Origin of the sequence: Pseudomonas fluorescens, assembly GCF_902497855.1 — a bacterium.
Taxonomy (GTDB): domain Bacteria; phylum Pseudomonadota; class Gammaproteobacteria; order Pseudomonadales; family Pseudomonadaceae; genus Aquipseudomonas; species Aquipseudomonas fluorescens_BI.
Genome location: NZ_CABVHU010000003.1, coordinates 55,779 through 463,458, shown reverse-complemented (window position 1 = coordinate 463,458; position 407,680 = coordinate 55,779). Strand labels below are relative to the sequence as shown.

General features: G+C 60.3%; 375 protein-coding genes, 7 tRNA genes, 1 other RNA gene, 3 pseudogenes and 2 riboswitches (1 of these 388 running past the window's edge). Of the genes and pseudogenes, 155 read left to right on the top strand and 231 right to left on the bottom strand.

From position 1 onward, the window contains the following. Positions 1-516 precede the first annotated feature (516 nt). Positions 517-593 (bottom strand) — tRNA-Arg (locus F8N96_RS09805). 286 nt (positions 594-879) lie between these two features. On the opposite strand from F8N96_RS09805, the gene F8N96_RS09795 reads away from it, so the two are divergent. From F8N96_RS09795 to F8N96_RS09780, 3 genes are all read left to right on the top strand, one after another. Further along, on the top strand, positions 880-1,113 hold the full coding sequence (locus F8N96_RS09795) for a hypothetical protein (protein ID WP_064676259.1): 234 nt from the start codon (positions 880-882) through the stop codon (positions 1,111-1,113). A 23-nt stretch (positions 1,114-1,136) separates the two neighbouring features. After that, positions 1,137-1,316 carry a PA3371 family protein gene (locus F8N96_RS09790; RefSeq protein WP_150797607.1) on the top strand — a complete coding sequence of 60 codons (180 nt, stop codon included), beginning with the start codon at positions 1,137-1,139 and terminating at the stop codon, positions 1,314-1,316. A 529-nt stretch (positions 1,317-1,845) separates the two neighbouring features. Continuing rightward, positions 1,846-2,172, top strand: a complete 327-nt coding sequence (locus F8N96_RS09780; protein ID WP_150797605.1) for an Arc family DNA-binding protein — start codon at positions 1,846-1,848, stop codon at positions 2,170-2,172. Between the two features lie 206 nt (positions 2,173-2,378). On the opposite strand, the gene mgtE is transcribed toward F8N96_RS09780, so the two are convergent. The 8 genes from mgtE to ltaE all read right to left on the bottom strand — a co-directional run bounded on the left by mgtE (position 2,379) and on the right by ltaE (position 10,318). Continuing rightward, positions 2,379-3,821, bottom strand: a complete 1,443-nt coding sequence (gene mgtE / locus F8N96_RS09775) for a magnesium transporter (protein WP_150797604.1) — start codon at positions 3,819-3,821, stop codon at positions 2,379-2,381. A gap of 532 nt (positions 3,822-4,353) precedes the next feature. Further along, positions 4,354-4,430: transfer RNA gene (locus F8N96_RS09770), tRNA-Arg, on the bottom strand. A gap of 71 nt (positions 4,431-4,501) precedes the next feature. Next, positions 4,502-4,578, bottom strand: a tRNA-Arg gene (locus F8N96_RS09765). Positions 4,579-4,684: 106 nt separating this feature from the next. Then, positions 4,685-4,775, bottom strand: a tRNA-Ser gene (locus tag F8N96_RS09760). 62 nt (positions 4,776-4,837) lie between these two features. Beyond that, the gene (gene csrA / locus F8N96_RS09755) at positions 4,838-5,026 is read right to left on the bottom strand and encodes a carbon storage regulator CsrA (protein WP_002554426.1); all 189 of its coding nucleotides are present in this window, start codon (positions 5,024-5,026) and stop codon (positions 4,838-4,840) included. Between the two features lie 186 nt (positions 5,027-5,212). Next, on the bottom strand, positions 5,213-6,454 hold the full coding sequence (locus tag F8N96_RS09750) for an aspartate kinase (protein ID WP_150797603.1): 1,242 nt from the start codon (positions 6,452-6,454) through the stop codon (positions 5,213-5,215). Positions 6,455-6,545: 91 nt separating this feature from the next. Next, complete coding sequence (gene alaS, locus F8N96_RS09745) at positions 6,546-9,167, bottom strand: alanine--tRNA ligase (RefSeq protein ID WP_150797602.1); 2,622 nt, start codon at positions 9,165-9,167, stop codon at positions 6,546-6,548. Positions 9,168-9,313: 146 nt separating this feature from the next. Continuing rightward, entirely contained in the window at positions 9,314-10,318 is a 1,005-nt protein-coding gene (gene ltaE / locus F8N96_RS09740; RefSeq protein WP_150797601.1) for a low-specificity L-threonine aldolase, read from the bottom strand. Between the two features lie 199 nt (positions 10,319-10,517). After that, a riboswitch (FMN riboswitch) is annotated at positions 10,518-10,689 on the top strand. Positions 10,690-10,791: 102 nt separating this feature from the next. Between ltaE and F8N96_RS09735 the strand changes: the two genes are divergently transcribed. Further along, positions 10,792-11,304, top strand: coding sequence for a 6,7-dimethyl-8-ribityllumazine synthase (locus F8N96_RS09735; RefSeq protein WP_150797600.1), 513 nt, complete (start codon positions 10,792-10,794; stop codon positions 11,302-11,304). Positions 11,305-11,529: 225 nt separating this feature from the next. On the opposite strand, the gene astE is transcribed toward F8N96_RS09735, so the two are convergent. The 14 genes from astE to acs all read right to left on the bottom strand — a co-directional run bounded on the left by astE (position 11,530) and on the right by acs (position 27,863). Further along, positions 11,530-12,540: a succinylglutamate desuccinylase gene (gene astE / locus F8N96_RS09730; RefSeq protein WP_150797599.1), complete on the bottom strand. Its 1,011-nt coding sequence runs from the start codon at positions 12,538-12,540 to the stop codon at positions 11,530-11,532. Between the two features lie 11 nt (positions 12,541-12,551). Then, positions 12,552-12,839, bottom strand: coding sequence for a hypothetical protein (locus F8N96_RS09725; protein ID WP_046031534.1), 288 nt, complete (start codon positions 12,837-12,839; stop codon positions 12,552-12,554). A 48-nt stretch (positions 12,840-12,887) separates the two neighbouring features. Continuing rightward, the gene (gene astB / locus F8N96_RS09720; protein WP_150797598.1) at positions 12,888-14,234 is read right to left on the bottom strand and encodes an N-succinylarginine dihydrolase; all 1,347 of its coding nucleotides are present in this window, start codon (positions 14,232-14,234) and stop codon (positions 12,888-12,890) included. A gap of 179 nt (positions 14,235-14,413) precedes the next feature. After that, complete coding sequence (gene astD, locus F8N96_RS09715) at positions 14,414-15,883, bottom strand: succinylglutamate-semialdehyde dehydrogenase (protein ID WP_191630805.1); 1,470 nt, start codon at positions 15,881-15,883, stop codon at positions 14,414-14,416. After that, positions 15,880-16,905: an arginine N-succinyltransferase gene (gene astA / locus F8N96_RS09710; protein WP_150797596.1), complete on the bottom strand. Its 1,026-nt coding sequence runs from the start codon at positions 16,903-16,905 to the stop codon at positions 15,880-15,882. Before astA ends, astD begins: the two co-directional genes overlap by 4 nt. Before the next feature lie 85 nt (positions 16,906-16,990). Further along, positions 16,991-18,010 (bottom strand): arginine/ornithine succinyltransferase subunit alpha, encoded by a 1,020-nt coding sequence (gene aruF / locus F8N96_RS09705; RefSeq protein ID WP_064676247.1) that lies wholly within the window; start codon positions 18,008-18,010, stop codon positions 16,991-16,993. A gap of 246 nt (positions 18,011-18,256) precedes the next feature. Continuing rightward, a complete protein-coding gene (locus F8N96_RS09700) occupies positions 18,257-19,477 on the bottom strand; it encodes an aspartate aminotransferase family protein (RefSeq protein ID WP_150797595.1) in 1,221 nt (406 codons plus the stop codon). 335 nt (positions 19,478-19,812) lie between these two features. Next, complete coding sequence (gene argR, locus F8N96_RS09690) at positions 19,813-20,793, bottom strand: transcriptional regulator ArgR (RefSeq protein WP_150797594.1); 981 nt, start codon at positions 20,791-20,793, stop codon at positions 19,813-19,815. A gap of 261 nt (positions 20,794-21,054) precedes the next feature. After that, positions 21,055-21,819 carry an ABC transporter ATP-binding protein gene (locus tag F8N96_RS09685; protein WP_150797593.1) on the bottom strand — a complete coding sequence of 255 codons (765 nt, stop codon included), beginning with the start codon at positions 21,817-21,819 and terminating at the stop codon, positions 21,055-21,057. 27 nt (positions 21,820-21,846) lie between these two features. Then, the gene (locus F8N96_RS09680; RefSeq protein ID WP_150797592.1) at positions 21,847-22,959 is read right to left on the bottom strand and encodes a M14 family metallopeptidase; all 1,113 of its coding nucleotides are present in this window, start codon (positions 22,957-22,959) and stop codon (positions 21,847-21,849) included. 1 nt (position 22,960) lies between these two features. After that, positions 22,961-23,659, bottom strand: coding sequence for an ABC transporter permease (locus tag F8N96_RS09675; RefSeq protein ID WP_150797591.1), 699 nt, complete (start codon positions 23,657-23,659; stop codon positions 22,961-22,963). Next, a complete protein-coding gene (locus F8N96_RS09670) occupies positions 23,656-24,345 on the bottom strand; it encodes an ABC transporter permease (RefSeq protein WP_007943881.1) in 690 nt (229 codons plus the stop codon). The genes F8N96_RS09675 and F8N96_RS09670 overlap by 4 nt, the downstream gene beginning before the upstream one ends. Positions 24,346-24,436: 91 nt before the next feature. Further along, positions 24,437-25,210 (bottom strand): ABC transporter substrate-binding protein, encoded by a 774-nt coding sequence (locus tag F8N96_RS09665; RefSeq protein WP_150797590.1) that lies wholly within the window; start codon positions 25,208-25,210, stop codon positions 24,437-24,439. Positions 25,211-25,907: 697 nt separating this feature from the next. After that, positions 25,908-27,863, bottom strand: a complete 1,956-nt coding sequence (acs, locus tag F8N96_RS09660) for an acetate--CoA ligase (RefSeq protein ID WP_150797589.1) — start codon at positions 27,861-27,863, stop codon at positions 25,908-25,910. 439 nt (positions 27,864-28,302) lie between these two features. Here acs and F8N96_RS09655 point away from each other — a divergent pair, with 439 nt between their 5' ends. The 5 genes from F8N96_RS09655 (at position 28,303) to F8N96_RS09635 (ending at position 32,612) form a co-directional block, all read left to right on the top strand. Beyond that, positions 28,303-28,566: a DUF2790 domain-containing protein gene (locus tag F8N96_RS09655; protein WP_150767755.1), complete on the top strand. Its 264-nt coding sequence runs from the start codon at positions 28,303-28,305 to the stop codon at positions 28,564-28,566. A 188-nt stretch (positions 28,567-28,754) separates the two neighbouring features. Then, the gene (locus tag F8N96_RS09650) at positions 28,755-29,069 is read left to right on the top strand and encodes a hypothetical protein (RefSeq protein ID WP_150797588.1); all 315 of its coding nucleotides are present in this window, start codon (positions 28,755-28,757) and stop codon (positions 29,067-29,069) included. Positions 29,070-29,580: 511 nt separating this feature from the next. Then, positions 29,581-30,831, top strand: a complete 1,251-nt coding sequence (locus F8N96_RS09645) for a ribonucleotide-diphosphate reductase subunit beta (RefSeq protein ID WP_150797587.1) — start codon at positions 29,581-29,583, stop codon at positions 30,829-30,831. A gap of 412 nt (positions 30,832-31,243) precedes the next feature. Then, positions 31,244-31,777, top strand: coding sequence for a Bro-N domain-containing protein (locus F8N96_RS09640; protein WP_150797586.1), 534 nt, complete (start codon positions 31,244-31,246; stop codon positions 31,775-31,777). Positions 31,778-31,898: 121 nt separating this feature from the next. Next, positions 31,899-32,612 carry an HNH endonuclease signature motif containing protein gene (locus tag F8N96_RS09635; protein ID WP_150797585.1) on the top strand — a complete coding sequence of 238 codons (714 nt, stop codon included), beginning with the start codon at positions 31,899-31,901 and terminating at the stop codon, positions 32,610-32,612. Positions 32,613-32,665: 53 nt separating this feature from the next. On the opposite strand, the gene F8N96_RS09630 is transcribed toward F8N96_RS09635, so the two are convergent. Then, positions 32,666-32,911 (bottom strand): type II toxin-antitoxin system Phd/YefM family antitoxin, encoded by a 246-nt coding sequence (locus tag F8N96_RS09630; RefSeq protein ID WP_150797584.1) that lies wholly within the window; start codon positions 32,909-32,911, stop codon positions 32,666-32,668. Positions 32,912-33,029: 118 nt separating this feature from the next. On the opposite strand from F8N96_RS09630, the gene F8N96_RS35030 reads away from it, so the two are divergent. The 5 genes from F8N96_RS35030 to F8N96_RS09615 all read left to right on the top strand — a co-directional run bounded on the left by F8N96_RS35030 (position 33,030) and on the right by F8N96_RS09615 (position 36,844). Beyond that, positions 33,030-33,197 carry a hypothetical protein gene (locus F8N96_RS35030; RefSeq protein WP_191630806.1) on the top strand — a complete coding sequence of 56 codons (168 nt, stop codon included), beginning with the start codon at positions 33,030-33,032 and terminating at the stop codon, positions 33,195-33,197. Between the two features lie 457 nt (positions 33,198-33,654). Further along, entirely contained in the window at positions 33,655-33,942 is a 288-nt protein-coding gene (locus F8N96_RS35025) for a hypothetical protein (protein WP_191630802.1), read from the top strand. Further along, a complete protein-coding gene (locus tag F8N96_RS09625) occupies positions 33,939-34,628 on the top strand; it encodes a TauD/TfdA family dioxygenase (RefSeq protein WP_191630803.1) in 690 nt (229 codons plus the stop codon). The genes F8N96_RS35025 and F8N96_RS09625 overlap by 4 nt, the downstream gene beginning before the upstream one ends. An 11-nt stretch (positions 34,629-34,639) precedes the next feature. Then, entirely contained in the window at positions 34,640-35,542 is a 903-nt protein-coding gene (gene murI, locus F8N96_RS09620; RefSeq protein WP_150797583.1) for a glutamate racemase, read from the top strand. 84 nt (positions 35,543-35,626) lie between these two features. After that, positions 35,627-36,844 (top strand): MFS transporter, encoded by a 1,218-nt coding sequence (locus F8N96_RS09615; RefSeq protein WP_224789600.1) that lies wholly within the window; start codon positions 35,627-35,629, stop codon positions 36,842-36,844. Between the two features lie 312 nt (positions 36,845-37,156). Here F8N96_RS09615 and F8N96_RS09610 read toward each other — a convergent pair whose 3' ends face one another. Further along, positions 37,157-37,357 (bottom strand): type II toxin-antitoxin system Phd/YefM family antitoxin, encoded by a 201-nt coding sequence (locus tag F8N96_RS09610; protein ID WP_224789601.1) that lies wholly within the window; start codon positions 37,355-37,357, stop codon positions 37,157-37,159. 116 nt (positions 37,358-37,473) lie between these two features. Between F8N96_RS09610 and F8N96_RS09605 the strand changes: the two genes are divergently transcribed. Continuing rightward, positions 37,474-38,463, top strand: coding sequence for a hypothetical protein (locus F8N96_RS09605; RefSeq protein WP_150797581.1), 990 nt, complete (start codon positions 37,474-37,476; stop codon positions 38,461-38,463). 14 nt (positions 38,464-38,477) lie between these two features. Here F8N96_RS09605 and F8N96_RS09600 read toward each other — a convergent pair whose 3' ends face one another. From F8N96_RS09600 to F8N96_RS09590, 3 genes are all read right to left on the bottom strand, one after another. Then, entirely contained in the window at positions 38,478-39,182 is a 705-nt protein-coding gene (locus F8N96_RS09600) for a DUF6933 domain-containing protein (RefSeq protein WP_150797580.1), read from the bottom strand. Positions 39,183-39,215: 33 nt separating this feature from the next. Further along, positions 39,216-39,575 carry a hypothetical protein gene (locus F8N96_RS09595; protein WP_150797579.1) on the bottom strand — a complete coding sequence of 120 codons (360 nt, stop codon included), beginning with the start codon at positions 39,573-39,575 and terminating at the stop codon, positions 39,216-39,218. A gap of 73 nt (positions 39,576-39,648) precedes the next feature. Next, a complete protein-coding gene (locus F8N96_RS09590; RefSeq protein WP_150797578.1) occupies positions 39,649-40,464 on the bottom strand; it encodes a sulfite exporter TauE/SafE family protein in 816 nt (271 codons plus the stop codon). Between the two features lie 112 nt (positions 40,465-40,576). On the opposite strand from F8N96_RS09590, the gene F8N96_RS09585 reads away from it, so the two are divergent. The 3 genes from F8N96_RS09585 (at position 40,577) to F8N96_RS09575 (ending at position 42,227) form a co-directional block, all read left to right on the top strand. Next, positions 40,577-41,344 (top strand): AraC family transcriptional regulator, encoded by a 768-nt coding sequence (locus tag F8N96_RS09585; protein WP_150797577.1) that lies wholly within the window; start codon positions 40,577-40,579, stop codon positions 41,342-41,344. 93 nt (positions 41,345-41,437) lie between these two features. After that, positions 41,438-41,755, top strand: coding sequence for a helix-turn-helix domain-containing protein (locus F8N96_RS09580; protein ID WP_150797576.1), 318 nt, complete (start codon positions 41,438-41,440; stop codon positions 41,753-41,755). 151 nt (positions 41,756-41,906) lie between these two features. Beyond that, positions 41,907-42,227, top strand: a complete 321-nt coding sequence (locus tag F8N96_RS09575) for a helix-turn-helix domain-containing protein (RefSeq protein WP_150797618.1) — start codon at positions 41,907-41,909, stop codon at positions 42,225-42,227. A gap of 61 nt (positions 42,228-42,288) precedes the next feature. On the opposite strand, the gene F8N96_RS09570 is transcribed toward F8N96_RS09575, so the two are convergent. Further along, positions 42,289-43,809, bottom strand: a complete 1,521-nt coding sequence (locus tag F8N96_RS09570; RefSeq protein WP_150797575.1) for an amidase family protein — start codon at positions 43,807-43,809, stop codon at positions 42,289-42,291. A gap of 136 nt (positions 43,810-43,945) precedes the next feature. Continuing rightward, on the bottom strand, positions 43,946-44,998 hold the full coding sequence (locus tag F8N96_RS09565) for an MBL fold metallo-hydrolase (RefSeq protein ID WP_150797574.1): 1,053 nt from the start codon (positions 44,996-44,998) through the stop codon (positions 43,946-43,948). A gap of 211 nt (positions 44,999-45,209) precedes the next feature. On the opposite strand from F8N96_RS09565, the gene F8N96_RS09560 reads away from it, so the two are divergent. The 3 genes from F8N96_RS09560 (at position 45,210) to F8N96_RS09550 (ending at position 47,529) form a co-directional block, all read left to right on the top strand. Then, positions 45,210-45,818, top strand: coding sequence for a TetR/AcrR family transcriptional regulator (locus F8N96_RS09560; protein WP_150797573.1), 609 nt, complete (start codon positions 45,210-45,212; stop codon positions 45,816-45,818). Positions 45,819-45,883: 65 nt separating this feature from the next. Further along, a complete protein-coding gene (locus tag F8N96_RS09555) occupies positions 45,884-46,414 on the top strand; it encodes a DUF1003 domain-containing protein (protein WP_150797572.1) in 531 nt (176 codons plus the stop codon). Between the two features lie 272 nt (positions 46,415-46,686). Further along, complete coding sequence (locus F8N96_RS09550) at positions 46,687-47,529, top strand: PhzF family phenazine biosynthesis protein (RefSeq protein WP_150797571.1); 843 nt, start codon at positions 46,687-46,689, stop codon at positions 47,527-47,529. Positions 47,530-47,765: 236 nt separating this feature from the next. Here F8N96_RS09550 and F8N96_RS09545 read toward each other — a convergent pair whose 3' ends face one another. Next, complete coding sequence (locus F8N96_RS09545; protein WP_150797570.1) at positions 47,766-48,092, bottom strand: DUF2025 family protein; 327 nt, start codon at positions 48,090-48,092, stop codon at positions 47,766-47,768. Between the two features lie 235 nt (positions 48,093-48,327). Between F8N96_RS09545 and F8N96_RS09540 the strand changes: the two genes are divergently transcribed. The 3 genes from F8N96_RS09540 (at position 48,328) to F8N96_RS09530 (ending at position 51,236) form a co-directional block, all read left to right on the top strand. After that, complete coding sequence (locus F8N96_RS09540; protein WP_150797569.1) at positions 48,328-49,455, top strand: glycerophosphodiester phosphodiesterase; 1,128 nt, start codon at positions 48,328-48,330, stop codon at positions 49,453-49,455. A gap of 138 nt (positions 49,456-49,593) precedes the next feature. Next, positions 49,594-49,899, top strand: a complete 306-nt coding sequence (locus F8N96_RS09535) for a PepSY domain-containing protein (RefSeq protein ID WP_150797568.1) — start codon at positions 49,594-49,596, stop codon at positions 49,897-49,899. A 158-nt stretch (positions 49,900-50,057) separates the two neighbouring features. Continuing rightward, on the top strand, positions 50,058-51,236 hold the full coding sequence (locus F8N96_RS09530; RefSeq protein ID WP_150797567.1) for a GAF domain-containing sensor histidine kinase: 1,179 nt from the start codon (positions 50,058-50,060) through the stop codon (positions 51,234-51,236). A 79-nt stretch (positions 51,237-51,315) separates the two neighbouring features. Here F8N96_RS09530 and F8N96_RS09525 read toward each other — a convergent pair whose 3' ends face one another. After that, positions 51,316-52,212: a LysR family transcriptional regulator gene (locus tag F8N96_RS09525; protein ID WP_150797566.1), complete on the bottom strand. Its 897-nt coding sequence runs from the start codon at positions 52,210-52,212 to the stop codon at positions 51,316-51,318. A gap of 120 nt (positions 52,213-52,332) precedes the next feature. Between F8N96_RS09525 and F8N96_RS09520 the strand changes: the two genes are divergently transcribed. After that, a complete protein-coding gene (locus F8N96_RS09520; protein ID WP_150797565.1) occupies positions 52,333-53,091 on the top strand; it encodes an SDR family NAD(P)-dependent oxidoreductase in 759 nt (252 codons plus the stop codon). Between the two features lie 243 nt (positions 53,092-53,334). Here the strand turns inward: F8N96_RS09520 and F8N96_RS09515 are convergent, their stop codons facing one another. Next, positions 53,335-53,772, bottom strand: a complete 438-nt coding sequence (locus F8N96_RS09515; protein WP_150797564.1) for a multidrug/biocide efflux PACE transporter — start codon at positions 53,770-53,772, stop codon at positions 53,335-53,337. Positions 53,773-53,860: 88 nt separating this feature from the next. Here F8N96_RS09515 and F8N96_RS09510 point away from each other — a divergent pair, with 88 nt between their 5' ends. After that, the gene (locus F8N96_RS09510; RefSeq protein WP_150797563.1) at positions 53,861-54,715 is read left to right on the top strand and encodes a LysR family transcriptional regulator; all 855 of its coding nucleotides are present in this window, start codon (positions 53,861-53,863) and stop codon (positions 54,713-54,715) included. 105 nt (positions 54,716-54,820) lie between these two features. Here the strand turns inward: F8N96_RS09510 and F8N96_RS09505 are convergent, their stop codons facing one another. From F8N96_RS09505 to F8N96_RS09495, 3 genes are all read right to left on the bottom strand, one after another. Next, on the bottom strand, positions 54,821-56,062 hold the full coding sequence (locus tag F8N96_RS09505) for an RNA polymerase sigma factor (protein WP_150797562.1): 1,242 nt from the start codon (positions 56,060-56,062) through the stop codon (positions 54,821-54,823). A 97-nt stretch (positions 56,063-56,159) separates the two neighbouring features. After that, positions 56,160-56,504 carry a YciI family protein gene (locus F8N96_RS09500; RefSeq protein WP_150767723.1) on the bottom strand — a complete coding sequence of 115 codons (345 nt, stop codon included), beginning with the start codon at positions 56,502-56,504 and terminating at the stop codon, positions 56,160-56,162. Positions 56,505-56,603: 99 nt separating this feature from the next. Then, entirely contained in the window at positions 56,604-57,029 is a 426-nt protein-coding gene (locus F8N96_RS09495) for a YybH family protein (RefSeq protein ID WP_150797561.1), read from the bottom strand. Positions 57,030-57,169: 140 nt separating this feature from the next. Between F8N96_RS09495 and F8N96_RS09490 the strand changes: the two genes are divergently transcribed. After that, a complete protein-coding gene (locus F8N96_RS09490; protein WP_150797560.1) occupies positions 57,170-57,655 on the top strand; it encodes a GNAT family N-acetyltransferase in 486 nt (161 codons plus the stop codon). Positions 57,656-57,905: 250 nt separating this feature from the next. Here the strand turns inward: F8N96_RS09490 and emhR are convergent, their stop codons facing one another. Continuing rightward, positions 57,906-58,538 (bottom strand): efflux system transcriptional repressor EmhR, encoded by a 633-nt coding sequence (gene emhR / locus F8N96_RS09485; protein ID WP_150797559.1) that lies wholly within the window; start codon positions 58,536-58,538, stop codon positions 57,906-57,908. A 265-nt stretch (positions 58,539-58,803) separates the two neighbouring features. Here emhR and F8N96_RS09480 point away from each other — a divergent pair, with 265 nt between their 5' ends. The 4 genes from F8N96_RS09480 (at position 58,804) to F8N96_RS09465 (ending at position 66,196) form a co-directional block, all read left to right on the top strand. Beyond that, positions 58,804-59,961 (top strand): efflux RND transporter periplasmic adaptor subunit, encoded by a 1,158-nt coding sequence (locus F8N96_RS09480; protein WP_150797558.1) that lies wholly within the window; start codon positions 58,804-58,806, stop codon positions 59,959-59,961. A 3-nt stretch (positions 59,962-59,964) separates the two neighbouring features. Further along, positions 59,965-63,126, top strand: a complete 3,162-nt coding sequence (gene emhB / locus F8N96_RS09475; protein ID WP_150797557.1) for an efflux RND transporter permease subunit EmhB — start codon at positions 59,965-59,967, stop codon at positions 63,124-63,126. Then, positions 63,126-64,586, top strand: a complete 1,461-nt coding sequence (gene emhC / locus F8N96_RS09470) for an efflux RND transporter outer membrane subunit EmhC (RefSeq protein ID WP_150797556.1) — start codon at positions 63,126-63,128, stop codon at positions 64,584-64,586. Before emhB ends, emhC begins: the two co-directional genes overlap by 1 nt. Before the next feature lie 350 nt (positions 64,587-64,936). Beyond that, positions 64,937-66,196 carry an OprD family porin gene (locus tag F8N96_RS09465; protein WP_150797555.1) on the top strand — a complete coding sequence of 420 codons (1,260 nt, stop codon included), beginning with the start codon at positions 64,937-64,939 and terminating at the stop codon, positions 66,194-66,196. Between the two features lie 779 nt (positions 66,197-66,975). Here the strand turns inward: F8N96_RS09465 and pcaC are convergent. From pcaC to pcaR, 11 genes are all read right to left on the bottom strand, one after another. After that, a complete protein-coding gene (gene pcaC, locus F8N96_RS09460; RefSeq protein ID WP_150767104.1) occupies positions 66,976-67,368 on the bottom strand; it encodes a 4-carboxymuconolactone decarboxylase in 393 nt (130 codons plus the stop codon). 10 nt (positions 67,369-67,378) lie between these two features. Further along, complete coding sequence (gene pcaD / locus F8N96_RS09455; RefSeq protein ID WP_150797554.1) at positions 67,379-68,173, bottom strand: 3-oxoadipate enol-lactonase; 795 nt, start codon at positions 68,171-68,173, stop codon at positions 67,379-67,381. A gap of 11 nt (positions 68,174-68,184) precedes the next feature. Beyond that, positions 68,185-69,549, bottom strand: a complete 1,365-nt coding sequence (locus tag F8N96_RS09450) for a 3-carboxy-cis,cis-muconate cycloisomerase (RefSeq protein WP_150797553.1) — start codon at positions 69,547-69,549, stop codon at positions 68,185-68,187. Between the two features lie 46 nt (positions 69,550-69,595). Next, complete coding sequence (locus F8N96_RS09445; RefSeq protein ID WP_150797552.1) at positions 69,596-70,900, bottom strand: MFS family transporter; 1,305 nt, start codon at positions 70,898-70,900, stop codon at positions 69,596-69,598. Between the two features lie 194 nt (positions 70,901-71,094). Beyond that, on the bottom strand, positions 71,095-71,661 hold the full coding sequence (pcaG, locus tag F8N96_RS09435; RefSeq protein ID WP_150797550.1) for a protocatechuate 3,4-dioxygenase subunit alpha: 567 nt from the start codon (positions 71,659-71,661) through the stop codon (positions 71,095-71,097). 1 nt (position 71,662) lies between these two features. Further along, positions 71,663-72,367 carry a protocatechuate 3,4-dioxygenase subunit beta gene (pcaH, locus tag F8N96_RS09430; protein ID WP_150797549.1) on the bottom strand — a complete coding sequence of 235 codons (705 nt, stop codon included), beginning with the start codon at positions 72,365-72,367 and terminating at the stop codon, positions 71,663-71,665. Between the two features lie 36 nt (positions 72,368-72,403). After that, positions 72,404-73,609 carry a 3-oxoadipyl-CoA thiolase gene (gene pcaF / locus F8N96_RS09425; protein ID WP_191630804.1) on the bottom strand — a complete coding sequence of 402 codons (1,206 nt, stop codon included), beginning with the start codon at positions 73,607-73,609 and terminating at the stop codon, positions 72,404-72,406. Then, positions 73,606-74,385 (bottom strand): CoA-transferase subunit beta, encoded by a 780-nt coding sequence (locus F8N96_RS09420; protein ID WP_150797548.1) that lies wholly within the window; start codon positions 74,383-74,385, stop codon positions 73,606-73,608. Before F8N96_RS09420 ends, pcaF begins: the two co-directional genes overlap by 4 nt. Next, positions 74,385-75,242: a CoA transferase subunit A gene (locus F8N96_RS09415; RefSeq protein WP_007947285.1), complete on the bottom strand. Its 858-nt coding sequence runs from the start codon at positions 75,240-75,242 to the stop codon at positions 74,385-74,387. The genes F8N96_RS09420 and F8N96_RS09415 overlap by 1 nt, the downstream gene beginning before the upstream one ends. 293 nt (positions 75,243-75,535) lie before the next feature. After that, positions 75,536-76,882, bottom strand: a complete 1,347-nt coding sequence (locus F8N96_RS09410; protein ID WP_150797547.1) for an MFS transporter — start codon at positions 76,880-76,882, stop codon at positions 75,536-75,538. A 129-nt stretch (positions 76,883-77,011) separates the two neighbouring features. Beyond that, positions 77,012-77,854: a pca regulon transcriptional regulator PcaR gene (pcaR, locus tag F8N96_RS09405; protein ID WP_150797546.1), complete on the bottom strand. Its 843-nt coding sequence runs from the start codon at positions 77,852-77,854 to the stop codon at positions 77,012-77,014. Between the two features lie 744 nt (positions 77,855-78,598). On the opposite strand from pcaR, the gene F8N96_RS09400 reads away from it, so the two are divergent. Both F8N96_RS09400 and F8N96_RS09395 read left to right on the top strand, forming a co-directional pair. After that, complete coding sequence (locus F8N96_RS09400; RefSeq protein ID WP_007935837.1) at positions 78,599-78,799, top strand: hypothetical protein; 201 nt, start codon at positions 78,599-78,601, stop codon at positions 78,797-78,799. A gap of 384 nt (positions 78,800-79,183) precedes the next feature. After that, the gene (locus F8N96_RS09395) at positions 79,184-80,659 is read left to right on the top strand and encodes an inorganic phosphate transporter (protein WP_150767095.1); all 1,476 of its coding nucleotides are present in this window, start codon (positions 79,184-79,186) and stop codon (positions 80,657-80,659) included. A 268-nt stretch (positions 80,660-80,927) separates the two neighbouring features. Here the strand turns inward: F8N96_RS09395 and ccoM are convergent, their stop codons facing one another. The 3 genes from ccoM to F8N96_RS09385 all read right to left on the bottom strand — a co-directional run bounded on the left by ccoM (position 80,928) and on the right by F8N96_RS09385 (position 81,760). Then, on the bottom strand, positions 80,928-81,041 hold the full coding sequence (gene ccoM / locus F8N96_RS35765) for a cytochrome c oxidase subunit CcoM (protein ID WP_318183103.1): 114 nt from the start codon (positions 81,039-81,041) through the stop codon (positions 80,928-80,930). 143 nt (positions 81,042-81,184) lie between these two features. Further along, complete coding sequence (locus tag F8N96_RS09390; protein ID WP_150797545.1) at positions 81,185-81,379, bottom strand: hypothetical protein; 195 nt, start codon at positions 81,377-81,379, stop codon at positions 81,185-81,187. A 39-nt stretch (positions 81,380-81,418) separates the two neighbouring features. Beyond that, positions 81,419-81,760 (bottom strand): aspartate-semialdehyde dehydrogenase, encoded by a 342-nt coding sequence (locus F8N96_RS09385; RefSeq protein WP_150797544.1) that lies wholly within the window; start codon positions 81,758-81,760, stop codon positions 81,419-81,421. Between the two features lie 218 nt (positions 81,761-81,978). Here F8N96_RS09385 and rapA point away from each other — a divergent pair, with 218 nt between their 5' ends. Continuing rightward, entirely contained in the window at positions 81,979-84,825 is a 2,847-nt protein-coding gene (gene rapA / locus F8N96_RS09380) for an RNA polymerase-associated protein RapA (protein ID WP_150797543.1), read from the top strand. A gap of 187 nt (positions 84,826-85,012) precedes the next feature. Here rapA and F8N96_RS09375 read toward each other — a convergent pair whose 3' ends face one another. From F8N96_RS09375 to F8N96_RS09365, 3 genes are all read right to left on the bottom strand, one after another. Then, entirely contained in the window at positions 85,013-86,362 is a 1,350-nt protein-coding gene (locus tag F8N96_RS09375) for a spinster family MFS transporter (protein ID WP_150797542.1), read from the bottom strand. A 179-nt stretch (positions 86,363-86,541) separates the two neighbouring features. Further along, on the bottom strand, positions 86,542-87,435 hold the full coding sequence (locus F8N96_RS09370; protein WP_150797541.1) for an NAD(P)-dependent oxidoreductase: 894 nt from the start codon (positions 87,433-87,435) through the stop codon (positions 86,542-86,544). 232 nt (positions 87,436-87,667) lie between these two features. Then, a complete protein-coding gene (locus F8N96_RS09365) occupies positions 87,668-87,973 on the bottom strand; it encodes a DUF2288 domain-containing protein (RefSeq protein ID WP_150797540.1) in 306 nt (101 codons plus the stop codon). A 336-nt stretch (positions 87,974-88,309) separates the two neighbouring features. Here F8N96_RS09365 and F8N96_RS09360 point away from each other — a divergent pair, with 336 nt between their 5' ends. The 5 genes from F8N96_RS09360 to F8N96_RS09335 all read left to right on the top strand — a co-directional run bounded on the left by F8N96_RS09360 (position 88,310) and on the right by F8N96_RS09335 (position 93,312). After that, the gene (locus F8N96_RS09360; RefSeq protein WP_150797539.1) at positions 88,310-89,437 is read left to right on the top strand and encodes a branched-chain amino acid ABC transporter substrate-binding protein; all 1,128 of its coding nucleotides are present in this window, start codon (positions 88,310-88,312) and stop codon (positions 89,435-89,437) included. 232 nt (positions 89,438-89,669) lie between these two features. Continuing rightward, positions 89,670-90,593, top strand: coding sequence for a high-affinity branched-chain amino acid ABC transporter permease LivH (gene livH / locus F8N96_RS09350; protein ID WP_064676189.1), 924 nt, complete (start codon positions 89,670-89,672; stop codon positions 90,591-90,593). Then, complete coding sequence (locus F8N96_RS09345) at positions 90,590-91,846, top strand: high-affinity branched-chain amino acid ABC transporter permease LivM (RefSeq protein WP_150797538.1); 1,257 nt, start codon at positions 90,590-90,592, stop codon at positions 91,844-91,846. The genes livH and F8N96_RS09345 overlap by 4 nt, the downstream gene beginning before the upstream one ends. Then, positions 91,843-92,610 (top strand): high-affinity branched-chain amino acid ABC transporter ATP-binding protein LivG, encoded by a 768-nt coding sequence (gene livG, locus F8N96_RS09340; protein WP_064676187.1) that lies wholly within the window; start codon positions 91,843-91,845, stop codon positions 92,608-92,610. Before F8N96_RS09345 ends, livG begins: the two co-directional genes overlap by 4 nt. Then, the gene (locus F8N96_RS09335) at positions 92,611-93,312 is read left to right on the top strand and encodes an ABC transporter ATP-binding protein (RefSeq protein WP_064676186.1); all 702 of its coding nucleotides are present in this window, start codon (positions 92,611-92,613) and stop codon (positions 93,310-93,312) included. A 186-nt stretch (positions 93,313-93,498) separates the two neighbouring features. Here the strand turns inward: F8N96_RS09335 and F8N96_RS09325 are convergent, their stop codons facing one another. Then, positions 93,499-94,407 carry a LysR family transcriptional regulator gene (locus F8N96_RS09325; RefSeq protein ID WP_150797537.1) on the bottom strand — a complete coding sequence of 303 codons (909 nt, stop codon included), beginning with the start codon at positions 94,405-94,407 and terminating at the stop codon, positions 93,499-93,501. Between the two features lie 105 nt (positions 94,408-94,512). Between F8N96_RS09325 and F8N96_RS09320 the strand changes: the two genes are divergently transcribed. Then, positions 94,513-95,112 (top strand): short chain dehydrogenase, encoded by a 600-nt coding sequence (locus F8N96_RS09320; protein ID WP_150797536.1) that lies wholly within the window; start codon positions 94,513-94,515, stop codon positions 95,110-95,112. A gap of 35 nt (positions 95,113-95,147) precedes the next feature. On the opposite strand, the gene F8N96_RS09315 is transcribed toward F8N96_RS09320, so the two are convergent. Next, the gene (locus F8N96_RS09315) at positions 95,148-95,477 is read right to left on the bottom strand and encodes a hypothetical protein (RefSeq protein ID WP_224794084.1); all 330 of its coding nucleotides are present in this window, start codon (positions 95,475-95,477) and stop codon (positions 95,148-95,150) included. A gap of 214 nt (positions 95,478-95,691) precedes the next feature. On the opposite strand from F8N96_RS09315, the gene F8N96_RS09310 reads away from it, so the two are divergent. Together F8N96_RS09310 and F8N96_RS09305 are read left to right on the top strand one after the other, a co-directional pair. Further along, positions 95,692-96,357, top strand: coding sequence for a COG3650 family protein (locus tag F8N96_RS09310; protein WP_150797534.1), 666 nt, complete (start codon positions 95,692-95,694; stop codon positions 96,355-96,357). Positions 96,358-96,452: 95 nt separating this feature from the next. Next, positions 96,453-98,066, top strand: a complete 1,614-nt coding sequence (locus F8N96_RS09305) for an NAD(P)/FAD-dependent oxidoreductase (protein WP_150797533.1) — start codon at positions 96,453-96,455, stop codon at positions 98,064-98,066. 134 nt (positions 98,067-98,200) lie between these two features. Here the strand turns inward: F8N96_RS09305 and F8N96_RS09300 are convergent, their stop codons facing one another. Beyond that, positions 98,201-99,295, bottom strand: a complete 1,095-nt coding sequence (locus tag F8N96_RS09300; RefSeq protein ID WP_150797532.1) for a PLP-dependent cysteine synthase family protein — start codon at positions 99,293-99,295, stop codon at positions 98,201-98,203. A 238-nt stretch (positions 99,296-99,533) separates the two neighbouring features. On the opposite strand from F8N96_RS09300, the gene nhaA reads away from it, so the two are divergent. Then, entirely contained in the window at positions 99,534-100,709 is a 1,176-nt protein-coding gene (nhaA, locus tag F8N96_RS09295) for a Na+/H+ antiporter NhaA (RefSeq protein WP_150797531.1), read from the top strand. A 202-nt stretch (positions 100,710-100,911) separates the two neighbouring features. On the opposite strand, the gene F8N96_RS09290 is transcribed toward nhaA, so the two are convergent. Next, entirely contained in the window at positions 100,912-101,376 is a 465-nt protein-coding gene (locus F8N96_RS09290; protein ID WP_064676178.1) for a glycine zipper 2TM domain-containing protein, read from the bottom strand. A 170-nt stretch (positions 101,377-101,546) separates the two neighbouring features. Between F8N96_RS09290 and F8N96_RS09285 the strand changes: the two genes are divergently transcribed. Then, entirely contained in the window at positions 101,547-101,783 is a 237-nt protein-coding gene (locus F8N96_RS09285) for a hypothetical protein (protein ID WP_150797530.1), read from the top strand. Between the two features lie 5 nt (positions 101,784-101,788). Here the strand turns inward: F8N96_RS09285 and pdxH are convergent, their stop codons facing one another. From pdxH to dinG, 5 genes are all read right to left on the bottom strand, one after another. Next, entirely contained in the window at positions 101,789-102,433 is a 645-nt protein-coding gene (pdxH, locus tag F8N96_RS09280) for a pyridoxamine 5'-phosphate oxidase (RefSeq protein WP_150797529.1), read from the bottom strand. Positions 102,434-102,457: 24 nt separating this feature from the next. Then, positions 102,458-103,543 (bottom strand): OmpA family protein, encoded by a 1,086-nt coding sequence (locus F8N96_RS09275; RefSeq protein ID WP_150797528.1) that lies wholly within the window; start codon positions 103,541-103,543, stop codon positions 102,458-102,460. 114 nt (positions 103,544-103,657) lie between these two features. Continuing rightward, positions 103,658-104,803 carry a serine hydrolase domain-containing protein gene (locus F8N96_RS09270; protein WP_150797527.1) on the bottom strand — a complete coding sequence of 382 codons (1,146 nt, stop codon included), beginning with the start codon at positions 104,801-104,803 and terminating at the stop codon, positions 103,658-103,660. Positions 104,804-105,042: 239 nt separating this feature from the next. Beyond that, positions 105,043-107,571: a beta-galactosidase gene (locus F8N96_RS09265; RefSeq protein ID WP_150797526.1), complete on the bottom strand. Its 2,529-nt coding sequence runs from the start codon at positions 107,569-107,571 to the stop codon at positions 105,043-105,045. 96 nt (positions 107,572-107,667) lie between these two features. Beyond that, on the bottom strand, positions 107,668-109,812 hold the full coding sequence (gene dinG / locus F8N96_RS09260) for an ATP-dependent DNA helicase DinG (RefSeq protein WP_150797525.1): 2,145 nt from the start codon (positions 109,810-109,812) through the stop codon (positions 107,668-107,670). 99 nt (positions 109,813-109,911) lie between these two features. On the opposite strand from dinG, the gene F8N96_RS09255 reads away from it, so the two are divergent. After that, on the top strand, positions 109,912-110,370 hold the full coding sequence (locus F8N96_RS09255; protein ID WP_150797524.1) for a CopD family protein: 459 nt from the start codon (positions 109,912-109,914) through the stop codon (positions 110,368-110,370). A gap of 110 nt (positions 110,371-110,480) precedes the next feature. Here the strand turns inward: F8N96_RS09255 and F8N96_RS09250 are convergent, their stop codons facing one another. From F8N96_RS09250 to F8N96_RS09235, 4 genes are all read right to left on the bottom strand, one after another. Then, on the bottom strand, positions 110,481-111,239 hold the full coding sequence (locus tag F8N96_RS09250) for a collagen-like protein (protein ID WP_150797523.1): 759 nt from the start codon (positions 111,237-111,239) through the stop codon (positions 110,481-110,483). After that, positions 111,232-111,510: a DUF1145 domain-containing protein gene (locus F8N96_RS09245; RefSeq protein ID WP_150797522.1), complete on the bottom strand. Its 279-nt coding sequence runs from the start codon at positions 111,508-111,510 to the stop codon at positions 111,232-111,234. Before F8N96_RS09245 ends, F8N96_RS09250 begins: the two co-directional genes overlap by 8 nt. A 147-nt stretch (positions 111,511-111,657) precedes the next feature. Next, positions 111,658-112,371: an OmpA family protein gene (locus F8N96_RS09240; protein ID WP_150797521.1), complete on the bottom strand. Its 714-nt coding sequence runs from the start codon at positions 112,369-112,371 to the stop codon at positions 111,658-111,660. Positions 112,372-112,461: 90 nt separating this feature from the next. Then, the gene (locus tag F8N96_RS09235; protein ID WP_150797520.1) at positions 112,462-113,157 is read right to left on the bottom strand and encodes an OmpA family protein; all 696 of its coding nucleotides are present in this window, start codon (positions 113,155-113,157) and stop codon (positions 112,462-112,464) included. Between the two features lie 190 nt (positions 113,158-113,347). Here F8N96_RS09235 and F8N96_RS09230 point away from each other — a divergent pair, with 190 nt between their 5' ends. The 14 genes from F8N96_RS09230 to pdeM all read left to right on the top strand — a co-directional run bounded on the left by F8N96_RS09230 (position 113,348) and on the right by pdeM (position 128,652). Next, entirely contained in the window at positions 113,348-113,845 is a 498-nt protein-coding gene (locus F8N96_RS09230; protein ID WP_150797519.1) for a DUF6231 family protein, read from the top strand. Between the two features lie 4 nt (positions 113,846-113,849). After that, the gene (locus tag F8N96_RS09225) at positions 113,850-114,326 is read left to right on the top strand and encodes a YchJ family protein (RefSeq protein WP_150767069.1); all 477 of its coding nucleotides are present in this window, start codon (positions 113,850-113,852) and stop codon (positions 114,324-114,326) included. 124 nt (positions 114,327-114,450) lie between these two features. Then, positions 114,451-114,945 (top strand): LEA type 2 family protein, encoded by a 495-nt coding sequence (locus tag F8N96_RS09220; protein ID WP_150797518.1) that lies wholly within the window; start codon positions 114,451-114,453, stop codon positions 114,943-114,945. After that, positions 114,942-115,151: an SEC-C metal-binding domain-containing protein gene (locus F8N96_RS09215; RefSeq protein WP_064676164.1), complete on the top strand. Its 210-nt coding sequence runs from the start codon at positions 114,942-114,944 to the stop codon at positions 115,149-115,151. The genes F8N96_RS09220 and F8N96_RS09215 overlap by 4 nt, the downstream gene beginning before the upstream one ends. Before the next feature lie 265 nt (positions 115,152-115,416). After that, positions 115,417-117,867 carry a penicillin acylase family protein gene (locus tag F8N96_RS09205; RefSeq protein WP_150797517.1) on the top strand — a complete coding sequence of 817 codons (2,451 nt, stop codon included), beginning with the start codon at positions 115,417-115,419 and terminating at the stop codon, positions 117,865-117,867. Positions 117,868-118,060: 193 nt separating this feature from the next. After that, the gene (locus F8N96_RS09200) at positions 118,061-119,098 is read left to right on the top strand and encodes a ligase-associated DNA damage response exonuclease (protein ID WP_150797516.1); all 1,038 of its coding nucleotides are present in this window, start codon (positions 118,061-118,063) and stop codon (positions 119,096-119,098) included. Continuing rightward, complete coding sequence (locus F8N96_RS09195) at positions 119,095-120,783, top strand: ATP-dependent DNA ligase (RefSeq protein ID WP_150797515.1); 1,689 nt, start codon at positions 119,095-119,097, stop codon at positions 120,781-120,783. The genes F8N96_RS09200 and F8N96_RS09195 overlap by 4 nt, the downstream gene beginning before the upstream one ends. A gap of 308 nt (positions 120,784-121,091) precedes the next feature. Then, positions 121,092-121,874 (top strand): transporter substrate-binding domain-containing protein, encoded by a 783-nt coding sequence (locus tag F8N96_RS09190; RefSeq protein WP_150797514.1) that lies wholly within the window; start codon positions 121,092-121,094, stop codon positions 121,872-121,874. Between the two features lie 56 nt (positions 121,875-121,930). Continuing rightward, entirely contained in the window at positions 121,931-122,659 is a 729-nt protein-coding gene (locus tag F8N96_RS09185; RefSeq protein ID WP_064676159.1) for an ABC transporter permease, read from the top strand. Further along, the gene (locus F8N96_RS09180) at positions 122,656-123,366 is read left to right on the top strand and encodes an ABC transporter permease (protein ID WP_150797513.1); all 711 of its coding nucleotides are present in this window, start codon (positions 122,656-122,658) and stop codon (positions 123,364-123,366) included. Before F8N96_RS09185 ends, F8N96_RS09180 begins: the two co-directional genes overlap by 4 nt. A 26-nt stretch (positions 123,367-123,392) precedes the next feature. Then, complete coding sequence (locus F8N96_RS09175; protein WP_150797512.1) at positions 123,393-124,511, top strand: succinylglutamate desuccinylase/aspartoacylase family protein; 1,119 nt, start codon at positions 123,393-123,395, stop codon at positions 124,509-124,511. A gap of 13 nt (positions 124,512-124,524) precedes the next feature. Then, positions 124,525-125,289 (top strand): ABC transporter ATP-binding protein, encoded by a 765-nt coding sequence (locus F8N96_RS09170; protein WP_064676156.1) that lies wholly within the window; start codon positions 124,525-124,527, stop codon positions 125,287-125,289. A 223-nt stretch (positions 125,290-125,512) separates the two neighbouring features. Continuing rightward, entirely contained in the window at positions 125,513-127,999 is a 2,487-nt protein-coding gene (locus F8N96_RS09165) for a ligase-associated DNA damage response DEXH box helicase (protein WP_150797511.1), read from the top strand. Beyond that, positions 127,999-128,652: a ligase-associated DNA damage response endonuclease PdeM gene (gene pdeM, locus F8N96_RS09160; protein ID WP_150797510.1), complete on the top strand. Its 654-nt coding sequence runs from the start codon at positions 127,999-128,001 to the stop codon at positions 128,650-128,652. Before F8N96_RS09165 ends, pdeM begins: the two co-directional genes overlap by 1 nt. Here pdeM and F8N96_RS09155 read toward each other — a convergent pair whose 3' ends face one another. Together F8N96_RS09155 and dcd are read right to left on the bottom strand one after the other, a co-directional pair. Then, positions 128,653-128,859, bottom strand: coding sequence for a hypothetical protein (locus tag F8N96_RS09155; protein WP_150797509.1), 207 nt, complete (start codon positions 128,857-128,859; stop codon positions 128,653-128,655). Positions 128,860-128,966: 107 nt separating this feature from the next. Continuing rightward, a complete protein-coding gene (dcd, locus tag F8N96_RS09150) occupies positions 128,967-129,533 on the bottom strand; it encodes a dCTP deaminase (protein WP_028622498.1) in 567 nt (188 codons plus the stop codon). 355 nt (positions 129,534-129,888) lie between these two features. On the opposite strand from dcd, the gene F8N96_RS09145 reads away from it, so the two are divergent. Then, positions 129,889-130,098, top strand: a complete 210-nt coding sequence (locus F8N96_RS09145; protein WP_002554837.1) for a cold-shock protein — start codon at positions 129,889-129,891, stop codon at positions 130,096-130,098. Positions 130,099-130,736: 638 nt separating this feature from the next. Here the strand turns inward: F8N96_RS09145 and F8N96_RS09135 are convergent. Further along, positions 130,737-131,744 (bottom strand): DUF481 domain-containing protein, encoded by a 1,008-nt coding sequence (locus tag F8N96_RS09135; protein WP_064676151.1) that lies wholly within the window; start codon positions 131,742-131,744, stop codon positions 130,737-130,739. Between the two features lie 162 nt (positions 131,745-131,906). On the opposite strand from F8N96_RS09135, the gene F8N96_RS09130 reads away from it, so the two are divergent. The 4 genes from F8N96_RS09130 to F8N96_RS09115 all read left to right on the top strand — a co-directional run bounded on the left by F8N96_RS09130 (position 131,907) and on the right by F8N96_RS09115 (position 136,687). Further along, the gene (locus F8N96_RS09130) at positions 131,907-132,260 is read left to right on the top strand and encodes an MGMT family protein (protein ID WP_150797508.1); all 354 of its coding nucleotides are present in this window, start codon (positions 131,907-131,909) and stop codon (positions 132,258-132,260) included. A gap of 44 nt (positions 132,261-132,304) precedes the next feature. Then, complete coding sequence (locus F8N96_RS09125) at positions 132,305-133,858, top strand: AmpG family muropeptide MFS transporter (protein ID WP_150797507.1); 1,554 nt, start codon at positions 132,305-132,307, stop codon at positions 133,856-133,858. Between the two features lie 142 nt (positions 133,859-134,000). Beyond that, positions 134,001-135,716 (top strand): proline--tRNA ligase, encoded by a 1,716-nt coding sequence (locus F8N96_RS09120; protein WP_150797506.1) that lies wholly within the window; start codon positions 134,001-134,003, stop codon positions 135,714-135,716. A 17-nt stretch (positions 135,717-135,733) separates the two neighbouring features. After that, on the top strand, positions 135,734-136,687 hold the full coding sequence (locus F8N96_RS09115; protein WP_150767053.1) for a hypothetical protein: 954 nt from the start codon (positions 135,734-135,736) through the stop codon (positions 136,685-136,687). Between the two features lie 144 nt (positions 136,688-136,831). Here F8N96_RS09115 and dinB read toward each other — a convergent pair whose 3' ends face one another. Next, entirely contained in the window at positions 136,832-137,893 is a 1,062-nt protein-coding gene (gene dinB, locus F8N96_RS09105) for a DNA polymerase IV (protein ID WP_150797504.1), read from the bottom strand. Positions 137,894-138,193: 300 nt separating this feature from the next. Between dinB and F8N96_RS09100 the strand changes: the two genes are divergently transcribed. The 5 genes from F8N96_RS09100 (at position 138,194) to F8N96_RS09080 (ending at position 143,082) form a co-directional block, all read left to right on the top strand. Next, positions 138,194-138,270 (top strand) — tRNA-Met (locus F8N96_RS09100). Positions 138,271-138,489: 219 nt separating this feature from the next. Next, positions 138,490-138,566, top strand: a tRNA-Met gene (locus tag F8N96_RS09095). A 220-nt stretch (positions 138,567-138,786) separates the two neighbouring features. After that, a tRNA-Met gene (locus F8N96_RS09090) sits at positions 138,787-138,863 on the top strand. Between the two features lie 281 nt (positions 138,864-139,144). Beyond that, positions 139,145-141,787 carry a bifunctional lysylphosphatidylglycerol flippase/synthetase MprF gene (mprF, locus tag F8N96_RS09085; RefSeq protein WP_150797503.1) on the top strand — a complete coding sequence of 881 codons (2,643 nt, stop codon included), beginning with the start codon at positions 139,145-139,147 and terminating at the stop codon, positions 141,785-141,787. Beyond that, on the top strand, positions 141,787-143,082 hold the full coding sequence (locus F8N96_RS09080; RefSeq protein WP_150797502.1) for a virulence factor family protein: 1,296 nt from the start codon (positions 141,787-141,789) through the stop codon (positions 143,080-143,082). The genes mprF and F8N96_RS09080 overlap by 1 nt, the downstream gene beginning before the upstream one ends. A gap of 251 nt (positions 143,083-143,333) precedes the next feature. Here the strand turns inward: F8N96_RS09080 and F8N96_RS09070 are convergent, their stop codons facing one another. Beyond that, positions 143,334-145,235: a potassium transporter Kup gene (locus F8N96_RS09070; protein WP_150797500.1), complete on the bottom strand. Its 1,902-nt coding sequence runs from the start codon at positions 145,233-145,235 to the stop codon at positions 143,334-143,336. Between the two features lie 287 nt (positions 145,236-145,522). Between F8N96_RS09070 and rimO the strand changes: the two genes are divergently transcribed. From rimO to tsaA, 5 genes are all read left to right on the top strand, one after another. Continuing rightward, complete coding sequence (rimO, locus tag F8N96_RS09060) at positions 145,523-146,860, top strand: 30S ribosomal protein S12 methylthiotransferase RimO (protein ID WP_150797498.1); 1,338 nt, start codon at positions 145,523-145,525, stop codon at positions 146,858-146,860. A 114-nt stretch (positions 146,861-146,974) separates the two neighbouring features. Further along, on the top strand, positions 146,975-147,448 hold the full coding sequence (locus tag F8N96_RS09055) for an acetyltransferase (RefSeq protein WP_150797497.1): 474 nt from the start codon (positions 146,975-146,977) through the stop codon (positions 147,446-147,448). A 222-nt stretch (positions 147,449-147,670) separates the two neighbouring features. After that, positions 147,671-148,381: an rRNA pseudouridine synthase gene (locus tag F8N96_RS09050; protein ID WP_150797496.1), complete on the top strand. Its 711-nt coding sequence runs from the start codon at positions 147,671-147,673 to the stop codon at positions 148,379-148,381. A 75-nt stretch (positions 148,382-148,456) separates the two neighbouring features. Then, positions 148,457-148,927 carry a DUF1456 family protein gene (locus F8N96_RS09045; RefSeq protein ID WP_064676139.1) on the top strand — a complete coding sequence of 157 codons (471 nt, stop codon included), beginning with the start codon at positions 148,457-148,459 and terminating at the stop codon, positions 148,925-148,927. Between the two features lie 14 nt (positions 148,928-148,941). Continuing rightward, positions 148,942-149,643, top strand: coding sequence for a tRNA (N6-threonylcarbamoyladenosine(37)-N6)-methyltransferase TrmO (tsaA, locus tag F8N96_RS09040; protein WP_150767047.1), 702 nt, complete (start codon positions 148,942-148,944; stop codon positions 149,641-149,643). Between the two features lie 156 nt (positions 149,644-149,799). Here tsaA and fpr read toward each other — a convergent pair whose 3' ends face one another. Then, entirely contained in the window at positions 149,800-150,579 is a 780-nt protein-coding gene (gene fpr, locus F8N96_RS09035; RefSeq protein ID WP_150767046.1) for a ferredoxin-NADP reductase, read from the bottom strand. Between the two features lie 149 nt (positions 150,580-150,728). On the opposite strand from fpr, the gene F8N96_RS09030 reads away from it, so the two are divergent. Then, complete coding sequence (locus tag F8N96_RS09030) at positions 150,729-151,655, top strand: LysR family transcriptional regulator (RefSeq protein ID WP_064676137.1); 927 nt, start codon at positions 150,729-150,731, stop codon at positions 151,653-151,655. On the opposite strand, the gene F8N96_RS09025 is transcribed toward F8N96_RS09030, so the two are convergent. The 3 genes from F8N96_RS09025 to F8N96_RS09015 form a co-directional block, all read right to left on the bottom strand. Further along, positions 151,652-152,014, bottom strand: coding sequence for a diacylglycerol kinase (locus F8N96_RS09025; protein ID WP_150797495.1), 363 nt, complete (start codon positions 152,012-152,014; stop codon positions 151,652-151,654). The two genes, F8N96_RS09030 and F8N96_RS09025, sit on opposite strands and share 4 nt — an antisense overlap. Positions 152,015-152,088: 74 nt before the next feature. Then, entirely contained in the window at positions 152,089-152,739 is a 651-nt protein-coding gene (gene erdR / locus F8N96_RS09020; protein WP_150767044.1) for a response regulator transcription factor ErdR, read from the bottom strand. Positions 152,740-152,955: 216 nt separating this feature from the next. Further along, positions 152,956-153,714, bottom strand: a complete 759-nt coding sequence (locus F8N96_RS09015; protein ID WP_150797494.1) for a tRNA-uridine aminocarboxypropyltransferase — start codon at positions 153,712-153,714, stop codon at positions 152,956-152,958. Positions 153,715-153,902: 188 nt separating this feature from the next. Between F8N96_RS09015 and F8N96_RS09010 the strand changes: the two genes are divergently transcribed. After that, positions 153,903-154,328 (top strand): quorum-sensing-regulated virulence factor family protein, encoded by a 426-nt coding sequence (locus F8N96_RS09010; RefSeq protein WP_150797493.1) that lies wholly within the window; start codon positions 153,903-153,905, stop codon positions 154,326-154,328. On the opposite strand, the gene F8N96_RS09005 is transcribed toward F8N96_RS09010, so the two are convergent. Beyond that, positions 154,329-154,529, bottom strand: coding sequence for a hypothetical protein (locus F8N96_RS09005; protein ID WP_064676132.1), 201 nt, complete (start codon positions 154,527-154,529; stop codon positions 154,329-154,331). It abuts the gene before it with no gap. 484 nt (positions 154,530-155,013) lie between these two features. Here F8N96_RS09005 and F8N96_RS09000 point away from each other — a divergent pair, with 484 nt between their 5' ends. Further along, a complete protein-coding gene (locus tag F8N96_RS09000; RefSeq protein WP_150797492.1) occupies positions 155,014-156,132 on the top strand; it encodes a TIGR00730 family Rossman fold protein in 1,119 nt (372 codons plus the stop codon). Between the two features lie 44 nt (positions 156,133-156,176). Here F8N96_RS09000 and recX read toward each other — a convergent pair whose 3' ends face one another. The 3 genes from recX to F8N96_RS08985 form a co-directional block, all read right to left on the bottom strand. Further along, on the bottom strand, positions 156,177-156,644 hold the full coding sequence (gene recX, locus F8N96_RS08995; protein ID WP_150797491.1) for a recombination regulator RecX: 468 nt from the start codon (positions 156,642-156,644) through the stop codon (positions 156,177-156,179). A gap of 8 nt (positions 156,645-156,652) precedes the next feature. Continuing rightward, a complete protein-coding gene (gene recA, locus F8N96_RS08990; protein WP_128872803.1) occupies positions 156,653-157,705 on the bottom strand; it encodes a recombinase RecA in 1,053 nt (350 codons plus the stop codon). Between the two features lie 83 nt (positions 157,706-157,788). Continuing rightward, complete coding sequence (locus tag F8N96_RS08985; RefSeq protein WP_150767039.1) at positions 157,789-158,289, bottom strand: CinA family protein; 501 nt, start codon at positions 158,287-158,289, stop codon at positions 157,789-157,791. Between the two features lie 280 nt (positions 158,290-158,569). Between F8N96_RS08985 and mutS the strand changes: the two genes are divergently transcribed. Together mutS and fdxA are read left to right on the top strand one after the other, a co-directional pair. Further along, positions 158,570-161,149, top strand: coding sequence for a DNA mismatch repair protein MutS (gene mutS / locus F8N96_RS08980; RefSeq protein WP_150797490.1), 2,580 nt, complete (start codon positions 158,570-158,572; stop codon positions 161,147-161,149). Positions 161,150-161,291: 142 nt separating this feature from the next. Then, a complete protein-coding gene (gene fdxA / locus F8N96_RS08975; protein ID WP_008154011.1) occupies positions 161,292-161,615 on the top strand; it encodes a ferredoxin FdxA in 324 nt (107 codons plus the stop codon). Positions 161,616-162,103: 488 nt separating this feature from the next. Here fdxA and rpoS read toward each other — a convergent pair whose 3' ends face one another. The 8 genes from rpoS to F8N96_RS08935 form a co-directional block, all read right to left on the bottom strand. After that, the gene (gene rpoS, locus F8N96_RS08970) at positions 162,104-163,111 is read right to left on the bottom strand and encodes an RNA polymerase sigma factor RpoS (protein ID WP_150797489.1); all 1,008 of its coding nucleotides are present in this window, start codon (positions 163,109-163,111) and stop codon (positions 162,104-162,106) included. Positions 163,112-163,215: 104 nt separating this feature from the next. Continuing rightward, positions 163,216-164,073 (bottom strand): peptidoglycan DD-metalloendopeptidase family protein, encoded by an 858-nt coding sequence (locus F8N96_RS08965; protein ID WP_150797488.1) that lies wholly within the window; start codon positions 164,071-164,073, stop codon positions 163,216-163,218. Positions 164,074-164,272: 199 nt separating this feature from the next. Beyond that, positions 164,273-164,908 (bottom strand): protein-L-isoaspartate(D-aspartate) O-methyltransferase, encoded by a 636-nt coding sequence (locus tag F8N96_RS08960; protein WP_191630725.1) that lies wholly within the window; start codon positions 164,906-164,908, stop codon positions 164,273-164,275. 38 nt (positions 164,909-164,946) lie between these two features. Then, positions 164,947-165,696 (bottom strand): 5'/3'-nucleotidase SurE, encoded by a 750-nt coding sequence (surE, locus tag F8N96_RS08955; RefSeq protein ID WP_150767034.1) that lies wholly within the window; start codon positions 165,694-165,696, stop codon positions 164,947-164,949. After that, the gene (gene truD / locus F8N96_RS08950; RefSeq protein WP_150797486.1) at positions 165,684-166,742 is read right to left on the bottom strand and encodes a tRNA pseudouridine(13) synthase TruD; all 1,059 of its coding nucleotides are present in this window, start codon (positions 166,740-166,742) and stop codon (positions 165,684-165,686) included. Before truD ends, surE begins: the two co-directional genes overlap by 13 nt. Further along, positions 166,739-167,212, bottom strand: a complete 474-nt coding sequence (gene ispF / locus F8N96_RS08945; protein ID WP_046029226.1) for a 2-C-methyl-D-erythritol 2,4-cyclodiphosphate synthase — start codon at positions 167,210-167,212, stop codon at positions 166,739-166,741. The genes truD and ispF overlap by 4 nt, the downstream gene beginning before the upstream one ends. A gap of 43 nt (positions 167,213-167,255) precedes the next feature. Next, positions 167,256-168,101 carry an S-formylglutathione hydrolase gene (gene fghA, locus F8N96_RS08940; protein WP_150797485.1) on the bottom strand — a complete coding sequence of 282 codons (846 nt, stop codon included), beginning with the start codon at positions 168,099-168,101 and terminating at the stop codon, positions 167,256-167,258. An 8-nt stretch (positions 168,102-168,109) separates the two neighbouring features. Next, positions 168,110-169,222, bottom strand: a complete 1,113-nt coding sequence (locus F8N96_RS08935; protein ID WP_150797484.1) for an S-(hydroxymethyl)glutathione dehydrogenase/class III alcohol dehydrogenase — start codon at positions 169,220-169,222, stop codon at positions 168,110-168,112. Between the two features lie 107 nt (positions 169,223-169,329). Here F8N96_RS08935 and F8N96_RS08930 point away from each other — a divergent pair, with 107 nt between their 5' ends. Further along, positions 169,330-170,226 carry a LysR substrate-binding domain-containing protein gene (locus F8N96_RS08930; RefSeq protein WP_150797483.1) on the top strand — a complete coding sequence of 299 codons (897 nt, stop codon included), beginning with the start codon at positions 169,330-169,332 and terminating at the stop codon, positions 170,224-170,226. Here the strand turns inward: F8N96_RS08930 and ispD are convergent. The 23 genes and pseudogenes from ispD to rpsB form a co-directional block, all read right to left on the bottom strand. After that, positions 170,223-170,930 (bottom strand): 2-C-methyl-D-erythritol 4-phosphate cytidylyltransferase, encoded by a 708-nt coding sequence (gene ispD / locus F8N96_RS08925; protein ID WP_150797482.1) that lies wholly within the window; start codon positions 170,928-170,930, stop codon positions 170,223-170,225. The two genes, F8N96_RS08930 and ispD, sit on opposite strands and share 4 nt — an antisense overlap. Beyond that, a complete protein-coding gene (gene ftsB, locus F8N96_RS08920) occupies positions 170,927-171,205 on the bottom strand; it encodes a cell division protein FtsB (RefSeq protein WP_008028992.1) in 279 nt (92 codons plus the stop codon). The genes ispD and ftsB overlap by 4 nt, the downstream gene beginning before the upstream one ends. 166 nt (positions 171,206-171,371) lie before the next feature. Continuing rightward, the gene (gene eno, locus F8N96_RS08915) at positions 171,372-172,661 is read right to left on the bottom strand and encodes a phosphopyruvate hydratase (RefSeq protein ID WP_150766042.1); all 1,290 of its coding nucleotides are present in this window, start codon (positions 172,659-172,661) and stop codon (positions 171,372-171,374) included. Between the two features lie 172 nt (positions 172,662-172,833). Continuing rightward, the gene (kdsA, locus tag F8N96_RS08910; protein ID WP_150797481.1) at positions 172,834-173,679 is read right to left on the bottom strand and encodes a 3-deoxy-8-phosphooctulonate synthase; all 846 of its coding nucleotides are present in this window, start codon (positions 173,677-173,679) and stop codon (positions 172,834-172,836) included. A gap of 5 nt (positions 173,680-173,684) precedes the next feature. Beyond that, positions 173,685-175,316, bottom strand: coding sequence for a CTP synthase (locus tag F8N96_RS08905; RefSeq protein ID WP_150797480.1), 1,632 nt, complete (start codon positions 175,314-175,316; stop codon positions 173,685-173,687). 274 nt (positions 175,317-175,590) lie between these two features. Further along, a pseudogene (gene tilS, locus F8N96_RS08900) lies at positions 175,591-176,918 on the bottom strand (tRNA lysidine(34) synthetase TilS). Between the two features lie 144 nt (positions 176,919-177,062). Continuing rightward, positions 177,063-178,010, bottom strand: a complete 948-nt coding sequence (locus F8N96_RS08895) for an acetyl-CoA carboxylase carboxyltransferase subunit alpha (protein WP_150797479.1) — start codon at positions 178,008-178,010, stop codon at positions 177,063-177,065. Positions 178,011-178,163: 153 nt separating this feature from the next. Then, the gene (dnaE, locus tag F8N96_RS08890) at positions 178,164-181,685 is read right to left on the bottom strand and encodes a DNA polymerase III subunit alpha (RefSeq protein ID WP_150797478.1); all 3,522 of its coding nucleotides are present in this window, start codon (positions 181,683-181,685) and stop codon (positions 178,164-178,166) included. Between the two features lie 75 nt (positions 181,686-181,760). Continuing rightward, positions 181,761-182,387, bottom strand: coding sequence for a ribonuclease HII (rnhB, locus tag F8N96_RS08885; protein WP_150766046.1), 627 nt, complete (start codon positions 182,385-182,387; stop codon positions 181,761-181,763). A gap of 11 nt (positions 182,388-182,398) precedes the next feature. Continuing rightward, on the bottom strand, positions 182,399-183,529 hold the full coding sequence (gene lpxB, locus F8N96_RS08880) for a lipid-A-disaccharide synthase (protein ID WP_150766036.1): 1,131 nt from the start codon (positions 183,527-183,529) through the stop codon (positions 182,399-182,401). A 2-nt stretch (positions 183,530-183,531) separates the two neighbouring features. Then, a complete protein-coding gene (gene lpxA / locus F8N96_RS08875) occupies positions 183,532-184,308 on the bottom strand; it encodes an acyl-ACP--UDP-N-acetylglucosamine O-acyltransferase (RefSeq protein ID WP_150797477.1) in 777 nt (258 codons plus the stop codon). Continuing rightward, complete coding sequence (fabZ, locus tag F8N96_RS08870; RefSeq protein WP_007907157.1) at positions 184,305-184,745, bottom strand: 3-hydroxyacyl-ACP dehydratase FabZ; 441 nt, start codon at positions 184,743-184,745, stop codon at positions 184,305-184,307. The genes lpxA and fabZ overlap by 4 nt, the downstream gene beginning before the upstream one ends. A gap of 108 nt (positions 184,746-184,853) precedes the next feature. Beyond that, positions 184,854-185,909 (bottom strand): UDP-3-O-(3-hydroxymyristoyl)glucosamine N-acyltransferase, encoded by a 1,056-nt coding sequence (lpxD, locus tag F8N96_RS08865; RefSeq protein WP_150797476.1) that lies wholly within the window; start codon positions 185,907-185,909, stop codon positions 184,854-184,856. A 3-nt stretch (positions 185,910-185,912) separates the two neighbouring features. Continuing rightward, a complete protein-coding gene (locus F8N96_RS08860) occupies positions 185,913-186,416 on the bottom strand; it encodes an OmpH family outer membrane protein (protein ID WP_010462812.1) in 504 nt (167 codons plus the stop codon). A 45-nt stretch (positions 186,417-186,461) separates the two neighbouring features. Continuing rightward, entirely contained in the window at positions 186,462-188,837 is a 2,376-nt protein-coding gene (gene bamA / locus F8N96_RS08855; protein ID WP_150766033.1) for an outer membrane protein assembly factor BamA, read from the bottom strand. 74 nt (positions 188,838-188,911) lie between these two features. Beyond that, positions 188,912-190,264 (bottom strand): sigma E protease regulator RseP, encoded by a 1,353-nt coding sequence (gene rseP, locus F8N96_RS08850; protein ID WP_150797475.1) that lies wholly within the window; start codon positions 190,262-190,264, stop codon positions 188,912-188,914. Positions 190,265-190,317: 53 nt separating this feature from the next. Further along, positions 190,318-191,508, bottom strand: a complete 1,191-nt coding sequence (ispC, locus tag F8N96_RS08845) for a 1-deoxy-D-xylulose-5-phosphate reductoisomerase (RefSeq protein ID WP_150797474.1) — start codon at positions 191,506-191,508, stop codon at positions 190,318-190,320. Further along, complete coding sequence (locus F8N96_RS08840) at positions 191,505-192,311, bottom strand: phosphatidate cytidylyltransferase (RefSeq protein WP_150797473.1); 807 nt, start codon at positions 192,309-192,311, stop codon at positions 191,505-191,507. The genes ispC and F8N96_RS08840 overlap by 4 nt, the downstream gene beginning before the upstream one ends. Further along, entirely contained in the window at positions 192,311-193,066 is a 756-nt protein-coding gene (uppS, locus tag F8N96_RS08835; RefSeq protein ID WP_150797472.1) for a polyprenyl diphosphate synthase, read from the bottom strand. The genes F8N96_RS08840 and uppS overlap by 1 nt, the downstream gene beginning before the upstream one ends. A gap of 13 nt (positions 193,067-193,079) precedes the next feature. Then, the gene (gene frr / locus F8N96_RS08830; RefSeq protein WP_007907979.1) at positions 193,080-193,637 is read right to left on the bottom strand and encodes a ribosome recycling factor; all 558 of its coding nucleotides are present in this window, start codon (positions 193,635-193,637) and stop codon (positions 193,080-193,082) included. After that, positions 193,634-194,377, bottom strand: a complete 744-nt coding sequence (pyrH, locus tag F8N96_RS08825) for a UMP kinase (RefSeq protein WP_003172271.1) — start codon at positions 194,375-194,377, stop codon at positions 193,634-193,636. Before pyrH ends, frr begins: the two co-directional genes overlap by 4 nt. 210 nt (positions 194,378-194,587) lie before the next feature. Beyond that, positions 194,588-195,451, bottom strand: coding sequence for a translation elongation factor Ts (gene tsf, locus F8N96_RS08820; protein WP_150766028.1), 864 nt, complete (start codon positions 195,449-195,451; stop codon positions 194,588-194,590). Positions 195,452-195,641: 190 nt separating this feature from the next. Beyond that, a complete protein-coding gene (gene rpsB, locus F8N96_RS08815) occupies positions 195,642-196,379 on the bottom strand; it encodes a 30S ribosomal protein S2 (protein WP_007907989.1) in 738 nt (245 codons plus the stop codon). A 374-nt stretch (positions 196,380-196,753) separates the two neighbouring features. On the opposite strand from rpsB, the gene map reads away from it, so the two are divergent. From map to dapC, 3 genes are all read left to right on the top strand, one after another. Then, positions 196,754-197,536, top strand: a complete 783-nt coding sequence (gene map, locus F8N96_RS08810; RefSeq protein ID WP_150766027.1) for a type I methionyl aminopeptidase — start codon at positions 196,754-196,756, stop codon at positions 197,534-197,536. A gap of 48 nt (positions 197,537-197,584) precedes the next feature. Beyond that, positions 197,585-200,287, top strand: a complete 2,703-nt coding sequence (locus F8N96_RS08805; RefSeq protein WP_150797471.1) for a [protein-PII] uridylyltransferase — start codon at positions 197,585-197,587, stop codon at positions 200,285-200,287. Positions 200,288-200,435: 148 nt separating this feature from the next. Then, on the top strand, positions 200,436-201,644 hold the full coding sequence (gene dapC, locus F8N96_RS08800; RefSeq protein ID WP_150797470.1) for a succinyldiaminopimelate transaminase: 1,209 nt from the start codon (positions 200,436-200,438) through the stop codon (positions 201,642-201,644). Positions 201,645-201,768: 124 nt separating this feature from the next. On the opposite strand, the gene F8N96_RS08795 is transcribed toward dapC, so the two are convergent. Continuing rightward, positions 201,769-203,400: a Na+/H+ antiporter gene (locus F8N96_RS08795; protein ID WP_150797469.1), complete on the bottom strand. Its 1,632-nt coding sequence runs from the start codon at positions 203,398-203,400 to the stop codon at positions 201,769-201,771. 309 nt (positions 203,401-203,709) lie between these two features. Between F8N96_RS08795 and F8N96_RS08790 the strand changes: the two genes are divergently transcribed. The 4 genes from F8N96_RS08790 (at position 203,710) to F8N96_RS08775 (ending at position 206,898) form a co-directional block, all read left to right on the top strand. After that, the gene (locus tag F8N96_RS08790; RefSeq protein ID WP_224794083.1) at positions 203,710-204,072 is read left to right on the top strand and encodes an ArsC family reductase; all 363 of its coding nucleotides are present in this window, start codon (positions 203,710-203,712) and stop codon (positions 204,070-204,072) included. A gap of 31 nt (positions 204,073-204,103) precedes the next feature. Continuing rightward, positions 204,104-205,138, top strand: coding sequence for a 2,3,4,5-tetrahydropyridine-2,6-dicarboxylate N-succinyltransferase (gene dapD / locus F8N96_RS08785; RefSeq protein ID WP_150797467.1), 1,035 nt, complete (start codon positions 204,104-204,106; stop codon positions 205,136-205,138). A 153-nt stretch (positions 205,139-205,291) separates the two neighbouring features. Further along, complete coding sequence (locus tag F8N96_RS08780; protein ID WP_150797466.1) at positions 205,292-206,497, top strand: aminotransferase class V-fold PLP-dependent enzyme; 1,206 nt, start codon at positions 205,292-205,294, stop codon at positions 206,495-206,497. Then, positions 206,494-206,898 (top strand): SufE family protein, encoded by a 405-nt coding sequence (locus tag F8N96_RS08775; RefSeq protein ID WP_150797465.1) that lies wholly within the window; start codon positions 206,494-206,496, stop codon positions 206,896-206,898. The genes F8N96_RS08780 and F8N96_RS08775 overlap by 4 nt, the downstream gene beginning before the upstream one ends. A 119-nt stretch (positions 206,899-207,017) precedes the next feature. Here the strand turns inward: F8N96_RS08775 and tcdA are convergent, their stop codons facing one another. Beyond that, a complete protein-coding gene (gene tcdA, locus F8N96_RS08770) occupies positions 207,018-207,830 on the bottom strand; it encodes a tRNA cyclic N6-threonylcarbamoyladenosine(37) synthase TcdA (RefSeq protein WP_162493643.1) in 813 nt (270 codons plus the stop codon). A 276-nt stretch (positions 207,831-208,106) separates the two neighbouring features. Here tcdA and F8N96_RS08765 point away from each other — a divergent pair, with 276 nt between their 5' ends. From F8N96_RS08765 to F8N96_RS08750, 4 genes are all read left to right on the top strand, one after another. Further along, a complete protein-coding gene (locus tag F8N96_RS08765; RefSeq protein ID WP_150797464.1) occupies positions 208,107-210,698 on the top strand; it encodes a glycosyltransferase in 2,592 nt (863 codons plus the stop codon). A 240-nt stretch (positions 210,699-210,938) separates the two neighbouring features. After that, positions 210,939-212,090 (top strand): succinyl-diaminopimelate desuccinylase, encoded by a 1,152-nt coding sequence (gene dapE, locus F8N96_RS08760; RefSeq protein WP_150797463.1) that lies wholly within the window; start codon positions 210,939-210,941, stop codon positions 212,088-212,090. Further along, the gene (locus tag F8N96_RS08755; RefSeq protein ID WP_150797462.1) at positions 212,090-212,899 is read left to right on the top strand and encodes a putative RNA methyltransferase; all 810 of its coding nucleotides are present in this window, start codon (positions 212,090-212,092) and stop codon (positions 212,897-212,899) included. Before dapE ends, F8N96_RS08755 begins: the two co-directional genes overlap by 1 nt. Before the next feature lie 74 nt (positions 212,900-212,973). Then, a complete protein-coding gene (locus F8N96_RS08750) occupies positions 212,974-213,351 on the top strand; it encodes a hypothetical protein (protein ID WP_150797461.1) in 378 nt (125 codons plus the stop codon). 106 nt (positions 213,352-213,457) lie between these two features. Here the strand turns inward: F8N96_RS08750 and F8N96_RS08745 are convergent, their stop codons facing one another. After that, positions 213,458-213,667: a cold-shock protein gene (locus F8N96_RS08745; RefSeq protein WP_010462862.1), complete on the bottom strand. Its 210-nt coding sequence runs from the start codon at positions 213,665-213,667 to the stop codon at positions 213,458-213,460. Positions 213,668-213,832: 165 nt separating this feature from the next. Here F8N96_RS08745 and plsB point away from each other — a divergent pair, with 165 nt between their 5' ends. The 6 genes and pseudogenes from plsB to F8N96_RS35335 all read left to right on the top strand — a co-directional run bounded on the left by plsB (position 213,833) and on the right by F8N96_RS35335 (position 218,367). Further along, positions 213,833-216,334, top strand: a complete 2,502-nt coding sequence (plsB, locus tag F8N96_RS08740) for a glycerol-3-phosphate 1-O-acyltransferase PlsB (protein ID WP_150797460.1) — start codon at positions 213,833-213,835, stop codon at positions 216,332-216,334. Positions 216,335-216,386: 52 nt separating this feature from the next. Then, positions 216,387-216,785: a YbaY family lipoprotein gene (locus tag F8N96_RS08735; protein WP_150797459.1), complete on the top strand. Its 399-nt coding sequence runs from the start codon at positions 216,387-216,389 to the stop codon at positions 216,783-216,785. A 23-nt stretch (positions 216,786-216,808) separates the two neighbouring features. Continuing rightward, the gene (locus F8N96_RS08730; protein ID WP_150797458.1) at positions 216,809-217,498 is read left to right on the top strand and encodes a DUF4197 domain-containing protein; all 690 of its coding nucleotides are present in this window, start codon (positions 216,809-216,811) and stop codon (positions 217,496-217,498) included. Between the two features lie 107 nt (positions 217,499-217,605). Continuing rightward, entirely contained in the window at positions 217,606-217,845 is a 240-nt protein-coding gene (locus tag F8N96_RS08725; protein WP_150797457.1) for a ribbon-helix-helix domain-containing protein, read from the top strand. Then, positions 217,845-218,247 (top strand): annotated as a pseudogene (locus F8N96_RS08720) (putative toxin-antitoxin system toxin component, PIN family). Before F8N96_RS08725 ends, F8N96_RS08720 begins: the two are co-directional and overlap by 1 nt. A gap of 3 nt (positions 218,248-218,250) precedes the next feature. Continuing rightward, positions 218,251-218,367: a DUF4158 domain-containing protein gene (locus F8N96_RS35335; protein ID WP_224789506.1), complete on the top strand. Its 117-nt coding sequence runs from the start codon at positions 218,251-218,253 to the stop codon at positions 218,365-218,367. A 1-nt stretch (position 218,368) separates the two neighbouring features. On the opposite strand, the gene F8N96_RS08715 is transcribed toward F8N96_RS35335, so the two are convergent. The 3 genes from F8N96_RS08715 to F8N96_RS08700 form a co-directional block, all read right to left on the bottom strand. Further along, positions 218,369-219,715 carry a Fic family protein gene (locus F8N96_RS08715; protein WP_150797456.1) on the bottom strand — a complete coding sequence of 449 codons (1,347 nt, stop codon included), beginning with the start codon at positions 219,713-219,715 and terminating at the stop codon, positions 218,369-218,371. A 610-nt stretch (positions 219,716-220,325) separates the two neighbouring features. Continuing rightward, entirely contained in the window at positions 220,326-223,397 is a 3,072-nt protein-coding gene (locus F8N96_RS08705) for an efflux RND transporter permease subunit (protein WP_150797455.1), read from the bottom strand. Positions 223,398-223,403: 6 nt separating this feature from the next. Then, positions 223,404-224,504: an efflux RND transporter periplasmic adaptor subunit gene (locus F8N96_RS08700; protein WP_150797454.1), complete on the bottom strand. Its 1,101-nt coding sequence runs from the start codon at positions 224,502-224,504 to the stop codon at positions 223,404-223,406. Positions 224,505-224,597: 93 nt separating this feature from the next. On the opposite strand from F8N96_RS08700, the gene F8N96_RS08695 reads away from it, so the two are divergent. Next, the gene (locus tag F8N96_RS08695; protein WP_150797453.1) at positions 224,598-225,233 is read left to right on the top strand and encodes a TetR/AcrR family transcriptional regulator; all 636 of its coding nucleotides are present in this window, start codon (positions 224,598-224,600) and stop codon (positions 225,231-225,233) included. Between the two features lie 123 nt (positions 225,234-225,356). Here F8N96_RS08695 and F8N96_RS08690 read toward each other — a convergent pair whose 3' ends face one another. After that, positions 225,357-226,139, bottom strand: a complete 783-nt coding sequence (locus F8N96_RS08690) for a class I SAM-dependent methyltransferase (protein WP_138964450.1) — start codon at positions 226,137-226,139, stop codon at positions 225,357-225,359. Between the two features lie 92 nt (positions 226,140-226,231). Between F8N96_RS08690 and F8N96_RS08685 the strand changes: the two genes are divergently transcribed. Beyond that, positions 226,232-226,852, top strand: a complete 621-nt coding sequence (locus F8N96_RS08685; RefSeq protein WP_150797452.1) for an energy transducer TonB — start codon at positions 226,232-226,234, stop codon at positions 226,850-226,852. 3 nt (positions 226,853-226,855) lie between these two features. On the opposite strand, the gene F8N96_RS08680 is transcribed toward F8N96_RS08685, so the two are convergent. The 7 genes from F8N96_RS08680 to ppc all read right to left on the bottom strand — a co-directional run bounded on the left by F8N96_RS08680 (position 226,856) and on the right by ppc (position 234,188). Next, positions 226,856-227,554, bottom strand: coding sequence for an extensin family protein (locus F8N96_RS08680; protein ID WP_150797451.1), 699 nt, complete (start codon positions 227,552-227,554; stop codon positions 226,856-226,858). A gap of 2 nt (positions 227,555-227,556) precedes the next feature. Further along, complete coding sequence (locus F8N96_RS08675) at positions 227,557-228,378, bottom strand: isocitrate lyase/PEP mutase family protein (protein ID WP_150797450.1); 822 nt, start codon at positions 228,376-228,378, stop codon at positions 227,557-227,559. Between the two features lie 33 nt (positions 228,379-228,411). Beyond that, positions 228,412-229,272, bottom strand: a complete 861-nt coding sequence (locus tag F8N96_RS08670) for a DUF72 domain-containing protein (RefSeq protein ID WP_150797449.1) — start codon at positions 229,270-229,272, stop codon at positions 228,412-228,414. Further along, positions 229,272-229,577: a hypothetical protein gene (locus tag F8N96_RS08665; protein ID WP_150765992.1), complete on the bottom strand. Its 306-nt coding sequence runs from the start codon at positions 229,575-229,577 to the stop codon at positions 229,272-229,274. The genes F8N96_RS08670 and F8N96_RS08665 overlap by 1 nt, the downstream gene beginning before the upstream one ends. Positions 229,578-229,855: 278 nt before the next feature. Further along, positions 229,856-230,530, bottom strand: coding sequence for a tRNA (adenosine(37)-N6)-threonylcarbamoyltransferase complex dimerization subunit type 1 TsaB (gene tsaB / locus F8N96_RS08655; RefSeq protein ID WP_150797448.1), 675 nt, complete (start codon positions 230,528-230,530; stop codon positions 229,856-229,858). A gap of 86 nt (positions 230,531-230,616) precedes the next feature. Then, the gene (gene adk, locus F8N96_RS08650) at positions 230,617-231,264 is read right to left on the bottom strand and encodes an adenylate kinase (protein ID WP_150797447.1); all 648 of its coding nucleotides are present in this window, start codon (positions 231,262-231,264) and stop codon (positions 230,617-230,619) included. 293 nt (positions 231,265-231,557) lie between these two features. Next, complete coding sequence (gene ppc, locus F8N96_RS08640) at positions 231,558-234,188, bottom strand: phosphoenolpyruvate carboxylase (RefSeq protein WP_150797445.1); 2,631 nt, start codon at positions 234,186-234,188, stop codon at positions 231,558-231,560. Positions 234,189-234,389: 201 nt separating this feature from the next. On the opposite strand from ppc, the gene F8N96_RS08635 reads away from it, so the two are divergent. The 3 genes from F8N96_RS08635 to F8N96_RS08625 all read left to right on the top strand — a co-directional run bounded on the left by F8N96_RS08635 (position 234,390) and on the right by F8N96_RS08625 (position 236,361). Further along, positions 234,390-234,734, top strand: coding sequence for a pilin assembly protein (locus tag F8N96_RS08635; RefSeq protein ID WP_150797444.1), 345 nt, complete (start codon positions 234,390-234,392; stop codon positions 234,732-234,734). 375 nt (positions 234,735-235,109) lie between these two features. Beyond that, on the top strand, positions 235,110-235,523 hold the full coding sequence (locus tag F8N96_RS08630) for a DUF4398 domain-containing protein (RefSeq protein WP_150797443.1): 414 nt from the start codon (positions 235,110-235,112) through the stop codon (positions 235,521-235,523). A 49-nt stretch (positions 235,524-235,572) separates the two neighbouring features. Next, positions 235,573-236,361: an OmpA family protein gene (locus F8N96_RS08625; protein WP_150797442.1), complete on the top strand. Its 789-nt coding sequence runs from the start codon at positions 235,573-235,575 to the stop codon at positions 236,359-236,361. Positions 236,362-236,544: 183 nt separating this feature from the next. Here F8N96_RS08625 and F8N96_RS08620 read toward each other — a convergent pair whose 3' ends face one another. The 9 genes from F8N96_RS08620 to F8N96_RS08575 form a co-directional block, all read right to left on the bottom strand. After that, positions 236,545-236,874 carry a hypothetical protein gene (locus F8N96_RS08620; protein ID WP_064676066.1) on the bottom strand — a complete coding sequence of 110 codons (330 nt, stop codon included), beginning with the start codon at positions 236,872-236,874 and terminating at the stop codon, positions 236,545-236,547. Beyond that, positions 236,871-237,785, bottom strand: coding sequence for an alpha/beta hydrolase (locus F8N96_RS08615; RefSeq protein ID WP_150797441.1), 915 nt, complete (start codon positions 237,783-237,785; stop codon positions 236,871-236,873). The genes F8N96_RS08620 and F8N96_RS08615 overlap by 4 nt, the downstream gene beginning before the upstream one ends. A gap of 146 nt (positions 237,786-237,931) precedes the next feature. Further along, positions 237,932-239,209: a flavohemoglobin expression-modulating QEGLA motif protein gene (locus F8N96_RS08610; RefSeq protein ID WP_150797440.1), complete on the bottom strand. Its 1,278-nt coding sequence runs from the start codon at positions 239,207-239,209 to the stop codon at positions 237,932-237,934. A gap of 35 nt (positions 239,210-239,244) precedes the next feature. Beyond that, the gene (locus tag F8N96_RS08605; RefSeq protein ID WP_150797439.1) at positions 239,245-239,799 is read right to left on the bottom strand and encodes a hypothetical protein; all 555 of its coding nucleotides are present in this window, start codon (positions 239,797-239,799) and stop codon (positions 239,245-239,247) included. Between the two features lie 162 nt (positions 239,800-239,961). Then, the gene (locus F8N96_RS08595) at positions 239,962-240,678 is read right to left on the bottom strand and encodes a TetR/AcrR family transcriptional regulator (RefSeq protein WP_191630723.1); all 717 of its coding nucleotides are present in this window, start codon (positions 240,676-240,678) and stop codon (positions 239,962-239,964) included. Positions 240,679-240,780: 102 nt separating this feature from the next. After that, positions 240,781-242,283 carry a lysine--tRNA ligase gene (gene lysS, locus F8N96_RS08590; protein WP_150797438.1) on the bottom strand — a complete coding sequence of 501 codons (1,503 nt, stop codon included), beginning with the start codon at positions 242,281-242,283 and terminating at the stop codon, positions 240,781-240,783. Positions 242,284-242,384: 101 nt separating this feature from the next. Next, positions 242,385-243,480 (bottom strand): peptide chain release factor 2 gene (prfB, locus tag F8N96_RS08585; protein ID WP_150797437.1). Its coding sequence is split into 2 segments (ribosomal slippage): positions 242,385-243,407 and positions 243,409-243,480, totalling 1,095 coding nucleotides; the frame shifts between segments, so codons are not numbered across the junction. 82 nt (positions 243,481-243,562) lie between these two features. Continuing rightward, positions 243,563-244,150 carry a mobile mystery protein B gene (locus F8N96_RS08580; protein ID WP_150797436.1) on the bottom strand — a complete coding sequence of 196 codons (588 nt, stop codon included), beginning with the start codon at positions 244,148-244,150 and terminating at the stop codon, positions 243,563-243,565. Continuing rightward, positions 244,141-244,605, bottom strand: a complete 465-nt coding sequence (locus F8N96_RS08575; RefSeq protein ID WP_150797435.1) for a mobile mystery protein A — start codon at positions 244,603-244,605, stop codon at positions 244,141-244,143. The genes F8N96_RS08580 and F8N96_RS08575 overlap by 10 nt, the downstream gene beginning before the upstream one ends. A gap of 729 nt (positions 244,606-245,334) precedes the next feature. Between F8N96_RS08575 and F8N96_RS35330 the strand changes: the two genes are divergently transcribed. Further along, positions 245,335-245,673, top strand: a complete 339-nt coding sequence (locus F8N96_RS35330; RefSeq protein WP_150797616.1) for a hypothetical protein — start codon at positions 245,335-245,337, stop codon at positions 245,671-245,673. Between the two features lie 117 nt (positions 245,674-245,790). On the opposite strand, the gene F8N96_RS08565 is transcribed toward F8N96_RS35330, so the two are convergent. The 9 genes from F8N96_RS08565 to F8N96_RS08525 form a co-directional block, all read right to left on the bottom strand. Then, complete coding sequence (locus tag F8N96_RS08565) at positions 245,791-246,330, bottom strand: GNAT family N-acetyltransferase (RefSeq protein WP_150797434.1); 540 nt, start codon at positions 246,328-246,330, stop codon at positions 245,791-245,793. A gap of 147 nt (positions 246,331-246,477) precedes the next feature. Beyond that, positions 246,478-247,479, bottom strand: a complete 1,002-nt coding sequence (locus F8N96_RS08560; RefSeq protein WP_150797433.1) for a response regulator — start codon at positions 247,477-247,479, stop codon at positions 246,478-246,480. Between the two features lie 48 nt (positions 247,480-247,527). Beyond that, positions 247,528-248,538, bottom strand: a complete 1,011-nt coding sequence (locus F8N96_RS08555; RefSeq protein ID WP_150797432.1) for a chemotaxis response regulator protein-glutamate methylesterase — start codon at positions 248,536-248,538, stop codon at positions 247,528-247,530. Continuing rightward, positions 248,535-250,832 (bottom strand): hybrid sensor histidine kinase/response regulator, encoded by a 2,298-nt coding sequence (locus F8N96_RS08550; RefSeq protein ID WP_150797431.1) that lies wholly within the window; start codon positions 250,830-250,832, stop codon positions 248,535-248,537. The genes F8N96_RS08555 and F8N96_RS08550 overlap by 4 nt, the downstream gene beginning before the upstream one ends. After that, on the bottom strand, positions 250,829-251,512 hold the full coding sequence (locus F8N96_RS08545; protein ID WP_150797430.1) for a chemotaxis protein CheW: 684 nt from the start codon (positions 251,510-251,512) through the stop codon (positions 250,829-250,831). The genes F8N96_RS08550 and F8N96_RS08545 overlap by 4 nt, the downstream gene beginning before the upstream one ends. Continuing rightward, complete coding sequence (locus F8N96_RS08540; RefSeq protein ID WP_150797429.1) at positions 251,509-252,780, bottom strand: CheR family methyltransferase; 1,272 nt, start codon at positions 252,778-252,780, stop codon at positions 251,509-251,511. The genes F8N96_RS08545 and F8N96_RS08540 overlap by 4 nt, the downstream gene beginning before the upstream one ends. Further along, a complete protein-coding gene (locus tag F8N96_RS08535) occupies positions 252,777-253,313 on the bottom strand; it encodes a chemotaxis protein CheW (RefSeq protein ID WP_150797428.1) in 537 nt (178 codons plus the stop codon). The genes F8N96_RS08540 and F8N96_RS08535 overlap by 4 nt, the downstream gene beginning before the upstream one ends. Continuing rightward, positions 253,313-254,935 carry a methyl-accepting chemotaxis protein gene (locus F8N96_RS08530; protein WP_150797427.1) on the bottom strand — a complete coding sequence of 541 codons (1,623 nt, stop codon included), beginning with the start codon at positions 254,933-254,935 and terminating at the stop codon, positions 253,313-253,315. Before F8N96_RS08530 ends, F8N96_RS08535 begins: the two co-directional genes overlap by 1 nt. Positions 254,936-255,236: 301 nt before the next feature. Then, a complete protein-coding gene (locus F8N96_RS08525; protein WP_150797426.1) occupies positions 255,237-255,959 on the bottom strand; it encodes a tellurite resistance TerB family protein in 723 nt (240 codons plus the stop codon). A 300-nt stretch (positions 255,960-256,259) separates the two neighbouring features. Here F8N96_RS08525 and ydcS point away from each other — a divergent pair, with 300 nt between their 5' ends. From ydcS to F8N96_RS08500, 5 genes are all read left to right on the top strand, one after another. Further along, positions 256,260-257,411: a putative ABC transporter substrate-binding protein YdcS gene (ydcS, locus tag F8N96_RS08520; protein WP_150797425.1), complete on the top strand. Its 1,152-nt coding sequence runs from the start codon at positions 256,260-256,262 to the stop codon at positions 257,409-257,411. A 112-nt stretch (positions 257,412-257,523) separates the two neighbouring features. Then, a complete protein-coding gene (locus F8N96_RS08515) occupies positions 257,524-258,561 on the top strand; it encodes an ABC transporter ATP-binding protein (RefSeq protein WP_150797424.1) in 1,038 nt (345 codons plus the stop codon). Next, on the top strand, positions 258,562-259,509 hold the full coding sequence (locus tag F8N96_RS08510) for an ABC transporter permease (protein WP_150797423.1): 948 nt from the start codon (positions 258,562-258,564) through the stop codon (positions 259,507-259,509). Then, positions 259,499-260,308, top strand: coding sequence for an ABC transporter permease (locus tag F8N96_RS08505; protein WP_150797422.1), 810 nt, complete (start codon positions 259,499-259,501; stop codon positions 260,306-260,308). The genes F8N96_RS08510 and F8N96_RS08505 overlap by 11 nt, the downstream gene beginning before the upstream one ends. Positions 260,309-260,478: 170 nt before the next feature. Further along, entirely contained in the window at positions 260,479-261,903 is a 1,425-nt protein-coding gene (locus F8N96_RS08500; RefSeq protein ID WP_150797421.1) for a gamma-aminobutyraldehyde dehydrogenase, read from the top strand. 142 nt (positions 261,904-262,045) lie between these two features. Here the strand turns inward: F8N96_RS08500 and F8N96_RS08495 are convergent, their stop codons facing one another. Together F8N96_RS08495 and F8N96_RS08490 are read right to left on the bottom strand one after the other, a co-directional pair. Further along, positions 262,046-262,285 carry an AbrB family transcriptional regulator gene (locus F8N96_RS08495; protein WP_224789505.1) on the bottom strand — a complete coding sequence of 80 codons (240 nt, stop codon included), beginning with the start codon at positions 262,283-262,285 and terminating at the stop codon, positions 262,046-262,048. Between the two features lie 62 nt (positions 262,286-262,347). Continuing rightward, positions 262,348-262,533 (bottom strand): hypothetical protein, encoded by a 186-nt coding sequence (locus tag F8N96_RS08490; protein ID WP_150797420.1) that lies wholly within the window; start codon positions 262,531-262,533, stop codon positions 262,348-262,350. Positions 262,534-262,944: 411 nt separating this feature from the next. Here F8N96_RS08490 and F8N96_RS08485 point away from each other — a divergent pair, with 411 nt between their 5' ends. After that, positions 262,945-264,570, top strand: a complete 1,626-nt coding sequence (locus F8N96_RS08485) for a glucan biosynthesis protein D (RefSeq protein WP_150797419.1) — start codon at positions 262,945-262,947, stop codon at positions 264,568-264,570. A 199-nt stretch (positions 264,571-264,769) separates the two neighbouring features. Here F8N96_RS08485 and F8N96_RS08480 read toward each other — a convergent pair whose 3' ends face one another. The 3 genes from F8N96_RS08480 to F8N96_RS08470 all read right to left on the bottom strand — a co-directional run bounded on the left by F8N96_RS08480 (position 264,770) and on the right by F8N96_RS08470 (position 268,429). Then, positions 264,770-265,876: an NADH:flavin oxidoreductase/NADH oxidase gene (locus F8N96_RS08480; RefSeq protein WP_150797418.1), complete on the bottom strand. Its 1,107-nt coding sequence runs from the start codon at positions 265,874-265,876 to the stop codon at positions 264,770-264,772. Between the two features lie 234 nt (positions 265,877-266,110). Then, positions 266,111-267,820, bottom strand: a complete 1,710-nt coding sequence (gene recJ / locus F8N96_RS08475) for a single-stranded-DNA-specific exonuclease RecJ (RefSeq protein WP_150797417.1) — start codon at positions 267,818-267,820, stop codon at positions 266,111-266,113. A gap of 66 nt (positions 267,821-267,886) precedes the next feature. Then, the gene (locus F8N96_RS08470; RefSeq protein WP_150748239.1) at positions 267,887-268,429 is read right to left on the bottom strand and encodes a YaeQ family protein; all 543 of its coding nucleotides are present in this window, start codon (positions 268,427-268,429) and stop codon (positions 267,887-267,889) included. A 147-nt stretch (positions 268,430-268,576) separates the two neighbouring features. On the opposite strand from F8N96_RS08470, the gene F8N96_RS08465 reads away from it, so the two are divergent. Then, positions 268,577-269,776, top strand: coding sequence for a CaiB/BaiF CoA transferase family protein (locus tag F8N96_RS08465; RefSeq protein WP_150765958.1), 1,200 nt, complete (start codon positions 268,577-268,579; stop codon positions 269,774-269,776). Positions 269,777-269,834: 58 nt separating this feature from the next. After that, positions 269,835-270,698 (top strand): TIGR02285 family protein, encoded by an 864-nt coding sequence (locus F8N96_RS08460; RefSeq protein ID WP_412071808.1) that lies wholly within the window; start codon positions 269,835-269,837, stop codon positions 270,696-270,698. A 171-nt stretch (positions 270,699-270,869) separates the two neighbouring features. Here F8N96_RS08460 and F8N96_RS08455 read toward each other — a convergent pair whose 3' ends face one another. From F8N96_RS08455 to ffh, 11 genes are all read right to left on the bottom strand, one after another. Continuing rightward, positions 270,870-271,157, bottom strand: a complete 288-nt coding sequence (locus tag F8N96_RS08455) for a DUF3509 domain-containing protein (RefSeq protein ID WP_150765956.1) — start codon at positions 271,155-271,157, stop codon at positions 270,870-270,872. A gap of 245 nt (positions 271,158-271,402) precedes the next feature. Further along, the gene (locus F8N96_RS08450; RefSeq protein ID WP_150797415.1) at positions 271,403-272,755 is read right to left on the bottom strand and encodes a transporter substrate-binding domain-containing protein; all 1,353 of its coding nucleotides are present in this window, start codon (positions 272,753-272,755) and stop codon (positions 271,403-271,405) included. Between the two features lie 132 nt (positions 272,756-272,887). After that, positions 272,888-274,297 carry a threonine synthase gene (gene thrC, locus F8N96_RS08445; RefSeq protein ID WP_150797414.1) on the bottom strand — a complete coding sequence of 470 codons (1,410 nt, stop codon included), beginning with the start codon at positions 274,295-274,297 and terminating at the stop codon, positions 272,888-272,890. Between the two features lie 66 nt (positions 274,298-274,363). After that, on the bottom strand, positions 274,364-275,668 hold the full coding sequence (locus F8N96_RS08440) for a homoserine dehydrogenase (protein ID WP_150765953.1): 1,305 nt from the start codon (positions 275,666-275,668) through the stop codon (positions 274,364-274,366). Positions 275,669-275,801: 133 nt separating this feature from the next. Next, entirely contained in the window at positions 275,802-276,533 is a 732-nt protein-coding gene (gene dsbC / locus F8N96_RS08435) for a bifunctional protein-disulfide isomerase/oxidoreductase DsbC (protein WP_150797413.1), read from the bottom strand. 140 nt (positions 276,534-276,673) lie between these two features. Further along, entirely contained in the window at positions 276,674-277,570 is an 897-nt protein-coding gene (xerD, locus tag F8N96_RS08430) for a site-specific tyrosine recombinase XerD (protein ID WP_150797412.1), read from the bottom strand. A 273-nt stretch (positions 277,571-277,843) separates the two neighbouring features. Continuing rightward, positions 277,844-278,194 carry a 50S ribosomal protein L19 gene (gene rplS / locus F8N96_RS08425; protein ID WP_055103485.1) on the bottom strand — a complete coding sequence of 117 codons (351 nt, stop codon included), beginning with the start codon at positions 278,192-278,194 and terminating at the stop codon, positions 277,844-277,846. A 45-nt stretch (positions 278,195-278,239) separates the two neighbouring features. Further along, on the bottom strand, positions 278,240-279,013 hold the full coding sequence (gene trmD / locus F8N96_RS08420; protein ID WP_191635340.1) for a tRNA (guanosine(37)-N1)-methyltransferase TrmD: 774 nt from the start codon (positions 279,011-279,013) through the stop codon (positions 278,240-278,242). After that, a complete protein-coding gene (rimM, locus tag F8N96_RS08415; protein ID WP_007897576.1) occupies positions 278,995-279,531 on the bottom strand; it encodes a ribosome maturation factor RimM in 537 nt (178 codons plus the stop codon). The genes trmD and rimM overlap by 19 nt, the downstream gene beginning before the upstream one ends. A gap of 5 nt (positions 279,532-279,536) precedes the next feature. Beyond that, positions 279,537-279,788, bottom strand: coding sequence for a 30S ribosomal protein S16 (gene rpsP / locus F8N96_RS08410; protein ID WP_003198088.1), 252 nt, complete (start codon positions 279,786-279,788; stop codon positions 279,537-279,539). A 249-nt stretch (positions 279,789-280,037) separates the two neighbouring features. After that, complete coding sequence (ffh, locus tag F8N96_RS08405; protein ID WP_064676035.1) at positions 280,038-281,414, bottom strand: signal recognition particle protein; 1,377 nt, start codon at positions 281,412-281,414, stop codon at positions 280,038-280,040. 195 nt (positions 281,415-281,609) lie between these two features. On the opposite strand from ffh, the gene F8N96_RS08400 reads away from it, so the two are divergent. The 3 genes from F8N96_RS08400 to F8N96_RS08390 all read left to right on the top strand — a co-directional run bounded on the left by F8N96_RS08400 (position 281,610) and on the right by F8N96_RS08390 (position 285,218). Then, positions 281,610-282,422 (top strand): inner membrane protein YpjD, encoded by an 813-nt coding sequence (locus F8N96_RS08400; RefSeq protein WP_150765950.1) that lies wholly within the window; start codon positions 281,610-281,612, stop codon positions 282,420-282,422. Between the two features lie 12 nt (positions 282,423-282,434). Beyond that, a complete protein-coding gene (locus tag F8N96_RS08395; protein WP_150797410.1) occupies positions 282,435-283,670 on the top strand; it encodes a transporter associated domain-containing protein in 1,236 nt (411 codons plus the stop codon). A 231-nt stretch (positions 283,671-283,901) separates the two neighbouring features. Further along, positions 283,902-285,218 (top strand): MFS transporter, encoded by a 1,317-nt coding sequence (locus tag F8N96_RS08390; protein ID WP_150797409.1) that lies wholly within the window; start codon positions 283,902-283,904, stop codon positions 285,216-285,218. A gap of 104 nt (positions 285,219-285,322) precedes the next feature. Here the strand turns inward: F8N96_RS08390 and purT are convergent, their stop codons facing one another. The 4 genes from purT to F8N96_RS08370 all read right to left on the bottom strand — a co-directional run bounded on the left by purT (position 285,323) and on the right by F8N96_RS08370 (position 288,170). Continuing rightward, positions 285,323-286,504: a formate-dependent phosphoribosylglycinamide formyltransferase gene (gene purT / locus F8N96_RS08385; protein ID WP_150797408.1), complete on the bottom strand. Its 1,182-nt coding sequence runs from the start codon at positions 286,502-286,504 to the stop codon at positions 285,323-285,325. Between the two features lie 263 nt (positions 286,505-286,767). Further along, complete coding sequence (locus F8N96_RS08380; RefSeq protein WP_150797407.1) at positions 286,768-286,983, bottom strand: DUF1289 domain-containing protein; 216 nt, start codon at positions 286,981-286,983, stop codon at positions 286,768-286,770. Then, entirely contained in the window at positions 286,980-287,504 is a 525-nt protein-coding gene (locus F8N96_RS08375) for a gamma carbonic anhydrase family protein (RefSeq protein ID WP_150797406.1), read from the bottom strand. Before F8N96_RS08375 ends, F8N96_RS08380 begins: the two co-directional genes overlap by 4 nt. A 66-nt stretch (positions 287,505-287,570) precedes the next feature. After that, on the bottom strand, positions 287,571-288,170 hold the full coding sequence (locus F8N96_RS08370; protein ID WP_150797405.1) for a CoA pyrophosphatase: 600 nt from the start codon (positions 288,168-288,170) through the stop codon (positions 287,571-287,573). Between the two features lie 146 nt (positions 288,171-288,316). On the opposite strand from F8N96_RS08370, the gene F8N96_RS08365 reads away from it, so the two are divergent. Further along, the gene (locus tag F8N96_RS08365; protein ID WP_150797404.1) at positions 288,317-288,868 is read left to right on the top strand and encodes an NUDIX hydrolase; all 552 of its coding nucleotides are present in this window, start codon (positions 288,317-288,319) and stop codon (positions 288,866-288,868) included. 52 nt (positions 288,869-288,920) lie between these two features. Next, on the top strand, positions 288,921-289,424 hold the full coding sequence (locus F8N96_RS08360) for a L,D-transpeptidase family protein (RefSeq protein ID WP_150797403.1): 504 nt from the start codon (positions 288,921-288,923) through the stop codon (positions 289,422-289,424). Between the two features lie 135 nt (positions 289,425-289,559). On the opposite strand, the gene F8N96_RS08355 is transcribed toward F8N96_RS08360, so the two are convergent. Then, entirely contained in the window at positions 289,560-289,871 is a 312-nt protein-coding gene (locus F8N96_RS08355) for a YqfO family protein (RefSeq protein ID WP_150797614.1), read from the bottom strand. Between the two features lie 5 nt (positions 289,872-289,876). Then, positions 289,877-293,773 (bottom strand): phosphoribosylformylglycinamidine synthase, encoded by a 3,897-nt coding sequence (purL, locus tag F8N96_RS08350; RefSeq protein ID WP_150797402.1) that lies wholly within the window; start codon positions 293,771-293,773, stop codon positions 289,877-289,879. Between the two features lie 286 nt (positions 293,774-294,059). On the opposite strand from purL, the gene mltF reads away from it, so the two are divergent. Further along, a complete protein-coding gene (gene mltF, locus F8N96_RS08345) occupies positions 294,060-295,520 on the top strand; it encodes a membrane-bound lytic murein transglycosylase MltF (protein WP_150797401.1) in 1,461 nt (486 codons plus the stop codon). Positions 295,521-295,649: 129 nt separating this feature from the next. Here the strand turns inward: mltF and pdxJ are convergent, their stop codons facing one another. From pdxJ to lptF, 8 genes are all read right to left on the bottom strand, one after another. Then, on the bottom strand, positions 295,650-296,396 hold the full coding sequence (gene pdxJ / locus F8N96_RS08340) for a pyridoxine 5'-phosphate synthase (RefSeq protein WP_150797400.1): 747 nt from the start codon (positions 296,394-296,396) through the stop codon (positions 295,650-295,652). 81 nt (positions 296,397-296,477) lie between these two features. Then, positions 296,478-297,167, bottom strand: a complete 690-nt coding sequence (gene recO / locus F8N96_RS08335) for a DNA repair protein RecO (protein ID WP_150797399.1) — start codon at positions 297,165-297,167, stop codon at positions 296,478-296,480. Positions 297,168-297,341: 174 nt separating this feature from the next. Continuing rightward, positions 297,342-298,244, bottom strand: coding sequence for a GTPase Era (gene era, locus F8N96_RS08330; protein WP_150797398.1), 903 nt, complete (start codon positions 298,242-298,244; stop codon positions 297,342-297,344). Beyond that, positions 298,237-298,926: a ribonuclease III gene (gene rnc, locus F8N96_RS08325; RefSeq protein WP_010463056.1), complete on the bottom strand. Its 690-nt coding sequence runs from the start codon at positions 298,924-298,926 to the stop codon at positions 298,237-298,239. The genes era and rnc overlap by 8 nt, the downstream gene beginning before the upstream one ends. A gap of 184 nt (positions 298,927-299,110) precedes the next feature. Then, positions 299,111-299,965 carry a signal peptidase I gene (lepB, locus tag F8N96_RS08320; RefSeq protein WP_150797397.1) on the bottom strand — a complete coding sequence of 285 codons (855 nt, stop codon included), beginning with the start codon at positions 299,963-299,965 and terminating at the stop codon, positions 299,111-299,113. Positions 299,966-299,970: 5 nt separating this feature from the next. Continuing rightward, a complete protein-coding gene (gene lepA, locus F8N96_RS08315) occupies positions 299,971-301,770 on the bottom strand; it encodes a translation elongation factor 4 (protein ID WP_042932348.1) in 1,800 nt (599 codons plus the stop codon). A 171-nt stretch (positions 301,771-301,941) separates the two neighbouring features. Continuing rightward, positions 301,942-303,003 carry an LPS export ABC transporter permease LptG gene (lptG, locus tag F8N96_RS08310; RefSeq protein ID WP_150797396.1) on the bottom strand — a complete coding sequence of 354 codons (1,062 nt, stop codon included), beginning with the start codon at positions 303,001-303,003 and terminating at the stop codon, positions 301,942-301,944. After that, the gene (gene lptF / locus F8N96_RS08305; RefSeq protein WP_150797395.1) at positions 302,996-304,117 is read right to left on the bottom strand and encodes an LPS export ABC transporter permease LptF; all 1,122 of its coding nucleotides are present in this window, start codon (positions 304,115-304,117) and stop codon (positions 302,996-302,998) included. Before lptF ends, lptG begins: the two co-directional genes overlap by 8 nt. A gap of 281 nt (positions 304,118-304,398) precedes the next feature. On the opposite strand from lptF, the gene F8N96_RS08300 reads away from it, so the two are divergent. From F8N96_RS08300 to rlmF, 6 genes are all read left to right on the top strand, one after another. Continuing rightward, the gene (locus tag F8N96_RS08300; RefSeq protein WP_150797394.1) at positions 304,399-305,889 is read left to right on the top strand and encodes a leucyl aminopeptidase; all 1,491 of its coding nucleotides are present in this window, start codon (positions 304,399-304,401) and stop codon (positions 305,887-305,889) included. 150 nt (positions 305,890-306,039) lie between these two features. Continuing rightward, entirely contained in the window at positions 306,040-306,468 is a 429-nt protein-coding gene (locus tag F8N96_RS08295) for a DNA polymerase III subunit chi (protein ID WP_150797393.1), read from the top strand. An 8-nt stretch (positions 306,469-306,476) separates the two neighbouring features. Further along, positions 306,477-306,860 (top strand): DNA polymerase III subunit chi, encoded by a 384-nt coding sequence (locus F8N96_RS08290; protein ID WP_150797392.1) that lies wholly within the window; start codon positions 306,477-306,479, stop codon positions 306,858-306,860. A 175-nt stretch (positions 306,861-307,035) separates the two neighbouring features. Next, positions 307,036-309,882 carry a valine--tRNA ligase gene (locus F8N96_RS08285; RefSeq protein ID WP_150797391.1) on the top strand — a complete coding sequence of 949 codons (2,847 nt, stop codon included), beginning with the start codon at positions 307,036-307,038 and terminating at the stop codon, positions 309,880-309,882. A gap of 173 nt (positions 309,883-310,055) precedes the next feature. Then, complete coding sequence (locus F8N96_RS08280) at positions 310,056-310,532, top strand: hypothetical protein (RefSeq protein ID WP_150797390.1); 477 nt, start codon at positions 310,056-310,058, stop codon at positions 310,530-310,532. A 201-nt stretch (positions 310,533-310,733) separates the two neighbouring features. Further along, the gene (gene rlmF / locus F8N96_RS08275) at positions 310,734-311,756 is read left to right on the top strand and encodes a 23S rRNA (adenine(1618)-N(6))-methyltransferase RlmF (protein WP_150797389.1); all 1,023 of its coding nucleotides are present in this window, start codon (positions 310,734-310,736) and stop codon (positions 311,754-311,756) included. Between the two features lie 190 nt (positions 311,757-311,946). Here rlmF and F8N96_RS08270 read toward each other — a convergent pair whose 3' ends face one another. After that, a complete protein-coding gene (locus F8N96_RS08270) occupies positions 311,947-312,228 on the bottom strand; it encodes an HU family DNA-binding protein (protein ID WP_007905514.1) in 282 nt (93 codons plus the stop codon). 394 nt (positions 312,229-312,622) lie between these two features. Between F8N96_RS08270 and yejK the strand changes: the two genes are divergently transcribed. Continuing rightward, a complete protein-coding gene (gene yejK / locus F8N96_RS08265) occupies positions 312,623-313,627 on the top strand; it encodes a nucleoid-associated protein YejK (protein WP_150765926.1) in 1,005 nt (334 codons plus the stop codon). After that, entirely contained in the window at positions 313,627-313,977 is a 351-nt protein-coding gene (locus tag F8N96_RS08260; RefSeq protein WP_150797388.1) for a glutaredoxin family protein, read from the top strand. The genes yejK and F8N96_RS08260 overlap by 1 nt, the downstream gene beginning before the upstream one ends. A 149-nt stretch (positions 313,978-314,126) precedes the next feature. Here F8N96_RS08260 and F8N96_RS08255 read toward each other — a convergent pair whose 3' ends face one another. From F8N96_RS08255 to F8N96_RS08215, 9 genes are all read right to left on the bottom strand, one after another. Next, the gene (locus F8N96_RS08255) at positions 314,127-315,062 is read right to left on the bottom strand and encodes a glutathione S-transferase family protein (RefSeq protein ID WP_150797387.1); all 936 of its coding nucleotides are present in this window, start codon (positions 315,060-315,062) and stop codon (positions 314,127-314,129) included. Between the two features lie 88 nt (positions 315,063-315,150). Beyond that, positions 315,151-315,462, bottom strand: coding sequence for a GIY-YIG nuclease family protein (locus F8N96_RS08250; RefSeq protein ID WP_150797386.1), 312 nt, complete (start codon positions 315,460-315,462; stop codon positions 315,151-315,153). Between the two features lie 40 nt (positions 315,463-315,502). Continuing rightward, complete coding sequence (locus F8N96_RS08245; RefSeq protein WP_150797385.1) at positions 315,503-315,973, bottom strand: nuclear transport factor 2 family protein; 471 nt, start codon at positions 315,971-315,973, stop codon at positions 315,503-315,505. A gap of 113 nt (positions 315,974-316,086) precedes the next feature. After that, positions 316,087-317,391, bottom strand: coding sequence for a CynX/NimT family MFS transporter (locus F8N96_RS08240; protein WP_150797384.1), 1,305 nt, complete (start codon positions 317,389-317,391; stop codon positions 316,087-316,089). Beyond that, the gene (locus tag F8N96_RS08235; protein WP_150797383.1) at positions 317,354-318,040 is read right to left on the bottom strand and encodes a FadR/GntR family transcriptional regulator; all 687 of its coding nucleotides are present in this window, start codon (positions 318,038-318,040) and stop codon (positions 317,354-317,356) included. The genes F8N96_RS08240 and F8N96_RS08235 overlap by 38 nt, the downstream gene beginning before the upstream one ends. 253 nt (positions 318,041-318,293) lie before the next feature. Next, positions 318,294-319,058, bottom strand: coding sequence for an amino acid ABC transporter ATP-binding protein (locus F8N96_RS08230; RefSeq protein ID WP_150797382.1), 765 nt, complete (start codon positions 319,056-319,058; stop codon positions 318,294-318,296). A gap of 11 nt (positions 319,059-319,069) precedes the next feature. Further along, positions 319,070-320,167, bottom strand: coding sequence for an amino acid ABC transporter permease (locus tag F8N96_RS08225; RefSeq protein ID WP_150765917.1), 1,098 nt, complete (start codon positions 320,165-320,167; stop codon positions 319,070-319,072). A 10-nt stretch (positions 320,168-320,177) separates the two neighbouring features. Continuing rightward, positions 320,178-321,359: an amino acid ABC transporter permease gene (locus tag F8N96_RS08220; RefSeq protein ID WP_150797381.1), complete on the bottom strand. Its 1,182-nt coding sequence runs from the start codon at positions 321,357-321,359 to the stop codon at positions 320,178-320,180. Positions 321,360-321,424: 65 nt separating this feature from the next. Further along, complete coding sequence (locus tag F8N96_RS08215) at positions 321,425-322,453, bottom strand: amino acid ABC transporter substrate-binding protein (protein ID WP_150746905.1); 1,029 nt, start codon at positions 322,451-322,453, stop codon at positions 321,425-321,427. Between the two features lie 466 nt (positions 322,454-322,919). Here F8N96_RS08215 and F8N96_RS08210 point away from each other — a divergent pair, with 466 nt between their 5' ends. From F8N96_RS08210 to F8N96_RS08190, 5 genes are all read left to right on the top strand, one after another. Beyond that, entirely contained in the window at positions 322,920-323,576 is a 657-nt protein-coding gene (locus F8N96_RS08210) for an alpha/beta hydrolase (RefSeq protein ID WP_150765914.1), read from the top strand. A gap of 98 nt (positions 323,577-323,674) precedes the next feature. Then, the gene (gene rhlB, locus F8N96_RS08205) at positions 323,675-325,162 is read left to right on the top strand and encodes an ATP-dependent RNA helicase RhlB (RefSeq protein WP_150797380.1); all 1,488 of its coding nucleotides are present in this window, start codon (positions 323,675-323,677) and stop codon (positions 325,160-325,162) included. A gap of 234 nt (positions 325,163-325,396) precedes the next feature. After that, the gene (locus F8N96_RS08200; protein ID WP_150797379.1) at positions 325,397-326,344 is read left to right on the top strand and encodes an ornithine cyclodeaminase family protein; all 948 of its coding nucleotides are present in this window, start codon (positions 325,397-325,399) and stop codon (positions 326,342-326,344) included. Between the two features lie 142 nt (positions 326,345-326,486). Beyond that, positions 326,487-327,614, top strand: a complete 1,128-nt coding sequence (locus F8N96_RS08195) for an NAD(P)/FAD-dependent oxidoreductase (RefSeq protein WP_150797378.1) — start codon at positions 326,487-326,489, stop codon at positions 327,612-327,614. 89 nt (positions 327,615-327,703) lie between these two features. Continuing rightward, positions 327,704-328,360, top strand: coding sequence for a transcriptional regulator (locus tag F8N96_RS08190; RefSeq protein WP_150797377.1), 657 nt, complete (start codon positions 327,704-327,706; stop codon positions 328,358-328,360). Positions 328,361-328,761: 401 nt separating this feature from the next. On the opposite strand, the gene hmpA is transcribed toward F8N96_RS08190, so the two are convergent. Continuing rightward, positions 328,762-329,943: an NO-inducible flavohemoprotein gene (gene hmpA, locus F8N96_RS08185; RefSeq protein ID WP_150797376.1), complete on the bottom strand. Its 1,182-nt coding sequence runs from the start codon at positions 329,941-329,943 to the stop codon at positions 328,762-328,764. Between the two features lie 154 nt (positions 329,944-330,097). Between hmpA and norR the strand changes: the two genes are divergently transcribed. The 5 genes from norR (at position 330,098) to F8N96_RS08160 (ending at position 334,418) form a co-directional block, all read left to right on the top strand. Continuing rightward, a complete protein-coding gene (norR, locus tag F8N96_RS08180) occupies positions 330,098-331,648 on the top strand; it encodes a nitric oxide reductase transcriptional regulator NorR (RefSeq protein WP_150797375.1) in 1,551 nt (516 codons plus the stop codon). 104 nt (positions 331,649-331,752) lie between these two features. Beyond that, on the top strand, positions 331,753-332,655 hold the full coding sequence (locus F8N96_RS08175) for a chemotaxis protein CheV (RefSeq protein WP_150797374.1): 903 nt from the start codon (positions 331,753-331,755) through the stop codon (positions 332,653-332,655). A 27-nt stretch (positions 332,656-332,682) separates the two neighbouring features. Then, positions 332,683-333,141: a GNAT family N-acetyltransferase gene (locus F8N96_RS08170; RefSeq protein ID WP_150797613.1), complete on the top strand. Its 459-nt coding sequence runs from the start codon at positions 332,683-332,685 to the stop codon at positions 333,139-333,141. A gap of 117 nt (positions 333,142-333,258) precedes the next feature. Further along, positions 333,259-333,585: a hypothetical protein gene (locus tag F8N96_RS08165; RefSeq protein ID WP_150797373.1), complete on the top strand. Its 327-nt coding sequence runs from the start codon at positions 333,259-333,261 to the stop codon at positions 333,583-333,585. Positions 333,586-333,668: 83 nt separating this feature from the next. Next, positions 333,669-334,418, top strand: coding sequence for a YkgJ family cysteine cluster protein (locus F8N96_RS08160; protein WP_150797372.1), 750 nt, complete (start codon positions 333,669-333,671; stop codon positions 334,416-334,418). A 146-nt stretch (positions 334,419-334,564) separates the two neighbouring features. Here F8N96_RS08160 and F8N96_RS08155 read toward each other — a convergent pair whose 3' ends face one another. Beyond that, positions 334,565-334,822, bottom strand: a complete 258-nt coding sequence (locus F8N96_RS08155) for a hypothetical protein (protein WP_150797371.1) — start codon at positions 334,820-334,822, stop codon at positions 334,565-334,567. A gap of 345 nt (positions 334,823-335,167) precedes the next feature. On the opposite strand from F8N96_RS08155, the gene F8N96_RS08150 reads away from it, so the two are divergent. The 6 genes from F8N96_RS08150 to F8N96_RS08120 all read left to right on the top strand — a co-directional run bounded on the left by F8N96_RS08150 (position 335,168) and on the right by F8N96_RS08120 (position 343,708). Next, on the top strand, positions 335,168-336,328 hold the full coding sequence (locus tag F8N96_RS08150) for an efflux RND transporter periplasmic adaptor subunit (RefSeq protein ID WP_150797370.1): 1,161 nt from the start codon (positions 335,168-335,170) through the stop codon (positions 336,326-336,328). Beyond that, complete coding sequence (locus F8N96_RS08145) at positions 336,325-339,426, top strand: multidrug efflux RND transporter permease subunit (RefSeq protein ID WP_150797369.1); 3,102 nt, start codon at positions 336,325-336,327, stop codon at positions 339,424-339,426. The genes F8N96_RS08150 and F8N96_RS08145 overlap by 4 nt, the downstream gene beginning before the upstream one ends. A 9-nt stretch (positions 339,427-339,435) precedes the next feature. Beyond that, positions 339,436-340,113 carry a heavy metal response regulator transcription factor gene (locus F8N96_RS08140; protein WP_150797368.1) on the top strand — a complete coding sequence of 226 codons (678 nt, stop codon included), beginning with the start codon at positions 339,436-339,438 and terminating at the stop codon, positions 340,111-340,113. Further along, positions 340,103-341,467 (top strand): heavy metal sensor histidine kinase, encoded by a 1,365-nt coding sequence (locus tag F8N96_RS08135; protein ID WP_150797367.1) that lies wholly within the window; start codon positions 340,103-340,105, stop codon positions 341,465-341,467. The genes F8N96_RS08140 and F8N96_RS08135 overlap by 11 nt, the downstream gene beginning before the upstream one ends. Before the next feature lie 210 nt (positions 341,468-341,677). After that, positions 341,678-341,902, top strand: coding sequence for a hypothetical protein (locus F8N96_RS08125; RefSeq protein ID WP_150797366.1), 225 nt, complete (start codon positions 341,678-341,680; stop codon positions 341,900-341,902). 309 nt (positions 341,903-342,211) lie between these two features. Beyond that, positions 342,212-343,708 (top strand): sensor domain-containing diguanylate cyclase, encoded by a 1,497-nt coding sequence (locus F8N96_RS08120; protein WP_150797365.1) that lies wholly within the window; start codon positions 342,212-342,214, stop codon positions 343,706-343,708. A 198-nt stretch (positions 343,709-343,906) separates the two neighbouring features. Here F8N96_RS08120 and lpxC read toward each other — a convergent pair whose 3' ends face one another. The 18 genes from lpxC to rsmI form a co-directional block, all read right to left on the bottom strand. Then, complete coding sequence (gene lpxC / locus F8N96_RS08115) at positions 343,907-344,818, bottom strand: UDP-3-O-acyl-N-acetylglucosamine deacetylase (protein WP_064675983.1); 912 nt, start codon at positions 344,816-344,818, stop codon at positions 343,907-343,909. A gap of 112 nt (positions 344,819-344,930) precedes the next feature. Next, positions 344,931-346,124, bottom strand: a complete 1,194-nt coding sequence (gene ftsZ, locus F8N96_RS08110; protein ID WP_150797364.1) for a cell division protein FtsZ — start codon at positions 346,122-346,124, stop codon at positions 344,931-344,933. A 71-nt stretch (positions 346,125-346,195) separates the two neighbouring features. Beyond that, positions 346,196-347,455 carry a cell division protein FtsA gene (gene ftsA / locus F8N96_RS08105; protein WP_033061341.1) on the bottom strand — a complete coding sequence of 420 codons (1,260 nt, stop codon included), beginning with the start codon at positions 347,453-347,455 and terminating at the stop codon, positions 346,196-346,198. Between the two features lie 14 nt (positions 347,456-347,469). After that, positions 347,470-348,339 (bottom strand): cell division protein FtsQ/DivIB, encoded by an 870-nt coding sequence (locus tag F8N96_RS08100; RefSeq protein WP_064675981.1) that lies wholly within the window; start codon positions 348,337-348,339, stop codon positions 347,470-347,472. A 4-nt stretch (positions 348,340-348,343) separates the two neighbouring features. Next, entirely contained in the window at positions 348,344-349,336 is a 993-nt protein-coding gene (locus tag F8N96_RS08095; protein WP_150797363.1) for a D-alanine--D-alanine ligase, read from the bottom strand. Then, on the bottom strand, positions 349,333-350,793 hold the full coding sequence (murC, locus tag F8N96_RS08090) for a UDP-N-acetylmuramate--L-alanine ligase (RefSeq protein WP_150797362.1): 1,461 nt from the start codon (positions 350,791-350,793) through the stop codon (positions 349,333-349,335). The genes F8N96_RS08095 and murC overlap by 4 nt, the downstream gene beginning before the upstream one ends. Continuing rightward, positions 350,786-351,856: an undecaprenyldiphospho-muramoylpentapeptide beta-N-acetylglucosaminyltransferase gene (murG, locus tag F8N96_RS08085; protein WP_150797361.1), complete on the bottom strand. Its 1,071-nt coding sequence runs from the start codon at positions 351,854-351,856 to the stop codon at positions 350,786-350,788. The genes murC and murG overlap by 8 nt, the downstream gene beginning before the upstream one ends. Beyond that, positions 351,846-353,063, bottom strand: coding sequence for a putative lipid II flippase FtsW (ftsW, locus tag F8N96_RS08080; protein WP_150797360.1), 1,218 nt, complete (start codon positions 353,061-353,063; stop codon positions 351,846-351,848). The genes murG and ftsW overlap by 11 nt, the downstream gene beginning before the upstream one ends. Further along, positions 353,060-354,406, bottom strand: a complete 1,347-nt coding sequence (gene murD / locus F8N96_RS08075) for a UDP-N-acetylmuramoyl-L-alanine--D-glutamate ligase (RefSeq protein WP_150797359.1) — start codon at positions 354,404-354,406, stop codon at positions 353,060-353,062. Before murD ends, ftsW begins: the two co-directional genes overlap by 4 nt. Positions 354,407-354,411: 5 nt before the next feature. Further along, on the bottom strand, positions 354,412-355,494 hold the full coding sequence (gene mraY / locus F8N96_RS08070; protein WP_150767359.1) for a phospho-N-acetylmuramoyl-pentapeptide-transferase: 1,083 nt from the start codon (positions 355,492-355,494) through the stop codon (positions 354,412-354,414). Beyond that, positions 355,494-356,861 carry a UDP-N-acetylmuramoyl-tripeptide--D-alanyl-D-alanine ligase gene (locus F8N96_RS08065; RefSeq protein ID WP_150797358.1) on the bottom strand — a complete coding sequence of 456 codons (1,368 nt, stop codon included), beginning with the start codon at positions 356,859-356,861 and terminating at the stop codon, positions 355,494-355,496. Before F8N96_RS08065 ends, mraY begins: the two co-directional genes overlap by 1 nt. Further along, positions 356,854-358,317: a UDP-N-acetylmuramoyl-L-alanyl-D-glutamate--2,6-diaminopimelate ligase gene (locus tag F8N96_RS08060; RefSeq protein ID WP_150797357.1), complete on the bottom strand. Its 1,464-nt coding sequence runs from the start codon at positions 358,315-358,317 to the stop codon at positions 356,854-356,856. Before F8N96_RS08060 ends, F8N96_RS08065 begins: the two co-directional genes overlap by 8 nt. Then, positions 358,317-360,056, bottom strand: coding sequence for a peptidoglycan D,D-transpeptidase FtsI family protein (locus F8N96_RS08055; RefSeq protein ID WP_191630724.1), 1,740 nt, complete (start codon positions 360,054-360,056; stop codon positions 358,317-358,319). The genes F8N96_RS08060 and F8N96_RS08055 overlap by 1 nt, the downstream gene beginning before the upstream one ends. Continuing rightward, positions 360,056-360,349: a cell division protein FtsL gene (ftsL, locus tag F8N96_RS08050; protein ID WP_150767363.1), complete on the bottom strand. Its 294-nt coding sequence runs from the start codon at positions 360,347-360,349 to the stop codon at positions 360,056-360,058. Before ftsL ends, F8N96_RS08055 begins: the two co-directional genes overlap by 1 nt. Next, the gene (rsmH, locus tag F8N96_RS08045) at positions 360,346-361,293 is read right to left on the bottom strand and encodes a 16S rRNA (cytosine(1402)-N(4))-methyltransferase RsmH (RefSeq protein ID WP_412071807.1); all 948 of its coding nucleotides are present in this window, start codon (positions 361,291-361,293) and stop codon (positions 360,346-360,348) included. The genes ftsL and rsmH overlap by 4 nt, the downstream gene beginning before the upstream one ends. Next, positions 361,290-361,748 (bottom strand): division/cell wall cluster transcriptional repressor MraZ, encoded by a 459-nt coding sequence (gene mraZ, locus F8N96_RS08040; protein ID WP_150797355.1) that lies wholly within the window; start codon positions 361,746-361,748, stop codon positions 361,290-361,292. Before mraZ ends, rsmH begins: the two co-directional genes overlap by 4 nt. Positions 361,749-362,103: 355 nt before the next feature. Beyond that, positions 362,104-362,457, bottom strand: an RNA gene (rnpB, locus tag F8N96_RS08035) — RNase P RNA component class A. Positions 362,458-362,531: 74 nt separating this feature from the next. Further along, complete coding sequence (gene rsmI / locus F8N96_RS08030; RefSeq protein WP_191630722.1) at positions 362,532-363,437, bottom strand: 16S rRNA (cytidine(1402)-2'-O)-methyltransferase; 906 nt, start codon at positions 363,435-363,437, stop codon at positions 362,532-362,534. A gap of 176 nt (positions 363,438-363,613) precedes the next feature. Between rsmI and F8N96_RS08025 the strand changes: the two genes are divergently transcribed. The 4 genes from F8N96_RS08025 to F8N96_RS08010 all read left to right on the top strand — a co-directional run bounded on the left by F8N96_RS08025 (position 363,614) and on the right by F8N96_RS08010 (position 367,060). Then, positions 363,614-365,425: a penicillin-binding protein activator gene (locus F8N96_RS08025; protein WP_150797353.1), complete on the top strand. Its 1,812-nt coding sequence runs from the start codon at positions 363,614-363,616 to the stop codon at positions 365,423-365,425. Then, positions 365,425-365,787 carry a YraN family protein gene (locus F8N96_RS08020; RefSeq protein ID WP_150797352.1) on the top strand — a complete coding sequence of 121 codons (363 nt, stop codon included), beginning with the start codon at positions 365,425-365,427 and terminating at the stop codon, positions 365,785-365,787. Before F8N96_RS08025 ends, F8N96_RS08020 begins: the two co-directional genes overlap by 1 nt. A gap of 104 nt (positions 365,788-365,891) precedes the next feature. Beyond that, positions 365,892-366,485 (top strand): phosphoheptose isomerase, encoded by a 594-nt coding sequence (locus F8N96_RS08015; protein WP_007972584.1) that lies wholly within the window; start codon positions 365,892-365,894, stop codon positions 366,483-366,485. Further along, positions 366,482-367,060 (top strand): BON domain-containing protein, encoded by a 579-nt coding sequence (locus F8N96_RS08010; RefSeq protein ID WP_150797351.1) that lies wholly within the window; start codon positions 366,482-366,484, stop codon positions 367,058-367,060. Before F8N96_RS08015 ends, F8N96_RS08010 begins: the two co-directional genes overlap by 4 nt. Positions 367,061-367,324: 264 nt before the next feature. On the opposite strand, the gene F8N96_RS08005 is transcribed toward F8N96_RS08010, so the two are convergent. The 7 genes from F8N96_RS08005 to rplM all read right to left on the bottom strand — a co-directional run bounded on the left by F8N96_RS08005 (position 367,325) and on the right by rplM (position 372,211). Next, positions 367,325-367,738, bottom strand: a complete 414-nt coding sequence (locus F8N96_RS08005; RefSeq protein WP_128873741.1) for a ClpXP protease specificity-enhancing factor — start codon at positions 367,736-367,738, stop codon at positions 367,325-367,327. A gap of 16 nt (positions 367,739-367,754) precedes the next feature. Further along, positions 367,755-368,372 (bottom strand): glutathione S-transferase N-terminal domain-containing protein, encoded by a 618-nt coding sequence (locus F8N96_RS08000; RefSeq protein WP_008155978.1) that lies wholly within the window; start codon positions 368,370-368,372, stop codon positions 367,755-367,757. Between the two features lie 150 nt (positions 368,373-368,522). Continuing rightward, positions 368,523-369,305: a cytochrome c1 gene (locus tag F8N96_RS07995; protein ID WP_150797350.1), complete on the bottom strand. Its 783-nt coding sequence runs from the start codon at positions 369,303-369,305 to the stop codon at positions 368,523-368,525. Then, positions 369,305-370,516 carry a cytochrome b gene (locus F8N96_RS07990; protein ID WP_138964339.1) on the bottom strand — a complete coding sequence of 404 codons (1,212 nt, stop codon included), beginning with the start codon at positions 370,514-370,516 and terminating at the stop codon, positions 369,305-369,307. Before F8N96_RS07990 ends, F8N96_RS07995 begins: the two co-directional genes overlap by 1 nt. After that, positions 370,516-371,109 carry a ubiquinol-cytochrome c reductase iron-sulfur subunit gene (gene petA, locus F8N96_RS07985; RefSeq protein WP_008060255.1) on the bottom strand — a complete coding sequence of 198 codons (594 nt, stop codon included), beginning with the start codon at positions 371,107-371,109 and terminating at the stop codon, positions 370,516-370,518. The genes F8N96_RS07990 and petA overlap by 1 nt, the downstream gene beginning before the upstream one ends. Positions 371,110-371,375: 266 nt before the next feature. After that, entirely contained in the window at positions 371,376-371,768 is a 393-nt protein-coding gene (gene rpsI / locus F8N96_RS07980) for a 30S ribosomal protein S9 (protein ID WP_002555064.1), read from the bottom strand. A gap of 14 nt (positions 371,769-371,782) precedes the next feature. Further along, the gene (gene rplM, locus F8N96_RS07975; protein WP_007905295.1) at positions 371,783-372,211 is read right to left on the bottom strand and encodes a 50S ribosomal protein L13; all 429 of its coding nucleotides are present in this window, start codon (positions 372,209-372,211) and stop codon (positions 371,783-371,785) included. 245 nt (positions 372,212-372,456) lie between these two features. On the opposite strand from rplM, the gene F8N96_RS07970 reads away from it, so the two are divergent. Beyond that, positions 372,457-373,497 carry an NADP(H)-dependent aldo-keto reductase gene (locus F8N96_RS07970; RefSeq protein WP_150797349.1) on the top strand — a complete coding sequence of 347 codons (1,041 nt, stop codon included), beginning with the start codon at positions 372,457-372,459 and terminating at the stop codon, positions 373,495-373,497. Positions 373,498-373,505: 8 nt separating this feature from the next. On the opposite strand, the pseudogene F8N96_RS35325 reads toward F8N96_RS07970, so the two are convergent. Both F8N96_RS35325 and F8N96_RS07965 read right to left on the bottom strand, forming a co-directional pair. Next, a pseudogene (locus F8N96_RS35325) lies at positions 373,506-373,592 on the bottom strand (outer membrane lipoprotein carrier protein LolA); the annotation flags it as partial. Between the two features lie 105 nt (positions 373,593-373,697). Then, positions 373,698-374,834 (bottom strand): acyl-CoA dehydrogenase family protein, encoded by a 1,137-nt coding sequence (locus F8N96_RS07965; protein WP_150797348.1) that lies wholly within the window; start codon positions 374,832-374,834, stop codon positions 373,698-373,700. Between the two features lie 244 nt (positions 374,835-375,078). Here F8N96_RS07965 and F8N96_RS07960 point away from each other — a divergent pair, with 244 nt between their 5' ends. After that, positions 375,079-375,975, top strand: coding sequence for a GlxA family transcriptional regulator (locus F8N96_RS07960; protein ID WP_191627609.1), 897 nt, complete (start codon positions 375,079-375,081; stop codon positions 375,973-375,975). A gap of 197 nt (positions 375,976-376,172) precedes the next feature. Here the strand turns inward: F8N96_RS07960 and zapE are convergent, their stop codons facing one another. The 3 genes from zapE to F8N96_RS07945 all read right to left on the bottom strand — a co-directional run bounded on the left by zapE (position 376,173) and on the right by F8N96_RS07945 (position 379,367). After that, positions 376,173-377,267 (bottom strand): cell division protein ZapE, encoded by a 1,095-nt coding sequence (gene zapE, locus F8N96_RS07955; RefSeq protein WP_150797347.1) that lies wholly within the window; start codon positions 377,265-377,267, stop codon positions 376,173-376,175. 90 nt (positions 377,268-377,357) lie between these two features. Next, on the bottom strand, positions 377,358-378,713 hold the full coding sequence (locus F8N96_RS07950; RefSeq protein WP_150797346.1) for a tryptophan--tRNA ligase: 1,356 nt from the start codon (positions 378,711-378,713) through the stop codon (positions 377,358-377,360). A gap of 24 nt (positions 378,714-378,737) precedes the next feature. Beyond that, a complete protein-coding gene (locus tag F8N96_RS07945; protein ID WP_150797345.1) occupies positions 378,738-379,367 on the bottom strand; it encodes an alpha/beta hydrolase in 630 nt (209 codons plus the stop codon). A gap of 144 nt (positions 379,368-379,511) precedes the next feature. Here F8N96_RS07945 and F8N96_RS07940 point away from each other — a divergent pair, with 144 nt between their 5' ends. After that, on the top strand, positions 379,512-379,946 hold the full coding sequence (locus F8N96_RS07940; protein ID WP_150797344.1) for a YhcB family protein: 435 nt from the start codon (positions 379,512-379,514) through the stop codon (positions 379,944-379,946). 203 nt (positions 379,947-380,149) lie between these two features. Here the strand turns inward: F8N96_RS07940 and F8N96_RS07935 are convergent, their stop codons facing one another. The 8 genes from F8N96_RS07935 to F8N96_RS07900 all read right to left on the bottom strand — a co-directional run bounded on the left by F8N96_RS07935 (position 380,150) and on the right by F8N96_RS07900 (position 389,676). Then, positions 380,150-381,535, bottom strand: coding sequence for an aspartate aminotransferase family protein (locus F8N96_RS07935; protein WP_150797343.1), 1,386 nt, complete (start codon positions 381,533-381,535; stop codon positions 380,150-380,152). A gap of 23 nt (positions 381,536-381,558) precedes the next feature. Continuing rightward, on the bottom strand, positions 381,559-383,031 hold the full coding sequence (locus tag F8N96_RS07930; protein WP_150797342.1) for an NAD-dependent succinate-semialdehyde dehydrogenase: 1,473 nt from the start codon (positions 383,029-383,031) through the stop codon (positions 381,559-381,561). A 269-nt stretch (positions 383,032-383,300) separates the two neighbouring features. Further along, complete coding sequence (locus F8N96_RS07925) at positions 383,301-383,780, bottom strand: Lrp/AsnC family transcriptional regulator (RefSeq protein WP_150797341.1); 480 nt, start codon at positions 383,778-383,780, stop codon at positions 383,301-383,303. Positions 383,781-383,936: 156 nt separating this feature from the next. Then, positions 383,937-384,938, bottom strand: a complete 1,002-nt coding sequence (gene doeB, locus F8N96_RS07920) for a N(2)-acetyl-L-2,4-diaminobutanoate deacetylase DoeB (RefSeq protein ID WP_150797340.1) — start codon at positions 384,936-384,938, stop codon at positions 383,937-383,939. 3 nt (positions 384,939-384,941) lie between these two features. Next, positions 384,942-386,132: an ectoine hydrolase DoeA gene (gene doeA, locus F8N96_RS07915; RefSeq protein WP_150797339.1), complete on the bottom strand. Its 1,191-nt coding sequence runs from the start codon at positions 386,130-386,132 to the stop codon at positions 384,942-384,944. A 42-nt stretch (positions 386,133-386,174) separates the two neighbouring features. Then, on the bottom strand, positions 386,175-387,167 hold the full coding sequence (locus F8N96_RS07910; protein ID WP_150797338.1) for a cyclodeaminase: 993 nt from the start codon (positions 387,165-387,167) through the stop codon (positions 386,175-386,177). A gap of 36 nt (positions 387,168-387,203) precedes the next feature. Further along, entirely contained in the window at positions 387,204-388,175 is a 972-nt protein-coding gene (gene eutB, locus F8N96_RS07905; RefSeq protein WP_150797337.1) for a hydroxyectoine utilization dehydratase EutB, read from the bottom strand. Between the two features lie 106 nt (positions 388,176-388,281). Then, the gene (locus F8N96_RS07900; protein WP_150797336.1) at positions 388,282-389,676 is read right to left on the bottom strand and encodes a PLP-dependent aminotransferase family protein; all 1,395 of its coding nucleotides are present in this window, start codon (positions 389,674-389,676) and stop codon (positions 388,282-388,284) included. A 290-nt stretch (positions 389,677-389,966) separates the two neighbouring features. Here F8N96_RS07900 and ehuB point away from each other — a divergent pair, with 290 nt between their 5' ends. From ehuB to ehuA, 4 genes are all read left to right on the top strand, one after another. Next, the gene (gene ehuB / locus F8N96_RS07895; protein WP_150797335.1) at positions 389,967-390,824 is read left to right on the top strand and encodes an ectoine/hydroxyectoine ABC transporter substrate-binding protein EhuB; all 858 of its coding nucleotides are present in this window, start codon (positions 389,967-389,969) and stop codon (positions 390,822-390,824) included. A gap of 67 nt (positions 390,825-390,891) precedes the next feature. Further along, the gene (ehuC, locus tag F8N96_RS07890; protein ID WP_150797334.1) at positions 390,892-391,551 is read left to right on the top strand and encodes an ectoine/hydroxyectoine ABC transporter permease subunit EhuC; all 660 of its coding nucleotides are present in this window, start codon (positions 390,892-390,894) and stop codon (positions 391,549-391,551) included. Beyond that, a complete protein-coding gene (gene ehuD / locus F8N96_RS07885; RefSeq protein ID WP_128873718.1) occupies positions 391,548-392,204 on the top strand; it encodes an ectoine/hydroxyectoine ABC transporter permease subunit EhuD in 657 nt (218 codons plus the stop codon). The genes ehuC and ehuD overlap by 4 nt, the downstream gene beginning before the upstream one ends. Then, positions 392,204-393,079, top strand: a complete 876-nt coding sequence (gene ehuA, locus F8N96_RS07880; RefSeq protein WP_412071806.1) for an ectoine/hydroxyectoine ABC transporter ATP-binding protein EhuA — start codon at positions 392,204-392,206, stop codon at positions 393,077-393,079. Before ehuD ends, ehuA begins: the two co-directional genes overlap by 1 nt. 152 nt (positions 393,080-393,231) lie before the next feature. On the opposite strand, the gene F8N96_RS07875 is transcribed toward ehuA, so the two are convergent. From F8N96_RS07875 to F8N96_RS07845, 7 genes are all read right to left on the bottom strand, one after another. After that, positions 393,232-393,972: an OmpA family protein gene (locus tag F8N96_RS07875; RefSeq protein WP_150797333.1), complete on the bottom strand. Its 741-nt coding sequence runs from the start codon at positions 393,970-393,972 to the stop codon at positions 393,232-393,234. Positions 393,973-394,086: 114 nt separating this feature from the next. Beyond that, positions 394,087-394,728: an MBL fold metallo-hydrolase gene (locus F8N96_RS07870; RefSeq protein ID WP_109634736.1), complete on the bottom strand. Its 642-nt coding sequence runs from the start codon at positions 394,726-394,728 to the stop codon at positions 394,087-394,089. 87 nt (positions 394,729-394,815) lie between these two features. Beyond that, positions 394,816-397,554: a LuxR C-terminal-related transcriptional regulator gene (locus F8N96_RS07865; RefSeq protein WP_150797332.1), complete on the bottom strand. Its 2,739-nt coding sequence runs from the start codon at positions 397,552-397,554 to the stop codon at positions 394,816-394,818. A gap of 174 nt (positions 397,555-397,728) precedes the next feature. Next, the gene (locus F8N96_RS07860; RefSeq protein ID WP_150797331.1) at positions 397,729-399,093 is read right to left on the bottom strand and encodes a DUF1329 domain-containing protein; all 1,365 of its coding nucleotides are present in this window, start codon (positions 399,091-399,093) and stop codon (positions 397,729-397,731) included. 28 nt (positions 399,094-399,121) lie between these two features. After that, a complete protein-coding gene (locus F8N96_RS07855) occupies positions 399,122-401,059 on the bottom strand; it encodes a DUF1302 domain-containing protein (protein WP_150797330.1) in 1,938 nt (645 codons plus the stop codon). Positions 401,060-401,395: 336 nt separating this feature from the next. Then, the gene (locus tag F8N96_RS07850) at positions 401,396-403,078 is read right to left on the bottom strand and encodes a fatty acid--CoA ligase (protein WP_150797329.1); all 1,683 of its coding nucleotides are present in this window, start codon (positions 403,076-403,078) and stop codon (positions 401,396-401,398) included. A gap of 246 nt (positions 403,079-403,324) precedes the next feature. Beyond that, positions 403,325-403,954: a LysE family translocator gene (locus tag F8N96_RS07845; RefSeq protein WP_128873710.1), complete on the bottom strand. Its 630-nt coding sequence runs from the start codon at positions 403,952-403,954 to the stop codon at positions 403,325-403,327. 91 nt (positions 403,955-404,045) lie between these two features. Here F8N96_RS07845 and F8N96_RS07840 point away from each other — a divergent pair, with 91 nt between their 5' ends. The 3 genes from F8N96_RS07840 to F8N96_RS07830 all read left to right on the top strand — a co-directional run bounded on the left by F8N96_RS07840 (position 404,046) and on the right by F8N96_RS07830 (position 406,980). Next, complete coding sequence (locus F8N96_RS07840) at positions 404,046-405,011, top strand: 2-hydroxyacid dehydrogenase (RefSeq protein ID WP_150797328.1); 966 nt, start codon at positions 404,046-404,048, stop codon at positions 405,009-405,011. Between the two features lie 33 nt (positions 405,012-405,044). Beyond that, the gene (locus F8N96_RS07835; RefSeq protein ID WP_150797327.1) at positions 405,045-406,043 is read left to right on the top strand and encodes a class I SAM-dependent methyltransferase; all 999 of its coding nucleotides are present in this window, start codon (positions 405,045-405,047) and stop codon (positions 406,041-406,043) included. Positions 406,044-406,183: 140 nt separating this feature from the next. After that, positions 406,184-406,306, top strand: a riboswitch (yybP-ykoY riboswitch). Between the two features lie 89 nt (positions 406,307-406,395). Continuing rightward, positions 406,396-406,980 carry a TMEM165/GDT1 family protein gene (locus F8N96_RS07830; RefSeq protein ID WP_128873707.1) on the top strand — a complete coding sequence of 195 codons (585 nt, stop codon included), beginning with the start codon at positions 406,396-406,398 and terminating at the stop codon, positions 406,978-406,980. A gap of 174 nt (positions 406,981-407,154) precedes the next feature. Here the strand turns inward: F8N96_RS07830 and F8N96_RS07825 are convergent, their stop codons facing one another. Then, positions 407,155-407,680, bottom strand: the 3' portion of a protein-coding gene (locus F8N96_RS07825) for a M48 family metallopeptidase (RefSeq protein WP_150797326.1). Its footprint extends 293 nt past the window's final position; the window shows 526 of its 819 coding nt (coding positions 294-819); its start codon lies off the right edge, out of view; its stop codon occupies positions 407,155-407,157.

Sequence of the window (407,680 nt, the reverse complement as noted above, 5' to 3'; positions counted from 1 at the left end):
CGGGAGGCGAATTCTACAGCGTTAGTCGCTGCTGTCAACACCTCTTTTTCTCCGCTTTCGACCGAGAAGATCGAACCGTTGATAAGGCGACAACACACTGCCTGATCAACTCCTTCTGGGCTTCGATAACCTGAAGCAACTCGCTGCCGAAAACTGCGTAACTCTTTGTTTACCAAGGAGTTTTCCGTTTCGACTGCGCCGGAAGTGGGGCGAATTATAGACTTCCAGAATCTGCCGTCAAGCGTTAATTCCGCTCTTCTATCAATAACCTTTCAAAGGCCGCAAAACAGTCCGTTTCCTTCGGCAAGAGCGCACACCAGCGCCCTCTATATAGAAGGAATCATCAGTGCTCGACAACAAGCCTTGCAATGCCGTCCAGATCCTTGCCGCCAAAACAAAAAAAGCCCCGCCAGGATTGAATCCCTGAGCGGAGCTTTTTCATGCCTGAAGCAACTGCCCTACCCCGCCAGCACAAGGCTGTTGAGGAAAAACGCGAATTGCCTTCGTTGAATTATATGGTGTCCCAGGGCAGGTTCGAACTGCCAACCTTCCCCTTAGGAGGGGGATGCTCTATCCAATTGAGCTACTGAGACACACGTCGCCCCGCAAGCGCGGTGCTGGACGGCGAGCATGTTAACGGTAGGGCCTGCTTTTGTCATGTCGTCCGTAGGCTTTTTAAGTGTAGGCAGATACTTCAAGGCCGCGCGACGTCGCTGACCGTGCAAATTGCATCACCTCAAAAAGCCACCATTGCAAAATGCAAGATCCCTTGCTTGACCAGAGACTCTATCTATTTGATTTTAAATACTTTAATCGCAAATGAAGGCTTGGCATGCCGGCTGCTTCAGTTTCCTCATAGAACAACGGAGGTCAGCCCTCATGAACAGCGCCCTTTTACTCTCGAACGCGATCGCCCTGGCAGTCCTGCTGGGGTTTCATTTTGCTCCAGAGAACGGCACTGAACCGGTTGCCCAACGAACACCCCACTACCTCCAGCTGCAAAAAGCGCCGCAGTTGGCAGTCATGAACGATCAGCGCGGCTTTGCAGGCCAGGATGTGAGCCAGGAGAAGATCCTGCTGCCAGCACCCACTTCAGAACGCCTGGTTTTTTGAAGCCCCCCCGTCAGGAGCACAGCATGTCCAAATCAGCAGCCGGATTTTTCGTCCTGACGTTACTGTGCGGCATTTTTCATCTGTCATTGGTCGAGGACAGGCTCCTCACCTTACCGCTCATTGCCTGCGGTGTATTTGGCACACTGTTTATGGCGGCATTGGTCGCAGGGCGCAGGATCAAGTTCGATCCCGTTTTACGCTGACAACCCGCAGACTCATGGCAGTCAGCCACGGCATTGCGCAGCGCTTCTCGTCATTCGACGCCGCCGAGGCTCGTGCGCTAAGAATGTGAGCCAGCCCTCTCGCCGGACAAAGGGGAGCTCTCAAAGCAAATCAGGCTGCCATCCATCCTGTAATCGCGTATCAGTACGCATGCACCCTAGTAAATCGGCCATTTGCCACTATCCTGTATTACTAAGGAACATTGAAAGAATCCGCATAAAATGCACCTTCCGGCGTCTTCGGACATCACCAGTCGGGCAACCGGACGCGGCCAGCGATACGGACAGGTCAAACTTTCCAACCAGTCCGCATTTCTGATAACAGGTGCTGGCAGAACGCCTTTATCCAGTTCAATATTTGTCACAGAATTGACGCCAACGAACTGGCTACCTTGAGGCATGATGCTGGCCTGTATCAATTCAGGTTGAACATTTGGCCAGTGCGCTTGTCCTATCAGACATCCTGCGGCCAATCCCGAGAACCGCTCCCCTGAACTAACCGGTTAAATATATGCGCCCACAGAAACAGGCAATTTATTCCAGCCGTACGGCTGACAAGTTCGTCGTACGTCTGCCAGACGGGATGCGTGAACGCATTGCCGAGGTGGCTCGCAATCATCATCGCAGCATGAACTCCGAAATCATCGCGCGCCTTGAGCAGAGCCTGATTCAGGAAGGCGCTCTAGGCGAAGAACTGAGCATGCGCCTGGACAGCCCGGAGCTGTCACTGCACGAACGCGAACTGTTGCAACGCTTCCGCCAGCTTTCCCACCGCCAGCAGAACGCCCTGGTTTCGCTGATTGCCCACGACGCCGAGATGGCCGCAGACGCGTCCTGATTCATACGAAAGCCCCAAGCCAGCGTAATCGCTGGCTTTTTTTTGCCTGAAATTCGGGCGTAAAAAAACCCGCCAATCAGCGGGTTATGGGGTTTTCCTGTAGGAGCCAGGCTTGCCGGCGAAGGCGGTCCCGAGGTCGCTTTCGCCGGCAAGCCTGGCTCCTACGGGGGACGCCAGTCGGATTGGCGGGTTTCAGGCAATGGAAATCAGAGCAGGAAAATCGTCGCCAACCCAAGGAAGATGAAGAAGCCGCCGCTGTCGGTCATGGCGGTGATCATCACACTGGCCCCCATCGCCGGATCACGACCAAGCCGTGCCAGGGTCATGGGAATCAATACCCCCATCAAGGCGGCGAGCAACAGGTTGAGCGTCATGGCAGCGGTCATTACCACGCCAAGTGACCAGCTGCCATAAAGCAGATAGGCGACGACACCGATCACCCCTCCCCACACCAGGCCATTGATCAGGCCTACCGCCAACTCCTTGCGCATCAGACGCGACGTGTTGCCCGTACTCACCTGGTCCAGCGCCATGGCGCGAACGATCATGGTGATGGTCTGGTTGCCGGAGTTGCCGCCGATACCTGCCACGATCGGCATCAATGCCGCGAGCGCCACCAGCTTCTCGATGGAACCTTCGAACAGGCCGATCACCCGGGAGGCGACGAAGGCGGTAACCAGGTTCACAGCCAACCAGGCCCAACGGTTGCGCAGGGACTTCCAGACCGAGGCGAAGATATCTTCTTCTTCGCGCAGACCTGCCATGTTGAGCATTTCGCTTTCGCTCTCTTCACGGATCAGGTCGACCATTTCATCGATGGTCAGACGGCCGATCAACTTGCCGTTCTTGTCGACGACGGGCGCCGAGATCAAGTCGTAACGCTCAAACGCCTGGGCGGCATCGTAGGCATCTTCATCCGGGTGAAAACTCACCGGATCGCTGGCCATGACTTCAGCCACCTGTTTGTCCGGGTCATTGACCAGCAGACGCTTGATCGGCAACACGCCCTTGAGCACGCCGCCATAATCGACCACGAACAGCTTGTCGGTATGGCCCGGCAGCTCCTTGAGGCGACGCAGGTAGCGCAAGACCACCTCGAGACTGACGTCCTCACGGATTGTCACCATCTCGAAGTCCATCAGCGCACCGACCTGCTCCTCGTCATAGGACAGGGCCGACCGCACGCGCTCACGCTGCTGGTTATCCAGGGTTTCCATAAGCTCATGGACGACGTCTCGCGGCAGCTCGGAAGCCAGGTCAGCAAGTTCGTCGGCATCCATGTCCTTGGCGGCAGCCAGGAGCTCGTGATCGTCCATGTCGGCGATCAGGGTTTCACGGACCGAATCGGAGACTTCGAGCAGGATGTCGCCGTCGCGATCGGCCTTGACCAGTTGCCAAAGCGTCAGGCGATCGTCCAGCGGCAAGGCTTCGAGGATGTAGGCAACGTCGGCGGAGTGCAGGTCATCGAGCTTGCGTTGCAGCTCGACGAGATTCTGCCGGTGAACCAGGTTCTCGACCCGCTCGTGATGCGGGCCTTCCTGGCGATGAGTCAGGTCTTCGACCACCCGCTGGCGCTGCAGCAGCTCAACGACTTGAGCGAGGCGGTCCTGCAAGCTTTCTTGTGTTTTCTTTACTTCTACTTCAGACATAGGCGAACTCCACTCCCAGCAGCGGAGCGCGCCGGAAGGATCAATCAGTCAATTCATGATTGGAAAAACGGTTTTCTGAGTAACTACTGGGTAAGTCCATGGAGGTATTCCACAAGCCCCGGCGGGGCTGACGGGCGCAATGATACACCGCCCGACGGTTTTAAACGTTAAAAAATCGCGGGTGGAAACAAGCGGTTGCGAGATAAACCTGAGCCCTGTCCTGATCCATGAAAATGCGACGACTTATCCCGGAAAGAAAACACACCACCGCCCAATAATGCAGTGATCCCCTTTGGGAGGTTCCTCACGGAAGAACCTCGACCAACGCATCGTCCCCGTATGAGACAACAGGGCATCAAAAGCGTCCCCGGCAAACCGGAGAAGATCGGAAATGAATTCGAGCACGCGCAGCGGTCACAACCCCAGGCGAGGTCGTGGTGCATAGGCCAGAATTGAGGAGAAAGGTTGCAACAGGAAAAAGCCAAATCCCAGACAGCAAAAAGCCCGCGTTAGACGCAGGCTTTTTGGTGTTTGGTGCACTCGACAGGATTCGAACCTGTGACCGCTCGGTTCGTAGCCGAGTACTCTATCCAGCTGAGCTACGAGTGCATTTGTGTTTTTATACCAGATCACAACTGGTTGGAGCCAAGTCATTCGCATTGCTGCAAACAACTCTTAAATGGTGCACTCGACAGGATTCGAACCTGTGACCGCTCGGTTCGTAGCCGAGTACTCTATCCAGCTGAGCTACGAGTGCATTTGTTGCCGCGCATTATAGGCCGTCTAATCTCTATGTCAAACACTTTTTTAGTAATTTCAACAACTTACCGAAAAAGCCAGATTACAACGTACTACGCAAATAATGGCGGAGAACGGGGGATTCGAACCCCCGACACCCTTTTGAGGTGTACTCCCTTAGCAGGGGAGCGCCTTCGGCCACTCGGCCAGCTCTCCGCAACACGGGGCGTATATTAACCAGCTTCTTCCCCGTTTGCAAACATAAAAAACGATAAAAATTAATGGCTTGGTTCTTCGTCCTTCTCTTTCTTTATACGCAGGTAAATTTCCTCACGGTGGACCGCAACCTCTTTCGGGGCGTTGACACCGATACGCACTTGATTTCCTTTGACGCCGAGCACGGTCACGGTGATTTCTCCATCACCGATAATCAGGCTTTCTGCGCACCGACGAGTCAGAATCAGCATACCTTTCTCCTCACGCAATTCATTTCAGGGACAACTGTCTGCAAAAAAAAGGCACCCGACCTACAACCGGAGCGATCGTAGCCCTACATGCCTGAGTATTGACCAGCGCGAGCAAAAGAACAGCTTCGAGTCGCGCCATTCGAAAAAACAAAGGGCGCGGTCAGACCGCGCCCCTTGGCAAACGCATCACTCGCCCTGGCGGGCCGGTGCGTCCAGTTCGAAAGCCGTGTGCAGCGCGCGCACAGCCAGTTCCAGGTACTTCTCTTCGATCACCACGGAGACTTTGATTTCCGAGGTCGAGATCATCTGGATGTTGATGGTTTCCTTGGCCAGTGCTTCGAACATGCGGCTGGCGACGCCCGCGTGGGAGCGCATGCCAACACCGACGATCGACACCTTGGCGATCTTGGTGTCGCCGATGACCTCACGGGCACCCAGTTCGCCAGCGGTTTTTTCCAGCACGGTCTGCGCCGCCTGGTAGTCGTTGCGGTGCACGGTGAAGGTGAAGTCGGTGGTGTTATCGTGCGCAACGTTCTGCACGATCATGTCGACTTCGATGTTCGCGGCGCTGATAGGGCCGAGAATCTTGAAGGCAACGCCCGGGATGTCTGGCACGCCACGGATGGTCAGCTTGGCTTCATCGCGGTTGAAAGCGATACCGGAAATGATCGGCTGTTCCATGGTTTCCTCTTCATCAATAGTAATGAGGGTGCCCGGACCCTCCTTGAAGCTGTGCAATACGCGCAGCGGGACGTTGTACTTGCCGGCGAACTCCACCGCACGGATCTGCAGCACCTTGGAACCGAGGCTGGCCATTTCCAGCATCTCTTCGAAGGTGATCTTGTCCAGGCGCTGAGCCACAGACACGACCCGCGGGTCAGTGGTGTAGACGCCATCGACGTCGGTGTAGATCTGGCACTCATCAGCCTTCAAGGCTGCCGCGAGGGCCACGCCGGTGGTGTCGGAACCGCCACGACCGAGGGTGGTGATGTTGCCGTGTTCGTCGACGCCCTGGAAACCGGCGACCACCACTACACGACCCGCCTTCAGGTCACCGCGAATCTTCTGGTCGTCAATCTGCAAGATACGCGCTTTATTGTGCGCGCTGTCCGTCAGGATCCGCACCTGGTTGCCGGTGTAGGACACCGCTGGCACGCCACGCTTGATCAGCGCCATGGCCAGCAATGCAATCGTCACCTGCTCACCGGTGGAGACGATCACATCCAGCTCACGGGGAACCGGTTGGCCGTCGCCACTGATTTTCCTGGCCAGATCGATCAGACGGTTGGTTTCGCCGCTCATTGCTGACAGCACAACCACCAGGTCATCGCCGGCATCGCGGAATTTCTTAACCTTGTCGGCGACCTGTTCGATTCTCTCGACAGTACCGACCGAGGTGCCTCCAAATTTCTGTACGATCAAAGCCATTTCAAAGCCGCCTCTGCCCATGAAGGGCGCCCAAATAATCACTCAAACAGCCTGCCGGCCCGCCACTAGACCGCGGGCCGGACACACTGCCTTATAACCCCTGCTCTACAAAGGGAACAGTCAGGGCCAATGCCGCATCCAGGGCGCCAGCGTCAGTACCGCCGCCTTGCGCCATGTCTGGACGACCACCGCCCTTCCCGCCCACTGCCGCAGCGGCCTGCTTCATCAAATCACCGGCTTTGAGTTGGCCAGTCAGGTCTTTGGTCACGCCTGCAACCAGCACGACCTTTTCCTCATGGACACTGCCGAGCAGGATCACTGCGCGGCCGAGTTTGTTTTTCAGTTGATCGACCAGCGCCAGCAGCGCCTTGCCGTCCTGACCGTCCAGACGCACGGCCAGCACTTTCACGCCCTTGACGTCCAGCGCAGAAGCCGACAGATCGTCGCCCGCCGCGCTGGCAGCCTTGGCCTGCAACTGCTCGAGTTGCTTCTCCAGCAGGCGGTTGCGCTCCAGCACAGCCGACAGCTTGTCGATCAGGTTGTCGCGGCTGCCCTTGACCAGGTTGGCCGCTTCCTTGAGTTGTTCTTCAGCCGCGTTCAGGTAGGCCAGTGCCGCAGCACCGGTAACCGCTTCAATACGACGCACACCCGAAGCCACACCACCTTCGCTGATGATTTTCAGCAGGCCGATGTCGCCGGTACGGTTGGCGTGGATACCGCCGCACAGTTCGACGGAGAAGTCGCCCATGCTCAGCACGCGCACGTTGTCGCCGTATTTTTCGCCGAACAGCGCCATGGCGCCTTTCTGCTTGGCGGTTTCGATATCAGTTTCTTCGGTTTCAACTTCGGAGTTCTTGCGAATCTCCGCGTTGACGATCTCTTCCAGCGCTTTCAGCTGTTCAGGCTTGATGGCTTCGAAGTGGCTGAAGTCGAAGCGCAGGCGCTGACTGTCGACCAGCGAGCCTTTCTGCTGGACGTGATCGCCCAGCACCTGACGCAGTGCGGCGTGCAGCAAGTGAGTCGCGGAGTGGTTCAGCGAGGTGGCGTGACGCACGTCGGCATCCACCTGCGCCTGAACTGGCGTGCCAACGATCAGGCTGCCCGAGTCCAGCACACCGTGGTGCAGGAACGCACCGCCGGTCTTGGTGGTGTCGCGCACGTCGAAACGCGCAGAGCCAGCCTGGAGGAAGCCGCAATCACCAATCTGACCACCGGATTCGGCATAGAACGGCGTCTGATCGAGAACGATCACGCCCTCTTGGCCTTCGCTCAGTACGTCGACCGACTGCCCGTCTTTATAGATAGCAACGATCTTGGCCGAACCGCTGTGGGCGGTGTAACCGGTGAACTCGGTATCGACATCAACCTTGACCAGGCTGTTGTAGTCCATGCCGAAGGAACTGGCGGAACGGGCACGGACGCGCTGGGCTTCCATTTCGCGTTCGAAGCCTGCTTCGTCGATGGTCAGGCTGCGCTCGCGCGCGATGTCGCCGGTCAGGTCCATCGGGAAGCCATAGGTGTCGTAGAGCTTGAACACTACGTCGCCCGGCACCACGTCGCCTTTGAGGTCGGCCAGGTCCTGCTCGAGGATTTTCAGGCCCTGCTCCAGGGTCTTGGCGAACTGCTCTTCTTCGGCCTTGAGGACACGCTCGATGTGCGCCTGCTGGGATTTCAGCTCAGGGAAGGCTTCGCCCATCTCGGCGACCAGGGCCGCAACGATCTGATAGAAGAAGCTGCCCTTGGCGCCCAGCTTGTTGCCGTGACGGCAGGCGCGACGGATGATCCGGCGCAGCACGTAGCCGCGACCTTCGTTGGACGGCAGCACGCCGTCGGCAATCAGGAAACCGCACGAACGGATGTGGTCTGCCACCACTTTCAGGGAAGCCTGGTCGTCGTTGGTGCAACCGATGGCCTTGGCCGAAGCGCTGAGCAGGCTCTGAAACAGGTCGATTTCATAGTTCGAGTGAACGTGCTGCAGCACGGCACTGATCCGCTCCAGGCCCATGCCGGTGTCGACCGACGGGGCCGGCAGCGGGTGCAACACGCCATCGGCAGTGCGGTTGAACTGCATGAACACGTTGTTCCAGATCTCGATGTAACGGTCACCGTCTTCTTCCCGCGAGCCTGGCGGGCCACCCCAGATGTCGGCGCCGTGATCGTAGAAAATCTCGGTGCAAGGACCGCACGGGCCGGTATCGCCCATGGTCCAGAAGTTGTCGGAAGCGTACGGCGCGCCTTTGTTGTCGCCGATGCGAACCATGCGCTCGGCTGGAACGCCGATTTCCTTGGTCCAGATGTCGTAGGCCTCGTCATCGCTGGCGTAGACGGTGACCCAGAGCTTTTCTTTCGGCAGGTTCAGCCACTTGTCGGACGTCAGGAAATTCCAGGCATAGCTGATTGCATCGCGCTTGAAGTAATCACCGAAGCTGAAGTTACCCAGCATTTCGAAGAAGGTGTGGTGACGGGCGGTATAACCGACGTTTTCCAGGTCGTTGTGCTTGCCGCCGGCGCGCACGCATTTCTGACTCGAGACGGCGCGGGTGTACGCGCGCTTTTCCTGGCCCAGGAAGCAGTCCTTGAACTGGTTCATCCCCGCGTTAGTGAACAGCAGGGTTGGGTCGTTGCCCGGAATCAAAGAGCTGGAGGCTACACGGGTGTGGCCTTGCTCTTCGAAGAAGCGAAGGAAGGCTTCACGGATTTCTGCGCTTTTCATTAGGTTCTTCCACGGAGGCTGCGGCCAAAGGCCTGTGCGAAACGTCAACAGACGAAGCGACGGCAAAGGGCCGCATTATATCGGCCCTGCGCGCGGGGTACAGCGTGTTTATACGATAGAAAGGGTCAATTGGACGGCTAACGCTGTCAGTTGCGCGAAAACTCGACGAATGCCGCGACGACCTGCCCGATCTGGACGCGACTGACGTCCATGTGCGTGACCATTCTCAAGCGGCCTGCCGCACTGAGCTTGATCCCGCGTTCGGCGACGAAGGTCTTGATCGCCTCGGCCTTGTCGCCCATCTGCACGTACACCATGTTGGTCTGCACCGGTTCGACGTCATAACCGGCCTTTCGCAGGCCGTCAGCCAGAATCTGGGCATTGGCGTGATCGTCGGCCAGACGCTGAACGTTGTGATCCAGCGCATACAGCCCCGCCGCCGCCAGGAGCCCGGCCTGACGCATGCCGCCACCCACCATCTTGCGCAGGCGCCGCGCCTTGGCGATCAACTCCGCCGTGCCACAGAGCACTGAACCGACCGGCGCGCCCAGGCCTTTGGACAAACAGACCGACACGGAATCGAAATGCCGGGTAATTTCCCGGGCGTCGACGCCCAGCTTGACCGCCGCGTTGTACAGCCGCGCGCCGTCCAGGTGCAAGGCCAGGCCCTGTTCTTGGGTAAAGGTTCGAGCCCGGGCCAGATACGCCAGCGGCAACACCTTGCCTTGCATGGTGTTTTCCAGCGCCAGCAAACGGGTGCGGGCGAAATGGAAGTCGTCCGGCTTGATCGCGGCGGCAACCTGGGACAGATCCAGCGAACCGTCGGCCTGCACTTCCAGTGGCTGCGGCTGGATCGACCCCAGCACAGCCGCACCGCCACCTTCGTATTTATAAGTGTGGGCTTGCTGGCCGACAATGTATTCGTCACCGCGCTCGCAATGCGCCATCAGGCCCAGCAGGTTGCTCATGGTGCCCGTCGGCACGAACAGCGCGGCAGCGAAACCCAGCCGTTTTGCCACTTCGGCTTCCAGACGATTGACCGTCGGATCTTCGCCATAAACGTCGTCACCGGTGGCCGCGGTGGCCATTGCGTGGAGCATCCCGGCGGTCGGTTGGGTGACAGTGTCGCTGCGAAGATCAATAACGCTCATGAATCTGGCCTCGGTAATAAACAGGGGAAATCCCTTTCAGTCAGGAATTACTGCGGTCATACGGATTAATAATCAAGCCTTGGACAGGAAAAGGCTGCCTGAACCAACAAATAAGTCGATCGCAATCATCAAATAGCAGCGATGCACAGCTGAGAAATATGTGTTAAAAACGCTGCGCCACCAAAATAATCTGGTGGCACAACGTTCTCAGGGCGGGGTGCAACTCCCCACCGGCGGTAATTGCACGCAACGTGCATAGCCCGCGAGCGCTTGGTGACAGTCACGGCTTCGGCGGTGATTGGCAACAAGGTCAGCAGACCCGGTGTGATCCCGGGGCCGACGGTCATAGTCCGGATGAAGAGAGAACGGGATTGGCGCCAAAGGGCCGCCCGCCAGCATTCGTGCGAGCGTACGTACCCTTAAATCCCATTCGATTCATAAGCCCTGTTTTTTACACAAACAGGAATCAGAACATGCAACCCACCGCAATCGATAGCAAAAGCAAAAACCATCACGGCGAACGCGTTGCGTTCATCCAGGCCTGCTGGCACAAGGATATCGTCGATCAGAGCCGTAAAGGCTTCGTCGCCGAAATGATTGCGCAGGGTTATCAGGAATCGGAGATTGATTTCTTCGAAGTCGGCGGTGCGTTTGAACTGCCGCTGCACGCCAAGTTACTCGCCAAGACCGGACGTTATGCCGGCATCGTTGCCGCAGCCCTGGTGGTGGATGGCGGGATCTACCGTCACGAGTTCGTCGCCCAGTCGGTGGTCAGCGGCCTGATGCAGGTTCAGCTGGAAACCGAAGTGCCCGTGTTCTCGGTGTCTTTGACCCCGCACCACTTCCATGCCGGTGAAGAACTGCATCACAAGTTCTTCTTCGAGCATTTCGTGCATAAAGGGCAGGAAGCGGCGAAAACGTGTGCGGATACGTTGCACAAGATGCGGGTGTTGCGTCGTAGTGAACACCGCGCGGTAGCCGTCTAGTCTGATGATCGTTCCCACGCTCTGCGTGGGGATGCCGCAGGTGACGCTCTGCGTCACATCCAAGAGCGGACGCAGAGCGCCCATTGATGCATTCCCACGCAGAGCGTGGGAACGATCTTTACACCTGTAGGAGCTGGCTTGCCAGCGAATGCGGCGGCATGGTCAACATAGATGTGACTGATACACCGCCTTCGCCGGCAAGCCGGCTCCTACAGGGGTTCTGTGTCAGGCCAGGTTTTCGTCGGTGGTCGGCACGATCAGGATGCCGGCACGCAGGCCGTTCTTCACCTTGGGGTTCGGGAAGATGATCCGGGCGCCTTCTTCCTCGATGATCCAGCGCGTCTGGGCGATGTCTTCGGCCAGCAGATAACCCACTTCCAGCTCCGAAAAATTCTCGATGTCCACTGGCAGGTTCAGGCGGAAGCTATCGCTGTGCTTGATGATTTCCCGCGCCACGCTGAACAGCTGCAAGCCATCCAGCGCCGCTTCGCTCGCCGGCGGTTCGTTGCCTTCGATGATCTGCTTGAGGCGGGTTTCCAGCAGGTCGACATTGACGCCGTCGTTCTGCCCGAACGGCCGCGCCTTGCCCAATTCAAGGGTGAAGGCCTCGGCACCTAGCTTGTCGTAGGTGTAGGAACTGAACACGATGGACGGCTTGTTCTGCAGCAGCACCGCTTCCATGCCGGCGGCGCGCAGGCGAGCCAGTTCCTGGCGAGAATGCTGGCGCCCTTCTTTCCAGGGATACAACGCGAACTGCTCGATTTTCGAACCACGAATTGCCGTGTGCAGGTCGTAGTGCAGGCGATTGCGATCCGGCAGGCTGAAGAAACTGGCCGCCAGCCGCTCCAGTTCACAGGCGCGCAGGGCTTCGGAGCCGCTGCTTTGCTCATGCCGGCCGTTGAACAGCCGATTGACGTCCTGCTCGACGAAACGCTCGCCCTTGCGAATCGCTTCGGGATTGCCAAACAGGAACAGAATACGTGCGCGCGGTTTAACGTCACCGCGGGCGATGTCATGCAACAGGCGGTCGAGCAACTCGATCGGCGCTGTCTCGTTGCCATGGATGCCGGCTGACAGCAGCAGGTCCAGGCCATTGTCGCGCGCTTCGGGTGGCCGGACTTCCAGCGCCCCCTCGCTCAACCAGCGCATCCGCACGCCTTCGACAGTCAGTTGAGTCTTCTCCGCCGGTTCGCGGCCGGCGAGGGTCAGTTCAAGCAGTTTGCCGAGGGCGAGCATAAGCGGCTTCCTTAGTGGTCGTGTGCGCAATCCGGGCCGTGCACGTGGTCTTCGTCACCGACTTCGGCCGGTTCCATTTCCAGTTGCAGACTTACCAGATTAGTTGCCAATGGGCGCAGCAGCAGGTTGGCGTATTCAGCGTCACCTTCTTCGACGTCCACCCCGATCAGCAGCTGGCCGCGGCCATCGTGCTGGATCCACAGCTCTTTGCCTTGCCACATGACCGCGACGCGGGTGCAGGACGTTTCCAGTTGCGTGCCGTCGGTGTCTTCAAGGATCAGCTGCAGGGTATCGCTCATGTTTTTTTACGCTCTCTAGAGATGAGTCGGCGCATGCAGCGCCGACTTTCAATTGATCTGGAATGGATAAACCGCGCCCAGTTTAAGGATTTGTGTCAGTTCATCCAGTGCCGTCCGGCACTCAAGCAGCAATTGCGGGTCCGCGAGATCGTTTTCGGTCATGCGGTCGCGGTAGTGCTTGTCGACCCATTCGGTCAACGAGCCGTACAAGGGTGCCGTCATGATAACGCCTTGGTTGACGGCCGCCAGTTCGGTTTCGTTGAGGGCGACGCGCAACCGCAGGCAAGCCGGGCCACCGCCGTTCTGCATGCTCTGCTTGAGATCGAAAACCTTGACTTCGCGGATCAGGCCGCCGGAGCCGGTCAACCCTTGCAGGTACTGCCAGACACGCTCGTTGCCACGGCATTCTTCCGGCACGATCAAGAGCATGGAGCCATCAAAACGCGTCAGCAGTTGGCTATTGAACAAGTAGGAGCGAACCGCGTCTTCCACGGTGACCGCGGAACGCGGTACGCAGATCGACTGAAATTTCCCGCCGACCCTGGCGAGTTTGCCCTGCAGTTCAGCCAGCATCTGCTCGGTGTCGAGGAACGCGTCCTCGTGATAGAAGAGCACCTCGCCGTTACCCACAGCGATCACGTCGTTGTGGAACACGCCCTGATCGATGACCGAAGGGTTTTGTTGGGCGTACACCACGCCTTCATCGCTCAAGCCGTGCAGGCGGGCAACCGCCTGGGAAGCTTCGAGGGTCTGGCGGGCCGGGTACTTCTGCGGCGCCGGGTAACGGGTATCGAACGCACTGCGACCGAACACGAAGAATTCGACACCGGCTTCGCCGTATTCACGGCAGAAACGGGTGTGGTTGGCGGCGCCTTCATCACCGAACTGGGCCACGGCCGGCAACGCGGGGTGGTGCGCGAAATGCTGCGAGTCAGCGAACATCGCCCCCAGTACGCGGCTGGTGGTCGGATGCTCGATGCTGCGGTGATATTTGCAGTTGAGGTTGGCGGCTGTGAAATGCACGCGACCGTCGGCCGTGTCGGCACTCGGGCTGACCGTGGCGGCGTTGGCCACCCACATGCTCGATGCCGAGCAGCTGGCAACCAGTAACGGCATGGCGTCCCTGGCGGCCTGCTCGATCACTTGCGCGTCGGTGCCGCTGAAACCCAGGCGGCGCAGGCCGGCCACGTCAGGGCGTTCCTGGGGTGCCAGGACGCCTTGCTGAAAGCCCATTTCCATCAGCGCTTTCATTTTCGCCAGGCCTTGCAGCGCCGCTTCCTTGGGGTTCGAGGACTGCTGGCTGTTGCTCTGGGAGGCGACGTTGCCGTAGGACAGGCCGCCGTAGTTATGGGTCGGCCCCACTAGACCGTCAAAATTGACTTCATAGGATTTCATCAGCGAGGCTCCACGGGAATCTGTTGTTTTAGGCATCGGGTAACTGTTCTTTGAGACCGCGTCGCGGCCTTCGCGGGCAAGCCTCGCTCCTACAGGTTTGTGGTGTGCGCCGCTCACGTGAACGACACAAAACCTGTAGGAGCGAGCGGGCGGCGATCCGACTTGCCCGCGAATGGGCGTTACGCCATCTTCACGCCAGGCGTAAGGGCCGCAGGCAAAGTCAGGCTCGGGGTTTCCAGCGAGGCCACCGGGTACGCGCAGTAATCCGCGGCGTAGTAGGCGCTGGCGCGGTGGTTGCCCGAGGCGCCGACGCCGCCGAATGGCGCGCTGCTCGCGGCACCGGTCAGCTGTTTGTTCCAGTTGACGATACCCGCGCGGCTTTCCAGCCAGAACTGCTGGTAACGCGCTTCGGAATCCGACAGCAGACCCGCCGCCAGGCCATAGTCGGTATCGTTGGCTTCAGCGATCGCTGCTTCAAAGTCAGCGTAGCGGATCACTTGCAGCAAGGGGCCGAACAGCTCTTCGTCAGGACGATCGGCCACTGCGGTGACGTCCACAATACCCGGGGTCAGCAAAGCGGCCTGGGCCTGCGGCTGAGTCATTTCCAGCAGCGCCACGGCGCCGTTGGCCAGCAGATGTGCTTGCGCTTCCATCAGGGCTTTCGCCGCGCCAAGGGAAATCACCGAGCCCATGAACGGCGCCGGTTGCTGATCGAACGCACCGACTTCAATCGTCCGGCTGACCGCCACCAGACGCGCCAGCAACGTGTCGCCCCAGGCGCCTTGCGGCACCAGCAAGCGACGGGCACAGGTGCAACGCTGGCCGGCAGAAATGAACGCCGACTGGATGATGGTGTAAACGGCGGCATCCAGATCCGCCACCTCGTCGACCACCAGCGGATTGTTACCGCCCATCTCCAGCGCGAGGATCTTGTCCGGGCGGCCGGCAAACTGCTGGTGCAGGTGATTGCCGGTGCGGCTGGAACCGGTGAAAAACAGGCCGTCGATACCCGGGTTCGCCGCCAGGGCGATCCCGGTTTCGCGTGCGCCCTGCAGCAGGTTCAACACGCCCGCCGGCAGGCCCGCTTCGATCCAGCACTTGACCGTCAGCTCGGCGACGTTGGGCGTCAGCTCGCTCGGCTTGAACAGCACACTGTTACCGGCCAGCAGCGCCGGCACGATGTGACCGTTGGGCAAGTGCCCGGGGAAGTTGTAAGGCCCGAACACCGCCACCACGCCGTGCGGCTTGTGGCGCAGTACGGCGGTGGCGTCGCCCAGCGGGCCGCTCTTCTCGCCGGTACGTTCGCGGTAGCTCTGCACCGAGATCGCAATCTTGTTGATCATGCTGGTGACTTCGGTCGCCGATTCCCACAGCGGTTTGCCGGTTTCCTCACCGATGGTGCGCGCCAGTTCATCGGCGTGATTTTTCAACGCGGCGGCAAACGCCTCCAGCACCGTGATGCGTTCTTCCAGGGTGCGCCGGGCCCAGCCCGGGAACGCCTGACGCGCGGCTTGCACGGCCGATTCGACCTGAGCGGTGGTGGCGCCCTCGCCTTCCCACAGTATCTGTTGGGTCACCGGGTTCAGCGACTGGAAGGCTTCACCCTGACCGGCCAGCCATTCACCTGCGATGTATAGCGAATTCATTATTTCGACTCCCGGGCAGCGGACAACGGAACGGCGCGTACTTGATCGCCGGCGTTGAGTTGAAGACGTTTGGCAGTCAGTGGATCGACCACCAAGGTACCGGCGGCGAAGCGTGCGGGCGCCGCCGTGATCCGGCAGTCCTCGCGCTTGCGGTTATGAATCAGGAACGGCGTGGCGTCGTCACCCGGGGTGCCGATGGCCAAGATCAGCGCCTGGCTGTCGCGGACCGCACGGATCTTGACGGTTTCGCACTCCACCGCAGGGCCGGCGTCGAAGATATCGACGTAGCCTTGATAGCTGAAGCCTTCGCTCTTGAGCATCGACAGCGCCGGCTCGGTGTCCGGGTGAACCTGGCCGATCACGCTGCGCGCGTCTGGCGACAGGAAGCAGGTGTACAGCGGGAATTTCGGCATCAGTTCGGCGATGAACGCCTTGTTGCCGACACCGGTCAGGTAATCGGCCTGGCTGAACTCCATTTTGAAGAAGTGGCGGCCCAGGCTTTCCCAGAACGGCGAACGCCCGGCGGCGTCGGACATGCCGCGCATCTCGGCGATGATCTTGTTGCCGAACAGCTGCGCGAACTCGGCGATGAACAGCAGCCGCGCCTTGGCCAGCATGCGACCGTTGAGGCCAGTGCGGTAATCGGCGTGCAGGAACAGCGAACACAGCTCGGAGTTGCCTGTCAGGTCGTTGGCCAGGAACAGCGTCGGGATTTCGCGATAGATATTCAGTTCCTGGGAAGCACTGACGGTCAGGCCGACCCGGAAGTTGTACCAGGGCTCACGCAGGCCAACGGCGCCGGCGATGGCAGAAATGCCCACCACGCGACCGTCGTCGTCTTCGAGCACGAACAGGTAGTCCGCATCGCCCCGCCCGGCTTCGCCGCGAAAGGTCTTCTCGGCCCAGCCGACCCGATGGGCCAGACGCTCTTCGTTGGCCGGCAAGGTGGTCAGGCCGGTGCCGGTGCTGCGGGCCAGGTCGATCAGAGCGGGTAAATCGCTGCTGCGTACGGGACGAACGATCATGCTATCTCCTCAAACGGGCCGCTTGCGCCACCCGCGAAACTTCGCTGCTTTTCCAAGCATTGTTTTCCAGCCGTGGCAGCAGTTGTCAGACCGCCACCAGGCGCACGCTGGCACCTTCACCGACGCCCAGGGCTTCGGCTGCTTCCAGATCCAGGGTCACGGGTTTGCCCGGCGCATAATCGAGCTCGAGCAACACCGCGCGGTAATCCTGCAACTGGGCGTTGGCCACCAGGTACTGACGACCGGCGCCTTTGACCGGCTCGCCGATTTTCACCGGGACCACACGGCTCTGGGCGATCGAGCGGATCCCCGAGACACGGGCATGCAAGGTCGGGCCGCCGTCGAAGATGTCGATGTAGTGATCGGTCTCGAAGCCTTCGCGCATCAGGATGTCGAACGTGATCTGCGCCCGCGGGTGCACCTGGCCCATCGCTTCTTGCGCGGAGTCTGGCAGCAGCGGCACATAAATCGGATAGTGCGGCATCAGTTCGGCCAGGAAGGTTCGGCTCTTCAGCCCGCACAAACGCTCGGCTTCGGCGTAATTGAGGTCGAAGAAGTTGCGACCGATAGCGTCCCAGAACGGCGAGTCGCCATGTTCGTCGCTGTAGCCGACGATCTCGGTCACCACGGAATCGGCAAAGCGCTCCGGATGACTGGCCACGAACAGCAAGCGCCCACGGGAGTTGAGCTCCGACCAGGCCGAGCCCACCAGTTCCGGCAGCACGTAGAAACTGGTCAGCAAGCTGTTGCCGGTGAGGTCGTGGCACTGGGAGAGCACGTGGATCTTGTTATGAATCTTCAGCTCGCGGGAGGCGTGCACGAAGGTTTCATTACGGAAGCTGTAGAACGGCTCCGAATAGCCCGCCGAGGCAACGATGGCCGAGCAACCCACCAGCTTGCCGGTGGCGGTGTCTTCGAGGACGAAGAAATAGCTCTCTTCGCCGTTGAAGCTGACTTCGGCGGCGAACGAGGCTTCGCTCGCGGCGATCTTGTCGCTCAGGCGTTCAACGTCATCCGGCAAGGAAGTGACACCAATCGGGCTGTCCGCAGCCAGACGCTGTACCTCGCCCAGATCAGCCATTTGCGCGGGGCGCATCACCAGCATGGTGTCACTCCTTAATCAAGAAACAGGTCGACCCGATTGGCCGACGGGGGAAAAAATACCGGGATTGCCCTGAAGCGCCGCCCCTGTGTAGGAGCTGGCTTGCCAGCGAAGAGGCCCGAGAGCCTTGCGGCGATCTATCGGCCGCCTTCGCCAGCAAGCCGGCTCCTACACAGGGGTGGTGCATCAGGGCTGGCCCGGCATGAAAATTGGGTTCGACGCCTGAATGATCAGGCGTCGAAGGGTCTATCAGGCTTGCGTCAGCTTCGCCGCAGCACGCTCGAAACGGTCCAGACCTTCGTCGATGTCCGCATCTTCCACCACCAGGCTCGGCGCGAAACGCACCACGTCCGGGCCGGCTTGCAGAATCATCAGGCCTTCTTGTTCAGCGGCGTTGAAGATGTCCTTGGCCTTGCCTTTCCAGGCATCGTTCAGCACGCAACCGATCAACAGGCCCAGGCCGCGAACCTGGGTGAACAGGCCGTACTTTTCGCCGATCTGCTCCAGGCGTGCCTTGAACTTGTCGTGCTTGGCGTTGACGCCGGCCAGCACTTCAGGGGTGTTGACCACGTCGATCACCGCTTCGGCCACCGCACAGGCCAGGGGGTTGCCGCCGTAGGTGGTGCCGTGGGTGCCGACGACCAGGTGTTTGGCCAGGTCTTCGGTGGTCAGCATCGCCGCGATCGGGAAACCGCCGCCCAGGCTCTTGGCGCTGGTCAGGATGTCCGGGATGACACCGTAATGCTGGTAGGCGAACAGCTTGCCGCTGCGGCCCATGCCGGTCTGCACTTCATCGAAAATCAGCAATGCGTTGTGCGCGGTGCACAGGTCACGGGCGCCTTGCAGGTACTCGAGTTCGGCCGGAATCACGCCGCTCTCGCCCTGGATCGGTTCCAGCACCACGGCGCAGGTCTTGTCGGAAATGGCCGCTTTCAGCGCGGCCAGATCGTTGTACGGCACGTGGGTGATACCGGTGATCTTCGGCCCGAAGCCGTCGGAGTACTTCGACTGGCCACCGACGTTCACGGTGAACAGGGTGCGACCGTGGAAGCTGTTGAGCGCGGCGATGATTTCGTACTTCTCGCTGCCGAACCGATCGAAACCGACGCGACGGGCCAGCTTGAAGGCGGCCTCGTTGGCTTCGGCGCCGGAGTTGCAGAAGAAGGCGCGCTCGGCAAAGGTCGCGTTGATCAGCTTATGGGCCAGGCGCAGGGCCGGCTCATTGGTGAACACGTTCGACACATGCCACAGCTTGTTCGCCTGCTCGGTCAATGCACCGACCAGTGCCGGGTGCGCATGGCCCAGCACGTTAACGGCGATCCCGCCGGCGAAGTCGATCAGCTCGCGGCCGGACTGGTCCCAGACGCGGGAACCGGCGCCACGCACGGGAATGAATGCGGCAGGCGCGTAGTTGGGAACCATTACCTGGTCGAAATCGGCGCGTTGTACCGCAGCGTGCTCAACGGACATCGGAGTCTCCTGAAGAGGAACGCTCGCCTGAAACTGGCGAGCGATGAGGGGGATTGTAAGGACAGTTTTCAGCCCGGCCTTGTCGCCAAGCGACAACTTCTTATAGCGCAAACCCCGGTTTCAGCCGGGTTTACGGCAATGCGACAAATAGCGTCGCAAAAGCGCAGTTTAAACTGTCGCGTGCGCTTGTAGGCAGTTCTGCGGGAAACCGATGCGCCCCTGTAGGAGCTGGCTTGCCAGCGAAGGCGGTCCAGAGCCATGCACTGCCCTTGAGGACGCCTTCGCCGGCAAGCCGGCTCCTACAGGGGATGGCGCAGGATGAACGGGTGCTGGAGTTAGCCGCGCTCCGACGGCACCGAAGACAACTCGAACGGACTGCTGCTACGCCGCTGGTTGCGATCTTCCCGCGGCGTGGCTCCGAAGAAGTTGCGGTAGGCGCTGGAGAAATGCGGCCCCGAGGAAAAGCCGCATGACAGGCCGATCTGGATGATCGACTTGCTGGTTTGCATCAACATCTGCCGGGCCTTGTTCAGGCGCAGTTCCAGGTAGTACTGGCTCGGCACCCGGTTGAGGTATTGCTTGAAGATGCGCTCCAGCTGCCGACGGGACACGCACACATGCTGGGCGATTTCGTCGGTGGTCAGCGGCTCTTCGATGTTGGCTTCCATCAGCAACACCGCCTGGGTGAGCTTCGGATGGCTGGAGCCCAAGCGGTTTTGCAGCGGAATGCGTTGGCGCTCGCCGCCTTCGCGGATGCGCTCCACCACCAGTTCTTCCGAGACGGCGCCCGCCAGTTCGGCACCGTGATCACGGGCCAGCACCGCCAGCAACAGATCCAGCACCGACAAGCCGCCGCACGCGGTCAGACGATCGCGATCCCAGTCGAACAGATGGCTGGTGGCAATGACTTTCGGGAAGCGCTCGGCGAAATCGTCCTGCCAGCGCCAGTGCACGGCGGCGCGATAACCGTCGAGCAAACCGAGTTGCGCCAACGGGTAAACGCCGGCCGACAGGCCGCCGATCACGCAACCGGCACGCACCAGTTGTTTCAGCGCACTGCTGAGCGCCGGCGCCAGTGCGGTCGGTGGCTCGTCGGCGAGCAGGAACAGTTTCTGGAAGTGTTCGAGCTTGCCGGCCCAGGGCTCACCCGGCAATCGCCAGGCACCTTCGCCCTGCGGTTCGGCCTGCAAAAACGACAGCTCGTAGACCACGTCCGGATGCACACGCTGGGCAACACGCAAGGCCTCCTCAGCCAGCGCAAGCGTCAATGCTTTAGTGCTGGGCCAAATCAGGAAACCAATTCGATGGGCAGTCATGGCGGGCAATCCGAAAACGAAAACAGTGATGAAGGCACGGGGTCAATGCTAGCCCGTAAATGAACGCACATCTCAAAACAACCCCGCCCCCCCCCTGTAGGAGCCCGGCTTGCCGGCGAAGGCGTCCTTGGGATCGCCTTCGCCGGCAAGCCGGGCTCCTACAGAGATCGCCATCGCCGGCAAGCCGGCTCCTACAGGAGATCGGGGGCAGCCTTTAGATCAAGAAGCATGCACTATCGCGGTGCACAACGGCAGCCCTGATTACTTCAGGCTGCCCGAGAGGAATTGTTGCAAGCGTTCGGACTGTGGATTGACCAGCACCTCACGCGGGTTGCCGCTTTCTTCGACGACGCCTTTGTGCAGGAACACCAGCTGGTTCGACACTTCACGGGCGAAGCCCATTTCGTGGGTCACCACCACCATGGTCCGGCCTTCCTGGGCCAGGGCCTGCATGACTTTCAACACGTCGCCCACCAGTTCCGGGTCGAGGGCCGAGGTCGGTTCGTCGAACAGCATCACCTCGGGCTCCATCGCCAGCGCCCGGGCAATCGCCACGCGCTGCTGTTCGCCGCCGGACATGTGGCCCGGGTAGGCGTCCTTGCGATGCGCCACGCCGACCTTGTTCAGGTAGAGTTCGGCCTTCTCGCGGGCTTCGGCCTTGGACATGCCGAGCACGTGCACCGGCGCTTCCATGATGTTTTCCAGCGCAGTCATGTGCGACCACAGATTGAAATGCTGGAACACCATCGACAGGCGCGAACGCATGCGTTGCAGCTGTTTCGGGTCGGCCGCCTTCAGCGCGCCGTCCTTGTTCGCCACCAGTTTCAGCTCTTCGTTGTTGAGCAGAATCTTGCCGGCGTGGGGCTGCTCTAGCAGGTTGATGCAGCGCAGGAAGGTACTTTTGCCGGAGCCACTGGAGCCGATGATGCTGATCACATCGCCAGCCGCCGCCTTCAGGGACACGCCCTTGAGCACTTCGTGACTGCCATAGCGTTTATGCAGGTCTTGGACTTCAAGTTTGTACATGCGGTCGGTTCTCACAAAAACAGTCAGTCAGTCGTTGAGCAAGCGCCCGTGACGCAGCGCTTCGCGCCCCGCCACCTTGGCCAGCCAGAAACCGGGTTGGGCATAACGCAGCCGTTCAATGGCAAACAGCACCCCGGACGTACCAGCACACACCGTGCTGACCCGATCCGATAACGGATCGATCACTTCGAAAATCTCGTCGCCGGCTTCGACCCACTCGCCGGGCTTGCGCAAAAAGCTGATCACCCCAGGGTGCGGCGCGAACAGCAATTCGGTGCCTTCGAACGGCAGGCCTTCGCACGCCTCGTGCGCAGGTTTCGGCCATTCGCCGCTGATCAAGCCTTGCTCGGCGAGGAACGCCAGAATGCCTTCGGCGTAAGCCTGTGCTTCAGCGCGACCGGTATCGGCCTGGCCACCCAGCTCAATGGTCGTCGCCAGGCAGGCCAGCGGAATCTGCGCATCCGGGAACAGACGCGACAGGCGCAGCCACGGCAGCGAACAGGCTTCGTCGAAGGAACTGCCGCCGGAATCTTCGGCCAGCAACCCCACCTTCACGTCCAGGTGCGCGGCGAGGGAACGCCACTGCGGCCAGTGCTGCGGCAAGGCGTACATGTGCAGCGCCGCATCGGTATCGCAATGCAAGTCCAGCACCACGTCGGCGGTACAGGCATGGCTGAGCAAGATGCGCTGCATGCCTTGCAACTGACTCGCAGCCGGCGGCAAGGCGTCGAGCACATCGCTCATGGTCTGACGGATCAAGCGGATATTGGCGTGCGGATCATCGCCCAGATGCCCTTGCAGCTCAGCGGCCACCGGCGCGCTCAGCTCAACGAAATCGCGGTTGAAATTCTTGCCGCTGGCCGCGTCGAAACGCCCCTGATGATTGCCCTGAAGCAACTGGCCGAGGCCCAGAGGGTTGGCCACCGGCACCAGCTCGATCACGCCATTGAGCAAGCCCTGGGTTTCGAGTTCGGTCAGGCGCTTTTTCAGCTCCCAGGCCGTGCGCATGCCCGGCAATTCATCGGCGTGCAGGCTGGACTGGATGTAGGCCTTGCGCTCGCCGCTGCCGAAGCGGAACACCGAAATCTGGCGTTCGCTGCCCAGGTGGTTCCACGGCAATGCATGATCGATACGTTCCATATCAGTGCTTCCGCGGGGCCAGATAGCCCAGCCAGCGGCGCTCGGCCAGTTTGAACAGTTTCACCAGAATGAAGGTCAGGCACAGGTAGAACACGCCGGCCGTGATGTAGGCTTCGAACGGCAAGTAGAACTGGGCGTTGACCGTGCGTGCGGCACCGGTGATGTCGATCAGGGTCACGATGGACGCCAGACTGGTGGTCTGCAGCATCATGATCACTTCGTTGCTGTACTGCGGCAGCGCCCGGCGCAGGGCCGATGGCAGCAGGATGCGCTTGTACATCTTGTAGCGCGACATGCCCATGGCCCTGGCCGCTTCGATCTCGCCATTGGGCGTGGCGCGCAGGCTGCCGGCGATGATTTCAGCGGTGTAGGCGCTGGTGTTGATGGCGAAGGCCAGGCAGGCACAGAACGTGGCGCTGGACAGCCACGGCCACAAGAAGCTTTCCCGTACCGCTTCGAATTGCGCCAGGCCGTAGTAGATCAAAAACAGCTGCACCAGCATCGGCGTGCCGCGGATCACGTAGGTGTAAAGCCAGGCGCTCAAGTTGACGACCGAGTTCTTCGAGACGCGCATCAAGCCCAGCGGCAAGGCACACAGCAGGCCGAAAAACAGCGACAGCGCGAGCAGTTTGAGGGTGGTCACCAGGCCGCCGAGGTACAGCGGCAAGGCCTCCCAAATGACGTTGTAGTCGAAGATCATAGATCAGCCGCCCTTACGCCTACCGAGTAGCGCTTCTCAAGGTGACGCAATGCCAGCAACGAGACACTGGTGATCACCAGGTACATCGCCGCCACTGCGAGGAAGAAGGTGAAAGGCTCGCGGGTGGCATCTGCCGCCTGCTTGGCCTTGAACATCATGTCTTGCAGACCCACCACCGAAATCAGTGCGGTGGCCTTGGTCAGGACCAGCCAGTTGTTGGTGAAACCCGGAATCGCCAGGCGAATCATCTGCGGCACCAGCACCCGGAAGAACACCTGAAAACTGCTCATGCCGTACGCCATGCCGGCTTCGGCCTGGCCTTTGGGGATCGCCATGAAGGCGCCACGAAAGGTCTCCGACAGATACGCGCCGAAGATGAAGCCCAAGGTGCCGATACCGGCGGCCAACGGGTTCAGGTCGATGTAGTCGTCAAAACCGAGCAGCGGTGCGACGCGGTTGAGCAGGTCCTGCCCCCCGTAGAAAATCAGCAGGATCAGCACCAGGTCGGGAATCCCGCGGATCACCGTGGAATACAGATCGCCCAGCCAGGCCAGCCAGCGAATCGGGGACAGACGCAGCGCAACGCCGATCAGACCCAGAACAATCGCCAGGACCATGGACGACAAGGCGAGCTGAAGCGTCAGCCAAGCGCCATCGAGGATGACAGCCCCGTAGCCTTTCAACATGATTCAGGTCCTCGAAAAGGGGGATGAAAAAATGGCGCAAACCTCAGAGATCCTGTTGCTTGCGCCATTTCGGACTTGTCGCCGGGGCGAATTACTTGCCGTAGATATCGAAGGCGAAGTACTTGTCCTGGATTTGCTTGTACTTGCCGTTCTCGCGAATGGCCGTGATCGCGGTGTTGATCTTGTCTTTGAGCGCGTCACCCTTGCGCACCGCGATACCCACGCCGTCGCCGAAGTATTTGACGTCGGTGAAGGCCGGGCCAACGAAGGCGAAACCTTTGCCGGCGTCGGTTTTCAGGAAACCGTCATCCAGCAGCGTAGCGTCTGCCACGGTACCGTCGAGGCGACCGGCCGCCACGTCGAGGTAGATTTCGTTCTGCGAACCGTAAGGCTTGATCTCGGCACCCAGCGGGGCCAGGACTTCGCGGGCGAAACGCTCGTGGATCGAACCACGCTGCACGCCGATGTTCTTGCCCTTGAGCTCAGCCAGGCTGTCGCTGACCGGGGTGCCGGCCTTCATCACCAGGCGCGCCGGGGTGTTGTAGTACTTGTTGGTGAAGTCCACGGACTTCTTGCGGTCTTCGGTGATCGACATGGACGACAGGATCGCGTCGATCTTGCGCACCTTGAGGGCCGGGATCAGGCCGTCGAACTCTTGTTCGACCCAAGTGCACTTGACCTTCATCTCTTCACACAGGGCGTTGCCGATGTCGTAGTCGAAACCCACGATGCTGCCGTCCGGCGCTTTGGAAGCAAACGGAGGGTAAGCCGCTTCGATACCGATTTTCAGCGGTTTTTCATCAGCGAACGTCGGCAGGGACAGCACGGACAGTGCCAGGGCGCCAAGCAGCACGAGTTTCTTCATCTTGGGACTCCATCGGTAAAGGGCTAAAACGGCAGAGTGAGCGATAGCCCAATATGCGAATGAGTGGAACCGCAAAGCAGTGCTGCGTCCTGGAAACCCGCGTTGATTTTCAACGCGAGCAACGACGAGCGAGTGATCGGCATTCTAACGACAGGCCCGAAGCCGATATTTCTTCAATGCGACAACAAATTACAGAAGCACCGAGATAGCCGTTCGGGCGCGTTGACAGCCTTGCAATTTCATGCAAGAGCAAAAGACAGTGAACCGATCGAAGTTGCAAATTGCGGGCCTATTATTGGCAAAGCCTTCTAATCCGGCAAGTGTAGCGTTGGGTCTTATTTTTTTAGGGCGCTGAAGTGCCCCGGAAGTGGGATTTTGCGTTTCTCAATGCCCCGTAACGGCTTGAGCGGTTACACATTCAGTTATTTGAAGGGTAGTGGGTAACAGTAAGAAACGGACTACGGGGGAAGCCGATAATTATTGGTCGTTGTTTATGTGTGCCTGACAGACCGCCTTCGCGAGCAGGCTCGCTCCCACAGGGATTTTTAGCGCGCATGCAATCGCAATCTATCCCGAAAACCCTGTGGGAGCGAGCCTGCTCGCGAAGAGGTCAGAACAGACAACACAAAAACCCCAGACAAAAAAAAGCCCCACCTGGCGCAAACCTGGCGGGGCTTCATTGACTCAAGAACCGCCGTTAAGCGACGTTCATCGTCCTATGCTCATCAATCAAATGCTGCACCACACCCGGATCCGCCAGGGTGGAGATATCCCCCAACCCATCGTATTCCGCCGTCGCGATCTTGCGCAGAATCCGGCGCATGATCTTGCCCGAACGCGTCTTCGGCAACCCCGGCGCCCACTGGATGACATCCGGCGAAGCAATCGGGCCAATCTCTTTGCGCACCCAGTTTTTCAGCTCCAGGCGCAATTGCTCGGTCGGCACTTCACCACCGATCAGCGTGACATAGACATAAATGCCCTGCCCCTTGATGTCATGCGGCACACCGACCACCGCCGCCTCGGCGACTTTCGGGTGGGCGACCATCGCGCTTTCGATCTCGGCGGTGCCCATACGGTGGCCGGACACGTTGAGCACGTCGTCCACACGCCCGGTGATCCAGTAGTAACCGTCTGCGTCACGACGGGCACCGTCACCGGTGAAATACATGCCGCGGAAGGTCTTGAAGTAGGTGTCGACGAAACGGTCATGGTCGCGATACAGGGTACGCGCCTGGCCTGGCCACGAATCGAGAATCACCAGGTTGCCCTCGGCCACGCCTTCGATGATGTTGCCCAGGTTGTCCACCAGGGCCGGCACCACGCCGAAGAACGGACGCGCCGCAGAACCCGGCTTCAGGCCGTGCGCACCCGGCAACGGGCTCATCAGGGTGGCGCCGGTTTCGGTCTGCCACCAGGTGTCGACGATCGGGCAACGGGACTGACCGACGTTTTTGTAGTACCAATCCCAGGCTTCCGGGTTGATCGGCTCGCCGACCGAACCCAGCAGACGCAGGCTGCTTCCATCGGCGCCTTCGACCGCGGCGGTGCCCGAGGCCATCATCGCGCGGATCGCGGTCGGCGCGGTGTAGAGGATATTGACCTGGTGCTTGTCGACGATCTTCGCCACCCGGGTGATGTCCGGATAGTTCGGCACGCCTTCGAACAGCAACGTGGTCGCGCCATTGGCCAATGGGCCGTAGACGATGTAGGTGTGGCCGGTGATCCAGCCGACGTCGGCGGTGCACCAGTAGACTTCGCCCGGGCGGTAGTCGAACACGCGCTCGTGGGTCATGGCCGCATACAGCAGGTAACCGCCGGTGGTGTGCTGCACGCCCTTGGGCTTGCCGGTGGAACCGGAGGTGTAGAGGATGAACAGCGCTTCTTCGGCGCCCATCTCTTTCGGCGCGCAAACGCTGCCCGCCACTTTCATCAGGTCTTCGTACCAGATGTCGCGATGCTGGTTCCACTTGATGTCGCCAGCGGTGCGCTTGCACACGATGACTTTCTGCACGCTGCTGGTTTCCGGGTTGGTCAGCGCGTCATCGACGTTGGACTTGAGCGGGATCCTCTTGCCGGCACGCAGGCCTTCGTCAGCGGTGATCACCACTTTGGAACGGCAATCGATGATCCGGCCCGCCAGGGCTTCCGGGGAGAAACCACCGAACACCACCGAGTGGATCGCGCCGATCCGGGTGCAGGCCAGCATGGCGACCACGGCTTCGGGGATCATCGGCATATAGATAGTCACCACGTCGCCGCGGTGCACATCCTGGCCGCGCAAGGCGTTGGCGAACTTGCAGACTTCTTCGTGCAGTTCGCGGTAGGTGATGTTGCGGCTTTCGGCAGGGTCATCCCCTTCCCAAATGATCGCGACCTGATCGCCGCGCTCGGCCAGATGACGGTCGAGGCAGTTGTAGGACACGTTGAGGGTGCCGTCGGCGAACCACTTGATGTCGACATGGTGATCGTCGAAAGACGTCTGCTTCACCGTGGTGAAAGGCTTGATCCAGTCGAGGCGCTTGGCTTGCTCGCGCCAGAAGCCATCCGGGTTGACGACGGACTGCTGGTACATGGCCTTGTAGGTCGCCTCATCAGTCAGCGTGTTGGCCGCAACCTCGGGACGAACGGGATACAGGGAAGCCGCACTCATCTTTCTTACCTCGGTGGAATAGTTGTTTTTGTATGACCCAGTTGTAGCCGGACCGGGCCTATAGAACCATTCGACGATGGTAGTAACAAGCCCCTACAAATTACCGTGATAAGCCCGAAATGCGCACGCACCCCCTGTAGGAGCCGGCTTGCCGGCGAATGCGGCGTACCTGAAAAACCACGTCGTCAAGATCGCCAGCAAGCCGGCTCCCACAACGTTATTCGACGATTGTTACAAAATTCGCCAAAAGTGTTTATCAAAACCCCACCTATATGAATCCCCACCCCCCGCCTAAAATCCACCTCGCCAACAAGGCAACGCGATTAACCCAGTTGCAGCCCCCACGAAGGCAGTTAATCCAGATCCCGGTAACCCAGCTCCACACGCAACCCCAAAAAGGTTGCGTGACCCCACTCGACCTTTAAAAGGTAAACCTGAAATGAAAGCTTTATTAGTTCTGGCCCTCAGCAGCCTGTGCGCAACCGCCATGGCAAACGAGGTTCCGACTGATGTCGCACAGCAGCAAACCGTTATCGAGGAATACACCTACTCCACCGACCTGGACATCGCCAAAGTCATCTCGATGAGCGAAATCCCCAACGTCTGCGAAGTTGTTCCGGCCAAAATGGAATACGACGACTCCAAAGGTCAGCGCCACATTCTGCGTTACAGCGTGATGGGCAACGGCTGCTCCAACGGCTGATCACCCACCCTCACCCTCCCAAGGTTCGACCCACCCGCCCGCTGTTTCAGGCAGATGAAGCGCCGGACCTTATATATCGTTTTCTCCGATTGTTTTAAGCGTTTATTTGCGCTTTTTAATCAAAATAGTCGGCGTAGTATCAATTCCACACCCAAGGCACATAACACCAACGAACCTGGAGCATTCTCATGAAAACCAAACTGATCCTCGCCCTGACCCTCTCCGTGCTGGCTGCCAACACCTTCGCCGCCGACGGCTACGATCGCACTGGCTCGGCCGTTTACACCACCTCGGCAGCTGTCGCTTCTGACGGTTACGACCATACCGGCTCGGCATCCTTCGCTGCCGACGGCGCGGATCATGTCGGTGCTGGCAAACTCGCTTCTGACGGCTTTGATCACACTGGCGCCGCCAAAGTCGCCGCTGACGGCTTCGATCACACCGGTGCCGCCAAGGTCGCCGCCGACGGTTCCGATCACGTGGGTGCTGCTCGCCTGGGCTGATTCTCGAGCGTGACTGACAGCCCGGCTTCGGTCGGGCTTAGTTGTGTCTGGAGCTACTGAAAAACGACTAAAAACACAAGATGTAGTAAAAAACGTGATTTTCTGGCTGTTTTTTGAACAAAAAAAATCTCCGTCAACATTTATGAAAAAAAAACTGCACCCGCGATTGCAGCCAAAGCCCTGTAATTCCTCGCTCCGATCGAAAAACGTCCCTCCTCGACCAATCCGTCAGCCATTTCACCGCAGCAAAGCGATGAAAACTTCCTTATAATGCGGCCCTAAACGGGCCTGCAATATCCCCTTACAGGGATGTAAAGCCAGTCTGAAGCCCCGCAGTAGCGATCATCGCTGCCTGCGCCCATCAGTGGCTTTCGGAATCCCCGTACAAAATTCTGTTTTATTGCCTGCCTTAGCTGCTGCAAAAAACTATTTCTTAAGATCCAACGCGGTCAGAAAACTGTGTGAACACAATCACACGGGCATCTGGCCCTCACGCAGGAGACGACACGTCATGCTGAGCTGGGACGAATTCGACAAAGAAGACAGCGCCGAAACCGTGGTCAAAGGCGCCAACGCCGGCCACGCTACCGAAGCCAACATGGACCGCCTCGATGCTGCCGGTGGTGTTGCCGCCCAGGAAGCTCGCGCTGTGACTGCGTCCGACTCCGCCGCAATCGCTCGCGCCAAAGCCGCCCTGGACAACCTCGACGTTGCCGAAGGCCTTGCCGAACTCGAAGGCGCCTCCGCCCGCGTAGCGGTCGACGAAAAGCGCATGATCAACTGCCGCGCCGACCTCAACCAACTCGTACCCTTCAAGTACGACTGGGCCTGGCAGAAATACCTGGACGGCTGCGCAAACCACTGGATGCCGCAAGAAGTCAACATGACCGCCGACATCGCCCTCTGGAAAGACCCGGAAGGCCTGACCGACGACGAACGCCGCATCGTCATGCGCAACCTCGGCTTCTTCTCCACCGCCGACTCCCTGGTCGCCAACAACCTGGTCCTGGCCGTGTACCGCCTGATCACCAACCCGGAGTGCCGCCAGTACATCCTGCGCCAGGCTTTCGAAGAGGCGATCCACACCCACGCCTACCAGTACTGCATCGAATCCCTGGCCATGGATGAAGGCGAGATCTTCAACATGTACCACGAGATCCCGTCGGTCGCGAAAAAAGCCACCTGGGGCCTCAAATACACCCGCTCGATCTCCGATCCGAAGTTCGAAACCGGCACCGTCGAAACCGACAAAGAACTGCTGCGCAACCTGATCGCCTACTACTGCGTCCTGGAAGGCATCTTCTTCTACTGCGGCTTCACCCAGATCCTCTCCATGGGCCGCCGCAACAAAATGACCGGCGTCGCCGAGCAGTTCCAGTACATCCTGCGCGACGAATCCATGCACCTGAACTTCGGCATCGACGTGATCAACCAGATCAAAATCGAAAACCCGCATTTGTGGGATGCCGAGATGAAGGAAGAAGCTTCGCAGATGATTCTGCAGGGGACTCAGCTGGAGATCGAATACGCGCGGGACACCATGCCTCGTGGCGTGCTGGGGATGAATGCGGCGATGATGGAGGATTACCTCAAGTTTATTGCTAACCGTCGTCTGTCGCAGATTGGGTTGAAGGAAGAGTATCCGGGGACGACTAACCCGTTCCCGTGGATGAGCGAGATTATGGACTTGAAGAAAGAGAAGAATTTCTTTGAGACTCGGGTTATTGAGTATCAGACTGGTGGTGCGCTTAGCTGGGATTGATTCCCGAGCTCGCCGCGATTTGACGATCTCAATCTGATCGACAAACCGAAAAAGCAAAAGCCCCGATCTGATCGGGGCTTTTTTATTGGGAATGAACGTACTTTTTTATCCCTACACTACGCCGCTAAATCTCCTACAGCACTTACAGCTACTTCGGCATTGATGCCCATTCAAAGCACCTCTAAGCTCCATAGCAGGTGCCTAAGAAACGCCCAACGTAGAAGCAACTTCCTCATACAGAATCGTGCTTGTCCCAAAGACATACGTACGATTTTTTGTTTGAAAGAGAATGCTCGTTGGGATGTTCCTAAGTCCTCTACGTCGGGTTCGGCCCATTCCAAATAAAACGTAGAGGTTCGGGAAATGCCTATAACAACTCCACTCCGTTCTCCCTCCTATTCGGAGATCGGTCATGCATGATCAATTCATTCCAACGATATTCACACGACACCACCTCCCCCTCCACGCCCTACTTCTAGAAAACCAGCCATGGTTTTGCGCCCGCGACCTAGGTCGCTTGATGAGCGTGCACCTGACTGATCGTGTGGTCAGCAAGCTTGATAAGGATCAGCGCCAAACCTTATTGATTGAGTACTACGGTCAACCAGAAAATCGGTTGATGCTCAGCGAGTCCGGTGTGTATGCAATGTTGGTTTATCACTATGCGCCGGGAAATCGATTGCTGCGTGAGTGGTTGACTCATCAGGTGGTACCGACCCTACGCGATGCAGGGCAATCGCAGAATGGAGACCGGCCGATGATGAGTTTGATGGATTGGCCGGAGATGTCATTGAGCCTGTTGCATTGGCAGGATGAAGGCTGGATTCGGCTACGGGATATGCCTTATCTATTGCTCAATCGCACACGACGACACGTGCCGGTGGCTAAGCCTTGGTGGCGGAGGGTTGTGGAGGTATTTCAGTCGTCGAGGCATTCGGTGGGTTAGTGCTTGTGGAACCGTCTGTAGGATCGTTGAGTGACGCGTCGCTCTTTCCTGTAGGAATTTTCGTAGACAGTCGTAATGGCCACTCAGTATCGTCCGAAGGTTTTCAACCCTCGGCGATTCTATGGATACGAAAAAGAGCGACAGCGATTGGAGTGACGCGGAGATTCAGGCTGCGGTCGACGTCTATCTCAGTATGTTGTCACGCGAGCAGAGCGGTCAGACGGTCAATAAGGCTCATGAGAACCGTGTCCTGCGCGAAGGGGCCTTAGCAGGTCGCACCAAAGGGTCGGTTGAGTTTCGGATGCAGAACATCTCTACCGTGCTAATCGAACTCAAACGAGATCGTATTGAGGGGTACAAGCCCGCCAAAAATGTCGGCGCGAATGTTTTTCGCAGCATTCGTGACGCGCTGAACGCTCCTGGTCCGCTGACGCCTGAGGATTTTGCCCCAACCGCTGATGAGGTAACGCTGGAACAACGTGCCATCAAACTTGAGAAGCAATCGCTCAAGGGCGAGCCAAAGGGGATCTTAAAACCACAACAAATGCCGAGTTCGGGCAACTCTTTTGTACGAGATCCTGAGGTTAGAGCCTGGGTGCGCAAAGAAGCCAAGGGTATCTGCGAGGGTTGCGGAAAACCGGCTCCGTTTGAAAAGGACGGCAGGCCGTTTCTTGAGGTTCATCACGTTAAGTTTTTGGCGCAGGAAGGTTCGGATCGCCCGAGTAATGCTGTGGCGCTATGCCCGAATTGTCATCGCCGCTGTCACCATTCGAGTGACCGGGATGAATTCACTGCTCAGCTTTATGAGAAGGTAGGCAGGTTGAAAGCTGAATGAGTGGCTGATCAAAATCTGTGGCGAGGGAGCATGGGTTTCCCAAGACAATCGCCTCACAGGCTGCCCTCAAATCCATCAATGATGTCCTCAGGAGTTTTGTCAAAATCCGCAGACATCCGAATCCTCCCCTTCAACCTACCTGGCTTGCGCGCCTGAGGTGTATCGACATGAGGCAGCAGATACAGATAAGGCTTGCCGTCCTTGATGATGACGACCGTATCGCCATGCCATGCACGCTCAGCGAGTTGAGATAGTTGGGATTGTGCTTCGTGCACGCTTACTTGCACCCGTTCAGTCATATGGCACCTCCACAGAGTTAGCCAAGCTAGCTGATGCGACGAACTTGAATCAACAGGTGCGCCCTCTCAAGCGACACGCTATTAATACGCCATCCTCCTCTGAAGGACCGAGCCCGTTATGAAATTCGACCTCGCCTACTGCCTCAGCCTCGACGCCAAGCTGTCGATCTATAACGTGCGCGATTTGAATTTCGACGAGACAATGGCGTTCGATTTCGCCAAGGAGCACTTCCAGTGCCCCAACGATGTCTGCCTGCGAAGGTGGCCTCTTTTGTGCCCATGGTAAAATCAGAAATATCCTACACCAAGAAAGTTGACTGCCATCCCCAAAATTACTACCTTCTCTCACATGCCCTAGGGAAAACGCCGCCACCAACTAATTTGTACTGATGTTAAAGCACGGCAAGTACCAAAATAGCTTTGCGATTAGCGAATCAGATGCTAAGACACTTCCAGATCTTGGGACACTCCATCTTCTTCCTAATCAAAGTTAGCTTCGCACGAAAGCACTCTCACCTTCACCGACGTTCAGCCATTCATTGTTCATGCCTGCCAACGCGCCGCGAGCCTAGCTACTTTTTTCGGAGGTGGATAACTCTGACTGAAGAAACGTTCCAAAATACCCCTTAGCAGCGCTAACTAGAACAGCGAAGAATCGCGATTTATGCAAACCATGGATAGGTTGTTCGAATGGAGGAACTGGCGTACTGACAACGACAACCACTAAATCAGGGAACGACGTTATGGCGACCGTAGTAAAAAAGCTAATCCTCACCAATCAACAAAATCAACAGATTCGTAGCCTGCTCGATGAGATCATTCAAGATCCCGAAATGACGAATCAGTACTGCTTTATGGAAAAGGCGGCCCTGTATGCTCAGGAACTGCCACGAAAGATCCGCGAAGAATTTTATGGTTTCAAGCGTAGCGAGGAAGTTTCTGCACTCTTGGTTTCCGGCAGTCCGGTGCTTGATAAGGGTGCAGGACCAAGTCCCTCCAGGCACATTGAACTAGAGATGACTACCGCTTGAATGATGCAAAAATATTGCATGGCTTATATGGATCATTGCTTGGTGAGGGCGTCGGATTTACCTCGCAGCGGGACGGCAGCATTTACAATAATATTGTTCCACTTATAGAACATAGAAAAATCTCTAACTCGAGTGGCGGATCTACCCTAGATTTTGGATTTCATGTGGAAGATGCTTTCCACCCTGCACGTGCTGAGTACTTGGGACTCGTCTGCATGCGTAATGATGAACACGCTGCAACCGTTATTTCGTGCATCGACGGCATCGAACTTAGCGCGGAAGAAAAGCAGGTACTGTTTGAACCAAAATTCAAGATCTCTCACAATCCGATCCACAGCACATCAGACATAGTAGAAGAAACTTCCCAGGCGATACTATTCGGTCACTGGAGCGCGCCATACGTCAAGATCAATGCTGCCGCATTAAATATTGATGAGTATGATGGCATCGAACGTCAAGCTCTGGAAAAACTACTGCTTCACTTTGCAGAGAATCGCGTTGCGATCATGCTTGAAGCAACGGATTGTGTCTTCATAGATAATTACCGTTGCGTGCATGCACGAGACTCATTCAAGGCGAACTACGTCAACAGTGCTCGCTGGCTGGCGAGAGTAGTATTCGCTTCGAGCCTGAGAAAGTCGCGCGAAATGCGGAACTCAATAAACACTCGCGCCATCAATGCATAAAGCGAATTCCTATGAACGCCTCCAAATCACCGTTAGCAACCACACCAAAATTTTGGCTAGGCGATGAAACTACGTTTGATGGCGCGCAGCTATTCAACTCCAACCGCCCAATCGTCGTGTTCGACTCAGGCGTAGGCGGTTTAACAGTAGCACGGCAGCTGGAACGGCTAATTCCAAACGCTAACATTCTTTATGTGGCGGATAACGGTTGGTTTCCTTACGGTAATAAGGCTGGACCTGCGGTCGCTCATCGGGTCCAGCAATTGTTTGATCGACTTTGTGAACGGATCAGCCCGTCAGCGATAGTAGTGGCGTGCAACACCGCCTCTATGGCGATCATGGAGCACGGCCTTGACCAGCTTAGGCACAATTGTTTCTTGGTCACGCCACCCATAGGCGATGCTGTTGATACCTCCGCGAACAAAAACATTGTTCTGCTTGCTACTCCCGGCACAGTTAAAAGTAGATATATTATCCAAAAAATAGCCAAAGCCAGAATGCATGCCAGAATATGGCCAATCGCGACCCAAGCGCTGGTAACACTATCTGAAGCTAGATTAGCAGGAGAGGAAGCGAGTTTCATTAGTTTCGCTGAACTGATCGATAATTATCTCACAGAAGAGCAACGACTATCAGTAGATACAGTTGTTCTAGGTTGCACCCACTTCCCTCACTTGATCGATGACTTGCGCAAAATCTTTCCAAATACTGACAACTGGATTGATCCCGCCAAAAAAGTGGCTATGCAGGTAGTATCTTTAACGAAAAAAGAAGACAACCCCATTAATATGCCGCTTAAGATAGTTCTCTTTACAAGCAAGCAAGATGTAGCCAAATATCATCAGGTATTTACGAAAAATGGATTCGGCGCGATACAGCCAATTGACAGGAGAGACTTTTATGAAATTGCGTAGCCCCCTACCGGGTAGGCCCACGCACAGTCGATTTTTGACGCAGCATAATATCGTTAGGCTACTCGCAAAATGGAGACCGAGTACGTGAGTATATTTATCAAGCAGTATCGATGGGTAATTTTAGCCGTAGCCACTTTTGCCCAAGCGTGCGCCTGCTTCTTTGTACAAGGGTTTGGTTCCATTGCATTAAATGTTAAAACTGAAATGGCTCTCACTAATTGGCAGATAGGAATACTAGTTTCAGCAGCACAGTTGATTCCACTTGCTGGGCTTTTGGTTGCCGGGGAGTTGCTGGATAGATATAGTGAGCGGTTTGTTATAGGAATAGGGACACTGATCGTTGGAGCCGCTTTGTGTGGAGCAGCGCTGGCCAACTCCTACATTGAGTTATTGATACTTCTTACACTATTGGGTCTTGGGTACAGCACTGCGCAGCCAGGGGGAAGTAAATCAGTGTCTAATTGGTTTGCAGGTAGTCAGTTAGGATTCGCCATGGGTATCCGACAAGCCGGACTACCACTCGGCGGCGCAATGGCAACATTATTGCTTCCGTTCATTGCCACCCGTTACTCGATTCACGCGGCCTTCCTAGCGGGTGGTATAGTCGCATTGTTTGGTGCCACTCTATTTATGCTGCTATACAAGGCTCCTGAGGAACAACAACCCCCTCCGAAAAAACAAGTTAACTTAAGATCGGCGATTGCATCACGGCTATTGATGGCAACGGATCCCTCCATGAGAAACATTATGCTGTCGGGTGCTAGCCTTACAGCTTCCCAGTACGCCGTATCAGTTTTTCTAGTATTGTATCTTCATACTTCACTCGGACTTGACAGCTTTATTGCTACAACCATGTTCTTCGTAGTGCTAGGGGCAGGCATAGCTGGAAGAATTATACTTGCAGCTTGGAGCGACCGTTGCAAGGCTGGGAGATACTACCCAGTGTTGACTTGTTTGGGTGCAGTCACTGTAATTCTAACACTGCTGCCACTTTTGGAAACCAAAAACCTAGCGATCCTGAGTATATTCATGGCTCTGACAGGATTTTTCACATACGGGTGGTATGGTCCATGGGTAGCCTATATTGCCGAAACCGCTCCAGTTGACCGCAAGGGTTTCGCGCTTGGAATGGCCATGACCGCTAATCAGATTTCCGTTGTATTAGTGCCTCCAATTATTGGTCTGTCGAGAGACAGCCTCGGAACCTATGCTTATGGGTGGGGGGCATTGGCAATAGTCTCTGCCATTGTGTTGTTTACTACCAGCAAGAGGAAAAAGGAAATATTGGTGAACATGGAATAGGTGTGTTGACCTGCTTGATCGATACTTCCCAGCTCACCAGCACCTGTTAACGCGGCTCGCCGAGCAGAATGATTGGCTGATCGAAACCTGTGGCGAGCGAGCTTGCTCCCGTTCGTCTGCGTAGCAGGCGCTAAGCAAACCATTGGTTGTGTCTAAGTCTCCGTACTTGCTGGGTTTAGGGCTGGTACTCAGCCCAGCGGGACTAGCTCCCTCGCCACAGGATGGGTGAGATACGCATGGTTTCCCCATAGCAGTCCCCCTCCCCCTCACAGGCTGCCCTCAAGTCCATAAACAATATCTTCAGGGTTTTTGTCAAAATCCGCAGACATCCGAACTTTTTCGCTTCAGCCTTCCCGGTTTGCGCGCCCGAGGTGTATCGATATGAGGCAGCAGATCCAGATAAGGCTTGCCGTCCTTGATGATGACGACCGTATCGCCACGCCATGCACGCTCAGCGAGTTGAGAGAGTTGGGATTGTGCTTCGTGCATATTTACTTGCACCCGTTCAGTCATATGGAACCTCCACTAAGTCACGCTAGCTGAATCGACGAACTTGAATCAACAGGTGCGCCCTTTCAAGCTACGCGCTATTAATATGCCATCGCCCTTTGAAAGACCCGAGCCCCACCATGAAATTCGACCTCGCCTACTGCCTCAGCCTCGATACCAAGTTGTCGATCTATGACGTGCGCGATTTGAATTTTGACGAGACGATGGCGTTCGATTCCGCCAAGGAGCACTTTCAGTGCCCCAACGATGCCTGCCGCTTGGCGTACGATGTGGCGAATGTGTTGGGGACGTTCAACGCCAAGAATGTGAATTACGTGCGCACCCCGCACTTCAAGAACATTCCCAGCACGCGGCATGTCGAGGGTTGTCCTTATGTCAGTCTGAAGACGCCCGCGTCGGGCGTGGAGGCGGATGATGCGGAAAAGGATGACAGTCGCGAGGAGCATTTCCCGTCGGAGTTGTTGCTGACTCGGCGTGAGTATGTGCGCAAGCCGTCCAGCCCGGCGGCGGTGGCGGATGTCGTGCGGGATGATCCAAAACCTCATTCAGCGGCCAGTGACGTCGAGCACTCGACTCGCGATTCCGCGCCAGACAAGACCAGCGTCTTCGCCCACCCGGTAGAGTGTTTCGTGTCGAACTTCGAGGATAAGGAGCTGCTCAAGCGCATGCCGCTGAAGATCAGCGAGCACACGGCGCCTTATGCATCATTCTTCAAGAAGATTGAGTATCTGCAGGACAACAAGGGACTGATCTACTGGGGCAAGATCAAGGAGATCAAGGACTACACCCAGAGCTTTCGCATCGATTTCGAACAAAAGGTCTGGTTCAAGCAAGCGGATGAGGCGAAGAAGAAGCCTTATTCGGTCAACGTTTACCTGAGCAAGAAGCTGATCGACACCTACCGCAAGCGCAAAGCGTTTCTGGAGGAGATCAAGCACGCCATCGACAGTGATGCCGAGTTGTATTGCTTCTTTTATGGGGTGACGCCGGAGTTGCAGCAGGTGCCGAGCAAGAAGAACCCCGAGCAGACGTTCGGGGTGTTCAGTGCCAATATCGAGAACCTGGACCACTTCATTATTCGTGAGGCGCCGGGGTTGGCGGACAAGTAACTCGCTGCATAACGTTATTGCAACGGCTGATCCTGCTGCTCGTGGGCCGCTTCCAGCTCTCGTATCTCTCGTTTTACTTCATCTCGCCGGTTGCGGGCGTCCTGGATGACGGACTCGTCGAGACCGCAGTACTGACGCATCCAGTGGGCCATCATTTCTTCGTCCGGCACTAAATAACCTTTGACGCTTTTATTTCCTCTGATGAAGCCATTCATCTTTGCGTCAAAGCGACCAGCCATGATCTCGTCTGGAGGTAAACATCCCCACTCTGCGGCGTAATCCTCAAAGATCCAGGCAATTTCACCCAAGTGTCCTTGCGCGCTGCGATGACCTCGTTTGTACAGCTTGTATTGGCGACAGCTTTCAGCGATTCGATCAAGCATGGCGGTGTCACCCACCCATTGCAGGGCGTCATGGTGCAGCGCATCACGCATCAGCCCATTCATCCAGCGCTCGGTAAATCGTTGGACAAAACCTGCAACGTCAGCCTTTTTAGCGTCGGCGAAGATCATGCAGTAACGAGTTTGCACATGGATGACGTACAACACGTGCTTGCGTTGCACAGTTTTGGCGTGGACCAGCCATAGCTCGGCTAACTCGTCTGGCAGATCGTCCTCGATAATGGATGACGGCGGTTTCTCCACCGGGGTGATTTTCTTGCCCTTGTGGATGCGACTGAAGAAGTTGCTGGCGGCTTCGGTGCAGTTGAAGATCAACATTCGTGGTCCTTTGATTAATGCGATGAACGATGCTCAGTCCTCGCGCGCGGTCTCTTCAATCCATTCAAGCTCATAGGGCTGGCGAACAACGTCAGCAAGGTCCTGCTGCGTTGCCTCGCTGAGAATCGAGAGATCTGCATCGGTCAATAAGTCGTGCCTGACCATCAATCGCAGGGCCATGGGCGCCTTGTAGCGACTGTAGGCGTCGAAAATCCGGCCTATGTCGTTGTGCCGATCGCGCATCAAGCGATGAAGCATTACATACCTGGCTTGCGACGAAAGCGCGTCATGCCCGGTGATGGTGTTGGCATCAGCCAGTACACCTTGGCAGAAACGATCGAGCGCAATCTTGCGCAGTTCCTTGAATTTCTTCCAGTCGCTTTCGAGTATCAACGTGAGGCTCTCCTGCGTAAATCTTAAACGGTGCCAAGGCCTATTCTTGCGAATAAGCCTGCTGATTCCAACCCTACCTGGCGCACATACTCAGCATCACCAAAACCAGTAAGCCAATATAGACCCGTGCATGCATTCGGTCCGGTAGCCGTCCGATCCAGGGTGTTGCCAGCCTGATCCCCAGCAAGGATCCCAAGGTCAATATCGCAAACGCCAACACATCCACATAACCGACAAACCACGGCCCCAGATCAAATTCGGTGAAGCCAGCCAGCGCCATGTAAGTCAGCGTCCCAGCCACCGCCACCGGCAAACTCAGCGGATTGGCCATGGACGTCGCCCGGGTCATGCTCAATCCACACCGGCGCAACAGCGGCACAGTCATGACGCTTCCTCCTACACCGAGAAACGTGGCAATAGCGCCTATTCCTACGCCGCCGCCAGACACTTCCACCCTCCCCAACCGCCGTGGAACTGCGTCATCGGATTGCGTCAGAAACCCGCGTCTGAACAGACAGTCCACAATGGTCACGCCCAGGTAGGCGATGAACGCATACCGGATCACTTCGCCGCTCACCCACATTGCCGCTGCGGCGCCGATGACCGCGCCCACACCAATGAATCCACCCAACGGCCACACATAATGGCGAATGAGATGACCGGCTCGGCGGTGTTTTGCAGTGGCCATCAGCGCGTTGACGATCATCACGCAGGTCGAGGTGGCCACGGCAATGTGCATCGCCGATTGGCCGATGGGGCCGTCTGTACCGTGGCTGGCCATGAGCATGCGATAGAGCAACGGCACGACGACGAAGCCGCCGCCGAAGCCGAACAGCACGGCGGTGACGCCGGTCATGCAGCCGAACAGTGCCAGCAAGAGATAGAACATTGGACGTCATCCGTGGGTGAGAGCGGTCGACGATAGAGCGAGGCGGCTTGGCCTGCTTCAGCAAGTCAGCCAATAATGTTTGCGTTTACGCCAACCGCTGAGTGCTGCTTTGATGCGCAATGTTTCGATTGATCTGCTGGATGACACTCCACGGGGAGTGGTAGCCATTGGCACGGATTATCCCCATGGTCATTTGTTGCCTCGGCATACGCACCGTCGGGCGCAGTTGTTATACGGCGCCACCGGGGTGATGCAGGTCAGCACCCATGACGGCAATTGGGTGGTGCCACCGCAGCGAGCGGTGTGGATTCCACCGGATGTGGCCCATGAAGTGCTGATGCTGGGGGTGAGTACTCGCAGTGTGTATATCGAGCCGGGGGAGTTGGATCTGGGGCACCGTTGTCAGGTGCTCAGCGTTTCGCCGTTGCTGCGCCATTTGCTGATGGAGGCGGTGGAGATGCCGCTGGAGTACGAGGAGGCTGGGCGCGATGGCGCCTTGATCGACTTGCTGCTGCATGAACTGAGGCGCAGTACGCACCTGCCCTTGCACATTCCGCTGCCGGTCGATGCGCGGCTGCTCGCGTTGTGCCAGGGCTTTGTGCAGCGGCCCGACGCTCATCAGTCACCGCAGCAATGGGCCGATCAGTTGCACATCAGCCTGCGCACCTTCAATCGTCTGTTTCGCCAACAGACCGACCTGAGTTTCAGCCAATGGCGCCAGCGGGCCTGTGTGGTGCTGGCGCTCGCGCGATTGGCGGCGGGTGAGCCCGTAACGCGTATTGCCCTGGATTTTGGTTATGAGAGTCCGGCGGCATTTTCGACGATGTTTCGCCGGGTGCTGGGAGAGCCACCGTCGGTCTGGCTGGAGGGGGCGAAATAGGATGCATCAAAAAATGAGTTTGATCCGCGGGCAAAACAACTGTACAAAAACACAGTATATTTTGAACCGACACTCTCGAGCCCGGAGAACACCATGGCCTCTTATGCGATGAAGATCACCCTGGAACGTATCGCCCTTTTCCAATTCACGCCAATACACTGCGCCCAGGCCCGGGCGATGCTGGGTTGGAGTATTGAAGAGTTGTCTGAAGAAGCCGGTGTTTCGGTTGACGCCATTCAACGTTTCGAAGCCGAGCGTGAGGTGCTGGATGTGACCCGGCTGGCGTTGGCTTACCGGTTTGAAGCGGAAGGGTTGGTGTTCTTCCCCGGGTTTGCGCCGGGGAGAGGGATGAATGTGAAGGGGTCGACGCCGAATCCGGTGGGGCGGGCGGATTATGCGATGGTTGAGTGAGCAATCATCAATTGACGCTTATACCTATTTCGGTATATTTCGCTTCGATACAAGCGAGGCATCCTTTGCAGATGAAGGCGATTTCAGGGGCGCCTTCGCCGGCAAGCCTGGCTCCTACAAGGAATGCAGGATCACGCAAAAGGATCAGAAAATGATTGAAATCGAAGAAAGCAGCGGGAACGTCTATGCCGACCTCGGGATACCCGACGCCAATGAAATGCGAGTCAAATCCCAATTGGCCGCAAAAATTGGCGAGATCATCAAGACTCGCCGTTTGACCCAGGTTCAAGCATCGGAAATTTTGGGCCTGTCACAGCCCAAGCTCTCCGAGATGTTGCGCGGAAAGTTTCGCGGCATCAGTGAAGCCAAGATGATGGAGTGCCTTTTGCTGCTCGGGCGTGACGTGCAAATCGTCGTCAAGTCGGCCCCTCGATCTAGAAAAGAGGGGCGAATTGAGGTGGTTTTCACCTGAAGCGCCGGGCCGACGGCTGCGCATGTTTTTTTGCCAGCTCCTGACCAGCAACCGCCACTGCCTACGGATTAAACGCCGGTGCCCGCCGCGCACGGGACACTTGTTCATAACCGTACGCCAACGCCAGTAGCCTGGCCTCGCTCCAGCGTGCGCCGACGAAGTACACCGAGGTAGGCACCCCGCCATCGTCGATCCCGGAAGGCACCATGATGCCGGGATACCCCGCCAGCGGGACGACGTTCAAGCCGGGTGAGCCGACGTCCAGTACCAGGGCATCCAGTTGGTGGGTGACCAGCAAGTCGTCGATGGCGGCCGCATTTTCGCTTTGGATTTTTTGCCATAAGCGGTTGTACCTGAGCTCGTCAAAATCGATGTTGCTGGCCGCGATCAACGTGGTTTGTCCATGACCTTCGGCACCTGGGGAGTTTTCGTTGTACCGCACGATGTCTTCCAGACTCTGTACCGGCAGTCCTTTGCGCGTTGCCAGATAGGTTGGAAGGTTGCGTTTGATGCCCATCGAGAACGCTTCCTCCACCTGCTCCGATTTAGGATCGATGAGCTCCACCGGGATCAAGGTGGCGCCTGCGGCCTGCATGATTTCCAGCGCCAGGGAAAACTGAGGGTCGTTTTGTTTCGCCTCGATGCTGGTATCGAACTTGACGGGATAACCGATGCGCCGCCCAGCCAGGGCGTTCGGTTGCAGCCATTGCGTGTAGTCGATGCCGCGAATGGACTGTGGGGTTTTGATCGGTTCGGCATTGTCACTGCCGGTCATGGCATTCAACAGCAGTGCAGCCTCGCGAACGGTGCGCGTCATCGGCCCGGGGGTATCGGTTTTGTATGTCGCGGGAACGATGCCCGTGCGACTGAGCAGGCCCACGGTAGGCTTGAGACCCACCACGCCGTTGAGGGCGGCCGGACAGACGATCGAGCCGGAGGTTTCCGTTCCGACGGCCAAGGGTGCAAAGCCCGCGGCGACAGCGGCGCCCGAGCCCGAACTGGAGCCGCAGGGCGTTTCACTCAACACGTGGGGATTTTTGGTTTGTCCGCCGCGGCTGCTCCAACCAGGGGGAATGAAAGGGTCACGAAAATGAGCCCATTCACTGAGATTGGTTTTCCCCAGGATGACCGCCCCGGCCGCTCTGAGCCGTTGCACGATAAAGGCATCTTGCGCGGCGGGTTGTCCGACCATGGCCAACGACCCGGCACTGGTCTGCATCTGGTCGGAGGTATCGATATTGTCTTTGAGCAATACCGGAATGCCGTGCAGCGGGCCTCGAACGTGCCCTGCCTGTCGCTCCTGATCCAGTGACTCGGCAATGGCCAATGCCTGCGGATTGAGTTCAATGATCGCGTTGATCGCCGGCCCCTGTTTATCCAGCTTTTCGATCCGCTGTTGCAAGTGATGCACCAGCGCTACCGCACTCAGTTGATTGCGCTCCATTCTTTTGCCGAGTTCATCGACACTTAAATAGTCCAGCCCCGATTCGGCTGACGGCGTTTGCGCAAGGGCTGCGCTTGCGACCGACAGCAGCACCAGCGAGGCCAGTCGCGTCATGCAGGCTTTTAATGTCACATCCATGTGATAAAAATCCTTGTGATGATGGAGAGCGAGTGAATGAGTTCACCCGTTTTCCAGCCTATCGACACCGCTGGAAATGTCCGTCATCACTTTTCGCTGGATCCTGTACGAATACGCGCCCCGCCCTGTAGCCGCTTTAGCCGATACTCTGCTGGTACACCGGCTGCTCGACCTCATCCCACCAGGTACTGCCTCGCTGCGGATGCAGCACATTGAAGGCTTGCCCCATTTGCGGCGTGGTGATCGACACATTGCGCTCCCAGGCCAACGCCAGGATTCGGTCAAAGGGTTCGTACCAGGCATGCATCGACAGATCGAAAGTACCGTTATGGATCGGCAGCAACCACCGCCCTTTCAGATCGATATGCGCTTGCAAGGTCTGCTCCGGCTGCATGTGCACATGGGGCCAATCGACGTTGTAGGCGCCGGTTTCCATCAGTGTCAGGTCGAACGGCCCGTACTGTTCGCCGATGCGTTTGAAGCCGTCGAAATAGCCGCTGTCGCCGCTGAAGAAGATCCGCGTGTCGCCGTCGATCATCACCCATGAGGCCCACAGCGTGCTGTTGCCATCGAACAGGCCCCGACCGGAAAAATGCTGCGAAGGAGTGGCGATGAACTGCAGGCCATCGACCTCGGTGCTCTGCCACCAGTCCAGCTGGCGCACCTTGCTGGCGTCGACGCCCCACTTGATCAGGGTGTCGCCCACGCCCAGGGGCGTCAGGAAGTAGTTGGCCTTGTCCGCCAGTTGGCGGATCGCCTGATAATCGAGGTGGTCGTAATGATCGTGGGACAGGATCACCGCTTCAATCGGCGGCAGTTCTTCCAGACTGATCGGCGGCTGATGGAAACGCTTGGGGCCGGCCCATTGCACCGGTGAGGCGCGTTCGGCGAAGACCGGGTCGGTGATCCAGAATTTGTCGCGCAGTTTCAGCAGGACGGTGGAATGACCGAGGCGGTAGACGCTGTGATTGGGCGCGGCAATCAATGCGGCTTGGGTCAGGTTTTGCACCGGAACAGGCGCCGTCGGGCGGGTGTTGTTTGGTTTGTGGAAGATCACGTTCCACATAATGCGCAAGGTTTTACGAAAACCTTCGCGCTGCACCGGGGCATGGTTGCGGTACTGCCCTTGAGTCTGTCGAGACGCTTCAGGTGTGGAGGCGTTGTCCGCCGGGGAAATTGAGGTGGCCATGGCTGAAGACTCCAGGAAAACCGCAGATTGGCGGCCCTCTGCTTTGAAACGTTAAATGGCCAGGCACGCACGCACTAGCCGAAAACTCTATGTTCACTGCACAGGATTAACAGAGCATTACACTGCACAGTGTAGTTTCTAGGTTGCATCAATGCCGATCACAAGTAAACTGATCAGTGTAATCTTTACTTTTTCCTGACGAAGCGTTGCCATGACCGCCCCACAGCGCCTTACCGATCGAAAACGTGCAGCCATCATTCAGGCGGCGATTGCCGAATTCCGTGCCAACGGCTTCGACATCACCAGCATGGACAAGATCGCCGCCACCGCCGGGGTGTCAAAGCGCACGGTGTACAACCACTTCCCCAGCAAGGAAGAGTTGTTCGCCGAAATCCTCAATCAGTTGTGGGCGCGGCTGACCGCAGAACCGGAAACGTCCTACCGCCCTGACCTGCCCCTGCGCGACCAGATGCGCCGGATGCTGATGGCAAAACTGCAGATGATGAGCGAAGACAGTTTTCTCGACCTGGCCCGGGTCGCTATCGCCGCCACCATTCACTCCCCGGAGCGTGCGCAAAACATGGTCGCGCGAATGGGTGAACGTGAAGAAAGCCTGACCCTGTGGATCCGTGCCGCCCAGGCCGATGGCCGGTTAAAACCGGTCGAGCCGGAATTTGCCGCGCAGCAGATTCAGGGAATGCTCAAATCCTTTGCCTTCTGGCCGCAGATTTCCATGGGCCTGCCAACCCTGTCAGCCGAGCGGCAGAGCACCGTCGTGGAGTCGGCGCTGGACATGTTTCTGGCCTGCCATCAGCTCTAGATCAAGCTCCGGATGCGCCCTGGCGCTATAGTGAGCCCCAGTCCCAGCGCCAGGCAGAGAGCACCATGACCACCGAAACCAAACACACAGCTCCCGTCGATCACCTGCGTTTCCACCGGCCTCACGCTCACCTGGCGCCCACCTTCGGCAACGACAAGTTTGCCTTGCGCGCCGAGGCCTTTGCGCGGTTCTTCGGCACGCCGACCTTTCTCGGTGCGCAAACGCTGATCGTGGTGGTGTGGGTGTGCCTCAATCTGTTTGGCGTGGCTCACTTTGACCTGTACCCGTTCATCCTGCTCAACCTGGCGTTCAGCCTGCAATCGGCTTACGCCGCACCGCTGATTCTGCTGGCCCAGACCCGCCAGGCCGCCCGCGACAAAGCCCAGTCCGACGCCGATGCGCAGCACCGCGAAGCCCTGGCCGTGGCCAACGCCGAACGTCAAGCCCAGGCAGCGCAGAACTCCGCGCAACTGTTGGAGTTGCTGGAGCAAAACACCCGGCTGACCGAAATGACCAAGACCCTGACCGAACGCATCGAGAGCCTGACGTCGGAGATGCATCAGCACTTCGTGCGCAAGGAACAGCCGAAGGCCTGACCGGACTCAGGGCAGTTTCAGTGCACACACACTATTTCGAGCTTCATCAACCGGAACAGAGCGACTTCAAGGCGGACCTGTTTCTCGGTATCACCCCTGTGGTCGATCATACGGCGTAACAGTTGAAGCCATTGCCCCGCAAAAAGGGGGCTGGGAAACTACGAGCGTGTTGCTTTGCAGCGCGGCGCCCAGACGGGCCCGCGGTCGATTAAGTACGCAGAAGCCTATTCGCGGGCGTTCCCCAGCGAGACATAACTGTTTAGCGAGTAATCATGTACCGCATTCTAGCCAATGAGTCCGTCCAGGCTTTCGTCAATTCCCGCCAGGGCGGCAACCGCTCCCATGTGGTGGTGGCCGTCGGAGAGGAGGATCCCGACCTGATGCGCCATTGCTGCGCAAAGTCTCGAGACCTGGGCTATGAGGTCACCCTGGTCTTACGTGCACCTGGTGATGACGCCATGGCCGTGTTTTTCTTCGCCGCAGGCCAGGAAATCAGCTTCTGCGGGCACGGCACCCTGGCCGCCCTTGACTGGATGGCCCGTTACGATGGCCTGATGGGCTCGCGCACGTTACGTTGCCGCACCGTCAGTGTCGAAGGTTTTGCCGAGGCGGATGGCTTGTGTGGTTACTACGAGGAGGAGGGTCAGTTCACCGCCCTGCCCACCACAACGGCGCTGTTGGACCAGGTGCGCTCGGCATTGGGTTGGAAGGGCGAGGCACCCGACGACTTCACCCTCGCCATAGGTGGGCAGAGTCGCCTCAAGTTATTGGTGCAGGTGTGCGACGCTGGATTACTGGAACGCGTCGAAATAAACCCCGACCTCAGGGACCGTCTCTGCGATCAGTTGCAGGTTACCGGGTTCTACCTCTACTCCCTCGAGGATGCGCAAGCGGTATTGGCCCGTCACTTCCCCCAAGCCTATGGCGAAGCCGAGGATATCGCCACCGGCAACATTGCCCCGACCATCGCTCGGCGCCATTGCTCCCGCTGGCAGGGAGACCGGGTGGGTATTTTTCAAGGTGGTAGCCGCTGCAATCAGTCCCATCTGATTCTGAACACCGAGGCCCGTGGATGGCGGGTATCGGGGCACGTTCTTCCTGCTGGCAATGATTAGAAGGACCTCGATTGATGGAAAATCCCGTGGTAGTCCTGTGTCGTGAGGGGACGCGCGATGTGCGTTGCGTACATGAAGATCTCCTGCGCTGTGAGCTAGAGGTCCTGGTGTTACGCCCCGCCCAGATTCAAGTGATCTGAGCGCAGGTATGAGTTCAATCAATAGATGATGGGCTGCTCCTCAGGCCGCATTCGCGGGCCTGCTCGCGAAGAGGCCCGCCCAGACACCGTAAAACCTCAGCTAGACACCAAACTGCGCACCGCCGAAATCTCCGGCACTTCCCGCCGATTCATATACACCCGCAACGGCTCGGTAATGTTGATCCGGTCATCGATATTCTGATCCAGCAGCAACTGGATCGACTCGCGCTTGAGGGTCATGGCCTGTTCCGGACCGGTTGCCCAGACGAACTCGCTCACGGGAATAATGCCGTCGTCCGCCACGTCCATGCCGAACGCGTCTTCACTGAAGCGGACGATGTACTGGCCGGTCTTGCGGTTGAGGCCGACGAAGCCCTGGAGTTGGTCGGCCGCCTGGCAGATGAGCTGGGAAGTGATGCGCATGATAAACCTCACAAAGGGTCGCGAAGGACCGGTGATTAATGGTTTACACGCAAGAAAAGTGCATGGCTTTCCCTCTGCCGGGGACGCTGCCGGGGCCAAGAGTACTGCAAAGAACCGCACGAAAGCGCGGGAAAAATCTGCTTTAAACAGGTTTATGTCGGTCTCGCGATAGCGCTGGCAGCCCTCAGTTGTTAAAAGGGTGTTCTTTGAAAAACTGCGAAAGGACCTCGACCCCATGCCTGTCACCTTCACCCAAAGCGCCCTGTTGCTGAGTGTGCTGCTTGGCCTCGGCCAGGCGCAGGCCGCCAGCGAACCCAGCCCCACTGCTCTGGCGACCCGCCTGGGTATCCCGCATCCGGCCGTGATCGCCCACCGTGGCGCGTCCTTCGATGCGCCAGAATCCACCGCGGCGGCTTACAAACTGGCGCGGGATCTGGGGGCCGATTACCTGGAGCTGGACTTGCAGCGCAGCAAGGACGGCGTGCTGTTTGCCCTGCACGACGACAACCTGCAACGCACCACCGACGTCGCCAGCAAGTTTCCGGAGCGCAAGGACAGCCCCGCCAACGCTTTCACCCTCGCCGAACTGAAAACCCTCGATGCCGGCAGCTGGTTCAACAGTGCTTACCCGGATCGCGCCCGTCCGTCCTATGCGGGGCTGAAGATCCTGACTCTGGACGAGATCATCGACATCGCCCAGGGCAATCCACTGCACAAGCCAGGCCTGTACATCGAAACCAAGGAACCGAAGCAGTTTCCCGGTCTCGAACGCGACCTCAAGGAGAAACTCCAGGATCGCGGCTGGTTGAGCCCGATCGGTTCGAAGCTGGCGAAAAGCGAACTGGCGGTCGGCCAGGGCAAAGGCAAGGTGGTGTTGCAGACGTTCGAGAAGGGCAGCCTCGAACTGCTGGAAAGGGAAATGCCGCAAGTGCCGAAGATCCTGCTGCTGTGGGTCGGCGCAGGCAGCATCGAGCCCAAGTCCAAGGTGACCTTTGCCGAATCCGGCGACAAGGACAAAGCAACGTTCTACGCCAGGCAGCAACCGAAGGACAAAGCGGAATTCCAGCGCTGGATCGAATACGCCAAGGCCCAGGGCGCGATCGGCACCGGCCCGTCTGTCAGGCTGACCCAGCGGGGTGACCAGAGCTATTCGGACCTGGTGCAATCGTGGATGAACCAGTACACCCATGACCAGGGCTTGTTGGTGCATGCCTACACCGTGGACGATGCCGTGGATTATCAGAAGGTCATGGATGCCGGCGTCGATGGCATCTTTACCAATCGCGCCAGTGAATTGCTCAAGTTTTATAAACGGCCGGCGGCGGCGAGTGTTGCGCAGTTGTTGCAGAACAATGGGTATTGAGTTGTGTCTGACGTGACACCGAGGCGTCTGCTTCGCGGGCAAGCCTCGCTCCTACGGGAGGTTTTATGAATTAAGGGTGAATTAAGTTGCCACAGTTAATCTGATCCCACTTAAACAGATCATCCAAGGAAAGAACCCATGAAAACCCTGACTGCCTTGTTCACCGCTGCTGCCCTGACCCTCACCGCTGGGCTGGCCCAGGCCGATGTTCCTGTCGATCAGATTCCCAAGTTGGTCAAAGATGGCAAGATCAAGCCGCTGGAAGAACTGAACCAGATCGTGCTGAAGTTGCACCCGGGTGCCACGATCACCGACAGCGACCTGGACAACCACTTCAACAACTATGAATACGAAGTCGAACTGCGCGATGCCAAAAACGTTGAGTGGGACGTGGATTTGAACGCCGCCACCGGCGAAGTCCTGAAAAACAAGCAAGACGACTGATACACAGATCAAAAAGCCGCACGCCTTTCGGGTCGTGCGGCTTTTTTGCATTCCGCAGCAGCTGATTCCCAGCGCCATCAATCAACTGACGCCAACCTCGCGCCAGCCCGCTAGAATTCCTCGACACCCCTCGGCATCTTGCAGCGAGAACAACGTACATGGGTCACACAGCGGCAGCAGACATCGCCACCATCGGTCGAATCAGCGCGGTGCCCGCCATACTTCAGGTGATCCGCGAAATGACCGGCCTGCGTTTTGCCGCAGTGGCCCGCGTCACCGAAGATTCCTGGACCGCCTGTGCAGTGCTCGATCAACTGGGTTTCGGCCTGCAGGTCGGTGGTGAACTGGAGGTGACGACCACCCTGTGCCACGAAATCCGTCAGGCCCACCGCGCCGTGGTGATCGACAAGGCCAGTGACGACCCGGTTTACCGCGACCACCATACGCCGCGCCTGTATCAATTCGAAAGCTACATCTCGGTACCGATTTTTCGCACGGACGGGCGTTTCTTCGGCACCATCTGCGCCCTTGACCCCAACCCGGCGCCGCTCACCTCCAGTACGATCCAGAGCACCATGGAGTCGTTCGCACGGATGCTGGCGCTGCAGATCGAATCCGAAGAAAACCAGCAGAAGACCGAAGCGGCCCTGATTCAGGAGCAGGAAGCCGGCGAACTGCGCGAACAGTTTATCGCCGTGCTCGGGCATGACTTGCGCAACCCCTTGTTTGCCATCAGCGCCGGCGCGGAAATGCTCCTGCGCAAGTTTCCGGATCCGGCCAGCGACAAGCTGGTGCGCCATATCCTCACCAGCGCCAGGCGCGCGACCAAACTGGTCAACGATGTATTGGACTTCACCCGCGGTTCCATGGGTAAGGGCATTCCGGTGAATATCGAGCAGTGCCCGGATCTGGAAGGGGCATTGCAGCATGTGATCGCTGAAATCCAGAGCGTGCACCCCGATCGCAGTATCGTGGCGTCCATCGGCGACTTGCGCGGTGTGCGGTGCGACCGCGAGCGGGTCGCGCAATTGGCCTCCAATCTGGTGGCCAACGCGGTCACCCATGGCGATCTCGCAGGCTCGGTAGTGGTCAGCGCGTGGATCGATCAAGGCACCTTTGTGCTGAGCGTAAAAAATCAGGGGCAGATTGCCGAGCAGGTGTTGCCACAGCTGTTCCGCCCCTACTCGCGACCGTCCCGCGATACACCCCAGGCCGGTCTCGGGTTGGGCTTGTACATCGCCAGCGAAATCGCCAAGTCCCATGGGGGAACACTGGACGTGGTCTCCAACGCAGAACAGGGCACGATCTTTACCTTCAGCCTGCCTACCCCCCTTTAAATAGCATCACAAAACCATAAAACAGCCTTGCCAGATCCATTCGCGGGCAAGCCTGCTCCTACAGGTCATGTGTTGTTGATCAGGTGGTAGGTAGGATCACCTGCCCCAACCAGTCCATGAACACCCTGACCCGCAACGGCAAATGCCGTTGCCGAGCGTGCAACAGTGACACCCTCAGGGACGGTGCGTTGAACTGCGGCAATACCGCCACCAGCTCACCGCTGAGCAGGTGCGGCGTCATGCCTGCCCGTGGCGCCTGGATCAAACCGAAACCGCCCAGGCATGCCGACTCGTAACAATCGGTGCTGTTGACAGTGACGCTGCCCGCCATCGGCACTTGGTGGGACTGCCCGTCCATTTCGTAGACAAAACCTTCCGGGCGCGAACCCAGGACACCGACGTAATGCACCAGCCGATGGTGCGCCAGGTCTTCGAGTCGTTCAGGCACGCCATGGCGTTGCAGATAAGCCGGGCTGGCACAGTTGACCATGACAAAGTCGCACAAGTGGCGGGCGACCACCGATTGATCCGGCTGCGCGCCGACCCGCACCACGCAGTCAAAACCTTCGCCGAGCAAATCGACCCGGCGATCGGTGCTGCTGATTTCCAGCTCCAGGTTGGGATGCTGCGCCATGAATTCGGGCAGGCGCGGCATCACGACGCGACGGGCCAGAATATTCGGCATGTCGATGCGGATCCGTCCGGTGAGCGCTGCCGCATCCTGGCGAAACAGCCCCTCGATTTCGTCCATGTGCGACAGCAAGTCCTTGCTGCGTTCGTACAACACGATGCCGTCCTGGGTCGCCTGGACCTTACGCGTGGTGCGCTGCAGCAGGCGCGTGCCCAGCAGCGTTTCGAGGGCCTGGACGTGGTCGGAGACCGTAGACCTTGGCAAGCCCAGACTTTCACCGGCCAGGGTAAAACTCGACATCTCGCTGACACGCACAAAGGTGCGCAGCAGTTCCAGCTTGTTCATGGGTGGCCCTCTATTGTTCGGATTAACCGGCCAGTGATTCCGATTTAGCTCTGTTTATCACTGCGGGGCGGATAAATAAACTTCCTTCACACCATCGCTCACCGCCCTTGAGGAAGTCTTATGAACCGTAAAATCGCATTGATCACCGGCGCCAGCCGCGGCCTTGGCAAAAACGCAGCGCTGCATCTGGTCGCCCAGGGGGTCGACATCATCGGCACCTTCAACAGCCGCGCCGAAGAGGCGCAAGCCCTGGTGGCACAGATCGAAAGTCTCGGCGGTCGCGCCGCCATGCTGCAACTCGACGTTGGCCAGAGTGACGGCTTCGCGGCCTTCGCCACGCAGGTCGCCGATGTGTTGCAAAAGCATTTCGATCGTCAGCAGTTCGACTTTTTGATCAACAACGCTGGCATCGGCGTGAATGCGAGCTTCGTCGACACCACTGTCGCCCAGTTCGATTTGCTGATGAACATCCATCTGAAGGGCCCGTTTTTTCTGACGCAGACGCTGCTGCCGCTGCTGGCTGACGGTGGACGCATCCTCAATGTTTCCAGCGGCCTGACCCGCTTCAGCATGCCAGGTTATGGGGCCTACGCGGCCATGAAGGGGGCCATGGAAGTGCTGACGCGCTACCAGGCCAAGGAGTTGGGTGCACGTAACATTGCAGTCAATACCTTGGCACCCGGCGCTATCGAAACCGATTTCGGCGGCGGCACGGTGCGCGACAACGCACAAGTGAACACACTGGTCGCCAGCAATACTGCGCTGGGTCGCGTCGGGCAGCCGGACGACATCGGTGCGGCCATTGCGCTGTTGATGGCGCCGGGTGGCCAGTGGATCAACGGGCAGCGCATCGAGGCTTCGGGGGGAATGTTTTTGTAAGTAGACCGCCAGGATCAAAAGATCGCAGCCTGCGGCAGCGCCTTGTTGACCTGCGTACTAATGGTTTGTGGTCAACACCACACCCTGTAGGAGCCGGCTTGCCGGCGAAGGCGTCTTCGTGGGCGCTGTATGGCTCGAGGCCGCCTTCGCTGGCAAGCCAGCTCCTACAGGGGTTGGGTACATCCGCATCATGGTGGTTGTATTCGATCGGTGCAGGAGCTGCCGCAGGCTGCGATCTTTGCTTTATCCATCGTAAGACGTGCGCATGACCACTCGCTCACGCACCACGTCATACGCCCAGTGATAAACATAGGTATACGGCAGGAAAAACAGCAATACACCGATGTCCAGCAGGAACGCTTGCCACAGGCTGATATTCAGCCACCAGGCAATCAGCGGCACGCCGACGGCGACCAGCCCGCCTTCAAACAGCAAGGCATGCACGACCCGAACCCAGGCGTTGCGCACAAGGGCGAGACGGTTGAGCGCGCGATCGAACACGCCGTTGAAGACCACGTTCCAGGCCAGGGCCAATGCAGCGATGGCCAGGGTCGTCACGCCCATTTCCAGCATTGGTTTGTCCATGACCCAGGCGAGCAACGGGGTGCAGATCAACACCGCCAGCAGTTCGAAACCAATGGCCTGGAAAATACGTTCAGTGATGGATTTGTTGGCGTTCATGACCAGACTCCTGGGTGACTGTGGTTGCCATGGTCCGCCATCACACCGATACTTCATAACCAATAACCATCGATCAGGGCGATAGTTCATGGCCTCTCACGAAGTGTTGCTGGCATTCGTCCAGGCGGCGACGCAAGGCTCGTTCTCCGCGGCGGCGCGCAAGCTTGGCCGCAGTCAGTCGACCATCAGCGCGGCCGTGGCCAGCCTGGAGATCGACCTGAACCTGACCTTGTTCGATCGCAGCAGCCGCAAGCCCGGCCTGACCCCGGCCGGGCATGTGGTATTGCAGCGTGTCGAGGCGATTCTGGCAGCCACCAGCCGCCTGGAAATGACCGCCAGCCAATTGTCCCAAGGGGTCGAGGCGAAACTGACGGTGGCGCTGTCCGACACTTACCAGTCCGACCGGTTTGAAGCGGCACTCAGTACCTTCGAACAGCGTTATCCGGACCTGGAACTCGAATGCCTGATTGCCGAATGCGATGACCTGGTGGCACTGGTGCAAAGCGGTCGCGCCCACGTTGCCTTCGCCGAGCGGCAAGACAGCTACCCCCCGGACCTGGCCAGTTCGACGGTGGACGAACGCACGGAAATCGCGCTGTTCGTCGCCCCCGGGCATCCGTTGGCGGCGTTGGCAAAGGTGGATCAGGAGGTGCTGCAACAGCACCGCGAACTGCGTCTGGCGACCATCGTCAATCCCTATGAAAGCCGGGCGAAGGGGCGCGTCTGGTCGGCGCCGAGCTACCTGATGCTGCTGGAAATGGCCCAGGGCGGATTCGGCTGGGCGCCGTTGCCCCGGTGGTTGGTGGAACGCTTTGGCGCGGGGTCGTTGCGCGAGCTTCAGGTGCGTGGTTGGCCGAAGACCGTGTCGGTGGATGCGCTGTGGTCGCGGTTGAATCCGCCGGGGCCGGCGGGGAGTTGGTTGATCGGCAAGATGCTGGAGTAGCGGCGCGGCCATCGCGGGCAAGCCTCGCTCCTACAGGATCGAGCCCATCTTGTGATTGACCTGGCCCCGTAGGAGCGAGGCTTGCCCGCGAAGAGGCCCGCAAGATCACCTCACTCCCAACCCCTTGAGCCGCCCCTCGATAAACCGCCGCTCCGGCACCTGTTGCGTCAATTCAAGCGCCCGCTCATACGCCGCCCGCGCTTCATCCACCCGCCCCAACTGCCGACAAAACTCGGCCCGCGCCGAATGCGCCAAGTGGTAATCCAGCAGCTCACCGCGCTGCAAAATCCCTTCGATCAAGGTCAGCCCCGCCAACGGTCCATCCCGCTTGGCCAATGCCGCAGCCCGGTTCAGTTCGATCACCGGTGAAGGCATGGCGTGCAACAGCACGTCATACAGGCCGACAATCTGCGGCCAGTCCGTCTCCCCCGCCCTCGGCGCTTCGGCGTGTACCGCCGCGATCGCCGCCTGCAGGCAATACGGCCCGAAACGCCGGGTGGTCAGTGCCCGCTCCACCAGCGCGCAACCTTCGGCGATCATCCCGGCATCCCACAGCGAACGATCCTGTTCATCCAGCACAATCAGCTCGCCACTGGCCGAGGTCCTGGCCAGGCGCCGCGACTCGTGCAACAGCATCAACGCCAGCAGGCCCATCACCTCCGGTTCCGGCAGCAACTCGACCAGCAAGCGGCCGAGCCGTATCGCTTCGCGGGTCAACTCCTCACGGGTCAATTCGGCGCCGACGGACGCCGAATAACCTTCGTTGAATACCAGGTAAATCACCCGCAGCACGCTGTCGAGGCGTTCGGGCAATTCGGCCAGGGTCGGCACTTGATAGGGAATGTTCGCGTCACGGATTTTCGCTTTGGCCCTCACGATGCGCTGGGCAATGGTGGCCGGTGCCGAGAGGAAGGCCCGGGCGATTTCTTCGGTGGTCAGGTCGCAGACTTCCCGCAGGGTCAACGGCACCTGGGCGTCCGCCGCCAGTGCCGGGTGACAGCAGGTAAAGATCAGGCGCAGGCGGTCGTCTTCCACGTTTTCGTCACTCCAGTCGGCCTGCTCCAGCGCCTCCAGTTGCGCAATCAACAGTGGCCGGGACGCGTTGAAGCGCGCGCGCCGACGCAACACATCAATGGCCTTGAAGCGCCCGGTGGACACCAGCCAGGCCCGCGGATTGTCCGGCACACCGTCACGCTGCCAGCGCTCGACCGCGACGAAAAACGCCTCGTGCAAGGCCTCTTCGGCAAGATCGAAATCGCCGAGCAGGCGGATCAGGGTCGCCAGGATCCGCCGCGAGTCTTCACGGTAGACCTGTTCGACCCGAGCCGTAACCGCGACGTCAGGCATCAGCCCGGCAGGCCTTCGGTCATCGCTGACCCGACTTCGGCAGGTTGCTTGTTACAAGGTTGCGGGCTCATGCAGATCTCCTGTTTTTGATGAAGGTTCAGGGATTCAACTGGCGAACGGGGCGCACCTCGACACAGCCCACCCGGGCCGCCGGGATGTTGCCGGCGACCTGGAGGGCTTCATTGAGGTCCTTGGCATCGATCAGGTAGAAGCCGGCCAACTGCTCCTTGGTTTCGGCGAACGGGCCGTCGGTGATCGACATTTTCCCGTTGCGCATGCGCACCGTGGTCGCGGTCTGCACCGACTCCAGCGCTTCGGCCGCGAGCATCCGGCCACTGCCCTGGATCGACTCGGCGTAGGCCATGCATTCGGCATCTTTCGGGCTGTCGGGCTGCGAATGCAACTCGAGCTCGTTGCTGTAGACCAGGCATAGGTATTTCATGGACGCTCTCCGTTTCTTGAGGCTCTGCCCTAATCGAACTGATCAACTATGGCTGCAGATTGGCGTTATGGCGCTGTTTGCCGATCAACCGCCAGGCGATCAAGGTTCCAGATTGAACAGCGCCGTGCCGCTCGTCATGTCGAACGGGGCCGACCAGTGTTCGTGGACGATGCGCCATTGTCCGGCCTCGCGCCGATAACAGGCGGTCACGCGCATCCAGCAGGCCTGGGTTTCACCCTTGTCATTGGTGCCCCCGCAATGGGCCAGCCAGTGGGCGAAGGCGATGTGCTCGTCCGCCACGATGTTCATCTGGTCGAAGTCAAAGGTGTGCGCGCCCTGGCACATTTCCATGCACTCCAGCCAATGCGCGCGGTAAGCGGCCTTGCCCCGGAATTGCAGGGCCTTGACGGCGTCGTAGGAGACGATGTCGTCGGCATACAGGGCCATGATTTTCTCGACATCCTTGGCGATGACCGCCTGACGATAGGTGTCGATCAGGGTCTGGATCTCGTGGGTAGCGTTCATGGTGGTTCTCCGTGGTTTTTGTTGGAAGACACCCTTTGTCGTCTGGCAATACGCCAAATCGACAACCGAAATAAAAATAATCCATCGGCACAAACTCGTTAGAATCTGAAACATCTTGGTAATGGAAAAAGGATACTCCAGTGACAGCCAGACTCGTGCCTTACGAAAGCCTGAACGCGCTCCAGCGCCGGCAGGTCGAGGCCATTGAAGTGCATAAAGAACAAATCAGGTTCTCCGGCGACATCCATGGTGCGTTGCACACCTTGCTGTCAAAGCCCGGCCCCGGGGTCAAGGGATTTGCCCTGCTGGCCGAGGATATTCCCGTGGCTTTTCTACTGCTCAAACGCCCGCCGGTACTACCCGCCTGGGCCGACGAACACAGCGCGACCCTGCATGCATTGCAAGTGGATCACCGCGTTCAGGGCAAGGGTTACGGCAAGACTTGCCTGCAGGCATTGCCCGAGGTGGCGCGCCAGGCCTGGCCGGAGATCAAGGGGCTGGAATTGTCAGTGGATGCCGACAACGTGTCGGCCATCGCGCTTTACGCAAAATTCGGCTGGGTCGACAGCGGCGAGGCCTATAAGGGCCGGATCGGTTACGAGCGGCGGATGGGACTGATGTTCTGACCCTTTCAGCACGTGCGCTGCAGCCAGGCGGCAGCAAGATCACTGAGGCAAATCCAACGCAATGCCGATCACGCCGACGCCACACTCATTCAAACTCGACACAAAATCCCTACAAAATACCGGGTTCGCCCGCTGTCATCCTTAAGAGTCTACGTATATAAAAGCATCCCGTTGCGACGACGCGAGCACAGAACGGAGTATCACCCCCTGCCAAGCATTGTCAGAACCGGACTCATTTGTTCATTTTGTTTTATTTGCACAGACTCGGGCTCAAGCGCAGCATATCCAACCCTGTATCGGCCCAACGCTCGGCTTCGGCGTGCAGTTCAAAACTGTCGGGGGCCAACAGCCACTGGTACAGGATGCCATCGATGTAGGCATGCAGGCTGATGGCGGCACGGGCGGTGTCGAGGTTTTCCGGCAACTGTCCCCGATTCACTGCATTACTCAGGGCCAGGGCGATCCGCACATTGCAATCGAGACTGGCCGCGCGGCGCTGCTGGCGCAGGTCGCACATTTCATCGGTGAATTCGCACTTATGAAACAGAATCTCATTGAGGCGTCGGGTTTTCGGGTCCAGCGCAACCTGATGAAACAAATGAATCAACAGCTTGCGCATGCAGCCCAGCGGGTCAGGTTCATCTGCGCTTTCGCTGGCCTTGGCCATCTCGTCCAGCGGCTCATGCAAGCTGTCGAGCATGGCCTGTACCACGGCCGCCTTGTTGCTGAAATGCCAATAGATGGCCCCGCGCGTGACGCCGGCCAGGGTCGCGATTTCCGCCAGTGTCGTGCGCGCCACGCCCCGCTCGAAAAAGGCTTTTTCGGCCGCTTCGAGTATCTGGCTACGGGTTTCTTGAGCTTCCTCTTTGGTACGACGGACCATGGCAGTACAACCTCAATCAGGATGCTTCAGCGATGTCTGAATATCAGCTGAATAAAAGTGAGGCGAGCGCTCTCAGGCGTCGTCCCCGGCCTACAATTCGAACCCTTGAACAATCTGTGTAACGTCAAGGTGACACGGTTCAGCTATTTACAAACAACCATGAACGTAAGTATATTACTTAGCAAGCTACTTATCCACTCAGCGCAAAATTTTTACCTTTCCACCTTTCGAGTGCGCACTGTGCGCGCCTGACCCGAGGATTTTCATGCAATTCAAGCCAGCTGTTACCGCTCTGGTCACCGCCGTCGCCTTGGCAACACTGCTTAGCGGATGCAAAAAGGAAGAGGCCGCGCCTGTTGCACCGCCCCCTCAGGTCGGCGTCGTAACCCTGCAACCACAAGCCTTCACCCTGACATCCGAACTGCCGGGCCGCACCAGCGCGTTCCGCATCGCCGAAGTTCGCCCGCAGGTCAACGGCATCATTCTCAAGCGCCTGTTCAAGGAAGGCGGCGACGTCAAGGCCGGCCAGCAGCTGTATCAGATCGATCCGGCCGTTTATGAAGCCACCCTGAAAAGCGCCCAGGCGAACCTGCAACAGACCAAGTCGATCTCTGATCGTTACCAGCAACTGGTCAAGGAGCAGGCTGTCAGCCGCCAGGAATACGACACGGCCCTGGCCAACCGGCTGCAAGCGGAAGCGAGCATGCAAACCGCCCAGATCAATGTGCGCTACACCAAGGTGTACGCGCCGATCTCCGGCCGCATCGGCCGCTCTTCGGTGACCGAAGGCGCGCTGGTGACCAATGGCCAGGCCGATGCCATGGCCGTGATCCAGCAGCTCGACCCGATTTACGTCGACGTGACCCAGTCGTCCGTGGAGCTGCTCGAGCTGCGCCGCGAACTGGAAAGCGGTCGCCTGCAAAAGGCTGGCGACACCGCCGCGGCGGTCAAGCTGACCCTCGAAGACGGCAGCGAGTACAAACAGCCGGGCAAGCTCGAGTTCTCCGAAGTCTCGGTTGACCAGACCACCGGTTCCGTGACCTTGCGTGCGGTGTTCCCCAACCCTGACCACACCCTGCTGCCGGGCATGTTCGTTCACGCCCAGCTGCAGGCCGGCGTGAACAGCGCGGCGATCCTTGCGCCACAACAAGGCGTGACCCGCGACCTCAAGGGCAGCCCGACCGCGCTGGTCGTCGGCCCGGACAACAAGGTCGAACTGCGTCAGCTCAAGGCCAGCCGCACGGTGGGCAGCCAATGGCTGATCGAAGACGGTCTGAAGGCCGGCGATCGACTGATCACCGAAGGGCTGCAATACGTCAAGCCTGGCATTGAAGTCAAAGCCACTGAAGCGACTAACGTTGGCGCAAAGAACCCGGTCCCCGCACAGGTAGCTGACCAGGCTGCCAGCGGCAAAGGGGAGTAAACCATGTCGAAATTTTTTATCGACCGTCCGATTTTCGCCTGGGTAATAGCCCTGGTGATCATGCTGGTCGGGGCACTCTCGATCCTCAAACTGCCGATCAACCAGTACCCGAGCATCGCGCCTCCGGCCATTGCGATCCAGGTGACCTACCCGGGCGCGTCCGCACAAACCGTGCAGGACACCGTGGTGCAGGTGATCGAACAACAGCTCAACGGTATCGATAACCTGCGTTATGTCTCCTCGGAAAGTAACTCCGACGGCAGCATGACCATTACCGCGACCTTCGAGCAGGGCACCAACTCCGATACTGCGCAGGTTCAGGTGCAGAACAAACTGAACCTGGCCACCCCGCTGCTGCCGCAAGAAGTGCAGCAACAGGGGATCCGCGTGACCAAGGCAGTAAAAAACTTCCTGCTGGTGATCGGTGTGGTGTCGCGTGACGGCAGCATGACCAAGGACGACCTGTCCAACTACATCGTGTCGAACATGCAGGATCCGATCTCGCGGACCGCCGGTGTCGGTGACTTCCAGGTCTTCGGTGCCCAGTACGCGATGCGGATCTGGCTCGACCCGGCCAAGCTCAACAACTACAACCTGACCCCGGTGGACGTGAAAACCGCCATCGCGGCGCAGAACGTCCAGGTGTCGTCCGGTCAACTCGGCGGCCTGCCAGCGGTCGCCGGCCAACAGCTGAACGCGACGATCATCGGCAAGACCCGTCTGCAGACGGCCGAGCAGTTCAAGGCGATCCTGCTCAAGGTCAACAAGGACGGCTCGCAAGTGCGCGTCGGCGACGTCGCGGATGTCGGCCTGGGGGGTGAGAACTATGCGATCAGCGCCCAGTTCAACGGCAGCCCGGCCTCCGGTCTGGCGGTGAAACTGGCCAACGGTGCCAACGCCCTCGATACGGCCAAAGCCCTGCGCAAGACCATCGACACCCTCAAGCCATTCTTCCCGCAAGGCATGGAAGTGGTGTTCCCGTACGACACCACGCCGGTGGTGACCGAATCGATCAAGGGCGTGGTTGAAACCCTGGTCGAAGCGGTCGTGCTGGTGTTCCTGGTGATGTTCCTGTTCCTGCAGAACTTCCGCGCCACCGTCATCACCACGATGACGGTCCCGGTGGTGTTGCTGGGTACCTTCGGGATCCTCGCGGCATTTGGTTTCAGCATCAACACCCTGACCATGTTCGGCATGGTGCTGGCCATCGGCTTGCTGGTGGACGACGCCATCGTCGTGGTGGAAAACGTCGAACGGGTCATGAGCGAAGAAGGCCTGTCACCCAAGGAGGCCACGAAGAAATCCATGGGGCAGATCCAGGGTGCGCTGGTCGGCATCGCCCTGGTGCTGTCGGCGGTACTGCTGCCGATGGCGTTCTTCAGCGGCTCCACCGGTGTGATCTACAAGCAGTTCTCGATCACCATCGTCTCGGCCATGGCCTTGTCGGTACTGGTCGCGCTGATCTTCACCCCGGCCCTGTGCGCCACCATGCTCAAGCCGATTCCCAAAGGCGAGCACGGCACGCCCAAACGCGGCTTCTTCGGCTGGTTCAACCGCAATTTCGACCGTGGTGTCAGGAGCTACGAGCGTGGCGTGGGCAATATGCTCTCGAACAAGGCGCCCTACCTGCTGGCCTACCTCGTCATCCTGGTCGGCATGATCTGGCTGTTCACTCGGATTCCAACGGCGTTCCTGCCGGAAGAAGACCAGGGCGTGCTGTTTGCCCAGGTGCAGACCCCCGCCGGCTCCAGTGCCCAGCGCACGCAGGTGGTGGTGGACGAGATGCGTGAATTCCTGCTGCGTCCGAGCAAGGACGGCGGCGAAGGCGATGCGGTGGCCTCGGTGTTTACCGTGACCGGCTTCAACTTCGCCGGTCGTGGCCAGAGCTCGGGCATGGCGTTCATCATGCTTAAACCCTGGGGCGAGCGTAACGCCGACAACAGCGTGTTCAAGCTGGCGGCGCGAGCCCAGCAGCACTTCTTCACCTTCCGTGATGCCATGGTGTTTGCTTTTGCACCACCGGCGGTACTCGAACTGGGTAACGCCACCGGTTTCGACGTGTTCCTCCAGGACCGCGCCGGTATCGGTCACGACAAGCTGATGGAAGCGCGCAACCAGTTCCTCGGCCTGGCGGCGCAAAGCAAGGTCCTCTCGCAAGTGCGTCCCAACGGTCTGAACGACGAGCCGCAATACCAGCTGGAAATCGATGACGAGAAGGCCAGCGCCTTGGGCGTGACCCTCACCGATATCAACAACACCTTGTCGATTGCCCTCGGCAGTAGCTACGTGAACGACTTCATCGACCGCGGTCGGGTGAAGAAGGTCTATCTGCAAGGCGAGCCAGGTGCGCGCATGAGTCCCGAGGACGTGAAGAAGTGGTATGTGCGCAATAGCGCCGGGACCATGGTGCCGTTCTCGGCCTTCGCCAAGGGTGAGTGGATCTACGGTGCGCCGAAGCTGTCGCGTTACAACGGCGTGGAAGCGATGGAAATCCTCGGTGCTCCGGCGCCCGGCTATTCCACCGGTGAAGCCATGGCCGAAGTCGAAGCCCTGGCCAAGAAACTGCCGGCCGGTGTCGGTATTTCCTGGACCGGCCTGTCGTACGAGGAACGCCTGTCCGGCTCGCAAGCGCCGGCGCTGTACGCGTTGTCGCTGCTGATGGTGTTCCTGTGCCTGGCGGCGTTGTATGAAAGCTGGTCGATCCCGATCGCGGTGATGCTGGTGGTGCCGTTGGGCATCATCGGGGCGCTGATGGCGACCAGCCTGCGCGGCCTGTCCAACGACGTGTACTTCCAGGTGGGCCTGTTGACGACCATCGGTCTGGCGGCGAAAAACGCCATCCTGATCGTCGAATTCGCCAAGGAACTGCATGAACAGGGGCGTAGCCTGCGCGATGCAGCGATCGAAGCCTGCCGGATGCGTTTGCGACCGATCATCATGACCTCGCTCGCCTTCGTCCTCGGTGTGGTACCGCTGGCCATTTCCACGGGGGCAGGTTCGGGTAGCCAACATGCGATCGGTACCGGGGTAATCGGCGGTATGATCACGGCCACGGTCCTGGCGATCTTCTGGGTCCCCCTGTTTTTCGTCACTGTGTCGGCCATGGGGCAGCGCAAGACCGCTGACCAGGATGACGCTCTTGAACCTTCTAAAGAGGCTGGCTAATGAGCAAGTCGCTACTCTCCATCGCAATCGCGGCCCTCGTGCTGAGCGGTTGCTCACTGATACCGGATTATCAGCGGCCGGACGCGCCGGTGGCGGGCGAGTATCCGCAGGGCCCGGCGTACTCGCCGGCCCAGGCACCGGCCCAGGCCGCCGCCGAACAGGGCTGGAAACAGTTTTTCCATGACCCGGCCCTGCAGCAGCTGATCCAGGTCGCCCTGGAAAACAACCGCGACCTGCGGGTCGCGGCGTTGAACATCGATGCCTTCGCGGCGCAGTACCGCATCCAGCGTGCGGATCTGTTCCCGGCGGTGTCGGCCAATGGCACCGGCAGCCGTCAACGGGTCCCGGCACGGGCCTCGCAGACCGGCGAAGCGGGCATCACCAGTTCCTACTCGGCCACGGTCGGCATCAGTGCTTATGAACTGGACCTGTTCGGTCGGGTTCGCAGCCTGAGCGAAGAAGCCCTGCAGCAATACTTCGCCACTGAAGAAGGCCGCCGCAGCACGCAGATCAGTCTGGTGGCCAACGTCGCCAATGCCTACCTGACCTGGCAGGCCGACAAGGAGCTGCGCAAACTGACCCAGGACACCCTCGGTGCATTCGAGGAGAGCCTGAAGCTCACCGCCCGCAGCAACGAAGTCGGTGTGGCCTCGGCCCTGGACCTGGCGCAGTCGCGTACCTCGGTGGAAAACGCCCGGGCGCAACTGGCCCGGTATACCCGCCAGGTCGCGCAGGATGAAAACAGCCTGGTGTTGCTGCTCGGCACCGGTATCCCGGCCAACCTGCAAACCGCCAAGCCGCTGTCCGACGAACTGCTGAGCGACGTTCCGCCCGGCCTGCCGTCGGACTTGCTGCAACGTCGTCCGGACATCCTCCAGGCCGAATACAACCTCAAGGCGGCCAATGCCAACATCGGCGCGGCGCGGGCTGCATTCTTCCCGAGCATCAGCCTGACGGCCAATGCCGGCTCCCTGAGCCCGGACCTGTCCGGCCTGTTCAAGGGCGGTTCGGGCACCTGGCTGTTCCAGCCGCAGATCAACCTGCCGATCTTCAACGCCGGCAGCCTGCGCGCCAGCCTGGATTACTCGAAAATCCAGAAAGACATCGGCGTGGCGAACTACGAGAAGTCCATTCAAACGGCCTTCCAGGAAGTCGCCGATGGCCTGGCCGCGCGCCAGACCTACACCGAGCAATTGCAGGCCCAGCGTGATTTCGTCACCGCCAACCAGGACTACTACCGTCTGGCCGAGCGTCGTTATCGCATTGGTGTCGACAGCAACCTGACCTTCCTCGATGCCCAGCGTCAGCTGTTCAGTGCCCAACAGGCGCTGATCACCGACCGTTTGGCGCAGCTGACCAGTGCCGTCAATTTGTACAAGGCACTGGGCGGTGGCTGGAATGAGCAGACCGCCAGAGTCGAGCCGCAGAAAGAAGAAGCGCCGAAGCTGAAGTTGTTCTGATCGCGTGGTAAAAAACTTGAAGCCCACCTTTTGGTGGGCTTTTTGTTGGCGCAGGGAAAGTTGAGTTGGTCATGCCTGCTCGCGAAGAGGCCAGTGCAAGCAACACATAAACCTCAGTCAATCTTGCGTTCGATTATCGCCCAAAACCCGTTTTTCCTGATTGAACTATCTAGTCCATTCACCGCACCATTCGCCACACAAGACCAATAACAACAGGTTCGACACCATGTCCCAGCGCCCTGCCCTCTCCGGCTGATCCCGCATCGTTTGCGTATTCGAATCGTTTGACTGCAACCCCAGGTTGCGGCATCGCCCCGTTTCATCCCCAAGAATCAGAGAGACCCGAGCCCATGACGCCTTCCACCGCGCAGTATTTTTTTCCCAGCCTGATCGCCATCGCGCTGGCCGGTACGGCGCTGCCCGCCGCGGCCGAGGAATCGGGTTTTGTCGAAGGGGCCAAGGTCAACCTGAACCTGCGCAACTTCTACATCAACCGCAACTTCACCAACCCGACCCGGGCGCAGGGCAAGGCTGAAGAGTGGACGCAAAGCTTCATCCTCGACGCAAAATCCGGGTTTACCCAAGGCACGGTCGGGTTCGGTATGGATGTGCTGGGGCTGTATTCGGTGAAACTCGACGGCGGCAAAGGCACCGGTGGCACGCAGTTGCTACCGCTGGACCATGACGGTCGTCCTGCGGACAACTTCGGGCGCACCAACGTGGCGTTCAAGGCCAAGCTATCCCAGACCGAGGTGAAGGTCGGCGAATGGATGCCGGTGCTGCCGATCCTGCGCTCCGACGACGGTCGCTCCCTGCCGCAGACCTTCCGTGGCGGCCAGATCACCTCGAAGGAAATCAATGGCCTGACCCTCTACGGCGGCCAGTTCCGCGCCAACAGCCCGCGGGACGACAGCAGCATGAGCGACATGTCGATGACCGGCCAGGCCGCATTCACCTCCGACCGTTTCAACTTCCAGGGCGGCGAATACCTGTTCAACGACACGCGCACCCAGGTCGGCCTGTGGAACGCCGAACTCAAGGACATCTACAGCCAGCAATACCTGAATGTGACCCACAGCCAGCCCATCGGCGACTGGACCCTGGGCGCCAACCTCGGCTTCTTCTACGGCAAGGATGACGGCAGTGCCCGGGCCGGCGAACTGGACAACAAGACCTGGTCCGGCCTGTTTTCCGCCAAGTACGGCGGCCACACTTTCTACGTCGGCCTGCAAAAGCTCACTGGCGACAATGCCTGGATGCGGGTCAACGGCACCAGCGGCGGCACCCTGGCCAACGACAGCTATAACGCCAGCTATGACAACGCCAAGGAGAAGTCCTGGCAACTGCGCCACGACTACAACTTCGTCGCGCTCGGCATGCCGGGCCTGACCCTGATGAACCGCTACATCAGTGGTGACAATGTGCACACCGGTACCGTTACCGATGGCAAGGAATGGGGGCGCGAATCAGAACTGGCTTACACCATACAAAGCGGAACGTTCAAGGACCTGAACGTCAAATGGCGCAACTCGACCATTCGCCGGGATTTCAGCAATAACGAGTTCGACGAGAACCGGTTGATCGTCAGCTATCCGATCAACCTGTTGTAAACAGGGGATCATCAGTGGACTCAAAATCGCCGGCCGACACCGATTCAGTGTAGGAGCCGGCTTGCCGGCGAAGGCGGTTTGACATTCAACGGAGATGTTGACTGTCAGACCGATTTCGCTGGCAAGCCAGCTCCTACAGGGGATCAGCAGTGAACTCAGAACCGGTGGACGACACCAATACCGTGTAGGAGCCGGCTTGCCGGCGAAGGCGGTTTGACATTCAACGGAGATGTTGACTGTCAGACCGATTTCGCTGGCAAGCCAGCTCCTACAGGGGATCAGCAGTGAACTCAGAACCGGTGGACGACACCAATACCGTGTAGGAGCCGGCTTGCCGGCGAAGGCGGTTTGACATTCAACGGAGATGTTGACTGTCAGACCGATTTCGCTGGCAAGCCAGCTCCTACAGGGGATCAGCAGTGAACTCAGAACCGGTGGACGACACCAATACCGTGTAGGAGCCGGCTTGCCGGCGAAGGCGGTTTGACATTCAACGGAGATGTTGACTGTCAGACCGATTTCGCTGGCAAGCCAGCTCCTACAGGGGATCAGCAGTGAACTCAGAACCGGTGGACGACACCAATACCGTGTAGGAGCCGGCTTGCCGGCGAAGGCGGTTTGACATTCAACGGAGATGTTGACTGTCAGATCGATTTCGCTGGCAAGCCAGCTCCTACAGGGGATCCTCGGTGAACACAAAACTGGCGTTCACACCGGACCACTGTAGGAGACCGGCTTGCCGGCGAAGACGTCAGTTCAGACACTAACGTGCCTCAGGATCACTCCCGCGATTCGACGCCCAACTCATCCCACACCGATTCCGCCAGGTGGAAGGTGGCGTTGGCCGCCGGAATGCCGCAGTAGATCGCACTCTGCATGATCACTTCCTTGATCTCGGCACGGGTCACGCCGTTGTTCGCGGCGGCGCGCAAGTGCAGTTTAAGCTCACCCTCGCGGTTCATGCCGATCAGCATGGCGATGGTGATCAGGCTGCGGGTGTGGCGCGGCAGGCCCGGGCGGGTCCAGATGTCGCCCCAGGCATGGCGGGTGATCATCTCCTGGAACTCCGAGTTGAACTCGGTCAGGGTGGTCAGGCTGCGGTCGACGTGAGCGTCACCGAGTACCGCGCGACGGACGTTCATGCCCTCGTCGTAACGTTGTTTCTCGTCCACGACTATCCCCTTAATCAGCTGACAACAAGAACGCCAGTACCCGGTCGCTGAACTCAGCGCCAGCCTGGACGTTGGACAAATGCGCGGCGTAGAACTCGGCGTACTCGGCGCCCTGCACATGTTCCTGAATGAAGTGCCCGCCCGACGGCGGCGTGACCGCATCTTCGGTGCCGGCAATGACCAGCAACGGCACCTTGATCGAGGACAGCTGATCACGGAAATCGGCATCGCGCACGGCAGCGCAATTCGCCGCGTAACCTTCAGGCGAGGTGGCTGCAAGCATGTCCGTGATCTTCTTCGCCGCTTCGGGATTGGCTTCGGAGAAATCCGCGGTGAACCAGCGCGCAATCGACGCATCGCGCAGCGCGACCATCGCCGCCGCACCGTCACGCAGCACGGTTTCGATCCGCGGGTTCCATACCGACGGGTCGCCGATTTTCGCCGCGGTATTGCACACCACCAGTTTGTTCAGACGCTGGCCGGCGTTGATCCCCAGCCACTGGCCGATCAAGCCGCCCATGGACAGACCGCAAAAATGCGCGCGCTCGATGTGCAAGGCATCCAGCAGGGCCAGCACGTCATGGCCCAGTTGCTCGATGCTGTAGGGCCCTGGCGTCACCAGCGACTTGCCATGGCCACGGGTATCGAAACGCAGCACCCGGAACTGTTCGGTGAACGCCGCAATCTGCGCGTCCCACATATGCAGGTCGGTGCCCAACGAGTTGGACAGCACCAGCACCGGCGCATCGGCCGGGCCATCGAGTTGGTAGTTCAGTTCGCCCTCGGCGAGTTGTACGAATGCCACGGCAGTCTCCTTCAGGCAGTCAATGCAGAATGTTCAGCCACCGCTCGCTCGACCCAGGTATGGGCCTGACCGAGGTAATGGGCGGGGTCCAGCAGACGATCGAGCTCAACAGCAGACAGCTCGGCGGTCACTTGCGGTTCGTCGCCAAGTACCGCGCGCAGATGACGTTGTTCCGCCACGGCGCGCTTGCAGCATTGTTCGAGCAGATGATGGGCGGTGTCGCGGCCGACCCGTTGGGCGAGGACGATGCTCACCGCTTCGGCCAGTACCAGGCCTTGGGTCAGGTCGAGGTTGCGGGCCATGCGATCGGCATCCACTTCCAGCCCGTCGGCCAGCGACAGCGCCTGCTGCAGCGCACCGGACACCAGACAGCAAATCTCCGGCAGGGTTTCCCACTCGGCATGCCACAGGCCCAGGCTACGCTCGTGCTCTTGAGGCATGGCGCTGAACAGAGTCGACAACAGACCCGGCACCCGGGTCGCGGCACCGATCAGCACCGCGGCGCCCACCGGGTTGCGTTTGTGCGGCATGGTCGAGGAACCGCCCTTGCCCGGCGCCGACGGTTCGAAAACTTCGGCGGCTTCGGTCTGCATCAACAGGCTGATATCGCGACCGAATTTGCCGAGGCTGCCGGCGATCAAGCCCAGCACCGCAGCGAATTCCACCAGGCGATCGCGCTGGGTGTGCCAGGGTTGTTCGGGCAAGCTCAGTTGCAGCTCCGCTGCCAGCGCTTCGGCAATCGGCATGGCTTGTTCGCCGAGGGCCGCCAGTGTCCCTGAGGCACCACCGAATTGCAGCACCAGCAGTCGTGGCTTGAGTGCTTGCAGACGCTGGCGGCTGCGGGTCACGGCGCCGAGCCATCCGGCGATCTTCATGCCAAGGGTGACCGGGGTCGCATGTTGCAACCAGGTGCGTCCGGCCAGCGGCGTCGCAACATAACGCAAGGCCTGGGTCGCCAGGGTTTCCCCCAGTTGCGCCAGATCGCTTTCGATCAAGGTCAATGCGCGGCGCAGTTGCAGCACCAGGCCGGTGTCCATCACGTCCTGACTGGTCGCGCCCAGGTGCACAAAGCGCTCGGCTTCGGCATCGTTCTTCGCGATCTGCTTGCCCAGCGCCTTGACCAGCGGAATCGCCGAATTGCCCGCCGTGGCAATCGCCTCGCCGAGGGCGATGAAGTCGTAATGCTCCGCCCGACAAGCCGCTTCGATCGGTGCGACCGCAGTCGGCGGAATCAACCCGACCCGCGCCTCGGCCCGAGCCAGTGCCGCTTCGAAATCGAGCATGGCCTGGACCCGGCCCTGATCGCAGAACACGTCACGCATATCGCGGGCAGTGAAATAAGCATCGAACAACTGGTTGCCCGGTCGCTGGTTCATAAACAGTCCCTGAAGGCGTGGGCCGGTCAGGCCCACGGGTAAAAAATCAAAGATCGTGTTCCAAATATTTCGGCTGCTTCGGCAGGCGCAGGCTGAACAGGAACGCTACCGCCATCATCACTGTCACGTACCAGTAGAAGGAGTTTTCCATGCCCACGGCTTTGAGGCTCAAGGCCACATACTCCGCCGAACCACCAAAGATCGCATTCGCCACCGCATACGCCAGGCCGACACCCAGTGCCCGCACTTCCGGCGGGAACATTTCGGCTTTCACCAGGCCGCTGATGGAGGTGTAGAAACTGACGATCGCCAGCGCCAGGGTAATCAGCACAAAGGCCAGGAACGGACTGGTGTTGCTTTTCAGGCTCAACAGGATCGGCACGGTGCACAATGTACCGAGGGCGCCGAACCAGAGCATCGACTTGCGACGGCCGATCTTGTCCGCGAGCATGCCGAAAAACGGCTGCATGCACATGTACAGGAACAGCGCGCCGGTCATGATGTAGCTGGCCGTCTTGGCGTGCATGCCGGCGGTGTTCACCAGGTACTTCTGCATATACGTGGTGAAGGTGTAGAAAATCAGCGAGCCACCAGCGGTGTAACCCAGCACGGTAATGAACGCGGCCTTGTGGTCGCGGAACAGGGCACGGATGCTGCCGGCGTCCTTGTTGTCGCGCATTTCCTTGCTGGTGGTTTCCTTGAGCGAACGACGCAGGAACAGCGAAACCAATGCCGCCGCCGCACCCACCACAAACGGGATCCGCCAGCCGTAGGCGCGCAGGTCGTCTTCGGTGAGGAACTGTTGCAGGACCACCACCAGCGACACGGCCAGCAACTGCCCGCCGATCAGCGTCACGTACTGGAACGAGGCGAAGAAACCGCGCTGGCCCCTGAGGGCGACTTCGCTCATGTAGGTCGCCGTGGTGCCGTACTCACCGCCTACCGACAAGCCCTGCAGCAACCGGGCGAACAGCAGCATGATCGGCGCCCAGACGCCGATGTCCTTGTAGGTCGGCAGGCAGGCGATGAGCAACGATCCGAAGCACATCATCAGAATCGAGATCAACATCGAATTCTTGCGCCCGTGCTTGTCCGCGACCCGGCCGAAGATCCAGCCGCCGATAGGTCGCATCAGGAACCCGGCGGCGAATACACCTGCGGTGTTGACCAGCTGTACCGTGGGGTTGTCGGACGGAAAAAACGCTGGCGCGAAATAGATCGCACAAAAGGCGTAGACGTAAAAGTCGAACCATTCGACCAGATTGCCCGAGGAGGCGCCGACAATCGCAAAGATCCGCTTGCTGCGTTCTTCACCGGTGTAGTGCGCCGGAATAGCGGTGGGGGTAGTCATGGGTATTCACTCTTTGGGGACTGTGAGAGTCTAGACACAATTTGCAACAGTCCCGTTCCACAGAAGCATTGGCACACCACGATCGTTCCCACGGTCCCCGTAGGAACGTATCCCGTGACGCTCCGCGTCACAGTGGACGCGGAGCGTCCATGGCGGCATTCCCACGCAGAGCGTGGGAACGATCAGGTTGAGGGTCAATAATCGAAGAACACCGTCTCCGCATCAGTCCCTTGCAAGATCACATTCCACTGATAAACACCCGATGCATCCTCCTTCGCCAGCAAGGTGTCGCGGCGCTCGGCAGGCACGCACTCAAGCAGCGGATCCGCCACATTGGCCGGCTCGCCATCGAAATAGATCCGCGTCAGCAAGTGCTTGACCAGACCACGGGCGAACACCAGTACCACCAGGTGCGGCGCCTGGGTCGTGCCTTTGAGGCCTTGCACCGTCCCCGGCTTGATCGTGGTGAAGCGGAACCGCCCTTCGGCATCCACCGGCACCCGGCCAAAGCCTTCGAAGTTCGGGTCCAGGGGTTTGTCCTGATCGTCTTCGGGGTGGTCGTACTTGCCGGCGGCGTTGGCCTGCCAGACTTCCAGCATCGCGTCGTTGACGACATCGCCGTTGCCATCGATGACCTGCCCGGTGATCGCCACGCGCTCGCCGAGGGTTTGCTCGACGGTCAGGTCTTCGCGGTTCAGCCAGGTCAGGCCGATGTGGTAATACGGTCCGACGGTGTGGGACGTGGTCGCATTCAGCGTCATCTTATTTCTCCATCGGCGTGGCTTCGCGGCCGCGCAGGACGATGTCCCAGCGATAACCGAGGGCGTAGGAAGGGATGGTTTTTTCCAGGTCGAAACTGGCGATCAGGCGCTCTTTGGCGCTCGTATCCGGCACGCAGTTGTAGATAGGGTCATACGCCAGCAACGGGTCACCGGGGAAATACATCTGGGTGACCAGCCGCGTCAGGATGCTCGGCCCGAACAGCGAAAAGTGAATGTGCGCCGGACGCCAGGCATTGTGGTGGTTGCCCCACGGATAGGCGCCGGGCTTGATGGTCTGGAACTGGTACCAGCCATCGGCGTCGGTCACGGTGCGGCCGGTGCCGGTGAAGTTCGGGTCCAGCGGCGCATCGTGCAGGTCGCGGTCATGGTTGTAGCGACCGGCGGCATTGGCCTGCCAGATCTCCACCAGGATCCCCGGCACCGGCAAGCCGTCTTCATCCAGCACGCGGCCGTGGATGATGATTCGCTCGCCCTGTGGTTCACCCTGGTGTTGAGCGGTCAGGTCGTTGTCTTTCTCGTTGATGCGCTCGGCGCCGACGGTCGGACCGGTAATTTCCGACAGCGAGTGAGGCAAGAACACCAGCGGCTTGGACGGCGAGCGACGGTTGGTGGATTGATAGGCCGGGTGCAGGTAGTCCGGCTGAGTGCCCGCCTGCGGGCGGCGGTAACCAGGCTTGTCAGTCATGGAGCATTCCTCAGTTCTTATAGTCCAGGCGAGCTGTCAGACGCGTTCGATGGCCAACGCCAGACCCTGACCGACGCCGACACACATGGTCGCCAGGCCTTTCTTGCCACCGGTCTTTTCCAGCTGATGCAGCGCGGTCAGCACCAGGCGCGCACCGCTCATGCCCAACGGATGGCCCAGGGCAATGGCGCCACCGTTCGGGTTGACCTGAGCCGCGTCGTCCGCCAGCCCCAGTTCGCGCAATACCGCCAGACCCTGGCTGGCAAAGGCTTCGTTGAGTTCGATCACGTCGAAATCGCTGACAGCCAGGCCCAGGCGTTCGGTCAGTTTGCGCACCGCCGGGACCGGGCCGATGCCCATGACCCGAGGGGCGACACCGGCGCTGGACATACCCAGTACTTTGGCGCGGGCCGTCAGGCCGTGTTTCTTCACCGCGTCGCCGGATGCCAGGATCAACGCGGCGGCACCGTCGTTCACACCCGAGGCGTTGCCTGCGGTAACGGTTTTGTCGGAACCGTTGACCGGTTTCAGCCTGGCCAGGGTTTCCAGGGTGGTGTCGGCGCGAGGATGCTCGTCCTGGCTGACGACCGTTTCACCCTTCTTGTGGGCAATGCGCACTTCGACGATTTCTTCGGCGAAAAACCCTGCAGCTTGCGCGGCGGCGGTCTTTTGCTGGCTGCGCAGTGCGAACGCGTCCTGATCCTCGCGGGAAATTTCGTAGTCGTCGGCGACGTTGTCCGCGGTTTGCGGCATCGCATCCACGCCGTACTGGGCCTTCATCAACGGGTTGATGAAACGCCAGCCGATGGTGGTGTCTTCCAGCTTCATGTTGCGCGAGAACGCCGCATCGGCCTTGCCCATCACGAACGGTGCGCGGGACATCGACTCGACGCCACCGGCAATCGCCAGCTCCATCTCGCCGCTGGCAATGGCCCGGAATGCGGTGCCGATGGCATCCATGCCCGAGGCGCAGAGACGGTTGAGGGTCACGCCCGGAATGCTTTCCGGCAGGCCCGCCAGCAGCAACGCCATGCGTGCCACGTTGCGGTTGTCTTCACCGGCCTGGTTGGCGCAACCGAGGAACACCTCGTCCACCGCGTTCCAGTCCACCGACGGGTTGCGCTCCATCAGCGCCTTGATCGGCACGGCGGCCAGGTCGTCGGCGCGAACCGCCGACAGGCCACCGCCGAAACGGCCGATGGGGGTACGAATTGCGTCGCAGATATAAACGTCACGCATCACGCTTCTCCGGGTGCTTGGCCGTGGGCCGCGGCAGTGCGGGCTTCCAGATCGCGCAGTGCCTTGAGCTCGACGTCGGTCGGCTCGGCGGTGTTTTCAACGTGTTCGGCGAAACGAATCGGCCAACCCGTGGCAGCGGTCACTTGCTCGCGGGTCACGCCCGGGTGCAGCGCAGTGACCACGAATTCATGGGTGTCGGCTTCCGGTTCCATGATGCACAGGTCGGTGATGATGCCGACCGGACCGGCGCCCGGCAGGCCGAGACGCTTGCGTGAATCACCGCCCTCGCCATGACCGACCGAGGTGATGAAGTCGAGCTTGTCGACAAAGGAACGCGCCGACTGCTTGAGGATGATCAACACGCTCTTGGCGGAACCGGCGATCTCCGGCGCACCACCGGCACCCGGCAGACGGACTTTCGGCGCGTGGTAGTCGCCGACCACGGTGGTATTGATGTTGCCGAAACGGTCGACTTGCGCAGCACCGAGGAAGCCGACGTCAATGCGCCCGCCCTGCAGCCAGTAGCGAAAAATCTCACCGGTCGGGACTACGGTGTCGGCGGTTTCCGCCAGCTCACCGTCACCGATCGACAGCGGCAGAACGCTCGGCTTGGCACCGATCGGACCCGATTCGTAGATAAGGACTACATCTGGCGAGGAAGTCAGACGTGCCAGGTTGGCAGCTTTCGACGGTAAACCGATGCCGACAAAACACACCGAACCGTTCTTCAAACGGCGGGCCGCGGCGACGGTCATCATTTCATTGGTGGTGTAAGTCATTACTTCGCCTCCGAAGCAGCGGCCAGCTTGGCCTGGAACTCGCTGAAGTCAGCGCAGCCATGGATGTACTCGTTGATCCACGCGGTGAAGGTTTCACGGTCGCGGGCAATCGGGTCCCAAGCCTGGTAGAAACGGTTGTCGCGCTCGTTGTAACCGTGAGCGTAGGACGGATGTGCGCCGCCAGGCACGTGGCAGACCGCGCTCAGGGCCCAGGTCGGCAGTACGCAGGAGTTCATCGGTGCATTGAGGTCGTCGACGATTTCTTCGACGGTAACGATGCAACGCTTGGCCGCCAGCGCGGCTTCTTTTTGCACGCCGAGGATGCCCCACAGCAGCACGTTGCCTTTGCGGTCGGCTTTCTGCGCATGAATCACAGTGATGTCCGGACGTACCGACGGCACCGCTGCCAGCACTTCGCCAGTGAATGGGCAGGTGACGGTCTTGATCAGCGGGTTGACCTTCGGCAGGTCGGAGCCGGCGTAAGCGCGCAGCACAGCAAAAGGCAGTCCCGAAGCGCCCGCGACGTAGGCATTGGCCAGGTCGGCGTGGCTGTGTTCTTCGATTTCCAGCGCGTGCGGCCACTGCTTCTCGACTGCATCGCGCAGACGGTGCAGCGAACCGACACCCGGGTTACCGCCCCAGGAGAAGATCAGCTTGCGAGCACAACCGGCACCGATCAACTGATCGTAGATCAAGTCAGGGGTCATCCGCACCAGGGTCAGGTCTTTCTTGCCCTGGCGAATGATTTCGTGACCCGCCGCGGTAGGGATGAGGTGGGTGAAGCCTTCGAGTGCGACGGTATCGCCGTCGTTAACGAATTGCTTCACCGCGTCGTGCAGCGAAAGGATTTCAGCCATGGGGCAGGCTCCCGTTTTGTTATGAACCGACAGTGGTAGAAAAAGGCGCGATGCGCAGCGCCGGAATGACTGAAGAGTAAGCCCCTGAAAATCGCCAGACAATCCGATAATCGACTGAGTGTTCGTTTATCGCACATATTGTTGTCTACCTATCGACCTCAAAAGCTTCGCGGGCAAGCCTCGCTCCTACGGTTTGGAGATGTTCGCAAAATCGCTGAGATCATCATTCCTGTAGGAGCGAGGCTTGCCCGCGAAGAGGCCATCAGCATCGCCAAAAAATCCGGATCATGCCCTCAGGTCGCATCCGCATGACTGACCACACCCTTGATCACCACCGCCGTCGTCGCCACTGCCGCCGGAATCACCAGCGCCGTCAGCACTTGCTCGAAGTTCCAGCCCAGGCCCAGCAACGTTGCGCCCATCCACGCACCGAGAATCGCGCCGAAGCGGCCAATCCCGAGCATCCACGACACACCGGTCGCGCGGCCTTGAGTGGGATAAAACCGTGCCGCCAGCGATGGCATCGCCGATTGCGCGCCGTTGACGCACATCCCGGCCACCAGCACCAGAGTCGCCAGTAACGTGATATTGCCCAGGCTCTGCCCTACCGCGTAGGCAAATACCCCGGCCAGCAGGTAGAAAATGCCGATCACCTTGTGCGGATTGAACCGGTCCATGGCCCAGCCCACCCCCACCGCACTCAGCACGCCACCGAACTGGAACAACGCCCCGATGAAGGCCGCCTGCTCCATGCTCGCGCCGCTGTCACGCATCAGCGTCGGTAGCCAACTGGTCAGCAGGTAAACGATCACCAGGCCCATGAAATAGGTCAGCCACAGCAACAAGGTGCCGGCGCTGTAGGTGCCGGAGAAGATCACCGCGAACACGTTGCGGGCTTTCACGGTTTTCTGTTCCGGCACGCTGAAGCTGGACGCCTGGGCGACGACGATCGGGTCGATCGGCGCCAGGGTCTTGCGCACCTTGTCCGTGCCCCGATTGCGCACGACCAGGTAACGTGCCGATTCCGGCAACCAGAACAGCAACACCACCGCCAGGATCAGCGGCAGAATCCCGCCGATCAGCAGCAAACTGTGCCAGCCGAACGCCGGAATCAGTTTCGCCGATATGAATCCACCACCGGCCATGCCGAGGTTGAAGCCGCAGAACATGCTGGTCACCAGCAGGGATTTCTTGCGCTCCGGCGTGTATTCCGACAGCAGGGTCGTGGCATTCGGCATCCCGGCGCCAAGCCCCAGGCCAGTAAGGAAACGCAGCACCAGCAATTGGTCGACGTTGGTGCTGTAAGCCGATGCCAGGCTGAAGGCGCCGAACAACAGCACCGCGCCTACCAGTACGACTTTTCGCCCGAAGCGGTCAGCCAATGGGCCGGAACCCAGTGCACCGAAGACCATGCCGATCAACGCGGCGCTCATCACCGGGCCGAGGCTGGCGCGGTCGATCCCCCAATCCTGCGAAAGGGCCGGCGCGATGAAACCCATGGCCGCCGTATCGAGGCCATCGAGAAAGACGATCAGGAAACACAGGATCACCACTCGCCATTGGTAGCGCGAAATGGGTTGGGCATTGATGAAGGACTGCACGTCGAGGCAGTTGCCTACAGCAGAATGAGGCTGGTTCATTATTTTTTTATTCCACGCAAGAACGCAGTCGGACAGGAGTCAGCCTGGGCTGACGCTGCCGCGACATTAGTGATCCTGGTGAAAGAGCGTCAATTCGATAAACGCGACTTTGTGCGGTTATCGAACAACTTAGGCAAACAGCTGTGCACTGAGGTCACGGCTGGCGCTCAGCAGCCCCGGCAGGAAACGTTGTTCCAACTCGTTGCGGCTGACCCTGCCGGCGTGAGTACTGACATTCAAGGCCGCCACGACTTGCCCGGACGCGTCGTATACCGGCACGGCAATCGAGCGCAGGCCTTGCTCGAGTTCCTGATCGACGATGCACCACCCTTGCCGACGCACTTCTTGCAGGCATTCGAGCAACGCCTCGGGGGTATGCAAGGTACGACTGGTCTTGGCCTGCAACTCCGCATGATCGAGGTACTCGCGCAGAGAAGTATCGTCCAGCGCGGCGAGCAGAATCCTGCCCATGGACGTGCAATAGGCCGGCAGGCGCCCGCCCACCGACAAATCAACGGAGATCAGGCGTTGAGTGGTAGCGGAGCGGGCGATATACAGGATGTCATCGCCTTCCAGCGTGGCCATGTTGCACGCCTCGTGAAGTTGCTCGCTCATGCGGTCCAGATAGGGCTGGGCGGACACCGCCAACGGTGTCGAAGACACATAGGCATGGCCGAGGGTCAGCACTTTGGGCAGCAGCGAATAGGTGCGACCGTCAGTGGTGGCGTAGCCGAGCTTGATCAGGGTGTGCAGGCAACGTCGCACCGCGGCGCGGGGAATTTCCGTGCGATGGCTGATCTGAGCGATGGTCAGGTGCCGTTTACGCTCCTGGAATGCTTGCACCACGGCCAGGCCACGGGCCAGGGACGTCATGAAGTCAGGGTCACCGGTCATGGCCTGGATCCGCTTGGCCGGCGACGCAACGATCGGCGGCGCCACCGAGGCGAAAGAATTGCGCAGTTGATCGTTCATATCAGGTCCTTTTCCCACACGGATCAGCGACTATTACAGGCGGCTCCCGGCGTCCTGCACAAGCCATGGCCGGCCAACTCTGGGCGATTATCGAACGTACAACCGATAATCGCAATCGGTGGCCTTCAGCATCCGCTGCCCTTGGGGAGCGAGACCGGCTTGCCGACGAAAGCGGTCTCCAAATCAAAACAACATCCACCGGATCCACATCCAATGACCGACGCACCGCCCGCCCTGACACTTGCAGCGCACAGGCATCAGAGGGTAAATAGAGTTGTCCTTACTTGACCGACTTAATGGCGTCAGAAAGACACCGCTCTAACCTGACATCAAGGGGCGCCCTAGTTGGACCCGAAGTTGCGAACAACAAAACAATCACACATGGAGAACCACTTTTAACGCATTGACGATAGTGTTCTTCGAATCGACCGCTATAATACAGTTCAGGGGTGCCCGGTTTTTAACCTGAGTTCACCACCCGGCAGCGCGGTGTCCCATCGCCGTTGCCCGCAGCAAGCGCCAGACGCTCATTTCAAATGCTTGACCCGGCGCTCGCTGAAACAGGAATCTGATGCTACGACAGCTATTTGTCTCTGGTGCCGTGGCCGCCTGCAACATGGAAGTATTGATCGCAACTGCCCGGAAACGATGCCTTCGCGGGTTTTGTCCTTTCAGCGAGCGTGATCAATAGGTTTGATGCAGCGCGTTTCACCAGAATTAATCTCATCTCTATCAGGTACCACTGTGACGAAAGACGAACTGCGCGCGGAACTTGAGCGCCAGGAACAACGCTACAAGGAAGTTTACGGCGGGGAAGTCACCACCTACGCCGCTCAGCCTGAACCGGAACGCAAACCTTGGCGCAAACGCGCTACCGTTCAGGATCAGGCATTCACTCAAGAACTGCAGAAGATGGAAAAGGAACTCAAAGCCGAAGAGCCGTGACCGTCTCGTCTCGGCCTGAAGCCTTTCAAGGGCCCGGTGTCTGCACCCGTTACAAGCGGGGTGTATCGATGTTGCCTTTTCGCGCCCGTTATCCGCGGGCAGCGGCTACCTCTCCCACCGGATGAGGTAAATGGCTTATGTCTGGCCCTCTTTTCAGATATTTCACACAAGCGTTCAAGCCTCTCGGTCCTACGAGAGAAACCCTTGCGCCTGTGGGCTTTCCAAAGAAATTCAATGACTTGTAAAACCCGGTAAAACACGGGGGCCCAAGCTACTTTTACAAATTAATTCGTTGAAGAATGTTACCGATGAGCAGCAAGTGCATCGATTATCGGTCTTTTCTGGCATAATCGCGCCCCCTTACGACCGGGTCAGAAAACCTTCATGATCGATTTATTCAGCGGACTGGATGCTTGGGTGCTTGTGAGCCTCTTGCTCGCCCTGGCCTTTGTCCTCGCCTTCGAGTTCATCAACGGCTTTCATGACACCGCTAACGCGGTGGCCACTGTTATCTACACCAAAGCCATGCCGCCTCATCTGGCGGTGTTCTTTTCCGGTGTGTTCAACTTTCTCGGCGTGCTGCTGGGCGGGGTCGGCGTGGCCTATGCCATCGTCCACCTGTTGCCGGTAGAGCTGTTGATCAATGTGAACACCGGTCACGGGCTGGCCATGGTGTTCTCGTTGCTCGCCGCCGCCATTACCTGGAACCTCGGTACCTGGTATTTCGGCATTCCCGCTTCCAGCTCCCACACGCTGATCGGTTCGATTCTTGGTGTCGGCCTGGCCAATGCCTTGATCAACGACATTCCGTTGGCCGATGGGGTGAACTGGCAGAAAGCGATCGATATCGGCGCCTCCCTGGTGTTCTCGCCGATGGCCGGCTTCCTGGTCGCCGCCCTGATATTGATCGGCCTTAAATGGTGGCGTCCGCTGTCGAAGATGCACAAGACGCCGGAACAGCGCCGCAAGATCGACGACAAGAAGCACCCGCCGTTCTGGAACCGCCTGGTGCTGGTGATTTCGGCGATGGCTGTCAGCTTTGTGCACGGTTCCAACGATGGCCAGAAAGGTATCGGCCTGATCATGCTGGTGCTGATCGGTATCGTCCCGGCGCAGTTCGTGCTCGACCTGGGCAGCACGACTTACCAGATCGAACGGACTCGCGACGCGACCTTGCACCTGAGCCAGTTCTACAAGCGCAATGCCGATACCCTGGGTGAATACCTGGCCCTGGGCAAAAGCGTGGAAGGCGATCTGCCGGAGAAGTTCCGTTGCAACCCGCAACAGACCGAACCGACCATCACGGCGCTGCTGGGCACCCTCAAGGGTGTAGCCGACTACCACTCGCTGCCGGCGGAAAGCCGCATCGAAGTGCGTCGCTACCTGCTGTGCCTTGACGACACCGCGAAGAAAGTCGGCAAACTGCCTGGCCTCGCGCCCCGTGAAAAAGCTGACCTGGACAAGTTGCGCAAAGACCTCACCACCACCACCGAATACGCGCCATTCTGGGTGATTCTGGCGGTCGCCCTGGCCCTCGGCCTGGGTACCATGGTTGGCTGGAAACGCGTGGTACTGACCATCGGCGAGAAGATCGGCAAGCAAGGCATGACGTACTCCCAAGGTATGTCGGCACAGATCACTACCGCGAGCCTGATCGGCATGGCCAACATCTTCAGCCTGCCGGTGTCCACCACCCACGTCCTGTCCTCGGGCGTGGCCGGCACCATGGTCGCCAATAAAAGCGGCCTGCAAAGCGGCACCGTCAGAACCATCCTGCTGGCCTGGGTCCTGACCCTGCCGGCAACCGTGGCGCTGTCGGCCGGCCTGTTCTGGCTGGCGTCCAAAGCACTCGGCAGCTGATACACAGCGGCACAAAAAAAGGCGCGTTCCGTGAGGTTCGCGCCTTTTTTATTGCTGCTGTCCCTAACATTGATCGTTCCCACGCTCTGCGTGGGAATGAATCCCGTGACGCTCCGCGTCACAGGTGGACGCAGAGCGTCCCTGGCGGCATTCCCACGCAGAGCGAGGGAACGATCAATCTTTGTACATCCTCAAGAAATCGCAAGCAAAAAAAAAGGCGACCGAAGTCGCCCAAAATGCCTTGCGTGCTCATTACATCCACAAAGACCTACGGCTTGCGCTTATGTGAGTCCTTCCAGATAAAAAATCCAAACCCTGCAAAAAACAGCACCATGAGGCCGACGGTCAGCACTCCGGCGATCACCACGTTGTCGAGGAACATGACGGCTCTCCTGCAGTTGCCCTGTTGCGATAGGGCTAAGGTAACCAATCGGGCAGAAGAGAAAATTGACCGGGATCAATGTCGCCCGAGACAGGGCGTTAAGGAGGGGAAAAATTGACCTGCATCAACCGATGCAGGGGACATCAACGCTTCTTCGGTTTGTTTTTCGGCTTTTTCTTCGCCTTACCCAACGGCATGGCCTGTTCAAATGCCTGGCGCACTTCGTTCAGGCGTTTTTCGTTGAGGTCATGAACCCGCTTGGCGCGTTCGGTGTTGAGGTCGATCAGCTTGTCGTCTTGGCTCATGGCGTTCAGTACATCGCTTGGCAGGTTTGTCATCATAATGCGTTCTGTCGCCAACCCTGAACAGCCATCGCCTCAAATCTTGATATCAACCCACAAACCCTGACGCGGCTCGTCGTCAATCAGCGGTACGACCGGCACGGTGTCGTCGGCGTTGAGCTCTGTCCCGGGAATCGCCAGGTGTGCTTCAACACGTTCATCCGCTTCACGACGATGCTTTTCCCGCTCCTGCTTGCGACGTTGTTGCTCGCGCAATTGAAAGGCCGCTTCTTCCGGATCGTGTTGCTGCAGGTCGATCGTGCTTTCGCTGGAGCTTTCCTGCACCGGCACCACAGGCGGGATATCCGGACGCGGGCGGACCGGGTCGAGCTGTGAGGTGATCGGAACCGCACTCAAGGGGAGCATTGGTGGCAACATAATGATGGGGCTCCTGTCAGCAGGCTGTCGGCCGCGCAGAGGGCGACTTGAGCCATCGGTCGCAAACTGAGACCCGGTTGGCACGAATGGGTGCCCCGGCCTGTCCCCCCCGCAAGGGTAGTCTAAGGTAAATACCGTGAGTTTTATGAGAGTCCTTTGGCCCTGAAGCCCTCATTCCGTTAAGATAGCCCGCTTTTTCAAGGTGGGAGTCAGGCAGCATGGCGCAGCAGTATCAACCGGGGCAACGCTGGATCAGTGACAGCGAAGCCGAGCTGGGTTTGGGCACCGTTCTGGCACAGGACGGCCGCTTGTTGACCGTGCTCTATCCGGCCACTGGCGACACCCGCCAGTACGCGCTACGGAATGCGCCGCTCACGCGTGTGCGGTTTTCGCCGGGCGATTCGATCACTCACTTCGAAGGCTGGAAACTGACCGTACAGGAAGTCGACGACGTCGACGGCCTGCTGGTCTACCACGGCCTCAATGCACAGAACGAAGTGGTCACCCTGCCGGAAACCCAACTGTCGAACTTCATTCAGTTCCGTCTGGCCAGTGACCGCCTGTTTGCCGGTCAGATCGACCCGCTGCCCTGGTTCTCCCTGCGTTATCACACCCTGGAACACACCAGCCGCCAACTGCAGTCCGCGCTGTGGGGCCTGGGCGGCGTGCGTGCGCAACCGATCGCGCACCAGCTGCACATCGCCCGTGAAGTCGCCGACCGCATTGCACCGCGGGTGCTGCTGGCCGACGAAGTAGGCCTGGGCAAGACCATCGAAGCCGGCCTGGTGATCCATCGCCAACTGCTCTCGGGTCGCGCCAACCGCGTGCTGATCCTGGTGCCGGAAAACCTGCAGCACCAGTGGCTGGTGGAGATGCGCCGCCGCTTCAACCTGCAAGTCGCGCTGTTCGACGAAGAACGCTTCATCGAAAGCGATGCCTCCAACCCGTTCGAAGACACCCAGCTCGCACTGGTCGCACTCGAGTGGCTGGTGGAAGACGAGAAGGCCCAGGACGCGCTGTTCGCCGCAGGCTGGGACCTGATGGTGGTCGACGAAGCCCACCACCTGGTGTGGCACGAAGACAAGGCCAGCCCCGAGTACACCCTGGTCGAGCAGCTCGCTGAAACGATCCCTGGCGTATTGCTGCTGACCGCTACCCCGGAACAACTGGGCCAGGACAGTCACTTTGCCCGTCTGCGCCTGCTCGACCCGAACCGTTTCCATGACCTGCAGGCCTTCCGCGCCGAGAGCGAAAACTATCGCCCGGTGGCCGAGGCCGTTCAGGAACTGCTGGACAAAGGGCGCCTGTCGCCCGAAGCGCACAAGACCATCCATGGCTTCCTCGGCAATGAAGGCGAAGCCCTGCTGACCGCGGTCAACGATGGCGATACCGAAGCCAGCGCCCGTCTGGTTCGCGAACTGCTGGACCGCCACGGCACCGGCCGCGTGCTGTTTCGCAATACCCGCGCCGCTGTGCAAGGTTTCCCGGAACGCAAGCTGCACCCGTATCCGCTGCCCTGCCCGGACGAATACCTCGAACTGCCGCTGGGCGATCACGCCGAGCTGTACCCGGAAGTCAGCTTCCAGGCCCTGCCGGACGCCAACGAAGAAGAACGCTGGTGGAAATTCGACCCCCGCGTCGAATGGCTGATCGACACCCTGAAGATGCTCAAGCGCACCAAAGTGCTGGTAATCTGCGCCCACGCCGAAACCGCCATGGACCTGGAAGACGCCCTGCGCGTGCGGTCCGGCATTCCGGCCACGGTCTTCCATGAAGGCATGAACATCCTCGAGCGTGACCGCGCCGCCGCCTACTTCGCCGACGAAGAATTTGGCGCACAAGTGCTGATCTGCTCGGAAATCGGCAGTGAAGGTCGCAACTTCCAGTTCTCGCACCATTTGGTGCTGTTCGACCTGCCCTCCCACCCGGACTTGCTGGAACAGCGTATCGGGCGTCTGGACCGGATCGGCCAGAAGCACATCATCGAAGTGCACGTGCCGTACCTGGAAACCAGCCCGCAAGAGCGGCTGTTCCAGTGGTATCACGAAGCACTGAACGCCTTCCTCAACACCTGCCCGACCGGCAACGCCTTGCAGCACCAGTTCGGCCCGCGCCTGCTGCCGCTGCTGGAAAACGCCGACGATGGTGAGTGGCAAGCACTGATCGACGAAGCCCGCGCCGAGCGTGAACGCCTGGAATCCGAGCTGCACACCGGCCGTGACCGCTTGCTGGAGCTCAACTCCGGCGGTGCCGGCGAAGGTGATGCGCTGGTCGAGGACATCCTCGAGCAAGATGACCAGTTCACCCTGCCGATCTATATGGAGACCCTGTTCGACGCCTTCGGCATCGACAGCGAAGACCACTCGGAAAACGCCCTGATCCTCAAGCCGAGTGAAAAAATGCTCGACGCCAGCTTCCCGCTGGGCGACGACGAAGGCGTCACCATCACCTACGACCGCAACCAGGCGCTGTCTCGCGAAGACATGCAGTTCATCACCTGGGAACACCCGATGGTTCAGGGCGGCATGGACCTGGTGCTGTCCGGCTCCATGGGCAACACTGCCGTGGCGTTGATCAAGAACAAGGCGCTCAAACCCGGCACCGTGTTGCTGGAACTGCTCTATGTCAGCGAAGTGGTTGCCCCGCGTTCGCTGCAACTGGGCCGTTACCTGCCGCCCGCCGCCCTGCGCTGCCTGCTTGATGCCAATGGCAACGATCTGTCGGCCCGGGTCTCGTTCGAAACCCTGAACGACCAACTGGAAAGCGTTCCTCGCGCCAGTGCCAACAAGTTCATCCAGGCCCAGCGCGATCAGCTGACACCACGGATCAACGCCGGCGAAGAGAAGATCTTCCCGCGTCACGCCGAGCGCGTTGCCGAAGCACAGCGGCGCCTGGCTGCCGACACCGACGAAGAACTGGCGCGCCTGACCGCGTTGCAAGCAGTCAACCCGACCGTGCGCGACAGCGAACTGATTGCCCTGCGCAAACAGCGCGAGCAAGGTTTGGCCATGCTGGACAAGGCGGCTTTGCGACTGGAAGCGATTCGGGTGTTGGTGGCGGGTTAAGCCCCCTGCTCCACCGGTGAAAAAGAAGGCCCGCAGCGATGCGGGCCTTTTTTTGTCTGCTTGATTGTTGTGCTGTTCTTGAGGGCCTCTTCGCGAGCAGGCTCGCTCCCACAGGGGATCTGATGTGGACACATTATTTGTGAACACCACTAATCAACTGTGGGAGCGAGCCTGCTCGCGAAGGCTATCAGGCAGTCGCCGCAGTAACCCCAGGCTCAACCACCCCCACCAACCCATCCTTCATCCGCTTGGCATCGCGCACAAAACACCGCGAAGCCAGGACCAGAAACACCATGGTGAAGAACAACGCCACCGGGATCAGGTACATCGCATCATGCAAGCCGACCGCCTTGAACGCCTCGGTCATCTGTTCGGCACCGGCCGAGAGCATGGCGGCATGGGCAAAGTGATCGGACAGAGCACCCACCACCACCGGCCCCAACCCACCGCCGAGCAAATACAATCCGGCAAAGAACAGTGCCATGGCCGTCGCCCGCAGGCGCGGTTCGACCACATCCTGAATGGCGGTGTAAACGCATGTGTAGAAGTTATAGGCGAACAACCAACCCAGGCTGAACACCGCCACAAACACGCCGATCTCTATCCGCCCCGAATGCAGGGCCCAGGCCGTGCACACCGTCGAGATGATCAGGCTGAAGGCCGCAAACAGCAGGCGACCATTGGCGATGCGCTGGTGAATCTTGTCAGCGACCCAGCCGCCCAGCGTCAGGCCGAACAATCCCGTGACGCCGACGATCACCCCGGTCGCCACTGCCGCCTCTTGCAGCGGCATCAGGAAATAGCGCTGCAGCATCGGCACCAGGAACGAGTTACAGGCATAGGTCGCGAAGTTGAAACAGAGCCCCGCCATCACCAGCCACAGGAAGGTCGGTACGGCCAGTACGCGCCGGATTGGCCGGTCCACCCGCTCCTGGGAGACCTGCACGCTTTCCGCTGCGCCGCGTTTGGGCTCCTTGATGAAGAACATGAAGACCGCCAGGATCAGCCCCGGCACCGCCGCGATAAAGAACGGCGCACGCCAGCTGTCGAATGCCTTGACCATCCAGCCAATGGTGAAGAACGCGAGCAACAGCCCCAACGGCAGGCCGAGCATGAAAATACCCATCGCCCGCGCCCGGCGGTGTGCCGGGAACAAGTCGCCAATCAGCGAATTGGCCGCTGGCGCATAACTGGCTTCGCCGATGCCGATGCCCATGCGCACGATCAGGAAACTCCAGAAGCTGCCCACCAGCCCGTTGACGGCTGTCAGTCCGCTCCATGCCGCCAGGCCCCAGCCCATCAGTTTGCTGCGCGAACCGGTATCGGCCATCCGCCCCAGAGGCAGGCCGGCGATGGCGTAGACGATGGTGAAGGCAGTGCCGATGATCCCCAGCTGAAAGTCGCTGAGGTGCCACTCCATGCGGATCGGTTCGATGATGATGGCGGGGATGGTGCGGTCGAAAAAGTTGAACAGGTTGGCCAGGAACAGCAGGAACAGAATGCGCCAGGCATTCGCCGCTTGGGTCGAGTTCTGCATGGGTCCGTCTCTTTTATTGTTATTGGGACATCACTGTCCCGGAGCCTGCAATCTAGTCAGGCCCGCTAAAGCTGTCTGTAATTATTCGTAAAGCTGATACCTGCCCATGGCAGCAGGCGAGGCCCATGCAACGATTTATTTCCAGAACGGCTGCGACGTTTCAGTATCGCAGCGAGCGGTCAGCCCTCCGAGTCTGGCTCGCGGTACAACTGCACCAGCGTTGACGGATCCTTTTCCAGAAAGCCCTGGCTCCCATGCAAGCGCATCAATTGTGCGGCCAAGCCGCTGATGGGCGTGGCCGAACCCTGTTCGCGGGAAAACTGCACGGCGGCGTCGAGGTCCTTGAGCAGCGTGCGAACGTGCCATTTCACCGGTTCGAAACGACTCTCGGCCATTTGCGGAGCGAGTATCTGCAAGGGCCGGGAATCGGCGAAGCCGCCGGCCAGGGCCTCGGCGATCAGGCGGGCATCGACGCCGGAACGCTCGGCCAACGCCACCACTTCGGCGATCACCAACGCATTGCAGGCGACAATCATCTGATTGCACGCCTTGGTCACCTGCCCTGCCCCGACGGCGCCCATGTGGGTCACGCGCTGGCCGAGACTCATTAGCAGCGGCCTGACTCGCTCCAGATCCGTCGCTTCGCCGCCGACCATGATCGCCAGACTGCCGGCCTCCGCGCCGACCACGCCACCGGACACCGGGGCGTCCAGCCAGCTCATGCCGGTCTGGCTGATCAGCGCTGCCGCCATGTCCCGCGTCGCGGCAGGTTCCAGGCTGGAAAAATCCACCAGCAATTGGCCGCTTTTCGCCCCTTGCGCCACCCCCGCCGCGCCAAAAACCACCTCGCGCACGACTGAAGTGTCCGCCAGGCATAACATCACCACGTCCGCGTGCTGGCACAACTCGGCAGGCGTGGCCACCTGTCGTGCGCCAGCCTCGACCAGCGGCGCGCACTTGGCCGGATTGCGATTCCACACGGTCAATGGATAACCCGCCGCCAGCAGGCGCCGACACAGGGGCAAGCCCATCAGGCCAATCCCGGCAAATCCAAGCGGCGGTAGCGTTGCCATCCTTTAGCCTCTCTTTTGATTAAAGTCGTCAATACTGGCCACAAACCCACTGCCTTGCTCACAATCAGAAACAATTAAGCAGTCCCAAGGCAGCGCAATAAACTGTTCCCGTTACGCGCACGTCACCCTCGCCAAGACCCTTCTGTGGCCTTTCTTCACGGCAACATGCCATCACGCTACTCGCCTACACACTTTTATCCGCCGAAACGACGCACCAATAATGTGCAAGCTATCAGCTTGTCGCCCTTTCCTGGATCAGAATCCACGGCGAAACGACTACTGCCCATAGCTCGGGATCACGTTCGAAAAGATCCAGCGCCCGCGTTTCAGACAGCTTGGCGAGCTGGTCCGCGGCCAGCCAGGCAGCCACTTTCTCCCCCTCGTCCGTGGCCACGGCCTCGGCAGCGGCGATCAAATCCAGGCCAGGATTGACCCATAACAGGGCACCCTTGGCGAAGAACGGTTCCAACTCCTTCCAGGTGATGGATGCGGTTTCACCAAGCAGCTTGGCATAGAGGGTGCTAGGTTCTTGAGTCATGGGTCCTGTCCGGAAAAGAAATCGTCGTCATCATAACGTCGGTGGTCTGGCAGAAAAACCCGGAAGCAATTGAGTCACCGATTGAAAACAGCAGGAAAGCCAAGGATTGCTGGTACTTCAGCTATAACCCCGCCGCGATTCTGTCTTTTTCTTTCAATTAAGCGACACCCTCAGGTTTTGCCCCCTGGCGCCAGCTTCCCAGGCTGACAATCGGCGCTCTACACTGTACCGGTACAGTTGCCGGGGGCATTTCCGGAGGATATCGAAGATATCTGACCCGGTTCTGTTGCTGCGGCGCCAGGACTATAAAAACTACAACAGTAAGAGTGGAGCACTATGACAAAGGCTACTAAGCAGATTTCCAAACTGTTTGCCGCTATGGTTCTGGCCGGGGTGGCCAGCCATTCGTTCGCAGCCGACACTATCAAGATCGGCATCGCCGGCCCTAAAACCGGCCCTGTAGCCCAATACGGCGACATGCAATTCAGTGGCGCCAAAATGGCCATCGAGCAAATCAACGCCAAGGGCGGTGTCGACGGCAAGAAGCTCGTCGCCGTTGAATACGACGATGCCTGTGATCCAAAACAAGCGGTAGCGGTCGCGAACAAAGTCGTCAACGACGGCGTCAAGTTCGTCGTCGGTCACCTGTGCTCCAGCTCCACCCAACCGGCTTCGGACATCTACGAAGACGAAGGCGTGATCATGATCACCCCGGCTGCCACCAGCCCGGACATCACTTCCCGTGGCTACAAAATGGTGTTCCGCACCATCGGTCTGGACAGCGCCCAGGGCCCTGCCGCCGGCAACTACATTGCCGACTTCGTAAAGCCGAAGATCGTTGCTGTTCTACACGACAAACAGCAATACGGTGAAGGCATCGCCACCGCCGTTAAACAAACCCTCGAGAAGAAAGGCACCAAGGTTGCCGTGTTCGAAGGCATCAACGCCGGCGACAAAGACTTCTCGTCGATGATCTCCAAGCTCAAGCAAGCCAACGTCGACTTCGTCTACTACGGCGGCTACCACCCGGAGCTGGGTCTGATCCTGCGTCAAGCCAGTGAAAAAGGCCTGAAAGCCAAGTTCATGGGTCCGGAAGGCGTGGGTAACGACTCGATTTCGCAGATCGCCAAGGACGCTTCCGAAGGCCTGCTGGTGACCCTGCCGAAATCCTTCGACCAGGATCCGGCCAACATCGCCCTGGCTGATGCGTTCAAAGCCAAGAAAGAAGACCCGAGCGGTCCGTTCGTGTTCCCGTCCTACTCGGCGGTGACCGTGATTGCCGAAGGCATCAAGGCCGCCAAGTCCGAAGACTCTGCCAAAGTGGCTGAAGCCATCCACAAAGGCACCTTCAAGACGCCGACCGGCGACCTGAGCTTCGACGACAAGGGCGACCTGAAAGACTTCAAGTTCGTGGTCTACGAGTGGCACTTCGGCAAACCAAAAACTGAAGTCAAGCCTCAGTAAGGCGTTGCCTGATTGACTGCCAATAAAGCCCACGGCGTGCCGTGGGCTTTGTTTTACGAACGTATCTGGGCCGCGCTGGCGTGATCCGCCAGCCTCCCCACCTGAAAATCTCAAAACCGTCATCAGCGGTTCGCTGGCCAATCTCGATTTCGAAGTGGGTGCAGATCCATGGGGCTCGAGGGGAAAATGACTCCACCAGTGAAATGCGTATCAGGTTTTTAGGAGCGCTGTAATGCCTGACATCTATCACTTTTTCCAACAGCTGGTTAATGGTCTGACCATTGGCAGCACGTATGCCCTGATCGCCATCGGCTATACGATGGTTTACGGCATCATTGGAATGATCAACTTCGCCCACGGCGAGGTGTACATGATCGGTTCGTACGTGGCGTTCATCGCCATCGCCGGGCTGGCCATGATGGGACTCGACAGTGTTCCGCTGTTGATGACCGCCGCTTTCATCGCGACCATCGTCGTCACCAGTGCCTACGGCTACAGCATCGAACGGATCGCCTACCGCCCCCTGCGCGGCAGCAACCGTCTGATCCCGCTGATTTCCGCCATCGGCATGTCGATCTTCCTGCAGAACACGGTTCTGCTGGCGCAAGACTCCAAGGACAAATCCATCCCCAACCTGATCCCCGGAAACTTTTCTTTCGGGCCAGGTGGCGCACAAGAAGTGCTGATTTCCTACATGCAAATCGTGGTGTTCGTGGTGACGTTCGTCGCCATGCTTGGCCTGACGATGTTCATCTCCCGCTCTCGCCTGGGTCGCGCCTGCCGCGCCTGCGCCGAAGACATCAAGATGGCCAACCTCCTGGGCATCAACACCAACAACATCATCGCCCTGACCTTCGTCATCGGTGCCGCACTGGCAGCCATCGCCGCCGTGTTGCTGAGCATGCAATACGGCGTGATCAACCCGAACGCCGGTTTCCTGGTCGGCCTCAAGGCCTTCACCGCTGCGGTACTGGGCGGTATCGGCAGTATTCCCGGCGCCATGCTCGGCGGGATAGTGCTTGGGGTGGCGGAAGCTTTCGGTGCCGATATCTTCGGCGACCAGTACAAGGACGTCGTGGCGTTCGGCCTGCTGGTTCTGGTGTTGTTGTTCCGGCCAACCGGCCTGCTGGGCCGTCCGGAGGTTGAGAAAGTATGACTAGGAATCTTAAACAGGCGTTGTTCAGCGCCTTGCTGGTGTGGGCCGTCGCCTATCCGGTACTCGGTCTGAAATTGACCATCGTCGGCATCAATCTCGAAGTCCATGGCACCAGTGACGCCACACTGATCACCATCGCCGTGTGCTCGGTATTGATGTTCCTGCGGGTGCTGTTCGACCAGCAGATCAGCTCGGCCTGGCGTTCCTCGCCCAGCATGCCGCTGATTCCGGCCAAGGCCAGTAACTTCCTGACCCTGCCGACCACCCAGCGCTGGATCATCATCGCGTTGATCGCCGGCGCCCTGGTCTGGCCGTTCTTCGGCTCTCGCGGGGCGGTGGATATCGCCACCCTGGTGCTGATCTACGTGATGCTCGGCCTCGGCCTGAACATCGTGGTCGGCCTGGCCGGTCTGCTCGACCTCGGTTACGTGGGCTTCTATGCCGTCGGCGCCTACAGTTATGCGTTGCTGTCGCATTACTTCGGCCTGAGCTTCTGGATCTGTCTGCCGATCGCCGGCCTGATGGCCGCCACCTTCGGCTTCCTGCTCGGCTTCCCGGTATTGCGTCTGCGCGGTGACTACCTGGCGATCGTGACCCTGGGTTTCGGTGAAATCATCCGGCTGTTCCTGCGTAACCTGACCGGTCTCACCGGGGGTCCGAACGGCATCAGCAATATCGAGAAGCCTACGTTCTTCGGCCTGACCTTCGAGCGTAAAGCGGCTGAAGGCATGCAGACCTTCCACGAGTACTTCGGCCTGGCCTACAACTCGATCAACAAGGTGATTTTCCTGTACCTGGTTGCGTTGTTCCTCGCGCTGGCCGCGCTGTTCGTCATCAACCGCCTGCTGCGCATGCCCCTGGGTCGCGCCTGGGAAGCGTTGCGTGAAGATGAAATCGCCTGCCGTGCGTTGGGTCTCAATCCTACGGTCATCAAGTTGTCGGCCTTCACCTTGGGCGCCAGCTTCGCCGGTTTCGCCGGCAGCTTCTTCGCTGCGCGCCAGGGCCTGGTAACGCCGGAGTCCTTCACCTTCATCGAGTCGGCGATCATTCTCGCCATCGTGGTATTGGGTGGCATGGGCTCGCAGCTGGGCGTGATCCTGGCCGCCGTGGTGATGATCCTGTTGCCTGAAATGATGCGTGAGTTCAGTGAGTACCGCATGTTGATGTTCGGCGCCTTGATGGTGCTGATGATGATCTGGCGTCCTCAAGGCCTGCTGCCCATGCAACGTCCTCACATGGAGCTGCGCAAATGAGCCGCGAAATCCTCAAAGTCGAAAATCTGAGCATGCGCTTCGGCGGCTTGCTGGCGGTCAATGGCGTGGCCCTGACCGTGAAAGAAAAACAGGTCGTGGCGCTGATCGGCCCTAACGGCGCCGGCAAGACCACCGTCTTCAACTGCCTGACCGGTTTCTACAAGCCCAGTGGCGGCAGCATCCTGCTGGACGGTCAGGCAATCGAAGGCTTGCCCGGCCACAAGATCGCCCTCAAAGGCGTGGTGCGCACCTTCCAGAACGTACGGCTGTTCAAGGACATGACGGCGGTCGAGAACCTGTTGATCGCCCAGCACCGTCACCTGAACACCAACTTCCTGGCCGGTCTGTTCAAAACCCCGGGCTTTCGCAAGAGCGAGCGCGAGGCCATGGAATTTGCCGAGTACTGGCTGGACAAGGTCAACCTCACGGCGTTTGCCAACCGTCCGGCCGGTACCCTGGCCTACGGTCAGCAGCGTCGCCTGGAAATCGCCCGCTGCATGATGACCCGTCCGCGGATCCTCATGCTCGACGAACCGGCCGCCGGCCTGAACCCGAAGGAAACCGAGGACCTCAAGGCGCTGATCAGCATGCTGCGTGAAGAGCACAACGTCACCGTGCTGCTGATCGAACACGACATGAAACTGGTCATGAGCATTTCCGACCACATCGTCGTGATCAACCAGGGCACCCCCCTGGCTGACGGCACGCCGCAACAGATCCGCGACAATCCTGAAGTGATCAAAGCCTATCTGGGGGAAGCGTAAATGCTGCAATTCGAAAACGTTTCCACCTTCTATGGCAAGATCCAGGCCCTGCACAGCGTCAACGTGGAGATCCGCCAGGGCGAAATCGTCACGCTGATCGGTGCCAACGGTGCCGGCAAGTCGACCCTGCTGATGACCCTCTGCGGTTCGCCGCAGGCCCACAGCGGCAGCATCCGCTACATGGGCGAAGAGCTCGTTGGGCAGACCTCGGCGCAGATCATGCGCAAGAGCATCGCCGTCGTGCCGGAAGGCCGTCGGGTGTTTGCCCGCCTGACCGTGGAAGAAAACCTCGCCATGGGCGGCTTCTTCACCGACAAGGGCGACTATCAGGAGCAGATGGACAAGGTTCTCGGACTTTTCCCACGCCTGAAAGAACGCTTTGCCCAGCGCGGCGGCACCATGTCCGGCGGCGAACAGCAAATGCTCGCCATCGGCCGGGCGCTGATGAGCAAACCCAAGTTGCTGCTGCTCGACGAACCGTCGCTGGGTCTGGCGCCGATCATCATCCAGCAGATCTTCGACATCATCGAACAGCTGCGCAAGGATGGCGTGACGGTGTTCCTGGTGGAGCAGAACGCCAACCAGGCGCTGAAAATCGCTGACCGGGCGTACGTGCTGGAGAACGGCCGGGTGGTGATGCAAGGCACGGGTGAGGCGTTGTTGACCGATCCTAAAGTGCGCGAAGCGTACCTGGGTGGTTGAGCCATTGCAGTAACCAAAAAAACGGCCTTCGGGCCGTTTTTTTATGCCCGCCCCATTCCCACGAACACCAAAAATCCCCCTGTAGGAGCTGGCTTGCCAGCGAAGGCGGCGTCACATCCAATGAAGATGTTGACTGATCCACCGCTTTCGCTGGCAAGCCAGCTCCTACAGGGGTTGTGTGATCCGTTAAAGCCGATCCAACGCCTCGCCACTGCGCTTGAAACCGTCAATCAAGTAATCCGCCAGCACCTGGGTGCGTCTGGGCAAACCGCCCTGATAGGGATGTACCAGATACATCGGCATCCTGCGGGTCTGATAGTCCCGCAGGAGCCAGCGCAATCGTCCGTCAGCCAACTCGGTTTGCAGCAGATAGGAAGGCAAACGTGCAATGCCGGCTCCGGCCAGTGCCGCTTTCTTCAGCAGGCTGTAATGGTTGCTGGCGAAGGGGCCGGACACGCGAACCCGCAATAACTCGTGTTGCTGATGATAAAGCCACTCTTCGCGGCCGCTGTAATGACTGTTGAGCAGACAGCGGTGTTCAGCGAGCGCTCGAGGCGTCAACGGTTCGCCGTACTGTTCGAGATAGCCCGGGCTCGCGCAGGTCATCTCATGCCACGCCAGCAAGGGTCGGGCGACCAGACGCTCGTCGTTGCCCACCTCGGAGCGAACCGCGAGATCGAAACCGTCGCGGGACAGGTCACGATAGTCATTGCTGAGGTCGAGCTCGATCTGCACCTCGGGATAGGCATGGGAGAACTCCAGCAACAAGCCATCGAAGAAGGTTTCCCCTAGCGATACCGGAACCGTCATACGCACCGGGCCGGCCATATCGTCCTTCAATCGCGCCAAGGCCTGACGCGCCCTTTCCACTTGGACTACGAGCGCCTGGGCTTGTGGCAGCAATGCCGCGCCCGCCGCCGTCAGACTGAGGCGACGCGTCGTGCGTTGCAGCAGCACCACGCGAAACCGCGATTCCAACAGGCTGATGCGCTTGGACAACTGCCCCTTGCTGCAACCCAGCTGCTGCGCCGCCTGGGTGAAACTCCCCGCTTCGATCAACACCGCGAACGCCGCCAGATCATCCATTTCGCTCATGGATTGTTTCCATTTTAAAACCAAAGGTTGCCTATTAGTGCGCTTATCAATGGAAAAAACCACTCTAGACTGTGGCCTCGTTCAACTCATTCGAGGATCAGCCCCATGAAAATTCTTTTGATCGGCGCCGGCGGCACCATCGGTTCTGCCGTCGACAAGGAACTGTCCGAGCGTCACGAGATCATCCGCATCGGCCGTAACAGCGGTGATTTACAGGTGGATATCAGCGACAGCGCCTCGATTCGCCAACTGTTCGAGCAAACCGGCAAGTTCGATGCACTGGTGTGCGCCGCCGGCAACGTGACCTTCGCCCCCTTGGGCGAAATGACCGAAGACAGTTTTGCCCTGGGCTTGAAGGATAAATTGATGGGGCAGGTCAACCTGCTGCTGATCGGCCGTGAATTCGCCAACGACGGCGCGTCGTTCACCTTCACTACCGGCGTGCTCAGCCACGACCCGATTCGCAGCGGCGCCTCGGCAGCCCTGGTCAATGGCGCTATCGACAGCTTCGTCCGCGCCGCAGCAATCGAACTGCCTCGCGGTCTGCGCGTCAACTCGGTCAGCCCTAACGTATTGGTCGAAGCCATGGGCAAGTACGCACCGTACTTCCGCGGCTATAAGCCGGTTCCGGCTGCCGATGTGGCACTGGCCTATGCCAAAAGTGTGGAAGGCCTGCAGACGGGCCAGACGTTTCACGTCGGCTGAATAAAACCAATGGGCGGCGCTGGCTCAGCGTCGCGCTAGGGTGCCGAAGGTTCCAGCAGCGTGGGGACCAGATCGCGGGCAATGTCGCGCGGCACGGATATCATCAGCGCCGGGCCTTCCACCACCGTTTGTATCGTCGCGGTCGACACCAGCACGCCATTGATGACCAGCCGCAAGGGTTGATACATGGCCTGCCGCGTCACCTGCGCCAAGCGGCGTTGCGCCTCCGGCGCCAGCGTTACGTGAAGCCCGATGGACTGCGGGTTTGCATGGTCTGCCGTCCTGAGTTGCAGGCTCATCTGCGTGAAGTCGGTGACGGATGAAAACGCGATGTCTGCCGCCAGACACGGCAGTGCTGCAGTCATTGCGAATGCCCCGAGTAGCAGCCTTCCGGATCCCCGCATCAGTTTCTCCCGACAGTTAAGGCTGAAGGTTAAGCCCAAACACCTTGTGCGCTAAAGCCAGAAATATGGCGGGATGTTACTCGCTCCCACATCGAATCCTCGACAAGGCCAATTCATGGGTTGTGATGAACGGTCAGGCTGAGTAACGTGACGGCACTTGTCAGGAGACCCGAAAATGCGTGTTGCCCGTTCCTTGCTGCTTGTCGCCATGCTCCCGCTGTTTGCCGCCTGCCAGTTGCTCGATGGCCCCGATGAAAGCGCCTCCCACACCGGGCAAACCCGCATGCAGGGCCAACTGACGGCGGCCGATGGCAAGCTGTTGTTCCAGCCATGCAATGAACAACGTAGCTACGTGGTCAACGACACCGGCGGCACCAGCGTCCTGCAAGAAGCAGCCACGCTGGCCAATGCCCGGGGCAAATTGTTTGCCGACGTGCGTGGCCGGGTCGTTACCAGTGACGCCGATAACCGACTCGATCTGCAGCAGCTGTATCGCGTCGAGCGTTCCGGCGCCGCCTGTGACGATCCAGATTTCAAAAAGTTGATCCTGCGCGCTGCCGGCCACGGTCCTGAGTGGAACGTAAAAGTCAGCGCCAAAGGCATGGTCATCGAACGCGTCGGTCTGCCGCCATTGGCGGTGCCGTACGTTGAAGAACAACTGGGCGATGGCCGCTTCAACCTCAGCACCGAAGCCAATAAGCAGCACATCGAGCTGTGGGTCGCGCCGCAACGTTGTGTCGACAGCAAGACCGGCAGTGTCCAGCACATGAGCGCCGAACTGCGCATCGATGGCAAGGTTCAGCGCGGTTGCGGGTATTTCGGCGGATCCCGGGACGACTGATCGTTTAAGCCTCACGGGTATGCGCCTTTGGGGCTTATAATCGCCGGTTTCAAACGCCTTGGCGCAGTTGTGCGCCCCGCGAACCGGATCCCGTCATGTTACGAATCACCGAACTCAAGCTGCCGATCGACCATCCCGATGAAGACCTGCGCCCTGCCATCGTGCAGCGCCTGGGGATTGCCAGTGATGATCTGCTCGATTTCACCTTGTTCAAGCGCAGCTACGATGCGCGCAAAAAGTCCTCCGAACTGTGCTTTATCTACACCATCGACCTCAATGTTCGCGATGAGGCGGCGGTACTGCACAAATTCGCCGATGACCGTAACGTCAATGTGGCGCCGGATGTCAGCTACAAGCCGGTTGGCCAGGCGCCGGATGATCTGCAACAACGCCCGATCGTCGTAGGTTTCGGTCCGTGCGGGATTTTCGCCGGGCTGCTGCTGGCGCAAATGGGCTTCAAGCCGATCATCCTCGAGCGCGGCACCGAAGTGCGGCAACGCACCAAGGATACCTGGGGCCTGTGGCGCAAGAGCGTGCTCAACCCCGAGTCCAACGTGCAGTTCGGCGAGGGCGGCGCGGGGACGTTCTCCGATGGCAAGCTCTACAGCCAGATCAAGGATCCGAAGTTCATCGGGCGCAAAGTCCTGCACGAGTTCGTCAAGGCCGGCGCGCCGGAAGAAATCCTCTACGTCAGCAAACCGCATATCGGTACGTTCCGCCTGACCGGTGTGGTGGAAAACATGCGTGAGCAAATTCGCGCCCTCGGCGGCGAAGTGCGCTTCCAGCAGCGAGTCACCGAGGTCCTGATCGAGGATGGCCAACTGGTCGGCGTCGAACTCAACGGCGGCGAGCAGATCCATTCCAAACACGTGATTCTGGCCCTCGGCCACAGCGCCCGGGACACTTTCCGCATGCTTCATGCCCGTGGTGTGTTCATGGAGGCCAAGCCGTTCTCGGTGGGTTTCCGCATCGAACACCCCCAGTCGCTGATCGACCGCGCGCGCCTGGGCAAGTACGCCGGCCACCCGAAACTGGGTGCCGCCGACTACAAACTGGTGCACCACGCCAGCAATGGTCGTTCGGTCTACAGCTTCTGCATGTGCCCGGGCGGCACGGTCGTCGCCGCGACCTCCGAGCCGAACCGCGTGGTCACCAACGGCATGAGCCAATACTCGCGTAACGAGCGCAACGCCAACTCCGGGATCGTGGTCGGCATCACCCCGGAGGTCGATTATCCAGGTGGGCCGCTGGCCGGGATCGAGCTGCAGGAGCGCCTGGAATCCCACGCCTTTGTGCTGGGCGGCAGCAACTACGAAGCGCCAGCGCAACTGGTTGGCGACTTTATCGCGGGCAAACCGTCCACCGAGCTGGGCAGTGTCGAACCTTCCTACAAGCCGGGAGTGGCGTTGGGCGATCTGGCGCTGGCCTTGCCGGCGTTTGCCATCGACGCCATTCGCGAAGCCTTGCCGGCGTTCGAGAAGCAAATCCGTGGCTACTCGCTGCACGACGCGGTCTTGACCGGGATCGAAACGCGAACCTCATCGCCGCTGCGGATTACCCGGAACGAGTCGATGCAGAGCCTGAACGTGAAGGGCCTGTTTCCGGCGGGTGAAGGCGCGGGTTATGCCGGCGGGATTCTGTCGGCGGGTGTCGACGGGATTCGGATTGCCGAAGCGGTAGCGCGGGATATTCTCGGCCTCGAGGCCTGAACAAAAACCCGCGATCGACACATTTCCTTGTAGGAGCGAGGCTTGCCCGCGAAGAACGATGACGGGGTCTATCTGGAAGACCGCATTATCGTTCTTCGCGGGCAAGCCTCGCTCCTACAGGGGTTGTGTCGAGCTTAGATATTGGCGCGGAGAATAGTGTCCGGCAGCGGTTCGCCGCGCTCGACGCTCGCCGCCACCGCGTCTATCAAACCGCTCAATTCGTACCCCTGGGCCTTGAGCCAATCCTGATCGTAATAGGTGGTCGCGTAACGTTCGCCGCCATCACACAGAATCGCCACGATCGACCCCGACTCCCCCGCCTCTACCATCTGCCGGGCAGCCATCAAGGCGCCGATCAGGTTGGTCCCGCTCGATCCGCCCACACGACGTCCCAAACGCTGCGCCAGGTAATGCATGGCCGCCAGTGACAGGGCGTCCGGCACTTTGACCATCGCATCGATCACCTTGGGCAAAAACGACGCTTCCACCCGGGGCCGACCGATGCCTTCAATCCGCGAACCGTGATCCAGGCGCAGGCTGGCGTCGCCCGTCAGGTAGTAATCGAAAAACACCGAACGCTCGGCATCGGCACAGAGCACGCGGGTGCAATGCTGACGATAACGCACGTAACGACCGAGGGTCGCCGTGGTGCCGCCAGTACCGGGGCTGGATATCAGCCAGCTCGGTTCGGGATGCTGTTCGAAACGCATCTGCTGGAAGATCGATTCTGCGATGTTGTTGTTCGCCCGCCAATCAGTGGCGCGCTCGGCGTAGGTGAACTGATCGATGAAATGCCCGTCGTGCTCGCGCGCCAGGCGTTCGGATTCGGCATAGATCCGGGTCGGATCGTCGACCAGATGACTCTGGCCGCCGTAGAAGCCGATCTGCTCGATCTTCTCTATGGAAGTGCTCGCGGGCATCACCGCGATGAATGGCAAACCCAGCAAACGGGCGAAATACGCTTCGGAAATCGCCGTCGAACCACTGGACGCCTCGATCACCGGCGCACCGGGCTTGAGCCAGCCGTTACACAGTGCATAGAGGAACAACGAGCGCGCCAACCGGTGTTTCAGGCTACCGGTGGGATGACTTGATTCGTCCTTGAAATACAGTTCGATGCCTGGCAAACCCGGCAGCGGCAACGGGATCAGGTGGGTGTCGGCACTGCGCTGGAAATCGGCTTCGATGATCCGGATGGCTTCGCGGGCCCACTGTCGGTTGTCGCTCATGGTGGTTTTCTCGTCGAGTCGGCCTCTGGCAAGGCTCAATTGACAAGCTTAGGAAGAATCCTACATCACGCACAGATACAGCTGAGGTTCAATACAGCCGGCAACTGCTAGGCTCAGCTCCGTGTTGGCCATTAACCTTGCAACGCTATATAACAAAAAAGAATATAACTTTTGTTTTAACAACTAACGGTACGGGTTAGGGTGTGCCACCTTTTGAATCCATCGATGGAGAGCGACCTTGCCTCTGCGTAGCACTTTCACGCGTTTCTTTCAGTTGGAAGCTGCCAGCGGTCTGTTATTGATCGCCGCTGCAGCCCTGGCTTTGATCATCAACAACTCCCCGCTGTCATGGCTCTATAACGGCCTGCTGGACACCCCTGTGGTCGCCCAGATCGGCGCCCTGAAAATCGCCAAGCCCTTGCTGCTGTGGATCAACGACGGTCTGATGGCCTTGTTTTTCCTGCTGATCGGCCTGGAAGTGAAGCGCGAAGTGCTCGACGGCCAACTGTCCCGGCCATCACAGATCGTCCTGCCCGGCGCGGCCGCCATTGGCGGCATGGTAGTGCCGGCGCTGATCTACTGGTTTCTCAATCGGGATAACCCGCCAGCCCTCAGTGGCTGGGCCATTCCGATGGCCACCGATATCGCCTTCGCCCTCGGCGTGCTCGCCCTGCTGGGCAAGCGGGTGCCGGTGTCGCTGAAACTGTTCCTGATGACCCTGGCGATCATTGACGACCTCGGCGCCATCATCGTCATCGCGATTTTCTATTCAGGTGCTCTGTCGACGCTGTCACTGGCGCTGGCGGCAGCCTGCATCGCGGCGCTGATCGCGATGAACCGGCTCGGCGTGGTCAAGCTCGGGCCGTACATGATCATCGGTCTGATCCTGTGGGTCTGCGTCCTCAAGAGCGGCGTTCACGCGACACTGGCCGGCGTGACCCTGGCCTTCTGCATTCCGCTTCGCACCAGGAATGCCGAACCTTCGCCGCTGCTGACCCTGGAACACGCCCTGCATCCCTGGGTGGCCTACGGCATCCTGCCGCTGTTCGCCTTCGCCAACGCCGGCCTGTCCCTGAGCGGGGTCACCGTCGAAAACTTCACCCACGATGTGCCGATGGGCATCGCGGTCGGCCTGCTGCTGGGCAAGATGCTGGGCGTGTTCGGCCTGACCTGGCTGGCGGTGAAAATCGGCATCGCCGCCCTGCCCCAAGGCGCCAACTGGGGTCAGGTACTGGGCGTGGCGATCCTCTGCGGCATCGGTTTCACCATGAGTTTGTTTGTCGGCTCCCTGGCGTTTGTGCCGGGGGCCAGCGAATACGCCGGGATGGATCGGATGGGGATTTTGACGGGGTCGATACTGGCGGCGGTGATCGGGTATGGGGTGACGGCGGTGGCGAGTCGCAAGAGAAGTTGATCCGGGCGTACACGAATCCTAAGTCCAACAAAGATCCACTGTAGGAGCTGGCTTGCCAGCGAAGGCGGCCTTAAGCCTTGCATCGCCTATGAAAACGCCTTCGCTGCGGTGCGGCGATCCGACAAGCCAGCTCCTACAGGTTGTATCCAAAAAAAACCCCGACCAGTTCACCTGATCGGGGTTTTCTTTTGCCTTATTCCGCTTAGTGCGAAACGCGGCTCGTACCATCCACCGTGGCAATCCGCACACGTTCGCCGACACGGAACACTTCGTTTTCCTGAACCTGTTGCACGTAGGCGCGCATGCTGCCGTCGTCTTCACGGACGGTGATTTCTACACCCTGGGTGCGAGTCAGGCCTTCTTCGGTAGCGGAGCCGAGCAGACCACCCGCCACGGCGCCGATGACCGCGGCGACAATACTGCCGCGACCGCCGCCGATGGCGCTACCGCCGACACCGCCCACGACTGCGCCCGCGGCGCCGCCGATCGGGGTCTTGGTGCCTTCGATTTTTACCGGACGCAATGCTTCAATGGTGCCCATGCGAATCGTCTGTACACGACGCGCTTCGTCACGGGAGTAAGAGTCACCGGTCAGGTTCGATTGGCAGCCAGTGAGCAACATCGCCATGGTGGAAAAGGAAGCAACCAACAGAACAGACTTACGCATAGCATCAACTCCAAAAAGACAGGTATTCATTAAACTCCGCAGCTTGACGCCTGTCACCGCATCACCCGGATAAAATTGGTTTCATTCAGTTCCGGTACAGACGCCTTTCGCGAACTCACCACACAGTAGCGGCAAATTGCGGGATCTGCCCCTCTGACTCAAGGATTGTCATGGATTACTTCATCATTGTCGTCACCACTGTCGCCGGTCTGTACTTCCATTGGTGGCTGTACGTGCGGATCAAACGCTGGATGGACCGCGACCTGGCGTTGGCCCTGGCGGGTAGCGACAAGCATAAAAAAGCCTTCATGCTCCAGCAATTGGCAAACGCCAAGACGCAGAAGATCAAGCGTCGAGACCTGCCCCAGTGGCTGGAGGCCGCTGCGACAGGCTATCCCGGTCGGTAGACTGCTCAGGGTGCCAGACGTTCAAGAATCCAGTTGGCGCCCAGACGGTAGTTGAGGCGATCGTGCAGACGGCTCGGACGGCCCTGCCAGAATTCGATGCGCTCAGGCAACAGACGATAGCCACCCCAATGCTCGGGGCAGTGCGGCTGAGTGTCGCTGAAGCGTTGCTCGGTGTTCTTGAGCAAGGCTTGCAGTTCGTCACGATCGGCAATCACCCGACTTTGCGGTGAAGCCCAGGCACCGAGCCGGCTGCCCAGCGGCCGGACTTGGTAGTAGGCATCGGACTCCTCGGGTGTGACCTTCACCACCCGCCCTTCGATGCGCACCTGGCGCTCCAGGGCCGGCCAGAAAAAGGTCATGGCGGCGAACGGATTCGCCGCCAGGTGCTGGCCCTTGGCGCTGTCGTAGTTGGTGAAAAAGGTAAAGCCCTGCTCGTCCAGCCCCTTGAGCAGCAGAATGCGGCAATGCGGCCGACCGTCCTGATCGACGGTGGCCAGGGTCATGGCGTTGGCTTCCACCGGCGCCTGTTCGGTTTTCACCGCGTCGGCGAACCACTGGTGGAACAGCGCGAACGGCTCGGCCGGGGCTTGCGCCTCGGTCAGGCCGTCCCGGGTGTAGTCGCGACGCATATCAGCCAGGCCCTTGGTCATGGCGCATTCCTTTTGGTTAACGAATCACTTTTTTGCAGCATCGGCAGCGGCGACTTTCTTGTCGGCGGCTGCGGCCTTGGCCGGCGCGGTCTTTTTCGCCGGAGTCTTGGCCGGTGCTTTCTTGGCTGGCGCCTTGGCAGCTTTCTTGGCCGGCGCCTTTTTCACTGCAGGGACATCGGCTTTCTTCGCCGCGGGTGCTGGGGTAACGGGCGCGACCACTGGCTTGACGTCCTGGGCGGCGACCAGGCGGATTGGCGCCGGCGCCGGCATGTTGTACTTGCTCAGCAGCGCCACCATGGTGTTCTGTGGGGTCACCAGCAGTTCCACGCGACGGTTCAGGGCGCGACCTTCATTGCTGTCGTTGGCAGCACGCGGGGCTTCGCCGCCCATGCCGCGCAGCATCAGGCGATCACGCTGCAGGCCGCTGAGGCGGAAAATCGCGGCCACGGATTGGGCTCGCTCCTGGCTCAGTTTCACGTTGGCCGGTGCCGCGCCCGACGTATCGCTGTGACCGAGCACCAGCACGGCAGTCTTTGGATCGACTTCGAGGATTTTTGCAACCCGGGTGAAAGGACCGAGGGTCACCGGCAGCAGCATGGCCGGACGGTCAGGGTTGAACGAACCGTCTACCGGCGCGATGACCACCAGCACGTTTTCACGACGCTCGAGTTGCAGATTGCTGTCCTTGATCGCCGTGCGCAGACGCGGTTCGTAGTCGTCGAGCCAGGCCTGGGTGACTTTTGGATCAGGCATCGGCACGGCCTTGGCGGTGCTTTGTTCCTTGCCACCGAACGGCCACCACCATTTGCCCCCTGCATCGGCTTCAGCCTTGGCCACCTCGACAGGTTTGGCTGCAGGTTTTACTTCCGGTTTTTTATCGAGCACCTCTTCGGAACCAAACGGCCAGTACCATGGGCTGGCGCTTTCAGCCTTGGCCACCGGCGCGGTTGCCGCAGGTTTCAGAGGGGCCGGAGCTGGATCTTTGGCGGCAACTTTGTCCGATGAGCCGAACGGCCACCAGCTGCTGCCATCCGAATCATTTTGTGGAGTTTGTGCGCAACCGGTGATGGCGAAGCACAGGGCCAAGGCGAAGGTTTTATTGGATGACATTGGATTTCCACAAAATGAAGTAATGAACAAATCTGGCCGGATCAACCCGGATAAACAGACGTTTTGAAAACATAAAGGCCTTCGGGTTCCGGCCCTGGAACCCTTGAGCAGGTTTTACAGACAAGTGGCCAGTATCCGCACCAGCTTTTGCGCCCGCGGATCCATCAAGACGTACGGTCCCAGGGTGTTTGTCACAAAACCGAAGGCCACGTCGTACTCCGGATCGGCAAAACCGATGGAACCGCCCGCTCCCGGATGGCCGAAGGCGCGGGGGCCAAGGCCATAGGTCGCGTTGGCGACGTCCGGCTGATCAAGCATGCAACCCAGGCCGAAACGGGTCCGGGTCAGTAATGTCTTGTCCTCGCCGAGGCTGTGTTCGCGCGTCAGCTCGTCGAGCATGTCGCTTTCCAGCAGGCTGCCATCGAGCAGGCCGGCGTAGAACCCGGCCAGGCTGCGGGCATTGCCGTGGCCATTGGCCGCCGGCTGCTGCATCCGGCGCCATTCCGGTTTGTTGGTGCTGGTCATGATCGACGGCGGGTTGGTGAACGCCCGCGTGCTCATGGCCGTCGGTTCGCGCATCGTCACTTGCAGCAAGCGCTGGGCCGCGGCGTCGCCGACGTTGCCCTTGCCACGGGCGATGTGCGCTACGCGGTGAAATTCAGCGTCCGCCAGGCCGACATGGAAATCCAGCCCCAACGGCTTGGCAACGCGCGCCACGATCGACTCGCCCGGTCCTCGACCGTCGGCACGCCGCAGTAGCTCGCCGACCAGCCAGCCATAGGTGATCGCGGCGTAACCGTGACCTTCCCCCGGCGTCCACCAGGGTGTCTCGGCGGCCAGGGCATCGACCATGGTTTGCCAGTCGTAAAGCGCTTCCGGCGCCAACGGTTCACGCAGCGCCGGCAGACCGGCCTGGTGGCAGAGCAACTGGCGCAGGGTCACGGACGCTTTGCCGGCGGCGGCGAACTCGGGCCAGTAGCGGGCAACCGGAACATCCAGCTGCAGTTTGCCTTCGGCCACCAGTTGCAGGGCGGTCACGGCGGTAAAAGTCTTGGTGCAGGAGAACAGGTTGGCCAGGGTGTCGCTGTGCCAGGCGTCGCAGCCATCCTTGTCGGCACTTCCCGCCCAGAGATCGACCACGGTCTCGCCGCCGACCTGGATGCACAACGCGCCGCCACGCTCCTGGGGATCGTCGAACAACGCCGCGAACGCTTCACGCACCGCTTCGAACTTTAGATCGTAATAACCCTGAATCAGCACCCGCAACTCCCTTGGACAAACGCATTACAAAGTGGCCCGCATTGTTCCAGCCATTGAGGCTTTTGGGAACAGGGGCGGGCCGGATGGTCGATCGCCCGTGGAATGGATCAGAGATTCATGGCGTCTTGGCGGACGCCTTCGCGGGCAAGCCTCGCTCCTACAGTTCGCGCATGTCTTGCACGGCGCAACACCCGTAGCAGCGAGGCTTGCCCGCGAAGAACGATAACGCGGTCTCAGGCCTAATGGCCATCGGCCGAATGCCCACCCGCCTTGCCAGCGCCCTGCCCCGGTCCCTTGCCGGCATCGCCCTGCCTGCCGCCCTCGGCATCGTGGCTGGCTTTCTCCGCCTCGGCTTTGGCCTTCCCGGCCTCCTTGCCCAGTTGCTCGACCAACGCCAGGTTGCTCTTGCGCACACTGTCGACGAACCCCTGGAACGGCAGGTCGGTGATGCCCACCAGACCAAAGTGACCGTTCTCCCCGTCCTGCAGACGCCCGGTCACCGGTTGATCGAGGTACTGGAACCAGTGCACCCCGACAATCGACGGTTCGTTCATCGCCTGCTTGAGGAAGTTCGCGTAGGCCGGCCCACGGTCTTCTTCTTTGGCCAGTTGCGTCACGCCCCCCCAGAACGGGCCGCGATCCGCGGAGCCGAAGTTGAATTCGGTGATCAGCACCGGTTTGTCCAGGCTGCGCAGCGCGGCGAAGTCATAGCCGTCCTGCGGTTGCAGGGTATACATGTTGAAACTCAACACGTCGCAATACTGGGCGCAGGACGCCACGGCTTCCGGCGTGCTGACGGCAAAGCGGCCGCCCAGCAACAGCTGATTCGGCGCGTGCCACTTCAGCGAATCGGAAATGGTCTTGAAGTAGGTGTCGGCGAAGACCTTCTGGAAATACTTGAAGTCGGCTTCGATTTCCGGGTGCTCAGCGCTCGGCAGTGGCGGCACGAAGCCCGGGTCTTCCATCAATTCCCAGGCCGGCAGGTCAATGCCCCAGGCTTTGGACAGGCCCGCCTGGTTGCGGTACTTGTCCCGCAGTTGCTTGAGGAACGCGCGTTTGGCCGGCACGTCGGTGGTCATTTTCAAGGTGCCATAGGCCAGTGCGTAACGGGCTTTCGGGTCGTCGCCGGGACCGGCCCAGGCCAGTTCGTTATCGGCGAAGTAGCCGATCAGCCACGGATCGTCGCGGTGGTCGCGGGCTGCGATGGCCACGGCACGTTCGGTGGCCATGGCGAACCGCGGGTCGAACGGGTCGGGCATGCCCCCCCACCAATCGTTGCCGGTGCTGATGCTGGCGTAATCGCCGACGATCGACAGCGGCAAGGTGTATGGCACGCGGTCGGCGTTGGCCAGCACCGGAGCACTCCAGTTACCGACGGTGTTGAAACCCCAGGCTTGCAGGCGGTCAAGCGCGTGGCTGGCCCATTGCTTTTCATCGACCAGCGCTTTGCAAGGTTCGGCGACAGTCTGTTCAGCCGTTCTTTCGACTGTGGCTTCGACGGCATCGAACTTGGCGGCTTCGGCAACTCCGGCCTTGGACTCGGTAGCCGCAGGGGCAACGGGTTGCTCAGCGGCCTTGGCGACCGTCGCTTCGACCGCATCGGACTTGGCGGCTTCGGCCACACCGGCCTTGGTGTCGCTGCCCAGGGCACAAGGTTCGCCATACAGGCGCTGCAGGTTGGCGCCATAAAAGTCGTACCAGCGACCGGCGTTGTAGCCACGGCCCTGATCGACACCATTCCCACCGCGGTTGTCGCCTTCGCCGTAGTGGCTGGCCAGGCGTTCATCGGGTTTGGGCAGGGATTCGAACATCCATTCGCGTCCGGCGATATAGGTCCGATTGACGTCCGGGGTCACGGTGTTGACCCCTAGCGAGTAGAACGGATGCCCTTCTGGCGTCACCAGGTACCAGCGACCGTCGCGTTTCTCGGTGCGGAAAAAGCCACTGGCCTTGAAGACCGGGCCTTTATCCAAGCCTCCGAACCTGTCCAACGACGCCTTCTGACGCTCGGCCAGCCAGGTTTTCAGCTGTTGCTGTTCCTTGGCCGCAGCGCTTTTGAGTTGTTCGTCATTGCCGATCTTCTCTGGCCATTTGGCGCGGGTGGACTGCCCGTAAGCATCCACCAGACCGCCATAAGCCGCTTTGGTCACCGCTTCGCCTTCCTGCACGCCGAACCGCTCGAGCAGGATGCTCTGGGCGACTTTCGGCTGATCCATCGACAAGGTCACGGACACCACCTGGCTGCGCTCCAGCTCACCCGCGCTGCTGGCCAGCAATACGCGCTGACCGTCAAAGGTCATCGGCATCGGCGGCCCGGCTTTCATGCCCAGGCTCAAGGGTGTAAACGGCTGCAGCGGCACGAGCAAGGTTTGCGCAGGGCCGGCCGGCAAATCGACGCGACTGACCAGGGTCTTGCCGTCGTTGCTCTGGATTTTGACGTACAGGGTCACGGCCCAATTCATCGCGTTTTGAATCCGCAGGCTCATGAAACCCGACTGCGACCAGTCCCAGGCACCGGTTTGCGGGCTCAGGCGCAAGGTGGGCTGCGCCACCGGGTTGAACGTCACCCGACGCAACACTTCGCCTTCGGCCGTTTGTTCGGCGTTGGATTGCGGCAGGCTGGCGTCCTGAGTCGCCACCTGGACCACGTCGGCAGGGCGCACAAAGTTGAACAGCGTCTGTTGGGCGGCAGGCGCGGCCAGCACAGGCGCTGCAAACATCAGGGCAAAAACGACAGGTAACGAACGGCGCAGCGAACGGCGAATCATGAGAACGAAATTCTCCCTAACGACCTTCAATCGGCCAATGGAAAAGCGATGGTAGAGAGATAGACAACGCGGTGGGCAAAATTGCCCACCGGTGTTTCAGGAAATTTCACGACGGAATGGCGGCAACGCATTGAGGATCGCCTTGCCGTAGCGCTGGGTCACCAGGCGTCGATCGAGCAAGGTGATGGTGCCGCGGTCTTCTTCGGTGCGCAGCAAGCGCCCGCAGGCCTGGACCAGTTTCAGTGAGGCATCCGGCACCGAGATTTCCATGAACGGATTGCCGCCCCGGGCTTCGATCCATTCGGCCAGGGCCGCTTCGACCGGGTCATCGGGCACCGAGAACGGGATCTTGGCGATCACCACGTGTTCGCAATACGCTCCGGGCAAGTCGACCCCTTCGGCAAAACTCGCCAGGCCGAACAGCACGCTGGAGTCCCCGCCATCGACCCGCGCCTTGTGCTTGTTCAGGGTTTCCTGCTTGGACAGGTTGCCTTGAATGAACACTTGCTTGCGCCAGTCGCGGTCCAGGCCGTCGAACACGTCCTGCATCTGTTTGCGCGAGGAGAACAGCACCAGGGTGCCCCGGGACCCTTCCACCAGCGCCGGCAAGTCACGGATGATCGCCGCGGTGTGGGCCGGAGCATCACGCGGGTCGGCCTTCAGGTCCGGCACCCGCAGCACGCCCGCGTCGGCGTGGTGGAACGGGCTCGGCACCACCGCGGTCACGGCTTTTTTCGGCAGGCCGGCGCGCATGCGGAAACGGTCGAATGTACCGAGTGCGGTCAGGGTCGCCGAGGTCACCAGCGCGCCGTAAGCCACGTTCCACAGATTGCGTCGAAGCATTTCCGCCGCGAGGATCGGGCTGGCATTGACCTCGATGTCAAACAGCGAACCGCTTTCAGCCAGGGTCAGCCAGCGGGCCATGGGCGGGTTGTCTTCCGGGTCTTCGACGGTAAAGGCGGTCCACAGCTCCCAGTTGCCCGAAGAACGGGACAACAGGCTGCCGAATAGCGGATACCACTCTTCGGCCTGGTTGCTGGCGATGCCGATGTTGACCTCGCCGTCCATGCCTTCCTTGAGCAGTTCGGTCAGCCGGGTGAACAAATCGGTCAGGCGGGCAAAGCCCTTCTTCAGCTCGATGCCCATTTCGCGCATGTGCTCGGGAATCACCCCGCCGACGAAACGGTGACGCGGTCGCTCGCGGCCTTCGACATCTTCGCCGGGTTTGAAATCGGCGACCTGCTCGCACGCGGTGAACATGAACTGCTGCTGGGTCTTGATCTCCCGCGCCAGCTCCGGCACCTGTTCGAGCAACTTGCCCAGATCCCCCGGCAGCGGGTGCTGGGCCAGGAGCTTGGTCAGGTTCTTGGCGGTGGCTTCCAGCCAGTCGGCGGTGGAACGCAGGCGCGTGTAGTGGGCGAAGTGGCCGATGGCCTTGTCCGGCAGGTGATGGCCTTCGTCGAAGACGTAGATGGTGTCGCGCGGATCGGGCAGCACCGCCCCGCCGCCCAGGGCCAGGTCAGCCAGGACCATGTCGTGGTTGGTGACGATCACGTCGACCTTACCCATGCCTTCGCGGGCCTTGTAGAAGGCGCACTGGCCGAAGTTGGGGCAATGCCGGTTGGTGCACTGGCTGTGATCGGTGGTCAGGCGGGCCCAGTCGGCGTCTTCCAGGGCGGTGGACCAACTGTCACGGTCGCCGTCCCACTTATTGCCGGCGAGCTTCTCGATCATGCTGGTGAACAGCTTCTGGCTGGCCTCGTCGACCTCGATCTTGAAGCCTTCTTCTTCGAACAATTGTGCGGTGGCCGTTTGCGCGTGGCCCTCCTGGAGCAACATGTCGAGCTTGGACAGGCACATGTAGCGCCCGCGCCCCTTGGCCAGGGCGAAGCTGAAATTCAGCCCGCTGTTGCGCATCAGGTCGGGCAGGTCCTTGTAGACGATCTGCTCTTGCAGGGCCACGGTGGCCGTGGCGATCACCAGGCGTTTGCCGGCGGCCTTGGCCGTGGGGATGGCCGCGAGGCTGTAGGCCACGGTTTTACCGGTACCGGTGCCGGCTTCCACCGCGACAATCGCGGGGTCGCCACTGCGCCGGCCTTCGTCGTCGGTGTCGATGTCGCCGAGGACCTTGGCAATTTCGGCGATCATCAGGCGTTGCCCGTAGCGCGGCTTGAGGCTCTTGGCTTCGAGAAAACGCGAGTAGGCGCCCTGGATCGTGGTTTTGAGTTCGGTGCTGATCATGGATTGTCGGGCGCAAAAAACGCTGGATAAATTTTCAGTGGTTCGGTTCGGTCGCTATCATACCCCGCTAATTAATCCCGCGCAGAACGGAGTACCTCAATGACACCTTTTGGCATCGTTTATACCCTGCATGTCCTGTCCGCCCTGGTCTGGGTAGGCGGCATGTTTTTCGCCTGGATGGTCCTGCGCCCCGCCGCGATGAAGGCGCTGGAAGGCCCTGCCCGGTTGAAATTGTGGGTAGAAGTGTTTCAAGGATTTTTCCGCTGGGTCTGGGTGGCGGTGGTGCTTTTGCCGATCAGCGGCGTGGGCATGATCCATCTGCAGTACGCCGGGTTTGAAACCGCGCCGCGTTATGTGCAGGTGATGATGGGGCTGTATGTGGTGATGACGGCGTTGTTTATCCGGATCCAGGCGTTGATGTTGCCTGAGTTGCGCATTGCGGTAACGGCGCAGGATTGGCCGACCGGGGCGGCGGTGCTGGGGAGGATTCGCCGGTTGGTGGGGATCAATCTGATGGTCGGGTTGGTGTTGGTGGCGATTGCTGCGGCGCGGCCGTGATCGTTCCCATGCTCTGCGTGGGAATGCCTCAAGGGACGCTCTGCGTCCAGTGACGCGGAGAGTCACGGGCTGCATTCCCACGCAGAGCGTGGGAATGATCGGTTGAGAGGTTACAACCGCTGGACAGTCACCGTACCTTCCGCACCCGCAGGTCCTGGCTGGCCATCAGCGCCAGGACGCCCGCTCTTGCCGCCATCGGCCTTGTACACGAAGCAGCCCTTGGCCTTGCCACCGGCCCCCGGCTTGCCGCCAGGCCCGGCCATGCCACCGGCACCGCCGGCGACCTGGACCTTGATCTGTTGCGCCGGGTAATCGCGCGGCACTTCCAGCCGGACCAGCGCACCCGATGCCCCCGGCTGGCCGTCGCTGCCATTGGTGCCATCGGCGCCGCGACCGGCCTGGCCCCAGGTGCAACCCGGTGCCTGCCCGTTGGCCCCATCCAGCCCGACAAAACCCGGTGCGCCGGCGCCACCGCGAGCGTCTACCGACAATTGCGGCGCCTCCAGCGACTTGATCTGCAACGTCAGGTTACGCCCGGAACGGGCAGCCTTGAGGAAGGTGCCCGGCGCACCGCGGGCGGTGATCTGGCTGCCTTCGGCCAATTGGGCACGACTGACCTTGAGCGCCAGTGCCTGTTCGCTGGGTACGATCGCAATCCGCGCTTCACGCCCCAGGCGCAGTTGGTCGACGGTCACTTCGGTCACGTTCGAAGGGATCAGCAAAGTACCGTAATCGGCCACTTCCAGGCGTTCCAGGTGCAAGGTGCTGGCCGTGTTGGGCAAGCGCATCAGCGAGTTGGCTTCAACGCTTACCACCTGGGCGCAAGCCAATGGGCTGACAAGTGCGGCGAGCAGACAGAGATTACGCATGGGAAGCCTTCGATACAGTAGGAGCCGGAATGGTTTGCAGGTGGTAAACACCGAAAAAGAGGATCTTCAGGCGATCACGCCAAGGGTGGGCGCGCCCTCTGAGGCTGCGAAAGCAGAACACCGCCTCCAGCAGATGAAGGCCTGCCAGCAGGCTAGCGGCCATATTGACCAACAGGTGCAGCGGATAGACAAACGGCATGAGCAGGTTGACCAGCACCACTAACCAGAACAGCAGGGTCAACAGCTTCCCCAGCCACCAGAACACCTTCATACGCTCACCCGTTGAGAATTATTCTTTGCACGCACAGTAACGGCTTCCACACGGGATAAGCCAGAGGGCAATGGCAAATTCTTCATGAAGGTGCCGAATGGCCGCCGGATCGGCCATTATGGCTGTCCGACGGCTCTATTACGGGCCTCAGCGATTGATGTGCAACTCCACGCGGCGGTTTTGCGCGCGCCCTGCGTCTGTTTCGTTATCGGCCATCGGCTCGCGCTCGCCCCGGCCTTCGCTGGAGAGTTTGTCCGGCGCCAGGCCCCGGCTCAACAGATAGTCCGCCACGGCGCTGGCACGACGTTCCGACAGTACCTGGTTGTAGGCATCCGAGCCTTTGCTGTCGGTGTGACCGATCACCTTGATGCTTACCACATCGGCGTTTTGCAGTTTGCTCATCAGCGAATCCAGCTGGCTTTGCGCAGAAGGGGTCAGGCTGAACTTGTCGAAGGCGAACAGCACGTCGTCTCTGAGGACAATGACTTCGGCGCGCACCGGTTCAACAGGTTTCACGGTGACCGGATACTGTGGCAACGGGCAACCGTGATGCTCGACGGGCGTATTGGCAGGCGTATCAGGACAGCGATCGCGTCGATCGAATACACCATCGTCGTCTTCGTCGCCATCCTGGGCGAAACAGATCAAACCACCGGTGAGAATACCGAGCGCCGCTCCACCCGCCGCCCAACCGCTACTTTGCAGCGCGCCCAGGCCGCCACCGACCAGCCCGCCGATCACACTGCAGATTGGCCAGGTTCGTTGATTCAAGGGGGCGGTGCCATCGCTGTGAGTAGCGCAACCGGTCAACACGCTGCCGAGCAGCAGAACCGGCAAGACGGTCCTTGTGAGAACACTCATGGTGAAAGCTCCTGTGTTACCGGCCGATGCCGGTTACACAGGAGTAAAGACCCGCATCCGCGACTGCACAAGCCGCGAAATGCGAGGGGCCTAGCGGTTGATTTTGATCTCGGTGCGACGGTTCAGTGCACGGCCGTCAGCGGTTTTGTTATCGGCCACCGGCTGGCTTTCACCGGCACCGGCCACGGACACGAAGCTGCTGCGTGGAACGCCTTGGGAAATCAGGTATTCGACCACCGAATGCGCACGACGATCCGACAGTTTCTGGTTATAGGCATCACTGCCCACGCTGTCGGTGTGACCGGTGACGGTCAACTGGGCAGTGGAAGCCTCCTGTTTCAGGCGAGTGGCGATTGTGTTGAGTACCTCTTTATCGGAAGGGGTCAGCGTGGCTTTGTCGAACTGGAAATGAACATCGCGAATGACGATGACTTCTTCCTTGACCACGACGGCCTCTTCGACCACTGGCGCAGGCACCGGTGGAGGGCAACCGTCGGCGTCGACCCGTACGCCTGGAGGCGTACCCGGGCACTTGTCGCGGCTGTCCGGTACACCATCGCCGTCTTCGTCGCCATCACCGTGAACCCAGCAATAGGCCGCAGCCGTGCCGCCGATCAGCAGCGCGCCATACCCTGCCCATGCCGAACTCTCGGTTGCGCCAAGACCCGCACCCACGACACCACCGACCGCCGCACAGGTCGGCCAGTCGGTTTTCTGCAAACCTGCGCAACCAGTCAACACACTGGTTAGCAGAACCAAGGGTAATGCTGTCCGAACTATGCTCATCTAGTTATCTCCTGAGGGATCGGCTTGAAAACCGATTCTAGGGAGTAAAGACCCCACATTTAATCTCCGCCAGCAATAGGCCAGTGCTGTTTGGTCCCGTGTTCGCGGCTGATCGACACTTTTGACGTATCAGGCTCTATATATGGACCTGTGGGCAGGCTAGTCTTGGCGCACTGATTGAGGATCTTCGATGATTGCAGCTATTTCTTCGCGCACGCCCCAGCAGGCGCTGGCCGCATTGCTTGATCGTTACGCCCCGGCGCGCCTGTTGCTGATTGGCGCCAGCGAATTCCCCGCGCTTGAAGCATTCAAGCTCGCCCATCCGGACACCTGCGTGGCCCATTCGGCTCCTGGCCCCTTGCCGGACGAACTGGCGGCACGCCGGTTTGACCTGGCGCTGGTGGTCGATTGCCTGGAACATTTGCCCAAGCGCGATGGCCTGAACCTGTTGGGTGGGATACGCAACCTCAACGCCAGCCGCATCGCGGTGCTGGCGGACTTGCCGGCCAGTGGCTGGCAAGAGACCGACTTCTTCTCCCTGGCCCTGCAAGCCAGCGAGCGCTTCCAGCGCGACGAGCAGGTGCTGACCCTGTTCACCTATGATCTGCTTGAGTACAAACAAGTACCCGACTGGCTCAATTCGAGGTTCTGGGCCAATCCGGAAAATTTCGGGAAATATTGGTGGTAACGCAATGAGTACATCCATTTGCCCCTGCGGCAGCGGCACCCTGCTTGACGCCTGCTGCGGTCATTACCATGCCGGGCATCCGGCGCCTTGTGCCGAAGCCTTGATGCGTTCGCGCTACAGCGCCTATGTGCTGGGCCTGATCGATTATCTGGTGGCGACCACCCTGCCCGCGCAACAAGCGGGCCTGGACCGGCAGTCCATCAGCGACTGGAGCGCCCAAAGCACCTGGCTGGGCCTGGACGTGGAAAGTTCCGAGGTCCTCGGCGGCCAGCCGGAACACGCGTTCGTCACCTTCACGGCGCGCTGGCACGATGGCGGTGGCGAACACAGCCACCGCGAACGCTCCTCGTTCGTGCAGAACGCCGGCCGCTGGTACTTCATCGATCCCACCGTGCAACTGAAGGCCGGGCGCAACGATGCCTGCCCGTGCGCCAGCGGGCAAAAATTCAAGAAGTGTTGCGCGGGGTATTTCGCCACTTGAGGTAACCGCAAAAGATCGCAGGCTGCAGGATTACGCCGATCCAAGGCAGGAGCTGCCGAAGGCTCGGGCCGCGCTCGGACGATCTTTTAAGGGCTAAACTGGTGTTCAAGGGAGAGTTTCGACCATGATCACCCGACGACTCGTACTTTATCTCTTTACCCTGCTCCTGTTTGCGGGGCTCGGCGGCTGTGCGTCATGGTTCAGTAATGACGGGCCGGAACCACAGGTGCACCTGGTCAAGGTCGAAGTCGTCCAGGCCAAACTGATGCAGCAACGATTCCTCCTGTACTTTCGCGTCGACAACCCCGACGACAGCGACCTGACGGTGCGCGGCCTCGAATACCGGATTCATCTGGGCGACCTGCTGCTGACCGAAGGCGAACACGAACACTGGTTTACGGTCGGTCCCAAGCGCAGTGCGTATTTCAAGGTGCCGATCCGCACCAACCTGTGGCCCAAGGTCCGGGACGTGGTGAAACTGCTGAAGAAACCCGGTCAGCCCATCCCCTACCGTCTGGAAGGTGAAATGGAAACCGGTTTATTCATCGCGCACTACGTGCACCTGGCGCGCAATGGCGTGATAATCCCCGCCGATTTAATTCCGGAGCAACCTCGATGACCCAGCAACCCCATGTCCATGGCCCTGACTGCAACCACGATCATGACCATCACGAGCACCACGATCACGACCATGGCCATGTCCACGGCCCGAACTGCGGCCACGCCCACCAGGAACCGGTGCGCAACGCCCTGAAAGACGTCGGCCGCAACGACCCTTGCCCGTGCGGCAACGGCAAGAAATTCAAGAAGTGCCACGGGGCTTGAGAACAACGGATCGTTGAACGCCACCAATCCCTTGTAGGAGCCGGCTTGCTGGCGAAGACGGCGGCACATTCAGCAGAGGTGTTGGCTGATAGACCGCTTTCGCTGGCAAGCCAGCTCCTACAGGGGATCTTCATTGAACGCCAACATCCCGCAGGCTGCGATCTTTGCGTTTGGCAGATAAATCCTGAAACAAGCTGCTTGCGCGCCCACCTCCTGCTCACTAACGTAGCGCCTTTAATGACGCTACCCCCGCAGGAGCTTTGCCATGGCCTCGCCAGCCCTCTCACATTTTCTTCCCCGGTTCGGCGTTGCCGCAGCAGTGGCCGGTGTCTTGGGCCTGACCGGCTGTCAGACCACCAGCACCCAGGACACCCTCCCGCCGACCTCCGGGGTCCAGCCGCTCAAAGGACTGGCGCAGAACGTTTCGGTACGACGCAATGCCATGGGCGTGCCATTGATCGAAAGCAACAGCTTCCATGACGCGCTGTTTTCCCTCGGCTATGTGCACGCCACAGACCGCATCACCCAAATGGTGACCCTGCGCCTGCTGGCCCAGGGTCGTCTGGCGGAGATGTCCGGTCCGGACCTGCTGGACGCCGACCGCTACATGCGCGCGGTCAACCTGAAGAAAAGCGCCGACGAACTGTACAAAGCGTCCTCGCCGCGCCTCAAGCGCTTTTTCGAAGTCTACGCGCGCGGGGTCAACGCCTACCTGTTCCGCTACCGCGACAAGCTGCCGGCGGACCTCGCCGCCACCGGCTACAAACCTGAATACTGGAAACCGGAAGACTCGGCGCTGGTTTTCTGCCTGTTGAATTTCAGCCAATCGGCCAACCTGCCAGAAGAAATTGCCTCGCTGATGCTGGCGCAAACCGTCACCACCGACAAACTGCCATGGCTGACACCCTCCGCTCCCGATGAAAAACTGCCGGTGGCCGAAGCCGAAAAACTTCAGGGCCTCAAGCTGAACGGGCAAATTCCGGGCCTGGCCGATATCAGCAAAGCCACCGGCCAACTGTCCGATCTGAACCTGCTGGGCGCCGCTTCATCGAACAATTGGGCGATCGCCCCGCAACGCAGCCGCAGCGGTAAAAGCCTGCTGGCCAGCGACAGCCATGGATCCCTGGGCGTGCCGTCCTTGTTCAGTTACGTGCAGATTCGCGCGCCGAAGTATCAGGCGTCCGGCATCACCATCGCCGGTTTGCCGATGGTGCTGAGCGGTTACAACGGCAAGGTGGCCTGGAGCATGACTTCGGTCATGGGCGATAACCAGGACCTGTTCCTGGAAAAAATCAAACGCCAGGGTAACGGTCTTTCCTACGAGGTCGGCGGCAAATGGCAGCCGGTGATCGTGCGCAACGAAAGCTATTTCGTCAAAGGCCAGCGGCCGACTCGCGAAGCCGTGTACGAGACCCGCCATGGTCCGCTGCTCAACAGCGCCCAAGGCACGGCGCTGGCCAACGGCTTCGGCCTGGCCTTGCAGACGCCGAACTTCACTGACGACAAGACCCTGGATGCGTTTTTCGACCTGTCCCGGGCGCAGAACGTCGAAAAAGCATCGGATGCCAGCCGGGAAATTCGCGCAATGACCCTGAACCTGGTCTTTGCCGACGCCCGCAACATCGGCTGGCAAGTTACCGGGCGCTACCCGAACCGCCGCGAAGGCGAAGGCTTGCTGCCCTCCCCGGGCTGGGAAGGCCGTTACGACTGGGACGGTTACGCCGACCCGATGCTGCACCCCTACGACCAGGACCCGGCCCAAGGCTGGCTCGGCACCGCCAACCAGCGGGTCATTCCCCATGGCTACGGCATGCAGCTGTCCAATTCCTGGTCGGCCCCGGAACGTGGCGAACGCATGGCCGAACTGGCTGGCGCGGGTAAACACGACACCCGCAGCCTGATCGCCATGCAATACGATCAGACCACGACCTTCGCCGCCAAACTGAAGAAAACCTTCCAGGCACCCGGCATGGCCCAACCGCTCAAGCAGGCCATTGAAGCGCTGCCCGACGCCGATCGCAGCAAGGCGCGCGAGGCGTATACCCGTTTGATGGCGTTCGACGGCAAACTCAGCCCGACCTCCACCGACGCCGCGATCTACGAACTGTTCCTCCAGGAAAGCACCCGGCAGATCTTCCTCGACGAACTGGGCCCGGACACCAGCCCGGCGTGGAAGGCCTTGATCGCCAACGGCAATTTGTCCTATGCCGCCCAGGCCGATCACCTGCTGGGCCGTGAGGACAGTCCGTTCTGGGATGACGTTCGCACTCCGCAGAAAGAAGATAAACCGGCAATTCTCGCTCGCAGCCTCGCGGCGGCTATCAGCGCCGGCGACAGTCAGTTGGGTGGCGATCACAAAGCCTGGCAGTGGGGCAAATTGCACCGCTACGAATGGAAAAACACCAGCGGCCAGACCGTGCGCGGTCCGCTGCCGGCGGGGGGCGATCACACCACTCTCAACACGGCGGCGTTCACCTGGGGCCAGGACTTCAACACCACCCTGGCACCGGCCATGCGCTTGATCGTCGACTTCGGCCAGGTTGAACCGCTGATGGGGCAGAACAGCACAGGTCAGTCCGGCAACCCGGCGAGCCCCAATTATCTGGACAGCATCGATCCCTGGCTCAAGGGCCAGTACATGAGCTTGCCGATGCAGCCGCAGAACTTCGACAAGGTGTATGGGAGCAAGCGGTTGACCCTGACGCCAGGCAAATAACCCCTTCCAATGTGGGAGCGAGCCTGCTCGCGAATTCGGTCCGATATTCACCAATGATGTCGACTGATACACCGCTTTCGCGAGCAGGCTCGCTCCCACAGTTGAATGTCGTTCGTGCTTTGAAAAACCGATAGAACTTCTCGCCTCGCGCATACCTCATAGCTAACAAATCCCCCCATTTTTGGTAACAAACATGGACCTTGTTATCGCCCGCCCCGAAGGTTTGTACTGCCCCGCCGGGGATTTCTACATCGACCCCTGGCGCCCGGTCGAACGGGCGGTCATCACCCACGCCCACGGCGATCATGCCAAAGGCGGCAACCAGCACTATCTGGCGGCGGCTCCCGGCGAAGGCATCCTGCGCACGCGCCTGGGGGCCGATATCAACCTGCAAACCCAGCCTTACGGGGTACCCCTGACTCACCATGGCGTGACCCTGAGCTTTCACCCCGCCGGGCATGTGCTCGGTTCGGCCCAGGTACGACTGGAATACGGCGGCGAAGTCTGGGTCGCCTCGGGGGACTACAAGATCGAGCCTGACGGCACCTGCGCGCCGTTCGAACCCGTGCGCTGCGACACCTTCATCACCGAATCGACCTTCGGCCTGCCGATTTATCGCTGGCAGCCCCAGGCGCAGGTCTTTGAAGAGATCAATCAGTGGTGGCAAGCCAACGCCGCCGCCGACAAGGCCAGCGTGCTGTTCTGCTACGCCTTCGGCAAGGCCCAGCGCATTCTCCACGGCATTGACGCCAGCCTCGGCCCCATCCTGGTGCATGGCGCGGTGGAACCGTTGAACCGGGTCTATCGCGAGAGCGGTGTTTATCTTCCGCCAACGATCTACGCCGGCGAGTTGCAAAAGAGCGACCCCATGATGCGCAAAGCGTTGGTGCTGGCCCCGCCTTCGGCAGGCGGCAGCACCTGGATGCGACGCTTCGGTGACTACAGTGACGGCTTTGCCAGCGGTTGGATGCGCTTGCGCGGCACTCGTCGGCGCCGCGGCGTGGACCGCGGCTTCGTCTTGTCCGACCATGCCGACTGGCCAGGGCTGCTGTGGGCCATCGAGCAAACCGGCGCCGAACGGGTCATGGTCACCCACGGCTCGGTCGGGGTATTGGTGCGCCACCTGTGCGAGCTAGGACTCGATGCGCAAAGTTTCGATACCGAGTACGGCGACGATGAGGAAGAAAGCCCGGTAACAGAGGCGCCAGAAATCGCCGAGGTGCTGACATGAAGGCCTTCGCCCGGTTGTACGCCGAGCTCGACGCCACGACATCGAGCAACGCCAAACTGGCGGCGATGCAACATTACTTCACCGAGGCCGCCCCGGAAGACGCAGCCTGGGCGGTTTATTTTTTGTCTGGTGGACGTCCCAGGCAACTGGTGCCCGTGCGCATCCTGCGCGAACTGGCGGTGACATTTTCCGGCCTGTCGCCGTGGCTGTTCGAGGAGAGTTATCAGGCCGTCGGCGATCTGGCGGAAACCATCTCGCTGGTGCTGCCCGAAGCGCCCCACAGCTCCATCGACGGATTGGCGGTATGGATCGAAGACAAGCTGCTGCCCCTGCGCGGCGCGCCAGCGGAAGAGCTCGCCGCACGGCTTCCCGGGCTTTGGGCGCAACTGGACCGTCCCAGCCTGATGCTCTGCATCAAATTGATCACCGGCAGTTTCCGGGTCGGCGTCTCCAAGTTGCTGGTGACCCGCGCCCTGGCCTCCATGGCGCACCTGGACAGCAAACGCGTGGCGCAGCGACTGGTGGGGTATACCGACCTGTCCCACCGTCCGAGCGCGGCCAGCTATTTGAAGCTGATCGCCGCCGAATCGGCCGACGAGCACGCCCAGCGGGGTGGCCAGCCCTATCCGTTTTTTCTGGCCCATGCGCTGTCACAGCCGGTCGAACAGTTCGAAGCCCTGCTCGGCCCCGCCAGCCACTGGCAAGTGGAATGGAAATGGGATGGCATCCGCGCCCAGGTGGTCAAGCGCGATGGCCGACTCTGGATCTGGTCGCGGGGTGAAGAACTGGTCACCGAGCGCTTTCCCGAACTCGATAGCCTGGTTCACGGCCTGCCTGATGGCACCGTGATCGACGGTGAGATCGTGGCCTGGAAAACCGCTCGACCGGACACCGAGGATGCCTTCGATCCACACGCGCCAGCCGCACCAGCGGTGCAACCTTTCGCCCTGCTGCAACAGCGGATCGGTCGCAAGACCCTCGGCAAGAAAATCCTCGACGAGGTGCCGGTGGTCGTTCTCGCTTACGATTTGCTGGAGTGGCGAGGCGAAGATTGGCGCAATCAGCCTCAAGTCGAACGCCGCACTCAACTGGAACAGGTGATCAGTTCCTGCGCCAACCCCGTGCTGCTGCCTTCGCCCGTACTCACGGGAGAAGACTGGTTCGACCTCGCCCGGCAACGGGAAGCCTCCCGCAGCCTGGGGGTCGAGGGCATGATGCTCAAGGCCAGGGATGCTTTGTATGGTGTCGGCCGGACCAAGGACATGGGCGTCTGGTGGAAATGGAAAGTCGATCCGTTCAGCGTCGATGCCGTACTGATCTATGCTCAGCGCGGCCATGGCCGCCGGGCCAGTCTCTACAGCGATTACACCTTCGCCGTCTGGGATGCCCCCGCCGATGCCGGCGAGCGCACGCTGGTGCCGTTCGCCAAGGCGTATTCGGGGCTGACGGATGAAGAAATGCGCCAGGTCGACAGCATCGTGCGCAAGACCACGGTGGAGAAATTCGGGCCGGTGAGCAGCGTGAAGCCGAGCCTGGTGTTTGAGCTTGGGTTTGAGGGGATCGCTTTGTCCAAGCGGCATAAAAGCGGGATCGCGGTGCGGTTTCCGCGGATGTTGCGGTGGCGGCAGGACAAGTCGGTCGAGGAGGCTGACAACCTTGGAACCCTGCAGGATTTATTGGGATGACGATGTCCTTGTGGGAGCGAGCCTGCTCGCGAAAGCGGCGTGTCATCTTGCAATGATGCTGGCTGACCCTCCGCATTCGCGAGCAGGCTCGCTCCCACAGGGATTTGCGCCAATCTGAACCAGATGGGTGCAGCAATATTCCAACGCCCATTTCCATGCATAAATCCCTCCGCATCATTTCTTGAACTACCTTTTAAACGCTTGTTCGGGACTCTGGTTCGGAAATTGCTACTTTCATGGGTCTTACGCTTTCCAGTAACAATAATTCTGCGCCACAAGCGCTCATATTGGCTTTTAGGGATTGAAGAATGAAAAAAGCATTGCTGACCCTTTCTGCACTGGCGTTGTGCATGGCAGCTGGCTCCACGCTGGCCAAGGAATACAAGGAATTGCGTTTCGGCGTTGACCCTTCCTATGCACCGTTCGAGTCGAAAGCGGCCGACGGCAGCCTGGTGGGCTTCGACATCGACCTGGGGAATGCGATCTGCGCCGAACTGAAGGTCAAGTGCAAATGGGTCGAAAGCGATTTCGACGGCATGATTCCGGGCCTGAAGGCCAATAAATTCGACGGTGTGATCTCTTCGATGACCGTCACCCCGGCTCGCGAAAAAGTCATCGATTTCTCCGAGGAGCTGTTCTCCGGCCCAACCGCTTATGTGTTCAAGAAAGGCTCCGGCCTGAGCGAAGATGTCGCGTCGCTGAAGGGCAAGACCATCGGCTATGAGCAAGGCACCATCCAGGAAGCCTACGCCAAGGCAGTGCTGGACAAGGCCGGGGTGAAAACCCAGGCTTATCAGAATCAGGACCAAGTGTATTCCGACCTGATGTCCGGCCGTCTCGACGGGGCGATCCAGGACATGCTGCAAGCCGAACTGGGCTTCCTGAAGTCGCCAAAAGGCACCGATTACGAAGTCAGCAAGCCGGTCGACAGCGAACTGCTGCCAGCCAAAACTGCGATCGGTATCTCTAAAGGTAACAAAGACCTGAAGACACTTTTGGATAAAGGTATCAAAGCGTTACACGACGATGGCACTTATGCCACCATTCAGAAGAAACACTTTGGCGATCTGAATCTGTACAGCGGCAAATAATGCCCGGCGCCCATCTCGCGATGGGCGCTTTTTTCATCCGATCAGGCTGCTGATTTATGTTCGAAAACCTCCTGCAAAACCTGGGGCTCTCAGCCTTCAGCCTCAAGGGCTTCGGTCCGTTGCTGATGGAAGGCACCTGGATGACCATCAAGTTATCGGTATTGTCCCTGTTGGTGGCCGTGTTACTCGGCTTGCTCGGGGCCAGTGCCAAGCTGTCAAAAGTCAAACTGGTGCGGATCCCGGCCCAACTTTACACCACGCTGATCCGCGGCGTACCGGACCTGGTGCTGATGCTGTTGATCTTCTACAGCCTGCAAACCTGGTTGACGACCTTTACCGATTTCATGGAATGGGAATACATCGAGATCAACCCGTTCAGCGCCGGGGTCATCACCCTGGGCTTCATTTATGGTGCGTATTTCACCGAAACCTTCCGTGGCGCGATTCTCGCGGTCCCGCGGGGCCAGGTCGAAGCCGCCACCGCCTATGGCCTCAAACGCGGCCAGCGTTTCCGAATCGTGGTGTTCCCGCAAATGATGCGCTTCGCCCTGCCCGGTATCGGTAACAACTGGATGGTGATGCTCAAGGCCACCGCGCTGGTCTCGATCATCGGCCTGGCCGATCTGGTCAAGGCAGCCCAGGACGCCGGCAAAAGCACCTATCAACTGTTTTATTTCCTGGTGCTTGCCGCGCTGATTTACCTGCTGATCACCAGCGCCTCCAATTTTGTCCTGCGCTGGCTTGAACGCCGTTACGCCGCCGGTTCCCGGGAGGCCGTACGATGATCGAACTCTTGCAGGAATACTGGAGACCCTTTCTTTATACCGACGGCTACAACATCACCGGCCTGGCCATGACCCTGTGGCTGCTCAGCGCCTCGATCTTCATCGGTTTCCTGGTGTCGATCCCGTTGTCCATCGCCAGGGTTTCACCCCACACCTACATTCGCTGGCCGGTGCAGTTCTACACCTACCTGTTCCGCGGTACGCCGCTGTATATCCAGCTGTTGATCTGCTACACCGGTATCTACAGCCTGGCCGCCGTGCGTGCCCAGCCGGTACTCGATGCGTTCTTTCGCGATGCGATGAACTGCACGATCCTGGCGTTCGCCCTGAACACCTGCGCCTATACCACGGAGATTTTTGCCGGGGCGATCCGCAGCATGGCCCATGGCGAGGTCGAAGCTGCCAAGGCTTACGGGCTGACAGGCTGGAAGCTGTATGCCTACGTGATCATGCCGTCGGCCCTGCGTCGCTCGTTGCCTTATTACAGCAACGAAGTGATTCTGATGCTGCACTCGACCACCGTGGCGTTCACCGCGACCATCCCGGATATCCTGAAAGTCGCGCGGGACGCCAACTCGGCGACCTTCCTGACCTTCCAGTCGTTCGGCATCGCCGCGCTGATCTACTTGACCGTTACCTTTGCGCTGGTCGGCCTGTTCCGCCTCGCCGAACGCCGCTGGCTGGCCTTCCTCGGGCCATCCCACTAGGTCTTTTCTGCTTCAGGAAACAAAGAATGCGCCACCAGATTCACGACCTGCTGGCCCCGCTGCCGGGGACCGCACGACAGATTCACAGCTTTCACTTCGGCCCGCCGTTGGCCAAGGGCAAGGTCTACATCCAGTCATCCCTGCACGCCGACGAAATGCCCGGCATGCTGGTGGCCTGGCACCTCAAGCAGCGTCTGGCAGAACTTGAGGCCGCCGGCTGCCTGCACAGCGAAATCGTGCTGGTGCCGGTGGCCAATCCGGTCGGATTGGAACAGGTACTGATGGATGTACCGTTGGGCCGCTACGACCTGGAGAGCGGGCAGAACTTCAACCGCTGGTTCGTCGATTTGAGCGAGGAGGTCGGCAATGCGATCGAAGGTCAGCTCGGCGACGATCCGCAGCGCAACCTCGAACTGATCCGCGGCAGCCTGCGTGACGCGCTGGCACGCCAGAGCGCCACCACCCAACTGCAGTCCCAGCGCCTGATCCTGCAACGGCTGGCCTGCGATGCCGACATGGTGCTGGACCTGCATTGCGATTTCGAGGCAGTCGCCCACCTCTACACCACGCCCGAAGCCTGGCCGCAGGTCGAGCCGCTGGCCCGTTACATCGGTGCCGAAGCCAGTCTGCTGGCCACCGATTCAGGCGGCCAGTCGTTCGATGAATGCTTCACCCTGCTCTGGTGGCAGCTCCAGGAACGCTTTGGCGAACACTTCGACATACCGCCGGGGAGCTTTTCGGTCACCGTCGAACTGCGCGGCCAGGGCGACGTCAATCACCCGCTGGCCAGCCTCGACTGCCAGGCACTGATCGACTACCTGACTCACTACGGCGCCATTGCCGGCGAACCGGCGCCACTGCCCGCGCTGCCCTACCCGGCCACGCCGCTGGCGGGTGTGGAACCGGTGGCAACCCCCGTCGGCGGATTGCTGGTGTTCACGGCGTTGCCGGGGCAATACCTGGAGGCCGGGCAACTGATCGCCGAAATCATCGACCCGATCAATGATCGCGTCACCCCCGTTCATTGCACCGCCGCCGGGCTGATGTACGCCCGCTCGCTGCGACGCATGGCCACTGCCGGGATGGTGATCGCGCACGTGGCGGGCATCGAAGCCTATCGCAGCGGCTATCTACTTTCGCCTTGAGGATGCATGCCCCATGTACAAACTGACCATCGAAGGTCTGCACAAGAGCTATGGCGACCATCATGTGCTCAAAGGCGTTTCGCTCAAGGCCAATACCGGCGACGTCATCAGCCTGATCGGCGCCAGTGGCTCGGGCAAAAGCACGTTTCTGCGTTGTATCAATTTTCTTGAACAACCCAACGAAGGCACCATGAGCCTCGATGGCCAGAACATCCGCATGGTCAAGGACCGCCACGGCATCCATGTCGCCGACGCCGATGAACTGCAGCGGATCCGCACCCGCCTGGCCATGGTGTTCCAGCATTTCAACCTGTGGAGCCACATGACGGTGCTGGAGAACATCACCATGGCACCTCGCCGGGTGCTGGGTTGTGACAAGAAAGAAGCCGAGGACCGGGCCCGACGCTACCTGGACAAAGTCGGACTGGCGGCACGGGTGGCCGATCAGTACCCGGCGTTCCTGTCCGGCGGTCAGCAACAGCGGGTCGCCATCGCCCGCGCGCTGGCCATGGAGCCGGAAGTCATGCTGTTCGACGAACCGACCTCGGCGCTCGATCCGGAACTGGTCGGTGAAGTGCTCAAGGTGATCCAGGGCCTGGCCGAAGAAGGCCGGACCATGATCATGGTCACCCACGAAATGAGCTTCGCCCGCAAGGTATCGAGCCAGGTGCTGTTTCTGCACCAGGGGCTGGTGGAGGAAGAAGGCGCGCCGGACGAGGTGCTGGGCAATCCGAAAAGTGAACGGCTGAAGCAGTTCCTCAGCGGCAACCTGAAGTAGCGCACGCCCCCTGTAGGAGCCAGGCTTGCCGGCGAAGGCGATCCCCGTAGGAGCCAGGCTTGCCGGCGATGGCGATCCCCGTAGGAGCCCGGCTTGCCGGCGAAGGCGATCTCAAGGACGCCTTCGCCGGCAAGCCGGGCTCCTACAGGACCGCGTTGTCATTAAACCTTTCGCATGCCGCCGTGGTCACTGAAAGAAGACGTTCAGAGCGCACACCGCCGGCATGGGAACCTCCCCCGACTTCGCAAGACTCTGGTTCACCGCTCGCGGCTGGAAGCCGTTCGTCTTTCAGAAACAGGTATGGGCAGCGATAAAAAACGGACAGTCCGGGTTGCTGCACGCCAGCACTGGCGCAGGTAAAACCTATGCCCTGTGGTTTGGTGCGCTCGACCGCTTCGCCCGCGCCACCCCTGCTGACGATAAGCCTCGCAAACGCAAGCCGGTCGCCGAGCCCTTGACGGTGCTGTGGATAACCCCCATGCGCGCCCTGGCCGCCGATACCGCCCGCGCCCTGGAAGCGCCGTTGCACGACTTGCAGATCACCTGGAGCGTCGGCCTGCGCACCGGCGATACCAGCAGCAGCGAACGCGCACGTCAGAGTCGACGCCTGCCCACCGCACTGATCACCACCCCCGAAAGCCTGACCCTGATGCTGGCCCGCGCCGATGCGTTCATAGCGTTGTCGACATTGCGCATGGTGGTGGTCGACGAATGGCACGAACTGCTCGGCAACAAACGCGGCGTGCAACTGCAACTGGCCCTCGCCCGTCTGCGCCGCTGGCATCCAGAGCTGATCGTCTGGGGTGTTTCCGCAACCCTGGGTAATCAGGCCCACGCCGAGCAGGTATTAATCCCACAGGGCGGTGGCGTCAGCGTTCAGGGCCAAACGTCCAAGCAAGTGCGGGTCGACACCTTGCTGCCGCCCGCCATCGAGCGCTTCCCATGGGCTGGGCACATCGGCCTGAAGATGTTGCCAGCGGTGGTTGCCGAGCTCGAATCCAGCCTCAGCAGCCTGGTGTTCACCAACACACGGGCGCAATCGGAAATCTGGTTCCTGGCGCTGCTCGAGGCCCGCCCGGACTGGGCCGGCCTGATCGCGCTGCATCACAGCTCGTTGTCCCGGGATACCCGCGAGTGGGTCGAACGAGCGCTCAAGGAAGGTCAGCTCAAAGCCGTGGTCTGCACCTCGAGCCTGGACCTGGGCGTTGACTTTCTGCCGGTGGAACGGGTCCTGCAAATCGGCTCGGCCAAAGGCGTGGCGCGGCTGATGCAGCGCGCCGGGCGTTCCGGCCACGCGCCGGGCCGGGTGTCGCGGGTGACGCTGGTGCCCACTCACAGCCTGGAGTTGATCGAAGCCGCCGCGGCACAGGACGCGGTGGCGCAACGCCGGATCGAACCCCGGAAGTCGCCGCACAAGCCTTTGGATGTACTGGTTCAACACTTGGTGAGCATGGCCTTGGGCGGCGGTTTTCTGCCCGATGAGTTGTACGAAGAAGTGCGCGGAGCCTGGGCGTATCGTGATCTCACTCCGCAGGATTGGACCTGGGCCCTGGCTTTCGTACGCCACGGCGGGCTTTCTCTGACGGCTTATCCGGACTATCGACGGGTTGAACCGGATGAGGACGGTGTCTGGCGCGTGCCGGACGCGCGATTGGCCCGACGGCATCGCATGAGCATCGGCACCATCGTCAGCGATGCGAGTATCCAGCTGAAGTTCTGGAGCAAGGGTGGCGGCGGCAAGCAATTGGGCAGTGTCGAAGAAGGTTTTATCGCCAGGCTCAGGCCCGGCGACGGTTTTCTGTTTGCCGGACGCTTGCTGGAGCTGGTGCGGGTGGAAAACATGACCGCTTATGTCAAACGCAGCGCCACGAAAAAAGCCGCAGTGCCGCGCTGGAATGGTGGGCGCATGCCGCTGTCCAGCGAGTTGGCGCACGCCGTGGTAGCGCGTTTCAGTGCCGCTGACCAGGGCACCTTCATCGGCCCGGAAATGCAGGCGCTGCGCCCGTTATTAGCGGTACAGAAACGCTGGTCCGGGCTGCCCACCGAGACCAGCCTGCTGGCAGAGGTGTTGAAATCCCGCGAAGGCTGGCACCTTTTCCTCTACCCCTTTGCCGGGCGCCAGGTGCATTTGGGCCTGGCGAGCCTGCTGGCATGGCGGGTCAGTCAACGGCTGGCCGTCACTTTTTCGATTGCGGTCAACGATTACGGCCTGGAACTGCTCAGCGCCACCTGCGTCGATTGGTCGACGCACTTGGATTCACAACTGTTGAGCCCTGAATATTTGTTGAAAGACGTCCTCGCCAGCCTGAATGCCGGTGAACTGGCATTGCGCCGTTTCCGGGAAATCGCGCGCATCGCCGGGCTGGTGTTCGCCGGCTACCCCGGCGCGCCGAAAAGCACGCGTCAGGTTCAGGCTTCGAGCGGTCTGTTCTTTGAAGTGTTCAAACAATACGACGCCGGGAATCTGCTGCTGGCTCAGGCCGGGGAAGAAGTCCTGCGCGAGGAACTGGATATTCATCGCCTGGAACAGACCCTGGAGCGGCTCAATCGCCTGCAATTGGACCTGCATCCTGTCAAACGCCCTACCCCCCTCGGGTTTCCGCTGCTGGTGGAGCGTATGCGCGAAAGCATGAGCTCAGAAAAACTCGCCGACCGCATCAGACGCATGGTCAACGACCTCGAGAAATCCGCCGAAACCGGGAAAGCCTGATGAGTACGCCCTATCCAGTCCGTTTGGCGGGTGAAGAACTCTGGTTGTTACCGGAAAAGGCGATCTATTGGCCAGCGCAACAGGCCTTGCTGATCGCCGATGTACATTTCGGCAAGGCCGCCGCTTATCGCAGCCTTGGGCAACCGGTGCCGCAGGGCACCACCGCCAATAATATTGCCGTATTGAACGGGTTACTGGCAGTCCTGCCCTGTCGGCAGCTGATTTTTCTCGGGGATTTCCTGCACGGTCCCGGCTCCCACGCGAAAGCCACGTTAAGCGCTTTAGCCGAGTGGCGAGCGCAGCACCGTGACTTGCCCATGACGCTGATCCGCGGCAACCATGACAAGCGCGCCGGCGACCCGCCCGCCTCGCTGAATATTAGAGTGGTGCCCGAGCCTTTGCTGTTGGGACCGTTCGCCTTGCAGCATGAACCGACCCCTCATGGGAGTCGGCACGTACTGGCCGGGCATGTGCACCCCGTCTACCGATTGAACGGTCGGGGTCGGCAAAGCTTGCGCCTGGCCTGCTTCAGGCTCGGCGACGAGATCAGCCTGTTACCTGCCTTCGGCGCGTTTACCGGGGGTTATCAGGTAGCGCTGGATGACAGTTGCAGGATATTCGTCATTGGCGATAACGAAATCTGGCCCCTGTGATCAGGCAACAGGCGCGGGTGGCGGCTCATCCGGCAGGGTGGGCTCGCCCGGTTCCGTGGGTTGTTCGTTGGGCGTATCGGGATCGGGCTGACCGGGGATGCCCCCCGCCATGACTGGCGGGTGAGCCAACAAGGACCAGGCCAGGACGCCGACCTGATTGGGCTCAAGCCTTGCCAGTTCGGCACTTATTCGCGGATCGATCTTCATGGGACACTCCTGAGCAATGGCCTCGTCCGCTGTACGCGAACCGGGCGGTACACCCAATAGAGTGTCTACCCGCCCAAGAATTCCCACCGGCTGCCCGATGAAAGGGATCAGGTGCGTGGCAGAGTGACGCCGCGCTGCCCCTGATACTTGCCGCCGCGGTCCTTGTAGGAGACTTCGCACTCTTCGTCGGATTCGAAAAACAGCATCTGCGCCACGCCCTCGTTGGCGTAGATTTTCGCCGGCAGCGTGGTGGTGTTGGAGAATTCCAGGGTTACATGGCCTTCCCACTCAGGCTCGAGCGGCGTCACGTTGACGATAATGCCGCAACGGGCGTAGGTGCTTTTACCCAGGCAGATGGTCAGCACGTTGCGGGGAATGCGGAAGAATTCCACGGTGCGCGCCAGGGCGAAGGAGTTCGGCGGGATGATGCACACGTCGCTCTTGACGTCGACGAAGCTCTTCTCGTCGAAGTTCTTCGGATCGACGGTCGCCGAATTGATGTTGGTGAACACTTTGAATTCATCGGCGCAACGCACGTCGTAGCCGTAGCTCGACACACCGTAGGAAATCACACGCTCGGCGCCTTCGCCACGCACCTGGCGTTCGACGAAAGGTTCGATCATGCCGTGCTCTTGCGCCATGCGGCGAATCCACTTGTCCGATTTGATGCTCATGGCGGGTGTCCTGAATAGCGAGGTGGAAAAATTCTGTCCGGCATCTTACCGGGCGCGCCGCCGGGATCAAAGTCCGAGGCAATATTCTCGGCGCCAACCCCCTTGATTTGCGGACCTTCGCCACAGAACAGTGGACCGTCAGTCACGAAAACAGAGAAACCTTCGCAAGAAACATTGGCACGTTCCGGAAAAAGGGTTAAGGTGGCGCCACTGTGCTGCTTGTGTCACTGAGAATCTCTACACGATATGTTGAATTTCGATCCAACCATCTACAAGAATTTTTCCTGCTCTTTGCACTCAGTCTCGGCCAGGGTTCTTCCTGAGTCGCAGTTATCTTTGTTCAAGGAGTTACACCATGTCTAATCGCCAAACCGGTACCGTTAAGTGGTTCAACGATGAAAAAGGCTTCGGCTTCATCACTCCACAATCCGGTGACGACCTGTTCGTTCACTTCAAAGCTATCCAATCCGACGGCTTCAAAAGCCTGAAAGAAGGCCAACAGGTTTCTTTCATCGCTACCCGCGGTCAGAAAGGCATGCAAGCTGAAGAAGTACAAGTTATCTAACTTGTACTTGCTTTAGTAAAAGGCCCCGCCCTCAAAAGCGGGGCTTTTTTGTGCCCGTCTGTTTTTTGCCGATCGCCCCTACAAAACCACATTGACCTGTAGGAGCGAGCGGGCGGCGATCCGACTTGCCCGCGAACGGAACGCCGCGGTATGCCTGATACACCGCATTATCGTTCTTCGCCTGTAGGAGCGAGGCTTGCCCGCGAATCAGGCGCCGCGGTGTATCTGTCATACCGCGACATCGTTCTTCGCCTGTAGGAGCGAGGCTTGCCCGCGAATCAGGCGCCGCGGTGTATCTGTCATACCGCGACATCGTTCTTCGCCTGTAGGAGCGAGGCTTGCCCGCGAATCAGGCGCCGCGGTGTATCTGTCATACCGCGACATCGTTCTTCGCCTGTAGGAGCGAGGCTTGCCCGCGAATCAGGCGCCGCGGTGTATCTGTCATACCGCGACATCGTTCTTCGCCTGTAGGAGCGAGGCTTGCCCGCGAATCAGGCGCCGCGGTGTATCTGTCATACCGCGACATCGTTCTTCGCCTGTAGGAGCGAGGCTTGCCCGCGAATCAGGCGCCGCGGTGTATCTGCTGTACCGCGTTATCGTTCTTCGCCGGCAAGCCTGGCTCCTACAGGGAACGTGATTTACCAGGTAACGCCAAACCCAGCGGTATAACGCGTCTTGCTCAGGTCAGCCTCATCACTACCCTTGATGATGTCTCTCTCAGCCTTCAGGTTCAGCGACGCCCAATCCGTCACCTTGTAGCGCAGCCCAACCTCGGCATCCAGCGCATAATCGGCCACGTTGCCCAGCGGCTTGCCCACCTCGCCATTGGTGAAGAACTCTACTTTCTTTGCGACCAGGTAGCGGTTGTAGTCCCACTTCATGGCCACCGAGTAGAAATTATCCTTGCCGCCATCGGCGTATTCGTAATCGGTGCGGTTGAGCAGCGAGCCCAGGGAGAATGCACCCAGCTCGTCATCCCAGAACTGATAACCGGGACCGGTACCGACCGTGCGCTGACGGGCAAGGTCTTCGACCTTGTCACGCTTGTACACCAGGCGGCCCTGCCAGAACCATTTGTCGGTCAGGAAGCGATCGAGCGAGTACTCGCCGCGCCAGTTGTCCGTGGTGACCACGTCATCCTGGAATTCGCGGTTGTACTCGCCCTCGGCGGTATGTCGCCATCTGCCATGACGGGCGCTGGTCTTGAAGTCCACGTCGTAGTCATCGGTATCGTTTTCTGCGCGCTGATAGTCCAGAGCCACATCGATATTGCCCTTCCACACGAGGTCTTCGACCACCGGCTTGGGCTTGAGCATCTGCTGGATACTGGCCAGCTCCACGGTCTTGGGACCGTCGCCGTTGGCGAGGGTCACCTTGCCGTCTTCCGCCGCATGCAGCGCCTTGGCCTTTTCGCCGGTGTAGGCATCCTGCTTGACCAGCAACTGCTGATCGCTTTCCAGGGTTTTGACTTGCTTCCAGTCGATCGGGACCGCACCGGCATACTCGGTCTGGATCAGCAGCTTGCCACCGTCGAACAAGGTGATCTTGCCGCTCAGTTTGTCACCATTCTTCAACCAGACGGTGTCGGCAAGCAGGGGTGTGGAAGCAGTGAAGACAGCGAGGCACAGCAGGGTTCTGGACACCATAAGCAAAAACAGGCTCAAGATTGCGAAAAAAAGTCGGCATTATCCATAGGAATAAGACCCCAGCAAGCACTGACCCGACTATTTCTATTGAGTTCATTTCTCAATTGCAGATCCAGGCATTACTCTACAGACGGTAATGCGAACCCCCCAGGAACTGCGGACGTGACCGACTCAACCGCTGAAAACCAAAGCCCGGCGCAAATCCGACGCTCGGCGCTCTATCTGACCCTGGCGCAAGTGCCCGCGGGCAAAGTCGTGAGTTACGGTCAACTCGCCGAGCTGGCCGGGCTGGGTCGCGCTGCCCGCTGGGTCGGACGGACACTGAGCCAACTGCCCCCTGACAGCAAATTGCCCTGGCACCGCGTGCTCGGTGCCGGTGGGCGCATCAGCCTGCCGGCGGGCAGTGTTTCAGGGGATGAACAGCGGGCGCGTTTGCGCATGGAGGGCATCAGTGTCCAGAATAATCGTGTTGATATTCAGCGCCATGGCTGGCGCCCGGTAGAGCACAGCGGTTAGAGTGCGCGCTTTGTTTTCGTAATTCTTGAGGCAGACTCCAGCCCATGCCCCGTAAAACCTGGCGCGCCGCGCTCGCCGCCTATGCCAGCCCCTCAACGCTTGTGCTGTTGTTGCTTGGTTTCGCCGCCGGCCTACCCTACATGCTGGTGTTCTCGACACTTTCAGTCTGGCTGCGTGAAGCCGGCGTGGCTCGCGAAACCATCGGCTATGCAAGCCTGATCGGTCTGGCCTACGCCTTTAAATGGGTCTGGTCACCGCTGCTCGATCAATGGCGCCTGCCACTGCTCGGTAAACTCGGTCGCCGTCGCTCCTGGCTGGTGCTCTCCCAGGCACTGGTGATCCTCGGCCTGATCGGGATGGGTTTCTGCGACCCGCAAAAGCATTTGTCCTGGCTGATCGCTATCGCCGTGGTCGTCGCCTTCGCCTCGGCGACGCAAGACATCGCGGTCGACGCCTACCGCCTGGAAATCGCCGAAGACAGCCGCCAGGCCGCGCTGGCTGCCAGTTACATGGCCGGCTACCGGATCGCCGCGTTGCTGGCCACCGCCGGCGCGCTGTTCTTCGCCGAGGGCTTCGGCTCCACCGGTTTCAACTATAAACATTCGGCTTGGGCCGGCACTTACATCCTGTTCGGCGCGCTGATGATCCCGGCGCTGCTGACCTCCTTGTTCATGCGCGAACCGCCGGTACCGCTGCGCACGCAACTGCAGGCCGGGCGCTACAGCTTTGTGCATCAACTGGCGTCGGTATTCGTGCTGATCGTGTTGCTGGTCTCCGTACCGGCCTTGTTCACCCAGCTCTACAACACCGACTTCGCCAGCGTGCTGTTCCAGGACGAGAGCCTGCTCGACCTGCTGCTCGAAGACCGCGCATTCCTGCGGGCCATCCTCTACATCACCCTGACCGCACTGTGCCTGTCGTCCATGGGTCGCCGCGGCCTGGCGCCGGTGCTGACGCCGGTCAACGACTTCATTCTGCGGTACCGCTGGCAAGCGCTGCTGCTGCTCGGGCTGATCGCCACCTACCGGATGTCCGATACGGTGATGGGCGTGATGGCCAACGTGTTCTACATCGACCAGGGTTTCACCAAGGATCAGATTGCCAGCGTCAGCAAAATCTTCGGCCTGATCATGACCCTGGTCGGCGCCGGCATGGGCGGCCTGCTGATCGTGCGCTTCGGCATCCTGCCGATCCTGTTCATCGGCGGTGTCACGTCGGCCGGCACCAACCTGCTGTTCCTGATGCTCGCCGACATGGGCGCCAACCTGAACATGCTGATCGGCACCATCTCCCTGGACAACTTCAGCTCGGGCCTGGCGACCTCGGCTTTCGTCGCCTACCTGTCGAGCCTCACCAACCTCAAGTTCTCCGCCACCCAGTACGCGCTGCTCAGCTCGATCATGTTGCTGCTGCCGCGCCTGATCGGCGGCTACTCAGGGGTGATGGTGGAAAAATTCGGCTATCACGACTTCTTCCTGATTACCGCGCTCCTGGGCGTTCCGACGCTGGTGCTGATCGCCGTGCACTGGTACCAGGAGAACCGCCGAGCCGGTCCGACGCCGGAGCCGGTGCCGACCCAGGTCGCGGAAGAATCCTAGGCTATTTACGTAAGAAATTTCGCAAAGGGCGCGTCGATTTCCGGCCTTTGCGACCCCACCGACCGCACGCCTGTACGCCGGAAGATCTCGCCCGTACAATGCTCCGTCATTTCTCGTCATCAGCAACCGACAACGGCCAACCATGCGCACCAGTCAATTTTTGCTCGCCACACAGAAAGAAACGCCTTCCGACGCGGTCGTGATCAGCCATCAGCTGATGCTGCGCGCCGGCATGATCCGCAAACTCGCCTCGGGCCTGTACACCTGGCTGCCGATGGGCTTGCGAGTGATGCGCAAGGTCGAAGCCATCGTTCGTGAAGAAATGAACGCCGCGGGCTCTCTTGAAGTGTTGATGCCGAGCACGCAACCGGCTGAGCTGTGGCAGGAATCCGGTCGCTGGGAAGAATACGGCCCGGAACTGCTGCGCTTCAGGGATCGTCACGGCCGCGACTTCTGCGCCGGCCCGACCCACGAAGAAGTGATCACCGACCTGATGCGCAACGAGTTGAGCAGCTACAAACAGCTGCCGATCAACCTGTATCAGATCCAGACCAAATTCCGAGACGAAATCCGCCCACGCTTCGGCTTGATGCGCGGCCGCGAATTCATCATGAAGGACGCCTACTCCTTCCATGCCGACCAGCCTTCGCTGCAGGTCACTTACGACCGCATGTACCAGGCGTACTGCAATGTGTTCACCCGCCTGGGCCTGAAGTTCCGTGCGGTTGAAGCCGACAACGGCTCCATCGGCGGCGCCGGTTCCCACGAGTTCCACGTGCTGGCCGAATCCGGCGAAGACGATATCGTCTTCAGCAACGGTTCCGACTACGCGGCCAACATCGAGAAAGCCGAAGCCGTGCCACGGGAAACGTCCCGTGCAGCAGCCGCCGAAGAGCTGCGCCTGGTCGACACGCCGAACGCCAAGACCATCGCGCAACTGGTCGAAGGCTTCAACCTGCCGATCGAGAAGACCATCAAGACCCTGGTGGTTCACGCAGAAGAGCCAGGCAAGCTGATTGCCCTGATCATTCGTGGCGACCACGAGCTGAACGAAATCAAGGCCGCCAACCAGCCTGGCGTTGCCAGCCCGCTGGTGATGGCGTCCGAAGCCGAACTGCGCGACGCCATTGGCGCCGGTGCCGGTTCCCTCGGCCCGCTGAACCTGCCGTTGCCGATCATCATCGACCGTTCCGTCGAGCTGATGAGCGACTTCGGCATCGGCGCCAACATCGACGACAAGCACTACTTCGGCGTGAACTGGGAGCGTGATCTGCCGGTACCGACCGTGGCCGACCTGCGTAACATCGTGGCCGGCGATCCAAGCGCGGACGGCAAGGGCACCCTGGAAATCAAGCGCGGCATTGAAGTCGGGCACATCTTCCAGCTGGGCAACAAGTACAGCAAAGCGATGAAGTGCGAAGTGCTGGGCGAGAACGGCAAGCCGGTGACCCTGGAAATGGGCTGCTATGGCATTGGCGTGTCCCGCGTGGTGGCGGCGGCCATCGAACAGAACAACGATGCAAACGGCATTATCTGGAGCGACACCCTGGCCCCCTTCCAGGTCGCCCTGGTACCGCTGCGCTACGAAACCGAACAGGTTCGCGAAGCCACCGACAAGCTGTATGCAGAACTGACTGCAGCCGGCTTCGAAGTGCTGCTGGACGACCGCGACAAGAAAACCAGCCCGGGCATCAAGTTCGCGGACATGGAGCTGATCGGCATTCCACACCGGATCGTGGTCAGTGACCGCGGCCTCGCCGATGGCAATCTGGAATACAAGAGCCGCACCGAGCCCGAGGCGCAAGCGCTGCCGGTCGCTGACGTGCTGTCTTTCCTCCAGGCCCGTATCCGCCGCTGACACCAGATAGAGAAGTCATGTTCAAGCGAAACACCTTAGGCCTCGGTGGTGCCGCCTTGTGCGGCACCCTGCTGGTCAGCGGCTGTGCCAATCACATGTCGCAACGCAGCGAGCACGAGGAACGTGTCGAGCGCAAATTGCTCGATCACAGCCTGCAGATCGATGTCGGCGAGCCCAAGGTGCTTGAGCTGCCGCAACGACGGGTGAAAATCCACGAGCAGAAGACCTTCGAAGTCACCGAATTCGAAGTCACGCGCCACTATGATCGCTACACGCCGTACCAACCCTGGCGGGAAATCTATGAGATTCCGCTGGGCGCGGTGGCGGTGGTGGGCGGTGTCGGCGCGAATGTGGTCAACGTGTTCGCCCTCGGCAACCTTCCGGACAGTGTGACCCGGGACTGGTTCAGCTACGGTTTCGCCGGGCTCAACCCGTTCATGAACGCGCAGTCCAATGGTCGCGCACAGCAGAACCTGGCCGGCATCGACGAAGTCCAGCTGGACAAGCGCACCGAGTACTCGAGCCTGCCATGGAGCGAGCGTCCGGTCGAGGTCAAGGCCGGCAAGGAAACCTTCCAGCTCAATACCGACAAAAACGGCATTTTGCGCGTGAACCTGCTGGACAGTCCGTTCGCTGAACATGACATCAACCATCTGAGCCGACTGCTGATCACTGTGGCAGATGCCCGGGACGACGTGCATTCCGACTCGTCCCTGGCGGTCAGCAGTACCTTGCGCGGCAAACTGCTCGAAGCTCACGGACTGATTTACGACGACCTCGAAGACGACGAAGTGAGCCAGTGGGTACACCGGGTCAAACGCCTGTCGGAACTGGGTCTGGAAGAAGAAGCCACGGAGCTGGAGCAGAGCCTGATCGAGCTGACTCGCAACGATCCGGAATTGCAGGCCGAATTCCTCAAGTCATTGACCCGGGATGCCGGGCGATTGGTGGCGGATCCGGGGCCGAACTAAAGCAAAAGCTTCGTCGGAACGCCTTCGCGAGCAAGCCCGCTCCCACATTTAACCGCATTCTATCTGTAAGAACGCGGTCCCCTGTGGGAGCGGGCTTGCTCGCGAAGGCGGCCTCACATTCACCACCCCATCCAAACTCTGCCACTACCGCTCAAACAACTCCATCTGCTCAAACCCACCCCGCAAATCCTCCAGCCTGACCCCAATCCCCAACAACCGCACCGGTTTCCCGCCGCGATTGAATGCCTGGGTCAGCAACAGCTGATAACTCCCCAGATCCCGCCCTGTCCCCGCCTGTTCCAGCGTGGTCTGGGTAAAGTCATGGAATTTCACTTTGACGAACGGCTTGCCCGGCCGATAACTGTTGTCGATTCGTGCCATGCGTCCGGCCAGGGTCTCCAGCAGCTCGGGTAATTTATTCAGGCAGCTCACCAGATCCGGCAGGTCCACGTCATAGGTGTTTTCCACACTGATCGACTGGCGACGACTGTCGTTGTGCACCAGACGGTCATCGATCCCACGGGCCAGGCTCCAGAGCCGCTCACCAAAGCTGCCGAATTCGCGCACCAGCGCCAACTTGTCCCATTCGCGCAAATGCGAGCAGTCGACGATACCCAGCCGGCCCAGCTTGTCGGCCGTCACCTTGCCCACCCCGTGCAACTTGCTGACCGGCAATCCGCTGACAAAGTCCTCCACCTGATCCGGTGTAATGACGAACAGGCCATTGGGTTTCTTCCAGTCGCTGGCGATCTTGGCGAGAAACTTGTTCGGCGCCACGCCCGCCGAAACGGTGATGTGCAGCTGATTGGACACCCGGCGCCGGATGTCCTGGGCAATGCGCGTGGCGCTACCACCGAAATGCGCACTGTCCGACACATCAAGGTAGGCCTCATCAAGGGACAGCGGCTCGATCAAGTCGGTGTAATCGCGAAAGATCGTGTGAATTTCCTTCGACGCTTCTCTATAGGCGTCCATGCGCGGCTTGACGATGGTCAGGTCCGGGCACAGTTTCAAGGCGTGCCCCGACGACATGGCCGAACGCACGCCATACGCCCGCGCTTCATAATTGCAGGTGGCGATCACTCCCCGCCGATCCGCCGAGCCACCTACCGCCAGCGGCTTACCCGCCAGGCGCGGGTCGTCACGCATCTCGATGGCGGCGTAGAAACAGTCACAGTCGACGTGAATGATTTTTCGCTGGGTCATATAAAAGCGGTATTCATGGGCAAGAAATGGAGTTAGGCTTTGTCGGATGGGCAGTATCTCATTGGCACCTGTATATAGCACCAGTACTCGGAATGTTCTTTTTCAAGCGTAGGAAAAGTATCGGATGAATTTAATGACTCAATCGAACAACTCCCCTCAATAGAGCCGCAGGCCTTGCCACACCTGCCTCACAGACCTGCAGACCCAGCCCCTTGGAGGCCTAAGCGATTGAACAGGAACAGATTTTTTCAGGATTAGGCTTGACACCAGCGCCATCCTCTGTAGAATTCGACCCACAGACGCGGGATGGAGCAGTCTGGTAGCTCGTCGGGCTCATAACCCGAAGGTCGTCGGTTCAAATCCGGCTCCCGCAACCAAATATCAAGAAAGGCTACTCGAAAGAGTGGCCTTTTTTGTGCGCGCCTGTTTTGTACGAGTGCAGCGCTCACCATCGCAAGCCCAGGGAGATAAATCGTTCTGATTGCTGAACTTAGGTCTCCTCTGCCGCGATTTGCCATTCATTTGCACTTATTTGACCCGTTTCAGGATTAAAGATTGACTCTGCGCCGTTCGCCTGTAGAGTGCCGCCACACAGACGCGGGATGGAGCAGTCTGGTAGCTCGTCGGGCTCATAACCCGAAGGTCGTCGGTTCAAATCCGGCTCCCGCAACCAAACATCAAGAAAGGCTACTCGATAGAGTGGCCTTTTTTGTGTGCGTCTGTTTTGTACGAGTGCAGCGCTTAGCCATCACTCGCGCGGAAAGAGAAATCGTTCTGATTCCTGAACTTAAGTCTCCACTGCCGCCGCTTGCCACAACCTGGCACTTATTCGGCCAGGTTCAGGATTAACGGTTGACAGCCTGCCGTTCGCCTGTAGAATGCCGCCACACAGACGCGGGATGGAGCAGTCTGGTAGCTCGTCGGGCTCATAACCCGAAGGTCGTCGGTTCAAATCCGGCTCCCGCAACCAAACATCAAGAAAGGCTACTCGAAAGAGTGGCCTTTTTTGTGCCTGACGGAAAAGTCCTTTCGCAACAATGACCTGTCACCCAGCAGCGAATGCCCTCGACTGTAGGAGCGAGCTTGCTCCTACAAGGGGCATTCGCTCTCAGCCACACCCCTTTTCAAATGATGACGCGCCATCGCCGGGTCCCAGTGAGAATAGGTATATTTGTAACTATTTTTTTCAACAGGGATTGGTAACTTGACCGGATACCCCCATCCTGTCGCGCACAATCCAAGAGGTGATTGATGCGCGCCAACTCGTCTGATCCACAAGACACCGTCACTGCGACACAACCGATCAAGGCCGAGCGCCTGCGCTTGCTGGACCTGGTCAGCAAATACCGCCAACCCCTGGGTCTGGCCGTCACGCTGCTGTTGTTCGCTATCGCGCTGATCGCCTGTCGTCACCTGCTGAGCGAACTCGATCTGTACGCGCTGCACGACTCGATTCTCGAAGTATCGCAACCGGCACTGCTCGGCGCACTGGCTGCGACCGTGGCCGGCTTCATCATTTTGCTCGGCTACGAATGGTCGGCCAGTCGGTATGCCGGCGTGACACTGGCGCCACGCATCCTCGCCCTGGGCGGGTTCACCGCATTCGCCATCGGCAATGCCATCGGTCTTTCGATGCTCTCGGGAGGCTCGGTTCGCTACCGTTTATATGCGCGTCACGGCCTGGGGGCTTCGGAAGTCGCGCACATGACGCTGTTTGCCAGCCTCTCGCTCGGTTGTGCCCTGCCCCCGCTCGCGGCCCTGGCCACACTCAGTAACCTGCCTGCCGCTTCCGTCGCCCTGGGTTTGTCCGAGACATTGCTGGGTGTGGTCGCCGTCGCCGTACTGCTGCTTTTTGCCGTGCTGGCGATCGGCATCTACCGTCGACGCCTGCCGGAACAGCCCTACCCGGATAATCTGCTGGTCAAGGTCGGTCGCCGCACCTTGCGTTTGCCAGGACGTCGCCTGACGTACCTGCAATTGGTCATCACCGCCCTGGACGTGGCCGCCGCCGCGACCGTGCTGTATCTGTTGCTGCCCGAAGCACCACCCTTCGGCGCATTCCTGCTGGTGTATCTGCTGGCCTTGGCTGCCGGGGTGCTCAGCCATGTGCCCGGCGGTGTCGGGGTGTTCGAGGCCATCCTGCTGGCCGCCTTCGCCGACAAGCTCGGGGCCGCGCCCCTGGCTGCCGCGCTGCTGCTCTATCGCCTGATCTACGTGGTGCTGCCGTTGCTGGTAGCCTGTTTGCTGCTGCTGATCAATGAAGGCCAGCGCGTGTTTCAGACGCGCCAGACACTGCGCGCCGCGTCCGGCCTGGCCGCACCGATTCTGGCGGTGCTGGTGTTTCTGTCCGGTGTGGTGCTGCTGTTCTCCGGCGTGACCCCGGAAATCGATACGCGCCTGGAGCACATCGGTTTTCTGATCCCCCATCGACTGGTCGACGCCTCGCACTTCGGCGCCAGCCTGGTCGGCGTGCTGTGCCTGCTGCTGGCCCAAGGTCTGCGCCGGCGCCTGTCGGCCGCGTGGATGCTGACCACCATCCTGTTGCTGGTGGGCGCCCTGCTCTCGCTGCTCAAGGGCTTCGACTGGGAAGAAGCCTGCCTGATGACCCTGACCGCGAGCCTGCTGGGGGTTTTCCGGAGCTCGTTCTATCGCCCCAGCCGCCTGACCGAACTGCCCTTTTCGCCGCTGTATCTGGTCTCCAGCCTGTGCGTGCTCGGCGCGTCGATCTGGCTGCTGCTGTTCGCCTATCAGGACGTTCCCTACAGCCATCAACTCTGGTGGCAGTTCACCCTCGACGCCGACGCCCCCCGTGGCTTGCGCTCGCTGCTGGGTGCCGCCGTCCTGTTGCTGGTGGTGTCCCTGACCTGGCTGCTGCGCACCGCGCGCCCGGTGATCCACCTGCCCACGCCCGAAGAGCTGGAGCGCGCGACCAGGATCCTCATGGCGTCCGCCCAACCGGATGGCGGCCTGGCCCTGACCGGTGACAAGGCGCTGCTGTTTCACCCTGACGACCAGGCGTTCCTGATGTACGCCCGCCGTGGTCGCAGCCTGGTGGCCTTGTACGACCCGATCGGCCCGGCCCTGCAACGGGCCGAGATGATCTGGCAGTTCCGCGACCTGTGTGACCTTCACCACGCCCGCCCGGTGTTCTATCAGGTGCGCGCCGAGAACCTGCCGTATTACATGGACATCGGCCTGACGGCGATCAAGCTCGGCGAAGAAGCCCGGGTCGATCTGCAGCGCTTCGACCTCGAGGCCAAGGGCAAAGAGATGAAGGACCTGCGCTACACCTGGAACCGTGGCACCCGCGACGGCCTGTCGCTGGAGATCCATGAGCCGGGGCAAGCGCCGATGGATGAGCTCAAGGTGATCTCCGATGCCTGGCTGACCGGCAAGAACGTGCGCGAGAAAGGCTTCTCCCTCGGCCGTTTCAGCGATGACTACCTCAAGCATTTCCGCATCGCGGTAATTCGCTTCGAAGGGCGCCCGGTGGCGTTCGCCAACCTGCTCGAGACCTATGGCCATGACCTGGCCAGCCTCGACCTGATGCGTGCGCACCCGGAGGCTCCCAAGCTGACCATGGAGTTCATGATGGTCGGTCTGATCCAACATTATAAAAATCATGGATACGCGCGTTTCAGCCTGGGCATGGTGCCGCTGTCGGGGTTGCAACCCCGTCGCGGCGCTCCGCTGACCCAGCGCCTGGGCTCGATGGTGTTCCGCCGTGGTGAGCAGCTCTACAACTTCCAAGGCTTGCGCCGCTTCAAAGACAAGTTCCAGCCCGACTGGGAACCCCGTTATATGGCCGTGCCCGCCGGACTCGATCCGCTGGTGGCCCTGGCCGACACTGCTGCCCTGATTGCGGGCGGCTTGACTGGATTGGTGAAACGCTGATGATTCAACGCTCCCTGCGGTACGTACTGGGCACACTGCTAGTGCTGGCCCTGATCCTCGGTGGCGGTTACTGGTACCTCAAGCGTCCGGCACCCGAACCGACCCTCGAACAGCTGACACCCGCCGATGGCACGGCAATGACTCGAGTCATCCCCGGCAACACACCGCGCGCCCAGGTGTTGGTGGCGGTCAACGCCGAGCAGAAACTCAGCGACAAACAACTGCTGACCCTCAGCCGCAGCGGCTCGGCGCAGATCGTTCAGGTGATCCTGCCCAAAGACTGCCTGCTACAAAGTCGTGCCCTGCAATCCGGCCTGCGCGAACTCAAAGGTCCGGCGACGCTGGTCAGCGGCATCGGCCCGGGCGCCGTACTCGCCTGGCGCTGGTTGTCCGAACAGAAGAACGACCAGGCCCAGGCCGTGTCGGTGGACCTGGCCCTGGAAAAACCCGGCTGCACTCACCTGCTGCCAAAAAGCGCGGCCCACGGCCACTGGCTGGTGGCCTGGAACGACAACCCGGACGACACCAGCGCCGGTTTCGTGCGCGACCAGCCGAACGCCGAAACCAGCATCAGCGACTACGACATCAACCTGCCGCAAGTGCTGAACAACGAACTGCGCAAACGCCTCGTCGGCGGCGAAAAAGCCGCTGGCGGCCTGCAGATCCCGGTGGTCGAAGTCCCGGCCGGCCAGGCACGGGACACCGTCACCCTGTTCCTTTCCGGCGACGGCGGCTGGCGCGACCTGGACCGCGACGTGGCGGGCGAGATGGCCAAGATCGGTTACCCGGTGGTCGGCATCGATACCCTGCGCTACTACTGGCAGCACAAGAGCCCTGAACAAAGCGCCCTGGACCTGGCCGAACTGATGCAGCACTACCGGCAAAAATGGGGCACCAAACGCTTCATCCTCACCGGTTATTCGTTCGGCGCCGACGTCCTGCCGGCGATCTACAACCGCCTGGAGCCCGCGGAGCAACAACGGGTCGACGCCATTATCCTGCTGGCCTTCGCCCGCACCGGCAGCTTCGAAATCGAAGTCGAAGGCTGGCTCGGCAATGCTGGCAAGGAAGCCGCCACCGGCCCGGAAATGGCCAAGCTGCCAGCGGAGAAAGTGGTGTGCATCTACGGGGAAGAAGAAGTCGATGAGAGCGGCTGTACTGACAAGACGGCCGTGGGTGAAGCAATGAAGCTGCCGGGTGGGCATCACTTTGACGAGAACTATCCGGCATTGGCCCAGCGGTTGGTGGACATCATTGCCAAGCGACAAGCCAAAGACGAGACGGCTCAGGAGTGATCTGAGGCCAGCCGCAAAAAAGCCCTCGCTGCCTCACGGTACCGGGGTCTTTTTTCATTTCGTACACACCACAATTCCAATGTGGGAGCGAGCCTGCTCGCGAATGCGGTTTATCATTCAACATTGATGTCGACTGGCCCGACGCATTCGCGAGCAGGCTCGCTCCCACAGGGGACCGCAATTCGACTCCAGTCACCGCCCACAAAAAAGCCCCCGCTGCCTAAATGGCAACGGGGGCTTTTTGATGGGGGTTACATTTCTACCTGGGTACCCAACTCAATCACCCGGTTCAACGGCAGATTGAAGAACCGCAAATTACCGTTGGCGTTCTGCAACATGAAGGCAAACAGCGCCTCGCGCCAGCGGGCCATGCCGACGAGTTTGGAGGCGATGACCGTCTCGCGGCTGAGGAAGTAGGTGGTGCGCATCGGGCTGAAATCCAGGTCATCGAGATGACACAGTTTCAGCGCCTGCGGCACGTCCGGCTCATCGATGAAACCAAAGTGCAGGATCACCCGGAAGAAGCCTTCGCCGTGGGATTCGACCTCGAAGCGCCGCGTCGGCGGCACCCGCGGAATGTCTTCGTAGACCACCGTCAGCAGCACTACTTGCTCGTGTAATACCTGGTTATGCAGCAGGTTGTGCAACAGCGCATGGGGCACGGCATCCGGACGCGCGGTGAGGAACACCGCGGTGCCCTGGACGCGATGCGGTGGCTGGACGGCGATGCTGCTGATGAAAATCGGCAGCGGCAATCCACCCTCGTCGATTCGGTCGACCAGCAGTTGCTTGCCGCGCTTCCAGGTGGTCATCAGCACGAACAGCACAATACCGGCGATCACCGGGAACGCCCCGCCCTGAACGATCTTCGGCACGTTGGCGGCGAAGTACAGGCCGTCCACCAACAGGAAGCCGAGCAACACCGGAACGGCGAGGACCGGTGGCCATTTCCACAACAACAACATCACCGCCGACACCAGGATGGTGGTCATCAGCATGGTGCCGGTCACGGCCACACCGTAGGCCGAGGCCAGGGCGCCGGAGGATTCGAACCCCAGGACCAACAGGATCACGCCGACCATCAGCGACCAGTTCACCGCGCCGATGTAGATCTGGCCCTGTTCGGCACTGGAGGTGTGCTGGATGTGCATGCGCGGAATGTAGCCGAGCTGGATCGCCTGACGGGTGAGGGAGAACGCCCCGGAGATGACCGCCTGGGAGGCAATCACCGTCGCCATGGTCGACAGGCCGACCAGCGGAATCAACGCCCAGCTCGGTGCCAGCAGGTAGAACGGGTTGCGGGCGGCTTCCGGGTCACCGAGCAGCAGCGCGCCCTGGCCGAAGTAGTTCAGCACCAGTGCCGGCAACACCAGGATGAACCACGCGCGGGCAATCGGCTTGCGGCCAAAGTGGCCCATGTCGGCGTACAGCGCTTCGGCACCGGTCAACGCCAGCACCACTGCGCCAAGGATTGCCACGCCCATGCCCGGATGCACGATGAAGAAACGCACGCCCCACACCGGGTTCATTGCCTGCAACACTTCCGGGTGCTGCAGGATGCCGTAGACCCCCAGCGCCCCCAGCACGACAAACCAAGTGACCATGATCGGCCCGAACAGAATGCCGATCCGCGCGGTACCGTGACGTTGAATCAGGAAGAGTGCCACCAGCACGATCAACGACAGCGGCACCACCCAATGGTCGATGCCGTCGAATGCCAGTCCCAGGCCTTCAATGGCCGAGAGTACGGAAATCGCCGGCGTGATCATGCTGTCGCCATAAAACAGCGCCGCACCGATCAGCCCGCACACCACCAGCAGGGTACGCAACCGGGCATGCCCTGCCGCCGCCCGCCGGGCCAGCGCGGTAAGGGCCATGATCCCGCCTTCGCCCTGGTTATCGGCGCGCAGGACAAACATCATGTACTTGATCGAGACGACCCAGATCAGCGACCAGAAGATCAGCGCCAGAATCCCCAGCACCCCATCATGGGTGACGGGCACGCCGTAGCCACCGGAAAACACTTCTTTGAGGGTGTACAGCGGGCTCGTACCGATATCGCCATACACCACCCCGACCGCCGCGACCAGCATGCCGATCGGCTTGGCCGCCGAGTGCTCGGAACCCGCCGCCTGACTACTTGCCTGCCCCATCCACCACTCCTGCATCCAGACCCGAATCGCTTAAGAAAAAACACTATGCTTGCCGTGCAGCATGCGCTGTTTTACACGCTGTTACAGACGTTTTATTGACTGTAGAAAATCGGCAATGTGTAACGGCGCGAAGCATAACGCAGCACTCGTCGTATTTCCCCGTATAAAGCTGGTCAAGTGCGCCTCTCATCGCTAGAATTGCGCACTTTTTGATCAGAGGCGTGCCAAACGCCCGTCTGTCGCCTTGCCGTCTTCGGCTGGAGGCGTCACAAATACCGAGGTTAGACATGTCCACCACTCCTGCGCCGGCCAATCCAAAGGTTGGCTTCGTATCCCTGGGTTGCCCCAAAGCACTGGTCGACTCCGAGCGCATCCTTACCCAGCTGCGCATGGAAGGCTATGACGTCGTGTCCACCTATCAGGACGCCGACGTCGTGGTGGTCAACACCTGCGGCTTCATCGATTCGGCCAAGGCCGAGTCCCTGGAAGTGATCGGCGAAGCCATCAAGGAAAACGGCAAGGTCATCGTCACCGGCTGCATGGGCGTCGAAGAAGGCAACATTCGCAAGGTGCATCCGAGCGTGCTGGCCGTGACCGGTCCGCAACAGTACGAGCAAGTGGTCAACGCCGTGCACGACGCGGTGCCGCCGCGCCAGGATCACAACCCGCTGATCGACCTGGTGCCGCCGCAGGGGATCAAGCTGACCCCGCGCCACTACGCCTACCTGAAGATTTCCGAAGGCTGCAACCACAGCTGCAGCTTCTGCATCATCCCGTCGATGCGCGGCAAACTGGTCAGCCGCCCGGTCGGTGACGTGCTCGACGAAGCCCAGCGCCTGGTCAAGGCCGGCGTCAAGGAGCTGTTGGTGATCTCGCAAGACACCAGCGCCTACGGCGTCGACGTGAAGTACCGCACCGGTTTCTGGAACGGCGCGCCGGTGAAAACCCGCATGACCGAACTCTGCGAAGCCCTGAGCACCCTCGGCGTCTGGGTGCGTCTGCACTACGTTTACCCATACCCGCACGTCGACGAGCTGATCCCGCTGATGGCTGCCGGGAAGATCCTGCCGTACCTGGACATCCCGTTCCAGCACGCCAGCCCGAAAGTCCTGAAAGCGATGAAACGCCCGGCCTTCGAAGACAAGACCCTGGCCCGCATCAAGAACTGGCGCGAAATCTGCCCGGACCTGATCATCCGGTCGACCTTCATCGTCGGCTTCCCTGGCGAAACCGAAGAAGACTTCCAGTACCTGCTGAACTGGCTGACCGAAGCCCAGCTCGACCGTGTCGGTTGCTTCCAGTATTCGCCGGTCGAAGGCGCACCTGCCAACATGCTGGACGCGGCCATCGTGCCAGACGACGTCAAGCAAGACCGCTGGGACCGCTTCATGGCGCACCAACAAGCGATCAGCTCGGCACGCCTGCAAATGCGCGTCGGCCGTGAAATCGAAGTGCTGGTCGATGAAGTCGACGAGCAAGGCGCAGTCGGTCGCTGCTTCTTCGATGCCCCGGAAATCGACGGAAACGTGTTCATCGACAACGGCAGCAACCTGAAACCAGGCGATAAAGTCTGGTGCAAAGTGACCGACGCTGACGAATACGACCTGTGGGCTGAACAGATCTAAACGCAATAAATACGAAAAGCCCTGCTCTCCTGACGAGATGCGGGGCTTTTTTACGTCTATCGTTTTGTGGGAGAAAGGACTCGCTCGATCAACCGCCAAAAGGGGCATTCGGCCATGCGCCAACATTCGGTCGTCCAGACGCCGAAACAGAGCGACTACGAAGAACTGACGCAGGTGTGGGAAGCCTCGGTGCGCGCCACCCATGACTTTCTGCCCGACAGTTACATCGAACTGCTGAAGAACCTGGTGCTGACCCGCTACCTGGATGCGGTCATGCTGATCTGCACCAAAGACTCGCGCCAGCGCATCACCGGGTTTGCCGGGGTCGCGGCGGGCAAGATCGAAATGCTCTTCATCGACCCGGCGCACCGCGGCCAGGGGCTGGGCAAGCAGCTGCTGCGGTATGCTTTGGAACACCTGAATGCCGATGAACTGGACGTCAACGAGCAGAACCCGCAAGCCCTGGGGTTCTACCTCAAGCAGGGCTTTGAGGTGATCGGTCGCTCGGAAGTCGATGGCATGGGCCAGCCCTATCCGCTGTTGCACATGCGCCTGCGCCAAATCCAGCAACGCACGCGCAATGGCTGACACAACGCAGGACCGCTGTAGGAGCGAGGCTTGCCCGCGAAGGGAGCACCGCAGTCGGTCAGATAGACCGAGGTGCTCCCTTCGCGGGCAAGCCTCGCTCCTACAGGACGCCTTCGCCAGCAAGCCAGCTACTACACGAAAAGCTGTACGGTGCAAATCGAGCCGGGCTTAACCGGCGCCCAGCAGGTACAATGCCCACCCCTTTTTTGTTACGGCCCTGTCATGACTGACCCGATTCGACTCTCCAAACGCCTCATCGAACTCGTCGGCTGTTCCCGTCGGGAGGCTGAGCTGTTCATCGAGGGCGGCTGGGTCACCGTGGACGGTGAGGTCATCGACGAGCCGCAGTTCAAGGTCGGCACCCAAAAAGTCGAGCTCGATCCAGAAGCGAAAGCCACTGCGCCCGAGCCGGTGACCATCCTGTTCAACGTTCCGGCGGGCATGGATGCGGACACGGCCCTGGCGACCATCAGCGCCGAGACCCTGAGCGAAGAACACCGCTTCAGCAAACGTCCGCTCAAGGGCCACTTCCTGCGCCTGACCGCCAGCACCGACCTGCAGGCCAATGCCAGCGGCTTGCTGGTGTTCACCCAGGACTGGAAGATCCTGCGCAAATTGACCGCAGACTCCGCCAAGATCGAGCAAGAGTATGTGGTCGAGGTTGAAGGCGACATGGTGGCTCATGGTCTCAATCGCCTGAACCACGGCCTGACCTACAAGGGCAAGGAACTGCCGCCGGTCAAAGCCAGCTGGCAGAACGAAAACCGCCTGCGTTTTGCGATGAAGAACCCACAACCGGGGGTGATCGCCCTGTTCTGCCAGGCCGTCGGCCTGAAGGTCGTTGCCATCCGCCGGATCCGCATTGGCGGTGTATCCATTGGCAAAGTGCCCTTGGGGCAATGGCGCTACCTGTCCGGCAAAGAGAAGTTCTAAGACTTTTCACGCCGCCACACATTCTGGCGCCGCTGCTTATGCGACGCCCACTGCCGACTATCAGGATTGCACACCATGATTCATAACGACGTACTGCGCAGCGTGCGCTACATGCTCGACATCAGCGACAAGAAAGTCATCGAGATCATCAAGCTCGGCGGCATGGACGTGACTCTGCCAGACCTGCTGACGTACCTGGACAAGAAAGAAGAAGACGAAGAAGGCTTCGTCCGCTGCCCGGACGAGGTCATGGCGCACTTCCTCGATGGCCTGGTGATCTTCAAGCGCGGCAAGGACGAAAGCCGTCCGCCGCAGCCGATCGAAACGCCGGTGACCAACAACATCATCCTGAAGAAGCTGCGGGTGGCCTTCGAACTGAAGGAAGACGACATGCACGCGATCCTCAAGGCCTCCGAGTTCCCGGTGTCCAAGCCGGAGTTGAGCGCGCTGTTCCGCAAGTTCGGCCACACCAACTACCGTGCGTGCGGCGACCAGTTGCTGCGCAACTTCCTCAAGGGCCTGACCCTGCGCGTGCGCCCGCAATAAGCGCGCCCCAACCCATGACCTACAGCGTCTCCCCCATCGGTTTCGTGCGCTCCTGTTTCAAGGAGAAGTTCGCCATCCCACGCCAGCCGCAACTGGCCCCGGCCGCTCGCGGCGTGCTGGAACTGGTGGCGCCGTTCGATCAGGGAGACGCGGTGCAGGGCCTGGAACAGGTCAGCCATGTCTGGCTGCTGTTCCTGTTCCATCAGGCCCTGGAAGAAAAGCCACGCCTGAAAGTCCGCCCGCCTCGCCTCGGCGGCAACAAATCCATGGGGGTGTTTGCCACCCGTGCGACGCATCGGCCCAATGGCATCGGGCAGTCAGTGGTCAAGCTGGACAAGGTCGAAGCCGATCGCCTGTGGATCTCCGGCATCGACCTGCTCGACGGCACGCCGATCCTCGACATCAAACCCTACGTGCCATACGCCGATATCATCGATACAGCCTCCAACAGCATCGCCAGCGCTGCGCCACAGATGATTCCCGTGCAGTGGACGGATTCGGCATTGCAACAGGCGCACGGGCACGCTCAGCGCCTTGGTGAGCCCTTGGTCGAGCTGATCGAGCAGTGTCTGGCGCAGGATCCGCGCCCGGCCTATCAGACGCCTGCGCCGGAGCGGGAATATGGGGCGCAGTTCTGGGATGTGGATGTGCGGTGGCATTACCCGACGCCGGAGCTGATCCGCGTGCTCGAAGTCATCCCCGTATCCCGGGCATAAAAAAGCCCGCATGACCTTCTCAGATCATGCGGGCTTTCTGTAGGAGCTGGCTTGCCAGCGAAGGTCGTTAACGATAACGCGTGTTTACCGGGTAAACGCGGCGCATTCAAGGCCTTCGCTGGCAAGCCAGCTCCTACACAAGCCAGCGCCTACAGGTTATTTCTCGACGAACGCACGCTCGATCAGGTAGTCACCCGGCTCGCGCATCCGCGGCGAGACTTTCAGGCCGAAGCTGTTCAACACGTCGCTGGTCTCGTCGAGCATGCTCGGGCTGCCGCACAACATGGCACGGTCGTCCTGCGGGTTGATCGGTGGCAGGCCGATGTCGCTGAACAGCTTGCCGCTACGCATCAAGTCGGTCAGGCGACCTTCGTTCTCGAACGGCTCACGGGTCACGGTCGGGTAGTAGATCAACTTGTCACGCAGGGCGTCGCCGAAGAACTCGTTCTGCGGCAGGTGCTCGGTGATGAATTCGCGGTAGGCGACTTCGTTGACGTAACGCACGCCGTGGCACAGGATCACTTTTTCGAAACGCTCGTAGGTTTCCGGGTCCTGGATGACGCTCATGAACGGCGCCAGGCCGGTACCGGTGCTGAGCAGGTACAAATGTTTGCCAGGCTTCAAGTCATCCAGCACCAGCGTGCCGGTAGGCTTTTTGCTGATGATGATCTCGTCGCCTTCCTTCAGGTGCTGCAGCTGGGAAGTCAGCGGGCCATCAGGCACCTTGATGCTGAAGAACTCCAGATGCTCTTCCCAGTTCGGGCTGGCAATCGAGTAGGCACGCATAAGCGGGCGGCCGTTGGGCTGTTGCAGGCCGATCATCACGAACTGACCGTTCTCGAAGCGCAGGCCCGGATCGCGGGTGCACTTGAAGCTGAACAGAGTGTCGTTCCAGTGGTGAACACTGAGGACACGCTCGTGGTTCATGTTGCTCATGTACGTGGGACTCCTGGAGATGTGTCTGCGCGCGCTTGGCGCCTGCCCTGCAAAAAATGAGTGGCTGTGCGCAATTGCATCGCATTCTAATGGCAGCCACAATATCTGTTAACTGGATTATTAAGATAAGGGTTATCGGTTATATCGATATGCGATTTACTCTACGTCAACTTCAAGTATTCGTCGCCGTCGCCCAGCAGGAAAGCGTATCGCGCGCGGCCGGTCTGCTCAACCTGTCGCAATCGGCGGCGAGCACCTCGATCACCGAGCTCGAGCGCCAGTGCAGCTGCCAGCTGTTCGATCGCGCGGGCAAACGGCTGGCCCTCAACGCCCTCGGCAAACAGCTGTTGCCGCAAGCGGTGGCACTGCTCGATCAGGCCAAGGAAATCGAAGACCTGCTCAACGGCAAGTCCGGTTTCGGTTCCCTGGCGGTTGGCGCGACCCTCACGATCGGCAATTACCTGGCCACCCTGCTGATCGGCAGCTTCATGCAGCGTCATCCGGAAAGCCAGGTGAAGCTGCATGTGCAGAACACGGCCAACATTGTGCAGCAGGTCGCCCACTATGAAATTGATCTGGGTCTGATCGAAGGCGACTGCAGCCACCCGGACATCGAAGTGCAGAGCTGGGTCGAGGATGAGCTGGTGGTGTTCTGCGCGCCCCAGCACCCACTGGCCACGCGTGGCACGGCGACCATGGATGAGCTGAGCCATGAGGCCTGGATCCTGCGGGAACAAGGCTCGGGCACACGACTGACGTTTGACCAGGCCATGCGTCACCACCGCAGCGGGCTGAATATTCGCCTGGAACTGGAACACACCGAAGCGATCAAGCGCGCAGTGGAATCAGGGCTGGGGATTGGCTGCATTTCGCGGCTGGCACTGCGCGATGCCTTCCGCCGCGGCAGCCTGGTGCCGGTGGAAACCCCGGACCTGGACCTGGCGCGGCAGTTCTATTTCATCTGGCACAAACAGAAATATCAGACCTCGGCGATGCGCGAATTCCTCGATCTGTGCCGCGCGTTCACCGCCGGGGTTCAGCGCAGCGACGAGATTGTGCTGCCCACCATCGCTTAAAGCAGGATCACCGCCCACACCAAAGCGATCATGGTCAACGCCACCAACTGCGCGGCGCTGCCCATGTCTTTTGCATTCTTCGACAGCGGGTGCAGTTCAAGGGAAATGCGGTCGATGGCCGCCTCCACCGCCGAATTGAGCAACTCGACAATCAATGCCAACAGACAGACGGCAATGAGCAGCGCCTGCTCGACACGGCTGACGTTCAGAAAGAACGACATCGGGACCAGGATGACGTTGAGCAACACCAGTTGCCGAAAGGCCGCTTCGCCGGTGAAGGCGGCGCGCAGGCCATCGAGCGAGTAACCGGAGGCGTTGAGGATACGTTTGAGGCCGGTCTGGCCTTTGAAAGGTGACATAGAGTAGGCAACTGACTAAAAAGAAGTGGGAAAGCTAGACCAAACCGGGTCAAAAAAGCGTGAATGGTATCGCTTTAGTGGCTCGAAATTGACTCCAGTTGTTGCAGAAGCAATGCCGCCTGGGTCCGGGTCCGCACATTCAGCTTACGGAAAATCGCCGTGACGTGGGCCTTGATCGTCGCTTCCGACACGCTCAGCTCGTACGCGATCTGCTTGTTCAGCAAACCTTCGCAAACCATGGTCAACACCCGAAACTGCTGCGGTGTCAGACTGGCAAGGCCGGCGCTGGCAGCCTTGGCCTCCGCGGAAACGCTCACCGCTTCGAACGCCTGGGGTGGCCAGAATACGTCGCCATCGAGTACCGCTCGCACCGCTTTTTGAATGACGCTCAGGTCGCTCGACTTGGGAATGAAACCACTGGCCCCGAATTCACGGGACTTCACCATGATCGATGCCTCTTCCTGGGCGGAGACCATGACCACCGGAATCTGCGGATACTGACCACGCAACAGCACCAGCCCGGAAAAACCGTAGGCACCCGGCATGTTCAGGTCCAGCAGCACCAGATCCCAGTCGGCCTTTTCGTCCAGGCGGGTTTCAAGTTCGGCAATGCTCGCCACTTCCACCAGACGGACCTCCGGACCGAGGCCGAGGGTCAACGCTTGATGCAGGGCGCTACGAAAAAGAGGATGGTCATCGGCAATCAGGATTTCGTATGTGGCCATTTTTCTAATGATCCTGTTTTTCAAACGAGGTGCAGCCACGGAGCTGCATCGACAGGGCACGTTCAACGCCAATCACGTAGCTATTTACATAGCTTTTCACGTAAAGAATACGGCGTATCAAACCTGGCCGCGCCCTGATCGGCGCCAAGCATGCCCAGCGAAGCCGGGGTGGTCAAGCGACGCGGCCCCTGCGGTTGCTCGCAGTATGGCCGACGCTCAGCACGTCACCGCAGCCGCGTTCTGCACGAAGGGCATCAGCTCGGCGTGTGCCGGTGTCGCAACGTTCATCTCCAGCTGACGTTTCGCATCGAGGTAATGCTGACTGAACACATCGAAATAAGCGTCCAGTGCCGACGCGGCCTCGACATCGCCCGCCAGATCGAGGCACAGGGCCGCCACTTCCGCGGTGCACAGGTGTTCGCTGCGGGTCGAGCGGCGCAGCCGGTACCGGGAGAGTTTTTCGGGCAGCAGGCTCAGGATCGGAAGCGCATCGAAATAGGGGCTTTTGCGAAAGATCTTCCGGGCTTCGGTCCAGGTCGCGTCCAGCAGAATGAACAGTGGGCGCCGGGTGCTATCGACCTGGACACCATGGGTCACTCGCTCGGGCTCGACGTACTCGCCCGGGAATACCAGATAAGGTTGCCATTGCGGATCGGACAGCAGCTGCAACAGTTGCTGGTCGACTTCGGTCCGTGACCAGATGAACGCATGGTTGTCACGCACTACATCGGCAATCAGCCATCCGGTATTGCTGGGCTTGAACACTTCCTTGTTGGTCATGATCAGGCACACCCCGGAACGGGTCTCGACCTGTGGACGCCAGGCACACAGGCAGTGGCTCTCGATCACACGGCAGGCACGGCAACGCGGGGCTCGCCAGCCACGGGCCTGAATCGGCTTGATGCCCTCCTCTTCGCGCTGGTCGCGCAGGCGCGCGACGGCATTCGACGCAAAGGGCTTGGGTGCATGGCTCATCGCAGGCAACACCGGAAGGGGTAGAAAATCGACACGAAAACACTCGGCAAGACAGGAAGTACCCGCAGTTTATCAGACCGGCCGGCGCAAGCCTGTACCGTCCAGGCCACCTCCCCTATAATTCGCCGCCACTGAACGCACAGTCATGTGACTGGTCGAACCACCAGTCACTGAACCAGGAGAGTTTCATGCTGCGCCTTATCGTTCCTACCGCCGCCATTGTGCTGGCGTCGTCCTTCAACGCCCAGGCTGCTTCCTTGAAAGACATGGAACTGAGCAAAATGCTGCAAAACGTTGCCACTCAAAGCAGCGTTGGCACTCCACGCGCGATCAACGAAGATATTCTCGATCAGGGCTATACCGTTGAAGGTAAAGAGTTGATCAACCACCTCAGCGTCCAGAGCACCCACGCCGACAAAATGCGCGCCGACCCGAAAGCGGTGTATTTCCAGCTCGGCTCCACTGTCTGCAACAACCCGGGCATGCGCAAGCTGATGGCCAAGGGCGCAATCATGCGTTACGAGTTCACCGAGGTTAAGACCAACCGTCCGGTCGCGAGCGAGCGCTTCCAGGAATCGGATTGCCCGAAAGCCGTACCCGCGAAGAAAAAGTAATCACTGGGAATTGGCGCGCCGCTGTTCATCCTCGGCGCGCAGTTCCGCCAACAACGCCTGCAGATAGCAAGAACGTCGCTCGGCAGCCTCAAGACGTCGGCAACACTCCTCCTCGAGACTCAAATGATGGTTCTCGGCCGATGACTTCAGCAATCGATACAATTGCGTATCGATTTCGATCTCCAGAATGACTCTGGTCATTGCTTCGGCTCCATGCGCCTCGCCCTGTGTGAGCGATAAAATCCTTCACCCGCTTGTGTCGTGCGTCCAGCCATTGACGCAAAGTTGTCATGTCACACCTGTCTTTCAGTAAATCAGAGTGATGGACAATCAGCTTTGCGTTCAGACGAGCGGTGAAATCACCTTGCAAATCGTCAATAAGCGGTTGCCAGGAAAGACTTTGCGGCGCAATGATCAATTCAGCGCAAATCCTCGCAAGGGTCTAGATTCATAGTGTTCACGTTGAATTTTTCCAGGCAGGAAAGGGGCTGCCTGTCATGCGTCCTGTTGTGCGAACGTTTCTTTCATCCAAGGGAAAAACAGAGCCTGTATGGATGACTCGATGGCAACTCGAGTCCGGTAGATCGCCCAGGCACGGGCCTGGGCAGACAGCGACGCACGAGGTGTCGCGGCGCCGACAACTGCCTTGTCGGGGCCAAGGGTTCTGTGCAGAAGGAGAAGCTGAATGCCTTACCAACCGAATGACCTCCTGAGCCGTCATTTTGAAGAAAGCGGCCACGACCTCACCAGCAAGGTCGAAGAACAACTCAACCTGGTTTCACCCAACAGCCCGAACATCCCCATCTACCGCGATATGATCCTGACCGTGCTACGCATGGCCCAGGAAGATCACAACCGCTGGAACGCCAAGATCACCCTGCAAGCCCTGCGCGAACTGGAACACGCCTTCCGGGTGCTGGAGCAGTTCAAGGGGCGACGCAAAGTCACGGTTTTCGGCTCGGCCCGAACGCCGATAGAACATCCGTTGTATGGCTTGGCCCGAGAGCTCGGCGCGGCGCTGGCGCGCTCGGACATGATGGTCATCACCGGCGCCGGTGGCGGCATCATGGCGGCGGCCCACGAAGGTGCCGGCCTGGAACATAGCCTGGGATTCAACATCACCCTGCCCTTCGAGCAGCATGCCAATCCCACCGTCAATGGCTCCACCAACCTGCTGCCCTTCCACTTTTTCTTCACCCGCAAACTGTTCTTCGTCAAGGAAGCCGATGCGCTGGTCCTGTGTCCCGGCGGTTTCGGTACGCTGGATGAAGCGCTGGAAGTACTGACCCTGATCCAGACCGGCAAGAGCCCGCTGGTACCGGTGGTGCTGCTGGATGCGCCAGGCGGCAAGTTCTGGCAAGGGGCGCTGGACTTCATTCACCAGCAACTGGAGGAGAATCGCTACATCCTGCCCACCGACATGAAGCTGGTGAGCCTGGTCTATAGCGCCGAAGAAGCGGTGGAGCAGATCAATCAGTTCTACAGCAACTTCCACTCAAGCCGCTGGCTCAAGCATCAGTTCGTGATCCGCATGAACCACAAGCTCAGCGATGAAGCGCTCGAACACATGCAAGGCGCATTCGCCGACCTGTGCCTGAGCGATCACTTCCACCAGCATGCCTACAGCGGTGAGGAGCATGACGAACCGCAGTTCAGCCACCTGGCGCGACTGGCCTTCACGTTCAATGCCCGTGACCATGGACGCCTGCGGGAACTGGTGGACTACATCAACTTGCCGGAAAACTGGGCGTCGTCAAAACCCCAGGCGCAACAACGCACGCGGGAGCCGTTGAAGGTTACCTGAGGCGAAAAAAAAACGGCCCGCTATCGAATTAGCGAGCCGTTCATTCAATCGTCCATCCCTCGGCCGCTGAACAAGCGGCTGATCATCTCCATGGAATATCCCCGATAACCGAGGAATCGGCCTTGTTTGGCGCGCTCCCTTGCGTCTATGGGTAAATGCCCGGAGAACTTGCGTCGCCAGGTATCTTCCAGTTGTCCCTGCCAGTCGATACCGCTCTCGCGTAGCGCGAGTTCGATGTCAGGACGCTGCAGTCCGCGCTGACTCAACTCTTCGCGAATACGCAAAGGGCCATAACCGGAACGGGCTCGGTAGGAAACGAAACTTTCGAGGTAACGGGATTCGGACAACAGGCCCTCTTCCGTCAAGCGGTCGAGTGCGGTGTCGATCATTTCTGGAGGAGCGCCACGCTGACGCAGTTTACGCGTCAGCTCGACTCGACCATGCTCGCGTCGCGCGAGCAGGTCCATTGCGGTTCGCCGCACTGCGACGAGTGTATCGAGTACGGCGGTCATCGGATCAATCAGACGTCCACTTCTACCAGGTCATCCGCTTTCTCTTTGGCCGGCGAAGCTTTGACGTCCGGTGCTGGAGACAGCAATTTGTCGCGCAATTGCTTCTCGAGGGTCGCGGCGATGTCCGGGTTTTCTGCCAGGTACTTGGCCGAGTTGGCTTTACCCTGACCGATCTTGGTGCCGTTGTACGCATACCAGGCACCGGACTTCTCGACGAAACCGTGCAGAACACCCAGGTCGATCATCTCGCCGTTGAGGTAGATGCCCTTGCCGTAAAGAATCTGGAACTCGGCCTGACGGAACGGCGAAGCCACCTTGTTCTTCACGACCTTGACGCGGGTCTCGCTACCGACGACTTCATCACCTTCTTTCACCGCGCCAGTGCGACGGATGTCCAGACGAACCGAGGCATAGAACTTCAGGGCGTTACCACCGGTGGTGGTTTCCGGGCTGCCGAACATCACACCGATTTTCATGCGGATCTGGTTGATGAAGATAACCAGGCAGTTGGCGTTCTTGATGTTGCCGGTGATTTTACGCAGAGCCTGGGACATCAGGCGGGCTTGCAGGCCCACGTGCATGTCACCCATTTCGCCTTCGATTTCAGCCTTTGGCACCAGCGCCGCCACGGAGTCGACGATGATCACGTCAACCGCGTTGGAACGCACCAGCATGTCGGTGATTTCCAGGGCCTGCTCGCCGGTGTCCGGCTGGGAAACCAGCAGGTCGTCGACGTTGACGCCCAGCTTGCCGGCATATTCAGGGTCGAGGGCGTGTTCGGCGTCGACGAATGCGCAGGTCGCGCCGGCTTTTTGAGCCTGGGCGATCACCGACAGTGTCAGCGTGGTTTTACCCGAGGATTCAGGACCGTAGATTTCAACGATACGGCCTTTGGGCAGACCGCCAATGCCGAGCGCAATGTCCAGACCCAGAGAGCCAGTGGAGATAGCCGGGATCGCCTGACGGTCCTGATCGCCCATACGCATTACGGCACCCTTGCCGAATTGACGTTCGATCTGACCCAGGGCCGCAGCCAAGGCTTTCTTCTTGTTGTCGTCCATTAAAGTCCTCACGTAATCAATAAGGCCTGACGGCCAACACCTGTATAAGTAGCCAGTATTATTCCACAGCGCTCAAGGATCGCCTACCCCTGATTTGAGATTTCTCCAGCGGCATGGCGCAGTAGCCCCTCTAGCGCGGCCTTCACCGTTTGTCGGCGAACCTCGTCGCGGTTGCCGGGGAAGTGCTGCACCTCGCTGAATACCCGCTCGCCAACGCCCCAAGCCAACCACACCGTGCCGACCGGCTTGCTGGGCGACCCGCCATCGGGCCCGGCGACGCCACTGACCGCCACGGCAAAATGCGCACGGCTTTTCTCCTGCGCGCCCCGCACCATCGCCTCGACCACCTCGCGACTGACCGCTCCCACCGTCGCGAACAACGGCGCCGGGACATTCAATTGCTCGATTTTCTGGCGGTTGGAGTAAGTGACATAACCCGCTTCGAACCACGCCGAGCTGCCCGGAATGCGGGTGATTGCCTCGCAAATCCCGCCGCCGGTACAGGACTCGGCGGCCGTGACGTGGGTATTGAGAACCTGCAAGCGCCTGCCAAGTTCAGCGGCCAGTTGGGTGATTTCTTTCACGGTCCTCTCCTGAAGGGCTGAATGGGACTACCGTACACGAGCGGATCGCGCTTGCAAGGCACGGCATCGATCAAGATGTTAACGGCCAGGGATTCCGACGCAGGCTTGCTCCTGGCCAATCCATTGGCGGGGGCTTCGATGATCCGGGCCACTGTCTTTGTCGGGCTTTCATGCCTGCGTCGGGTGGACCGCCCATGTTAACCTTGCGCCCATCGCGGAAAAGCCGGGCCGACGCCCCTCCTTTGCCCTACACCTTTCAACGAATTTGCCTGATTATCCGATGAATAAAGCCCTCTCCGATCTGTCCTCCCACACGCCGATGATGCAGCAGTACTGGCGCCTGAAAAACCAGCACCCCGACCAGCTGATGTTCTATCGCATGGGCGACTTCTACGAGATCTTCTACGAAGACGCGAAGAAGGCCGCCAAGTTGCTGGACATTACCCTGACCGCCCGCGGGCAGTCGGCCGGCCAGGCGATTCCGATGTGCGGGATTCCTTACCACGCCGCCGAAGGTTACCTGGCGAAGCTGGTGAAGCTCGGCGAGTCGGTGGTGATCTGTGAGCAGGTCGGCGACCCGGCTACCAGTAAAGGCCCGGTCGATCGTCAGGTGGTGCGGATCATCACCCCGGGCACGGTCAGTGACGAGGCGCTGCTGGATGAGCGTCGGGACAACCTGATCGCTGCGGTGCTGGGTGACGAGCGTCTGTTCGGCCTGGCCGTGCTGGATATTACCAGCGGCAACTTCACGGTGCTGGAAATCAAGGGTTGGGAAAACCTGCTCGCCGAACTGGAGCGGGTCAATCCAGTGGAACTGATGATCCCGGATGACTGGCCCAAAGACTTGCCTGCGGAGAAACGTCGTGGGGTTCGTCGCCGTGCGCCGTGGGATTTCGAGCGTGACTCGGCGCTGAAAAGTCTCTGCCAACAATTCTCGACCCAGGACCTGAAAGGTTTCGGCTGCGAGAACCTGACCCTGGCCATCGGCGCTGCCGGCTGCCTGCTCAGCTATGCCAAGGAAACCCAGCGCACCGCCCTGCCCCACTTGCGCAGCCTGCGGCATGAACGCCTGGACGACACCGTCGTGCTGGACGGCGCGAGCCGGCGCAACCTGGAACTGGACACCAACCTGGCCGGCGGTCGTGATAACACCTTGCAATCGGTGGTCGATCGCTGCCAGACCGCCATGGGCAGCCGATTGCTGACCCGCTGGCTGAACCGCCCCCTGCGCGATCTGAGCGTATTGCTGGCGCGCCAGACGTCGATCACCTGCCTGCTCGACGGCTACCGTTTCGAGAAGCTGCAACCGCAACTCAAGGAAATCGGTGACATCGAGCGGATCCTGGCGCGGATCGGCCTGCGCAATGCCCGCCCGCGCGACCTGGCTCGCCTGCGCGACGCACTCGGTGCACTGCCAGCGCTGCAAGTGGCGATGAGCGAACTTGAAGCGCCACACATCATTCAACTGGCCAGGACCACCAGCACCTACCCGGAACTGGCGGCCCTGCTGGAAAAAGCCATCGTCGACAACCCACCCGCGGTGATTCGAGACGGCGGCGTGTTGAAAACCGGCTACGACAGCGAACTCGACGAGCTGCAATCGCTCAGCGAAAACGCCGGGCAGTTCCTGATCGATCTCGAAGCGCGGGAGAAGGCCCGCACCGGCCTGTCGCACCTGAAAGTCGGCTACAACCGCATTCACGGTTACTTCATCGAATTGCCAAGCAAACAGGCCGAATCGGCGCCCGCCGATTACATCCGGCGCCAGACGCTCAAAGGTGCCGAGCGTTTCATCACGCCGGAACTGAAGGCGTTCGAAGACAAGGCGCTGTCGGCCAAGAGCCGCGCCCTGGCCCGCGAGAAGATGCTCTACGAAGCGCTGCTCGAAGACCTTATCGCCCAGCTGCCGCCCCTGCAGGATACCGCCGCCGCCCTGGCCGAACTGGACGTGCTGAGCAACCTGGGCGAGCGCGCACTGAACCTGGACCTGAACTGCCCGCGCTTCGTCGACGAGCCCTGCATGCGCATCAGCCAGGGTCGTCACCCGGTGGTCGAGCAAGTGCTGACCACGCCGTTCGTGGCCAACGACCTGAGCCTCGACGACAACACCCGCATGCTGGTCATCACCGGCCCGAACATGGGCGGTAAATCCACTTACATGCGCCAGACCGCCTTGATCGTGCTGCTGGCGCACATCGGCAGCTTCGTGCCGGCGGCCAGCTGCGAACTGTCGCTGGTGGACCGGATCTTTACCCGGATCGGTTCCAGCGATGACCTGGCGGGCGGGCGTTCGACCTTCATGGTCGAAATGAGCGAAACCGCCAACATTCTGCACAACGCCACCGAGCGCAGCCTGGTGCTGATGGACGAAGTCGGTCGCGGCACCAGCACCTTCGACGGCCTGTCCCTGGCCTGGGCCGCCGCCGAACGCCTGGCGCACCTGCGGGCCTACACGCTGTTCGCCACCCACTATTTCGAACTGACGGTGTTGCCGGAAGCCCAGCCACTGGTGGCCAACGTGCACCTCAATGCCACCGAGCACAATGAGCGCATCGTGTTCCTGCATCACGTGCTGCCGGGGCCTGCCAGCCAAAGCTATGGCCTGGCGGTTGCGCAATTGGCCGGCGTGCCGAGCGAAGTGATCGTGCGGGCTCGCGAGCATCTGGGCCGACTGGAAGCCACCGCCCTGCCTCATGAAACGCCGAAGCCAACCAAGGGCAAACCGGCCGCGCCGCAGCAGAGCGACATGTTCGCCAGCCTGCCGCACCCGGTGCTGGATGAACTGGCCAAACTCGATCTGGACGACATGACCCCGCGTCGTGCGCTAGAAATGCTCTATACACTAAAGACACGGGTCTAACGCACTTGCCTGCAAGCTGTTAGAATCTCGCGCGGTTTGGGATGCTGCTGGCTAATAGCCTGGCCAGCAGACTATCGCTCCCGAACCTGGCGACCCCAACGTGAAGGGGCTCCGCTGCCGCCGCCTGAGGAGAAATCTAGAAATGACCTTCGTCGTCACCGACAACTGCATCAAGTGCAAGTACACCGACTGCGTAGAAGTCTGTCCGGTGGACTGCTTTTACGAAGGCCCGAACTTCCTGGTGATTCACCCGGATGAGTGCATCGACTGCGCACTGTGCGAACCGGAATGCCCTGCCGTGGCCATCTTCTCCGAAGATGAAGTCCCGGAAGACATGCAGCAGTTCATTCAGCTGAACGTCGAACTGGCTGAAATCTGGCCCAACATCACCGAGAAGAAAGAATCGCTGCCCGATGCCGAAGAGTGGGATGGCGTCAAAGGCAAGATCAAAGACCTCGAACGCTGATTGTTACCGCGTTCTCGAAAAGGCCCCCTGCGGGCCTTTTTGCTTTTCTGCAGGCAAAAAAAAAGGGGCGGTTTGACCCGCCCACATTTTTTTCCCTAGTCCCTGTATTCCTTTTCATCGTCCTGATGAATCGCTTCCTGCGATGTCCTTTCCCCTCATCCTTGAAGGGCGTGTCTGTCCGTTGACACAACCTGAATACTAGAGCGTTCCCGGCCAGGAGCAAGCGACCGAAAACGCCAAAATCGGCTGTCATATGCTCGTAACTTAATAAAATAAGTCTATGGATCAACCAGATAAGAAGACCGCGACTGGAGAATGGTGGACTGCCACACTGTAAAAATAACGAACACTTACAAAAGGGTAAGCAAAGACTTACAGCACGAGACTACAAAGCTGAGGTGATGTCGCGGTCCCATCAAAACCCTTCGCTGCATAACAAAAAACCCCGAACCAGTCGGGGTTTTTGTGTAGCGTGCCTGGCGAACTATTTATTGAAACAACGACTCGCTCGACAGCCCATTCTTCTCGAGAATCTCCCGAAGACGCTTCAGGCCTTCAACCTGAATCTGTCTGACCCGTTCCCGGGTCAGGCCAATTTCCAGGCCTACATCTTCCAGTGTGCTGCTCTCGTGCCCGCGCAGGCCGAAGCGGCGGATGACCACCTCGCGTTGCTTGTCGGTCAGTTCCGAGAGCCATTGATCGATGCTCTGGGACAGGTCGTCATCCTGCAACAGTTCGCATGGATCGGTGGGGCGATCATCGGTGAGGGTGTCCAGCAGGGTTTTATCCGAATCCGGACCCAGCGAGACGTCGACTGAAGAAACCCGCTCATTCAGGCCCAGCATGCGCTTGACCTCCGCCACTGGTTTTTCCAGCAGGTTGGCGATTTCTTCAGGTGAGGGTTCATGATCGAGCTTTTGCGTCAGTTCCCGTGCAGCTCGCAGGTAGACGTTCAGCTCCTTGACCACATGGATCGGCAACCGGATGGTCCGGGTCTGATTCATGATTGCCCGCTCGATGGTCTGACGTATCCACCAGGTCGCGTAGGTCGAAAAGCGGAAGCCACGTTCAGGGTCGAACTTCTCTACCGCCCGGATCAGCCCGAGGTTGCCCTCTTCGATCAAGTCCAGCAGCGACAGGCCACGATTGACGTAACGCCGGGCGATTTTCACCACCAGCCGCAGGTTACTTTCAATCATGCGCTTGCGCCCGGCAGGATCTCCACTTTGCGACAGGCGCGCAAAATGAACTTCTTCTTCGGGAGACAGCAGAGGGGAAAAACCAATCTCATTGAGATACAGCTGCGTGGCATCGAGCGCACGTGTGTAATCAATGTACTTGTGTTGCTTTAGCGAGGCGGAGTGTTTGGATTTGGCACGAACGGAAGGTGGAGCAGCCCCTTCATCATTCGACATCGGATCCGTGTCGATGCCGGTCTCCATAAGGAGAACCTCATCGTCGATGTCAAACTCCGGCACTTCTTTACTGAGAGCCATTGTTATAGTCCTTTGGTGAGTTCGACCCCAAGCTCAAGCGGCGCCTTTATCCTTGGCAACGCTGAAGCCTGTCCCCTCTACGTGAGGAACAGGCTGGATAGCGATCAACGACGCGGCAGAAATTGCAGCGGATCTACAGGTTTACCTTGTCGGCGAATCTCAAAGTGCAGTTTCACCCGGTCTGTACCCGTTGACCCCATTTCGGCAATTGTCTGTCCGACCTTGACCTGCTGCCCCTCCTGAACCAATAGCCTGCGGTTATGTCCATAGGCACTGACGTAGGTATCGCTGTGTTTGATGATGACTAATTCGCCGTAGCCCCTTAAGCCACTCCCGGCGTATACCACCGTCCCATCAGACGCAGCTAAAACAGGCTGTCCCAAATCTCCGGCGATATCAATTCCTTTATTCAAACTGCCGTTTGAAGAGAATTTACCAATGAGAATGCCATTAGATGGCCACCCCCAGCCGGTCGGGGCGGGACCCGCCGGCGGCATCGGAACGGCCGCAGGTTTGTTCGCGACGGACGGTACAACCACCGCCGTGCTGGTGGTCGCACCGGTAGCGGGACGACGGAAGACCGTGGTTTTACTCGACGACGAAGGCGTTGAACCGGACGAACCGACCAGGGTCGTCGGCGTTGAACCGGTGCGACCATCGAAGCGGATCGTCTGACCCGGATGGATCGTGTAGGGCGCAGGAATGTTGTTGCGTGCAGCCAGCGCCTTGTAGTCCCAGCCGTAGCGAAACGCGATGGAAAACAGGGTGTCCTTGGGGCGGACGACGTACTGCCCCGTCGTCACTGCCGGACGCTGCGCGACGGAATTGTTGCGTTCGATGACGCGCACGTCGCTCGACTTGTTGCTGGAACAACCAACCAGCAAGGTGCTCAGGACGAGGCCAGTCACCAGGCGCTGAAAGCTCGTTATACCCATTCGCTGCGCAATGACTGTGAGACTCACCCGCCGCTCCCTTTGTGGTGGCTGAAAATGTGGATTGCCGTGAACGGCACGAAATGTCGCAAGTATAACGGGCCGTGCAGGCCTTACCTTCAATGACGCGAGGCACACGTTTGCTACCTGACGATGAATCCCGTTAACCGATCGTTGCCGCTGTAAGACAGGGGCAATCGAAGAGAATTCAGCGCGCCGAAACAAATGCTCAGGCCAGCGGCCCATTGAGCAATGGAACGAAGCGCACAGACCCGAGAACGCGTCTGGAAAAACCCTGCTCCTCGCGAATGATCAACATTAATTGTTGAACCTCACCGGAGCCGACCGGAATCACCAATCGCCCCCCCGGCGCCAACTGATCGAGCAGCGCCTGAGGCACCTCGGTCGCCACCGCGGTGACGATAATGCCGTTGTACGGCGCCAGCGCCGGCCAGCCCTCCCAGCCATCGCCCCAGCGAAACACCACGTTGCGCAAGTTAAGTTCCACCAGACGTTCCTTGGCCCGGTCCTGCAGCACCTTGATGCGCTCGACCGAAAACACCCGTTCGACCAGTTGCGCCAGGATCGCGGTCTGATAACCCGACCCTGTGCCTATTTCCATGACCTTGTCCAGAGGACCTGCCTCCAGCAACAGCTCGCTCATGCGCGCGACCATGTAAGGCTGGGAGATGGTCTGGTTGTTCCCGATCGGCAACGCCGTGTCTTCATAGGCACGGTGGGCCAGCGCCTCGTCGACGAACAGGTGACGCGGCGTACGGCGAATCACCTCCAGCACCTTGGCGTTGGATATGCCCTCCTCATACAACCGCTGGATCAGGCGCTCACGGGTCCGTTGCGAGGTCATCCCGATGCCACGATGCATAGGGTCTTGTTCACGAGCCATCAGCGCAGCCCCTCCAGCCAGCCATCAAGACTTCTGAAGGCATCGTTGAAGGTGCGATCCAGTTGCAGTGGGGTGATTGAAACGTAGCCTTGCATCACCGCATGGAAATCGGTGCCCGGACCGCCATCTTCGGCGTCCCCGGCCGCGGCGATCCAGTAACCGGATTTGCCGCGCGGATCGACCACTTTCAGCGGTGCCGCCGCGCGGGCGCGATGGCCGAGGCGAGTCAATTGTATTCCGCGGATGTGTTCCAGCGGCAAATTGGGAATGTTCACGTTCAGCACCGTGCGCGGTGGCAGTTCGAGGTCCGCGTGAGCCTCGACCAGTTTGCGCGCAAAATAAGCGGCGGTGGAAAGGTTCTCTACTTGCCGCGAGACAAACGAAAAGGCGAACGAAGGGCGCTCCAGGAAACGCCCTTCAAGGGCTGCGGCCACCGTACCGGAATACAGCACGTCGTCCCCCAGGTTGGCGCCCAGGTTGATCCCGGAAACCACCATGTCCGGTACTTGCTCAAGCAAACCGTTGAGCCCCAGGTGCACGCAATCGGTGGGCGTGCCGTTAAGGCTGATAAAGCCGTTGGCCAGGGTTTGCGGGTGCAATGGACGGTCGAGCGTCAGCGAACTGCTCGCGCCGCTTTTGTCCTGGTCCGGGGCGATAACCACGCATTCGGTGTAATCCGCCAGCGCAGCATAAAGCGCGGCAAGACCGGGTGCGGTTACCCCATCGTCGTTAGAAATCAGAATACGCATGGGCTGTCCGTCTGCCCCACCGGCACCAGATCGACGAGTTCGCGCACCAATACGGTGGCGAAGCATCCGGCCGGCAGGATGAATTCCAGTTGCAGAATGTCAGGATCGGGATAATGCCACGTCAACCCACCAATGGGCAGCCGCAGGATGCGACGTTCGTGGCTCATTCCGGCGTTAATCAACCAATCGCGAAGATCCGCCTCGCGTGCGGCGATTGCCTGCTCCAATTCATGGACAGCGCCCGAGGCCGGCGAGTCACCTTCGCCCCACTGCGGACCGGTCGGGTGCAGGTCGAGAATCGCCAGGCGCGGGTCGCTGCACTCGGCAACGCCTGCGGGAAAGAAGCTGCGGCTATCGGTGAACGCCAGCAGATCGCCAACCTGGGCACGCTGCCAGGTGCCATCGGCGACCCGTGCCGCCAACACTTGGTTGAACAGAAAACTACGGGCCGTTGAAAGCAGGCGCGAACGCACGTTGCGCTGCTCCGGCAACGCCTTGCGCGCGGCCCAGGCACGGGCATCGACGACGTTGCCGCCATCAAACCCGAAGCGCTGGGCGCCGAAATAATTGGGAACACCTTGTTTGGCAATCAGCTGCAGACGCTCTTCGATCGCCGCCTTGTCGCCCGCGAACTGCGTCAGGCGCAAGGTGAACCCGTTGGCCGAGTGGGCACCGCGTTGCAGCTTGCGTTTGTGCCGGCCGGTCTTGAGGATTTTCAACGTATCGTTTTCTGCCGGCGACAAATCCGGATCAGCCTTGCCCGGCAGCTGTACGCTGAACCACTGACGCGTCAGCGCCTGACGGTCCTTGAGGCCTGCGTAGCTGACGGTGCGCAAGGGCACGCCCGCAGCCTTGGCGATTCGCCGTGCCGCTTCTTCGGTGTTCAGCCCGCGTTTCTCTACCCAGATCCACAGGTGCTCGCCATCGCCACTGAGGGGGATATCGAGGACTTCATCGACCTGAAAATCTTCCGCCGTCGCTTTCAGTACGGCGGTGCCGAGGGCTTCACCGTAGGCGCGCGGTCCAAGCAATTGCAGGTCGTTCATGCGCGCAGCAACAAGGCAACGGAATGCACGGCAATGCCTTCTTCGCGACCGACAAAGCCGAGCTTTTCGGTGGTGGTGGCTTTCACGTTCACTTGATCCAATTCAATTTGAAGATCCGCGGCAATCAGCGCGCGCATCGATTCGATATGCGGGGCCATTTTCGGCGCCTGGGCGACGATAGTGTTATCGACGTTGCCGACTTTCCAACCCTTGGCGTGGATCAGTGCAACGACGTGACGCAACAGCACGCGGCTGTCGGCGCCCTTGAATGTCGGGTCGGTGTCCGGGAAATGCTTGCCGATGTCGCCCAGCGCGGCAGCGCCAAGCAAGGCATCGCTCAAGGCGTGCAGCAGGACGTCACCGTCGGAATGAGCGAGCAGCCCGAAGCCGTGTGCAATCCGCACGCCGCCCAGAGTAATGAAATCGCCTTCAGCGAAACGGTGCACATCATAGCCGTGGCCAATACGCATAAAAAAACGCCCCGATTTTTGTCAGGGCGTGATTCTACCTGCATTAGGCGCTTAGGGCGCGTGCATGATGCTGCAAGTGATCGTCGATGAAGCTGGCGATGAAGAAATAGCTATGGTCGTAACCCGGCTGAAGACGCAGCGCCAGCGGGTGACCGGCCAGTTTGGTGGCCTGTTGCAGGGCTTCGGGCTTGAGCTGTGTGGCGAGGAAATCGTCGCGATCACCTTGGTCGACCAGCAGCGGCAATTTCTCATCAGCCTCGGCGATCAATGCACAGGCATCCCATTCGCGCCATTTCGAGCGGTCTTCGCCCAGGTAACGAGAGAAGGCTTTTTGCCCCCAGGGACAATCCATCGGGTTGTTGATCGGCGAGAACGCCGACACCGACTGATAACGCCCCGGATTGCGCAAGGCGCAGACCAGTGCGCCGTGGCCGCCCATGGAGTGACCGCTGATGCCGCGCTTGTCCGATGCAGGAAAATGGGCTTCGACCAATGCGGGCAACTCCTGCACCACATAGTCATGCATCCGATAGTGCCGCGACCAGGGTTCCTGCGTGGCATTCAGATAAAACCCGGCACCGAGACCGAAATCCCAGGCGCCTTCCGGATCACCCGGCACGTCAGGGCCGCGAGGACTGGTGTCCGGTGCCACGATGATCAGCCCCAGCTCGGCGGCCATGCGCATGGCGCCGGCCTTTTGCATGAAGTTTTCGTCGGTGCAGGTCAGGCCGGACAACCAGTACAGGACCGGCAGTTTGCCGCCCTGCTCCGCTTGCGGCGGCAGGTACACGGCAAACACCATGTCGCAACCGAGCACATCGGAGCGGTGTCGATAGCGCTTGTGCCAGCCGCCGAAGCTTTTCTGGCAGGAGATATTTTCCAGGCTCATGTCCGACCTCAGAAATGAATGACGCTACGGATACTTTTGCCTTCGTGCATCAGGTCGAATGCCTTGTTGATATCTTCCAGGCCCATGGAGTGGGTGATGAAAGTATCCAGCGGGATTTCGCCGGTCTCGGCCATTTCGACATAACTTGGCAACTCGGTACGGCCGCGCACACCGCCGAATGCCGAACCGCGCCAGACGCGACCGGTGACCAGCTGGAATGGACGGGTGGAGATTTCCTGCCCGGCACCGGCCACGCCGATGATCACCGACTCGCCCCAACCCTTGTGGCAGCACTCGAGGGCCGCGCGCATCAATTGCACATTGCCGATGCACTCGAAGGAGAAGTCGACGCCGCCATCGGTCATGTCGACGATGACTTCCTGGATCGGACGGTCGAAGTCTTTCGGGTTGACGCAATCGGTTGCACCCAGCTGTCTGGCGATCTCGAATTTGGCCGGGTTGATGTCGATCGCGATGATGCGTGCAGCCTTGGCTTTTACCGCGCCGATGACCGCCGACAGGCCGATGCCGCCAAGGCCGAAAATGGCGACGGTGTCACCTGGTTTTACCTTGGCCGTGTTGAGTACTGCGCCGATGCCGGTGGTGACACCGCAGCCCAGCAGGCAGACTTTTTCCAGCGGCGCTTCTTTAGGAATTTTGGCGACCGAGATTTCCGGCAGCACGGTGTATTCGGAAAATGTCGAAGTGCCCATGTAGTGGAAAATCGGCTGCCCCTTGTAGGAAAAGCGCGAGGTGCCATCAGGCATCAGGCCTTTGCCTTGGGTGGCGCGAATGGCCTGGCAGAGGTTGGTCTTGCCCGACAGGCAGAATTTGCACTGGCGGCATTCCGGGGTGTACAGCGGAATCACGTGATCACCCACCGCCACGGAGGTCACGCCCTCGCCGATGGCTTCCACCACTGCGCCACCTTCGTGGCCAAGGATCGACGGGAAGATGCCTTCCGGGTCGGCACCGGACAGCGTGTAGGCATCGGTATGGCAGACACCGGAAGCCACCACGCGCAGCAAGACTTCACCGGCCTTGGGCATGGCGACATCGACTTCGACGATCTCGAGGGGTTTCTTCGCCTCGAAGGCTACGGCAGCGCGCGACTTGATCATGTGCATTCTCCAGTGAATAAAAACGAGACAAGGAGTGTAATACAGCGCTCTACGGTGAATAATCCGGACAAAAGCAAAACATTATTGCCATACAGGGATAATCTTTGATGTCCGAAAATCGCTGGGAAGGGATCGACGAATTCGTCGCAGTCGCCGAGTGCAGTCAGTTCACGGCTGCCGCGGAACGGCTTGGGGTTTCTTCCTCTCACATCAGTCGACAAATCGTACGCCTCGAAGAGCGCCTTCAGACGCGCCTGCTGTATCGCAGCACCCGACGCGTCACCCTGACTGAAGCCGGGCAGACGTTTCTGCAGCATTGCCAACGTTTACAGGATGGCCGCGAAGAAGCCTTGCGAGCGGTCGGCGACCTGACCAGCGAACCTAAAGGCATGCTGCGCATGACCTGCGCCGTCGCGTACGGCGAACGCTTCATCGTGCCGCTGGTGACCCGCTTCATGGGGCTCTATCCGCAGCTGCGGATCGACATCGAACTGAGCAACCGCCAACTGGACCTGGTGCACGAGGGCCTGGACCTGGCGATCCGGCTTGGTCGCTTGCAGGACTCGCGGCTGGTGGCGGCACGTCTGGCACCACGACGCATGTATTTGTGCGCATCACCGTCCTATGTGGAACGATATGGCCGCCCACACAGCCTGTCGGAATTGAGCCGTCACAACTGCCTCATCGGCAGTTCGGACATCTGGCAACTGGAACAGAACGGGCGGGAATTTTCGCAGCGGGTACAGGGAAACTGGCGTTGCAACAGTGGGCAAGCGGTGCTGGATGCGGCGTTACAGGGAGTGGGTTTGTGTCAGCTGCCCGACTACTACGTCCTGGAGCATCTGAAAAACGGCGAATTGATTTCGCTGCTGGAAGCCCACCAACCGCCGAACACCGCCGTGTGGGCGCTTTATCCGCAGCAACGGCATCTGTCGCCCAAGGTGCGCAAGTTGGTGGATTACTTGAAAGAAGGTTTGGCGCAAAGGCCGGAGTATGCAGCTTAGCGGCGGTTGGCCCAGCGCTGGCGCAACCACTCAAGGTCTTCGGGGCGAGTTACTTTGAGGTTGTCGGATCGACCTTCAATCAATCGCGGCGCCAGGCCTGCCCACTCCATCGCCGAAGCTTCATCGGTAATGACCGCATCCGCCACCAGACTGTCGGCCAACGCCCGATGCAATGCACCCAGGCGAAACATCTGCGGCGTATAGGCTTGCCAGATCACACTGCGATCCACGGTTTCGACCACACGACCGTGTTTGTCGACCCGTTTGAGAGTATCGCGTGCCGGAGCCGCCAGCAGTCCGCCAACCGGATCATCTGCGAGTTCCCCCAGCAGCTTGTCCAGATCATCACGGCTCAGATTCGGCCGCGCGGCATCGTGGACCAGCACCCAGTCTTCATCGTCAGCGCCTTGCGCATGCAAATGCAGCAACGCATTGAGCACCGAGCCGGAACGCTCGGCACCGCCCTCAACCCGCTGAATACGCGAATCGCCAGCACACGCCAGGTTCGGCCAGTAAGGATCATCGACAGCAAGACTGACCACCAGGCCCTTCAGGCAAGGATGATCGAGGAAACAGCCAAGGCTGTGTTCGAGAATAGTGCGCCCGCCCAGTTGCAAATATTGCTTGGGACGGTCCGCGGCCATACGGGCACCGACGCCCGCGGCAGGAATCACGGCCCAGAAGGCCGGTAACGAAGTGTTCATTGAGCCAGCTGGTAAAGGGTTTCACCGTCCTTGACCATGCCCAGCTCATGGCGAGCCCGCTCTTCCACGGTCTCCATGCCCTTTTTCAACTCGCTGACTTCAGCGTCCATCACCCGATTGCGCTCAAGCAGGCCCTCGTTCTCAGCGTGTTGATCAGCGATCTGCTGAGTCAGCTCGGCCACTTGCGCCAGGCTGCCATTACCCACCCACAGGCGGTATTGCAGGCCAGCCAGCAACAGGAGCAAGACGAGGAACAACCAATTGGGACTGCGCATCGAATATCGGGTATCCAGTGAAAAAAGACAGCCATGCAAAACTTTGAAGCTGCTGATAGCACGAAGCCTGGAAGACCCAGGCTTGTGCTTGCAAGGCATCAGATTAATGGCAAATTCATCGCTGTCGCGATTTTTCCGACACAATCCGCTGTCTTTTTTTCAGCAATCAGCCGCGGAATTCGCTGCGACCGTTGTACTTGGCTTTGCCATTCAACTGCTCTTCGATACGCAGCAGTTGGTTGTACTTGGAAACGCGATCGGAACGGCACAGGGAACCGGTCTTGATCTGGCCAGCCGAAGTGCCCACTGCCAGGTCGGCAATGGTCGAATCTTCGGTTTCGCCGGAGCGGTGCGAGATCACGGCTGTGTAACCCGCGGCCTTGGCCATCTGGATGGCTTCCAGGGTTTCGGTCAGGGTGCCGATCTGGTTGAACTTGATCAGGATCGAGTTGGCGATCTTTTTATCGATGCCTTCTTTCAGGATCTTGGTGTTGGTCACGAACAGGTCGTCGCCTACCAGCTGGACTTTCTCGCCGATCTTGTCGGTGAGGATTTTCCAGCCAGCCCAGTCGGACTCGTCCAGGCCGTCTTCGATCGAGATGATCGGGTAACGCTCGGTCAGGCCTTTGAGGTAGTCGGCGAAACCTTCGGCGGTGAACACCTGGCCTTCGCCGGACAGGTTGTATTTACCGTCTTCGTAGAATTCGCTCGCCGCGCAGTCCAGGGCCAGGGTCACGTCGGTGCCCAGCGTGTAACCGGCGTTGGCCACGGCTTCGGAGATCACTTTCAAAGCGTCTTCGTTGGAGGCCAGGTTCGGCGCGAAACCACCTTCGTCACCGACGGCAGTGCTCAGGCCACGGGCCTTCAGCACGGCTTTGAGGTGATGGAAAATCTCGGTACCCATGCGCAGGCCTTCCGAGAAAGACTTGGCGCCAACCGGCTGGACCATGAATTCCTGGATGTCGACGTTGTTGTCGGCGTGCTCGCCACCGTTGATGATGTTCATCATCGGAACCGGCATCGAGTAGACACCCGGGGTACCGTTCAGGTTGGCGATGTGAGCGTACAGCGGCAGGTCCTGGTCCTGTGCTGCTGCCTTGGCTGCTGCCAGGGAAACGGCAAGGATCGCGTTGGCGCCCAGGGAACCTTTGTTTTCGGTGCCATCGAGCTTGATCATCGCGTGATCCAGCGCCTTTTGGTCGCTTGGGTCTGCACCTTTCAACAGGTCGCGAATCGGACCGTTGATGTTGGCGACGGCTTTGAGCACGCCCTTGCCCAGGTAACGGCTCTTGTCGCCATCACGCAGCTCGAGCGCTTCACGCGAGCCAGTGGAAGCACCGGACGGCGCGCAAGCGCTACCGATGATGCCGTTATCGAGAAGCACGTCCGCTTCGACGGTGGGGTTGCCACGGGAGTCGAGAACTTCACGACCTTTGATGTCGACGATTTTTGCCATTGTTGTAAACACTCCAAAGTTGACGAAAACGCTCTGTACCGCTCGCTTTATAACGTGTGGGGCATATTTCTGTAGGAGCCGGCTTGCTGGCGAAGGCGGTCTCGAAATTCCCGCAAGGCTTGAGGGCCTCTTCGCTGGCAAGCCAGCTCCTACAGGATCGGGATTGCCGATATTACGCGGTTTCTACGACAGGAAAACTTTTCACCAGTTCGTCCAGCGCCTTGAGCTGGGCCAGGAATGGCTCCAGCTTGTCCAGACGCAAGGCGCAAGGGCCGTCGCATTTGGCGTTGTCCGGGTCCGGGTGCGCTTCGAGGAACAGGCCCGCCAACGACTGGCTCATGCCGGCCTTGGCCAGGTCGGTGACCTGGGCGCGGCGACCGCCGGCGGAATCGGAGCGACCGCCGGGCATTTGCAGCGCGTGGGTCACGTCGAAGAACACCGGGTATTCGAACTGCTTCATGATGCCGAAACCGAGCATGTCGACGACCAGGTTGTTGTAGCCGAAGCTCGAACCGCGTTCGCAGAGGATCAACTGATCGTTACCCGCTTCCACGCATTTGCTCAGGATGTGTTTCATTTCCTGAGGCGCGAGGAACTGGGCTTTCTTGATGTTGATCACCGCGCCGGTCTTGGCCATCGCGACCACCAGGTCGGTCTGGCGCGACAGAAAGGCCGGCAGCTGGATGATATCGCAAACTTCAGCGACGACCGCGGCCTGGTCAGGCTCGTGGACGTCGGTGATGATCGGCACGCCGAACGCTTGCTTGATGTCCTGGAAAATCCGCATGCCCTCTTCCAGGCCGGGGCCACGGTAAGAGGTCACGGAGGAACGGTTGGCCTTGTCGAAGCTGGCCTTGAACACGTAAGGGATACCGAGTTTTTCGGTGACCTTTACGTACTCTTCGCAGACCTGCATCGCCATGTCACGGCTTTCCAGCACGTTCATGCCACCGAACAGCACCATTGGCTTGTCGTTGCCAATCTCGATATCGCCTACGCGGATGATCTTCTGCGCCATCGGATTTACGCCTTCTTCTGGTGTTGGACCAAAGCTGCTTTAACGAAACCGCTGAACAACGGGTGACCGTCGCGTGGCGTCGAAGTGAACTCAGGGTGGAACTGGCAAGCGACGAACCACGGATGATCCGGAGCCTCGACCACTTCGACCAGAGCGCCATCACCGGAGCGACCGGAGATTTTCAGACCGGCTTCGATCAGTTGCGGCAGCAGGTTGTTGTTCACTTCATAGCGATGACGGTGACGCTCGACGATCACGTCCTTGGCGTAGCAGTCGTGCACCAGGGAGCCGGCTTCAAGCAGGCAATCCTGGGCGCCCAGGCGCATGGTGCCGCCCAGGTCGGACGCTTCGGTACGGATTTCGACGGCGCCGGTGGCATCTTCCCACTCGGTGATCAGGCCCACGACCGGGTGACCGCTGGCACGATCGAACTCGGTGGAGTTGGCGTCTTTCCAGCCCAGCACGTTACGTGCGAACTCGATGACGGCCACTTGCATGCCCAGGCAGATACCCAGGTACGGAACCTTGTTTTCGCGAGCGAATTGAACGGCAGTGATCTTGCCTTCCACGCCGCGCAGACCGAAGCCGCCCGGTACGAGGATCGCGTCGACACCTTCCAGCAGCGCAGTGCCCTGGTTTTCGATGTCTTCGGAATCGATGTAGCGCAGGTTGACCTTGGTGCGGTTGCTGATGCCGGCGTGACTCATCGCTTCGATCAGCGACTTGTAGGCGTCCAGCAGTTCCATGTACTTGCCGACCATGGCGATGGTGACTTCGTGCTCGGGGTTGAGCTTGGCGTCGACCACGGCTTCCCACTCGGACAGATCGGCGCCGCCACATTGCAGGCCGAAACGCTCGACGACGAAATCGTCCAGGCCCTGGGAGTGCAGGATGCCCGGGATCTTGTAGATGGTGTCGGCGTCTTCCAGCGCGATCACCGCACGCTCTTCAACGTTGGTGAACTGCGCGATCTTGCGGCGCGAGGACAGGTCGATCGGGTGATCGGAACGGCACACCAGCACGTCGGGTTGCAGGCCGATGGAACGCAGTTCCTTGACCGAATGCTGGGTTGGCTTGGTTTTGGTTTCGCCGGCGGTGGCAATGTACGGCACCAGCGTCAGGTGCATCAGCATCGCGCGCTTGGCGCCGACTTCGAAACGCAATTGACGGATCGCTTCGAGGAACGGTTGCGATTCGATATCACCCACGGTGCCACCGATCTCGACCATGGCCACGTCGGCATCGCCGGCGCCCTTGATGATCCGGCGCTTGATTTCGTCGGTGATGTGCGGGATCACCTGGATGGTGGCGCCCAGGTAATCACCACGGCGCTCTTTGCGCAGGACGTGTTCGTAGACACGGCCGGTGGTGAAGTTGTTGTTCTGGGTCATGGTCGTGCGGATGAACCGCTCGTAGTGGCCCAGGTCCAGGTCGGTCTCGGCGCCGTCGTGGGTGACGAACACTTCACCGTGCTGGAACGGGCTCATGGTGCCCGGGTCAACGTTGATGTACGGGTCCAGCTTCAGCATGGTGACCTTAAGTCCCCGCGCCTCCAGGATGGCCGCCAATGAAGCCGATGCGATGCCTTTCCCCAATGAAGAAACAACACCGCCCGTGACGAATATGTAGCGCGTCATGAAAAACCCTAGAAGTCTGCGTTAAAGCGGTCCGAGCCGCCGGGGAAAGCGAAGGAAGGCCGAAGCCCCCGATCACCTGCATCGATCACAGTGCATCTTTCAAAAAAACCGCCGCGTTGGGACAGACCGGAAGGTGAAACACCGGTACGTTGCTCGCTACACATTTTTTGGAATCGCCCAGCAAAGACTGCTTGGTAATCGGCAACTCCTGCAATTCTGACGAATCCACAGAAGTTGTATCAAGAAGGGAGCGTAGTCTACCGGAAAGCCCCTTTCAGCTCAAACCTTGATCGCAGGTGGTGGTTGCCACCGTAAATTCCAGCCGTCCTTTGCGCTGCCGTTCAAGCCCCGCAGGTTCGCCACCGCCAGCAATTGCTCGCCCTGGTACAGCAGCGGCCATCTGCCACGGGCGAAGTTCGGGACCCCGCGCTCGTTGAGCAAACGCTTCAGATCACGGTGACCGCGATCCGGCAGAGCCATCACCTCACCGCCTTCACGATAGCGGATATGCAGCGGGCCAACGGGAATTTGGCCGGTGAGTGTCAGTACCCCATTGCCGGGCAACACCAGCGATACTGCGGGATCAGGCCAGGTTCCAGCGTCGAGTGCGGGCCGTAGCCAGTGGCCGGACAACCACCAGATCCGCCCACCGGCCCGATGGAGTTCGCCGTCGGCCAAGCGCCATATCGGACGAGCATCGCCGGTCGCATCGCGCAAATCCTCCCAACCCGACCAATGGTCGCTATCCGGCAGGCGCGTCAGCGCCGCGAGCCAGTGACTCACTGCATTTCGCTGGCGCGCAGCGGAGAGCGTTGCCAGTGGCGCCAGTGCCAGGGACGGCAAACCCAGCCAATCAAACTCACTGGCCGTGGTCGCGTGGGCCAGATCGATCTGCGCCAGGTCATCGAGCAATGCCTGCGCCTCACTCAGATGCGCGGCGCTGCGGGCCATGGTCGCCACCGCTTGCGGCCAGCGCCGGGTCAATACCGGGACCACTTGATGACGCAGGTAATTGCGCGAGAATTGCCGGTCCTGATTCGAGGGGTCTTCAACCCAGCTCAGCCGGTACTCGGCCGCATAAGCTTCCATTTCCGCCCGCGTGATATCGAGCAATGGTCGCAGCAGATGGCCTTTACCCAACGGACGCTGGCGTGGCATCCCCGAAAGCCCCCTCACCCCGGCCCCCCGCAACAGCCGAAACAACAGGGTTTCCGCCTGATCGTCACGGTGCTGGGCAGTCAGCAGCACCTCATTGATCTCAATGGCCGCGTTGAACGCCCCATAGCGCGCATCCCGTGCGGCACGCTCAAGGCTGGCGCCGGGTTGAACCTGGACGTGAATCACTTGTAGCGGCACACCCAGCGCGTCACAGACGGACTGGCAATGGGCCGGCCACGCATCGGCCGCAGCCTGAAGGCCGTGGTGGACGTGGATGGCGCTTAGCACGGGCAGGGATTCGGTTTTTGCGAGCAGGGCGAGCAGGTGCAGCAGGACGGTGGAGTCGAGGCCGCCGGAGAAGGCGATGCGCCAGGTGGTGGCGTTGCGCCACGAAGCAAGGTTCAGCAGAAGCCTGCCAGGTAAATCAATCATGGCCTGACTCATATCGATCACTTCACACAAATCAAATGTGGGAGCGAGCCTGCTCGCGAAGGCTGCTTAACATCCAACATATTGTTGACTGTTATACCGCTTTCGCGAGCAGGCTCGCTCCCACATTGGTTACATCATTTGCCGAAGCGCGATCGATCAGAGACCGTAGCTCATCAGACGCTCATAACGGCGGGCCAGCAGCGCTTCGTTATCGAACTTCTTCAGCATCGACAGTTGCGAGCTCAGCTCGGCACGGATCGAGGCTGCCGCCTTGGCTGGATCACGGTGGGCGCCGCCCAAAGGCTCGCCGATCACTTTGTCCACGATGCCCAGGCCTTTGAGACGCTCGGCGGTGATGCCCATGGCTTCAGCGGCATCCGGCGCTTTTTCCGCGGTTTTCCACAGGATCGAGGCGCAACCTTCTGGCGAAATCACCGCGTAGGTCGAGTACTGCAGCATGTTCAACTGGTCGCACACGCCGATTGCCAGCGCGCCGCCGGAACCACCCTCACCGATCACGGTGGCGATGATCGGGGTTTTCAGGCGCGCCATGACACGCAGGTTCCAGGCAATCGCTTCGCTCTGGTTGCGCTCTTCGGCGTCGATGCCCGGGTAGGCGCCCGGGGTGTCGATGAAGGTCAGGATCGGCATTTTGAAGCGTTCGGCCATTTCCATCAGGCGGCAGGCCTTACGGTAGCCTTCCGGACGTGGCATGCCGAAGTTGCGGCGAACTTTCTCGCGCACTTCCCGGCCTTTCTGGTGGCCGATGATCATCACCGGCTGATCGTCCAGACGGGCAATGCCGCCCACGATCGCCGCGTCGTCGGAGAAGTGACGGTCGCCGTGCAGTTCGTCGAACTCGGTGAAGATGTGTTCGATGTAGTCCAGGGTATACGGACGTTTCGGGTGACGTGCCAGGCGTGCGATCTGCCAGCTGGTCAGCTTGCCGAAGATGTCTTCGGTCAGCGTGCTGCTTTTGTCCTGCAGGCGGGAGATCTCATCGCCGATATTCAGCGAATTGTCATTACCGACCAAGCGCAACTCTTCGATCTTGGCTTGCAGGTCGGCGATCGGCTGTTCGAAATCTAGAAAATTCGGGTTCATAGGCGTCCGTCTTGGGTCGACCTCCAGGAAAGTTGGGGCCGGCCGGTTGTCTATTCGCGCCCTACCTTAAGGGACAGGCGCGTTCAGGTCGAGATTAAAAAATTCGGTCGAGATCAGGCCATGCTCTTGATGGAAAAGAATGAGGCCTGACCGTCAACGGTATTGGAGGAAGACGTTGTCTCGCCCGAACTGGTCACGCAGGGCTTGAATCAAGGCGTCCGCCGGGTCGATCCGCCAAGTCTCGTCGAACTGCAGCAAGGCCTTCGCATCGGGACTCGTATATTCCATGGTGATCGGGCATGCGCCGCGGTGACGCTTGAACAGCTCACCCAGCCAGCGCAACTGATCACCTTTGAGATCCTTGGTCTGCAGCTTCAGGCGCAGGCTTTCTGCCAGGTTGGTGCGGGCATCTTCCATGCTCATCACCCGCTTGACCCGCAGGCGCAGGCCGCCGGAAAAGTCGTCGTTGCTGACTTCGCCTTCGACCACCACCATCGCGTCGGTCTGCAACATCGACTGCGCGGAATGGAACGCGTCGGCAAACAACGAGGCTTCGATCCGGCCAGAACGATCGTCAAGGGTGATGAACCCCATCTTGTCGCCCTTTTTGTTCTTCATCACGCGCAAAGCAATGATCATGCCCGCGACCGTCTGGGTATCCCGGGCCGGCTTCAGGTCGATGATGCGCTGACGGGCGAAACGGCGGATCTCGCCTTCGTATTCGTCGATCGGGTGACCGGTCAGGTACAGGCCGAGGGTGTCTTTCTCCCCTTTCAGGCGTTCCTTGAGGGTCAGTTCCTTGGCCTTGCGGTGATTGGCATAGACATCGGCGTCTTCCTCGACGAACAGTCCGCCAAACAAGTCCGCGTGACCACTGTCGTGGGTGCGGGCCGTTTGTTCGGCGGCCTTGATCGCCCCTTCCATCGCATTCAGCAAGACCGCGCGATTCTGGTCGATACTGGCTTGATAGGCTTTCGGTTCGTCGTGGAAATACGGACCCAGACGATCCAGGGCGCCGCTGCGAATCAATCCGTCCAGGGTGCGCTTGTTGATCCGCTTGAGGTCGACCCGGGCACAGAAATCGAACAGGTCCTTGAACGGCCCGTCCTGCCGCGCCTCGGTAATCGCCTCGACCGGCCCTTCGCCCACGCCCTTGATCGCGCCGAGGCCGTAAATGATGCGGCCCTCGTCGTTTACCGTGAACTTGAACTCCGAGGCATTCACATCCGGCGCGTCGAGACGCAGCTTCATGGTGCGAATTTCCTCGATCAAGGTCACGACCTTGTCGGTGTTGTGCATATCCGCCGACAGTACCGCGGCCATGAACGGCGCCGGGTAGTGCGTCTTCAGCCACGCGGTCTGGTACGACACCAGGCCATACGCGGCGGAGTGGGATTTGTTGAAGCCGTAACCGGCGAATTTTTCCACCAGGTCGAAAATGTTACCGGCCAGGTCCGCTTCGATATTGTTGGTCTTGCAACCCTCGATGAAGCCGCCGCGCTGCTTGGCCATTTCTTCGGGTTTTTTCTTGCCCATGGCCCGGCGCAGCATGTCCGCACCGCCGAGGGTGTAACCGGCCATGACCTGGGCAATCTGCATCACCTGTTCCTGATACAGGATGATGCCGTACGTCGGCGCCAGCACCGGTTTGAGGCCTTCGTACTGGTAATCCGAGTGCGGGTACGCGAGCTCGGCGCGACCGTGCTTGCGGTTGATAAAGTCGTCCACCATGCCCGATTGCAACGGGCCCGGACGGAACAGGGCCACCAGTGCGATCAAGTCTTCCAGGCAGTCGGGCTTGAGCTTTTTGATCAGCTCCTTCATGCCGCGGGACTCGAGCTGGAACACCGCAGTGGTTTCGGCTTTTTGCAGCAGCTGGTAGGTCGGTTTGTCATCCAGCGGGATGAAGGCGATGTCCAGCGGCGGCTCATCGACCTTGGCGCGGTCGCGGTTGATGGTTTTCAGCGCCCAGTCGATGACCGTCAGGGTTCGCAGGCCGAGGAAGTCGAACTTCACCAGGCCGGCGGCCTCAACGTCATCCTTGTCGAACTGGGTCACCAGGCCATCACCGGCCTCATCGCAATAGATCGGCGAGAAGTCAGTCAGTTTGGTCGGCGCGATCACCACACCACCGGCGTGCTTGCCGACGTTACGCACAACGCCTTCAAGCTTGCGCGCCATCTCCCAGATTTCCGCGGCTTCTTCATCGACCTTGATGAAGTCCCGCAGGATTTCTTCCTGTTCGTAGGCCTTTTCCAGGGTCATGCCGACTTCGAACGGGATCATCTTCGACAGGCGATCCGCCAATCCGTAGGACTTGCCCTGCACCCGTGCCACGTCACGGACCACCGCCTTGGCCGCCATGGAACCGAAGGTGATGATCTGGCTGACCGCATTGCGGCCGTATTTCTCGGCCACGTAGTCGATCACGCGGTCACGGCCATCCATGCAGAAGTCGACGTCGAAGTCGGGCATCGAGACCCGTTCCGGGTTAAGGAAACGTTCGAACAGCAGGTCATATTCCAGCGGGTCGAGGTCGGTGATCTTCTGCACATAGGCCACCAGCGACCCGGCACCCGACCCACGGCCCGGCCCCACCGGCACGCCGTTGCTCTTGGCCCACTGGATAAAGTCCATCACGATCAGGAAGTAGCCGGGGAAGCCCATCTGGATGATGATATCCAGCTCGAAATTCAACCGGTCGACATAGACCTGACGCTTGGCTTCGTAGTCTTCGGTGGTGTCCCTGGGCAGCAGAACGCTCAAGCGATCTTCCAGACCGTCAAAGGACACCTTGCGGAAATACTCATCGATGGTCATGCCATCGGGAATCGGGAAGTTGGGCAGGAAGTGAGTGCCCAGCTTCACTTCGATATTACAGCGCTTGGCGATCTCGACGGTGTTGGCCAGCGCCTCGGGAATGTCGCTGAACAGCTCGGCCATTTCCTCTGCGCTTTTGAGGTATTGCTGGTCGCTGTAATTCTTGGAACGCCGCGGATCGTCGAGGGCGCGGCCTTCACCGATGCAGACACGGGTTTCGTGAGCGGCGAAGTCTTCCTGCTTGATGAAGCGCACGTCGTTGGTCGCCACCAGCGGCGCACCGATTTTCTCGGCCAGGGCCACGGCGCCGTGCAATTGCTCTTCATCGTTGGGACGGTTGGTGCGCTGGATTTCCAGATAGAAACGATCCGGAAACACCGCCATCCATTCGCGCGCCAGGTTTTCCGCCTCGGCCGGGTTGCCGCTGAGCATGGCCAGGCCGATCTCGCCTTCTTTCGCTGCCGACAGCATGATCAAGCCTTCGCTGGCTTCGGCCACCCACTCGCGCTCGATGATGACCGAGCCATTGCGCTGGCCGTCGATAAAGCCGCGGGAGATCAGTTCGGTCAGGTTGCGATAGCCGACGGCGTTCATGGCCAACAGGCTGATCCGGCTCAGGGCGTTGTCCGGATCCTTGTTCGACAGCCACAGGTCGGCGCCGCAGATCGGCTTGATCCCCGCGCCCATGGCCGCTTTATAGAATTTGACCAGGGAACACATGTTGTTCTGGTCGGTGACCGCTACGGCAGGCATGTTCATGCCGACAAGGGTCTTGACCAGCGGTTTGATCCGCACCAGACCGTCGACCAGGGAATATTCAGTGTGCAGGCGTAGGTGAACGAATGAAGCCGGCATAGTGATCCTGTCTGTAAACGTAAAGACAACAAGGCCCGGATTGTACCGGGCCTTGGCAAAAACATCAGCCTGCGACTAACTCACGATCAGGTGTGCCCGCGCCTCGTAAGCCAGGCGTACCGGGGCGAACGAGCGCCGGTGAATCGGCGTCGGCCCCAGGCGGGCCAAGGCTTCCAGATGAACGGGGGTCGGGTAGCCTTTGTGGCCGCCAATGCCGTATCCCGGGTAAACCAATTCGAAAGCAGCCATTTCACGGTCGCGACTGACCTTGGCCAGAATCGATGCCGCGGCGATGGCCGGTATCAGGCCGTCCCCCTGTATCACCGCTTCGGCGCGCATCGACAGTTTCGGGCAGCGGTTGCCGTCGATCATCGCCAGCCTTGGCGTAATGTGCAGGCCCTCGACGGCGCGCTGCATGGCCAGCATGGTGGCGTGGAGGATGTTCAACTGGTCGATTTCTTCGACTTCGGCGCGAGCGATGCACCAGCTCAGGGCTTTTTCGCAGATTTCGTCGTAGAGCTTTTCGCGGCGGGCTTCGGTCAGTTTCTTCGAATCGTTCAGGCCCAGAATCGGCCGGCTCGGATCGAGGATCACCGCAGCGGTCACCACAGCGCCACAGAGCGGGCCGCGACCGACTTCGTCGACACCGGCAACCAATTCTTCGACTTCAGCGACCAAGTTGAAATCCAGCCCCATTTGCATGCTTGTTTTTTTCATTGTACGTGACCGATCAGGTTCAGCACTGCATCCGCAGCCTGGTTGGAGGCATCCAGACGAAGGGTCCGGTGAATCTGGTCAAAACCGCGGGTCTGCTCTTCCCCTCCCTCGATCAGCGGCGACAAGGTCTGTGCCAGCGCTTCGACCGTCGCCTCGTCCTGCAACAACTCGGGCACCAGGAGGCGCTGGGCCAGCAGGTTCGGCAAGGAGATGTACGGGCTTTTGACCATGCGCTTGAGAATCCAGAACGTCAGGGGCGCCAGACGATAGGCGACCACCATCGGCCGCTTGTACAGCAAGGCTTCAAGGGTCGCCGTTCCGGAGGCAATCAGCACCGCGTCGCAGGCCGCCAGGGCCAGATGGGATTTGCCGTCGAGCAAGGTCAGCGGCAGATCGCGACCGGCCAGCAATTCCTCGAGCTGCTTGCGTCGCTCGGGGCTGGCGCAAGGCATGACGAAGCGCACGCCAGGGCGTAGCGCGCGCAGACGCTGGGCGGTGTCGAGGAACAACGCACCGAGACGCCCCACCTCGCCACCGCGGCTGCCGGGCATCAGTGCGACCAGCGGCCCGTCCGGCAAGCCGAGTTCGGCACGTGCGGCGGCGCGATCCGCTTCGAGCGGGATCGCATCGGCCAGGGAGTGCCCGACAAACCGCACCGGCACGCCCTTTTCTTCATAGAATTTCGCTTCGAACGGGAACAGCGTCAGCATCAGGTCGCAGCCTTCGCGAATCTTCAGCACCCGTTTCTGCCGCCAGGCCCAGACCGACGGGCTGACGTAATGCACGGTCTTGATTCCGGCCTGACGCAGCTTGAGCTCGATGTTGAGGGTGAAGTCCGGGGCATCGATGCCGATGAACACGTCCGGCTTCTCGGCGATCAGGTCGGCGATCAGCTTCTTGCGGCGCTTGAGCAACTCACGCAAGCGGCCCAGCACTTCCACCAGGCCCATCACGGAAAGACGTTCCATCGGGAAATACGAGGTCAGGCCTTCGGCCTGCATCAACGGGCCACCGACCCCGATGAACTCCACCGCCGGATGCCGAGCCTTGAGCGCGCGCATCAGACCGGCGCCCAGAATGTCGCCGGAAGCCTCACCGGCTACCAGCGCTATACGCAGATTAGCCATGATTAACGCGTGATGCCGCGGGTCGAAGACTGGATGGAATCACGAAACACCGCGACTTCCGGAAACTGCGCCGAGGGCTCGGCCAGCTCGCCGAGCGCCTGCTCGACCGTCAGGCCCTGGCGGTAAACCACCTTGTAGGCACGACGCAACGCGTGGATCGCGTCTTCGCTGAACCCACGACGGCGCATGCCTTCGAAGTTCATGCTGCGCGCTTCCGCCGGGTTGCCGAATACCGTGACGTACGCGGGTACGTCCTTGCCGATGGCGGTACCCATGCCGGAAAAGCTGTGGGCGCCGATGTGGCAATACTGGTGGACCAGGGTAAAACCGGACAGGATCGCCCAGTCCTCGACGTGCACATGGCCCGCCAGCGCGGTGTTGTTGACCAGAATGCAGTGATTGCCGATAACGCTGTCGTGGCCGATGTGGGCATAGGCCATGATCAGGTTGTGATCACCCAGGGTCGTTTCCGAACGGTCCTGCACGGTGCCGCGGTGAATCGTCACGCCTTCACGGATGACATTGTGGTCACCGATGACCAGGCGTGTCTCTTCACCCTTGTATTTCAGATCGGGCGTGTCCTCACCTACCGAAGAAAACTGGTAGATGCGATTATGCTTACCGATTCGGGTCGGGCCCTTGAGAATCACATGCGGCCCGATCACTGTCCCCTCGCCGATTTCCACACCAGCGCCGATGATCGACCAGGGGCCGACCTCGACGTCGTCGGCCAGGATGGCCGCCGGATCGATGATTGCGCGAGGGTCAATCAAACTCATAGTTTGCGTTCCGCGCAGATGATTTCAGCGGAGCAGACTGGCTTGCCGTCGACCGAAGCCTGGCACTCGAACTTCCAGATCTGGCGCTTGCAGCTCAGGAACTTGGCTTCAAGGATCAACTGATCGCCCGGCAGCACCGGCTGGCGGAAGCGCAGCTTGTCGGAGCCGACAAAGTAATAGAGGGTGCCATCGGCCGGTTTCACGTCGAGCATTTTGAAACCAAGGATCCCGGCAGCCTGAGCCATCGCTTCGATGATCAACACGCCCGGCATGATCGGATGCGCAGGGAAGTGACCATTGAAGAACGGTTCGTTGATGCTGACATTCTTGTAGGCGCGAATGCGCTTGCCTTCCACATCCAGATCCACGACCCGGTCCACCAGCAGGAACGGGTAACGGTGAGGCAGGTATTCGCGAATCTCGTTGATGTCCATCATTTCGGGGGGAAGCCTATGTAAAGATTGGGAACGCGCGACTGACGCGCATTCCTCTAGCAAATCAAGGAGGCCGTCTAGCGGCTGTGCACACTTGATATGGAAATGGTATCAGCCATCTGATGAAGCATTATCGTCAGGGGTCACTTCCCCTACTCGCTTTTCCAGCTGTCGCAACCGCCGCGCGATGTCATCGAGCTGACGCAGGCGTGCCGCGCTTTTGCGCCACTCGGCAGCCGGCTGCATCGCCGTACCGGAAGAATAGGAACCCGGCTCGGTAATCGAATGGGTCACCATGGTCATCCCGGTGATGAACACGTTGTCGCAGATTTCGATATGCCCCACCAGCCCGACGCCACCGGCGAGCATGCAATGCCTGCCGATTTTGCTGCTGCCGGAGATCCCCACGCACGCTGCCATGGCGGTGTGATCACCAATCTGGACGTTGTGGGCGATCTGAATCTGATTGTCGAGCTTGACGCCATTGCCGATGACAGTATCGGCCAATGCACCGCGATCGACAGCGGTATTCACACCGATCTCTACATCATCACCGACCCGCACTCCACCGATCTGGGCGATTTTCTGCCAGACACCTTTCTCGTTGGCAAAACCGAAGCCTTCACCGCCGAGCACGGCACCGGATTGAATTACCACCCGCTTGCCGATGCTCACGTCGTGATACAGCGTGACCCGCGGGGCCAGCCACCCCCCTTCACCGATCTCGCTGCGGGCACCGACAAAGCAATGGGCGCCGACGGTCACGCCGGCTGCGATGCGGGCTGCGCTTTCGATCACGGCAAAGGCCCCGATACTCGCCGCCGGATCGACCACCGCATCCGCCGCCACGACCGCCGTCGGATGAATCCCGGCGACCGCTTTGGGCTTGGGATCGAACAGGTGGGAAATACGGGCGTAGGCCAGGTACGGATCGGCCACCACCAGTGCATCACCGACGAAACCTTCAGCATCGGCAGCCTTCAGCAACACGGCTGCGGCCCGGCTGTCAGCCAGGTATTTGCGGTATTGAGGGTTTGCCAGAAAGCTCAACTGAGCTGGGCCAGCCTCTTGCAAAGTGGCTAGCCCAGTAATTTCCTTCTCCGCGTCGCCACGCAAGGTGGCGTCGAGGAACTCGGCCAGCTGGCCGAGTTTTATGGTCGCTGTCATGGATTACTTCAGCTGATTCATGCGCTCGATAACCTGGCGAGTGATGTCGTATTGAGGCTTGACATCAATCACTGCGCCACGCTCGAAGACCAGGTCAAAAGCACCTTTCTTGATGACTTCTTCCACAGCGCTGTCCAGTTTCGGCTTGAGCTGCTTCAGCATTTCACGGTCGGCAACGGCCTTGGCTTCGTTCAGCTCCTTGGACTGGAACTGGAAGTCACGGGCCTTTTGCTTGAACTCGAGCTCCAGGCGTTCACGCTCGCCTTGCTGCATCTTGTCGCCGCCCGCCATCAGACGATCCTGAATGCCTTTGGCACTGCTTTCCAGGGTCTTGAGCTTGGACAGCTGAGGGCCGAATTTTTTCTCTGCATCCACCGCGTACTTCTTGGCCGCGTCGGATTCCAGCAGCGCCATCTGATAGTTCAGGACGGCGATTTTCATGTCGGCAAAAGCCGGACCTGCTACCAGTACGGTCGCCAGGAGAACCAATTGAGTCAACTTACGCACGATGCACTCCTACAAAATCCATTGTCGTTATCTTGGGTCAGACGCTTAGAACGTCTGGCCGAGGGAGAATTGGAACACTTGAGTCTCAGCGTCATCCGGTTTCTTGACCGGCATGGCCAACGCGAAGCTCAGAGGACCCAGTGCGGTGACCCAGGTCACGCCGACACCGACGGAACTGGCCATGTTGCTCAGACTGATATCGTTGCACTTGGTATTGGACGACGAACCGTTGGCGTTGGTGGTGTCTTCACATTTCGAGTCGAAGACGTTACCCACATCCCAGAATACCGACGTACGCAGGGAACGCTGATCCTTGACGAACGGCAGCGGGAACAGCAGCTCCACACCGCCCTGGATCAGGACGTTGCCACCGAACGGCAGCGGATCCTGGTCCGGATCGGCCAATGTACCCGGGTTTGTACCACGACTAGGCGTACTGCGCGGGCCCAGGGTGCTGTCCTTGAAGCCACGCACCGAGTTGAAACCACCAGCATAGTAGTTTTCATAGAACGGCAAGCCGTCGGTCGAACCGTAACCATCGCCATAACCCAATTCGGTGTGCAGGCGCATGGTGTAGTTTTCACTCAATGGCTGGAACAACTGGCCACGATAATCGAGTTTGAAGAACGACAGGTCGCTGCCAGGCGTGGTGGTTTCCAGCACCAGGCTCTGGGAACGGCCACGGGTGGCGAGTACGCCCTTGTTCAGGGTGGACTCGGACCAGCCGGCCGAGGCCTTGAAGTTCAGGTAGTTGTCGCCTTCCTTGTTCACGAAGTCGAAGATTTCGTCAACGGTGTAGACGCCGGTCTTGATCTTGTCTTGTTGCGCCGTCAGGCCGAAGGTCAGGCGCGACGTTTCGCTGATCGGGTAGCCGACGCTTACGCCAGCACCCAGGCTGTCCACGGCATAGCTGGCCACGTCGACGTCGAGATCGTCGTAGTCAGTGGTGCGATAGAACGCGTTGTAACCCAGGCTCACGCCATCGGCAGTCCAGTACGGGTCGACATAACCGAAGTTATAGCGGCTCTGGTATTCACTGCGGGTCAAACCGACGCTGACCTTGTTACCGGTACCCAGGAAGTTGTTCTGGGTGATCGAACCACCGAGGATCAGACCGGCGCTCTGGGCGAAACCGACACTGGCGGTAATCGAACCGGAAGCCTGTTCTTCAACGCTGTAGTTCACATCGACCTGGTCATCGACACCCGGCACGGCCGGCGTTTCGACGTTGACTTCCTTGAAGAAGCCCAGGCGCTCAAGACGGGTCTTGGATTGGTCGATCAGGTAGGTCGAAGCCCAGCCGCCTTCCATCTGACGCATTTCACGGCGCAGCACTTCGTCTTCGGACTTGGTGTTGCCGCGGAAGTTGATACGGTTGACGTAGGCACGCTTGCCCGGATCGACGGCGAAGGTGATGTCTACCGTGTGGTCGTCCTCGTGAGGCTGAGGCACGCCGTTGACGTTGGCGAAGGTGTAACCCTCGTTACCCAGGCGACGGGTGATCAGTTCCGAGGTGGTGGTCATCAGCTTGCGCGAGAACACCTGGCCTTTCTGCACCAGCAACAGGGACTTGACCTGGTCTTCAGGGACTTTCAGGTCGCCGCTCAGCTTGACGTCACGAACGGTGTACTTCTCGCCTTCGTTGACGTTGACGGTGATATAGACGTGTTTCTTGTCCGGGGTGATGGACACCTGGGTCGAAGCGATATCCATGTTGATATAGCCACGGTCCAGGTAGTAGGAGCGCAGGCGCTCCAGGTCACCGGACAGTTTTTCACGGGCGTACTTGTCGTCGTTCTTGAAGAACGACAACCAGTTGCTGGTCTTGAGCTCGAACAGGTCGATCAGGTCTTCGTCGGCGAAGACCGTGTTGCCCACCACGTTGATGTGCTGGATGGCCGCAACGGTGCCTTCGTTGATGTTGACCTTCAGCGCAACGCGGTTACGCGGCTGCGGCACCACTTCGGTGTCGACGGTGGCCGAGTAGCGACCCTGGGCGACGTACTGGCGCTGCAGTTCGTTACGCACACCTTCGAGGGTGGCGCGCTGGAAGATCTCGCCTTCGGCCAGACCGGATTGTTTGAGGCCCTTCATCAGGTCTTCAGTGGAGATCGCCTTGTTGCCCTCGATCTCGATACTGGCGACCGAGGGACGCTCGACGACCGTGATGACCAGGACGTTGCCATCGCGCCCCAACTGGATATCTTGAAAGAAACCGGTTTTGAACAGCGCACGAGTGGATTCCACCAGGCGACGATCGTCCGCCTTTTCACCGACGTTCAACGGCAAGGCACCAAAGACACTCCCCGCGGAAACCCGCTGGAGGCCATTGACGCGAATATCAGAGATGGTGAAGGACTCGGCGTGAACTTCGGCGATCATCAATACGGTGAGAACCGCAGTTAGCAGCAGACGTTTCATGAAGTCCTTTCTTATTCCAACTGGCAATAAACAAACTGCCGCAAAATGCGGCAGATTCGCAATTCAGCGAAGCGTTACAGTCGACCCAGATCATTGACCAGAGCAAGCAACATCACCCCGACCACCAAACTGATACCGATCTGTATCCCCCAACCCTGCACCCGATCCGACAAGGGGCGACCACGCACCCACTCGATCAGATAAAACAACAGATGTCCCCCATCCAGTACAGGAATGGGCAACAAATTCAGAACACCCAGGCTAATACTCAGATAAGCAAGGAAATTCAGGAAATCAGCGACACCCGACTGGGCAGAAGCGCCCGCCACTTTAGCAATGGTTATCGGTCCACTCAAGTTTTTTACCGAGAGCTCGCCGAACAACATTTTCTTCAGCGAATCGAGGGTCAGCACACTCATGGTCCAGGTGCGTCGGGCACCCTCCCCGATCGCTGCCACGGGACCGTAACTGACCTCGCGAATCATCTCGGGCGGCCAGTCGACTGCTTTTACCCCGGCCCCCAGATAACCACTGGGTGCCTTCTTCTCGCCACGCGCCGCCAGCGTCACCGGGACGTCGAGTTGAGCAGCGTCGCGCTCGATGCGCAGGACGATTTTGCTATCGGGGCGCAGGCGGACGGTATCGACCACTTGCTGCCAGTCATCCAGCGCCTTGCCGTCCAGGGCGAGCAATCGGTCGCCGGTCTTCAGGCCGGCAGCCTGGGCCGGGCCTTTTGGATCAAGTTCGGCCAGCACCGGCGGCAGGGCCGGACGCCAGGGACGGATCCCCAGCGAGCGGATCGGATCCGGCTCATCGGCACCCTTGAGCCATTTGTCCAGCGCCAGCTCACGAGGCGATTCGGCCGTGGAGCCCTGCTCGCGAACCAGCAACTGCAGGGAACCGCTCTCGCCCAGGCGACGCACCAGCTGCAGATTGACCGCCGCCCAGCCGGACGTGGGCTCGCCATCGATGGCAATGATTTCCTGACCGGCGCTCAGGCCGGCCTTGGCGGCGATACTGCCGGACTCGACGGCACCGATGACCGGTCGCACCTGCTCGCTGCCGAGCATGGCGACCACCCAGAAAAAAAACATCGCCAGAAAAAAGTTGGCTATCGGACCGGCCGCGACGATAGCGATGCGCTGACGGACGGATTTGCGATTGAAGGATTGCTCGATCTGATCAGCAGGCACTTCGCCTTCGCGCTCATCCAGCATTTTCACATAGCCGCCCAGCGGGATGGCGGCGACCACGAACTCAGTGCCTTGCTTGTCGTGCCAGCGCAGCAGCGGCATGCCGAAGCCCACGGAAAAACGCAGCACTTTGACCCCACAGCGACGTGCGACCCAGAAATGGCCGAATTCGTGGAAGGTGACCAGCACACCCAAGGCTATCAGGGTGCCGACAATCATATAGAGCGCGCTCATCTACTTTCTCCGCAATCCTGTTCGTTGCTGCATGGGCCAGCGTATCGCAGTACTTACCGCCCGTGGCGACTCAACCATTGCCCGGCCAGCACACGGGCCTTGGTATCCGCCGTAAACACCGCGTCGAGATCGTCCACCGCAACCACCGGCTCGAGATTCAACACTTCCTCGATGATACTCGCGATTTCCGGGTAACGAACCCGTCCGTCGAGAAAGGCCGCGACCGCCACTTCATTCGCCGCATTGAGCATGGCCGGCGCACTGTTACCCGCTTCGGCCGCCTGGCGCGCAAGACGCAGGCAAGGGAAGCGATGCTCATCGGGCGCCTGGAAATCCAGGCGCGCGATGGCAAACAGGTCCAGCGGTGGCACGCCCGAGTCGATCCGCTCCGGCCAGGCCAGCGCATTGGCGATGGGCGTACGCATGTCCGGATTGCCCAGTTGGGCCAATACCGAACCATCGATGTAATCGACCAGCGAATGAATCACGCTCTGCGGGTGAATTACCACCTCGACCTGGGATGGCTTGGCATCGAACAGCCAGCAGGCCTCGATCAACTCAAGCCCCTTGTTCATCATGCTGGCCGAATCCACCGAGATCTTGCGCCCCATGGACCAGTTCGGATGGGCACACGCCTGATCGGGAGTAACATGCACCAGCTCAGCCATCGGCGTCTGCCGGAACGGACCACCGGAGGCGGTCAGTAAAATCCGACGCACGCCGACGGCCCCCAGGCCACGGGCAAAATCCCCTGGCATGCACTGGAAAATCGCGTTGTGCTCGCTGTCGATCGGCAACAGCACGGAGCCACTTTTACGCACGGCCTGCATGAACAGCGCACCGGACATCACCAGTGCTTCCTTGTTGGCCAACAGGATTTTCTTGCCGGCTTCGACGGCCGCCAGGGTCGGACGCAAGCCCGCCGCACCGACGATTGCTGCCATCACGGCATCCACTTCAGGATCGGCCGCCACCCGGCACAACCCCTCCTCCCCCACCAGCACGCGGGTCGCCAGGCCAGCCGCGTGCAAGTCGTCCTGCAAGCCTCGGGCAGCGCTCGCCTCAGGCACCACGGCAAACCGCGGCGCATGACGCACGCACAGCGCCCGCAGCTCATTCAAGCGGGTGAAGCCGCTCAAGGCAAACACCTGATAACGCTCGGGGTGACGCGCAATGACGTCGAGTGTGCTCAAACCGATCGAGCCGGTCGCCCCCAGTACGGTAATCTGCTGAGGGCGGCTCACGGTGCAGCCATCCACAGCAATACGGCAAACACTGGAATCGCCGCCGTAAGACTGTCGATGCGGTCGAGCACACCGCCGTGACCCGGCAGCAGGTTGCTGCTGTCCTTGATCCCGGATTGACGCTTGAACATGCTTTCGGTGAGGTCACCCACCACCGAGATAAACACGATCACTGCGGCGCAGATCAGACCGATCAACATCTGCCCGACACTCCAGTCGCGAACGATCCCGACGATTGCCGTGATCACCAGGCTCGCTGCCAACCCGCCATACACGCCTTCCCAGCTTTTGCCGGGACTGACCTGGGGCGCGAGTTTGCGCTTGCCGAACGCCCGTCCGGAAAAGTAAGCACCGATATCGGCGCCCCAGACCAACACCATCACCGCCATGATCAGCCAGTTACCCAAGGGCTCCTGCTTGATCTGCACCAGCCCTTGCCAGGCCGGCAACAAAATCAGCAGACCGATCACCAGCTTGCAGGCGGCGCTGGCCCAATGTTCGCTGGAGCGCGGGTAAGTCAGCACCAGCCAGGTGGCAACACCCCACCAGAGCACGGAAGCGCCCAACACCCATGGCGCCAGCCCCGGCAGGATGTGCATGACAAACAGCATCAACGCGACCACCGCCGCATAGGCGACGCGGATCGGCTGCTCGGTGAAGCCCGCCAGGCGCGCCCATTCCCAGGCCCCGAGGGTCACGACCAGCCCGATGAACAGGGCAAAACCCGAGCCTTCAAGCAGGAAAAACCCGCACAACGCAATCGGTAGCAGGATCAGTGCGGTGATGATTCGTTGTTTAAGCATTAAACCCGGGCTCCAGCCTCGACCTGCTCGCTCGTTTTACCGAAGCGGCGCTGCCGAGAAGCGTAATCGGCCAGCGCATTACGCATGGCATCGTGTTTGAAGTCCGGCCAGAACAGGTCGGAAAAGTACAACTCGGCGTAAGCCAGCTGCCAGAGCAGGAAGTTACTGATGCGATGCTCGCCGCCGGTACGGATGCACAAGTCCGGCAACGGCTGGTCGCCGGTGACCAGACAGGTTTGCAACAGTTGCGGGGTGATGTCTTCCGGACGCAAATGCCCGGCCTGAACCTCCCGCGCCAGACGCTGCGCGGCTTGCGCGATATCCCACTGACCGCCGTAGTTGGCGGCGATCTGCAGGATCAAGCCATTGCCACCCGCCGTCATGGCCTCGGCCTCGCGCATGGCAACCTGCAGCTCCGGATGGAAGCGAGAACGGTCGCCAATGATGCGCAAACTGATGTTGTTCTCGTTCAGGCGCTTGGCTTCACGTCGCAGCGCCCTGAAGAACAGATCCATCAACGCACTGACCTCGGCGGCCGGACGCTGCCAGTTCTCGCTGGAGAAGGCGAACAGCGTCAGCACTTCGACCTTGGCCTCGGCACACACCTCGATCACTGCCCGAACGGCATCCACACCCGCTTTATGCCCGGCGACACCCGGCATAAAGCGTTTTTTCGCCCAACGATTGTTACCATCCATGATGATCGCGACATGGCGCGGCACCGCAGTCGGCGCACTCTGCTTGATCTTATCCATGACAACGCGACCCTTATACGGCCATCAGGTCTTTTTCTTTCTGCGCCAGATTCGCGTCGATTTCAGCCACGTACTTCTTGGTCAAATCATCGATCTCACCCGTGGCACGGCGCTCTTCGTCTTCGCTGATTTCTTTTTCCTTGACCAGATCCTTGAGCTGGCTGTTCGCATCGCGACGGATGTTGCGCACTGCAACACGGGCATCTTCAGCGACATCGCGAGCCTGCTTGGTGAAGCCCTTGCGGGTTTCTTCGGTCAGGGCCGGCATGGAGATCAGCAGCAACTCACCCAGGTTGGTCGGGTTGAGGTTCAGACCCGCGCTACCGATGGCTTTGTCGACAGCACCCAGCATGTTGCGCTCAAAGGCAACGACTTGCAGGGTACGAGCGTCCTTGACGGTGATGTTCGCCACCTGCTTGATCGGCGTATCGGAACCGTAATACGGCACCATCACGCCTTCAAGAATGCTGGGGTGCGCCTGGCCCGTACGAATACGGCCGAAGTTGTGCGCCAGCGACTCCACGGATTTTTTCATGCGCTCTTGAGCGTCTTTCTTGATTTCGTTGATCATTGTTGGCCTTCCTCGATCAGGGTTCCTTCAGCGCCGCCGTGCACGATGTTCAGCAGGGCGCCGGGCTTGTTCATGTTAAATACGCGCAACGGCATCTTGTGGTCGCGGCACAGGCAAATGGCCGTCAGGTCCATCACGCCCAGCTTGCGATCCAGCACTTCATCGTAAGTCAGATGATCGAACTTCTCGGCATGCGGGTCCTTGAATGGGTCCGCAGTGTAGACGCCATCGACCTTGGTCGCCTTGAGCACCACATCGGCATCGATTTCGATTGCACGCAGGCAGGCGGCCGAATCCGTAGTGAAGAACGGGTTACCCGTACCCGCCGCGAAAATCACAACTTCCTTGGCGTTCAGGTGGCGCATGGCTTTGCGGCGATCATAGTGATCGGTCACGCCCACCATGGAAATGGCCGACATCACGATGGCCGAGATATTGGCACGCTCCAGCGCATCACGCATGGCCAGGGCATTCATCACAGTGGCCAGCATGCCCATGTGGTCGCCAGTGACCCGATCCATGCCGGCCGCGCTCAGCGCCGCACCGCGGAACAGGTTGCCACCACCAATCACCAGACCGACCTGGACGCCGATGCCGACCAATTGGCCGACTTCCAGCGCCATGCGATCCAGAACTTTCGGATCGATCCCGAACTCTTCCGAGCCCATCAGGGCCTCGCCGCTAAGCTTGAGTAGAATGCGTTTATAGCGAGCCTGATAACCACTGCCCTGCTGAGCCATTGCGAATCTCTCCTGCGGCGTATTTTAAAAAATTCTTTGCGAGCTGTTTACAGCTGGCTGTTCACTCTAGCTTGGCGCTGCTTCAGCGCCATCGGAACATGGCTTTGTAAGCCAGTTCCAAAGGGAAGCCAATAAAAATTGGGTACCCCATCTGAAAAGAGGCTGCGCGCGTGAGCGGGCAGCCTCTTTCGGCGACAGTTGAAAACTGTCTTATTGCTTGGCGGCAGCCAGCTGGGCAGCAACTTCTTCAGCGAAGTTGTCGACCGGCTTCTCGATGCCTTCGCCTACTTTGAAGTAGGTGAAGGAAACGATTTCAGCACCGGCTTTCTTGGCCAGTTCGCCGACCTTGATTTCAGGGTTCTTGACGAACGCCTGCTCAACCAGGCTCGCTTCAGCCAGAAACTTGCTGATACGGCCCTTGACCATGTTTTCAACGATGTTTTCCGGCTTGCCGGCGATCTTGTCAGCGTTGAGGGTCAGGAACACGCCCTTCTCACGCTCGACCGCTTCAGCGGAAACTTCCGATGGCAGCAGGAATTCAGGGTTGGTCGCCGCTACGTGCATGGCGATGTCTTTGGCCAGCTCAACAGTGCCGCCCTTCAGGACAACCGCAACACCGATCTTGTTGCCGTGCAGGTAACCACCAACAACATCACCTTCAACGCGCGCCAGGCGACGGATGTTGACGTTTTCGCCAACCTTGCCGACCAGAACCAGGCGATCGGCTTCTTGAGCTTCGATCAGCGGAGCGACGTCAGTCAGCTTGTCGGCGAACGCTTTTTCAACGCTTGCAGCAACAAATGCCTTGAAGTCGTCCTGCAGAGCCAGGAAGTCGGTCTGCGAGTTCACTTCCAGCAGAACGGCGGATTTACCGTCTTCTTTAAGTGCGATCGCGCCTTCAGCGGCAACGTTGCCAGCTTTTTTGGCAGCCTTGATGGCGCCCGAAGCACGCATGTCATCAATGGCTTTTTCGATGTCGCCGCCGGCCTTGGTCAAGGCCTTTTTGCAATCCATCATGCCTTCGCCGGTACGCTCGCGCAGTTCTTTGACCAACGCTGCAGTAATCTCTGCCATTTCAAAATCCTCTTGGATAGGTTTTCAACCATTCCACCCGATCGAACGGGCGATCAATTCTTCCCGAACCACCGTTGTAAGCCGCTGCACGTTACAGCTCTGCAAGCGCGGGGCCGACAAACGGTTTTCGAGGTGGCAAAAAGGGGGCCAAGCCCCCTTTTTGCTTACTGAGTCAACGCCAGGGCGTCAATTACTCAGCTGCAGCTGCCGGAGCTTCTTCAACGAACTGCTCGGTACCGCCAGCAACGTGGTTGCGACCACGGATAACTGCGTCAGCCATCGAACCCATGTACAGCTGGATAGCGCGGATTGCGTCATCGTTGCCTGGGATGATGTAGTCAACGCCTTCCGGGCTGCTGTTGGTATCGACTACGCCGATAACCGGGATGCCCAGCTTGTTGGCTTCGGTGATCGCGATGCGCTCGTGATCAACGTCGATAACGAACAGAGCGTCTGGCAGACCGCCCATGTCCTTGATACCACCCAGGGAACGATCGAGCTTCTCAAGATCGCGAGTGCGCATCAGCGCTTCTTTCTTGGTCAGCTTGGCGAAAGTACCGTCTTCGGCTTGCACTTCAAGGTCACGCAGACGCTTGATGGAAGCACGGATGGTTTTGAAGTTGGTCAGCATGCCGCCCAACCAGCGGTGATCGACGTACGGCGAACCGCAACGTGCTGCTTCTTCAGCAACGATCTTGCCAGCGGAACGCTTGGTGCCGACGAACAGAATCTTGTTTTTGCCCTGGGCCAGGCGCTCTACGAAAGTCAGAGCTTCGTTGAACATTGGCAGGGTTTTTTCAAGGTTGATGATGTGGATCTTGTTACGCGCGCCGAAAATGTACTTACCCATTTTCGGGTTCCAGTAACGGGTCTGGTGACCGAAGTGCACACCGGCCTTCAGCATATCGCGCATGTTGACTTGGGACATGATAGTTCCTTAATAAGTCGGGTTTGGCCTCCACGTATCCCAATGACCAACCAGCAGCATTACGCTTCAGGCACCCAGGTCATCGTGTCGACACGTGTGTGGATTTAGGCTTTTCAGGGGATCCCCGGAAAGCGGCGCATTTTATACCACAGGGCGCTAAAAAACGGAACCCGGATTCTGAAATCCCGGCCAAGGCTTTTATTGCGCGCCCTGGAATTCGCCAGGAATGCACCCTTCTATAGAGAGAAGCGACGCACAGAGGCTCAGATTTGCCCTGTTCGTCTGATAGAATCGGGTTTTTCGGGGCCGCGAGATTCGATCGCGCAACGCCCATTTTGTTTTAGCAAGCGCCATCGAGCGCAGAGAGAGCCTGTATGACCGTCACCCTCAAAACCCCGGAGGACATCGCCAAAATGCGTGTCGCCGGCAAACTGGCCGCCGATGTGCTGGAAATGATTGCCGAACATGTCAAACCGGGCATCACCACCGAAGAGCTGGACCGCATCTGCCACGACTACATCGTCAACGAGCAGAAGGCCATCCCTGCCCCGCTCAATTACAAGGGCTACCCGAAGTCGATCTGCACCTCGATCAACCATGTGGTCTGCCACGGCATCCCGAACGAGAAGCCGTTGAAGGATGGCGACACCCTGAACATCGACGTCACCGTCATCAAGGACGGCTTCCACGGCGACACCAGCCGCATGTTCCACGTCGGCACCGTGCCGGTCTGGGCCGAGCGCCTGTCGCAAGTGACCCAGGAATGCATGTACAAAGCCATCGAAATCGTCAAACCCGGCTGCCGCCTGGGCGACATCGGTGAAATCATCCAGAAGCACGCTGAAAAGAACGGTTTCTCGGTGGTTCGCGAGTTCTGCGGCCACGGCATCGGCAAGGTCTTCCATGAAGAACCGCAGATCCTGCACTACGGCCGTGCCGGCACCGGCATGGAACTCAAGGCCGGCATGACCTTCACCATCGAGCCGATGATCAACCAGGGCAAGGCCGACACCAAGGTGCTGGGCGACGGCTGGACCGCGATCACCAAGGACCGCAAGCTCTCGGCACAGTGGGAACACACCCTGCTGGTAACCGAAACCGGTTACGAGATCTTCACCCTGCGCGCCGATGACACCATCGCGCGCGTTTCGGCCTGATCCAGGGCCGCGCAGCGCCCAGCCTTTTATAGACAGGAAAGCCAATCGATGCCGCAGGTGGATCCAGAACTCTTCGACCGCGGCCAGTTCCAGGCGGAACTGGCCCTGAAGGCAAGTCCGATCGCGGCCTTCAAGAAGGCGATCCGCCAGGCCCGCGAGGTGCTCGACGGGCGCTTTCGCGGCGGCCGGGAGATTCGCCGGCTGATCGAGGATCGCGCCTGGTTCGTCGATAACATCCTGCAAAAGGCCTGGGAGCAGTTCGACTGGAGCGAAGACGCCGACATCGCCCTGGTCGCGGTCGGTGGCTACGGTCGCGGCGAATTGCATCCCTACTCCGACATCGACCTGCTGATCCTGCTGGACAGCGCCGATCACGAAATTTTCCGGGATTCCATCGAGCGTTTTCTGACGCTGCTGTGGGACATCGGCCTGGAAGTCGGCCAGAGCGTTCGCTCGGTAGACGAGTGTGCCGTGGAAGCCCGCGCCGACCTGACGGTCGTCACCAACCTGATGGAAAGCCGAACCATTTGCGGCCCCGAGCGCCTGCGCCAGCGCATGCTGGACGTCACCAGCACCGCGCACATGTGGCCGAGCAAGGATTTCTTCCTGGCCAAGCGCGCCGAGCAGAAGGCCCGGCATCACAAGTACAACGACACCGAATACAACCTGGAACCCAACGTCAAAGGGTCGCCCGGCGGCCTGCGGGATATCCAGACGATTCTCTGGATGGCCCGCCGCGAGTACGGCACCCTGAACCTGCGGGCGCTGGCCGGGGAAGGGTTCCTGGTCGAGAGCGAAAATGCCCTGCTGGCCTCCTCCCAGGAGTTTCTGTGGAAGGTACGTTATGCGTTGCACATGCTCGCCGGCCGCAGCGAAGACCGCCTGCTGTTCGATCACCAGCGCACCATTGCCGGGCTGCTGGGTTTCAAAGGCGATGACGCCAAGCAAGCCATTGAAAACTTCATGCAACAGTATTATCGGGTGGTGATGAGCATTGCCCAGCTCAGCGACCTGATCATCCAGCACTTCGAAGAAGTCATTCTAGCGCCGCAGGACCAGGCGCCGCCGCAGCCGATCAACTCGCGATTCCAGCTGCACGACGGTTATATCGAGGCGCGCAACGACAACGTATTCCGTCGTACGCCCTTCGCCATGCTCGAAATCTTCGTGCTGATGGCGCAGCAACCGGAGATCAAGGGCGTACGCGCCGACACCATTCGTCTGCTGCGCGAACACCGGCACCTGATCGACGACGACTTCCGCAACGATATTCGCAATACCAGCCTGTTCATCGAGCTGTTCAAGTGCAAGATCGGCATCCATCGCAACCTGCGCCGGATGAACCGCTACGGCATCCTCGGCCGTTATCTGCCGGAGTTCGGCTTCATTATCGGACAAATGCAGCACGACCTGTTCCACATCTATACGGTCGACGCCCACACCCTGAACCTGATCAAGCACCTGCGTAAGTTGCAGTACACCCAGGTGTCGGAAAAATTCCCGCTGGCCAGCAAGCTCATGGGCAAGCTGCCCAAGCCGGAGCTGATCTACCTGGCTGGGCTGTACCACGACATCGGCAAGGGCCGTCATGGTGACCATTCGGAGATCGGCGCGGTGGATGCCGAAGCCTTTTGCCAGCGCCACCAGTTACCGGTCTGGGACAGCCGCCTCATTGTCTGGCTGGTGCAGAATCATCTGGTGATGTCGACCACCGCCCAGCGCAAGGATTTGTCCGACCCGCAGGTGATTCACGATTTCGCGCAGACCGTCGGCGACGAAACCCACCTCGACTATCTGTACGTGCTGACCGTCGCCGACATCAACGCGACCAACCCGACGCTATGGAACTCCTGGCGCGCCAGCCTGTTGCGCCAGCTCTACACCGAGACCAAGCGGGCCTTGCGCCGAGGCCTGGAAAACCCGGTGGACCGCGAAGAACAGATCCGCCAGACCCAGAGCGCCGCCCTGGACATCCTGGTGCGCGGCGGCACCGATCCGGACGACGTCGAGCAACTCTGGTCGCAACTGGGCGACGACTACTTCCTGCGTCACACCGCCGGCGATGTGGCCTGGCACAGCGACGCGATCCTCCAGCAACCAGCCGACGGCGGGCCACTGGTGCTGATCAAGGAAACCACCCAGCGCGAGTTCGAGGGCGGCACGCAGATCTTCATCTACGCACCGGACCAGCACGACTTCTTCGCCGTGACCGTGGCCGCGATGGACCAGCTCAACCTGAACATCCACGACGCCCGGGTCATCACCTCCAGCAGCCAGTTCACCCTCGACACCTATATCGTGCTCGATACCGACGGCGACTCGATCGGCGATAACCCGGCGCGGGTCAAGCAGATCCGCGACGGCCTGACCGAAGCCCTGCGCAATCCGGACGACTACCCGACCATCATTCAGCGTCGGGTGCCGCGCCAGCTCAAGCATTTCGCGTTTGCGCCCCAGGTGACGATCCACAACGACGCCCAGCGTCCGGTCACCGTGCTGGAGCTCAGCGCTCCGGATCGCCCGGGGTTGCTCGCACGGATCGGCACGATCTTCCTGGAATTCGACCTGTCGCTGCAGAACGCCAAGATCGCCACCCTGGGCGAGCGCGTGGAAGACGTGTTCTTCATCACCGATGCGAACAACCATCCGTTGTCCGACCCCTTGCTGTGCAGCCGGTTGCAGGATGCGATCGTCGAACAGTTGACGGTCAGTAATGAACCCGGGATTGCGTTGTCGCGACTGACCATATGAACTCACCACAGCCTGCTCTTCTGTAGGAGCCGGCTTGCCAGCGAAGGCGTCGTGTCACGCGACACAGTTGGTGTCTGACCCACCGCCTTCGCTGGCAAGCCAGCTCCTACAGGGGGTTGTCGGCTCCCAAACCGAACGAGATCCATCGATGAACAACGCTCTGAACCAGTTGCAGCCCTACCCGTTCGAGAAGCTCCGCGCCTTGCTCGGCAGCGTCACGCCAAACCCGGACAAGCGCCCTATCGCGCTGTCCATCGGCGAGCCGAAGCACCGTTCGCCAAGCTTTGTCGCCGAAGCCCTGGCCGGCAACCTGGATCAAATGGCCGTCTACCCGACCACCCTGGGCATCCCCGCCCTGCGTGAGGCCATCGCGTCTTGGTGCGAACGTCGCTTCGGCGTCCCGAACGGCTGGCTCGACCCGGCGCGCAACGTGCTGCCGGTCAATGGCACCCGCGAAGCGCTGTTTGCCTTCACCCAGACCGTGGTCAACCGTGGCGACGACGCCCTGGTGGTCAGCCCGAACCCCTTCTATCAGATCTACGAAGGCGCGGCGTTCCTCGCCGGGGCCAAGCCGCACTACCTGCCGTGCCTGGATGAAAACGGCTTCAACCCGGATTTCGATGCGGTTTCAGCGGACATCTGGAAACGCTGCCAGATCCTGTTCCTGTGCTCGCCGGGCAACCCGACCGGCGCCTTGATCCCGGTTGAAACCCTGAAAAAACTGATCGCCCTGGCCGACGAACACGACTTCGTGATTGCTGCGGACGAGTGTTACAGCGAACTGTATTTCGACGAACAAACCCCACCCGCCGGCCTGCTCAGCGCCTGCGTGGAACTGGGGCGCAAGGATTTCAAGCGCTGCGTGGTGTTCCACAGCCTGTCCAAGCGCTCCAACCTGCCGGGCCTGCGTTCGGGCTTTGTCGCCGGTGACGCCGACATTCTCAAGGGCTTCCTGCTGTACCGCACCTACCACGGCTGCGCGATGCCGGTTCAGACCCAACTGGCCAGCGTCGCCGCGTGGAATGACGAAGTGCATGTACGGGCCAACCGTGCGCTGTATCGCGAGAAATATGATGCGGTGCTGGCGATTCTCAGCCCGGTGATGGATGTGCAGCGCCCGGACGGCGGTTTCTACCTGTGGCCAAACGTGGAGGGCGATGACGAGGCCTTCTGCCGTGATCTGTTTGTCGAAGAGCATGTGACGGTCGTGCCGGGCTCTTATCTGTCCCGGGACGTTGATGGCGCCAATCCGGGAGCCGGGCGTGTGCGCATGGCGCTGGTTGCGCCGCTGGCCGAATGTGTTGAAGCCGCAGAGCGAATCCGCGCCTTTATCCAACGCCGGAAGGAGAGGGGCTGAATTGGCCCACTAATGTAGGAGCGAGCTTGCTCGCGAAAAACCCGAGAACACCACGGGGTTGTCAGGTTGCAAGCGTTATCGTTAAAGACCATCGCGAGCAAGCTCGCTCCTACAAAAACAGGCGTTATTTCACCTGGCCGAGGTTGGCTTCGCTCAAGTCCAGGTCAGCCAACACCTCCCGCAATACGTCATCGCCAATCTGGTGCTGGCGGCTGAGCTGATACAACTCCAGGCGTTGCGCCCGCAGCGCCTTCAGGCGCAGACGCCGCTCCAGCAAGTCCATCTGAAACGCCAGCGCCTGGGCTTCCGCCGAATCGTTGAACACCTCCAGCTGATGCCGATACTCGGACATGATCCGCGCCTTGAGCTCCACCGCCAACGCCGCCTGCGCCGCATCCTGAGGATTGGCTTCTTCGGATTCCAGCGCGTGAATCGCCGCTTCGGCGGTCTTGCGCCAGGCGTCGCGCACTTCATTGCGACGCTTGTCATCCGGGCTTTTCTCGATACCGCGCAGTAACAGCGGCAAGGCGATACAGGCGGCGACCAGCGACAACAGAATCACTCCGGCAGCGATGAAAATCAGCAGATCCCGCTCAGGAAAGGCCTGTGCGCCCATCAACAGCGGCACGGACATCACACCCGCCAGCGTCACCGCTCCGCGCACGCCGCCAACCGTGAGCAACCAGCAGGAGCGCGCCGTCGGTACCTGGGTCATTTCGCTCTTGCCGCGCCAGCGTCGCAGCACAATCGACAAACGCCAGATGCTCTGCACCCAGACAAACCGCAACACCAGCAGCACCAGGAAAATCGCCACCACGTCCAGGCAGCGGTAGAGCAATGTCGGCCACAACGAGGTTTCATGGCTGGCCACAGCCTTGATGATGTCCGGTAACTGCAGGCCCAACAGCAGGAAAATCAGGCCATTGAAGGCAAACTCCAGCAACGACCAGACGCTGCGATTGAGCAGGCGGGTACTGGTCTGGCGCGGCAGCAGATCGAGCCAGCTTTGCATCATCCCCGCCGCCACCGCCGACAGAATGCCCGATGCACCCAGTCGCTCGGCCAGCACATAAGCCGCAAACGGCAGCAACAACATGAACACCACGTGCGTCGCCGGGTCATCCCAGCCACGGGCGATCATCCAGGACCGCAAGCGCCCCACCAGCCAGCTCAGTGCAACGCCGACAGCCAGGCCGCCGACCGCGACCAGGACAAAGGTCACACTGGCGTTGGCCAGCGAGAACACGCCCGTCACCGCCGCCGCCAAGGCAAACTTGAAGGTCACCAGGCCCGAGGCATCGTTCATCAGCGCTTCGCCCTGCAGCATGTGCATCAGTGGCGCCGGCAAGCGGTTCTGGGAAATCGCCGAGACCGCCACGGCATCCGTCGGCGACAACACCGCCGCCAGGGCAAACGCCACCGGCAGCGGAACACTGGGCAATAACCAATGGATGAAATAGCCGGCACCGACCACGGTGAACAGCACCAAGCCGACGGCCAGGGTCAGGATCGGTCCGCGCAAACGCCACAACTCACGCTTGGGCATGCGCCAACCGTCGGAAAACAGCAGCGGCGGCAAGAACAGAAAAAGAAACAATTCGGGATCCAGCGCCACATGCAGCCCGAGGGTCGGCCAGGCCAGCAAGGCACCCGCGGCGATTTGCACCAGTGGCAACGGTAACGGAATCACCCGTCCGACAAGGCGTGAAACGCTGACCAGCATCAACAGGATCAGGACGGTGTAGGCGGTTTGCATAAAACAGGGTTCCCGGACAATCGACAGCATTAAAGTGCCATATTAGCCGCTTGGACTGATCCCCGACCCTTACACCAATGTCGCACACCGTCACACCGCCCTCTGTAGGAGCGAGCTTGCTCCGGGCGGCGTTCCGACGAAGGTCGTTAACGATAACGCGACAAGCCTGTCACCCCGCGGTGTTCTCAGGCTCATCGCGAGCAAGCTTGCTCCTACAGAATCCAAAACAACCACAGCCGACGCGAAACCGTCCGGTCATGGCATAATCCTTCACCTTTAATTTCCAGCACCTGCAAAGGGGGCAATTCCTTGACCGTTTCAAGTAAAACGTTGCACCTTTTCGGCATCAAAGCCTGCGACACCATGAAAAAGGTGCGCACCTGGCTCGATGAACACGCTGTCAGCTATGACTTTCATGATTACAAAACGGCCGGAATCGACCGTGAACACCTGACCCAATGGTGCGACGAGCACGGTTGGCAAGTGGTGTTGAACCGTGCAGGCACCACCTTTCGCAAGCTCGACGACGAACGCAAAGCCGATCTCGACCAGCGCAAGGCTATCGAACTGATGCTCGCACAACCCTCGATGATCAAGCGCCCGGTGCTGGATCTCGGTGACCGAACCCTGATTGGCTTCAAGCCAGATATCTACGCGGCAGCACTCAAGTAAGGCAGCCCGTTCAATTTTTAGAGGTATTTACATGTCCACTACCCTGTTCAGCCTGGCCTTTGGTGTCGGCACTCAAAACCGTCAAGGCGCATGGCTGGAAGTGTTTTACGCGCAGCCACTGCTCAACCCGTCGGCCGAACTGATCGCCGCCGTTGCGCCAATCCTGGGTTACACCGAAGGCAACCAGGCCATCGCCTTCACCATCGCCCAGGCTTCGCAACTGGCCGACGCGCTCAAAGGCGTCGACGCTGTCCAGGCCGCGCTGCTCACCCGCCTGGCCGAAAGCCACAAGCCGCTGGTCGCAACCCTGCTGGCCGAAGATGCACCATTGTCTTCCACGCCTGAGGCTTATCTCAAGCTGCACTTGCTGTCCCATCGCCTGGTGAAGCCGCACGGTTTGAACCTCACCGGGATTTTCCCGCTGCTGCCAAACGTGGCGTGGACCAGCCAGGGCGCCATCGACCTTGGCGAACTGGCCGAACGTCAACTGGAAGCCCGCCTGCGTGGCGAGCTGTTGGAAGTGTTCTCGGTGGACAAGTTCCCGAAAATGACCGACTACGTAGTGCCGGCCGGTGTGCGTATCGCTGATGCCGCACGTCTGCGCCTGGGCGCCTATGTCGGCGAAGGCACCACCGTGATGCACGAAGGCTTCGTCAACTTCAACGCCGGCACCGAAGGCCCGGGCATGATCGAAGGTCGTGTTTCCGCGGGCGTATTCGTCGGCAAGGGCTCGGACCTGGGCGGCGGTTGCTCGACCATGGGCACCCTGTCGGGCGGCGGCAACATCGTGATCAAGGTCGGCGAAGGCTGCCTGATCGGCGCCAACGCCGGTATCGGTATCCCGTTGGGCGACCGCAACACCGTTGAGTCGGGCCTGTACATCACCGCCGGGACCAAGGTGGCATTGCTGGACGAGAACAACGCGCTGGTGCAAGTGGTGAAAGCCCGTGAACTGGCCGGCCAATCGGACCTGCTGTTCCGCCGCAACTCGCAGACCGGTGCCGTGGAATGCAAAACCCACAAATCGGCCATCGAACTGAACGAAGCGCTGCACGCTCACAACTAAGCCGCGTTGCTGCCGGCAACGGCACACGATCACCTGTAGGAGCGAAGCTTGCTCGCGAAGCTTTTGGCGGCCTCAAGGGCCCCTTCGCGGGCTGGCCTCGCTCCCACAATAGGTAAGGCGTACACCCGCCCATGTTCACCAGGGCCCCATAGCATGATGATTCCCTCTCCCTGGCGCGCCGATTTTCCGGCCATCGCCGCATTGCAACGGCAAGACCAGACCTATCTGGACAACGCCGCCACCACGCAAAAACCCCAAGCCCTGCTGGATGCCCTGGCGCATTACTACGCCAACGGCGCGGCCAACGTGCATCGGGCACAACACTTGCCCGGCGCCCATGCTACCCAGGCGTTCGAGGACAGCCGCCGCAAGGTCGCCCAATGGCTCAATGCCGGCGATTGCGGGCAGATCATCTTTACCCACGGCGCGACTTCCGCGCTGAACCTCCTGGCCTATGGCCTGGAACACCTGTTCAATCCAGGTGATGAAATCGTCATCAGTGCCCTGGAGCATCACGCCAATCTGTTGCCATGGCAGCAACTGGCCCACCGTCGCGACCTGAAGCTGGTGATCCTGCCGCTGGATGCCAGTGGCTTGATTGATCTTGATGCCGCTGCGCAGTTGATCAATCCACGAACCCGCCTGCTGGCAGTCAGTCAGCTGTCCAACGTGCTCGGTGCCTGGCAGCCGTTGCCCGAACTGCTGGCGATGGCCCAGGCACACGACGCATTGACCGTGGTCGATGGCGCCCAAGGCGTAGTCCATGGTCGACATGACGTGCAGGCGCTGGGTTGCGACTTCTATGTGTTTTCCAGCCATAAGCTCTATGGCCCCGAAGGCCTCGGCGTGCTGTTCGGGCGCGATAAAGCGCTGGAGCAGCTGCGCCACTGGCAGTTTGGCGGTGAAATGGTGATGGATGCCAGTTATCACGACGCCCGCTTCCGCCCGGCGCCACTGGGTTTTGAAGCGGGTACCCCGCCGATTGCCGGCGTGATCGGCCTGGGGGCGACCCTGGATTACCTGGCCGGGCTCGATCAGGAAGCCGTGTCCGCCCACGAAGCGGCGCTGCATGACTACTTGCTCAAGGGCCTTGAGGCGCGCACCGGCATCCGCCTGCTGGGCAAACCGCAGTTGGCGCTGGTCAGTTTTGTTGTCGAGGGTGTGCATAACTCCGATCTGGCACATCTGCTAACGGAACAGGGGATTGCCGTACGTGCTGGCCATCACTGTGCTATGCCACTGTTGAAAAGCCTGGAACTGGCCGGGGCGATTCGGGTGTCGTTGGCGCTGTACAACAACTCCGAAGACCTGGAGCGGTTCTTTGAAGCGCTGGATCAGGCGCTGGAGTTGTTGCGATGAGTTTGCCGGCCGATGCGGTTGCTGCGCTCGAAACCTTCAAGGCTGCCGCCGGATGGGAACAACGGGCGCGGCTGCTGATGCAGTGGGGCGATCGACTGCCCGTGTTGAGCGATGTGGATAAAGTCGAAGCCAACCGGGTGCACGGCTGTGAAAGTCAGGTCTGGCTGGTGGGCGTATTGCAGGATGGCCACTGGCAGTTCGCCGCGAGCAGCGATGCGCGGTTGATTCGCGGGTTGGTGGCGTTGTTGCTGGCGCGGGTTAATGGATTGTCGGCGGCCGAGTTGCAACAGGTGGATTTGCCGGAGTGGTTTAACCAGCTTGGACTGAGCCGTCAGCTGTCGCCTTCGCGCAGTAATGGCTTGAATGCAGTGCTACAGCGAATGCGAGAACTCGCCGCCTGACTGATCGTTCCCACGCTCTGCGTGGGAATGCAGCCCGGGACGCTCCGCGTCCCTTTCGAGAGCTGGAACGCGGAGCGTCCCTTGAGGCGTTCCCACGCGGAGCGTGGGAACGATCAGCATCAAACCTCAGGTTTAACGCGATCCGCCGGCCGCCGCACCCCAGCCACAATCTTGTCCACCGCCTTGGTCGCCGCGACCATGCCGAACGTCGCCGTCACCATCATCACCGCGCCAAACCCGCCGGCGCAGTCGAGCTTCACGCCATCGCCGACAAAACTCTTCTGCAAGCAAATGCTGCCATCCGGCTTCGGGTAGCGCAGCTGTTCGGTGGAAAACACGCAGGGCACGCTGTAATGGCGGGTCACGGTGCGGGAGAAGTTGTAATCGCGGCGCAGGGTCGAGCGTACTTTCGAGGCCAGCGGATCGTTGAACGTACGATTCAGGTCGCACACCTGGATCAGCGTCGGATCGATCTGCCCGCCCGCGCCGCCGGTGGTGATGATCTGGATCTTGCGCCGTTTGCACCAGGCGATCAGCGCCGCCTTGGCATTCACACTGTCGATGCAGTCGATCACGCAGTCGATGTTCGGCGTGATGTACTCGGCCATGGTGTCGCGGGTGACGAAATCCGCCACCGCGTGCACCGTGCAGTCCGGGTTGATCCCGCGCAGGCGCTCGGCCATCACCTCGACCTTGGGCTTGCCGACGGTGCTGTCCAGCGCGTGCAGCTGACGATTGGCGTTACTGACGCAGACATCGTCCAGGTCGAACAGCGAAATTTCGCCCACACCACATCGCGCAACGGCTTCCGCCGCCCAGGAGCCGACGCCGCCGACACCGACGATCGCCACATGGGCCGCGCGCAAGCGCTCCAGGCCTTCGATGCCATACAACCGGGCGATGCCAGCAAACCGTGGATCTTCTGTACTCATGACCATTACCCCAAAAACCGGCGCGCATTATAGGGCCGAAGACGGCCAAGAGCATCTTGGGACTATGAACGGCGTCTTAATCTCGTCAATCAGACTACACAGAACGGAGAATTAACTTACGAAGGCAAACGAAAGAACTTAAGGCGAGTTGGATTGCCAAATGTAGGGCATTTCCTTGTCAGCTGTACGCTCAAGGAACGCCCGGTGTAGGATGCGCGCCCCTTGGCTCCCGCCAACCGGTCCTTAGTTCCACAGCCTTTGGAACCCGAAATAGCTATGTCATCGCGTAAATTTGGACTCAACCTGGTGGTGGTGCTCGCCATCGCTGCCTTGTTTACCGGCTTCTGGGCGCTGATCAACCGCCCGGTCACCGCCCCCAACTGGCCCGAACAGATCTCCGGCTTTTCGTACTCGCCCTTCCAGCAAGGGCAGTACCCGCAGAAAGAGCAGTACCCGACCGACGATGAAATGCGTCGCGATCTGGAGATCCTGAGCAAGCTGACGGACAACATCCGTACTTACTCGGTCGATGGCACCCTGGAAAACATCCCCAAACTGGCGGAAGAATTCGGCCTGAGGGTCACCCTCGGCATCTGGATCAGTCCAGACGAGGAGCGCAACGAGCGCGAGATCACGCGTGCGATCGAAATCGCCAACAGCTCGCGCAGCGTGGTACGCGTGGTGGTCGGTAACGAGGCGATCTTCCGTAAGGAAATTACCGCCCCGGAGCTCAGCATTATCCTGGATCGCGTCCGCGCGGCGGTGAAAGTGCCGGTGACCACCTCCGAGCAATGGCACGTCTGGGAAGAAAACCCGAGCCTGGCCAAGCACGTCGACCTGATCGCCGCGCACGTGCTGCCGTACTGGGAACACGTGCCGATGGAGCAATCCGGGCAGTTTGTCCTCGATCGCGCCCGGGACCTGAAAAAAATGTTCCCGAAAAAACCGCTGCTGCTGTCGGAGGTTGGCTGGCCGAGCAACGGCCGCATGCGCGGCGGCGCCGATGCGTCTCCGGCAGACCAGGCGATTTACCTGCGCACGCTGGTCAACAAACTCAATCGCCAGGGTTTCAACTACTTCGTGATCGAAGCGTTTGACCAACCGTGGAAAGCCAGTGACGAAGGTTCGGTGGGCGCCTACTGGGGCGTTTTCAACGCCGCACGCCAGCAGAAATTCAATTTTGAAGGACCGGTCGTCGCGATTCCGCAATGGCGGGTGCTGGCTGTCGGTTCGGTGGTGTTGGCCCTGCTGTCCCTTACCCTGTTGATGATCGACGGCTCGGCCCTGCGTCAACGCGGCCGCACCTTCCTGACCTTCATCGCGTTCCTCTGCGGTTCGGTGCTGGTGTGGATCGGTTACGACTACAGCCTGCAATACAGCACCTGGTTCAGCCTGACGGTGGGGTTCCTGCTCGCCCTCGGCGCGCTCGGGGTGTTTATCGTGCTGCTGACCGAGGCCCACGAACTGGCCGAAGCAGTCTGGACCCACAAGCGTCGACGCGAATTCCTGCCCGTAGTGGGCGATTCGGACTATCGACCGAAAGTCTCGATTCACGTGCCTTGCTACAACGAGCCGCCGGAGATGGTCAAACAGACCCTCAACGCCCTGGCCAACCTCGATTACCCGGACTTCGAAGTCCTGATCATCGACAACAACACCAAAGACCCGGCCGTCTGGGAGCCGGTGCGCGATTATTGCGCAACCCTCGGCCCGCGCTTCAAGTTCTTCCACGTCGCACCCTTGGCCGGCTTCAAGGGCGGCGCGCTGAATTACCTGATTCCGCACACCGCCAAGGATGCCGAAGTCATTGCGGTGATCGACTCGGATTACTGCGTCGACCCGAACTGGCTCAAGCACATGGTGCCGCACTTCGCCGATCCGAAAATCGCCGTGGTGCAGTCGCCGCAGGACTATCGCGACCAGAACGAAAGCACCTTCAAGAAGCTCTGCTACGCCGAATACAAAGGCTTCTTCCACATCGGCATGGTCACCCGCAACGACCGTGACGCGATCATCCAGCACGGCACCATGACCATGACCCGGCGCTCGGTGCTCGAGGAGCTCGGCTGGGCCGACTGGTGCATCTGTGAAGACGCCGAGCTGGGCCTGCGCGTGTTCGAAAAAGGCCTGTCGGCGGCGTATTACCACACCAGCTACGGCAAAGGCCTGATGCCCGATACCTTTATCGACTTCAAGAAACAGCGGTTCCGCTGGGCCTATGGCGCGATTCAGATCATCAAGCGTCACACCGCCAGCCTGTTGCGCGGCAAAGGCACCGAACTGACCCGCGGCCAGCGTTACCACTTCCTCGCGGGCTGGTTGCCGTGGGTCGCGGACGGCATGAACATCTTCTTCACCGTCGGCGCGCTGTTGTGGTCGGCGGCGATGATCATCGTGCCGCAACGGGTCGATCCGCCGTTACTGATTTTCGCGATCCCGCCATTGGCGCTGTTTGTGTTCAAGGTCGGCAAGATCATCTTCCTCTACCGTCGTGCGGTGGGGGTCAACCTCAAGGATGCGTTCTGCGCGGCACTGGCCGGGCTGGCGTTGTCGCACACCATCGCCAAGGCGGTGCTGTACGGCTTCTTCACCAGCAGCATTCCGTTCTTCCGCACCCCGAAAAACGCCGACAACCACGGCTTCTGGGTGGCGATTTCGGAAGCGCGGGAAGAAGTGTTCATCATGCTGCTGTTGTGGGGTGCGGCACTGGGGATCTTCCTGGTGAACGGTATGCCGAGCAACGACATGCGCTTCTGGGTGACCATGCTGCTGGTGCAGTCGCTGCCGTACCTGGCCGCGCTGATCATGGCGTTCCTGTCTTCGCTGCCGAAACCGTCGGTCGAAGCCGAGCCGCTACCAGCGGTCTAAATCGCTGCGGATGCACTAAACGGCGGCCAATGGCTGCCGTTTTGCTTTAAGATAACCGCCATTTTGCAGGCCTTGGCGTGATGTACGGTCTTTCTGACTGTACTCAAAACCTGTGGGAGCGGGCTTGCTCGCGAATGCGGTGTAACAATCAACATTTATGCTTACTGACACACCGCATTCGCGAGCAAGCCCGCTCCCACATTTAAACCGCGCCCATATTCAAGTTTTCCGGAGTTTTCCATGACGGCCCACGCCGACCTTTCGCCGACCCTTCAACTCGCCATCGACCTGATCCGCCGTCCCTCCGTGACGCCGGTCGACGCCGATTGCCAGAAGCAGATGATGCAGCGCCTGGGCGATGCCGGTTTTGCGCTCGAACCCATGCGCATCGAAGATGTGGATAACTTCTGGGCGACCCACGGCAAACACGAAGGTCCGGTGCTGTGTTTCGCCGGCCACACCGATGTGGTCCCGACCGGCCCGGTCACCGCCTGGCAGATCGACCCGTTCAACGCGCTGATCGACGAACATGGCATGCTCTGCGGCCGTGGCGCGGCGGACATGAAAGGCAGCCTCGCCGCCATGACCGTGGCAGCCGAGCGTTTCGTCGCCGACTACCCGGATCACAAGGGCAAGGTCGCCTTCCTGATCACCAGCGACGAAGAAGGCCCGGCGCATCACGGTACCAAGGCGGTGGTCGAACGCCTCGCCGCCCGCAAGGAACGTCTGGACTGGTGCATCGTCGGCGAACCGTCGAGCACCACGCTGGTCGGTGACGTGGTCAAGAACGGTCGTCGCGGCTCCCTTGGCGCCAAACTGACCGTGCGCGGGGTTCAGGGCCACGTGGCGTATCCGCACCTGGCGAAGAACCCGATCCACCTCGCTGCGCCCGCGCTGGCCGAACTGGCCGCCGAGCACTGGGACCACGGCAACGATTTCTTCCCGCCGACCAGCTTCCAGATCTCCAACGTCAATTCCGGCACCGGCGCGACCAACGTGATCCCCGGCGACCTGGTGGCCGTGTTCAACTTCCGCTTCTCCACCGAGTCGACCGTCGAAGGCCTGCAAAAGCGCGTTGCCGACATCCTCGACAAGCATGGCCTGGACTGGCACATCGACTGGGCACTGTCCGGCCTGCCGTTCCTGACCGAGCCGGGCGCGTTGCTGGATGCCGTCGCGTCGAGCATCAAGGACGTCACCGGCCGCGACACCAAGGCCTCTACCAGTGGCGGCACGTCCGACGGACGTTTCATTGCGACCATGGGCACGCAAGTGGTTGAACTGGGCCCGGTCAACGCGACAATCCATCAGGTCAATGAGCGCGTGCTGGCCGCCGACCTCGACGTGCTGACCGACATCTACTACCAGACCCTGATCAAGTTGCTCGCCTGATGCTGGCCTGCCCGATCTGCAGCGAACCGCTGAACGCGGTGGACAACGGCGTGGCCTGCCCCGCCGGGCATCGTTTCGACCGTGCGCGCCAGGGTTATCTGAACCTGCTGCCGGTGCAGCACAAGAACAGCCGCGACCCCGGGGACAACCTGGCGATGGTCGAAGCCCGCCGCGATTTCCTGAACGCCGGCCATTACGCGCCGGTGGCCAGGCGCCTGGCAGAGCTGGCCGCCGGGTATGCACCGCAGCGCTGGCTGGACATCGGCTGTGGCGAAGGGTACTACACCGCGCAAATCGCCGAGGCCCTGCCCAACGCCGATGGTTACGCGCTGGACATCTCCCGGGAAGCGGTCAAGCGCGCCTGCAAACGCAACCCGCAGCTGACCTGGTTGATCGCCAGCATGGCGCGGGTGCCGTTGGCCTCCGGCAGTTGCCAGTTTCTCGCCAGCGTCTTCAGCCCGCTGGACTGGGCGGAAGCCAAGCGTTTGCTTAGCCCCGGCGGCGGCTTGATGAAGGTCGGGCCGACCAGCGGCCATCTGATGGAGTTGCGCGAGCGGCTGTACGACGAAGTCCGTGAGTACACGGATGACAAGCATCTGGCCCTGGTGCCGGAAGGCATGACCCTGCAACACAGTGAAACACTGGAGTTCAAACTGACCCTGGAAAAGGGTCAGGACCGTGCGAACCTGCTGGCCATGACGCCCCACGGCTGGCGCGCCAGTGCGGAACGCCGGGCGGCTGTCATCGAGCAAGTGGAGCCTTTCGAGGTCACTGTTTCGATGCGCTACGATTACTTCGTACTTCAATAATTTTGGTCTTGAGCAACGGCTCGAGGCCGGCTAAATCCGCGAATGGATTTTTCAGACCCGCAGTGAGGACATCCATGCGCCAACCCGATATCGAGATTTACCTGAAAGACGCCGACGTCGACTACAAGGCCATCGCGGCCTGGCTCGGCCAAGCGTTGGGACCGTGTACCGACTGGGTGCAGAAAGGCCAGACCTACAAGTGCAAGGCCGGCAGCGTGCCGGTGACCTGGCTGCCAAAAGCGGTAGGCAAGTGGAACAGCCTGTACCTGGAAAGCGACCAGACACCGTGGGAAGACGACATCGCCTGCGCCCGCGCCGCGTTTGCCGCGCTGAATGTTGAAGTGCGTTGCGCACCGGGCAGTTGGGTCGAGGAAGAAGGTGAAGAGACGGCGGATCGCTGGATGCGCATCAGCGCCGATGGTGAAGAAGAAATCACCTGGAAAACCGCGTAACCCGCAACACAGCAAACCTGTAGGAGCCGGCTTGCTGGCGAACCTGGCGACGCGGTCTGACTGACACACCGCTTTCGCTGGCAAGCCAGCTCCTACATGGACCGCATTACAAGCCGACGACGTCTTCGGCCTGCAAGCCCTTCTCACCCGTCACCACCGCATACTCAACCTGCTGACCCTCCGCCAGCGAGCGATGCCCCTCCCCGCGGATCGCACGGTAGTGCACGAACACATCCACCCCGTCCTCACGCTGAATGAAGCCATACCCCTTGGCATCGTTGAACCACTTCACATTGCCGGTTTCGCGAGTAGCCATAAAACAGTCCTCTTCTTTTTATTGTTGAGCGGCCGAGTATATGACAGTCGCGAAATCTCTCAACTCAACTTTACTTTGCCGCTTTTTTGCCGATTTTCAGTGAATACGGCACACTATTGGCCGCCCGAGCATTTGCTCGGTTTCAACCACTCACGCAGAAGCCGTATGACCCGTTCCCCGCTCCGCCGTCTTGTGTTTGGCACCCTGCGCCGACTGTTGTACCTCTGGGTTCGCTCGGAGACGATCAACCAATCGTCGCTCACCCTCAACCTCGACCGCAGCCGTCCGGTGTTCTACGTCCTGCAAAATCCTTCGCAGACCGACCTCGCCGTGGTCGATACCGAGTGCAGCAAGGCCGGTCTGCCCCGCCCGGTACTGCCGGTCTCGGTGGGCAACCTGGTGGAACCCGCCGCATTTTTCTACCTGACGCCAGCGCCCGACTGGCTTGGGCGCCAGGACAAACGCGGGGCGCCACCGACCCTGACCCGCCTGGTCAGCGCCCTGAGCCAGAACGCCGCCGAAGACGCACAAATCATTCCGGTCAGCGTGTTCTGGGGTCAGTCGCCGGACAGCGAATCGAGCCCGTGGAAACTGCTGTTCGCCGACAGCTGGGCGGTCACCGGGCGCCTGCGTCGGTTGCTCAGCATCATCGTGCTGGGACGCAAGACCCGCGTGCAGTTTTCGGCGCCAATCCACCTGCGCGAGCTGATCGATCACAACAAGGGCCACGAACGCACCGTGCGCATGGCCCAGCGGATTCTGCGGGTGCATTTGCGCAACCTCAAAGCCGCAGTGATCGGCCCGGACATCTCCCACCGGCGCAATCTGGTCAAGGGCCTGCTCAATCAGCCCCTGGTCAGGCAAGCGATCCTCGACGAAGCCGAACGCGAAAACATCTCCCCGGAGAAAGCCAAGGCCCAGGCCCTGCGCTACGGCAACGAAATCGCCTCGGACTACACCTACACCGCAATTCGCTTCCTGGAAGTGGTACTGAGCTGGTTCTGGAACAAGATCTACGACGGAATCAAGGTCAACCACATCGAAGGCGTACAGCAAGTCGCCCAGGGTCACGAAGTGATCTACGTGCCGTGCCATCGCAGCCATATCGACTACCTGCTGCTGTCCTATCTGCTGTTTCGCAACGGCCTGACCCCGCCGCACATCGCCGCCGGGATCAACCTCAACATGCCGCTGATCGGCGGCCTGTTGCGGCGCGGCGGTGCATTCTTCATGCGCCGTACCTTCAAGGGCAACCCGCTGTACACCTCGGTGTTCAACGAATACCTGCACACCCTGTTCACCAAAGGCTTCCCGGTCGAGTACTTCGTCGAGGGCGGGCGCTCCCGCACCGGGCGCATGCTGCAGCCGAAAACCGGGATGCTCGCGATCACCCTGCGCAGCTACCTGCGCTCGTCGCGGATGCCCATCGTGTTCATTCCGGTGTACATCGGTTACGAGCGCGTACTGGAAGGCCGGACCTATCTCGGCGAGCTGCGTGGCGCGAGCAAGAAGAAAGAATCGATCTTCGACATTTTCAAAGTCATCGGTGCACTCAAGCAACGTTTCGGCCAGGTGGCGGTGAACTTCGGCGAGCCGATCAAACTGGCGCAATTCCTCGACAGCGAACAGCCGGATTGGCGCCAACAGGCGCTAGGCCCGCAGTTCAAACCGGCCTGGCTCAACGCAACCACCCACCGTCTCGGTCAGAAAGTCGCGCAGCATCTGAACGAAGCCGCGGCAATCAACCCGGTCAACCTGGTGGCCCTGGCGCTGCTCTCCACCAGCCGCCTGGCACTGGACCGCGCCATGTCGCGGGTACTCGACCTGTACCTGGCACTGCTGCGCAAAGTCCCGTACTCACCGCACACTACCCTGCCGGAAGGTGACGGGCGGACGCTGATCGAGCATGTGAAGGACATGAACCTGCTGTCCGAACAGAGCGATGCCCTGGGCAAGATTCTGTATCTGGACGAGCAGAACGCCGTCCTGATGACCTACTACCGCAACAACGTGTTGCACATTTTCGCCCTGCCATCATTGCTGGCGAGCTTCTTCCAGAGCGCGTCGCGCATGAGCCGCGAGCAGATCCTGCGCTACACCCGCGCGCTGTATCCGTACCTGCAAGCGGAGCTGTTCATTCGCTGGCCGCTGGACGAACTGGATGCGGTGATCGATCAGTGGCTCGAGGCGTTCGTCGAGCAAGGCCTGCTGCGATTCGAGAACGACGTCTACCTGCGTCCGGCACCGAGTTCGCGGCATTTCGTGCTGCTGACGCTGCTGTCGAAAAGCATCGCCCAGACCCTGCAACGCTTCTACATGACCGTGTCCCTGCTGCTCAACAGCGGCCAGAACAGCGTCACTGCCGAAGACCTGGAAGACCTGTGCACGGTCATGGCCCAGCGCCTGTCGATCCTCCATGGCCTGAACGCCCCGGAATTCTTCGACAAGAGCCTGTTCCGCCACTTCATCCAGACTATGCTCGACCTCGACGTGCTCAAGCGCGATGAAGCCGGCAAGCTGGGCTATCACGAACTGCTCGGTGAGCTGGCCGAAGGCGCGGCGAAGCGGGTATTGCCGGCGGAGATTCGTTTGTCGATCCGTCAGGTGGCGCTGCATCGCAGTGAAGATGCAGCGGATCAGGTCGCGCTTGTGGCGAAGACCGACTAAATTCCCTCAGGCGCCAAGGCTTATGGCGACACCTTAAATATGGAGCTCTGCGATGAAAAAACTTTCTCTATTGGCCATCGCCACCCTGCTGGGTGCCTGTCAGTTGATACAACCGGCCGCTGAACCCAAGCTGACCGGCGAAGTGTACTACCTGCAACGCATCGCCCTGCCACCGAGCGCCACCTTGAGCGTCAGCCTGCAGGACGTGTCCCAGGCCGACGCCCCCGCCGTGGTCCTTGACGAACAGAAAGGACCGGTCGAAGGCCAGGTGCCGCTGCCGTTCCAATTGAACTTCGATCCGGCGCAGGTCAAACCCGGCCATAGTTATTCGGTCAGCGCGCGGATCGAGGTGAATGGCAAACTGCTGTATAGCACCACCGAACAACACCTCGTACAGCTTGATGGCAGCGACCCGGAATCGCTGAAAATCCGCGTCCACGCCGTCCGCTAATTCTTTCGAACAAGGAAGCCCCCATGCTCCGCCCTACCCTTCGTCTTGCCGGTCTGTGCGCAGGCTTGATGTTCTGCGCCAGCGCCTTGGCGCTGTCGCTCAGCGACCTGTCGCAAAAGGACGCCACCGGCGGCCTGAAAGATGCCCTGACCCAGGGCGCGCAACTGGCCGTGAAGCAGCTGGGCACGCCTGGGGGCTTCAGCAACAACCCTGAAGTGAAAATCGAACTGCCGGGCAGTCTGGGCAAAGTCGCCAGCAAAATGAAACAGTTCGGCATGGGCGCCCAGGTCGATCAACTGGAAACCAGCATGAACAAGGCCGCTGAATCCGCCGTCACCCAGGCCCAGCCGATCCTGGTCGATGCAGTGAAAAAAATGAGCGTGGCCGATGCCAAGGGCATTCTCAGCGGCGGCAATGACTCCGCCACGCAGTACTTGAGCAAAAGCAGCCGCGAACAGATCCGCGTCAAGTTCCTGCCGATCGTCAAGCAAGCCACCGACCAGGTTGGACTGGCCAAGCAGTACAACTCGTTCGCGGGCCAGGCTGCAACACTGGGCGTGCTGGATGCGAAGAATGCCAACATCGAAAGCTATGTCACCGAGCAGGCATTGAACGGTTTGTTCGAGATGATCGGCAAACAGGAAGAAACCATTCGCCAGAACCCTGCGGCGGCGGCGACCAGTTTGGCGAAGAAAGTGTTCGGTACGCTCTAATTGTCACACGCCCCCTGTGTAGGGGGCTTGATCGGACCGTTGCACAGCCTGCTGCAACTGGCGTTTAAACACATAAGCGCACAAACACCTATTAGCAGAGAATTCCCATGAACATGATTCGCTGGAATGTCGCTGTCTCGGCCGACACCGACCAGTCCCTTCGCATGTTTCTGGCCAGCCAAGGTGGTGGCCGCAAAGGCGACCTGTCGCGCTTCATCGAGGAAGCCGTGCAGGCACACATCCTGGAGCTGACCGCCAAGCAGGCCAAGGCCGACAACGCCCATTTGAGTGAGTCAGAATTGACCGAAGCGATTGATGAAGCGCTCCAGTGGGCACGTAAGCGCTGATGCGGGTAGTGTTGGATACCAACATTTTGTTCAGCGCCCTGATCTCGCCGCACGGTGCTCCCGATGCGATTTACCGCGCCTGGCGGGCGGCTCGCTTCGAGGTCGTCACCTCGCGGATGCAACTCGATGAAATCCGTCGAGCCAGCCGCTACCCCAAGCGCCAGGCCATCCTGCAACCCGCCAAAGTCGGGGCTATGACTGCAGCGGGCGGTGGTATTGGAGCGTCTAACCATCGAGCTCGAAGCCGATGACCCGGATGAGTCGTTTCTGCTGGCAATGGCGCTGGCAGGTGATGCGGACTACCTGGTGACCGGTGATCGCCGTGCAGGCCTCTTGCAACGCGGGCACATCGAACGCACGCGAATCGTCACGCCCGCCGTTTTCTGCGCCGAGGTGCTGTGATCAATGCCGCTCGGCTTTCTGCCCCAAGAGCAGCGCGACAGCTTTGGTCGTTATGTCGATGTGCCCTGTCGTGAAGAGCTGGAACGCTACTTCCACCTGGGCGATACAGCACCACAATGACTCAGGTCGTCGATGCAGCCCGCAGAAAGAACACCCACTCGCGTCCCATTTTCCTTTTCTCGAACACCTTCAAATCGACCAACCCGTTCAAGGTTGCCGACGCGGTGTTGTAGGAGCAATCCAGATTCTCCTTCACGTTGACCGCCGTGAACTCCTTGGCCATGCCACTCTTGGCCACTTGGTACACGGCTCGCTGTTTCTCGGTGAGCTGGTCGAAAAAGCCTGACGCCAACAGCCATCGATCGAAGCTTTCGGCATAGGCCAGGCTTTTACGATAAGCCTCGGTAAAACTGCTGACAGCCCGCAGGATGACCGAGCACTGGAAATCGATGAAATAGGTCAGGTCCAGCTCATCGGCTCCGGTATTCAGATACGAGCGTCCATACTTTACCGGCGCGTTGCGCAGCAAAATGCTGATCGCGATGTAACGAAAGGCCGAGAAGTCATTCTTGAACATGAACCAGTAAAACAACGCGCGCGCGACCCGGCCGTTGCCATCACGAAAAGGATGCTCGTAGCCCAGCGCGAAATGCAGCGCGATGCCTTTGATCATCGGATGAAGGTAATCCGCGTGATCGGGGTCGTTGTGGGACTGATTGATCCACTTCGCCAGCATCTGCAATCGTGAAGCGAGTCCCGCTGCCGGGGGTGGCGCATGGACGGTGTTACCTTCGCCATCCTGCACCACCACGTCATCGTTACCCCTGAAATCCCCCGGCGAATATTGCGGGTCATCAATGCCTTCCACACCGACGCGATGCATCGCCGTGATCAGTTCGAGACTCAAGGGTTCATAACGCTTCTCCCAAGCGAAGTTCATCATCTTGTAATTGCCGATCACCATGCGCTCATCCGGCGTACGCGGCAGGCGCTTGCGCTTGAGCATGTCCTTGGCCACCCGGGTGGTGGTTGCCGCGCCTTCGAGCTGGCTGCTGCTGATGGCTTCGTCTTTGATCAAATCGTTGAGCAGATAACTGAAGTGCGCATGCTCACCGATCTGGCTGGTCATGTATTCCAGCGCGGCAGTTGTTGCTTGTCGGTCGACAATGGAAATCGCCTTTTGCGCCAGTGGCGTCAGCATAAACTTGCCCCACTGGATCGGCTCGCCCAACGGGAGAAGGCTTGCGTACTGGGCGGTCCGGGCTTTCTTGACCAGGGCCCAGCACAGGTTCGAATCCAGCCCCGGCGCCCAGCGGTAGCGCAATTCATCGAAGGGAAGGTAACGCCCCTGATCGTCCATCGGTTTGAGAAGGGCGAGGTAGTCCGAGAGACGCTCCTTGTGGGGCGATCGCGCCAACAGGTCGAATACCGGGTCGGATCGGCCTTTCAGGATGGGTGGCTTTTTCATTGGTGCTGTCTCAAAAACTCATGAAACTGAGTTTTGAGTAGAGCATTTTGCTCTTCTGCTCTCAATATCGGACAAGTCTGAGATAGGTGTAGGAGCGAAGACCCTGATTCGGTCGGCCTGACAGGACGACGGTTATTCACAAAAAGCCCACTGGCATATGCGAGAAATTGATTGGCTGTCAGGCCGCCTTCGCTGGCAAGCCAGCTCCTACATTGGATCGGTGTACTCCTTTCGCTTCTCACCACTCATCAGGCCGAGCGTTAGCTCGCCTGCAGCTTTTGATCTTGATCCACCCGCCCCGTCGGGAGGCTGAGTGGAGGTGTTCATCCGGGGAGTGGCGCGCAGCGCCGTTCGACGCAGTCGAACACGCTGCATGTAGGTCGTCGCGAAGCCAACCTGCGGGTAGTGTCCCCGGATGGACACCGGAGCGAAGGAACGCCGAGCCTTAGCGAGGGGCCGGACGCTGGGGCGAGACCTTTGCTTCCTTTGGGGCGTTTGCCAAAGGGAGTCGACCGTCAGGGCGAAACCATAGGCGGCCGTTACCGCAGCAACGGATATGTACTCAACCAACAAGAACCTGGTCGGCCCAAAGGCCGCCAAGTCCAAAAGATTAAACCGACTCGTTCTTGATCCGGAACCAAGCCGCATAAAGCGCAGGAAGAAACAACAACGTCAGCGCCGTAGCCACAATCAACCCCCCCATGATCGCCACCGCCATCGGCCCGAAAAACACACTGCGCGACAGTGGAATCATCGCCAGCACCGCCGCCAGCGCCGTCAACACAATCGGCCGGAACCGCCGCACAGTGGCCTCGATAATCGCTTGCCACGGCTTGAGCCCCGCAGCGATATCCTGCTCGATCTGGTCCACCAGAATCACCGAGTTACGCATGATCATCCCGGACAAGGCGATAGTCCCGAGCATGGCCACGAACCCGAACGGCTGACGGAACACCATCAGGAACAAGGTCACCCCGATCAACCCCAGCGGCGCGGTGAGAAACACCATCACCGTGCGCGAGAAACTGCGCAATTGCAGCATCAGCAAGGTCAGCACCACCACAATGAACAACGGCACTCCAGCCTTCACCGAATTCTGCCCCCGGGCCGAATCTTCCACGGTACCGCCAACATCCAGCAGATAGCCGTCCGGCAGTTCGGCGCGAATCGGATCGAGGGTCGGCATGATCTGTTGCACCAGGGTCGCCGGCTGTTCCTTGCCATAGATATCGGCGCGGACTGTCACATTGGGCAGGCGGTTACGGTGCCAGATGATGCCTTCTTCAAAGCCGTATTCCAGGGTGGCGATCTGCGACAGCGCCACGCTGCGGCCATTGTCGGTCGGCACCGCCAGGCTCGGCAGCAACGAAAGCTCGGTGCGTTCATGCACGGTGCCGCGCAGCAGGATCTCGATCAGTTCGTTGTCTTCGCGGTACTGGCTGACGCTGGCACCGGTTAGGGAGCTTTGCAGGAACTTCGACAGGTTGGCCGTGCTCACGCCAAGTGCCCGGGCGCGGTCCTGATCGATGTTCAGGTACACCACTTTGCTCGGCTCTTCCCAGTCCAGGTGGACGTTGACCACGTGGGGGTTCTCACGAACCTTGGCCGCGACTTTGCGCGCCAGCGCACGGACTTCATCGATGTGCTCGCCAGTGACCCGGAACTGCACCGGATAGCCGACCGGCGGGCCGTTCTCCAGCCGCGTGACCCGCGAGCGCAGGGCCGGGAATTGTTCGTTGAGGGTTTCGATCAGCCAGGTACGCAGGGGTTCGCGGTCCTCGATGGTCTTGGCCAGGACCACAAACTGGGCGAAGCTCGCCGCCGGCAGTTGCTGATCCAGCGGCAGGTAAAAACGCGGCGAACCGGTGCCGACGTAGGCCACGTAATTGTCGATACCGACGTGATCCTTCAGCAGCGCTTCAAGGCGCTTGACCTCGTCGGCGGTGTTGCTCAGGGAAGCGCCTTCGGCCAGTTTCAGGTCGACCATCAACTCAAGACGCCCCGACGCCGGGAAAAACTGCTGTGGGACAAAGCGGAACAGCACGATGGAGCCGATGAACAAGACCACGGTCAGCAGGATCACGGTCTTGCGCCAGCGCACACACCACTCCACCAAACGCCGGACCCGCTGATAGAACGGCGTACCGTAGGGGTCGGTCTGACCGTCGCCGGTCCCGTGTTTGGCCGCATGAATTTTCGCCAGGTCCGGCAGGAGTTTTTCCCCCAGATAGGGCACGAACACCACGGCGGCAATCCACGATGCCAGCAAGGCAATGGTCACCACCTGGAAGATCGAGCGGGTGTATTCACCGGTGCCCGATTGCGCGGTGGCAATCGGCAGGAAGCCAGCCGCAGTGATCAGCGTGCCCGTGAGCATCGGGAACGCGGTACTGGTCCAGGCATAGCTGGCGGCCTTGATCCGGTCGAAGCCCTGCTCCATTTTGATCGCCATCATTTCCACGGCGATGATCGCGTCGTCCACCAGCAGCCCCAGGGCCAGCACCAGCGCGCCGAGGGAGATCTTGTGCAGGCCGATGCCGAGGTAATACATGCAGGCGAAGGTCATCGCCAATACCAGCGGAATCGCCAAGGCGACCACCATGCCGGTACGCACGCCGAGGGAGAAGAAGCTCACCAACAGCACAATGGCCAGGGCTTCCACCAGCACTTGAACGAACTCGCCGACCCCGGTTTTCACCGCTGCGGGCTGGTCGGAGACCTTGCGCAACTGCATGCCGGCCGGAAGGTTTTTCTGGATCCTGGCGAACTCGACTTCCAGCGCCTTGCCCAGCACCAGAATGTCGCCACCCTCCTTCATGGCCACGGCCAGTCCGATGGCATCTTCGGCCATGAAGCGCATGCGCGGCGCGGGTGGATCGTTGAAACCACGCCGAACATTCGCCACATCGGCGATCCGAAAGGTGCGATCGCCGACGCGGATCGGGAAGTTCCTGATCTCGTCGACGGTCTGGAAATTCCCCGAAACCCGTAGCTGCAGGCGCTCGCTGGTGGTTTCGAAGAAGCCGGCGGTGGACACCGCGTTCTGCTCCTCGAGCGCTTGCTGCACTGCCGCCAGGGGCAGGCCGAGGGTGGCGAGCTTGACGTTGGAGAGTTCGATCCAGATCTTCTCGTCCTGTAGCCCGAGCAGATCGACCTTGCCCACGTCCTTGACCCGTTGCAGCTGGATCTGGATGCGGTCGGCGTAATCCTTGAGCACCGCGTAGTCGAAACCCTCGCCGGTCAAGGCGTAGATGTTGCCGAATGTAGTGCCGAATTCATCGTTGAAGAAGGGTCCCTGAACACCCGGTGGCAGGGTGTGGCGAATATCGCTGGTTTTCTTGCGGACCTGGTACCACAGCTCGGGAATATCCACCGAATGCATGGAATCCCGGGCAATGAACGTCACCTGGGATTCGCCGGGGCGGGAGAACGAGACGATGCGCTCGTATTCGCCGGTTTCCATCAGCTTCTTTTCGATGCGCTCGGTGACCTGGCGCGACACTTCCTGGGCCGTCGCCCCAGGCCAGAGGGTGCGGATCACCATGGCCTTGAAGGTGAACGGCGGGTCTTCGCTTTGGCCGAGCTTGGTGTAGGAAAGTGCTCCCACGACCGCCAGCAACAGCATCAGGAACAGGACGATCTGGCGATTACGCAACGCCCATGCGGAGAGATTGAAACCCATCGGGGATTACTCCTTGTCCGCCAGATTGACCACGCGGTTGGAGCGATCCACGGGGCGCACCTGCTGCCCTTCGAGAAGCACATGGACACCGGCCGCCACCACCCAGTCACTGGCGTTCAAGCCTTCGAGCACGGGCACGGTTTTCTCGCCGAAAGCACCGATCCGCACCGGGGTCTTCTTCAAGGTGTTATTGGCACTGACGACCCAGACATAGGTCGCGCCGTTTTCCGCGGTCAGCGCCGAAAGCGGTACGGACAGCGTCACCACGTCGGCGGCCTGCACGAACACCCGGGCACTTTGGCCGAGTTCGGCTGGCACCTTGCCGCCAGTGAATGAGATGCGCGCGGCGAAGGTGCGCGATTTCGGATCGGCTGCCGGGGATAACTCACGGATGCGCCCGGCGAAACGTTGATCGGGTTGGGTCCAGAGTTCCACCGACACCGGCTGGCCGACCTTGAACCGGCCGAAGCTCTGTTCCGGCAGGCTGATCGACACCTCGCGCTCACCATCGGTGGCCAGGGTAAACACGGTTTGCCCCGCCGCCACGACTTGCCCGACTTCCACCGCACGCTTGGCCACCACGCCGTCCTGGGGTGCGCGCAGCACCGCGTAGCTGGCCTGGTTGGTCGAGACGTTGAACTCGGCCTTGATCTGCTTCAGGCGGGCTTCACCGGAGCGGAACAGGTTTTCGGCATTGTCGTACTGCGAACGACTGACCATCTGCCGGTCCATCAGGGTTTTGTAGCGATCGCGCTCGGTGCGCACCAGGTTCAGATTGGCTTCGGCGGCGGCGACCTGGGCGCGGGTGGCTTCCAGCTGCAGGCGCACGTCCTGAGGGTCGAGCTCCGCCAGTGGCTGGTCAGCCTTGACCCGCTGCCCTTCCTCGACCAGTCGTCGGCTGACTTTGCCGCCAATGCGAAACGCCAGCTCCGGTTCGAAACGCGCACGGACCTCACCGGGGAAGCTTTCCACCACCCGGGTCGACGGCTCTGGCTGCACCACCATGGCCGGTCGGACGGTGACTTGAGGCGCCTCTTCGTGACCGCACGCAGACAATAAAAACGCCAGACTGACCGGCAATGCGAGGGGCAAGGCATAGCGGAACATGGTGAAGGACCTTTCGCTAATGGTGCTTGGAATAATTATACTGACCAGTATGTTATTAATAGCAAACTCACCAGTCCAGTATTAAAAGCGAATATGTCGAACACTCTTTCAGCCCCCAACGGTCCGGGCCGCCCCAAGGATCTGGCCAAGCGCCAGGCGATCCTCGACGCGGCGAAAATTTTGTTTCTCAGTAACGGCTATGCCAACACCAGCATGGACGCGGTCGCGGCCGAAGCCGGTGTGTCGAAACTGACGGTCTACAGCCATTTCAACGACAAGGAGACGCTGTTCTCCGCCGCGGTGGTCGCCAAGTGCGAAGAGCAATTGCCGACGCTGTTTTTCGAGTTGCCGGACGGCGTCGCGGTAGAAACGGTGCTGTTGAACATCGCGCGCGGCTTTCATCAGCTGATCAACAGCGACGAATCGGTGAACCTGCACCGGCTGATGATGACCCTGGGCAGCCAGGACCCGAAGCTCTCGCAGATTTTCTTCGAGGCCGGGCCGGAGCGCGTGCTGCATGGCATGGAAAGATTGCTGAGCAAGGTCGATCAAAGCGGCGCGCTGAGCATCGACAAACCGCGCCACGCCGCCGAGCACTTTTTCTGTCTGCTCAAGGGGGCGGGGAATTTTCGCTTGTTGTATGGGTGTGGCGAGCCGTTGACCGGGGATGCGGCCGAGAGCCATGTGCGGGAAGTGGTGGGGTTGTTTATGCGGGCTTATCGACCCTAGCGATGATCGTTCCCACGCTCTGCGTGGGAATGCCTCAATGGACGCTCTGCGTCCGCTTCGGCAGGGACGCGGAGCGTCCCGGGCTGCATTCCCACGCGGAGCGTGGGAACGATCTGTCTGAACTCAAGGCTTGAGCGCTTTCTTCGGGTAGATGTCATACCGACTGGATTTCCCATCCAACGCATGACTCGGCTTCGGCCCCGCAATGCACGGCGCCTTGCGCGGGCGCTTGACCACCACCCGGTGGCTGGCCAGCGCCAGTGCCGCTTCAAGCAGCGCCGGCGCGTCGGGATCATCCCCCACCAACGGCCGGAACAGACGCATTTCCTTCTTCACCAATGCGGTTTTCTCACGATGGGGAAACATCGGGTCGAGGTAGATCACCTGGGGCGGCTCACCTTCCCAGTTGCGCATCACTTCGATCGAATTGCCCTTGAGCAACCTCATCCGCGCCACGATCGGCGCCACGTCGAAGTCCTCCGCACCACGGGCCAGGCCATCTTCAAGCAAGGCGCCGATCAACGGCTGACGCTCGATCAGGCTCATCTCACAGCCCAGGCTCGCCAGCACGAACGCATCCTTGCCCAACCCTGCGGTGGCATCCAGCACCCTCGGACGCACACCTTGGGCAATGCCCACGGCCTTGGCGATCATCTGTCCCGTGCCGCCACCAAATAACCGGCGGTGGGCCGCGCCGCCCTCGACAAAGTCCACCCGCACCGGTCCCGGCGCATCGGCACCCAGTTGTTGCAGCTGCAAACCCTGCTCGCCCACCTGCAGGGCAAACTCAGCGTCCGCCACCTGCATCGGCAAGCCCAGGCGCTCGGCCCATTGTTCGGCCTGTGGCTGAAAGGCCGGGGTCGAAGCCTCGACGTGGATGCGGCAGACCGCAGGTTGCTCAATCATGGGAAACACGCTCAAAAAATTAATGATCGGCAAAAACGGCCGATAACAACACTATCGAGCATTTTGCCAGAGCTGAGCGTCGACCGAGAGAAATGTCAGACTTTCAACCCTCCATCACCGGCTTTATCTCGCCCTATGGCGATTACAGCCGGCAAAATACCCAGGCACTGAGCGGTGTCAGTCACCTGTGGCAGGATTTTTTTGCCCGGGCGCTGGCCGATCATTCGGGCGAGGTGCTGCCGGAGTCGCTCAACTTTCCACCGGTGGAGCTCGACAGCCCGGTCGAGCCCACGGTTGGCAGCGATCTGCTGGCGCACATCGTTGCCCAGCGCGACTGTGAGGTGAAGGACAACGAAGTACGCCCGCCCGAGCCACTGTTTCTGCCGATTGCGGAGTTCGAAATGGACCTGGCGGACAAACCTTTCCCAGCGTTCCCGGAGGCGGCCATCATCGCGCAGCAGCGACAGCAGGACTACGAAAGTGGCTGGGTTCGCCCGATCGTGCTGGCCGCCGGTCAACCTGTGCCGCCAACCGGCCCGGCGCCACAACCGCGTGCGCTGCACTTGCCGATCGCCGAGTTCGATCTCCATCTGCTGGACAAGCCCTTCCCGCCGTTTTCGCCCGAAGAACTGGCGGAGCAACGGCAACACTTCGATTTCGATACCGGCTGGGCGCGCCCGATCGTGCTGCAGAATCTGCGTATCGCCGCGTAAGTCTCAGCGGCAGACCCGCCACGGCCCGACATCCAGGTGAAAATGATCGCGATGGGCGGTGTTGTAGTCCGGGCTCAATACCCCACTGAACAGATCGCAGGCGCCATCGCGGACCTGGCGTAGGAACCGCGCGTCCTGATTATCCTTCGGCCAATCCTTGAGCACGCTAATGGCGCGGCCGTCGGCCAGGCGGAAACCGGCGATATCGAGCGCATTGGCGCTGGCGTGCTGGCTGCGCCTGCCGTTCTCGCGGCCGTAGACGTTGCGACAGGCAAAGCTGCCCAGATGCTCGACGCGGCTCACAGGCTGGCCATAGACCGCCTGTGCCGCGGGTTGCAGCGCGTGATGCTCGAACAGCGCAAAGGACACCGCCAGGCGACAACTGGCGAGAAAACTGCTGCTCAGGGCCACTTCACCGCCTTGCACACGCAGGGTGTTGATCAGCGGGCAGGTCGCGCCTGGGCTGTCGGCCTGGCGGGACACGCGTAAACCGGAGCTGCCCAGGGCCTGCTCGCATAGCTGCGGATCATCGCGCAGTCGCATCAGCTTGTAGCGCGTCAGAAAATTGGGTGCAGCCTTCACGTCCAGCGGCGCCCAGGGGTTCCATTGCGGCGGCGGCGTGACCCAGCCACGCCAGACGCTCACCGCTGCCGCCGCGCCGATGATCAACAACAGCGCGAACACTACCCGCAGCACCGGCATCTTCAGCCTTTGAACAATTGATTGGCCTGCTGGAACGGCATGGAGCGCGAGGTGAAGCCGAAGGTGCCCGACTGCCGGATCTCTTGCGCAGCACGAAAGAACTCGCCATACGCCGCCAGGGCCAGCGCCGAACCCACGCTGATCCGCTTGACGCCCATCTCGCTCAGTTGCTCGACCGTCAGCTTGAGCCCGCCGGACATCAAGACGTTGACCGGTTTGGGCGCTACCGCCCGCACTACCGCCAACACCTCTTCAGCGCTACGCAGGCCCGGCGCATAGAGCACGTCGGCGCCGGCGTCGGCAAACGCCTGCAGCCGGCGAATCGTGTCGTCCAGATCGGGATTGCCGTGCAGAAAGTTTTCCGCCCGGGCCGTCAGCGTGAACGGGAAAGGCAGACTGCGAGCGGCCGCGACCGCGGCTTCGATGCGAGCGACTGCATGGTCGAAGCAGTAGATCGGCCCGTCTTCGCGTCCCGTGGCATCTTCGATCGAACCGCCGACCGCGCCTGCTGCGGCGGCCCGCAAGATACTTTGCACACAGTCGGCAGGATCGTCGGCGAAGCCGTTTTCCAGATCGACCGCAACCGGCAGGGGGGTGGCGGCGACAATCGCCTGAACGTTCGCCAGGGTCTGGTCCAGGGTCAGTCCACCATCGGGACGCCCCTGGGAAAAGGCGTAACCGGCGCTGGTGGTCGCCAGCGCCTCGAAACCAAGGCTGGCGAGCATGATCGCCGAGCCGGCGTCCCACGGGTTGGGAATGACAAAAGCGCCGTCGCGTTCATGCAGGGCTTTGAACGCCTGGGCTCGAAGGGTTTGCGCATCCATTGGCAGGCTCCTTGGAAGAGGAAAAAATCCGCTTCAGAGCAGGCCAAGTTGCTCCGCGGCGGGCTCTCTGTATAGCTCAGGCAGCGGCGGCAGGCCAGGCAAACGCAGCATCAGTTGTGCGTGGAAACGCTGAGCAAGCCTGGCCGCCAGCAGATTGTCGGCGGTGTGCAGGAAAATATACGGCGTGCGGCCTTCTTCGATCCACAGGGCGATTTTCTCGACCCAGGGCACCAGGAACGGATCATTGGCTTCCAGTTGCGGATGGCCGATGAAGCGCACCTGCGGGAACTGGGTAAATGCCGCCGGACGAGGCGGTACCCTGGGCTTTTTCGATTGGGCGTGGAGCACTGACGGATCAGTCGAGGTGCAGCTGAACAGCGCACGCGGATCGAGGCAGATGCGCTCGACGCCGCGATCCAGCAGCAGGCGATTGAGCCTGCGCTCGTCATCGCCCTTGGCGAAGAACGCGTCATGCCGCACTTCGACTGCCAGGGGTCGGTCCACGGCATCGATAAAACCGGCCAGCTCCGCCAGCCGTTGCGGCGTAAAGCTTTTCGACAATTGCAGCCACAGCGGCGAAACCCGCTCGCCCAAGGGGCTGAGCAATTGCAGGAAGGTTTCGGCAGCCGTCAGTTGTTCTCGCAGGTCGCCGCCGTGACTGATGTCGCCGGGAAACTTGGCGGTAAAGCGAAAGTGGCCAGGCATGGTGTCGGCCCAGCGCTGCACGGTGGCGGCAGAGGGGCTGGCGTAGAAGGTCGTGTTGCCTTCCACGGCGTTGAACACCTGGGCATATAGATTCAGAAATTCGGCGGGCCTGGCGTCTTGCGGATAGAGATAGTCGCGCCAGGCGTTTTCACTCCAGGACGGGCAGCCGAGGTAGTAAGGCAGCACCATCAGATGTACAGGTCGAGACCCAGCACATCGGCATCCCAATCGACAAAACCGGCGGTACTCAGGTAGCTGGCGAGTGCCGTGGCCACACTTTTGCTCATGGCGCGGTGGTAGATCATGTCTTGCTGACGGGCGGGAAGATTGCTCAGGCGTTGTGCACTGGCTTTGGCGGCGCGGGCGGCCAGTTGCTCCTCGGAAGGAAACGCCAGCTCACCGTCGATATCGACGGATTCGTCCTCGATCACGCGGCCTTTGCGGGGCTGGCGCTTGATGGGGTAGGACTGAGAGGAAAGGCCGTCTAGACGCATGATGGCGGGCTCGGTATCGATAATGGCAGTTTAGTGGCGCTCAACTCACTTCGCAAACAGCCGAATGATCACTAGAACACAGAAACGATGAAAGGTTTAACAGCGCGGGCAGAAAATGACGATTGACGGAGTTGCGCAGTCCCGCCCTGTAGGAGCGAGGCTTGCCCGCGAAGAACGATAACGCGGTGTACCTGCAAAACCGTGCCGCCTGATTCGCGGGCAAGCCTCGCTCCTACAGGGCGAGCTTGCCCGCGATTGGACCCAGTCGGTCTGGGACATCAACGGGCCTTGGGCGTCGCCACTTTATCGCGCAAATAAACCGGCTGCGCCTCGTCCGCCACAATCGCCTCACCCCGTTCCCAGGCAAATCGCGCAAGGGTCAGCAAGTCTTCAGCATGAGGCAGCATGCCCGCATCCTGCCCGCTCAGGTTGACCGCAATGCGCTCGGCATAACCCCAGCCAGTGCCGGCGCCAAACCATTCACCGCTGGCATCGGCCGGCAACGCTGCCGCTTCCGGCGGCAACACCGCCTCATTGCCGACCAGGCGCATCTCCCCTGCCGTTTCGCGGTAGCAGCCCCAATACACCTCATCCATCCGCGCATCGATAGCCGCTGCAACCTGGCTGACGCCGTGTTCGCGATACGCTCGTTGTGCCAGCACTGCCAGGTTCGACACCGGCAACACCGGGCGATCCAGCGCAAACGCCAGCCCCTGTACCACGCCGATGGCGATCCGCACGCCGGTAAAAGCACCCGGGCCGCGACCGAAGGCGATGGCATCGACCGCTTGCAAGGTAGTCCCGGCCTCGGCCAGCAACTGCTGAATCATCGGCAACAGCTTCTGCGCATGCAGGCGCGGGATCACCTCGTAATGGCTCGTGACCTTGCCGTCATGCAGCAAGGCAACGGAGCAGGCTTCAGTCGCGGTGTCCAGGGCCAGCAAGGTGCTCATCGATGTTTCCGTAAGAGAGGTCAGAAAAAGTGCGCCAGTATAAACAACTACGGCCCGCAAGCGGGCCGTAGAAGATCAAGCAATGTTCAGCTCAGCGCTTCAAGCACCTTGTCGGTGATCGCTTCAACCGAACCAACACCCTCGATGTGGCTGTACTTCGGTTTGCCTTGAGCGGAGGACAGCTCCTGGTAAAACTTCACCAGAGGCTCGGTCTGGGCGTGGTAGACCGACAGGCGATGACGCACGGTTTCTTCGGTGTCGTCTTTGCGCTGCACCAGCTCGTCGCCGGTGACGTCGTCTTTACCGTCAACTTTTGGCGGATTGTAGACGATGTGGTACACGCGACCGCTGGCCTCGTGGACACGACGGCCAGCGATACGCTGGACGATGTCTTCGTCTTTAACGTCGATTTCCATCACGTGGTCCAGCTCGACGCCAGCCTTCACCAGGGCTTCGGCCTGGGGAATGGTGCGCGGGAAACCGTCGAACAGGAAACCGTTGGCGCAATCGGCCTGGCTGATGCGTTCCTTGACCAGATTGATGATCAGGTCATCGGAAACCAGACCACCGCTGTCCATGACGCTCTTGGCGATCAGGCCCAGCTCGGTGCCGGCCTTGACCGCGGCACGCAACATGTCGCCGGTGGAGATTTGCGGAATGCCGAATTTCTCGGTGATGAACTTAGCCTGAGTACCTTTACCGGCCCCGGGAGCTCCCAGCAGAATGACGCGCATCGATGTGCTCCTCAATTTTTTATAGATACAGATAACGTCAGATTCGCCTCGTGGGGCCAATCTCAAAAAAAGGATCGTGACCGCCCAAACGGCCGAAGGCTGATCAAGATACACAGCAGGCCCTGACCACACAAGCCGCCAAAAGTCGGAGAAACCCGCGCCTGACGTGACCTTTGCGACGGGGTACCCCTAGTCGCAACCCCATCATTAACTGTCGCCTGGCAGCACTTTTCAATCCTGCGCCAGCAGGCACCCGATGCCCGCATCGAGTGCCCAATCCCTCGGCAAAAACCTCAGCCGGTATTGCGCAATCCGGCGGCAATCCCCGCCACAGACACCAGCAGCGCCTGTTCTACCGGGCTGTCCTGCGCCACTTCCTGTTGCCTGGAGCGTGCCAATAATTCGGCCTGCAATAGATGAAGCGGATCGAGGTAAGTGTTGCGCAAGCGGATGAATTCGAGGGTGGCTGGGCTATGTGCCAGCAGCTGAGACTGCCCGGTCAGCCCCAGCACCACCGAGCAAGCCTGCGACAATAGGTCGCGTAAATGCACCCCCAAAGGCAGCAGATCCGGCTCGACCAGACGCTCATCGTAGGACTGGGCGATATCGCTATCGGCCTTGGCCAGGACCATCTCCAGCATATCGATGCGGGTGCGGAAGAACGGCCACTGCTCGCGCATCTGGCCCAGCAGCTCACCTTCGCCGCGTTCCAGCGCCTTGCTCAGGGCGGCTTCCCAGCCGAGCCAGGCCGGCAGCATCAGGCGTGTCTGGGTCCAGCCGAAGATCCACGGGATCGCCCGCAGGCTTTCGATCCCGCCCGCACGGCGCTTGGCCGGACGACTGCCCAACGGCAAGCGTCCCAGCTCCTGTTCCGGCGTGGACTGGCGGAAATACTCGACGAACTGCGGATTTTCCCGCACTACGGCGCGGTAGGCGCTGACGCCATCGGCGGCCAGTTCGTCCATCAAGTGCCGCCACTCGGGTGTCGGAGGTGGCGGCGGCAGCAAGGTCGCTTCCAGCACGGCGGCCAGGTACAGATTGAGGTTTTGCTCGGCGATATCCGGCAGGCCGAATTTGAAACGAATCATTTCCCCCTGCTCGGTGGTGCGGAAACGCCCCGCCACCGACCCTGGCGGCTGCGACAGGATGGCCGCGTGAGCCGGACCGCCACCGCGACCCACGGTGCCGCCGCGACCGTGGAACAACAGCAGCTCCACTTGCTGCTCGCGGCAGATGTCGACCAGACGCTCCTGCGCCCGATACTGCGCCCAGGCCGCCGCGGTGGTGCCGGCGTCCTTGGCCGAGTCGGAATAACCGATCATCACTTCCTGCGGCCCTTGCAGGCGCGCGCGGTAGCCCGGCAGCAGCAACAGCTTCTCAATCACCGGGCCGGCGTTATCGAGGTCGGCCAGGGTTTCGAACAGCGGCACGACCCGCATGGGCCGCAATACGCCGGACTCCTTGAGCAGCAGTTGCACAGCCAGCACGTCGGACGCGGCACCGGCCATGGAAATCACATAGGAGCCGAGTGAGTCCCCGGGTGCCGAGGCGATTTCCCGGCAGGTCGCCAGCACTTCGGCGGTGTCGGCGGACGGCTTGAAATACGCCGGCAGCAACGGCCGACGGTTGTTCAGTTCGCGCATCAGGAAGGCGATGCGCTCGTCCTCGCTCCAGTCTTCGTAGCGACCGAGGCCGAGGTAATCGGTGATTTCGGTCATCGCCGCCGAGTGCCGGGACGAGTCCTGGCGCACATCCAGCCGTACCAGGAACAGGCCAAAGGTCACCGCCCGGCGCAGGCAATCGAGCAACGGCCCGTCGGCGATCACACCCATGCCGCATTCGTGCAGCGACTGGTAGCACAGCTCCAGCGGATCGAGCAGGTCGCGGTTGTTTTGCAGTACATTGGCCGGTGCCGGCGTGGTCGCGGTCAAGGACGCGTGGGCCCAGTTACGGGTGGCGCGCAGGCGTTCGCGCAGCTGTTTGAGCACGGCGCGATAAGGTTCGGCGCTGTCCCCGGCCTTGGCTTTCAGGGCATCGCTGGCTTGCTGCATCGACAATTCGGCAGCCAGGTGATCGACATCGCGCACGTACAAATCAGCGGCCATCCAGCGCGCCAGCAGCAGGACTTCACGGGTCACGGCAGCAGTCACGTTGGGGTTGCCGTCCCGGTCGCCGCCCATCCACGAGGCAAAGCGGATCGGCGCCGCCTCCAGCGGCAGGTGCAGGCCGGTGGCAGCCTGCAGGGCCTGGTCCGCCTTGCGCAAATAATTGGGGATCGCCTGCCACAGCGAATGCTCGATCACCGCGAAGCCCCACTTGGCCTCGTCCACCGGCGTCGGTCGGGTGCGGCGTATTTCTTCGGTGTGCCAGGCTTCGGCGATCAAGCGCTGCAACTTCGCGTGGATCTGCTCGCGCTCGGCGCTGGTCAGGTCACGGTGGTCCTGGGCGGCCAGTTGCGCGGCGATGGCGTCGTATTTCTGGATCAGCGTGCGCCGTGCCACTTCGGTCGGGTGCGCCGTGAGGACCAGTTCGATCTCCAGCCGGCCCAGTTGCCGGGCCAGGGATTCGGCGCCATGGCCTTCGGCGCGCAGGCGCGCCAGCAGTTCCGGCAGCACCCGCGCTTCGAACGGTGCGGGCTGCGATTCTTCGCGGCGGTGAATCAGCTGATACTGCTCGGCGATATTGGCCAGGTTGAGAAACTGGTTGAACGCCCGTGCAACCGGCAGCAACTCGTCTTCGCTCAATTGGTTGAGGCTGGCGCTCAGCTCGGCATCCATCGAACCGCGACGGTCGGCCTTGGCGCCCTTGCGGATCTGCTCGATTTTGTCGAGAAAGCCGTCCCCGTACTGTTCACGAATGGTGTTGCCCAACAGCTCACCCAACAGGTGAACGTCCTCGCGCAAGCGTGCATCGATATCGGTCATCAGCAGTTCTCCAGCAAGAAATCCGGGCGGCTAAGATCTTTAAGAGTGCCGCTCCAGACGGGTTCTTACAAGCAAGACGACGAAGGGACTTTAAACCTTTGGCGTTATAGCTAATCTGAAGAGTAAGCCGTACAACGGCTGCCGGCGGTCAAAGCCGGCACTCACCCTGCCTGCCACGAGCAGGCGCGCAATGAGGTCACTATGAAAATCCGCGAGCTTGCCCAGCATTGGGAAGAAAACGCCAAGGGTCGCCTGACCGACACCGGCTACAAGATTCATCTGGATGTGGAGGCTGCCGCGCGCCTGGCTGCGATCGTCGAGATGTACCCCAAGCGGCATCCTGAAGAACTGCTCGGCGAACTGATCGGCGCCGCCCTGGAAGAGCTGGAGAAAAGCTTCCCCTACGTGAAAGGCTCGACCGTCGTGGCCACCGACGAAGAAGGTGATCCGCTGTACGAAGACGTGGGGCCGACCCCGCGTTTCCTCGCGTTGTCCCGTCGGCATTTGCAGGATTTGTCGAGCGCTGGCGGCAAACCAAAACACTGAATTTGCCGCAAAACCTGTGGGAGCGAGCCTGCTCGCGAAGAGGCCTTGTCAGTTGAAATATATGTTGACTGACACACCGCTTTCGCGAGCAGGCTCGCTCCCACAGGAGTTGTGATTCCCTTCAATAATTGTGTATTCCCGGGCCTTGAAACGGTCGGGGATACCTCCCCCTATCGCCAAAGTTCCCGCTCCAGAGCCTTGTCCGCCCGGTCAATATTTTTTCGGGCGATGGGCCATCTTCTCTGAACTTTTGAAAAACGCCGCGGGTCACACCCAGTAACCACGCCTGGGACGGCCGTGTCAGAACACCCCGGAAATTGTCGGTTGCGGCTCCTTGCCCAGGATGGATTTTTACGTTTTTCAGGAGTTATTCCAATGGAGTTGAAGACCATGAAGACCCGAACTGCCCAATCCCCGTCTACCCCCCTGCGCAGCCTGAAACTGGCCGCACTGGCGATCGGCAGCAGCCTGGTCCTAGCCGGTTGCGCCGGTAACCCGCCGACCGAACAATTCGCCGTGACCCAATCCGCCGTGAACGGTGCAGTCAGCGCCGGCGGTACCGAATTCGCCGCCGTGGAAATGAAGTCCGCCCAGGACAAGCTCAAGCAAGCCGAAATCGCCATGCACGACAAAAAGTATGACGAGGCCAAGCTCCTGGCCGAACAGGCCGAGTGGGACGCTCGCGTAGCAGAGCGCAAAGCCCAGGCGATGAAAGCCGATCAGGCTGTGAAGGACTCTCAGAAAGGGGTTCAGGAAATGCGTCAGGAAAGCCAGCGCACCGTGCAATAAGCGGCGCGGCACGACGTACTTCTTACTCGACTAAAAGGACGAAACCATTATGCGTAAACAATTGATGATCCCTGCCCTGCTGGCTGCAAGTGTTGCACTGGCTGCCTGCTCCACGCCGCCCAATGCGAACCTGGAACAGGCCCGCACCAACTACAGCGGCCTGCAAGCCGACCCGCAAGCCAGCAAAGTCGCGGCACTGGAAACCAAGGACGCCAGTGATTACCTGGACAAGGCCGACAAGGCCTACATGGACAAGGAAAACCAGGCCAAGGTCGACCAGCTTGCCTATTTGACCAACCAGCGAGTTGAAGTGGCGAAGCAGACCATCGCCCTGCGCACCGCTGAAGCCAACCTGAAGAACGCGTCTGCGCAACGTGCCCAGGCCCGCCTGGATGCCCGCGACCAGCAGATCAAACAGCTGCAGGACAGCCTGAACGCCAAACAGACCGATCGCGGCACCCTGGTGACCTTCGGTGATGTGCTGTTCGCCACCGACCGGGCCGACCTGAAATCCAGCGGCCTGGTCAACATCAACAAACTGGCGCAGTTCCTTCAGGAAAACCCGGACCGCAAAGCGATTGTCGAAGGTTATACCGACAGCACCGGCACGGCTTCGCACAACCAGTCGCTGTCCGAGCGCCGCGCCGGTTCCGTGCGCATGGCCTTGGTAAAAATGGGCGTTGATCCAGCGCGCATCGTTGCCCAGGGTTATGGCAAGGAATACCCGGTTGCTGAAAACGGCAGTGTCTCGGGTCGTGCCATGAACCGTCGCGTGGAAGTGACCATTTCCAACGACAACCAACCGGTGATCCCGCGTTCGGCGGTCAGCTCCAATTAAGCTGAAGCTGCTGTAACGCAAAAGCCCCGCCTGATCTGATCAGGCGGGGCTTTTGTTTTGCTTTTCGTAGGAGCGAAGCTTGCTCGCGAGGGCAACCCGGTCTTTGAGCTATACCGCGTTATCGTTCTTCGCGGGCAAGTCGGATCGCCGCACCGCTCGCTCCTACAGGTGGGCGTGGGCGCGCTACGGTTCCAGCTTCTGCGGGGTTTCCTGCCCGATGCAGCGCACAGCTTTTTTCTTGTTGTTGACCAGCACACCGCTCAGGCCTTTCTGTTCGGTGTCGAACATCACCAGTACGCCATCGATGCATTGGGCCACTTGCGCGGCCGGTTCCAGGGAGACCTTGTAGTCTTCACCGGGCACGGTCTTGAGCAGGGTGAAGTCGCTGAGCAGCAGCGCGTCCTCCGGTTTGGCAAAGTGCAGGTAGCCATACCACCACAGGGCGCCGACGGTGCCGAGGATGCTGCAGATACCGGTGATGATCAGCGGGATGGCGTTACGTTCTTCACTCATTGCGGACTCTCTGGTGGTTCATCTTCGGAATTCGGGGCTGCCGGGTAATTCGGTGTCTCGCCCAGGCGGCGCAGGCCGTTGAAATGCTGCGGATCATCGAGATAACGCAGCATGACCTGGCGCCAGACCGGGTCGGCGAACGTCTGCACATGACCACCTCGGGTCAGTTGCAGCACCCGTGGTGGCGGCGCAGCTTGATACAGACGGATGCCGTTGGAAAGAGGCACGATCGGATCGTCGATGCTGTGGTAGATCAGTTTCGGCACGCCATTGAGCTGTGCCATCGAGTGGATGGCGCTGTCGCCGTCCGGCACCAGCCACGACAGCGGCACCTGGAACGGCCAGAACAACCATGAGTTGCTCAGGGCAAACCGGCCGACACTGCGGTAACTGGCGGGCACCCCGTCGAGGACAAAGGCCTTGAGTTGTTTCTGCCGTTCGGGATGCTGGACCAGGTAATGCACGGCCATCGAACCGCCAAGGCTCTGGCCCAGCAGGATCAGCGGCTTGCCCCGGACCTCGGGGGCCTGGTCGAGCCATTTGAACGCGGCATCGATGTCCTGGTAGATCGCCGGGAGCGACGGCTCACCTTCGGACAGGCCGTAACCGCGATAGTCCACCAGCAGCACTTGATAGCCTTGCTTGGGCAGCCACCAACTGCCCCCAAGGTGCATGGGCAGATTGCCGCCATTGCCATGCAAGTGCAGCACCGTGCCTTTGACCTCGACGCCTTTTTTCGCCGGTAGCCACCAGCCGTGCAGCCGGATGCCGTCGGCGGTGGTGAGGGTGACGTCGCGGAATTCGAGCCTGGCTTTTTCCGGGGTGAACAGTTGCCCTGGCTCGGGGTAGAACAGCAGGGAGCTGCACCCGCCCAGGGTCAGGAGAAGGCAGACGATGCCGAGGAATCTCATCCGATGAAACCTCGCAGAAATGGGGTTGGAATTGATCGTTCCCACGCTCTGCGTGGGAATGCCGCCATGGACGCTCCGCGTCCCTGTGACGCAGAGCGTCACGGTATGCATTCCCACGCAGAGCGTGGGAATGATCAGTGTCGCGATTAGAGGATGTTGGAGTAATCCGCCTCGATCCGGTCCAGGCTCAGGTGATTGAGGAAGTTGGAGAAGCACATCCACGCCGACAGCGCGTTCATGTCACGGAACTGCTCGGGCAAGTATTTGGGTGGCACGACCAATCCTTCATCCACCAACTGGCGCAGGGTGCGCATGTCTTCCAGCGTGGTCTTGCCGCAAAACAACAGCGGTATTTGCTCGAGCTTGCCTTTACGCACGGCCAACTGAATGTAGTTGTAGACCATGATAAAGCCCTTGAGGTAGGACAAGTCTTTGGTAAACGGCAGACCGGTCGGCACCGAACCGCGGAACACCCGACTGGCGTTGCCATAGCTTTCGGCCATTTCGAAGCCTTGCTCGCGGAAGAATTCGAAAATCTGCAGGAAGTCGGCGCCCTCCTCCACCATATGAATGGCACGGGTGCGGTTGGTGAGTTTGCGCAGGCGACTGGGGTAGGAGGCGAAGGTGATGATTTCCATCAGGATCGCCAGGCCTTCCTGGGTCACGGTCGACGACGGCGGCCCCTTGGACAGGAAGGTGCAGATGGGCTGGTTCAGGCCATTGAGCGTGGTGCCCACATGCACCAGCCCTTCGTGGACTTCCAGGGCGCGCACGTCACGCTCGTTGAACATCGCGTCGGTGCGGATCTTGATGTAGTCGGCGCCGGCCGCCGCATCGGCAACGATGCCGTCGGATTCGAACACCCGAATGGTGTCCTCGGCCTCGCCAAACACCTTGCTCAACCGGGTTTGCAGTAAATCCACGGCGTCCTTGGCGGTGAGGGTTTTCGGTTCGTCCTTCAGGTCTCCGCGGCCGTCGATGTTGTTCAGGTAATCGGAAAGCATCAGGCCCAGGTCGGACAGGGTCGGGTCGCCAGCATGGAATGCGTCGGACGCGGCACCGTACAGTTCCTGGGAAATCAGGCCGAAATCCTCGGTGCCACGCGCTTCGAGCATGCGCACCACCATGCGGTATTCCTTGCACATGCGGCGCATGATCTGGCCAACCGGGTTGAACTGGCCGAGCTGACGGGTGATGTCGCGCTCGATGTTCTGGAACTCCAGCTTCACTTTGCTGGAGTCGAAGGACAGCGGCCGGTTCAAGTAATAATCGCGGTCCACTGCCGGCATTTCCTTGCCCTTGGCCTTGAGGAACCCCTTGCGAATGGTGTCGTCCCACTTGACCGCATCGAGGACGCGAATCGGCGTCTGCGCCAGCACAATGCGATCGGATAAAATGCGTATCGACTGCTGGTAATCGTCCACCCGAAACTCCTGTAGAAAAACCGTTACGTGCTGGATTATTTGGCTTTGGCCAGGCGCTGATAGCGCACCGTCTCGACGAACACATCGGAATTGGCCGGATCGTCGAGGTAGGCGAATACCTGGTCCATGCCGGTGTTGATCAGCACGCCATCGCCATCGTCAGTCTGGAAGCCTTCGCCGCTGAGGACTTTCTGCCCCAGGGCCTGGTTGATCTGCTCGAGGTCGAGGCTGTAGACCACCAGTTCCTGCTTATCGGTGAGTTCGAACCCGGCGATGATGAAATGTCCGCCGAACTGCGCCGGCACCTTCGCCGACAGATACCAGCGGCTGCCATGGCGCGATACCGTGAAGGGATAGGCTTCGCGCTCCCGGGGCTTGGCCTTGAAATAGCTGACCGCCTGATAGCGATTGCCACCGATGCGTGTCAATTCCAGGTTCATCGGTTCGCCCCAGGCGTTGGTGCTGGTCCATTTGCCGAGCAACCCTTTGGGCGCAGGGTCGCTGGCGGGCAACGGTTCCTTGAAGGTCACCAGACAGCCACTGAGCAGCAGGAACGACAAGGCGATCACAACGACACGCCAGGCTTTCATTCAACACTCCCTATGATCACGACGCGGTCCCCGGATGGTCATCGAACCCTGTAGGAGCGAGGCTTGCCCGCGAAGGCGGTTTAACATTCAACATCCACGTTGACTGACATATCGCCTTCGCGGGCAAGCCTCGCTCCTACAGGGATGAGTTGTCCCGAGGAGTTACACCGACGCCAATACCAAATGCATGTAGCGCGTGAGGATACCGAGCATTTCAGCTTCGGCGGCAGGCTCGGCGTCGTTGAGCAGGCCCTGATATTCCATCCGTCCGATAATCGCCGTCAACACTTTGGCATCCTGTTGTGGCTCGCGGGAACCCAATACCTCGAAAAAGTGGCAGGTTCCCTGCAGCAGAATTTGCTGGTGCGAGCGCACCAACTTCGCCAGGCGCGGGTTCAACAGCGCCTCCTGGCGGAATGCCTGCTCGGCCATCAAGTGTTCGCGACGGTTCTGCAATTGACGGTGAACATAGTCGGACGTCAGCCGCGCAATGTCGTCTGCCAGTTGTGAGCGGGACTCGGCACTGCCATCGCCGTAGGCGACCATCTCACGCAGCAGACCTTCATTGTTGGCCCACAACTTGGCCATGAACGCCGCGCTGCGCTCCACGTATTGGGCGAAGGTATCGGTGAGCAGGTCATCGATATCCTTGAAATAGTAAGTGGTGGCCGACAGCGGCACACCGGCCTCGGCCGCTACCGCACGGTGCCTTACGGCCCGCACGCCATCGCGCACGACAATGCGCATCGCCGCATCGAGAATGTCCTGTCGACGCTGCTCGCTGCCCTGGCGGCTGGCCTTGCGACCCTGGTACTGAACACTTTCAGCGACCGCAGTGGCGATACCCACTGCACCCTCTTGAGCCATTGCACGGTTCACGACAGGTATTCCTCTCTTACTTCAAAAGTAACCAATTGATACGTTTGTACCAGACAGGCAATAAAAAGCCGCCCATTTCGGGCGGCTTTTTAATTGAAACACTTACGCTTGCGGCCGCATGTGCGGGAACAGGATCACGTCGCGGATCGACGGGGAGTTGGTCAGCAGCATCACCAGGCGGTCGATGCCGATCCCTTCACCGGCCGTTGGCGGCATGCCGTACTCCAGCGCGCGAACGAAGTCGGCGTCGTAGTGCATGGCTTCGTCGTCGCCGGCGTCCTTGTCGGCCACCTGCGCCATGAAGCGCTCGGCCTGGTCTTCCGCGTCGTTCAACTCGGAATAGGCGTTGGCGATTTCACGACCGCCGATGAACAGCTCGAAACGGTCGGTGACGTTCGGGTTGTCGTCGTTGCGACGGGCCAGCGGCGAGACTTCGAACGGGTACTGGGTGATGAAGTGCGGCTGTTCCAGCTTGTGCTCGACCAGCTCTTCGAAAATCATCACCTGCAGCTTGCCCAGACCTTCGAAGCCCAGCACCTTGGCGCCGGCCTTCTTGGCGATGGCGCGAGCCTTGTCGATGTCGTTCAGGTCGTCAGCGGTCAGCTCAGGGTTGTACTTGAGGATCGAGTCGAACACCGACAGACGCACGAAGGGTTCGCCGAAGTGGAACACTTTGTCGCCGTAAGGGACGTCGGTGCTGCCCAGGACCAGCTGCGCCAGTTCGCGGAACAGTTCTTCGGTCAGGTCCATGTTGTCTTCGTAGTCGGCGTAGGCCTGGTAGAACTCCAACATGGTGAATTCAGGGTTGTGACGAGTCGAAACGCCTTCGTTACGGAAGTTGCGGTTGATCTCGAACACTTTCTCGAAGCCACCAACAACGAGGCGCTTGAGGTACAGCTCCGGCGCGATGCGCAGGAACATTTCCATGTCCAGCGCGTTGTGGTGAGTCTCGAACGGCTTGGCCGCCGCGCCACCCGGGATGGTTTGCAGCATCGGCGTTTCGACTTCGAGGAAGTCACGCTGCATCAGGAAGCTGCGGATGTGCGCAATCACTTGCGAACGCACGCGGAAGGTCTGGCGCACGTCTTCGTTGACGATCAGGTCAACGTAACGCTGGCGATAGCGCTGCTCGGTGTCGGTCAGGCCGTGGTGCTTGTCCGGCAGCGGACGCAGGGATTTGGTCAGCAGACGCACGTGGGTCATTTCGACATACAGGTCACCCTTGCCGGAACGGGCCAGGGTACCAACGGCTGCAATGATGTCGCCCATGTCCCAGGTTTTCACCGAGGCCAGGGTGTCTTCGGACAGGGTTTTACGGTTGACGTAAACCTGGATGCGACCGGTCATGTCCTGGATCACCATGAACGAGCCACGGTTGAGCATGATGCGACCGGCAACCTTGACCGGGATTGCAGCCTCTGCCAGCTCTTCCTTGGTCTTGTCCGCGTACTGCTTCTGCAAGTCTTCGCAGTAGTTGTCACGGCGGAAGTCGTTCGGGAAGGCATTGCCCTTGGCGCGCTCGGCAGCCAGCTTTTCCTTGCGCAGGGCGATCAGGGAGTTTTCTTCCTGTTGCAGGGCTTGCGGGTCGAGTTCTAGGTCGCTCATGTCTTTAAATATTCCATCAGGTTCGTTGCCCCCGGCATTCGCCGGGGTTCGCGGGCAAGCCTCGCTCCTACAGGGTCGTATTGACCCCCGTAGGGCGTGCGTTAAAGCCCTTGTTTCAAGCTGGCCACCAGGTATTCGTCGATGTCGCCGTCGAGCACCTTGTCGCAGTCGCTGCGTTCGATGTTGGTGCGCAAATCCTTGATCCGCGACGCGTCGAGCACGTAGGAGCGAATCTGGTGACCCCAGCCGATGTCCGACTTGGTTTCTTCCAGGGCCTGGGAGGCAGCGTTGCGTTTTTGCACTTCCTGCTCGTACAAGCGCGCCCGCAACATTTTCATCGCGGTGTCTTTGTTGGCGTGCTGGGAACGTTCGTTCTGGCAGCTGACCACGGTGTTGGTCGGTACGTGGGTAATACGTACGGCCGAGTCGGTGGTGTTTACGTGCTGGCCACCGGCACCGGAGGAGCGGTAGGTATCGATGCGCAGGTCCGACGGGTTGATGTCGATTTCGATGTTGTCATCGATTTCCGGCGACACGAACACGGCCGAGAACGAGGTGTGACGACGATTGCCGGAGTCGAACGGGCTCTTGCGCACCAGGCGGTGCACGCCGATTTCGGTCCGCAGCCAGCCAAAGGCGTATTCGCCCTTGATGTGCACGGTAGCGCCCTTGATCCCGGCGACTTCACCGGCGGACAGCTCCATGATGGTCGCATCGAAGCCGCGCTTGTCGGCCCAGCGCAGGTACATGCGCAGCAGGATGTTGGCCCAGTCCTGGGCCTCGGTGCCGCCGGAGCCGGCCTGGATATCCAGGTAGGCGTTGTTGGCATCCATCTCGCCGCTGAACATGCGACGGAATTCGAGTTTTTCCAGGGACTCGCGCAGGCGCTCGACTTCGGCAGCGACGTCATCGACGGCGGCCTGGTCTTCTTCTTCGGCGGACATCAGCAGCAGGTCCTTGGCATCGGCCAGGCCACTGTGCATTTCGTCGAGGGTTTCGACGATCTGAGCCAGCAGGGACCGCTCGCGGCCCAGTTCCTGAGCGTACGTCGGGTTGTTCCAGACAGACGGATCTTCAAGCTCGCGATTGACTTCGGTCAGACGCTCATGCTTTTGATCGTAGTCAAAGATACCCCCGAATAGTTTCGGAGCGCTCGGACAGGTCCTTGATACTGTTAAGGATCGGGTTGATTTCCATGGCGGGCAGCACTCGTTGGCGAACTTTTGAAAGCCGGCGAGTATACCGTAATCAGGCTGTCACGGCAGCCCGCCTGGCGGCTTTAGCTGCGCACGAAAGCCAGGAGGGGGGCGTAATCGCCAGCATCAGCTGCACGAAGAGACTGGATATAGCGACCACGCACCTCATTGGTCGAAACCAGATTCCCGCTTCCCCAGGAAAAACCGGGCTCGCCGCACTGCCGCAGAAGGGCATCTGCCATATAACGAGCGTGGCGGCCATTTCCGTTCGGGAAAGGGTGAATCCACACGAGCTGGTGATGGAAGCGTACCGCGATCTCCTCAGGCGGAAAGATTTTGTGCTCGACCCAATACGCCACGTTACCTAATAGTTGACTCAGCTTGATCGCGATATGTATAGGTTCACAGCCGATGTTTTTTTCAGTCCTGCGAAATGTTCCAGCCCACTTCCAAGTATCGCTGAACATCCACTTGTGAAGATCGCGGCAAAAGCCCTCGTTCAGCACGTCGAGCGTTTTCTGACGATCCAGCCATTGTCTGGCTTTGAGTAAGTTTTCCGATTCCCACTCGTCAAGCTCGCCTTGGGTGCTGATGTGCTTTGGCTTGAGCCCTGCTGCTTCATCAGGATCGAGAGGCGTTTGGCCCTGCTTCAGTTCTGGTTCTACCGCCATAGTCGAGTCCACGCCCCCGCCAGCAATTCCTGGCGTCGCTCAGTCACCTTGCGCTCGACAAATGAGTCCGATGGCCGCTGGTCTTCAAGGGCCATCATGTGTGATACCCCCATGATCTCCTTCCTGGCCAGCCATTCAGCCCGCTCTTCGACCATTTCATGCAAGGGTCTCTTCGGTACCAGTGCATAGACAAGCTCGCAGTCCAGTCCATCGGCCAGTTTTCTCAGTTGCCGCAGAGTAATGCGGTCATCGGATTCCGATTGCTCAGATTTCTGCAACGTAGCGGGAGCTACGCCCGCCAAAGCAGCCTGACTGCGCACGGACCTGCCGAGCGCTTCTCGGATCGAGCGCAACCATCCGCCAGGAGGCATCGGTGTCCCTTTGATGGCAGAAAAAGGCTCAAGGGCCCTTTCCACCTGCGCCAGACGCAGCTTGTTGAGCGAAGAGTTACGCATAAAAATCACGCCCTCAAAGTGTGTAGATTCTCGCCGTATGAAAAATTGTATGCCTATAGGCTGTAAGCATACACCAATCTGACAGCCTATACGCATACAATATAAAATTTATAAACCATCATAGGCATACATAAACCACGAATCTGTATAGCTAAACCCATACATTTATACCATTTCTGAACGCCTAGAAGCAGTCGTAATTCATCATATAGCATACCTATAGGCATACGAATTTGGCTACGGATCGTGCGATCACGCGAACGATCGTTCAATCGCTGGTCACTGCACTACTTGTTTTTTTCAACATCCGAGACTGACTTCGGCCTGCGTATCAACCCGACCAGTGCTGCGAGCGGCTATTGACCCATCGTAGTAAGTGGAGCGGCTTACAAATCAACGGGATCAGAGCCTCAGCTCGCCAGCAGTGTGCGCAAGCCCCGTCGAGGTGAGGCGTATCGGAATACCGATTTCGGCCACACATTCGGAAAGTTCATCTGCGCCGCGATGGATAACTCGATAGCGCTGTAGGAAATAACCTCAAGAAAAACGGACCATTCCTACGACATTAGTAATTGCGTGACACTTGGGCTTTGCCTATAACTGCGTAACGCGAATAATTAGAGAGAGAGAGTTACCAGCATTTGACCCTCCACCAAACTCGGAGACGTCTTATATAGGCGATTCTATCAATACCAGACAAAAGGTCAAAAAATGAAAAACCACCATTACATGATCGCAGCTCTGATACTCATGATTTTTGGCGAAGTACTAACGATTTACAGCGAAGTATATGCTTCAAAGCTACCCGGCCGCCCATTGGAAACACCATCAATGTTCTTGAAGCCTATAATACTAATTTGCGTTGCCGGCATAAGCTTGGTATTTGCATACTGGCTAGGGTACCAAGCCACTGGAAATATTTGGGTGGTGACAGTCGCCTCATTGACACTGCTTCTTATTTTAGAGCCTATTGTTATATACGCAATGTTAAAGGAACTACCCGAAAGAGGGGCGCTAATAGGATTTATTCTAGGCGCTACTGGACTGATTGCCACAGTCACCCTTTAATCAATATCGAGCTGCATTTTCTGTGACTATGAATATTATTCAGCGTAGGCGACCCGAATAATGGAATGCCACCGGGTACGTCTGTGAGGATTACCCAACTCACCTTTGCAACCTTTCCTAATCTGAAATCAAACTGGTTAAAATATGATCCCTCCATATGCCATTCAGCTTCAAATATTTTCTGGCGTACCCTTCACGTTCAAACCCTAGTGATTTTAGTAATCTGGCACTTCGTTGATTCGACGGCTCATAGTTTGCCATCACCCTATTAAGATCCAACTCACGAACCACAAAGCTTATTGTTTGTGACAACGCCTCCCTCATCAGTCCTTTGCCTTGGTACTCGCTATCGATGCTATAACCTAGGTAGCAAGCTTGGAAGGGACCCTTTACTATTTGATCAAAATTTATTACACCTATTACTTTCTCGCTATCAAAAAGAGCGAACCGCCATTCGGTACCAGCGGAACGGGATAGTTGGTAGCGTGACATTTGCCCCTGCCAAAACGCCCGTGTATAAAACTCAGAAGTACGTTCCGGCATGGAAGATTCCAGATGCTTCTGATTTCTAGAAAAATACTCCGCAACAGATTGTGAATTGCATTCTAAAAAATCTACGACTGCGACATGACCTATCCCAAAATTAAGCTTTCGCATACCACCTCCTTATCTTTCTGGATTAGGTCCCAGCGGCAAACGCAGGCGCAGACTCCGTAAAACATACGAATAGCTGACAGGTTTATTTTTACTCCATCAAAAATAAGCTTGTCAGCTATTTCCAATCAACCATTGGTGCGCATGCCCCTACTCAATCCCCACCTGATTACGCCCATTGTTCTTCGCCAGGTACAGCCCCTTGTCCGCCGCCAGGATCAATTGACGGCAGTCGCCGCCTTGCTGCGGGGTCATGGTCGACAGGCCGATGCTGATGGTCAGGCTCGAACCTTCCACTGGGAAATTGTGCGCAATCTTCAGAGACGCCACGGATTGGCGCAGTTTTTCCGCCACCAGCCGCGCACCGCCTGGCGAAGTATTGGGCAGGACCAGGGCAAACTCTTCGCCGCCGTAACGGGCCGGCAGGTCCGACGGCCGGGCGCTGGCGTCGCGGATCGCGATGGCCACCTTGCGCAGGGCTTCATCGCCGTCCAGGTGGCCAAAGCTGTCGTTGTAGGACTTGAAGTAGTCGACATCGATCATCAGCAGCGACAGTTGACTCTGGTCGCGTAGCGAGCGGCGCCACTCCAGTTCCAGGTATTCATCGAAATGCCGGCGGTTCGACAGCCCGGTCAGGCCGTCGGAGTTCATCAACCGCTGCAGCACCAGATTGGTGTCGAGCAACTGCTGCTGGCTGACTCGCAGCGCCCGGTACGCCGCGTCACGCTGCAGCAGGGTCATGTAGGAACGCGAGTGATAGCGGATACGCGCCACCAGTTCGATGTTGTCCGGCAGCTTGACCAGGTAATCATTGGCCCCGGCCGCAAACGCCGCGCTCTTGATCAGCGGGTCTTCCTTGGTCGACAGGACAATGATCGGAATGTCCTTGGTCGCCGGATGATTGCGGTATTCGCGCACCAGGCTCAGGCCGTCGAGACCGGGCATGACCAGGTCCTGCAGGATCACCGTCGGCTTGATGCGAATCGCCTGGGCGATGGCCTGGTGCGGGTCGGCGCAAAAGTGGAAATCGATATTTTCTTCATTCGACAAGCCGCGGCGCACCGCCTCGCCGATCATTGCCTGGTCATCTACCAACAACACCATGGCGGCGTTTTCGTCGGTATTGGAGCCGTCGAGTTGTAAGTTATTCATGTGCGGTCACCTGAGTACTGCTTGGGCCGGGATTGCTGCTTAAGTGCGTCATTTGCCGAAAATTTCCAGCAATCGTGGCGCGATCTTGTCCAGTGGACGAATTTCTACGGCAGCGTCGATGGCGGCAGCTGCCTTGGGCATGCCGTACACCGCGCTGCTGGTTTGGTCTTGGGCGATGGTCAGGTAGCCCTGTTGGCGCATGAGTTTAAGCCCCTGTGCGCCATCGCGCCCCATGCCGGTCAACAAAACGCCCACGGCATCGCCGCTCCAGTAATGGGCCACGCTCTCGAAAAACACGTCGATCGAGGGCCGATAGATCTCGTTGACCGGTTCGGCGGTGTAGGCCAGCCTGCCGTTTTTCAACAAGCGGATATGGTGGTTGGTACCGGCCAGCAACACCGTACCGGGCTGCGGCGGCTCACCCTCCTGGGCCAGGCGCACGTTCAGGCCGCTGGCGCTGCTCAGCCATTCGGCCATGCCGGCGGCGAATACCTGGTCGACATGCTGCACCAGCACGATCGCCGCAGAGAAATTGCGCGGCAGGCCCTTGAGCAATATTTCCAGCGCAGCCGGCCCGCCCGCGGACGAACCGATGGCGATCAGGCGCTGACGCGAAGCCGAGCTGCGCAACAGGCTCGGGGCCGCTCGCTCTCGATGGCCCCGGTCACCGATCAGCCAACCAATGTTGATGATCTTGCGCAGCAGCGGTGCGGCCGCATCCTGCGCGTTACCCACACCCAGTGCAGGCGTGTCGACGACATCCAGCGCGCCGTAGCCCATGGCCTCGAACACCCGATGGACATTCTGCTGGCGGTCGACCGTGACGATGACGATCGCGCAGGGGGTCTCGGCCATGATTCGCCGAGTCGCTTCCACGCCGTCCATCACCGGCATGATCAGGTCCATCAGGATCAGGTCCGGAGTGTATTCGGCGCAACGTTGCACCGCCTCGGCGCCGTTGCCGGCGACCCAGACCACCTCGTGTGCCGGCTCGAACGCCAGGGCACGGCGCAGGGCCTCCACCGCCATGGGCATGTCGTTGACGATGGCTATCTTCATGCCCGCGCTCCTCCGATGAGCTCCACCACTGCATCGAGCAGGGCGTCGTCATGAAAACTGGCTTTGGCTAGATAATAGTCGGCGCCGGCGTCCAGTCCACGACGGCGGTCTTCTTCGCGATCCTTGTAGGACACTACCATGACCGGCAGGGATTGCAGGCGATTGTCCCGGCGCAATAAAGACACCAGTTCGATGCCATCCATGCGTGGCATATCGATGTCGGTGATCAGCAGGTCGAAATCCTCCGAACGCAGGGCGTTCCAGCCATCCATGCCGTCCACCGCCACGGCCACGTCATACCCTCGATTGAGCAGTAACTTGCGTTGCAGCTCGCGAACGGTCAGCGAGTCGTCGACCACCAGGATCCGTTTGCGAGCGGCTTCGACAACCTGGCCGCCCTGACGCGAGATACGCTCCAGACGCCCGGTGTTGAGCAACTTGTCGACCGAACGCAGCATGTCTTCGACGTCGACGATCAGCACCACCGAACCGTCGTCGAGCAAGGCCCCGGCGGAAATGTCCTGCACCTTGCCCAGGCGTTCGTCCAGCGGCAATACCACCAGCGTCCGCTCGCCGATGAAGCGCTCGACGGCCACCCCGTAGATCGCCTCGCGCTCACGAATGACCACCACCTTGAGGGTCTGCTGACTGTGCTGGCTGGCCGGGCGCTGCAACAGCTGGCTGGCGGCGACCAGCCCGACGTGCCGGCCTTCGTGCCAGAAATGCTGACGGCCCTCGACCTGCACGATGTCCGCCGGCTCCAGGTCGCACATGCGCTCGATGTGAGCCAGTGGAAACGCATACGCCTCGTCACCGACTTCCACCACCAGGCTACGCACCACCGACAGGGTCAGTGGCACTTCGAGGTGGAAATGGCTGCCCTCGCCCACCGCCTGTTCCAGCACGACCGCGCCGCGCAATTGCCGGACCATGTGTTGCACGGCGTCCAGCCCGACGCCGCGTCCGGACACTTCGGTGACGGTGTCCCGCAAGCTGAAACCCGGCAGGAACAAAAAGGTCAGCAGTTCCTCTTCGCTCAACTGCGCAGCCGTTTCAGCCGGGGACAATTGCCGCTCGACAATGCTGCGCCGGACCTTTTCCAGGTCGACACCGTTGCCGTCATCGCTCAATTCCAGCACCAGCAGGCCGGCCTGATGCGAGGCGCGCAGGCGGATCAAGCCTTCCGCCGGTTTGCCGGCCAGCAGGCGCTCTTCCGGGGATTCGATGCCGTGATCCACGGCATTGCGCAGCAGGTGCGTCAGCGGCGCTTCGAGTTTTTCCAGGACGTCGCGATCGACCTGGGTTTTCTCGCCCTCGATCTCCAGTCGCACCTGCTTGCCCAGGCTACGGCCCAGGTCGCGGACCATCCGCACTTGCCCGGTCAACACATCGGCAAACGGGCGCATGCGACACGCCAGTGCCGTGTCGTACAACACTTGCGCCCGTTGACTGGCCTGCCAGGCGAACTCATCCAGCTCGGCGTTCTTTTCCACCAGCACTTGCCGGGATTCGGCCAGCAGCCGACGGGCATCGTCGAGGGCTTCCCGGGCCTCCAGGCTCAAGGCATGTTCCTTGAGATGGACGTTGAGGTTTTCCAGGGCCCGCAGGCTGTTGTCCTGCAGGCGCTTGAGCCGCTGCATGGAGGCCAGGTGCGGCTTGAGCCGCAGGGTTTCCACCAGGGATTTGCTCGACAGGTCGAGCAGGCTGTTCAAACGCTCGGCAGTGACCCGCAGGACCCGCTCACCGTTTTCGGTGGTGCGTCTGGCCCTGGCTGCCGGCTCGCCGGACGCGCCAGGTGGCGGCTCGAGGTCCAGCACCGGCATCGACAACTCAACCCCGGGGGCTTGCAGCGGATCCTCCGCCATGAACGGCGCAATGGGGGTACTGATCGGCACGGCAAGCGCCAGCGGATCCAGCAATCGATCCATCACGGCCACATAGGCCTCGATGTCCGCAGGACCCGGGCTGTTGTCGGGCGTTGCGATGCGCATCAGCAGATCGGTGCCTTGCAACAATGCATCGATGTGTTCCGGGCGCAGGTACAGGCGCCCATCCTGGGCACTGACCAGACATTCTTCCATCACATGCGCGACGCTGACACCGGCGTCGACACCGACGATCCGCGCGGCGCCCTTGAGCGAGTGCGCCGCGCGCATGCACGACTCGAGATGATCGGCCTGGGTCGGATCGCGCTCCAGCGCCAGCAGGCCTGCGCTCAGCACCTGGGTCTGGGCTTCGGCTTCCAGGCTGAACAGCTCCAGCAAAGAGGCGTCGCGCAATTGCTCTGGGGTCATGTAAGGCTCCGGGTCACGGCGGACAGCAGCTGTTCTTCATCCAGCCAACGCAGGCTGCGACCTTTGAATGGCAACACACCACGGGTGTATTTGGCGCTGGCCTGGGTACCCGAGCGAGATGCCGCCTCGAGGATGCGCTCGTCGATGGCATGGATCCCGTCCACCTCGTCCACCGGCACCACCACCGGCCCGCCGTGGGCGGCGATGATCAGCATCCGCGGCATGACCCGCGCGCCGGACGCCACGCTACCCGCCCCATCGAGGCCGAGCAGTTCGACCAGGGACAGGCATGCCACCAGGGCACCGCGCACGTTGGCCACGCCGAGCAAGGCCCGGGAACGCTGGTGCGGCAAGGAGTGAATCGCTTGCAGCGGCGCCACTTCCACCAGGCTGCGGGTGGCCAGGCCCAACCATTCTTCGCCAAGACGGAACATCAACAGCGAACGGGTTTGCACGTCGCTCTCGACCGCCGTCGACACTTGCCCGCGATCTTCCTGCTGCAATGCATAGCGGTCGAGCAGGCGCGTCGCGGCGGCTGAATACACCGCGCAGTTGCGGCAGTGAATGTGCTCGCCCAGCAGCGGGCAGGACTTGTCGCCGTGGACACCGATGCGGTTCCAGCAGTCGTCGATGGCCTGGGCATCTTCATGGGTAAGGCTAAAGGTGTCGGCAGCGTTCATCGTTTACGCTCACTGTCTGCGGCGCGCTCGCTGCGGGCGGCGCGGGCCTGCAATCTTTGGGCACCTGCCGTGTCGCCCAAAGATTGCAGCAACGCCGCCAGGTGCATCAACGCTTCTGAATGTTGCGGTTCGAGGTACAAGGCCTTGCGATAAAAACCCTGGGCCTCCAGGACTCTGCCGGTGACATCGCTAAGCAAGCCCAGCCAGTAAAAGACCTGGGCTACTGGCTCATGACTGCGCAAATAGCGATCGCACGCGGCGCGGGCTTCGGCGCTTTTGCCTTCGTTGGCCAGCGCGGCAATGTTCGCCAGCAGCGCCGCGGCGTCCGGGTTGGCGGTTTTCGTCGCGACAGGCAACGGCGTCACCGTTGCGAAAGGCCGACTTCGAACAGGCGGCGGTGTCATGCTGCGCACCGGTTGGCGCACCGGCAGGGGCGTCGGCACGAATGTCGCCACAGGCGTAGGCTGCGGTGCACTCTGGCGGCTGAACGCAAAGGACTGCGCGATGCCGATCGAACGCATGCCGAAACGGCCGAGCAAACTGCCCTCGGCCGGCCCGATAAACAGCACGCCATCCACATGGGTCAGGCGCTTGAGCACTTCGAATACTTGCTGTTGGGTCGACTGATCGAAATAGATCAAGAGGTTGCGGCAAAACACAAAGTCATAAGGCGGCTCGTTGGCCATCAACGTCGGATCCAGCAGATTGCCGACCTGCAAACGCACTTGTTCAAGCACCCGCCCGCTGAGGCGATAGCCCTCGTCTTCGACGGTAAAATACCGATCGCGAAACGCGATGTCCTGACCCCGGAACGAATTCTTGCCGTACATCGCGCGCCGGGCTTTTTCCACCGACAACGGGCTGACGTCCATGCCTTCGACTTTGAACTGATGCGGCTGGAACCCGGCATCAAGCAACGCCATGGCGATGGAATACGGCTCTTCACCGGTGGAACACGGCAGGCTGAGAATCCGCAGCGCGCGCATGTTGTTGATGTCGCTCAGACGCCTGGCAGCCAGTTTCGCCAGCGTGGTGAAGGATTCCGGGTAACGGAAAAACCAGGTCTCGGGGACGATCACCGCTTCGATCAGCGCCTGCTGCTCGTCCGGCGAGCCCTGCAAGGTGTGCCAGTACTCATCGGCCGTCAGCGCCTTGGACGCCGCGCTGCGCTGGCGCACCGCGCGCTCGATGATCGCCGGTCCCACCGAGCTCACGTCGAGACCGATGCGCTCTTTGAGGAAATCGAAAAACCGCTGGTCGCTGCTCATGGTCGCTCCTCAAACAGCGCCAGGTCCACCGGCTGCGCCGGAAACAGCAGCGCGCGAACCTGCTCGTCCAGCAGATCGGCGACCCGCACCCACTGCAGCAGACCCCGGGCATCTTCGCGCACCGGCCCGAGGTATGGCGCCTGGCGGTTATCGAGGCCATAAGGCTGAAAGTCTGCCGGATTGCAACGCAAGGTATCGGTGGCCTGTTCCAGAATCAGCCCAAGCAATTGCGCCTCAGCGGTTTCATCCGGGCGGTAATTGACCAGCACCAGGCGTGTGCTGGTGCGGGCCTGGGCCGGACGCCCGAAGGTCAGCGCACTGATGTCGATCACCGGCACCACCGCACCGCGATAGGCGAACACCCCGGCCACCCAGTCCGGCGCGCGAGGAATCGGCTTCAATGGCAGGCACGGAAGCACTTCCGCCACTTCGATGGCCTGCAACGCATAGCGCTCGTTCCCGATGCGGAACACCAGGAACAATGATTGCAGCGCCGGCTTCACGGCGATGCGTTTGGCCGTGGGTTCGCTCATCAGACTTTGAATCGCGAAACGCCACTACGCAGCCCTACGGCCACCTGGCTCAGTTCGTCGATGGCGAAACTGGCCTGGCGCAGGGACTCGACGGTCTGGCTGCTGGCATCGCCCAACTGCACCAGCGCGTGGTTGATCTGCTCCGCGCCCGTGGCCTGGGCCTGCATGCCTTCGTTGACCATCAACACCCGCGGCGCCAATGCCTGGACCTGATGAATGATCTGCGACAACTGCTCCCCGATTTGCTGAACTTCAGACATGCCACGGCGCACTTCTTCAGAGAACTTGTCCATGCCCATGACCCCGGCCGACACCGCCGACTGGATCTCGCGCACCATTTGTTCGATGTCGTACGTGGCCACGGCGGTCTGGTCCGCCAGACGCCGCACTTCGGTGGCGACCACGGCAAACCCGCGGCCATATTCACCGGCTTTTTCCGCCTCGATGGCGGCGTTGAGAGAAAGTAGATTGGTCTGGTCGGCGACTTTGACAATGGTCACCACCACCTGGTTGATGTTGCCGGCCTTCTCATTGAGGATCGCCAGCTTGGCGTTGACCAGATCGGCCGCGCCCATGACCGAGTGCATGGTCTCCTCCATCCGCGCCAACCCTTGCTGCCCGGAACCGGCGAGCACCGAGGCCTGATCGGCTGCGGTGGACACCTCAGTCATCGTGCGCACCAGATCCCGCGACGTGGCCGCAATCTCACGGGACGTTGCGCCGATTTCGGTGGTGGTGGCAGCGGTTTCGGTGGCGGTCGCTTGCTGTTGCTTGGAGGTGGCAGCGATCTCAGTGACCGACGTGGTGACCTGCACCGACGAGCGCTGAGCCTGGGACACCAGGGACGTCAGCTCGGCCATCATGTCGTTGAAGCCGGTTTCCACCACACCAAATTCGTCCTTGCGCGCAAGGTTCAGGCGGTTGCTGAGATCACCGGTGCGCATGACTTCGAGAATTTCGACGATCCGGTTCATCGGCGCCATGATCGCGCGCATCAACAAAAGACCACACACCCCGGCAATAATGACTGCAACCAGTAACGAAATGCCCATGATCAGCTTCGCCACCGCTACCGATGAGATGATCGAGTCCGTGGCCGCCTCAGCCGCCTCCCTGTTGAACTCAATGAGGTTATCCAGCAGTTTACGGCCGGCATCCCATGTCGGGGTCATCTGTTCGGTGAGTATGCGACGGGCCTGTTCGATGTCGTTATGCTGGTAGGCATCGAGGACCTCTTCGAGCAGCTTGTCATATTGATCGTGAATTCTTTCAAACTCATCGAATCTTGCCTGATCATCTTTCTCGAAAATCGTACTCCGGTAGCTGGCCATCGAGGTTTGCAGTCTTTCCTCGATTCCCTCGTACATATCCTTGTCGGCTTGGGTCATGCCTCGACCGCCACCCAGTCCGATCAGTTGCTGGGTCAGCACGTAATCATCGACCCAGGCACCGCGAATCAGGGAGCTGTAGTGAATCCCGGGAACACTGTCCGAGCGCACAACGTTCTCGCTGGACTCAATCGACAGTAGACGGGAATAAGAGACGACGACCATCAGCAGCATGATGGCGATAATCACCGCAAAGCTCGCCAAGATCCGTTGGCGCAACGTCCAGTTCTTCACAGTCAGTCCTCGAGGTATTTCCAAATGCTGCGGAGTATAGCCGAGGGTGGTGTTTCATTTATAAGACAGATGCGCGGCAGGTCTCAGATTGGCAAATCGAGGATGTGGCTGGACTGAGAATCCCCCCTGTAGGAGCTGGCTTGTCGGATCGCCGCACCGCAGCGAAGGCGGCCTGAAGAGCGCAGCAAGACTTGAGGGCCCCTTCGCTGGCAAGCCAGCTCCTACAGGGGATGGCTTGCCAGTGAAGGTGGTCTGGAGAGCGATGCAAGACCTGAGGGGCCCTTCGCCAGCAAGCCGGCTCCTACATCGAAGCCTGGCGCACCTGCTTCTCCAGCTCGGCCTTCAACCCCGGATCGAGCTTCAGCTGACGCGCCAGTTCATCCAGGTAGGACTTCTCCATGAAGTTCTCCTCGTCCACCAGCATCACACTGGCGATGTACATCTCGGCGGCCATTTCCGGAGTGCCGGCGGCACCTGCGACGTCGGCCGGGTCCAGGGGCTTGTTGAGTTCGGCGTGCAGCCAATGCTGCAGTTCCTGATCGTTGTCGAGCTTGCTGAACTCGCCCTCGATCAATTCGCGCTCCCGTGCATCGACGTGGCCGTCGGCCTTGGCCGCCGCTACCAGTGCCTTGAGGATCGCCTGGCTGTGCTGCTCGACCTGGGCGGCCGGCAAGCGGTCGATGGTTTGGGGTTCGGTGTTCGATGCCGTGCCCTGCTGGGCCTGCCAATTGCCATACGCCTTGTAGGCAATCACTCCCAGCGCCGCCAGGCCGCCATAGATCGCGACCTTGCCGCCGACTTTGCGCACCTTCTTGTTACCCAGCAGCAGGCCCATGGCCCCGGCTGCCAGGGCACCACCGCCAGCGCCGGAGAGCATCCCGCCCAAGCCGCCCGAGCCACCGGCACCGCCGAGCAGACCGCCCAGCCCACCGGCAGACGATTTGTTCTGCGAGCCGCCATTTTTTTTCTGCAACAGATCCTGGCCGGACTTGAGTAGCTGATCGAGCAATCCACGGGTGTTCATGTTCCGCCTCCAAAAAGGGGTTATCCGGATCAATAAGGCCACCAGACTAGATGGAAAGTGCCCGAGATCCGTCCGCGAGAGTGCTTCCAGATGTTGCTTGATCCAGCGCGGCGTCAAGCGCACCGGCTGCAGCAAGGATATGCCCGGTGAATCGCCGCCGGGCCACCGTGTTGTGCGGCAATCCGGCTCGCCACGGACCGCATTGATAAAAGCGCACTACGCTAACAATTAGCCGTACCGGCATTGGCTTCATCACGTTCAGAAACTGCCCCGACCATAATTAAAGAAGAGGGAAACACCATGTTCGTGCACAAGACCGCACTGCTCAGTGCAATCACCACCGCGCTGCTGACCAGTGCCAGCATCCAGGCGGCCGAACCGCTGAAGGCTGTCGGTGCCGGCGAAGGCCAGCTGGATATCGTCGCCTGGCCTGGCTATATCGAACGTGGCGAGAGCGACAAGGCCTACGACTGGGTGACCGGTTTCGAGAAGGAAACCGGGTGCAAGGTCAACGTCAAGACGGCCGCCACGTCCGACGAGATGGTCAGCCTGATGACCAAGGGCGGTTACGACCTGGTCACCGCGTCGGGTGATGCGTCCCTGCGACTGGTCGCCGGAAAACGTGTGCAGCCGATCAACACGGCGTTGATTGCGAACTGGAAGACCATTGATCCACGTCTCAAGGATGGCCCGTGGTACGTCGTCGATAAACAGACCTACGGCACCCCGTACCAATGGGGTCCGAACGTGTTGATGTACAACACCAACGTGTTCAAGACAGCCCCTGACAGCTGGAGTGTAGTGTTCGAGGAACAGACGTTGCCTGACGGCAAGTCCAACAAGGGCCGGGTCCAGGCCTACGACGGTCCGATCTATATCGCCGACGCGGCGCTCTACCTCAAGGCGAAACGGCCGGAATTGGGGATCAAGGACCCGTATCAGCTCAACGAAGAGCAGTACAAGGCGGCACTGGACCTGCTGCGCAAGCAACAACCGTTGATCCACCGCTACTGGCATGACGCAACCGTGCAGATGAGCGACGTCAAGAACGAAGGCGTGGTGGCGTCCAGCACCTGGGGCTACATGGTCAATGGCCTGGTGGCGGACAAGCAGCCGGTTGCCTCGGTTATTCCCAAGGAAGGTGCAACGGGCTGGGCGGACACCACCATGCTGCACGCCGAGGCCAAGCATCCCAATTGTGCCTACAAGTGGATGGACTGGTCGCTGCAACCGAAAGTCCAAGGCGACCTCGCTGCATGGTTCGGTTCGCTGCCGGCGGTTCCGGCGGCGTGCAATGAGAGCGAATTGCTCGGCGCCGAAGGTTGCAAGACCAATGGGTTTGACCAGTTCGAGAAGATTGCCTTCTGGAAAACCCCGCAAGCCGAAGGCGGCAAGTTCGTGCCGTACAGCCGCTGGACCCAGGACTACATTGCGATCATGGGCGGTCGCTAGGCCCTCTTCGCGAGCAAGCCGGTCTCGCTCCCACATATGATGGTATTCCACTGTGGGAGCGAGACCGGCTTGCCGGCGAAGCTCTTGGATTCAGATTCTTGGAGCCCACGCAATGACACCTGCAGTCCAGTTCACCAACGTTTCCCGGCAGTTCGGCGAAGTTAAAGCCGTCGACCGGGTTTCCATCGATATCCAGGACGGCGAGTTCTTCTCCATGCTGGGCCCTTCCGGCTCGGGCAAAACCACCTGTCTGCGCCTGATTGCCGGTTTCGAACAGCCAAGCGCAGGCTCCGTTCGTATCCATGGTGTCGAGGCCACCGGGCTGCCGCCCTATCAGCGTGATGTCAACACCGTCTTCCAGGATTACGCGCTGTTCCCGCACATGAACGTCCTCGACAACGTCGCTTATGGCTTGAAAGTCAAAGGGGTGGGCAAGGCCGAACGGCGCAAACGTGCCGAAGAAGCCCTCGACATGGTCGCCCTCGGCGGCTACGGCGGGCGCAAGCCGGTGCAACTGTCCGGCGGACAACGCCAGCGTGTGGCCCTGGCTCGCGCGCTGGTCAATCGCCCTCGGGTGTTGCTGCTCGACGAACCCCTGGGTGCACTCGACCTCAAGCTGCGCGAGCAAATGCAGGGCGAGTTGAAGAAGCTGCAGCGCCAGCTCGGCATTACCTTCATCTTCGTCACCCATGATCAGACCGAAGCGCTGTCGATGTCAGACCGCGTGGCCGTGTTCAACAAGGGTCGCATCGAGCAGGTCGACACGCCACGCAACCTGTACATGAAACCGGCGACCACGTTTGTGGCTGAATTCGTTGGCACCTCGAACGTGATTCGCGGTGACCTGGCGCAACAGTTGAGCGGCAATCCACAGCCGTTTTCGATCCGTCCGGAACACGTGCGTTTCGCCGAAGGTCCGCTGGCCAGCCACGAGATCGAAGTCAGCGGCTTGCTGCACGATATCCAGTACCAGGGCAGCGCCACCCGCTATGAACTGAAGCTGGAAAACGGCCAGACCCTGAACATCAGCCAGGCCAACAACCAATGGCTGGACGTCGACGCGCGGCATCAGACCGGGCAACGCGTCAGTGCCCGCTGGGCGCGTGAAGCCATGGTGGCGCTACACGACACCGTCGGCGGCGGGGTGTGAATGAACACCGTGACGGCTCCACAACCCCCGGCCAACGGTTCGCCATTGCGCAGGTTTTCCAACCTGCTGTATCGCCGGCCCAACCTGTATCTGTCGATGCTGCTGATACCGCCACTGCTGTGGTTCGGCGCGATCTACCTCGGTTCGCTGCTGGTGCTGCTGTGGCAAGGTTTCTACACCTTCGACGACTTCACCATGGCAGTCACGCCCGACCTGACCCTGGCGAACTTCGCAGCGCTGTTCCAGCCGTCTAACTTCGACATCATCGTGCGCACCCTGGGCATGGCCGTCGTCGTGTCGATCGCCAGCGCCGTCGTGGCCTTCCCGATTGCCTACTACATGGCCCGTTACACCACCGGCAAGACCAAGGCGTTTTTCTACATCGCGGTGATGATGCCCATGTGGGCCAGCTACATCGTCAAGGCGTATGCCTGGACCTTGCTGCTGGCCAAGGGCGGCGTGGCGCAGTGGTTCGTTCAACACCTGGGGCTGGAGCCGGTGTTGCAATGGGTGCTGGGCATACCGGGGGTGGGGGGCAGCACCTTGTCGACCTCGCACCTGGGGCGCTTCCTGGTCTTCGTCTACATCTGGCTGCCGTTCATGATCCTGCCGATCCAGGCCTCCCTTGAACGTCTGCCGCCGTCGCTGTTGCAAGCCTCGGCCGACCTCGGGGCGACGCCGCGCCAGACCTTCATGCAAGTGACGTTGCCACTGTCGATTCCGGGCATTGCCGCCGGTTCCATCTTCACTTTTTCCCTGACCCTGGGCGATTTCATCGTGCCGCAACTGGTGGGCCCGCCGGGTTACTTCGTGGGCAGCATGGTGTACGCCCAGCAAGGCGCGATCGGCAACATGCCCATGGCCGCGGCCTTCACGCTGGTGCCGATCGTGCTGATCGCCATCTACCTGTCAATCGTCAAACGACTGGGAGCTTTCGATGCACTCTGAAAAGGCGTCTTGGGGACTGCGCACCGCAGCCTGGGGTGGGTTGGTGTTCTTGCACTTTCCGATCCTGATCATCTTCCTGTACGCCTTCAACACTGAAGACGCGGCGTTCAGTTTCCCACCCAGGGGGTTCACCCTGAAATGGATCGGCGTGGCGTTCTCGCGGCCCGACGTGCTGGAAGCGATCAAGCTGTCATTGCAGATTGCGACCGTTGCTACACTTATTGCACTGGTCCTTGGCACGCTGGCGTCGGCGGCGTTGTACCGCCGGGATTTCTTCGGCAAGCAGGGCATCTCGCTGATGCTGATCCTGCCGATCGCGTTGCCGGGGATCATCACCGGTATCGCGCTGTTGGCGACGTTCAAGACGCTGGGCATCGAGCCGGGGATGTTCACCATCATCGTCGGTCACGCGACCTTCTGCGTAGTGATCGTCTACAACAACGTCATCGCCCGCTTGCGCCGCACCTCGCACAGTTTGATCGAAGCCTCGATGGACCTCGGCGCCGACGGTTGGCAGACCTTCCGCTACATCATTCTGCCGAACCTCGGCTCGGCGTTGCTGGCCGGCGGCATGCTCGCCTTTGCGCTGTCGTTCGACGAGATCATCGTCACCACCTTTACCGCCGGCCATGAACGCACCTTGCCGCTGTGGCTGCTCAACCAGCTCAGCCGCCCGCGGGACGTGCCGGTGACCAACGTCGTCGCGATGCTGGTGATGATGGTGACTATGCTGCCGATTCTCGGCGCGTACTACTTGACCCGTGGTGGGGAGAGTGTGGCGGGTAGCGGCGGGAAATAACTGTCCTCCCATTTCTCACGTAGACGCTGGATACGTAGGAGCTGGCTTGCCGGCGAAGGGGCCATCACTCTCGACATTGATGTCAACTGATCCACCGCTTTCGCCGGCAAGCCAGCTCCTACAGGGACCGGTTTCCACACAGAAAACAACAGTTCCGAGAGGACATGAACATGCAAACCCAACTCCTGATCAACGGCCAGCTGATCGATGGCGAAGGCCCGGCCCAACCGGTGTTCAACCCGGCGCTGGGCCGGATACTGGTGGAAATCAACGAAGCCAGCGAAGCCCAGGTCGATGCCGCTGTGCGCGCCGCCGACAGTGCCTTCGAAAGCTGGTCGCAGACCACGCCGAAAGAGCGCTCGCTGCTGCTGCTCAAACTCGCCGACGCCATCGAAGCCCACGGCGAAGAGCTGGCCAAACTGGAATCGGACAACTGCGGCAAACCTTACAGCGCCGCACTGAATGACGAGATTCCGGCGATTGCCGACGTGTTCCGTTTCTTCGCCGGCGCCAGCCGTTGCATGAGCGGTTCGGCCGGCGGTGAGTACCTGCCCGGGCATACATCGATGATCCGTCGCGACCCCGTGGGCGTGATCGCCTCCATTGCGCCGTGGAACTACCCGTTGATGATGGTCGCCTGGAAAATCGCCCCGGCCCTGGGCGCCGGTAATACCGTGGTGCTCAAGCCGTCGGAACAGACCCCGCTGACCGCGATGCGCCTGGCGCAACTGGCGTCGGAAATTTTACCGGCCGGTGTGCTCAACCTGGTGTTTGGCCGTGGTCCTACGGTCGGCGGACCGCTGGTCAATCATCCGAAGGTGCGCATGGTGTCGCTGACCGGCTCGATCGCGACGGGTTCGAACATCATTTCCAGCACCGCCGACAGCGTCAAACGCCTGCACATGGAACTGGGCGGCAAGGCGCCGGTGATCATCTTCGACGACGCCGACATCGACGCCGCCGTGGAAGGCATTCGCACTTTCGGCTTCTACAACGCCGGCCAGGACTGCACCGCCGCGTGCCGCATCTATGCGCAGGAAGGCATTTACGACAGCTTCGTCGAGAAACTCGGCGCGGCGGTCAGCAGCATCAAGCATGGCGTACAGGATGATCCGTCGACCGAACTGGGTCCGCTGATCACCGCGCAGCATCGCGACCGCGTGGCCGGGTTCGTCGCGCGTGCCGTGGCACAGCCGCATATCCGCCTGATCACGGGTGGCAACGTAGTGGAAGGCGATGGCTACTTCTTCGAGCCGACGGTGCTCGCCGACGCGCAACAGGACGACGAGATCGTCCGCCGCGAAGTGTTCGGGCCGGTGGTGTCGGTGACCCGCTTCACCGATGAGGCGCAGGTGCTGGGCTGGGCCAACGATTCGGACTACGGCTTGGCGTCGTCGGTCTGGACCTCGGACGTCGGTCGTGCGCATCGCCTCTCGGCACGCTTGCACTATGGCTGCACCTGGGTGAACACGCACTTCATGCTGGTTAGCGAAATGCCCCATGGCGGGCAGAAGCTGTCCGGGTATGGCAAGGACATGTCCTTGTATGGGCTGGAGGACTACACGGTGGTACGGCATGTGATGTTCAAGCATTAAAAGCTTCGCGGGCAAGTCTCGCTCCAGGTTTTATGGCGTATCCAATCATCTGAACGCCACCAACCCGTAGGAGCAAGCTTGCTCGCGATGGCGTCACCGCTGGTTCAAGGAAAAGACTGGGCAGTGGTGTCGACCACCATCATCAGTCCTCACCTCGCAGCAATTTCATCAAATCGTCGGTTTGTCCTTTGATATCTGCTTTACCCCGAGCGGCCTCGAACCGATCAGAGGCACCGGTCTTGCCCACCTTGTCCTCTTCCTCGCCCATTGGCTCGGGAATCGTAACTTGGCCTTTATCGCTATTGATTGTCGACATGACAGTTACCTGAACACCGGTCGATGAAATAACCCATTGAGCACAACCGCCGCTCATCGTAGGCATTTTCGTCTCAATCTGAAGGATCCGACCGTGGCACCGGTGCCACGGCCATATCCACTCCCTGCTCAAAACCGCGAAACACTCCGCATCGCGTCCACCAGATAACGCATGGCAATCCGATCGCTCTCCGACAACTCGCGATAGCGCTCCACCAGCTTCATCTCCTCGGAATTGAGCCAACGCCTCCTCCGCCCGGTGACCAGGCACGGAAAGATTCCCAACAGTTCGGTGATGCCTTGTATTTTCGACATGGACGATGTCCTTCTGTACGTCAGAGAAAACTTGCAAAGCCGCATCGCCCTACCCTTTTTTCAGCGGTCACCTGGTGCCAACTGAATCCCACCGGCCTGAGGGCAGAAACCGGTCATGTCCATAGAATAGGAAGTTATTCGGGCTGAAAAGCGATTTTTAGAGTAATTAATCGAAAAAAGCAGAAATGCCCTGTAAATCAGAAATGGCTGTCAGACATTTTTACTGACATGTCTTGTTTCATTGCTGCGCCATTGTCGGGCCATCAATCATTTTTTCTCTGCGACCGAACGGTTTAAGCTATTTGGCATCTGTTTAAAGTCCGTTGCGTTTGGCCGAAGGCATGTCCGAACCTCCATTTTTGATCCAATGTGCCAGGAACGGTGCGGGATTGTTCACGACAGGTTGTACTTATGCACCGCAGGAATTTGCTCAAAGCGTCCATGGCCATCGCGGCTTACACCGGTCTCTCGGCCTCCGGCCTGCTGGCCGCTCGAGCCTGGGCCGGGAACGGAGCGGCGGATGGCGAGGCTCAGGCATTCGATTTCGAAGCCCTGAAGATCCAGGCCAAGCAACTCGCCGGTAACCGCTACCAGGACACCAAACAGGTGCTGCCGCCGACCCTGGCGACCATGACCCCGCAGAACTTCAATGCGATCCGCTACGACGGCAACCACTCCCTGTGGAAAGACCTGAACGGTCAACTGGATGTGCAGTTTTTCCACGTCGGCATGGGGTTCAAACAGCCGGTGCGCATGTACAGCGTCGACCCCAAGACGCGGCAGGCGCGCGAGGTGCATTTCCGCCCGTCCCTGTTCAACTATGAAAAAACCACGGTCGACACCAAGCAACTGACCGGCGACCTGGGCTTTTCCGGGTTCAAGTTGTTCAAGGCTCCGGAGCTGGACAGGCATGACGTGCTGTCCTTCCTTGGCGCCAGTTATTTCCGCGCGGTAGACGCCTCCGGCCAGTACGGTCTGTCGGCCCGCGGCCTGGCGATCGATACCTATGCCAAAAAGCGCGAGGAATTCCCGGACTTCACCAAGTTCTGGTTCGAGACGCCGGGCAAGGACAGCACCCGTTTCGTGGTCTATGCGCTGCTGGATTCGCCGAGCGCCACCGGTGCCTACCGTTTCGACATCGATTGCCAGGCCGAACGCGTGGTGATGGAGATCGATGCTCACATCAACGCGCGCACCGCCATCGAACAGCTGGGTATCGCGCCGATGACCAGCATGTTCAGTTGCGGCACCCATGAGCGCCGCATGTGCGACACCATTCATCCGCAAATCCACGACTCCGATCGCCTGGCGATGTGGCGTGGTAATGGCGAGTGGATCTGCCGTCCCCTGAACAACCCGGCCACCCTGCAATTCAACGCCTTCGCCGACACCGATCCAAAAGGTTTCGGCCTGGTGCAGACCGATCACGAGTTCGCCAATTATCAGGATACCGTCGACTGGTACAGCAAGCGTCCAAGCCTGTGGGTAGAACCGACGACTGCGTGGGGCGAAGGCTCGATCGATCTGTTGGAAATTCCTACGACCGGCGAAACCCTGGATAACATCGTCGCCTTCTGGACCCCGAAAAAACCGGTGGCGGCCGGCGACTCGCTGAACTACGGCTACAAGCTCTACTGGAGCGCGCTGCCACCGGTGAGTACACCGCTGGCGCGGGTCAACGCGACTCGTTCGGGCATGGGCGGCTTCATCGAAGGCTGGGCGCCTGGCGAGCATTACCCGGAAGTCTGGGCGCGACGGTTTGCCGTGGACTTCACGGGCGGCGGTCTCGATCGCTTGCCGGAAGGTGCGGGGATCGAGCCTGTGGTGACCTGCTCGAACGGCGAGGTGAAAGACTTCAACGTGCTGGTGCTGGATGCCATCAAGGGCTATCGGATCACATTTGACTGGTACCCGACCAATGACAGCGTGGCGCCGGTGGAGCTGCGGTTGTTCATTCGCACCAATGACCGGACGTTGAGTGAAACCTGGTTGTACCAGTACTTCCCGCCGGCGCCGGAGAAGCGCAAGTACACCTGACAGGAAGGGGTTGTCTGAACCGGCCCCTTCGCGAGCAAGCCCGCTCCCACATTGGATCGCATTCCATCTGGATGATCGCGATTAACTGTGGGAGCGGGCTTGCCCGCGAAGGCGGCTGAACAGGCAGCAAATATCCCGGCACAGAAACACAAAAGCCCCGATCAACACGACCGGGGCTTTTTTGGTTTTACAGCCTCACTCAATCACGCAAATCCGACTCATGAATCGGCTGTTCCCGATGGGTGGCCCGCTGATACTGCGCCGGCCAGATGGCCTTGCGCCCACCCAGGTCGTCATCGGCATGCAGCGGCCAGTACGGATCGCGCAGCAGTTCCCGAGCCAGGAAGATAATGTCGGCCTGGCAAGTGCGCAATATGTGCTCGGCCTGCGCGGGTTCGGTAATCATGCCTACAGTGCCGGTGGCAATGCCTGACTCCTTGCGCACACGTTCAGCGAAGCGGGTCTGATAACCCGGCCCTGTGGGAATTTCGGCGTTGACCGCCGTCCCCCCCGACGACACGTCGATCAGGTCCACGCCCAATGCGTGAAGGCGTCGGGCCAGTTCGACGGTTTCATCGGGGTTCCAGCCGTCTTCCACCCAATCGGTGGCCGACACCCGCACAAACAGCGGCAACTCCTCGGGCCATACCGCACGCACCGCCTCGGTGACTTGCAGCACCAGCCGAATTCTATTTTCGAACGAACCGCCATATTGATCCCGTCGCTGATTACTCAGGGGCGACAGGAACTGGTGCAACAGGTAACCGTGGGCGGCGTGTATTTCCACCACTTTGAATCCGGCGGTCAGCGCTCTTTTGGCCGAGTCGACAAAGGCCTGGATGACGTCCGCGATCTGGCCTTCATCAAGCTGTCTGGGTTGGGTGTGCTGCGGATCGAAAGCAATCGGCGAAGGACCGACCGGCGTCCAGCCACCGGCATCGGGTTTGACGCTGCCATGCTTGCCCAGCCATGGCCGCCAGGTACTGGCCTTGCGCCCGGCATGGGCCAGCTGAATGCCGGCGACGGCGCCCTGAGCGGTGATGAAGCGGGTGATACGTTGCAGGGGTTCGATCTGTTCGTCGTTCCACAGGCCGAGGTCGTCGGCGGTGATCCGGCCGTCGGCCGTGACCGCCGTGGCTTCGGTAAACACCAGACCGGCGCCCCCGACAGCGCGGCTGCCAAGGTGGACCAGGTGCCAGTCATTGGCCAGGCCATTGACGCTCGAGTACTGGCACATCGGCGAGACCGCAATGCGGTTGAGCAGGGTCAATTGGCGAATGGTGTAGGGTTCAAGCAGCAGACTCATGGGGCACCTCTCGAATCAGTGGGCAGGCTCCAGGGTTCTGTTTGAAAGTCGACGAGTGACAGGAAAAAAAGCTGCAGCACCCGCCCCCGCGGGCAAAAAATTCGACAAGACGTCACAAGGATTATCAAGCAGTGCTTAGAGCCTAGTCGACATCGGGGGATGAGGGAGGTTTGAGATGGATTGGTGTCAGGAAGATCGTCTTCGCGGGCAAGCCTCGCTCCTACAGCGAATGGCTCAACGCGGTTCGATGTGGGCAATCATCAATTGCACCGTCTCATTCCCGCGAAACTCGTTGAGGTCGAGCTTGTAGGCCAGTTCCACCCATTTGATGGTCGGATTCGGCCAGATGTCGCGGTCGATGCCAAAGGCAATGCCATCGAGTTTCACCGAGCCACATTCGCTTTTCAGCACCACCTTGAGGTGCCGCTCGCCGACGATACGCTGCTCGACCAGCTGAAACACGCCATGGAACAACGGCTCCGGGAAGTGTTGCCCCCAAGGGCCGGCATGACGCAGGGCACGGGCCAGTTCCAGGTGAAACTCCTCGACCGCCAGGGTGCCGTCGGACAGCAACCGGCCGGTCAGGTCCTCTTCGCGCAATTGCCGGCGGACTTCGGCGTCGAAGGCTTCGGCGAACAACGGAAAATTCGCTTCCGGCAGCGTCAGGCCGGCAGCCATGGCATGGCCGCCATATTTACTGATCAGATTCGGATGCTGCGCCGCCACCACGCTCAAGGCGTCACGAATATGAAAACCCTGAACCGAACGCCCCGAGCCCTTGAGCAGACCATCGCCGGCATCGGCAAAGGCGATCGTCGGACGGAAATAGCGTTCTTTCATACGCGAGGCGAGGATACCGATGACGCCCTGGTGCCACTCGGGATCGAACAGGCACAGGCCAAACGGCATCGATTCCACCGGCAAGTCCTTGAGCTGGGCCAGCGCCTCACGCTGCATGCCCTGCTCGATGGATTTGCGATCCTGGTTCATGCCGTCCAGCTGTGCGGCCATTTCCCGGGCAAGCCCGGCATCTTCGGTGAGCAGGCATTCAATGCCCAGGCTCATGTCATCCAGCCGCCCTGCCGCGTTCAGGCGCGGGCCGACGATGAACCCGAGGTCGGTTGACGTGATGCGCGCATGATCACGTTTCGCCACTTCGAGAATTGCCTTGATCCCCGGTCGTGCGCGTCCGGCGCGAATACGCTCCAGGCCCTGGTGCACCAGAATCCGGTTGTTGGCATCCAGCGGCACCACGTCGGCGACGCTGCCCAGCGCCACCAGGTCCAGCAACTCGCCGATGTTCGGCTGCGGCGTGCGCTCGTACCGACCCAGGCTGCGCAGGCGCGCACGCAAGGCCATCAGCACATAGAAAATCACCCCGACCCCGGCCAGCGCCTTGCTCGGGAACTCGCAACCCGGCTGGTTGGGATTGACGATGGCATCGGCCAGCGGCAGCTCGTCGCCAGGCAAGTGGTGATCGGTGACCAGGACCTTGAGCCCGGCCTTTTTCGCCGCCGCCACGCCTTCGACGCTGGAGATGCCGTTATCCACGGTAATCAGCAGTTGAGGGTCGCGGGTCAGTGCGACTTCGACGATTTCCGGGGTCAGGCCATACCCATATTCGAAGCGGTTCGGCACCAGGTAATCGACATGAGCCGCGCCCAACAGCTGCAATCCCAACATGCCCACGGTACTGGCCGTCGCCCCATCGGCGTCGAAGTCACCGACGATCAGAATCCGCTGACGCTGCTCCAGCGCCGCCACCAGCAAATCCACCGCACCCTCGATGCCCTTCAGCCGCTGGAACGGAATCAGCCGCGCCAGGCTTTTGTCCAGCTCGGCTTCGCACTGCACGCCCCGCGCCGCGTACAGACGGGTCAGCAGCGGCGGCAGATCACCGAGCAATGGCAGGGGGTCGGGCAACAGGCGAGGTTCGATGCGCATGGGGTGACAGGTGCTTCTCTTGGATAGGTGGGACAAAACCGGTGGATGCAGTACCGCGCAGATCGATCAGCCGCGTTCGCCGCTCAGCCACTGCAGCTGCACTTCATGCTGACCACGGTCGTCGGTGACGAAAATCGTCCCTTCGCTGATCATCACATCCCACTTGATCACGCGGGGCATGTCTTTGGCCAAGGTCTCCAGGACCTCCTGCGGTACCGCGGCAATGTGCACGTTTTTCAGGTTCTTGATCGCCGGGATCACTTTTGTTTCCCAGACGCGCAGGCTGCCGTAGGCCAGCAGGCTGGTGCGTTCGGTGCGGCGCGAGCACCAGGTCAGGCGATCGGCGTCCGGCTGGCCGACTTCGATCCAGTGCAGGACACGGTCGTCCAGGCTCTTTTCCCACAAGGCTGGTTCATCGACGTCTGACAGACCGCGACCAAACGACAGTTGCTCGTTGTACCAGAAGGCGTAGGCCAGCAGCCGCACTGTCATGCGTTCTTCGGTTTCCGAAGGGTGACGGGCGATGGTCTGCTTCACGCTCTCGTAGATGCTGCGGTCGAGGTCGGTGAGGTTCAGTTCAAACTTGTAGGTCGTGGACGGCTGGGCCATGAACGGGCTTCTTGATACGTGGAAAGGCGGCAAGTCTAACCGATGCGACAGGCAATCAACGAATTGAAGGCGAATCAACCTTGGGCGGCCGACGCCGGGCTATGCTAAAACGCTCTATCCGTTAAGCCTTGTCCTACAGGATCCAGCATGCCGTTCACCGCCAAACCGCTCTCAGGCCTGAAAGTCATTGAATTGGGCACATTGATCGCCGGGCCGTTTGCCTCGCGCATTTGTGGTGAATTCGGTGCCGAAGTGATCAAGATCGAATCCCCGGACGGTGGCGACCCCTTGCGCAAATGGCGCAAATTGTACGAAGGCACCTCGTTATGGTGGTTCGTCCAGGCCCGCAACAAGAAGTCCCTGACGCTGAACCTCAAGCATCCCGACGGTCTGGCGATTTTGAAGAAGCTGCTCGGCGAAGCGGACATTCTGATCGAGAATTTTCGCCCCGGCGTCCTGGAAAAACTCGGCCTGGGCTGGGAAGTGCTACACGCACTGAACCCGAAACTGGTGATGGTGCGTCTATCGGGATTCGGTCAGACCGGCCCGATGAAGGATCAGCCAGGGTTCGGCGCCGTCGGTGAATCCATGGGTGGCCTGCGCTACATCACCGGTTTCGAAGACCGACCACCGGTGCGCACCGGCATCTCCATCGGCGATTCGATTGCCGCACTCTGGGGCGTGATTGGTGCGCTGATGGCCTTGCGTCATCGCGAAGTCAACGGTGGCCTGGGCCAAGTGGTCGATGTGGCGTTGTATGAAGCGATCTTCGCCATGATGGAAAGCATGGTCCCGGAGTTCGACGTGTTCGGTTTCATCCGCGAACGCACCGGCAACATCATGCCCGGCATCACGCCCTCTTCGATCCACACCAGCGCCGATGGCAAACATGTGCAGATCGGTGCCAACGGCGATGCCATTTTCAAACGCTTCATGCTGATCATCGGCCGGGAGGACCTGGCCAACGACCCGCTATTGGCCAGCAACGATGGGCGCGATAGCCGTCGCGACGAGATTTACGGAGTGATTGACCGCTGGGCCAACTCGCTGCCGCTGGACGCCATCATTGAACAGTTGAATCAGGCCGACGTACCGGCCAGTCGGATCTTCAGTGCCGAAGACATGTTCAGCGATCCGCAGTACCTGGCCAGGGAAATGTTCCTCAAGGCCAAGCTGCCGGACGGCAAGGATTTCAAGATGCCGGGGATCGTGCCGAAACTCTCAGAGACACCTGGCACATCCGAATGGGTCGGGCCGCAGTTGGGTGAACACAATGCGCAGGTACTGGACGACCTTGGTTACGACAAGGAACAGATCGCAAAGCTGCGTGAAGACGGCGCCATCTAGCCTGCAGCGCCTGTCTGCGCGACTCATCAACCACTGCCGGTGGTGCGGCGCACGAGCGCTGTGCGCAGTGACGGTTTTCATCTTGCTCGCCAGTCAGGCTCAGTCGACGTTGGCGCATCCCAAGCAAACCCTGGTCTGGCTGTTGCGCGATCTGCCACCGTTGATGATTTTCGAAGGACCGGAAAAGGGCCAGGGCGTCATCGATCAACTGCTGCCGTTACTGATCGCTCGCATGCCGCAATACCAACACAGCCTGATGCGGGTCAATCGTGCTCGCGGCTTGCAAATGCTCCACGAGCCCTCCCTAACGTGCGATGCGGCGCTGAACTGGAGCCAGGAACGCGCCAGCTGGATGGCGTTTTCCATCCCGGTCTTTCGCGCCATAAGCAATGGCCTGGCAGTGCGGCGCGTCGATCGGGAGCTGCTGACGCCTTTTATCAAGGACGGCGAAGTGGACCTGGCGGCCCTGCTGGCCAGCGGCGAAGAGAAGCTGGGAATCATTGCCGAGCGCAACTACGGCGAGTATCTCGATGCACTGCTCAAACAGGCACCCGCCCATGCACTGACGCTCCACTATGGCAACGACGCGCTGGGCAGCCTGTTGCAGATGCAACGCCTGGGACGCTTGCGACTGTTGTTGGGGTACCGCTCGGAGATCCGCTACCAGGCCCGCCAGCAAGGGATCGCGGAAGATGACTTGCAGTTCTACCCGATCCGCGGCACGGGCAAATACCTGTCCGGTCATATCGGCTGTACTGACACCGCTCAGGGCCGACAGGCCATCATCGAGATCAACCAGGTGCTGCGCGACCTGCCCCACGAGCGCTTGAGCGAGGCCTATGCCGCCTGGCTGGACCCGGACAGTCGCAGCGACTACCTGGAAGCCAGCAAGGCATTTTTCAGCCAGCAGGCCGGGCAATGACAAATCGCGGACAAAAAGAAACCCCGAGAAGTGGGGAGACGACTCGGGGTTAAACGTGGCCTACATAAAGACCAGTAACAGCAAGCTACAAGCACCGGAGCACAATGCTTGATCCTGCTGTTACATGATCTGACCGACTTTGGAGCAGGAAGGTTCCCACAAAAGACAATTTCATTTTCGGCTGGCCAGGGGCTTGCCCTGAGCAGCATTGCGTAATGCTGCAATAACGCAGGGCTCCAGACGCCCTTCGGCAATCAGCACATCGCGATGCAATCCGTCGACCACATCCGTCAGCAGACGCTTATCGGTCAACTGTGCCTGATTGAATTCCCGTTCGACCACAATGGCGCCAGTCGAATTTTTCAGGGTCACCAGGCATTTGCCCTGGGGTCCCGATGGGGTCAACGTCACCTGATACGGGCTCAGAGCCTCACCGAGCAATAGACTGATACTTTCCATCTCGATCACCACTCAATAGTCCGAAAACAAAGTGCCTGGGGCGTGTCCACTGTAAATGACCACCGGCCCTTGAGGAAAGTTCTGGATGCCGATTGCAGACGCGTCGGCGTCTCTGGTTGATGGAGCATGCACGGCGAAGATGACAAAGATAAAACAGAGGTGGCAGATCTCTAGCCAAAGCAGGCAACAGCAAGATCAAAAGATCGCAGCCTCGCTTCGCTCGACAGCTCCTGCGGGGAGCCGCCTCACGTCTGCTTTTTACACTTGCCGATATCGCTCCATCCACCCAACAGACCGCGCAACTTTCCGTCTGCACCGTAGAATGGCACCGTCCATTGGTAAATGTCCCTGGGCCCGCTCTTGAACAACAACTGACACAGACTGAAGCTCGTCTTGCGAGTCTCCAGTTGCGCCATCAACTCGACATGCAGCCGTTCGGCGGTCTCCCTGGGCAAGGTATCGAGTTCGATCAACTGCCGTCCCTTGACCTGGTCGAAGCGAATCGACAAGCTTTCTTCATAACTTTTGTTGCACATGACCAACCGGCCTTCCAGATCACGAACGAACATCGGATCGGGCATGGCGTCCATCAATGCATGCTGAAAGGCCAATTGATCACGAAGGTCTGTCTCGGCCTCCAGACGCAGCTGGATCAGGGTCCTGCACCGACGATGCAAAAGTATCGACAGTGCGAATACGCAGACCGCCAACACACCCCACCAGCCCCACGTCGTGAGCCACTGCTTGCTGGCGGGCGCTTGAACCGGAGCATTTCCACTGGACCATTTCAGGCGAATGGCGCGTAACTCCGCCGGCGCAAATGCTGCAAGCGCCTTGTTGAGGATACTCAACAACTGCGGCTGGCCTTTGCCTACCGACAGATAATCGGCGGTCCAGTGCCCTTCCAACACTTGCCCGACCTCGAGCTGTCCCGACGGGTAAAACTGCGCTGCGATTTCATTTTCAATGGTGGCATGAGCCTCGCCGCTTACGACCAGCGCCCGGGCCTCGGCGTAGGTCTTGACCGAACGCAATTCGATGGCCGGATAGTCACGGCGAATCATGGATTCGAGCGCATGCCTGGCCGGCAGCACCAACACTTGCTGTGACAGTTGCTGCAGAGATTGTACCGGTGGCTCCCCTGCCCGCCCGACCAATACCCAACCTGCGCCACCGAACGCATGACTGAAATCCAGAAATGCCTTGCGCTCGTCATTCATCGCCAGCGTCGTACTCATATTCGCCGCGCCGCTTTCCAGGTGCTCCAGCATCTGCTCGGTGGAAAACGTCTCTGCATACACAAATTGCAGCCCGGTCATGGCACTGATGCGATTGAGCACATCGTTGTACAACCCGCTCCACTGGCCGTACTCGTCCTTGAACAAAAACAGCGGGAAGTGCTTCGACGCGACAATGACTCGCGGGTGCTCGGCGACCCATTGCCGCTCCTGAGCATTCAGCCCGATCGTCAAGCCTGCGCCTGCGCCCTTGGGATCGGGTGTCGCCAGATGCGTCGCCATCACCCAATGCGCAACGCCGATGGCGCTGAGCAAAAACATCCAGCACACGACTGGTTTCAATCCTCTGAAAAATAGCATTGCCCCTTCCCTGGTCATCGAATCGCCTGTCCTTGATGGGCGATACCCCGTGTTCGAAATACGACAAGTGTGACACCCGAAAACGAGAAAGCCCGTCAGGAGACGGGCTTCATATGTGACAGCTTGTGCCGGCTACAGGGGTTTGCCGCGGTTGCCATGCTGACTGACAAAGGCCTGCACGGCTTTCAGGTCATTCGGCAAAACCGTGCAGCGCTCATCTCGCTCAAACAAATCAGCAAGATGCACAGGCAGTTCAAGCGCTTTTCCTACACCGGCTTTTTCCACGGCGTCCGGGAATTTGACCGGGTGGGCCGTACCCAGGATCACCATCGGAATATCCAGGCTGCGACGGCATTCGCGCGCGGCCTTGACGCCAATGGCTGTGTGCGGATCCAGTAGCTCGCCCGTCTGCTCGTAGACTTCGGCGATGGTTTCGCAGGTTTGTGCGTCGTCCACGGCCAGCGAATCGAACAGTTTGCGAGCTTCGGTCCAGCGCTCCTCTTCGACGCTGAAACCGCCACCTTGCTTGAAGGTGTCCATCAGGCCGGCAATCGCCGCGCCATTGCGACCGTGCAGGTCGAACAACAGACGTTCGAAGTTCGACGACACCATGATGTCCATCGATGGCGACAGCGTGGCGTGCAGCGTTTCCTTGACGTACTGATTACCGCTCATGAAGCGGTGCAGGATGTCGTTGCGGTTGGTGGCGACGATCAACTGGTTGATCGGCAGGCCCATGTTGCGGGCCAGGTAACCGGCGAAGATGTCACCGAAGTTGCCGGTCGGCACCGAGAACGATACCGAGCGTGCCGGGCCGCCCAACTGCAGGGCAGCGTGGAAGTAGTAGACGATCTGGGCCATGATCCGCGCCCAGTTGATCGAGTTCACCGCGACCAGGCGCGTGCCCTTGAGGAAGCTCTGGTCGGCGAAGCTGGCCTTGACCATTTCCTGGCAGTCATCGAAGTTGCCTTCGATGGCGATGTTGTGGATGTTCTCGCCAAAAATGGTGGTCATCTGGCGACGCTGCACTTCCGACACGCGGTTGTGCGGGTGCAGGATGAAGATGTCGACGTTTTCGCAGTGCTTGCAGCCTTCGATGGCAGCCGAACCGGTGTCACCGGAGGTGGCGCCGACGATGACTACACGTTCTCCGCGCTTTTCCAGCACGTAGTCGAGCAGGCGACCGAGCAGTTGCAGGGCGAAGTCCTTGAACGCCAGGGTCGGGCCATGGAACAGCTCCAATACCCATTCGTTGCCGTTCAGCTGACGCAGTGGCGCCACGGCGTTGTGGGAGAACACACCGTATGTTTCTTCAAGGATCTTTTTGAAATCGGCATCCGGAATGCTGCCCGCCACGAATGGGCGCATCACCCGGAAGGCCAGCTCGTGATACGGCAGGCCGGCCCAAGAAGCGATTTCTTCCTGGGTGAAACGTGGCAGGTTTTCCGGGACGTACAGACCGCCGTCGGTGGCGAGACCGGCCAGCAGGACATCTTCGAAATTCAGGGCCGGTGCCTGGCCGCGGGTACTGATATAACGCATGACTGGCTCCAATAGACAGTGTTCGCAATGCCGGGCCCGCGTGCGAGCCCGGTGAACGATAACGGCTTAGTTCAGGTGCTCGACGCGGATCCGTACGACCGGGCCGACCACGCCTTCCAAGGTCTCCAGGGCGGTGATCGCATCGTTCATGTGCTGTTCCAGCACACGGTGCGTCAGCATGATCATTGGCACCAGGCCGTCGTGTTCCTCGACTTCCTTCTGCATGATCGATTCGATGTTGATGCCACGTTCCGAGAGGATGCTCGCCACCTGGGCCAGTACGCCAGGATGATCCTTGGCCTGGATACGCAGGTAGTAGGCACTCTTGCAGGCTTCGATCGGCAGGATCGGGTGCGCCGACAGCGAATCCGGCTGGAAAGCCAGGTGCGGCACGCGGTTTTCCGGGTCGGAGGTCATGGCGCGAACCACGTCCACCAGGTCCGCGATCACCGACGAAGCGGTCGGCTCCATGCCGGCGCCCGCGCCGTAGAACAGGGTCGAACCGGCGGCGTCACCGTTGACCATCACCGCGTTCATCACGCCGTTGACGTTGGCGAGCAGACGATCGGCCGGGATCAGCGTCGGGTGCACGCGCAACTCGATACCGGCCGCGGTGCTGCGCGCCACGCCCAGGTGCTTGATGCGATAGCCCAGCGCTTCGGCGTAGTTCACGTCGGCGGTGGTCAGCTTGGTGATGCCTTCGGTGTAGGCCTTGTCGAATTGCAGCGGAATGCCGAATGCGATGGACGCCAGGATCGTCAGCTTGTGGGCGGCATCGATGCCTTCGACGTCGAAGGTCGGATCCGCTTCGGCGTAACCCAGGGCTTGCGCCTCGGCGAGTACGTCTTCGAAGGTGCGACCCTTCTCACGCATTTCGGTGAGGATGAAGTTGCCGGTGCCGTTGATGATCCCGGCGACCCAGTTGATGCGGTTGGCGGACAGGCCTTCACGGATCGCCTTGATCACCGGGATGCCACCGGCCACGGCCGCTTCGAACGCCACGATGACGCCCTTCTCGCGAGCCTTGGCGAAAATTTCATTACCGTGAACGGCGATCAGTGCCTTGTTCGCGGTGACCACATGCTTGCCATTCTCGATGGCCTTGAGTACCAGCTCGCGGGCAACGGTGTAGCCGCCCACCAGCTCTATGACGATGTCGATCTCAGGGTTCGTGGCCACTTCGAACACATCGTTGGTAATCGCAATACCGGTCGTCTGGAACTGAGGCTTTGGCGTGCGCATGGCAATTTGTGCCACTTCGATTCCACGCCCGGCACGACGAGCAATTTCCTCGGCGTTGCGCTGAAGTACGTTGAAGGTACCGCCACCGACGGTCCCTAACCCACAGATGCCTACTTTGACCGGTTTCACTGTGAACTCCCCATAAAACGGCCGACTCGAGGCCGGCCGTGAAAACAACCGCATACTCGCGGCTCTCTATTGATGGCCAGGCGATTGACCGCCTGACCATGATCGTCAAAGGCTGACCGTGACGATACGAACTTTATTTCGCACCCAGTGCCAGTTTGGCGACTTGTGGCGCTGGCTGGTAGCCCGGAATGACCTGGCCGTCAGCCAAAACGATGGCCGGTGTGCCGTTCACGCCGATCGACTGACCCAGGGCGAATTGCCTGGAAACCGGGTTATCGCACTTGGCGGCCTTGATTTCCTTGCCATCGACCATTTTGTCCATGGCGGCTTTCTTGTCTTTCGAGCACCAGACCGCCTGCAGCTGTTCGTCACCCGGCGAGCCCAGGCCCTGGCGCGGGAACGCCACGTAACGCACTTCGATGCCGCGCTTGTTCAGCTCAGGCACTTCGGCGTGCAGCTTGTGGCAGTACGGGCACGTGGTGTCGGTGAACACGGTGATGTGCGATTTGGTTTCGCCGATCGCCGGGTACACCACGGTTTCCGCTACAGGGATCGCGTTGACCAGTTTGGAAACGCCCAGGCGTTCGGTCTTCTCGGTCAGGTTGACCGGCTTGCCGTCCTTGAGCTGGAACATGTAGCCCTGAACCACGTATTGGCCGTCGGCACTGGCGTAGAGTACGCGGCTGCCTTTGAGTCTGACTTCGTAGAGGCCGGGCAGAGGACTGGCGGAGATGCTTTCTACCGGAACTTCGAGCTGGAGGTTTTCCAGGCTTTTACGAATGGCTTTGTCGGCCGCGTCATCGGCGACGGCAAAGGTGCTGACCAACGCAATGGCTGCGGCGGCGATAATCTGGGTCAGACGCATGAGAACTCCTGAAGGCGGACAAATGGGACGATCAGAACGCCCGTGCCGAAACACCGGGTCATAATCGCCCATCGTGCAAACCGGCAAAGCCTACCACATAAGGCCCCTGTGGCCGAATGCGCCTGACGCAAGACATTGTGTCAACCTCTGGGGTGGTGTTTGGCGTGCAGGTCTTGCAAGCGCGCCCGAGCGACGTGGGTGTAGATCTGGGTGGTGGACAGGTCGCTATGGCCCAGCAACATCTGCACCACCCGCAGATCGGCGCCGTGGTTGAGCAGGTGCGTGGCGAACGCATGACGCAGCGTATGCGGCGACAGCGACTTGCCGATCCCGGCGACCTTGGCCTGGTGTTTGATCCGGTGCCAGAAGGTCTGGCGGGTCATCTGCTCGCCGCGCTGACTGGGGAACATGACATCGCTCGGTCGCCCGCCCAGCAGCTCGTTACGGCCATCACGCATGTAGCGTTCGACCCAGACGATCGCCTCCTCGCCCATCGGCACCAGCCGCTCCTTGCTGCCCTTGCCCATCACCCGCAGCACGCCCTGGCGCAGGTTGACCTGCTCCAGGGTCAGGCTGATCAGCTCCGTCACCCGCAAGCCGCAGGCGTACAGCACTTCGAGCATGGCGCGATCGCGCTGGCCAATGGCTTCGCTCAAGTCCGGCGCGGCCAATAATGCTTCCACATCTGTTTCCGACAAGGATTTGGGCAATGGCCTGCCGAGCTGAGGCATATCGATGCGCAAGGTCGGATCGACAGCGATCAGCTTTTCCCGCAATAAATAGCGATAAAACCCACGCACGCCGGAGAGGAATCGCGCAGTTGAACGGGGTTTGTAGTTTTGTTCCAGGCGCCAGGCAAGGTGATCGAGGATCAATTCGCGGCCGGCGTTGACCAGCTCCAGTCCTTTCTCTTGTAACCATGCGTTGAACAAGGCCAAGTCGCTGCGATAGGCATCGCGGGTGTTATCGGAAAGCCCCTTCTCCAGCCACAGGGCGTCGAGAAACTGGTCTATCAGTGGGTGATCGATGGCGGGCATAAAGGCTCAGGCAACTGGGAAACTGACGACAAGTCTTTCATAGCCTGCCGCGGCTTTATAGCGCCCGTTGATATTGTGGTGATTGATGGATCGATTCGCGGGCAAGCCTCGCTCCTACGGTATTGAATCGTTCTTCTGTAGGAGCGAGGCTTGCCCGCGAATGCCACAACGCGGTCCGATGTCAGGCACACATCCCCCCCAGCACCGAAAAATCGCGGGCAACAAAAAAGCAGCCCGTAGGCTGCTTTTTTCTGCATCGGAAGCTGTCTGGACTTAAGACAGTTTTTCCTTGATGCGAGCTGCTTTACCGGACAGGTCACGCAGGTAGTACAGCTTGGCTTTACGTACGTCACCGCGACGTTTAACGGCCATGCTGTCGATTTGCGGGCTGTAGGTCTGGAAAGTACGCTCTACGCCAACACCGTTGGAGATTTTACGCACGGTGAAAGCACTGTTTACGCCGCGGTTACGCTTGGCGATAACAACACCTTCGAACGCTTGCAGACGCGAACGGTCGCCTTCCTTCACTTTCACCTGAACGACAATGGTGTCGCCCGGGGCAAAGGTAGGGATCTCTTTGGTCATCTGCTCTGCTTCGAGTGCAAGGATGATTTTGTTAGTCATGCTGTGCTCCTAAGGTAAATCGTTGGATTTACCATCGATACGTTGTTAACTATCGTCCCGCTCGCGGATGTATTCCTCGAGCAGCTTCTTCTCTTCTCCAGAAAGCGAGCGGCTTTCCAGAAGATCGGCGCGTCGTTCAAAGGTCCGACCAAGGGACTGCTGTAAACGCCAACGCCGGATGTGCGCGTGATTGCCACTTAGCAATACGTCGGGAACACGCTGATCCGCATACACCTCCGGTCGGGTGTAGTGCGGGCAATCCAGCAAACCATCCGTAAAGGAATCTTCCTCGGCGGAGTCCGCATGCCCTAAAGCTCCAGGCAGCAGTCGTGTAACCGCATCGATCAGGACCATCGCCGGCAGCTCGCCGCCAGACAGTACATAGTCGCCAATCGACCACTCTTCATCGACATGAGCTTCAATAAAACGCTCGTCAATGCCTTCATAGCGGCCGGCAATCAGGATCAATGCATCCAGATTCGCCAACTCGCGCACCGCCGACTGAGTCAGTTGACGGCCTTGGGGGGACAGGTAAATCACCTTCGCCGCCTCCCCGGCTGCTGCCTTGGCCTGAACCAACGCATCTTCCAGGGGCTTGATCTTCATCACCATGCCCGGACCACCGCCAAACGGGCGATCGTCCACAGTGTGATGTCGATCCGTCGTGTAGTCTCGCGGATTCCAACAGGTGAGCTGCAACAGCCCCTGTTTCACCGCACGACTGGTGATGCCGTACTCGCTGATGGCGGAGAACATCTCGGGAAACAAACTGATCACTTCTACGCTCAGGTTAGCCACGTTTAGAAGTCCGCATCCCATTCCACCTTCATCTCGCCCGCGGCCAGGTCGACAGCCAACACGCATTGCTCCGTATAGGGCAACAGGCGTTCGCGATCATCCAGGCTGCCAGCGCAAGGCTTGACCACCATTACATCATTGGCGCCGGTTTCCAGAAGATGATCGATTTTCCCGAGCAATTGCCCGAGTTGATCAATGACCTTCAGACCTTCCAGCTGGTACCAGTAGTACTCGCCGTCGGTCAATTCAGGGAACAGGTTGCGCGGCACACAGATCTCATAACCGGCCAGAAGACGCGCTTCTTCACGATCATCGAGACCCTTGAGCTTTGCGACCAGGAACTTGTCGTTCCCACGTCCGCTGACCAGCTCGACCTGTTTCACATTGCCTTCGCGCTTGAGCGTCCAGGTTTTGTACTGCAACAGGTTTTCAGTCGGATCAGTAAAGGAATACACCTTCACTTCGCCGCGAACGCCATGAACAGAATAGATTTTGCCAATAACGATCAAATCATCGGCAACAGCTGGCGTCGCGCTCATATTGCTCAGGCCGCAGCCTTGGCAGATTCCTTCAACAACTGAGCAACGCGCTCAGAAGGTTGTGCACCAACGCTCAGCCAGTAGGCTACGCGCTCTTGGTTCACGGACAGACGAACTTCCTGACCACGGGCAACAGGGTTGAAGAAACCAACCTGTTCCTTGTGCGAACCGTCGCGCGGGTTGCGGCTGTCGGTTACGGTCAAGTGGTAAAACGGGCGCTTTTTGGAGCCGCCAAGGGCAAGACGGATTGTTAGCATGTGAACATCGTTCCTGTAGTCGGTGCTGCAAATCTAAAGGCACAGCGGGCATAGGTGCCCGAAAGGCCGCATATTCTAAGGAATATCCGGACTTTTGCAAATGTCTTTTTCCGGCGGCCTTTCGGTCGCCATCCAGATTTGCTATAGAGCCGTCGTTGAAAACGGCCAGTCAGCTCCCGCCAAGTGCGGGTTTGCTGGAGATCCCACTTCCGTGTGGGGTGCGCAAGAGCAAGCCCTTGCGCGAATTTTTTACATTTTCGGCATGCCGCCGCCGGGCAACATACCGCCCATGCCGCGCATCATTTTGGCCATTCCGCCTTTCGCGGAGAATTTCTTCATCATCTTCTGCATCTGCTTGTGTTGCTTGATCAAGCGACCGATGTCCTGCACCTGGGTGCCGGAACCCATGGCGATCCGGCGTTTGCGCGAACCGCTGATTAGCTCAGGGTCGCGGCGCTCGGCCGGGGTCATGGAGTTGATGATGGCCTCCATCTGCTTGAATTGCTTCTCTGCCGCGCCTTGGGCGTTGCCCATCTGCGCCAGGTTAACACCGCCAATATTCGGCAGCTTGTCCATGAGGCCGCCGAGGCCGCCCATGTTTTTCATCTGTTGCAGCTGATCGCGGAAGTCTTCGAGGTCGAAGCCCTTGCCCTTCTTCAGTTTCTTGGCCAGCTTGTCGGCCTTGTCCTTGTCGAGGGTCTGTTCGGCCTGCTCGATCAGGCTGAGCACGTCGCCCATGCCGAGGATGCGCGAGGCGATACGCTCAGGGTGGAACGGATCGAGCGCTTCGCTCTTCTCGCCCATACCGATGAACTTGATCGGCTTGCCGGTGATGGCACGCACCGACAGGGCGGCACCGCCACGGGCGTCGCCGTCGACCTTGGTCAGGATCACGCCGGTCAGCGGCAATGCATCACCGAAGGCCTTGGCCGTGTTGGCGGCGTCCTGGCCGGTCATGGCGTCGACCACGAACAGGGTCTCGACCGGGTTGATCGCGGCGTGCAGCGCCTTGATCTCGCCCATCATCTCTTCATCGATGTGCAGGCGACCGGCGGTATCGACGATGACCACGTCGATGAATTTGAGTTTGGCTTCTTTAATAGCCGCTTGCGCAATCTCGACCGGCTTCTGGCTCAGGTCGGACGGGAAGAAGGTAACGCCGACTTCACCGGCAAGCATTTCCAGCTGCTTGATCGCCGCCGGACGGTAAACGTCCGCGGAGACGACCATGACCGACTTCTTCTTGCGCTCTTTAAGGAAGCGCGCGAGTTTACCGGCGGTGGTGGTTTTACCCGCACCCTGCAAACCGGCCATCAGAATGACCGCTGGCGGAACGGCGCTCAGGTTCAGGTCTTCGTTGGCCGCGCCCATCAGGCTTTCGAGTTCGGCCTGGACAATCTTCACGAAGGCCTGGCCCGGCGTCAGGCTGCGCGACACCTCGGTGCCGACGGCGCGTTCCTTGACCGAGTTGACGAAGTCTTTGACCACCGGCAAGGCGACGTCGGCTTCGAGCAACGCCATGCGCACTTCACGCAGGGTGTCTTTGATGTTGTCCTCGGTCAGCTTGGCCTTGCCGGTGACATGGCGCAGCGTCTGCGAGAGACGGTCGGTTAAGTTTTCAAACATTGCGCGATCCTTTCAGGCCCTGTGTAGACCGGGATAATGGCGGCCCAGACCGTAATAAACATGTGCTCGGCGAGCCTGCGGCGTGGGCAGGTCGCGGATTATAGCGAAGACTGCGTCTGGCGGACACCTCGCACTTTCGTGTCGCGTGGGTTCTATGCCAAACTCAGCGCCTTTCGGGCTTGCCTAACAGGATTTATGCTCCCCTTGTCACCCAGCTTGCTTACCACTCTCGCCGCCGCCTGCTTGTATGCCGCTGCGACCCTCTATCAGGGCACTCGTCTGGCCACCGGCGCCAAGGCCAACAAGCGCCTGCTGGTCACGCTCGGCGTACTGGCCGTGCTGGCCCACGGCGCCAGCCTGTTCACCCATCTGTTGACGCCGATCGGCCTGGGCCTGGATTTTTTCAGCGCCGCCAGCCTGATAGCCGCGGCGGTCATTGCCCTGACGCTGCTGGCCTGCTCGCGGATTCCGGTGGAGAACCTGCTGATATTGCTGTTCCCGCTGGGCCTGGCGACCGTGTTGCTCGCGCAGATCGCCCCCGCTGGCACGGTGCAGATCATCGACGAGGCGCCAGGCATCCTCGCCCACATCCTGCTGTCGATCCTCGCCTACGGCATGTTCACCATTGCGGTGTTCCAGGCATTGCTATTGCTGGTTCAGGACCATCAACTCAAGCACAAGCACCCGTCCGGGCTGATCAAGAACTTCCCGCCCCTGCAAACCATGGAAAGCCTGCTGTTCGGCTTCCTCTGGGCGGGCTGGACCCTGTTGTCGCTGTCGCTGATCTCCGGCTGGCTGTTCGTCGACAACCTGTTCGCCCAGCACCTGGTGCACAAGACCTTGCTGGCGTGCCTGGCCTGGATCGTCTTCAGCGTGCTGCTCTGGGGCCGCAACCGCCTGGGCTGGCGCGGACACAAGGCCATTCGCTGGACCCTCGCCGGTTTCTGCCTGCTGATGCTGGCGTACTTCGGCAGCAAGCTGGTCCGCGAATACATCCTGCACATCTGACGGGCGGCATTAATGGACGAATTGCCCATAGGACCGATGCTTGCCGTAATGGCCCTGCTGACTTTATGGTCAGGGCTGTTTACCGCCATCGAAGCGGCACAACAGCACCTGCTGGCCCAGCGCACCGCCTCGCGCTCCAGTGACAAACCCGTGGCGAAGCTGAGCTTCCCGCTGAACAGCCTGATCCTGTGCAACACCCTGTGCCGCGCGCTGGTGGTGGTCATCAGCACGTTGCTGGCGATTTTTACCTGGGCTGAAAACGGTCCATGGGCCGCTTGCGTCGGGGCCGGCGCGATCCTGCTGGTGTTCGCCGACTACCTGCCACGCACCCTCGCCGTTCGCCACCCGGACGCGGTCCTGGCGCTGGGCAACACCTTGCTTGGCGCGCCTCTGAAAATCATCTACCCGGCCGCCTGGCTGCTCAATGGCATCAGCCAGTTGCTGATGCGACCGTTCGCCCGCAAAGCCAAAGTGGTGCAAAAGAGCGAAGACGAAGCGCCGAACGACAGACACGACGATCACGAACACGCCGTTTGCCGCCCGCACCCGCTCTCGGGCATCCACGCGCTGGACAACATCACGGTCAACGACATTCTGGTTCCGCGCAGTGACGTCGACGGGATCAACCTCGACGACGCGCTCCCGGACATCATCGAACAACTGCGTCACAACAAACGCACGCGCCTGCCGGTGTTCCACAGCGATATCAACCAGGTCGAAGCGGTACTCAATACCCGGCAGATCCGCCACTTGCTGCCCGACGGCAGCCTGACCCTGGAATCGCTGCTGGCGGCCAGTCACGAGCCGTACTTCGTGCCTGAAAGCACGCCGCTGCAGCTGCAGCTGCTGAATTTCCACAAACAGCAGCGCCGCCTGGGCATGGTGGTCGACGAGTACGGCGAAGTGCTCGGCATCGTGACCCTGGAAGACATTCTCGAAGAAATCGTCGGCGAGTTCGAAAGCCAGCACAGCCTGGACAACCCGCATATCCATCCCCAAGCCGATGGACGACTGGTGATCGATGGCGCAGCGTCGATTCGCGACCTGAACAAGAGCCTGGGCTGGCACCTGCCCAGTGACGGCCCGAAGACCCTGAACGGGTTGGTCACCGAAGCGCTGGAAACGATTCCCGAGAGCGCGGTGTGCCTGAAGATCGGGCGGTATCGGCTGGAAATCCTCGAAACCGAGGACAACCGCGTTACACGCGTGTTGATCTGGCATACGGCCACAGTGCAAACCCTTGCTTGAAATAACATCCCTGTAGGAGCCAGGCTTGCCGGCGAAGGCGCCCTTGGAAACGCCTTCGCCGGCAAGCCTGGCTCCTACAAAAAACGTTGCCGACCGTGGCATAATCGATCGCGCTTACCCAAGCCCCGCCCTACCCCTGTGCTACCCGCACTCTGCGTTAAACCCACATCCCTGGGTGTTCGACCATAATAATTCGCTCCACTGGAGCACATGACTGTCAGGGATTACCGCATGACGACCAGCACGACTTATAACGACAGCACGCCCGCACAACCGACGAACTCCGCCACCCGGGTGGCCACCGCGAGCTTCATCGGTACCGCCATCGAATTCTACGACTTCTACGTCTATGCCACGGCGGCAGCGCTGGTGATCGGCCCGGTGTTCTTTCCGCAGACCTCCGGCACCGCGCAGATGCTGTCGGCGTTCCTCACCTTCGGTATCGCGTTCCTTGCCCGCCCCTTGGGTTCGGCACTGTTCGGCCACTTCGGTGACCGCATCGGGCGCAAATCGACCCTGGTGGCCTCCCTGCTGCTGATGGGCGTATGCACCACGCTGATCGGCGTACTGCCGGGTTACGACAGCATCGGGGCCTGGGCGCCGATCCTGCTTTGTGTGTTGCGCTTCGGCCAAGGCCTGGGGCTGGGTGGCGAATGGGGCGGCGCAGCGCTGCTGGCGACGGAGAACGCGCCCAAAGGCAAGCGCGCCTGGTTCGGCATGTTCCCGCAGCTCGGCCCTTCGATCGGCTTTCTCGCGGCCAACGGGCTGTTCCTGACCCTTGCCATGACCCTGGACGACGAACAGTTCCGCTCGTGGGGCTGGCGGATTCCGTTCCTGCTCAGTGCCGCGCTGGTGATGGTCGGCCTGTACGTGCGCCTCAAACTCCACGAAACGCCGGTGTTCGCCAATGCCATGGCTCGCCAGGAACGGGTGAAGATTCCGCTGGTGGAGCTGTTCAGCCAATACTGGGCGCCCATGCTGTTGGGTGCCGGGGCGATGGTGGTGTGTTACGCGCTGTTCTACATCTCGACCGTGTTTTCGTTGAGCTATGGCGTGTCGACACTCGGTTACACCCGCGAAACCTTTCTCGCGCTGTTGTGCTTCGCAGTCCTGTTCATGGCCGCGGCCACGCCATTGTCAGCCTGGGCCAGCGACCGTTACGGGCGCAAACCGGTGCTGATCATCGGTGGCGTGCTGGCGATTCTGTCCGGATTCCTGATGGAACCGCTGCTGGCCCAGGGATCGACCTGGAGCGTCGCGCTGTTCCTGTGCGTCGAGCTGTTTCTGATGGGCGTGACCTTCGCGCCAATGGGGGCGCTGCTGCCGGAACTGTTTCCGACTCACGTGCGTTATACCGGGGCGTCGGCGGCCTACAACCTGGGCGGGATAGTCGGGGCCTCGGCGGCGCCGTTTTTTGCGCAGAAACTCGTGGCGATGGGAGGGTTGAGTTATGTCGGCGGGTATGTGTCGGGGGCGGCGGTGTTGAGCTTGATTGCGGTGCTGTGCCTGAAGGAGACGCGCAACAACGATCTGAATCGGGTGGCCTGAAGCAAAAGCTTCGCGAGCAGGCTCGCTCCCACAGGGACCGCGTTCAAACAGAAAGAACGCGGTTCAATGTGGGAGCGAGCCTGCTCGCGAATGCCGCGCCGCGGTTACAGCTCGACTACGACAGCCTGGGAAGCGCGGGTCGCTTTAGCACGAGCCGCCTCGATCGACTCATCCCGCGCCAACGCCACCCCCATCCGACGCTGACCGTTAACCTCAGGCTTGCCAAACAGGCGCAGCGCCGTATCCGGTTCGCTCAACGCAGCGCCCAGGTTGGCGAAAGCGGTCTGGGTCGATTGCCCTTCCACCAGGATCACCGCCGAAGCCGAAGGCCCGAACTGACGGATCAACGGAATCGGCAGCCCCAGGATCGCCCGCGCATGCAGGGCGAACTGCGACAGGTCCTGGGAAATCAGGGTCACCAGGCCGGTGTCATGGGGACGCGGCGACACTTCGCTGAACCACACCTGATCGCCCTTGATGAACAGCTCGACGCCAAACAGACCACGGCCACCCAAGGCTTCAGTCACCGCCTTGGCCACGCGCTCGGACTCCGCCAGGGCCACCGGGCTCATGGCCTGTGGCTGCCAGGACTCCTGGTAGTCGCCCTTCTCCTGACGATGGCCGACGGGTGCGCAGAACGTGGTGCCGCCGACGTGACGCACGGTCAACAGGGTGATTTCGTAGTCGAAGTCGATGAAGCCCTCGATGATCACCCGACCTTTGCCGGCGCGGCCGCCTTCTTGCGCGTAATCCCACGCGGTTTTCACGTCATCGGCGCTGCGCAACAGGCTCTGGCCCTTGCCCGAGGAACTCATCACCGGCTTGACCACACAGGGGAAACCCAGGTCATCGATGGCCTTGCTGTAATCTTCGAAGGTGTCGGCAAAGTGGTACGGCGAGGTCGGCAAGTCCAGCTCTTCGGCGGCCAGGCGACGGATGCCTTCACGGTTCATGGTCAGCTGCGTGGCACGCGCCGTCGGGATCACGGTGAAACCTTGCGCTTCAAGCTCGACCAGGGTCGCGGTGGCGATGGCTTCGATTTCCGGCACGATGAAGTGCGGCTGCTCGGCCTCGATCACGGCACGCAGCGCCGCGCCGTCGAGCATGTTGATCACGTGGCTGCGATGGGCAACCTGCATGGCCGGCGCGTTGGCGTAGCGATCCACGGCAATCACTTCTACGCCCAGGCGTTGCAGCTCGATCACCACTTCCTTGCCCAGCTCACCACAGCCACACAGCAAGACGCGGGTCGCGGTTGGCGACAATGGAGTTCCGATACGGGTCATCTCAGGTCCTCTATGGAGCGGATCATCGAGGGTTGCGGCGTGATTGACCTATAAGAGCCTGCGCGCTTCCCATGGGGAGAAAGCGCGGCATTTTACATGAACCGCAGGGTTTGGCTTCAGCTGGCGACGTGTAGGAGCGAGCTTGCTCGCGATGGACTCAAGAGCGCCGCGTTTAACCAGTAAATACGCGTTATCGTTAACGACCATCGTCGGAACGCCGCCCGGAGCAAGCTCGCTCCTACAAGTGGAAGAACCTGCAAGGTTCAGGAATCGGATTTCGCAGGCAGCATCCAGAGCAACCCGCTGGATTTGGCCCGCTCCTGACACAACCCCAACACCCTGCGCCGCTCCTCGTTGTCCATCCGGCTCCAGCGCGTGATCTCGTCCACCGTGCGCTGACACCCGGTGCAGATATCCTCCTCGTCCAGCGCACACACATTCACGCAAGGCGATCGAACCGGGCGTTCGGGGCTGTTCATTGTTCCTGCTCAGCCAGATCGCGGGCATAACGTTGGGCGTTATGCACGTAGTGAGCGGCACTGGCCTCCAGCATCTTCTTCTGCGCTTCGGTCAACTCGCGCACCACCTTGCCGGGCGACCCCATGACCAGCGAGCCGTCCGGAATGTCCTTGCCTTCGCCGATCAGCGAGTTGGCGCCGATGATGCAGTTCTTGCCGATTTTCGCGCCGTTGAGAATCACTGCGTTGATGCCGATCAGGCTGTAATCACCGACCGTGCAACCGTGGAGCATGGCGTTGTGGCCAATGGTCACGCCGGTGCCGATGGTCAGCGGGTAGCCCATGTCGGTATGCATCACGGTGCCATCCTGGACGTTGCTGTTCTTGCCGATCAGGATCAATTCGTTGTCGCCACGCAGCACGGCGTTGAACCAGACGTTGGCGCCCTCTTCCAGCCTGACCTTGCCGACCAGCACGGCGTTGGGTGCGATCCAGCTCTGTGGATGGGTTTCGACGCGGGCGTCGCCCAAGCGATATTTCATCTATGTTTCCCTCGAGGCTCAGGCAGGCTCACTTGCAAAAAAGGTTCGGCCATTCGAACGATGGCTTCAGGTGTCGGTAAAACGCTTGGGTGGTTGGTGCAGACTGATTTTGGCGTCATAAAGCAAGTTGATCAACTCGACGATCATGATCGCGGTCAGGCCCCAGATCTTGTATTCGCCATAACGATAGCTCGGCACGTACCAACTTCGGCCCTGATAATCGATGCGATGGGTATGTTCGCGAGGATCCTTGCGGAAGAATTCCAGGGGCACGCTGAACACCGCGGCAATTTCGGCATCGTTGGCCTGATAGTCGACGAAGTCCGGAATCACGCCGACATAGGGCGTGACCATGATGCCATGCAGGGAGATCAGCGGACTCAGCGGGCCGATCACTTCGACCAGCCCCGGCGGCAGGCCGATTTCTTCTTCGGCTTCGCGCAAGGCAGTGAACACAAGGTCCGGGTCTTCTGGGTCACGGCGACCACCGGGGAAAGCGACTTCACCGCCATGGGTCGACAGCCCGCTGGCGCGCAGGGTCAGAACCAGTTCCGGTTCATCACTGCGAGTGATGGGCACCAGAACCGCGGCCTCAGGGAAACGCTTATCGGTTTCCAGTGTGCGTGGGATATGGTTGCTTACTCGATGCAGTAGCTCGTCCAGCATGAGACTTCTCGACTTATTCTCTACCTCGCATCATGCACCAATCGAACCGGTCGCCCAACCCCATAACCGCAGCATGTCGCTAAACGACAACTTGCCGACTGACACCGCCGCACGCCAAGATAGGCACAGCATTCAGGAACCCAAGCATGAAATTTTGCAGTCAGTGCGGCAACCCGGTGACCCAGCGCATTCCAGAAGGCGATTCGCGCCTGCGTTATGTCTGCGACAGCTGTCATGCGATTCATTACCAGAACCCCAATATCGTCGCCGGTTGCGTGCCGGTCTGGGGCACGAAGGTGTTGCTGTGCCGACGCGCCATCGAGCCACGGCTCGGTTACTGGACCCTGCCCGCAGGCTTCATGGAGAACGGCGAAACCATCGAGCAGGCGGCGATTCGCGAGACCGCTGAAGAGGCGTGTGCCCGGGTACGCAACCTGAGCATCTATACCTTGATAGACGTGCCGCACATCAGTCAGGTGCATGTGTTCTTTCGTGCGGAGCTGGCGGACCTGGATTTTTCCGCCGGCCCCGAAAGCCTGGAAGTGGCGCTGTTCGAAGAAGCCGACATCCCTTGGTCCGAGCTGGCTTTCCGCACGGTGGGCCGTACCTTAGAATGTTTCTTCGCAGACCGGCGGACCGAGACCTACCCCGTGCGCTCCGAATCGATCCCGCCGCTCGTTCAACCTGCCATCCGTTAAAAAACCTTCTATAAATAAAATAGTCGCGACACCATTCAGGGATATCGTTTCAATGCGCTGGTTGCTTGCCGTGTTTTGCATGTCGTTCGTCGCTATTTCCCAGGCCTCCACGGCGGAAACCCTGGATGGCAAAGTCATCGAAAAAGTCCTGGTGCTCAAGTCTGCCCATCAACTGCAATTGATCAACGACGGCAAGCCACTCAGGACCTATCGCATTTCATTGGGCAAAAGACCTGTCGGCCCGAAACTCATGGAAGGCGATAAACGCACGCCTGAAGGTTTCTACTGGCTGGACTGGCGCAAGACCAGCGACCGTTTCAACCTGTCGATGCACATTTCCTACCCGAACATCAGCGACGCCGCCCGAGCCCGGCGCGAAGGCGTCGAGCCCGGCGGCATGATAATGATCCACGGCACCCCGGATACCGAAGACAACCCCGAAGACCTGTTTCACACCCTGGACTGGACCGACGGCTGCATCGCCATGCGCAACATGGACATGCGCGAAGTCTGGGGACTGGTGCCGGATGGCACGATGATCGAGATTCGCCCATAGCTGGAAGGAGCTTTTGTCCTGGCAAAGGTGCCGTCTCGCGGCGTGCAGCTCCTACATGGACCGAGATCAAATTCGGGACAATAAAAAACCCGCTGATATCACTTCAGCGGGTTTCTCATTTCAGCAGCCGGAAGATCAGAAATCCTCCAACCGCCACACCTCATAAGCCGGCGTCTCATAGGGATGGCTGAGTTTCAACGCAGCCACCACGGCCACGATCGACTCATCCGCCACTACCAGCTCAACCTTCCATTCCTCAACCCGCTCGACCTGCCCCGCTTGCCCAATAAACGGCTGACTGCCATCCAGAGGGCGAAACTGACCCAGGCCCAGCACTTGCCAGGCACAGTGGTCATAAGCTCCGATCCGCCCGCCACCGGCGGCGAATACGGCGCTCTTGACCACCTCGACATGACTGTCGGGAACAAAAAAGCTGAGCTTGTACACAGCGCTTAGTTCACCCACACACGCGCATTACGGAACATGCGCATCCAGGGTGCGTCTTCGTTCCAATCTTCCGAGCGCCACGAGTTCTGCACCGCGCGGAATACCCGCTCCGGGTGCGGCATCATGATCGTGACGCGACCGTCACGGCTGGTCAGCCCGGTGATGCCGCGCGGCGAGCCGTTCGGGTTGGCCGGGTAGCTTTCGGTGACCTTGCCGTGGTTGTCGACGAAACGCATCGCCACGCAACCCGACAGATCGGCTTCCAGCAACGCTTCTTCGCTGGCAAACTCGGCATGACCTTCACCGTGAGCGATGGCGATCGGCATGCGCGAACCGGCCATGCCCTGAAGGAAGATCGAATTCGATTCCTGGACCTGGACCATCGCCACGCGCGCTTCGAACTGCTCGGAGCGGTTGCGTACGAAGTGCGGCCAGAACTCGCTGCCCGGGATCAGCTCGTGCAGGTTGGACATCATCTGGCAACCGTTGCACACGCCGAGGGTGAAGCTGTCGTTGCGCTCGAAGAAGCCCTGGAAGGCATCGCGAGCACGGCTGTTGAACAGCGCGGACTTGGCCCAGCCTTCGCCGGCGCCCAATACGTCGCCGTAGGAGAAACCGCCGCAAGCGACCAGACCTTTGAACTCGTTCAGGTCGACACGGCCGGCCAGAATGTCGCTCATGTGCACGTCGATCGCGTTGAAACCGGCGCGGTCGAACGCTGCCGCCATTTCCACCTGGCCGTTGACGCCCTGCTCACGCAGCACGGCAACCTGTGGGCGGATGCCTTTCTTGATGTAAGGCGCGGCGACGTCCTGGTTGACGTCGTAGCTCAGCTTGACGCTCAGGCCCGGGTTGTCTTCTTCCAGCAGCACGTCGAACTCTTGTTCGGCGCAGTCGGCGTTATCACGCAGACGCTGGATCTGGTAGCTGGTTTCAGCCCACTGACGTTGCAGCAGACGACGCTGACCTTCGAACACGGTTTCACCGTTGAAGGTGATGCTGATCTGGCCGTTGTTCATCGGCTGACCGATCACCGATACGCAGTCACCCAAACCGGCAGCGCTGAACTGCGCGAGGATGTCCGGGGTAGCGTCCTGGCGAACCTGGATCACGGCGCCCAGTTCTTCGTTGAACAGGATTGCAGCGATGTCGGCGGAGGTTTCTGCCAGACCGTCGAGGTTCAGGCTCAGACCGCAATGGCCGGCGAAAGCCATTTCCACGGTGCTGGTCAGCAGACCACCGTCGGAACGGTCGTGGTAAGCCAGCAGGTGACCGTCGGCGTTGAGGCCCTGGATCACGGCGAAGAAGGCTTTGAGGTCTTCGGCATCGTCGACGTCCGGCGCTTGCGAACCGAGTTTGCCGTGGACCTGGGCGAGGATAGAGGCGCCCATGCGGTTCTGACCACGGCCCAGATCGATCAGGATCAGGTCGGTGGTGCCCTTGTCCATGCGCAGTTCAGGCGTCAGGGTCTGACGGATGTCAGCCACAGGCGCGAAACCGGTCACGATCAGGGACATCGGCGAGGTCACGGTCTTGTCGACGCCTTCGTCGTTCCAGCGCGTGGCCATGGACATGGAGTCCTTGCCCACCGGAATGGTGATGCCGAGGTCCGGGCACAATTCCATGCCGACCGCTTTCACGGTGTCGTACAGACGCGCATCTTCGCCTGGGTGACCGGCAGCGGACATCCAGTTCGCCGACAGTTTGATGTCGGAGATTTTGTTGATGCGCGAAGCCGCGATGTTGGTCAGGGTTTCGCCGATGGCCATGCGGCCCGACGCCGGAGCGTCCAGCAGAGCCAGCGGAGTGCGCTCGCCCATGGCCATGGCTTCACCGGTGTAAACGTCGAAGCTGGTGGCAGTGACGGCAACGTCGGCTACCGGAACCTGCCACGGGCCGACCATCTGATCACGGGCCACGAGGCCGGTGATGGTGCGGTCGCCGATGGTGATCAGGAAGCTTTTGCTCGCCACGGCCGGGTGATGCAGAACGCGCTCGACGCAGTCTGCTATTTCCAGAGTCGACGGATCGAAATCGTCGCCCAGCTCGTTTTCGCGAACGGCCGAACGGTGCATGCGCGGAGCTTTGCCCAGCAGCACTTCCAGCGGCATGTCCACCGGGCTGTTGCCGAAGTGGCTATCGGTGACCGTCAGTTGCGGCTCGGCAGTGGCTTCGCCGACCACAGCAAACGGGCAACGCTCGCGTTCGCAGATCGCCTGGAAGCGTTCGAAGTCCGCCGGGCCGACCGCCAGAACGTAGCGTTCCTGGGATTCGTTACTCCAGATTTCGTGCGGGGCCATGCCCGGCTCGTCGTTTGGAATGTTGCGCAGTTCGAAGCGACCGCCGCGGTTGCCGTCGTTGACCAACTCCGGGAAGGCGTTGGACAGACCGCCCGCGCCGACGTCGTGGATGAAGCTGATCGGGTTTTTGTCGCCCAACTGCCAGCAACGGTCGATGACTTCCTGGCAGCGACGTTCCATCTCAGGGTTTTCGCGCTGTACGGATGCGAAGTCCAGGTCCGCCGAGCTGGTGCCGGTGGCCATGGAGGAAGCGGCGCCGCCGCCCAGACCGATCAGCATCGCAGGGCCGCCGAGCACGATCAGCTTGGAGCCGACGGTGATCTCGCCCTTCTGCACGTGTTCGGCACGGATGTTACCCATGCCGCCGGCCAGCATGATCGGCTTGTGGTAACCGCGAACCTCGTCGCCACGGGGGGTGGTGATCGACTGTTCGAAGGTACGGAAGTAACCGGTCAGGGCCGGACGGCCGAATTCGTTGTTGAACGCGGCGCCACCCAATGGGCCTTCGATCATGATGTCCAGGGCGGTGACGATGCGCTCAGGCTTGCCGTACGGCACTTCCCATGGCTGTTCGAAGCCCGGGATTTGCAGGTTGGACACGGTGAAGCCGGTCAGGCCAGCCTTGGGCTTGGCACCGCGACCGGTTGCGCCTTCGTCGCGGATCTCGCCGCCACTACCGGTGGACGCGCCCGGGAACGGGGCAATCGCGGTCGGGTGGTTGTGGGTTTCGACTTTCATCAGGATGTGCACCGGTTCCTGCACCGCGCCGTACTGGCGGGTTTCAGGGTCCGGGAAGAAGCGACCGGCGACGTTGCCGACGATCACCGAAGCGTTGTCCTTGTAAGCCGACAGAACGCCTTCGCTGTGCATCACGTAGGTGTTCTTGATCATGCCGAACAGGCTTTTTTCCTGGCTCTGACCGTCGATGTCCCAACTGGCGTTGAAGATCTTGTGACGGCAGTGCTCGGAGTTCGCCTGGGCGAACATCATCAGTTCGATGTCGTGCGGGTTGCGCTTCAAGCCGACGAAGGCGTTGACCAGGTAGTCGATCTCGTCTTCGGCCAGGGCCAGGCCCAGCTCGGTGTTGGCTTTTTCCAGCGCGGCGCGGCCGCCACCCAGCACGTCGATCGCGGTCAGCGGTTTCGGCTCGGCATGACTGAACAGGCCGGCGGCTTGTTCAAGGTTGGCCAACACGATTTGGGTCATGCGGTCGTGCAGACCATCGGCAATCAGCTGCGCTTCGGCGTCGCTGAACTGGCCAGCCACGTAGAACGCAATGCCGCGTTCCAGGCGCTGGATTTTGCCCAGGCCGCAGTTGCGAGCGATGTCGCTGGCTTTACTGGACCACGGCGAGATGGTGCCAAAACGCGGCAACACCAGGAACAGACGACCGGTCGGCTCTTGTACCGGAACACTTGGGCCGTACTTCAGAAGGCGCGCAAGCACCTGCTGTTCGTCGCCGGTCAGGACGCCGGTAACTTCGGCGAAGTGAGCGAATTCAGCATACAAGCCGCTGACAGCCGGGACCTTCTGGCTCAGTTGCTCCAGGAGTTTGCTGTGGCGAAAGGCAGAAAGGGCAGGAGCGCCGCGCAGGATCAACATCTTCGGGACAGCCTCGGGAAGGGGTGTGCTTTGAGGCCGTGCATTCTAGCCTAAACAGGCCGCGACATCACTCGAAACGGTACGCACGGCCGTACCCGGACGTCGGAGCGCCTGCGCAGTGCCGTAACCCAGGCTCTGCGGGAAGCGCGCCAAGGGTTATTTTTTGTGTCATGAAGTGCCGTGCAAGCCCATTCCTGCGGGCGCCGGGCGAGTTTTTCACCCTCTAACAGACTAGCCCTTCGCTGTCGAGATATGGCGCTGGTGGTCCTTTGCGTATACTGCGAAGATGTTTTCCCCAACGGCTTTGCGTCCGCGGTATGCCAAATGGCTAATCGCAACCGGACTCTTCCTGGTGCTCAGTGGCTGTGTTGATAAACCCAACACACTTGAGCGCGTAAAGGAGGATGGCGTGCTGCGGGTGGTTACCCGAAACAGCCCGGCCACCTACTTTCAGGATCGCAACGGTGAAACCGGCTTCGAATACGAGCTGGTGAAGCGCTTCGCCGACGATCTGGGGGTGGAGCTCAAGATCGAAACCGCCGACAACCTCGACGACCTGTTCAACCAGGTGGGCAAGCCCAACGGCCCGGTGCTGGCTGCCGCCGGCCTGGTCGCCAGCGAGCAGCGCAAGAAGCAGGTGCGGTTTTCCCACTCTTACCTGGAAGTCACCCCTCAGATCATCTATCGCAACGGCCAATCGCGGCCGACCGGTGCGAAGGATCTGGTGGGCAAGAAGATCATGGTGCTCAAGGGCAGCACCCACGCCGAGCAGCTGGCGGAACTGAAAAAGAAATATCCGGGCATTCAATACGAAGAGTCCGATGCGGTGGAAGTCGTCGACCTGCTGCGCATGGTGGATGAAGATCAGATCGACCTGACCCTGGTCGACTCCAACGAAGTCGCGATGAACCAGGTCTACTTCCCCAACGTGCGAGTGGCCTTCGATCTCGGCAATGCCAGCAACCAGAGCTGGGCCGTAGCGCTTGGCGACGACAACAGCCTGCTGAACGAGATCGACAGCTACCTCGACAAGGTCAAGAAGAACGGCACCCTGCAACGCCTCAAGGACCGTTATTACGGGCACGTCGATGTGCTCGGCTACATGGGCGCCTACACCTTCGCCCAGCACTTGCAGCAACGGCTGCCCAAGTACGAACAGCACTTCAAGGCGTACGCCAAGAAAGAGAAAGTCGACTGGCGCCTGCTGGCCGCGGTCGGTTATCAGGAGTCCCTGTGGCAAGCGGCCGTCACCTCCAAGACCGGCGTGCGCGGGCTGATGATGCTGACCCAGAACACCGCACAGGCCATGGGCGTGTCCAATCGACTCGACCCCAGGCAGAGCATCATGGGCGGCGCCAAGTACCTGGCCTACATGAAGGAACAGCTGGACGACTCGATCCAGGAACCGGATCGCACCTGGTTTGCCCTGGCGGCCTATAACGTTGGCAGCGGTCACCTGGATGACGCGCGCAAACTGGCGGCCAAGGAAGGGCTTAACCCGGACAAGTGGCTGGACGTGAAGAAGATCCTGCCGCGACTGTCCGAAAAGAAGTGGTACAGCAAAACCCGCTACGGCTACGCCCGGGGTGGCGAGCCGGTGCACTTTGTGGCGAACATCCGTCGTTACTACGACATCCTGACCTGGGTCACGCAGCCGCAGCTTGAAGGCGACCAGGTCGCCGAAGGCAGCCTGCATGTACCGGGGGTCGACAAGACCAAGCCGAACCAGGAAACCCCGCAGCTCTAGATTTCTGGTGTTTTCGAGGACGCCTTCGCGGGCAAGCCTCGCTCCTACGGATCTGCGTCGAACACACAATTGCGGGTCGACGTAAACCTGTAGGAGCGAGGCTTGCCCTCGAAGGCAGCACCGCCGATCTCAACCCTTTAGTGCGGCGGCCAGGATCAGCGCTTTCATCTCGGACACCGCCGACTTGAACCCGACAAACAACGCATGGGCCACCAGCGCATGGCCGATGTTCAGTTCGTTGATGCCCTTGATCGCCGCCACGGCTTCGACGTTGTGGTAGTGCAGACCGTGACCGGCATTGACGATCAGGCCCTGGGCCAGGCCAAACGCTACGCCATCGGCCACGCGCTTCAATTCTTCAGCCACTTGCGTCGGCGTCTCGGCATCCGCGTAACGACCGGTGTGCACCTCGATGGCGGGCGCCCCGACGCGACGCGACGCTTCGATCTGCCGCTCGTCCGCATCGATGAACAGCGACACTTCACAGCCGATCTGCGCCAGGCGATCCACTGCCGCCTTGATCCGCGCTTCCTGCCCCGCTACGTCTAGGCCACCTTCGGTGGTCAGCTCCTGACGAGTTTCCGGTACCAGGCAAATGTGCGCCGGGCGGATGCGCTCGGCGAACGCCATCATTTCTTCGGTGACGCCCATTTCGAAGTTCATGCGGGTTTGCAGCACATCCTTGAGCAGCAGCACGTCGCGCTCCTGGATGTGCCGGCGGTCTTCACGCAGGTGCACGGTGATGCCGTCGGCGCCCGCCTCTTCGGCGTCGAGTGCTGCCTTGACCGGATCCGGGTAACGAGTACCCCGGGCCTGACGCAGGGTGGCAACGTGGTCGATGTTCACGCCAAGAAGAATGCGATTGCTGGTGGTCACGGAAGCGCTCCTGAAGAAGGGAAAGTTCGGTGCACAGCATACACGGGGAGCCAGGGTCTGTTGACGTTTGGTCAACAGACTCTACGGCTTGCGAAACAACTCGCGACTGACCAGCGGACGACCGCCCAAGTGTACGGCCAGCGCCTGGCGCATCAGACGCTTGGCGGCGGACAACGCGCCGGGCGCGGACCAGTCGGCGTCGGCCATGGCCAGCAGTTCGGTGCCATTGAACAGACCGGGCTGCAGCAGGTAGACCCGCTCCAGGCCCGCATCGACCTGCAAGCGGTAGAGACCGTCCGGTGCGATGGGTTCGCCGTGGATATCGCGGTTGAGCGCGAAACCGTAGCCGAGATCGTCCAACAGCCGCCATTCGAAGGAGCGCAGCAGCGGCTCCAGCGGACGGCCTTCAGCCAGGGCGAGCAAGGTGGCGGCATAGTGATCGAAGACCGCGGGATGCGGGTCTTCGGCGGGCAACAGGCGAATCAACAGTTCGTTGAGATAGAGGCCACTGAACAACGCCTCACCAATGAGCCAGGTGGAAACGCCGGCACTTTCCATGCGCCCGACGTTCTTCAGCTCGCCCCGCCCCCGGAATTCGACTTCCAGCGGCACGAACGGCCGCGCCAGTGTGCCGGCCTTGCCCCGGGCACTGCGCAACACCGCCCGCAGCCGACCTTGCGGCGTGAGGAAGTCCACCAAAGCGCTGTTTTCGCGGTAGGCGCGGGAGTGGAGGACGTAGGCGGGTTGGCCGATGGGTGGGGTTGGGGACATGGAAGTCAGGGTTCTCAATGAAGAAAAGCAGCTTTATAAACAACCCAAAACCAATGTGGGAGCGAGCCTGCTCGCGAAAGCGGTGTGACAGTCAACATCAATGCTGAATGCTACATCGTCTTCGCGAGCAGGCTCGCTCCCACAGGGGTTCTCCGGTGTATCGGGAACCGGGTGTTACAAGTCGCCGTAACCCAGCGAACGCAAGGCGCGTTCGTCGTCGGACCAGCCGCCTTTCACTTTGACCCAGAGGTTGAGCATGATCTTGGAGTCGAACAGCAGCTCCATGTCCTTGCGCGCTTCGGTGCCGATGCGCTTGATGCGCTCGCCCTTGTCGCCAATGATGATCTTCTTCTGGCCGTCACGTTCGACGAGGATCAACGCATGGATGTGCAGGGTTTTCCCCTGTTGCTTGAACTCTTCGATTTCCACGGTGATCTGGTACGGCAGCTCGGCGCCCAATTGGCGCATGATTTTCTCGCGCACCAGCTCGGCGGCGAGGAAGCGGCTGCTGCGGTCGGTGATCTGGTCTTCCGGGAAGAAGTGATCGTTTTCCGGCAGGTGCTCGGCGATCACCCGCTCCAGCGTGTCGAGGTTGTGCCCGTGCTGGGCCGAGATCGGCATGATCTGCGCGTTCGGCAGCTGTTCCTGCAACCAGGTCAGGTGCGGCATCAGCTCGGACTTGTCTTCGATGCGGTCGGTCTTGTTCAACGCCACGATCAGCGGGCCGGTGACGTACTGGACGCGCTCTAGGACCATCTGGTCTTCGTCGGTCCACTTGGTGCGGTCAACCACGAAGATCACCACGTCGACGTCTTTCAACGCCGCCGAAGCGGTCTTGTTCATGTAGCGGTTCAGCGCCTTCTCGCCACCTTTGTGCATGCCCGGGGTATCGACGTAGATCGCCTGCACGGCGCCTTCGGTCTTGATCCCGAGCATGTTGTGGCGGGTAGTTTGCGGCTTGCGCGAGGTGATCGCGAGCTTCTGGCCGAGGATGTGGTTCAGCAGCGTGGACTTGCCCACGTTCGGACGGCCGACGATGGCAACATAGCCACAGAGAGTTGCGTTTGAATCAGTCATTGCCATTCTCCACACCCAGGGCAATCAGTGCTGCGGCGGCCGCTACCTGTTCGGCAATACGACGACTCACACCCTGACCTCGGCTTTTTTCATTCAGTAAGGTGATTTCACATTCGACGAAGAACGTCCGGCAATGCGGCTCACCCTGGATATCCACCACTTCGTAACGTGGCAGCTCACAACCCCGGGACTGCAGGAATTCCTGCAGGCGGGTTTTCGGATCTTTGTTGGTGTCGACCAGCGTCAGGCCTTCAAACTCCCCGGCCAGCCAGGCCAGCACGCGCTCGCGCGCCATGTCCATGCCGGCGTCCAGGTAGATCGCGCCAATCAGTGCTTCCAGGGCATCGGCCAGAATCGACTCGCGACGGAAGCCGCCGCTTTTCAACTCGCCGGAACCCAGGCGCAGGTACTCGCCCAGATCGAAACCGCGGGCCAGCACGGCCAGGGTCTCACCTTTCACCAGGCGGGCACGCAAACGCGACAGCTGGCCTTCGCGGGCCAGCGGGAAGCGATCGAACAAGGCCTCGCCGGCGACGAAGTTGAGGATGGCATCACCGAGGAACTCCAGGCGTTCGTTGTTGCGCCCGGCAAAACTGCGGTGAGTCAGGGCCAGGACCATCAGCTCCTGGTCCTTGAAGGTGTAGCCGAGCTGACGCTCGAGACGGCTTAAAGAGACGCTCACGGTTTACCCACGCTGAGTTCGTGGCTGGATTCCACCGCCATCGCCGGGGTGCGGCGCAGGCTTGGGACAATTAACGCTGTGTTCAAAAATTACATCCTGAATATCATTGTTTTCATGCGTCTGGTGCCCATTGTGCCGGTTCCAGAAATGCATTCGGCGCTGTGTTCAACAGCGCCGTGTGTGATTACTTGATCAGGCCAACCCGCGAGAAATTCGGCAGGTGACTGAGTTTGGGTTCTGGCCAGCTCATCCAGACTGCGAAGGCCTTGCCGACGATATTCTTGTCGGGAACCATGCCCAGCAGATCCTTGGGAATGCTCGGATCATCCCAGAAACGACTGTCGTTCGAGTTGTCGCGGTTGTCGCCCATCATGAAGTAGTGCCCGGCGGGCACGGTCCACGAATGGTCCGGCGCGGCGCGGTAGCGGCTCATCTCCTTGCGGATCAGGTGCTCGGTGACGCCGAGTTTTTCCTTGTAGAGCTCGGCGCTGCCCAGCGTGCCCGGCTCGGAGCCGACCAGTTGCTCGGCAATGGACTCACCATTGACGAACAGACGCTTGTCGGCGGTATAGCGAATCTGGTCACCCGGCAGGCCCACGACACGCTTGATGTAGTTGACGTTCGGATCGCTCGGGTAGCGGAACACCATCACATCGCCGCGTTGCGGATCACCCACTGCGATGACTTTCCTGTCGAGCACCGGCAGGCGGATCCCGTAGGAAAACTTGTTCACCAAAATGAAGTCGCCAACGTCCAGGGTCGGTTTCATCGAGCCGGAAGGAATCTGGAACGGTTCCACCAGGAACGAACGCAGGACCAGCACGATGAACAACACCGGGAAGAACGACTTGCCGTATTCGACCAGCAGCGGCTCTTTGTTCAGTTTCTCGACCACCATCCCGTCAGGCTGGCTGACGCTGCCCTGATAGGAGGCAATGGCCGCACGCCGACGCGGCGCCAGGAAAACCAGATCGAGCAACGCCAACAGGCCGCAGACGAACACGGCGATGACCAGCAACAGCGGGAAATTTAGTGACATAGGACCTAACTATCCAACCTGAGCACTGCAAGGAAGGCTTCTTGTGGAATTTCCACGTTGCCGACTTGCTTCATGCGTTTTTTACCGGCCTTCTGCTTCTCCAGCAGTTTTTTCTTACGGCTAACGTCACCGCCGTAGCATTTGGCCAATACGTTCTTTCTGAGTGCCTTGACCGAAGTCCGCGCGATGATCTGCCCGCCAATGGCGGCCTGGATCGCGACGTCGAACATCTGGCGCGGAATCAGCTCTTTCATCTTCTCGGTCAACTGGCGACCTTTGTAGTGCGCGTTATCCTTGTGCACGATCAACGCCAGGGCGTCGACCTTGTCACCGTTGATCAGCACATCCAGTTTCACCAGATTAGCCGATTGATAACGGTCGAAATGGTAATCCAGCGAAGCATAGCCACGGCTGGTGGATTTCAGACGGTCGAAGAAGTCGAGCACCACTTCGTTCATCGGCAAATCGTAGGTCACCTGGACCTGGGTACCGAGGAACAGCATGTCGTGTTGTACGCCACGCTTTTCGATGCACAGGGTAATGACGTTGCCCAGGTGCTCTTGCGGCACAAGAATGTTGGCCCGCACGATCGGCTCGCGCATGTCTTCAATCGAGGACAGGTCTGGCAGCTTCGACGGGTTGTCGACGTAAATCGTTTCACCGGTTTTCAGCAACAGCTCGAAAATTACCGTCGGCGCCGTGGTGATCAGGTCCAGGTCGTACTCGCGCTCCAGGCGCTCCTGGATGATTTCCATGTGCAGCATGCCAAGGAACCCGCAACGGAAACCGAAGCCCAGGGCATCGGAGCTTTCCGGGGTGTATTGCAGGGACGAGTCGTTGAGCGTGAGCTTTTGCAGGGCTTCACGGAAATCTTCGAAGTCGTCGGAGCTGACCGGGAACAGGCCGGCGTATACCTGCGGCTGAATGCGTTTGAAGCCTGGCAGCACGTCGACGTCCGGCGTGGAGCTCAAGGTCAGGGTGTCACCCACCGGTGCACCGTGAATGTCCTTGATGCCGGCGATGATGAAGCCCACTTCGCCGGCCTTCAGGTCAACGGTGGCGGTGTGTTTCGGGTTGAATACACCGACGCTGTCCACCAGGTGGATCTTGCCGGTGGACTTGACCAGGATCTTGTCGCCCTTCTTCACACGGCCGTGGCGCACGCGTACCAGGGACACAACGCCCAGGTAGTTGTCGAACCAGGAATCGATGATCAACGCCTGCAGCGGATCTTCGTAGTTGCCGGTTGGCGCAGGAATGGTGTGAACCAGACGCTCGAGCACTTCGTCGACGCCCAGGCCGGTCTTGGCGGAGCACTCGACCGCATCGGTGGCGTCGATGCCGATGATCTTTTCGATTTCTTCCTTGACGCGGTCCGGATCGGCCTGCGGCAGGTCGATCTTGTTCAGCACCGGCATGACTTCCAGGCCCTGCTCGATCGCCGTGTAGCAGTTGGCAACCGACTGCGCTTCCACGCCCTGGCCGGCATCGACCACCAGCAACGCACCTTCACAGGCCGCCAGCGACCGGCTGACTTCATAGGTGAAGTCGACGTGGCCCGGGGTGTCAATGAAGTTCAGCTGGTACTTGATGCCATCGCGAGCGGTGTAATACAGGGTGACGCTGTGGGCCTTGATGGTGATCCCGCGTTCACGTTCCAGGTCCATGGAGTCCAGGACCTGGGCTTCCATTTCGCGCTCGGCAAGGCCGCCACACATCTGGATGAAGCGATCGGCCAGCGTCGACTTGCCATGGTCAATGTGGGCGATGATGGAGAAATTGCGGATATGACTCAAATCACTCACGGATCAACACTCAAAAAGGCTGCAGGCATAGCCCGCCGAAAAATAGCCGGGAATTGTACCTGATCCACGGCGCAAGCGTCACGTTTGCAGGTCAGACGGCATGTACAAAAACGCCCCGGCCGTGCGGCAGGGGCGTTTCTTTGTCATCGACCGAACGGGAAATACCCGGGATCAACCGGCCCGACGCAGCAACCAGAGCCCGGCCAGGGCGCAGATACTGGCCGGCAACAGCACCGCAAGGAGTGGCGGAAAACCGAACACCAGGCTCGAAGGCCCCAGCAGATCCTGGACAATGCGGAAGGTAAAGCCCACCAGCACACCGGTGAATACCCGCTGACCGAGGGTCACCGAACGCAACGGACCGAAGATGAAGGAAATCGCCATCAGCACCAGGGCCGCGGTGACCAGCGGCTGCAACACCTTGACCCAAAAAGCCAGCCAATAACGACCATTGCTCAGGCCCTGGTCTGCCAGGTAGTGGATGTAACCCCACAGGCCGGTGATCGACAGCGAATCGGGGGACATCACCACAGTACTGAGCAATTGCGGGCTCAGCGCCACGTTCCAGCGCTCGACCGGGGTCGTCACCACTTCCGTGCTTTTTTCATGGAATACCGTGGTCGTGACGTCGCTCAACTGCCAGTGATCCTTGTCGAATTCCGCGCGCTTGGCGAAGCTCGAAGACAGCATGTGGCGTTGATCATCGAAGCGATAACGGGTCACGCCATACAGCAGGCCGTTGGGCTGCACCGAGTTGACATGGATGAACTCGTCACCCTGGCGATGCCACAGACCGTGCTTGGCGCTTTGCGCATCGCCACTGCCCTGGGCCAGGGAGCGATTGGCCTGGGCAGTGACTTCCGTCGCCGGGGCGACGTACTCGCCAATCAGCAGTCCCACGACCATCAGCACCAGCATCGGCTTCATGACCGCCCAGACGATCCGCCCGACCGACACACCGGCGGCGCGCATGATGGTCAGTTCGCTGTGACTGGCCAGGCTGCCGAGGCCGATCAGGCAACCGATCAGCGCCGCCATCGGCAACATGTCATAGAGACGGCGCGGCGCGGTCAGCAGGACATAACTCAACACATCGACCAGGGTGTAGGTTTCGCTGACGTCCCCCATCTCGTCGATAAAGGCAAACAGCGTCGCCAGGCCGAGAATGATCCCCAGTACGGCCAGGATCGCCATGAACACGCTGCTGCCGATGTAGCGATCGAGCTTAACCACGGGCCACCTCCAGCGCGCTGCGGCGACTCGCCATTTTCAAGCGCAGTGGCTCCCAATAGAGCAGGCCCAGGCCGATGACAAGGAAGATCGCATGCACCCACCACAACCCCAGCGCCGGCGGGATCTTGCCCTTCTCGAGGGCGCCGCGGGCGGCAATCAGGATCGTCAGGTAAGCCATATAAAGAAGAATCGCCGGCAGCAGCTTGAGGAAACGGCCCTGGCGCGGATTGACCCGCGACAGCGGCACGGCCATCAGGGTCACGATGAACACCAGCAACGGCAAGGACAGGCGCCACTGCAATTCGGTGCGGGAACGGATGTCGTCGCTGCCCAGCAGGGCGCTGGTGGGCATCGCGTCACGGTCGGTGACTTCATCGCTGACGTCCGGCTTGGGTAGCAATACACCGTACTCGTCATATTTGATCGCCCGGTAGTCGGCCTGACCCGGATTACCGTCATAGCGATAGCCGTTTTCGAGAATCAGGTAGCGGTTACCGTCGGCGCGGATTTCCTGGCGCCCGTTCTCGGCCACCAGCACGGAAATCCCGCGATCCTTCTTGTTGTCCGAGGAAACGTTCTTTTGCGAAATGAACACGCCGCCGAGGTTGATGCGGTCATCCGACAGCGTTTCGGTGTAGGTCACCCGCGTTCCGTCACGCAACGCCTGGAAACGGCCAGGCTCAAGGGTATCGAACTCGGTCAGGGCATCCTGCTTGTTCAGCAGCAACTGGAACTGATTGGCCCCTTGCGGCGCCAGGCTCAGGCTGAGCCACGCCACCACCAATGCCACCAGGGTGGCCGGAAACAACGTCATGGCCAGCAGCCGCTGCTGGCTCATGCCGGTGGCCGACAGTACGGTCATTTCGCTTTCAAGGTACAAACGACCGTAGGCCAGCAGAATCCCGAGGAACAGGCCCAACGGCAGAATCAACTGCAAGAAACCCGGCAGGCGAAAACCCATGATCAGAAACAGCGAGCCCGGATCCAGAAGACCGGCAGCCGCCTGGGCGAGGTACTTGATGAAGCGTCCGCTCATGATGATGACCAGCAGCACCGCACTGACGGCGCTCAAGGTCAACAGGACTTCTCGGGACAGATAACGAAAGACAATCAAACCAGACACTCCAGGGTTGTCAGGCTAAGGCGGCCAAACAAGCAAAACGTATCAGACGGCCCGCAGGGCAGAGCCGCCGAAAAAGTTGGCGCATTATCCTGTGATTGGGTGCGCCTGTCACTGCGCAATGGCGCGGGGGGCCAATCGTACAACCCAGGGTTGTCAGGCGCAGGCAGCGAGGTTCAAACTGCGGCCTTTGTCGCAGACCGCGTCTTGCGTCTTTCTATTTATAAGCAAGTTCATACGCTTGCGTTGTTGACCATTCATTCAGGGACCCGGACATGGAACTGGTTGTAAAAAGCGTTAGCCCAGAAACGTTGAAGACCGCCACTCTGGTGGTCGCCGTCGGCGAAGACCGCAAACTCGGCGCCACCGCCCGCCAACTCGACGAGCTGAGCGGCGGCGCCATCAGCGCGGTGCTCAAGCGTGGCGACCTGGCCGGCAAAGTCGGTCAGAGCCTGTTGCTGCATAGCGTGCCGAACCTCAAGGCCGAGCGTGTGTTGCTGGTGGGTGTCGGCAAGGACGAAGAGCTGGGCGACCGCCCGTTTCGCAAGATCATCGCCGGCGTCCTCAATACCCTCAAGGGCCTGGGCGGCAACGATGCCGTGCTGGCCCTGGACGAAGTCGTGGTCAAAGGCCGCGACAGCTACGGCAAGACCCGCCTGTTGGCCGAGACCCTGGTGGACGGCGAGTACATCTTCGATCAGTTCAAAAGCCAGAAAGCCGAGCCCCGCACCCTGAAAAAAGTCACCCTGGTGACCATCAAGGCAGCACAGGCCGAAGTCGAGCGCGCCGTGGCCCATGCCACCGCCATCGCCAATGGCATGGCCTTTACCCGCAACCTGGGCAACCTGCCGCCGAACATTTGCCACCCGACCTTCCTCGGTGAACAGGCGAAGAGCCTGGGCAAGGAGTTCAAGAGCCTGAAAGTCGAAGTCCTCGATGAGAAGAAGATCAAGGACCTGGGCATGGGCTCGTTCTATGCCGTGGGCCAGGGCAGCGCCCAGCCACCGCGCCTGATCGTCATGCAGTACAACGGCGGCAAGAAATCCGAGAAGCCGTACGCACTGGTCGGCAAAGGCATCACCTTCGACACCGGCGGCATCAGCCTCAAGCCTGGCGCCGGCATGGATGAAATGAAGTACGACATGGGCGGCGCCGCCAGCGTCTTCGGTACCCTGCGAGCCGTGCTCGAACTGAAGCTGCCGATCAATCTGGTGTGCATTCTGGCCTGCGCCGAGAACATGCCGAGCGGCAATGCTGCGCGCCCTGGCGATATCGTCACCACCATGAGCGGCCAGACCGTGGAAATCCTCAACACCGACGCCGAAGGCCGTCTGGTGCTGTGCGATGCCCTGACCTACTCCGAGCGCTTCAAGCCGCAAGCGGTGATCGACATCGCCACTCTGACCGGCGCTTGTGTCGTCGCGCTGGGCTCCCATACCTCGGGCCTGCTGGGCAACAACGACGAACTGATCGGCCAACTGTTGAGCGCCGGCCAGTCCGCCGACGACCGCGCATGGCAACTGCCGCTGTTCGATGAGTACCAGGAACAGTTGGACAGCCCGTTCGCCGACATCGCCAACATTGGCGGTCCGAAAGCCGGCACCATCACCGCGGCCTGCTTCCTGTCGCGCTTCACCAAGAACCTGAACTGGGCGCACCTGGACATCGCCGGCACGGCGTGGACCAGCGGCGGCAAGGACAAGGGCGCCACTGGCCGTCCGGTTCCACTGCTGACCCAATACCTGCTGGACCGCGCCAAGGCCTGAATATCGCTCACTGACCACTGTAGGAGCGAGCTTGCTCGCGAAAAACTCAAGATCGCCGCGATTAACCTGGTTTCCCGCGTAATCGTTGACGACCTTCGCGAGCAAGCTCGCTCCTACAGATTCCGCGGAAGTTGATTCCAGGAACCGCAAATGACCAAAGTCGACTTCTACGTCCTGCCCAGCGCCGATCCGTCGGCGCGGCTGGATTTCGCCTGCAAGCTCACCGAGAAAGCCTGGCGCATGGGCCACCGCATCTACCTGCATTGCAGCGATGCCGCCCAGCGTGACGATCTCGATGCGCGGCTGTGGGCCTTCAAGGGCGAAAGCTTCGTGCCTCACGGTCCCGCCGAAAGCGAGCCCGAGGGGGCGATCGTGCTGGGCCTGGGCGATGACTGCGGTCAGCATCAGGATCTGCTGGTCAACCTCGACCTGAAAGTCCCGACCTTCGCCGGGCAATTCGCCCGCGTGGCGGAAGTGGTGGTTGAAGATCCGACGATTCGTCAGGCCGCGCGGGAGAGTTTCCGCTTCTACCGCGAACAGGGCTATCCTCTGCAAGATCACCGTCTACAGCGACTCTGAGCATTCCGATGGACACTCCAAAACAGCAACAGTCCGCGCACCTGCTGGACGACCTCGAGTCGATCCGGCAATTGCTCGGCGACGACAACCTGCAACCGCCCCTGCTGACCGATACGGTCGAGGACGATGATCAGGAACAGATCCCGATGTTGTTCGATACGGTCAGCGCTTCCCAGCCTACCGTCGAACCGACACCGCCCACCCCTGCCGCCGAGCCTTCACCGGCTGCCAGCAAAGGCTCGGATGCCCTGCTGCATCTGGACGGCGAACTGCGCTCAGCCGCCATGCTGATCATGCAAGACGTGATCGACGACTTCGCCCCGCACATCGAAACCGAAATCAAACGCCGGCTCGCCGCGCGGATGGACCGGTTGCTCAGCCAGTACGAATAAACACCACCATTCTAATGTAGGAGCGGGCAAGTCGGACCGCCGCACCGCTCGCTCCTACAGGGGGTTTTCGGTGTTTTCGAGGACGCGCCCCGTCTTCACCTGCTCGCCCTGCGCCCCATGCCCCGCTATACTTGCCGGCTTTTCCTGAATAAATGCCAATAGGGTCCCGCCGCGCATGGATAAGACCTACCAGCCGCACGCCATTGAAACTTCCTGGTACAACACCTGGGAGTCAGAGAATTACTTCGCCCCGCAAGGCGCGGGCGAGTCCTACACCATCATGATCCCGCCGCCGAACGTCACCGGCAGCCTGCACATGGGGCACGGCTTCAACAACGCGATCATGGACGCCCTGATCCGTTTCCGCCGCATGCAGGGTCGCAACACCCTGTGGCAGCCGGGCACCGACCACGCCGGTATCGCCACGCAAATGCTGGTGGAGCGCCAACTCGAAGCCCAGGGCCAGAATCGCCATGATCTGGGCCGCGACAAATTCCTCGAGAAAGTCTGGGAGTGGAAGGATCAGTCCGGCGGCAACATCAGCCGTCAGATCCGTCGCCTCGGCTCGTCCGTGGACTGGAGCCGCGAGCGCTTCACCATGGACGACGGTCTCTCGGAAGCGGTCAAAGAAGCGTTCGTGCGCCTGCACGAAGACGGCCTGATCTATCGCGGCAAGCGCCTGGTCAACTGGGACACCAAGCTGCACACGGCGATTTCCGACCTCGAAGTGGAAAACCACGACGAGAAAGGTTTCCTGTGGAACCTGAAATACCCCTTGGCCGATGGCGCCAAGACCGCTGAAGGCAACGCTTACCTGATCGTCGCGACCACGCGTCCGGAAACCATGCTCGGCGACGCCGCCGTGGCCGTCAACCCGAACGATGAACGCTACAAAGCCCTGATCGGCAAATTTGTCGAGCTGCCGCTGGTTGGCCGCCGCATCCCGATCATCGCCGACGATTACTGCGATCCTGAATTCGGCACCGGCTGCGTGAAAATCACCCCGGCCCACGATTTCAACGACTATGAAGTCGGCAAGCGCCACAACCTGCCGCTGCTGAACATCTTCGACAAGAACGCCAATGTTCTGCCCGCAGCCCAGGTGTTCAACCTGGACGGCACGCTGAACACCGAAGTCGACGGCAAGCTTCCGGCCGAATACGCCGGCCTGGACCGCTTCGAAGCGCGCAAGCAGATTGTTGCTGCCTTCGAAGCCGCCGGCCTGCTGGTCAGCGTCGACGATCACGGCCTGAAAGTACCGAAAGGCGATCGCTCCGGCACCATCATCGAGCCGTGGCTGACCGACCAGTGGTACGTATCGACCAAGCCATTGGCCGAGCCTGCGATTGCCGCCGTTGAAGATGGTCGCATCCAGTTCGTGCCCAAGCAGTACGAAAACATGTACTTTTCGTGGATGCGCGACATCCAGGACTGGTGCATCAGCCGTCAGCTGTGGTGGGGCCACCGGATTCCGGCCTGGTACGACGAGTCGGGCAAGGTCTATGTCGGTCGCGACGAAGCCGAAGTACGTGCCAAAAACAACCTTGGCCCGGACGTTGCGCTGCAACAGGACAACGACGTTCTGGATACCTGGTTCAGTTCGGGGCTGTGGACCTTCTCCACCCTCGGCTGGCCGGAGCAGACCGAATTCCTGAAGAAGTTCCACTCCACCGATGTGCTGGTGACTGGCTTCGACATCATTTTCTTCTGGGTTGCCCGGATGATCATGCTCACCATGCACCTGGTGAAAAACGAAGACGGCACGCCCCAGGTACCCTTCAAGACCGTTTATGTGCACGGCCTGGTGCGCGATGGCCAGGGCCAGAAGATGTCCAAATCCAAGGGCAACGTCCTGGACCCGCTGGACATCATCGACGGCATCGAACTGGAAGACCTGGTGCAGAAACGCACCTCGGGCATGATGCAGCCGAAACTGGCGAAGAAGATCGAGAAGCAGACCCGCGACGAGTTCGCCGACGGCATCGCCAGTTATGGCACCGACGCCCTGCGCTTCACCTTCTGCTCGCTGGCCTCTACCGGTCGCGACATCAAGTTCGACATGGGCCGCGTCGAAGGCTATCGCAACTTCTGCAACAAGATCTGGAACGCCGCGCGCTACGTGCTGGACAAGGGCGAAGACTGCGGCCAGAACGGTGAAGCCTACGAGCTGTCCCTGGCAGATCGCTGGATCATTTCGCAGCTGCAACGCACCGAAGCCGAAGTGACCCGCCAGCTCGACCAGTTCCGCTTCGACCTGGCCGCACAAGCCTTGTACGAGTTCATCTGGAACCAGTATTGCGACTGGTACCTGGAACTGTCCAAGCCTGTGCTGTGGGACGAAAACGCACCGGTCGAACGCCAGCGCGGTACGCGTCGCACGCTGGTTCGGGTACTGGAAGTCGCGCTGCGCCTGGCGCACCCGTTCATGCCGTTCATCACCGAAGAAATCTGGCAGCGCCTCGCGCCGCTGGCCGGCATCGAAGGCAAGACGATCATGCTGCAACCTTGGCCAGTGGCCAATGAAGCTCGCATCGACCAGGGCGCCGAAGATGACATCGAATGGCTCAAGGGCCTGATGCTCGGCACGCGTAACATCCGTGGCGAAATGAACATCGGTCCAGGCAAGCCGCTGAACCTGTTCCTGAAAAACGTCAGTGCCGAAGATCAGCGCCGTCTCACCGAGAACGAAGCGCTGCTGAAGAAGCTGGCGCGTCTGGAATCGATCACCGTTCTCAAGGCTGGCGAGGAAGCACCGCTGTCCGCCACCGCTCTGGTTGGCGAGATGGAAGTGCTGGTGCCGATGGCCGGGCTGATCGACAAGGACGCCGAACTGGCACGTCTGGACAAGGAAATCCTGCGTCTGCAGGGCGAAGTCCAGCGCGTGGGCGGCAAACTGTCCAACGCCGGCTTCGTCGACAAGGCCCCGGCCGAAGTCATCGAAAAGGAACGCGCCAAACTGGCTGAAGCCGAACAGGCGTTGAGCAAGTTGGCGGAGCAGCATGCGCGGATTGCCAGTTTGTAAATAGTATTCGCTGTTTGATGAGCAAAAAAACGCCCTGATCATCAGGGCGTTTTTTTATGGATGATTACTTAATATTTAAATGCCCCCAAACACTAAAAAAATTCGCTAAGGTGGTTTCTCGGCAAATAGAAACATCAAACATTTTTAAACAACACTGAAAAGGGATAATCAGTATGAGTAGCAATCGACAAAAATCATTTCTTGCAACATTGAGTTTCAACAATAAACCTGTCTCTATAATTTCGCACGCCGGCAATACTGTCCCGGTCTGGGGGCAAAACAACGATGGCGCGGCTGACGTGCTGTATTTCCGCTGCGATGGCGATGACTACACCCTGTACATCCGCTCCGAAGGCGATCACTTCGGAAAAATTATAAACGCTATCGATATATTTTTTACGGCCAACACGGCCACTTCACCGACTACGTTCAACATCATTGATACGAACAATGAAATCGTTACTCTCGACAAACTTTCCGACAATCAAGCAATACGCCTAAAAACTCGAGACGGTGAAATTTTAAAGTCCGAATTTACGTGGGGGAACGATCCCGAAAGGATCGTTCTAGACGGTCGACGACTGGTGACCTTCGACCTGAACATTCTGGAGCGCAATGTTTCCTACTTGAGTACCCCTGATGAAATCTAATACAAGAGCGCGCCCTGGCAATCATTTGCCCGCATAAATTCAAAGACCGGAAGTCAGCACGAACCAGAAATCTTGCCGCCCATCCATCGGTGGGCGGCGAGATACATCATTGCGATTCGGATGAAGGTGCGCCCCCACGCAGCCATCTCATATGTGGGACAATGCCCACCACATTTAGCCATACCCGAATCGACAACGCCCATGAACGCCCCTCGCACACCAAGACCCGCGCGCAAGAAGCCTGACTCCGCCATCCCGCCCAAAGCCGTGGAACCGCGCGAGAAGGCCAGCCTGCATCCGCGCAACCGCCATCAGGGTCGCTACGACTTCCCGGCGCTGATCAAGACCACGCCGGAACTGGCGCAGTTCGTGATCATCAATCCGTACGGCAAGGAAAGCATCGACTTCGCCAGCCCCGACGCGGTGCGGGTGTTCAATCGGGCGCTGCTCAAGTCGTTCTACGGCATCGCCCATTGGGACATTCCGGCGGACTACCTTTGCCCACCGGTTCCGGGCCGCGCCGACTACGTGCACTTTCTGGCCGACCTGCTGGCCAGCGTCAACGATGGCGAGATCCCCCGGGGTGCGCCGGTCAAGGTGCTCGATATCGGCATGGGCGCCAACTGCGTCTATCCGTTGATCGGCTACAGCGATTACCGCTGGCACTTCCTCGGCTCGGAGATCGACCCGACGGCCGTGGCCGCCGCCAAGGCCATTGTGCAATCCAACGGGCTGAACAAAGCCATCCAGCTGCGCCAGCAGAGTAATCCCAAGCACATCCTGCTGGGCCTGCTCGAACCCGGCGAACGCTTTGACCTGACCATGTGCAACCCGCCGTTCCACGCGTCGATGGACGAGGCCACCAAGGGCAGCGAGCGCAAATGGCGCGCGTTGGGCCGGGCCGATCCAAAACGCAAACTGCCGGTGCTGAACTTTGGCGGTCAGTCGGCTGAGTTGTGGTGTGAAGGTGGCGAAGCACGCTTCGTGACGCAATTGATTGCAGAGAGCGCGCATTTTCAACACAAGGTGCTGTGGTTCAGCACACTGGTGTCGAAGGCCTCCAACCTGCCAGCGATCCAGACCGCCCTGAAAAGGGCCGGCGTCCTGGAAAGCCAGGTGGTGGAAATGTCCCAGGGGCAAAAGCAAAGCCGCTTTGTCGCCTGGACCTTCCAGACCAAGTCCGAGCAACAGACCTGGCGCGAACGCTGGGCGCGCAAGAGCTAACGCAGGTCAACTGTGGGAGCGGGCTTGCTCGCGAAAGCGGAGTGTCAGTCACTATATAATCGACTGATAGACCGCCTTCGCGAGCAAGCCCGCTCCCACATTGGTTTTGCGGTGTTCTTGGCATTCGCCAAATCGCAGACACAAAAAAACCGTGCCCGGATTGCTCCGATGCACGGTTTTTTTACAAATCTTACTTGTTGACAGCGTCGGTCAGGCCTTTGGCCACAACCAGCTTGATCACTTTCTTGGCAGCGATTTCGATGGCAGCGCCAGTCGAAGGGTTACGGCCGGTACGGGCAGGACGCTCGGTCACTTTCAGCTTGCCGATACCTGGAAGAGTGATTTCGCCGCCGTTTTCCAGCTGATCGGCAACGATTTGGCCCAGTTGGTCCAGAGCGTTACGCGCGGTGGTTTTTGGCGCGTCGATAGCTTCAGCGATGTCGGCGATCAGTTGGTCTTTAGTAAGAGCCATGTAGTGTTCCTTCCCTATCAAATTCATATGGATTGCAGAGTGCAGTGTCAGCCGTCGAGCCCGATCTTCTGGATCTGGCACCCTCGGCCAATAACCACGGGATCGGGGTTATAGATACCGAAATCAGGGTTTGGTTCGACCTGACAAATGCTGAATGCACGCTTAACGCAGTGACTTCGCGCAAGACCGGGCAAAACTAGCACAGAGACGGGGAAATATCCGCCTCTTGCTACCCAATTGGTCAGCTTTATTGCACTAAAACTGCAAAAAACTGCATAAGCACCGTCGCGGGGGCTGGAATTGCCCTTCGTGCCGCGCCATAACCAGTGGTTGCGGTACACTGGGCGCTTTTTCGGGGAGCACGCCCTCCTCTCTTCAATCAGCCGAGAAGCCCATGCCGATCCGTCATTGCATCGTCCACCTGATCGACAAAAAACCCGACGGCACACCTGCAGTTCTCCATGCCCGCGACGAAGAGTTGCCCGAGTCGAGCGCCATCGAGAACATGCTTGCCGACCTCAACGAGAGCTACAACGCCAAACAAGGCAAGGCCTGGGGTTTGTTCCACGCCGAGTCCGGGGCGCATCCGTTCAGCGGCTGGCTGAAGGAATACCTCGATGGCGGCAAGGACTTCACCGCGTTCAGCCGTGTGGCGGTGGAACATCTGCAAAAGTTGATGGAAGAGTCGAACCTCTCTGTGGGCGGCCACGTGCTGTTTGCGCATTACCAGCAGGGCATGACCGACTACCTGGCGATCGCCCTGCTGCACCACAGCGAAGGCGTCGCAGTGACCGAACAACTGGACGTGACCCCGTCCCGGCACCTGGACCTGGGCCAATTGCATCTGGCGGCGCGGATCAACATCTCCGAGTGGCAGAACAACAAGCAGTCCAAGCAGTACATTTCGTTTATCAAAGGCAAGAACGGGAAAAAGGTTTCGGAGTATTTCCGCGATTTCATCGGCTGCCAGGAAGGCGTCGATGGCCCGGGCGAAACCCGCACCTTGCTCAAGGCATTCAGCGACTTCGTCGAAAGCGAAGACCTGCCGGAAGAGTCCGCCCGCGAGAAGACCAAAACCCTGGTCGACTACGCCAGCAGCCAGGCCAAAATGGGCGAACCCATGGGCCTGGAAGAGCTCTCGGAGCTGATCGACGAAGAAAGGCCGAAAGCCTTCTACGATCACATTCGCAACAAGGACTACGGCCTGTCACCGGAGATACCGGCGGATAAACGCACCCTGAACCAGTTCCGCCGCTTCACGGGCCGTGCCGAAGGCCTGTCGATCAGCTTCGAAGCACACCTGCTGGGCTCGAAGATCGAATACGATGAAGAAGCCGGCACGCTGATCATCAAAGGTCTGCCGACCCAACTCACCGACCAGCTCAAGCGACGCAACTGATGCTGACCGGGGTCCTGAAAAAATGCCTGCTGGTCCTGCTGGTGGTTGTGGTGTACCAGCACTGGGGCAAGATCGAGCGGCTGTTCAACCCGTCACAAGTGGTATCCGAGCAAACCCAGGCCAAGGCCAACGTCGTGCTCTACGCCACCGAATGGTGTGGTTACTGCAAACTGGCCCGACGCTTTCTTGATCAGAAAGGCATTCCATACAAGGAATTCGATATCGAGAAGGATGCCGAGGCGCGCAAGGCGTACGAAGCATTGGGTGGCGGCGGGATTCCGATCCTCGATGTGAACGGGACGTTGATTCGCGGGTACGACCCGGATGCAATCCTCGCTGCCCTGGAATAACCCGCAAGAACGACACCGTCCCCTGTAGGAGCTGGCTTGCCAGCGAAGGCGGTGGGTCAGAGACCAACTGTATCGTCTGACACGACGCCTTCGCTGGCAAGCCAGCTCCTACAGGGGATCGGTGTATGGACGGAGATCGGTGTTGGCGCTTATTGCGCTTCGATACGGAATCCAAAGCGCGGAAAGTGCACATGCACCACGCCGCCACGCTCGTCTTCGCGACGCACAATCAACTCTTCGCAGCCCGCAAACATCAACTCACCGGCCACCGGGTCAACCCCGTAATCGGTGGCGGCAATCACTACCTGCTGGCCAGCCGCAAACCCGTTCGGCTCATCGAACTGCTCATCCGGCAAAACCGCCGGCGTAGCATGGCGCGCAATCTCCAATGCCTCCCCGGACGTCATCTCGCTGGACGCGCCATGACCGAAACCCGACACACGCCCCAGCCACGCCGAAACCGCCGGATAAGCATCGACCAAGGGTGAAGTGACGGTCGTCGCCTTGAGGAACCACAACGAATGCGCCAGGGCAAAGTCGGCGATCGAGGGCTCACCCAACAGGAAGTCGCCCTGCTCGCGCTGAAGCTGCTGCTCCAGGCGCGCCATGATCGTTGGCCATTGATGCCGGGCCTGCTCGGCCGACAAGCGCGTGGCGCTGCCACCGCTGAACAACTCGGTGCGATCGGCGATGAACGCCTTGATCGCTTCCGGTGGCATAGTGCCGAAGCGTACAGCGATCGATTCCGGTTGAAACACCAGGCTGACCGCATGCTGGAATACCACCGAATCGGCCCAGGCAGCGAAGGTCGCAGCGATCATTTCCTGACCTTCCGGAAAAAACGCCGGCAAGGCTTTTTCCTGTTCCAGACGACGGGCGATCAGTGCCGTGTCGCAATAGACATCAGCGCCGACCTGCAACACCGGCGTCTTGCGATAGCCGCCGGTCAACGCCGTCAGATCGGGTTTTGGCATCACCGGCGAAATGGTCACCGAGCGCCAGGACAGCCCCTTGAACCCCAACAGCAGGCGGGCCTTTTCGGAAAAAGGGGACGTCGGGTAATGATGAAGAATCAACTCGGACATGCTCGGCTCCGCCGCACGGGTAAGGAGTTCGCAGCTTAGCGCGCAATCCACACCCAGCCCACCCATCTGCCTGATGGGAACTTATCAGTCAGATTGATAAGCCTGCCGTCGCGCTCGCCACCAGGCATTCCTTGGCGCTTTTTTTCAGTTTTTTGATCAGCCGTTCCTGCCGCAGGGCGTCGCTTTTGTCACGGCAGACTTCGGTATACACCAATGCCACGGCCGGACTGGACAGGAAAAATCGCGCGCCTTTGCCACGCTGGTGAGCGGCAAAGCGGCGGACCGGGTCGTCGCTGACCCCGCAGTAGAGCGAGCCGTTGGCCGCGCGCACGAGGTAGACGAACCAGGATTTGCTCACCGGGGTATCGGCGTCGACAGGATTTTCGCTGAGGCTGGTCACGTCACGGTCAAGGCTGGAAAGTAAACAAGCGCTGATCTTATCAGCGACTGGCCTGGAATGCCTTCAACCCCTTCAAGGCCTGCGCGCGAACGGCGTTTCTCGCCGCGGGTGTCCAGCCCAGCAGCAGCCCTTTGAATCCCAGCGCCTGACGGGACCAGGCCCACAGATCGAAACTGTCGTGATGCTCGCAAATCTTGCCGTCACGAAACAAGAAACGCGCCTGAATGTCATTGACCACGGTGTTGCCGGTCTGGCTGAACAGGTAGGTCGCCACCCAGTGCGCACCGCCGGTGCGTTCATCGCTGCGCACGTTGTCGAACGTCAGGGAGAAGTCCTTGGCCCGGGTAGTGAGCATGCGCCACATGTCACCGGCATCACGGCCGCGCAGTTCGCCAAACGCCGGGTCACTGAACACCACGTCATCGGTGTAGCAGGCGCTCATGGCCTCGGCATCGAGCCGCTGGAAGGCTTGGTAGAACTGGGTGATCAATGCGTTATGGGCATCACTCATGGGCAGGCTCCCCGGGGTTGCAAAATGACGACGAAAGATTGCCTGCACGATAGTCTGCCAAGGGGCGGAACACTATCGGCATTCGTGGGCCGAATGCCGAGAATGTGGAGTCGTCAGACCTTTTCGCCGACCACCTGAACATATAACGAACGCCCGGCACCGAGGCCGGCAATGATCGCGCCGAGGCCGATGACGCCGAAAATCCAGCCCAGGGCGCTCCAGCCGCCGGTCCAGTCATGCACGATGCCGACCGCGAACGGTCCCATGGACGCCAGGGTGTAACCGAAGCCCTGGGCCATGCTCGACAGGTTGGCCGCCACATGGGCGTCCCGCGAGCGCAGCACGATCAGGGTCAATGCCAGGCTGAACGTAGCGCCTTGCCCCAACCCCAGCAGGATCGCCCAGCCCCACAAACCGTCGAGTGGTGCATAAAGGCAACCGAACAAACCGCCGAGGGTCATTGCCATGACGATCACGATCGCCATTCGCTGATCCTTGCCACGCGTCGCCAGCCAGGGTGCTGCCAGCGAGCTGATCAACTGGATAATCACCGAGCCCGACAACACCAGACCGGCCTGGGTTGGCGTCAGGCCGCGCCCGATCAGAATCGACGGCAGCCAGCCAAACACGATGTAGGCCAAAGACGATTGCAGGCCCATGTATAAGGTCACTTGCCAGGCCAACGGGTCGCGCAACAGCCCTCGGACCCGATAGGCAGCATGATGCGCGCCGTGTTTCTGGCCTACTTGCGGCAACCAGAAGATTGCCGCGACCAACGCTGGAATTACCCAGAAGCCGAGACCCAAGGCCCAGCTTTTGTCGAAATGTTCGCTCAAGGGCACGGTCGCGCCAGCCGCCATGGCCGCACCCAGACACAGAGCCATGGTGTAGACGCCGGTCATGGTGCCGGCCTGTTTCGGGAAGTCGCGCTTGACGATGCCCGGCAGCAATACGCCGATCACACCGATGCTCGCGCCTGCCAGCACGCTACCGGCAAACAGGCCGATCTCGCCGAACGAGCTGCGCAGAATGATCCCGCCAGCGAGCATCAGCAAAATCCCCAACACCACCCGCTCGGCACCAAAACGTCTTGCCAGCACGGGCGCCAGGGGTGCGAACAAGCCAAGGCAAAGCACCGGCAACGTCGTCAACAACCCGGCCTGCGCCGAGGACAACCCGAGCGTTTTCGAGACCTCGCTGAGCATGGGCGCCATGCTCGACAGTGCCGGACGCAGGTTCAGCGCCACCAGAATCAGGCCCAGCAACAACAGCCACGGACGGCGCAGCCTGGGCTGACTTTGCTGGACGGTTTCGTCATCCGCCTCGGCATCGATCAGCAGTTCTTCGAGTTCCGCCGTGCGCTTGGCTTGGGTGATGTGGCTATTGCTGGACATGGCATTCTCGGTGGCAAGGTTCATTGATCAGCTGCCTCGACAAGGCTTTGGCCCGCTCCGGGTCCCGTTGCTCGACGGCATCGAGCAGTTCGATATGCAGGTCGAACACTGCCTGGCGACGTAGGCTGACGTTCAAGGTCTGGCGCAAATGCGCGCCGACGATGCTGGAGAAATATCGATACAACTCGCTGAGGGTAGGGTTGTGCGCGGCATCCACCAGACGCCGATGGAACACCAGATCGCAGGCGATGTAGGTGTCGAGATCACCGTGGTAGTGACTGCCACTGACGCTTAACGCTTCGCGCAATGCCACCAGGTCTTCATCGGTGCGGCGCAACGCCGCGAGGCCAATGGCTTCGACTTCCAGGATGTGCCGGGTCTCCCGCGCCTGCTCAGGGGAGCAGCGGGACAAGGCTTTCATCGTGTCCAGGGGGTCAAACACTGCCCGCAGGTAGCTGCCGTCGCCTTGGCGGATCTCGATCAAACCGGAAAACGCCAGCACGCGCATGGCTTCGCGCACGGTGTTGCGGCTGATGCCCAGTTCGGCGGACAGTTCGGGTTCGGTGGGCAAGCGTTGGCCGACGGTCCAGGTGCCTGCATTGATGCGCTGGCGCAACTGGTCCAGCGCCTGATCGACCAGGGATCGTTTGATTAATGGAGACATGTCTGACATGGAATTCGCCCTTTCATCCAATCATAGGATGAATTTTCTGACATGGTAGTCAGCTTTATCCACGAGGGCAACCCGACGTTTCACAACCCCCTGTAGGAGCTGGCTTGCCAGCGAAGGCGATGTTCCATCCAACATTAACGGTGACAGACGCACCGCTTTCGCTGGCAAGCCAGCTCCTACAGGGGAATGCGTGTTTCTGCGGGCAAAAATAAACCCGGACCAGGTCCGGGTTTATTTCACTGCCAGGTGTCGATCAATGCAGGATCTGGCTCAGGAACAACTTGGTCCGGTCATTCTGCGGGTTATCGAAGAAGTCGTTCGGCGCCGCCTGTTCAACGATCTCACCCTTGTCCATGAAGATCACCCGGTTGGCCACGGTACGGGCGAAGCCCATTTCGTGGGTGACGCAAAGCATGGTCATGCCGTCTTCGGCCAGGCCGATCATGGTGTCGAGAACCTCTTTCACCATCTCTGGGTCGAGTGCCGAAGTCGGTTCGTCGAACAGCATGATTTTCGGTTTCATGCACAGCGCCCGGGCAATCGCCACGCGCTGCTGCTGGCCGCCGGACAGTTGCCCCGGGTATTTGTGCGCCTGCTCCGGAATGCGCACACGCTCCAGGTAATGCATGGCGATTTCCTCGGCCTTGCGCTTGGGCATCTTGCGCACCCACATCGGTGCCAGCGTGCAGTTCTGCAGGATGCTCAGGTGCGGGAACAGGTTAAAGTGCTGGAACACCATGCCGACTTCACGGCGGACCGATTCGATCTGCTTGAGATCGTTGGTCAGCTCCACGCCATCGACCACGATACGACCCTGCTGGTGCTCTTCCAGACGGTTGAGGCAGCGGATGGTGGTGGATTTGCCGGAACCCGACGGGCCGCACAAAACGATACGCTCGCCCTGCTTGACGTTCAGGTTGATGTCTTTCAGTACATGGAACTGGCCATACCACTTGTTCACGCCCTGCATCTGAATAATGCCTTCAGGGCTCACAGGCTGTTTGATCGCTTCACTCATAAACTACGCTCCTAACGCTTGTGGCCAGTGTCCAGCTTACGTTCCAAATGCATGGAGTAGCGGGACATACCAAAACAGAAAATCCAGAACACCAAGGCCGCGAACACATAGCCTTCGGTGGCCATGCCCAGCCATTTCGGGTCGGCGGCGGCTTGTTTGACGCTGTTGAGCAGGTCAAACAGGCCGATGATGATCACCAGGCTTGTGTCCTTGAACAGCGCGATGAAGGTGTTGACGATGCCGGGGATCACCAGCTTCAGGGCTTGCGGCAGGATCACCAGGCCCATGCTGCGCCAGTAACCCAGGCCCATCGCCGCGGCCGCTTCGTACTGGCCTTTGGGAATCGCTTGCAGACCGCCGCGCACCACTTCGGCCACGTAGGCCGACTGGAACAGGATCACGCCGATCAGCGCCCGCAGCAGCTTGTCGAAGTTCATGCCTTCGGGCAGGAACAACGGCAGCATCACCGAGGACATGAACAGCACCGTGATCAACGGCACGCCGCGCCAGAATTCGATGAAGGTCACGCAGACCACGCGAATCGCCGGCATGTTCGAGCGCCGCCCCAGGGCCAACACGATTCCCAACGGCAATGCACCGGCTATACCGACGGTGGCGATCACCAGGGTCAGCATCAGGCCGCCCCATTGGCTGGTCGCCACCGCGCTCAGGCCAAACACGCCGCCGTGCAGCAGGCACCAGGCAATGATCGGGTACAGCACCAGGAAGCTCAGCCCGTACACCGCTTTACGCGGAAAGCGCGAGATGAACAACGGGGCCACGCCGATCACCGCCAGCCACACGGTCAGGTCCACGCGCCAGCGCAGGTCGACCGGGTAGTAGCCGTACATGAACTGGCCGAAACGCTGCTGGATGAACACCCAGCAGGCGCCGTCCTTGGTGCAGTCGGCCTGGCTGGTGCCGACCCAGTTGGCGTCGAGGATCGCCCAGCCCAGGATCGGCGGGACCACCAGGTAGATCAGGTAGAACGCGAACAGGGTCAACAGGGTGTTGAGCCAGCTGGAGAACATGTTGGCGCGCATCCACGCCACCACGCCGATGCTGCGGTTCGGCGGCGGCATGTCAGGTTTGAAAGTATGAGTACTCATGCGCTTTTCCTTACCGCTCGATCAGCGCAATGCGCTTGTTGTACCAGTTCATCAGCAGGGAAATGCTGATACTGATCGCCAGGTACACGCTCATGGTGATCGCAATCACCTCGATCGCCTGCCCGGTCTGGTTCAGCACCGTGCCGGCAAACAGCGAGACCATCTCTGGATAACCGATCCCGGCCGCCAGCGAGGAGTTCTTCGCCAGGTTCAGGTATTGACTGGTCAGCGGCGGAATGATCACGCGCAGGGCTTGCGGGATGATCACCTTGCGCAGGGTCGGGCCGTTGCGCAGCCCCAGGGAGTGCGCCGCTTCGGTCTGGCCGTGGCTGACCGACTTGATGCCCGAACGCACGATCTCGGCGATGAACGCCGCGGTGTACACGGTCAGGGCCAGGGTCAGCGCCAGCAGTTCCGGGATCAGCACCCAGCCGCCGATGAAGTTGAAGCCCTTGAGCTGCGGCATTTCCCAGTGCACGGGCGCACCGAAGATCAAGGCGCACAGTGCCGGGATCAGCAGGAACAGCGCCAGGCTGGCCCAGAACTTGTGGAACGGCACGCCGGTGGCTTCGAAGCGTTTGGTGGCCCAGCGGTTCACCAGCACGATGGCGACGATGGCCACGACAATGCTCGCCACAAACGGCCAGAAACCGTCCGCCGCCAACGCCGCCGGCATGTTCAGCCCTCGGCTGCTGACGAAGAAGGTGTCGCCGAAGTTATGGCTGTTGCGCGGCCCCGGCATGGTCAGGAACACCGCGAAGTACCAGAACAGGATCTGCAGCAGCGGCGGAATGTTGCGGAAGACTTCTACATACACCGTCGCCAGCTTGGCGATGATCCAGTTTTTCGACAGCCGAGACACACCGACGATGAACCCGAGGATCGTCGCCAGGATCACGCCGATGAAGGTCACCAGCAGCGTGTTGAGCAGGCCGATGACAAATACCCGGGCATAGCTGTCCGATTCGGTGTAGTCGATCAGGTGTTGAGCGATGCCGAAACCGGCACTGCGCTCCAGAAAGTCGAAACCGGAGGTAATGCCCCGGTGCTGAAGGTTGGTCTGCGTATTGTCGAACAGGTACCAACCCATCGAGACCACCGCGACAATGGTGATGATCTGAAATAGCCACGCACGCACTTTTGGATCGCTGAGGCTGAGCCTCTGCTTTGGTGCGCCGATTGAATTTTGCATGAAGTGCCCCGCAAATAATGGAACAGAACATCACCCGGCGGTTGGCCCACCGGGTGATAGAACCATCAGCGCACTGGTGGTGCGTATTGAATGCCGCCGTTGTTCCACAGGCCGTTCAGCCCGCGGTCAATGGCCAGCGGAGTGCTCTTGCCGAGGTTTCTCTCGAACACTTCACCGTAGTTGCCCACTTGCTTGACGATCTGCACGACCCAGTCCTTCTTCACTTTCAGGTCTTTGCCGTATTCACCGTCAGCGCCCAGCAGACGAGCGACGTCAGGGTTCTTGGTGGATTTGGCTTCAGCTTCAACGTTCTTCTGGGTGATGCCCATTTCTTCAGCGTTGAGCATGGCGAACAGGGTCCACTTCACGATGCTGAACCACTCTTCGTCGCCTTTACGCACGACCGGGCCCAGGGGCTCCTTGGAGATGGTTTCCGGCAGAACGACGTAGTCGGTCGGGGTACCCAGCTTGCTGCGTTGTGCGTAGAGCTGGGATTTGTCGGAGGTCAGCACGTCGCAGCGACCGGATTCCAGCGACTTGGCGCTTTCATCGGAGGTGTCGAAGGTGATCGGGGTGTATTTCAGGCCGTTGCCGCGGAAGTAGTCGGAAACGTTGAGCTCTGTGGTGGTACCGGCTTGAATGCAGATGGTGGCGCCGTCGAGCTCTTTGGCGCTCTTCACGCCCAGCTTGTTGTTCACCAGGAAGCCGATGCCGTCGTAGTAGGTCACGCCGGCAAACACCAGGCCCATGCCCGAATCGCGGGAGCTGGTCCAGGTGGTGTTGCGCGACAGCACGTCGATTTCGCCGGACTGCAGCGCGGTGAAGCGCTCTTTGGCGTTCAACTGGCTGAATTTGACCTTGGTCGCGTCGCCGAATACGGCAGCGGCCACAGCGCGGCAGACGTCGGCGTCGATACCGATGATCTTGCCAGTGGAGTCCGGAACCGAGAAGCCCGGCAGGCCGTCACTGACACCGCACTGTACGAAACCTTTTTTCTGCACTGCATCCAGGGTCGCACCCGCCTGAGCGAACCCACTGACGCCGAGCACTGCGGCTGCAGTCACGACGGCCAGGGTGGATTTCAACATCTTCATTCAAACCTCCAGTTTTGCTCTTGTTGTGTCGGAGCGTAAGTCCTGTCGCACCCTTGTGAGGCGTTGTAGACCCATGTTGGCTTTTTTTAGGGTCAACCGACGTCGGACCTGCGCCATGAGTCTAGTAGGAGAAAATCCACAGCATGGACCTCTCACTTCTCACCAATCGGCCGAACGGGCGGTAGCCCTTTCACGTTCGCGAAGCCCGTAGCGGCCACTGGCGAACATCCATCACCGGATTTTTGCTATCCCACAGCCAGCGGTACACTGATAGTGTTACCGCCAGGCGCGGGATCGGTTGTACCGATTCCCCATAGCAAAGCCCGTACCAGAGCGCTCAAGAATGCGCTTAAGCGACAGGTCAATAGCAAAACTTGTAGCCTTGCGACATCTTCTTAACTGATCAACCAGCCGCGCCCCCGGATCTCGCACTGATCGAGAGCGCACGCACATATATGGAGCACCCATGACCGAGCCCTTGATTCTTCAACCCGTCAAGCCCGCAGACGCCTGCGTTATCTGGCTGCACGGCCTGGGCGCCGACCGCTACGACTTCCTGCCGGTGGCCGAAGCGCTGCAGGAAACACTGTTGACCACCCGTTTTGTTTTCCCTCAGGCACCGACTCGCGCCGTCACCATCAACGGTGGTTACGAGATGCCAAGCTGGTACGACATATTGGCCATGAGCCCGGCGCGCGCGATCAGCCGCGAGCAGCTGGAAGCGTCCGCGCAAAGGGTCCTGGATCTGATCGAAGAGCAACGCGCTGGTGGAATAGACGCCTCGCGGATCTTTCTGGCCGGTTTTTCCCAGGGCGGTGCCGTGGTGTTGCACACCGCATTTTTGAAATGGCAGGGGCCGCTGGGTGGCGTACTTGCCCTCTCGACCTATGCACCGACCTTCAGCGACGAACTGGAGCTTTCCGCCAGCCAGCAGCGCATTCCCGTGCTTTCCTTGCACGGCCAGTACGATGACGTGGTGCAAAATTCCATGGGACGTACCGCCTACGAGCATTTAAAGCAGCGTGGTGTCACCGTGACATGGCGGGAATACCCAATGGGTCACGAAGTGTTACCCGAGGAGATTCGCGACATCGGCACCTGGCTCGCCGAGCGTTTGCGTTAACGGTTTATGTGAAAAACAGCCCATTGATCCATCCCCCTACGCCGCGCCCGATTCTTGCATTACACTGGCCGGCGTATATTCCTTAATCAATTGATGAGATGACCGTGCTCAAAGCACTCAAGAAAATGTTCGGTAAAAGCGAGACTGAGCAACTCGCGCCAGTCTCCAGCGCTCCGTCTCACCTCCCCAGCCACCGCACCGACGGTCATCAGCCTGACCGGACCGCTGCCGCAGCGGTACCGAAGCACGCGCCGGCACCCACACCGGCCGTCCAACCTGCCCCGGCCATCGCTGCCGAGCAACCGCTCAGCGAAGCCGCAAAACCTGTAAAACCGCGTCGCGAACCCAAGCCGAAAGCACCGGTCATTCCCTGGAAACTCGAAGACTTCGCCGTCGAACCCCAGGAAGGCAAAACCCGTTTCCACGATTTCAAACTCGCCCCCGAACTGATGCATGCCATCCAGGACCTGGGCTTTCCGTATTGCACGCCGATCCAGGCGCAGGTGCTTGGCTTCACCCTTGCAGGCAAAGACGCCATCGGTCGCGCCCAGACCGGCACCGGCAAAACCGCCGCGTTCCTGATTTCGATCATCACCCAGTTGCTGCAGACCCCGCCGCCGAAAGAGCGCTACATGGGTGAACCGCGGGCGCTGATCATTGCGCCGACCCGGGAACTGGTGGTGCAGATCGCCAAGGACGCGGCCGACTTGACCAAGTACACCGGCCTCAACGTCATGACGTTTGTCGGCGGCATGGACTTCGACAAGCAGCTCAAACATCTCGAAGCCCGGCATTGCGACATCCTCGTCGCCACGCCGGGCCGTTTGCTGGACTTCAACCAGCGCGGCGACGTGCACCTGGACATGGTCGAAGTCATGGTCCTGGATGAAGCCGACCGGATGCTCGACATGGGTTTCATCCCACAAGTGCGCCAGATCATTCGCCAGACCCCGCCGAAGAACGAACGTCAGACGCTGCTGTTCTCCGCGACCTTCACCGAAGACGTGATGAACTTGGCCAAGCAATGGACCACCGACCCGTCGATCGTCGAGATCGAGGCGCAGAACGTGGCCAGCGAAAACGTCGAACAGCACATCTATGCCGTGGCCGGTGCCGACAAATACAAACTGCTCTACAACCTGGTCAACGACAACGGCTGGGAGCGGGTGATGGTGTTCGCCAACCGCAAGGACGAAGTGCGACGCATCGAAGAGCGTCTGGTGCGTGATGGCGTGAATGCCGCGCAGCTGTCCGGCGATGTGCCGCAGCACAAACGCATCAAGACCCTGGAAGGTTTCCGCGAAGGCAAGATCCGCGTGCTGGTCGCCACTGATGTGGCCGGTCGCGGCATCCACATCGAAGGCATCAGCCATGTGATCAACTTCACCTTGCCGGAAGTCCCGGACGACTACGTGCACCGCATCGGTCGGACCGGTCGGGCGGGCGCCGATGGTGTATCCATCAGTTTTGCCGGTGAAGACGACTCTTACCAGCTACCGTCCATCGAAGCGCTGTTGGGCCGCAAGATCAGCTGTGAAACGCCACCGACGCATTTGCTGCGGGCGGTAGAACGCAAGCGCCCGTAACGCAGGCGCATAGAAAAAAGGCGCAGCCGGAAACGGACTGCGCTTTTTTTTCGCCCCGAAATCACTGTAGGAGCGAGCTTGCTCGCGATGGTCGTGAACGAAAACGCGTAAAACCAGATGCCCCTCCGCGTCCTTGAGTTTTTCGCGAGCAAGCTCGCTCCTACAAAAGGCGCTTGCTCGATACAACTAAAAGTCCATAATGGACAAATTAGTTTATCCACTGCGGAGCCTGCCATGTCCAGTACGCCTTACGTGATCACCCAACATCAGGCCCGTGAGCTGCTGGCGCAGGTCGATGTGCCACAGATCCTGCGCACCTTGTTCCGCGACCTGGCCGCCGGGCAAGCGGTGCAACCGGCGCAGCAACTGGTGGAGTTTCCCCAGGGCGCCGGCGACTTCATCAACTATTTGGGCGTGCTGGCCGCAGAGGGTGTTTACGGGGTCAAGACCTCACCTTACATCGTGCGTGAACAAGGCCCGCTGGTGACGGCCTGGACGCTGTTGATGTCGATGCAGACCGGTCAGCCGCTGCTGCTGTGCGATGCTGGCGAACTGACCACCGCCCGCACTGCGGCCACGACGGCAGTGGCGGTCGACGCCCTCGCGCCCCTGAAAGCGCAGCGCCTGGCGATTATCGGCAGTGGCAAAGTGGCCCAGGCGCATCTGCACTACGTCAAGGGGCTGCGCGACTGGCAGAGCATCAGCCTCTACTCGCCGAGTCTGAGCGGCAAGAATGCCGAAGCACTGGCATCGCTGCGAGCCCTCGACCCACGCCTGACCATCGTCGACAGTCGCGAGGCGGCCGTTCAAGACGCCGATGTCATCCTGCTCTGCACCTCATCCGCGGGCCCGGTGATCGACCCTTCCGAGCTGAGCAAGCCGGCGCTGATCACCTCGATCAGCACCAACGCCCCGCGCGCCCATGAAGTGCCGCCGCAGAGCCTCAATGACATGCAGGTGTTCTGCGACTATCGCCAGACCACTCCGGGGGCTGCCGGTGAGATGCTGATTGCCGGTGAACGGCATGGCTGGGACAAGGGCGCGATTATCGGCGACCTGCCCGATCTGCTCAGCGAAAAAGTCCAGCGTCCGGACTACGACCGGCATGTGTTCTTCCGCTCCATCGGCCTGGGCCTGGAAGACATCGCGCTGGCCAATGCCATCTACCACCTATATCTCTGACACACACCGCCTGTAGGAGCCGGCTTGCTGGCGAATGCATCACCGCGGTTAGCCTGACAAACCGCGGCGCCTGCATCGCCAGCAAGCCGGCTCCTACAGGGGGCACCGACACCATTGGCATCGCGCCCATCAGGAGACGTTCATGAGCCAGGCAGACTACATCATCATCGGCGGCGGGATTGCCGGCGCTTCCACCGGCTTCTGGCTGTCCCGGCAGGCCCGGGTGATTGTGCTCGAACGCGAATCCCATCCGGCCTATCACTCCACCGGACGTTCAGCCGCGCTGTTCACCGCAGCCTATGGCACCCCCCAAGTGCGGGCGCTGACCCAGGCCAGCCGCGACTTCTTCGACACGCCGCCGACCGGTTTCTGCGAACACCCGCTGCTCACCCCACGCGGTGAGATGACCGTGGATTTCACCGGCGATCCGGCTGAACTGAACAATCAATACCTGAGCGCCAAAGCCACAGTGCCCGAGATGCAACTGCTCAGCGCCGACGAAGCCTGCGCGCGCCTGCCGATCCTGCGCCGGGAAAAAGTCCACGGCGCGATCTACGACCCGACCGCCAGCGATATCGACACCGATGCCTTGCACCAGGGTTACCTGCGCGGTATCCGCCGCAACCAGGGTGAAGTGCATACCGACAGCGAAGTCCTGAGCCTGACCCGTGATGCCGAAGGCGTGTGGCAGGTGCAAACCAGCGGCCAGACGTTCAGTGCGCCGATCATCATCAACGCCGCAGGCGCCTGGGCCGACAAGATCGGGGAACTGGCGGGTGCCCGGCCGCTGGGCCTGCAACCGAAGCGGCGCGCGGCCTTCATCTTCGCCGGTCCTGAAGGCGTGGACATCCACCACTGGCCGATGCTGGTCAGTCTCGACGAATCGTTCTACATGAAACCCGACGCCGGCATGTTCCTCGGCTCGCCGGCCAACGCCGACCCGGTGGAACCCCACGACGTGCAGCCTGAAGAGCTGGACATCGCGATGGGCATCTACCAGATCGAAGAAGCCACCACCCTGACCATTCGCCGTCCGACCCGCACCTGGGCCGGCCTGCGCAGTTTCGTACCAGACGGTGATTTGCTGTCCGGCTTCGATCCGCAGGTACCCGGACTGTTCTGGGTCGCGGCACAGGGCGGTTACGGTATCCAGACCTCGCCTGCCATGGGCCAGGCCAGCGCCGCACTGGTTCGCGGTGAAGCCTTGCCCGAGCAACTCACACGCTTCGGCCTGAACGCCGCCATGCTCTCCCCCGCCCGCCTGGGCTGAGTGGCGTCCTCAGGTGACGTCTCGCCACGATTGCGGCAAACTTCCGGCACCCTGTTTCACAGGGTGCCGATGCTGCCTGGAGCTCCATTATGAACGCCCACGAACAAGATCCGGCCCTGGATGCCTCTGCGCTGGCAAGTTCGCCACTGGATAACTTCCGGGCGATTGCCGATGCCATCGCCACGCTGTTCTTTCCTCATGCCGAAGTGGTGCTGCACGATCTGCGCACGCAAAAGGTCGACTACATCGCCAACAACCTGTCGAAAAGGGAAATCGGTGACGACTCGGCACTGGAGGACATGCTCAGCGACGACATCAGCGAACGAAACATCGGGCCGTACGAAAAGCTCAATTGGGATGGCCAGAAAATTCGCAGCCTCAGCAGTGTGCTGCGTGACAGCGAGGGTCATCCCCTGGCCGTGCTGTGCATCAATCTGAATATTTCGCTGTTCGAGAACGCCAAGGCGGCGCTGGATCTGTTCCTGTCGCCAAGCAAGTTGATTCCGCAGCCGGATTCGCTGTTTCGCGATGACTGGCAGGAGCGGATCAATACCTTCCTCCACGCCTGGCTGCGCGAGCGCCAGCTGAGCCTGAACCTGCTGACCCGCGACCACAAACGCGAACTGGTGCTGGCCCTGCACGCCGAAGGTGCCTTCAAAGGCAAAAGCGCCTCCAACTATGTGGCGAACGTGCTGAACATGGGGCGGGCGACGGTGTACAAGCATTTGAAGGAATTGAAGGGCTGAAAACCAACACGCATCCGTAGGAGCCAGGCTTGCCGGCGAAGGCATCCTGTAGGAGCCAGGCTTGCCGGCGAAAGCGTCCTGTAGGAGCCAGGCTTGCCGGCGAAAGCGTCCTGTAGGAGCCAGGCTTGCCGGCGAAAGCGTCCTGTAGGAGCCAGGCTTGCCGGCGAAAGCGTCCTGTAGGAGCCAGGCTTGCCGGCGAAAGCGTCCTGTAGGAGCCAGGCTTGCCGGCGAAAGCGTCCTGTAGGAGCCAGGCTTGCCGGCGAAAGCGTCCTGTAGGAGCCAGGCTTGCCGGCGAAAGCGTCCTGTAGGAGCCAGGCTTGCCGGCGAAGGCGATCTTGAGGACGCCTTCGCCGGCAAGCCTGGCTCCTACCAGAGATCGTACGATCTCTTGGTGTCAGCGGTTATTCCAGTGCCGAAGCCGGCCCGAAGAACTCGTAACGACTTTGCTTCTCAGGCACCCCCAGCGCTTTGAGATGGCGCTTGACCGCCGTCATGAAGCCCTTGGGGCCGAGAAAGTAGGCATCCAGGTCGCGCTGCTGCGGCAACCACTCGCCCAATTGCTCCTGACTCAACAGCCCGACCTTGTCCGCCGCCTGGCTCACGCCATCATCTTCGTCATAGCAATAAAAGCGCTTGAGCTGCGGATGACGCTCGGCCAGGCCGTCGATCCAGTCGCGGAAGGCGTGGACGCTGCCGTTGCGGGCGCAGTGGATAAAGTGCACCGGGCGCTCGGTCGCCAGCGCGGCTTCGAGCATCGGCAGGGTCGGGGTGATGCCGACACCGCCGCTGATCAATACCAACGGCTTGTCGCTGGCGGTCAAGGTGAACTCGCCCGATGGCGGGAACAGCTGGATGCTGGAGCCAACGTGCAGTTGATCGTGCAGGTGGTTGGAGGCGCGACCACCCTCTTCGCGCTTGACGCTGATGCGGTATTGGCCTTTGTTGGCCAGGGCCGACAGCGAATAGTTACGGCGAATCTCTTCGCCATCGAGGATCAGCTTCATGCCGATGTACTGGCCGGGCTCTGCCGCCAGAATCGCGCCTTTGTCAGCCGGTTCGAAATAGAACGAGGTGATTTCCGCGCTCTCTTCAACCTTGGCTACCACGATGAATTCCCGCGCCCCGCGCCAGCCGCCGGGCGCCTGTTCTTTCTGGTCGTAGATGCTGGTTTCGGCACCGATCAGGATGTCGGCCAACTGACCGTAGGCGGCGCCCCAGGCGGCCATCACTTGCGGCGTGGCAATCTCGTCACCCAGCACTTCGGAGATGGCGCGCAGCAGGCAGCTGCCGACGATCGGGTAGTGCTCCGGCAGAATCTGCAGGGCCACGTGCTTGTTGATGATCTTGGCCACCAGGTCGCCCAGTTGGTCGAGCTGGTCGATGTGTCGCGCATACATCAGGACGCCGTTCGCCAGGGCACGGGGCTGATCGCCGCTGGCCTGGTGGGCTTGGTTGAACAGCGGGCGCACCTCCGGGTATTCGGAGAGCATCATGCGGTAGAAGTGAGTGATCAAGGCTTCGCCACCGCTTTCCAGCAACGGCACGGTAGATTTGACGATTGCACGGTCTTGAACGCTAAGCATTAAATGACTCCTGAACGACTGGTTTTCTAACAGATGGCCTAGACTTATCAGTTTTCATGCCAACAATTAAATTGTTATAAATCAATAACTTGAAAAGATAATAGTCAAAAAGACACAAGCCGGTTTATAGTCATACCGACTACTTGGAGTCACTATGACTGCAAAATCCCTGCTGACCGCCCTGCTGCCACTGGTCTCGGACCTGTCCCGCGAATTGCCCGAAAGCGAGCGCTATCGGCGCCTGCTCGAAGCCATGCGTGCCCTGCTGCCTTGCGATGCCGCCGCCCTGCTGCGCATCGATGGCGAATGGCTGGTGCCGCTGGCGGTCGACGGATTGAGCACCGACACCCTCGGCCGACGCTTCAAGATCAGCGAGCACCCGCGATTCGAAGCCTTGCTCAGCAGCCCGGGGCCGACCCGGTTTGCCGCCGACAGCGACTTGCCCGACCCCTACGATGGGCTGGTCGATGGCCTCGAGGAGCATCTGGAAGTCCATGATTGCATCGGCTGTCCGCTGTTTATCGACGAGCGGCCTTGGGGCTTGCTGACCCTCGACGCCCTCGACCCCGAGCGCTTCGAACCCATCGAACTGGACGCCCTGCAAGCCTTCGCCAGCCTCGCCGCCGCCACGGTCAACGCCGCCGAGCGCATCGAACGCCTGGCCAATCGTGTCGAAGACGAACATCAGCGCGCCGAGGTTTATCGCCAGGCCAGCGGCCAGCAGAACCGCGAAATGATCGGCCAGAGCAAGGCCCACAAACGGTTGGTGGAAGAGATCAATCTGGTGGGCGGCAGCGATCTGACCGTGCTGATCACCGGCGAAACCGGGGTCGGCAAGGAGCTCGTAGCCCAAGCCATCCACGCGGCCTCGCCTAGGGCCGACAAGCCGATCATCAGCCTCAACTGCGCCGCACTGCCGGAGACGCTGGTGGAGAGTGAACTGTTTGGGCACGTCCGCGGGGCCTTTACCGGGGCGATGAACGATCGGCGCGGCAAGTTCGAACTGGCCAATGGCGGCACGCTGTTTCTCGATGAAGTCGGCGAGCTGTCCCTGACGGTGCAGGCCAAATTGCTGCGCGTCTTGCAAAGCGGTCAGCTACAGCGCCTGGGGTCGGACAAGGAGCATCAGGTCGACGTGCGATTGATTGCCGCGACCAACCGCGACCTCGCCGAGGAAGTGCGCAGCGGTCGCTACCGCGCCGACTTTTACCATCGGCTGAGTGTCTACCCCTTGCTGGTGCCGGCATTGCGCGATCGCGGGCGCGACGTACTGTTGCTCAGCGGCTTTTTTCTGGAACAGAACCGCTCGCGCATGGGGCTCAACAGCCTGCGCCTGAGCAACGACGCCCAGGCTGCACTGCTGGCGTATGCATGGCCAGGGAATGTGCGGGAGCTGGAGCACTTGATCGGCCGCAGTGCGCTGAAGGCTTTGGGTAACTGCAAGGAACGGCCGAAGATCCTCAGCTTGAGTGCGGCGGACCTGGATTTGCCCAATGGCAGCGTTGAAGTCGCCCCCGAGCAACCGACTGCCGTTCCCATGGCATGGGTGGCGGGGGATTTACGCGAGGCCACCGAACACTATCAGCGCCAATTGATCAGCGCCTGCCTGGAACGGCACCACAATAACTGGGCGAGCGCAGCCCGGGAGCTGGGCCTGGACCGGGCGAATCTCGGGCGGATGGCCAAGCGATTGGGTATGAAGTGATTACCCCGATTTACTAAAGCCTGCCCCCGACAAGTCGATAACCCGGCATCGATAGCTGTTGGCGACCCCGTGATCGCCCGCCACCTTTTCCACAGAAGGTATTTATGTCTTCCAACAACGCCCGCGCAGACTCACTTTCGCTGTTGCTGTTTACCTTGCGCAGCGGCAAGCTGATGGCGATCAACCTGCTGAAAGTCAGCGAAATCATCCCCTGCCCGCCACTGACCCGGTTGCCGGATTCGCACCCCCACGTCAAAGGCATCGCCACCCTGCGCGGTACTGCGTTGTCGGTGATCGACCTCAGCCGCGCCATCGGCGAGCGCCCCCTGGAAGATCCGAACGGTGGCTGCCTGATCGTCACCGACGTCAGCCGCTCCAAGCAGGGCCTGCACGTTCAGGCAGTGAGCAAGATCGTCCATTGCCTGTCCACCGACATCCGTCCGCCGCCCTTCGGCTCCGGTGGCGTGCGCTCGTACATCACCGGCGTGACCTCGGTCGATGGCACGCTGGTGCAGGTGCTGGACATCGAAAAAGTCATCCACGGCATCGCCCCGGCGCAGATCGAAATGGCCCCGACCGAACTGAGCATGGAAGACGCCGAAATCCTGGGCAATGCGCGGATCCTGGTGGTCGATGACAGCCAGGTCGCCCTGCAACAATCGGTGCACACCCTGCGCAACCTCGGGCTGCAATGCTACACCGCGCGCAGTGCCAGGGAAGCCATCGACTGCCTGCTGGACCTGCAAGGCACCGCCCAGCAGATCAACCTGATCGTCTCGGACATCGAAATGTCGGAAATGGACGGCTATGCCTTCACCCGCACCCTGCGCGAAACGCCGGACTTCGCGCACCTTTATGTGCTGCTGCACACCTCGCTGAACAGTGCCATGAACAGCGAAAAGGCCCGACTGGCCGGAGCCAATGCGGTACTGACCAAGTTCTCCTCGCCAGAACTGACCCAATGCCTGATAGACGCGGCCAAGGCCGTCGCCGAACAAGGTCATTGAGCCTTGGCCGAGGATTTTTGCTTTCTGCTGCGGCGTAACCTTGCCGAGGCGCTGCCCGTTATCATCTGGCCTCAGGGGATTGTCCTGAGCGACTACCGCCCGGAACTGGCGCACGCCGTGCATCAATTAATGCAACTGGGCTACCTGGAAGGTGGCGCTCGCGTGCCGGCGCTTGACGTCTGGCAACAGCGTTTCGAAACCGACCCCGAGTACGATCCGACCCTGTGCTTTATCGCCCTGGATGCCGAGGGCATCGTGGGCGTGTGCCAGTGCTGGACCAGCGCCTTTATCAAGAATCTGGTGGTGCATCCGCGAACTCAGGGACAGGGAGTGGGGCGGGCTTTGCTGCTGCATGCTTTCAGCGTGTTTCAGCAGCGGCGCGAAGGGTTTGTGGATTTGAAGGTATTGGAGGGCAACCTTCGGGCACAGCGGCTGTATGAAAGTGCCGGGATGTATGTGGTTCGCCGTGAAGCGGTTCCTGCCTGACACACCGCTTTCGCCGTAGGAGCGAGGCTTGCCCGCGAAGAGGCCGACACATTCAACACAAAACCATCAGGCATACTCCGGCATTCGGCCAACCAAATGCCCAAGGATGCCTCAACCATGAAAACTGCAACCCTGACCTTCCTGTGCCTCACCGCCCTCGCCGCCCAGGCCCACGCCTCCAGCCCCGACGCCTGGGCTGCCTACGACAAAGCCGTGCTCGCCGGTTGCACCAAGGCCAGCGGGCTGAAGGATGCCAAACCCGTCGGCAACGCCGCACAGTTCGATGACCGGGTTGGCTACTCCGCACTGCTGCTGCAAGGCCAATACCCGCAAAAACACATGAAAGGCCAGCAAGGCACCGAGCTGTGCCTCTTCAACAAAAAAAGCAAAACCGCCTACGTGACCGAGTGGGACTCCATCCGCCCAACCGCCAAGGCGCAGTGACTGGCGCATTACTTGCTTTGACACCCGCCTCAACGGTGGCTTTCTGTCGCCATTTCATGCCTTCACATGCGACCGACTGCTCAATGAATACGACGTTTTCCTGCGTAGGGTGTGGCAAATGCTGCAACGACCACCACGTCCCCCTGACCCTGGCCGAAACCCGGATGTGGGCGGCCGACGGCGGTCAAGTGATCGTGCTGGTGGAAGGTTTCCTGGGCAATGGCCTGGGCTTGCCACTGGAGCAACGCGAACACGCCGAACGCCGTTCGGTCAGGGTTCGCAGTGGCGCATCCGAGGCCTGCGTGGCGATCACCTTTGCCGCCTACAACGCCGGTCCCTGCCGGAATCTTGACGAAGACAACCGCTGCCGCATCTACGAGCGCCGGCCGCTGGTGTGCCGCATCTATCCGATGGAAATCAATCCGCACATTCCCCTGAATACAGCGGTGAAGGAATGTCCGCCCGAGTCATGGGAAAAAGGGCCGGATCTGATTGTGGGTGGCCAATTGGTCGACCAGGGGTTGGTGGACCTGATCCAGCGCTCCCGTCAGGCGGATCGCGATGAGATCCAGACCAAGGATGCAATTTGCGCGTTATTGGGGATCAGGACGACAGCACTGAAGGGCGATGGATTCACCGCTTACCTGCCGGATATGGCCGCGTTTGCTTCAGTGATCGACCAGGTGGCTGGAAAGGCACTGGATGACCGGGGCAGCGAATGGCAGTTCCATGTGTCGGGGGACGACATTGCCGGGCAAGTGCTGGAGGCTGGGGCGCAGGTGGCGACTGATGCGCCGCTGGATTATGCGTTTATTTCGTTGCGGGCGGCATGATTCGAGAGGTGTGCCGCCAGTAATGGCCCCTTCGCGAGCAGGCTCGCTCCCACATTTGACTGCATTCTAACGGGGGAATGCGGTCAAAATTGTGGGAGCGAGCCTGCTCGCGAAGGCGGCAGAACAGACACCGCAGGAATCAAATCTTAACGTTTGCCCATCGAACGACGAGTCCCGGGAGGCGCTGCCCCCGGCGTCTTGGTATGGCCATTTTTCGCGCCATTCTTGTACCAGGGCTGGCTGGCATTCTTCGCGGCAGCCAGCTCACCCGGCTTGAACGGGAACTTGAACGCAGGAATCGCGGCTTTGGTTTCGCTGTCTGCGCTGGAGTCGACGCTGTCTGGCAGGTCTGCCTGGTCGTCGCTCGAGGCGTCGGCAACCGGCGGTTGTGTCGGGGAAGTCATGAAAGCTCCGGGTGATGCAAAAGAGTCGGGCCCGGTCAGCGAGCCGCGAAAGGCGGCAGTATACCTGTCTCGGGGGCTGCAAGCTTCACGCTGCTGGCGAGTCCGTCGGGTTTTGTGGTGACTGGTCTGACGCCTTCGCTGGCAAGCCAGCTCCTACAGGGGGTCGTGGTGTACGCAAATCCCGTGTAGGAGCTGGCTTGCCAGCGAAGAGGCCAGAACAGGCACCACACCCCCCAAACTGACAGCGCCGTCAGTTAGCCGTCACCTTCCTGACGGGCGAACAGGTTTATAAAGGAAGGTATAAACCTGACAACACTCCGACCACCCAGCCGGCGCCCCACTCGCATGCGAATTCAGAAAAAAACCGCCTTGATCGCCGGTCTGCTGATAGCCCTGGCAGCGCTGGGCACCTGGTACCTAACCAAGCCCGCCACGGCAAAACTGGCCGCCCCCACCGCCATCCCCGTGCGGGTGGTCGCCGTCGTCGAAAAAGATGTGCCCCGTTACGTCAGCGGCATTGGCTCGGTATTGTCCCTGCACAGCGTCGTGGTGCGCCCGCAGATCGACGGTATTCTCACCAGGATCCTGGTCAAGGAAGGCCAACTGGTGAACAAGGGCGACCTGCTGGCGACCATCGACGACCGCTCGATCCGCGCCAGTCTCGACCTGGCCCGGGCGCAACTGGGCGAAAGCCAGGCGCAATTGCAGGTAGCGCTGGTCAACCTCAAGCGTTACAAACTGCTGAGCGTCGACGACGGCGTTTCCAAACAGACCTACGACCAGCAACAAGCCCTGGTCAATCAACTCAAGGCCACCGCGCAGGGTAATCAGGCCTCGATCGACGCCGCTCAGGTGCAACTTTCCTACACGCAGATTCGCTCCCCGGTCAGCGGTCGCGTCGGGATTCGTACGGTGGACGAAGGCAACTTCCTGCGCATGAGCGACACCCAAGGCTTGTTCACCGTCACCCAGATCGATCCCATCGCCGTCGAGTTCTCCCTGCCGCAGCAAATGCTGCCGACCCTGCAAGGCCTGATCAACGATCCACAGCGGGCCCGGGTCAAGGCCTACATCGGTGCCGACACCGATGGCGAAACCGGCAACCTGCTGGGCGAGGGCCACCTGACCCTGATCGACAACCAGATCAACGCCAACACCGGGACCATCCGCGCCAAGGCCGAATTCAACAACGCCGGGCAAAAACTCTGGCCCGGCCTGCTAGTGACGGTAAAGATTCAGACAGCGCTGGATAAAGACGCGCTGGTGGTGCCGCCCACTGTCGTACAACGCGGTCTGGATCAACATTTCGTCTACCGCGTCAACGGTGACAAAGTCGAAACCGTCCAGGTTCAAATGGTTCACCAAGGCAGCGGCCAGGACATCATCAAAGGCGTCAAACCGGGCGACGTGCTGGTCACCGATGGCCAGTCGCGCCTCAAGGAAGGCTCCACGGTCCAGGTACTGACCGAGCCGCCTCAAGTGGTCCGGTCGGAGCCGCAACCATGAAGGGTCACGGCTCGGTTTCGGCATGGTGCATCGATCATCCGGTGGCGACGATCCTGCTGACCTTCGCCCTGGTATTGCTCGGTGTCATCGCCTTCCCGCGACTGCCGATCGCGCCGCTGCCGGAAGCTGAATTCCCGACCATCCAGGTGGCCGCGCAACTGCCCGGCGCCAGTCCGGAAACCATGGCATCGTCGGTCGCCACACCGCTTGAAGTGCAATTCAGTGCCATCCCCGGCGTGACCCAGATGACCTCGAGCAGTGCCCTGGGCTCGACCAACCTGACCCTGCAGTTCACCCTCGACAAAAGCATCGACACCGCTGCCCAGGAAGTCCAGGCGGCGATCAACACCGCAGCGGGCAAACTGCCCAAGGACATGCCGACCCTGCCCACCTGGCGCAAGGTCAACCCGGCCGACAGCCCGGTGCTGATCCTCAGCGTCAACTCGACCCAGATGCCCGGCACGGAACTCAGCGACCTGGTCGAAACCCTGCTCTCCCGGCAGATCAGCCAGATCGATGGCGTAGGCCAGATCAACATCACCGGCCAGCAACGTCCGGCCATCCGCGTTCAGGCTTCGGCGGACAAGCTCGCCGCCATCGGCCTGACCCTGGCGGACATTCGCCTGGCATTGCAACAGACCAGCCTCAACCTGGCCAAAGGTGCGTTGTACGGTGAGTCGAGCATTTCGACCCTGTCCACCAACGACCAGTTGTTCCACCCTGAGGAATACAGCCAACTCATCGTTTCCTACAAAGACGGTGCACCGGTTCATCTTCGAGATGTGGCGAAGGTGGTCAACGGCTCGGAAAATGCCTACGTCCAGGCGTGGGCCGGCGATCAACCGGGCGTCAACCTGGTGATCTTCCGGCAACCGGGGGCCAACATCGTCGAGACCGTGGACCGGGTTCAGGCGGCCTTGCCCACCCTGGAGGCCATGCTGCCGGCCTCGGTCCAGGTCGGGGTGCTGGTCGACCGGACCCAGACCATCCGCGCCTCGTTGCACGAAGTGGAAATCACCTTGCTGATTGCGATCATGCTGGTGGTGGCGGTGATGGCGATGTTCCTGCGCCAGTTGTCTGCGACCTTGATCGTGACTGCCGTGCTCGGTGTGTCGTTGATCGCCAGTTTCGCCCTGATGTACATCATGGGTTTCAGCCTGAACAACCTGACGCTGGTGGCGATTGTGGTGGCCGTGGGGTTTGTGGTCGACGATGCGATAGTGGTGGTGGAAAACATCCACCGGCACCTGGAGGCGGGCGACGGCATGCGCGAGGCGGCGATCAAGGGCGCCGGCGAGATCGGGTTTACCGTGGTCTCGATCAGTTTCTCGCTGGTGGCGGCGTTCATTCCGCTGCTGTTCATGGGCGGCGTGGTCGGGCGCCTGTTCAAGGAGTTCGCCCTGACCGCGACCTCGACCATCATGATTTCGGTGGTGGTGTCCCTGACGCTGGCGCCGACCCTGGCGGCGTTGTTCATGCGTGCGCCGGTGCATCACGCCCACGACAAACCGGGGTTCGGCGAGCGCCTGCTGGCGTGGTATGAGAAAGGCCTGCGTCGCGCCCTCGCCCATCAGACATTGATGATCGGCGTGTTCGGCCTGTCCCTGGTGCTGGCCATCACCGGTTACATCTTTATTCCGAAGGGTTTCTTCCCGGTGCAGGACACCGGCTTTGTGCTCGGCACCACCGAGGCGGCCGCTGATATTTCCTACGGCGACATGGTGAAAAAACACCTGGCGATGGCCGAAATCGTCGCTGCCGACCCGGCCGTGGAAGCGTTTTCCCACTCGGTCGGCGTCTCGGGCAGCAACCAGACCATCGCCAACGGACGCTTCTGGATCTCGCTGAAAAAACGCGGCGACCGCGACGTCTCGGCCAGCGAATTCATCGACCGGATTCGTCCGCAGCTGATGAATGTTCCGGGCATCGTGCTGTACCTGCGCGCCGGCCAGGACATCAACCTCAGTTCCGGCCCGAGTCGCGCCCAGTACCAATACGTGCTCAAGAGCAACGACGGCGCGACCCTCAGCACCTGGACCCAGCGCCTGACGGAAAAATTGCGTGGCAACCCGGCCTTTCGCGACATATCCAACGACTTGCAACTGGGCGGCAGCATTACCCACATCAGCATCGATCGTAGCGCGGCAGCCCGTTTCGGCCTGACCGCCAGCGATGTCGACGAAGCGCTGTATGACGCCTTCGGCCAGCGGCAGATCAACGAATTCCAGACCCAGACCAACCAGTACAACGTGATCCTGGAACTGGACACCCAACAACGCGGCAAGGCCGAAAGCCTCAATTACTTTTACCTGCGCTCGCCATTGAGCGGGGAAATGGTGCCGCTCTCGGCACTGGCGAAATTCGATGCGCCGACCATCGGTCCGCTGTCCATCGCCCATGACGGCATGTTCCCGGCCGCCAACCTGTCGTTCAACCTGGCACCCGGCGTGGCCTTGGGCGATGCGGTGATCATGCTCAATCAGGCCAAGGCCGAAATCGGCATGCCGACGGCCATCAGCGGCAACTTCCAGGGCGCAGCCCAGGCGTTCGAGAGTTCGCTGGCCAGCCAGCCCTGGCTGATCCTCGCGGCGCTGGTAGCGGTGTACATCATTCTCGGCGTGCTCTACGAGAGCTTCGTGCATCCGCTGACGATCATCTCGACCCTGCCGTCGGCGGGGCTTGGCGCGGTGATCATGCTGTGGATCTGGGGTCAGGACTTTTCGATCATGGCGCTGATCGGGCTGGTGCTGCTGATCGGGATCGTGAAGAAAAACGGCATCCTGATGATCGACTTCGCCCTCGACGCCCAGCGCAAAGGTGGCCTGGCTCCGGAAGAGGCGATCTACCAGGCCTGTCTCACTCGGTTCCGGCCGATCATCATGACCACCCTCGCCGCCCTGCTCGGCGCACTGCCGCTGATGCTTGGCTACGGCACCGGTGCTGAACTGCGCCAGCCCTTGGGGATCGCGGTCGTGGGCGGCCTGCTGGTGAGCCAGGCGCTGACGCTGTTCACCACTCCAGTCATATACTTGTGGCTCGAGCGGCTATTCCATAGACCCAAACCCGCACCACTGGCGGTGCCGGCTACCACAGACTGAGGCGGGGTCATGCGCGTTCTGATTATCGAAGACGAGGAAAAAACCGCGGACTATCTGCATCGCGGCCTGACGGAACAGGGCTACACCGTGGACCTGGCGCGCGACGGCGTCGGCGGCTTGCACCTGGCGCTGGAAAGCGACTACGCGGTGATCGTCCTCGACGTCATGCTGCCGGGCCTCGACGGCTTCGGCGTACTGCGCGCGTTGCGTGCGCGCAAGCAAACCCCGGTGATCATGCTCACCGCCCGCGAGCGAGTGGAAGACCGCATCAGAGGCCTGCGCGACGGCGCCGACGATTACCTCGGCAAACCGTTTTCCTTCCTCGAACTGGTGGCACGGCTACAGGCGTTGACACGCCGCAGCGGTGGCCATGAACCGGTGCAGGTGAGCATCGCCGACCTGTGGATCGATTTGATCAGCCGCAAGGCCACCCGCGCCGGCATGCGCCTGGACCTGACGGCCAAGGAGTTCTCGCTGCTCAGTGTGCTGGCCCGTCGACAAGGTGAAATCCTCTCGAAAACCGCCATTGCCGAAATGGTCTGGGACATCAATTTCGACAGTGACGCCAACGTCGTCGAAGTCGCGATCAAACGCCTGCGGGCCAAGCTCGACGGCCCGTTCGAAGAGAAACTGCTGCACACCATCCGCGGCATGGGTTATGTGCTGGAGAGCCGTGGTGTCCAGTAATTCGATTGCTCTGCGCCTGAGCGGAATGTTCACTCTGGTAGCGCTGCTGGTGTTCCTGCTGATCGGCTGGGCGCTCTATCAGCAAGTCGATAAAGGCCTGGGGTTGTTGCCCGAAGCCGAGCTGGATGCGCGCTACAGCGTGCTCGAATCCACCGTCGGCCGTTACGGCACGCCGGAGCATTGGGTGAAGATCAACAACAAGCTCAAGCTGCTGGGTGAAGAAGACAAGCGCATCAGTTTCTGGATCATCAGCGGCGACCCCCACTACGAATACGGCAACCTGACGCCGCAGATTCGCGCCTTTGCCCAAGGGCCACTGGGGATGCGAGACCTGAAACTGCCGGATCAGCCTTATCCCTTGAAGGTACTGGTCAGCCAGTTTCCCGCCAAGGATCAGCGACCGCCGCTGCGTTTCATGATCGGCATCGACACCGAAACGTTTTTGCAGACCCAGCACCATTTGTTGATCGCCTTGATCAGCCTGGCGATCATCGGGGTGTTACTGGCCTCGGCACTCGGCTATTGGGTGGCGCGGATCGGCCTCAAGCCCTTGATCAAGCTGTCTCAGGAAGCCCAGCGCCTGGCCCCGCCATTGCGTTCCGGACGGTTGCGACTGGCCTCACTGCCGCCGGAGCTCGATCAGTTCGTCAACTCGTTCAACTCCACGCTCGAACGGGTCGAACAGGCCTACTCGCGCCTGGAATCGTTCAACGCCGACGTCGCCCACGAACTGCGCTCGCCGCTGACCAACCTGATCGGCCAGACCCAGGTGGCACTGACCCGTGGCCGTTCCGCCGAACACTACTTCGAAGTGCTGCAATCAAACCTGGAAGAGCTTGAGCGGCTGCGGTCGATCATCAATGACATGCTGTTTCTCGCCAGCGCCGACCAGGGCAGCAAGGCCACCAAGCTGACGTCCACCTCCCTGGCGGATGAAGTGGCCACCACCCTGGAATACCTGGATTTCATCCTCGAAGACGCCCAGGTCCAGGTGCAGGTCAGTGGCGATGCCCAGGTGCGGATCGAGATCGCTCATCTGCGCCGGGCGTTGATCAACCTGCTGAGCAATGCCGTGCAACACACCGACCCCGGGCAAGTGATTCAGGTGCGGATCGAGGCCGAGGAGCATCAGGTGAGCATCGGTGTCGCGAACCCGGGGTTGCCGATTGCCAGCGAGCATCTGCCGCGACTGTTCGAGCGCTTCTATCGGGTCGATGCTTCGCGCAGCAACAGTGGCAACAACCACGGCCTGGGTCTGGCGATCGTCAAGGCGATTGCACTGATGCATGGCGGGGACGTGTTTGTGCGCAGTGACCACGGCATGAATACCTTCGGTATCCACCTGCCGGTCTGACGGCCCCCTGTAGGAGCTGGCTTGCCAGCGAAGAGGCCCTCGAGCCTTGCACCGCCCATGAGGACGCCTTCGCCAGCAAGCCGGCTCCTACAGATGCGATCCTTGTATTTTACGCAACAGTCCTTTCATGAATCTGCTCTTTTTCCCCGCCTCATTGCGCCTTATCTTTGCCGCACCAAACAGCACTTGCCAAGCAAGAAGGTTTTAAAGATGTCCAACACAATGGGTATTGCCAGCGCTTTCGTTTTGTCCTCGTTGTTCCTGTCTCCGGTCGCCATGGCTGAAGAGTCGCAGACTTTCGCCGCGCAAAACAATGCACGGGCTGCAGCGTTCGAAGAGTATCAGAGCGAAATGACGGCCAAGGCTCAGGATGCCGCGCAAACCCCTCAGGCGTCGACCAATCGGGCCCAGACCGGCCTGGAAAAAGACAGCTGACTGTTAGAAAACACTCTGTTTCCCTCGACACTTTCATCGGCTCTTACCTGTGAAACGTTGTCTTCAAGCCGCTGCTGTCAGCGGCTTTTTTTTTGCCGTTCGTTGCACTTGCTGCAACGATAACCGAGTGATCAGCGACGACCCGTTTACCTTTTCCTGACACAGGCTACAAAAAAGGCCAGCATGTTTTGCTGGCCTTTTTTTTGCTTGGGATTTATACAGGCGCTGTAAACGCTACCGGTCTCCGGCGCGCTGCCCCGACGCTTGCACCAGCAGTTTCTTATTGCCTTATCAGTAGAAGTCAGAACCATGAGTGTGCGCCGTGCGATACCTCACCACCCGATCCGTTCGACACGACCGGAACGGCTTCTGACTCTCGGCAGTTTACTGTTGGTGATTGCCATACTGAGCATGGTCGCCTTCCTGCTGATCCGTGAACGCGCCAACGCCGAGTTGTCGGCCACTCGCGCAGCGTCCAATATCGTGCAATTGATCGACGCCGACGTCCTGCGCAACATACAGCTCTACGATCTGTCGTTGTTGGGTTTGATTGCCGCCTCGCAGCGTGAAGACCTCAAATCCGTATCCCCGCTCATCCGCCACCTGGCCCTGTTCGACCGCGCCACGGCTGCGCCCTACAAAGGCGACATTTTGTTGCTCGATAACCAGGGCGACGTGATTGCCGATTCGGCCTCGGTGCAACCCAGAAAGGGCAACTTTGCCGACCGTGAATACTTCCAGTCCCATGTGAATGATCGGACCCCGGGGATGTTCATCAGCCGCCCGTTCAGGTCCGCAGAGGCTGAACATGAATGGCGTATCAGTTTCAGCCGCCGGATCAGTGGCACCCAAGGCGAGTTCCTGGGTGTGGCCGAAGCGGCCATGCGCTTGAACTACTTCGATCAGTTGTTCAACAGCTTGAACATAGGTCGCGACAGTACCGTCACTCTGATCAGCCAGGACGGTATTCTGCTGGCCCTGCAACCGCGTCCGGCCGAGGACATGATCGGCAAGGACTTCAGCAATCGTCCCAACTTCCAGCGCATCGTCAAAGAAGGCAACGGCAGCTTCACCGGCACTTCCAGCCTCTACCAGGATGAACGCCTGTACACGTTCTCCAAGGTGGGCGACTTGCCGTTGATCGTCATCGTTGCCCTGTCCAGCGATGAAGTCTTTGCGTCGTGGAAGCGCACGACGCTGGTGATCAGCCTCGCGACCCTGGCCCTGTGCGTGAGCCTGCTCTGGCTGACCTGGTTGTTCAGCCGGGAATTGCGCCTGCGGCATAACGCCGAGCAGGAACTGGCGCAACTGGCCGCCACGGATGCGTTGACCGGTCTGGCCAACCGCCGAACGCTGGATCAGGTCCTGCGCCATGAATGGTTTCGAGCCCAACGCTCGGGCATGCCGTTGTCGCTGCTGATGATCGATGCCGACCACTTCAAGGCGTTCAACGATCGTCATGGGCATCAGGGTGGCGATAATGCGTTGTGCTCGGTAGCCAAGGTGATCAGCGCCCATGTCCGACGTCCGGCAGATCTGGTTGCCCGTTATGGCGGCGAGGAGTTTTCAGTGGTTCTCGCCGAAACCGACAGTCAGGGTGCGCAGCGGATTGCCGAACATATCCGTTCAGCGGTCGAGCAGTTGCCGTTGACGGCGGATGCAGGGTCGCCGATGACTGTCAGTATCGGGATCAGCACCTGGACCACAAAGAGCGACTTCAGCCTGGAGCAATTGCTGTTTGCCGCGGACAAGGCGCTGTATCAGGCGAAGGAAAGTGGGCGCAATCGGGTGGTTGCTGTGCGGTGAGATGTTTGCGGTTGCGGCCGCCAGGACAAAGATCGTTCCCACGCTCTGCGTGGGAATGCATCCCGTGACGCTCCGCGTCACAGCCTCAACAGCGGACGCGGAGCGTCCATGGCGGCATTCCCACGCAGAGCGTGGGAACGATGAGCATAAAAAAAGGCCACCCGAAGGCAGCCTTGAAAAACTAGAGAGGTTTTTTGCTTACACGGCCGCAACTGGGCGCATGTAAGAGATCGGTGCAGTGCTGGCGTCTTCGAAAGTCACGACTTCCCAGGCATCTGTCTGCTCAATCAACTTGCGCAGCAGCTGGTTGTTCAATGCATGTCCGGACTTGAAGCCCTTGAACTCACCAATCAGGCTATTGCCCAACAGGTAGAGGTCACCAATTGCATCGAGGATCTTGTGCTTGACGAATTCGTCTTCATAACGAAGACCGTCTTCGTTCAGTACACCATCCGCGTCGACCACAATAGCGTTTTCAACGCTGCCGCCGAGTGCGAGGTTGTGCTTGCGCAGATACTCGATGTCACTCATGAAACCAAAGGTACGGGCACGGCTGACTTCTTTTACGAACGAAGTGCTGGAAAAATCCACGCTTGCACTCTGTGTGCGGTCACGGAAAACCGGGTGATCGAAATCGATCTCGAAACTCACCTTGAAGCCTTCGAAAGGGACGAAAGTGGCGCGCTTGTCGCCGTCTTCCACTGTCACTTCCCGCAGGATGCGGATGAATTTCTTCGCGGCGTCCTGTTCTTCCAGGCCGGCCGACTGAATCAGGAATACGAAAGGTCCAGCGCTACCATCCATGATCGGAACTTCGGACGCGGAGAGCTCGACGTAGGCGTTATCGATGCCCAGGCCAGCCATGGCCGAGAGCAAGTGCTCAACCGTATCCACCTTGGTGTCACCACTGACTAATGTGGTCGACATCGTGGTTTCACCAACGTTTTCCGCGCGTGCAGGAATCTGCACCACAGGGTCGAGGTCGGCACGACAAAACACAATGCCGGTATCGACAGGCGCTGGCTTGAGGGTCAGGTATACCTTCTCCCCGGAGTGCAGGCCTACACCTGTGGCACGGATAATATTTTTCAGTGTGCGTTGTTTAATCATGGCTTGGGCCGCTTCAGCGCAAATTGCGAACTGGTATCAACAAAGGCTGGCGATAATAGCAGACCACGCCTTTGCTGAACACCAATCACCTTCATAGCCCTGATACATTCCATCAATCGGCCTGACGACGCAGGAAAGCCGGAATGTCCAGGTAGTCCAGGTCGTCTTGCGGATTCATCTTCGCGGCAGCCGCAGCACCGGCCTGAGCCTGGTTGCGCATGACGGTCGGACGGTCCAGATCACGGTAGTTTACCGCTGGATGTTCCTGGCGTGCAGGGGCTTGTTGTTGTGGCTGGGAAGCCATGGAGGTATGCACGGTGTTATCGATGAGCTTCACAGCCTTCTCGATTTTCGCGCCCAGACCTGTGGCAACCACAGTCACGTGCAGCTCGTCGCGCATGTCCGGATCGATAACGGTACCGACCTTGACCATCGCGTGCTCGGAAGCGAAGGCTTCGATGATGCTACCCACGTCGGAGTACTCACCCAGGGACAGGTCAGGACCGGCGGTGATGTTCACCAGGATGCCGCGTGCACCTTGCAGGTTCACGTCTTCGAGCAACGGGTTGCGAATGGCCGCTTCGGTGGCCTCGCGTGCACGGTTCGGACCGCTGGCGCAGCCAGTGCCCATCATCGCCATGCCCATTTCGCTCATCACGGTCCGTACGTCGGCAAAGTCGACGTTGATCATGCCCGGACGCTTGATGATGTCGGAGATACCGCGAACGGCACCGGCCAGTACATCGTCGGCCTTGGCGAATGCGGACAGCAGGCTTGCGTCCTTGCCAAGGATGGTCAGCAGCTTCTCGTTGGGAATGGTGATCAACGAGTCAACGCTTTCAGACAGCAGACGGATACCTTCGTCGGCGATCTGCATGCGCTTGCGGCCTTCGAACGGGAACGGACGGGTCACCACCGCAACGGTGAGGATCCCCATTTCCTTGGCCACTTCGGCAATGATCGGCGCAGCACCGGTACCGGTACCGCCGCCCATGCCAGTGGTGATGAACACCATGTTGGTGCCCTGCAGGACCTCGGCAATGCGCTCACGGTCTTCGAGAGCGGCCTGACGACCTACTTCAGGGTTGGCGCCAGCGCCGAGACCTTTGGTCACGCCGGTGCCCAGTTGCAGGATGGTCCGCGCGCCGATGCTTTTCAGCGCCTGGGCATCAGTGTTGGCGCAGATGAATTCAACGCCTTCAATGTTGCTCTTGACCATGTGGTTGACGGCGTTGCCGCCGCCTCCGCCAACACCGATAACTTTTATAACCGGGCTTGCGGGGATGTTGTCTACGAGTTCGAACATTTTCCCTCTCCTTTCATTTCTCTAGTTTTTGCGCCTACTGCCTGTATCTACAACGGTGCTGCGGTAAATCTTTAGAAGTTGCCCTGTACCCAGCTCTTGAAGCGATCGAGCAAGGCGACTTTCGGTTCTTCATTGCTGTAGCTGTCGCGGCTGCTGATGCCCGAGAACGAAATCCCGTCGGACTGCTTCTGCAGGCCGTACATCAACAGGCCGACGCCGGTGGAATAGATCGGGTTGCGGACGACGTCGTCCAGGCCCTTGACGCCATGGGGCACGCCCAGGCGGACCGGCATGTGGAAGATCTCTTCGGCCAGTTCGACCGCGCCTTCCATTTTCGAGGTACCGCCGGTCAGCACGATGCCGGCCGGGATCAGGTCTTCGTAGCCGCTGCGACGCAGTTCGGCCTGGATCAGCGTGAACAGCTCGTCGTAACGCGGCTCGACCACTTCGGCCAGGGCCTGGCGGGACAGCTCGCGCGGCGGACGGTCGCCGACGCTTGGCACCTTGATGGTTTCACCGGCACCGGCCAGCTTGGCCAGGGCGCAGGCGTAGCGAATCTTGATTTCTTCGGCGTACTGGGTCGGGGTGCGCAACGCCATGGCGATGTCGTTGGTCACCTGGTCGCCCGCAATCGGGATCACCGCGGTGTGACGGATCGCGCCTTCGGTGAAGATCGCGATGTCGGTGGTGCCGCCGCCGATGTCCACCAGGCACACGCCCAGCTCTTTCTCGTCGTCGGTCAGGACCGAGTAGGCGGAAGCCAGTTGCTCGAGAATGATGTCGTCGATTTCCAGGCCGCAGCGACGCACGCATTTTTCAATGTTCTGTGCGGCGTTGACGGCGCAGGTGACCACGTGAACCTTGGCTTCCAGACGTACGCCCGACATGCCCAGCGGCTCACGCACGCCTTCCTGGTTATCGATCACGTAATCCTGCGGCAGGGTGTGCAGCACGCGCTGGTCAGCCGGGATCGCCACCGCCTGGGCGGCGTCGAGCACGCGCTCGAGGTCGGCGGAACTGACTTCGCGATCGCGAATCGCCACGATGCCGTGGGAGTTCAGGCTGCGGATGTGATTGCCCGCCACGCCGACGAACGCCGAGTGGATCCGACAACCGGCCATCAACTGCGCTTCTTCGATCGCGCGCTGGATCGACTGCACGGTGGACTCGATGTTCACCACCACGCCTTTCTTCAGGCCACGGGACGGATGGGTACCGATCCCGACGATTTCCAGCGTGCCGTCGTCCGAGACCTCGCCGACCAGCGCCACCACCTTGGAGGTGCCGATATCGAGACCTACGATCATTTTGCCGCTTTGCACGTTTGCCATGGGTCCTGCCTCTCTTAATTCTTCGCGACAGCGGGTTGGGCTGTCGTAGGCGCTACCGGTTCCCGCCAGCCAACAGCGAGGCCGTTGGCGTAGCGCAGATCGATGCGCGCAATGTTCGTAATCTGTTCTTTGAGCGTCTTGTCATAGATGGCAATGAAGCGGCGCATCTTTTCCACCTGATTGCCGCGTCCCAGCAGCAGTTCGATCCCCGGCCCCGCGCTGCCTGCGCCGGTGGTCAGGAACCAGCTGCCTCGATCACGCAACTCCAGCCGTGCAATCGAGAAGCCCAATGGCCTGAGCATCTGGCTCAGTACCTGGTATTGCTGCATCACTTTCTGTTGAGCCCGTTGTGGGCCGAACAGCTGTGGCAAGTGTTCGTAGTTCGCCAGTTCACGCGGGGTGAATGCCTGACCCTGGTTGTTCAACAGCGACTCATCGCCCCAACGGGCCACCGGCAGCTGTTCTTCCAGGCGGATCACCACTTGATCCGGCCACACCCTGCGTACTTCCGCGTGGGCAATCCATGGCATCTGTTCCAGCTCGGTGCGCATGCCCGCCAGGTCGATGGTGAAGAAGCTCGCCGCCACGAACGGGGCGATCCGCTGCTGCACCGCTTGCTGGCTGATGTAACTCAAGTCGCCTTGCACGGCGATCTTGCTGATCGGCCGATCGGCATACGGCAGCAAACGTTGCGCGCCTTCGTAGGTGCCGAACCCCAGCGCTACCAGCAGCACCGGCCAGAACAGGCTTTTGATAAACGCAAAATTGGCTTTGGGCAGGCGCGCGGACATCGGCTCTTTGGCCACCATTCGGCTGGCACCCCGCGGCACCGGCTTGCGGCCGGTCGGTGCGGGAGGCTGATGTCTCAGCTGGGCGCCTTGCATGGTCTTAACCTCGCGGCTCTTGGTTATTGGCAGCGTGAATGGCGGCGTTACCGGCAACACTGGCTGCCAGGATCGCCAATACCAGTTGCTGGAAATCCAGGCCGGCGGCACGGGCGGCCATCGGCACCAGACTGTGATCGGTCATGCCCGGTGCGGTGTTGACTTCCAGGAACCAGAACTTCCCGTCGACGTCCTGCATCACGTCCGCCCTGCCCCAACCGGCGATACCCAGCGCCTCACAGGCTTTGGCCGTGAGGTCCATGAGTTCTTGTTCCTTGCTGCTGTCGAGGCCACACGGGATCCGGTACTGGGTATCGGATGCCACGTACTTGGCGTCGTAGTCGTAGAAACTGTGGGTCGTGCCCAGGGCAATCGGTGGCAACACCTGGTCACGCAGGGTGGCGATGGTGAACTCCGGACCTTGAATCCATTGCTCGACCAACACTTGCGAATCGTAGGTACTGGCCGCTTTCCACGCGTCGATCAATTCAGACGCGCAAGTCACTTTGGCCATACCGATACTTGAACCTTCATGGGCCGGTTTGACGATCAAAGGGAAGCCCAGTTCCGTCGCTGCCAAAATACAATCGGCCTCAGAGCTCAGCGCCGCGTGGCGTGGCGTCGGAATGCCGAGGCTGTGCCAGACCTGTTTGGTGCGCAGCTTGTCCATCGCCAGTGCCGAGGCCAGGATGCCGCTGCCGGTGTACGGAATGCCCAGGCATTCGAGCAGGCCCTGCATGCTGCCGTCTTCACCGCCACGACCGTGGAGGATGATGAAGGCGCGGTCGATTTTTTCGGCAAGCAAACGCTGCAGCAGGTCGTCGCCGACGTCGAGACCGAACGCATCGACTCCTGCGCTCAGCAGCGCGTCGAGCACCGCGTTACCCGACTTCAGGGATACCTCGCGCTCGGCACTCTTGCCGCCGAACAGCACGGCGACGCGGCCGAAGTCTTTCGGCGCGACAGTGGAGGCGAGGTTGGCGTAAACGGCAGTCATTTCAACTTCCCCACGCTCGGCGCGGCAACGGCGCCCGCGAACAACGGACTCTTCAACAGCTTCGGCGCGAGACCACCGATATCACCGGCGCCCTGGCACAGCAGGATGTCGCCGGCACGCAGCAGCGGCTTGACCAGCGGCGCGAGATCGACGCCACGCTCGATGTAGATCGGGTCAAGCTGACCGCGCTGGCGAATGCTGTTGCACAGCTTGCGGCTGTCGGCCCCGGGGATCGGCTCTTCGCCGGCCGGATAGACTTCCATCAGCAGCAGGACGTTGGCATCGGCCAATACATTGACGAAATCGTCGTACAGGTCGCGGGTGCGGCTGTAGCGGTGCGGCTGGTAAACCATCACCAGGCGGCGCTCCGGCCAGCCACCGCGCACGGCCTTGATGACCGCGGCCACTTCGGTCGGGTGGTGACCGTAGTCGTCGACCAGCATCACGTTGCCGCCTTCTACCGGCAGTTCGCCGTAGACCTGGAAGCGACGGCCGACCCCCTGGAACCCGGACAGGCCCTGGACGATGGCTTCGTCGCTGACGCCTTCGTCAGTGGCAATGCAGATGGTGGCCAGCGAATTGAGCACGTTGTGGTTGCCCGGCATGTTCACCGAGACATCCAGCGGCTCGCGGTCAGGACGCAGCACGGTGAAGAAGGTCTGCATGCCTTGCTGGCGCACATTGATCGCGCGCACATCGGCGTCATCGCCGAAGCCGTACGTGACGGTCGGACGCTTGATCAGGGGCAGGATTTCGCGCACCACCGGATCGTCCAGGCACACCACCGCCAGACCGTAGAACGGCAGGTTGTGCAGGAACTCGACGAAGGTTTTCTTCAGCTTGTTGAAGTCACCGTCGTAGGTCGCCATGTGATCGGCGTCGATGTTGGTGACCACGGCCACCAGCGGCTGCAGGTGCAGGAAACTGGCGTCGCTTTCATCGGCTTCGGCAATCAGGTAACGACTGGAGCCGAGCTGGGCATTGGTGCCCGCGGCATTCAGACGGCCACCGATCACGAATGTCGGGTCCAGGCCACCTGCGGCGAACACCGAAGCGATCAGGCTGGTGGTGGTGGTTTTGCCGTGGGTACCGGCGACGGCGATGCCGTGGCGATAACGCATCAGTTCGGCGAGCATTTCTGCCCGCGGCACCACCGGAATCCGGCGTTCCAGGGCGGTGGCGACTTCCGGGTTGGACGTGTTCACGGCACTGGAGGTGACCAGCACATCGGCGTTCGCGGCGTTCTCGGCACGATGGCCGATAAAGATCTGGGCGCCAAAGGACTCCAGACGCTCGGTCACCGGCGAAGCCTTCAGGTCGGAACCGGACACTTGGTAGCCCAGGTTCAGCAACACTTCGGCAATGCCGCACATGCCCACGCCGCCGATACCGACGAAGTGGATGCGACGGATGCGGCGCATTTCCGGATGCGGCATGGCTTTCTGATTCTCAACCATGGGCCACCTCCAGGCAGGTATCGACCACGTTACGGGTGGCATCGGGTTTGGCCAGGCGGCGGGCGGCGGTGGCCATGTCGGCGAGTCGTTGTGGTTGCATCAGGACCTCTGTCAGGCGTGCGGCAAGATCCGCTGCGCCAGTCGTTCTTTGTGGCATCAGGAAGGCAGCGCCTTCACGGGCCAAATAATCGGCATTGCGGGTCTGGTGATCGTCGATCGCATGGGGCAATGGCACCAGCATCGAGGGCAGACCGGCGGCAGCCAGTTCACTGATGGTCAGCGCGCCAGCGCGGCACACCACCAGGTCGGCCCAGCCATAGGCTTGGGCCATGTCTTTGATGAAAGGCTGCACTTGCGCCTCGACGCCAGCCGCGCGATAGCGCTCTGCGGTCACTTCATCGTGGTGTTTGCCGGCCTGATGAAACACGTCCGGGCGCAGGTCGGGGGCGACTTGCGACAGGGCTTCAGGCAGCAACTTGTTCAACGGTTCTGCGCCCAGGCTTCCGCCCAGGATCAGCAAACGCGCCTTGCGACCTGCCAGGGCGGGTCGCGGTGTATCGAGGAACAGCTCGGTGCGCACCGGGTTACCGGTGGTACGACGGCTGCCCGACAGGGTAAAGGTGTCGGGGAACGCTTCACAGACCCGGGCGGCCAACGGCACCAGCAACCGATTGGCGGTACCGGCCACGGCGTTCTGCTCGTGAACGATCACCGGCACGCCGGCCAGTTTGGCTGCAACGCCACCAGGGCCGGTCACAAACCCACCGAAGCCGACCACACACACCGGCTGCAGCCGGCGAATGATCGCCCGTGCCTGCCAAATGGATTTGAGCACCATGAACGGCGCCTTGAGCAGGGACAGTTTGCCCTTGCCCCGCAGGCCGCTGGCGTTGATCCGGTGCAGCTCGATACCGGCCAGCGGGACCAGCTCATTCTCGATGCCGCGCGGAGTCCCGAGCCAATGCACGGTGTAGCCCCGGGCCTGGAACTCGCGCGCACAGGCCAGCGCCGGGAAAACGTGGCCACCGGTGCCGCCCGCCATGATCAAGACGTTAGCGCCCATGGGTCGGCTCCTCGGCGAAGTCGCTCTCCTGGAACTCCATCTCTTCACTGCCCAGGTGGGTTCGACTCTCCCACTCGATGCGCAGCAACAAGCCGAGACAGGCACAGCAGATCACCAGCGAACTGCCACCATAACTGAGGAACGGCAGGGTCAGGCCTTTGGTCGGCAACAGGCCGACGTTCACCCCGATGTTGATCAGGAACTGACCGATCCACAGGAACGACAGGCCGTAGGCCACATACGCGGCGAAATACTGCTTGGCTTTCTCGGCCCACAAGCCGATGTACATGCCGCGCACACACACGAACACGAACAGGCCGACGGTGCACAGGGAACCCACCATGCCGAGCTCTTCGGCCAGGACCGAGAACACGAAGTCAGTGTGGGCTTCCGGCAGGTAGAACTGCTTCTGCACGCTATTGCCCAGGCCAACGCCCAGCCACTCGCCGCGACCGAAGGCGATCAGCGCCTGGGTCAGCTGGTAGCCGGAACCGAACTGGTCGGCCCAGGGGTCGGTGAAGGTAATCAGGCGGGCCATCCGGTAGGGTTGCGCCTGCACCAGGACGGTCACCGCCCCGACTGCCAACGCCACCATCAAGGTGAAGCGGAACAGCCCGACCCCGCCGAGGAACAGCATCGCGGCCGCCGCGCCCATCATGACCACGGTGGCACCGAAGTCCGGCTCCATCAGCAGCAGTCCGGCCATCGGCAGCAGGACGATGAAGGGCTTGAAGAACCCCATCCAGCTTTCGCGTACTTCTTTCTGGCGACGCACGAGGTAACCGGCCAGGTAAATGACGACAAATACCTTGGCGATTTCCGATGGCTGTACGTTGAAGAAACTGAAACCGATCCAGCGCATCGACCCGTTCACCTCACGGCCGATCCCCGGGATGATCACCATCACCAGCAAACCGAAGGCACCGAGCAGCATCAACCAGCCGAGACGTTGCCAGGTGGCAATCGGAATCATCATGGTGACGACGCACGCCCCCAGGCCGAGGACCAGGTAAATCAGGTGGCGGATCATGTGGTACAGGGTGTTGCCCGACTGCACGGCGGCCACTTCCGACGAGGCGGACGTGATCATGACCAGCCCCAGGCCGAGCAGTGCCAGGCAACCGGCGAGCATCGGGAAATCGAGGTCGATACCGCGCCCGGTGATGATCGGCGATGGATACGGCTTGATGATGTTTCTCAGGCTCATGCCAGTTCCTCCACAGCGCGGACGAACTGATGACCACGGTCTTCGTAGTTCTTGAACATGTCGAAACTGGCGCAGGCCGGCGACAACAGCACCGCGTCGCCCTTTTCTGCGATGGCGCGGCATTGCTCCACGGCTTCGACCAGCGACCCCACGCGAATCAACGGCACGGTATCGCCAATGGCCTCACCGATCTTGTCCGAGTCACGGCCCATCAAAATGACGGCGCGGCAGTTGGCCGCGACCGGATCGCGCAGGTCCTTGAACTCGGCACCCTTGCCGTCGCCGCCGGCGATCAGCACGAGTTTGCCGTCGATATCCGCGCCCAGGCCTTCAATGGCGGCCAGTGCGGCGCCGACGTTGGTGGCTTTGGAATCGTTGTAGTAGCTCACGCCATCCAGGTCGCGGACCCATTGGCAGCGATGTTCGAGCCCGGCGAAGGTGCGCAGGCTGGCGAGCATGGCGTCGAACGGCAGGCCCACGGCATGGCCCAGGGCCAATGCCGCCAGGGCGTTGGACTGGTTATGGGCGCCGCGAATTTTCAACTCGCGCACCGGCATCAGGTTCTGGAATTCGAAGGCCAGGTACTTCTCGCCGTCTTCTTCGCGAATGCCAAAGGCCTTGAAATCGGGCTTGCCCAAGCCGAAGGTCCAGCACGGCTGGCCCTCGCCCATCAACGGACGGCTCAGGGCATCCTGGCGGTTGACCACGAACTGTCGGGCACCCCGGAAAATCCGGTGCTTGGCCAGGTGGTAGGCCGGCAGGCCGCTGTAGCGGTCCATGTGATCTTCGCTGACGTTGAGCACGGTCGCCACTTCGGCGTTGAGCTGATCGGTGGTTTCGAGCTGGAAGCTCGACAGTTCCATCACGTACAGCTCGACGTCGTCGCTGAGCAGGTCCAGCGCCGGCGTACCGAGGTTGCCACCAACGGCGACGCGCTTGCCGGCCGCCGCAGCCATCTCGCCCACCAATGTGGTGACGGTGCTTTTCGCGTTGGAACCGCTGATGGCGACAATCGGCGCTTTCGCGTTACGCGCGAACAGCTCGATGTCGCCGGACAATTTCACGCCACGGGCGGCGGCAGCCTGCAGGGCCGGGGTCGCCAGCGCCAGGCCGGGGCTCACGTAGAGCTCGTCGGCGCGGCATAGGAAGTCGACGTCCAGCTCGCCACAACGCACTTCCACGTGCGGATAGTCACGCTTGAGCGTGGCCAGTTCCGGTGGATTTTCCCGCGTATCGGCGACAGCAAACGACGTGCCCCGGTTCGCCAGGAAGCGAACCAGGGACATGCCGCTCTTGCCGAGGCCGACAACGATGCGGAAGTGGTCAGAAGCGATCAGAGACACTCGTTCTACCTCAGCTTCAGGGTGGCAAGGCCGACCAGTACCAGAATCACGGTGATGATCCAGAAACGGACGATCACACGCGGCTCGGGCCAGCCCTTGAGTTCAAAGTGGTGGTGAATCGGTGCCATGCGAAACACACGGCGACCGGTCAGCTTGAAGGAGGCAACCTGGATCACGACTGACAGGGTCTCCATCACGAACACGCCGCCCATGATGAACAGGACGATTTCCTGACGGACGATCACCGCGATAGTGCCCAGGGCCGCGCCCAGCGCCAGCGCGCCAACGTCGCCCATGAACACCTGGGCCGGATAGGTGTTGAACCAGAGGAAGCCCAGGCCCGCGCCGATCAGCGCGCCGCAGAACACGATCAACTCGCCGGCGCCCGGTACATAAGGAATCAGCAGGTATTCGGCGAACTTCACGTTACCCGAGAGGTAGCAGAAGATCCCCAGCCCGCCGCCAACCATCACGGTTGGCATGATCGCCAGGCCGTCGAGGCCGTCGGTCAGGTTGACCGCGTTGCTCGATCCGACGATCACGAAATAAGTCAGCACGATGAAGCCTGCGCCCAGCGCAATGCTGTGATCCTTGAGCATCGGCAGGATCAGGGTGGTTTCCACCGGCGTGGTGGCGGTCATGAACAGGAAGATCGCCGCCCCCAGGCCGAACACCGATTGCCAGAAATATTTCCAGCGACTCGGCAGACCTCGGGAGTTCTTCTCGATCACCTTGCGATAGTCGTCGACCCAGCCGATGGCGCCGAACAGCAAGGTCACCAGCAGAACGGTCCAGACATAACGGTTGCTCAGGTCAGCCCAGAGCAAGGTGCTGACGCCGATGGACGACAGAATCAGCGCGCCGCCCATGGTCGGGGTGCCGGATTTGGACAGGTGCGATTGTGGGCCGTCGTTGCGAACGGATTGACCGATCTGACGGTTCTGCAAGGTACGGATCATCCACGGGCCATAGCACAGCGACAAAACCAACGCGGTCAGCACACCGAGAATCCCGCGCAGGGTCAGGTACTGGAAGACCGCGAAGCCTTTGTAGAACTGTTGCATATACTCCGCTAGCAGCAGCAGCATTAATGTTTCTCCAGACGGGTCCCGCACAAAGCGGCGACGATGTTTTCCATCGCCGCGCTGCGCGAGCCTTTGATCAAAATGGTGGTGTTTGTGTCTTGCTCGGCGTCGAGGGCCTTGATCAGTTCAGCCTGTGTGCCGAAGTGCCAGGCCTGGTCACCGAAAGCGTTCACGGCGTGAGCCATCATTGGCCCGACGGCATAAAGCGCGCTTACCTTGCCACGGGCATATTCGCCCACATCGCGGTGCCCCTGCTCCGCCCAATCGCCCAACTCGCCGATATCCCCGAGCACCAGGACGGTGCGGCCGGAAAAGCCGGCCAGTATATCAACGGCGGCACACATGGAGGTGGGGTTTGCGTTATAGGTGTCATCGATCACGCGCATGCCATTGCTGGCCAGTTGCGCGACAGTGCGGCCCTTGACCGGTTGCACCGTGCCAAGGCCGGTGACGATGCCGGACAACGATACGCCCAGCGCATGGGCTGCCGCTGCGGCGGCCAGGGCATTGGCGACGTTATGGGTGCCGAGCAGATTCAGCTGAACCCGCTGCTCGCCTTCAGGACTGTGCAGATTGAAGGCCGGGCAACCGCGAGCGTCGCGGTCCAGGTCGCTGGCGTAGAAGTCGGCGCCGACATTGCTCAGGGCGAACGTCAGCACCTGGCGACCGGCAGCGCGGGCCTTCCAGATGGCGAACGCCTTGTCGTCGAGATTGAGCACGGCGACGCCATCGGCCGCCAGCCCTTCAATGATCTCGCCTTTTGCCTCAACGATTTTTTCCGGCCCGCCGAACTCGCCGACGTGGGCGGTTCCTGCGTTGTTGAGTACGGCCACATGGGGCTTGGTCATGGCGACGGTGTAGGCAATTTCGCCGAGCCGCGAAGCGCCTAGCTCGATCACTGCAGCGGTGTGTTCCGGCGCGAGTTCGAGCAGGGTCAGCGGCACGCCGAGGTCATTGTTCAGATTGCCACGGGTCGCCAGCACCGATCCGCGCGTACGCAGGATGCCGGCGAGCATTTCCTTGACCGTGGTCTTGCCGCTGGAACCGGTGATGGCGGCCACGGGGTGGGTAAACGCGGCACGGTTCATCGCGCCCAGTTGCCCAAGGGCCTGGCGGGTATCCTTGACCAGCAACTGCGGCAGCGCGCTGTCGGCAACTTCACGCTCGACCAGTGCACCGGCGGCGCCCAGGTTGGCCACTTCGTTCAAATAGTCATGGCCATCGAAGCGCGGACCGGTGAGGGCAATAAACAGTTGGCCGGGCTTGATGGCACGACTGTCGATACTGACGCCATCAAACGAGGCATCGCCCACCAGCAGCTGGCCGTTCAGCGCTCCGGGCAGTTCGCTCAGTTTCAACGCCTTAAGCATGAGCCACCTCCCACGCGGTCAAGGCATGATCGGCCTCGACCAGATCGGAGAATGCGTGACGCTGGCCGTGGATTTCCTGATAGTCCTCATGACCTTTGCCGGCCAGGACAATCACGTCATCGGCCGAAGCGCCGGCAATCAGCTGCGCGATCGCCTGGCCACGACCAGCGACGAACGTGACTTTATCCACAGCGGTAAAGCCGGCGCGGATGTCATCGAAAATCACTGCCGGGTCTTCGGTACGCGGGTTGTCATCGGTCACCAGCACACCGTCGGCCAAGCGCTCGACCACTTCGGCCATCAGCGGACGCTTGCCGCGATCGCGATCACCACCGCAACCGAACAGGCACAGCAAACGACCTTTGGCGTGAGGGCGCAGGGCCATCAAGACTTTTTCCAGCGCGTCCGGCGTGTGGGCGTAATCAACCACCACCAACGGCTGGGAGCCACCGCCGAGCCGCTGCATGCGACCGGCCGGGCCTTCGAGTTTCGGCAGCACCTTGAGAATTTCGTCCAGGGCGTAGTCCAGGCCGAGCAAGGCGCCAATGGCGGCGAGCACGTTGCTCAGGTTGAAGCGACCGAGCAAAGTGCTGCGCAAGAGGTGCTGGCCCTGCGGGGTGACTAATGTGGCGCGCACACCTTCGTCGTCGAACTGCGCTTCACGGCAATAAAGATAGGCCCGGGAATCTTCCAGGCTGTAGGTGATCAGCCGCGACTCGAGTTTTTCGGTGGCCAGGCGCCGGCCGAAATCGTCGTCCAGGTTGACCACGCGGCACTTCAGATCGCTCCAGGCAAACAGCTTGGCCTTGGCTTCGCCATAGGCCTGCATGGTGCCGTGGTAATCCAGATGATCGCGGGACAGGTTGGTCATCACTGCCACATCGAACGCCAACGCCGTGACGCGGCCCTGATCCAGACCGTGGGAAGAGACTTCCATCGCCACGGCTTTGGCACCGGCCTTTTTCAGGTCGGCGAGGGTCGCTTGCACAGCGATCGGGTTCGGCGTGGTGTGCAGGCCGCTTTGCAGCGCGCCGTAGAAACCGGTGCCCAGGGTGCCGACGATACCGCAATGCTGACCGAGCAGATCCAGCGCTTGCGCGACCAACTGCGTGACGCTGGTTTTACCGTTGGTGCCGGTGACGCCGACCAGGTTCAGATGGCGGCTCGGATCACCGTAAAAACGCCCGGCGATGTCCGACAGTTGCGCCGCCAGGCCCTTGACCGGAATCAACGGCACGTCGGTGATCGGCAGCACGGTTGCGCCTTCGACTTCGTAGGCCACGGCCGCGGCACCGCGCTGCAACGCGTCGGCAATGTGCGCCCGACCGTCGAACTTGCCGCCAGGAACGGCGAGAAACAGATCGCCCGCACGCACGTTGCGACTATCCAGGGTCAGTTCGCGGATCAGCAGATCGCGGCCGGCATGGGCGAAAATCTTATTCAGGCTCAGAGACATCAGCCGCGCCCTCCATTGGCTTTCAGCGGAACGACCGGTGTTGCGTTCGCTTGTTGAACAGGTGGCAGATTGTCCGGGGTGATGTTCATCAGGCGCAGGGTCCCGGACATTACTTTGCTGAACACGGGCGCCGATACCAGGCCACCGTAGTAACCGGCCTTGGTCGGTTCATCGATCACGACCACGATCGCGTAGCGCGGATCGCTCATCGGACCGAAGCCGGCAAACAGCGAGCGGTAGGAGTTCACGGCATAGCCCTTGGTACCGACCGACGTTTTACGCGCGGTACCGGACTTGCCGCCGACGTGATAGGCCGGCACCTGCGCACGGAATACACCGCGGGGGGCCTCGATCACTTGCTGCAGCATGGTCTGCATGGTCTTCGCGACGGCTTCCGGCAGGACCTGGCTGGATTGCGGCGGCTTGTCGGTCTTGATCAGCGTCAGCGGCGCGAGGCGACCGTTGTTGGCCAGGGCCGAGAAGGCGTGGACCAACTGGATCGCGGTCACGGAAATGCCGTAGCCATAGGACAACGTGGCGGTTTCAGCCTTGCGCCATTCACGGTAGTTCGGCAGGTTGCCGACGCGCTCGCCCGGGAAACCCAGGCCGGTGTCCTGGCCGAGACCGACTTTCTGTGCCAGGCGGAAAATGGTTTCGCCGCCGATGTCGAACGCGACCTTGCTCATGCCGACGTTACTGGAATTGATCAGGATCCCGGTCAGGTCGAGCACCGGACCTTCGGATTTGGAAACGTCACGAATGGTGTACTTGCCCAGCTGCAGCGTGCCCGGGTAAACCTCGACGGTATCGCTTGGTTTCCAGCGACCGGTTTCGATGGCGGCGCTCATGGAGATCGCTTTCATGGTCGAACCCGGCTCGAACACATCGATCATTGCGCGGTTGCGCATCATCGCCGGCTGCAGGTTGCGCCGGTTGTTCGGGTTGTAGGTCGGCTGGTTGACCATGGCGAGGATCTCGCCGGTCTTCACGTCCATGATCACCAGGCTGCCAGCCTTGGCGCCGTTCTCGATGATCGCGTTGCGCAGTTCACGGTTGGCCAGGTATTGCAGGCGCAGGTCAATGGACAACGCCAAGGGCTTTCCGGCCTTGGCGTTTTTGGTGACCTGGACATCCTTGATAAGTCGGCCGCGCCGGTCCTTGATGACCTGTCGCTTGCCTGGCACTCCGGCCAGCCATTCGTCGTAGGCCAGCTCGACCCCTTCTCGACCGTGGTCGTCGATGTCGGTAAACCCGACCATGTGCGCGGTGACTTCACCGGCCGGGTAGAAACGCCGGAATTCTTCAATGCCATATACGCCCGGCACTTTCAGGTCGAGCACGGACTGGCCTTGCTCGGGGGTGAGCCCGCGCACCAGGTAAATGAATTCTTTATTGGCCTGGGCTTCGAGACGCTCGGCCAGGGCTTTGGGATCCTGGCCCAGCGCCGCGGCCAGTGCCGGCCACTTCTCTTTGGCCAGCTGCATTTCCTTGGCATTGGCCCACAGGGTGGTGACCGGCGTACTCACGGCCAAAGGCTCGCCATTACGGTCGGTGATCAGGCCACGGTGAGCCGGAATCGGGATATGTCGAACACTGCGCGCATCGCCCTGGCCTTTCAGGAAGGCGCGGTCGACCACTTGCAGGTCGATGATACGCCAGGCAATGGCCGCGACCATGATGCCGAGCAAGCCCAGCACCAGGCGGAAACGCCATGGAAAGAGCGCGCCTTCGAGTTTCATCATGGCGCCACCATCTGCACTTCAGCGGCGCCAGGAATGTGCATCTTCAGTTGCTCGGTTGCCAGGACTTCGATACGGCTGTGGGCCGTCCAGGTGCTCTGCTCGAGAATCAGCCGGCCCCATTCCGCCTGCGCCTTGTCGCGCACGCTCAACTCGTTGTACAGCGAGTTCAGCAGCTGACGGTTCCAGTGGGCGCTGTAGGACACGCCGACGGCAGACACGAGCACGCCGATAAACAGCAGCAACATGAAAAAGCTGCCGCCAGGAAGTGGCTTGGCGAAGAGCTTGCTCACCGCAATTTCTCCGCGACACGCATGATGGCGCTACGGGAACGTGGGTTGGCTTTGAGTTCGGCCTCGGAGGCGGACTGCGCTTTGCCATGGACCTTGATTTTCGGTTCGAAGGCGACGTGACGAACCGGCAGGTTGCGCGGCAGGTTGTCGGCTTCGCCTTTCACCAGTTTGCGCATGAACAGTTTGACGATGCGATCTTCCAGCGAATGGAAGCTGATGACCACCAGACGGCCGCCAACTTCCAGGCATTCCAGGGCAGCTTCGAGGCCGGCCTCCAGATCGCCCAGTTCGTTGTTGACGTGAATGCGCAGGCCCTGGAACGCACGGGTCGCCGGGTTCTTGCCCTTTTCCCACGCAGGGTTGGCGACTTTCAGGACTTCAGCCAGATCGGCAGTGCGCTCGAACGGCCTGATGTCGCGACGCTCGGCCACGGCACGGGCCATGCGACCGGAGAAACGCTCTTCGCCGTATTCCTTGAATACCCGGGCAATTTCTTCCACCGGCGCGGTGTTGACGAATTCGGCAGCGCTGATCCCGCGGGACGGGTCCATGCGCATGTCCAGCGGACCATCGTTGAGGAAACTGAAGCCGCGCTCAGGGTCGTCGAGCTGTGGCGAGGACACGCCCAGGTCGAGCAGAACACCGCTGACCTTGCCATCCAGACCGCGTTCGGCGACTTCCGAACCGAGCTCGGCAAAGCTGCGTTGTACAACGACAAAGCGGCCGTCTTCGGCCGCTAGCGTTTGCCCGGTGGCAATCGCTTGAGGATCCTTGTCGAATCCGAGCACCCTACCCTCTGGACCGAGCTGGCTGAGGATCAACCGGCTGTGTCCGCCGCGCCCGAACGTACCGTCCAGATAGCAGCCATCAGGTCGTACGGCGAGAGCCTCGACGGCTTCGTCAAGCAGTACGGTGATGTGGTTAAAGCCGCTATCAATAGTCACAGGATCAAATCACGCAGTTCATCAGGCATGGTGCCCGGTTGTTGTTTAATAGCAGCCAGGTCAGCGGCAGAAACCGCATCCCAGGCATCCTCGTCCCACAATTGGAACTTGTTCAGTTGGCCTACCAGCATCGCGCGCTTATCCAACTTGGCGTAGTCACGAAGACGCGGCGGAACCAGAAAACGACCACTGCCATCGAGCTCGAGGTCGACGGCATTACCAATCAGTAAACGTTGCAGACGGCGGTTCTCTTCGCGAAGCGAAGGCAGTGCACGCAGTTTGGTTTCAATAATTTCCCACTCATCGAGGGGATACACACACAGGCATGGATCAACGGCATCGATGGTGACGATCAACTGACCGGAACTGCGCGAAACCAGCTCGTCGCGGTACCGACTCGGCATAGCGAGACGGCCCTTTGCATCGAGACTGATTGCATTAGCTCCGCGAAACACGTCAGCGTTACTCCAAATCCAGCGGTTTTAGCTCAAAAAACCCACTTCGCTCCACTTTCCGCCACTTGTGCACACTATAGGAATGCGGCTACCGCACCGTCAAGGCGCACATCAACGGAAAACCCTTACAGAACTGGGATTTAGGAACATGAGGGAGGGGGTAACGAGAATCGGGCAGGCGAGACTGGGCAATAACTTGAGCCAGAACAAGAGGCTGGGATCACAAGTTAAAGTAATTTGTTAAGAGTAAGATTTTTTCGGTATTACGAAAGTGCTCTGCCGATCATTCTGAAAGGGGGTAAATTGCCATCATGGCACCCCTGTTCAATGATTAAAGCAGAAGCGGGAGAAAAAGGTGGAGAGTCGATCTGTAAGCCGGGTTCTGTCTTGAACAGTCATTCGTCTACGATGGCCATCACTGGACATCTTTAGCAACCTACCCGGTCCCAGCGCGGGCCACGCCTTGGGACCCTATTTGGTCTTGCTCCAAGTGGGGTTTACCTAGCCACGAACTGTTGCCAGTCGTGCGGTGCGCTCTTACCGCACCTTTTCACCCTTACCGGCGCCGAAGCGCTTAGGCGGTTATTTTCTGTGGCACTTTCCGTAGGCTCACGCCTCCCAGGCATTACCTGGCACTTCGCCCTATGGAGCCCGGACTTTCCTCCCCCCCCTAATTTTCATAGAGGGCAGCGACTGTCCGATCGACTCTCCGCCGCGAAGGTTAACGGTAGAGCGGCCGAAGAACAAGCGCTAAACGCCTTTGGCCATGCCTTCGCGTCGGGTTTACTCGCCCTTCTGTTTATCCAGTGCGACCTGATAGAGCACATTCTTGCGCTCACCGGTAATCTGCGCTGCCAGCGCGGCGGCACGCTTGAGCGGCATTTCCTCGAGCAACAGATCGAGGATACGCATTGCCTCACTGCTGACGGCATCCTCGGATTCGGGTGCCGACCAGCCTGACACCAACACGACGCATTCGCCGCGCTGCTGATTGCTGTCCGACTCGACGAACTCGCGAAGCTCGGCCAACGGCAGGCCCTTGAGCGTTTCAAACGTTTTGGTCAGCTCTCGCGCCAGCAACGCCGGACGCTCCGGCCCGAAGACCAGTTCCATGTCTTGCAGGCATTCAAGGATGCGGTGCGGGGCCTCATAGAAAATCAGGGTGCGCGGCTCTTCCTTGACCAGCTCCAGACGGGCGCGGCGGCCCACGGTCTTGGCCGGGAGGAAACCCTCGAAAATGAAGCGATCCGACGGCAGGCCCGCAGCCGACAACGCCGCAATCAATGCGCAAGCACCCGGAACCGGTACCACATTGATACCGGCGGCACGGGCCTGACGCACCAGGTGATATCCCGGATCGGAAATCAGCGGCGTCCCTGCATCGGAGATCAGCGCCACATCGTCACCGGCCAGCAGGCGGGTAATAAAGCGACTACCTTCATCCCGTTCGTTGTGTTCATGGCAGGCCGCCAGCGGCGTGGGAATGCCGAAGTGCTGCATCAACCGCTGCGAGTGACGAGTGTCTTCGGCGGCGATCAAGGCCACCTCGCGCAATATTTTCAGGGCTCGCGCACTGATGTCGTCCAGGTTGCCGATGGGCGTCGCCACCACATAAAGCGAGCCAGCAGCGGAATTCAAAACACCTGGAGCAGTCAAAGCGCACACCTCATGATCGGTAAAAGCCGCCATTGTAGCGCGTAGCGACGTTCGCGACAGGCGCAAGCCATTCTCGGTTTTTCTGCCTTTTATGCCCTGCTGCAACATTTGCATGAGCTAAATTGATCGATTCACACCAGTAACATCGCGCCCCGGCCAGTGCTTGGGTACAATTCCACGCTAATTTGATCGAGTATCAGGAACACTACATGATCGCTTGCCTGCGGCTGCTCACTGCCCTCTGCCTCGCTGCCTTGCTGGCGGCTTGCGCCAGTTCGCCCTCCTCCAGCCTTGGCGAACTTCCACGGACCCCTGATGCCAGTATCGAGCAACTGCTCCAACAGGCCACTCAAAGCAAAGACCCGGAAAAAGCCGCCTTGCTGCGCCTGAGTGCGGCAGACCTGGCCTATCGTCAGGGTAACGCGGGCCAGTCCGCGCAAATCCTGCAACAAGTGCCCGTCGAGCAACTCAAGCCCGGGCCGCAGGTTTTCGCCAGCACCCTGGCGGCTGAGCTGGCGCTGGCCCGCAATCAGCCGAAAGCGGCGCTGGCGGCCTTGAGCCATCCGAGCCTGCAACGCCTGGGCGAGCTACCGGTCGAGCAACAAATCCGTACCAGCATCGTTCATGCCCGCGCCCTTGAGGCCGATGGCCTGACCGTGGCTTCGGCACGGCAACGCATCTTTATCGCCCCGATGCTTGAAGGCGAAGCTGCCAGCAACAACCACGAAGCGATCTGGACCCTGATCTCATCGCTGCCAATCGATCAATTGCAGCCGGCCGCCACCGAAGACCTCGGCGGCTGGATGCGCCTGGCCCAGGCCGTGAAAACCGCCGGCACCCTGGAACAGCAGCAAGCCGCAATCGACAACTGGCGCACGCAGAATCCAAAGCACCCCGCCGCCATTCAACTGCCGCTACCACTGACCAAACTCAAGGAACTGGCCAGCCAGCCCCTGGGCAAGATAGCCCTGCTGCTGCCACAGGACGGCCCGCTGGCTGCGGTCGGCAAAGCATTGCGCGAAGGCTTCATGGCCGCTCATTACCAGGCGCAACAGGCCGGCCAGCAACCGCCCGCCATCGAGTTCTATGACAGCTCGCGCCTGACGTCCCTTGACGACTTCTATCGCCAGGCCCAGGCCGATGGCGTGCAACTGGTCGTCGGTCCGCTGGAGAAACCGCTGGTCAAGCAGCTCAGCACTCGCCCGCAATTGCCGATCACCACCCTGGCGCTGAACTACAGCGAAGGTGAACAAGGTCCGGGACAGCTGTTCCAGTTCGGCCTGGCCGCCGAAGATGAAGCCCGCGAAGTATCCCGTCGCGCTCGCGCCGATGGCCTGCATCGCGCCGCCATCATGGTGCCGAAAGGCGAATGGGGCGACCGCGTCATGAGGGCTTTCAGCCAGGACTGGCAGACCAACGGCGGCAGCATCGTCGCAACCGAGCGCGTGGATCAGCCCGTGCAGCTGGCCCAGCAGATTGCTGACATGTTCCAGCTGCGCCAGAGCGAAGGTCGCGCCAAGACCCTGCAGAGTACCGTTGGTGCGCAGGTCGCTGCCCAGCCTTCGCGTCGCCAGGACATCGAGTTCATCTTCCTCGCGGCAACGCCTCAGCAAGCCCAGCAGATCAAGCCGACCCTGAACTTCCAATACGCGGGCGACGTGCCGGTCTACGCCACTTCCCACGTGTTCAGTGCCAACGGCGACCAGAACCAGTACAACGACATGAATGGCGTGCGCTTCTGCGAAACCCCCTGGTTGCTGGACGCCAACGATCCACTGCGCCGCCAGGTGACCGCTCAATGGCCACAAGCCAGCGGCAGCCTGGGTCGCCTGTATGCCATGGGCGTCGACGCTTATCGCCTGGCGCCACGCCTGGGACAACTCAAGGCCTTGCCGGACAGCCGTATCGAAGGCCAGTCGGGCAGCCTGGGCATGACGCAAAACCAACGCGTGGTGCGCCAGTTGCCATGGGCCCAGTTCGTCAATGGCCAGGTTCAACGCCTGCCGGACACCCCACGCTGATGCCTGACAGGTCACGCCGGCAAAGCGGAAAAGATGCCGAGCGCCATGCGCTCGAGCACCTTCAACAACAGGGTCTGCGCCTGCTGGCGCAGAACTGGTTGTGCAAACGCGGCGAGCTTGATCTGGTCATGCTTGATGGCGATACAGTAGTATTCGTTGAAGTCCGCTACAGAAAAAACACCCAATGGGGTGGCGCACTCGATAGCATCGATGGGCGCAAACGGCAGAAACTGATTTTCGCCGCGCAGTATTTTCTTCAGCGCGAGTCGCGTTGGGCCAATTCCCCCTGCCGTTTCGACGTGGTTGCCATCGACAGCGACCTCGCGCAGTTGAACTGGTTGCAGAATGCCTTCGACAGCTGATCGCGGGTGCCGCGAACCGGACACTTTTACCCAACACTTTTGCTCTTTGCTTTGCGGGCTGCACATTCATGTGCCCAGTAGCCGCGCTAATTAAGGTCACACAGATGGACATGCAATCGCGAATTCGCCAGCTTTTTCAGGCCAGTATCGACACCAAGCAACAGGCGATGGAAGTACTTGCACCGCACATCGAGCAAGCCAGCCAGGTCATGGTCAACGCCCTGCTCAACGAGGGCAAGATGCTCTCCTGCGGCAACGGCGGTTCCGCCGGCGATGCCCAGCACTTCTCGTCGGAGCTGCTCAACCGCTTCGAACGTGAACGGCCGAGCCTGCCAGCCATCGCGCTGACCACCGACAGCTCGACGATCACCTCGATCGCCAATGACTACAGCTATAACGAAATTTTCTCTAAACAGATCCGCGCCCTCGGCCAGCCGGGCGATGTATTGCTGGCAATTTCCACCAGCGGCAACTCGGCCAACATAATTCAAGCGATCCAGGCCGCACATGATCGCGAAATGATTGTCGTAGCATTGACGGGTCGTGACGGCGGCGGCATGGCGTCGCTGCTTTTGCCCGAGGACGTCGAAATTCGCGTACCGGCCAACGTCACCGCACGTATTCAGGAAGTCCACCTGCTGGCGATCCATTGCCTTTGCGACTTGATCGACAGCCAACTGTTCGGGAGTGAAGAATGACCCTTAATCGCCTAGGCCTACTGGCCTTGACCCTGTGCCTCGGCATCAGCGGCTGCACCTCGGTGGTTAACGCCAGCCGAGAAGCACCGATCGATGACGACCGCGGCACCCGCACCTTCGGCAGCAAGATCGACGACTCCCTGATCGAAACCAAGGCCGGCGTGAATATCGCCAAGGCCGATCCTGCCCTGGACAACGAATCACACATCGTCATCACCAGCTTCAACGGCGTTGTGCTGCTCGCGGGTCAAACCCCGCGTGCAGACCTCAAGGCCAAGGCCGAGCAAGTTGCCGCTGCGGTTCAGCGCGTGAAAAAGGTTCACAACGAACTGCAGGTGCTGCCACCCTCAAGCTTCCTTGCTCGCCAGAACGACACCTGGCTAACCTCCAAGATCAAGACCCAGATGCTGGCCGATGCGAGCATTCCGGGTTCGCGCATCAAGGTTGTAACCGAAAACGGCATCGTTTACCTGCTGGGGTTGCTGACCAAGCAGGAAGCGGCTCAGGCGACCAACCTGGTACAGGGCGTTTCCGGGGTGCAGAAGATCGTGAAGTTGTTCGAATATATTGACTGACACCCCCCTCCCGTAGGAGCCAGGCTTGCCGGCGAAGGCATCCTTGAGGGCCCCTTCGCCGGCAAGCCTGGCTCCTACGGGCGAAGGCGTCCTTGAGATCGCCTTCGCCGGCAAGCCTGGCTCCTACGGGCGAAGGCATCCTTGAGGGCCCCTTCGCCGGCAAGCCTGGCTCCTACGGGCGAAGGCGTCCTTGAGATCGCCTTCGCCGGCAAGCCTGGCTCCTACGGTAATAAAAAAGGCGATCCTTTCGGATCGCCTTTTTTATTACTTCACCACCTTCAAACTCGGTCGCCCGCTGGGACGCGGCGGCTCACTGTCGGGTGGCGGGATATCATCATCCGGCTCGATCTCCTCCTCGCCATCCATGGGCGATTCCAGATCGAACACCATGCCCTGACCGTTCTCCCGGGCGTAGATACCCAGGATCGATGCGATAGGCACGTACAGCGTGTGTGGCACGCCACCGAAGCGCCCTTCGAAGCTGACAGCCTCGTTGTCCATGTGCAGATGGCGCACGGCCGCCGGCGATACATTCAGGACAATTTGTCCGTCACTGGCAAAACCCTGAGGCACCTGCACCGACGGATACTCGGAATTGACCAGCATGTGCGGGGTGCAATCGTTGTCCACAATCCACTCGTAGAGCGCGCGGACCAGATAAGGTCGACTGGAGTTCATAGCGGCTCCTTAAGCCTTAGCGCATATCGCGTTCGACACCAGACAGACTCGCCTGGAATGCCTCACGCGCAAACGAGCGCTCCATGTAATCAAGCAGCGGCTTGGCAGGCCGCGGCAGTTCAATGCCCAGAATCGGCAATCGCCAGAGTATTGGCAAGAGGCAGCAGTCCACCAGACTTTGTTCCTCGCTGAGGAAAAACGGCTTGTCGGCGAATAATGGCGACACGCCGGTCAGGCTTTCGCGCAACTCTTTACGAGCCACGACACGGGCCGCTTCCTTGGACCGGGAATCCAGGATCAGATCCACCAGACCACACCAGTCTCGCTGAATGCGATGAATCAGCAGACGGCTGTTGGCACGCGCCACGGGATAAACCGGCAGTAACGGCGGGTGCGGGTAACGCTCATCCAGATATTCCATCACCACGGTCGACTCCCACAACGCCAGGTCACGATCGACCAGGGTGGGCAAGCTGCCGTAAGGGTTCACTTCGATCAGTTTAGGCGGCTGGCGACCAGCTTCCACATAAATGATCTCGGCGCTGACACCCTTCTCTGCAAGTACGATGCGTACTCGGTGGGAATAGTGGTCGGCGGGGTCGGAGTAACAGGCCAACCGATTGGTCACGCCCATGGCGGTCCTCCTCGCTTGTTGAAATTATCGGAAGCGGAAAAACGAGCGCGCCCAGAGGGCGCCTCCCGTAACGCCTGGATCACCAGGCTCGTTACACCTTCAGAGACGCCCTTGGGCGCGCGCGATTAACAGCAATTGCTTGAAGCTTTATCAGTGCACGTCTTTCCAGTACTCACGCTTGAGCAAATAGGCGAATACGAAGAAGAACGCCAGGTACAGCAATACGTACGTACCGATGCGCTGATGTTGCAGCTTAACCGGGTTAGCCGAGTAAGCGAGGAAGGTTACCAGATTCTTGACCTTCTCATCGAACTGCTCTTCGGTCAGGGCCCCGCTTTTCGGCACGATGGTCAGCTGATCGCACGCTTCATGAGTCAGCGGCGTACCGGTCAGCGGATCATATTGCTTCTTGTCGTCGTCGACGACCTGGACCTGTTTGCAGCCGACTACCTGACGACCTTGCAGACCGACCAGAACGTTAGGCATCCCGACGTTCGGGAACACCTTGTTGTTCACGCCCCAAGGACGCGACGGGTCTTCGTAGAACGATCTCAGGTAACCGTAGAGCCAGTCGGTACCACGGACACGAGCCACCAGGGTCAGGTCGGGTGGCGCGGCACCGAACCAGGTCTTGGCGTCAGCGGGCTGCATGCCGATGCTCATGTGGTCGCCGATCTTGGCACCCGTGAACACCAGGTTCGAGAGCATCAGCTCGTGCGGGATGCCCAAGTCATCGGCAACACGCTCGTAACGCTGGAACTTGGCGCTGTGGCAGCCCATGCAGTAGTTGGCGAACGTGCGTGCGCCATCCTGCAAGGCAGCCTTGTCGGAAACGTCGATGTCGACCTTTTCCAGTTCTGGACCACCGTGTTCGGCCGCGAAGGACAGTACAGGCATAGCAGCAAGAATCAGTACAGCCAATAGCTTTTTCATCAGCCAGTCACCCTTTCCGGAACCGGTTTGGTCTTCTCGAGCCTGGTGTAGAACGGCATCAGAATGAAGTAGGCGAAGTACAGGAAGGTACACACCTGCGACAGCAAGGTACGCCCTGGAGTCGGAGCCAGCACACCCAGGATGCCGAGGATCACGAACGATACGCAGAACACCACCAGCCAGATTTTGCTCAGCCAGCCTTTGTAGCGCATCGACTTGACCGGACTGCGGTCCAGCCACGGCAGGACGAACAGCACCGCAATGGCCGCACCCATGGCGATAACGCCAAGGAGCTTGTCCGGAACCGCCCGCAGAATCGCGTAGAACGGCGTGAAGTACCAGACCGGAGCAATGTGCTCTGGGGTCTTGAAGGCGTTCGCCACTTCAAAGTTCGGCTTCTCGAGGAAGTAGCCGCCCATTTCCGGGAAGAAGAACACGATCGAGCAGAAGATGAACAGGAACACCACCACGCCGACGATATCTTTCACGGTGTAGTACGGGTGGAAGGCGATGCCGTCCAGCGGTACGCCGTTTTCGTCCTTGTGCTTCTTGATGTCCACACCGTCCGGGTTGTTCGATCCGACTTCGTGCAGCGCCAGAACGTGCAGCACCACCAGACCGAGGATCACGATCGGCAAGGCCACGACGTGCAGGGCAAAGAAGCGGTTCAGGGTAATACCGGAAATCAGGTAGTCACCACGGATCCACTGGGTCAGATCGTTGCCGATGACCGGGATCGCACCGAACAGCGAGATGATCACCTGGGCACCCCAGTAGGACATCTGGCCCCAAGGCAGCAGGTAACCCATGAAGGCTTCAGCCATCAGCGCCAGGTAGATCAGCATGCCGAAGACCCACACCAGCTCACGCGGCTTCTGATACGAACCGTAAAGCAAGCCACGGAACATGTGCAGATACACCACGATGAAGAACATCGAAGCGCCGACCGCGTGCAGCAGACGCAGGATCGAGCCGTACTCGACGTCGCGCATGATGTATTCGACGGAGGCAAAGGCTTCTTCCGCCGACGGGGTGTAGCTCATGGTCAGCCAGACACCGGTGACGATCTGGTTGACCAGAACGAGCAGCGCCAGGGAGCCAAAGAAATAGAAGAAGTTGAAGTTCTTCGGGGCGTAGTACTTGCTGAGATGGTCTTCCCACATTTTGGTCGCGGGAAAGCGCGCATCAACCCAATCCATGAACTTGCTCATCACGCTTTCTCCGTATCGACGCCAACGACAATGATGTCATCGGTCTCATAGGAATGCGGGGGAACTGGCAGGTTCAAAGGCGCAGGTTGCGACTTGTAGACGCGGCCAGCCAGGTCGTAGTGGGAACCGTGGCAAGGGCAGAAATAACCCCCCACCCAATCCTTGCCCAGATCTGCAGGTGCCACTTCCGGACGGAAAGTCGGCGAGCAACCCAGGTGCGTGCAGATTCCGATCAGCAGCAGAACCTCTGGCTTGATCGAACGCGTTTCCGGGTCGACGTAGGTCGGTTGTGTCGAGTTCTTGGAGGTCGGGTCAGACAGCTGGCCCTCGATCTTTTTCAGATTCCCCAGGATTTCCTCGGTACGGCGGACGATGAACACCGGCTGACCGCGCCACTCAGCAATCATCTGCTGGCCTGGCTCGATTTTGCTGACATTCACCTTCACCGGTGCACCTGCGGCTTTCGCCTTGGCACTGGGAAACCATGACCCCACGAACGGGACCGCAGCCCCCACCGCTCCTGCAGCACCCACCACGGATGTGGCTGCTACCAAGAAGCGACGCCGGCCTGCATTCACGCCGTCATTGCTCATTCAGTCCTCTCCCATCAGCTTTGTGGCCTGTTAAATCAGGCATCTACTAAGTAAAACTATGTACTTATAAAAATTTTGCCGAATGGTAATGAAAAGCCCCAATTCTGACAAGGTAATTACCGCGGGGCTTCACTGCCAAGCCTTGCAGTATAGGGCCTCTGCGGATGTGGCAAGTTGTCACAGAACAATTTCCGGATAAATCGCGCCCATAAAAAAACGCCCGGCTCCGCAAGGAACCAGGCGTTCTTTTTGAACGAGAAAGCGAATTAACGCTTCGAGTACTGCGGACGCTTACGCGCTTTACGCAGACCGACTTTCTTACGTTCAACTTCACGAGCATCGCGAGTAACGAAGCCAGCTTTGCGCAGAGCGCCACGCAGGGTTTCGTCGTACTGCATCAGTGCGCGAGTGATACCGTGGCGGATTGCGCCAGCTTGACCACTCACACCACCGCCGATCACGGTGACGTAGATGTCGAATTTCTCGACAGTCTCAGTCAATTCCAGCGGCTGACGAACTACCATGCGGGCAGTTTCGCGGCCGAAGAAATTATCCAGCGAACGGTTGTTGATGGAGATGTTACCAGTGCCCGGACGCAGGAAAACGCGTGCGGTTGCGGTTTTGCGACGGCCAGTGCCGTAATTTTGAGTCGCCGACATAATGAACTATTCCGTTAAAACTTCAGTTCTTGGGGCTGCTGAGCAGTATGAGGGTGTACAGCGCCCGCATAGACTTTCAGCTTACGATACATGTCGCGACCCAGCGGGTTCTTAGGCAGCATGCCTTTGACCGCGGTCTCGATCACGCGCTCAGGGGCTTTAGCGATCAGCTTTTCGAAGTTGATCGACTTGATGCCGCCCGGGAAACCGGAGTGGGAGTAGTAGATTTTGTCGGTGGTTTTAGCACCGGTCACACGAATCTGCTCGGCATTGATAACGACGATGTAATCGCCGGTGTCAACGTGAGGAGTGTACTCAGCTTTATGCTTGCCACGCAGACGGCTCGCGATTTCGGTGGCCAGACGACCCAGGGTCTGACCTGCAGCGTCGACGACAAACCAGTCGCGCTGTACTGTTTCCGGTTTAGCAGTAAAAGTTTTCATTCTTTATAGCCTCAGGGGCCGCCCTGTAAATTAGACGGCGGATCTTACTGAATAGTGCGTACTTTGACAAGTCAAAGGCAGCCGGATACAGACGCTTTCGGGGGCTCGGGTCGGCGCGTCCGTTCAACGGCAAGATTCTTCGGCGGCGGCGCATCACTTCCACTGCAGAAAGAGGTGCGCAATTATGCAGATTGCGAAAAATAATTCAACCTGCTTTTATGATTCTTTTGCCCAAGGAGCACCCGATGGACTATCGCCAGCTAGGCCGAACCAATCTGAACGTGAGTGCAATCTGCCTCGGCACCATGACCTGGGGCGAGCAAAACAGCGAAGCTGAAGCCTTCGCCCAGATTGAGCGGGCCAAAGGCGCCGGGATCAATTTCATCGACACCGCCGAGATGTACCCGGTGCCGCCCAAGGCCGACACCTACGCCACCACCGAACGCTACATCGGCAATTACTTCAAGAGCCGCGGCGATCGCGCCGACTGGATCCTGGCCAGCAAGATCGCCGGCCCCGGCAATACCATCGACTACATCCGCGACAAAAACCTGCGGCACAACCGCCAGCACATCACCGAAGCCGTCGATGCCAGCCTCGAGCGCCTGCAGACCGACTACATCGATCTCTATCAACTGCATTGGCCGGAGCGCAGCACCAACTTCTTCGGCCAACTGGGTTACAAACACCAGATCGAAGCCAACCTCACGCCGCTGGAAGACACCCTCGAAGCCCTGGACGAACAGGTCAAGGCCGGCAAGATCCGCCACATCGGCCTGTCCAATGAAACGCCCTGGGGCACCATGCGTTTCCTCGCCCTGGCCGAAGCCCGTGGCTGGCCGCGTGCGGTGTCGATCCAGAACCCCTATAACCTGCTCAACCGCAGCTTCGAGATCGGCCTGGCGGAAATCGCCATCCGCGAACAGTGCGGATTGCTCGCCTATTCGCCGCTGGCGTTCGGTTTCCTGTCGGGCAAGTACGAAGGTGGCGCCCGCCCGCCCAAAGGCCGCCTGAGCCTGTACAGCCGCTTCAGCCGCTATTTCAATCCGCAGTCGGAAGCGGCGTGCAGCCGGTATGTGGCACTGGCCCGGGAACACGGCCTGGACCCGGCGCAAATGGCGCTGGCATTCGTGACGCAGCAACCGTTCGTCACCAGCAACATCATTGGTGCGACGACGCTGGAGCAGCTTGATAGCAATATCGCGAGCTTCGAGCTGAAACTTTCCGATGAAGTGCTGGCGGGGATCGAGGCGATTCACAAGGATCACCCGAATCCAGCTCCCTGACCCCCACCTGTAGGAGCGAGCTTGCTCGCGAAAAACCTGAGGGCGCTGCAGGGTGTCAGGCTTCCAGCGTTATCGTTGACGACCTTCGCGAGCAAGCTCGCTCCTACAAGGATTCTGTGTCGATCACAAGATGGCGATCAACCCGGATCCCCTGTGGGAGCGAGCTTGCTCGCGAAGGCGATCTCGAACTCACCACGCCATCAAAGCGACCGCGCAATAATCTCCTTCATGATCTCATTCGTCCCGGCATAAATCCGCTGCACCCGCGCATCCGCCCAGGCCCGGGCGATCGGGTATTCCCACATGAACCCATACCCGCCATGCAACTGCACGCACTCGTCGAGCACCTTGCATTGCAGGTCAGTGCCCCAGTACTTGGCCATCGCCGCCGTCGGCACGTCGAGCTTGCCTTGCAGGTGCAGCTGCAGGCACTTATCGACGAACACCCGGCCAATCTGAATCTCGGTCGCCATCTCCGCCAGCTTGAAACGCGTGTTCTGGAAATCGGCAATCGCCTTGCCGAACGCCTTGCGCTCACGGGTGTAGTCCAGTGTCCATTGCAGCGCCGCCTCAGCCGAGGCCAGTCCGCCGATGGCGACAGTCAGGCGTTCTTGTGGCAATTCCTGCATCAGGTAGGCAAAACCCATCCCCGCTTGCCCCAGAAGGTTTTCCCTGGGCACCCGAACGTCCTGAAAGAACAATTCCGAGGTGTCCTGAGCCTTCATCCCGACTTTTTCCAGACGCTTACCCTTGTCGAAACCCGGTGTATTCGCCTCGACCAGAAACAGGCTGGTGCCCTTCGCGCCGGCCTTCGGATCGGTCTTGGCCACGACAATCACCAGGTCTGCCAGAAAACCGTTGGTGATGAAGGTTTTCGAACCGTTGATCACATAGTCATCGCCGTCCAGCACCGCGGTGGTCTTGACCCCTTGCAGGTCGGAACCGGCGCCCGGCTCGGTCATGGCAATGGCGGTGACCATTTCGCCGGACACCAGTTTCGGCAGGTATTTATGCTTCAGCGCTTCACTGCCGTAATGCAGGATGTAAGGCGCAACAATGTCCGAATGCAGAGAAAAGCCGATCCCGGTCAGACCCAGGCGCCCCACCTCTTCGATCACCACCGCGCTGTACAGAAAGTCCGCCCCCAGCCCGCCATATTCTTCCGGCAGATGCGAACACAGCATCCCCGCCTCCCCCGCCTTGTTCCAGAGTTTGCGGTCGATGTAGCCTTGTTTTTCCCATTGCCCATGGAACGGCACGGCCTCTTTTTCGAGGAAGGTTCGCACGCTGTCGCGAAACAGTTCGTGCTCGGGACTGAACAAGGTTCTGGGAATCATGCGGCACCTGTCGTTATTGCGGGAAGGAGTTGTCCTTCAGAGACTAAGCTTCGCTTTCGATACAGGACACTGGACACATCAGACAAAAAATAAGACGATCCAGCCGTCTGGTGACCACTTTCCCCTATAAGAATAAAGTTGAATTATGTCTAACCGAGCCTCCACGCCCTTGCGGCGCGTCAGCATCCTGGCTATCGACCGGGTTTTCGCTTCCACCCTCATGCAAGCCAAGGATTTCTTCCACCTGGCCAGCCTGCGTTACGGCAAACAACTGGGCCACGGCCTGACCCCGGCGTTCGAAACGCGGCTGGTCAGTCCCGACGGCAAACCGGTGAACAGCTTCAGCGACGTGATCATGCCGGTGGACGGCGGCCTGGAAAATGCCGACGTCATCATCCTTCCAGCATTCTGGGACGACTTCGAAACGCTCTGCCAACGTTATCCACAGGTCTTGCCGTGGCTGCGCCAGCAACATGCGCGTGGCGCGGTGCTGTGTGGCGAGGCCACCGGCGTCTTCTGGCTCGCCGAGGCCGGCTTGCTCGATGGCAAGGAAGCGACCACTTATTGGCGCTTCTTCAATGCCTTTGCCGAACGCTTCCCGCAGGTCCAGCTCAATCAGGACAAGCACCTGACCGACGCCGACAACCTGTATTGCGCCGGCGGCACCACCTCGGCCTGCGACCTCTACATCTATCTGATCGAACGCTTCTGCGGCGCCAATGTGGCCCAGGCCGTGGCCCGCGACATTCTCTATGAAGTACAGCGCAGCTACTCGCCGGGACGCATCGGCTTCGGCGGGCAAAAATTGCACCAGGACGTGATCATCCTGCAGATCCAGCACTGGCTCGAAGACCACTTCGCCGACAAATTCCGCTTCGAAGACGTCGCCCGCGAGCACGGCATGAGTATCCGCAACTTCATGCGCCGCTTCCAGACCGCCACCGGCGACAAACCGCTGCATTACCTGCAACGCCTGCGCATCGAAACCGCCAAGGGCTTGCTGTCCGGCAGCCGCAAGAGCATCAAGACCATCAGTTACGAGGTGGGCTACGACGATGCGAGCTTCTTCGCGCGGCTGTTCCGCCAGCATACGGAGTTGTCACCGAATCAGTATCGGCAGCAGTTTCAGCAGGCGGCGTAATACTCAAATCCAACACACATCCCATGTGGGAGCGAGCCTGCTCGCGATAGCGGTATCACATTAAACCTTGATGTGACTGACACACCGCAATCGCGAGCAGGCTCGCTCCCACAGGGGATCTTGGTGAGCCAGAAAGTTTCTACAGCGCACAAAAAAGGGCCTGCATTTGCAGGCCCTTTTTTATTTTCCAAATTGTCCTACGGCTTATGCGCCCGGGACAGGAATTCGTGGGACTGCATTTCCAGCAGACGGCTGAGGGTGCGCTGGAACTCGAAGTTCAGGCGACCGCCGGTGTAGAGGTCTTTGAGCTCGACTTCGGCAGAAATGATCAGTTTCACGTTACGGTCGTAGAACTCGTCGACCATGTTGATGAAGCGCCGGGCGATGTCGTCGGTGGTGACGCTCATCTGCTCGACATTGCTGAGCAACACCGCGTGGAAGATTTTACCCAGCTCGATGTAATCGTTCTGGCTACGTGGGCCGTCGCAGAGTTCGCGGAAGTCGAACCAGGCCACGTCATCGCAGGTGCGCACAGCACGGATTTCACGGTTTTCGATCATCAGTACGTCGTTCTCGACCGCTGCCGTGAATTCCGGCGTCAAGGCCCGGAAGCTCTTGCGCAGGCTTTCCTGGGCAGCTTCATCCAGCGGAAAGTGGAACAGTTCCGCTTGCTCGAGGTGACGCAGACGGTAATCGACGCCGCTGTCGACGTTGACGATCTCGGTGTTCTGCTTGATCAGCGCAATGGCCGGCAGGAAACGCGCACGCTGCAGGCCGTCCTTGTACAGGCCGTCCGGCACGATGTTCGACGTCGCGACCAGGGTCACGCCGTTCTTGAACAGCTCTTCCATCAGCGTGCCAAGAATCATCGCGTCGGTGATGTCCGAGACGAAGAACTCATCGAAACAAATCACGCGCGACTCGTCGGAGAAACGCTTGGCGATGATAGTCAGCGGGTTTTTCTCTCCGCCCAGGGTCTTCATCTCTTCATGCACGCGCTTCATGAAGCGGTGGAAGTGAGTGCGAGTCTTTTCCTTGAACGGCAGCGCTTCGAAGAAGGTGTCGACCAGGTAAGTCTTGCCGCGACCAACGCCGCCCCAGAAGTACAGGCCCTTGACTGGCGCCTGGTCTTTTTTGCCAAACAGTTTGCCGAGCAGGCCCGGTTTGTTCTGCGAGGCCACGACCAGATCGTCGTACAGGCGCTGCAAATGACGCACCGCCGTTTCCTGCGCAGCATCGTGGAAGAATTCCGGGCGTTTCAGATCAGCTTGATATCGTTCTAGGGGCGTCATAATTCGTTAGCAAGGCAACAAAAACGGGCCGTCACTGTAGCGACGGCCCGGGGGAATGGCAATCAGCCCTTGGTCGGACCGAGCCGTCGATTATTCCTGAACCGGGGTCAGGGCAACTCGCAAGGCGTCGATGGCGACGTCGCGAGCGGCGTTGTCGGCAAATGTCGGGCTGTCGGCCACGCACTCGCCCTCCAGCCAGACGCTGAAGCTGCGGTCTTCACTGCGCACATCCAGCGGCTGACCCGCTTGCAGCTGCTTGGTCACCTGGCCTGCGGTTTTGCCGTCGGCGAAGTTGCGCGACAGCAGCAGTTGCTCGCCATCGGCCGCCAGCAAACGGAAACGGAAGCTGCCGTCTTCTTCACGGAAACTGACGAAACGCGCGGCTTTCGCGGCTTTCTTCTTGGTGGTCGCTGCGACTTGGGTCTGGGCGACGAAAGAGCGCAGGCCAACCGCTTCACGCAGTTCGTGGAGGAATGGCGTGGCGACCGAACGGGCTTTTTTCGCACCGATCTGCAGGATGTCTTCCAGATCCGCCGGGCGCTCGATCAGCTGGTGATAACGCTCACGGGACTCGCCCAGTTCGCTGTCCAGCAGCTGGAACAGACGATTCTTCGCCTCGCCCCAACCCAGGCCCTGCAACAGTTCGCTGCGGAATTCGGCGGACTGCGCCGGGGTGGCGAACGCCTGGAACAGGGTGAACAGGTGCGAATTGTCCGGATCCTTGGCTTCGCCCGGTGCACGGGAGTCGGTCACGATCCGCGAGATCGCGTCCTTCATTTCCTTTGCGCTGCTGAACAACGGAATGGTGTTGTCGTAGCTCTTCGACATCTTGCGGCCGTCGAGGCCTGGCAACGTGGCGACGCTTTCTTCGATCAGCGCCTCGGGCATGGTGAAGAACTCTTTGCCCTGGCCAAACAGGTGGTTGAAGCGCTGGCCGATGTCCCGGGCCATTTCCACGTGCTGGATCTGGTCACGACCGACCGGCACCTTGTGGGCGTTGAACATCAGAATGTCCGCCGCCATCAGCACCGGGTAGCTGTACAGGCCCATGGTGATGCCGGCATCCGGGTCTTCGCCGGTCTCGACGTTCTTGTCCACCGACGCCTTGTAGGCGTGGGCGCGGTTGAGCAGGCCCTTGGCGGCGACGCAGGTCAGCAGCCAGGTCAGCTCAGGAATTTCCGGGATGTCGGACTGGCGATAAAAGGTCACGCGCTCCACATCCAGGCCACCGGCCAACCAGGTGGCGGCGATTTCCAGGCGTGAGCGCTGGATGCGCAGCGGGTCATCGCACTTGATCAGGGCGTGGTAGTCGGCCAGGAAGTAGAACGAATCGGCATTGCTGTCGCGGCTGGCCAGGATCGCCGGGCGGATGGCGCCGGCGTAATTGCCCAGGTGCGGCGTGCCGGTGGTGGTGATGCCGGTGAGGATACGGGTACGAGTCGTCATGGGTAATCGCTTGTCAGACTGCAATCAATTCGAAAGACGCGGCAGGATCAGATCCTTGAGATCGGTCAGCTTGCCATGAAAAAAGTGTCCGCATTCTGCCACTTTCAGTAGCTCATGGGGACGCTCGAGTTTTTCGGACCAGTCATAGACCAGCTGCGGATCGATGACTTCGTCGGTTTCCGGCTGGATCAGGGTCAGTGCGCCCTGCTGTGGCATTTGATCCTGATCGCCCAGGCGCATGACTGCCGGCGCCACCATGAACAGATGCTTGAGCTGCTCGCCCTGCGCTTCCAGGCGGCCGCCGAGACTTGCCGCAACAAAACCGCCGAAGGAGAAACCAAACAGCGTCAATGGTAAATCAGGATGTTTCGCCCGCAACCATGCGGCGACCGCCTCGGCATCATCGACTTCGCCGGTGCCCATGTCGTGCGTGCCTTCACTGGCACCGACGCCACGGTAATTGAAGCGCAGGGTAATCAAACCGGCGTCGCGGGCAGTGCGCTGCAGGGTCGAGACCACTTTGTTGAGCATGGTGCCGCCCTGCACCGGGTTCGGGTGGCAGATCAGCGCAATGCCGCGCGGCTGCTCGTTATCCAGGTACAAACTTTCCAGTTGACCGACGGGGCCATCAATCACTACAGGGGTTTCGCGCATAAGCAAGGAAGGAACTCCGTGACCTCGAATCGGGTCGACTCGTCTAGCAAATTGTCTGTGCCAATCTATTGCGAGTGAATCGCGGTATACAGCGCAGGTTCGAGCCGTTAACGTAAAGCAAAGCCGTTTATAGAGGAAGGACTCGTGGAACACTCGCTCTTAGTTTGGTTGTTGCCGACTCTTGCCCTGGTTGTGGGTGTCGCCATTGGATTCCTGATCGCTCGCCTGGTGCCGAATGCCGCGCCTAACCGCACGCAACGTCAGCTGGATGACGTTCAGGAACGTTTCGACAGTTATCAGAACGAGGTGGTCACCCACTTCAACAGCACTGCGACACTGGTCAAGAAACTGACTGCGAGTTATCAGGAAGTGCAGGACCATCTCGCCGAGGGTGCCAATCGCCTGGCCCTGGACGAACAGACCCGCCAACGCTTGCTGGCCGCCCTGCACGCCGACGCGTCGCAGGCTCCACGGGAACGCCTGACGCCACCGCGCAATCAGGAGCCGCCTCGCGACTACGCACCGAAAGCCCCGAATGCGCCGGGTATGCTGGATGAGCATTATGGCCTGAAGAAGTAATCAGGTTTCGCGCGACGCAAAAAGCCCCCGGACAAGTGATTGTCCGGGGGCTTTTTTATTGCTGACGGTTTGGGTTGCCTGACAGGGCCCTTTCGCCGGCAAGCCGGTCTCGCTCCCACAGGATTTGTTTCTGGGCCAGTTTCTGTGTTGACTGCCAGCGAAGGGGCCCGAACCGACAACCATAACGCTCAGGCCGGACGAGCTTAGCCAAGCACCTCACTGGCTACCTGATCGACCGCCGCCTTGGTAATGTCGACAATCAAATCAGCCTCTTCCTCCGTCAGAATCAACGGCGGCGCAAAGCCCAGAATGTCGCCATGGGGCATCGACCGGGCGATCATGCCGCGCTCCAGACAGGCTGCCGAGACTTTCGGACCGACCTTCAGCGTCGCATCGAACGGCGTGCGCTGCTCACGGTCAGCCATGAACTCGACCGCCGCCAGCATGCCGTCGCCACGCACTTCGCCCACCAGCGGATGACCTTCCAGGGTTTCACGCAACCGACGGTTCAGGTAGCTGCCCACCTTCTCGGCGTTGGCCGTCAGGTTCTCCCGCTCCAGGATGTCGAGGTTGGCCAGCGCCGCCGCCGCGCAAATCGGATGCCCGGAGTAAGTCCAGCCATGGCCCATGGCGCCTTCGGACTGCGAGGCCTTCTCGATCACGTTCCATACTTTTTCCCCGACGATCACCGCTGACAACGGCGCATAAGCACTGGTCAGGCCTTTGGCCGTGGTGATCAGGTCCGGGCGCATGCCGTAGCGTTGACTGCCCATTTTCGAACCCAGGCGACCGAAGGCGCAGACCACTTCGTCGGCAATCAGCAACACGTCGTATTTGTTCAGCACCGCCTGAATCGCCGCCCAGTAACCGGCGGGCGGCACGATGATGCCGCCGGTGCCCATCAGCGGTTCACCGATGAACGCGGCCACGGTATCCGGTCCTTCGGCCAGGATCATTTTTTCCAGTTCATCGGCGCAGTAGCTCACGAACGCCGACTCATCCATGCCGGTTGGCGCCTTGCGGTACCAGTGCGGGCATACGGTGTGCTTGACGCCTTCGGCCGGCAGGTCGAAATGCTGATGGAAGGTCGGCAGGCCGGTCAGGCTGCCGGTCATGATGCCCGAGCCGTGGTAACCGCGATCACGGGAGATGATTTTCTTCTTCTGCGGGCGGCCCAGCACGTTGTTGTAGTAACGCACCAGCTTGACCTGGGTTTCGTTGGCGTCGGACCCGGACAGGCCGTAATAGACCTTTTTCATGCCTTCGGGCGCCCAGTCCATGATGCGGCTGGACAGCTCGATGATCGCCTCGCTCGAATGGCCCATGTAGGTGTGATAGTAGGCCAGCTCCTTGGCCTGCTTGTAGATGGCGTCGGCGACTTCGGTGCGGCCGTAGCCGATGTTGACGCAGTACAGCCCGGCAAAGGCATCGATGAAGTCGCGACCCTCGTGGTCGCGGATGCGAATGCCCGACGCGCTCTTGATGATGCGCCCCTTGAGTGCGCCGCTGGCGTGGTCATGGGCGTGGGTGGACGGGTGCATGAAGTGCGCACGGTCTTGTTCGAACAGCGTATCGAGCTCTTGGTTCATGGCATGTCTCCTGAGAACTGGCTTTAGAACTGGCCTTGATGGTGCAGGCAAAAGTATTTGGTTTCGACGAAGGCTTCGAAGCCCTCGGTGCCGCCTTCGCGACCCAGGCCCGAGGCTTTCATGCCCCCGAACGGGATCGGATGGCCGGTGAACTTGACGCCGTTGACCGCGACCATCGCATGATCGAGACGGCGTATCAGTGGGTAGATCAGGTCCAGGCGGTTGGAACAAATGTAGGCGGCCAGACCGTATTCGGTGTCGTTGGCCATCTCGATCGCCTGGTCAAGGGTGTCGAACGGCATCACCCCGGCGATCGGCGCGAAGTTTTCTTCGCGGTAGATGCGCATGTCGGGCGTGACATCGGCCAGCACCGTCGGCTGGTAGAACAGGCCGCCGAGGGCATGGGCCTCGCCGCCGACCAGCCGTTGGGCACCCAGTTGCAGGGCATCCGCGACCCGCGCAGCGGTGACATCGAACGCGGCTTGATGCATCAACGGACCGACATCGACGTTTTGCTCCTGATCGCGTACCAGCGCCGGGCCCACCCGCAGCTCGCGCACAGCGGCGGCAAAGCGTTCGAGAAAGGTTGGGTAGATCGAGCGCTCGACCATGATCCGGTTGGCCGCGCAGCAATCCTGGCCGGAGGTCTGGAACTTGGCTTGCACCGCGACCTTCACCGCCAGTGCCAGATCGGCATCGGCGCAGACGATGAACGGCGCATTGCCACCCAGCTCCAGCGACACTTTCTTCACATCCTGGGCTGCCGCCTGCAGGACCAGCTTACCGACGCGGGTCGAGCCGGTGAAACTGACCGAACGCACGCGGCTGTCTTGCACCAGGGTTTGCATGGTCATCTGCGGATCACCCAGCACCACGTTGAACACGCCGGCCGCAAACCCCGCCTCTTCCGCCAATTGCGCCAGGGCCAAAGCCGAATACGGTGTTTCATGGGCGGGCTTGATCACCACCGTGCACCCGGCGGCCAATGCGGCAGCCGCTTTGCGGGTGATCATCGCCGAAGGGAAATTCCACGGGGTCAGCAATGCACAGACGCCGACCGGCTCCTTGACCGTGCCCAGATGCGCGCCGGGGATGTGGCTGGGAATGTTTTGCCCGTTCAGGCGTCGCGCTTCTTCGGCGAACCACGGAATGAAGCTGGCGGCGTAGGCGATTTCGCCACGGGATTCGGCCAGGGGTTTGCCTTGCTCCTGACTGAGAATGCGCGCCAGGTCTTCCTGGTGTTCAAGTATCAAGGCTGCCCAACGCCGCAGAATGGTCCCGCGGGTATCGAGGCTTTGTTCACGCCAGGTCGCAAAGGCCCGGTGCGCTGCGTCAACGGCGGCGACGATCTGAGGCTGATCGAGCATCGGTACGTGGCCGATCAACTTCTGGTCGGCGGGGTTGTGTACGGCGACGCTGTGGCCGCTGTCACTGTGGACCCAGTGGCCGTCGACGTAGCAGAGGGCTTTGAACAGCAGTGGATGTTTATAAGTCATGGCGTTCACTCCGATCCGTGTGCGTGAAGCCATGCTAGGGCAGTGTGGTGTGGGTGATTTGGCGTTTGACGGGGTTTTGCAGGTGGTTTTTTCTGATTGAACGACGGCAAACAGAGGCTTTTTGCGGTGACAACTGCATCACCTGAATCACCGCAGATTCCCTGTGGGAGCGAGCCTGCTCGCGAAGGCGGCGTAACAGACAACATGGATGTTGAATGCTATGGCCTCTTCGCGAGCAGGCTCGCTCCCACAGGGGATCTGTAGTGGGTTCAGGGTTCTTGTGCCAGTTCGGCGGGCAAGGCGCCGGTGGTCTTGATGGTCTTGGTGACGATGTAGGTGAAGTAGCGTTCGATGCCCAGGTCGTCGAGCAGCAATTGGTCGATAAACCGCTGGTAATGATCGATATCGGGCGCCTGGATCATCGCCATGTAGTCCACGCCGCCACCGGTGGCGTAACAGAACGCCACTTCGACGGCCTCGTTCATCCGCTGTTCGAAACGGCGCATGTCCTGGGCGGTGTGTCGGGCCAGGGTGATTTCCACCAGCACCTGCTGGCTTTTGAACACGGCGTTCCAGTCAATCTGCGCGCGGTAACCCTTGATCAACCCCAAGGCTTCGAGTTTGCGCACCCGCTCCCACGCCGGGGTTACCGAAAGGTTGATCGCCTCGGCCAGGCTCGACTTGGTGATCCGACCGTCTTCGGCGAGGATTCGCAGGATTTTCAGGTCGTAGCGATCGAGTTTGTGCATGGGCCGAGGGTCTCCGGTTAATTAGAGAGGTTGGGCTGAAACCCTCACCTGTGGGAGCGAGCCTGCTCGCGAAGGCGGCAGCACATCCAACATCGATGTGACTGATCTACCGCTTTCGCGAGCAGGCTCGCTCCCACAGGGTTTCGGTTCAGTCTGTCAGATCAAGACTTCGGCGATGACCGCAATGGTATCGCCGCACTGCACCAATCCAGGGAAATGCCGTGCCGCCAATAGACCGCTGCGGGCGGCGCGGTACTCCACCGGCGCAACGCCCGTACGGGTGGCGTCGTAAACCCGGGCGATCACTTCGCCCTTGTTCACCTTGTCCCCCAGATCGCGGCACATTTCCAGCAAGCCGTCATGCTCGCTGGCGATGAAACAATCGGCGTCGGGCATGTCGAGCATGATCGACTCCGTTTCCTGGACCTCGCCTTCGAGAATCCCGGCATGCACCAGCAGATTGCGCACCCCGCGCTCGGCAATCGCCACACTGCGCGCGCTGGACGAGCCACCGCCACCCAATTCGGTCGTGACAAAGACCTTGCCCTGCCCTTCGGCGGCGGTGTCGTACATCGACCCCGCATCCAGCTCCAGCATGCGCATGCTGTACGGCGCATTGAATGCGCGCATGCCGGCTTCGCAGCGGGCTTGCTGATGTTTGTCCGGCAGCACATGGCAGGCGGCGAACGGCAGGAAATCCAGGGTGCGGCCGCCGGAATGGATGTCCAGCACGATGTCCGCCAGCGGCAACAAGGTCCGGTTGAAATAATCGGCGATCTTCTCTGTCACCGTGCCGTCCGGCTTGCCGGGGAAACTGCGATTGAGGTTGCCTTTGTCGATCGGTGACGTGCGCCGCCCGGCATGAAACGCCGGGGTGTTCATGAACGGGACGATAATCACCCGTCCGCTGACCTCGGCAGCCGTCAGGCCCTGTGCCAGTTTGCTCAGTGCCACCGGACCTTCGTATTCGTCACCGTGGTTACCGCCGGTGAGCAGCGCGGTCGGACCCTGACCGCGCTGAATCACCGTGAGCGGAATCATCACCGCGCCCCAGGCCGAGTCATCCCGTGAATAGGGCAATTTGAGAAACCCGTGTTGCACCCCTTCACGGGCGAAATCCACCGTGGCGCTGATCGGGTTGTCAGGCAATTCGCTCATGGCTCAATCCTTCACGAACAGTTGGCGGGGTACGTTGCACAGCGTTTCGACCCCGGTCTCGGTGATCAGGATGCTTTCGGTGATTTCCAGCCCCCAATCGTCCATCCACAGGCCCGGCATGAAGTGGAAGGTCATGCCCGGCTGCAACACGCTGCTGTCGCCGGGACGCAAACTCATGGTGCGCTCACCCCAGTCCGGCGGATAACTGATCCCGATCGGGTAGCCGCAGCGGCTGTCCTTGTGGATGCCGAACTTCTCCAGCACCTTGAAAAACGCCACGGCAATGTCGCCGGTGGTATTGCCCGGCTTGGCTGCTTCGAGCCCGGCGGCGATGCCTTCGACCACGGCTTTCTCGCCGTCGAGAAAATGCTGCGGCGGCTTGCCCAAGTAGATCGTGCGCGACAGCGGGCAGTGATAGCGCTTGTAGCAACCGGCGATCTCGAAAAAGGTGCCGGCGCCCTTCTCGAACGGTGAATCGTCCCAGGTCAGGTGCGGCGCGCTGGCATCGGCACCGGTGGGCAACAGCGGCACGATAGCCGGGTAATCACCCCCATGACCGTCGGCACCGAGGATGCCGCTGCTGTAGATCTCCGCCACCAGCTCGTTTTTGCGCATGCCCGGTTCGATCCGCTCAAGGATTCGCCCGTGCATGTTTTCGACGATGCGCGCCGCGATGCGCATGTAGGCGATTTCCTGCGGCGACTTGATCGCCCGCTGCCAGTTCACCAGGCCGACCGCGTCGATCAAGGTCGCCTGGGGCAGGTTTTTCTTCAGCGACAGATAGGCGGCGGCGCTGAAGTAGTAGTTGTCCATTTCCACGCCAATGGTCAGCGCGTCCCAGCCGCGGGCACTGATGACTTCCTTCGACAAGTAGTCCATGGGATGGCGTTCCCGGGACTGCACGTAGATGTCCGGGTAGCCGACGATGTTCTCGTGCTGCATGAACACCGTGCGCTTGGCGCCGTTGGCATCCTGCCCGCGACCAAACCAGACCGGCTCGCCGTCGAGCGCCAGCAACACGCATTGATGGACATAAAACGACCAACCGTCATAGCCGGTCAGCCAGGCCATGTTCGACGGATCGGTGACCAGCAACAGCTCGATGCCCTGGGCCTGCATGGCCGCTCGTACCTTGGCCAGACGCTGGGCGTATTCCTCCCGCTCGAACGGAAGATTGACGACTATCTGAGACATGCACATGCCCTCTGATAAATGACGCACGGATGAAAAAACCGATTAGCTGCCGAATTGAAAACCCTTGCTCGCCTCACGTGCCCGCTCGAACGCCAGATTGGCGATGGCCGTGTCCTGGGCGCCGGTGCCAGTGAGGTCGCACAACGTGACCTGTGCGGCGTCGGTTCGACCGGGACGCTGGCCCGCCAGCACTTGACCCAGTTCCAGCAGTGCCGATTCGTCGGCGATAACCCCGGCTGCCAGGGCGTGATGCAATTCGCCGAGGAGGCGGGTCTGGCTCAGGCGATCGGCTACGTAGCGATCGACCTGCGCCAGCGCCCGGGGAGCAATTTCGTTCTTGTGTTCAGCGTCGGAGCCCATGGCGGTGATGTGCAGGCCGGGGCGCAAGTGGCGTGCCTCGATCAAGGGTTCGCGACTCGGGGTGCAGGTGATTGCGATGTCCACGTCGGCCATGGCTTCGTCGATGCTCGCGCAAGACGTGACCGCCAGACTGCTGTCGCGCGCCAGCTCGGCGCTGAAGGCTTGCGCCTTGGCGCTGTCGCGGGCCCAGACCCGAACGGATTCAATCGGCCGCACCAGACGCAGCGCCTGAAGCTGCAATGCCGCCTGCTCGCCAGCACCGATCAGCGCCACGCTGCGACTGTCGACCCGAGACAGGGCGCGGGCAGCCACCGCACCGGCCGCCGCGGTGCGTACGGCGGTCAGGTAACCGTTATCCAGCAACAAGGCATCGAGCAAACCGGTGCGGGCCGACAACAGCATCATCATGCCGTTGAGGCTCGGCAGGCCGAGTTTAGGATTGTCGAAAAACCCCGGGCTGACCTTGATCGCAAAACGCTCCAGCCCCGGCAGATACGCGGTCTTCACGTCCACTTCGCCGTTGTGCTCGGGGATGTCCAGCCGCAGGATCGGCGGCATGGCCACGGCCGCCGTGGCCAGCAGCACAAAGGCCTGTTCGATGGCGTCGATGCTCGGCAGATCCAGCGCTACACAGGCGCGCAGCTCCGCTTCGCTCAAGAGGGTAATGTCAGTCATCAGCGCAGTACTCCCGTCAGTCGTTATTGTTTGGGTTCAGGCATCGGCGCCAGCCAGTACGCGCAGGTGCTGATCGATGTCGACGTTGCGGCCACTGACCACCACCACGATCGGCCCGCGTGGCTCGATCAGGCCATCGAGCAACGCAGCGATGCCGACCGCCGCCGCGCCTTCGAGCACCAGGCGTTCTTCGCGATAGGCATGGCGCATGGCATTGGCGATGGAGGCTTCGCTGAGCAGGTGCACGTGATCGCAGAGGTCGCGGGTCATGTTGAAGGTGTAACGATTGTCCAGACCGATACCGCCGCCGAGGGAATCGGCCAGGGTCGGCAGCTCTTCGACTGCCACCGGATGGCCGGCTGCCAGGCTGGCGTGCATGGCCGCGCCGCGCTGCATGCTGAGGCCATGGGTGACGATGTTCGCATTGGCGCTCTTGATCGCCAGCGCCACGCCAGCAAACAAGCCGCCACCGGACAAAGGCACCAGCACTTGCGCTACATCTGGTTGCTGTTCAAGGATTTCCAGCCCGAGGGTGCCCTGCCCGGCAATGATGGCCGGGTGATCGAACGGCGGCAGCAATGTCGCGCCCTGCTCGCAGGCGATCCGCTCGGCTTCGCGCTGGGCATCGTCCTGGGACTGGCCGACGATGCACACCTCGGCACCGAGATCACGAATGGCCTGGACCTTGTTCGCCGGCACCAGGCACGACAGGCAAATGGTCGCCTTCACCCCTTGCCGGGATGCGGCATAGGCCAGCGCACGTCCGTGATTACCGGTGGATGCCGCCACTACGCCGCGGGCCTTTTGCTCGGCGCTGAGTTGCGCCACGGCATTGCTCGCGCCGCGCAATTTGAAGCTGCCGGTGATTTGCCAGGATTCGAGTTTGAGGTACACCGCCACGCCCAAGCGCCGGGAGAGGCTGGGCGAATATTCCATGGGTGTACGCCGGACCAGCGTTTCGATTCGCTGGCGAGCGAGGAAAACATCGTTTAACTGCAGCGCTGACATGACCGCATCCCACTTAGGTGTTGGGCGCAGTCTAAGAGGCCTGGATTGTCGCGATGAATGTACTAGGGCAATTTAGCCGACAAACTTTTTACCAACTTTTTTCCGTTCAAAAGTCATGGATCTGCGGGTACTGGCCGAAGATCTCGCGCATGCCCATCAGCGCATTGCGCATTTCTTCGTCACTGCATTCGGCGCCGACACACACCCGGACCGCTCGGGGCCGAGGCGTGCCGCGTACCGTGAACGGGTCGGGCGAAGTGACGGCAATGTGTTTGTGGCGCAACGCCCGCACCAGGCTGTCGAGCTCCCAATGGTGCGGGATACCGATCCAGGCATTCAAGGCGTGGGGGTGCTGGGCGAGCACGTAGTCATCCAGATATTCAGTGACCATCGCCTGGCGCCCGGCCAGCAATTTGCGTTGCAGGCTCACCAGGGTGTCGGCGCGGCCGTCGCGGATCCAGCGCGCGGCGATCTCGGACACCATGGGCGTGGCCATCCAGCTGTTGACCCGCAGAATACTCTCGGTGCGCAGCGCCAGGCGCTTGGGCACCACCAGGTAACCGATGCGCAAGCCGGTCAGCACCGACTTGGTCATGCTGGTGCAATAGAACGACAGCTCCGGCAGGTAATGACTGATGGGCGGCGCCCGTCGCTCATCCAGCAACGGGCCGTAAACGTCATCCTCAATGATGTGCACGCCAAAACGCCGGGCGATTTCGGCAATCTCGCGCCGGCGGCTGTCCGGCATCAGGCTGGTGGTCGGGTTGTTCAGGTTCGGCGTGCACACCAGCGCGGTGATGCGCTCGTTGCTGCACATGTCTTCAAAATGTTCCGGGTCGATGCCGTACCGGTCCATTTCCAGGCCCTTGAGGGTAAACCCCAGCACTTGGGAATTGCCGATCACGCCGTGGTCGGTCACCCCTTCGCAGAGCACCACGTCGTCGGGACCGGCCAGCGACGCCAGGGCGAGGAAGATCCCGTGGGCGGCGCCGTTGGTGATCAGGATGTCATCGCGCTCGACCCGCAGGCCCTGGCGACCGATCCAATGCATGGCGGCCTCGCGATGCGATTCGAAACCGGCGATCGGCCGGAACGCGTGAATCCACGGCTGATCCTCTTCAGTGCTGAGCTCGCGGCAGGTCTCGCGCCAGAACTGGTCGTGCTCGCGGGTGTGCAGGATCCGTGTGATGGAAAAATCCACCAGCGCCCGTTCCGGGCTGTCGAGAATATAAGTGGCCACCCGATCGCTCATGCGCCGCGACACAAAGCTGCCGCGACCGACTTCGCAACGCACCAGGCCCTGGCGCTCCAGTTCCTTATAGGCATTAGTGACCGTCTGCACGCTGATGCCCATGGCATCGGCCACTTGCCGTTGCGGCGGCAGGCGCTGATCGTTGGCCAACACCCCTTGCTCGATGTCGTCGGCAATCGCCTGCACCAGGATCTTGTATTTGGATTCGCCGCTGCGGGCCATTTCCAATGCTGCTTTCCACTTGTCCATCGGCGCTAAAACCCGCGTAGGTGCCAGTGCGGACAGCATCCCGCGAGAATCCATGCAAAGCAATTGTCCTAGTGCAATGCAATGTTGTGCAGGGCTTTTGTATGCTCGGTTCAAGGTCGATGCACAGGCGGGTAAAGCCGTCACAAAAAAATCAATCGATCTGTGCCGGCGCAGTGTCCCAATCGAGTATCCCAATCGAATGGATCAGCCCGTACGCTTTGCTCTTGTCACACTGCCTCCTACCACAGAGCCGTCCACGACGGGTCCACAAGAAACAGGAGATTTTATCGATGAGCAATTTCCCCTCCCGCACTCCCCATGCATTGCGTCGCCTGTTCGTGGCTTGCGCGATGCTCGGCCTGGCCGCCGGCGCCCAGGCCGCCACGACCCTGGAAACCATCAAACAGAACAGCAGTATCCGCATCGGTTACGCCAACGAAACCCCGTTCGCCTTCACCGAAACCGACGGCAGGGTCACCGGTGAATCACCGGAAATCGCCAAGGCCATCTTCGCCAAGATGGGCATTAGCAAGGTCGATGGCGTGTTGACCGAGTGGGGTTCGTTGATCCCCGGCCTGCGCGCCGGGCGTTTCGATGTGATTGCCGCCGGCATGTACATCACCCCGGCCCGCTGCAAGCAGGTGCTGTTCACCGATCCGCAGTACCAACTGCCGGACGCCCTGCTTACGGCCAAGGGCAACCCGAAGAACCTGCACAGCTATGAAGACATCGCCAAGAACCCCGAGGTGAAACTGGCGATCATGGCGGGTACGGTGAACCTGGCGTATGCGCGGGACTCGGGGGTCAAGGACGCGCAAATCCTGCAGGTGCCGGACACGACCGCGCAGCTGCAAGCCGTGCGCGCCGGGCGTGCCGATGCGGCCGTGGGCACCCAACTGACCATGAAAGGCCTGGCGAGCAAGGGTGGCGACAAGGTCCAGGCGGTCACCGAGTTCAAGGATGACCCGTCGCACATCGGTTACGGCGCCCTCGCCTTCCGTCCCGAAGACAAAGACCTGCGTGATGCGGTCAACGCCGAACTGAAAAAGTGGCTGGGCTCCGATGAGCATCTCAAGGCAGTCGCCCCTTTCGGGTTCGACAAATCCAACGTGACAAGCAAAACGGCTGCCGAGCTCTGCGCTCAGTAGTCGAGGCAGGCATGGCGCCCCGGTGCGATGCCTATTCCCTGCTTAATCCGGATGGCCAGGTTGACTCATGGGTGAATTACTTCCGCTATTGATACAAGGGGCCTGGGTAACCCTCCAGGTGACATTCTTCGGCTCGCTGCTGGCGATCGTCGCTGCCATTCTGGCGGCGCTCGGGCGCATGTCGCCATGGCGGCCACTGCGCTGGTTTTCCATCGCCTACATCGAAGTGTTTCGCGGCACGTCGTTGCTGGTGCAATTGTTCTGGCTGTTTTTTGTGCTGCCGCTGCCGCCGTTCAACCTTGAGTTGAGCCCCTACGCCGTGGCCATCGTCGGCCTCGGCTTGCACATCGGCGCTTACGGCGCGGAAGTGATGCGCGGTGCGATCAGCTCGGTGGCCAAGGGTCAGTACGAAGCGTCCACGGCGCTGAACTTCAGCGGCTACAAGCGCCTCAAGCGAATCATCTTGCCCCAGGCGTTGCTCGCGGCTATCCCGCCGGGTACCAACCTGCTGATCGAATTGCTGAAAAACACCTCGCTGGTATCACTGATCACCTTGTCCGACCTGAGCTTCCGTGCTCGTCAGCTGGATCAGGCAACCTTCCAGACCCTGGAGATTTTCAGCCTGGCGCTGGTGATCTATTTCGTATTGGCGCAAGCCATCAACCTCGGCATGCGCCAGGTTGAGCGGCGCCTGGCTCGCGGACGGATGCGTGGAGGTCTGTCATGACACTGTTCGACTGGACCTACGCCTGGCAAATTCTTCCCGATCTGCTGCGCGCTTCGCTCAACACCGTGGGGATTACCCTGATCGGCTTCCTGATCGCCATTGTGCTGGGCTTGTTCCTGGCCATCGGCCGCCGCAGCCGCAAGCTGTTTATCTCGCTGCCGGCTACCGGGGTGATCGAGTTCATCCGCAGCACGCCGCTGCTGATCCAGGTGTATTTCCTCTACTACGTGCTGCCCAACTACGGCATCAGCATGACCGCCATGCAAGTCGGGATTCTCGGGATCGGCCTGCATTACGCCTGCTACATCGCCGAGGTCTATCGCGGCGGCCTCGATGCGGTACCGCGGGCGCAATGGGAGGCGGTCACGGCGCTGAACATCGCCCCGTACAGCGCCTACCGCAACATCATTTTGCCCCAGGCCCTGCGGCCGATCCTGCCGCCATTGGGCAACTACCTGGTGGCGATGCTCAAGGATACGCCGGTGCTGTCGGCGATTACCGTGGTGGAAATCATGCAGCAGGCCAAGAACATCGGCTCCGAGAATTTCCGTTACCTGGAACCGATCACCATGGTCGGCCTGTTTTTCCTCGCCCTGAGCATCGCTTTGGCTTATCTGGTACGGCGCCTTGAAGTGCGCCTGGAGCTACGCTAATGACTTCTCCACTTTCGACACCCAGCGACTTTTCCCGGCAAAGCAACCCGACCCCGCTGCATCCGCAGGAGGCCATGGCCATGCAGGAAACCAAACCGGTCAAGCCGATCGTCAGTTTCCAGGACGTCACCAAAAGCTACGGCAACTTCACCGTGCTCGACCACTTGAACCTGGACGTCACGCCGGGCGAGAAAGTGGCGATCATCGGTCCCAGCGGCTCGGGCAAGTCCACGCTGCTGCGGGTGCTGATGACCCTCGAAGGCATCGACGACGGGCTGATCCGAATCGAGGACGACTTGTTGACCCATATGCCCAATCGCAACGGCGTGCTGGTGCCGGCCAACGATCGGCACATCCGGCGGGTGCGCGGCAAGATCGGCATGGTGTTCCAGAGTTTTAACCTGTTCCCGCACATGACCGCGCTGCAAAACGTCATCGAGGCCCCCGTGCAGGTGCTCGGCATGAAACCGGTGGAGGCGCGGGAAAGAGCCGCGGACTTGCTGGAATTGGTGGGGTTGGGCAGCAAACTGGGGCATTACCCTTCGCAGCTGTCCGGCGGCCAGCAACAACGGGTGGCGATCGCCCGGGCGCTGGCGATGCGGCCCAAGGTGATGCTGTTCGACGAAGTCACCTCGGCGCTCGACCCGGAACTGTGCGGCGAAGTGCTCAACGTGATCCGCAAGCTCGGCACCGAACACAACCTGACCATGTTGATGGTCACGCACCAGATGGGCTTCGCCCGGGAGTTCGCCGATCGCGTGTGCTTCTTCTACAAGGGGCAGATTCACGAACAGGGCACGCCGGCGCAGATCTTCGAACACCCGCAACAGGAGCGCACTTGCGCGTTTCTCAGCGCGGTGAAAGAGGCCAACTAGGAAAGTCAGCCTAGACACGAATCAACTGTAGGAGCTAGCTTGCTCGCGATGGGCTCAAGAACGGCGCGGTCATCCAGACAGCCCGCGTCATCGTTGCCGTCCACCGCGAGCAATCGAGCGTCGACCGGCTGCTCCTACAGGTTTTTGCGGTGTTACGGGTATTGCTGAACGGTGCCTTGCTGCTGGGCACCATACTGCTGACCCGGAATCGCCTTCAGGTTGACCTCGACCCGACGATTCTGCGCCCGTCCATTGACGTCACCGTTGCTGGCAACAGGGTTATCCGGACCGGCGCCACGGGCGCTCAAATTGGCACCGCCGACACCCTGCGACGTCAGGTAAGTCGCCACGCTTTGGGCACGACGCTGGGACAGGTCCATGTTGTGCTGGCGGCTGCCGGTGCTGTCGGTGTAGCCGACGATCTCGATCTGGTTCTGATTGAACTCCTTGAGCGAGCCCGCCAGGTTGTTCAGCGGCTGATAGAAGCTCGAGGCGATGTTTGCCGAATCGGTGGCGAAAGTGATGTTGCCCGGCATGATCAGCTTGATCTGATCGCCCTGACGCTGCACTTCAACCCCGGTGTTGGCCATGCTGGCCCGCAGTTTTTTCTCCTGCTGGTCGGCGTAGTAACCGTAACCGGCAGCGGAAGCACCCACCACGGCGGCGCCAATCAGCGCGCCCTTGCCACGGTTGTCGTGGCCAATGGCCGCACCGGCCAACGCACCGGCCAGAGCGCCGAGCCCGCCGTACTTGGCGGTTTTGCTCATGCCCGTGGATCCACTGTCGGCTTGGCCCTGAGCTTGACCCTGATTGTCGTAAGGGTTAGGCGAGGCGCAGCCAGACAGCAAGGCCACAGCCGTAGCGACAATAATCAAACGCTGCTTGGTGAACATGTATAGCTCCTGATTTTATGCATTCTGTGGTCAACGGACCAAGGCGTCAGCCTTTGCGGGCGTTGGATCGTTTTTATGGGCAAAAATTCCACCCGGACTGTGCACAAATGCACATCAAGCGCGCACAAACGGGTTTTCGCGCATTTCATCCCCCAGGCGAGTGTCGGGACCATGCCCCGTCACCACCGTCGCTTCTTCATCGAGGGTATACAAACGCTGCTTGATCGAACGCACGATGGTCGCCTGATCGCCACCCCACAAATCCGTGCGCCCTACTCCACGCCGAAACAAGGTGTCACCGGCAATCAGCAATTTGGCCTCGGCGAACCAGAAGCTCATGGAACCCGGGGTATGCCCCGGCGTGTGCAACGCCACGCCACAGCCACAGGCCAGTTCTTCATCGTCGGCCAACCAGCGATCCGGCGACGGCACCGGCGTGTAGGGCACCCCGAACATCTGGCATTGCATCTCCAGATTGTCCCAGAGGAATTGATCTTCCTTGTGCAAATGCAGGGTCGCGCCGGTTTTCTCCTTCAACTGACCGGAGGCCAGGAAGTGATCCAGGTGCGCGTGGGTGTGGATGATGCTGACCACCTTCAGGCCCAGGGCGTCGAGGCGTGCCAGGATCAATTCATGATTGCCGCCCGGATCGACCACGATGGCTTTTTTCGTGATCGGATCGCCGATGATCGTGCAGTTGCACTGCAAGGGGCCGACGGGGAAGGTTTCGCGGATCAGGGTTGGTTGCTGGGACATCGGGGCTGCTCGGTAAACGGGGACAGGGGGATTTTTGCATAAATTGGCCATCAAGCCATTTACCGCGATGTGTATCGTCAAATGACCTCAGGCCAACACTCCCAACGCCTTCGCCCGCGCCACGGCCTGCGTGCGCCGCTCCACCCCCAGCTTGCTGTTGATATGGCTGGCATGGGTTTTCACCGTGTGCAGGGAAATGAACAGCTGATCGCTGATTTCCTGGTTCGAACAGCCTTGGGCGATGAGTTTCAGGACGGCCAGTTCACGGGAGCTGAGTTGCTCGCACGCGGGCAAGGGTTCCGGCGCAACGCGCACAGCGACGGCGGGCAGGCGCTCCGACAGGTTTAGTGCAATCGGCGATTTTGCACAGTGCTGGAGCTGCTCACGCAGCCAGTCAGGGTATTTGTTCAGCAGGGCGTCGAAGGGTTGCAGGGCACCGCCACTGGCCGCTTCCAGGGACTGGACGAAGGTTTGCCGGGCCTCGGGCTCGCGATTGTGCGCCAGGAGCAGATCGATTTTCTGGGTCAACACCAGCACGCTGAGCAACTGCCGGCCTGTCTGCTGGCCGTTCTCGAGCAACGCATTCAAGCGCCCTTCAGCCAGCATCGGGTGCCCCTGGATCACGTCCAGCAAGGCCTGCTGCAATTCGATGTGCAACGGCAGCTGTGGGTGGAATTCCGGCGGCGCCGCTGCCTGCTGGCCGTTGTAGGTCTGGCCCAGTCGCGCCAGCCAGGCTTCGGCCAGGTCGATACGGCCCTGGGCCAGCCACAGCTCGCATTTGACCAGGGTGATCATCGCCAGGTAGTAGATCGGCGGCACATCCCAGATGTGCATCAGGCGTTCGGCTTCGGCGAGTTCGGCGAAAGCCTTCGCGAATTCGCCACTGTTGCCTTCGAGCCTGGCGATCACGCAATGGCCGATCAATACGCTGATATCGCGACAGGCGCGCGCTTCGTTCAAACCCGCCAGCAATCGCAGCCGCGCAGTCTGTGGTTGCAAGCGCAGGGCCAGCAGGAAACCCTCATACAATGTCAGGCGGGCGCGTACGGCAAACAGCCGTTGCGGGGACAACCCTTGCAGGCGTTGCAGCCCCTGACGGACCTCTTCCAGTGCCCGCAGGATCTCTCCCCGCGCCTGCAACACTCGGGCGCGGTCGTAATGGGCCAGCGCTTCGAACAGCGGATTGCCGACCCGTTGTGCCAACTCCAGGGAATCACGGTTCAAGCCTCGTGCACGCCACAGGTCACCGTCGGCAATGGCCAGGTTGGACAAGGTCGAGAGGCACATCAGGCGTTGGCCGTAACGCCTGGAGGGGAGACTCTCCAGAGCTTCGGCGCAATAGAGCAACGTCAGCTCGCGATTGCCGCGCCCCCGGGCGATGATTCCGCTCAAGGCCAGCCATTGCGCCAGCATGGACTTCTGCGCCGTGGCCGACGGGGCCGGCAGGAAGCGGCTCAAATGACTGGCCAGTTCCTCGGCGGCGTCCAGCTGACAGGCCAGCCCCAACGCCCAGCTGTACAGCACGATCAGCCGTGGCGTGCTGACCAGCAGGCTGTCGGGCAAGTCCATTTTCCAGCGCAGCAACATGCCGACGTTCTGTTCGGCCAGCAGTTGCTCTTCCGAGAGGTTTTGCACCAGGTTCGCCGCGACATCCAGGTGCCCGGCCCGCAGTGCCTGCTCCACCGCCTCATCGAGCAATCCCTGGGCATTGAACCAGCGACAGGCGCGCAGGTGCAGGCTCGCCACCGGGACCATCGCCGGTGTGGCCGGCCGCGTGCGCAGCAGGTCGGAAAACAGATGGTGGTAACGATACCAGTGACCCTGTTCGTCCAGCGGGACCAGGAACACCTGATGGGCCAAGAGAAAACGCAGGATCTCGGCACTGTCGTGGGCTTCGCGAACGGCATCGCACAGCTCGCTGCAAAAGCGTTCCTGCGGCGCGGTGTCGTACAGGAATGCCTGCACCTCGGCGGGCAGGCAATCGATGACCTCTTCGAGCAGGTAATCGCGGATCAGCCCTTCCCCGCCGTGCAAGGACTGGGGCAACGCGCCGGCGGTGCCCGCTTCGGAGGCCGCCAGCAGCCAGAAACGCAGCCCGGCGACCCAGCCTTCGCTACGCTGGATCAGGTTCTCCAGCGCTTCGCCGCGCAATGAGGTGCTGTGTCGATCGAGCAGGGTCAAGGCTTCGTCATGGGTCAGGCGCAGGTCCTGCTCATGCAACTCGAGCAGTTGCCGCGACAGCCGCAGGCGCGCCAGGTGCCAGTCCGGACGCTGGCGGCTGGTCACCATCACCAGCAAGCCGTCGGGAAGATGATTGAGGAAAAACTGCAGGCAACGATCGAGCACCGGCCCCTGGGCCAGATGGTAATCATCGAGTACCAGTAGCAGCGGCGCCGTCGGCGACACATGCACGGCCAACTCGTCGAGCAAACCGTCCAGCCATTCTTCGAAGGCGAAGGGTTGATGCCGCTGGCGCATTTTCAGCAGCCCCAGGGACTGTCTGCCCAGTTGCGGAAAGTAATCCTGGAGGCCTTCGAGCAAGCGTTCAAGAAAACGCCCCGGGTCGCTGTCGCGGGGACTCAACCCCAGCCAGAGGCTATGCCAATGGGCCGGCAACCCCTGACAGAACTCCACGGCCAATGAGCTCTTGCCGAACCCGGCCGGAGCACTGACCAGCAACAGCCTGCCACCGAGGCCCGCACTCAGGCGCTCGCACAAACGCGGCCGCAGCACGTGGCCATCAGGCAACGGCGGCCGAAAAAAGCGCCCGTCCAGTGCTGCGACGGTGACGCTTGCAGGGCCCGGGAGTGGGGACAGATCAGTCATGGCCGGCTCTTGTTCGAATGCTGATGGCGGCGTTGCAGATGTCCGCAGACTAGCGGTAAACGCAGAGGGAATGAAGGTTATTGCTACAAATGGCTACAAAAAGCCTGCGAACAAAAAAACGCCCCGAACCAGTCGGGGCGTTTTTCGAGGATGCGGCCTCTGTTTCAGTCAGCGTTAGCGAACACCGTCCTGACGCAACGCCGCCGGAGTGAAGTCGCTGGTGGTCGCGGTGAAGCCGAAGTCATACGCCGACTTCTCTTCGTTCTTCATGCCCAGCGCCAGGTAACGACCCGACTGCAGGTCATACAGGGTTTCCAGGGTGTACCACGGCACCTGGACGTTGTAATAGTTCTGGGCGTGAGCTTCCGCCACGCGCCAGAGCTGATTACGACCGTCGTAATGATCGATCACCGCCGCTTGCCAGGTGTCTTCGTCGATGTAGAAATCACGCTTGGCGTAGATGTGACGCTGACCTTCCTTCAAGGTAGCCACCACATGCCAGACCCGGCGCAGCTCGTAGCGAGCCAGGTCCTGGTTGATGTGACCGGCCTTGATGATGTCGGCGTATTTCAGCTTCGGATCGTCGAGCTTGTAGGCGTCGGAGGCGATGTACATCTCTTTCTTGCCTTCGAGCTTCCAGTCGTAACGATCCGGCGCACCGTTGTACATGTCCAGGTTGTCGGAGGTACGCAGGCCATCGGCAGCGGTACCCGGCCCGTCATAGGACACTTGCGGCGCACGGCGCACACGACGCTGACCGGCGTTGTAGACCCACGCCGAACGTGGCTCTTTAACCTGGTCGAGGGTTTCGTGCACCAGCAGCACACCGCCGGCCAGACGTGCCGGCGCGGTCACTTTCTGCTTGAAGTAGAACAGGATGTTGCCCGGGTTCGCCGGATCGTAATCCTTCATCTTGTCGCGGAACACGAACTGGTCCTGGAAGTACACCAGGCTGTACGAGCCGTTCGGCTGCGGCGTGGCCTGGGTAACCAGACGGGTCACGCTGCCGCCGCGATAGCGGGTGATGTGGTTCCAGATGACTTCCACACCGGTTTTCGGAATCGGGAACGGTATGGCGGTCTCGAAGTTTTCCAGACCGTTGCCGCCGGACACCAGGCTGGTGCTGGTGGCGTTTTTCTTGATGGAAGCAAACACCGCATCCGGCACCGTGGCACCGCGATGGGACGGATAGACCGGCATCTTGAAGGTTTCGGGGTAGCGCTTGAACATCGCGTACTGGCCCGGGGCAAGCTTGTTTTTGTACTGGTCGACGTTCTGCGCCGTGATGGTGAACAGCGGTTTTTCACTGGCGAACGGGTCGGACAGGAAGCCTTTGCCGTCAACGTTACCGGCGTTTTTCGCCATGGGTTTCCAGGCCGGGATCGACCCGTCGGCGTTGCCCGCCATCTCGGCGCCCATCGGGGTCAGGCTCTTGCCCAGCTTGTCCGCCTCGGCCGCAGGGACCGCAGCCATCACACCGGTCGCCAGCAACGAAAGCCCCAGAACACCGACGTGGAACAGACTCTTTGTTATTTTCATATATGTGTTCGTCCTGAAAATACAGTGCTTAGAAGTTCACGCCGAAGCTGAGCGCAACGAAGTCGCGGTCATCCGTGGTGGTGTACTTGCCGTCGAAGAAGTTGGTGTATGCCAGGCTCGCGGTGTAGGTGTTCTGGTACTCGGCATCGACGCCCAGGCTGACCGCTTTGCGACCTTCCTCGAAGTTGCCGCCAGGGCCTGGCGAGTAACCTTCCACGTCATGGGACCAGGCCACGTTCGGCTTGAGGTTCACCCCGGCGAATACGCTGTTGTATTCCCAGATGGCACGACCGCGATAACCCCAGGAGTTGGCGGTGGTAAAACCATCGTTTTCGCAATAGCGACTGACGTTGTTTTGCGGACCGCCCGCCAAAGTGGACGTGTTCAATGCCACGCACTGGCCACTTGGCAACGGACCAGGACCGTAGCTCGGGTCACGGCCGTAACGCGCCTTGGAAGTGCTTTCCAGGCCGCCGACGTGGGTAAAGCCGACCTCGCCCACCAGGGTCAGCCGCTCGGCGCCCATCACCTGGTCGAAGAAGTGGGTCAAGGTGGTCTGCAGCTGGGTCACTTCCTTGCGGCGATAGCCTTGTTGATCCTGCCCTGGCTGCCCCTGAAGCACGGAGACGTTAGGGTTCAGCGGCGTCAGGCCGGAAAAGAGGATGTCGGTGGTGTTGAGCTGAACCGGCGCATTCGGCCGGTAGCTGACTTCACCGCTCCACGCGGTACCGGTAGGCAACGTCGTGGAGAAGCTCAGACCATACAGGCGAATATCTTCAGGGTATTCGACGTAGTAGCTGGAGTTGCCCGCCACCACCAACGGCAGCAAGGTCGGCGCCAGGCCGGCCGCGACGCCGAGCGGAACCCCGGCCCCCACCAGCCCCCCCACCAGGCCTGCTCCACTGTAGGCACTCGCCGGCGCGCCATGGCCGCTGAAAATAGGCGCACGGCTGTGGTAATTCATGAAATAGGCGCCGAATTCGGTGTCCAGCGGATCGAACATGTATTTGAAGGACACGCCGAACTGACCGCTGTCCCGTGCGTCGCGATCCGGACCGCGACGAACGATCACGCCTTCATCCGGGTCGCCCCAGGTCACGCCCCTGGCGGCGAGGGTGTTGATGCTGGCATTACGCAGCCCAGCCGGCAGCCCCGCAGCCGCCAGTGCACCGTTGAGGCCATTGCGGGTGCGCAATACCGCGAGGTTGTTGTCGCAGCCATCGGAAATCACGTCCGGTTGCGAGAAGAACGTGCCGCAGTTGTCGGTAACGGTCTGGTCCCATTCCAGTTGGTAGAAGGCTTCGGTCGAGAGGTTCTCGGTGAGGCTCTGGGACACGTAGAACATGTTGACCGGGATCAGGCCTTCCTTGATCTCGGCACCCGGACGACGGAACGCGGAAACGTCGATCGGGTTGATCGAGTTGATGCCGCCGCCGATGAAGGTACTTTCGCCCCAGCTCACGACCTGCTTGCCCAGACGCACGGAGCCCGGCTGATCGGCAACGGAGTAGTTGTGGTAGACGAAGGCATCGAGGATTTGCCCGCCGGAGGACTTGGCGCCTTCCTTGCGGTTACTGTCGCTGATGTCCTTGAACGGACGACTTTCGTCCTTGAGCTCGAAGTCATACCAGTATTTGCCACGGACGAAAACGCCGGTGTCGCCATATTTCAATTCAAGGTCATGGATACCCTTGAAGATCTTCGAGAAGGTTTCGCCGCTCTTGAAGTTCAAGTGACCATCGTCGGAGGTCTGGGACAGGCCGCGACCGCCGTTGTTGACGCCGATGAGGTTCTTGTTGGCGCTTTCGGTAGACCAACTGGCTCCGATCGACAGGGATGAGTCGAACTGACCTTCGATTTCACCAACGTTGAAACTGACGCCGAATGCTGGCCCGGCGAGCGTAGAGGCAAGACTGACCGCCAGGGGCAGTTTCGCCCTGCGCCAGAACTGGTTTACTGATGTCATCGACGCTACTCCATGTGCATTATTGTTATGGCAATTAGCACTCTTAAAAACGCGATGGATGACTGGGCGCCAAGGTAGCCCTAAGTCATTCCAAAGTTGCATCGCCCCGGTGTGTGCGTGTGCTCCGTTCTTAAAAATCCTTGAGCGGACTATAGCCAGCAGGTAGTACTGCTTGATCCCTCTAAAGTGTGATTTGCAGCGCCAACCACTCTGGAACAGTCCTTTCGCCAATCCGACACCTGTCGGCACGGCAAGAATGGCTGAAAATCCGGATTTGACAAGCCAAGCGCTTGCTTGGTGGGCCTGGCGTGCCCTTTCGGACACGCCAGGGGACGCTTAAAGCGTCGAGAGGAAGGTGCTGTTGTTGGCTTGCCATTCGGTGATGTCGACGCGAATCCGCTTCTTGTCGAGCTTGCCGACACTGGTCTTGGGAATTTCAGTAACAAGGGCGATCTGACTCGGGATGGCCCACTTGCTCAGGTGCCCCTGCTCCACGAATGGCTTGAGGTGCTCCTTGAGTTCCTTCGCCCCGATAACCTGGCCTTCGCGGATCACCAGCAAGGCAAACGGCCGCTCGCCCCACTGCGGATCGGCAATGCCCACCACTGCTACTTCGCGTACCGCCGGGTGGCGGCTGATCAGGTCTTCCAGGTCCAGCGAGGAAATCCACTCGCCACCGGTCTTGATCACGTCCTTGATCCGGTCGCGAATGTCGATCACCCCCATGCTGTCCAGGGTCGCCACGTCACCGGTGTGCAGCCAGCCCCCGGCCCAGAGCTCGGCGCCCTTCTGCGGCTCGTTGAAATAACCTTCGGTGAGCCACGGCGCACGCAGCACCAGTTCACCCTGGGTCTCGCCATCGGCGGGCAGGAAATTGCCGTCGGTGTCGACGATTGCCGCCTCCACCAGGGGCCCCGGCACCCCGGCCTTGATCCGATACGTGGTGCGTTCGTCTTCGGTGCCGGCCATCAGCTCGTCGTTGAGGTGCGCGCACGACACCAGCGGCCCGGTTTCCGACATGCCGTAGGCGGCGGTCAGCTGAATGCCCTTGGCCTTGGCCGCTTCGTACAGCGCACGGTTCAGCGCACTGCCGCCGATCACGATCTTCCAGCCACCGAAATCCGTGCCTTGTGCCGCCTTGGCATTGAGGACCATCTGCAGGATGGTCGGCACGCAATGGGAAAAGGTGACCTTCTCCTTGCGCCACAGCTCCACCAGGTATTCCGGGTCGTAGCGACCGGGATAGACCTGCTTGAGGCCGAGCATGGTCGCCACATACGGCAGGCCCCAGGCGTGCACGTGGAACATCGGAGTGATGGGCATGTACACGTCGTTGGTGCCCAGCAGCCTTACGCTGTCGATGGCGCCCATGATCGTCGAAACACCCATGGTGTGCAGCACCAGTTGCCGGTGGGTGAAGTACACGCCTTTGGGATTGCCGGTGGTGCCGGTGGTGTAGAAGGTGGTCGCGACCGAGTTTTCGTCGAAGTCCTGGAAGTCATACTGCGTGCTCGCCGCCGCCAGCAACTGCTCGTACTCGCCGACGAGGTTCGGCAAATCGGCGGTTTTTTCCGGCAGGTCGGTCAGCAGCAGGGTTTTCTCTACCGTGGTCAGGTGCCCGGCAATCGCATTGTACAGCCCGACGAACTCGCTGTTGACCAGCACGAAGCGGTCCTCGGCGTGGTTCATGGTGTAGAGGATCTGTTCCGGCGACAGGCGCACGTTGATGGTGTGGATCACCGCGCCGATCATCGGGATGGCGAACATGCACTCCAGGTATCGATGGCTGTCCCAGTCCATGACCGCCACGGTATCGCCCGCCTTGACGCCGGCTGCCGTGAGTACGTTGGCCAACCGTGCGACCCGCTCGATCAGGGTCGGATAGCTGTAGCGCAACTGGTCGCGGTAGATGATCTCGCGGGTTTTCTCGTAACGCGCGCCGGACATCAACAGCCGTTTGATCAACAGCGGATACTGGTAAGCGCCTTCGGCTGGGGGGATAACGCGAGTCTGCAACATAAGAATCCCTTTTCTGACTGCACGGTCGTGGCTGAAAGCAAGCACTCTAGTGCCCTTGTGCGCCAGCCAAATCAGCCAAAGGAATGATTTGTAGAGCCAAGCAAATGATAGCGTTGCGCCAGCACTTGTAGGTATCCGGCCCAGACACGGCCCTCTGTAGGAGCCGGCTTGCTGGCGATGGCCTCACCGCGGTTATTCAGAAACACCGCGGCGAACCTTTCGCCAGCAAGCCGGCTCCTTCAGGGATCAATGCATCTCGGTAAACGCGAGTTTCACGCCGATGGCGATCAGCACCGCGCCCATGGTCCGGTCGAACCAGTGGCCCATGCGCGCGAACCCGGCGCGCACGCGCTGCTGGCTGAACAGCATCGCCACGAGGCAAAACCATACAGCGGTGGCCACCGCCAGATAAATGCCGTAACCAGCCTGCACCGTCAGCGGAGTGTGTGGATTGATCACTACGGTGAACAACGAGAGGAAGAACAGCGTGGCTTTGGGGTTCAGGCCATTGGTCACGAAACCGGAAGTGAAGGCGCCGCGAGCCGTACGTTCGCCTGCTTCCTTGTGCAGTTCGTCCGTGACCGCGCTGGCTGGCCGAGCGCGCAAAGCCTTGAAGCCGATATACAACAGATATGCAGCGGCTGCCCATTTCAAGGCGTTGAACAACACGATCGACTGCGACACGATCAGGCCGATGCCGAGCAACGAGTAACCGACATGCAGGAAAATGGCCGTGCCGACGCCCAGCGCCGTCCAGGTGCCGGCGCGACGACCGTGGGTCACGCTTTCACGGACCACCACGGCAAAGTCCGGGCCTGGGCTGGCAACGGCCAGCAAATGAATCAGGGCAACGGTCAAGAACTCTGTCCAGTACATGGGAACTCCTTTTGGCCAAGCGTAACTGTTTGTTTCATCTGGTAGGCTCGGCAGATTACGCCTTCAGTTCAATGCACAAAAGGTACAGTTGATGACGAACTCTCGCCGCGCCGTTTTCCTCGACCATCCCTCCCTGGACCTGGGCGATCTCGACCTCAGTCCGTTGCGTGCCTGTTTCAGCGAACTGCAGCTATTTGCACAGACCACGCCTGACCAGGTCGTCGAACGCCTCAAGGGTGCCACCGTCGCCATCAGCAACAAAATCCCGATCGATGCCGGTGCCATCGCCGCCAGCCCCGAGCTGAAGCTGATCCTGATCACCGCCACCGGCACCAACAACGTCGACCTCGTCGCTGCCCGCGCCCATGGCATAACCGTGTGCAACTGTCAGGGTTACGGCACCCCGTCGGTGGCTCAACACACAATCATGTTGCTGCTCAATCTGGCGACACGCCTGGCCGACTACCAGAAAGCCGTCGGCGAAGGACGCTGGCAGCAGGCAAAACAGTTCTGCCTGCTGGACTATCCGATTGTCGAACTGGAAGGCAAAACCCTCGGCCTGCTCGGGCACGGCGAATTGGGCGGCGCGGTCGCACGGCTGGCCGAAGCGTTTGGCATGCGCGTGTTGCTGGGGCAGATTCCGGGACGCCCGGCCCGGCCGGATCGCTTGCCACTGGATGAACTGCTGCCGCAAATCGACGCGCTGACCCTGCACTGCCCGCTCAACGAACACACCCGCCACTTCATCGGTGCCCCGGAACTGGCGTCGATGAAACCCGGCGCCTTCGTGGTCAACACCGCTCGCGGTGGCCTGATCGACGAACAGGCTTTGGCCGACGCCTTGCGCAACGGTCACCTGGGCGGCGCGGCCACCGACGTGCTGAGCGTCGAGCCACCGACCGCTGGCAACCCGCTGTTGGCCCATGACATCCCACGGCTGATCGTCACGCCGCACAACGCCTGGGGCAGTCGCGAAGCACGGCAGCGGATCGTTGGCCAATTGACCGAGAACGCCCAGGGGTATTTCAGCGGTAAAGCGCTGCGGGTCGTCAGTTGATAAACTGCGACACTTTTTTTCAAGGAGCAGATGATGGATCCGCGCAGTGAAGTACTGCTTCGCCAGGCTGAATTATTCCAGGGTTCGGTGTTGTTGGCCGGCTTGCCCGCCGATGATCTGCTGGCGCGTCTGCCCGATGCCCATGGCTGGTGCTGGCACGCCGGCGATCAAGCGGCCCTGGACGCGCGGTTTGCCCAGCGCAGCCATTTTGGCGTAACGGTGCCGGAGCGTGGGTTCGACGCCGCCGTGGTGTTTCTGCCCAAGTCCAAGGACCTGACCGATTACATCCTCAATGCCGTCGCCTCGCGCCTGGAAGGTCGCGAGGTGTACCTGGTCGGCGAAAAGCGAAGCGGCATCGAGGGCGCGGCCAAGCAACTGAGCCCCTTCGGCAAACCGCGCAAACTCGACAGCGCGCGGCATTGCCAGCTATGGCTGGTCACCGTGGCCAATGCGCCGCAAGCCAAATCACTGGAAAGCCTGGCCCAGGAATATGAACTGCCGCTGGCCGAAGGCCCGTTGAAAGTCATCAGCCTGCCAGGTGTGTTCAGCCACGGCCGGCTGGATCGCGGCAGCGCCCTGCTGCTGGAGCATCTGGACAAGTTGCCGAGCGGCCATCTGCTGGACTTCGGTTGCGGCGCCGGCGTGCTGGGTGCGGCGGTGAAACGGCGCTACCCGCACAATCAGGTCACCTTGCTGGACGTGGATGCGTTTGCCGCTGCCAGCAGTCGTCTGACATTGGCCGCCAACGGCCTAGAAGCGGACGTTATCACCGGCGACGGAATCGATGCCGCCCCCATGGGTTTGAGTGCCATCCTGAGCAACCCGCCCTTCCATGTCGGGGTCCATACCGACTATCACGCCACGGAGAACTTGCTGCGAAAAGCAGCCAAACATCTGAAAAATGGTGGCGAACTTCGGTTGGTAGCCAACAGCTTCCTGAAGTATCAACCGCTGATCGAAGAGCATCTGGGTGTCTGTGCAATCAAGGCCGAGGGGCAAGGTTTCAGGATCTACCGGGCCAAGCGCGGCTGAAAATCGGCCCCGTAGGAGCCAGGCTTGCCGGCGAAGGCGCCCTCAAGAGAGCCTTCGCCGGCAAGTCGGATCGCCGCACCGCTGGCTCCTACGAAAAGCGTCATTGGGGCTTGCTCAATCGGATTTGCCTAGGCAGAATCCGCTCCGTCCTAGGGGAGTAGTCTCCCACGAGCGCCATGCTCGTCCGGCATACGTCAACATACTTGGTCAAAAGACCATGGCGTATGCGACCCCAGCGTCCGCATCAGACGGAACGCAGGGTTTGACAAGACCTATGACACGAACACCTTACCCGGGGCGGGAAGGCTGTACGTGTCATAGCCGTGTCGACCCGCCCCTTAGGAAAACCCTGATGCTGGATTCTCTACTCGTTCCCACCGCAATCGTTGCCTTGGCCGAAATCGGCGACAAGACGCAACTGCTCGCGCTCATTCTCGCTGCCCGTTTTCGCAAACCCTGGCCAATCATCGCCGGCATCGTCGCCGCGACCCTGGCCAACCATGCGGCAGCCGGTGCGGTAGGCGCCTGGTTCGGCAGTTTCTTCTCGGATGCGACGCTGCACTGGATCCTCGCCGCCAGCTTCGCCGCGACTGCGCTGTGGACCCTGGTGCCGGACAAGATGGACGACGACGAAGCCAGCACCGCCCGCAAGTTCGGGCCGTTCCTGACGACGCTGATCGCGTTTTTCCTCGCGGAGATGGGGGACAAGACCCAGGTCGCCACAGTGATGCTGGCCGCGCAATACCCGGAACTGTGGCTGGTGATCATCGGCACCACCCTCGGTATGTTGATTGCCAACGTGCCGGTGGTACTGGCAGGCAACTTTGCCGCGGACAAACTGCCCCTGACCTTGATCCGTCGCCTGGCGGCGTCGGCGTTTCTCATCCTGGCGATTGTCGCGGTGTACAAGGCGATGCAGAGCAGTGGGTGGGTTTGATGCGCTTAGTCAATAGCACCGCGTAATCGTTCTTCGCTGTAGGAGCGAGCGGTGCGGCGATCCGACTTGCCCGCGAAGAACGATAACGCGATATATCAGGCGGACCGCATCGATCCCTTCGCGGGCAAGCCTCGCTCCTACAGCGAAGGCGTCAGTAGCAGCGCTATATGACCATCAGGACTTCTTGGCTTGCTCGTACAACGGCATGACCTTTGGAATCGCCGCTTGCAACGAAGCGATACGGCTCGACGAAGCCGGGTGAGTGCTCATGAACTCCGGTGGCGAACCTTCCGAGGCCTTGCTCATCTTGTTCCACAGGGTGATCGCGGCATTCGGGTTGTAACCGGCGCGTGCAGCCAGTTCCAGGCCAATCAGGTCCGCCTCGTTTTCATTGGAACGGCTGTTGGGCAAGGTCATGCCATAGTTGGCCACGGTGTCCGCCAGCGCCAGGCTATCCTGGCCCAGGCCGAACAAGGCACCTGCACCCTGCTTGGCCATCTCGATACCGTAGGCCTTGGACATGGCTTCCCTGCCGTGCTCGCGCAGGGCGTGGGCGATTTCATGGCCCATGATCGCGGCAATTTCATCGTCGGTCAGCTTCAGGCTGTCAATCAGCCCGGTGTAGAAAATGATCTTGCCGCCAGGCCCGCAGTTGGCGTTGAGTTCGTCGCTCTTGATCAGATTGACTTCCCACTTCCAC

Excerpts from the sequence above, each read along its gene's own strand:
- F8N96_RS08000 (WP_008155978.1), bottom strand. The coding sequence starts at position 368,372 with ATGGGCGTGACCAATCGGTTGGCCTGTTACTCCGACCCCGCCGACCAC.
- ppc (WP_150797445.1), bottom strand. The coding sequence starts at position 234,188 with ATGACCGATATCGATGCACGCTTGCGCGAGGACGTTCACCTGTTGGGT.
- F8N96_RS09590 (WP_150797578.1), bottom strand. The coding sequence starts at position 40,464 with ATGTTCTATCTCTTGCTGGCACTGTTCGGCTGCATGACCGGCGTCACC.
- F8N96_RS08745 (WP_010462862.1), bottom strand. The coding sequence starts at position 213,667 with ATGGCTACTCGCGAAACCGGCAATGTGAAGTGGTTCAACGATGCCAAG.
- plsB (WP_150797460.1), top strand. The coding sequence starts at position 213,833 with ATGACCCGTTCCCCGCTCCGCCGTCTTGTGTTTGGCACCCTGCGCCGA.
- F8N96_RS08155 (WP_150797371.1), bottom strand. The coding sequence starts at position 334,822 with ATGACTTCCCCGACACAACCGCCGGTTGCCGACGCCTCGAGCGACGAC.
- F8N96_RS09665 (WP_150797590.1), bottom strand. The coding sequence starts at position 25,210 with ATGAAGAAACTCGTGCTGCTTGGCGCCCTGGCACTGTCCGTGCTGTCC.
- yejK (WP_150765926.1), top strand. The coding sequence starts at position 312,623 with ATGCCGATCCGTCATTGCATCGTCCACCTGATCGACAAAAAACCCGAC.
- F8N96_RS08550 (WP_150797431.1), bottom strand. The coding sequence starts at position 250,832 with ATGACCCCAGAGCAATTGCGCGACGCCTCTTTGCTGGAGCTGTTCAGC.
- F8N96_RS08260 (WP_150797388.1), top strand. The coding sequence starts at position 313,627 with ATGCTGACCGGGGTCCTGAAAAAATGCCTGCTGGTCCTGCTGGTGGTT.
- F8N96_RS09215 (WP_064676164.1), top strand. The coding sequence starts at position 114,942 with ATGACCCAGCAACCCCATGTCCATGGCCCTGACTGCAACCACGATCAT.
- F8N96_RS09505 (WP_150797562.1), bottom strand. The coding sequence starts at position 56,062 with ATGCCTGACGTCGCGGTTACGGCTCGGGTCGAACAGGTCTACCGTGAA.
- F8N96_RS09200 (WP_150797516.1), top strand. The coding sequence starts at position 118,061 with ATGGACCTTGTTATCGCCCGCCCCGAAGGTTTGTACTGCCCCGCCGGG.
- F8N96_RS09645 (WP_150797587.1), top strand. The coding sequence starts at position 29,581 with ATGCTGAGCTGGGACGAATTCGACAAAGAAGACAGCGCCGAAACCGTG.
- F8N96_RS07945 (WP_150797345.1), bottom strand. The coding sequence starts at position 379,367 with ATGCGCGAAACCCCTGTAGTGATTGATGGCCCCGTCGGTCAACTGGAA.
- F8N96_RS08255 (WP_150797387.1), bottom strand. The coding sequence starts at position 315,062 with ATGTCCGAGTTGATTCTTCATCATTACCCGACGTCCCCTTTTTCCGAA.
- astB (WP_150797598.1), bottom strand. The coding sequence starts at position 14,234 with ATGAAATCCTATGAAGTCAATTTTGACGGTCTAGTGGGGCCGACCCAT.
- ffh (WP_064676035.1), bottom strand. The coding sequence starts at position 281,414 with ATGTTTGAAAACTTAACCGACCGTCTCTCGCAGACGCTGCGCCATGTC.
- recJ (WP_150797417.1), bottom strand. The coding sequence starts at position 267,820 with ATGCGCATCGAACCTCGCCTGTTGCCCGACCCCCTGCCATTGCTCGGT.
- F8N96_RS07990 (WP_138964339.1), bottom strand. The coding sequence starts at position 370,516 with ATGAGCAAGTTCATGGATTGGGTTGATGCGCGCTTTCCCGCGACCAAA.
- hmpA (WP_150797376.1), bottom strand. The coding sequence starts at position 329,943 with ATGCTTAGCGTTCAAGACCGTGCAATCGTCAAATCTACCGTGCCGTTG.
- F8N96_RS09155 (WP_150797509.1), bottom strand. The coding sequence starts at position 128,859 with ATGAAGATCGATCCGCGAATAAGTGCCGAACTGGCAAGGCTTGAGCCC.
- F8N96_RS08120 (WP_150797365.1), top strand. The coding sequence starts at position 342,212 with ATGAGTGTGCGCCGTGCGATACCTCACCACCCGATCCGTTCGACACGA.
- F8N96_RS07845 (WP_128873710.1), bottom strand. The coding sequence starts at position 403,954 with ATGTACTGGACAGAGTTCTTGACCGTTGCCCTGATTCATTTGCTGGCC.
- rimM (WP_007897576.1), bottom strand. The coding sequence starts at position 279,531 with ATGAGCGCGACGCCAGCTGTTGCCGATGATTTGATCGTTATTGGCAAA.
- F8N96_RS08895 (WP_150797479.1), bottom strand. The coding sequence starts at position 178,010 with ATGAACCCGAATTTTCTAGATTTCGAACAGCCGATCGCCGACCTGCAA.
- F8N96_RS09240 (WP_150797521.1), bottom strand. The coding sequence starts at position 112,371 with ATGAGTGTTCTCACAAGGACCGTCTTGCCGGTTCTGCTGCTCGGCAGC.
- F8N96_RS09165 (WP_150797511.1), top strand. The coding sequence starts at position 125,513 with ATGGGAACCTCCCCCGACTTCGCAAGACTCTGGTTCACCGCTCGCGGC.
- F8N96_RS09300 (WP_150797532.1), bottom strand. The coding sequence starts at position 99,295 with ATGAGCGACAACCGACAGTGGGCCCGCGAAGCCATCCGGATCATCGAA.
- norR (WP_150797375.1), top strand. The coding sequence starts at position 330,098 with ATGACTGCAAAATCCCTGCTGACCGCCCTGCTGCCACTGGTCTCGGAC.
- F8N96_RS08240 (WP_150797384.1), bottom strand. The coding sequence starts at position 317,391 with ATGAACCTTGCCACCGAGAATGCCATGTCCAGCAATAGCCACATCACC.
- F8N96_RS09535 (WP_150797568.1), top strand. The coding sequence starts at position 49,594 with ATGAAAACCCTGACTGCCTTGTTCACCGCTGCTGCCCTGACCCTCACC.
- F8N96_RS08525 (WP_150797426.1), bottom strand. The coding sequence starts at position 255,959 with ATGAACACCCGTGGATTGCTCGATCAGCTACTCAAGTCCGGCCAGGAT.
- purT (WP_150797408.1), bottom strand. The coding sequence starts at position 286,504 with ATGACCCGTATCGGAACTCCATTGTCGCCAACCGCGACCCGCGTCTTG.
- F8N96_RS09585 (WP_150797577.1), top strand. The coding sequence starts at position 40,577 with ATGCGCAATGTTTCGATTGATCTGCTGGATGACACTCCACGGGGAGTG.
- F8N96_RS09000 (WP_150797492.1), top strand. The coding sequence starts at position 155,014 with ATGCCTTACCAACCGAATGACCTCCTGAGCCGTCATTTTGAAGAAAGC.
- map (WP_150766027.1), top strand. The coding sequence starts at position 196,754 with ATGACCGTCACCCTCAAAACCCCGGAGGACATCGCCAAAATGCGTGTC.
- F8N96_RS09315 (WP_224794084.1), bottom strand. The coding sequence starts at position 95,477 with ATGACTGCAGCACTGCCGTGTCTGGCGGCAGACATCGCGTTTTCATCC.
- F8N96_RS08840 (WP_150797473.1), bottom strand. The coding sequence starts at position 192,311 with ATGCTTAAACAACGAATCATCACCGCACTGATCCTGCTACCGATTGCG.
- F8N96_RS08020 (WP_150797352.1), top strand. The coding sequence starts at position 365,425 with ATGCCTGACAGGTCACGCCGGCAAAGCGGAAAAGATGCCGAGCGCCAT.
- F8N96_RS09045 (WP_064676139.1), top strand. The coding sequence starts at position 148,457 with ATGATTCATAACGACGTACTGCGCAGCGTGCGCTACATGCTCGACATC.
- F8N96_RS08630 (WP_150797443.1), top strand. The coding sequence starts at position 235,110 with ATGGAGTTGAAGACCATGAAGACCCGAACTGCCCAATCCCCGTCTACC.
- emhC (WP_150797556.1), top strand. The coding sequence starts at position 63,126 with ATGAGCAAGTCGCTACTCTCCATCGCAATCGCGGCCCTCGTGCTGAGC.
- F8N96_RS09275 (WP_150797528.1), bottom strand. The coding sequence starts at position 103,543 with ATGTCATCCAATAAAACCTTCGCCTTGGCCCTGTGCTTCGCCATCACC.
- F8N96_RS07995 (WP_150797350.1), bottom strand. The coding sequence starts at position 369,305 with ATGAAAAAGCTATTGGCTGTACTGATTCTTGCTGCTATGCCTGTACTG.
- F8N96_RS08545 (WP_150797430.1), bottom strand. The coding sequence starts at position 251,512 with ATGAACGCTGCCGACACCTTTAGCCTTACCCATGAAGATGCCCAGGCC.
- murI (WP_150797583.1), top strand. The coding sequence starts at position 34,640 with ATGAACGCCTCCAAATCACCGTTAGCAACCACACCAAAATTTTGGCTA.
- argR (WP_150797594.1), bottom strand. The coding sequence starts at position 20,793 with ATGACTGCCCATCGAATTGGTTTCCTGATTTGGCCCAGCACTAAAGCA.
- F8N96_RS08485 (WP_150797419.1), top strand. The coding sequence starts at position 262,945 with ATGCACCGCAGGAATTTGCTCAAAGCGTCCATGGCCATCGCGGCTTAC.
- mutS (WP_150797490.1), top strand. The coding sequence starts at position 158,570 with ATGAATAAAGCCCTCTCCGATCTGTCCTCCCACACGCCGATGATGCAG.
- F8N96_RS09255 (WP_150797524.1), top strand. The coding sequence starts at position 109,912 with ATGACACCTTTTGGCATCGTTTATACCCTGCATGTCCTGTCCGCCCTG.
- F8N96_RS08095 (WP_150797363.1), bottom strand. The coding sequence starts at position 349,336 with ATGACTGCCGTTTACGCCAACCTCGCCTCCACTGTCGCGCCGAAAGAC.
- F8N96_RS08380 (WP_150797407.1), bottom strand. The coding sequence starts at position 286,983 with ATGAACAGCCCCGAACGCCCGGTTCGATCGCCTTGCGTGAATGTGTGT.
- F8N96_RS08280 (WP_150797390.1), top strand. The coding sequence starts at position 310,056 with ATGAGTAGCAATCGACAAAAATCATTTCTTGCAACATTGAGTTTCAAC.
- pyrH (WP_003172271.1), bottom strand. The coding sequence starts at position 194,377 with ATGGCTCAGCAGGGCAGTGGTTATCAGGCTCGCTATAAACGCATTCTA.
- F8N96_RS09375 (WP_150797542.1), bottom strand. The coding sequence starts at position 86,362 with ATGCAGAACTCGACCCAAGCGGCGAATGCCTGGCGCATTCTGTTCCTG.
- F8N96_RS08540 (WP_150797429.1), bottom strand. The coding sequence starts at position 252,780 with ATGAGCAGCGACCAGCGGTTTTTCGATTTCCTCAAAGAGCGCATCGGT.
- F8N96_RS09650 (WP_150797588.1), top strand. The coding sequence starts at position 28,755 with ATGAAAACCAAACTGATCCTCGCCCTGACCCTCTCCGTGCTGGCTGCC.
- F8N96_RS08795 (WP_150797469.1), bottom strand. The coding sequence starts at position 203,400 with ATGCAAACCGCCTACACCGTCCTGATCCTGTTGATGCTGGTCAGCGTT.
- F8N96_RS07850 (WP_150797329.1), bottom strand. The coding sequence starts at position 403,078 with ATGTTGCAGACTCGCGTTATCCCCCCAGCCGAAGGCGCTTACCAGTAT.
- murC (WP_150797362.1), bottom strand. The coding sequence starts at position 350,793 with ATGGTTGAGAATCAGAAAGCCATGCCGCATCCGGAAATGCGCCGCATC.
- emhB (WP_150797557.1), top strand. The coding sequence starts at position 59,965 with ATGTCGAAATTTTTTATCGACCGTCCGATTTTCGCCTGGGTAATAGCC.
- F8N96_RS08245 (WP_150797385.1), bottom strand. The coding sequence starts at position 315,973 with ATGAGTGATGCCCATAACGCATTGATCACCCAGTTCTACCAAGCCTTC.
- xerD (WP_150797412.1), bottom strand. The coding sequence starts at position 277,570 with ATGCCCGCCATCGATCACCCACTGATAGACCAGTTTCTCGACGCCCTG.
- F8N96_RS08285 (WP_150797391.1), top strand. The coding sequence starts at position 307,036 with ATGGATAAGACCTACCAGCCGCACGCCATTGAAACTTCCTGGTACAAC.
- fdxA (WP_008154011.1), top strand. The coding sequence starts at position 161,292 with ATGACCTTCGTCGTCACCGACAACTGCATCAAGTGCAAGTACACCGAC.
- F8N96_RS09540 (WP_150797569.1), top strand. The coding sequence starts at position 48,328 with ATGCCTGTCACCTTCACCCAAAGCGCCCTGTTGCTGAGTGTGCTGCTT.
- trmD (WP_191635340.1), bottom strand. The coding sequence starts at position 279,013 with ATGGGATGCGGACTTCTAAACGTGGCTAACCTGAGCGTAGAAGTGATC.
- F8N96_RS09175 (WP_150797512.1), top strand. The coding sequence starts at position 123,393 with ATGCGCCACCAGATTCACGACCTGCTGGCCCCGCTGCCGGGGACCGCA.
- ehuA (WP_412071806.1), top strand. The coding sequence starts at position 392,204 with ATGACTTCTCCACTTTCGACACCCAGCGACTTTTCCCGGCAAAGCAAC.
- bamA (WP_150766033.1), bottom strand. The coding sequence starts at position 188,837 with ATGAAACGTCTGCTGCTAACTGCGGTTCTCACCGTATTGATGATCGCC.
- astA (WP_150797596.1), bottom strand. The coding sequence starts at position 16,905 with ATGATCGTTCGTCCCGTACGCAGCAGCGATTTACCCGCTCTGATCGAC.
- F8N96_RS07925 (WP_150797341.1), bottom strand. The coding sequence starts at position 383,780 with ATGCACAAACTCGATCGCTACGACCTGAAAATCCTGCGAATCCTCGCC.
- F8N96_RS09370 (WP_150797541.1), bottom strand. The coding sequence starts at position 87,435 with ATGGCAACGCTACCGCCGCTTGGATTTGCCGGGATTGGCCTGATGGGC.
- pdeM (WP_150797510.1), top strand. The coding sequence starts at position 127,999 with ATGAGTACGCCCTATCCAGTCCGTTTGGCGGGTGAAGAACTCTGGTTG.
- F8N96_RS09335 (WP_064676186.1), top strand. The coding sequence starts at position 92,611 with ATGCTGCAATTCGAAAACGTTTCCACCTTCTATGGCAAGATCCAGGCC.
- F8N96_RS08200 (WP_150797379.1), top strand. The coding sequence starts at position 325,397 with ATGTCCAGTACGCCTTACGTGATCACCCAACATCAGGCCCGTGAGCTG.
- F8N96_RS08805 (WP_150797471.1), top strand. The coding sequence starts at position 197,585 with ATGCCGCAGGTGGATCCAGAACTCTTCGACCGCGGCCAGTTCCAGGCG.
- F8N96_RS09205 (WP_150797517.1), top strand. The coding sequence starts at position 115,417 with ATGGCCTCGCCAGCCCTCTCACATTTTCTTCCCCGGTTCGGCGTTGCC.
- F8N96_RS08235 (WP_150797383.1), bottom strand. The coding sequence starts at position 318,040 with ATGTCAGACATGTCTCCATTAATCAAACGATCCCTGGTCGATCAGGCG.
- F8N96_RS08015 (WP_007972584.1), top strand. The coding sequence starts at position 365,892 with ATGGACATGCAATCGCGAATTCGCCAGCTTTTTCAGGCCAGTATCGAC.
- F8N96_RS09555 (WP_150797572.1), top strand. The coding sequence starts at position 45,884 with ATGACCACCGAAACCAAACACACAGCTCCCGTCGATCACCTGCGTTTC.
- F8N96_RS08455 (WP_150765956.1), bottom strand. The coding sequence starts at position 271,157 with ATGGAAAGTATCAGTCTATTGCTCGGTGAGGCTCTGAGCCCGTATCAG.
- F8N96_RS09550 (WP_150797571.1), top strand. The coding sequence starts at position 46,687 with ATGTACCGCATTCTAGCCAATGAGTCCGTCCAGGCTTTCGTCAATTCC.
- alaS (WP_150797602.1), bottom strand. The coding sequence starts at position 9,167 with ATGAAAAGCGCAGAAATCCGTGAAGCCTTCCTTCGCTTCTTCGAAGAG.
- F8N96_RS08295 (WP_150797393.1), top strand. The coding sequence starts at position 306,040 with ATGACCAAAGTCGACTTCTACGTCCTGCCCAGCGCCGATCCGTCGGCG.
- F8N96_RS08215 (WP_150746905.1), bottom strand. The coding sequence starts at position 322,453 with ATGAAGATGTTGAAATCCACCCTGGCCGTCGTGACTGCAGCCGCAGTG.
- F8N96_RS09655 (WP_150767755.1), top strand. The coding sequence starts at position 28,303 with ATGAAAGCTTTATTAGTTCTGGCCCTCAGCAGCCTGTGCGCAACCGCC.
- dnaE (WP_150797478.1), bottom strand. The coding sequence starts at position 181,685 with ATGCCGGCTTCATTCGTTCACCTACGCCTGCACACTGAATATTCCCTG.
- dsbC (WP_150797413.1), bottom strand. The coding sequence starts at position 276,533 with ATGCGTCTGACCCAGATTATCGCCGCCGCAGCCATTGCGTTGGTCAGC.
- astE (WP_150797599.1), bottom strand. The coding sequence starts at position 12,540 with ATGCTCGCCCTCGGCAAACTGCTTGAACTGACCCTCGCCGGCCGCGAA.
- F8N96_RS08160 (WP_150797372.1), top strand. The coding sequence starts at position 333,669 with ATGAATACGACGTTTTCCTGCGTAGGGTGTGGCAAATGCTGCAACGAC.
- F8N96_RS09575 (WP_150797618.1), top strand. The coding sequence starts at position 41,907 with ATGATTGAAATCGAAGAAAGCAGCGGGAACGTCTATGCCGACCTCGGG.
- F8N96_RS08365 (WP_150797404.1), top strand. The coding sequence starts at position 288,317 with ATGAAATTTTGCAGTCAGTGCGGCAACCCGGTGACCCAGCGCATTCCA.
- F8N96_RS08145 (WP_150797369.1), top strand. The coding sequence starts at position 336,325 with ATGAAGGGTCACGGCTCGGTTTCGGCATGGTGCATCGATCATCCGGTG.
- F8N96_RS09230 (WP_150797519.1), top strand. The coding sequence starts at position 113,348 with ATGATTGCAGCTATTTCTTCGCGCACGCCCCAGCAGGCGCTGGCCGCA.
- F8N96_RS09670 (WP_007943881.1), bottom strand. The coding sequence starts at position 24,345 with ATGTTGAAAGGCTACGGGGCTGTCATCCTCGATGGCGCTTGGCTGACG.
- rapA (WP_150797543.1), top strand. The coding sequence starts at position 81,979 with ATGGCGCAGCAGTATCAACCGGGGCAACGCTGGATCAGTGACAGCGAA.
- F8N96_RS08190 (WP_150797377.1), top strand. The coding sequence starts at position 327,704 with ATGAACGCCCACGAACAAGATCCGGCCCTGGATGCCTCTGCGCTGGCA.
- F8N96_RS08210 (WP_150765914.1), top strand. The coding sequence starts at position 322,920 with ATGACCGAGCCCTTGATTCTTCAACCCGTCAAGCCCGCAGACGCCTGC.
- F8N96_RS35330 (WP_150797616.1), top strand. The coding sequence starts at position 245,335 with ATGATCGCAGCTCTGATACTCATGATTTTTGGCGAAGTACTAACGATT.
- F8N96_RS09530 (WP_150797567.1), top strand. The coding sequence starts at position 50,058 with ATGGGTCACACAGCGGCAGCAGACATCGCCACCATCGGTCGAATCAGC.
- F8N96_RS08395 (WP_150797410.1), top strand. The coding sequence starts at position 282,435 with ATGGACGAATTGCCCATAGGACCGATGCTTGCCGTAATGGCCCTGCTG.
- F8N96_RS08560 (WP_150797433.1), bottom strand. The coding sequence starts at position 247,479 with ATGAATAACTTACAACTCGACGGCTCCAATACCGACGAAAACGCCGCC.
- F8N96_RS08635 (WP_150797444.1), top strand. The coding sequence starts at position 234,390 with ATGAAAATCCGCGAGCTTGCCCAGCATTGGGAAGAAAACGCCAAGGGT.
- lpxA (WP_150797477.1), bottom strand. The coding sequence starts at position 184,308 with ATGAGTTTGATTGACCCTCGCGCAATCATCGATCCGGCGGCCATCCTG.
- F8N96_RS09170 (WP_064676156.1), top strand. The coding sequence starts at position 124,525 with ATGTACAAACTGACCATCGAAGGTCTGCACAAGAGCTATGGCGACCAT.
- mgtE (WP_150797604.1), bottom strand. The coding sequence starts at position 3,821 with ATGTCTGAAGTAGAAGTAAAGAAAACACAAGAAAGCTTGCAGGACCGC.
- F8N96_RS08730 (WP_150797458.1), top strand. The coding sequence starts at position 216,809 with ATGCTCCGCCCTACCCTTCGTCTTGCCGGTCTGTGCGCAGGCTTGATG.
- F8N96_RS08490 (WP_150797420.1), bottom strand. The coding sequence starts at position 262,533 with ATGTCGAAAATACAAGGCATCACCGAACTGTTGGGAATCTTTCCGTGC.
- F8N96_RS09115 (WP_150767053.1), top strand. The coding sequence starts at position 135,734 with ATGTTCAAGCGAAACACCTTAGGCCTCGGTGGTGCCGCCTTGTGCGGC.
- F8N96_RS08375 (WP_150797406.1), bottom strand. The coding sequence starts at position 287,504 with ATGAAATATCGCTTGGGCGACGCCCGCGTCGAAACCCATCCACAGAGC.
- F8N96_RS09015 (WP_150797494.1), bottom strand. The coding sequence starts at position 153,714 with ATGAGCCATGCACCCAAGCCCTTTGCGTCGAATGCCGTCGCGCGCCTG.
- F8N96_RS08480 (WP_150797418.1), bottom strand. The coding sequence starts at position 265,876 with ATGAGTCTGCTGCTTGAACCCTACACCATTCGCCAATTGACCCTGCTC.
- ftsB (WP_008028992.1), bottom strand. The coding sequence starts at position 171,205 with ATGCGCAGTCCCAATTGGTTGTTCCTCGTCTTGCTCCTGTTGCTGGCT.
- F8N96_RS09640 (WP_150797586.1), top strand. The coding sequence starts at position 31,244 with ATGCATGATCAATTCATTCCAACGATATTCACACGACACCACCTCCCC.
- ftsW (WP_150797360.1), bottom strand. The coding sequence starts at position 353,063 with ATGAGCCTGAGAAACATCATCAAGCCGTATCCATCGCCGATCATCACC.
- F8N96_RS09005 (WP_064676132.1), bottom strand. The coding sequence starts at position 154,529 with ATGACCAGAGTCATTCTGGAGATCGAAATCGATACGCAATTGTATCGA.
- fpr (WP_150767046.1), bottom strand. The coding sequence starts at position 150,579 with ATGAGCAACATGAACCACGAGCGTGTCCTCAGTGTTCACCACTGGAAC.
- ispD (WP_150797482.1), bottom strand. The coding sequence starts at position 170,930 with ATGAACACTTCGTTACCGGCCTTCTGGGCCGTGATTCCTGCCGCGGGC.
- murG (WP_150797361.1), bottom strand. The coding sequence starts at position 351,856 with ATGGGCGCTAACGTCTTGATCATGGCGGGCGGCACCGGTGGCCACGTT.
- frr (WP_007907979.1), bottom strand. The coding sequence starts at position 193,637 with ATGATCAACGAAATCAAGAAAGACGCTCAAGAGCGCATGAAAAAATCC.
- F8N96_RS08555 (WP_150797432.1), bottom strand. The coding sequence starts at position 248,538 with ATGAAGATAGCCATCGTCAACGACATGCCCATGGCGGTGGAGGCCCTG.
- F8N96_RS08535 (WP_150797428.1), bottom strand. The coding sequence starts at position 253,313 with ATGAGCGAACCCACGGCCAAACGCATCGCCGTGAAGCCGGCGCTGCAA.
- rnhB (WP_150766046.1), bottom strand. The coding sequence starts at position 182,387 with ATGCAAATGGGGCTGGATTTCAACTTGGTCGCTGAAGTCGAAGAATTG.
- F8N96_RS09250 (WP_150797523.1), bottom strand. The coding sequence starts at position 111,239 with ATGCGTAATCTCTGTCTGCTCGCCGCACTTGTCAGCCCATTGGCTTGC.
- rpsI (WP_002555064.1), bottom strand. The coding sequence starts at position 371,768 with ATGTCGGCGACTCAAAATTACGGCACTGGCCGTCGCAAAACCGCAACC.
- F8N96_RS09030 (WP_064676137.1), top strand. The coding sequence starts at position 150,729 with ATGCGATTTACTCTACGTCAACTTCAAGTATTCGTCGCCGTCGCCCAG.
- pdxH (WP_150797529.1), bottom strand. The coding sequence starts at position 102,433 with ATGACCAAGGGCCTGGCTGATATGCGTCGCGACTACACCCGGGACGGC.
- F8N96_RS08165 (WP_150797373.1), top strand. The coding sequence starts at position 333,259 with ATGAAAACTGCAACCCTGACCTTCCTGTGCCTCACCGCCCTCGCCGCC.
- F8N96_RS07910 (WP_150797338.1), bottom strand. The coding sequence starts at position 387,167 with ATGACTGACATTACCCTCTTGAGCGAAGCGGAGCTGCGCGCCTGTGTA.
- rpsP (WP_003198088.1), bottom strand. The coding sequence starts at position 279,788 with ATGCTAACAATCCGTCTTGCCCTTGGCGGCTCCAAAAAGCGCCCGTTT.
- rpsB (WP_007907989.1), bottom strand. The coding sequence starts at position 196,379 with ATGTCCCAAGTCAACATGCGCGATATGCTGAAGGCCGGTGTGCACTTC.
- F8N96_RS08750 (WP_150797461.1), top strand. The coding sequence starts at position 212,974 with ATGCGCCAACCCGATATCGAGATTTACCTGAAAGACGCCGACGTCGAC.
- ftsZ (WP_150797364.1), bottom strand. The coding sequence starts at position 346,124 with ATGTTCGAACTCGTAGACAACATCCCCGCAAGCCCGGTTATAAAAGTT.
- F8N96_RS07900 (WP_150797336.1), bottom strand. The coding sequence starts at position 389,676 with ATGGACAAGTGGAAAGCAGCATTGGAAATGGCCCGCAGCGGCGAATCC.
- rplM (WP_007905295.1), bottom strand. The coding sequence starts at position 372,211 with ATGAAAACTTTTACTGCTAAACCGGAAACAGTACAGCGCGACTGGTTT.
- adk (WP_150797447.1), bottom strand. The coding sequence starts at position 231,264 with ATGCGCGTCATTCTGCTGGGAGCTCCCGGGGCCGGTAAAGGTACTCAG.
- F8N96_RS09225 (WP_150767069.1), top strand. The coding sequence starts at position 113,850 with ATGAGTACATCCATTTGCCCCTGCGGCAGCGGCACCCTGCTTGACGCC.
- doeB (WP_150797340.1), bottom strand. The coding sequence starts at position 384,938 with ATGAGCGAATTGCCTGACAACCCGATCAGCGCCACGGTGGATTTCGCC.
- F8N96_RS08495 (WP_224789505.1), bottom strand. The coding sequence starts at position 262,285 with ATGCCTACGATGAGCGGCGGTTGTGCTCAATGGGTTATTTCATCGACC.
- F8N96_RS09610 (WP_224789601.1), bottom strand. The coding sequence starts at position 37,357 with ATGACTGAACGGGTGCAAGTAAATATGCACGAAGCACAATCCCAACTC.
- F8N96_RS09285 (WP_150797530.1), top strand. The coding sequence starts at position 101,547 with ATGGATTACTTCATCATTGTCGTCACCACTGTCGCCGGTCTGTACTTC.
- F8N96_RS08100 (WP_064675981.1), bottom strand. The coding sequence starts at position 348,339 with ATGCAAGGCGCCCAGCTGAGACATCAGCCTCCCGCACCGACCGGCCGC.
- F8N96_RS08735 (WP_150797459.1), top strand. The coding sequence starts at position 216,387 with ATGAAAAAACTTTCTCTATTGGCCATCGCCACCCTGCTGGGTGCCTGT.
- mprF (WP_150797503.1), top strand. The coding sequence starts at position 139,145 with ATGCGCGCCAACTCGTCTGATCCACAAGACACCGTCACTGCGACACAA.
- F8N96_RS09750 (WP_150797603.1), bottom strand. The coding sequence starts at position 6,454 with ATGGCTTTGATCGTACAGAAATTTGGAGGCACCTCGGTCGGTACTGTC.
- F8N96_RS08515 (WP_150797424.1), top strand. The coding sequence starts at position 257,524 with ATGACACCTGCAGTCCAGTTCACCAACGTTTCCCGGCAGTTCGGCGAA.
- F8N96_RS08715 (WP_150797456.1), bottom strand. The coding sequence starts at position 219,715 with ATGAAAAAGCCACCCATCCTGAAAGGCCGATCCGACCCGGTATTCGAC.
- F8N96_RS08270 (WP_007905514.1), bottom strand. The coding sequence starts at position 312,228 with ATGGCTCTTACTAAAGACCAACTGATCGCCGACATCGCTGAAGCTATC.
- F8N96_RS08705 (WP_150797455.1), bottom strand. The coding sequence starts at position 223,397 with ATGGGTTTCAATCTCTCCGCATGGGCGTTGCGTAATCGCCAGATCGTC.
- F8N96_RS08695 (WP_150797453.1), top strand. The coding sequence starts at position 224,598 with ATGTCGAACACTCTTTCAGCCCCCAACGGTCCGGGCCGCCCCAAGGAT.
- F8N96_RS09010 (WP_150797493.1), top strand. The coding sequence starts at position 153,903 with ATGCTGCGCCTTATCGTTCCTACCGCCGCCATTGTGCTGGCGTCGTCC.
- thrC (WP_150797414.1), bottom strand. The coding sequence starts at position 274,297 with ATGCGTTATATCAGTACCCGCGGCCAGGCACCGGCCCTGAATTTCGAA.
- F8N96_RS09360 (WP_150797539.1), top strand. The coding sequence starts at position 88,310 with ATGACAAAGGCTACTAAGCAGATTTCCAAACTGTTTGCCGCTATGGTT.
- F8N96_RS09185 (WP_064676159.1), top strand. The coding sequence starts at position 121,931 with ATGTTCGAAAACCTCCTGCAAAACCTGGGGCTCTCAGCCTTCAGCCTC.
- F8N96_RS09120 (WP_150797506.1), top strand. The coding sequence starts at position 134,001 with ATGCGCACCAGTCAATTTTTGCTCGCCACACAGAAAGAAACGCCTTCC.
- F8N96_RS07860 (WP_150797331.1), bottom strand. The coding sequence starts at position 399,093 with ATGAAAATAACAAAGAGTCTGTTCCACGTCGGTGTTCTGGGGCTTTCG.
- eutB (WP_150797337.1), bottom strand. The coding sequence starts at position 388,175 with ATGTCAGCGCTGCAGTTAAACGATGTTTTCCTCGCTCGCCAGCGAATC.
- truD (WP_150797486.1), bottom strand. The coding sequence starts at position 166,742 with ATGAACGACCTGCAATTGCTTGGACCGCGCGCCTACGGTGAAGCCCTC.
- F8N96_RS08470 (WP_150748239.1), bottom strand. The coding sequence starts at position 268,429 with ATGGCCCAGCCGTCCACGACCTACAAGTTTGAACTGAACCTCACCGAC.
- F8N96_RS08505 (WP_150797422.1), top strand. The coding sequence starts at position 259,499 with ATGCACTCTGAAAAGGCGTCTTGGGGACTGCGCACCGCAGCCTGGGGT.
- F8N96_RS08450 (WP_150797415.1), bottom strand. The coding sequence starts at position 272,755 with ATGCTATTTTTCAGAGGATTGAAACCAGTCGTGTGCTGGATGTTTTTG.
- F8N96_RS08620 (WP_064676066.1), bottom strand. The coding sequence starts at position 236,874 with ATGAGTGAAGAACGTAACGCCATCCCGCTGATCATCACCGGTATCTGC.
- F8N96_RS09235 (WP_150797520.1), bottom strand. The coding sequence starts at position 113,157 with ATGAGCATAGTTCGGACAGCATTACCCTTGGTTCTGCTAACCAGTGTG.
- ispF (WP_046029226.1), bottom strand. The coding sequence starts at position 167,212 with ATGCGTATTGGCCACGGCTATGATGTGCACCGTTTCGCTGAAGGCGAT.
- F8N96_RS08700 (WP_150797454.1), bottom strand. The coding sequence starts at position 224,504 with ATGTTCCGCTATGCCTTGCCCCTCGCATTGCCGGTCAGTCTGGCGTTT.
- F8N96_RS09125 (WP_150797507.1), top strand. The coding sequence starts at position 132,305 with ATGCCCCGTAAAACCTGGCGCGCCGCGCTCGCCGCCTATGCCAGCCCC.
- F8N96_RS07870 (WP_109634736.1), bottom strand. The coding sequence starts at position 394,728 with ATGTCCCAGCAACCAACCCTGATCCGCGAAACCTTCCCCGTCGGCCCC.
- F8N96_RS07875 (WP_150797333.1), bottom strand. The coding sequence starts at position 393,972 with ATGTTCACCAAGCAGCGTTTGATTATTGTCGCTACGGCTGTGGCCTTG.
- livG (WP_064676187.1), top strand. The coding sequence starts at position 91,843 with ATGAGCCGCGAAATCCTCAAAGTCGAAAATCTGAGCATGCGCTTCGGC.
- F8N96_RS35030 (WP_191630806.1), top strand. The coding sequence starts at position 33,030 with ATGAAATTCGACCTCGCCTACTGCCTCAGCCTCGACGCCAAGCTGTCG.
- F8N96_RS09675 (WP_150797591.1), bottom strand. The coding sequence starts at position 23,659 with ATGATCTTCGACTACAACGTCATTTGGGAGGCCTTGCCGCTGTACCTC.
- F8N96_RS08300 (WP_150797394.1), top strand. The coding sequence starts at position 304,399 with ATGGAACTGGTTGTAAAAAGCGTTAGCCCAGAAACGTTGAAGACCGCC.
- pcaR (WP_150797546.1), bottom strand. The coding sequence starts at position 77,854 with ATGAACGATCAACTGCGCAATTCTTTCGCCTCGGTGGCGCCGCCGATC.
- ehuD (WP_128873718.1), top strand. The coding sequence starts at position 391,548 with ATGACACTGTTCGACTGGACCTACGCCTGGCAAATTCTTCCCGATCTG.
- dinB (WP_150797504.1), bottom strand. The coding sequence starts at position 137,893 with ATGACCCAGCGAAAAATCATTCACGTCGACTGTGACTGTTTCTACGCC.
- F8N96_RS09580 (WP_150797576.1), top strand. The coding sequence starts at position 41,438 with ATGGCCTCTTATGCGATGAAGATCACCCTGGAACGTATCGCCCTTTTC.
- F8N96_RS09725 (WP_046031534.1), bottom strand. The coding sequence starts at position 12,839 with ATGAGCGATACCCTGCAGCTGATCCTTGAAGACACCGACGGCACGCAA.
- F8N96_RS09525 (WP_150797566.1), bottom strand. The coding sequence starts at position 52,212 with ATGAACAAGCTGGAACTGCTGCGCACCTTTGTGCGTGTCAGCGAGATG.
- emhR (WP_150797559.1), bottom strand. The coding sequence starts at position 58,538 with ATGGTCCGTCGTACCAAAGAGGAAGCTCAAGAAACCCGTAGCCAGATA.
- F8N96_RS08465 (WP_150765958.1), top strand. The coding sequence starts at position 268,577 with ATGCCGTTCACCGCCAAACCGCTCTCAGGCCTGAAAGTCATTGAATTG.
- F8N96_RS08930 (WP_150797483.1), top strand. The coding sequence starts at position 169,330 with ATGTCCGAAAATCGCTGGGAAGGGATCGACGAATTCGTCGCAGTCGCC.
- F8N96_RS08665 (WP_150765992.1), bottom strand. The coding sequence starts at position 229,577 with ATGCGTCTAGACGGCCTTTCCTCTCAGTCCTACCCCATCAAGCGCCAG.
- F8N96_RS08055 (WP_191630724.1), bottom strand. The coding sequence starts at position 360,056 with ATGAAACTCGAAGGCGCGCTCTTTCCATGGCGTTTCCGCCTGGTGCTG.
- F8N96_RS07965 (WP_150797348.1), bottom strand. The coding sequence starts at position 374,834 with ATGATTCCCAGAACCTTGTTCAGTCCCGAGCACGAACTGTTTCGCGAC.
- F8N96_RS08605 (WP_150797439.1), bottom strand. The coding sequence starts at position 239,799 with ATGAAAGCCTGGCGTGTCGTTGTGATCGCCTTGTCGTTCCTGCTGCTC.
- F8N96_RS09385 (WP_150797544.1), bottom strand. The coding sequence starts at position 81,760 with ATGTTGCCACCAATGCTCCCCTTGAGTGCGGTTCCGATCACCTCACAG.
- surE (WP_150767034.1), bottom strand. The coding sequence starts at position 165,696 with ATGCGTATTCTGATTTCTAACGACGATGGGGTAACCGCACCCGGTCTT.
- rplS (WP_055103485.1), bottom strand. The coding sequence starts at position 278,194 with ATGACTAACAAAATCATCCTTGCACTCGAAGCAGAGCAGATGACCAAA.
- dapC (WP_150797470.1), top strand. The coding sequence starts at position 200,436 with ATGAACAACGCTCTGAACCAGTTGCAGCCCTACCCGTTCGAGAAGCTC.
- doeA (WP_150797339.1), bottom strand. The coding sequence starts at position 386,132 with ATGTCTCAGATAGTCGTCAATCTTCCGTTCGAGCGGGAGGAATACGCC.
- F8N96_RS08065 (WP_150797358.1), bottom strand. The coding sequence starts at position 356,861 with ATGCTTAAGGCGTTGAAACTGAGCGAACTGCCCGGAGCGCTGAACGGC.
- F8N96_RS08675 (WP_150797450.1), bottom strand. The coding sequence starts at position 228,378 with ATGGATGCGCAAACCCTTCGAGCCCAGGCGTTCAAAGCCCTGCATGAA.
- ltaE (WP_150797601.1), bottom strand. The coding sequence starts at position 10,318 with ATGAGCGTTATTGATCTTCGCAGCGACACTGTCACCCAACCGACCGCC.
- F8N96_RS08400 (WP_150765950.1), top strand. The coding sequence starts at position 281,610 with ATGCTCCCCTTGTCACCCAGCTTGCTTACCACTCTCGCCGCCGCCTGC.
- aruF (WP_064676247.1), bottom strand. The coding sequence starts at position 18,010 with ATGCTGGTGATGCGCCCCGCGCAAATGGCTGATCTGGGCGAGGTACAG.
- lpxC (WP_064675983.1), bottom strand. The coding sequence starts at position 344,818 with ATGATTAAACAACGCACACTGAAAAATATTATCCGTGCCACAGGTGTA.
- F8N96_RS09310 (WP_150797534.1), top strand. The coding sequence starts at position 95,692 with ATGCGTGTTGCCCGTTCCTTGCTGCTTGTCGCCATGCTCCCGCTGTTT.
- F8N96_RS09320 (WP_150797536.1), top strand. The coding sequence starts at position 94,513 with ATGAAAATTCTTTTGATCGGCGCCGGCGGCACCATCGGTTCTGCCGTC.
- F8N96_RS09570 (WP_150797575.1), bottom strand. The coding sequence starts at position 43,809 with ATGGATGTGACATTAAAAGCCTGCATGACGCGACTGGCCTCGCTGGTG.
- F8N96_RS08005 (WP_128873741.1), bottom strand. The coding sequence starts at position 367,738 with ATGAACTCCAGTCGACCTTATCTGGTCCGCGCGCTCTACGAGTGGATT.
- F8N96_RS09700 (WP_150797595.1), bottom strand. The coding sequence starts at position 19,477 with ATGTCCGTTGAGCACGCTGCGGTACAACGCGCCGATTTCGACCAGGTA.
- F8N96_RS09520 (WP_150797565.1), top strand. The coding sequence starts at position 52,333 with ATGAACCGTAAAATCGCATTGATCACCGGCGCCAGCCGCGGCCTTGGC.
- F8N96_RS09415 (WP_007947285.1), bottom strand. The coding sequence starts at position 75,242 with ATGGCTGAAATCCTTTCGCTGCACGACGCGGTGAAGCAATTCGTTAAC.
- F8N96_RS08775 (WP_150797465.1), top strand. The coding sequence starts at position 206,494 with ATGAGTTTGCCGGCCGATGCGGTTGCTGCGCTCGAAACCTTCAAGGCT.
- lpxB (WP_150766036.1), bottom strand. The coding sequence starts at position 183,529 with ATGGCTAATCTGCGTATAGCGCTGGTAGCCGGTGAGGCTTCCGGCGAC.
- F8N96_RS09630 (WP_150797584.1), bottom strand. The coding sequence starts at position 32,911 with ATGACTGAACGGGTGCAAGTAAGCGTGCACGAAGCACAATCCCAACTA.
- recA (WP_128872803.1), bottom strand. The coding sequence starts at position 157,705 with ATGGACGACAACAAGAAGAAAGCCTTGGCTGCGGCCCTGGGTCAGATC.
- rlmF (WP_150797389.1), top strand. The coding sequence starts at position 310,734 with ATGAACGCCCCTCGCACACCAAGACCCGCGCGCAAGAAGCCTGACTCC.
- rimO (WP_150797498.1), top strand. The coding sequence starts at position 145,523 with ATGTCCACCACTCCTGCGCCGGCCAATCCAAAGGTTGGCTTCGTATCC.
- F8N96_RS09050 (WP_150797496.1), top strand. The coding sequence starts at position 147,671 with ATGACTGACCCGATTCGACTCTCCAAACGCCTCATCGAACTCGTCGGC.
- F8N96_RS09795 (WP_064676259.1), top strand. The coding sequence starts at position 880 with ATGAACAGCGCCCTTTTACTCTCGAACGCGATCGCCCTGGCAGTCCTG.
- ccoM (WP_318183103.1), bottom strand. The coding sequence starts at position 81,041 with ATGTTCCTCGACAACGTGGTGATCGCCGGAGTGCTGACCGTCGGCCTC.
- F8N96_RS08010 (WP_150797351.1), top strand. The coding sequence starts at position 366,482 with ATGACCCTTAATCGCCTAGGCCTACTGGCCTTGACCCTGTGCCTCGGC.
- F8N96_RS07930 (WP_150797342.1), bottom strand. The coding sequence starts at position 383,031 with ATGACTTATAAACATCCACTGCTGTTCAAAGCCCTCTGCTACGTCGAC.
- F8N96_RS08195 (WP_150797378.1), top strand. The coding sequence starts at position 326,487 with ATGAGCCAGGCAGACTACATCATCATCGGCGGCGGGATTGCCGGCGCT.
- F8N96_RS07970 (WP_150797349.1), top strand. The coding sequence starts at position 372,457 with ATGGACTATCGCCAGCTAGGCCGAACCAATCTGAACGTGAGTGCAATC.
- F8N96_RS08685 (WP_150797452.1), top strand. The coding sequence starts at position 226,232 with ATGTCAGACTTTCAACCCTCCATCACCGGCTTTATCTCGCCCTATGGC.
- dapD (WP_150797467.1), top strand. The coding sequence starts at position 204,104 with ATGTCCACTACCCTGTTCAGCCTGGCCTTTGGTGTCGGCACTCAAAAC.
- F8N96_RS08625 (WP_150797442.1), top strand. The coding sequence starts at position 235,573 with ATGCGTAAACAATTGATGATCCCTGCCCTGCTGGCTGCAAGTGTTGCA.
- F8N96_RS08905 (WP_150797480.1), bottom strand. The coding sequence starts at position 175,316 with ATGACGCGCTACATATTCGTCACGGGCGGTGTTGTTTCTTCATTGGGG.
- F8N96_RS09780 (WP_150797605.1), top strand. The coding sequence starts at position 1,846 with ATGCGCCCACAGAAACAGGCAATTTATTCCAGCCGTACGGCTGACAAG.
- recO (WP_150797399.1), bottom strand. The coding sequence starts at position 297,167 with ATGTCCCCAACCCCACCCATCGGCCAACCCGCCTACGTCCTCCACTCC.
- F8N96_RS35025 (WP_191630802.1), top strand. The coding sequence starts at position 33,655 with ATGGCGACCGTAGTAAAAAAGCTAATCCTCACCAATCAACAAAATCAA.
- F8N96_RS09390 (WP_150797545.1), bottom strand. The coding sequence starts at position 81,379 with ATGACAAACCTGCCAAGCGATGTACTGAACGCCATGAGCCAAGACGAC.
- F8N96_RS09345 (WP_150797538.1), top strand. The coding sequence starts at position 90,590 with ATGACTAGGAATCTTAAACAGGCGTTGTTCAGCGCCTTGCTGGTGTGG.
- F8N96_RS08780 (WP_150797466.1), top strand. The coding sequence starts at position 205,292 with ATGATGATTCCCTCTCCCTGGCGCGCCGATTTTCCGGCCATCGCCGCA.
- F8N96_RS09410 (WP_150797547.1), bottom strand. The coding sequence starts at position 76,882 with ATGAACCAGCCTCATTCTGCTGTAGGCAACTGCCTCGACGTGCAGTCC.
- zapE (WP_150797347.1), bottom strand. The coding sequence starts at position 377,267 with ATGACGCCCCTAGAACGATATCAAGCTGATCTGAAACGCCCGGAATTC.
- rseP (WP_150797475.1), bottom strand. The coding sequence starts at position 190,264 with ATGAGCGCGCTCTATATGATTGTCGGCACCCTGATAGCCTTGGGTGTG.
- F8N96_RS07855 (WP_150797330.1), bottom strand. The coding sequence starts at position 401,059 with ATGACATCAGTAAACCAGTTCTGGCGCAGGGCGAAACTGCCCCTGGCG.
- F8N96_RS09245 (WP_150797522.1), bottom strand. The coding sequence starts at position 111,510 with ATGAAGGTGTTCTGGTGGCTGGGGAAGCTGTTGACCCTGCTGTTCTGG.
- F8N96_RS09365 (WP_150797540.1), bottom strand. The coding sequence starts at position 87,973 with ATGACTCAAGAACCTAGCACCCTCTATGCCAAGCTGCTTGGTGAAACC.
- F8N96_RS09735 (WP_150797600.1), top strand. The coding sequence starts at position 10,792 with ATGCAACCCACCGCAATCGATAGCAAAAGCAAAAACCATCACGGCGAA.
- ehuC (WP_150797334.1), top strand. The coding sequence starts at position 390,892 with ATGGGTGAATTACTTCCGCTATTGATACAAGGGGCCTGGGTAACCCTC.
- F8N96_RS08290 (WP_150797392.1), top strand. The coding sequence starts at position 306,477 with ATGGACACTCCAAAACAGCAACAGTCCGCGCACCTGCTGGACGACCTC.
- dapE (WP_150797463.1), top strand. The coding sequence starts at position 210,939 with ATGACGGCCCACGCCGACCTTTCGCCGACCCTTCAACTCGCCATCGAC.
- F8N96_RS09565 (WP_150797574.1), bottom strand. The coding sequence starts at position 44,998 with ATGGCCACCTCAATTTCCCCGGCGGACAACGCCTCCACACCTGAAGCG.
- F8N96_RS09605 (WP_150797581.1), top strand. The coding sequence starts at position 37,474 with ATGAAATTCGACCTCGCCTACTGCCTCAGCCTCGATACCAAGTTGTCG.
- F8N96_RS08150 (WP_150797370.1), top strand. The coding sequence starts at position 335,168 with ATGCGAATTCAGAAAAAAACCGCCTTGATCGCCGGTCTGCTGATAGCC.
- F8N96_RS09790 (WP_150797607.1), top strand. The coding sequence starts at position 1,137 with ATGTCCAAATCAGCAGCCGGATTTTTCGTCCTGACGTTACTGTGCGGC.
- F8N96_RS08390 (WP_150797409.1), top strand. The coding sequence starts at position 283,902 with ATGACGACCAGCACGACTTATAACGACAGCACGCCCGCACAACCGACG.
- rhlB (WP_150797380.1), top strand. The coding sequence starts at position 323,675 with ATGACCGTGCTCAAAGCACTCAAGAAAATGTTCGGTAAAAGCGAGACT.
- F8N96_RS09190 (WP_150797514.1), top strand. The coding sequence starts at position 121,092 with ATGAAAAAAGCATTGCTGACCCTTTCTGCACTGGCGTTGTGCATGGCA.
- F8N96_RS07950 (WP_150797346.1), bottom strand. The coding sequence starts at position 378,713 with ATGACGACTCGTACCCGTATCCTCACCGGCATCACCACCACCGGCACG.
- F8N96_RS07865 (WP_150797332.1), bottom strand. The coding sequence starts at position 397,554 with ATGACTGATCTGTCCCCACTCCCGGGCCCTGCAAGCGTCACCGTCGCA.
- F8N96_RS08140 (WP_150797368.1), top strand. The coding sequence starts at position 339,436 with ATGCGCGTTCTGATTATCGAAGACGAGGAAAAAACCGCGGACTATCTG.
- F8N96_RS08725 (WP_150797457.1), top strand. The coding sequence starts at position 217,606 with ATGAACATGATTCGCTGGAATGTCGCTGTCTCGGCCGACACCGACCAG.
- rpoS (WP_150797489.1), bottom strand. The coding sequence starts at position 163,111 with ATGGCTCTCAGTAAAGAAGTGCCGGAGTTTGACATCGACGATGAGGTT.
- erdR (WP_150767044.1), bottom strand. The coding sequence starts at position 152,739 with ATGGCCACATACGAAATCCTGATTGCCGATGACCATCCTCTTTTTCGT.
- F8N96_RS07935 (WP_150797343.1), bottom strand. The coding sequence starts at position 381,535 with ATGAACCAAGAGCTCGATACGCTGTTCGAACAAGACCGTGCGCACTTC.
- F8N96_RS08690 (WP_138964450.1), bottom strand. The coding sequence starts at position 226,139 with ATGATTGAGCAACCTGCGGTCTGCCGCATCCACGTCGAGGCTTCGACC.
- F8N96_RS09025 (WP_150797495.1), bottom strand. The coding sequence starts at position 152,014 with ATGTCACCTTTCAAAGGCCAGACCGGCCTCAAACGTATCCTCAACGCC.
- F8N96_RS08765 (WP_150797464.1), top strand. The coding sequence starts at position 208,107 with ATGTCATCGCGTAAATTTGGACTCAACCTGGTGGTGGTGCTCGCCATC.
- livH (WP_064676189.1), top strand. The coding sequence starts at position 89,670 with ATGCCTGACATCTATCACTTTTTCCAACAGCTGGTTAATGGTCTGACC.
- mltF (WP_150797401.1), top strand. The coding sequence starts at position 294,060 with ATGTTTTCCCCAACGGCTTTGCGTCCGCGGTATGCCAAATGGCTAATC.
- fabZ (WP_007907157.1), bottom strand. The coding sequence starts at position 184,745 with ATGATGGACATCAACGAGATTCGCGAATACCTGCCTCACCGTTACCCG.
- F8N96_RS09290 (WP_064676178.1), bottom strand. The coding sequence starts at position 101,376 with ATGCGTAAGTCTGTTCTGTTGGTTGCTTCCTTTTCCACCATGGCGATG.
- F8N96_RS08670 (WP_150797449.1), bottom strand. The coding sequence starts at position 229,272 with ATGGTGCTGCCTTACTACCTCGGCTGCCCGTCCTGGAGTGAAAACGCC.
- F8N96_RS08680 (WP_150797451.1), bottom strand. The coding sequence starts at position 227,554 with ATGCCGGTGCTGCGGGTAGTGTTCGCGCTGTTGTTGATCATCGGCGCG.
- recX (WP_150797491.1), bottom strand. The coding sequence starts at position 156,644 with ATGACCGCCGTACTCGATACACTCGTCGCAGTGCGGCGAACCGCAATG.
- F8N96_RS35335 (WP_224789506.1), top strand. The coding sequence starts at position 218,251 with ATGCCGCTCGGCTTTCTGCCCCAAGAGCAGCGCGACAGCTTTGGTCGT.
- F8N96_RS08935 (WP_150797484.1), bottom strand. The coding sequence starts at position 169,222 with ATGATCAAGTCGCGCGCTGCCGTAGCCTTCGAGGCGAAGAAACCCCTC.
- ydcS (WP_150797425.1), top strand. The coding sequence starts at position 256,260 with ATGTTCGTGCACAAGACCGCACTGCTCAGTGCAATCACCACCGCGCTG.
- F8N96_RS08225 (WP_150765917.1), bottom strand. The coding sequence starts at position 320,167 with ATGAGTACTCATACTTTCAAACCTGACATGCCGCCGCCGAACCGCAGC.
- F8N96_RS08370 (WP_150797405.1), bottom strand. The coding sequence starts at position 288,170 with ATGCTGGACGAGCTACTGCATCGAGTAAGCAACCATATCCCACGCACA.
- F8N96_RS09195 (WP_150797515.1), top strand. The coding sequence starts at position 119,095 with ATGAAGGCCTTCGCCCGGTTGTACGCCGAGCTCGACGCCACGACATCG.
- tsaB (WP_150797448.1), bottom strand. The coding sequence starts at position 230,530 with ATGAGCACCTTGCTGGCCCTGGACACCGCGACTGAAGCCTGCTCCGTT.
- F8N96_RS08360 (WP_150797403.1), top strand. The coding sequence starts at position 288,921 with ATGCGCTGGTTGCTTGCCGTGTTTTGCATGTCGTTCGTCGCTATTTCC.
- era (WP_150797398.1), bottom strand. The coding sequence starts at position 298,244 with ATGACTGATTCAAACGCAACTCTCTGTGGCTATGTTGCCATCGTCGGC.
- F8N96_RS09395 (WP_150767095.1), top strand. The coding sequence starts at position 79,184 with ATGATCGATTTATTCAGCGGACTGGATGCTTGGGTGCTTGTGAGCCTC.
- F8N96_RS09560 (WP_150797573.1), top strand. The coding sequence starts at position 45,210 with ATGACCGCCCCACAGCGCCTTACCGATCGAAAACGTGCAGCCATCATT.
- F8N96_RS08755 (WP_150797462.1), top strand. The coding sequence starts at position 212,090 with ATGCTGGCCTGCCCGATCTGCAGCGAACCGCTGAACGCGGTGGACAAC.
- F8N96_RS09080 (WP_150797502.1), top strand. The coding sequence starts at position 141,787 with ATGATTCAACGCTCCCTGCGGTACGTACTGGGCACACTGCTAGTGCTG.
- purL (WP_150797402.1), bottom strand. The coding sequence starts at position 293,773 with ATGTTGATCCTGCGCGGCGCTCCTGCCCTTTCTGCCTTTCGCCACAGC.
- dcd (WP_028622498.1), bottom strand. The coding sequence starts at position 129,533 with ATGAGCATCAAATCGGACAAGTGGATTCGCCGCATGGCGCAAGAGCAC.
- F8N96_RS09600 (WP_150797580.1), bottom strand. The coding sequence starts at position 39,182 with ATGTTGATCTTCAACTGCACCGAAGCCGCCAGCAACTTCTTCAGTCGC.
- F8N96_RS09510 (WP_150797563.1), top strand. The coding sequence starts at position 53,861 with ATGGCCTCTCACGAAGTGTTGCTGGCATTCGTCCAGGCGGCGACGCAA.
- F8N96_RS08500 (WP_150797421.1), top strand. The coding sequence starts at position 260,479 with ATGCAAACCCAACTCCTGATCAACGGCCAGCTGATCGATGGCGAAGGC.
- F8N96_RS08960 (WP_191630725.1), bottom strand. The coding sequence starts at position 164,908 with ATGACCTCGCAACGGACCCGTGAGCGCCTGATCCAGCGGTTGTATGAG.
- ehuB (WP_150797335.1), top strand. The coding sequence starts at position 389,967 with ATGAGCAATTTCCCCTCCCGCACTCCCCATGCATTGCGTCGCCTGTTC.
- F8N96_RS09220 (WP_150797518.1), top strand. The coding sequence starts at position 114,451 with ATGATCACCCGACGACTCGTACTTTATCTCTTTACCCTGCTCCTGTTT.
- F8N96_RS09465 (WP_150797555.1), top strand. The coding sequence starts at position 64,937 with ATGACGCCTTCCACCGCGCAGTATTTTTTTCCCAGCCTGATCGCCATC.
- fghA (WP_150797485.1), bottom strand. The coding sequence starts at position 168,101 with ATGAGCCTGGAAAATATCTCCTGCCAGAAAAGCTTCGGCGGCTGGCAC.
- rsmI (WP_191630722.1), bottom strand. The coding sequence starts at position 363,437 with ATGGCGGCTTTTACCGATCATGAGGTGTGCGCTTTGACTGCTCCAGGT.
- eno (WP_150766042.1), bottom strand. The coding sequence starts at position 172,661 with ATGGCAAAAATCGTCGACATCAAAGGTCGTGAAGTTCTCGACTCCCGT.
- mraY (WP_150767359.1), bottom strand. The coding sequence starts at position 355,494 with ATGCTGCTGCTGCTAGCGGAGTATATGCAACAGTTCTACAAAGGCTTC.
- F8N96_RS08580 (WP_150797436.1), bottom strand. The coding sequence starts at position 244,150 with ATGGCGGTAGAACCAGAACTGAAGCAGGGCCAAACGCCTCTCGATCCT.
- F8N96_RS08175 (WP_150797374.1), top strand. The coding sequence starts at position 331,753 with ATGTCTTCCAACAACGCCCGCGCAGACTCACTTTCGCTGTTGCTGTTT.
- lepB (WP_150797397.1), bottom strand. The coding sequence starts at position 299,965 with ATGTCACTAAATTTCCCGCTGTTGCTGGTCATCGCCGTGTTCGTCTGC.
- F8N96_RS09180 (WP_150797513.1), top strand. The coding sequence starts at position 122,656 with ATGATCGAACTCTTGCAGGAATACTGGAGACCCTTTCTTTATACCGAC.
- F8N96_RS09500 (WP_150767723.1), bottom strand. The coding sequence starts at position 56,504 with ATGAAATACCTATGCCTGGTCTACAGCAACGAGCTCGAGTTGCATTCG.
- F8N96_RS09265 (WP_150797526.1), bottom strand. The coding sequence starts at position 107,571 with ATGATTCGCCGTTCGCTGCGCCGTTCGTTACCTGTCGTTTTTGCCCTG.
- acs (WP_150797589.1), bottom strand. The coding sequence starts at position 27,863 with ATGAGTGCGGCTTCCCTGTATCCCGTTCGTCCCGAGGTTGCGGCCAAC.
- pcaG (WP_150797550.1), bottom strand. The coding sequence starts at position 71,661 with ATGACGCTGAATGCGACCACGTCCCACACCGTCGGACCGTATTACCAC.
- F8N96_RS09515 (WP_150797564.1), bottom strand. The coding sequence starts at position 53,772 with ATGAACGCCAACAAATCCATCACTGAACGTATTTTCCAGGCCATTGGT.
- csrA (WP_002554426.1), bottom strand. The coding sequence starts at position 5,026 with ATGCTGATTCTGACTCGTCGGTGCGCAGAAAGCCTGATTATCGGTGAT.
- F8N96_RS09055 (WP_150797497.1), top strand. The coding sequence starts at position 146,975 with ATGCGCCAACATTCGGTCGTCCAGACGCCGAAACAGAGCGACTACGAA.
- F8N96_RS07830 (WP_128873707.1), top strand. The coding sequence starts at position 406,396 with ATGCTGGATTCTCTACTCGTTCCCACCGCAATCGTTGCCTTGGCCGAA.
- F8N96_RS09680 (WP_150797592.1), bottom strand. The coding sequence starts at position 22,959 with ATGGAACGTATCGATCATGCATTGCCGTGGAACCACCTGGGCAGCGAA.
- F8N96_RS08615 (WP_150797441.1), bottom strand. The coding sequence starts at position 237,785 with ATGAGATTCCTCGGCATCGTCTGCCTTCTCCTGACCCTGGGCGGGTGC.
- lysS (WP_150797438.1), bottom strand. The coding sequence starts at position 242,283 with ATGAGCGACCTAGAACTCGACCCGCAAGCCCTGCAACAGGAAGAAAAC.
- F8N96_RS09685 (WP_150797593.1), bottom strand. The coding sequence starts at position 21,819 with ATGTACAAACTTGAAGTCCAAGACCTGCATAAACGCTATGGCAGTCAC.
- petA (WP_008060255.1), bottom strand. The coding sequence starts at position 371,109 with ATGAGCAATGACGGCGTGAATGCAGGCCGGCGTCGCTTCTTGGTAGCA.
- F8N96_RS09145 (WP_002554837.1), top strand. The coding sequence starts at position 129,889 with ATGTCTAATCGCCAAACCGGTACCGTTAAGTGGTTCAACGATGAAAAA.
- tsf (WP_150766028.1), bottom strand. The coding sequence starts at position 195,451 with ATGGCAGAGATTACTGCAGCGTTGGTCAAAGAACTGCGCGAGCGTACC.
- ftsA (WP_033061341.1), bottom strand. The coding sequence starts at position 347,455 with ATGGCAAACGTGCAAAGCGGCAAAATGATCGTAGGTCTCGATATCGGC.
- F8N96_RS09445 (WP_150797552.1), bottom strand. The coding sequence starts at position 70,900 with ATGACTACCCCCACCGCTATTCCGGCGCACTACACCGGTGAAGAACGC.
- F8N96_RS09305 (WP_150797533.1), top strand. The coding sequence starts at position 96,453 with ATGTTACGAATCACCGAACTCAAGCTGCCGATCGACCATCCCGATGAA.
- F8N96_RS08510 (WP_150797423.1), top strand. The coding sequence starts at position 258,562 with ATGAACACCGTGACGGCTCCACAACCCCCGGCCAACGGTTCGCCATTG.
- lpxD (WP_150797476.1), bottom strand. The coding sequence starts at position 185,909 with ATGACAGCGACCATAAAACTCGGCCAGCTGGCCGAGTTCCTCGACGCC.
- F8N96_RS09070 (WP_150797500.1), bottom strand. The coding sequence starts at position 145,235 with ATGGGGCAGGCAAGTAGTCAGGCGGCGGGTTCCGAGCACTCGGCGGCC.
- F8N96_RS08125 (WP_150797366.1), top strand. The coding sequence starts at position 341,678 with ATGTCCAACACAATGGGTATTGCCAGCGCTTTCGTTTTGTCCTCGTTG.
- tcdA (WP_162493643.1), bottom strand. The coding sequence starts at position 207,830 with ATGAGTACAGAAGATCCACGGTTTGCTGGCATCGCCCGGTTGTATGGC.
- F8N96_RS08220 (WP_150797381.1), bottom strand. The coding sequence starts at position 321,359 with ATGCAAAATTCAATCGGCGCACCAAAGCAGAGGCTCAGCCTCAGCGAT.
- F8N96_RS07840 (WP_150797328.1), top strand. The coding sequence starts at position 404,046 with ATGACGAACTCTCGCCGCGCCGTTTTCCTCGACCATCCCTCCCTGGAC.
- uppS (WP_150797472.1), bottom strand. The coding sequence starts at position 193,066 with ATGGATAAGATCAAGCAGAGTGCGCCGACTGCGGTGCCGCGCCATGTC.
- F8N96_RS08575 (WP_150797435.1), bottom strand. The coding sequence starts at position 244,605 with ATGCGTAACTCTTCGCTCAACAAGCTGCGTCTGGCGCAGGTGGAAAGG.
- F8N96_RS09135 (WP_064676151.1), bottom strand. The coding sequence starts at position 131,744 with ATGGTGTCCAGAACCCTGCTGTGCCTCGCTGTCTTCACTGCTTCCACA.
- F8N96_RS09480 (WP_150797558.1), top strand. The coding sequence starts at position 58,804 with ATGCAATTCAAGCCAGCTGTTACCGCTCTGGTCACCGCCGTCGCCTTG.
- F8N96_RS07835 (WP_150797327.1), top strand. The coding sequence starts at position 405,045 with ATGGATCCGCGCAGTGAAGTACTGCTTCGCCAGGCTGAATTATTCCAG.
- F8N96_RS08060 (WP_150797357.1), bottom strand. The coding sequence starts at position 358,317 with ATGTCTCTGAGCCTGAATAAGATTTTCGCCCATGCCGGCCGCGATCTG.
- dinG (WP_150797525.1), bottom strand. The coding sequence starts at position 109,812 with ATGATCAGCACCGAACTCAAAACCACGATCCAGGGCGCCTACTCGCGT.
- pcaH (WP_150797549.1), bottom strand. The coding sequence starts at position 72,367 with ATGACTGACAAGCCTGGTTACCGCCGCCCGCAGGCGGGCACTCAGCCG.
- F8N96_RS09450 (WP_150797553.1), bottom strand. The coding sequence starts at position 69,549 with ATGAACCAGCGACCGGGCAACCAGTTGTTCGATGCTTATTTCACTGCC.
- F8N96_RS09545 (WP_150797570.1), bottom strand. The coding sequence starts at position 48,092 with ATGCGCATCACTTCCCAGCTCATCTGCCAGGCGGCCGACCAACTCCAG.
- tsaA (WP_150767047.1), top strand. The coding sequence starts at position 148,942 with ATGACCTACAGCGTCTCCCCCATCGGTTTCGTGCGCTCCTGTTTCAAG.
- F8N96_RS09495 (WP_150797561.1), bottom strand. The coding sequence starts at position 57,029 with ATGAACGCTACCCACGAGATCCAGACCCTGATCGACACCTATCGTCAG.
- F8N96_RS09420 (WP_150797548.1), bottom strand. The coding sequence starts at position 74,385 with ATGACTTACACCACCAATGAAATGATGACCGTCGCCGCGGCCCGCCGT.
- kdsA (WP_150797481.1), bottom strand. The coding sequence starts at position 173,679 with ATGGCGCAGAAGATCATCCGCGTAGGCGATATCGAGATTGGCAACGAC.
- F8N96_RS08230 (WP_150797382.1), bottom strand. The coding sequence starts at position 319,058 with ATGAGTGAAGCGATCAAACAGCCTGTGAGCCCTGAAGGCATTATTCAG.
- F8N96_RS09635 (WP_150797585.1), top strand. The coding sequence starts at position 31,899 with ATGGATACGAAAAAGAGCGACAGCGATTGGAGTGACGCGGAGATTCAG.
- F8N96_RS08565 (WP_150797434.1), bottom strand. The coding sequence starts at position 246,330 with ATGCGAAAGCTTAATTTTGGGATAGGTCATGTCGCAGTCGTAGATTTT.
- F8N96_RS08025 (WP_150797353.1), top strand. The coding sequence starts at position 363,614 with ATGATCGCTTGCCTGCGGCTGCTCACTGCCCTCTGCCTCGCTGCCTTG.
- F8N96_RS09325 (WP_150797537.1), bottom strand. The coding sequence starts at position 94,407 with ATGAGCGAAATGGATGATCTGGCGGCGTTCGCGGTGTTGATCGAAGCG.